Raw genomic sequence first — 394,381 nt, 5'->3', positions numbered from 1 at the left:
AAATCCTCCTCTATCCGTTAAGCCGAATTTGTCTCATTGGCGCTGAACCCGGACACTGAAACGGTGGCTGAACGCTTAGTTCATCCGCTCCGTGCGTGATACTTGATTAACTTGGATCGTCTTGGCTGAAATTGGTAGCGGAGGAGGGACTTGAACCCCCGACACGCGGATTATGATTCCGCTGCTCTAACCACCTGAGCTACTCCGCCATCACGCGCCTGCCGAAGGTTGGGCCTGCGCAACGTGGGGTGCTTATAGTGAGGCTGTGGGCAGGCGTCAAGAATAGAATCCGCGCCTGCGGGCAATCTTTTCCGTTTGACTTCAAGCTGCGGAAACCGGGGCTTCTGCTTGTGGAAAATCAACGGTCCATGCACCGGATTGTTCGGTCTTGTGGATCCAGCCGCCACCCAGAACCCGTGCGGTTTCATCGTCGCTGTCGAAGAAGACACAGGCCTGGCCGGGGGCAACACCGGTTTCGCCATTGGCGAGATCGACGAAGCCCTTGCCATTCAAAATACGCAACGTTGCCGGGGCCGGCGGACGTGTCGAGCGGACCTTGGCGAAAAGCTCGATTTCGTCTCCCTCGTCAAGGGGCTGATCGCCGATCCAGTTCATTTCCCGCAGCAGGATTGTCCTGGTCGCAAGTGCCGCGCGCGGGCCAACGATCACGCGCCGCTGGTCCGCGTCCAGTCGCACCACATACAGCGGTTCGCCGGTTGCGACACCGATGCCACGGCGCTGTCCGATCGTGAAGTGGATGATGCCGTCATGATTTCCCAGAACGCGTCCGTCCATATGCACGATTTCGCCCGGCTCGGCCGCGTTGGGACGCAGCTTGCGAATGACTTCGGCATAATCGCCATTGGGAACAAAGCAGATGTCCTGACTGTCCGGCTTGTTGGCGACCGACAGCCCGAACTCCGCCGCCAGTTCGCGTACCTTGACCTTGGGCATGCCACCAAGCGGGAAGCGAATGAAGTCGAGCTGTTCCTGTGTTGTGGCAAAGAGGAAATAGCTCTGGTCACGATCGAGGTCGGCAGGCCGGTAGAGCGCGCGCTTGTTGCCCATCTGGGCGGACCGGACATAGTGGCCGGTTGCCAGGGCATCGGCGCCGAGGTCCCTGGCGGTTTTCAGAAGGTCGGTGAACTTGACCGTCTGATTGCACGAAACACAAGGTATGGGCGTTTCACCGGCAATGTAGCTGTCCGCGAACCGGTCCATGACCTGTTCCTTGAAACGGCTTTCGTAGTCCAGCACATAGTGCGGAATGCCGATCTTTTCGGCAGCCCGCCGAGCGTCGTGAATGTCGACGCCAGCGCAACAGGACTTTGCCTTGGCAACGGCGGCGCCGTGGTCGTAAAGCTGCAAAGTGACGCCGAGGACATCATAGCCTTGCGCCTTCATCAGTGCGGCAACCACCGAACTGTCGACGCCTCCGGACATGGCGACGACAACACGCGTGTCTTCCGGGCGACCGGGTAGATCGAGACAGTTTCGCATTTTTCAACACTTCCAGAAGTCGTTTCCGCTTTGGTGGCAGGCCTTGTCAAGGCTCGGCTCTTTGCGCATGTCTCAAAAGCAGCGCACCCTCACGGGCGTTTCAAATTTGGCGGCACTATACAGATATGTCCCTGGGAAGCCAATTGCTGTGAAAGCGGAGCAGGCATGCTTTGCCCGACCGGCAAAGCTTGCCGCCCAAAAGGCGTTTCAACAGCGACCTTGTTTTTATGAAATCTAGTTAAATCAATACTTTAAGACAGTTCACAAAACTGGCCCGATGCTTGCTTTCATATTGGCGACGTATTGTGCCCTGCATGTGGGCGAAGATTTCGGGGGCGAATTTGCTGCCATTTGGATTACTTACCGGTGTGCCGACCGGGTCTGCTGCTGCGGGAGCACTTGGTTTGCCTGGCATGGTCAAGGCAGACGGCGACCTTGCGGGCAAATCCGGATTTGAAACGGAGCTCGGCGCATTTGCTGAAAAAATTGCCGGCGAGGAAGGGGCGGGAGCTGAAAACGCTGAAATCGTTTCGGGCTCGTTTGCAGTGCCCCTTGAAGTCGATATTCAGCAGGTCAAACCGAATATAGGCATAGTGCCTGGTGGCAATGGCCAATCGGACTTGCCGGCAGTCCCTGCAGGACCTGCAGATGATATTGCTGCCGTGGATGATCTGGTTGCGGTGCCTGCTGCTGCTTCCGGCACTGTTTCAGGAGCGGTCAGGCAGGCAGGTGCTGCCCCGGTTGCGGGAGGCGCGGCGGCCGCCAATGTTGCTGCTCTCGCCGGCGAGGCAGTTCCCGCTGCCGGTGTTGCTCCGAGAAGCACGACTGTTCCCACTGTCAAGGCCGCTGGTACACCTGCTTCAGACCAGCTCTTCAAGAACGTGTCTCAACCGGCGGCAAATGCTGTGGTTTCGCCTCAAAGTGCGGCTCAGTCCGCCGACCCGATTGGTGGGCGGGCACCGGCTGATGCGGCAGTGCAGACCGTTGTCTCAAGTCGTGTCGAGGATGAGGTTGAAAGCGAATTTAGAAGAAACCGTTCCGAATTGCCCACCCAGTCTGCGAGAGTTTCTCTGCCGGCGGTCCCGTCTCAGGGTGCTGCGACGGTTCCCGAATTGTCTGCAGAGCCTGTGAAGACGGCGTCCGTACAAGCTCCGCTCTTCGAGGGAGCTTCCGAGGAGGTCTCCCGGCACGTCGCCGGACCGAGTGCATCGGCAAGGGCGCCTTTGGCGGAGACGGACGGCGAAACCGCCGTGCAGTCCAAGCCTGTCATGACCGAAAATGCCGCGGTCCCGCCCGTAAAGCAGGTCGTGCGCCGTTGGCAAAGTGAATTGCCGAGCGAATTGCGTGCTCCTGCTTTGACGCCTGTTCAGTCCGTTGCCCCGACCCGGCAGGAGGTTTCTTCGACGGTCCCCGTTTCCGCCGAAACCGGCGCTCTTGCCAGTTCCGCCTCGCAGGCACAAGCCGCCAGGGCCATTTCACCGGCATCGGCCGGGATCGACGTTTCTGACGGGGTTGCAAAGGGACCTGTTCCGGCTATCAACAAGACCGTCAATGACAGCGAAAACGGTTCGGAGACCGGGGTCGTCAAGGTTGCTGCGGCTCCGGCCGTATCCGAAACTGCTGAAAAGCCGGTTTCCGGCCCTCCGCAAGTCCAGGTGGTGTCGCAACCCTCGGGCATCGCTGCCGTGCCGAAGGTGCCAGCACAGGGGCAGCCTGAATCCGTTCCGGCATTTGAAGAAGCTGCCGCCGACCCGGTTCTGCCGGAAGAGGATGCCGCAAGCAAGGATGTCAAACCGGCTCACATTGGCGTGGGTACTGAAAGAGCTGCCGAAAGCAGCAACCGTCCCGCAGGAACGGAGGCAACTGGCAAGGTTGCGGCGAGTGGGGTGGATCCCAGACCTGCCGGCGGCACTCCGGTTGCCGCGGCATTCCTTGCATCCCAGTTCGCCGCCGAGGAGTTTCAGCCTGGCGGTCAGCCACTGGATGCGAGCCTTGGTACCGAGTTCGGTGCTACGGTGCGTGGCGGTGATGGAATGGGTGCCATGAGGACAGAAAGCCTGCAGGTGCCGACGCAGGCGCAAGCAGGTCAGGTCGCGACACAGGTTGCTGCCGAGATCGCGCGAAATCTCAAGAATGGGCAGACCCGCTTCCAGATGCGCTTCGACCCGCCGGAACTGGGCCGTGTTGAAGTCAATATGAGGGTCGGCGCGGACGGCGGTGTCCATGCACATCTGATCGTGGAGCGCCCGGAGACACTGGACATGTTCCTTCGCGACCAACGTGGTCTGGAACGTGCGCTTGAGGCGGCTGGATTGAATGCAGATTCTGAAAACCTGCAATTCTCCCTGAAACAGGATGGCAGCCGTGATTTTGCCTCAGATGACGGCCAGTCCGACCAGTCCGCTGAAACGGATCAGGGTCAGGAAGAGGCTGAACCTGAGGATACCGAAGACATTGTCCGGTTGACGCTCGCGTCTCGGCCGGGCGGACTTGATCTGAAGATTTGAGAACGAGGATGGCTTGCCATCCGGGGAGTTAAGGCGTGACGACAGTATCTTCCAGCACGACTACGGCGGCGCAAAGCAGCAGTACGGCCAGCCAGTCCGGCCTCATGGCGAATTACGAACTGTTTCTGAGCATCCTGACCACCCAGATCCAGAACCAGGACCCGCTGGACCCGATGGATTCTGCTGAATATACAAATCAGCTGGTCCAGTATTCCAATGTCGAGCAATCAATCCAGCAAAACAAGAACCTGGAGCAGATCCTTGCCTCGCTCAGCAGCACCATGAGCATGAGCTATGTCAGCTACATTGGAAACGAGGTGGTTGCGGACGCGTCTACCACTACGCTTTCCGGTAGCCAGGCAAGCTGGGATTATGAACTCGGCGGCAGCGCAACGGGAACATACGAGATCTACAATTCCAGCGGCTTGATGGTCTATCGGGGAGACGCGGACCTGCAGGCCGGAAAGGGAACCATCTCCTGGAACGGGCAGTTGACCGCCGGTGGCAAGGCTGCGGACGGACTTTATACAATTGCCTTTGACGTAAAAGACGCCGACGGCAATCGTGAAAACGTGCTCATCGAAACAAAAGGTGTCGTGGACAGCGTTGACCTTTCCGGGAATGAGGTGATCCTGAATGTCGGTGGGCAGAAGATCCCGGTCTCGTCCGTCACCTCCGTTTCCGCACCGAGCTAGAGCTGGTCCTATTCCATCAAGTGCGCCCGCAGTCTCAATGCTGTTCCGGGACAAGAAAGGCCTGCAATTCGGGCCTGATGGCTGCAATTCCAATCAAAAAGTCGATGCAATTGCCCGCCGTTGAGGAAAAACGGCGCGGTTTTGTGCTTTGAGCCGGTTTTTTCGGGCGGTTCTGCAATGGGTGAAGCCGTGCGCGGTTTCGCGTTTCATCGTTTTGCCTTGCAATTTGCGCGAGGCAGTAATCATGGTTAACAAAATCATCTATTAACGTTAAAACTCTTAGTGGTTATCTTTGCAAGTTCCTAAATATCATTCACTAAATTTCGATTTTATAGTTAATAAAAACACAACTTTGCTTTAGTCGTTTGTTAAGCGTCGTCTAGTAGTCTCCTCTCACCTTGGTCATGGTTTAGTGTGAGAGTACAATGACCGAACAAATTCGTTCGCGTGTAAAATATGTCATCGGCCCGGATGGTAGTCCGCTTACTATTGCAGACCTACCTCCTACATCCACAAAGCGATGGGTTATCCGTCGCAAGGCTGAAGTTGTTGCCGCTGTTCGCGGCGGCCTGCTGTCGCTGGAAGAGGCGTGCCAGAGATACACTTTGACAGTTGAGGAGTTCCTCTCCTGGCAGAGTTCAATCGAAAAACATGGACTGGCCGGGCTTAGGGCCACGCGCATACAGCAATACAGAGGCTGAACTCTAGTCGAAAACTGTAAACAGGCGTATTCCTGAATGCGCCCGAAAAGGCCGGCACTGCCGGCCTTTTTATTTGTGTGATTTGATCTGAAAACTTATCCAAAAATTAATGAGCTAGGCAGTTTTTCCCCACTTCACTTGCGTTTTGCAATCCGGAAAATCGCAGAAAACAGCCGTTCCGTATAATTCTCAACCAAACCGTTAACCAGTTGTTAACCCTCTGGGCGGCAAATTTTGCCCATCGAGGGTGTGGCGTGTCTGGCCGACTCCAATAATAAACGGCTTAGACATGCTTCTGATGCGGGCGGGCATACGTGAACGGATTAATTGATTTCATAAAAACGCTTGGGCCGGCACGTATCGCGGCGATGGGTGCTGTTGCCGCAATTCTGGTTGGCGTTTTCGCATTCATCATTCTTCGCGTTACGTCCCCGCAGATGACGACGCTCTACAACGAATTGACCCTGGAGGACTCGGCGGCGATCGTGACGCAGCTCGAGAGCCAGGGTGTCCAGTTTCAACTTGCGCGCCAGGGTGCATCCATTCTTGTTGCCAAGGAGCAGGTAGCCATGCTCCGGATGCAGCTCGCGGCCGAAGGATTGCCGACGGGCGGTTCGATTGGCTATGAAATCTTTGACCGGAGCGACACACTGGGAGCTACCAGTTTCGTTCAGAACATCAACCATTTGCGGGCAATGGAGGGCGAGCTTTCACGGACGATCGGTTCGCTCGACAGGATCCGGAATGCTCGCGTGCATCTGGTTGTGCCCGAGCGTCAATTGTTTCAACGGGATCGCCGCCCGCCGTCGGCGTCGATTGTCCTGAATGTACGCGGGGCGCTTGGCCCGGGCGAAATCCGTGCAGTTCAACACCTCGTGGCGACAGCGGTTGACGGGCTGGATCCGGACCGGGTGTCGATCGTGGACGAAAGCGGCCGGTTGCTGGCGTCCGGAGCGGGCGGTGATGAAGATGGCATGATTTCAAGCTCGCTGCAGGAGCGTACGACCGCCATTGAGGGCCGGTTGCGCAATCAGGTCGAGGAGATCCTGAATTCCGTTGTCGGGCCCGGGCGGGCGCGTGTCCGCGTGAATGCAGAAGTCGACTTCAACCGTCTGACGGAAACAACCGAAACATTCGATCCGGAAGGTCAGGTCGTCCGTTCCACGCAGACAAAGGAAGAAGCGACATCGTCGGTAAGCAGGAATGGACAGGTAACCGTCGGCAACGAGCTTCCCAATGCGCAGGCGCAGGAAGGTGAAGAAGGCCGCGATACGGCGTCACTGACTGAGGAAGTCGTCAACTACGAGATTTCGCGGTCGACGCGGACGGAAGTCGTGGAAGCCGGTCAGGTCAGGCGATTGTCGGTGGCGGTGCTTGTCGACGGTACCTATCAGCCCGATGGCGACGGCGCCCCGGTCTACACGCCCCGTTCACAGGAAACACTCGACCGGATTGCTGTTCTGGTCCGTTCCGCTGTCGGTTTCGACCAGAACAGGGGCGATCTCGTGGAGGTCGTCAACCTGCAATTCGCACTGCCGCCACAGGACGATCTGATGGCGGACAGCAACGGACTGTTCGACTTCACACGTGACGACATCATCCGATTTGCCGAGCTGGGGGTTCTCTTCCTGATCACAATCCTGCTGTTGCTTTTCGTCGTCCGTCCGCTGTTGCGCCGGATCGTGACGCCTGAAGAAAAACAACCGCAAGAACTGATGATCGGCCCGGATGGCACTCTGGTGGTTGAAACGGAAGTGCCCAAGGAAGAAGACGAGGAAGATGAATTCGTGATCGAGTGGCTCGAGCAGGCGCGGCAGGAAGGCGCAATGCAGGCAAGTTCGATCTCGAAAGTTGGCGACATGATCAAGGACCATCCGACCGAAGCGGTGACAATCGTCCGCGGCTGGCTGGATGAGCAGGCAGCCTGATGTCAAGTGATCAACTTCAACAACACCTGACGATCAGTTCGGACGAGGAAGAGCGTGAGCTCAAGGGAGCGGAACGGGCTGCGGTTCTGCTTCTTGCGCTGGGAGAAACGCATGGTTCCCCGATCTGGGAAAAGCTCGATGAGATCGAGGTTCGTCAGGTTTCAGCGGCAATGGCCAATCTTGGACCTGTCACGCCGAACATGCTGGAAAATCTTTTCAAGGACTTTGTGCGCCGGGTCAGCTCCAGAGGCTCGCTGACCGGGAATGTGGATGCTACCGAGCGCTTGCTGGCGAACTTCCTTCCCGGCGACAAGGTGTCGGTCATCATGGAAGAAATTCGAGGCCCCGCCGGACGTAACATGTGGGAGAAACTCTCCAACGTTCAGGAAAATGTTCTCGCCAACTATCTGAAGAACGAATATCCGCAGACCGTGGCGGTTGTCCTGTCCAAGATCAATTCCGACCACGCCGCACGGGTTCTCGGTATTTTGCCTGAAGAGCTGGCTCTTGAGGTGGTCAGCCGCATGCTGCGGATGGACGCTGTCCAGAAGGAAGTCCTGGAAAAGGTGGAGCAGACACTCAGGGTCGAATTCATGTCGAACCTGACCAACACCTCGCGCCGGGACAGCCACGAGATGATGGCGGATATCTTCAACAATTTCGACCGCCAGACAGAGGCGCGGTTCCTGGCAGCGCTGGAGGAAGACAACCGCGAGGCGGCCGACCGGATCAAGACGTTGATGTTCACTTTCGACGATCTCCTGAAACTGGACGCAGCGAGCTGTCAGACCCTTCTGCGGCATGTGGAAAAAGACAAGCTGGCGATCGCGCTCAAGGGCTCGACAGATCCGGCACGGGAGTTTTTCTTCGGCAATATGTCATCGCGCGCGGCGAAGCTTCTGGAAGACGACATGGATGCGCTCGGACCGGTGCGCTTGCGCGACGTCGACGAGGCGCAGACAGGAATGGTGAACAAGGCCAAGGATTTGGCAGCGAAGGGCGAGATCATGATTTCCAAGTCCAAGGGCGATGAGGAAATTATCTACTGATGCGCCAGATGGCAGGTACCTACAACTCAATGGGCAGCATGACCAACCCGTCGAAATTTCTGTTCAACATGGACTTCACCGCGCCGGAGGAGCCCGAAGTGGTTGTGGCGCCGGAGCCGCAAATTCCGATGATCCCGGTGGCCGATCACGAGAAGCTGCTGGCGGATGCCAGGGCCAAGGCATTCGAGGAAGGCCGCGTCCAGGCATTGCAGGATCTCCAGACGAAGCAGGAGACATTGCTGACCGCGGAAGCAAACCGGCTTGTGGATGTGGTCGGACAGATAGTCGAAACGCTCGACGAACAACTGGCTGCGCAGGAAAACGATGCCATAAGCCTCGCATTTCTTGTGGCCAGACGCCTTTGTTCGCACCTGATTGCGCGTCAGCCGCTGGCGGAAACCGTCGCCCTGGTGTCAGAATGCCTTGGGCCGCTCAGAAAAGCACCGCATCTGGTCATCCGAATTGCGGACGGTGACGTCGACGCGCTGAAGGCACAGGTGGACCCGATCGTGCACGAAAAAGGCTTTGACGGGCGTCTTGTCATTCTCGGTGAACCCGAGATCGACCGCGGAGACTGCCATATCGAATGGGCGGACGGCGGTATCAGACGGGACCGTAAAGCGCTTGAAAAAGAGATCGACACAAGCATCAAGACGTATTTGCGCGCACGCAGTGTTGCCAAGACAGACAGCATGTCCGCGACTTCGGCGGAAAGGAAACCTGAAGTATGAGCGACGAACAAGATACCAGTATTCCCCTTGACGAACTGGAGGCGCCACAGCGCGACCTTGAGGACGAAAAGGGGCCTTCAGCAGACTCTGCTGCCGACCTTGAAGCCGTTTTTGACGTCCCTGTCAGGATTTCGGCCGTGCTCGGACATTCCAAGATGCATGTGTCCGACCTGTTGAAACTCGCGTCGGGAACAGTTCTGGAGCTCGACAGGAAAGTCGGCGAAGCGATCGACATTTACGTGAATGACCGTCTGGTCGCCCGTGGAGAGGTTGTCCTGGTGGAGGACAAGCTGGGTGTGACCATGACGGAAATCATCAAGACCGACCGGTAAGGAAGCGAACAGATGCGCCTGTTAATTGTCGGAACACTTGGCGGTCAGCTTACGACGGCATCGAAAATTGCCATGCAGGGCGGTGCCCAGGTCACGCATGCAGATGATGTCGAAGGAGCGCTGAAGGTTCTCAGGTCCGGCCGTGGTGCGGACCTCCTGATGGTCGAAGTTCACCTGGATATCGCTGGGCTTATAGCCAAACTCCAGAACGAGCGGGTGCATGTTCCCGTTGTTGCCTGTGGGGTTGAAACGGATGCCCAGGCAGCGGTATCGGCAATCCGGGCCGGTGCAAAGGAATACATCCCGCTGCCGCCCGATCCGGAAATGATCGCAGCCGTACTCCAGGCCGTTGCACAGGAACGCGGTGACCTGATCTACCGTGATGAGGCCATGGCCACGGTGGTCAAGCTGGCCGAACAGGTTGCGCCGTCCGAAGCCTCGGTCCTGATCACCGGTGAATCGGGTACAGGCAAGGAAGTGATCGCCCGGCACGTGCACAAGTGTTCGAATCGCGCGTCGAAGCCCTTCATATCGATCAACTGTGCCGCCATTCCCGAACATCTTCTGGAATCAGAACTCTTCGGACACGAAAAGGGAGCTTTCACCGGTGCTGTCGCACGCAGAATCGGCAAGTTCGAGGAAGCCGACGGCGGCACGCTGCTCCTCGACGAAATTTCAGAAATGGATGTGCGGTTGCAGGCAAAACTGCTGCGTGCGATCCAGGAGCGTGTAATCGACCGGGTCGGCGGCACGCGACCGGTCCCGGTCAATATCAGGATCCTGGCAACCTCCAACCGGGATCTGGCCGAAAGTGTTCGAGAGGGGCAGTTCAGGGAAGATCTGCTGTTCCGTCTGAACGTAGTCAATCTCAAGCTGCCTGCGCTGCGCGAGCGACCGGCGGACATCATGGAACTCGGGCAGTTCTTCATCAAGCACTATTCCGAAGCCAACGGCGTGCCGGAGCGCGCATTGTCTGTGGAAGCCAGGCAGGCGCTGATGTCCAACCCCTGGCAGGGTAATGTGCGAGAGCTTGAAAATACCATGCACAGGGCCATCCTGCTGGCGTCCGGTGAAGAGATCGGTATCGAGGCGATCCGCATGCCGGACGGGTCTCCACTGTCGGTTTCCCGTAGTCCCGCCGAACGGGCGGCGCAGACGGCCGAAGCCGTCACCCGATCTTTCGTGGGCCGGACTGTGGCGGACGTGGAACGGGATCTCATCCTCGACACGCTGGATCACTGTCTCGGCAACAGGACACATGCGGCGAAAATACTGGGCATTTCCATTCGCACGCTGCGCAACAAGCTGAATCAGTATACCGATGAAGGCGTTAGCGTTCCCGGACCAGGGGAAGCGCGGGCGTAAGGTCACGAATTCGAACAAAGCCGGGCGCCGACGGTAGAGTAACAGGGCACCTGCAAGGAACCGGAATAAAGAATGTCGGACACGACAGCAGGCGGACAAGGCGGATCTCCGGATCCGGCACCGGAACAACAGGTGGCGACAGCAGCTGCGGCTCAGCCTGCCGGCGGTTTATCCAGGTTCCCGAGCGTTCAGGAGATCATCGAAACGCTCCGCAAGGGGGATGTCGGTCTGGCCACCGGCATACTGGTGATCCTGACCCTGCTTATCCTGCCAATGCCGCCGATGATGCTGGACATGTTCCTGGCGGTGTCGATCATCTTTTCCGTCATGATCCTGATGACCGGGCTGTTTATCCAGAAGCCGCTCGAATTCTCGTCCTTTCCGACGGTGCTCCTGATTGCGACCATGCTGCGTCTTGGGCTCAACATCGCCTCCACGCGCCTCATCCTGTCCAACGGTCATGAAGGAACTGCTGCCGCCGGAAACGTCATCCAGTCCTTCGGCAATCTCGTCATGGGCGGAAATTTCGTCATCGGGATCATTGTCTTCGCGATTCTGGTGATCGTGAACTTTGTCGTGATCACCAAGGGCTCGGGCCGTATCGCCGAAGTTGCCGCCCGCTTTACCCTTGATGCGATGCCCGGCAAGCAGATGGCGATCGACGCGGACCTTTCCGCCGGGCTTATCGACGAGACGGAAGCCAAGTCGCGCAGAAAGGCGCTCGAGGACGAAAGTTCGTTCTTCGGTGCCATGGACGGTGCCTCGAAGTTCGTGCGTGGGGATGCGATTGCCGGCCTTCTGATCACCTTCATCAACATTCTGGGCGGCATCTTCATCGGCGTAGCCCAGATGGAGTTGACCTTTTCGGAAGCAGCGAACAACTACACGCTCCTGACCATCGGTGACGGACTGGTGTCCCAGATCCCGGCACTGATCGTTTCGACCGCGGCGGGCCTGCTCGTTTCCAAGGCGGGTGTGCACGGGGCCGCCGACAAGGCGCTTGTCAGCCAGTTCACCGGCTATCCGAAGGCGCTCGGCATGTCGGCCGCGGTGATGGTCATCCTGGCACTCCTGCCCGGGATGCCCATGTTTCCTTTTCTCGCGCTGGCCTGTCTGGCCGGATATCTCGCCTTTCAGGTGGGAGCGCGGAAGAAGAAGGAAGCCGACAAGGTTGCCGAGAAGAAGGCCGTGGAAGCGGCTCCGAAACCACCGCCCGAACCGCCGATCACCGATGCGCTCAAGATGGACGAGCTCAGGATCGAACTGGGCTATGCCCTTCTGCCACTGATCAACGGCAAGGCGCAGGGCGATGGCGATATCCTGACCGAACAGATCAAGGCGCTGCGCCGACAGGTCGCAGGCGACATGGGGGTGATCATGCCGCCCGTGCGCATCCTCGACAATATTCAGCTCGGCGCAAACGACTACGTCATCAAGGTCAAGGAAGTCGAGGCGGGCAGGGGAATACTCTATCCCAACCACTACATGGTCATGGATCCGGCCGGCGGCCAGGTGAAACTGCCGGGCACGCACACGACGGAGCCAACTTTCGGCCTGCCGGCAACCTGGGTGGAAGCGCAGTACCGTGAGGATGCATCCCTGCGCGGTTACACGGTCGTCGATCCGGCAACGGTGCTCTCCACGCACCTGACAGAGACCATCAAGACAAACATCAGCGAGCTCCTCACATATGGAGACGTTCAAAAACTGCTCAAGGAACTGCAGGGCGAACAGGCCAAGCTGGTCGAGGATCTTGTTCCTTCGCAGATAACCGTTTCCGGATTGCAGCGTGTTCTGCAGGCGCTGCTTGACGAACGGATTTCCATCCGGGATCTCGGCACCATTCTGGAGGGTGTTTCCGAGGCCACCGGGATGACGCGCAATACCGATACGATTGCCGAGCACGTCCGCTCCCGGTTGGGAAGACAGATCTGTGCAGCGAACCTGGCGCCAGGCGGCTACCTGCCGCTCATTGCCCTCTCGCCACAATGGGAGCAGGCTTTTCTGGAATCCATTGTTGGCGAAGGCGACGACCGCCAACTTGCCATGCAGCCGAGCAAGTTGCAGGAATTCGTCGGCAAGGTGCGCGATGCCTTCGAGGAAGCTGCCCAGCAGGGCGAAGTGCCGGTGCTGCTGACATCGCCGATGACCCGCCCCTTCGTGCGCTCCATCGTCGAACGCTTCCGCGCGCACACGACGATCATGAGCCAGTCTGAAGTGCATCCCCGGATCAAGCTGAAGACAGTCGGGTCGATTTGAGCATTTCCGAAAACTGGCATCCTTCGTTTTGCATACTCAAATGCCTGTTTCCTCCGCCCAGACTTCAGCCTGCATCAACTCCACCACACTCTGGTGAATGAGTGCCCAGTGCGGCATCCCTGTGGGTCCTTCCGTAATCGGCGGAGGACGTGCGATCACGTCCCAATGACTTCTTGGCGACGTTCAGCGATATCAGCATGACGACAAACAACGGAAGGATGGCGGCCCCGGCAAGGTGATGGTAAGGCGCAGGCAAAATGTTTGCCAGCACAAGCGCCAGAACCAGCGCGGCCAGGGACACACAAAAGATCCTGAATGCTGTCATTCACAATGCTCCCTGTTTGTTACATCGAAAAAGTCCAAATCGTCGTGCCTATTGGAAATATGGCATATAATACAATGAAATAGTGCAATTCCAAATTATGTGATTTTGACCAGGTTTTTTCGTGATTGTCTGAGGCTGCACTTTATCTTCTACGCCAGGTCTTTCTGTCGGACGTAGGGCTCCATCTGGCCTTGAGCGCGTTACGGCCGGTCCACTTGCACTTGCTCCACGACGGCGGCCTGATGCAGGCGATGCCGGAGAATTGGCCATTTTTATCCACCAGGATCGTGTTTCCGGGGATCTTTTTACAAGCAAAGTTCGGCGGTGCCGGTTTTGTCGGCCGGAATTCCTGCATGGCTTTTTTCATGTCACGCTCGTATTCCTTGCTCTGCATTTTCTGCTTGAACGACAAGTGTTTGTACTTTTGCTTGAGTTCCTTTCGAAGGTGGGAAATCATTTGATCCGATGGATCCGGAATACTCCTGATATACTTTACCAGGTTCTTGTATTCCGATGCCGTATCACATGCGTAATAGGCATCCTGTGCAGCAAGTGTTTGTTCCGCTGTTGAGAGCGCGAAAACAAAAACACAAAGCCTAAGAACATTATTCACTTATTGTCGCTTCCCAAGTGTATTTCGGTCGATCTGTTGAAATTTAAACGCCTGAGCAGTTTTTCTATCCAAAATAACTCTTGGTTGCAACGGCGGGGAAGCTGCAGACAGAGGCTTGAAACATCAGGATCAGAGCATGCAAATGCCCCGTTGCCGTCTCCGTATCGGGAAGGGACCGACCTTTCGTGCGCCCCCTCGTCGAACGCTTCCGCGCACATACGATGATCATTTGTCGACGGAGGTTCATTTGCTCATCAAGCTGAAGACAGTCTTGTCCTCACTTGATCAATTCATCGCCGCACGTGTCTGCCGCGGTCTGGATGATGAGTTCTGCAACGCTCAGGTCCTTGTCCGAGCTTGAGCGTATAAAGATGACAACTTTCTTGGTGAAGGCGCCGAGTGTTATGCTCCTATAGCATTCAATAAAGTTGTCGTAGGTCTTGAGCCCGTTCTCACGGGACAAAAGGGTCATGCCGTCCAGAGCACCCGCGACGTAAAAGAACTGCAAATCACCCGGAAGCTTGAGAAACTGGTTTGCGCTGAGACTGTAGGCCGCTCGCTTGTTTTCTTCGGTCGCCAGCACTGTTTGCACCTGTGAGAAGCACAAAAGACTGATCAAGAATAAATACTTTTTCAAAAGCTCACTCCCCAAGCGCCGGCTGTTTGCGCAAGCCTGATAAAAATCACGATAAGTCATCGAGCCAGATGGCGTAGTTGCTGGATACAAAAATGGCAAGTGCCGGAGCGATCATGCAGAGGTTAGTGGCCCAGTCAGGCGAAATGAATTTTTCGAGCAGTCATCTGGACCAAAACTCTTCGCTTTCAGCCGGCAGCGCCTCTACCATCCAGATCCGCTCAATCCGTTGGTCGCGCAGCGTCATCAGGTAAGCTGCAAAATTATGTAGCTCACGGCCCTTTCGAGCAGCCCGGACTTCGACCATCATCATCACCTGTTCCGCATTCACGTCCGCGACCTGGGTGATGGTCAGCCTGGGGCGAACTGTTGGAATATCCAGTTTTTCCAGCAGACCCATATATGTTTCGCGTCCGTTCGACTGCTTTGTGCTGCCGTCACTTTGCGTTACGTCCGCCACAAGGTCCTGGGCGAGGTAACTTGCCATGGCGGGCAAATCAGCGGCATTGAATGCGTCGACAAAGGCCCTGATGATCGAGATATTTGTTTGCCGGGTTGGCATCGCGCTGGTTCCCTGTTGTTCCCGCTGTCCCGTATCTCATTTCCCGATGTCCGCGCCGGATTCCCGCGCCATGAACCAGGGCACGGCCCAGATCGCGGCAATGACCGCAATATCGAGAAACCCGTGAAACGCAGTATAGGAGAGCCAATCCGCCGGCATCAGACCGGCCATGAGTTCAGGGTTGTTTTTCAATTCGTCCGGGAATGCGTTGATAAGGGCCATGCGCAGATTTCCGAGCCTGATGATTGCCAGTAAATTGGATATCGCAAATACAAGGAATGCACCGCTCAGGATAATCTTGAGAATCTTCGAATTGGTATATTGATGTCCCGCCGCCATTATGCCGACCACTGCAGTCGCAACGGCGATGTAAAGATTCCAGTAGGTGTTCACTTCCTTTGAGCTGTCCATGCTCAGCTGAAGCAGCGATAGCGAGTCACCGTCCATTTCAGGTACTCCTGCAGAGAGGTGATTGGCTCAAAGTGTAGTTGCAAAGTGGTATGAGAACAATCTTCTGCAGCGAAATGACACCACACGTGTCACCCATTTCCGAGCGGTTCAAATGGCAGGTTGTTCTGTTTCCTGATCGAGGAAGCCGGGCGCGAGTGGCGACAGTCTGACGAAAAGCTTGAACCTTATGAGGGTCAAACCAGTACGTTCACCCGTGCCATGACTGCCGTGGTGTTGGCATACGGGCCTGCCTGGTTCTGGTTCTGCATGACGAAGACAGTATTGGCCTGAGTGGCCTGTGCGCCAATGGCCGTGAAAGTACTGGCGACAGCCCGAAGTTCCTGCATCTTTTGTGCGGAAGCCTGGCGTTTCTTGTTCCATGCCTGATTGTAGTCGGACCAGGTGGATTTCCCCTGTGACCGGTATTTGCTGTGATAGTCGCGTTGGACGTAATTGCCGACTTTTGGCATGGGCGCATCTTTCCTGGATACAATGCCAATCTCTCAAGGCGTGGTTAACAGACGGTTAAAGGCGTGCAATACGCAATTCGACCCCTTGGTGAACCGGGGAGCAGCTGTTAAGCCGGTTCGGGCTTGGTAAACGTCTTTCGGGGAAAAAATGTCTGACCATGTGCTTGATCTGAATGGCTTTACGGAAATTCCGGGCGGCAAGGTCGCTTTTGTCGTCACCTATCTGGAAATGCTGGCAGCACCCGACAAGCCTCTTGCCCCGGCAAGAGACGACGTGAAGCTTGAAAGATGGCATGTGCCTGATCCGGGCACCTATCGCGAGCTTTTCAGAGAAGTGGGCGAAGACTGGATCTGGTTCGGCCGCCTGACCTATGACGATGCGACACTCTCGAAACTGTTGAACGAGCCAGAGCGGGAAAACTTCCTGCCACTGCGAGACGGCAAACCCGTCGGCATTCTGGAACTCGACTATGCACATCCGGAAGAACCGGTCGTTGCCTATTTTGGTCTTGTTCCCGGCGCGATCGGCGGCGGTCTCGGGCGCTGGTTGATGTCGCAGGCAGTCGAGATGGCCTGGTCCCGGCCCGAAACCCGCCGGCTCTGGCTGCATACCTGTACAGCCGACAGCCCGCAGGCTTTGAAATTCTACATGTCCTGTGGCTTCAAACCGTACAAGCGCGCCATCGAAGTGGCGGATGATCCAAGGCTGCTGGGTCATCATCCGCGGGAAAAGGCTCCACATGTGCCGGTAATTGACGGGTAGTTTGGTGTCAATCCCGTAGCGCTCATCAACCAGTCGCAAATCCCGGAAGTCATCCCCGACCTGATCGGGGATCCAAGCGTTTCCAAAGTGCTTGATGATTGCTGGCAGGCGCAGCTGACATGCAAGCCAGACCGCCCGTTTCGTGTCCGCGGGTCACTGGTTCGCATCCCCGATCAAGTCGGGGATGACGGTTTGAAATTCGGTCGACGCAAGTACCTCGGAACCTTGGCTTTCAAGCACTCATCTTGACCCGTTCCGGAAATGCCTGCGCGATGGCTTGACGACTGGGCTCCAGGATGCCGCGTTCGGTGATGAGACCGGTCACCAGCCGGGCAGGTGTCACGTCAAAGGCCGGATTGCCGACGTCAGACCCTTCGGCGACGATGTTGATTGTCTGGATATCGCCGCGGTCGGTTCGACCGGTCATCCTGCTGACTTCACTGCCGTCGCGTTCTTCAATCGGGATTTCCCGTACGCCATCGGAAAGGGCAAAGTCGATCGTCGGCGAGGGCAGGGCGACGTAGAAGGGGACATCATTGTCCTTTGCGGCAAGTGCCTTCAGATAGGTGCCGATCTTGTTGCAGACGTCGCCGGTCGCTGTCGTGCGGTCCGTGCCGGTGATGACAATGTCAACCTGACCATGCTGCATCAGGTGGCCGCCGGCATTGTCGACGACCACGGTATGCGGCACGCCGTGGTGGCCGAGTTCCCAGGCCGTCAGGAAAGCTCCCTGGTTTCGGGGACGCGTCTCGTCCACCCACACGTGAACCGGAATGCCACCTTCATGGGACATGTAGACCGGGGCGGTTGCTGTTCCCCAGTCGACGGTTGCCAGCCATCCGGCATTGCAATGGGTCAGGATGTTGACCGGCTCTCCCTTGCGCTTGGTTTCGGAAATTGCCGCGATCAGTTCCATGCCATGCATGCCGATCGCCATGTTGATACCTATATCCTCGTCGCAGATTTCGTTGGCCAGCGTGAAGGCGGCGGCGGCGCGGTATGCCGGCTCGACCCGGATGAGGTTCTTGCGCGCCCGATCGAGCGCCCAGTGCAGGTTTACCGCGGTCGGGCGGGTTTGCAGCAGAACGGAACAGGCGTTGTGAAGCCCTTCGTCGGAGCTGTCAGCCCGCATGGCAAGCGCAACGCCATAGGCGGCGGTTGCTCCGATCAGCGGAGCACCGCGTACCTGCATCACGCGAATGGCGTGGGCTGCATCTTCCATGGTGCGCAGTTTGGCGATTTCAAAGGCATATGGGAACTTTGTCTGGTCGATGATTTCGACACTGTCGCCGTCCTTTGCGAGCCAGATCGTGCGATATTTCTTGCCATCGACATTCATGGCGTAACCTCCCAGGCACGGCGGAACCAAAGCATTCTACCTTTGCATAACCCATGATTTGGGGTGAGGCCAGCGCCGGCTTGCTGGCGTCAGGGTTAAAAATCTCTTAAACTTCGTTAACCAGTTTTGGATCATTGCCGGTGGAAAGGCAGCAGATGCGGCGAGGCAGCCGTTTCGCGCTGCAGGGAGTCAGTTAAGACTTGTTCCACGAACGGCAAAAGAACGGAGTCAGGCAACACATGTCTGAAATGCAGGATAACGTCGTCCCACACACACGCATTCGCTCGCTGCGCGATGCCATCCGCAAGGTTCAACTCGGCGAAGTCGAACGATCGGATGTGGTGGTTGAGCTTCAGGATACCGAGCGCGCGCGTCTCGACATGCTTGCCGATGAGCTCAAGGACGTCTTCAAGGAAATTCCTGAAGACGACGACCAGTTTTCACTGCAGATCATATCCGGCTCAACGCCGCGCCTGTGGATCGACGCAACAAGTCATGTTGCCGTCGGGGGCGATCGCAAGACATACCGTTTCCTGAAGGACACCCGCCTGGGCCGGGTCGTCATTCTTGAGACAGCGAATATCGACGACATGGCCGATTGCCTGACCGAATACATCGCCGAGCGCGTGATCGAGCGGGAAAAAGCGCTGGAAGGCGACTGGCTCAACAGCCGGCTGAAAGAAGTCGCCCAGGAATCCAGGGTCGTCCGGGTCAGAGAAAGCAGAACCTCCTGGCTTGCCGTTGCCGGTGCGTTCGGCATCGGTATCGCGGCCGGTGTCATCGGTCTGATCGCCTTTGCGTGGTTTGCCAATCCGATTTGAGGCACCTGCCGGGCTAAAAACCTGAGTTTCAGGCTGCTGCTCGAATGATTGCTTCCGTAACGCCTGGTTGGCGGTTTTCGGCAAATTCGGATAGTTTGAAATTTTCGAACTCACGGCGCGTTCGTTGCTTCAATTGCTGTTCGGGACTGCGATCTCCCGGGCATTCAGCAGGGTTGCAGGCGTGTTTGAAGCCTCGAAGCCGTGCTCCTCCATCAGGCAGTTCCAACCGGCATCTTTCTTTTCGATCTTGAAGAGGTTGTAGCGTGCCGCCGGATTGTGACCTCCCGGTGCGCTGGTGGCCGAAGGCACGCCCACCACCGCAACGGGACCATCGGGCCCTTCGATTTCCTCGAAGCTGTCGATATGCGTGTGCCCGTGCAGGATCAGTTCCGCTCCTGCACGCTTGACCACCGCCCGTACACGCGACGCATCGGAAAGTCGCTTGTGCCATTTCGTGGCCTGCTTGAACGGCGGATGATGCAGCATGACGACACGAAAGAGGTTCTCCTTGCCGAGTTCCTCCAAAATGGTGCGCAGACGCTTCGCCTGATCGCTGCCAACCCTGCCGGTGGCAAACCAGGGAGCTGTGGCACGACCGGTCGTGACGCCGATCAGGGCGACGTTTTCGCGAATCCGGACATAGGGATAAGTTGCCTCGGACCTTGTTTCCTGCGGCGGTGCACGCTTGGCCTCGTCCGCACACATGTAGGGCCACCAGGCAGTGCGGGCCTTGCGGACTGCGCCTGGAACATAGGCATCGTGGTTTCCGGGGACGACCGAGACGTCGTCGGGTTCGCCAAGTTCCTCAAGCCAGGTCCGCGCCCCGGCGATTTCAAGCGGAAGCGCAATATTCACCAGGTCACCCGTGACGGCGATGTGGTCCGGTTCCTGGGCCTTCATGTCCTCGACAAGCTGGTCAAGATAGGTCGAGCCCATGATCTTGGAGCGGTTCCGCTGCCAATTGAGGTAGCCGAGAATGCGCTTTGAAAAGAGCTGAATGAGCTTGGGATCGGGCAAGGGGCCGAGATGGGGATCGGAAAGATGCGCAAGCGTGAACATGGTGGCGCATCTTCAAATCAAAATGCGCCGCGTCAAGGAAATAACGCGGCGCATTGAACGCTTAACAGGATTTTCTTTCGGTCAGGCTTTTGCCGTGACCTTGCTGTCTTTCGCCGCAACAGGCTTTGATGCCTTGTCCGACACGCTTACGGCGCTACGGGTCGTCTCGCGCAGGGTCGCATTCACAACATTTACGAAACCGAACATCTTTGCTGCTCCGCTCTCGGTTTTTCCGGACCTTAGTTGGTCGGGAAAGTGGTCAATGCTGCAGCAACGCGTGGGTTGCTGAGGTCTACTGACGGCTTCCACTGGTAGTGGGCGGGGCGTGTGCGGCGTTTGCCGAAGAGTGCGTTCAACATCGTCTTGTTCCTTTGGAGGTCCCGGCAGTGGCAAAGGCTGCCTTCGAAATCATCATTGTGCACGTTATATAGGCACTGACTTGACGAAGTAGGAGCGCTATTCCAGCGTATCAGCCCTGCAGCGATTGCATGGGTTAATTTAGTTTTACTTTAGGGAATTCGGCTGCAATCTGATGAAATGTTGAAGTTATTGTCCATTCTTCCGACTTCCTGGACCAAAAGGATCGTCCAGAGTGCAGTGCTGCTCAGGAACCCCTACATCCTCGGTGTCAGGGTTATCGTTGAAAACGAGAAAAAGCAGGTTCTGCTGGTTCGTCATACCTATCTTGAAGGATGGTATCTGCCAGGCGGGGCCGTTGATGGCGGCGAGACGCTGGACAAGGCTGCCGCGCGGGAAGTCATGGAAGAGGCGGGTGTCATCGCTGCCGAGACGCCGCGCTTGCTGGGCATGTATCTCAACCGGGAGGCAACCGGGCGCGATCATGTCGGCCTGTTCCACCTGAGGGAGTGGAGCAAAGCCGATAGTTTTCTAAATCCGAATACGGAAATCGCCGAGGCCGGCTTTTTTGCGCCGGACGCCTTGCCGGACACTCTCAGCCCGGCAACCGGACGCCGCCTCGACGAATTCAGGACAGGCTCTTACCCCGCGGGTGCATTCTGGTAGATTTCGGCCTGTTTCCGTTTTTGCTCATGCTGCCGCCGGCAAGCGCCCACGATCATGTGGTTTCAGGAAGTCAAGTTCCGGCCCTACGGGAACGATGCGCGTCGGATTGACGCTTTCGTGCGAGCCGTAATAGTGCTGCTTGATCGTCGCCATATCGACCGTCTCTGCCACACCCGGCGTCTGGTAAAGTTCCAGTAGGTAGTTGGAGAGGTTCGGATAATCGACGATCCGCCGGATGTTGCACTTGAAATGGCCGACATAGACGGCGTCGAAACGCACAAGTGTTGTGAACAGACGCCAGTCCGCTTCCGTCAACCGGTTTCCTGTCAGGTACCGATTGGAACCAAGGATACCCTCCACGAAATCCAGTGATTCAAACAGTGCCTCGACAGCCTCTTCATAGGCGTCCTGCGTGGTTGCGAAACCGGACTTGTAAACGCCGTTGTTGATCGTGTGGTAGATCCGCTCGTTGATCGTGTCGATCTCCTCACGCAGGTCTTCGGGGTAAAAATCCAGCGTTGATCCTGTTAGGCCGTTGAACCCGGAATTGAACATGCGGATGATTTCCGAAGATTCATTGCTGACGATCGTTTCCCGTGTCTTGTCCCAGAGGATCGGCACAGTTGCGCGGCCGGTATAGGCCGGATCAGCCTTGGCGTAGATGTTCCATGCGTATTTGGCACCGGTGAGAGGTTCTGCTTCGGGAAACTCCCAGCCGTTTTCCAGCATGAGCGGCTGTACCGCAGAAAGTGTGATCACGTCTTCCAGGCCCTTGAGCTTGCGGAAGATCATCGTTCTGTGCGCCCAGGGGCAGGCGTAGGAGACAAAGAGATGATACCGACCGGCCTCCGCCTTGAAATCCCCTTTGCCGCTCGGGCCCGGCGAGCCGTCGGCCGTGATCCAGTTGCGGAACGAAGCGTCCTTGCGGACAAACCGGCCACCGCTCGATTTCGTGTCGTACCATTGGTCCGTCCAGACCCCGTCAACCAGCAATCCCATGTTGCGCTCCTTGCGTTTCCTCTTGAAGAAGGTTGTGCGCCATGCCCGGAAATCAATCAACTGAATGCTGTGTTCGGGATGGGTGAACAATTACAGCGGACTTCCTTCCTGCAAAAAAGCGCTGGACCGAAAGAGTGTTGCGTGGTAACCGCTTTGCCTCACGAATGAACCGCCGGGTCGACGTATTTCCCCCGGCGCAACTGACGAGACTGGGATTAATGACCGCAGGTCTGATGCTCCGACGACGAACCGACCGACGAGAAAACTCTCGTCCGCTCCGTCGCGGCTGACTTAATCCCGGACTATCAGAACACATCTTCGGGTTTTTGGCAGGCGCGCCTTGGGTTAAAGATCGCTTGTTCAGGAACAGTCTCATGAAACAGACCACTTGGGTCATCCGGCTCGAAGATGCCGCAGACAACACCGCCATCGAAGACCTCCAGGCCGAAGCATTCGGACCGGGACGGTTCGCCCGGACAGCGTTCCGCATTCGCGAGAACGTTCCCCATCGGCCGGATCTTGCATTTGTCGGGCTTGTGGGGTCCCACATTGCCGGGTCGATCCGGCTGTCACCGATCCTGATCGGCGACTCGGAAGCGCTGTTGCTTGGTCCGTTGACCGTTTCTCCGGACTTCAAGAACAGGGGCCTCGGCAAGGCCCTGATGCGCACGGCGATGAACGCAGCCGAATTGGCAGGTGACGGTATCGTTCTTCTCGTCGGCGACGCGCCCTATTACAGTCCCTTCGGTTTCCAGCAGGTCCCTCCTGGCCAAATTACGCTTCCGGGCCCTGTTGATCCAGCAAGGCTGCTGGTCGCGCTGATGAATGATGCGGAGATGCCTGTGGGGGCGGTGCACGGCGGGTACTGAGGCGGGTTGCCAAGTCGTCGTTTCAAGCTTTGAGTTTCCGTCTACAGAGAAGCAAGGCCCCGGAACAAGTGCGCACGGTGTAACCTCAAGCCGTGTAAACGTGCTGGATTGGAGTGTTGGAAGAACAGACAAGCTGTTCTTAACAAGATCATGAGTTATAATCCAAGCAAATAGACCACGGATCCGCGAAGCAATACAGCTGCCGTCGGCATCTGGGAGTTCCTATGCGCTTGATTTTTTATGTATTGTTATCTGCTGTACTATATTTTCAGGTACAGTTTTCTGCGTTTTCGATTGAGCAAAAGCAACCCGATCTTGTTATTTACACCGAAGACTACAAACCGTTTTACTTCCGTGGCGACAATGGCGAACCGGCAGGCTCAGTGACTGAACTTGTCAGAACGCTGGCGGACAGGACCGGGATACGGATAGAGATCCATTTACGCCCGTTCCGGCGCGGATTGAATGCCGTGAACACCAACAAGAACCACTGCTTCATGGCCCTGTGGCGCACTGCGGCGCGAGAGCCTGACTTCAATTGGGTCGGGCCATTGCAGATCGACGGCTTTGCCTTTTTCGCGCTTGAAGAAAGCGAAATCTCGCTAAGCAAGATGGAGGACAGTTTCCCATACGCCACGGGAGCGGTCGGTGGCTGGACCAGTACATTGGCAGCCCGGAAGGCAGGACATCCCAATCTCGTGCTGGTCGACGATGACGCCCTTAATCTGAATATGCTCAAACAAGGTCGTACACAGCTCTGGCTTGGCGGTCTGCTGTCAGCGCCATATGTTGCCGGGGAGCAGGGGATATCGATAAAAAACGTATTCACGGTTGAGAAAGTCGATCTGTCGCTGGCCTGCAACCCTGCAACAGACACCTCCTTGACGGATCGTCTGCAGGTGACGCTCGACAGCTACACAATCAAGGGCGGTAATGCTGCACCGGGTCAGAGCGAGGAACAGTTCCGGTCACCGTCCCTCTCGATACCAGGTCAGAGACAGCATGCCGAGCAGTAGCGCAAGCCCGAGAAGGCCGATCATCAGCGGGTAACGGTCGACGCCGTTGAGGACACTGGCTTCCGTCGCCTTCAGGCCGATCCAGCCGTTGCCGGCGTAACTTGCCGATGGATGCATGGAGACGACGCGCGGGATATCCAGGTCGCCGCCCACATCCCTCAATCGCTCGGTGCTGCCGCCGGTCGCTTCGCTGATCGGCGACAGGACTTCGGTCGTCGACAGCACGTCCGTGTATTCACGCGGGTTCTGCGGTCCGACGTGAATGAGCGCGCTCATTTCTCCATCGGTTACCGAAAACAGACCGGTTTCAGTGGCTGGCAGTGTGCCGCGCCAAAGGCCTGGATCCTGCTCGGTCATGGCGACCTCGTCCACGTCTCCGGTCGGGGTGGTCACGGTGACTTCACCGATCGTGTCACCAAGCGTCTGACGTTCGATCACGAGATCGGACCCGAGGATGGAAACGTTCAAGGCCTCTTCTTCAAGATCAGGCTCCTGCATCAGCCAATGCGCGAGCCGGCGGAGCAGCGGGACGTGCGGGCCGCCGCCCTCAAAGCCACGCGCCCAGAGCCAGACATGGTCCGACAGAAGCATGGCAACCCGGCCTTCGCCTTCGCGGTTCAGAACCAGAAGCGGCGAGTCGCTCGGTCCGGACATCAGCTGATGCCCCGCGTCAAGCTGGGTATCGACAGCACGGAACCAGCGACTCCAAGCCGGCGGGTCCTGTTCGGACCCGGGCAAGCCTCTCGTTACCGGGTGACGTTCACCGAGGCTGGCAAGGGTTGCATAGAATGGTTCTTCCAGAATGCCGCCGGTCGGGCTTGCAGGCAGAATGGGTGCAAGCGGCGTCCGATAAAGACTGCCTGCCTCCGCATAGTCCGGACCACCCGCCAACAGAACGGCGCCCCCATTTTGGACATATCTGGCAATGTTGTCGAAATAGAGCATTGGCAGCACGCCGCGCCGGACATAGCGGTCGAAAATGATCAGGTCGAACTCGTCGATCTTGACGGAAAAAAGTTCACGTGTCGGAAAGGCGATCAGCGACAGTTGGTTGATCGGTGTGCCGTCCTGTTTTTCCGGGGGGCGCAAAATGGTGAAATGAACCAGGTCGACAGAGGCGTCGGACTTCAACAGATTTCGCCAGGTACGCTCGCCCGAATGCGGCGATCCGGATACCAGCAGCACCCGCAGGTTCTCGCGGATGCCGTCGATGGTCACCACCGCGCGGTTGTTCAGGTTGGTCAGTTCGTCACCGAGAGGTTCGGCTTCGAATTCGAAGATGTTGTCGCCGCCATGGGCAATCTCGACGGGAATGTCGATCTTTTCACCGGTGCGCGCCGTGCGCTCGCTGATGACGTCGCCGTCACGCTTGACGGTCAGCCGGACCTGATCTCCAGGACCTGTGCCCTGACCCTGGTCGACCACTGTCAGGCTCACTGTCTGCTCCGAACCGACCAGGCCAAATCTCGGTGCCTTGTCGAGCACAATCCTCCGGTCCCGTTCCTCCGGCGCACCGGTGATCACGCCGTGAACCGGTGCATCGAAGCCGAGTGCGCCAGCACTCTCGGGAACATCGTGTATCTGGCCGTCCGTGATGATGATCGCGCCGCCGACCCGCTCGGGAGGAACGTCGGCAAGGCCATTGGAAAGCGTCTGGAAAACTTCCGTTCCGTTGCCTGAACCCGAATTGCGGGCCTCGAGAACACGAAGGTCGAAGCCTTTCAGTGCTTCGACACGGCTCTGTATCTCGGCCGCGACTTCCTCGGTCGTCGCTTCCCGGTCGGCAAGACGCTGGCTCTGGCTCTTGTCGATCACAAGCGCCACAACGCTCGAAAGAGGCTCCCGGTCTTCGCGTTCAACGGCGGGATTGGCCAGGGCGAACAGCAGCAAGGCCATGGTCAGTGCCCTGAGCGCCCAGCCACGCAGATTGAGGTAGCCGGACAGTCCGGCGAGCAGAAACGCCACAACGGCACCGGCGATCAGTGCCCAGAAGGAAAGCAACGGGTCGAAGGAAAGTGACCAGACCATCAGCGCTCCTATTGCCCCAACCGTTCGAGAAGGGCGGGAATATGCACCTGATCAGCCTTGTAGTTGCCGGTCAGACTGTACATGACGATGTTAACGCCCGAGCGAAAGGCATAATCCCTCTGGACCGGGTTGTTCGGCACGGTCGGATACATGAACTCGCCGTCTTCGGAAATCGCCCATGCGGAGGCGAAATCATTGCCGGTGATCATGATCGGCGAAACACCGTCGCCAGCTCGCACAGGACGATCACCCCGGGCCGTTATCTCTTCTAGGCTTTCCACCCAGAGAGGGCTTCCGGCATAGCGTCCCGGGAAGCTGTCGAGAAGGTAGAACGCCTTGGTCAGGACATGGTCGGGCGGGACGGGTTGCAGTGGCGGGACGTCGAGATCTTCCAGGATTTCTCGCAGTTTCAGTGTCGCCGGTGTTGAGGAAAACCCGCTTGCGGAGGCATTGATGTGGTCCCTCGTATCAAACAGGATTGTGCCTCCGTTGCGCATGAATGTGTCGATACGCGCGATTGTCTGGTCGTTGGGTTTGTCCGCGGCCGGGTCGATCGGCCAATAGAGCAGCGAGTAAAAAGCGAGTTCGTCGCCTGCCAGATCGATCCCGATGGGCGCTCCCGGTTCGAGCGCTGTCCGCTCGGCGAGGAAACGCGTGAGGCCTGACAGCCCCGCTGCACTGGCGTCGTCGATCTCCGGATTGCCGGTGATGACATAGGCAAGGCGCGTTTCCAGGGTCGATTCGAGCGCACGCAATTCATCCGACGTCGATTGAGCCACAACCTGACCCGGTGTGATTACCGACAATCCCAACAGGGACAATGCCAGCAATGCCGCTACACCCGCTGTTCGGCTGCGAAGGTTCATCCGGCTCAAGCCACCGGCCAGCAGGAAAACGGCAATCGCGTCGGCAACGAGGAGCAGGAAGGCAAGCGTGAAAAAGAAAGCCCTCAAGTCAATCGGGTCGGATGCCGGATAAGCGGTCAGGGTCGCTCTTGAACCCAATGCCGTCAGGTCGAGCGGCAGCAGCGCATCGTCAGCCTGCATCAGATTCAGCGCCCGGAACCCGTCCTCGGTGCCATAGAGGCCGGGTGGTGTTCTGCGGCTTGCCGCCGCCTCGCGGAAATCAGAAGCGTTCACGGGCGTGACTTCCACCGGCGGAGCGCCGAAACGGCCATAGCCGTCAAGAAGGCGCAAAGGCGGCAGCACGCTGGCTGACGAGGTGCTGTCATCCGCAGTTTCCGAAGCCGCGGCAACATTGGATACCGCCAGAATCCTGCGCAGCATGTTCAGAAATACGCCCGAAAGCGGCAGGTTCGACCAGGAACTGTCTGCCGTCACGTGGAAAAGGACCACGCTTCCAGCGCCCAGTGGTGCAGCCGTGACAAGCGGCGTGCCGTCTTCAAGCATCGCCCAGGTCCGCTCAGGCAGATCGGAGGTCGGTTCGGCCAGTACCTGTCGGTTCACCGTGACTTCTTCGGGAATCCTGAGCCCGGCAAATGGTGAATCGTCGGGGAAATCGGCAAGGTGCTGAGGCTGTTTCCAGGACAGTGAACCTCCAAGCGAACGATCTCCGTCACGAAGGCGTACGGGGATCAGATCATCGCTGCCTCCGGCCGTGCGCGGACCTGCAAAACGCACAAGCGTGCCACCGTTTTCAACCCATTCCCGCAACTCTTCTGTCGTCGTGTCCGGCAAACGACCAACATCTGCAAGCACCAGAACAGAGATCCCCTGATCGATCAGTGCCGGTACCGCAAGAGCAATGTCTCCGTCCTTTGGCTGGCGAATATCGGAAAACGGCAGCAGTGCTCGCTCGAGATAGTACACCGGGGACAGAAGCGGCTGGTCCAGATCGCGCGACTGGCCGGATATGAGGCCAACCGTGCGCCGCCGCCAGCTGTCGTCAACGAGCTGGACGGCCCCTGCGGCTGCTTCCCCGGCGATCTCGACGCGGGCGATATCGTTTCGCAACTCACTCGGCAATTCGAAACGCGCCGTCGTTTCCGGGTTGCCGGCATCGAAGCTCGCCTGGACATCTCCCAGCACGAGACCTTTCAGATCCAGCGCCTGAACCTTTGCCGTTCCAAGTTTCTGTTCGGGATGTCTCACAACAGTAACGGAGAGGGCATCCGCATCGTTTTTCAGATCCTTCAATCCCAGCGGTGTATCGAGGCCTGCAAGAACGGTGATCGGAACTTCGCCTGTCATTGCAGCCAGGTCCGTCAGAAAGGCGCCTTCCGTGTGCGTGTTGTCCGATAACCAGACAATTGCGCCGGGAAGTGCTTCCTGGGCAGCCTTGCGCAATCCGATGCTGAGTTCGTTGCGTTGCGGTGGATAGGGTCGGGGTTCCAGAGCACGAAGCTTTTCCAGCGCCGTCGTCGCCGATTCGGGAACAAGGCTCTGAGACGGACCTTCAGCGGTCGCCGCGAACAGCACCGGCTGTCCGGACTGTTCGGCGGTGGTAAGCAATTGTTCGGCTGCACCGGACTGGGCCTCCCAGCTTTTTGCCGAAGTCCAGCCGTTGTCGACAAGAAGCCAAAGTACGCCTTGGCCTGTGTCGACCGGTTCCGTTGTACGCCAGACAGGTCCGGCCAGGGCAAAGATCAGGATGGCAGCCAACAGGAGGCGCAACAAGGTCAGCCACCAGGGACTGCGCTGCGGCGTTTCCTCATGCTGATCGATGTCCAGAAGCAGCCTCATGGGCGGAAAGGCAATTTCCCGCGGTCGTGGCGGTGTCAGCCGCAACAGCCACCAGATGACCGGCAGAAGTGCCAGTGCAGTCAGGATCCACGGAGCGGTGAACGTCAGGGGGAGACCTGCAAACATCGGGTCAGAGGCCTCCCTTGTTCATGACATCGAGTGCCCCTGAAAGTGCACTGTGCAAAACGAGAAGCGGTTCGGAGGCCGGGCGGTCAGTATGATGCAGCACGTAGGTCCATCCGGCGCGGCGCGCCATGTCCCTGACCTCGGCACGGTGAGCTTCCAGCTTGTTGTGATAGTCCTCCTGCCAGTTTTCCGCACGGCCGGCGGTTATTCGCGTGCCCAGTTCTGGGTCGGTGAATTCGATGCGACCATCGAACGGAAATGTCTCCTCGATCGGATCGAGAACCTGCACGAGGTGACCCTTGGCACCTGTGCTCGCGACCCGGGCGACCCATGCCGCAATCTCCTCCAGCGGGTCGAGGAAATCGGAGACCAGCACCACGTCCGCAAATCTTTTCACGGAAATCGTATCCGGCAAGGCGACGGGTTTCGAAAGATGTGCCAGGGCATCTGCAAGGCGTTCGGCCGCCCGCCGGTCCGAAAACGGGCGGGTCAGGCCCGGCAGACCGATCCTTTCTCCAGTTTCCGCCAGCATGTCGGCGAGAGCGAGCATGAGGACAATAGAGCGGTCCCGCTTTGTCACTTCGGACAATTGCGACCGGAACACCATGGATGGCGAGAGATCAGCCCAGAGCCACACGGTATGTGCGGCTTCCCATTCGCGCTCGCGGACATAAAGATGGTCGTCGCGCGCGGAACGCCGCCAGTCGATGCGTTTTGCCGGTTCACCCATGTTGAATGGACGGAATTGCCAGAAACTCTCGCCCGGACCGGCCCTGCGCCGACCATGCCAGCCAGCGATGATCGAGCTGGCGACATGGCTGGCTTCGACCAGGAGATCCGGCAGCGCATCCGCAACTGATCTTGCCTCGCCGATGACGTTCGGCCAAGTATTCTGATCAATGCCTGCCGTTGTGTTCCTGGGGTCCATATACCGTCGGGCTCCTGCGAAAGACTTGAATTCAGGCGATTGTCTCTTTGACGCGCTGAACGACGTCTCTCACAGTATGACCGTCAGCCCTGGCAGCAAATGTCAACGCCATTCGATGCTGCAATACGGGTTCCGCAAGTGCAAGCACATCGTCAATCGAAGGTGCGAGGCGCCCGTCGACCAACGCGCGGGCACGTACCGTCAACATGAGGGCCTGACTTGCGCGCGGACCCGGACCCCAGGCGATCAGCTTGGTGACATCCCCGGTAGCCGAGCCTTCGTCCGGACGGGCCGAGCGAACGAGTTTCAGGATTGCTTCGACCACGGATTCGCCAACCGGCATGCGGCGTACCAATTGCTGATAGTCCATCAGTTCTTCGGCCTTCATCGCGACCTGGGCTTCGGCCTGTTCCGCACCTGTCGTTTCCAGAAGAATGCGGCGCTCGGCTTCAAGGTCGGGATAATGCACGTCTATCTGCATCAGGAAGCGGTCAAGCTGAGCTTCGGGCAGGGGATAGGTTCCTTCCTGCTCGAGCGGGTTCTGAGTTGCGAGAACATGGAACGGGCGCGGCAGGTCGTGCGGATGGCCTGCGACGGTGATGTGATATTCCTGCATTGCCTGCAAAAGAGCGGACTGCGTTCGCGGGCTCGCGCGGTTGATTTCATCGGCCATCAGAAGCTGCGAAAACACGGGTCCCGGTATGAATCGGAAGGAACGGCCGCCATCGGCGCTCTGTTCCATGACTTCAGCCCCCAGAATATCGGATGGCATCAGGTCCGGCGTGAACTGGATGCGTCTTGCATCAAGCCCCAGGACGGTACCGAGTGTTTCGACGAGTTTCGTCTTCGCCAGTCCGGGAACACCCACCAGAAGACCGTGGCCGCCGGCCAGGATCGTCACCAGTGACTGTTCGACAACCGTCTCCTGACCGAAAATGACGCGGGCGATATCGGTCTTTGCATCACTGATGCGGGCGACAGCGCGCTCTGCGTTTTCGGCAACAGCAGCGAGGTCTTCGTCGCTGGGGCTGGAGGGAGAAAGAACACTCATGAATCACCTTTCCCGTTTTGTCGTTCCCGACGCATGGGCAGGCGCCTGGGCATTGTCCTTGGTTGCTGCGACTCATGCAGTCTGACACCATATAATTCTCTAGATAAGGCGCAATTGTGCGCCATACAGTGGAAAGGGCCAATATTCTTTCCACGGATTGGGGAAAAGACGGGGCCTGTTGGTGTTGCCGTCATGAGTAAAACGGACTGATGAGGCACGGACTTGGCAAATTTTCCGAGGCCTCGAATAAGTTGTTGAAGGAATTCAAAACCTATGCCCGACGGATTCGCACCCATGGGAAAAACAATGCCGGATGGCCTGAAGGCCCTGATGAGCCGGGCCGACTCCAAAGACAAGACACCACCACCTGTCGACAAGTGGAATCCTGAGTTTTGCGGGGATCTCGACATGAGGATCGCGCGTGACGGAACCTGGTACTACCTCGGGTCACCCATTGGACGCATCGCGCTCGTCAAGCTCTTTGCCTCGGTGTTGCGCAAGGATGAAGACGGCAAGCACTACCTGGTGACCCCGGTCGAGAAGATCGGCATCACGGTGGACGACGCTCCTCTTCTGGCGGTCGAAATGGCGGTCGCTGGCGAAGGCTCGCAGCAGGAGCTGACACTGCGGACAAATCTCGGTGATCTGGTCAAAGTCGGTGCCGAACACCCGTTACGATTTGAAAAAGAACCGGACAGCGGCGGATTGAAACCCTATGTTCTCGTGAGAGGCAGGATAGAAGCACTGTTTACCCGCGCCCTGATGTATCAGCTTGCCGACATGATCATTGAACGCGATGGTTCGAACGCTGCGCAAATGGGAATCTGGAGCGGAGGGCAATTCTATGCCATCGACGCCGAATTGCTGGTTTAGAACGGAGACCAACTTGATAGTTCGCGCAAGGCTCGAGACCGAGCGGCAGGCTGAATGACGTCAATGCAGACAGGACGGGCAATTTTGGACGAAGACTGGACCGATATCCTTCGCGACCGGTTGGCGGTAGCAGAGCGGGAGAAGAGGCGACTGGAAACCGGCGATCATGTGCTCAACCCTGATCTTCCACCCTATGCAAGGTGGGAAGGGCCGCCCAGAGACGCTGCGGTCCTCATCGGTATCTTGCAACGCGGTGAGGGGCCGAGCGTCGTCCTGACGCAGCGTACGGGCCATCTCAAGTCACATGCAGGACAAGTCGCTTTTCCGGGCGGGAAAATCGATCCGACGGACAATGGTCCCGTGGAGGCAGCCCTCAGAGAAGCGGATGAGGAGATCGGGCTTTCGCCCAGTCAGGTTGAACCGCTCGGGAATCTTGCGCCATATCTGACCGGTTCGGGGTATCGCGTGGTTCCGGTAATCGGCGCCATCCGGGACGCGGAACCATTTCATCCCAACCCCGATGAAGTCGAGGATGTCTTTGAAGTGCCGTTGAATTTTCTGATGGACCCTGCCAATCATCAGAAGCTGAGCCGGGAATGGCAGGGGAAACGACGATATTTTTACGCCATGCCCTTCGGTGAACGGTATATCTGGGGTGTTACTGCCGGAATCATCCGATCCTTTTACGAAACGGTCTATAGCTGATGTTGCGTGTTGCACTGACACATCTGATCCTGTTTTTACTTCCCTTTTTCTGTTACGCACTCTGGTTGTGGCTCACCAAAAGGAGTCAGCATCCGGATCGTTGGGCAAAGGGTCCACTGGCCTGGCTCACGGTGACGGGCCTTGTCTTCGTCATCGTGGGGTTTTTGGTCATGTCTACCTTTAACCGAGGTCCGGAAGGCACCGACTACCGACCGACGCAAATGAAGGACGGCGTCTTCGTGCCCGGTGGTTTCGAGTAGGCAATGTCGCTCAATGTCGATGATAGGCTTCGCGAATCCGACTGGTTGCGCGCTCCTGGCATTCAGGCCGTGTTCTCCGCGGTAGAGCAGGAGGGAGACGAGGCGAGAACTGTCGGTGGCGCGATCCGCAACACCCTTCTCGGCTATCCGGTTCCCGATGTTGATATCGCAACGACGGCGCGGCCGGAAATTGTCATGAAGCGTGCGCAGGATGCCGGTCTCAAACCGATCGGAACCGGGATCGATCATGGCACGATCACGATCATCAGCGGCGGATTTCCCTACGAAGTGACGACCTTGCGCGAGGATGTGGAAACCTATGGAAGACAAGCGCGGGTCGTGTTCGGCCGAGACTGGGAGAAAGATGCCCGGCGCCGCGATTTCACGATGAATGCGCTTTATGCGGACCGGCACGGCCACCTGCACGATCCACTTGGTGGACTGGAGGACTGCCTTGCAAGACGGGTTCGCTTTATCGGCGATCCGGATGCCCGCATCCGGGAAGACTATCTTCGTATCCTGAGGTTCTTTCGTATCTTTGCAGCATATGGAAAGGGTGAACTGGATCGGGAAGGACTGGGCGCCTGTCTGCGGCACAGGGATGGCCTGCGCCAGTTGTCGGCCGAACGGATAGGGCACGAAATGCGGCGCCTCCTGAGCGCTCCTCTTGCCGCCTATGCCCTCAAGATGATGAATGATTGTGGTCTTTGGGAAATCGCGACCGGTGGGCTGGCGCGAATTGAAGACTACGAAGCCTTGCGACTGCTTGACGAGGTCGCCCGCGAGACCCGCGACCCGGAGCTCGGGCTTGTTGTGCTTGCAGGTTTTGTTCGGGAGGATCTGGAACGTATCTGTGACCGGCTGCGCCTTTCCAATGCGGAACGCAAACGCATGCAAACGGCGTGGGCAGTGATGAAAAAACTAAGAAATTCAGAAGCTTTCCCGGAAGCGGCTGCCTTGACATATGAATTCGGCAAACAGGCAACGGTGGACGGATTGCTCGCCATCTGGTCCGGGCGTATTGCCCGGAATTCAGCAGACCGCGGTGCCTTTTCAAACATGCTCTCGGCGGTCAGGCATCAAGCGGTTCCGGAGTTCCCCATAAAGGGGGCGGACCTGATCGCATCGGGTCATAAACCGGGACCTGCGTTGGGGAAACTTCTCAAGCACCTTGAAAGCGAATGGATAACGAGTGGTTTTACGTTGACACGTCAACAACTACTTGAGCATTCGCGTCCTGAATCTTAGTGTTTTTTTAAAAGTAATAGCGTCAATATATCGAGTGATTTTCCCCAAGGTAAGTGCAGTGGGTATTAAGTCACTATTTTGGATTGAGGGCGCGGACTATACAATCTATGCAAATTGTTCTTATTTCAGACGGACCACTTCCGCTGGATTCACCGGTCAGAAAACTTCCTTTCTTTTTTCCCTCGCGGCTGATCGATATGGACAAGGTGTCACCGGACACGGTTGGCGATGCCAAACTTGCTGTAGTCGAATTGCTGGAAGCAACCAACGCAGGCCTGACGGCCCTGAAAGCATCCTGGAACAGTATTGCGACCATTCCTGTCATTTGCCTGGTCTCCCATAAAGTGCGCAGGGAGGTCATTCAGGCATCCGCGCTGGGCAACACCGAAACGCTTGAACGGGATGCGCCGTTTGCGCTGCTCCTGAAGCGCGTCAAGACACTCGTTGAAACAGATATTCTCGAGGCCTTGCCGAGAAATACGCCCACGCAAACCGCAGAAGCCTACAACAAGAGCAATTCGTTCCTGGAAAGTCTCTGTTTTTCGACGGTGGAAGGCGCGAAGGTCCGCATCAATCTGATGAATGAAAGCGCAGAGGAAATGTTGACAGCTCTGACCAAGGATGGGTTGTCCTGCTGGCTCAATGCCGTGGGAACGCATCACAGTGCCACCTATTGCCATTCCCTGCAGGTTGCCGGACTGGCCGGGATGCTCGCCAAGCATCTGGGCTGGAGCGAAGAAGACTGCAAGGAAGTGATCGCCGGTGGCCTTGTCCATGATGTGGGCAAGACACGCATCCCGCTGACAATCCTCGACAAGCCCGGCAAGCTCACGAAGGAAGAACGCGACATTGTTGACCGACATCCGATGTTCGGAAGGGATATCTTGAAGAGCAGACTTGAAGTCTCGCCCGACATCAAGCGGATGGCGATACAGCACCATGAATTTCTGGACGGTTCCGGGTATCCGAACCGCCTGAAGGCTGATCGGATCATTCCAAAGGTCCGCCTCATCACCGTTTGCGATATCTTTGCGGCGTTGACGGAAGAACGGACCTACAAGGAAAGCATGCCCATGCGAACCGCCTTGTCTGTCTTGAAAGACATGGGTCCGAAGCTGGACCAGAAGATGGTGGCCAATCTCGCGGAAATGCTGTTTGGACGCGCCTTTGGAGGTGTTTCCCGCCAGGCGCCCGCTGCATGAACTGCAGTCGGCTCTATTCTACGGCCATTTGACGACCGGGGGCATGGAAGACAGGATGGAAGCGACGTTGCCGCCCGTCTTGAGCCCGAAAATCGTACCTCTGTCATAGAGCAGATTGTATTCAACATATCGTCCGCGGCGGATCAATTGCTCCTCGCGTTCCGCTTCCGACCAGTTCTTTTCAAAGTTCCGCCGGACCAGATCGGGATAGATGGCGAGAAATGCTTCGCCGACTGATTTGGTAAAGGCAAAGTCGGCGTTCCAGTCTCCGCTGTGCAGGTAGTCATAGAAGATGCCGCCGATGCCGCGCGATTCATTGCGATGCTTCAAAAAGAAATAGTCGTCGCACCATGCCTTGTAGCGATCGTAATCGGCAACATCATGTGCGTCGCATGCCGCTTTCATTGCCTCGTGAAAGGATACCGTATCGGGGTCATCCTGTGTTCGCCGGGCATCGAGAACCGGTGTCAGATCAGCGCCGCCGCCAAACCATTGACGAGTCGTCACGACCATTCGCGTGTTCATGTGGACAGCCGGGATGTGCGGATTGTGCAGGTGGGCAATCAGGCTGATGCCCGAGGCCCAGAAACGTGGATCCTCCGCAGCACCTGGAATCTGGCCTCGGAATTCTGGCGAGAACTCGCCATGCACGGTTGATACGTGAACCCCCACCTTTTCGAAGACACGGCCATACATCATCGACATGACGCCGCCGCCGCCCTTCGCCCCCGAACTGTCTGTTCGTTCCCAGGGGGTGCGCTCGAACCGTCCGGCAGGTTGGTCTGCGAGCGGGCCGGACAACGAGCCGATCTCGTCTTCGAGATCTTCGAATGCCTTGCAAATTCGGTTTCGCAATTCCTGGAACCACGCCGGAGCAGTCTGTTTCTTGTCTTCGATGCCGTCGGGGATCGGACCGCCGCGATTTTCCGGAGAAGGTGCATTCATGTGATCGGCCTTCGATGATTCATGTACCGCTTGTACACGTGCGTATGTCAGAAGGCGCTTTTAGGAAATGTGCCGGTCTGCCGCAAGGCTTCCCCGAGCGCCATGCCAGCCGAAACGGCAACATTGATCGAGCGCATTCCTTCGGCCATCGGAATTGTCAGGCGTGCATCGACAAGTTCGTGCACGCTTTCGGGAACACCCGTGCTTTCGCGTCCCATCAGGAGAATGTCCTCGGAACGGTACTGAAAGTCCGTATAAAAGGTTTCCGACTTCGTTGTCAGGAGTATCAGTCTCCTGTTCTGCGTCAGCCGGAACAGCTCGAAATCCGCAAAACTCCTGTGCCGCCTCATCGTTGCCCGTTCCAGATAGTCCATGCCGGCCCGCTTCAATGCACTGTCGGAGATTGGAAATCCGGCAGGTTCGATCAGATGAACCGTGACACTCATGCAGGCAGCCAACCTGAGGATCGTGCCGGTATTTTGCGGAATGTCAGGCTGGTACAGGGCTAGTTGTGGCATAAGCTTGGATGACTCGCACTTGCAGGCCGCGGTGGATACCAGTTTACCCGGCATTTGTCATGTGCGGCGCATGTCTATGACGCGCATTTATTTGACCGTGCCCTGTTCAGGGCGCGTAGAATAACAACCAGATTCGTATCCGTTCTTTTGGAGACGCCCCGTGTCCCCGCTATTTCATCTGTTTGAAACCTGGATCGACCCGTTTCGCGACCCCCCACAGAAGGGTATGCCGCACGGCGGTGTGCGCTTCCTGCTCTATTTCGTCAGCCAGGTCCGCTGGCCGTTCATTGCGATGCTGGTGCTCGGCGGAGCGTCGGCCTTCGTCGAAGTCACGGTTTTCAATTTTCTCGGAAGGATCGTGGATCTTCTGGAAAACGGCAACCGGGCAACGTTCTTCAGCGATCACGCCAGCACGTTGCTGTGGATGGTGTTCGTCGTCCTGATCTTGCGTACGATCGTCAATTCCCTGATGGCTCTGGTTGAAGAGCAGGCAGTCGTTCCCGGCTTTTTCAACCTTGTCAGGTGGCAATCTCATCAGCGGGTCATGCGCCAGAGCCTGAGCTATTTCCAGGACGACCTTGCCGGACGGCTGGCGCAAAAGGTGATGCAGTCCGGAATGTCTGCCGGTGACTTCATGATCAATCTCTTGCAGGTTGTCTGGTTCATCATTGTCTACGCAATCACGACACTGGTTCTGATCACCGAGCTTGACGTCAGACTGGGAGCAATCGTTGCGCTTTGGCTCGTCTGCTTTGCCGTGACGGCTTTGTATTTCGTCCCGCGAATCCGCAATGCCTCCAAAGAAACGGCTCACAGTTATTCCGGGGTCACAGGCCGGCTTGTGGACACATATACCAACATCCAGTCGGTGAAGCTGTTTGGCTCCATGCGCGAGGAAAACCAGGGAGCCAGGCGGGCGGTTGAGAATTTTACCGCGAAGCTGAGACAGTTTACCCGGTATCTGACATCGATCCGGATGATCATGTCACTGATCAACGGGGTCATGATCGTCTCGATCACCGCAATGGCACTGAATGTCTGGCAGGACGGAAACATCAGTACCGGTCACGTTGCCTTCGCACTCAGCTTGATCCTGAGGCTCAACATCCTGCTCAATCGCCTGTTCAACCAGCTGAATGGACTGTTCCGGCACTTCGGGTCATTGCAGGACAGCATGGAGACAATCGTCAAACCTGTTTCCCTTGTCGATTTGCCGGATGCAAGGGCTCTCAGCGTTGATCAGGGTGCGATCAAATTTGAAAACATCCGCTTCCACTACGGCAAGGACGGCGGCGTCATCGATCATCTCAATCTGTCGATTGAGCCCGGCGAACGAGTTGGTCTTGTAGGTCCGTCGGGGGCGGGAAAGACCACGCTTGTGAGTTTGTTGCTTCGGTTTTTCGACCTAGAAGCCGGCCGGGTCATCATCGACGGTCAGGACGTGAGAAACGTCGCGCAGGAGTCTCTTCGCCGATCAATCGGTATGGTGACGCAGGATACCTCCTTGCTGCACAGGTCAATACGCGAAAACATACTTTACGGGCGCAGCACAGCCAGTGATGCAGACCTTGTTGACGCTGCCCGCAAGGCCCATGCCCTTGATTTCATTCAGCAGCTTGAAGACAAGAAGGGACGCACGGGGTTTGACGCGTTTGTCGGCGAACGAGGTGTCAAGCTGTCTGGCGGTCAGCGCCAGCGCATCGCAATTGCACGTGTACTGGTGAAGAATGCGCCGATACTTGTGCTTGACGAGGCAACTTCAGCGCTTGATTCGGAAGTCGAGGCCGCGATTCAGGACAACCTGCAAAGTCTGATGGCCGGCAAGACTGTCATTGCAATTGCACACCGTCTGTCGACGATTGCAGCCATGGACCGTCTCATCGTGATGGATAACGGCCGGATCGTGCAGCAAGGAACCCACGAAACACTGCTTGCGGACAAGACCGGCCTTTACGCCCAGCTCTGGCACCGGCAGTCCGGCGGATTTCTCAAGGCGGATGTGGTTCCGGCGTGACAACTGTTTTTGCAGGCGGATTCGATTCTTCCGATCTGATCCGGAACGCCTGGATGAACGTAGAGATCGTGTTCTTTCACTGAGGGTCTCATGGTTCAGCACGCCATTGCATATATCGCGACCGCACTGGTTTTTCTTGCGGTCGATTACGTCTGGTTGTCACAGGTGGCGACCCGGTTCTATTTTGACAGGATCGGACATCTGTTGATGGACAAACCCAACATGGCTGCAGCGGGTGTGTTTTATATCATCTATGTCGTCGGCATAGTGGTGTTCGCCGTTGCACCCGCACTGAAATCCGAAAGTCTTGCGACTGCCGTGATCTATGGGGCCATGTTCGGGTTCTTTACCTACGCCACCTACGATGTGACCAACTATGCAACACTCAGGAACTGGCCCGTAATCGTCACCGTCGTGGACGTCTCCTGGGGGACTGCGTTGTCGGCGTTCTCGGCGGGAATGGGATACACTCTGACGCGCATGGTGTCTTAGAAGAGCCAACCGGGTTCTCCGCCCGCGTCTTTCTTTCCACTCCCCAAAGGCCGGTCAGCCGATCGCGGCCAGATCCCTACGTATTATCCCTAAGTCTCTGTCCTTACTGAATTTTTACGCATCGCGCTGTATGCTCCCGGCATGTGAAAACCTGCGAACAGGGTTCACGACCTACCAAAAATCGGGATTCCACCGCGATGCTTTCGATCAAGGGCCGTTTCGTTGCCATGGTTCTAACTGCCGCTGTCATCATGATGGCAGGAACGGCGTTTGCCTTTTACTCGTTTCGCCAGGCCATGCTTGAGAAAATCGGAACGCCTGCCGGTGCCCAGGCGTTTGTGTCCGATAACGTCGCCGGCAACATCGATACGATGATTCTGGATCAGATGGTTACAATCGGGCTTGTCGTCTCACCCGTCGGACTGGCTTTTCTCGCAATGGCGCTGTTGCTCGCCATAGGAATTGCACGACCCCTCGCACGTTTGCAGAACGGCCTCGACAAGCTCTCGACCGGAGACCTGGACATAGAAATAGTCGGCAATGACCGCAGCGACGAAATCGGAGCCATCGCCCGTTCCGTTACCGCTTTTCGTGAAAACCTCGCGCAACAGGCCAAAGAACAGGCCCGGCAGGAACTGGCCCATCAGGAAGCGCTTGGCAAAGAACGAAAAGCACTTATGCATGATGTCGCAGACGACTTTGAAAAATCCGTGATCTGCGTCGTGTCTTCGCTGATGCAGTCAGCGGAAAGCGTTGAGCTTAATTCGGGCAAGCTTGACGATGCCGTCAACTCCTCGCTGCGGGCGGTCAAGGAGGTGCGTCAGGCGACAGAAGATGCAACAAATTCGGTTGAAACGGTGACCAGTTCAACCGAAGACATGTCAGGTTCCCTCAATCGCGTTCGGGAAGACGTGGACCAGGCCGCGGAAATCGCGAGCGTCGCCGTGGTGGAAGCACGCAAGACCGACGAGATTGTCGGCCGGTTGTCTGAAACCGGCAAGGCGATAGGCGAAATCGTGGAGTTGATCGGCCAGATCGCGAGCCAGACCAATCTTCTCGCCCTGAATGCGACGATCGAGGCTGCCAGGGCCGGTGACGCCGGACGCGGCTTCGCGGTGGTAGCCAATGAAGTCAAGGCCCTGGCCGAACAAACGACACGCGCGACGGACGATATTTCCGCTCAGGTGGCATCCGTCCAAGACGTTGCCGAACATTCCGTGGATGCCATCCGCACTATCGCAGAGACCATCGGGAAGGTGAGTGATATCTCAAGCAAAATCAGGGAAGCGGTTGAAGAGCAGGAAGCTGCAACACAACAGATCAGCAGCAGCGCGCTCACCGCAAGGGCCAGTTCGGGACTGGTCACCAGCAACGTGAGCACTTTGAGTGAAGTCATGAATGTCAGCCGTTCCGCAACCAGCGAAATGCAAATCGCTTCCGGTGAACTGGGAGACCTGGCGAGCAATCTGCAATCGCAAGTGCGTCAATTTCTTCAAAGTGTAAGATCTGCGTAGATTTTTCATATGATTTCATGAATTGATATTGCAATAAATACCGAAAATTTGATGAGCTCTGCTTAGCGTTTTTTTCAAGTTATTTTGGCAGGATAGTCTCAAATGACCAGAGTATTCATCAGATCTGCATGGAAGAATTTTCGACCGACTGGCCTGCGATTTATCTGATCTTGTTTTGCGGTGTGGGAATCATTCTCCTCTCCGTGGGGTTTCTACTTGGCCGTTTGCACGCCAAGAAAGTCGGGAACAGGTCCGCCTCGGAATTCGGAAACGATGCTGCAATTCTCGAAACCGTCGTTGAGCACGCTCACGAAGGCCTTGTCATGCAGGACATCTATGGACGGATTGAATGGTCCAACCCGGCCTATACACGCATAACCGGATATTCCGCCGAGGAAATTCGCGGACGTCAACCACAGGAATTTGTTCTTCCTCCGGACAAGCAGCTTTCATCCAGGGAACTGGAGAATTTCAAGTTTGACCTGAAAAAATTCTCGTCAGGATTCAAGGAACTGATCCAGAACCGGAGGAAAAACGGTGAGCTTTTCTGGAACCAGCTAACATTTGCAAAAGTCGAGGGTGAAACCGAGGAAAAAACGCGGATGATCATCCTGTGCCAGGATGTGACCCGCGAGGTTGAACGCTTTGCAGAGCTTGAAGAAACCCGAAAACGGCTGAAGTATCAGGCTGAACACGACGAACTGACCGGTCTGGCAACGCGCGCGAAAATCACGTCCTTTCTGCAGGAGTGTTTGTCGCGGGATCACGGCAAATCGCGCAAGGTGGGTGTCATTCAATTCGATCTCGATCATTTCAAGGAGATCAACGACAGCCATGGTCATAGTGCCGGTGACGCCGTGCTGAGGCTTGTCGCGGGTGTGCTCAAGTCGGTGCTGCAGGAAAAGGGACTGGTTGCGAGGGTTGGGGGAGATGAGTTTTTGGCCGTCATTTCGGATCCTGACGGGCCGGACCAGATGGAAAGTCTCGTACAACAGATCTTTGGCGATCTGGATCAGCCGATCATGGTCGAACGACAAAGACTGAAGGTTGCAGTCAGTGCTGGTCTTGTTCTTGCCGAGACAGAAAACACCAGTCTCGCAGAGCTTATCAACCGGGCCGATATCGCTCTTTACGCCGCAAAGAAAGCCGGTCGTGACCGGTTCTCCTGGTACACCGATGCACTTGGAACGGCGCACCGGCACCGGCGCATGAACATGGCCAGGCTCGATCAGGACCTTGAAAACAACAACCTGACACTGCTCATGGAACCGCAATATGACCTGAAACAGAAGCAGATCACCGGATACGAAGCATCGGCGCACTGGCTGCATCCGTCAGAAGGACTGGTTGACCCTGCAAAGATGTTGTCAGCTCAGGAAGATTCCAAACGGATTGCGCAGATCGAACGATTTGCATTGCAGGAAGGCCTGTCGGAAATCAGAAGGCTTCGGGAAGCTGCAAACCGACCCATCACCTTGTCAGTTGATCTGACCGGTGCGAGTGTTGACAATCCACGCTTCGGGGAGCAGTTGGTCCGACTGTGTGAAGAAGCCGAAATTCCAGTCGCTGATCTGACCATCGAGCTGAATGAGCAGATTGTCCGTTTCGATGAACACGACGGTCTGCAATGTGCGATAGGACGTTTGTCCGGAACCGGTTGCCGGATTGCGCTCGATGAAGTTGGAGGCGGCCGCGGCGGAGCCGGACAGCTTATTCGGGTCAACGCAAATCTCCTGAAACTCAGCCCATGGCTCGTTGGAGATCTGGAATCCCACACAAAGAAGCGTCATTTGACACAATCCATCGTCAGGCTCGCGGAAAAGTTCGAGTGCAAGGTGATGGCCATAGGCGTCGATCGGCTGGAACAGCTGGAAATACTTCGAGATTTCGGATGTCACTTCATTCAGGGCCAGTTGATTTCCGGGCCACTTTCAGCGCGGGAAGCGGAGATACACCTGCGCGAATTCGCGATGTAGAGCGACAATTGCTGGCGGGTCTTGCCGGCAAATGAGGGGTTGTGTCCGTTTGGCAACAGTTGTCAGCTTCGTGCGCCGCTGGTGTGATTTGCCTCTTTTCAACCAGACAAAAAGCGGTTACCAACGCAACCAGTCAACTTCACCTTGTTGACTTGGATTTTTCCCAGCGGCCGCCCGGCCGCGCAACCAGGAGGGCATACATGATAGATCATTTCGCGATCCACGCATCCACCGCCCACGCTGGTTGCATCGAGGGAATTGTCAGGCAGCGTTAGGCGCCGTCAAACCTCATCTTTCCAAATAGCTTTGCGGTGACGGGCTCAAGCCGTCCTACCGTGCTGCATGCGTCGTCTGCATGTTCGCCGTCACCATTGATCAAGTTCCCTTTTCGGAGTTGTTCCGATGAATTCGCATTATCCGCAGGACCTGTCTGCACTGGCAGACCGTCCGGATTTCGAGATTCCATCCACGCCGCAAGCAAAGGTGGGGCTGGCAGGCAGGATCGGACGCGCGTTTGTGTCGGCCGGTGTTTTTCTCGGCGTTACCCTTGGCGTGGCCGTGGTTCTCTTCGTGCCGGTCTTCATCTTTAACCTGAGCCGGATCGAAGCGCTGGAGGTTGCCGGTGAAACCATTCCGGTTTCCCTGTTCTTCGATCAGCTCGGTGCCCTTTTCTGGGGCACAGCAATCATTGCGCTTGCCTTCACAAGTCTTATGACCGGCCTGTTTGTCATGGCGGCCGGGGCAACAATTCGTCCGCGATCCCAACCTGTCGGCAAGGAAGATGCCCTCGTGCATCTGACTGTGCTGCGGTTGAGCGGATCTGAGAGGTAGTCATGTTCGACCGTTTCGAAAAGCTCGTTGATCCCTTTGAGAGAACCGAGCTTGACGTCCCGCCGAAAGGTTTCTGGGCCTTCTGTTGGTATTACACCAAACCCGTCTGGCCCATCCTGCTTGTCGTTTCCGTGCTGGGGGCGATCATAGCGATCCTGGAAGTCATGATTTTCACGTTCTTGGGCGAGCTGGTAAACTGGCTCAGCACAGAAAGTGCGGAGACTTTCTTTCAGGACAATTGGGGTCAACTCCTGTGGATGGCGCTGGTGGTGCTGGTCGTCCTGCCGGGCATCACGGCGATCTGGGAAACCATGTTTCACCAGGGACTGATGGGTACGTATCCCATGTCTGTGCGTTGGCGTGTTCACCGCTATCTGCTGCGCCAGAGCATCTCGTTCTATCAGAATGATTTTGCCGGCCGGATTGCCAACAAACTGATGCAGACCGCTCTGGCGGTTCGTGAAGTGGTCACGAGGATTGCCGACATTCTTGTTTATGTCACGGTCTACTTCTTTGCGGCCTTGTTCGTTGTCGCGGAGGCGAGCATCTACTTCGTAATACCATTCGTGGTGTGGTTCGGTTGCTACCTGGTCACGATGCGGGTCTTCGTTCCGCGTCTGAAAAACGTTTCCAGGGAACAGGCGGATGCGCGCTCACTCATGACCGGGCATGTGGTTGACGCCTACACAAACATCTCAACGGTGAAGCTGTTTTCTCACGCAGAACGCGAGGAAGAGTATGCCAAGACGTCAATGATGTCGTTTCTGAAGACAGTGTTCCTGCAGATGCGACTGGTCACCGGGATGAATATCACCCTGACGACGCTCAACATGGTTCTGCTCTTTGCAGTTGCCGGGCTGTCCATCGGCCTCTGGCAGGCCGGACGGGTCGGAACCGGTGAAATTGCGGTCGCTGTTGCACTCGTGTTGCGTTTTCAGGGCATGTCGCAATGGATCCTCTGGGAAGTCTCGGGACTATTTGAGAATATCGGAACCGTTCAGGACGGCATCAACACCATTTCCCGCGAGCGGGATGTCGTGGATGCTCCGGGTGCACAGCCGCTTTCCGTGCCGAGTGGCGAAATCCGGTTTGAGCGGATCGGTTTTCACTACGGCAAGGAAACCGGCGTAATCGAGGAGCTGTCGCTGACGATGGCACCGGGCGAGAAGATCGGCCTGATCGGAAGATCGGGAGCCGGCAAGTCGACCCTCGTCAATCTCCTGTTGAGGTTTTACGACCTCGAACGCGGCCGGATCCTGATCGACGGACAGGATATCTCGAATGTTCGTCAGGATGATATCCGGGCAAATGTCGGTGTTGTCACCCAGGACACTTCACTGCTGCATCGCTCGATTTTCGAGAACGTTGCCTATGGCAAGCCGAATGTCGAACGGGAGGAAGTGGAATCGGCACTGGAAAAGGCCCATGCGCTCGAGTTCGTCCGGGATTTGTCGGATCCGAGCGGACGCACCGGACTCGAAGCTCATGTCGGTGAGCGGGGTGTGAAGCTCTCCGGCGGACAGCGCCAGCGGATTGCCATTGCCCGGGTCCTGTTGAAGGATGCTCCGATCCTGTTGCTGGACGAAGCGACGTCAGCGCTTGATTCCGAAGTGGAACTCGCCATTCAGGAAAGCCTGTTCGACCTGATGAAGGGCAAGACCGTGATTGCCATTGCCCACCGTCTGTCAACCATCGCGGCGATGGACAGGCTCATCGTGATGGATCAGGGCCGAATCATCGAAGAGGGGTCCCATCAGGAGCTTCTTGAAAAGAACGGATTGTACGCGCAACTCTGGCAGCATCAGTCCGGTGGTTTCCTCGCGCCTGTCCAGGCTGCTTAATTCACAGAACGAAACGGCAAGATCGGGGTTGATTTGAATTCCGGTCTTGCGCTTGTTCCCTAAAAAAGGGCAGAAAAGCGGCACGGGGTTTGTTTTGCCTGCGACATATGCGTTTTGACACGTTTGTTGATCTGGACAAGCGTTTCGAAGGGTGCAAAAAGACAAGCCGCTTGGCCGATGCGGGTAACTGCCGCACCGGCCACCGTTGAGCCCGGCATGGTTCCGTCCATCCTCACTGGCAAAGGATGGTCTGGACGTGATGCGGGCTATCGGTACAGGTAGAATTTTGAAGGGGACGCGACCTTGGCACACAACACGGATGCGGAAGAACCGAACCGCCGTGACTTTCTCTATATCGCGACCGGTGCAATGGGCGTTGTGGGCGCCGGCGCGTTGGCATGGCCGTTCATCGATCAGATGAACCCGGATGCCTCCGCCTTGGCACTGGCATCGATCGAGGTTGATGTGTCTGCCGTCGAAGAGGGGCAGTCAATCACAGTAAAATGGCGAGGCAAGCCGGTCTTCATTCGCAACCGTACAGAAACGGAAGTGACTGAAGCGAAGGATGTCCCGATCGGGGATCTTCCGGACAGGCTTGCCCGAAATGCGAACCTTCCGGCGGACGCTGAGGCGACCGACCCGAACCGCGGTGTGAAGGACAAGGAAAACTGGCTCGTGCAGGTCGGTATCTGCACACACCTCGGCTGCGTGCCGATCGGTGATGCCGGTGACTTCGGTGGCTGGTTCTGCCCCTGCCACGGCTCTCACTACGACACTGCCGGCCGTATTCGCAAAGGCCCGGCTCCCGAGAATTTGCTGATTCCGCCGCTCGAGTTCGTCAGCGACTCGACGATCAAGATCGGCTAACGGCACAGATTTTTAGGAGACAGCCATGGCTGGACATTCAAACTACGTCCCGCAGAGCGCTGCGGCCAAGTGGCTGGAAAGCCGCCTGCCCGTGATTTCGCTCGTGCGCGGATCCTTCGTGGATTTCCCGACACCGAAAAACCTCAATTACTGGTGGACTTTCGGTGGTATCCTTTTCTTCGTGCTGATCGCCCAGATCATTACCGGGATCGTTCTGGTAATGCACTATACGCCCAGCACCGACGCAGCGTTCAACAGCGTCGAGCACATCATGCGTGACGTGAATTTCGGCTGGATGCTGAGATACCTTCACTCCAATGGCGCCTCGATGTTCTTCATCGCCGTCTATATCCATATCTTCCGCGGGCTCTACTACGGTTCCTACAAGGCGCCGCGTGAAATTTCGTGGATCCTGGGCGTGATCATCTTCCTGATCATGATGGGTACCGCGTTCATGGGCTACGTTCTGCCCTGGGGCCAGATGTCATTCTGGGGTGCGACGGTTATCACGAACCTGTTCTCCGCGATCCCGCTGGTGGGCGAGAGCATCGTGACCTGGCTGTGGGGTGGCTTTGCCGTCGACAACCCGACCCTGAACCGCTTCTTCTCGCTTCACTATCTGCTGCCGTTCATGATCTTCGGTGTCGTTATCCTGCACGTTTGGGCTTTCCACACGACAGGCAACAACAATCCGACAGGGGTGCAGCCGAAGACGAAACAGGACACGCTGCCGTTCCACCCTTACTACACGATGAAGGACCTGTTCGCGATTGTCGTGTTCATGATCCTGTTCGCGTATTTCGCCTTCTATCTGCCGAATTACATGGGGCACCCCGACAACTACATCGAGGCCGACCCGCTGGTGACACCAGCGCATATCGTTCCGGAATGGTACTTCCTGCCGTTCTACGCAATCCTGCGTGCGGTTCCCGACAAGCTCGGTGGTGTGATTGCCATGTTCGGTTCAATCGCAGTGCTGTTCATCCTGCCTTGGCTGGATACGTCGAAGGTACGCTCAGGCGCCTATCGTCCGATGTTCAAGCAGTTCTTCTGGATATTTGCCGGCGTCTGCGTGGCTCTGGGATATCTGGGTGCGATGCCGGCCGAAGGCTGGTACGTGATCTTCTCCAGAATTTTCACCGTGTACTATTTCGCTCATTTCCTGATCATCCTGCCGATGCTCGGGTTCCTTGAGAAACCGCTACCCCTGCCGGCCTCGATTTCAGAATCGGTTCTTAAGGGTGGATCTGGCAAACCTTCCGGTGCGGCTGCCGCGCCGGAGACGAAGTAACGCGAACCGGATCAGGAGTTAATTGAGACAATGAGCACCATGATCAAAATGGTTCGTTCCCTGGCAGCGGTGGCGGCTCTCGCCATCGCGACGCCGGCAGTCGCCGCAGGCGCAAACGTCGAAATCCATCCGCAACAGTGGTCATTTTCCGGACCTTTCGGTTTTTATGACCGAGGACAGCTGCAGCGCGGTTTCAAGGTCTATCAGGAAGTTTGTCAGGCCTGTCACGGCCTGAAACAGGTTGCATTCCGCAATCTTGCCGAAAATGGCGGTCCGAGCTTCAGCGAGGACGCCGCCAAGCAGATTGCTTCCGAATACACCGTCGTCGACGGTCCGGATGATGATGGCGAAATGTTCGATCGCCCGGCGATCCTTGCCGACCGCTTCCCGTCGCCGTTCCCGAACGTGAACGCCGCGCGCGCTGCTAATGGTGGAGCTTATCCGCCCGACTTCTCACTGCTTGCAAAAGCGCGTGCAGCTCAGCGCGGATTTCCGTGGTTCGTCTTCGATATCTTCACGCAGTATCAGGAAAGTGGCCCGGACTACATTTATTCGTTGCTGACCGGGTATGAAGAAGATCCCGAAGGAATCGAAGTTCCGGTTGGACAGTATTACAACCACTCGTTCCTGGCTGGTCAGTTCATTTCCATGGCACCGCCGCTTTCCGATGAGCTGGTTGAATATACCGATGGTTCGCCGATGACGGTGGATCAGTATGCCAAGGACGTTTCCGCCTTCATGATGTGGGCTGCGGAACCGCATCTGGAAGACCGCAAGAAGATCGGCTTCCGCGTGATGGTCTTCCTTATCGTCTTTGCCGGATTGCTCTACTTCACGAAGAAACAGCTCTGGCGTAACGTCGATCATTGATCTCCTCACCAAATGGGTGAATGGGGAAGGCGGGCTTCGAGCCCGCCTTTTTTGCTTTTGGACTGTTCAACATGCGTCCTGCTTGATAATCAGCTGATCGGATTGGAATCTTCTGGGGAGACTTGGCAATGGCTGATGCGGTTCTTGGTATTATCGGCGGTTCCGGCATTTACGATCTGCCGGGTCTTGAAAACTCCGATTGGATCACCGTCGAAAGTCCATGGGGAACACCGTCCGACCAGGTCAGGATCGGCGAGATTGACGGGCTAAAAATCGTCTTCCTGCCCCGGCACGGGCGGGGCCACGTCTATTCGCCCACCACGATCAATTACCGGGCCAACATCGATGTCATGAAACGTTGTGGTGTCACCGATCTCCTGTCGGTGTCTGCCTGCGGATCCCTGAAGGAAGAACACGCTCCGGGCACATTCGTTCTGGTGGATCAGTTCATTGACCGCACCATTGCCCGCGAAAAGAGTTTCTTCGGTACGGGCTGTGTTGCCCACGTTTCGATGGCCACTCCTGTGAGCCCGAAGCTTGTCGATGCCGTTGCAGCCGCTGCCGAGGCGGAAAGCCTCGGCTATGCAAGGGGTGGAACCTACCTTGCCATGGAAGGTCCGCAGTTCTCCTCCCTCGCGGAAAGCCATCTCTACCGGTCCTGGGGCTGTGACGTGATCGGCATGACCAACATGCCGGAAGCCAAGCTCGCCCGCGAGGCCGAGATCTGTTACGCCACGGTCGCGATGGTAACGGACTACGACAGCTGGCATCCCGATCACGGCGAGGTCGATATCCAGGCGATCATCAGGGTGCTTCACGACAATGCCGAAAACGCCCAGCGTCTCGTTGCCCGTGTGGCCAGGGACCTGCCGCGCGAACACCAGTCCTGTCCCGCCGGATCGGATACGGCGCTGGAATTTGCCTTCATGACCGCACCGGAAAAACGGGACCCGGAACTGGTGGCAAAACTGGACGCCGTCGCAGGCCGTGTTCTGAACAGACCATCGTAACGCAGGCAGACCGCCGCAACATTCGTTTAATACCGGCGAATTTGCTTCGATCACGTGCGCAAAATTGATATAAGCGTCGGTCGGGGCATGTGCCGGAACGATCAGCTGAAGAAAGAGAGCTCGATGACCGACCAGACGATCCAGGATGAACTGATCAGCTCGATCCGCACGATCACGGATTACCCTAAAGAGGGAATTCTGTTTCGCGACATCACGACGCTTCTTGGCAATGCGCGGGCATTTCGCCGAGCTGTCGATGCGCTTGTGCAGCCGTGGGCCGGTTCCAAGGTCGATCAGATCGCCGGAATCGAGGCAAGGGGGTTTATCCTCGGCGGCGCTGTCGCACACCAGCTTTCCGCCGGCTTCGTGCCGATCCGCAAGAAAGGCAAATTGCCCCACGAAACCGTCCGGATAGCGTATTCGCTTGAGTATGGTCTGGATGAAATGGAAATGCACAAGGATGCCATCCAGCCGGGGGACCGCGTCATTCTGGTGGATGACCTGATTGCGACCGGAGGTACGGCAGAAGCGGCCTGCAAGTTGCTCAAGTCCATGGGTGCGAACATTGTAGCGGCCTGCTTCATTGTTGATCTGCCCGATCTTGGCGGACGCAAGAAGCTGGAGGAGCTGAGTGTTCCGGTTCGCACCCTCGTGGAATTTCCCGGGCACTGAAGGCCAATGCCAGCTGAAACCGAAGGATTGGCCGCGCGGCCATGTTTTTCAGAAGAATTCCGCCGTGAATTCGAGGACCTGTTGAGATGGCGCCGCGACGTGCGTCGTTTCAGGAAGGACCCGCTGTCGGCGCATGAACTGGAATACCTTCTGCAGATGGCAGATCTCGCGCCTTCGGTGGGCAACAGTCAGCCCTGGCGCATCGTTGTCGTTGAAAGCCGGGAACGTCGCGACCAGGTCATTGCTTCATTTGACATGGAGAACGAAGCCGCCGCGCAACAGTTCGAGCCGGACAAGGCGCTTCAATACCGGCAACTGAAACTTGCGGGTCTGAAGGAAGCGCCGGTTCATCTGGCCATATTCAGCGATGAGAATCCATCGCAGGGCCACGGACTTGGACGTGCGACGATGCAAGAAACGCTTGCCTATTCGACCGTGAGCATGATCCATACGTTCTGGCTGGCTGCGAGGACAGCCAGGATCGGTGTTGGCTGGGTCTCGATCCTTGACCCTGAATTGGTTTCCAGCATCCTTCAGGTTGACGACAGCTGGCGGCTCGTGGCTTATCTGTGTGTTGGTTATCCTGAAGAAGAACATATGGATCCCGAACTGGAACGCGCGCGCTGGCAAGCACGCAGTCCCCTTGAGACGCGGTTATTCCGACGTTAGGAGCCTTTAAATGCCTGTGATCATTCGCGCAACTGAAGACAAAGATCATGATGACGTGCACCAACTCCTGCGTGAGCGTTGGGCCGGTCCGGAGATGCTGCTCGATGGTGAGAATGTCGACGCGTCACGCCTGCCCGGTTTTGTGGCTTACGACGGCAACGACCTTGTCGGGCTGGTGACGCTGATCAAGCGGGAGAATGAATGGGAGATCCTCACACTGGATTCGATCAATCGCTGGGGCGGTGTCGGCAGCCAGTTGCTTGATGCCATCGTGACCGAAGCACGCGCCAAAAACATGCCCCGGCTCATTGTCAGGACGTCCAACGACAATCTGGACGCTTTCCGGTTCTACCAGCGACGCGGATTTCGGATCGAGCGTGTGGCTCAGGGCGTGATCGATGCGGAACGGCAGAAAAAACCGGAGATTCCCCTGCGCGGCGACTATGGCATAGAGATACGCGACGAAGTGCTGTTTGCGCGGATGCTATAGCTCAAGTTCGACCGGCGAGCCGGATCAGCGCGGCCGCCGCTCGACAAACACCGTTGCCTTGAATGAAAACGCCAGCAAGCCGTCCTGGTTGAATGCCCTCATGTCGGAATGAACGAGGCCCCATTCCGGGCGACTGCGGCTCTCTGTCTTGCCTGTCACCGTGCGGGTGTAGCGCAAGGTATCGCCGGCAAAGACGGGTTTGATCCACTTCAGGTCCTCAAAACCGGGGGAGGGACCGATTCTGGCGACGGCTATGTCTTCTGCAAGCGCGTCGTCCTGCATGGATTTCAGTCTGGCCACGAACAGTTTCATGAAGATGGAAGCGGTGTGCCAGCCGGAGGCGCACAGTCGGCCAAAGTGGGTTTTCGCTGCGCCGTCCTCACTCAGATGAAAGGGTTGCGGGTCGAATTTCTCCGCAAACCGGATGATCTCGTCGGTCTTGAAGGTGTAGGTACCAAGTTCCAGGATTTCGCCGACAACGACGTCTTCAAAAAAAGCAATCATCGAGCTGGCTCCCGTCTTTCGAACAGAACCGGGTTGTCCCACTCAATGACCTCGACATCGTCCTGATTGGTCGCCCGGACGCGGATGAAAACCATACCGAGTTGCGGTTTGGAGCGCAGATCTTTCATTTCGAGGATTTTCGCCGTTGCAGACAGCGTGTCTCCCGGAAACACCGGGTGTTTCCATTTCAACCTGCTGACCCCAGGGGAGCCGCGCCCGGTGCTCTTGTTGAACAGATTGGTGGCAAGCAACCTCATGATCAGGCTCGCTGTATGCCAACCGGATGCGGCCAGGCCGCCGAGGATGGATGCCTTGCCGGCTTCTTCGCTCATGTGAAAGGATTGAGGGTCGAATTCGGAGGCGAATTCAATGATGTCATCCTTGCTCACGTCAATCGCACCGAGGTCGAATTCCTGATCCGGCGCCAAATCTTCAAAATAAGTCCGATCGGTCATGTATCTGGGCTGTTTGATCTGCAAATTGGCCGTAGGGGAAACGGCGGGAGTGATTAAAACTTGTGCTTGTGCCTCTCGTAGCATGTTCGAGGGCAGTTCTGATAGACTTATCATTTGCGACGCGGCGGGGTGTTGCGATCGTCTATTTCTATGTCCTTACGTAGTTGCGCCAGTTGTGCTCCTCCCGGAAGCCAAGAACCTCGCGTATCTTCCTGTTTGAAAACAGAGCCTCATGGTCGGCAAGGTCCCGGCTGACCGGAACGTTCGGGAAGAAACGCTGCAGGATTTGCGCGTTGGGAATGTCCACCGAGTTCGTATCGTTGCCGGCATTGAAGACCTGGTAGCCGAGGCCATCCTTTTCCAGGCAGAGATCGACGATCTGACCAAGATCCCTGGCATCGATATAGCAGAAGATGTTTCTGCGCCGCTGCGCCGGATTTTCGAAGAAGTCCGGGAAGCGGTCATATTCATTCGGCTCGATGACGTTGCCGATCCGAAGTGCGTAGATGTCGGCACCGGAGCGCCGCTGGAAGGATCGCGCCGTCTGTTCGTTGACCACCTTGGACAGACCGTAGCTGTCCATCGGATTGACATCGTATTCCTCTTCAACCGGCAGGGTATCCGGGTCGGTGATACCGTCTGCGAAACAGACGCCGTAGGTCGTTTCCGAAGAGGCGATCACGATCTTGCGGATGCCGAGTTTCACCGCCGCCTCTATGACATTGTAGGTGCCGACGGTATTGACCTCGAACGTCTTGTTGTCCGGATGGATCAGGATGCGCGGAATGGCGGCGAAGTGCACGACCGCGTCGAACGCGGGCACGCCTTGCCCCGGTTCCAGCTCGTCAAAATTGGCGTAGCTGGTCATGACATTGAACATTTCGCCCGATTGCGTGATATCGGCTGTCAGATTGTCGACACCGGGATGATCGAGTGGGGTCAGGTCCACATTCACGACCCTATGTCCACGATCCAGAAGGTAGGGAACGACATGCCGACCTGCCTTGCCGGACCCACCGGTAAAGAGAATTCGTTTTGATCTGCTCATTTGCCTGTTCCCCGATTTTCCGCCTCTAAGGCCAGACCATAAGGCAGGCAAACTCGAGCACAAAGACCCCTCCAGCCACAAGTCCGCAAGATTTGTCAGATTGGCCGGTGCTAGGTTCATCCCAATCAAGCGAGGGCAGTTCCAAATGACACATCACGAAAAGCAGTCGATATCGCCGAAAGACGATGGCTACCTGCGGCGCTTCACCCGCGTGATCGAGTACATCTACGCAAATCTCGACGAGGATCCGGATCTGGCCATGCTGGCCGAGGTCGCTGCCCTGTCACCCTGGCACTGGCATCGCGTGTGGCAATCGGCTTATGGCGAGTCCATCGTGGCAACGGTCAAGCGATTGCGCCTGCACAGGGCATCTGCGGATCTTACCTATTCCCGGTTGCCGATTGCTGAAATTGCCATGCGCGCCGGTTATGGCAGCCAGGAAGCCTTCAGTCGCAGTTTCAAGAAAGTATACGGCCTGTCTCCTTCATCCTATCGCGAGGGAGGTGTTGAAGGCCGCCTTCAGCCCGCACATGGCGGTGCGCCTATTCCCCGAACCAGAGGATCACTTCTCATGCATCAAGTTGAAATCAAAACCCTGCCGACCGAAACGCTTGCCGTCATTCCACACAAAGGTGCCTACATGGAGATCGGAAAGGCGTTCGAAAAAGCCATCGGTGTCCTTGCTAGCCGCAATCTCATGGGCCAGGTCGGTGCCATGAAAGGTCTCTATTTTTCCGACCCAACACATGTTCCGGAGGATGAGCTGCAATCGGCTGCAGGGGTGTCCGTTTCAGAAGGGTTTCCCGTCGAGGCCCCTCTCGAACCGGTCGAAACCTACGGCGGGGACTATGCCGTCCTGCACTACAAGGGACCTTACGCAGACATGAAGTGGGCCTATGAGTGGCTTTTCGGAGAATGGCTGACCCAATCCGGCCGGGAACCGGCCGACGCGCCCTGCATGGAAGTCTATCTCAACAATCCCAGGGAAACCGCACCGGCCGATCTTTTGACCGATATCTGCCTTCCGTTGAAGCCTTCCCAATAGGCTCAGTCTGACAATTGTTGCCGATTGACCCGGCTTTCGGGCAATCGGCACGACCTGTTCGTGAAACGATCTCAGCAGTCGTTGTTGTCGTGCCTCCCGGACGAATTTCTGCAAAAATTGTGACGGGTCTAGGTTACTTCGGAGTGGTGAGGGCCCCAATTCCATTTATCTGGACGTTGCGAAAACCGGCTTCGGCAGTTGCAACCAATTAAACTGTAACTCATCGTTTTGCAGAGCTAAAGCGGCCAGAAAATCAGTATTGCCGGGATGGCCACGACGAGTACGAGGATCTCCAGGGGCAGACCAATGCGCCAGTAGTCGCCGAACCGGTAACCGCCGGGGCCCATGATGATCGTGTTGTTCTTGTGGCCGATCGGCGTGAGAAATGCACAAGAAGCGGCAACAGCAACAGCCATCAGGAAAGGATCGGGATTGACCCCCAGGCTGCCTGCAATCTGAACGGAAATCGGTGCAGCAATGAGGCAAGTCGCGACATTGTTCAGGAAATCGGACAGGGTCATGGTCACGACCATGAGGACGGCAAGCGTAACCCAGGCCGGTGCTCCCGCCGTCACTGCAACAATGCCGTCGGCGATCAGTTGCGCATTGCCGGCATTTTCGAATGCCTGACCAAGCGGGATCAACGAGCCTAATAGCACAATCACCTTCCATTCCACGGCATTGTAGACCTCTGTTCCGCTGACAAGGCCGGTTGCGGCATAAAGAACGACACAGGCGGCGAGGGCAACGGGCAGGTAGGCGAAACCGGCAACGGCCGCCGCGATGGCGAGGATGAAGCCGGCGATGGCAAGCCAGGCCTTGTTGCGCTGGATCATGCCGGTCTGGCGACCTTCAAGCGGCAGGACACCCAGCCAGGAAAAGGCGTTTTCAAGGCGCTCCTGCGTTCCGATCAACAGCAGGACGTCACCTGGACGGATGGTTTCGTGTCGAACCCTTTTTTGAATGCGGCGGCCTTCCCGGGATATCCCGAGCAGTGTGACGCCGTGTCCGTAGAGCAGCCTGAGATTGAAGGCCGATGTGCCGGTAATCCGGGCGCTGTCAGGCGCGATGGCTTCAGCCAGGGAAAGCGCCGAGCCGCCAAGTCCACCCTTGTGTCGCTCGGACCCGGCAAAATCGAGTTTGGCAGCGCCCATGAAGCTTTCGATTGCTTTCGGATCGCCCTCAACCACGAGAAAGTCACCGCTCTTGATCGGTTCCCGGCGCGCAAAACCCTTGATCCGCCGGCCGTTCCTGATGAGGCCAATAATCACTACGTCCTTTTCCTCGGCAACCGGGTAAAGATCGCCAACGGACACCGGGTTTTCCTCTGAAACCTTGCTGACCTTCAACTCGGCCGAATAAAGGCTTTCGGCAAATCCTTCATCCTTCGGTTTATCGCGGAAATGGGGAGGCAGCAGGCGCCATCCGAACAAGGCTACGAAGGCAATGCCACAAACGGCTACCGAGAGCCCGACAGGCGCGAACGCGAACATGGAAAAGGGAGTGCCGAGCGCATCGGAGCGATATTCGGCGATGACGATATTCGGTGGTGTCCCGATCAGGGTGATCATGCCACCGAGGATCGTTGCAAATGAGAGTGGCATCAGCGACAGGCCGGGTGAACGCCCCGCCTTTTTTGCCGCCTCAAGATCGAGCGGCATGAGCAGTGCCAGGGCGGCGACATTGTTGATGATGCCTGAAAGTCCCGCTCCGACGACGGACATCAAGGTGATGTGGCCGGAAAGGGCGCGCGAGGCGGACAGCAGCCGATTGGCGATCAGTTCCACAGCACCGGAATTCATCAGGCCCTTGGAAACGATCAGGACGAGCGCAATGATAATGACTGCGGCATGACCGAAGCCTGAAAAAATATTGTTTGACGGGACAAGCCCCAGAAGCGCACCGGTGATCAGGGCGGCAAAGGCAACGAGATCGAACCTTATGCGGCCCCAAACAAGCAATGCGAAGACAATTCCGAAAAGAACAAACAAAGCGATTTGGTCAAAAGTCACGAAAAGCTTCTCCTGAAAAAACACGAGTGCCGACTCAGCAGAGCCAAACATGACCGAAGGTTAATCACAAGGCCACGCATCAGACATCTCCCATGACCAAATCTCTTTCATCGGCAAGGCAATGATGCACTTGCATAGAAGAGGGTGATTGAAATGAGTTACAAAAGCAGAAAGTTCGATACTGTCGACATCATGGCCCGTGCGTCACAAGACCAGCAAACCCGTCTTGGATCTCTGTTGGGACTTGGCAAGAACAAAGGCAAATGGCGTGACAGGAAAGGCCCGAACCCGTTGACGATGCTGGGTCTCGATCGCAGCTAAAAACAACCCCGCCCGTTTGTAGGCGGGGTTTTTTTGATAATTGCAACCTGATCCAGAGTGAAGTCTTTCCTGCATTTCACGCTCACGCAATTTTCTGGATCTTCCGATTGTTTTCCTTAAGAAAACACCGGGTTCCAAGCGAACTTGTCCGACTTGTAATCTTTCGTACAGACGCCGGACATGCACTCTCACTATATCCCTTGCATAGGCAAGCTCACATGGGCATTGCAAAAACGAAGGGAGTGAATGAAATGGAATGGATAAACAATTCTTACCACGAGATCGGTCGTATGATGCGTGAATATGGTTCACGGCAGCCTCAGGCAGTGCCGTGTCACGCATCGGCACAAGCCCGCAAGTGGGCGGACCAGAAGGGCTACAACCCGCTGATGATGATGGGCCTCGACCGCAGCTGATGAAAAACCCCGTCGGGAAACCCGCGGGGTTTTTCGTGTCACCGCTCCAGAATGGTTTTCAGACAACCTTGACGGACAATGCTGGCAGTCCGTTGACTGTCGCTTCCATCGTGTCGCCACCTGCCGCCAGTTCGAAGTATTCCGACAGACAGGAGATCATTTCCGGGATCTTCCAGATCATCTTCCTGCCGAACTGTGCCATTCACCTTGAGCTGGATTGGCCGGTTGTCCGCACTCCAAGGCTGCGATCAAGCGTGTAGTCGGCGCCGAAGCCTCGAATGCCTTGCCTATTTCCCCGGGACGGCCCATTTTTTCGCATCGCCCTGAAGGTCCCTGATCGAATTGGCCCACCGATACGAAGCCAGCCCGTTCCAGGCTTTCTACAAGATCCGTTTCTGGGCTGCTTTGCCCGAGATACCTGGCGGTGTGCGTATTGGTGTCATTCGTGCCGTGAAACGCGTGATTGTCGGTCAGCTGCTGATCTCGATCGTGCTGTTTGCACTCACCTTCTCGGTCTCGGAGTTCCCGGCCTATTTGGAGCGACGTGTTTCCTACGACACAGCCAAACGCTGAACAGGCAGGATTGCGTCGGCTTCGATGTTGGAGGGATCGGGCAGACTTCAGATTTGAAGACGGCCCGAGATCGCGTCGTCGATGTCCTGCGGATGTTTCACCAATGCCGACAGGGCAAGGCGCAGACCCGCGGCGGCCGTTTCGACCGACATGCTCGGCGCACCAAGATTTGCGTCCATTGCTGCTACTTCCGGCAGATGCGGAAGATGGATCCATCCTGCGGGTGTCGTTCTGTTCGTTTGCGCTAAGTGGTGCAAAACACCGTAGAAGAGATGATTGCAACAAAAAGTCCCGGCGGCATCGGATATGTCGGCAGGGATACCGCCATCGCGCATGGCCTTCACCATGGCCCGGAGGGGGAGGGTGCTCTGATAGGCAAGGGGGCCTTCGAGGGCCGTTGGTTTGTCCTGGAGAGAGACCCCGGCATTGTCTTTCAGGCCATAGCGTGTGGCGTCATTGAAATTCAGCGCGAACCGTTCGACTGTGATTGTCGCCCTGCCTCCGAATTCTCCCATCATGACGACGGCATCGGCACCGGATTGCGCCATGGCTGCCTTCACCGCGTCAATGCAGACAAAAAAAGTGTTGGGAATGACGCTTGAGACGATCCGGGCACCTTCAACGGTTTCTCCGTCGAGGTGCCGGGCGACTTTTTCAGCCGGATTGACCGGCGTCGTCCCGAAGGCTTCGAAACCGGTCAAGAGGATCGTTTTCATCGGGTACTTCTCCTGCGTTGCCCCTGAAGCTTATGCGAGAGTACGGGCAGGAGAAAGGTGCCCGGGCCGATCAGGTATTGAACTTGAAGAGCAGCACGTCGCCATCCTTGACGATGTATTCCTTGCCTTCGTCACGGGCCTTGCCGGCCTCCTTCGCCGGGTTTTCCCCCCCCAGGGAAACGTAATCGTCATAGGCGATGGTCTGTGCCCTGATGAAGCCGCGTTCAAAATCCGTGTGGATGACGCCGGCAGCGCCTGGCGCCTTCGTTCCCTCGGTAATCGTCCAGGCCCGTGTTTCCTTCGGCCCCGCCGTGAAATAGGTGATCAGGCCGAGAAGGTCGTAGCCAGCACGGATCATGCGGTCGAGCCCCGGTTCTTCAAGGCCGATTGTTTCCAGGAATTCGTCCTGCTCTTCCTTGTCGAGCTGGGAAATTTCCGCTTCGATCGCGGCAGAAATGACGACTGCTATCGCACCTTCTTCCTTGGCTCTTTCGGCGACCTTCTGCGAAAGTTCGTTGCCTTCTCCAGCAGAGGCTTCATCGACGTTGCAGACGTAAAGCACAGGCTTTGAGGTCAGAAGGTTCAGACCTTTCAGCATTTTTGCTTCTTCCGCGTCCGCGGTTTCCAGCATACGGGCGGGTTTACCGTCCTGAAGCAGAACAAGCGCGGCTTCCATGATCGGCAGGACAGCCTTTGCTTCCTTGTCACCACCGCTGGCTTTCTTTCTCAACGGAGCAATACGGCGCTCCAGGCTCTCCATGTCAGCGACCATGAGTTCGGTTTCGACCGTTTCGGCATCTGCGAGCGGATCGATGGCTCCGTCGACATGGGTGATGTCGTCATCGACGAAGCAGCGCAGCACATGCGCGATGGCATCGACTTCGCGAATGTTGGCCAGAAACTGGTTGCCGAGGCCTTCTCCCTTGGAGGCGCCGCGCACAAGACCTGCGATATCAACGAAGGTAATCCGCGTCGGGATGACCTCTTTCGATTGGGCAATATCCCGGATCGCATAAAGACGCTCATCCGGTACGGCCACTTCGCCGGTGTTCGGTTCGATGGTGCAGAACGGATAGTTGGCGGCCTGCGCCGCCGCGGTTTTTGTAAGCGCATTGAATAGTGTGGACTTGCCGACATTCGGCAGCCCGACAATGCCGCACTGGAATCCCATGGGAGATCGCTTTCGGTTCGTGTCTGAAACTGTCGCCGCGCTACATGCCCGAGCGCGCCCGGCAGGTCAAGGCTTGCCGGGTTCGCAGCGGGTTCTGCTGGCGTTTCCTTCACGCCAAAGGCACTCCCTTCCAGCTGTCTTCACCGAACTATTGCAATCCGGCAGGGTCGACGAGGCCTCGCTTGCAGCCCATGCCGGTGCTCTCCGCGGCGCGCATCAGATCGCCCAAATCCGACTCCGGTGAAATCGTTCCGCCGAGGCTTATCCAGATTTCATTGATCAACGTCCTGCCGGAATCCGATTTGCATTTGATGAGAACCCGCTCGCCGCTTCCGCTGCCGAAACTTGAATCGAAAGCCGCTCTGATTTCCGCACCGGTGATCTCTTTGCCAACATTGTTGAAGAAGAGGTCGCCAACTGCAGAGTCATTGATCAGGGCGGTCAGATACAAAGTGTCATCGTAATACTCGTCGGCCCCGCCTTCACCGAAATAGCAGGTGCCGTGCTTAATCCACTCATGATGATGCAGAAAGCTGGCAAATCCCGGCATGGCGGCCTCCAGCGCGTCAGCTGTCTCGGTGTCGATTTGCGGCGCGGGCAGGCGATGCCAGTTATCCGGGTTGTCAAGGTTCCTGATGGCAGTTGGTACGCCGCAATAGTCGTTACCCTTGGGCTGTGGCCACAGGCCGTGGATCGACAACTGCCTCGTCGTGTGCGGAAGGTGCCCGTCATTGAGATCCCGGCATTCCTTCTTTCCAGGTCGTGTTTCGCAGAAGGCAGGCTGCCAGCTCAGGGTCAGCAGGTTGTCTGTGGACTCAGTGCCGGTCTGATCTATGACGACGTCGTCATTGGCATCGTCGTCAGCCCCGCTTGTGAGCGTGTCGGCCTCAACCACGTGAATCCCGCACGAGCTGCTGACCCAGCGCGAGTCCGTGACGGGCGCATCGTCGACATGTACCTGGAAATAGTCACCACCCTTCTTGTTGATGCCGAGCATCCGATAGGCCATGTCCGGCCGCACAACAATGTTTCCCGGATTCGTTTGCCTGTTCTTGCTCTGGTAGGCCTCACATGCCTTCTCTGCGATGAAATAGCCGTCCAGTTTGACGAAAGCAAAAGCCGGGTTGGTCAAAGTGATTGAAATTGCTATAATAATTAGAGATCTGAACATTGCATCTCTCCCGAATTACCATGAAGTGAAGTATAGCATTTCAGACAAGACGTGTCGATTTTGTGACGCGAATCACACTTTTTATTCTCTTTTAAGTTGTAATTTCGACTAGGCGACAAGACGCTTGCTACCCGTGACTAGCCGCCGCCCAGCAGCTTTTTCAGCATGTCCGCCATTGGGCCGGACTTGGGAATATCGGGGGTTTTTTGTTGCCGCGCCTGTCGGATGTGGCTTTGGCCTCTGGTTTTGCCGGATCTTGCGTCATCGGATTTCGGCTTGTCGCCCTTTTCCACCCGTCGGGCCTTGTCCGGCTCCAGTGCAAGGGTCAGCTTGTTGGCGAACTGGCTGTCCTTCCCCTCAGCAAGGAGACCGGCATGATCGGCGATGTTTGTCAGAAGCGGGTCGAGCCAATCCTTGTCCGCTTTTGAAAAATCACCGAGCACATAGTTGGAAACCAGTTTCTTGTCACCTGGATGACCGATGCCGAGGCGGAGCCTGCGATAGTCCGCACCGATATGGGCCGTGAGTGATCTCAGACCATTGTGGCCACCATGGCCGCCGCCCTTTTTCATCCGAAACCTGGCCGGAGGCAGATCAAGCTCGTCATAGAGAACGACGATGTCTTCCGGTTCGACCTTGTAGAAGCGCATCGCTTCGCCGATTGAGCGGCCGGATTCGTTCATATAGGTCGATGGCTTGAGGAGCAGGACCTTTTCGGAACCAAGACGTCCCTCGGAAACCTGGCCTTGAAAACGGGCTCGCCAGGGCTGGAATCCGGAGTGACGGCGATGAATCTCGTCAACGGCCATGAAGCCGATGTTGTGCCTGTTGCCGGCATATTTGGCGCCTGGATTGCCAAGTCCGACGATCAGTTTCATCACCCACCTTCGAGATCATGCTTGAAACGAAAAGGCAGCCGCGAGCGGCTGCCTGCGCAGAAGGCGGAAACCGCCTCCTGAAAGGTTCCAGTCGAAGCAGAAGCTTACTCGCTTGCAGCTTCTTCTTCCACAGCTTCCTCTTCGGTGGCTGCACCTTCGTCTTCTTCTTCTTCCTTCATGCCCGCCGGAGCAGCGATCGTTGCGATGGTGAAATCGCGATCGGTAATCGTCGGTTGGCAGCCTTCCGGCAACTGAATTGCGGAAATGTGCAGGCTGTCGCCCGGTTCGGCATTGGCAAGGTCGAGTTCGAAAGCTTCCGGAATTGCATCCGCAGGCACCGTCACTTCAACGGTGTGGCGAACGATGTTCAGAACACCACCCTTCTTGAGGCCTGGGCAATCTTCTTCATTGAGGAATTGTACCGGAATTTCGACCGTGAGCGTCGCACCTTTCGCGACACGCAGAAAGTCAACGTGAAGAACATCATCGCGCACCGGGTGCAGCTGATAGTCCTTCGCGATAACCTGATGCTTCTTACCGTCGATATCGATGACGCCGATTTGTGCGGTGAAACCGCCCTTGTGCAGGGTGAGCGTGGTTTCTTTCACCGGAATAGTGATCGGCAGGGCGGGTTTCTTGTCGCCGTAGATTACGGCAGGTAGAAGGCCTTCGCGACGCAGTGCCCGTGCGGCCCCCTTGCCCACCCGGTCCCGTGCCGACGCCTTCAGCTCATAGCTGGCAGCCATGGCAAAACTCCTTGAGTGTATGATATCGGACCGGCGAACCACCGTATCGGAAAGACTTGAGTTGTCCGGGATCGGTCCAGAAGCGCCTCCTCCAGGGGTGCAGGCGCGAGCGCGCGTATAGCGGAAAAGGAAAGGCGATGCAAGAGCCGGTGCAATTCAGGCGGCGGTCCGCGCGGCCTCCAGTCTAACCTTTCAGGCGGCGGGACGTGTCTTCCTGATAGCCCGGACTGGCTTTTTTTGCAAAGGAGGCGCGCCACGGTTCCGCCAACTGGTCCAGTCTTGACAACGCCAAGGCGATGTCCGGATCCAGTCGCGGATTGAAGCGCGCCAGGATGACGTCCCTCAGGTTCCACTCCGGGCAAGGGCGCTCGACAAGTCTCAAATCATCTCCCGCCACAATTTTTCCTGTTTCCAGCACCCTGAAGTACCATCCCGTCCTGCCGGTTTTCTGAAACGACGCCGCCATGGCCGGATTGCCTGTGTGAAGATTGAGCTTCCAGCACGGCTGGCGACCCTGTGCGACCTGCAGCCGAACCGACCCTGCTGCCAGAATGTCGCCGATGCAAAGATCCTCCTCGGTGAACCCGGAACTCGAGATGTTTTCGCCAAAACCGCCAGAATGGAATGTCTGTGTGGTTTCAGGAAATTCCTGGAGCCAGTGTGCGTAGTGCTCGGACGGGTATATATGGAGCGCCTTTTCCGGTCCGCCATGAACTTCCGTGTCTGCCTGCCGGTCGCCCGATAGACCGGTAAGGGTCACTTCCACCGGTGTTTCAGTCCGCGTCTTGTGGATCGCAGAAGGTGCCTTCGCCTCCCAGCGCTGTTGTGGCATGCCCTGAAACAGGCCGAGTATTGTTGCAGTTGTGTTCATGTTGATGGTTTTCCTAGGCGGCTATGTGTTCGTGACAGATCTCGTTCGCATCGGCGGGCGCGAGCGGTACATCAAGAAGTTTGCAATAGGCTTCGTTGCCTCTTTTCCTGTGGTGCGCACAAGTCCTGCAGAGGCCGAAAGACCTGCCTTTCCTGGTCTTCAAGATCTCCCGGACGAGGGTCTTGAGCGATCCCGTCAGGCCATTCACGATTTCGTCCGGGAGATCGTCGATGACATTCGCCAGCCCGGATGGGGCCTTCATCATGTCTTTGCCAAGGTCTGTCACATCGTATCGAATGCTGCGTTTGTCTGTCTCTGATCTCGATTCGCAAATCAGACCCTTGCGCGCGAGTGCCTTCAGGGTTTGGGACGCTGTTCCCCGCGTCGTCACGAGGTACTCGGCGACATGAGAAGGTGCGCGCGAAAATCTGTTGGCACGCGCCAGGTAAGACAGCGCTGCGAATTGCGACGGGTTCAACGGGCCATTCCAGTCTTCAGCCGCATTCAATCGCGAGAGCCGATCAATCAGATCCCGGATCACCTGTGAATTTTTGTGCTCACTCATGTGTGAAATGTAGCGAGTCGAAATTAAACTTGCAATAGTTTCGACTCGCTACTATTAAGATGACATTCTTGAAACAGGGAGTATCACTCATGCTGAAAACATTTATTGGTGGTTTGCTTCTTGCCGGAATGCCGGCAGTCGCTCTTGCAGGCGGTGACCACGATCATCAGGCGCTGCATCAGGACGGTGCTGTCCTTTCGAGCGAAAAAGGCGACATAGATCCGAACTACGACATCCTGGCCGCCCATGTTCACCGCAAGGGCCGGGTCGTGACATTTCACATGACCCTCAAAGGGTCGGCAGGGGGAACGATACCGCAGGCTGCCGGTCAACTGGCCGGAGCGCCTGTCGAGGCTTATGTCTGGCCGACATCGTTGCCGCCGGAAAGCGTCGGGTTCGAGGGAGGCGAGGGTATCCTGGCACTTGTCGCGACCAGTCATCCGGATTTCGACGACACACCGCTCTATGATGAAGACGGTGACGGTGATGTCGCCAATGACGGTGCCAGGTGGCATTCGCACTGGGTGGTTCTTGCTCCCAACGAAAGCTGCGGAGAGGGCTCCTTGTCTGTACAGGACATTCCGGATGGCGCCGCGCCGAAAATGCCCGCGACCTGGCCCGGTCTTCCGCTCTATATCGACAGTCCCGGATTTTCGCCCGTTCTTGAGGGACCTGAAATTACGATCAATGTTTCTTTCGACGAAGGTGTATCGATGGAAGGCATGTCATATGACGGGGTTACATCTGCTCTCCGCGTCAACCAGAACGTTCACGCGCCTCTGCTTTGTGTTGTGAATGTTTTTGACGTAGCGTCAGGCGATCTCAGCCTGCCCGGAAGTGTGAATTAGGGCATGCACCTAAAAAGGGCGTTCGCGCCCTTTTTCATCAATGATTGTATTTTGCAATCATAGATAGAGAATAAAAGTAAATTCTATTGTGTAAATTGTCAGTATATCTCATTTTTTCTGACTTTCTGTACAGTTGTTTCAAGAAAACAATAATCCATACATAGAATTTTAATGCGCACGAGCCAGCATTTCCCGAGACAAGAAACTTGGGAGTAGTCAATGAAACACCTTCTTCTTACCGCCACCGCAATCGGCTTTCTGTTCGCAGGCGCCGCATCCGCAAACGAATTTGAAAGCGAGCTCAAAACGCTGGCTACCGGAAAGATTGCGGAAATCGCGTCTTCCAGCGAAGTTATCGCAGCTGTAAAGGCTCAGAACGGCGAGACAGGTTCTTTTGATCAGGCAAAGATCGACGAACTGGACAAGACCTGGCGCGCTGAAGCGGAGGCCGTTGATCAGCCCATGATCGATGCCATTCTTGACAAGCCCCTGTCTGGTTATCTGGCTGAAGTCCAGGAAGGCAGCGATGGCCTCTTCACGGAAATTTTCGTCATGGACGGCAAGGGCCTGAATGTCGGTCAGAGCGATGTCACGTCGGACTACTGGCAAGGTGATGAAGCCAAGTGGAAGGATACATATTCTGCCGGCAAAGGTGCCGTTCACATCAGCGAGCTGGAAGAAGACGACAGTACCCAGACCCTGCAGAGCCAGGTCAGCGTAACTGTCGTCGACCCGGCCAGCGGCGAAGCAATCGGTGCAGTTACATTCGGCGTAAACGTCGAAAACCTCTGATTGCGAAACACGCGGGAGGGCGTCGCCTTCCCGCAAACCCCTGGAGAATTCTGTGAAAGTTGCGGCAAAACTTCCGGCGCTGGTCCTTGGCATAGCGCTTCTCTGCTCTGCCGGTGTAGGCATTGCCAGTTACGTTTCGAGTGCGGATACGGTTCGCGGACAGGCTGAACAACGTTTGATGGCGCTCGCGGAAAGCCGCCGCGACAGTTTGCTGGAACTTTATCAGGGAAAGCACAGAACAATCGAAGGCCACGTTCAGGGCAAGACGCTTCGCGCCGCCTACAGCGCCTTTGACACAGCCTGGGCGAAATACAAGGACAAGGCGTCCGCCATGCTGACAAAGATCTATGTCAGCGACAACCCGCACCCGATCGAAGAGCGGGACCAGCTCGTCAAGGCGGGAAGAAAACCCTATGACAAGTCCCATGCGAAGCATCACACGCCGCTTCGGGACTTTGCCGATGCCAACCGGTTTCCCGATCTCCTGCTCGTGAACTTGAATGGCGACGTCATCTACAGTGCGCGCAAACTGAGCGACTTCGGTGTGAACCTCAAGTCGGAAGCGTGGCAGAACACACCGCTGGCAGACGCTTATGGCAAGATCGTCACAGGTGGTCACGAAGCGATGCTGGCCTACGATCCGGCTCACTACCTGGGACGCGACAACGAACCCACGGGTTTCCTCGCCGCGCCCATTTCTGTTGGTTCCAAGACAATCGGCATGGTGGTCTACGAGGCCCCGACGAAAGAGGTCACCGCATTGCTCGGCAAGTTTTCGGGACTGGGTGACACCGGTGAAACGTTGTTGATCAACAAGAGCGGTCTTGTCATGAATGACAGTCTTCGCTCCCCGGAGGTATCGGAACTTCTGAGCGATCAATTTGCAGCGCCCGAGATTCTCTCCTCCATGGGAGGGGAAAGCACATTCACACGTTTGGCCGATTTCAACGGCCGCGATGTCTTTGCCGCGATTGTCCCTGTTACGGCATTCGGCCAGCAATATGCAGTTGTCGTCGTACAGGGAGCCGGCGAGGTGCTGGCCCCCTTGACGACGCTTCAGTTCTGGATTTTTGCGATCGCGATCGTCTGCGCCGTGCTGGCATGCGTGATCGGGCTTGTGATGGCGCGCAGCCTGTCGGGTCGAATTTCGACCCTGAGTGAAATCATGAACAAGCTTGCCGGAGGCGATACAAGCGTCGACGTGCCTGCTCAATCGACCCGTGACGAAATTTCGGAAATGGCGGGCTCCGTCCGCATATTCCGCGAAAATGCGCAGGAGCGGGAACGGCTTGAAACGGAACAAAAAGAAACGTCTTTCGAGCAGGAGCGACAGGCAAACGCCGTTGCCGGCCTGATTTCAGAATTCAGGTCCGAAGTGACCCAGATGCTTGATGCGGTCTACAGCAACAGCGAACAGATGCGGGTGGCAGCCGAAGACCTCAACGGGGTCGCGGATGAAACCGCAGGCGAAGCCTCGAGCGCCTCCAGTGCCTCTGAAGCTGCGTCGACCAATGTTCAGACCGTTGCTTCAGCCTCGGAAGAACTATCCGCGTCAATCCAGGAAATTCGCCGGCAGGTGCAGTCGACGACCGAAATCGTGCGCGACGCGTCGCAGGCCGCGGTGCAGACGAACACCAAGATCGAAGGGCTTGCCGAAGCAGCGCAAAGGATCGGTGATGTGGTCAACCTGATCTCGGCGATTGCCGAGCAGACCAATCTGCTTGCGCTAAACGCGACCATTGAAGCTGCGCGGGCGGGAGAGGCCGGACGCGGGTTTGCGGTGGTGGCTTCCGAAGTCAAGGAACTTGCAACGCAAACAGCCAAGGCAACGGAAGAGATCGAAGGTCAGATCGGTGAGGTACAGGCCGCGACCAAGGAGGCCGTTTCCTCCATCGCCGGGATTACCGAGACGATGAGCCAGGTCGACGAATACACCGGTACAATCGCTGCCGCGGTCGAACAGCAGGGCGCTGCAACGAACGAGATTTCCGGCAATGTACAGGACGCAGCCAGGGGAACCCAGGAAGTCGCGCAGACAATCGTCACGATTTCCGAAAAAGCACAGGTGACCAGTTCCTCGGCAGTTCAGGTGCTCAATGCATCGACCGACGTCAACACACGCACCACGGACTTGCGTGAAACCGTTGACCGGTTCCTGAAGGCGGTGGCCGCCGCCTAGGCGCAATGCCTTACCGGATGTGCCGGGCGACCCGGCACATCCCCATCAAATCAGTTTTCATTTGGTGCATAGCTGCTCGGATCAACCATGGAAGGTCGATCCTGAAGTGACAACTCGGTCTGCCGGGCTGGCGTAGAAGCAATGACCCTGCCGCTTTTTACGACATTGAGACGTGTGGCCTTGAGGCGAATTGCCTCGATTGTGTCTCGGGCCTGAAGCACGACAAAATCTGCCTTGCAGCCTTTTTCGATCCCGTATCCTTCGAGCCCCATGGCTTTGGCCGGATGGGACGTGACGCATTCATAGCAGTAGCGAATGTCGTCTCGACTGGTCATTTGAGCGACATGAAGACCCATCGAGGCGACTTCAAGCATGTCTGCCGACCCCATCGAGTACCAGGGATCCATGACACAGTCGTGCCCGAAGGCAACGTTGACGCCATATGAGCGCAGCTCGGGGACGCGTGTTTGCCCCCTTCGCCTGGGATAGGTGTCATGGCGGCCCTGCAGAGTGATATTGATGAGAGGGTTTGCTATTGCGTGAACCCCAGCTTCGGCAATCAGCGGCAGCAGTTTGGACACATAGTAGTTGTCCATTGAATGCATGGACGTCAGGTGCGAGCCGGCAACACGTCCCTGAAGTCCCAACCGCTGTGTTTCAAAGGCAAGCGTTTCGATATGGCGCGACATGGGGTCGTCCGTCTCGTCGCAATGCATGTCGACCATCAATCCGCGTTCAGCCGCAATTTCGCAAAGCCTCGCGACCGATCTGGCGCCATCGTCCATTGTCCGCTCGAAGTGAGGTATGCCACCGACAATGTCGACGCCCATGTCGAGTGCCTTCAGGAGGTTCTTTTCCGCATTGGCAGATCGGTAAAGGCCGTCCTGCGGGAAGGCGACCAATTGCAGGTCAATATAGTCCCTGACTTTCTCCCGAACCTCCAGCAGACCCTTCACGCCGGTCAGCCGGTCGTCACAGACATCTACATGGGTCCGGATCGCCAGCAACCCTTGCGAAACGGCAAGGTCGCAATATTTCAGTGCCCTTTCAATGACCGCTTCGACTGTCAGGATTTCCTTCAGTTCTCCCCAAAGAGCGATACCTTCCAGCAGGGTTCCGCTTCGGTTCATGCGTGGCAAGCCGAGCGACAGCGTGGCGTCCATGTGAAAATGACTGTCGATGAAGGGAGGGGAAACAAGCCTGCCTCCCGCGTCGATGACTCGCTCCGCGTCTGCGCTTATATCGGCCTCAACAGCTTCGATAATGCCGTTCCGGCACGCAATGTCGACGCCGGTTGCGCCGTTCGGCAGATTTGCGTTCTTAACAATAAGATCAAAGCTCATCGGATCTTGTCTCAGCGTTGGCCACGGAAATAGGGAACAAGCAGTGCTCTTGGATAGTCGGCACGTCTTGCGACGAAAATCAGCGCGGCGATCGAGAGGATATAAGGCATCATGAGAAACAGCTGCCCGGGTATGAAACTGCCGACTTCCGTTTGCAACCTAACCTGAAAGGCGTCGAATGCGCCGAACAGGAGAGCGCCGATGAGTGCTTTGCCCGGACGCCATGATGCAAAAACGGTGAGCGCGATGCAGATCCAGCCACGGCCATTGACCATGCCGAAAAAGAATGCGTCGAACGCAGACATGGTCAAAAAGGCACCGCCGAGGGCCATGACAGCTGATCCGGCGACCACTGTTCCCATGCGAACGGCATAGACGGACAGCCCCTGTGATTCAACTGCAGACGGATTGTCACCGACCGCCTGGATCGCCAGGCCGAGCGGCGTGCGGTACAGCAGGTAGGCCGTTGCCAAAACCAGGAAAAGTGCCAGGAATGTCAGTGGTGTCTGCTGAAACAAGGCAGGTCCGATGAACGGCAGCTCGCTCAGCACTGGAATGTCCAGAGGCTGAAAGGCTTCGATCCGCGGGGGCGATGAGACATCGGGAAGCGCGGTCCTGTAGATGAAGTAACTGAGCGATGTTGCAAAGAGTGTGACCCCGATCCCCGAGACATGCTGCGACAGGCCGAGCGGTACCGTCAGGATCGCATGGATCAGGCCGAAGAAGGCCCCGGCAAAAGCGGCTACCAGGACGCCGCCCCACAATCCCGCTCCGAGCCAGACTGCCATCCAGCCGGCCATCGCGCCTGCGGTGAAAATACCCTCAATGCCGAGGTTGAGCACTCCGGCGCGTTCGCAAATGAGCGCTCCGATCACACCGAAGATCAGCGGCGTTGCAATGCGCAATGCGGCCGCCCAGAAATTTGCAGAAAGGAGGATTTCGAAAATCTCGATCATTTGGCGATCTCCCTTGTCGAGGGAGCGCCGATGAACCTCACCTTGAAGCGAAGAAACAGGCCTGACACCAATACGCACAGCAATGCCATGGCAACGATCAGGTCGGCCAGATAGTTGGATACCCCTGTTGCCCGCGACATTGAATCGGCGCCGACGAAGATGCTGGCAATGAACAGGGCCGCAAAGACAACCCCGATCGGGGAGAGGCCGGCAAGCATGGCCACCACGATGCCCGAATACCCGAAGCCGGGCGACAGGTCGGCGGTCAGATACCCCTTGAGGCCGGCAACCTCACCAACGCCTGCCAGTCCGGCGAGAGCGCCTGAAAGAAGACCCACTCGAACAAAGGTGGCAGTAACCGGAATGCCGGCGTGACGGGCAGCGGCGGCGTTTTCACCGACCGCCCTGATCTCAAAGCCCCATACCGTTCGTTTCAACAGGAAATACACGCCGAGTGCCGCGGCGAGCGCGACGACAAGACCCCAGTGTATCCGCATTCGGTCCAGAAGTTTCGGCAGTGCGGCTTCATCCAGGATGGGTTCAGACTGAGGCCATCCCATGCCCATCGGGTCTTGCATCGGGCCTTCCAGCATCATTTGAACGAAGAGCAGGATGATGAAATTCAGAAGAAGTGTGGTGACGACCTCGTCGACTCCAAGCCGGGTTTTCAGCAGCGTTGGCCCAAGCATGACAAGGCCTCCGGCAAGAGCTCCGGCAAGTGCGACCATGGGTATGAGAAGGTAGGCTGGAGCGGAAATGGCACCGGTGCCAACCGCCACGGCTGCAAGTGCGCCAGCGTAAAGCTGTCCTTCTGCGCCGATGTTCCAAAGCTTTGCCCGGAAGGCAACAGCGGCAGCAAGACCCGTCAGAATGAGCGGAGTTGCCCGGGTCAGCATTTCCGTAAAGGCGAACAGGGATCCGAAAGCCCCCTTTGCCATGAGGCTATAGGCGTTAAATGCGGAGAGTCCGGCAAACGCCATGGGAATGGCGGCCAGAACAAGCGCGGCAAACGCCGCGGCAAGTGAAACGGCCAGCATCCGGGAAACGGAAACGGGTCCTCGTGGTTCAAATCGTATCATGCGGCTTGTTCCCCACCTTGGCCGGCCATTCTCAATCCGAGCGTTCCCCGGTCGAGCGTTTCGGTCTCCTCAGCGCTGGAAAGATGTCCGCGATGGATGACGGCAATGCGGTCTGAAAGACGCATGAGTTCATCCAGATCCTCGGAGATCAGGATAACGCCGGCACCTCGTGCGCGTGCCACCAGAAGACGCTTGTGCACGTCCGAGGTCGCACCGACATCGAGACCGCGCGAGGGTTGGGCCGCCAGAACGACCTTTGGCTCGGGATCAAGAGTTCGTGCCAGGACGATCTTTTGTATGTTGCCGCCGGACAGAAGCCGGGCAGGGCTGTCTTCACCCTGACATCGAATGTCGTAGGCCTTGATCAGATTGCGTGCCTTTTCGCGCATCGCGGAAAAGCGGAGAAGACCAAAGCGCTGGTTTTCAGGCTTGCGAATGGATTCGATGGCCAGGTTTTCGGACACGCTCATCGGTCCGACAATGCCGTCCCGGTGACGGTCTTCGGGAATGCGTGCGAGTCCGTTGTCAATCACCGCTCGCGCGTTCGCATCCGTCCTGTCGTCTCCTTCCATGGAGATGGTTCCCGAAGCGGGTGGCTCCAGTCCCGAGATGACACGGGCGAGCGTTGTCTGACCATTTCCGGATACACCCGCTATTCCCAGAATTTCGCCGGAATGCAAGACGAGATCAACCTGGTGAAGGGCGTCGCGACCATCGCCGACCGAAATGTTCTGGAGCGCGAGCAATGGAGCACCCGGTGATCCGGCATCGCGTACCGTTTCGACGATTTCGTGACCGACCATGAGTTCGGCCAGTTTCCTCAGATCGCATTCCGCGGTCGGCAGGTCTGCTACCTTGCGCCCACCGCGAAGAACGGCGACGCGGTGCGACGAGGCCATCACCTCTGCGAGCTTGTGGGAAATGAATATGATGGCGAGACCGTCCGCCGAAAGTTTCTTCAGTGTCGCGAACAGCGTGTCCGATTCTTGCGGGGTCAGCACGGCTGTCGGTTCGTCAAGCACGAGCACGCGGGCATCGCGGTAGAGTGCCTTCAGAATTTCCACGCGTTGTTTTTCACCCACCGACAATTGGGAAATTCGGGCATCAAGAGGGACATCAAGACCGGAGCGCGTGATCAGTTCTGCCAGCTTTTTTCGGGCAGGTGCGCGCGCTGAGGTCAACGATATCAGTTTCTCGGTGCCCAGAATGATGTTGTCGAGCGCACTCAGATTTTCCGCCAGCGTAAAATGCTGGTGAACCATGCCGATGCCCGATTCGAGTGCCGCATGAGGAGATCCGGGTTCCAGTTCGCTCAACCCGGTTCCGCTCTGATTGACGAGAACCTTCCCTTCGTCGGCCACATAGTGACCGAACAGGATGTTCATCAAGGTGGTCTTTCCTGCGCCGTTTTCACCTAGCAGGGCAAGGATTTCTCCTTGCTTCAGATCGAGCGAAACGTCGCCGTTTGCCGTGAGCATGCCGAAGCGCTTGGTGATACCGTCCAACCTGAGGACGATGTCTGCCTCCTGCGTGGGTCCCGTCATGCGGACCTCCGGAATTGTGTTCTTGGGGCCGCAGATGCGGCACAGGGCAGGGTGGTGCCGGCGGCCAAGGGCCGCCGGACGAAACCACTACATCGTTGACTTGGGCTCGCTGTCGTTCACGTTGACGCGGAACAGACCGTCAAGGATTTCCTGCTCTTTTGCCTTTGCCGCGGAAACCGCGTCGGCGTCCGCCAGACCTTCGTCAACGACGAAGCTGCCGCCGCCATAGGACATGAAGCTGAACGGACCATAGTCGGCCGGCTCGAAACTGCCATCGACGACCGCTGTAACCGCCCGGTCTATGGTCGGCTCCATGTGCCACAGGGCGGAGGACAGAATGGTTCCCGGATAGTCGCCTGCAGTGTCGATCACGTTGCCGATCGCCAGGATTTCCTTTTCCTTGGCGGCGTCGGATACGCCAAAGCGTTCCGCGTAGAGAATATCGGCTCCCTTGTCGACCATGGCAAAGGCAGCTTCCTTGGCCTTGGGCGGGTCGTACCAGGAATTGATGAAGGTCACGAGGAACTTGACGTCCGGATTGACCGAGGTCGCACCTTCCATGAATGCGTTCATCAGTCGGTTGACTTCCGGAATGGCATATCCGCCAACCATGCCGATCACATTGGACTTGGTGCTGGAACCGGCGATCATGCCGGACAGATAACTCGGCTCATGGATCCAGTTGTCGAAGACAGCGAAATTCGGTTTGGCGGGGCCGAAGGACGACCCCATCAGGAATGCCGTGTCGGGATATTCGGCGGCGACCTTGCGTGCGGCGCGTTCAACTGCAAAGGCCTCGCCGACCACAAGATCCATGCCTTGCTCGGCATATTCGCGCATCACCCGTTCATAGTCGGTGTTGGCGACGTTTTCGGAAAATGTATACGTGATTTCTCCACGGTCCTGGGCAGCTTTCAACGCCTTGTCGATCCGGCTGACCCATTGTTGTTCAACCGGTACAGTGTAGATCGCAGCCACTTTGATCGGGTCGGCCGCCAGGGCCGAAACATGCGGAAGTGCGGTGGTCGCCGTGACAGCCAACGCGGCTGCCAACAGGGTCCTGCGCACCCTGGAAAAAGGTTTTGAAACGAGCATTTTTATCCCCTGGAAGGTTCTTTTTACCAGAGAAGTGGATCACAAAATATGCGTGCTCACAAGCTGTGCAGGGGGGTGCAACGCTGATTTTTTGAACAATTGGAAAAATTTTTGAAGGCATGCAGAGTGAAAAAAGCTGAAATTGTTGTCAGTTAGCTGTTGAGCGCGACAGCGCAAAAAAAAACGCCGGCGGGGCCGACGTTTTTGCTTTCAGGGACCAGTCTCAGTTGAAAAGACTGGAAACCGATTTCTCCAGAGCGGTCCGGTTGATCGCTTCTCCCATGAGCGGTGCGATCGATATCGTCCGGATATTTGCCGCTGCCGTTATCGCGGCTGTCGGCTCGATCGAGTTGGTAATGACGAGCTCTTTCAGCTTTGAAGAAGTCACGCGCGCCACGGCTCCACCCGACAATACGCCATGGGTGATGTAGGCGGTTACCGATTCTGCGCCTTTTGCAAGCAGCGCTTCAGCCGCATTGCAAAGCGTGCCACCGCTATCGACTATGTCGTCGACAAGGATGCAATCGTAGCCGTTGACATCACCGATGATGTTCATGACTTCCGATTCTCCAGGCTTGTCGCGACGTTTGTCGACGATGGAGAGTGGCGCTTCAATCCGCTTGGCAAGCGCGCGCGCCCGGACAACGCCCCCGACATCCGGCGAAACAACCATGACGTTGTCAGTGGCGTATCGTTCCTTGATGTCGCGCGTCATGACAGGCGCTGCAAACAGGTTGTCGGTCGGTATATCGAAAAAACCCTGGATCTGTCCGGCGTGGAGATCCAGGGTCAAAACGCGGTCAGCGCCGGCTTCGGTGATCAGATTGGCCACCAGCTTCGCCGAAATCGGAGTTCGGCCGGAGGCCCGCCGGTCCTGGCGGGCATAGCCGAAATACGGTATCACCGCCGTGATGCGACGCGCCGAGGAGCGGCGCAATGCATCGATGATGATAAGAAGTTCCATCAGGTGATCGTTGGCCGGGTAGCTGGTCGGCTGTACGACGAATACATCCTCGCCGCGTACGTTTTCCTGAATTTCCACGAAGATTTCCTGGTCGGCAAAGCGCCGGACCTGGCATTTGGCCAGTGGAGCGTCCAAATAATTGGAGATTTCCTCAGCCAGGGCTCGGTTGGAATTGCCCGCGACGATCTTCATAAGCCGCAAGTCCTTCTGGTGCGACACCGGGTGTGCAGGTAGACATACCCTGCAGACACACGGAAAAGGCCTAGGTCGTGTCAAGTGCCGGGAGCCATGAGGTATGTCGAAGTACCCCCGGCAGGCGGCGGCGTTGTAACAACCAAGCAACCGGACCACAACAGGTGATAGGCTTTCACACCGTCTTTTTTTTATTTTTTATGACGCGGCGCAATAATAATCCGGCGAACTTATCATTATCGGTTGAGCCAGGCCTCGATTTCCACCATCGAGCGAGTGGCGATTCGCGATAGTGTGGAAGAGCTGACAGACTGCCATGGGTCGCCCGACGCTCCCCCGGTCGTCTCTGTACCGGAAATGCGTTTCAAGCGGCGCCCGTTATTGTCGACGATATCAAAGACGTAGAACACGGTTCCGTTGGATGGCTGGCCGGTTGCGGCCAGAAAGCCGTTGACGCGATAGGTTGCAGCGGCGCCGACGCGGCGCACCAGCGTGATACCCTGTTTACGGGCTTCATTGCCGATATATTCAGAGAGTTCGTCGGCTATGTTGCCGGGAGCACCGGTAAAGGGTTCGAATGCGAACGTCACTCCGGATTCTTCGTCTGCCTGACCGGCAATCGACGGCGTCGAAACAGGGCCGGAAATCGGTGTCGGCGGTTGTGATGAAGACTGGCAGGCGGCAAGTGCGCCAAGAAGCAGCAAACCTGCCAATGCCCGCAGGACCGAAGAAATTTTCTGACTGGAAGTTGAGAGCATGAAGCGGCCCGGCATTGAGAGACGATGTCGATATGAATGCGATCCGGCCATGCCAGGAGCGAAAGGCATGAGGGACCGCGAATTTCAGTTGGTTTAGCCTGACTTTACCGGCAGGTCGAGAGGGAGCGTGGATAAGCATTCCGGCGCGCCGTCAGTCGTGAGGTAGGTTTGCCCGAGTGTCATTGCCGTGTCGGTGATCGAATCCATCAGGATCATGTGCATGAAAATCACCATGTTCGCTTTCACTTCCGCCGGATTGCCCCTGTAAGCCATAGGCGTATCCATCCAGCTTGGCGTAAACCTGGCACCGAGAGAATAACCGCAGGCATTCAGCCGATGCTGCATCATGCCATGGGCATCCATCCGTTCTGCATGGGCATCGAATATATCGCCGAAGGTCTTGCCCGGGACAAGCTGCGTTTCGACCGCGGCAAGGGCTTCGCGTGCGGCCTGATACATTTCCTGATGACGATCGGTTGGAGTTCCGACAACCACAGTGCGCATCACGGCCGCATGGTAATGCCGATAGCTGCCTGCCCACTCGAGCGTGATCTGGTCTCTCTCGCCAAGGACACGCCGACCCGCCTTGTAGCGGCACAAAAGCGCATCGTGCCCGGAACCGATAATGAATTCGTTGCCGGGATAGTCACCACCGCCTTCGAAAATCGCACCCTGCATGGCAGACAGAATTCTACCTTCGTCGGCGCCGGGGCGAATTTCCTCCATTGCCGCATCAAAGGCCTTGTCAGCCAATTCGGCAGCCTTGCGGACATAGACGATTTCCTCTTCGCTCTTGACCGCGCGCAGATCCGGGATCAGTGCGGAGGCATCGCTGATATTTGCGAAGCTGGTCAGCTCGGAATTGAGCTGAAGGGCAATCTTTCCCGTCATTCCATGAGTGTCGTACTCAATGCCGATACGAGCTCCGAGCAGATCCATATCGAAGAGCATGTCCTTGAGCTGGAGAACCGGGCTTGCAGCTCCTCTGTCAATCCAGATGCGGATATCGGAGATGTTGGAAGTATGGCGCGCCTGGCGTTGATCGGCCGATCTCGTCAGCAATACCTTTTCCCCGTCCCTGGTGACCACGAGGCACTGGAAGAAGCAGAAACCGAACGTGTCGTAGCCTGTCAGCCAATACATGCTTTCCTGGGCGAACAGGAGCATTGCGTCGAGCTTTTCGGCTTCCATGACAGCCTTCAGTTCATCAAAGCGGCGCTCAAACTCAGCGTCTGAAAAATGCAGTGCCATGGTGTCCTCACATTCACTCGTTTAGTCGTCAGTTTCCAAGGGAGATTGCGCTGATCTGGCGGCCGTAGTCGGGCTCGTTTCGATGGGTCGTGCGGCGGTAGGAATAAAAGCGCTCTTCGTCAATGTAGGTGCAAAGACCGAGATTGGCGACCGCACCCAGGCCCATGCGTTCAAGATCATCGGCAATAAACGCCGGCAGATCAAACATGTAATGTCCGGCGCGTTTCGACGAAACGAAATAGGAACCGTATTCGGGAGCGACACCCACGAAGCGTTCCCGGAATTCCGCTCCGACTTCGTATGAGCCTTGCGATATCGTCGGACCAAGCACGGCAACAGTGTCTTGTCTTTTTGCGCCAAGCTTTTCCATTGCCGTCACGGTGTTGTTCAGGACACCGGAAATTGCCCCTTTCCAGCCGGAATGTGCCGCGCCGACAACACCGGCGCCTGCGTCGGCGAAAAGGACAGGGCCGCAATCGGCGGTCGATACGCCAATGGCCAGATCAGGCTCGCTGGTCACCACTGCGTCCGCTTTTCGGTCCGCACCGTCCTGCCAAGGGCCCTGAACGGTGATCACATCGGGAGAGTGAACCTGATAGGGCGATACGAGCCGATCAGCGGAAACATTGAATTTTTCGGCAACACGATTGCGGTTTTCCAGCACGACATCGCGCGTGTCATCGGATCCAAGCCCTACATTCAGGCTTTCATAGATACCGGTTGAAACTCCGCCTCTTCGCGTGAAAAAGCCGTGGCGTATCCCATCCAGCTTCAGCGCATCTGCTTCTATCTTCATTTGGTGACCTTCTGAAGAAACCGGTGTCGTCTGACGAGATCCTTGCGCGTCCATTTCTGGATCGATTCGTCGCCAACCTCCGATCCTTGTGGAACTCAGCCGGTGCTGTCAAACGGTGGGAATGGGCAATTTTCTCCTGTCAGAGCCAAAACCTTGAAAAGACTTCCCATTTGATCAGGTGCCGCAAGCCGTTCGACCGCGTTGCGAATGCTCTCCTGTTCCGATTGGGTTTTCCCGGCACCAAGCGAGCCTGCCCGTTCCAGCAGACCTGATCGCAACAGGAAATCACCCTGTGTCATGGGCGGATGAACCTTGGCACCTCCCTTGATCGCGGCCGTCGCCAGTGCTTCGAAATTTACATGTGCGGTCAAGTCGGCATCGCCCGGATGCGCCAGGACATCGTCGTAAACATGCTTGTAAAGCGCCTGTAACGTGTCTCCAGGTGCGGTCCTGAGATAGCCGTAGTCGATAATGAGGACGGCTCCTCCATACTGCGCCAGCCTCGCACCCAACTGCTCGGCGATCGCATTTGCAGCCGGTTGCGTCTCGATGATGGTTCCAAGTGGGGACCCGGCGAGACCGGGAGGGAGGTCATTCTTCGGTATTCGGGCCGTTCCGGCGCCGAAGGCGAGCTCACCTGCATTGTCGATTCCTATGACGCGCTCGCACCATCCTTGCTCCGTCTTGACGAACTGATGAATTGGAAGGGCATCGAAAAACTCGTTGGCGACACCGATCAATGGTCCGTCCGGAACGTCCAGAAATGTGCCCAGAAAAGTTGGCTGCAGGGGTGCTTTTGCCAGCGTTTCCCGCTGCTTTTTCCTCAAGTGCGGGCTGGTTTCAATCAGATGCAGGTTTGCTGCCTTCACGAATGCGGGCCGGAGGGCCGCAACGCGCAGGAGATCCGCCATCAGCGTCCCCCGGCCGGGCCCGAACTCGACGAGATTGATCCGGTCAGGTTCGCCGAGCGCCTGGTGTGCCGATGCACAGGCGGCGCCGACGAGTTCGCCGAACATCTGACTGACTTCGGGAGCAGTGATGAAATCGCCTTCGCGTCCGAAAGGGTCTCGTGTCGCATAGTAGCCGCCGTCAGGGTCGCCCAGGCAGGTTGCCATGTACTGCGCGACCGACATCGGTCCATCCGCCACGATCCTCGCCTTGATCTTGTCCTTCACCACCGTCAATTCCGAGCCTCTCGGTTTGACCTCCGAGCGGCCCAGACCATGAGCGCGATGCCTCCGAGGATCATGGGGAGGGACAACAGAATTCCCATCGTCAGGAAACCCGACAGATAACCGATATGTGCATCGGGAACGCGGTAGAGTTCGGCGATCGATCGGCCAACGCCATATCCAAACGCAAAGGCGCCTGCGAGGAATCCCGGCTTTTCCAGGAGCTTGAAGCGGTGACTGAGAAGACGGAGCACAAGAAACAATACGACGCCCTCGAGAGCGGCCTCGTAGATCTGGCTGGGGTGGCGGGGTTCGGGGCCGGCGCCCGGAAACACCACTGCCCAGGGGACGTCCGTCGTGCGGCCCCACAGTTCGGCATTGATGAAGTTTGCGATTCGGCCGAAAAAGAGACCGATCGGTGCCGCGCAACCGGCAAGGTCGAACAGGGTCCAGACCGACAGCCCCCTGCGCCAGGCAAACAGGAAAATGGCAATCACCGTGCCTGCAAAACCGCCGTGAAAGGACATTCCGCCTGTCCAGACGGCAAGGGCTTCCCCCGGATTGGCGAAGTAGTAGGAGGGATTGTAGAAAAGGACATACCCCAGGCGTCCGCCGATAATGATGCCGAACGTGCCCCACAGGACAAAGTCATCCAGATCGACTGGAGTGGGTCTTTGAAGGCCTGCCCATAGCCGATCGTTGCGGACAAGGGCACGCATATAGCGCCAGGCGAGTATGATGCCGACAATGTAGGCAAGCGCATACCAGCGGAGGGCGAAAGGACCGATTTCGAAAATAACCGGATCAATTGCCGGAAACGGCAAAACGAAAACTGTCGGCACGTGACGTCCTTCTTGAGCCTGACTTGGGCTGGGGAATATCCGGGGCAACGCTTGCGCGATCTTCGTTCATCCGTCAAGCGTGCTGTCGTCAAGCGTTCGCGAGCCGCCCATTGAATTGCGGTGTGACGGAATTGGTTCTTGAAGTTGAAGCATTTCCCTCATACCTGTCGGGTATTGAAAATGTTCCTGAACAAGGAGGGTCAGATGACCCAGGGCCCAAACCGCCTTCTCGACGATTTCGCAAAACTGATGACAGATGCCGCCGGTGTCGCACAAGGCGCCCGACGTGAGGTGGAAACCGCATTCCGCGCTCAGGCGGAACGTTTCCTGTCCGACATGGATATGGTGTCCCGGGAAGAGCATGAAGCAGTCAAGGAAATGGCGGTGCGTGCGCTCGACCGGGTCGAAGAGCTCGAATCGCGGCTCGCCAAGCTCGAAAACGGCAATTCCGGAGACGACGGAGACGCTTAAAGCACTTGGGTGACGTCGAAGTGAGCACTTTCTGTTAATTGTTGATGACAGAAATACGACGAATGAACTTGGCGGAAATGCAGTGATTTTGAGCAGTTTGACGAGAATTTCAGCTGAGTCGTCCACAAGTTTCGGCGAATTCATCGGGTTTGGTATGTATCCATTAAATCATTCCTGATCCTATACTCGAAGACAACAGGGATTCGTCGGAGCAAGACGGAACCGGTTCTCTTGAGTAGGGCCACCAAAGGACGCGTTTTGCTCCTCCGGCATGGGAAATTTCCCGGCGGCCCGCCCGGTTATCCTGATCGGGTATTCGGCCCCGGCTCGAAAGGGGAGAAGGCATCATGAGCCTCATCGAGATCGACTTCGAGCGACCTGACAATCCCGTTGATACCATCGAAACCGTTGCCGCGTTGAACGACTGGGCGTTTGAACGCTCGGACGAGGACGAAATCACCATCTCGCTGGGAGGCAGCTGGTGTGATTACCATGTCTCCTTCTCCTGGATGGAGGAGGTGGAAGCACTGCATCTTGCCTGTGCTTTCGACCTGAAGGTCACGGAGCCGCGCAAGACCGAAGTTATCCGGCTTCTGGCCCTCGTCAACGAACAGCTCTGGATGGGACACTTCGATCTCTGGCACAAAGAGAACGTCATCATGTTCCGGCAGTCACTGTTGCTGAGCGGCGGTGCCGAAGCATCTTCGGCGCAGATTGAAGCGATGCTGACAAATGCCCTTGAAAACTGCGAACGTTTCTATCAAGCCTTTCAATTCGTGGTCTGGGCCGGGCATTCGGCTGCAGATGCCATGAGTACGGCATTGTTTGAAACCGCAGGGGAAGCATGAATTTTTCAAAAGAGCGTCCCTTTCTTCTTGTCGGCGCCGGCAAGATGGGAGGGGCGATGATGTCAGGCTGGATGGCCGAGGGGATTGATCCTTCCGCTATCGTCGTCTGCGATCCGGGCCTGTCCGACGAGATGGGTGCCCTGTTGAAAAAACACGGTATCCGTCACGTGACAGCTGTTCCGGAGACGCTGAGTGCCGGAACCGTCCTGTTGGCGGTCAAGCCGCAGATGATGGACAAGGTCTTGCCCGGGCTGAAGGCAGCGGTTGCGAACGACACGCTCCTCATGTCCGTTGCTGCGGGAACGCCCGTCTCCAAGTTTAGATCCGTGTTCGGCGATGTTGCGGTGTGCAGATGCATGCCGAATACGCCGGCCATGGTAAAACGGGGTATTACAGCTGTTTTTCCAACTGACGATGTGAGCGAAAACCAGAAAGAAGATGTCGCGAGATTGCTCTCGGCGGTCGGCAAGGTCGTCTGGCTCGATAGCGAAGACCAGATTGATCTGGTCACAGGTGTCAGCGGGTCGGGACCTGCCTATGTGTTTTACCTGGCAGAAGCGTTGAGCGAAGCTGGAAAAGCAGCCGGGTTGCCGGAAGAGATTGCGCATGACCTGGCCGTCGCAACGATCAGCGGTGCCGGGGAACTGCTTCATCAATCCGGAGAGCATCCTTCGACCCTGCGCCGGAACGTCACCAGTCCGAACGGCACGACAGCCGCCGCCCTTGATGTGCTGATGCACGAAGAGGGCCTTCAACCGGTGATGACGGAAGCGGTTGCAGCTGCAATCAAACGGGCGAGGGAACTCGCGGGCTGACATCCTGCACGCCGGATGCACGGGCCGGATTGCGGCTTTTAAGCGAACATTCCTCAGGAAATGCACGCAAATTCAGGAACTGCGGCGGAGCGCCGCTCTTTTCGCCGCAGCAAAGGTCTCCTATCTTTCCATACAATGACCAATGGGAGATTGCTCCATGACGACCGCAAAGACCAAGCAGAAGATCCTTCAGACGTTTCTGGGCCTTCTTTCCGACCACCCTTACGAAGACGTGTCGCTGCCACTGGTCGCGGAGAAGGCGAAGGTCAAGCTCTCCGACATGCGCAGTTCCTATGCCTCCAAACTCGACCTTGTCGCCGCGTTTGCCGAAAAGATCGACACGCAGGTGCTCGATGAGCGCGACGAGGATATGGAAGACCAACCGCCTCGTGACCGCCTGTTCGACGTGCTCATGGCGCGCATCGATGCGCTTGCGGACCACAAGGAAGCAGTCCGGTCATTGCACAAGGCCGCACGCCGTGATCCGGCGCTTGCGCTTGATTTCAACCGGTTGGAAACCCGTTCGCAGAAGTGGATGCTGATTGCCGCAGGGATTGAGGTGTCCGGGTTCAAGGGCGGGATCGTCACCCAGGGACTTGCCGTTGCCTTTGCACGTGTCGTCAGGGTCTGGCTGGACGAGGCGGATGAGGGCATGCCCCGGACGATGGCACGCCTCGACAAGGAACTGGACAATGGCACCTCGTTCATGAAGCGCCTGAACAGGCTTGATGGCTTTGCCAAGGGGCTTCGGTCCTTCCTGAAAAAGGCTTCGAAAGGCAGACGCAGACAGGGTCGGCATTCAGAGGATGAGCCCGATCACGATGCAGGATATTCCGAAGAAGAACCGGCAAGGGCCTAATGCAGCTTCGGGCTTGCGCCGAGTTCGGAGCGAGTCCATCTTCGCTTGTGAAAAGCAAAGGGTGGTTCATGAGCGACGAAATCAGTTTTGACGATTTTCTAAAAGTGGATGTCCGGGTCGGCAAGGTGGTCGAAGCGGAGGAATTCCCGGAAGCGCGCAAACCCGCCTACAAGATGCGGATCGATTTCGGTCCCGACATCGGGATCAAGAAGACGTCGGCCCAGATCACGAAACACTACACGCCGGAAAGCCTTGTTGGAAAACTGGTGATGGCCGTCGTCAATTTTCCGCCACGCCAGATCGGACCGGTCAGGTCGGAAGTTCTGACTCTCGGTGTTCCGGACGACGAAGGTGAGGTCGTTCTCCTGACGCCTGACAAAGATGTTCCGATCGGAGGACGGCTCTATTGAGAATGGTTCGGGCGTGTGTGTTCACGCTGGTACCCTGAGCCGGGCCCTCAGACCACCGAGCGGGCTGTCTTCGAGATAAAGATCACCGCCATGGGCGCGCGCAACATCGCGGGCGATGGCAAGACCCAGGCCGCTTCCCGTCTCGTCCTGATTTCTGGCAAGGTCCAGCCGGTAAAAGGCACGAAAGGCAAGGCTCCGCTCTTCTTCAGGAATGCCCGGGCCGTCGTCATCAACGGTAACGGTCAGCCAGCCCCGATCGATGCCTCCGGATACGTCTACGCGGTTGCCGTATTTGCAGCCATTGGTCACGAGGTTGGACAGGCAACGCTTCATCGATAGCCGCTTGACCTCCGCTTCCGATGGCCCGTCGAAAGAGGTCGTGACCAGAAATCCTGAAATCTCGGATTCTTCTTCCAACTCTTCCAGCAGCAGTGCGATGTCCGTTGACCGGGTCTCCTCGTCCGCGTCACCCTTGGCAAATGCCAGGTAGTCTTCCAGCATGTTGCTCATCTCATCGACGTCCTTGCGCATGGCTTCGCTTTCGGGTGTTTCACCGAGGAATGCGAGTTGCAGCCTGAGACGTGTCAGGATGGTTCTGAGGTCGTGACTGACACCTGCCAGCATCGTCGTTCGCTGCTCGATCTGGCGCTCGATCCGTCGGCGCATATCGATAAAGGCAAGGCTGGCACGGCGAACCTCGCGGGCGCCGCTGGCGCGGAAATTGTCGACGGGACGGCCCTTGCCGAATGCTTCCGCAGCGTTGGCAAGACGGACAATGGGGCGGATCTGGTTCCTGAGAAACAACAGCGCGATGATCAGCAGGACGAGCGACGTGGAAAACATCCAGACCAGGAAGATGTGGGAGTTGGAGGCGAAGGTCTGGCTACGACGTGTGAAGACCCTGAGAATGGAGTCCTTCAACTGGATCCGGATTTCGACAAATCTTGAGCGTCCGACGGTGTCGATCCAGAACGGCTTGCCGATTTTCCGACTGATCGCGAGACTGAGTTCCTTGTCGATCACATCGAAGAAGGGCTTGGATGTCGGCGGCGGGAGTGGCTCAAGGGGCAGGATCGTGGTGGACATGCCGAGGGCGTTTGAGGCGAGTTGTTCGATATTGGTGTAGTCGGGATCCTGCGGATAGTGCTCCAGCACATACACAATGGCTGCGATTTCCCGCACCACCGCTTCCGACATCCTCCTGGAGACGAGCTGGTAGTGGCGTTCCATGAAGACGAATACAAGGACGGATTGCAGGATGACGATCGGGGCGATGATGATCAGGAAGGTCCGGGTGTAGAGCCCTTTCGGCATGATCCGGTACATGAAGCGCGAAACCGCCCTGTAGACATGCAGTATCGGCTTCAAAAATGCGGATTGTGAGAAACGCCGGAGCAGGATTTCAGGATTGGCCATTCGACAATTGCTCAATCACACGCCAGTCGATAGCCAATGCCGCGAACAGTCTGCAGGTAGATCGGATTGCCCGGATCCGTTTCGATCTTGCGCCTTAACCTGTTGATCTGAACATCAACCGTGCGTTCGCCGAGGCCGCTTTCGCCGCCAACGATCTTGTGGCGCGGCACCGTGGCTCCCGGTTGTTCTGCGAAGATCGACAGGATCTGTTTTTCCCTGTCCGTCAGACGGACCTGACTGTCACCGTTCTTGAGCTCGCCTCTGGAGCTGTTGAATGAAAACGGTCCGAACCGGATCTCCTCACTGGCGACGGCGGGCTGAGTGTTCCCCCTGCGCAGGATCGCGGCCATTCTGAGCATCAGTTCCCGAGGTTCGAAAGGCTTGGGCAAATAATCGTCGACACCAGCCTCCAGCCCGGCAATGCGGTCTGTGGCTTCGGACCTCGCCGTGAGCATGAGGATAGGAACCTCGGACTCCTCGCGCAGGGAAACTGCGAGCTCAAGACCTGTTTCGCCGGGCATCATCACATCCAGGATGATCAGATCGAATTCGAGGCCGGAAAGGCACGTGCGCGCTTCGGCGGAATTGGCGGCAGTGGAAACCCGGTAGCCGTTTTCCTTTAGCAACCTTGAGAGCAGATCCCTGATCCGCTTGTCGTCATCCACCAGGAGGATATGGTTGGCATTGTCGTCGGGCACCTGGGCTTTCATGTCGTCATTTTGTTCCTTGTTAACTCGACGTCGGTCAGTCCTTCAGGGGGAACGGGCTTCTGATAAGTCTCATTATGTCCGCGCGAGCCTCGGGATCGATCATCTGCAACAGAAACTGCCGCACGATTTCCTCGCTGCCATCAGGCAATCCAATTAGGGCACGTTCAAGGCGCTTTTGCTGCAGGTGTGCCAGTTCTTCCGCGAGAGTGTGACCCCGCTCCGTCGTATATAGCAGCCGTTGCCGCCGGTCATTCAGACCCTCACGCTGCTCGATGATACCTGCATCGACAAGTTGCTTGAGAACGCGCCCAAGGCTCTGTTTGGTAATGCGCAATATTCCGAGCAGGTCTGTGACCATGATGCCCGGATTTCTCTCCACAAAGTGAAGCACACGGTGATGAGCCCGGCCGAATTCGAATTCGGCAAGGACGTCATCGGGGTCGCCGGTGAAATCCTTGTAGGCGAAAAACAGAAGCTCGATCAGGTCATATGGCAAGGAGTCCTCAGCCTCGTTTTGAGCCGGATCATTTGACGCAACATCCTCTTCCCGCGGGACAGGTGAAATTGCCGGTTTGAAATTTACGTCAGTCATATTGACTTAATTCTGGTCGATTGTTACTTGTCAGAAGCTGCGCGCGAAATGATCGGTCTCAAAGATGCATTTTTAGGCATCGGATGATAAACGAATCCGTTCAACGCTGCCACGGTCATCAGGATACCGATAGTTGGCGTGCTGTGCAAAATATACAGCAGAAATACAGGCGCAAGTCTTTGGCGTTATTCGCGTCTGTAACAAAAATTCAATAATCGCTCAATGAGCGTGCTGGAGATGGAACATGGCTGGAACGCCTTTTGATCAGCTCAGTGGTGATATCTGGTATGATGGCGAGTTCGTGCCCTGGTCGGACGCGAAGCTCCACATCCTGAGTCATGGCTTGCACTATGGCAGCAGTGTCTTCGAAGGTGAGCGCGCATACGGTGGCCGGATATTCAAGTCCGAGGAACATACCGAGCGGTTGCTGGAGTCAGCCCGTACGCTCGGCTTCGAGATCCCCTGGACAGCCGAGCAGATCAACGCCGCCAAGGAAGAAACCCTGGCACGCATGCAGCTGACCGATGCCTATATCCGTCCGGTCGCCTGGCGTGGCAGTGAAATGATGGGCATCTCGGCGCAAACCAACACCATTCACCTGGCCATCGCGGCCTGGGAGTGGCCGAGCTACTTCAAGCCGGAGGAAAGATTGAAGGGGATCCGTCTCGATATGGCGGAGTACCGCCGTCCGGATCCGAAAACGGCACCCTTCAAGGCCAAGGCCGCCGGCCTTTACATGATCTGCACCGTGTCAAAACACGCGGCGGAACAAAAAGGTTATACTGACGCGCTCATGCTGGACTGGCGTGGGCGTGTTGCCGAATGCACGGGCGCCAACGTGTTCTTCATCAGGGAAGGCAAGATCCACACACCGACACCTGACTGTTTCCTTGACGGCATTACCCGCCGCACCGTGATCGATCTTGCACGGGAACGCGGCATCGAGGTGATCGAACGCGCGATCATGCCGGAAGAGATTCCCGAATTCGAGCAGTGCTTCGTGACCGGTACGGCGGCGGAAGTCACGCCTGTTTCGGAAATTGCCGGAACCAAATTCGAGGTCGGCGAGATCATCGAAACACTCATGAAGGACTATGATGCTGCCGTGCGGCCTGATGCACCTGCCTTGCAGGCGGCAGCCGGCTGATCCTCTTGTCGGGGATCGAAACCAGGGCGGATCTGTTCACCCTAGAACCGCCTCAACGGGTGCGTGTGGCGGTGAACGTCTCGTCCTGAGCCACTGCTTTGTCAGACAGTGCTTGCAGTCTAACCGCATTTCCGGCGCCATTTTCTGGCGCCTTGTCCGGCGGTCAAATCCCGATCAGTTCAATTGCAGATCCGTACCTGATATTTCCAACTGTTTTTGATGAACTGACCCAGATGCGCGGTGAGGGCCGGCAGAGGGAGAGGCTGACAAATGCCGGTCTTTGGAGATGAATTCATGCAACTCGTGCCGGGTGCCCTGTCAGGTGCGAGAATTAATAAGCGCGAGATCTTTATCGAAAAAGTAGATTGAGAAAATTAATTAAACTCTTGATTGCGAAAACGCATATTGAGTAGGCTATGGCTTTTAACCGTAAGGTCCATAGCCTTGACCAGCTTAACACTACATGCGCGGGTTTCTTCAAAGAACACGATAAGAGTATGGCTGTGTGTTGAGAGCGGCAATGACGAAAACTCTGCCCCTCGACCAAAATGGAAGATAAACGGCAAGGCCGTCACGCCTGTAGCGCTGCGTCCGCTCGCGCCATCACACAAATTCGGCTCGACACTGCTCACCGGTGTCTTTGAGATTTCGGTTGAGGATCCGCAGGCAAATTATGACCGGGTATCGGTTACGGCAAATGGCGGGACCGCCGAATTGAGCATAAGGCGGTTTCCCGAAGCGATTTCGACAGACACATGGTTCCGCATTTTGCTGTGTTCCTGTTTCCATCAGGCCGAAAACCGGCAGGCGCAAGTTGCACGAACCTATTCGAATATCCCGGCTTCAGAACGCCAGGACCTGTCGTTGTTTATGGGTGATCAGGTCTATCTCGACCTACCCACGCTCAACAACTATCCGGACGACGAAGCGCAACTTTCCGAAAGATTTCAACACTATTATCGAACCAATTGGACCTCAAATCTCGGCCTCGACGCGTTGTTGAAAACATCGCCGGCGGTGTTTTGTCCCGATGACCATGAATATTGGAACAACTTTCCCCACAGATCTCCGATAATCCAGAATTCCTGGAAACAGGATTCCCGAGCGCGCTGGAAGAACGCAGCGGACCAGCTCTATGACGCGTTCCAATGCGCCACGCCGGCGGTTCGCGGGGACAACATAGAAGTCGATGTTGATCCTGTTTCAATCATTGTTCTGGATCAACGCTCGCAGAGACAGGAAGACCGCAGCGCTACCCTTGCTCCAGATGGATTGCCCCAATTGAACGATTGGGTGGACCGTTTGATTGCAGAAAAGAAAGTCGGCGCTGTCGTTACCGGGCAATCCTTACTCGACAAGCCGGTCGGTGAATACAAGGGTTCCGTCGCAGACTGGATGCTTCCCAACTACGGTGACTATGAAGGCATTGTAAAAGCGCTCCAAAGACTTTCCGACGCCGGGCGTCCTGTCTTGCTTCTGACGGGTGACGTTCATTGGGGTCGCGTCACCCGGGTAAAGGAAGCGGGGCGGACCAAATTCATTGAAATCATTTGTTCGCCCTCGTCTTTGGTAACGACCATCGGCAGCGATCAGCTCAAGAACATCGGTGCCGGCTTTCGGAGGTTTTTCAAGGGCGAAAAGTCTCGCTGGCCGCGACATTCAAAGCCTCCCGACGCGGAACCGTTTTTCGCTCAACAGGTCTTCGGCAAGCGCTATCGTACAGAGACCATTTACAAGCACACCGGGGATCAATTTGCCATGCTTGCCTTGCGCAAGGCGGCCAATACACTCGAGGCAAAGGTGACGTATTACGAAATTCACAAGCATCCCGGTAAACCCAGGGACGTCGCGCTTGGGCTTCTCAGGTAACGAATTTTCAGGAGACTTCGAATGCTGAATATTGTGGCATCAACGGCAAAGGCGCATAATCCAGAGTTTGTTCAGGCAAAGAGACGTGGCAGCGAAGACAACGAGAAATGGGTTAAAAGGCATCTCAAAACGCTTGCCGCTGAAGAGGGCGCGAAGGGTATGTCCTATCTTGTTCTGATCGGTGGCAAACAGAAATCCTATTTCCACACACGAGTGGCGCAGGGCCACTTGAGGAACGACATGAGCCCCAGCCATTGGTCACATGTCGTCCTGCTTCAGGGCTCCGGCCCCACAGACAAAGGCGCTATCTGGGAAATTTCGCTGGAGCCCGCCGAAGGATTTGGTTACCCGCCTTCAGACAACGCCGTGGAACAGGCCCATCTTGCCAACTACGCCAGCAAAAACATGTATCCCAACATTGCGGTCATGCGGATACCGGTGAAACTGAGCGAGATGAAAAAAACGATAGTGCAGTTCAAGAAGCAACGTGTCGACCTCGATTGTGTTGAGCTGCTTCTGCTTTGGCTGGGTTACGTCTGGGGGGTTGGGCGAGCAGACAACCCGTTGTTCGATGGATATGGAATACCATCTGCGGCCTTTATCGAAGCTTTATGTTCCGCCAACGGTTATGATTTGACACCCGGGCTGGAAAGCAGAGCCAGTTGCCCCGAAGCGATCTGGCAAGCCGCAAGATGGTGGCAGGAATTTCAAGTAACCCAACAAGGCGCAGCTCCCATCAGGGGCATGTGGCATACTGAGCATTACCTGGGAGAGTAGGGCTGCTGCGGTAAACGACGAGTACAGGCAACCAGCAGGTCGGGATGCGAAAAGTGGCAGTTCCCGGTCCGGTATTGTTGGGTGCGGGGCTGAGTTGGTTTTCGTTTGGCAGGAAGCCCGTATGCAATGTTTGTGGTGCAAGCGGTATTCTTCCAACGGCAGATATCAGCCGGCAGTGAATCCTTGATATCACAATCGAAAATCGACCCTGATCCCGTTTCCAAGGTTCACTGACGGGTGCCGTCTGCACTATTGTGAAACCCGACTCGAACGAACGCCGTATGCCGTGAAAAGCGTATTGTTGAAATCAATTTCATGATTGGATTGTTTATTATGTCGGAATTGACCCTGGTCGGCACCTGGTCGTTGATTGCCTGGTTCAATCAAGATGAAGACGGTCGCCGTGTTTACCCATTGGGAGAGGATGCGACCGGATATATCAGTTATTCTCAAGATGGTTTTGTGTTTGTTCACATGATGGCCAGCAATCGCATGCAATACGCCACAAATGATCCGTTCGGCGGAACCGTTCAGGAGGACACTGCGGCTATCAAATCTCAGATTACCTACGCCGGACCATATGAATACAAGCAAGATCATGTCATTCACCGCGTGACCCAGGCCTCTTGTCCCAACTGGGTCGGTACAGAGCAAATCCGCCAGGTGGAAATGTCCGGCGACCGGCTGCGCCTGAGTGCAGCGAACGCAGTGTTTCAGGGGCAAACCGTCACCGCATATGTGGATTGGTGCCGCGCAGGCATTTGAAGGCGACCGCATTGTCGGCGGTGATGCCTGTCAATTTCCAACAGGCCTGTTCACACCTCCGTCGACAGTCAGGCATTGACCGGTTATGTAACTCGATGCCTCTGAAAGAAGGAACGCAATGGTTCGGCCAACTTCCTCATTGCGGCCCACCCGTCCCATAGGAACGGTTTCAGTCCATTCCGGGTGAAACTCTGCGTGTGCACTTTCCATGAGGCCGGGGGCAACGGCGTTGAAGCGGATGCCCTGCCGCCCGTACCGGTCCGCAAGCAGTTGTATGAAACCGTGCAATGCGAGGCGGGTTGGTCCAAGCGTGAACGGCAGTCTCGGTTGACCGGCCTCGATCCCTGAAATGGCAACGAATGAACCACATCCATGATTGCCGATGTGAGGAAACACAGCCTTCGCAAGCCGCATTGGCACCGAACCGATCCATGATTGATCGGGCGGATCCTACCAGCGGTTGTCAAACCAGGCTGTCAACGATGCCATTGATAAAGTCGCCTTCGTTCCACCGTGTCGGTCCAGATCCGATTTTGACGACAATCAAATCCAGTGAAGGAACGATGTAGCAATTGTTGGTGTTGTGACCCTGCAGCGCAAATGTGTCCTCGGGGAGCTTCGGCCAACGGGTCCGTTTGGCGTTGACCCACCAGGAATACCCATATTCGTGGTTCAGCATTTGGGACGACCGTGTTGCCAGGTCACACCACCATTGAGGGATAATCTGTTGGTCTCCCCAGCGTCCATGGCGACACGCCAGCAATCCGAAACGGGCAAGGTCTCGGGCTGATATGACCAGACCGACATGACCACTTGTATGCGGACCGATGTGCCCAGCACCACCAAGGACACCAAAGCTCGCATGCTCAATTCCGATCGGTGCAAATATGCGTTGCTGAATAAACTCGCCCATCTCCATGCCTGCAATTCGCGCAAAAAGAATCGATAAATGCGAAAAGGCCGGATCACTGTATTCCCAAACGGAGCCCGGCTCCGCGGATAGAGTTGCGGCGCTGCGCCCGTAGCGATTGGCCTGATGCCCAAAAGCATGCTCAAACGGTCCTGCATCGGGGCCCGTCGGCACGCCGTAAAGCCCATGATCCTCTCCCTTGATTCCAGATGTCATCGACAGGAGCTGTCCGATTGTTATCCGGCTTTTTCGCGGATCGCTCAGAGGCGCAGCCTCCGGCAGGTACTGGTAGGCGGGCGTGTCGATGCTGATCTGCAAACCGCCTTTCAAGAGCCCTTTTCGGCTATCGTCAAATAGCAGACCCCATGCTGTTCCAGTTAGGGATTTGGTGCATGACCAAACATCAAACCGGCTTGTTGCAAGCCCCATGAACGAGGCATGTTCGTGAACGATGCGGCCATCGCGAACAATGACCGCTGCCCAGTTTTGCCCGCCAAACAGAAAATCCTGCAATTCAAAAACGCGTTCAAGTCTGGACCGGTCGACACCGGCTTTTTGCAGATGGTCATTGTCTGAAGTCAGAACCTCCCAACCGCTGCCGTATTCCGGTTCTGGAACATTCTTTCCGGTGTCCAGTGAAGCAGTTGCATCTGTCATGTGAAATCGGTTCCGCGTCGTCGGGAAGTTTCAGAATTGCCGATTGGAATTCTTGCAAAGCTTCGCACAATTGAACAGCAGCACCAAGATTGGAGACATGGTCTGTCGGCCGCGATGAGACCGGCCTCGAGGTGTCATTGTCCGAAGGCAGCGTCGTTTTCGCCGCAGACAGTCGCGCGGGACGTTAGGCCGAACTCCGGTCAAAGGCCGGGGAGCACAATGACATGCACCCTTCTTCAAGTCGGAAGTTGGCCAAAAGGCGGGCCTTTGTCATGTCTGGTCGTCGTGCAAGGCGTGGAACATGCGTCCCCGCTCGGCATAGAGAATGCATCCGATGGCACACAGGCCATAAACGGCATAGGCAAGACCCAGAGGTTGGGTCGTCCCGTCGAAGAGCTGACCCATGATGTAGCCGAGGATTGCGCCGCCTAGCGTGCTGATCGTCCCAATCACCGATGATGCCGTGCCGGCAATAGCACCAAGTGGCTCCATCGCCATGGCATTGAAATTCGCCCCCATGAATCCGAAGCTGGTCATGATGAGCGTAACCAGCACGAGGAATAGCCAGAAATTTTCAATCCCGAACGTGGAGACAATAAACAGGATCAAACCCAGAGCGGTATAAATCACCGTCGCCCCGTGTGACAGGCGGCGCATTCCGATGGCTTCCACAAGCTGAGCATTGGTAAAGGCCGCGACGGCCATGGTGATCGCGATTGCGGCAAAGACGACGGGAAAGAGAGCCCCGAGATCGAAGATGTCGACGAATATCTGCTGGGACATGGCCAGAAACGCAAACAGGCCGCCGAAAATGAAGGCGGTGCCGAACGTGTAGCCGAGGCTGACGCGCGTGGTCAGAGCGGTCACATAAGCACTGATGATCGTGGACATCACCATGGGGCGGCGGTTTTCCGTCGCCAGTGTTTCCGGCATCCGGTAGGCAGACCACACGAGCATGGCGACACCGGAAAACAGCAGCAACGCGAAGATCCAGTGCCATCCGGCGACAAGCAGCACGACCTGACCGATGGACGGTGCGACAACCGGCACAGCCATGAAGACCATCATTACCAGCGACATGACCTTGCCCATACGCCGGCCCGTATAGCAGTCGCGGACAACCGAAAGCGCGGAAACGCGAGCTCCGGCGCAACCGACCCCCTGCAGCACGCGTGATATGAGCAGCGAGTCGAGATCAGCCGCAAATATTGCGCCGATGCTCGCCAGACTGTAGAGCGCGAGGCCGCCAACCAGTATCTTGCGCCTGCCGAATGCGTCGGTCACCGGACCGAAAAACAGCTGTGCACTGCCGAAACCGATGAGATAGGACAGAAGGATCAGCTGACGGTTGTTTTCCTCGACGATATTGAGCGCGTCACCGATGGCGGGCAGTGCCGGCAACATCACGTCGATCGCCATGGCGTTAAGCGCCATGATCATCGCAATGATCGCGACAAACTCGGCAAATGGAATACCGGGTTCCCGCAAGACTTCGCCTTCGCCGCGGGGGCGGTTCAGCCCGGAGGCGGAATCAGCAGTGCCTGCATCGGTGGAGTCGATGTCGTGTTTCAAGGGACCGGAACCAGTTCAAAGGTGTGAGCCGTCGATTGACCGCAGCAGTGATAGAGGAAAAACGGCGCGGTACGCGAGCTTGGGAGACGGGTAGTCTAAGCGTTGCGGGCGCTCAGGTCCAGCGTGCAGCGTCCTTGTCGTCCCCGTCCTTGGCGTCCACCCAGGTGCCGGTGCCGCCTTCAGCCAGGTGTTCCTTTTTCCAGAAAGGAGCGCGGGTCTTCAGGTAGTCCATCAGAAAGTCTGCTGCCTCGAAGGCAGCTCGGCGATGGGAGGACGCCGCTATGACCAGTACGATATTGTCTCCGGGGGGGATCTTGCCGTGACGATGGATGACCGTCAGACCGGTCAGCGGCCACCGCGCGATTGCCTGTTGCGCGATGCGGGTCAGTTCGCCCTCTGCCATGCCGGGGTAATGCTCCAGCTCCAGGGCACTCAGCGTACCGGCCTCGTCGCGGCACAGGCCCGTAAAACTCACCAGCGCACCGACATCCTTGCGGCCCGAGGTCAGCAGACCGGACTCCGCCCCTGCGTCAAAATCCTCCGTTTGAACTTTCACCTTTGGTGTGACCGGCATCATCATCCACCCGTCATCGGCGGAAAAAAGGCGACTTCCCTGGCTGCGCCGAGTTCCGTATCCGGTTCGACATGCTCCTGGTCCAGTGCAACACGAATTGCGTCTTCTTCCTCGAAAGCCGAAGCGTGATAGTCGTCGAGGTCTTTCAGGTGTGCGATCAGATCAGAGACAGTTTTCACATTGGAGGGAAGCTCGATGGTTTCTTCCTCTATGCCAACCTTTTCGCGAACCCAGGCAAAGTACCTAATATTCATGAGACCTCCCGATAGTACGGCTTTACTGGCAACGCTGCACAGCGTGCCTTATTCGGTGATGAGATGGCCGATCCCGGCACGGAAATAGTCGTAACCGGTATATAGTGTAAGAATGGCTGCGAGCCAAAGCGCCGTCAGTCCCATCAACGTCGTATACGCGAAGATCGTGTCGCCGGCGGGCCCGGCAAGCAGAAACGCAATCGCGATGAGTTGCACTGTCGTTTTCCACTTCGCCAGCTTTGTAACCGGAACACTGACCTGAAGTTCTGCCAGAAATTCACGCAATCCCGAGACCAGTATTTCCCGGCAAAGGATGATGATTGCGGCGACAAGCGACCAACCGCCAATTGTGCCGTCGGCCGCCAGCATGAGCAGGCAGACGGATACGAGCAGTTTGTCAGCGATGGGATCAAGCATGCGTCCAAGCGCGGATTGCTGTTGCCAGGCACGTGCGAGATAACCATCGAAAAAATCCGTGATTGCCGCAACGATGAACATTCCCAGCGCAATCCAGCGCGGCGTGGTTCCCTCAAAATAGAAACATGCCGCAACTGCGGGCACCGCCAGAATACGACCATAGGTCAACAGGTTGGGCAGGCTTAGAGCAACGTTTCGTTTCATGTCTGCTTTCAGAATGCGGGTATTGGCGGATGTTCGAAATCAATTGAAATTGCATTGCCGGAGACAGGCGATCAGTCATCCACTACGCGTCGCGCACCTGTCTCGGTTACAGATTCGGTTCGACCATTTCAATCGAAAATTCGATCGCCTTGCTGGTCAATCATCATTTTGGCTTTGCGGATCATCTCATTGGCCGCCTCGGTCTCACCCGGCATGACATCTGCGCGAATGAAGTGGTGAACCCTTGTTTCCTCGCCATCCTGCTTTTCGATGCGCCCGGCAACCTGCCATTGACCGCCCGAGGACTGTGGTTCAGCGATGATCTGAAAACCCTCATGTTCGACCGGCGCGGTCTTTGATGCACTCTTGGTCTGACCTTCTCCGGACGCTCCGAAGAGGGATTTGAACATCTTGCCGAGCATGACGCCCACTCCTTGCTGTTTGTTCCCTTTTAGGGGGCGCGGCAAGGGGCATCAAGGGGAATGACTTTACGAATTGGTCAAGAGACGTAAAGGAGACGGCTATCTTTGGTAAATGTCAGCGAAATTGCTGTGTTCTTGCGCTTCGTGGCAACAAGCAGATTAGCCGATCATCACGCGCCAGAAGACGACTGCAAGGCCGGCGAGGCCTGAAACAATACGTAATGCAGGGTTCTTGAAGCCGATAAGTGCGTAGGAAATCAAACCAAGGCCCAGACCGGTTTGCAATGCGGCGAAGATTGCGCCCATGGTGTCGCCCTCCATCCTGATCAGACTAGGGTTCGCGATCATTGCCAGGGGAATGATGTAGAGGCCGATCCCCAGGGCCATCGCCGTCAAGGCCACTTTCAGCCAGTTTTCGTTGATCATTCCGGCGGCGATGAACACCGCACCGCAGACCGGTGGCGTGATCGTTGACAAGAGTGCAAACCAGAAAACGAAAAGATGGGCCTGCAGGGGTTCCAGGCCCAGCTGAATGAGGGCGGGACCGGCGACGGAAACGCAGATCACGTAGGCGGCGGTGGTTGGGACCTCCATCCCAAGCACCATGCAGGCCAAGGCCGTCAGAAACAGGGACGGCCAAAGCAGTCCTCCTGAACCGGAAAGGATCAGTGACGTGATCTTGACGCCAAGACCGGTGATGGAGAGAACGCCAATGATGATGGATGCGCAAACTATGATGGCTGCGATCATCGACACCTGCCGCGCGGCGTTGACGAGGGCCCTTTCGACACGGGCCAAGCCCTCTTTCCCGGTACCAATACCCCTTGCGTTGAAAAACAACAGGAGAAAGCTGGCCAGGATTGCCATGGATGCTGAATATTGCGGGGTGTACTGAACCCAGAACATGCCGATGAGCAACACCGTGAAAGGGATCATGAAGAAGCAGGAAGTGACGAGCACATCGCGCCCTGATGGACGGTCCTTTTCAGCAAGACCCGCAAGATCGTGATGATTTGCGTAGGCGTTAACACCAATCCAGACAGCGACGAAATAGAGGAGGGCCGGCAGGAGCGCTGCTGCCATGATGGAGGTATAGGGAACGCCGGTGAGTTCCACCATGACGAAGGCGCCGGCACCCATCAGCGGAGGCATGATCTGCCCGCCGGACGATGCGACTGCTTCAACGGCAGCCGCGAGGCGCTTTGGATACCCCAGACGGGTCATTGCCGGCAACGTGATCGCTCCCGTGGACGCCACATTGGCCGAGGCCGAGCCCGATATGGAACCAAAAAGCGCTGAGGAGAGGACAGACACCTTGGCGGCACCGCCTTTCAACCTGCCTGCGGCGGCAGAGGCGATGTTCATAAAGCCCTGACCTGCCTCTCCGGCATTCAGCACCGCGCCGAATATGACAAATATCGCGACAACATTGACCGAAACACCGGTCAAACTGCCCCAGATGCCACCCTCTGCGATCGTGAGTGTTCCCAGGAAACTGGCGAGTGGCGTGCCGGAATGGCCAAATTCACCTGGAATATGCTGTCCGAACAATCCGTAGAGCAGTGCCAGGAGTGCGACAAGCGGCAACGGCAAGCCGATGGCCCGTCGCGCTGATTCCAGAACAACGACAATCAGGATGACGGCGATGGCGAGCTGAAAAGACCCTTCCAGAAATCCGTACTGGTCCGACAGCCGGTCGTGCGACACGGCTACCCAGACGCACGCACCGATGCCCAGGACCGTCAGGATGATGCCGCTTGTCCGTGCCAACAGTCCCTGCTGCGCCGCAAGCAGTATCCAGGGCAGTGCGAGCGCAAGGTGAAGCGGACGGCTGACAAGATTGGGCACGAGGCCGGAAAAAATAAGTGCGAGGTGAAATGTAACCAGACAGAGCGCTGCTGCGATGATCAAGGGTCTCAAGTCAAAGTCCTTCCCGCCTCGAAACAGCGCAAGATACCGCCGGTCACGCTGCCGGGGCGGCGGCAGCACGACCTTTCTCGGGCAACGGGTCTCCGCGCGTGTGAAATCACGGAGACCGCCAGATATTCAGTTGAGTGTTACTGTTGGTCCGGTGTCAGCTCAAATCCGGCTTCCTCGTAGTACCGGACTGCACCGGGGTGAATTTTCCCGGTTATATTGCTCATCAGGCCCGTGTCGACGCCGTTCCACCAGGGCGCCGCACCGCCCATGGCTTCTTTTTGCTCCCAATAGGTCTTGGTAAGTTCATAGGCCGTATCGTCACTCATCGCGGAAGTGGTGAAGGCAACGACAGGAAGAGAAGTCGTGACGATATCCTCTGTCTGCCCAGCATAGGTTCCGCCCGGGATAACCAGTTTTGTGCGTTTGGTTTCCGCAATCTGGTTGTCGCTCAAGGAAATGACGTTGACACCGGTTGAAGCGGCGGCCTCGATCACATTGGGTGCCGGGAAAGATCCGGCAGTGACAAATCCGTCGATCTGTCCGTTCTTCAGCGCGGCGACCGCATTGGAAAGCTCGACTTCCGCCAGGTCGACCTTGCCGTCCAGACCGAACAGCTTCAGGTATTTCTCACCTTCGCGAGCACCGAAAGATCCCTTGCCCAGCAGGATCGTCTTGCCTTCCATGCCGGCAAAATCGGTGACGCCGCTTTCTTCGGACATCACGAAATGCATCGTGAGGGAGGGGATGGGAAAAAGCGCCCTGATCTCGTCGAACTTGGGATCGGACTTGCCTTCGAACATGGCCTTGCCGCCCTGGGCAAGCCTTACCAGAACCGGCGGAGTGGTAAACACATAGTCACCGCCACGCGCTCTTGCTTCCATAACGTTTTGAACCGAGCCCTGGCTTTCCTCGACCGTGACGATGATGTCGCCGTCCGAGCCGGCCTTCATGGCTTCGGCGATCTGTACGGCCATCTGATAGTAGGAAGAGGTCGACTTCGCTGACTTGTAGGTGATGCGGGTTTCCGCTGACGCGTATCCGGCGCCCAAGGCCAACGTGGTTGCGAGCGCAAGTGACAATATTGCTTTTTTCATAGTTTACTCCCTTGAAAGTTATAATTGTTTGGCGACGAGCAAGCTCGCCGCCCGGCCTTGGAACACCACTGCACCAGCAAGGCGCGTGCCGTTTGTCTCTTTGTAGGGGGCGAAGAAGTGGGCATCAAGGCGCTTTTCGGTCCCCAGTGGTCGGAGGCAAATTCGAAGGTCAAATGGAGGCGTGTGATTTGGACGAACGCCCCCGAACAGGATCGGATCATGACAGAGACGACGCTTTCATGACCCTGTCAGAGTGCGTGGCGCCGCACTTCCCGACCGAATTGTGATTGAAGCCCTGACGTTGCGAATGCCAAGTTGCGAAAAGGCTCGATGCCGAACAGCGAGCGCCGAAGCAAGTATTCATTGATGGGTTTCGAGTGATCGACAAGGCTGGGCTTCCCGCAGGTTCTCCAGCCCTTGAAACCGCTTTCATCGAGCGAAGTTTCCTTCTAGTATCCGTTCTCATCGGGTCAGCATCGAACAAAAAACGTTCGCTCCAGACAAGAATGTGGCTCGATTTCGTCCCAGGGAGGCGACAATAAGTTTGTTTGTTTTGTTGAGCGGCATAGTCGGCGGACTTGGCCTGTTTTTCGCTGGCGTCTGGCTGCTGACTGAAAATCTCAAACGTTTCGCCGGGCGCAGATTAAGGCGCGCCATTGTCGGGTGGACCCGGCATCCCCTGATCGCCTTCAGCTGGGGTGCTCTTGCCGGTGGCATTGCACAAAGCATGTCGGTTCTTGTCTTTGTCCTTGTCGGGATGCTCACTGCAGGACTTCTGACAATAAGATCGACCTTGCCGATTATCGCGGGAGCGAATGTCGGGGCATCGGTGCTGGTGTTGCTGGCGACGCTCAACATGAAGCTGGTGATGCTGTTCGTGATAGGGGCAACCGGTTTTGCGATCGCAAACGAACGGCTGTCGCGCTGGCAACCTCTGATCGCGGCGCTGTTCGGCCTCGGAATTCTGTTTCTTGGCATTGCGACGCTGCAGGAAAGCGCCGTGCCGCTGGTCCAGCAACCCTGGGCTGCGCAGGTTCTTGAACGCGTCAAGGACTCCTTTTTGCTGGTATTTGTGGCTGCGGCCGGGTTGACGTTTCTGGCGCAGACCTCCACTGCGATCAGTATTCTGGCAATTGCCCTTGCGGGGGCAGGTGTCTTTAGTGTCGAGCAAACGATCATGGCGATCTACGGATCCAATTTCGGCAGCTCGATCAACACGCTGGCACTGTCATGGAACCTGCGCGGCAGACCCATGCAAATCGCCATGTTTCAAGTCCTGTTCAACATCATTCCCTGTCTTGTGCTTGTTCCATTGTTTTACATTGAAAGAAGCACCGATCTCTTTCTGGTGAAGGGTATCATGGGCCTGTTTCCTGGCGGCCTGGAACAGCAAATGGCCTATGTTTATCTGCTGTTCAACCTGACCGGTGCAGTGATCGTCTTCGCTCTGAATTCTCCACTCAGCCGTCTTGGGGAATGGCTTTTTCCGGCGACTGCATCTGAAGACAATTCCCGGCTTCATTACATTCACGACCAGGCACTTGTTGATCCGGAGACCGCATTGGACCTGGTCGACCTGGAACAAAATCGGTTGGTCAAGTTTTTTACCAAATATTTCGAACATCTCAGGGACGACGACAAGAACGGCGGTTCGGAACTGACGGCACTCCACAATTCGTTTCAGGCTCTGGCGAAAGAAATAGACGGATTTCTGGATGAGTTCGGCGAAACCGATCATGATCACGAATTGTATGACCGGTTGAATGCGGCGCTGAACCGGCAAAGACTTCTGCTGGGCGTGGAAGACACGCTTCATCAGCTTGCCCAGGCGATCCGTTCCGGCCCGGGGCTCGGGTCCATGAACCGGTTCAACCAGAATGTTATCGAAGCGCTTGACACGGTCGTGCTAACGCTCGAAGGGGCCGTTGTTGATGGTCGTCCATCGGATCAAAAACGGCTGGGAAAGATCGCGGGTGACCGGGGTGATTCCATGCAGCGCATTCGAAGCGCCTATTTGACAGCCGATGATCATCTGAATGCGGAATCCAAATTGAACCTTCTCAAGGTTACCAACCTGTGCCAGCGGTTTTTCATGCTTCTGAGTGAATTTACACAAGAAGACAACAAGGACCGTGAGGTTGGCTGATGCTCCATCGTTCAAAAGGCTCTAGTTGAGCTGTTCGGGATGCCATCTCAAGGCGAACAGTGTCACATCGTCATACTGGTCTGTTGCGCCGACAAATTCAGACACGTTCTCACGAAGGGAAGTGATGATCTCCCTGGGCGAGTCCGCATGGGCTTCCCTGAGATGCGCGCGAAGTTTTTCCTGCGAGAAAAAGACACCTTCGGCGTTCATGGCTTCCGGGATGCCGTCTGAATACAGGAAAACCATGTCGCCTTCCTTGAGCTGCCGGGTAACGTCGCGATAGGCACTGTTGCGTTCGACACCCAGCGGAATGCCCGGGCGCCGGTCCGATACCGGATCGATCACCCCACCCTTGCTGATGAGGTAAGGGGTGATGTGGCCAGCGTTTGAACACTTCAAAACTCCGGTCTTCACGTCAAGGAAGCCGAGAAACAAGGTCACAAACATTCGGGCCTTGTTGTTTTGGCACAGTTCCTTGTTGACCGAGGCCATGATGTTCAATGCATCGGGAACCTGACCGGTGGTCTCGCGCCATTGGTTGACCGCGTATCTGATGAGGCTGCGTGTTCTTGCCATGAAGAGTGCAGCCGATGTGCCTTTGTCGGACACATCTCCGACAACAAAGCAGATTGTGTCGTCATCGGCGTAGAAGAAATCATAAAGATCGCCTCCGACCTCTCGAGCCGGTTCCATGATCGCATAGATGTCCACCGGCTGAGTTGACGAAAGAGGAGGGAACACGCTTGGAACCATGCTCAACTGAAGCTCTCGGGCAGTGGCTAGCTCACGCTCCAGGCGGCTCAGGTTGGTGACAAGCTCGTCCTGCGTGGACTGGAGTGCCAGCATTGCCTGGTCGATTTCCTGGTTCCGTTTTCCAAGCAGGCTGTTAGCGTGCTCCAGTTCCTGCGTTCTTTGGTCGAGAAGGCGGAAGACAGAGGAAAGTTCGCCGACCTCATCCTGGCTGTCGATTTCCTCGAAATCGGTGTGACCGTTGGTGTCGAACGCTTCTGCCGGTGTCGGTTGGCCGGACTCCAGCGCCGGGGACGAGACCGCAGGATCCAGGCGGCTGGACGCGAACTTATGAGCCCTGGCGGTCAATTCACGGATCGGTGCAGTCAGCCGTCCGGAAAAGAAGAACAGGCTCACGCCACCGGCAAAGATTGCGACAACACCGCAAATCACCGAAATGAGCACGAGCTTTGTAACTGGCTCAAACACGTCGCGCGTTGCGGCGACTCCGATCATCATCAGGGGCGTATCGGCAAGTGCGCGATGGTCGACGACGATAGACTCATATTCTTCGCCAGAGCGCGCCGGAAACCCCTGGAATTTTTGCGCTTGCATAAATTCGATGCTTTCCGGCCCCTCGATGTTTCGGTTCGGAGGAACCCAGAGCGACCGGCCTGCGGACGACCTCTCTTCGACCGCCAGCGTGAGAAAGCCATTGGTGCCAGCCTTGATCTGACCGAAAAGGTCTTCCTGAACCGTGTCGAGATCGAGCAAAAGAACGATGTGGGCATTTTCTTTCGGGCCGGCTTCATCCAGAAGTGGCCGTTTCATTACAATTGCCCGATCTTCGGCGCCGTCATTGCTTGCCAGTCTGATGACCGACAGGCCTTCCGCGGGAGCGGCGAGCAATTGTGACAGGTTTGCAGAAGCGGGCGTCGCCGTATCTGTCGAAAGATCGTCGCTGGCGTGTTGTGCAAATACGACAGTCCCGTCCTTGACGAGCACGACATTGCGAATCCAGGGTTTGTTCGAAACATGAGTCTCGAAATAGTCGTTCAATCCAAGCGCGAAAATTGCGGCCAGAGCCGGATCGTTGGCAACCGAGTGAACCAGAGGCTCAGTCGACCAGAGCACGAGATTGGCCTCGTTTGTCTCCAGAAAGCTTGAAAGAATGAGCGTACTCTGATCAAGAAGTTGCGATAGCTGATTGCTGGATTCCTTTTCCAGCAGGTCTGCCGCGCTTCTGGCGAGAACGAAAGTGAGCAGGCTTACAATGATCAGAACGATGACAACCGTACCACCAATCAGCTTGGTTCTGATTGAGCGGTTGACCAGACCCCCGGTTTTCAGGCCGGAATTTCGCCGGTTCAGATCGATCTGTTCCTGTGAGCTCGTGGTCGTCATCTCGGCAATTGACTCAGTGAATTGAGGAGATTTTCAAACCGGGTCAGCGAGACGCCGAAATGGTCTTCCCAAATTCTGTTGTAGGTCGAGGTGTTGCTTGACTTCTGCTCGGCAAAATAGGTCTCGATCGTCTTCTGAAGTGCCTTGTCCGATTTGCTGACGCCCCAACCTATCTGCTCGTCTTCACCTACCGGGAAGGCGACCGCAGCATTGTTCAGTGTGTGGCGGATGGACCAGATTGCAGCGTTTGCGTCCGTGAGCACAAAATCGATCTTGTTGTCATCAAGGGACTGAAAGACCTCTTCGGAACTGAGGAGCTCAACCAGGATCGGGTTGTCAGAGAATTTTCCCTCGTTTTGAGCCTGTATCCAGCTGTGAAACGAGGTGTCTTTTTCGGCCGCAGTGGATTTTCCAGCCAGGTCTGCGGGCATCTTGAAGTCTTCCTGTCGCCCCTTGTCGACGATCACCATCATCCTGCTGTTAAAAAGCGGAACGATATCCATCATGCGCAATCGCCAGTCCGTGATCGTGAGATGACTGGGATAGATGTCACATGTACCGTTTTCCAAAAGCCGGGGTGTTGAATCGGATGCCCGGTCTGTAATGCCTCTTTGGTCATGAAACTGTTCGTCCCAGCCAATGGTGACGAACTTGACCTTCATGTTTTCGCCCAGTGAAGCCGCGAACGCCCTGGCTTCTTCGACAACCGGACCGCTCAACTTGCAATCAGTCCTGCAGACTGGAGGTTCGGCGGAAGCGATCGAGGGATGAATTGGCGCGACGCAAAACCTGATTTCGCCACTCTCAATGATGTCGTTCAATGGGCGGGCATGCAGGGTATCGGACATTGACGCCACCAGGATCAACGCCAGGACGACGCCTGTCTGGAGACTATATCGAACGCGTGCGAACACTGTTTGTCTCCCCCGTTTCAGAAATTCGGGTTACCTGATCCCATGACTGATCAATCGAAGATACTTGGCATAGGATAGACCGGTATAATCCTTGAACAACTGATCCAGTGCAGATCCCTTGGAGACCTGCTGGATTTCGATGAATTCGGTTACTTTTCCAAGCAGTTCGGTGTGGTCCTTGTGAAGTGCCCAGTTGTTCATCCTTTCCGGGCCGATCGGAAAGACAGCAACAGAATTTTTCGCCTCGTTCCGGCCGTACCAAAGGGCGGAGTCGGCTCCTATCACGGTATAGTCCACTTCGCCGACCTCGACCGCATCAATGCCTTCACCGTAGTTCTGAACGAAGCTGTATTGTGTCGGGTTGCCGGAAAAATCAGTGGAGTTCATCTGATCCAGTGCAGTGTGCTGGGTTGAGTTTTCGATGACCGCACCGACTTTTCCAGCCAATGAACTCAAGTCTCCAAACTCTTCCGCACGGTCCTTGTGAATAACGATAACGTATCGTCCCGGCCAGACTGCGGGCATTGCAAGTTTCTTTTGCCGCCAGGCGCGCTCGGCCATGAAGGACGTGTAAAGATCACACGTTCCTGAAGACATGAGGGCAGGGGTGTAGCTCTCGTCGCGAAGTGTGACACCATCCTCATTGTGAAACTGCTGGTCCCATTTCAGCACACGAAAGGACGGTTCGAGCTGCGGATCGAGAAACTCTGCGAAGGCGAGCGAAAGGTTCTTGACGGGGCCTTCAAAAGCGCACTCGTTTCCAAGGCAATCGGAAGGATTTACTTTGCCGACCATTGGTCCCCAAACAACTACGCAAAATCTTATTTCACCAGATTCCAATATCTCGTCGAGCGGACGCGCGTAAGTAGAGGTGGTAAGTGCTATCAGCGAAATAAATGCAACGATCTTCATGGCTAAAAATGAAGATATTACTATTAATTTATTGACAAGCATTTTCCCCTCCCGTGGAATTGGTGTCAATTCTTCTCTTTTATTTATCTATATGCTTCTTCTTTTACTTACATGGAAGCATTATGTTGCCGGGATGATACCGCGGCATCAATGTTTTCATGAATAACGAATACATCAATCATGCCCCCCATTTCGAACAGTTCCTTCATGTCGGGGCTGACATTGCAAAGCGTTAGAGCACCGCCTTTTTCTTCTGCTTCGTCGGTCGTGATCAACATTGCGCGGAAGCCGGCGCTGGTCAGATAGGACAGGTCTTTCAGATCGAGGATCATGGTCGGACCGCGTTCGGCAATGACCTGGGTGAGATATTCTGTAAGTTTCGTTGCGTTGCTGCTATCGATTCGGCCTTCGATCGATGCAATGCAAGTATTTTCCTGAACTACAAGATTAACTTTTAAATTGTCCGCAATATCCATGTCTTCCGCACCCTGGGCCAATCTTACTGAAGTGGACTGGTTGTTTTTGAAAGTGTCAAATAATTCCGGCCGTTCTTACGGTCATATTCAATGTTGTCGACCAGTTTCTTGAGCATGATTATCCCACGCCCGCCATACTTCTTTCTGCTGTCTCCCGGCGCAGGAAGCACGGTTCTGATCTGGCTGATATCAAATGGTTGCCCATCATCAATGATCTGAATTTTAAGTTGATCGGGCAAGACGGCAATTTTGACCAGAGCTTCGTGCTCGCCCCCCTCCGGCCACGCATATTTGACAATGTTGCTCAAAGCCTCGTCCAGGGCGATCTGGACTTGCATTACCGCCTTGCAGGGAAGCGTGAATCGTGTGCCGATATCGTCGAGAGTGGTGCTTACGGTTCCCATCTCCGACAGATCGTTTCTCACACTAATTTCGAATACTCGTTCGCTTTCCAATGCGGCTGCCGACTAGGTTTGATCGTTTATCTTCAGCTGTATTATCAACATAATGCATATCTGCTAACCGATTGCCAACAACAGCTGGCAGACTGCCAGATTGATGAAGGACCGGATTGCGTTCCACTTTGTTACAGGTGCGCGGCGCCAACAGACGGACCGGCGAAACGGTGCGAGTTAGCGCAGAAAGCGGTCCTGATACTTTTCGGAGAGGTCCTTTTCAGGATCCGGGATCACTGCGGCACCTGGTGACAGCCGGAACTCGCCCAATTTCGGTAGATGTCACGCCAGTTCCCTGCGACTCCAGTGGTTCCGGCAGAGCGACACATAGGTTTCATTGCCACCAATAACGACCTGATCGCCTTCTTCGAGGATCCGGCCATTGCCGTCGAGCCGGGCAACCATGGTGGCTTTGCGGCCGCACCAGCAGATCGTCTTGATTTCCTTGAGATTGTCGGCAAGAGCGAGCAATGCCGCGCTGCCGGGGAACAGTTTTCCCTGGAAATCTGTGCGCAGCCCGAAGCACATGACGGGAATGCGCAGCTTGTCTGCGACGTTTGCCAATTGCCAGACCTGGCCCTCCGTCAGGAACTGGGCCTCGTCGACAAAAACAGCGTCGACCGGCGTGGTCTGGTGCGTTGCTTTCACGTGATCGAACACGTCGTCCTGGGCTGTAAAGATATCGGCATCTGCTGCCAGACCGATGCGGGAGGCTATTCTGCCCTTGCCGCCGCGGTCGTCAAAAGCTGCGATGAGGAGGAGCGCATTCATTCCGCGTTCCTCATAATTGTAGGCTGCCTGCAAAAGCACGGTCGTCTTGCCGGCGTTCATGGAAGAGTAGTTGAAGTAAAGCTTGGCCATTCTAACTGTCATGGAATCGGTGTCGGTCAACACGCAGTCTTCCGAATCCGGGCCGCAGGCTCAAACACTTTCAGGATTAAGTCACAGCCAATGTTTCAATTATTGCCCGGAGACGGCAATTCAAGTTCGACGATGAGCGGCAAGTGATCTGATCCGATGTCCGGACCGGTCGATACGTTGAGCACCTTGACGCCTTCGGAAACCGCAAACTGGTCCACCGGCGAACCGAGAATCCAGTGCAGCCGGTAGTCGAAAAAAAACCTGGTTGTCCGCGGCCAACCACCTGGATAGGCAGTCTTCAGGCCATTTTGCGACAACGTTTGCTGAAAGCGCGCGGACCAGGGCGCGCTGTTCCAGTCGCCGATCACGACGAGCGGATCGTCGCTGCTTTGCTGCAGTTCCTGAATGACATTGTCGGCTTCATCGAAGTATCGGCGCTTGTTTTGCCAACGGACAAGGCTCCTCGGACTGTCCGGATGGACCGCAAGGAGCTTCAGGTCGCGCGCGCCTGTGTCCAGGCTGACCTGCAGCAATTCCCGGTCCGGGTCATGAATGACACTTGCAGTGTCATGAAGTTCGCCCAGAACAATCGTTGAATTCTCCAGCCGGATCGGGAAGTTCGAATAAATCACCAGGCTGCCTGATGCTCCGACCTCGACATGATCCGGATATCCATTTTCACCCAGTCCGCCGATGGGGTGCTCAAGGCGTTCCCAGCGACGTTCCTGGAGCCACCACAAGGCTTCCTGTATGACGAGAATGTCCGGCTGTTGCCTTTCCATAAAGGCGGTCAGTCTCTTGTCACCGAGAAACATCCGCTCGGTGTTGATGGAAATGACCTTGATCACCTTTTCACCGGTCGCAGGTGTCTCGATCCTTGCGGTGTTCTCCAGAGTGCGGGCCGCTGTCAAACCCACCAGGGACAGGAAAGAGACAACAGCCAGGATCCAGACAGTCCGGTAGATCAGGCGCAGCCTGTGCCACATCAGCAATCCAAGAGTTCCGGCAAGACAGCCGAGCAGTCCTGCGACCAGAAACTGCCGCAGGAAGAAGCTCATGTTGTCCGCGAACCAGTAGTCTGGTGCGGCAAAGGCAGACAGGCCGAGAATGCAGAATGTCAGCGCACCGAGCGAGCCGCACCAGCAGACGAGCGACGCGAATGTGGGAAAGAACTGTCTGAGGGGCCGGGTGACAAAGGAGAGCATGCATCAAATCGGATTTGAGGAATTGGCCCTGCCATAGCACAGTTTTTCCACCATGTGTGCACGCGTAAACAATCCGCTGCCGACATTCGCTTCATTCGTGAAAGTGATCGTAAACCAGCCTTGCAATGGCTTCGGAAATGCCAGGAACAGCGGCCAGGTCATCGATCCCGGCCTTGGAAACGGCCTTCGCAGTGCCGAAGTGGCGCAAAAGCGCCTTTTTCCGGGTCGGGCCGATGCCGGCAATTTCGTCCAGCGGGTTCTTTACGATGTCCTTCTTGCGCCGCGCCCTGTGACTGCCGATGGCGAACCGGTGCGCTTCGTCGCGCAGCCGCTGGACGAAATAAAGCACGGGATCCCGTTCCGGCAGCATGAAGGATTGTTTTCCGGGAATAAAGAATTTTTCGCGGCCCGCATCCCGGTCGGGGCCTTTTGCGATGCCGACAAGAGGGACATCGGTAATACCAAGATCTTCAAGTGTCTCCCTCGCCGCGGTCAGTTGTCCCTGACCGCCGTCGATCAGAACCAGATCGGGCCAGGCAGGAATGTCAGAAGTTATATCCGCGCCGTTTTCTTCGTTGCCGGCTGTGTCACCTTCAGGGTCCACCGGCGAGGCTTCGGGCTTTTCCTCACGGGCATGTTCCTTGAGCAGGCGTGAAAAGCGACGGTTCAGAACCTCGCGCATCATGCCGTAGTCATCCCCGGGGACGAGATCTTCGGACTTGATGTTGAACTTGCGGTATTGCCCCTTGGCGAAGCCTTCGACACCGGCAACGATCATGCCGCCGACAGCATTCGTCCCCATGATGTGCGAGTTGTCGTAAACCTCGATCCGGCGCGGTTGCGCGGTCAGGTCGAAGGCCTCGGCAACACCCTTGAGAAGACGCGCCTGGCTGGAGGTTTCTGCGAGACGGCGGCCGAGCGCTTCGCGCGCATTCGTCAAGGCGTGTTCGACCAGTTCCTTCTTTTCACCACGTCTTGGAACCGATACATCGACCTTGCGACCGGTGCGTTCCGTGAGCGCTTCGGAAAGAAGGTCCTGTTCCGCCAGATCATGTGACAGCAGGATCAGCTTCGGCGCGGGTTTGTCGTCATAGAACTGGGCGAGGAAACTCTCCAGGATTTCCGGCTCGTCGAGCGATTTGTCGGCCTTTGGAAAATAGGCCCGGTTTCCCCAGTTCTGGCCTGTGCGGAAGAAAAAGACCTGCACGCAGGTCTGGCCACCTTCCTGATGGATTGCGAATACGTCCGCTTCCTGAACCGATTGCGGATTGATGCCCTGATGTGCCTGCACATGGGACAGGGCCGACAGTCGGTCACGGTAAATGGCGGCGCGCTCGAATTCGAGATCGGCAGAGGCGGCCTCCATCTGCTGGGCCAGTTGCTTTTTGATCAGCTGGCTGCGACCGGACAGGAAGGCCTTGGCTTCCGAAACCAGGCCAGCATAATCTTCCTGGCCGATTTCGCCCGTGCAGGGTCCGGCGCATCGCTTGATCTGATACTGCAGACAGGGCCGGGACCGGTTTTCGTAGTAACTGTCCGAGCAGGTGCGGATCAGGAAGGCCTTCTGAAGCGCGTTGATGGTTCTGTCCACTGCGCCTGCGGATGCGAATGGACCGAAATAGTCTCCTTTTCGCTTCCTGGCGCCGCGATGCTTGACGATTGCTGCGGACTGGTGATCGCCCGTGACCAGAATATAGGGAAACGACTTGTCGTCCCTGAGCAGGACGTTGAACCGCGGGCGCAGCCTCTTGATGAGATTGGCTTCCAGCAGAAGCGCTTCCGATTCCGTCTGGGTGACAACGAACTCCATCGCAGCCGTCGACAGGATCATGCGCATGATGCGATTTGACTGTCCCTGCAGCCGCGTATAGCTCGTGACCCGCTTTTTGAGGCTTCGCGCCTTGCCTACGTAGAGCACCTCGCCGTTCTCGTCCAACATCCGGTAGACACCGGGCCCATTGGGCAGGCGTCTGACTTCGCTGGCGATAACGTCAACACCCTTTTTGGCGCTGGGCGTTTTTTCTTCGTTACCGTTTCCGGCTGCTTTTCGGGAATCGGATGTGTCTTGCATGAAAGACATTTAAGCGCACAGACCAGTTTGGGGAAGAGGCTGGGCCGTGCCGGGTTTGTTACAGTGGCCACATCCTGCCGTCAGCTGACATTTCCGAGCATATAGACGGTTGTGATGTAGAACGCGTAGGCGGCTGTCATGGCCAGTCCTGAAATCTTGTTCAGGCAGATCCGGTAGGCCGCGAGGAATGCCAGAAGAACAGCACAGGCCAGCATTACCCAGACGTCCAGTTTGAGCACTTCCGGCGGTACGTCTATCGGAACCACAACGGCCGTGATGCCGATAATCGCGAGCAGATTGAAGATGTTCGAACCGATCACGTTGCCGATGGCGACCGCGCCGTGCTGACGGATGGCAGCCATCACTGTCGTCGCCAATTCGGGAAGCGACGTACCAAGGGCGATGACCGTCAGGCCAATGACGGCTTCGCTGACGCCCCAGTGCATTGCAATGTCCGTGGCTCCGGTAATTGTGAAATGGGCGCCGAGCGGCAGGCCGACGAGGCCAAGAACAATGTAGACAAGCGCGATCCAGACAGAATCGGGAACATCCTCGACATCGTCGAGAGCATCTTCAGTGCCCAGATCCGCATCCACACCTGTGTCGGCGACGGCTGCGCCGGCGGAAGCCGCTGCAATCTTCTTCTGCGCCTTGCGGTGCCGCTGGGCAGTTATTGTGGACGCGGCCAGAAACATTGCGAGCAGACACAACAGAGCCACACCGTCCATCAGGCCGATCGGCGTGAAAAAGCAAATTCCGATGAAGACAACAGTGACTGCTACCATGAACAGGGCGTTGCGTGTTGCGCCGGCTTCGCCGCAGGGCGTGGCTGCAATCAGTGCCGGCAATCCCAGAACCAGCAGGACATTGGCGATATTGGAGCCGACCACGTTCCCGATCGCGATGCCGCCGGCATCTTCGAGCGCCGCCTTGAGAGAAATGACAAGCTCGGGAGCGGACGTTCCGAACGCCACGATCGTCAAACCGATCACCAGGTTGGGGATTCCAAGTCGCTGCGCAATGCCCACAGAGCCCCTGACCAAGACATCGCCGGCAATAATCAGCACAACCAATCCGCCTGCGAGGCTAATATAGTCAAACAGCATCTATGAATTCCGGTTCGGGTTTTTTGCGGCCTGCGCGCATGGTTGTCGGAGGGAGCACGCAAATCAGTTGGGCGCCTTATACGCAATAGATTGGTATGGGGAAACCCAAGGACAAGCATCTTTGCACCGGCACTGTTGCAAATTGCATTTGTCTTAACGGCAAGTTCACCTTGACAGATTGTTGCCTGCTTTCGTCATCAAAACTCCCAAATCTCATTCCTGATCCGCCACAAACGGTCCCCATATGTCCGTATTGGGGGAGTGAGGGCGCGACGAAACCGTCCTTCTTAATCGGCCAAAGAATTTGGCCAACTCAGTATGGATACAGTGGATCTGGAGTATCATTCATGAAACGTCTTGCGATCGCAGGCCTGGCAGTGACTGCCGCAACAGCCGGAAATGCTCCGGTGTGGGCTGCGGACTTGCCCCAGGCGCCGGCTCCGGCCTATGAGGCGGTTCCGGCTCAGCAGCAGAGCATCGACTGGACCGGTCTCTATATCGGTGGCAACCTTGGTTGGGCTTTCGGAAATTTCGACAATCGCGCCGGTGGAACCAAGCTGGATACCGATACAAATGGTATCGCCGGTGGTCTTTACACCGGTTACAACTTCCAGGTCACGCCGAACATCGTGGTCGGTGCCGAAGCGGATTTCTCGCTGTCGGATCTTGAAGACACGAAATCTGCCGGCGGGGTGACGCTCACCTCCAAGTCGAACTGGAATTCGAACGTCCGGGCACGTATCGGCTACGCCTTCGACCGGTACCTGGTCTACGGTGCCGGCGGTCTTGCGCTTGCGGATCTTGAAGTTTCCGGCAATGGCGACAAGGACAGCAAAACGGCAGTCGGCTGGACCCTTGGTGCCGGCGGTGAAGCGGCGATCACCAACAATGTCACCGCGCGTCTTGAATATGCCTACCAGGATTTCGGTGATCAGGATTTCAACCTGAACGGAACCGGTGTGACTTCGGACTTCAGCAATCAGCTCGTCCGCTTTGGTGTCGGCTACAAATTCTGACATCAAACACAAACGGCTTCAAAAAGACCGGTCCCGAAAGGGGCCGGTTTTTTGTTACACCTGGATACAAGCTTTTCTGAAAATTGCCTTACATCCATGGTAAAACATGAACTTAGCGCTACATGCGGTGTCAGGTCGGAGTGATGCAGCTGACAGGCGCGACCGTTCGAGTGGAGAGGCATATGCGGTTTTTGATGCGCGGACTTGTCGGTCTGGCATTGATGGCAATCATGGTTGGATTCGCCGGATTCGGCGCCTACAGGCTGTATGGCGCGATGACGGCGGAAGAAACCGCGCGCCAGCGGCCGGCGCGCGAACGCAGCTACACGGTCAATGTTGCTGAATTGGCTCCGCAATCGATCAGCCCGATAACCACTGCATATGGCCAGATCGAAAGTTGGCGGACGCTCCAGCTCAGGGCGAGTTCCGAGGGGCGGCTGGTGGACGTCGCCAGCAAATTCCGCGACGGCGCTGCGGTTGCCGAAGGTGAGCTGCTGCTTCGTATCGATCCGGCAAATGCCGAATTCCAGTTTCTGGATGCGGAGGCCGCACTTGCAGACGCGGACGCACAAAAGGCCGAGGCTGAAGAAGCGATTGTGGTCGCTGAACAGGAACTTGAAGCCGCGGGCCGTCAGCTTGATCTTCGCCGCCAGGCCCGTGAGCGTCAGTTGCAGCTCCGCGACAAGGGCTATTCAACCGCAGTTCAGGTCGAAACAGAAGAACTCGCCGTAGCCTCGCTGGAACAGGCCCTGAACAACCGTCTACAATCCGTAATTACCGCCAGAAAGCGCATCGAACGCATGGATCTGACCGTTCAGCGTGCGCAGCTCGCCCTGGAAGATGCCGAGCGTGTACTGAATGAGACCACGCTGACAGCGCCGTTCTATGGATACCTGGCGGAAGTCGATGCGACTTTGGGGCGCCGTGTCAGTCCGTCGGAAACCCTGGCCCTGTTGATCGATCCGTCGGCGCTCGAGGTCAGATTCTCCTTGTCCACGGCGGAATTTTCACGCTTGCTGGATGACAGCGGCAAACTGATCAAGGCACCTGTTGCCGTCACGCTTCAGCTTGGAGGCAGGTCTGTCGAAGTGCCCGGTCATATCGATCGTGCTGCTGCGATCGTAACGGAAGGCGAAGCGGGCAGAACGCTTTTTGCAACGCTCGATATTGAAGTTGGAACGGTGCTGCGACCGGGTGATTTCGTCAAGGTCGATGTCGAGGAGCCGGAACTTTCCCAGATTGCAGTTGTTCCAGCAGCTGCCGTGACTGAGGACGGGCGGATCCTGATCGTAAGTGACGGAGATCGTATCGACGAGATTCGCGCCCGTGTGCTGCGGCGCATGAAGAACGAAGTCCTGTTGGCTGATGTACCCTTCGGCACCGACTATGTTCGCGAACGTCTTCCGCAACTCGGCAAAGGTCTGAAAGTCACACCACGACGCGTCGATGATGCCGGGACGGAAAACTCTGTGCCCGTTGCAGCACAGGTGCCACAGGCAACGTCGAGGCCTCCGGGAGATCTGATTGCGCTGGAACCGGAGCGGCGCGCTGCACTGATCGAGCAACTGAACAGTTCAAACATGCCCGAGAACCGGAAAGCGCGCCTGCTGGCGCTCCTGAACGAGCCGATGGTCCCCAAGGATCTCATTGACCGGCTCGAGCAGGGACGCGGCCGCAAGGGCTAGAACACGTCTGAAACGGCACGTGCGAATGTGCCGCAAATGGAGTGAATGAATGCGTTCTCCCGGCGGACCGCGATTTGCGTCTTTCCTGGACTACATGGTGCGTCACCGTACGGCGGCGAACCTGCTTCTGGCGCTGATGCTGATTGCAGGACTTGCCGCAGGCACACAGATCAGAACGCAATTTTTTCCTGATTTTGTCCGCGAGGAAGTCGATGTAGATGTCTCCTGGCCGGGGGCCGGGCCCGATGATCTCGATCGCTCAGTTGTCGAGATTCTTGGCCCGCAGTTGCTGGCGATCAATGGTGTTGACGAAGCGACGTCCGTCTCGCGCGAAGGCAGAGCTTCCATAAATCTGGAATTTGAAGACGGCTGGGACATGGGTCAGGCAACTGACGAGGTGAAGGCTGCTGTTGATCAGGCTCGCTCGAGCCTTCCGGATGGAATTGAGGAACCGGTCGTCAGCCGGGGCGTGTACCGTGATCGTGTCACCGATGTCGTCATCTATGGTCCGGTCGATATCGACCAGTTGGCCCGGTTTGCCGAAGATCTCCAGACAGTGCTGTTTCGCGGTGGCGTAACCCGGGTCTCGATTCAGGGACTTGCGAATCCGATCATCCGGATCAATGTCGGCGAAAGCATGCTGGTGCGACATGATCTGTCACTTCGCGAAATTGCGGATGTCGTTTCGGCGGAAATGGAGACGACGCCGGCCGGTGATGTCAGCGGCAGCGGTGCCCGTCTTAGAACCGGGCAGACGCGCAGGTCTGAACAGGAACTTGGCGAAATTGTTCTGAAAGCGCCCAGTCAGGGTGAGAAACTTCAACTGCGCACCGTCGCTGACATTGTTACGGAAGGTGTGGAGAGCGGCAGAGCCTACTACCACAAGGGCGTGCCCGCCGTCGTTTTGAGGGTGGACCGCAGTGCGCAGGGCGACACCATCTCGATCCAGCGGGACGTTGAAAGGATCACCGCTTCGTTTCAGGAGACATTGCCTGAGGGCGTTGTCGTTCAGCTGACGCGAACACGGTCCCAGAACATCATCGACAGGATGAACATATTGATCGAGAACGGCCTGTTCGGCCTGAGTCTCGTTCTGGCATTCCTGTTCCTGTTTCTTTCTGCGCGCACCGCGTTCTGGGTCGCCGCCGGTATTCCGGTGGCCATGATGGCGACGATCGGCCTGATGTATGCCTTCGGATTGACCCTCAACATGGTGTCTGTCTTTGCGCTCATCATCTGCCTCGGCATTGTGGTCGACGATGCGATTGTGGTCGGCGAACACGCGGATTCGCTCCATCGCCGCGGATATCCTCCGGCAGAAGCCGCCAGTCTTGCCGCACGCCGCATGACGGCACCCGTTTTCAGCGCCTCGATCACGACCCTGATTGCCTTTATCGGCCTGATCGCCATCGGAGGACGTTTCGGAACCCTCATCGCGGACATACCCTTCACCGTTGCCGTTGTTCTGATTGCGAGCCTTGTGGAATGTTTCCTGATCCTGCCGGCACACATGAACCACGCCTTGTCAGCCAGCAAGAAACAGCGCTGGTACGACCTGCCAAACCGGGTTTTCAATCGTGGCTTCGTCTGGTTCCGCGAGCACCTGTTCCGCCGGTTCATCAACTGGATCATCACGGTCAGGTATCCGGTTCTCGGTTTCAGTGTCATGATCCTGCTGCTTTCGCTGACCCTCTTCATGGACGGCAGCGTGCGCTGGCGGTTCTTCAACGCCCCCGAACGCTCGGTCGTTTCCGCCAGCATCGCGATGATGCCCGGCGCCGAGCGGGACGACACGAAAGACATGATCGCTGAGCTCGAGCGGGCGCTGGACGTCGTCAATACGCGTTACAGCGAGGAGTATGGGGAAGAAGCCGTCCTGTTCGCCCTGTCGACAGTTGGAGGAACCGCCGGACGCGGATTGAGAGGGGCGGACAGCAAGGATGTCGATCAACTCGGCGGTATTTCCATCGAATTGATCGATCCTGATCTCAGGCCGTACTCGGCATTTCAGTTCATTGGCGATTGGCGAAAGGAGATCAACCGGCCGCCGCTTCTGGAAACACTGGCCCTGCGCGGTGAGCGATCCGGGCCGGGTGGAGATGCCATTGATGTCCGGCTCTATGGAACCTCGACGGAAAACCTCAAGACCGCTGCTGAAAGCCTGAAGCAGGCGCTTGCTCCGCTTGATGGCGTAAGTGCGCTTGAAGACACGCTTGCCTACGACAAACCGGAACTAAGCCTGACGTTGACGCCGAAAGGCGAAGCGCTCGGATTCACGACAGACGATGTTGCCCGCATCCTTCGCAACCGTCTGGAAGGCATTGAGGTTGCTGAATTCCCGGTTGGCCGCCGAACGGCCAAGGTGAAGGTCCTGATGCCGGACGAGGAAACGGACGCCTCATTCCTGTATACGACCCGCATCCGGACAGATGCCGGTACCCACGTGTCGCTGAGCGAAATCGTTCAGGTCGACAGCAGTTACGGCTTTGCTTCCGTCAGGCGCAGCGACGGATTGCGCACGCTGTCCGTAAGCGGAGATGTGTCGGAAGATGATCCGGAAGCGGCGTCCCGGGTAACAAGTCTCCTGGAAAATGAACTGCTTCCTCAGCTGGCTGCCGAATTTGATGTTGAGAGCGAGATGAGCGGTCTGGCGGAACAGGAAAAATCCTTCCTCTCCGACGCAATGATCGGCTTCGCACTCTGCCTCGCCGGCATCTATCTGACGCTATGCTGGATTTTTGAATCCTGGACGCGTCCATTGATGATCATGGTCATCATCCCTTTCGGGTCCATCGGAATGCTGTGGGGGCACTATATTCATGGTGTTCCGCTGTCGATGTTCTCGGTCGTCGGCTTTATCGGCATGTCCGGTATCATCATCAACGACAGCATCGTTCTGGTCACGACCATTGATGAATATGCCAGAAATCACTCGTTCCGGCAGGCGTTGGTAAATGGGGTCTGCGACCGTCTGCGGGCGGTTGTTCTGACGACGGCAACGACGGTATTCGGTCTGGCGCCGCTGTTGTTTGAGACCAGCCGTCAGGCCCAGTTCCTGAAGCCGACGGTGATCACCCTGTCCTATGGACTGGGTGTCGGCTTGTTCCTGGTGATCCTGCTGGTGCCAGCGCTGCTTGCGTTGCAAAGAGACTTCGGCCAGTCGGTTTCGAGCGGACGCCGTCTGCTGAAGGCGAAAGGACGCCGTGCGCTGCCGGGTGGCCCGGCCAAGACTTCATAGGTCCCTGAGTGAAAGGACAGGCAACGGGCAGCGACCGTCGTACCGACATGCCGCCGCATTTTGCACGTCTTATTTAAGTTCAACTGCAGCATCGTCGGGAAGCAGTGCTGCCGGTTGTCTTGTATCTGCGTAGGCCGGCACCGCGACTTCGAAAGCAGCCAGCCACCTGACAAGCCCGGGATGATCCCGGCGCCAACCGTCACCAAAGCGCAAATCCAGATAACCGAGTGCGCAGGCAAGCGTCAGACCGGCGGCATCCACGTCTTTCGCCGAAGCAGGCTCTGGCGGGGTGTTCTGTTCGAAATAAGCGAGACCGCGCACGACCTTTTCGCTCTGGTAGGCGTCCCAGGCGGGATCCCGAAATCCCGGTTGCTTGAAGCGCTTTTCATAAACGCGCAGCAGGGCGGCATCCATGATGCCGTCAGCCAGGGCCTGGTCCCGGAGAACTGCAAATCGCGCCTCGCCGGCAGGAAAGAGCTTGTTGCCACCCGCCAGGAAATCGAGATATTCGAGAATGACGGCGCTGTCATAAAGCACGTCACCATTTTCAAGGACAAGCGCCGGGATTTTACCGAGCGGATTTTGCCCCCTCAGACTGTCTGCAGGATCAGCTGTATTGGCCTCTACGATTTCGATCCTGTCCTTGAGGCCCAGCATCGCCATGGCGAGTTTTACCTTGCGGCCAAAAGGGGAGGGTGGCGACGAGCGAAGTTTCATTGTTATGTATCCTTCTGATGCCTGAACAGGGTTGAGGGATCTTTGCGCGTGGCAGTCCGCTTTGATCAACGGCTCAGAGGCGGCGGTACGGAGAGGCTTTTTGCGCGACAGCCGGACCGGTCAACACCCGCACAAGACCGGAATTCGAGATCCTTGGTTAGGCAGATACGTATCTCGTCCAGTTCACCTTTGGAACAGGTGACGGCCATCGCATTGTTTCGCAAGCCGGGATTTGCCAGTCGAAAGGCTTTTTCGACCGTTTCCGGCGAGGCCTTGCCACGTTTGTCCAGCCTGGAAAAGGCCCCGGGGATAGCCACTTTTTCATATGCTTGCCGGGTCAGATCGAAATACTCGTCAGGTGTCAGACCTGAACAGGTGCCATGTTTGCGCCACTGGTGGAACACGAGCCCGTGGCTGGGCATGATGTCTTCCATTGTGACGGCGATACTTTTGTCGATCCGTTTCGGCCCCGCGCAGGAATGCGGATATCCGCGCTCATACTGCGGCCAAAGTCCATGCACCACAAAGCGGAACGGATTGCGCGCATCACATTGGTAGGGGTTCGCGTCATCGCCTTCCTGTCTGCAATAGGTCGGCGACCAGGACAACGACAACACATAGAAATCGAATTCACCGGGCTGATCCGCCGAGGCGGGAAGTGGCAGCAGCATCGTCAGGAGAAATGCCGAAATCAACCTTATGCAGCCTGAAGACGTCATCTCTCCGGAAGCTTCAATGCGGCCGGGCCGTACTGCAATGTGCGCCGTAGACATGCCATTTGTCGAGCGGTGCAAGGCATGTCTCGACATTCCAGCTCACGCCGACGAAGCCGGCGTTTTCTTCAATCAGGTAGTGCAAGTGCTGCAGTGAACCATCAGACAAGCTGGCTTCACCGGTGCAATAGCGCCTGGCGAGCGGACTGACACCATTGACGTGATAGGCGACTTCCCGAATTTCATTGATACCGAGTATCGTCCTGCCACCGTAGTAGTCTTTTTTCGCTCTGGCGACAGAGCCCGCGACGGCGCTCTGGACCGAGGAAGCCGTGCAGTCAGGCAATCGCTTTTTGCCACTTAGTGACCAGTAGGCGCGATTCTCATCTGCAACAGACGGCACCACAAAAGCTGTGCAGACAGCGAGTGCGGACAAAATCAGAAGGGCGAAACGGGCGAAATGCACGGCAAAATCTCCGAAAGGCAATCTTTGCGACAGACGATGGGGGAGTGGAGCCGGAAGGTCAAGAACCAGATCCGGCAAAAACGACCTTGAACGAGAGTTATTCGCCAATCAGTTGCGTGATGTCCCACCCTGTTCCCGGTCCTTGCCGCAATATGTCGCAATACCAGGGCAGGATCCGACTCATTTCATCTGCGAGCGTGAAGGGCGGATTGATGAGTGTCATTCCGGAACCCAGCATTCTCGTGTCCGGTCCGCTTTTGCCGACGCTCAGTTCAAGGGACAGGACATCACGCATTTCCGCGTCACCAAACGCCTCGTGCATGCGTCTGATCGCTCTGGTGTCTTTCAGGGGATACCAGAGAGCGTATGTGCCGGTCGTCCATTTTTTCCACGCTTTCAAAACAGCGCCTGTCATCCGGTCGAATTCGTCGGTGACTTCATATGCCGGGTCGATGAACACGAAACCGCGCTTTTCCTTCGGCGGTAGAAAACTGCCCATCGCCAGCCAGCCGTCAAGGTGAATGGTCTTGACCTGAAAATCTGCGGAAAACAGACCTGAAAGGATTTCAAAATCCTGCGGATGCAGCTCCGTCAGTGTCAGCCTGTCGTTCGTGCGCATGAGATGACGGGAAAGGTCAGGTGAACCCGGATAGGTCCGAAGGTCCCCGTCCGGGTTGAGGCTGCGAACGACGTCCAGCCAGGGAGAAAGCAGTTCGGCGACCTGGAGGGGAATATCCGCGTTCAGGATTTTTCCGATCCCTTGCTGCCATTCTCCCGTTTTGCGGGTTTCTTCTGACGTGAGGTCGTATCGGCCAATTCCGGCATGCGTATCGAGGATCCGGAATGCCTTGTCCTTGCGCTGGAAATAGACGATCAGACGTGCAAGTACGGTGTGCTTCAGCACATCACCGATGTTTCCTGCGTGATAGGCATGCCGATAATTCATCTGGTATTCCCTATGCCGGGCTGGATCAGGGTGCAGGTTCGGGCGCGCGTTTCAGGTAGACGACAGACTTGTCACCATTGTTGGCCCTGCCGATTTCTTCAAAGCCCAGGTTCTTGTGAAAACGCAGCGACCCCGGATTGGGAGGGCGTTCGTTGACTTCGCATACAAAGGAGCGTCCTGATCCGGCAAGGAGTTTGAAGAGAGCCGCGTATAGACGATCACCAATGTTCAAGCCGCGCTGGTGTTCGTCAACCACGATACGATCCGTGTAGGCAAAGCTTGTCAGACGTTCGCAGAGCCAGAGATAGTTGGGGCTTTCATATCCCTTGCCGTCCGCGATGCACAGAAGCAGTCCGGCCGGTGCCTCGTCCACTTCGGCGACCAGGCAAACAAGCGCCTGATTGACAAGATCGAGCAATTCTTCCGCCGTTAATTCGTTTACTGCAGGTACAGCGGCGTTGTTCATCAGCAACAAGGTGCTCAGGTCACCCGGTTCGTACGGGCGGATTTTTGCGGGTGACTTTGTAGCGGACATCAAATGGTACCTGAACTTGGGCGGACCCGCCTTATAGGTGGAGCAAGCGCCCATGAAAAGGTACGGTTCGTGTCACTTGAAAAAGAAAGGGCGCAGACAAGCTGCGCCCAATGTTCCGGTCAGTGCCGTCAAAAGGCAAAGACCCACTTATTCCTGTTCGGGTGCGTCTTCCTCAGGCGCTGCTTCGACACTTTCCTCGGGTGCAGCTTCGCTACCTTCCTCGACGACCTGCAGGTTCACGGCCTTTGGGCCCTTGCCCCGGCGATCCGGTTCAGTCTCGAAGGAAATGCGCTGGCCGCTATCGAGTGTCGTGAGGCCGGAGCGTTCGACAGCCGAAATGTGTACGAACACGTCTGCGTCGCCTTCATCCGGCGTGATAAATCCAAAACCCTTGTCGGTTTTGAAGAACTTCACAGTTCCGCTCTGGCGCGGACCTCGCTCTACAGGCGGTCCATCTCTGCGAGGAGGACGGCCTTGCCGGAAACCGTCGCCTTCGCCGCCTTCACGGTTGCCGTAGGCTCCGCGGCCAGCGCCGCCACCGCCGCCGTAGCCACCGTCCCGACCGCCGCCATATCCGCCACGACCGCCACCGCCGCCATAGCCGCCGCCTTCTCGGTTGCCGTATCCACCGCGTCCACCACCGCCGTAGCCGCCGCCTTCGCGTCCACCGCCACCGCCGCCGTAACCGCCTTCGCGTCCACCGCCGCCGCCATAGCCGCCTTCGCGCCCACCACCGCCGCCGTAGCCGCCTTCGCGCCCACCGCCGCCGCCGTAACCGCCTTCGCGTCCACCACCGCCGCCGTAGCCGCCTTCGCGTCCACCGCCGCCACCGTAACCACCGTCACGGCCGCCGCCGTATCCACTGTCTCTGTTGTCGCGGCCGTAGCCGCCACCAAAATCATTGTCGCGTCCGCCCCGGTAGCCACCATCCCGGCCCCCACCGAAGTCGCTTCCGCCAAAATCACTGCCGAAGTCTTGCGGACCGCCAAACTCGCGCTTGCCGCCGCGCCGACCACGCGACCGCCGGTCCGAATCGCCATCGTGCATTACAGAATCACCTTAATTACTGTGCCCCTCCGGCACAAATCAGCCAATCTCACCCGCCTTCACAGTCGAGTCACCTCAGGCAGGCGCACTCAGTGCGCCCGATCAACATTCTGGGGTCAGGCTGAAGCATTCTTGCCGCATCCCTCACCAGCCGCTGCGGCTCCATCATAAGGGCGAGAGGCATGAAATCGCAAGAAATTCCTTGGCGGAAGCTTTATTCGGGCTTGTTTTTTAGAGGCCAAGTACTTGACCAATTGGACAAGTCCGGCTCCGTGCCATCACAGGTTTTTCGTGTGGCTTCCTCCAACAGAACAAGACCCGTACCGTTCCAGACCCAGCGGTTCCAGAGACCGCACTCGCCGACGCCGGATCCCTTGAAGTAGCTTACAAGTTGCTGGTCGGCCGGAATCCATCTTGCGTTATAGATCAGATCGGACGCGATCGGACCCTTGTCGGACATCCTTGAGACATGGATCTGACGGGCTGCTCCATCCTTGCCGGAAAGAATGGCTACGTAGGGGCTGTTGTAGGGCGTTGGTGCGCCGCAGGGGACGATGTAAAGCGATGCGTTCTCGGCGAGCGGGACACGAACGGCATTCAGGCTTGCAAATATTGTCGGATCGATCGCTGAGCAAAGACGGTTTGCCGACCAGATGGCGGCGACTTCAGGAGGAAGCTGGTCCGCGCTCAGGATCGGAAGTGCATGAGGAGCATCTTTGGCAGGGTCCGTTCCGGGCGCGACTATCGCGGCAAGTGTTCCGGTTCGGTCCTGCCGGTTGTCGAGCCAGAGCAGGCTTGCCTTGAGACCCTGTAGCGGAACAGGCACGGACGTCGGATCCGTGCCATCGCCAGCAGCCAGGTGAATCGTAAGGATCTTGCCCTTTTGCATCGCTTCCAGAAGCGTAACGGAGGCGGGGCCCGCGGGATACCAGAAGCCTTCACCGCCAAGCGGGCGGAAGCCGGCAGGCGGGGTAATGGCAGATTGCATCTCGCGCAGTTGCTCGATCGGCAATTCTTCAATCGCGGCTCCGTCCACATCAAAGCGGAGCGTTCCTTCCTGAGGCAGTTCGGTGTTCGTTGTCAGGCGGATCAGCGGCTGGGCTTCCGCCTGCCAGTCCCGGACGATACGCAGATCCACCCAGACCGATTGGCTTCGGGTGAATGACGATGCAAAGCATGCCCCCGTATTTCCGCAGTCGACCGTCCATCCCTCAAAACTCGGCGCAACCCGTCCCGGTTGCGCCGTGCTTCCGGTCGCGGTCATCAACGCGGTCGCGGCAGTGATCAGGAAAGTCAGCAGTCTTAGCGTCATTATGTCCGGTTACCCGATTTTGATTGCCGTTTTCTCATGGGCTTATACATCTTGTACGAAATGCGCGCGGCAAGGTGAAGCCGCTATGATACAGAAACACGACACCGACTTGCTTTGTCCCGCATTTGTTGCTGTGTTGAGCAAGGTTGTTGCAGAGGGAGGCGCGTGTGCCGCAGGAAACGACGAATTCAGACATGGAAGACACGCCACCGATCCAGGTGATGGTCATTCCGGTTACTCAATTTCAGCAGAACTGTTCGCTCATCTGGGATCCGCAATCCATGCGCGGAACCGTGATCGACCCGGGCGGTGATGTTGCGCGCATACAAGAGGCGATCGGCAAACACGACGTCAATGTAGAGAATATCGTGCTTACGCATGGCCACATTGATCATGTCGGCGGTGCGGCTGACCTGGCCGCGGCGCTTGGTGTACCGGTAGAAGGTCCCCATGAGGCGGACAAACCGCTTATCGACCGTGTTGCCGATCAGGCCGTCCAGTTCGACGTTTCCGACGTAAAGCCGGTAACGCCCGACCGCTGGATGGTCGAGGGTGACAAAGTCGAAATTGCCGGCAGATCGTTCGATGTGCTGCATTGCCCGGGGCATTCACCCGGTCATCTGGTTTTTTTCGACGAAGAATTGCGCTTTGCGATTTCGGGTGATGTGCTGTTTGCCGGCTCGATCGGGCGGACGGATCTACCCGGTGGTGATCATGACACGCTGATCCGGTCGATCCAGGAGAAAATGCTGCCGCTGGGAGACGATGTTTCCTTCATTCCCGGCCACGGCCAGGCGTCCACGATCGGTCAAGAACGCGAGACAAACCCGTTTCTGACTTGAAGACCGCTGATGAATTCCCGGCGAGCCGCGGTTGCCTTGCCTGGAGTCAAAGCAGTGTGCGCAGTTCATCGATGCGGTCGTTCACGAGCCAGCCGTAGTAGTTTTCGCGCGGCCAGGATCGACCGGTTCGGCGAAACTTGGCTGCGCGGCTCCAGGGATCACCAAGATTGTAAAGGGTTGCGGTTACCCCCGGATTCTTGGAAATGTCCACCTTGCCTACCGATTTGTAGGCCGCGATAGAATCCTGAATGATCGCGGCCATGTAGTGGAGCGAAATGTTCGGATCCATCGTCGCCTTGTAGACCGCGTCCGAATTCGACGCCTTCAGTTTGCGGAAATTGCTCTGGCGCGAAACACGATCCGTCATTTTCAGGACGGTGAGCGGGCTGAGCTGTCCCAGTCCGAAGCTCTGTCCGGCATAAAGCGGTTGGAAAAAGGCTTCGTTGAAGTTCTTTTTTGGGTAGCGGACACCGTCAACGCGTCTTCCCCGAAATTTGCTGCTCCAGACGTTTTCGTAGCAGGACCAGCGGCGGTCGCTGCTTTTTTGGATGTGCTCCTTGCGGCATCGGTCGAACTGCGGACGTTGCACGAATGTATCGACGTGTTCCCCGTTGAGCTCGAAATCGAAATTGATGCCGGCATATGCCAGTGCTTTCACGTAATACGACTGGGCACTGTCCAGAGTGTCGTAATTGTACGTGTGTTCTCCCACGATAGCGCCGATGATATGGATCGGATCGATGCCGTATCTGCGAGCCACCCTCTTGATGGACGACATCAGGCGCCGGTCGCGCTTCAGAACAGCAAGGACCTTGTTGAACTTGGCGTCATAGCTGGATTTGTTGGACGACGTGCGCCGTGCGGAAGCATAGGGAATCTTCGGCTGGTTCCTGAAACGATTGCCTTCGGGAACAACGCGGACGGATTGGGCGTGAGCGTGCTTTGTAACGCTTAGGATCGGGAGCTCCGGGGAAAACATAATTCCCAACGCCATGCAAACCGTGATCAGTCTTGGAAAAAAACTCAAGGGGCCAGTCTTCCTGCACATCATGATCGTTCTGCGCTCGGCGCTATATTATTTACCCGGTGCAAGGCACCGGCCTTCAAACCTGTCAATCCAAGCAGAGTTACATAGTTCACTGAGCGCGACAGTAAATAACACATATTTCTATAACCCCCGGTAAAAAGCATCGCTGTGTCAAAGATGCAACTGCAACCTTTCGCTACGGCATTCCCATCAACAAGGAAGTGATCGCGGTCACAATCATCCTTTTCCTGATGTGACCGGCGTCAAGATCGCGATTTGAAACGGTGTTTCATGCTGATCGCCGGTCCCATATTCAGGCGTACGGCGCGGGGAACACGGAGGTGATCGTTAAATTCACGGTGATGGCGGAGACCGCATAGCTCGCGTTGGATGGTTACGTTCCAGAGCGCTTCTCCTGCTTCCGCCAGCCGGTCGAGCCGGACCTGGTCCGTTGCTTGCGGGTCATTCTCCAGTTCATTCAAAAGTTCGAGAGCCTTTTCCAGTTTCTTGATCAGGCGGGACAGTGTTGACGCTTTTTCATTGAAGATTTCCTGTTCAAGCGCTGCTGCGAGCGGGTCCTTGTCAGCGGGCTTCGTCAATTGAGGGTGTCTGACTGTCATCTTCTTCGGCCGAAAAACAGGTTCAATATCCCGATGTTTGTTTGAAAGATGTCGAACAATCAACATTCAGGAGGTCAATTTTCCAATTTCGAGATCTTTCTCAAAAATAACCAGGCCTCCCAGGGCGGCAAGCTTGAAAATACAGGGGAGGCCCGCATAGGTGACGCTTAACATGAAATTCAATTGCGGTGTCATGTCGACATTCGGATGGTAGCCGAACAGACCGAGCAAGGGCAGTGCGAGTCCGGTTGCGACAGCAAGCGCAGCCTTGGACTGAAAGGCCATGACCGAAAACAGTTTGGAAGCTTCCTGTTGCCGTCCATCAGCTTCGATATGGTCTGCAAGCAGGGCCGGAGGCAGGGCGAGATCCGCGCCAAGTGCGAGACCTGAAAATGCGCAGACCACGCCATATGCGACCAGATCTCCCTCCTGAAGCAAGGCTGCCCAGCAGAAAGTGAAAATCGCTGCCGCGAGCGAGAATTGCCAGGCACGCAGTTTCCCGAATTTTCGGGCCGCGGTTGTCCAGAGCTGCATCGACAGCGCACCGGCAAGAAAATAGATCAGCAAAAAGAGACCGGTATAGGCCTCGGCATCAAGGCGGTCCCGAATGAAAAAGAGAACGAGCACGGCGGGAACCGCGCTTGCAAAAGTGTTAAGGAAGACAAGCCCGAAGAACAGTGCCCGCCATCTGTTTTTCAGAAGTGGCAGCCAGCTTTCCCGCTGACCCTGATTTGCAGGAACATCAAGAGGAGCATTTTGCATCCATCGCACAAGTAGCCAGAGCGTTCCGCAAAGCAGAGGTAGATAGACCAGCGACAGCCAGTGAAATGCCTCGGTGGCGCCGACAACCTGCATGAGCACCGGCGGGGTTACGGCCGCAAAAAGAAGTCCGATCAGACCTATCGCCTCGCGACTGGCGGTGATCCTCGTGCGTTGGCCGGATGTTGTTCGCCAAAGACCGCCCAGAGCCTGAAAGTTGATGGAAACGACAGAAAAACCGGTGGTGCAAATCAATACCGAAATTGCGAACCAGAGCACAGGAGCCGATGCGACCGGATGAAAAAGCATCCAGAACCCGGCGCCGAGCAGGACCGTGCCGAATGCCAGAATTGCAGAGCGAAACGTATGGAACCTGTCGCTCAGGCTGCCGATAAACGGATCCTGAACGGCGTCGACAAGCCGGAGAGCAAGAAGAACCGAACCGAGTGTCGCCAGGGGGAGCTGCAACGACACGGCATAAAAATCGGGAGCATGCAGGTAGATGGGCAATCCGACGAACGCCAGGGGAAACGCCATGGCACCGTAGCGGGCGAGACTTGAGCAGCCGATGTGCCGGTCAACCGGGATCGTGTGAGGTCCTTCTTCTTCACCGTCACGCAATTCCGGTTGCCGGTATGAATTGTCTGATATTGCTGTCGTTTCCTGCCCGCGGCGGTTCACGAACCGGATCCGACCAGTCTGGTGCGCAGGCCCGGGTTCCGCGTCTTGTTGCCCAACCAGATCGAGAAGAATTTCCTTGTAAAGGCTGCATCGCTGATCGTGCCGATCTTGCGTCCGTCGAGGAAGAAGGCTGTACTTCCCTTTGCCGTTCTAACCCCGGTGATTGATTGACCGGGGGAAACATTCGGGAAGATGGCAAGCATCTGTTTTTCCCAGGATGCGAGCTGACCTGCCGAGGCACCGCCCTGACGCCTGATTTCCTTCACCGAACTTTCGGCAATGTCCTGACCCGTGAAGTTTCGCAAATAGGTCAATTTGAGAGCGAAAGGACTTGTGGCACTGTAGACGCCGTTCGGAGCATAGAGTTCGGCGTCGAACACCTTGAAACCGAGATAGGTCATGCGGCCCTTGCCGACCAGTTCGGCGGAGGGGACGGAACGCGCGGCGGAACCGAGATCCGCTGCAGCCTGCGTCGGAGTGAGAATTGTTGCGGACAAGAACAGGCACAAAAAAGCAAATATCGACCAGTTCATGGCTTGCATCGAATTACGCGACATCGTCGACACCCCTTCGGATGATATTGATATTGACCACACCAGCTCTTACGCAGGGCAAGTCGCGCCGGATCGCTTTAAGGACCTCAAACTGGCCGAGTAACGCTTCAGGCTTGCAATTCTCGCAATTGCACGACAGTCATGTTTCCTTTGAAAATTCGATGCATTATACTGGGAATAGATAAACCGGCGTCCCGGAGGGCTGCGCCAAGCTATCCAATCGCCTGAAAAGTTCTAGATACACCGGAATTGGTCCGGCGAAACTTCCGCGATATCGGTAAAGGATCTCGAACGGACCCGGTACCAGTCGCCAGGTCAGATTTTGAATGCTCAGTCCCTGCCGAGTGCGCATTCAAAACCTGACGCCATTCATGATGTCCCGGAACAGGGTTCCGGGGATAGAGTCCGGACAAGTGCCATGAGTGAAACCGATCTGAAGCTGAAACAAAAGACGAAAGTCCAGAAGCCGAAACTCTACAAGGTCATTCTGGTAAACGACGATTACACGCCGCGCGAATTTGTCGTCCTGATCCTGAAGGCGGAATTCAGGCTGGACATGGCACAGGCGGAAGTCGTCATGCTGACGGCGCATCAGAAGGGGGTCTGTGTCGTCTCAGTCTATCCCAAGGACGTTGCAGAAACGAAAGCAACGCGCGCAATTGATGCCGCGAGCCAAATGGGTTATCCGCTGCAATTCACCGTGGAACCGGAGTGAAAACCCGAAAGCTGCCGGACGGGTTCGTATCCTAATTCGAAATCTCGGTGTCGACCGGGCTTATCCATCTGCTGTCCATGTCCTTCAGAACACCGGCTTTTCGGGACAGGTCCATCCAGTAGTTGAAGTAGGCTGCCAACCCCGGTGAAGCAGGTGGCATCAGATATGCGAACAGGAAGCGGCTTGCCGTATCCTCCGGCACAACGGCGGAGTAACCTTCCAATGATATGGCAAGGGCCCGTGCCTGTTCCCGCGTCCAGAGAGCGGCGTCGACCCCCTTCAGGTCCTGAAGATTGCTGTAGTTCTCGACGACACGGAGTTTCGCGGATGGAAAACTCCGCTTCGCAAGCGGTATGAGCACCGGGTCATCAAAAACCGCGATCGTGAGGTCGGGGTTTGATGCAATGACAGCCTTTGACTTGAACTCCTCGACCCGGCTTCGTTTCACGACCAGGGCAAGTGGACTTTCGAAGTAAGGGGCACTGACTGTCAGTGAATTCAACCGATCATCCGTTATGTACAAACCACCTATGGCTATGTCGAACTTCTTCTGCTCGAGGTTTTCCGCGAGGCTTTGCCATCCGTAAGGAACAAATTCCAGATCGACATTCATGCTTTGTGAGAAGCGATACATCATCTCGACATCGTAGCCGACGAGCCGGCCGTCATTATTCACATAGGCAAAGGGCATCACATTCGGGTTGATACCCACCTTCAGGACCCCTGTTGTTTCGATCCGGTCGATCGTATTGATCGCGGTGCCGACTTTCGGGTCCTGATTACCGGCGTCTGCTGTCTGCTCTGTTTTTGTCGGCAAAAGATTGGCGTTGCTTAACTGCTGCACATAGTCCGGCAGGCTGGCTGCCCGGTAACTGATTTCCGAATGAAGCGGAACGTGGGTGCCGCCGAGACTTCCGAGCGCCCAGATTCCGGAAAAGGCAGCAGCGGACACGCTCAGCATCAGGACCAGGGCCTTCGGATCAAAGCGCACCTTGCCGTAGAAAATGAACGTAATGGCCGTTGTCACGAACGCGAAGGCGGATACCGAAGCGATTACCTGACCATATCGGGTGATCGCCATGGTCTCGACATAGAGGTTCGTTGTGCCGGTGGGAAGACCAAGCCAGTCGGCCATAAAGGTGACGGCCCCGATTGACGACGTTGGCGAACCGATGCTCGAAAGCAGGGTAACGAAGGGCAGCTCCAGCAGTTGCTGCCTTTCGATCGGCAGGTAGTAGTAGAACGCGGCATAAATCAGAAACACCAGGATGAAGAAATTGCCGATCTGAGCAAGCGGATAACTGACAGACAAGGATGTTTCGATGATTTCCCTTTGTTGTTGTTCTTCGCCGTTATCGTTGCTCAACTTGGCCGCATATTGCTGGGCGGCTTTTTGAATTAACGGAAGCGCCGCAACGGAGAGGGATGTCACGACCGCCACCATGAAGGCTTCCCGTAATCCTGACATAACTTCCCGGTAGGTGAGTGGCAGGAAGACGGTCAGCAACATCGGGAAAACCCAGAGTGCGAGCACAAGGGAGCTCAGCATCACGACCGCGATATAGATTGAAAGGGCGGCGAAGCCCGTCAGGCTGACGGAATTGATGGATTCAGCAAAGAGCGCGCATACGCCGAGCGGTGCCAGATAAACGATCCAGCCCCAGATGCGAATGCAGGCGTTGCGGACTATGGTCAGAATTTCAAGCAGCGGTGTCGGCTTTACGCTGTGCTGGATAGCGATGCCGAAGATCACGCCAATAAGCACAACGGATGGAATATAGTTCTGGCTGAGAGCTTCGAAGAAATTGTCCGGGACCAGCAATTTGACCAGGGAGGTGGCTGATCCCCTGTCATTTGGCAGGCTTGAGGAAAAGTCGACGACTGTTGCAGTCCCGACCAGTGGAACGGTTGAGGCCGCGACAATCAGAAACGCGAATGTCACCCCCCAAAGCAGAAGGTAGACCGGCCAACTCTTGCGGAAGAGGGTGAGGGCGATGCTTGGCGACAGGCGACCGAGACCAAGCAAAAGGGAAGACACGAGGTAGGGAAGTACCACCACCTCCATCAACCGGATGTAAACGTCACCGAACGGCTGTAGAATCTGCGTCAACGCGGGACTGAAGGAACCGACGAAGATCCCGAAGGCGCCGCCGACCAGGACGAGGAGGGGCAGCAGTTTGCTTTTCACAAAGAGCGCTCCTCAACTTCGGGTAGCCGCTGGCCGGGTCGCGCAGACCCGCCTCCAAAACCCTAGCAGAAACGGTCGAAGTTGGAAATTTTGCACTATCGGTCAACAGTGCTCTGCCGACCGATAAGTCAGGGACTTGATTGCCTGGCGGTGACGCGCAATCCGAACGTCTTCAGTCGCGCAGCTTGACGATCTTGTCGTCGCCATTGCCGGGAGCGTCGTCATCCGGCCCTTCGCCATCCGTCGCGTCGGCATCCAGGTCAAGAGGTTCGATTTCGCTGTCCAGCGGCTCCGTGATCCCGAGTTCTGTCGCAGGGTCATAGGTTTCGGTGAGGCCGAGTTCTTCAGCCGGACCCTTGCCTTCCATGGCCATCTGATAGTTGGTGATCACGGACTTCAGCTGAGTGATCTGCTCATTGGCCGTATCGACCTGGATTTTGTAACGCTGAAGGCGTTTGTTCTCATCGACCAGGTCTTCCAGATTGTCGGCAAACTTCTGGTTCTGATTGCGCTGATGATTGAGATCCGTGAGTGCTGAATTGTATCGCAGGTTGACTTCACGCAGCTTGGCGTTGGTTGCCATCAGCTCGTTGCGGTCCTTTTCGTGGTTGGTCTGCGCACTGTCGAGCAGATGCTCGATTTCCTGCATGCGCTTCAGAATATCGCGACTGCGTTCCTTCAGCGTTGAGTTTTCGCGCGCCATTTCCTGCAGGGACTGGGCACCGATGCGGCGCTGGGAGGAAAGGTTCTCAATTTCAGCATTCAAGGCATAGATCTCGTTGTCATGCTTGCGCTGCTCTTCTTCCAGACGGGACTTGGCGTAGGTCAATTCCTGGTTGGCAACATCGAGATGCGACTTCAGATCAATGTTGTCGTTGCGAAACTCGATCAGCTCGCGTTTGGCCGATTCCAGTTCGCTGGTCGATTGATTGTTCTTGCGGATCTCATCTTCCAGAAGCTTGGCGCTCTCCGAAAGGTTCTGCTGCAGTTCCTTTTCCCGGTGCTTGATCGCATCCAGGTCCTCTTGCAGCCCTTCCGAGTGCCGCTCGAGAGTCTCGTGCTTGGCCATCAGGTCGTTCAGCTTGCCGCTCAATTCGGCGACCTGGGCATTGGCTTCCACGAGCGTCGCGCTCTGGATCCGGTATTCGTCATTGACCCGCTTGTTGTTGTCACGGATCGTGACGATATCGTTGCGGGCTGTTTCCAGTGCAGTCCGTGTTTCGGTAGCGCGCTTGCGCAGCGAATGGACTTCCGCCTGGGCGTCTTCCAACTGGGTCGTCAAAGACCTGACCTTGTGGTCAGCGTCAAGCAGGTCCGTGGAAATCTTGGCATTTTCGGACTTCAGCCGAACTTCGGTCTCCACACTGTGCCGCGAGGTTTCAATGTACTCGGACATCATGCGGATGCTGGTCTGGCTTTCCGAAGCAAAGGCCGCCATCTGGTCGAACATCTGGTTGAGCCCGCCGACACGCGACTTGAGCCCGTCCAGATGGTTCATCTTTTCCTGCATCTTCAGGGCGAAGGGCGACAGCTTTTCAATGTTGCCAGTCGGTTCCGGCGCTTCCGGTACCGCCGTTTTCTCTGTTTCCACGCTTGTCTCGGCCCGCTGCTCATGGCCACCGCCCGGGCGCGGGGACTTCGAGAAAATGCCCATTCCTGTCTCCTGAATTTCCTGCCGGCGCCGCTCCGGCGAAATTTGCTAGATGTTAATCCTTTATTAACCCATCTGCCACGGTCGTTTCAACGACTCACACCGGGTGGAATGAAGAATATATCGGGATATCTTGGCCCAAGAAGCGAAATGTCCCCGGCCGGCAACCGGGTTTAAACCTATGGTTAACAATTTGATGAGGCTAGGTTGTACCGCCTTGATCAGGTCTTTCGAAAAAGTGCGGACATTGCCGTGCAGCAGGTTGCGGCGCTTTTCGAGACGTTTTCTGCAAGCTGGGTCACCCCGTCGCCTGCCAGGCTTTGCTGCCGCTCGGGCTGGTTTCCGGTATCCGGACCTTCGCGGAGTGTCTTTACGCCCTTGGTGCTGTCGAAACTTCCGGAATGTCAAAGTTGCGGCTGGTCATTGGTGACACAGTGAATGCCGCCACCGCCGTCTGCGATCGACCAGGCATCGACCAGGTGGACCTGCCGGCCAGGAAAATAGCGCTGCAGATGTTGCTTTAGGTCCCGATCTGCCGCCGTATCCAATTCACTCATGGCGACAATGTAGCCGTCACCGACCAGCCAGTTCACATCACCGGGATACCATTCCACGTTGAAGCCTGCCGCCTGGAGATCTTCGGCAAGGCGCAGTTCCGGTTGGTCCTGTGTATCGGCAATCGCCACCGTCGTGGCGTTTATGAACCGCGCTGATCCGTCAATGTGACCCGTCGTAAGATCGTCGGGATGATGGCCATAGGACCAGATGATCTCTGTCAGTCCCAGAGCCTCTTTAAGTATGCGCTCGTGTTCAGACCGGGACAGCCCCGGATTGCGCTGATCCTGACAATCCCAGTTCAGCATGCCGATGCCGGAACCGTTGACTTCCAGGTTGCCCTTTTCAAGCACGTAATCCGTCAAGTCCACGACGTTCAAGCCAAGCAGGCCGGCGACCTGGTTCGGTACCTTGTTGTCCTGCCGGTACTCGGCACCGGTTGTTCCGTCCCAGCCGGTAAAGGCCCAGTTCTGGACCCAGACGGTTTCACCATCGGTCAGGTAGATCGGGCCGTTGTCGCGCATCCACGCATTGTCGACCGCGACCTGGTGCCAGGTGATGTTCGCTGTCGTGACGCCCCGTTTCGCCAGAAAGTCCGCTGCAGCCCTCTGTTCCTTTTCCGTGCCGGTGAGAAGGTGCACGTTTTCATACCTCTGCACGGCCCGGATGATATCCGCAAAAGCCGGGCGCAAGGCTGTCTCGTATCTGCCCGGCCACTGCATCCAGACCGCGGCCTGCGGCTCCCATTCCGCTGGAACCCTGGGCGTTGCCGCGGCCTCACCCACGGAGGTCAAAAGCAGACCTGCCAGAGCCGCTCCCAGAAACTGTAACCTTCGGGACTGCATTGATTTCTCGCATTGTTTTGACCTGGAACGTCATCGGGAGTTCAGGTCCATGTTGTTTCAGAAATCGCACCGGTTGGTCAGTGGCCCTGTAGGCCGCGTTTCAGATCCTCCAGATTGAGCACCGGCATGATGTCGATCTGTGCACCGAGGCTTTCCATCAGGGGTTCGTTGTAGCGGGTGAGATTTGCCTGATCGGTTTCCTCGAAGTAGATCGTACCGGCACGCATGCCGTCCTTCATGTAGAAATAGGCGTCTTGGGCGCCTGTGTCTGCAATCAGTTTTTCAATTGCGGCGCCTATTGTGTGCCGGGCACCGGCCTTGTTGCCCGCCTCGGTGGGGATCTTGAACGTCATCATCAGGCGCATGTGCTGTCTCCCTTTGGTTCCGGATCGGTTTTCACGGCTTGCGGTCAGCCGCCCATTTCGTCGATGGTCCAGCTGAGCGGCCAGCCCTCCGGCGCTCCGAAAACGCCGTCGCAGCTTGATTTTTCCAGATATTCGACGAGTTCGTAGTCGCCGCTTTCCGCCATCACTTCATGCCGCTCGAAGGCGCCGCAGTCCAAATTGGCGGAGTAATAGGTGGTGCCGGTGACCTGACCCGTATCGGGATCATAAAAGAGATTGTTGACCAGGGCATGATTGGGCTGGTTGAAATCCGGCGGTGTTTCGAATTCCTTCCATTCGTCAAGGGACGGATTGAACGGAATGTGCACAGCCATGTAATAGGGCACATTGGCATCGGCAGCGGTGCAGGGCACGATCCAGGTCTCCACGTCGCCCTCTGCAAAATACTGCGCACCATAGGCCGGCAGGGTCTCCGCCAGCTCGCAGTTCAGCGCGCGGTAACCCATCATCTGGACAGATTCCGGCAGCTCTTCGACCGTATAGACGAGGCCTCTCGGCCCTGAAGACGCGTCCTGTGACGGCATCACCGGGGTGGCAACGTCGTTTGGCGGCGGCGGCGCTGCAGCAGTTTCGGGCTCCTTGGGAGCTGGCGGGGGCATTGTGGCAGCCGGAGCAATCGCTGTTGCTCTGTCCGCAGGAACACCCCCCCAGGCGACGACGGCATCCAGACGGCCAATCCGGCCCTGCTGTTCGTCCATTTTCAGGAGCGCGTGGGTCAGCCCTGAGAGCCTCACCCGGTAGATGAGGGTGCCGATCGAGCCGCCATAGTCGATCTCGACACGAGCACTCACGCCGCGGCGCAGTTTTTCGATCAGGTCCCGGTCGGCCTCGCCGCCGAAGGTCATTTCATTGCCGGTGTAGATCTTGGCGGCCTTGCCGAAATAGCCGTAATTGTCTTCTTCCAGGCTTTCGATCTCGATGCGGGCGCGCATGCCGACATCCAGTTTTGTTGTCGGGCGCAAGGTGACGAAGACATCGCTTCCGGGCTTCGCGCCGCGTTCAAGCTTCAGCTTGAAGGCCTCGTCGTTCGAGCTCTTGCCTTGCGTCTCGGCAATGCAGTAGGTCTTTTCATCACAGCGGACGGACCAGTCGCCATAGTCTGTCCTGGCCAGTTCGGCGGAAACCGGTCCGGCGAGGCAAATCGAAAAACAGGCGGCAATGAATAGTCTCTTCACGCGATCCCCCCTTGCCGAAGCGATTCATCGTCCAAAGCCCGGCAATTGCCAGCATGGCGCGGGAATTCCTGCTGTCAAACGAGATTTCCGGTTAGCGGGAAATGATTTGGCGGCGCAGGGCCTGTCGAAACTTGCCGATCTGGCCTGATTGACCGGAAACCGGCGCGACCCAAAAGAACTTCGCCGACCGTGCCTTGAGCCGGGCTTCTTCGTGATGTCCTGATCAGGTCCGGGTCGGCGAGACGTGTTGGCAACTGTGTTTGTCTCAATCTGACTGGCGGCCTCCGAGATAACGATTGTGGCGCTCTGGAAGGGAGTGGGTCCCCGGTCAAGTCGGGGATGACCTGTGAAATTGAGGTTGCGAAAGGACCTTTAGCCCCGGATTTGAACCGGGGTCTGTCAGCACCAACCAATCAGGTCCGGATGGCACCGTTGTTGAGGTGCGGATTTGATGCGCTCGCGTTTCGGGTCGTTCAGAAACAGCCGCGTTCCTATTGTGCCGGGCAAACTTAAGGAGTTTGCCCTTGTCCACCATTCACCGCCTGACAGGTGCGGCCTACGGGATGCACTTTGCTGATCAGATTGCGCTCGTTTCCGTTCCGCTCGTCGCTGTCCTGGCCTTTGGGGCATCGCCTGAAGTCATAGGTGTTCTCGTCGCCTGCCAGTCAGCGGCTCATCTGGTTGGTTCGATCCCGTTCGGCATTCTTATCGACCAAAAGCAATTGCGGTCGCTTGCCACCGCGTCGGCTGCAATGTCCGCGGCAGGTTTCGGTGGCGCAGTCGCAAGCGTTTTGTCCGAGGCTGTTTTCTGGTTTGGCGCTGCGATCACGTTCGCCGGATTTGGTGTCGTTCTGTTTGGCCTGACGGCGCTTTCAATATTGCCCAGAGCGGTCACACCTCAACACTTGGCCCGGGCAAACGCCAGCATCGAAATCCCCCGTGCCATCAGCTCATTCGCCGTCCCGCTGGCTGTTGGCCTCGCCATCGACCAAGCGCCCGCCGCGTTGATATTCGCTGTGGCCTGCGCCGTGTCAGGTGTTGCCGTGGTGGCTTCGGTTTCCCTCCCGAAGTTCGCAATTGTGCAAAAGCCGGCGTCAAGAGTTCTCCCGCAGATCCTGGAGGGTGCTCGGTATGTTGTCCGGCATCGGCTGCTGCTGCCCATCTCGCTTTGTGCGGTCTTCTGGAATCTCGCCTTCGCGGCGCTGCTGGTCATCATGGTCCCCGCGATAAAGGAGATTTATCGCCTTGATCCGGGGACATTCGGCATCTGTCTCGCCGCATTTGGATTGGCTGCCATTTTGGGGAGCTGGCTGGCGGGCCGTTTTTCCAATCGGATCTCGCCTTCAGTCATCCTGCTGTTCGGGCCGGGGAGTTCGGTGCTTGCGGCCTGCGGTCTGCTTGCGATCCAACCCGGGACGCGGGAATTCTGGTTATACGCCACCTTTTTTCTGCTTGGCTTCGGACCGTCGATGTGGCTCGTCGTCCAGAACTCGGTTCGTCAGCTCGTCACGCCGCCTGCGATGCTCGGACGGGTGAATGCGGTCATTCAGACGGCCATCTATGGGATAAGGCCGCTGGGCGCGCTCCTTGGAGGTCTTGTTGCGGGTTCCGCCGGTCCACAGGCCGGGCTTGTTTTCGTGGCAATTGCCTATCTTGCGTCATTTGCCGTTTCGGTCTTCAGCGGTCTCCGGTCGGTCACCAGCTTCGGTTCCCTGGGGTTGCCTTCCAGCGACTGAGCCGGCCGTTCGAGAAAACGTTGTTGTCAGTCTTCCTGCGTCGAGATCCACCAGACGATGCCGTTCGGGTCGGCAATACCGCCGCGATAGTCGCCATCGCCGGAACGGCTCATCTCCTGGATGATCTGACCGCCCGCTTCAACGGCCTTTGCAAATGCGGCGTCGGCATCGGCGACATAGACATGCACATGAGCTGCGACGGTTTCCGGCATTTCACCCAGCATAATGACAGTATCGTCGAGACGCGCCTTGGCATGCTTGATCCCGGCACCGCCGTCCCGGGTGTGAATGCGCAGCCGGGTGGCCGAGAACGCATGCTCCAGAAACCGAAGCGTCGCCTCGGCATCGCGCACGATCAGGTAAGGGCTGGCGGACGTATAGCCGTCGGGTTTCCAGGACATCGGGAGAGGGTAGCATGCTCTGTCGATAGGGCAAAAAGGGACTTTGTTGCGCGGGCGTTTTTTGGAAGGTGCGTTAAGTGCAGCACTCGGACGCCATACTTCTTTTACGAGCTGCAGTTGCCCGACGGCCTAATTGTGAGTTCTGAGGAGGTTGAATTGATGGGCGCTCTGGAAGTGGGTGGATCCCCGATCAAGTCGGGGATGACACGCGAGGATGATACGAAGATTTTGTCATATTCACAGGCTGTTACCCCGGCACTTAGCCGTGTCCAAGTCGGTAACAATTTTGTCCCGGTTCAGGTTTGGAACAGCGTTTGATTCAGACAGAATTCGGGCAGACTAGTGATCATGAAGCAATTGTACTTTTGTAAGGTGGCGCTTGCTGAAGAATTCGTGAATATAGTGAATTGAAGAAACTAATTTGAGAGACAGTCAAAGTGTTGTTTAAAACAAGTCTCCACCAGCAGACGGTATTCTAATTTTATTTGTGCTGAGTTATAGTTGCAATTTGAGATTCAATAATTCTTCGAAGGTTTCATAAAGTGAACGACCTTGCTAGTATCATCAATGCACAGAACGCGCGACCAATTTGGAGGAAGTTGAGAGCCAGCATAGTGCCAATAGTGAGTAATGAAGATTATAGAGAAATAGAATCTGTTGTAAATAGTTTGTGTAATGATATTAAGATCAACAGGTATATTCCTGAAATTTGCCACGGTTATCTTGGTTATCCAAAGAGTTCTGGATGCACAAGGTTTGTCCCAATAATTTCAAAAGAAGACTTAACTATATACTATCTTCTAGCCTTATCTTTTCAAGACTACTTGGTTAAGGATCTTCCTGGTGTCTACGGAGCTTGGCGTTCAGTTCCAATGAATGCAAATAAGGAGCTTGATTTATCTTCAATTCAATCAGAAGAAGATGCGGTGGAGAATGAAGTAATTGACCCTTATTTTAGTGATACGTTATCAAAAAAAGCATGGTTCAAGAATTGGTCAAGTTTTACTGAGCTCATGGCCGAGACCTGTCGAGATTCTACTATAGGAAACTACGTATTAGTATCCGATATCGCCAATTTTTATGATACTATAGACATAAATCGGCTTTGTGAGAATCTTCGTAGCGATATTCAGGGGCACAATGATTCTATATCACTTTTAAAGCACTTTCTTCAATATTGGGATAGAAGAGTAAAGGGTTATATTCCTTCTTCGAAGGGGATTCCGCAGGAAATAATATCCGATGCGTCTCGAATGCTTGCAAATTATTATTTGAGGTATTTTGATGAGAAATTTATAGATCTATGTAGGAGCAGCAAAGTAACATATATTCGTTGGGCTGACGATATCGTAATTTTCGGCTCTTCTCCTAGAAAGCTTGAGAATATAATGCACAGGGGCTCGAGACTTTTGCTCAACATTGGGTTGAACCTAAATGCAGCAAAAACACGTCACTACACTCGCGTTGAGTATCGTGAATACCGGGTACTTGACCTTTTGGACCATATAAATAGTGGGAGCGTTCAAAAATATGAAACGGAACTAAAAAGAATAGTCAAAAGACATCCTAGCAAGCCTTGTCGTATCGATACTGTAATTAAGGCTTCGCTTAATATGTTGTCTAAACATAAAGATGCGCGGACTCTTTTTTCTAAAAATTTTTTAGATCAAGAGTTAGCAAAATTTGAAAATTTGTCGATGTTGAACGAAGGTCAGTTATGGAAGAAGTGTTTAATACTAGGCAACATAGAGAAGAACATTAGAAGAGACATCGAAATCTTAATCGCCTACCCGTATGCCGCCCCAAGGGCGACTTATATTTCTTTTTTAGCTAAGTACAATAAACGCTTAGTGGGTTTGGGTCTCGACTTAAATTTTATCAGAAGGTCAATAGAAAAAATAAAATCCTATAGTGGATCCAGCGAAATTGTTGAAAAAATATGTTGTCCTAGAGCGGTCAAGAATATCGGTTAATGGTTATGGACGCAGAAGAAGCGAAAAGATTACGTCGAAAAATGCACTATACAAAGGGTGCGAGATTTGAGGCGCATAAAAGGTTGCTTGTGAAATATAGACTTTCTCTATGGTCTATTTCGATTTTATCGTTTTACGTTATTTGTATTTCAATTGGGTTGCTAGTATTTTTAGGGCAATACGATCCGAATATAGGAAAGTATTTAACTTTTCTTTCTGTGGCGATGTCGGTTTTTATAATTATTCTGAGTCTACTGAATGAAAGTAATAGTTATCAATCTCATTCAAAGTCGATGCATGATTGTGCAAGAGATATTACGCGACTCTACAATTCAATTCCATTGTCCAACAAAATAGATGAAGAGTACTATAAAGAAAAACTCCGTGAGTATCAAATTATTATTGATAAATATGACGAAAACCATGAATCATTAGATCTGCTATGTCATAGGTTTAGGGATCCATTTAATGGCGATGAATCAGTAAGATTCCCATACATGCAATACTTTCTCAATGTGTATGCGTGGCCAATCATTTACATTTTGGCTCCTCTAATTGTGGTGTTTATTTTCTTTTTTGCTAGAATTTGATGGGTTTCACTGCCCCGGCCGCCCGCTCTTCTTAGGCCGTCCTCGGCGTTTCTTCTCGTCCACCGGATCCTCATAAGACCCCGCTCCAATCTTGCCGCGGCGCACGGGCTGCACCGGATCGTCGTTGCCGAGGGGCACTTCCGTTCGGCCGACCGTCATCTCGTCCAGCGTATTCTTGCGCACCTTGGCGCTGGGGGCGGGTAGGGCGGATTTCTGTTTGGCGGCGCGGGCGCGATCCCGGCCGGTTTCCTTTTTCTTGCCGCTGGCGCCTTCCTTGGTGCCGCCGGCGCCGAATTTCTTGGCGCCTCTGAAGCCGCCGGTCCTGGCGTCGACGTCTGACTGGCGGGCCATGGCGTCGTCGGCAACGGCGAGTTCGGTTTCCTGGAGGCGCTTGATTTCGTCGCGCAGGCGTGCGGCGGTCTCGAAGTCGAGATCGGCGGCGGCGTCGCGCATCTGTTTTTCCAGGTCCTCGGTATGGGCGGCGAGGTTGTGGCCCACGAGAGAGCCTTCCTCCGCGAAGCCCGCATCCACCGTGACGTGGTCCTGCTCGTAGACGCTGTCGAGAATGTCGGCGATGTTGCGCTTGACGCTTTCCGGGGTGATGCCGTGCTCTTCGTTGTAGCTTAGCTGCTTTTCCCGGCGGCGGTTGGTTTCGGCAATCGCGCGCTCCATGGAGCCGGTCATGTTGTCCGCGTAGAGGATCACCTTGCCTTCGACGTTACGCGCCGCGCGGCCGATGGTCTGGATCAGCGAGGTTTCCGAACGCAGGAAACCTTCCTTGTCGGCATCCAGGATCGCGACCAGCGCACATTCCGGAATGTCGAGACCTTCGCGCAGCAGGTTGATGCCGACCAGAACGTCGAAGGCGCCGAGGCGCAGGTCCCGAAGGATTTCAATGCGTTCCAGCGTGTCGATGTCGGAGTGCATGTAGCGCACACGCACGCCGTTTTCATGCAGGTATTCCGTCAGGTCCTCCGCCATGCGCTTGGTCAGCGTGGTCACCAGCGTACGGTAGCCTTTCTGGGCGACCTCGCGCACTTCACCCAGCAGATCGTCCACCTGGCTTGTGGCCGGACGGATTTCAACCGGCGGATCGATCAGGCCGGTCGGACGGATGACCTGTTCGGCGAAAATGCCGCCGGACTGTTCCATCTCCCAGGAGCCGGGGGTCGCCGAAACGGCGACGGATTGCGGCCGCATGGCGTTCCATTCCTCGAAGCGCAGCGGGCGGTTGTCCATGCAGGAGGGCAGGCGAAAGCCGTATTCGGCCAGTGTTGCCTTGCGGCGGAAGTCGCCCCGGTACATGGCGCCGATCTGCGGAATGGTGACGTGGCTCTCGTCGGTGAAGACGATGGCGTTGTCCGGCAGGTATTCGAACAGGGTGGGAGGCGGCTCGCCCGGTTTGCGGCCGGTGAGGTAGCGTGAATAGTTCTCGATGCCGGCGCAGGAGCCGGTCGCCTCCAGCATTTCCAGATCGAACATGGTGCGCTGTTCGAGGCGCTGAGCCTCCAGCAGGCGGCCGTGATTGTTGAGTTCCTCCAGCCGGTGCTTCAGCTCGTCCTTGATCGACTTGATTGCCTGGTTCAGCGTCGGCTTGGGCGTGACATAGTGCGAGTTGGCGTAGATCTTGACGCTTTTCAGCTCACCCGATTTCCTGCCGGTGAGCGGGTCGAACTCGGTGATCGACTCAATCTCGTCACCAAACAGCGAAATGCGCCAGGCGCGGTCCTCGTAGTGGGCCGGGAACAGCTCGATCGTGTCGCCGCGCACACGGAAGGCGCCGCGCTGGAAGGCGGCGTCGTTGCGCTTGTACTGCAGGGCGACCAGATCGGCGATCAACTGGCGCTGGTCTATGCGTTCGCCGACCTCGATGGCGAAGGTCATTGCCGTATAAGTCTCGACCGAGCCGATACCGTAGATGCAGGAGACCGAGGCGACGATGATGACGTCATCGCGTTCCAGAAGCGAGCGCGTGGCCGAGTGGCGCATGCGGTCGATCTGCTCGTTGATCGAGCTTTCCTTCTCGATATAGGTGTCCGTGCGCGGCACATAGGCTTCCGGCTGGTAGTAGTCGTAGTAGGAGACGAAATACTCGACCGCATTGTCCGGGAAGAAGGATTTGAATTCGCCGTAAAGCTGGGCGGCGAGGGTCTTGTTGGGCGCGAGGATCAGCGCCGGGCGCTGGGTGCGGGAAATCACCTGCGCCATGGTATAGGTCTTGCCAGAGCCGGTGACGCCGAGCAGCACCTGGGTCTGTTCGCCGGTCTCCATGCCTTCAACCAGTTCGGCGATGGCGGTCGGCTGGTCACCCTTGGGTTCATACTCGGACTTCAGGTCGATTTCGACCCCGCCCTCCGATTTTGCCGGTCGATCCGGCCGGTGCGGCACCCACATTTCACCGTTCTTGTGGAGAGGGTTGCCGGATTCAATCAGCGCTGACAGGGCCTCGACTGTTGCCGTTGCACCCTGGTTTCCGGTCAGCTCGCCGTATTTGGATTCCGTTTTTTTCTTCTTGTTGTCCTTCTTGTGCTGCTTGAGCTTTTCCTCGAGCTGTTCCGCCTCTTCCAGCGACATGTCCAGCCCGGCAACCGGCATCAACCCGCCCGCGGCCCTTTCGCGCGCGCTGTCGGCCTTGCCGATTGAGGTTCCCCGCGCGGACTTTGTCGGTTTGGGTGGTTTGTCGATTGGGGCACGGCGCGCTGTATTTCCTTTTGCGGACTTGCCGGAGGCAAGGTCCATGGTGCTGCTATCAGCCTTGCCGATGGAAGTTCCTTGTGCGGACTTTGTCGGTTTTGCGGGCTTTTCGATCTTGCCCTTGGCCTTCGCCCCCTTGGGAGACAGTTTCGCCTTGCGGCCTTCCTCAACATCTTTTGCGACCGCGCCGTCGCCGCCTGCGCGTTCACGCTCGCGCGACGAGGTGCGCGCCGTCCGTCTGATCGTTCCCGGGGCACCGGGGGCGAGATCCTTTGGTGCTGCCGGGTCCGTGATCTTGGATTTCGGCGCCGGGCTATCCGCTTCTTCGGCAATCTCGGCCGCCCAGTCGCTTATGGAGCCGGAGAGCGGTGTGCCGGAAAGCGGCTTCTGAGGCGCTTCGCCGAACCCTTCGGGCGCGGGCGTGTCTTCGGAACGGGTTTTGGAGGAACGCTTCTGCATGGCAGCAATATGGTCCGGTTCCGCGCGCGAGAAAAGGGGGTGGAAGCGGCAACGGTCGGGTTTTCAGGACTTCCTGTCAGTCTCCTGACACAATGGTGTCAGGAGGGGGCAGGCGCCTTATTCAGTCGATTTGAAATGACGGATCGATTGATATCATGGTCACAAAGGTCGCTGCTGAAGTGACATGGCATTTGATCAAGCTTTCGATTCAAAAACCACAGCTTGCAAGCGGCTAATCAAAGTTTCTTCGCAGGTGCTTCTACTGCGACTTAGGTACCACTTGGACGAGTGACAATAGAAAAAATCAATCGATATTTTTATAGAAGATGTGGCTTCCCTCGCGAAGAGTAACAACTGGATTAGATGATTTTACTACCCAAGATGGTTTGGCTATGTAAGTCGCATGATAGTGAAGCGTGTCAGCCCCAATATGATCAGTCATTGTCCCTGCGACTGCAGATTGAGCTACGGAAAAACAAAGATCAAATTCTGTCGAGCTATTCGGTTTGGCGTCTTTTATTTTTGCGAAGTTCGGGTCATTTCTGTTCCAGCAGGAAAACTGTTTGGGGTGGAGGCAAACTTCTCGGATTGTTTTACCGAAGAATTGCTTTCTTGCACGATTGAGGACGACCTGAGCTACGGCTTCTATGCCCATTTTCGATTGGTTTCGCGCTTCACCGTACAGTGTGCGAGCCAATACAAGTAGCTCGCCTTGAGTTGCATTTATCGGCGATCCAGGTACTGGTGTTGGGTCGATTGCGTCGGTAGCCGGGTCGCTAACGTCTAGCCAGCGGATGTCTCTGATATCGTTTTTGTGAATTTTTTTGTTTTTTGTGATTGAATTAGTTTGGTTTCCGCCAAACAAAAATACGGCGTCTTCATTCGGAACCTTTTGTTCAAAAAATGCTACATGGCCGGAAGTTCCAGGTGCAAGAGGTCTGGTCACTACGATTGCTCCCTGAGGTATATCCCTCAGTTGGTAGTTCCGCAGGCTTGCATTTCCCCAATTTACCCAGTTGCTTGCTCGTGCACCACCTTGTACTAACGTGCCCATAAAAGATGGTGTTGCGTTGCTTAAACAATATCCCACAAATCCGCCGCACCAGTGCTCATACTTGTTAGTTACCAACCCGACAGACGCTAAGTAGCTAATAACTTTTTGAAGGCCACTTCCAGAGTGTTCAACCAGAGAATTGTCGTCCCAGTTTTGAAGTTCATCTGCTGCGACGTTCATCCATGTTGCTGGACCCGACACGGTTGTTTTCGGTGGCAGAAGATAATCCGCATGTGCGAGTATTTGGCGGTAGGCTTCCTTAAATGCCTTCGCGAGGCTCTCGTTGGTGCGTTTGACGAAGGTTTCAAGCGTGACCGTCTTGTTACCGGTCAGAAGAAATCTCTTTCTGTTTTGAATAAGGTTATCTCGCATTGCTTGATCTATATGAGTTCCGGAAAGTATTTGTTCCATGGAGGCGGTGACTGAATTTTTATCTAAATGCTTTTGACATGCCACTGCCGCCTCGACACCAATGAGGTGGCAATGCAATGCATTTAGGTAACTTGCGACACGCACACCGTCTTGCGGAATAGGTTTAGGTGTGATCAGTTCGCTAAATTGCAAAACATCCTTCAGAACCTTGAATGCTGCCCCGGCTACTTGGCAGGTTGGGATCAGGCGTTCGAAATCTGAAACATAAGGGTGCGGGTCATTGACTTCGTTCATGTAGGTTTTCCAGTCGACCGAAGTCAGCCTGAACGGCCCCTCTGCATCCGATCCTGCAAAATCCGGTTCCGGATTGGAAAACGGTTCCTGAGCGGTTGCACTTTCAACATTTGCCCAAGCAATCAGGTAATCGGCCATAATGGAAGAATTTGCATCGGACTCGGCCACAGTGCTGGCAAATTCGGCTCTTGCGCAGCTTCGTATGAACTGACGAAGCGGCAGTGGAAAACGGGCAATGTCAGCGGGATCGCGCTTTTCGATGTTTTTCATTTCGATCCAACCTTCACTGGGTGAGGCGCCTCCGGCGAATTGATCGATAGATATGAATCCCCACTCTTCGGAGCTTTCCTGCATGTTGGGGTTCAAAGTCACCGCTTCCTGGCCAATCAGGTTTCGAACCAAGGGCGAATTTCTGGAGTTTTTTTGGTAAACTGGAATAGTCTCGCCAAAAGGCGGGGCCTTGGTCAGAAAATGCATGTCAACTACCCCTTAATCCTCTAGGTTACGGAATGCTCAATAGATCAAAAAGCTGTCTTGTGACTTGCTGAGATGCAACACCGTTATAGTCATTAAGTTTGTATTGATGACGTGCCGCGTTAATCCGACTCCGGAGAATTTTGTCGTTTAGCGGAACCGGTTTCGTAATTTGGGTTCCTGGTACCTTGCTATTAATCAGAGTTATTAGTCCCGTCACACGTTCGTCAGTGTTCATATTGTTTCGCTCATACCAATTTCGATACAAATCACTTTGGCACTCGCCGTGACCGACGATGAAATCAAACTCGTCGCGACTTATCTTACCATCTCTATCAATCCGATCATTAATATGCTGATCTTCCTCGAATATTGTGATTGCCTCGATAGTATATTTGTCGACTTTTCCTATGGATTTTGTTGGAACGCACAACGCGTATTGTAGATCCTTAAGGTCGGTAGTTTGGAAACCGTCACCCTTGAATACCCTTTTCAGCATGCTGGGAGTTGTGTGGGGGCTTTGCGGTTTTGGGCGACCACCGGGTCGTGAACCGAAGGGCTGCCCTGTGCCGACGATATCGCCGACAACTGGACGCCAATCTATTGAATTCTCCTCATTGGGAGCAATCCCATTTGAGCCAAGCGTTGAAAAGTTGTTAATGTTGGCTTCGATAGAAAACGGTAAGCACAGACGTAGATAGGATCGTAGGACGTGTTCTGCTTGAGGCTTGTTAGATATACTTATTTTCTTGTCTCGAAGATCTTCTCGGAATCTTCTGCGCGAGTTGAGAACAATCGAATTAACAGTTGAAGACTCTATCTCTAGAAGCAGACGGCTGTGGTAGTTTTCGATGCTTTTGCTGACCAAGTCGAACGCGATCGCCGCGATTGTCAGCGCCTTTGTTGATGCGCCGGTTACGCCCATTATACCGAGAGAAGCCGCCCCTATCGAGCCCACCTGACTAACCAATGGCCCCTTAGAACGTTTTTTGTTATCCAGCCATTGAAGATATGCGTCGCATCTCCGGTCAATATCATTGAGCCCCTGATAAGTTATCAAAGTCCAGTACTTTTGGTTTTCTGGTTCAATGTAACAAGAGTGATACGGCTCTCCCAGTGAACCTGGAACTAGGCCGGCTTCTTGGCAAAGAAAGTTGAAATATTTGCGGTTTAATTCTCTGGCTATTGCAATATCTCGGGCTTCGAGCTGTGCGCCTGGCCCGTTCGCCAGAAAGTTTTGGTTACCCGGCCCGCAACTCGCAATAAGCAGTCCTGCAAAAACGCTTAGAAAAAGGCGCAAAAATTTCCAGTGTCCGCGCAAACGCAGACTCCTGCTGGCCGTCATGAGACCACTCCGTTAAAACTCTGAAACACCCAAGGCGCCCTGACACGGGCGCGTAACCCGATCAACTATCCGGGCCGGGGCTTCGACGTGTCAATTGTTTGTTAACCAATTGCAGGCCGGGGTTGTTCCAGCGAGCGGGGGGCACCCGCTGCGGTACAGCTGGATGGAACTGACGCACCGGATAAGTCTCTGCCGCATAGTTCTTATTTGAGTTGAGAGTTTCAAGACTGCTCGTGCAAGGACAATGACGCGTGTTCAAGATTAGATGTGGACACTCTCGGTTGATGTTGCGTCCTGTTCGAAATATCGGCTTGAAGTCTTCTTCGAAGTGAAAGAAATCGGCGAATCGCCGCAGTTGAGCCTGTGTTTTCTACCTGCCGGATGGCTCCGGGGGGCGTTATTCTCTGCGCTTGAGTTTCCAGGACTGCAAGATATCTCCCGCTTTGCCCCAGCCGTCATGTAGACCGCTGGTCCCGGTCAGCCAACGAGAGGTGAAGACTGCGTCGGTCCCGCGCCGGGGGCCGCCAAGGTAGAAAACGGGCAGGGACCACTTCCATCAACTCTTCAGGACAGCCAGTCAGCCTCCCGCCTCAAATGTCTCTGATGCAATCAGGCAACAGGAAGCCCGGATCAGAGAAACGTTTCGAACAGGGGCAGGCAGGCCGCGCCGATGGCGCCGCCTTCGGGGCCGAAGGCTGAAGTCTTGAGCGGTGCATTCGGCAATCCTCGTGAGGGTCCCGGCAACCGCGCCGTCGCGGCGCGCGCGACGAGTGCCTCGTTGATCCAGCCGGGCAGCCGGCCGCCGAGAACAATTTCCGCCGGATCGAAGAACCCGGTGATTGCTCTTTGTGCCAGTGCGATCTGTTGGCTCGCGCGGTCAATCCAGGCATCGAGGTCCGCTGCAAGACCGGAGGCCGGCTGCGTCAGACCGTCAAGGTCCTCAATCTTGTGACCGGCGTTGTTCATGTGTTTCAGGAGATCCTGTCCGGACGGCCGGAGTTCTTCATAGGGAAACAGGAAGCCCGGCAGGCAGGCATTGCCATGAGCGCCGCGGTAGGGTTTGCCGTCGAGAATGGCTCCTCCGCCGACACCGTGGCCAATATGGAGGAAAAACAGCGGATCCTCGTCACGGACGCCTTCCCCAAGCATGAATTCGGCAATCGCCGCAGATGTGCCGTCGTTTTCGATGTGCACCGGAATGTCGAATGCGGACCTGAGGGCCGTGATCACCCGGTCGTCACCGAGCTGATCGAACAGTTCATGCGCTACCAGCAGGTCGCGATAGGTGCCGAAATTGCCCGGCAGGGAGACCCCGACACCAAGCAGAGAGTCCGGAGGGAGGTTGCGTGAAAGATCCGCAACACCGCTTGCGGCCGCCCTGGCAACGTCCTCCGGACGGGCGCCTGACAGGACGCGGTGCCGGGTGGCGCAGATGGCGCCGCGGAAATTCAGCAGAGCCAATTCCATTGTTCTCAGGGAAAAAACGATGCCGATCGAAAAAAATCGATCCGGGTTCAGCGCCAGATTGCGTTTCGGTTGACCCTGGGCGCCCGTCCTTGTGCGCGTTTCGTGGAAAAAACCGTCTTCCTGCAATCGGTTAATGAGGCGCGTCACGGACGCACCCGTCAGCCCGGTCGCCTCCGCAAGATCGGTTCGAGCCATTGTCTTGTTGCGAAAAATCAGAGCGATCAGCTTTCGCTCCGTTTGGCTGAGTTGCGCCGTCATCTTGATTCTCCCGACGTTTCGGGATAATAGGTTTTAAATTAAATTACACAACGTAATTTAATTGTCATGATGTTGTGCGACGAAATCCGGGCTTTCAGGCCGGAGGGTCTCAATCAGCAAGGAGGTAGTGGCTCATGAAAAAGACAGTTCTTACAAGCCTGGCAGGACTGCTGGCACTAGGTGGGGTGGTAGAGGCTGACCCGCTGGTCGTTTATTCGCCGCAGGGAGGAGAACGCGCGGAGTGGATCGCCGAGCAGGCAGCTGCCGCCGGACACGACATTGAAATCCTGAACGCGGGTGGCGGTGAATTGTTTGACCGCCTGCTTGCGGAAAAGAACAATCCGCAGGCTGACGTGGTTTTTGGCCTTGTCGACATGGCCATGTCGACGCTGAAATCGGAAGGGCTGTTCCAGTCCTACACGCCGACCTGGGCCGACGGGCTGCCGGACGAATATGTCGATCCGGATGGCATCGTTCACAAGTTCTGGCAGACGCCGATCGTGATCGCGATCAATACGGACAAGTTGTCTGCCGGCGAGGCGCCAAAGAGTTGGCTCGATCTGACCGACCCTGCCTACAAGGGCAAATACGTCGTGGGATCGACGTCATGGCAAACCACCCGGACCTTTCTTGCCGGTATTCTTGCCCGCTTCATGGATGAAAACGGCAAGGTTTCGGACGAAGGCTGGAAGTTCATGGAGACTTTCTATGCCAACGCGATCCTGGCGAACGATGGAGACAGCAAGACCCAGGCCTATGCCTCCGGCGATGCGCTGATCGACCTGAACTGGTTCGGAGGTGCCTACCGGCAGGCGGAAAATGTCGGTTACACCGTTGAACTGATCGACACGGAAGGCGGAACGCCCTTCATCGCTGAAGGCATTGCGATCATGGATGGTACTGACCAGCTGGATCAGGCAAAGACTTTCGTCGACTGGTTCGGCTCGCCGGAATTCATGGGTGCCTATGCGACCCGGTTCAACCAGGCTCCGGCTCACCCGGAAGCGATCGCGCTTGCACCGACGGAGGTTCAGGAGAAGGCGAAGCTTGTGACGGCTCAACCGGTCGACTGGGATCTGGTCGCCGGCCGGATCGACGGCTGGATCCAGCGTATCGAACTTGAAATCAAATGACACGTGCCGAAAACCCGGCAGCGCCTTTGCGCTGCCGGACAGCGAGACAAGTTCGATGACACCACCGCTTCTCGGTCTTGAACAGGTTACCATCGGTTACGGCGAGCTGACCGTTGTCCATGACGTGACACTTGCGCTTCGTCAGGGCGAGTTCGTTTCCATTCTCGGACCTTCCGGGTGTGGAAAGTCGACGCTGCTACGCGCTATCGCCGGATTTGTGCCGGTCAAGGGCGGGCAAATAAGCCTGAACGGCGAGGATGTGACCCGTCAGCCGCCCGAGGATCGAGACGTCGGCATCGTCTTTCAGAACTACGCCCTGTTTCCGACCATGTCCGTTTTCGAGAACATTGCCTTCGGATTGAGGGTCGCGGGAACCGGCAGCCGGGACATACGCGCGAAGGTCGCCGCAATCGCCGAGGTTGCCGGCATTCTGGACCAGTTGCCTAAACGCCCGGCGGAGTTGTCCGGCGGTCAGCAGCAACGGGTCGCGATTGCCCGCTCGCTGATCATGGGAACCAAGGTACTTTTGTTTGATGAGCCTTTGTCAAACCTGGATGCCAAGGTCAGGCAGACCATGCGCCGCGAAATCAGGCGGTTGCAGGCAGAGCTGGGTTTCACTGCGCTCTTCGTGACCCACGATCAGGACGAGGCACTTTCCATGTCCGACCGGATTGTCGTTTTGAACGGGGGGCGGGTTGAACAGGCCGGCACCGCCCGGGAGATCTATCGCTCGCCGCAAACCGCATTTGTCTGCCACTTCATCGGAGCCGCGAACGCCTTGTTGCCAGCCAGCGCGGCACGGCTGTTCCCGAAATTGCACCTGCAAACAGGTGAAAGCGCCCATGTGCGATGCGAGGATCTGAAGCTTGTCGATCCCGCTCACCCTGACGCCGTCGAAGCCAGACTGGAAACTCTGGACTTCACCGGCCGTGAGGCGACCCTGACCTGCCGCCTGGGTGAGGAGCGGCTGGATGTGATCATTGCCGGACACCTCGTCGATGACGACCTTGAGCCCGGCAAGGCATTGTATCTGGCTGCACGTGAGAACGCCGCCCATATCTACAGGAAACCCGTATCATGAGCGCCGCGCGCCGGCTGGAACGCGCAGGCTTGCTGTTGGGACTATGTGGTGTCGTCTGGTTCCTGCTGACCTTTCTGATTTTTCCGCTCATCGCCGGGTTGAGTGTTGCTTTTCCAGGTGCTGACTCAAAAGGCCTTTTCATCCTTGCCGAGGAGCTATCCGCCGCGCGCCGTGTACGGGAGGCTGTCGCCAACACCGCCTGGATGACGCTTGCCACTGTCTTCACCGTGACGGTCGTTGGTGTGCTCCAGGTCATGTTTCTCGACTATTTTGCCATCCGGGGGCGATCTCTTCTGAAGATCGGGTTCGCGGTGCCGCTAGTCTTCGGATCGGTCGTGGCCGCGGCCGGCTACCGGTTCGTGTTCGGACAGACCGGATCGGTCACCGCGGTGTTGACATGGCTGTTCCCGGATCTTGGCTCGGATTGGTTCGAAGGCTTCTGGGCGGTTCTTTATGCGCATACGTTCCTGATGACCGGACTGCATTATCTGTTCCTGAGGGCGGCTCTCAGGCGGGTGGATTATTCCACGGTCGAGGCTGCGCGCAGCCTGGGTGCGAAGGAGCACACGATATTGCTGCGGGTTGTCCTGCCGGCAGTGATGCCGACGCTGATCGCCGTGACACTGCTGTTGACCGATACCGCCATGGCCAGTTTCGCCGTACCCGAAATCCTCGGCGGGCGTGACTTTCACATGCTGTCCCAGATGATCCTGAAATTGAACAGCCTGCGGCGACAGGACCTTGCAGTTATTCTTGCGATGATGTTCGGCGTCATCGTCATGAGCCTGATCATTGCCTCGCAGATTGTCGAGCAGCGCGGACGGTTTACCGGTGGTGCAAAAGTTCCGGTTCCCATCCAGCTCAAGACGATCCGCAATCCAGTCTGGAACGGGATTGCGCATGGAATCGCCTACCTGTTCCTTGCGGCAAATGTTCTTCCCGTTCTCACGGTGGTGCTGTTTTCCTTTGCTCCGGCGGCAAGCATCGGTGTCGAGATCATTCCCTCAAGCCTCTCCCTTCAGAACTACCTGAAAGTGTTCACCGATGCCGACGTTCTGCAACCGCTGCTGAACTCGGTGCAGATGTCGGGACTCGCCGTCTTTTTCGGCCTGGCCATCACACTGTTTTCGGTTCCGGTCATGCTGAAATACGATAACTGGGCGGCGCGTACGCTTGATCTCAGCTTCTTTCTGCCGTGGTTCCTGCCGGGCGTGCTGCTGGCGGTCGGCATGATCCTGGCGTTCGACACACCTAACGCCCTGGTGGGCGGAGCGATCCTGCTCGGCAACTGGTGGATCGTTCCGGCTGCCTACACGGTCATCATCATGCCGCTGATGGTGCGGTTTTTGAGGGCGGCTTTTGTCGGCATTGATCCGCATTACGGCGAAGCGGCACAGTCGCTCGGCGCGTCCGCTCTTTACAGGTTCCGGCGGATTTCACTGCCTCTTATCCTTCCGACCGTCGTTCTTCTGGCAGGATTGAAGTTCAACGACCTGATGACCGAGTATCCTGTCTCCGCATTTCTCTTCAACGTGAACAACAGACCCCTCTCGCTTGCAATCGTTGACGGCGCCCGATCCGCCGACCCCGAACAGCGGGCTGTCAATCTTGTCTATGTGACGCTGATCATGGTGGCGTCCATGGTGATTATCGTTCTTGCCGAGCGTCTTTCGATGGGGCGCGGCCCGGAACGCAACCGACTATGAAGGAGCCCCCGAATGTCTGAACTCTGTATCACGGTCTGGCACTGGCCGAGTGAACCGCGATGGTTTGACGATGGACTGAAGAAGGACCTTGCCCTCATCCGGGAGGCCGGATTTACCCATCTCAACTGGAATCCGGATGCTGGCTCGTCCTACTGGTACACGGATGCGGAAATCGCATTCATAGCCCGAACGCTGAATGAGGCCGGTCTGAAGATGCATTCGGTACATGCGACCAACGGGATCAATCCTGTGACCGAGTTTACCGGCAAGGGAATGGGCGCGCGCGCGGATACCATGGAGAGGCGGATGGACTATACTTCGCCGAATGACTGGCAACGCACGGCCGGCGTGGAACTGATCCGCAATCGCATCGATCTTGCTGTTGCAACGGCAAGTCCGAATGTTGTCCTGCATCTCGACGTGACGGATGAGGCCTTTGCAACTTCCGCGGCAACCGACGTGTTCTTCAAACCGGTTTTCGACAGCTTCGACGAACTTTCATCGCTATGCCGAGAAACGGGTGTGGTGATCGCGATCGAGAACCTGTTCGGCAAGGCTGACGGCGACAACTGGCTGGCGGCGTTCGGGCTTTTGTTCGAACGGTACGGCGCGGACGTGCTTGGCCTTTGTTACGACAGTGGCCATTGGGAACTGCAGGAACCGGGCAAGCTGTCGGTGCTGCACCGTTTCGGAAACCGCCTTGTGGCCACGCATCTCCATGACAATTGGGGCATTCGAGACGATCACCTGCTGCCGGGTGACGGCCGCCTCGATTGGGATGCCATCATACAGGCGATCGCGGCAACGCCGTACAAGCCACCGCTTAACTTCGAAACACCGAAGGACAGATATGCCGTCAGTGCACAAGCTTTTTATCGCCGTGCCGCAACAATTGCCCGCGACCTGGAGCAAAAACTGGCAAGCGCGCGGGCCGGCTGATCATGAAGAGGGTTTCCCGCCAGGACGTACTTGAACAGGTTCTCGAAGCCGCATCCGATCTTGCAATGACCTACTTTCAGAAAAGGGAAGGGAACCTGATCGAGATGAAAGAACCCGGCGACTACGTCAGTCGTGCAGACAGGGACGTGGAAGAATTGATCCGGCAGGAGCTTGAAACCGCGTTTCCCGATGACGCACTGGTCTGCGAGGAAAGTGGCGGGATCGCCGGAGCGGGGTTCTGGGCCGTCGACCCGATTGATGGCAGTGCCAACTTTCTGAGCGGAAATCCCTTGTGGGCGGTATCGATTGCCTATGTGGAAGACGGGTCCCCCAGGCTGGGCGGAATTGCCCTGCCGGCCCTGGGGGAAGTCCACATTGCTGAAGCCGGGCGGACGCTCAATTCCGAAAAGAGCCTCGCTCCGGCTGTCGTCTTTGGTGTCGGACGCAACGCGAAATGGAACCGTGACGACCGGATAGCATGGGAAAATCAAGCCGAAGGACTGGACCTCAACGTCTGCTGTCTTGGATCCTGTGCCGCTTCTCTTGCCTTCTGCGCCTCGCGCCGCATGGCTGGTTATGTCGAAAAATCCGTTTATGTCTGGGATATTGCCGCCGGCGCCGTCCTGTGCGCAGCGGCGGGCCTCGATGTTGAATGCGAAATTGATGCCCGGACCATGCGAAGTGATATTTTCGTGATGGAAAAGTCTGCCAGAATGAGCGGCCAGATCACGTTCAACTGACCTTTGCTGTGATCGACCCGGTTCACCCCCGGACCGCGCGTCGTTTGATACTGCGGCTGTCCTGCTGATCCAACTGTTGCTGTTGCTGGTATAGATCCTCGATGCAAACCGCCATGTTGCGGCCGTTTTCCTTGGCGGAATAGAGCGCCTGATCGGCAAGGGCGAGGAGGTGGGAAGCGGTGTCGGCGTGTTTCGGGGCAGATGCCCAGCCGATGCTGACGCCGATCTGTGCGAGGCCCCCGGAAACGGGAACGGGTTGCGCAATGGCCTCTATCAGTGTGTCGGAAAGCCAGCGCAGGCGATTGTCGTCGACCGGGCCGCGCAAGAGCGCAACGAATTCGTCGCCGCCGGTCCTGGCGATCAGCGCATGGCCCGACAATACCTTGCGCAACCGCTGCGCCACCTGACGGATGACCATGTCGCCCGCCACATGTCCATAGGTGTCATTGACGGCCTTGAAACGGTCGAGGTCGATGGCCATCACGGCACATGGTGTTGTCTGGCATTGGGCGATGGCCCGATCAAGGGCGGCGTGGAAGTGAGGACGGTTGGCGAGACCGGTCATCAGATCATGGCTGGCCATGCGGCGATTGAGGGCTTCACTGTCTTCCAGTGCGCGTGATTTCTGCGCCAGCCTGCGGGCGAAAAAGACACCGATGGCAATGAACACCAGCATCAGAACCGCGGCAATCGGTCCGATCGTGCTGCGGATCTTGCTGCCTGGCGCGGCGCTGGTCCATTCGAAATAGCCGATCGGTTGATGACCATGGGCCGAAACGGGGACGCTCGCCTGATGGTGACCGGTCCCGGCGACATAGGTGAAATTCTCAAGCAACAGCGTCTCGCCGATCTCCGAAAGAAATGCTTCTTCGATCAGGGATACGGATACGATCACGCCTGGAGGACCATCGGGAAGGGAGAGGTCGGGGGATTCAGGAACGATGGCCATGGCACTGACAAGAGCAGGCCTGCCGTCAATGTTGCGCACATCGGTCGCATAGATCGGGGCGAGCTTGCCCTTTTCGACGTATTTGACCTTGAAGCCGTCAGCAGAGGGACGGCGGACGGTCTGATAACCGATGCGGGCCTTGGCAACGAGGTCCCTGGTTGTATCCAGGACTTCCTGACCGGTGGCAGACGGTACGATTTCATCTTCAGCGGCAACCAGTATCAGGTCATTCCTGCCGTCGACGATGAGGGTCCAGTCGTGGTGAAAGTCGAGCCACATCTGGCGGGCGATTTCGTGGGCAAACGCTTCGTCGATTCTATCGTCGATCTGGACTTCCCGCGCCGTCTTGTCGTTGACGGCGACGAAAGTCTGGTGCCGCGCTTCCAGCTCCAGACTATGTTCCAGCGCCTCTGTGACCAGCGCGCGTTCATGGCGCAACGCGAGTTCGTCTGCACTTTGCGTCGTGCTCATGAAGAGATAGGCCATGGCGAAGACACCGCCGGCCAGAAGCAATGAAATCGAGCCGTAGGCAAAGTGGCGCAGCCTGACATTCTGCACGGTCTCGCCAATGCCGTTTGCAGGCATTGTTTCTGTCTGTTTGTCTCCAGTCACGCCCCGTTTCCCCGTTTCGCAATAGTCCGTTCCCCAGCCCGGTCATGGCATGGGGACAGTGAAAACGAGGTTTTTGCGCTTGGATATAAGCGGTGTTTTGCGAGTCTGGGTTAATGGAGGGTTAGAAGAGGCAGCGGAATTTTCAGCAATTCCGACCGAGTGATCTGGCGCGCAGTCATACGCACTCACTCTCCCCTTGGAAATCTCCGCCCTTCTTCCACTTCGTTCAGATCCATGTGGTTGCGCATGTAGCGTTCGGACGCTTTTTGCAGGGGCTGGTAGTCCCAAGGGAAATATGCGCCATTGCGCAGGGCTTCGTAGACAATCCAGCGCTTCGCCTGGGATTGACGGACTTCCGCATCGTAGGTGGCCATGTCCCAGCGGGCCCTGACGGCATCGGCGAAGCGGGTGCTTGCATCGATGTGTGCCGGATCGTCCGCCAGGTTGGTCAACTCATAGGGATCGTCCGCCAAATTGAAGAGTTGGTGGGGATCGAGTTCGCAATGAATGTATTTCCAGTCGCCCTCTCGAATTCCGACCAGCGGTGCATAGGAGGCCTCGGCGGCATATTCCATCAGGACCGGAGAGGTGCGTTCGCCACTTTTTGCGAGGGGCACTAGGCTTTCGCCGTCGGTCCAGGGCATGATCTCGCTCATGTCGATGCCTGCGAGGTCGCAGACAGTCGGCAATACGTCCAGCGTACTGACCGGCGCCGTGATGTGGGCCGGCGCAAGATCCTCATCGGCGACCATCAATGGTACACGCGACGACCCTTCGAAGAAGGTCATCTTGAACCAGAGACCGCGTTCACCGAGCATGTCCCCGTGATCGGAGACAAACAGGATCGTTGTGTCTTCGGCGAGATGCATTGCCTCCAGGGCGTGGAGTATTTCGCCGATCTTGTCGTCGAGATAGGAAATATTGGCGAAATAGGCGCGACGGGACCTGCGTATGTCCTCTTCGGTTATGTCGAAGCTGCGCCAGTCATTGGCATCGAAGATGCGTTTCGAATGCGGGTCGTGCTCTTCAAAAGCTTTGGCCGGAACTTCCGGCAGAAGATGCGCGCAGTCCCGGTAAAGGTCCCAGTATTTCTTGCGGGCGACATAAGGATCGTGAGGGTGTGTGAAACTGACAGTCAGGCAGAATGGACGATCATTTTTGGCGCGGCCATAGTCATGGATCTTGCGGATCGCCTGGAAGGCGACATCGTCATCATATTCCATCTGGTTGGAGATTTCAGCGACACCGGCACCGGTCACCGAACCCATGTTGTGGTACCACCAGTCGATACGCTCGCCCGGTTTTCGATAATCCGGCGTCCAGCCGAAATCGGCAGGGTAAATGTCGGTCGTCAACCGTTCCTCGAAGCCATGCATCTGGTCCGGGCCGACGAAGTGCATCTTGCCGGACAGGCAAGTGGTATAGCCCGCCCGGCGCAGATGATGGGCGTAAGTCGGAATGTCGGAGGCAAATTCGGCTGCGTTGTCGTAGACGCCGGTCCGGCGCGGCAGTTGGCCGGACATGAAACTCGCCCGTCCCGGTGCGCAAAGTGGAGAGGCCGTGTAGGTGTTCTGAAACCGCACCGAGCGTGCAGCAAGTCCCTTCAGGTTGGGAGCATGCAGAAAGTCCGCCGGGCCGTCCGGAAACAGGGTGCCGTTGAGCTGATCTACCATCAGGATCAGAATATTCTTGCGAGCGGTCATTCTACCTCCCCAACACCGAATGAAATCCCATTCAAAATTCCTAACTTTTTTTTAATTGATCAATCAATCAAAAAACACTTACATTCGAAAAAGATGCCTTCCTGCCGGTAGAAATTACTGGACAGCGAGGCCGCTTGAGCGGTTTTCTATTCACGGAACAACACGTGTAAGAATTCCACGAAACAAAAAAAGGGGACAGGACATATGAGCAGTCATCGAATTCCGATCATTCAATCCGGGATATCCCGCCGCGGCGTCTTGAAGGGAACGGCCGCGCTGGGTGCAATGACGTTTGCGGGCACGCTTGCCGGTCCAGCTGCTGCGACACCCAAGAAGGGTGGGACGCTGCGCGTGGGTATCGCTGCCGGAAGCACGAGCGAGAATTACGATCCTGGCACCTGGGACAATCAGTATGTCCAGGTTTTTGCGACTGCGCGCCACGGCTATCTCGCCGAAGTTGCCGCCGATGGATCTCTCGTGGGAGAAGTTGCCGAGAGCTGGGACTCTCCCGATGCGAAGGTCTGGACATTCAAGATCCGCGACGGCGTCGAGTATCATAGCGGCGGCACCGTGAAGCCAGAGGACGTGATCGCCTCGATTGACTATCACCGCGGAGATAAGAGTACGTCGGCCGCGAAGCCCTTCGTCGATCCGATCCAGGAGATGAAAGTCGACGGAAATGCAGTCGTCTTCACGCTGGAAGCGCCGAATGCGGACTTCCCGTTCGTGATGACCGACTATCACCTTCCCATCATGCCGGCCAAGGACGGCAAGATCGACCCGACAAGCAGCGACGGCTGCGGACCCTACAAGGTGACGAACTACGAGCCGGGTGTGATCGCCGAACTGGTGCGCAATCCCAACTACTGGAAAGAGGGCCGTGCCCATTTCGACGGCGTCCATCTGCTGACGATCCTCGACCCGGCCGCCCGTCAGTCAGCGCTCCTGACCGGAAACGTCGACGTGATCGATCAGGTTGACCTGAAGACCGTCGCCCTGTTCCAACGCGCGCCGAATGTCACCATTCTGTCAACATCAGGAACACAGCACTATACGTTTGCGATGGACACGCGCGCAGCGCCGTTCAATGACAACAATGTCCGCCAGGCTCTCAAGTACGGCATCAATCGTCAGGAACTCGTCGACAAGATCCTGTTCGGCTACGGTGAAATCGGTAACGATCATCCGATCGGGCGTTCAAACCGGTTCCATGCGAGCGATCTGGAACAGACATCCTATGACCCCGACAAGGCGAAATTCCATCTGAAACAGGCCGGGCTGGATTCCGTTGAAGTGCAACTGTCTGCTGCGGACGCAGCTTATGGCGGTGCTGTCGATGCTGCTGTTCTATATTCCAACAGTGCGGAAGCGGCAGGGATCAAGATCACGCCCGTGCGCGAGCCCAATGATGGCTACTGGTCAGACGTCTGGATGAAGAAACCGTTCAGCGCAGTTTATTGGGGCGGTCGGCCAACGGAAGACTGGATGTTCTCCGTTGCCTATGCGTCCGGTGCACCCTGGAACGATACCTTCTGGGAGAACGAACGTTTCAACGAATTGCTGGTTACGGCACGTTCGGAGCTCGACGAGGAAAAACGCCGCGAGATGTATGGCGAGATGCAAAACATCGTGCGCACCGAAGGCGGTGTGGTCGTGCCGATGTTCGCGAGCTACGTGATGGCGCATTCCAACAAGATCAAGCACCCCGAGCAGGTCGCTGCAAACTGGACTCTCGACGGGTTCAGGGCTGTTGAGCGCTGGTGGTTCGACTGATACCCGGCCAGAGAACGCACTAGCCGGTAGGCATCGCGGCGGCCATTCAGGCCGCCGCAACCTCCTGCAGGAAACGCTCGATACGGTCGGTTACATCGGTCAACTGCCGGGTGGCGGCACCGGTGATGTCTTCAACTTCACGGGCAGACTGACTGGTTTCACCCGATCCTTGTGACAGATCGCCGATGTTTTCCGTAACGCTGCTGGTCTGAGCAGCTGCCTGTGAAACGCCGGAGGATATTTCTGCTGTCGCGGCAGATTGCTGTTCGACCGATGCAGCCATGGCTGCGGCGGTGTCATTGACGTTTTCCATCATGCCCATGATCGAACTGATTGCCTGGACTGCCGCATCCGTCGATGTCTGTATTTCGGAAACCTGGCTGGAAATCTCATCGGTCGCCTTTGCGGTCTGACCGGCAAGCGATTTGACTTCCGAGGCAACGACAGCAAACCCTTTTCCGGCTTCCCCGGCGCGCGCCGCCTCGATAGTCGCATTCAGCGCGAGCAGATTGGTTTGCTCCGCAATGTCCTGAATCAACTGAACAACATTGCCAATCCTTTCTGCTGACGCCGACAGGCCCCTGACCTGATCGTTGGACGTACGTGTTGCCTCGGTTGCGCTTTCGACCCGGTCCAGCGTATCGGTGACCTGCCGGCCGACTTCCTGAACCGAGGCACTCAGCTCTTCTGTCGCCGCGGCGATTGTCTGCACATTGTCGCTGGCCTGGCTTGATGCGGTGCTGACTTCCTCGCTCTTGCCGCTTGTCGTGCGGGCAATACCCGACAAAAGTTCAGCGGTCCGGTCGAGCTGGTGCATGTTGCCGGTCACGGCAGAAAGGGCACCTTCAATATCCTGGCGGAAATCGGCAACAAGGGCATCCACTTTCTGCTGCCGGTCATGAACGTCCTGCTGGCGGGCCGATGTTTCCACTTCCAGGCGAACACGTTCCTTCTCGCGGTCACAGAATGTCGCGACAGCCTTCGCCATTTGTCCGACATCATCCTTGCGGTGCGTGGCCGGAATTGTCTGATCCGTTTCGCCGTCCTTCAATTTCAGCATGGCGGTCGTCAATGCCCTGATGGGACGGACAATGGCATTGGACAGAAGGAGGACGAATGTGATTCCGAGCATCAGCGCCATGGCCAAGGTGACGATAATCTGCGTCCGTGCGGCTCCTGCACCGGCAACTGCGGTTTCACCGGACAACGCGCTGATCGATTCAGCCTCATGCGTCATTGCCGCTGCAGCTTCGGCAAATTCCATTTCGCTCGTGTGCAGCATCAAAGTAGTCGACACGACATTGCCGAAACTGGTCTGAAGCTGGGGCAGGGCCGTTTGCCCTGCGGTCACCAGAGTATTCAGCGGGCCTTCCAGAAGATCGACCTGTGCCTCGTCCGAGCTGTGCTTCAACGCACCTGCGCGAACACCCTCCAGATTTGCCAACAGCGTGGTTGCGTTTTCCAGATGATTGGCAAACGAGGTCGCGGCCGGTTCCGAAGCGGTGTTCAGGTATTCGAAATATGCGCTTCTTAGTCCGAGTACGTTTGCAGCAACGCCTTGCGTATAGTTCGACATCAAAGCCAATTCATTGCTCGCACGTTCGAACTGGCGCAGGTCGCGTGTCAGCTCCCTGATTGGCTGGTCGGCGGCTTCAACGATGGAGACTGCCAGGCTGGTCAGTTCATTGACCGCGGGGTGCAAACCGTTCGTCCAGGCCGCCTCGTCAGCAGGGCCTTCCTTCAACTGCGCTTTCAGGAGTTTTTCAAATGACTTTGAGCTCTTGATCAGTTTCTTGACGCTGGATTTGATCTCGTCTGTTTTGACGGCACGGCGAACGGCCTTTGCATCTTTTCCGAGGGCCTTGATCCGATCCGAAAGGCTTTTTGCAAGGGCCTTGTCCGGATTTCTCGCAAATGTGGAGGCTTCCTGTTCAAGAACGCTGGCAACGACGCGCATGTTGCCGAGGCGGGGAGCAACCTGGGACAGTTTCGTCATCTTGCCTTCATTTGTGATGGCGATCGTCGAGCGATAGGTGGCCAAAGCGTTGTATTCTGCAATGGCATTGTTTGTGGTTTCGGCCAGGCCTTCTGTCAAAGAACCAAGTTTGGCAATAGCTGCGTCACGGTCCTGTCGGTTTTTCGCCAGGGCCTGAAAACTGACCTCAAGGTCGGACACAATGGCGTCAAGTATCGGGGCCGCTTTGTGGTCTGCCTCGGCCAGATGACGACTGTCGTTGTCCAGAGCGGCAATTTCCGAGCGGACGGCACCGGCTGTTTCCTGTGTTCCGGTACGGCTGAATGCCTGAGTGTCCGTGAGCAATTCCGGAACCCTTCCCAGCAATTCGTTTGCCGTTTTCGCTATTGTAACGGAATCCTGCACTTTTGACGCTGCGATCAGGCCACTTGCACCAACGCCGATGGCACAAACCAGCATGACACCGAACCCGACCTGAAGCTGGCGCTTGATGGACCAGTCGAAGAAAAAACGCTGTTTTGCGGCGTTGTCTGCCGCAAGCCCGGGCGCGGCCGGTCTCTTAAATAATCTGGTCCATGACGTTTGGGACGGAAACTTCATCAATTGGCTCCGAAAACTGAATCGCTGGAGCATGTTTGCGGGAAATATTTAAAAAGAACGAAAAAGCGCGGTATATTCTTTGACTTGTTCACCTATTCTGTCGCGACTTTTTTGTTCATTTGATGAAATTAACATAATCGCCCCGGTTTTACTTGAAGTTTCCGGAGGCCGAGGCCGCAAGACTTCCTAAGCCCTAATCTGGTTCGGTTACGTTGGGATTTTCAATGAAGGGATGCAATTTCATCTAAGGCCTGTCGGTATGGCCCAGTGCCTTGTCGGTCCACAGCAGGTCGCGCAGGCGTTGCTTTAAAACCTTTGCCTCCGGAAATCCGCCATCGTCGGTTCTGTCCCAGATTGTCACGCCGTTGCATGAAATGACGAAGGTACCGCCGGTCGCCGGAACCAGTGTCACGGCACCGGTTTCCTCGGAAAAGGTGGAGAGGATCTCCTGGGCCATCCAGGCGGACCGCAACAGCCAATTGCATTGGCGACAATAGGTGATGATGATATGAGGCGCGGGGACGTCGGTCATGGCGTCAGACCTTTTGAAAGAACAACCGAATTACTCCGCTTGTGCCACATTCTGTATCCGATACGCCAGATATCCGAAGGGCTTTTCAAGTCCACCCGGTCCTGTTCGACATTTGCGGCCTCGTCTTGCGCGCAGTCCCGCAAACAGGACTGAGTAACCGCGTTTACCGGCTGGAGACGAACAAGGGGAGCTTCTTTCTGCGCCTGCCCAGAGCCGAGACGGCCGGGATGGTGGATCGTCAAGCCGAAGCCAGGAACATCGAGATTGCGTCCGGTCTCGGTATCGCGCTGGCACCCCTGTTTTGCGATCCGGCAAGCGGTATTCTTGTGACCGGTGCGGTAGAGACGGTCAACCCCGAGGCTGATGATCTGCCGTCAAGATTGGGGGACGCTGTCGGACGGCTGCACGGATCAGGTAAAGTCTTTGCAGGTACGCTCGATGCCGATGCCGTTTTCAACGCGCAGAAGCTGTCCCTGGTGTCCAATTGCCAGGATGAACCGGATATCGGACTGCTGGATACACTGATCCGGGATCTGCGATTGCTCGAAGACGAAACCTGTGCGCTGATGCCGGTTCCGAGCCATGGGGACCTCTCTCCCGGAAACTGTCTTGCCAGCTCCGGAAATCTCTGGTTGATCGATTGGGAATATTCCGCGATGGCCGTACCCGCCTGGGATCTTGCTTATGCCATCCTGGAACATGGTTTTTCAGGACCCCAGGAAGCCGCGTTTCTCAACGCTTATCGGCAGCGTGTCCCGGCACATGTCCCTAGCAGACGACAGCTGGAAATCATGAAGACCAAGTGCGATGCAGTGTCATCGCTCTGGGCGCACGAGCAGCTTTGTAGAGGAAGCGACAAGACGGACTTTCGTTCCTTCGCACGCACGAGGCGCGAGCGGGCGCTCAAGAGGGCTCAGGAAATCATTCGATAACAGCTGGCAGTCTTTGAGGGTCTGCAAGGCACTGTTTGTATTGTTCGTTCATTTGTGCGCGCAAGGCCGGGTCTTCAGGGTCGACTGTCAGCAGTGTCCAGGTCCCGTCGGCTTCCAGGTGGGACAGAGTGCAACTGCAGGCGGCTTCGCAAACACCGGCCTCTCCCACATTGTTCACACAGGCCTTCGTGCAGTTTTGAACAAACGCATCACCAGCACGGTCGACCTGCGGACCCAGCGTTGCCGCAGTCCAGACAAGGCCGTAGAGGATCGGCTGATGCAGCAGATAAACCGGCAGCGAATGCCGTCCCAGAAATCGTGTGGACTTTCCAGCCGATCCGCTAAATGAAAGCCGGGACAACCGGTCCCACATATGGATCCGTCTGAACATTTTCGACAATGCCAGGCCAGCCAGGGTCACTCCTGCCCAGGGCGCCACCGGAACATAATCAACGCTGCCGAATTCCGGCGTACCAAGTCCCGTCCATTGCCAGAGTTCGCCGTTGAAGAAGGATGAACTCGCCCAAGCCGGCAGGGTTATCAGGAAAACGGCACCGGCAAGCGAAACCCAGAAAGGCTGTCTAAGGAAGGGCAGGGCGATCAGGCTGGCTGCGGCAATGCAATGGAGAATTCCGAAGCGGACAAAACTGTTCCCGAAGGTAAAGTAGGTCACCATGGATATTGCGGCAGCAGCAACGATGACGACCACAAGACGGCGCCAGAAGGATCGCCAGCGAACAGCCTTGTGATGAGCCAGGTCCAGGCTGACGCCCGCCAGAAACAGGAAACTGCCGGCAATAGAGGCGGCGAAAGACCGCCAGACAAAACCCTGTGCGACGGGCCAGTCGACAAAACCGAACCAGGAGAGGTCCCAGGAGAAATGGTAGATCGCCATAGTGACGACCGCAATGCCGCGGGCAAGGTCCAGCACCGCCAATCGTTGCGCGGCCATCAATCGGCTTTCTGAATCAGAATGAACTTCATGGTCAGACCGCTAAACGAACGGATCCGTTTCATCAAGTTACGAAGAATTGTGCCCTAGCTGCTGAAAGCGACAATCAGCGTCGTAATGAGCGCGGTGGCGCCGATCATAGCGCCGACAAACGGCCACGGAGATGGGCGATGAGCGGTAAACACATCGCGGTTCGCCGGGTCTTGCAGCATTGCCCTTAACTCCCTAGTCCCACCATGACTGAGGCGAGAGTGCGGCAATTCGAAGCCGGCGAAAAGATCGCAAATGACATCGCGCCATGTTTTCCCAAGAAAAACGCCGATGTGTGGAATTTTCACCGACTCACAGTGTTACGGCTTGACGCAATTAACATATTGAAATAAATGCGATTTATTCGATTTTTCTCAGATTTCCCTCCGAAGTACACCGGCTGGCGTTGTGTCCGATGATGCGTGCGATATGCGCACAATCGCCAAGGGTGAAGCTCAGCGGTATACGCATGTCGAACAAACTTGCAAGAATATGGTCCGTTTTTGGGAGCTCTTGCGGGTCTGTGTATTTCCAGCTGTGATGATTTGATGTGAAGGCGACCGGAGTGTTGTCTCCGAACCATTTCAGCTCAACGCCCATCTCCTTGTTGAGTTCAACAAATCGGAGCATCTTTTCCGGGTCGAGCGTGGGAAAGCGAAACTGTATAGAGCTGCCGACATAGTGCTCCGGATCGGGGCGGCGAGGCAGCTTGATCGCCGGGACTTCCGACAGTCCATCGGCGATGAGGTCGTATCTTTCGTTCCAGCGCTGAACATTTTTGTCCAATGTCTGAAGTTGCGGCAGCAGGATCGCGGCGCGAAGATTGTCCATTCGTCCGGACATGTTGGGTGTTTCCAGCCGGATATCCTCGAATGTTGTCTCGGGAGGGGCCGCACCGTGGCGCCTGTATAGCATATAGGATCCGGAAAGCATGATTGCGCGTGCCATGAACTGCGGATCGTCGGAGGTCAGCAATCCGCCTTCTCCCGAGTTCAGGTGCTTGTAGGTCTGTGTTGAAAAACATCCGGCAAGGCCGAAACTGCCGCTCGCCCGGCCATTCCAGCTGGCACCCATCGTATGCGCACAGTCCTCGACAAGGAGCACGTCGTTGTCCGCAAGAAGCGCAACAAGCGCTTCCATGTCGCACAAATGTCCGCGCATGCTGGACAGCAGCAGCACCTTTGCACCGGTCTCGCTGATTTTTGTCTTCAGGTCATCAAGATCAAGGACAAGGTCTTCGGTGATTTCAACAAACGCCGGTCGCGCTCCGACACTCGCAACCGCGCCCGGTACAGGGGCGAGAGTAAAGCTGTTGGTCAGAACCGTGTCGCCGGGCTCTACCCCGGCGGCGCGCAGGGCGATCGACATCGCGTAGCCGCCCGAGGCGCAGGCCAGACAGAACCGGGTGCCCTGATAGTCCGCAAAGGCACGTTCCAGTTCGGAAGCGGCCCCCAATTCGTCACCGACCGTGTTGTAGCGATGCAAGCGTCCGGTACGCATCACATCGACGGCCGCTGCGATCGCATCGTCCGGTATGGCTTCCTGCTGGGTGAAAACTCCGCGAAACGGTTCCAACGACCTCTCCATTGTCTCGGCAGCATACGTCTGGTCGCATCCTAGTCAGAAACGAACGCGTTTTTGAAGGGATCTGTGGTCTTGAGCTTGCAATTGTCCGCACGCGCCTTGCATGACCGCTACGCGAGCAACTTGCAGTGTGTCTGTACTGCGCAGTCATCAATGCTGCATCGCCAGCTTCCACTGTTGGAACGTCATTCAGTATCGAAACATTCTGTACTGTTGTCGGCGCAGCGAACAAAGCAGCCATCGCGCAGATAAGTAGTTTCGGTCCAGCGACGACGCCTAGGGTCTGTTCGGTCGTTTGCTGCAATGCTCCTCCAAATTGGAGCTTCACGGCTTCATGACCTGATCCCGATAGATGACGTTCACACGATCAAGCAATGAGCCGATACGCGGACGAACCTGCCGTTTTCAACCCTGGTCGCTCCGCATTGTTATCGTGGACCAAGCCAAGTGCATGGTCGACCCGCGGCGAACGCAAGCGGTGTTGAGGACGTGTACACGGACTTGAGTACTGCGCTTGTAATCACTTGATACAGGGAGGAAGCCGGTGAATTGACTGTCATTTGTTCCAGGTTCGTGGCCATTCCCAGTGATTGGCTTTCCAGAAGCTCTGCAAATCAGCCCAGTTGTTGATGACGAACATCTGAGCCGAGGGCCGCCCTGTCCTGCTCTTGACCGGAAGAAACACGACCAGTCGTTCATCGATCCAATCGCCATTTTTCTCGAACGGTTTCCAATGCCCCTTGCCGCGAGCATCCTGCATGGCCGCATGGCCAGCACTGCCTGTTCGACCACCATGGTTTGCCGAGGTAGTGGGACGGTTCGTATACTCGTCTGCGTACTCCCAGACCCGCCGGTTTATGTCGTATTCAAGGACTGCTGAATCCTCGGGATTGCGGACTTTCGGATCGGTATCCATCGAAGCGTAGTGCCCGGGTCCCTTTGCGTGAGGATCTATGCGGGCGGCAATATCCACGTCGGCGGCGATTGGGCCCTGGGTCTTGTTGACGACCATGAACTTCTGTTTTCCGTTGTGTGTGCCGAGATCGACAAGATAATGTCCTTGCATCATCGCCTTGCCGGCTCCGGCATTTTCGTAATCAATATCAGGTATCTTGCGGCCGTCGGTCGGGAGTTCGTACATCGGCAACCTGCGGGTCTGGCCCTGTCCGCCCGGCTGAACATAATTGTCGATCTCCTTGCTGATACCAAGCAGATCCCCGGTGTTGTACGTACCGGCAGGCTTGAGATCGTGCGACCAGTCGCCCTTCTCCAGGCAGACAAAACCGTGAAAGCCATCACTTGATTTCGCCTTGAGCCATGTATGCTTGGAGCCGTGCCAGACCTGAGAGCGGGCGATCTGAGTGCGCGCTTCGGACCCCTCGCGAACGACGATGACCTGAAAGCTGTCGCGTGCGGCATCTGAGTGCGCCTTGACCTCGGCATGGGTCATCTGAACGTTGTTTGGGTCCTTGAGGTGATGCTCACCGCCGTAACCGTGCCGAGTCGCCTTGTTGCGTGCCGCTTTGCTTTGGGCTTCTGCATGCTTGTCTTTGGCCTTCGTGCGCCATTCCTCGGGCGCGATCTCCATAAACGCGGCGCAGAGTTTGCGAACGATCAATCCAAGCGCGTGAATGCCGAGCGCCATCACCAGATCTTGCAACAGCCTGACAAGAATTTCCTTGATCAGCTTGGCGCCGTATTTCAGGTCACGTTCCTCGCGCCTCGGTTCGAGCAAGATCTTGTTCAGTTGACGGAAGTGGGATTCGTATTCGGCAACATCGGCAGCCAGGTTGCCAACTCCCAGAATTGCCTGGACGGCGTAAACAAAAGCGGCACCGCCGAGATATTCCGCACCCACGAAGACCAGAAATATACCCGCCATCGGCAGCAGGATCACCGGATTGGCAAATGCACCGAGATGTTTTTCCAGATCTTCTCGGAGTGCCGGGTCGGTGCACGCGATGTCAATCATCTCCGCGAGACGATCATAGGGCGACATGATGCTGACATCGCGCACGCGCCACCAATAGGTCCGCAACGCATAAAGATTGGGATTTGACGGTTGTTTGCTCCAAAAGGCGTTCCCTTCGAGAGCCGGAGCAGACCCTGAAAGATCGAAGTAATCGAGAATGAGAACGGGATCGTTGCGCCTGCCGAGCAAGGGAACCGTCTTGCCGCGAGTCAGGGATGTGTTCACAGACCCGGTTACAACGGGTTCCTTCAGAAAATCGCGAAGTTCCTGCCAGTTTTCTCGCGCAACCCAGATCTTGTTGTCCCAATCGACAAGCAGAGATGCCTTTGGACCGTGGGGTGATGCATTTGGGAATCGAGTTAGTTGCGCCGGTACTTTTTCCCACTGAAGCCGGACGCGGATCAAGTATCTAGCCACCTGTCACCTCTTCGATCTCGCTCCGCTTGTGCGGTGAAAATGGTCCCCAAAAGTCAACCGCAGACCAAACCTAACCAGTCTGTATTCTACGGATCAGTTTTCTGTTGAGCCGCGCTCCCGCAGTCCGATCAAAGTGTGCTAATCGATATCCGTTTTCAGGCCCTCCTAGCCATTCGAATGAACCTTCAGCATTGCGGTCCGTCAGGCCAATCAAGAAGAAGCTGTTGTCCATAAACTGGCCGGTAACGCTGTTCGCGACCAACCAGTGCGAATTCGGAAATGTCTGTTCGGCAGCAGAAGTCATTGTCGCAAGACAGCCGCCCAAGCCCATAAAGGAAGATGAATTGGCAAGCGCTTCTGCCCGTGCCGCTGTCAATGACGGAATTTCGGTCTTGAGTACAACCTCGAGCACAACAAATTCGTACCAATGATCATTGCCGCCAGATCCAGACGACCATTGGAGGGGTGCAGCTGCAGCCGAGGAAATCATTGCAAGGCTTGCAGCTGCCTTGAACAGAAATCTTTGCATGAGGTGCCCCCCAAAACCATACTTGAAAAAGCTTCAATCCTGCAGAGAACTGAAGCATATTTTTTGGTTAACAAGTTTATGAAGTGAGCGCTTGTTGTATATGTCAATATCGCGTTCAGAAGATTTCCAATATGAAAATCAAAATTCTTTCGAAATAATTTTAGCCATCACGGCTTTGCATGGATTGTTTATTTTTCTCAGATATTTAATGCTTCGGTTTTCGAGATGACATTTGCGTTATTTTCAAATTGAAAAACTACAATTTCGGCTGCTTCGACCAGATTTTGATCGGTTGGGAGAGGGCGGAGGGTGACTCGATGTAAGACTTGATCAGGCGGTCGATGGCGCGGCGTGTCACAATGTTGTGCTCCTCGGAGTACCCAAGAGAAGCAACCATTTTCCAATGTCCGTACATTATGCTGACGAACAAAAAAGACAGCTCAGATGCAGATTGCTGGCTAAGCTCAGGGTATTGGACAACAAACTCGTGGCCAAGTACTTGACCCAAAAGACCATACTGATCGGCGAGCGCAGTGCGGATTGAATTTGACCTGGCCGCCAAAGCCATCATCGCATCATAGACCTGGTCGTCACGCGGCTTGGGGTTATCCGACAGCAAGTCGAAGTAGAAATCGAGGAAAACCGTAATTCTCTCGGGACCATCAAGCGCACTTGCTGCAGCTATCAATGGCTCGCTGTAAAGTCGTGCAAGATGGTCACATACCGCGATCATCAATGCTTCATGGTCGGGAAAATAGTGGCGAACCAATTGTCGGGACATTCCGGACTTACTGGCAACAAGATCGAATGACAGCTCCCCGAGCCCATGAGACTTGAGAGCGTCAAACGCTCCCTGAATTGCTTGTGCACGCCTGTCCGGCAATTCATTTTCAGTTGGCGCCATGCCGCGATACCCAGGTTGTTGAAATAGAGATAGTTTTACAGGAACCCTTTTTGAGAATTTGCCTTCCTGTCCTGTATTTTTCAAGTATCGGTCGGGATTGATCATGAGCATCTTCGAGAAGTCGCGGCTTGGCGAATTCCAGAAGAAATTGGGCGCGTTAAACAACATTGTTGCCAACTAAATTGCGTTCTCTGCATTTGAGGATCGAACTCCAAGCAACCCATCGCAGTGGCACTCTGAAAGATTATGCGCTCTCATATAGGTCGTTCGCGGCTTCATGACCTGATCCCGATAGCTGACGTTCGTTGCAACCAGAATGAATGGCCAAGATCCGGACAAGCCCGCTGCAGGTCGCCTTGTGTTTACGGGGTCGCCAGCATTGGCAGGATCACACCCCACCGCGTTTCCTGCGGTGGCGCGCACGGTTTGAATCCGAGCTTCTTGTAGACGGCTATTGCCCGTTTGTTGTCCGGATGCGGATCCGTCGCGATCACAGGTGCACCCTCATCGAAGAGATTTTGCATCCTGATGCCGATAAACCCTGATCCATGGCCTATTCCGATCATCTCCGGATCTCCAATAAATTGATCGATGCCCCGCGAGCCTTGGGGAAGGTCGGCAAAATGGTGATCGTCCCATCCGTGCACGGAGTAGTCCTGCATGAACGCAAAAGGCCGTTCGCTTGTTGAGACGATCCAGCGCGCCACACGCGGATCCGCCAAATCCGCTTCGTCATACGGCTCGTCGGAACTCCACCACTTCAGGACGTGGGGGTTTGATTGCCACGCCTCAAGCAAAGCGAGGTCATCCAGGGTTGCTCTGTGAAAACTGTAGTGATTGGCCACGTTCATTCGACCACACTATCAGATCGTCTGCTTGAAGGTTTGTGCCCAGCTCAGGCTGTGTAGCCGTCGTCGAAACAGACCCCAAACTCTTCGTTCAGCACTCTGAGGCCGCATCTCAATGGCCGGTCTTCGTTATGGCTGTGATGCATTCACAGGACCGGAGGAAGCAGACGAATGTTGCTGAAAGTGTCAGGGCTGCCTGAGCGGACGAAGCAGTCATCCAGCAATGAAAGTTCAGGTTCGCTTGAACCAAAGCAAGTTGACTTTCTGATTATCGCCAAACGCGCAAAAGCGGGGATCTCCAGACCTTCATTGTGACAGGCCTGCCATGCGCAAGGCGGCAAAAATTTGCTCACGATCTTCCTGATGCCTAAACGAATTGATTGATTGAGCGTCGCCCAGCTTCGATCCTGCGTTATTGTTGAGCCAGGATTGTGCTTCCGCCCTTGCCTCTTCGATCTGCTGCAATCCAACGAGGTTCAGGATCCTGTAAATCTGCGTTACTGACGTGGTACCTTCGATACTGTCAAAGAGCTTCAGGCCATCATCGAAACGACCGGTGAGATAGTAGGCGAGGGCGAGATAGATCTTGAATATGTCAGGTGCATAGCGGTTCGTGGAAAATGCCTTCTCAAGCAGAACCACGGCTGTGTCGTGTTCTCCATTCCAAAGTTTCGCCAGGCCAAGCGCCATCATCATATCGCTATTGTATGGGTTCAGTTCATAGGCCCGTTCCGCGTGTGCAACACCTTGAGCATGGTCGCCATCGAAAATGCACAACCGGCTGACGAGCCGATGAATATGAGCAGAGCGTGGATACCGACGCATGAGATCACGCATTTCGCGCAAGGAAAATTCCAGTGCATCTTCACGGCCAAGGGGCCAGCCTCCCGACAACTCGCTTGCATAGGTCCAGCACAGACAGAGTTTTGGGAACATCCCATTCGGGTCGGATTGAACCAGCTTTTCGAAGAACGCTCTGGCATTCGCGCAATCTTTTGGGTTTCCCCGATGAAGCAATTGAAGACCGCGTATCATCTGTTCATGCGGATCGAGCGCGGCATCCGGTTTTGCCAGGATCGCCTTGGCCCACTCTTCACCAACTGCATCGCTCATTGTGGATGCAACGAAGGCGGTTATGTCATCCTGAAGTTCGAATGCATCCTCAAATTCGCGGTTGATCGTATCCGACCAGACACGGCTGCCACTTGCAACATCAATGAGTTGAACACCGACGCGAACTTTTTGTCCCGAAATCTGAACCGAACCTTCAAGCACGTACTCAACGCCCAGCTGACGTCCAGCGTCGAGTGTACCCAGGTTCGAGATCTTGTGAGTCGCGCTCCCGGGATCAATAATCTTGAACTCCTCGAAATGCGCCAGAGCCGCAGCCAGAGTTTCGGTCAACCCGGACGCGAGACTCGCTGCGTCGCCACCCGAGCCCAGATGGCGAAAAGGGGAAACCAAAACCGTCGCGACTTTCCAGGATGTTTGGGCGTCATCGGCCGGTCGACTTGCCAGCGTGTCTGGGGAATTGGGTTCATCAGACGCCAACCGAAAAACCCGAACGGGTTCTGATATGTTCTTGAGCGTCTTCTCACCCAGGTCCTGGAAAGTCGCGCTGACCTTCCCGCCGGATTGACGGAACACGTCTTCTGAAACAAGTATCTCGCCCGGATTTGCTACAGACTCTAGTCGGGCCGCAAGATTGACACCTTCACCATAGATATCATCGTCCTCAACGATCACGTCACCAAGGTTTACACCGATGCGAAAAGTGATCTGTGCATCTGATGCTTTCTGCCACTCCATTGCGCATTCGACAGCCGAGACAATACTTTGAAACTGGACAATGTATCCATCGCCCATTCGCTTGACGATCCGTCCGAAATGCTCTTCGACGGCGGGTTCTACAACGTTTCTCTCAAAATCCTTCAGACGGTTCAGAGTGCCGACTTCGTCTTGCTCCATCATCCGGGAATAGCCGACCACATCTGCAGCAACTATTGCAGCAAGGCGCCGCTCTGGTCTGGTTTTCGTCATCAAAGATGATTATGCAGGATTGCGACGGAAGTCTAGGTAACGATCTCATTTCCGCGCTTACGCTCTATCCGGTGTTCTCTATTTCTTATTGAAAATTTTTTTCATTTTTGATGAATCTGATGCTCCTGATATTGAGAAAATATCTCTTTTGCGGTATTTTTTAAGAATGTTGTAAATTTTTTTCACAAATAGCTGGCGATGGCTCCATCGGATTTATTGGCTTGTTGCGGCAAATCCCGCGGCAGAAGAGGTCAATTGACCGTTTTGATGTCCCAGACGAACAAGTGACTTAGCGTTCGTTTTCAAAGAGAGCTTCAGCTGAATGCAGCGAGGCCGTGCGGCAGGAGAATGACCAATGTCGAGAAGGATCAAAGTAGCGGCAGCGCAGTTGGGCGGCGTTACGAACGCCATGAGCATTGACAATAAAGCGAGTAGAAAAATGGTCCTGGACCGGATGGTCGCGCTGTTGAACGACGCCGCCGACCGAGGTTGCGATCTTGTCGTGTTTCCGGAGTTCGCACTGATACCTGTTTTTGTGCGCTTTCATGTCGCCCGGTTGGAGCAGTTTGACCACTTTTACGAACAAAGTATGCCATCTGAAAACACCCAGCGACTGTTCGATACTGCCCGTGAAAGGGGTATTGGTTTCAGTCTTGGATACGCCGAACTTGTAGAGGAAGAGGGCCGTATCCGACGGTTCAATACGATGATCCTGGTTGACCGATCCGGGGACATCACACTGAAGTATCGCAAGGTGCATCTGCCCGGGAGCGCAGCGCCTGTTTCAGATGATCCCTTTCAAAACCTGGAGAAGTACTATTTCGAGGTTGGGAACCTCGGTTTCCCGGTTGCAGAGTTCAACTCCTGCAAGATTGGCATTTGCATATGCAACGATCGCCGATGGCCGGAAACATATCGAATGCTGCGCCTCAAGGGAGCCGAATTAATCCTGCTCGGCTACTCGTCTCCCGTGCATAATCCCCGCGAAGACCAGTCTCCCGAATTGCGAAATTTTCACAATCTTCTGTGCATGCAGTCGGGCGCATATCAAAACAGTTGTTTCGTCGTGGGCGCAGCAAAGGCGGGCATCGAGGATGGCGTGGAATTGATTGCGGGGAGCAGCATTATCAACCCTTATGGCGAAATACTTGCAATCGCCAAAAGCTCCGATGACGAGTTGATTGTGGCGGAATGCGATATGGCGGAATGTGAACCGGGCCGGAAGGAGGAATTCAATTTCAACACGACCAGACGCCCGGAATTGTATGGAGCGCTCGTGGAGCCGCATTGATGAACAAGTGTTCCCTGAGGATCAATCTGAAACCAAATTGACAGGTGAACCACGAGAGACTGCAGAGCGTTGACACGAGATGCGAATGACAGTCGAGCCGGATGGCTGAAAAACCCGTGCTCGCAAGACCGTTCTCCCTGACTAACTGGCTTACAATGACCGGCAGACTTGCATTCGAGAGTGTCCGGCGCATCCTGAATTGTCCAGGTCCAAACCATTCGCGGCAGCGGCATCATGTCTGGCGATCGGTCATCCGGATCAAGCGCTGCCGGCACATTGCGACCTGCAGCGAGGCGCGCGCTGCCGGTTTCCCGGCATTTCTCGAAGACGCGGCGATGCTGCAAGGCTACGTAACTTTGGGTCCACGGTCTCGTCAGAGATCCAGCGCGTCCAGGCCAGCTTCCAGGTAGTCGGCCAGCAGAGGCATGCCGAGAAGGTATTTTGCGGTGGAGCCGACCGCGCGCTCCCGGGCTTCGTTTACGACCTGGTAGAAATCTTCGGCGTCAAAATCACCCCGACCGATCCAGGTGATGGCAACCAGTTCTGCAGCCTCGTCGACATTGAAGTCCTCGATCAGCTCGCGCAATTCCTCATTGGAAAGATCGTCGCTTTCCTCCTCGGCAAGCCCGTCGTGGTTATGGCCTTCTTCCAGGGTGTCCGCATCAAACTCCACATCACCGTCGTGACCGTCCTCGAACGTGTCCTTCATGGCCGATGCAGCGGCGCGCGCCTTCTGGACGAGCATGCGGATCGTGTCAGTTGAAAGTGTGAGGTTGATGTCCATGGCTGCCTCCGACAAACCTGTCTTCTCTTTATCGATCCACTTTTCATCATTGGCAATGGTCATGACGCGCTTTCCTCGTTCCCCGGTTCCCAGGTCGTCTGGAGTTTCCCCTGGGTTATCCACGTAAGCTTGTAAAATTTAACTTCCGGCCAGTTAAAATGCCCGCATTTCCAACTCATATCGGTCGATGGTCTTGCGAACCTATTGCTCCATTGCTTTACTTGCCCGACGAAATGATGCCTGTCCTTGACCCGGATCAACGCGTGGGCGGCGATCGTGCTCGCAAGGAGCGCCGCCGAGGAACCGCGGACGGATCGGGACGTGCAGGGCAGGTTACGGGTTTCCGGGGCGGACCGGGCACTCAGGTCCGGCAACCAGGCGTGAGCTTGGTGCCGGACCTTTGTTTTCAGCTGTTCAGCCTTCGTTGAAGCGCGGAGTTCTTTTCTCAAGAAACGCAGACATGCCTTCGCGCTGGGCCGGCAGGCCATGCAACGCATGATAAGTCTGCCGCTCGTATCGTATTCCCATGTCCAGTGTGCTGTTCTCGGCCATGTTTACGCAGGCGCGAGCCATCTGAACGATATCTCGGGGGAACTCTGCAATGGATCTTGCGACCTCGTTGACCTCGGTTTCCAGATTATCGCGTGGAATGACGCGACTGACCAATCCGATGCGCAGGGCTTCGGCGGCATCAATCATCCTTCCGGTCAGGATCATGTCCATCGCCATAGTCCTGCCGACCAGCTTCGTTAGTCGCTGGGTGCCACCGATCCCCGGAATACAGCCGATCTTGATTTCCGGCTGACCGAACCTGGCGTTTTCGGATGCCAGGATGACGTCGCACATCATGGCTAGTTCGCAACCGCCTCCAAGGGCGTAGCCGTCGATGACGGCTATCTTGGGCAGACGCAACGCCGCGAACCTGTCCCAGCCGGAGAAGAAGTCGCTTGCCTGCATGGAGGCGTAATCCTGGGCAGCCAGCTCTGCTATGTCGGCACCTGCAGCAAAGGCGCGTTCGTTTCCGCTGAGCACGAGGCAACCGACCTTCTTGTCGGCTTCGAACGCGGCGGCTGCCTCCAGCACTTCTTCCATGACCTGCGTATTGAGTGCGTTCAGCTGTCTGGGCCGGTTGAGGCGGATTGTTGCGACCCGATCCCTGATGCCGGTTTCGATTGTCTCAAACATGTCAGCTGTCCCAGATTGCGCCATAGGCGGGAATACCGAGCGATTCCATGTCGTAAACCACCTTTCGGGTCAGCTTTTGGTTTGAAATCACGATGACCGCCTCGGCGCCGCTTTCCCGCACTGCCTGCAGGGCCAGCGCCGACAGGTCCGGCTTGCCTTGAGCATCAGTGTCCCAGATCAGCGGCTTTTCCGTATGGGATTCGATTTCATCAATCAGATCGTCGCCATAGGTCTTGCGCGGCGAGCGTGTCGACCAGATAAGCCTGTTGGGGACCTTGCGCTTCAGCAGATGCGGCAGGATCGGGCCTATTCCGGAACCGGTCCCGACGTAGACCACCTTCGTGAACAGGTCCTCGATCCTGGCAACACCGCTCGTTGTTATGCCCTTGACCCAGACTTTCTCGGGCGGGTTGTCGATAAACGCTCCAGTCCAGTCTCCGGCGCGGGAAATGGCCAACCGGTAGCCGGGTTCGTTCGGCGCGGGAATATTTGCGAACGAGTGGTACTCACCGAAAGGGGTGTGGCTGATCGCGTTTGAGCTGCCGGCAAACGGAGTATCTCCGTAGTTGAACCGAGCGAGCACGACATGATCTGAAGGCTTGACGATTTCCACGCGCACCCGTTTCAGGGTCAGCCAGGGCGAAGCGATGGAAAGCGTGATGATGCACAGCATCCAGAAAGAAGGAGTGCCTGTCAGCGCGACACCCATATCGCCTGAGATGGAGACCGTCTGAGCCCAGAAGAGGGCGAGCACCGTCCAACCGACAAACCGGTGAATTTTTTCAAAGGCGTTGTGAAACCGCGTTCGGAACCGGCTCATGGCGGTGACGATCATCAGGCTCATCAAGGTTACCATCAAACCGCTCAGGCCAAGTGTCACGTTCGAGATCTGCAGGGATCCGGACAACCTGTCTGCCACCATGGCGTAGAGCAGAAACGCGAACCACAGCGTTCCGGCGACGGTGCCACCATAGTGAAACCCGCCGAAGTGAAACACCTTTCCGGCACCCCACCTGATCCAAAGCGGCCAGGTGACCGGAATGCGTGTTGCCAGCCAGAACAGCGCATTGATCACCCGTTGCTGGCGGATGAGAATGCCGAGCGAGAGGTTGATCAGCGCCATGTCGGCGATCGCGTCCAGGCGGAAGGCCTGACCGTCAAACCAATGTCCGTTGCGGATGCCTGCGACCAGGGTTGCCAGATTGATGACGGCGACAAGAACATAAAGCCGTCTGTATTCCATGATCGCGGGATGCCGGGTCATGCGTCGCCAGTTCGGTGCGGCGTAGTCGAGATTTGTCGTGTGTGTAGTCATCAGTTCAGCTCCACACCTTCGCTTGCGATATGGTCTTCGGCGAGCTTGTGAAGCTGGCGCTTGTCCAGCTTGCCGCGAGGCGTCCGGGGCAGTTCCGGCAGCGAGAGGACAACGGTCGGCATACAGTAATAGGGCAGGCGATCGTTGACCTGCTGCCTGGCTTTCTCGGGACACGCACTTGCAGGTGAAATGAAACTCACCAGGTTGCGGTCATCGAGTTTCAGGGTGACGGCACGAATGCAGCAATCGGTGCTCTCAAGTGCACTGGAAACGCCGTCGAGTTCGACCCGAAATCCGCGGATCTTGACGAGGTCATCGACCCGTCCGAAATGTTCCAGTTCGCCGTCTTCGGTCCAGCGGCCAAGGTCGCGCGTGCGAAACATCATGTGACCGGGGCGGAAAGGGTCCGGCCGGTAACGCTCATCGGTCAACTTCGGATTGGCGAGATAACCGGCTGTGACACAATCACCGCCTGCCCACATCTCCCCCTTCTCGCCAATCGGCATCGGGCGCAGGTCCTCGTCCAGAATGTAGACCGTGTTGTTCGGCGTTGGACGACCAATGGACAGCACTTTCTTTTCGACAAAATGGGGTTCTGCAGTGTTGATGATTGTCGTCTCTGTCGGCCCGCAGGAATTGTAGAATGTGCAAAATGTCGACCAGGTGTCGGCAAGGGACCGGGGGCAAGGTTCGCCCGCGACTGCCGCCGCCTTGACCTCCTTGCAGCGGTCATGATCGAGCGAGGACAGGATTGACGGTGTCGCGATCAGAACGTCGACCTTTTCTGCCGTCTCCTGAATGGACTTGCCGCGAATTACCAGGGTCGCCCCGTTGGACAATGCGCCCAGGATTTCCCAGGCCGCCATGTCGAACGCGATGGACAGGATCTGTCCGACCTTGAGACCGGGCCGCATACCCAGATCTCCGGGGGAGGTCAGAAGGATATTGGCCAGGTTTCGGTGTGTTACCTGAACACCGTTGGGTACGCCGGTCGTGCCCGATGTGAACAGGATCATCGTCAGGTCGTCCGGTTCAGCCCGGTGCGAAATGAGATCCGGCGCGCTTGAAGAAAGCGCTTCGTCATTCACCAGCCTGTCAATTTCGACCAGCACCTGATGTGCTTCGACCGGAACCTGGTCTGCCACGTCGCTGAGTGTGAGAATGACCTTTGCCCCGGTAACATTCGCGATATGACGCAAGCCCTTTTTAGGCGCAACGCCGACGTGCTGCGGCACGTAGGCAGCTCCCAGTTTCAGCGTCGCAACAATGCCCACCACCATTTCCAGTGAGCGTTGCAGATAAAGGCAGACAGCGTCGCCGCGTTTGACGCCATTGCGTTTCAAGAATCCGGCGAGCCGGTTTGATGCCTCATCAAGTTCCCGGTAGCTCATCGTCTGGCCGGTGCATTCAACGGCGATCGCATCTGGTTGCGAGCGCATCCAGTGGCGCAAGGCGGCGGCAATCGTGGCATGGCGCGGGCGAACCGTTTCGCCCCAACCGAATCCCCTGAATTTCCGCCGATCCGCCGGCGTCAGGCACACAAGAGGGTCAGCAAGAAATTGCGGAGCGACGGGGTCAATCGCTTGAGACCCATTCAACGTGTGAAGTGAAAATTCCGGCATGGCACCCTCCCTTATCAATGATGCGTGATCATTAATAATGGGAAATATTCCCATTTTATGTCACGATATTTAAACTCCCCGTCACGAAAATGTTGAACACCGAAATGCAAGAACTTCTGGAAAGAGTGCTAAATACCTGTTGTGACCAACTGTATGGATTAATATGTCGACCGGACCAAAGGACCCGTTTGAGACCGCGCTTGCCGATCTGCTAATACCGCTTGCAAAAGCGATGGTCGCGCGTGGCGTGACAATTGGCACGGCAACCGAGGCCTTGAAAAAGGCTCTGGTAACAGCGGCTGAAGACACTTCCGACCCTTCTCCAAATGATAGCAAGGTCAGCGCCTTGACCGGACTTCACCGCAAGGATGTCAAACGCTTGCGCAGTGAAGACGATGATGCACCCGAGCGGCGTAGCTGCAGTGCAGCTTCGCTTGTTGTCGGTTACTGGTCGACAGCACCGCAATACCTGAACAAGGACAACCAGCCAAAGGATCTGCTCCGGAAAGGATCAGACAGCGATCCGGGGTTTGATGACCTTGTCCGGCAGGCCCGCATCGACATGGCGCCGGGAACCGTCTTGAAAACGCTTCTGGATCAAAAGCTCGTTGCCAAGCTGAAAGACGGCAGCCTTCGTTTGCTTGGTGATGCCTTCGTACCGACAGCCGGCAGCGCGGAGCAGGTGGCCGCGTATCGGGCAACTCTGTCAGCGCATCTGGCTGCCGCGACGCACAACCTGATTGCGGGTCAGGAAACGCAACGGCATTTCGATCGTGCCGTACGATATTCACATTTGTCTGCTGCATCTGTTGAAGAGTTGCGCGCCCTGTCGGCAGACAAGGCGCAGCAACTGCTTCAGGACATCAACTCCAGGGCGCGCCATTTGCAAGACAAGGACCAGGACAGCAATCAGAATGGCCGGTTTGTCGCCGGTGCCTATATCCTGCCGACAATCCCGAAAGACAAGGAAGGGTGACAGTGCTCCTCCGTTTCATCGCAGCAGCAGCAGTGCTTTTCAGCGTCGGCCAGACATTTGCCCAGGACAGCGAAGAGCGCGAAGGGGGTATTGTCGGCACGGGCATTGTTGGAGTGATCACCGAGCTTGGCAGCATCTATGTCAACGGGCAGAAGATCGAGATCACGAACGATTTGCAGGTGACAGGTTCCGTTCCCGGCATTGCCGCTGGTGAACTGAAACCCGGTCTCACGGTCGCAGTTGTCGTTCGCCTTGAAGGCAACATCTGGCGCGCCGAGCATATCCGGCAGGTGCTGCCCCTGGTCGGGCCGGTGGAGGCAATAGGTGACGGGATGCTGACCGTCCTTGGAACACAGGTCGATCTGGGAGCATTGCCACTGAATGCGACCATTGGCGATTGGGTCGCCGTCAGCGGATTGTGGAAATCGGAACGCGTTTCTGCGTCTTCGATAGACCTGCTGCCGGATTGGCAGGGACCGGCGGAGGTCAGCGGAACGTATTTCCGGCCGGCAACCGGTCAGCCGGACAGAATTGGGCGGACCGAGATCTCCGGGATCAGTCCCAGACATCTCTCGTCCGGCGACTTTGCCCGCATTACAGGCTCTCCGGTTCCCGGTGGCATTGAAGCAGAACGTTTGGAGAGCGGGGTTTTCGATGCTCAGGTGGGTATCGTTCAGGTCGAAGGCTTTTATTCAGAACCCAAGCCTGACGGTCTATACACCGTGCTTGGATCGGGTTTGATCGCATTTACCGACCGGCCCGGGATGATCGACCTGGCGTCCAGAACAATTCAATGCGGAATCGACGGCAAACTGGGCGAATTTTCTTCAAGTACATTGTCGCCCGAGGAGATCGAAGCTGTCCGGACAAAGCTGGAGTGTTTGTAGTCGCGGTTCGGGAGCGGGTCGGAGCACTTCCGTTTTTCAGGTGTTTAGTGTTCCGGTCAGCAGGCGATCAAGTGTTTCATAGCAACCCGGATCCCGCATCTGGCTGACATTGAACCGCATAAAGGATCCCATGTTCTGCGTGACGCTGAAGACGTTGCCTGGAGCAAGAACGAGGCCTTGCTGCAAGGCAGCGCGGGCAAGCTCCGTGGCATCATGCTGACCCGGCAGTTCGCACCACAGCAGGAAACCGCCGCGAGGCTCGATCCAGGGCGAAAAACCGAGTTCTCCCAGTCGTTTGATTGCATCACCGCGACAGGCAACGAGTCTTGTTTTCAGTGCATCCAGGTGTTTGCGGTATCCGCCATCAGTAAGGACGGAATAAAGCAGGCTGGCGACCATCGGACTGGGACCGCTGAAATTTGTTGCCACCTGCAGGTCGGTCAGTGCCTCGATCCAGTCAGGCCGCGCGGTGATGTAGCCACACCGGAACGAGGCTGACAGCGTTTTGGAGAAGCTGCCGACCCGCAGCACCCGCTCCAGGCCGTCGAGCGATGCCAGGCGCGGCGAAACATCGGGTTCGAAATCCGAGAAGATATCGTCTTCGACGATCACCAGATCGTGGATTTCGGCGAGGGTCAGAAGCCGATGCGCGGTTGGTGCGGACATCGTCGCACCGGTCGGATTGTGAAGTGCCGAGTTGGTAAGATAAAGGCGTGGGCGGTGCTCAGTCAGAGCTGCCTCGAATTTTGCCAGGTCTGGCCCCAGTGCGGTGTAAGGAACACTTTTTATGGCGACCTGGTGCGCTCGAAGGAGAGCCTGAAAATTGAAGTAGCAGGGATCGTCCACCAGTACCGTGTCGCCGGGTTTCAGGAGCATCCGGCAGACCAGGTCCAGTGCCTGAGACCCGGAACCCGTCAACAGGACCTGATCCGGATCTGCCGCCAGACCCTGGTCGTGCAATCGACGGGACAGGAAACGGCGCAATCCGGTTTCGCCCTTGGCGCTTCCATAGTTGGTCAACAAGTCGATACGAGCGCTTGACATCGAGCGCATTGCCTTGCGCAAGGAAGAAACCGGCATCCAGTCCGCAGGCAGCCAGCCGCAGCCCGGCTTCTGTTTTTCCTCTCCGGTGTCGATGGATTGGCGGGCGACCCAGAGCGGGTCGACTTCCCGCTCCAGCTGGGGACCTGTTTCGGCAACGGCAAATGGTTGAGGCTTGTCGGCGACAAAAAAGCCGGCACCCCGACGGGCTTCTATCACACCATCGGCGACAAGAAGGTCGTAGGCCTCCACAACGGTTGAAGGTGAAATGCCAAGTCTCGCAGCGCAGCTCCGAATGGAAGGCACCTTGTCGCCGGCAACAAGTGCGCGGGAGGTTATCCGGCGTCCGATGTCGTCCATCACCAGTGCACGCCGTCCGGCTTTCATCTTCATGGACTCCTCTGTATGGGCATAACATGCAATACAATTTGTCAATATTGTACTGTTTTGTGTCTGTCGCTGTCACGCCCCACGGAATAGGAAAGTGAAAAAATCAGAGGACAGAATGACCAATTCGTTTTCCGGCTGGGGCAGCGGCTTTGTGGGCGTACTTATTTTCAGCGGTTCGCTGCCCGCGACACGTGTTGCCGTCGGATCGCTCGATCCGATGTTTCTGACGTCGGTACGCGCTGTGCTCGCCGCTCTGCTTGGCGGTGCGATCCTTCTGGTCCTGCGGCAGTCAAAACCGGACCGCGCCGATCTTCCGTCGCTGATCATTGTCGCAGCCGGGGTCGTGATCGGCTTTCCACTCTTGACGGCCTCGGCGCTTCAGCACATCACGGCGGCTCACTCGGTTGTCTTTATCGGATTGTTGCCGCTGGCGACGGGAGCCTTCGGGGTCCTGCGCGGCGACAAACGGCCCAGGCCCCTGTTCTGGCTGTTTTCGGTTCTCGGCAGCTTGGCGGTTGTCGGTTTCGCCCTGAACCAGAATGCAGACGTCTCGCTCCTCGGCGATGCCCTGATGCTCGCGGCCGTTGTCGTTTGCGGGCTCGGCTATGCGGAAGGCGCAATGCTGTCTCGACGGCTTGGGGGGTGGCAGGTAATCTGCTGGGCCCTGGTCCTGGCTCTGCCGCTGATGGCGGCACTGGCACTTGTCTTCCGGCCGGAGACCTTGACCGGATTGCCGGTAACTGTCTGGATCAGCGTCGGATACGTATCCATGTTTTCCATGCTGATCGGCTTTTTTTTCTGGTATCGGGGTCTCGCTCTCGGGGGCACGGCAGGGGTCGGGCAACTGCAACTCCTGCAACCATTCTTCGGCCTGATCCTGTCCGCGCTGTTGCTGTCGGAGCCGACGCCGCCACTGATGATTGCAGTGACGGTGTTCGTTGTCCTTTGCGTCGCCGGGGCAAAACGTTATGCCTGAGACAATCGGAACGACCCGCGTCAGACCATGAGACGCCCAGGGGATGTCAAGCTGCCTTGGCCCTGCTGCGGCAGTAGCAGGAGGCGTGGATCGGAACAGTCGCGCGTGCAGCGGCCTTGTCCAGAAGCAGTTTGACATGCCGGGCCTCTGTCAGCTCGCCACGCCGGACCAGGCACTCGTGAAGGCCATGAAGGCTCCAGATGTTTTGAGGATGCTGACAGGCCCTGGCCAGCGTATCGTCCAGCCCGAGGTCGGCGCGGTAAACCGCTTCCGCTTCCTCAAAACGGTTGTCCTCCAGCAGCAAGGCGCCGAGTGCGTGGCGCGTGGGCTGCATCCAGCCCCAGGGCTCGTCATAGAGGAGACCGTCATCGAGTTCGACTGAACGCCGCAGGTGGTTCAGGCCCTCATCCCTCTGCCCGGATTTGAAAGCGAGTTCACCGTCCATCATCGCTTCGCCGATCGCCAGCACATCGTCGGCGGTATTGTTGAAAACCATCCGGCTTTCAGGCACCGCCTTGCGCGCGGCAACTGCAAGTTCCCGCTCTTCTGCCGCGTCTTTCAGACGACCGAGATTTGCCAGAGCGACCGCGCGTGCCTGATGGATGGCTGCCGTCGTGTAACTGTAGAGTTCCCTGTCTTGCGGGAACATTTCGTTCAAAATCTCGCGCCACTGGCCGAAGCGAACCATGACGTGAATTTTCTTGCCGTAAAAGGACTCGAACAAATCCGGAAAAAATCGCACGACTTCGTCAGGCAACATGCGCATCAGTTCTTCCGATGCCGCCAAGGCTCGTTCAGGTTGCCCCAGGAACATCGCGCCATAGGCTTCAAAGTGCACATTGTGGATGCGGTAAAGCGTGTAGAAATTCTGCGAACCGGCAAAATTCTCGTATTTTCGGTCAACCTGCGCGGCCCTGTGATTTCGCCAGACCACATTCTGATAATCGCCGCACAGGACGTCGATATGCGTTGCCATGTGGCAAAGGTGACCACTCTCGGGCACCAGATCCACCAGCCGATCGCCGTGCTTCAGAGCCTTTTCCGGTGTCGGCGACATCTCCATGAGATGGATATACATGTGGAGAAGGCCAGGGTGTTCCCAGGCGTCGGCGCGTTCGTTGAAAACCGTTTCCAGCGCGGTCTGGGCCTCCAGGGTTGACGCACCCTCCGCAGGCCGCCCGTTCGGCAAGTCCCAGAGCTGCCAGGGCGAGCGGTTCATCAGGGCTTCGGCGAATATCGTCACGATATCCAGATCGTCCCCGTGCGCAGCATGTACCTGACGCATTGCGTCTGCAAACGCGTCGTGCCAAGGGAGATAGTCCTCTACAGAAGGGTCATCCGGAAAACGCTTTCCGATCGCTTCGAGAAGGGCAATTTCAACCGGTTGCAGTTTTGTTGCAAGGCTCAGGCCGGTCTCGACGGTCTCCTTGGCCTTTTTCAGCATCGAGATACGTTCTTCGGGCTCAAAGAACTCCCAGGGCTTGTTGTAGTTCGGGCCAATCGCATAGGCGAGACCCCAATAGGCCATGCCGCAATCGGGGTCACTTTCAATGGCCTTTTCAAAACAGCCGGCTGCAGCTTCATGATTATAGCCGTAAAGCCAGACCAGCCCCTGGTCGAAGTGATCTTTTGCTTCTTGCGATTTCGTCGTGATCTTCCGCGAATAGGTTCCCAGGTCGAATTTCATGTCGTCGCCTCCCAATGCTGCCTGCCGCCGGCCTGCAGCCTCCGGGCGGTGGAAGGCAAGGCGGTTCGCAATTGTGTCAGACAATTCAGACGCATGGGTAACGCGGCGTCAAGTTACCGTTTTCAGTCGACACGCCAGGCAAAGGGCAGGCAAGCACAGAATCGTCAGCGAGCTTGAATGCCTGCAGACATGAAATCGATGACTGCCAGTCGTTGGTGTACCGTCGCACCCAATCGTCCGGCGAACACTGTTTTGCAAATAGATCGCGGAGTGAATTGTTGTCCAGCCCAGGGCCGGAAACGACCGGAAACCCCGAACTTCGTGCAGGGCGGGCTTCACTCGTATCGATATTGAGTCCATTCGCCAATATTTTGTTCATCTCGCTGATAAATATGGAATAATTCTAAACTTGAGTATTTTATTCAAATTTTAAATTCTTGTGATTGACAACGTTTGGGTTGGGAAATATCTGGATGCAAACAACCCAGCAGGCTCGCCAGGCAAACACATATTCATCATGCTCGGGAGCCTCAAATGGCACGACTTATTTCACGCGTTAACAACGGCATTCTGGTTGGGGACCAGCGACACGACCAGTTGTTGCTTTTGCAGGATCTGGACGGCGACGGCACCGCGTCCGGTGCCGGTGAGACCTCCGTCTTCTTCGACGAGACCAATGCCTCGGGCCTCTCGCTTCCGACCAATAACGTCTTCACCGTCCATCAAGCTGCCGACAAGTCCGTCTATTACGGGGATGGTACGGCGGATGCCGTCATCCGATTGATGGACAAGAACAATGATGGTGACGCGCAAGACGAGGGGGAGGGAAATGTCTGGTTTTCTGCCGACAATGCGGCCGGGTTCTCAACCATCACTCCGAACGGGATCCACGAGGGACTCGATGGTGCCATTTACGTAACCAACGCCGGAACCCGGTCCACACCGCAGGATGCGATCTACAGGACGGTTGATCTGAATGGGGACGGCGATGCCAACGATGAAGGCGAGGCGACGCTCTGGCTCGACGTGCAGACGGTCATCGACACGGCCGTTCCCTTCGATATCAGTTTTGACGGCAACGTGGCCTACCTCAATGACCTGACCGGAGCGGCAACGGACGCCATTTACCGGATCGAGGACAAGAACGGCGACGGCAAGATTCAGGATGGCGAAGTCCAGACCTTCATTTCCGACGACATGAACTTCGGAGCGCCTGTTGACATAGCAAACGCTGTATCTGTTGACGGCTCACTCTATACGCTTACCTGGTTTCCGGAGACCGGAGAAGAACTCAAGCTTTACCGACTGACAGATCTGGACGGTTCCGGCCAGATCGACGATCAAAGCGAAGCGACCGAAGTCTGGAATGCCTCGGCGATGCCCGAAGGATTTGGCGCCGATATCGGATTTTCCGTCGCGGCGGATGAAGACGGCAACCTGTCCCTGACAGCAAATACATTCGGGGCTGCGAACAATGTCGTGCGGCTGAGCGATCTGAACGGCGATGGCGACTATCTGGATGCGGGAGAAACCAGCGTTTTCGGGTCCTCCAGTTATGACGACCAACTCGACCGTCCGCGTGCTGTCGAATTTTACGAGGGTAAGGCCGAGGTCACATCGGCGACTGCCGGCGCAGGCAACCATTTCTCCGTCTTCCTCGACCAGGAAAGCAATACGCTCTACACGTCGGGAGAAAACGTCGTTGGTCAACTTGGAAACGGCACGAACGGATTTGATATCAAGACACCTGTCGAAGTCTCGATGCCAGACGGTTTCGATTCCAAGATCGTCTCCGTTTCCGCTGGTCTGCTGCACACGACCTTCCTGACCGAAGACGGTGACGTTTACGCATTCGGCTTCAACAACAACGGGCCGCTTGGTACCGGTGATGAAGAGACCCGCACAACCGCGACCCGCGTCGAAGCGCTTGACGATGTCAACATCGCCACCATCGAGAACGGGAATGGCGTTTCGTACGCGATTTCAGACACCGGTACACTCTACGCCTGGGGAACGAACTCCAACGGACAACTGGGTCTCGGTGATCAGAGTGAACGTCATGTACCGACAGTGGTCGAGGCGCTGGTAAACGAAACGGTTGTCCTGGTTTCCTCCGGAACGTCCCATACGCTTGCATTGACCGCCGATGGCCAGGTCTATGCATTTGGCAGCAACACCGACGGCCAACTCGGTTCACCCGATGCGCTTGAGGACGACGGAACTCCCGCACGCCGCGCCGTTGAACCTGTTCTTGTCGAAGGCCTGCCGTCGAATGTTGTTTCCGTGACTGCGGACACAAAGACGTCTTACGCCGTAACCGAAGACGGACGGGTATTCGGCTGGGGTGAAAACCGGTACGGGCAGCTTCTTCAGGGAACGGACAATGGTGACGGAACGTTTGACGTCGATACGGCCGATGTTCTTGCCCCGGTCGAGCTACCCGGCCTTCCAGGCAATGTCGTCGAAGTCAAAGGTGGCGCGCGTTGGGGCGCTGCATTGACCGAAGACGGGGATGTCTACGTCTGGGGTCCGAACGACGAAGGCCCGAGTGGCGGTCTTGACGGTGATCCGGCGACTGAAACGGATGCGTCCTTCTATCCTACGCTGATCCCGCAGCTCGACGATGTGAACATCGTTGAAATTCATACCGGCCCGAATTCGATCATTGCGGTTGCCGATGACGGTGCGATTTTCACCTGGGGATCGAATTCCGACGGGCGCCTCGGTTTTTCATCTGAAGGGTCTGTCTATTTCCCGGTCGAAGTAACCATTGACGGAGAGGCGGATCCCTATCTCGTTTCGGCGACACCGACGGACAACGAGCGTGATGTCTCGAACGATGCCTCTCTTGCCCTCACTTTCACCGAAGAGGTCAAGGCCGGGGAAGGATTCCTCACTCTGGTGAACCGTTCGACCGGCGAACGGACCCTGATTGACGTAACAGACGCGCGGCTCGTTCAATTCGACGGAACCACGGTGGTGGTAACGCCTCCCGAACATCTCGAGGCTGACACTCGCTACTCGGTCGAAATCTCCGACGGAGCTTTTGTCGATTCGGACGGCAACACATTTGAGGGTATTGAAGAAGGAGACACATCGACCTTCAACTTCACCACGTCCGAGCTGCCGGCAGCCTCGCAGCCGGTCGCCGGTACGGACGCAGACGATCTTTTGCGCGGGGGCGCGGATGACGACGATATCAGCGGTGAAGGCGGCAATGACATTGTTTCCGGTGGTCTTGGAAACGATACCCTGAATGGCGGAGAAGGAGATGACCAACTGCTGGGAGGCGACGGCGACGACCGATTGCAGGGCGGCACCGGAAACAACACTCTTGATGGGGGTGATGGCGCTGACGCAGCGGACTATTCACTGAGCTCGGAGGCCGTTTATGTCCGCATGGACCGGTCCTGGGGAACGGCACTTGCCAACAAGGCTCCCGGCTGGGTTGCGCTGACACAGGGAATCGCCGCCAACACTGTCGCTCATGACGATTTCGTAGACATCGAGAACATCATTGGTTCCAGCTTCGGTGACGCTATTTCCGGGGACGCACAAGCCAATGCAATCTGGGGCGGTGATGGCAACGATTTCCTTGCCGGTCAGGGTGGAAACGACGAGATTTTCGGAGAAGGCGGTAACGACCGTTTGTTTGGTGGTACCGGATCCAACCTGCTTGATGGCGGTGAAGGTTCAGATACGGCCGACTATTCGCAGAGTGCGGAAGGAATTTACATCCGGTTGGACCGGTCCTGGGCAACAGCACTCGACAACAGCTCCCTGGGCTGGTCAGCCCTGAACCAGGGCATCGCCGCCGGGACCGTTGAACATGATGATCTTGTAAGCATCGAGAACATCAACGGAACCAAACTTGATGACGTCATTGTGGGGAACAATGAAGTCAACACGATCCTGGGCCGCGACGGGGATGATCTGATCGCAGGGCTGGGTGGCAATGATGTGCTGTCGGGTGAAGAGGGCGATGATCGCCTGACCGGCGGGTCCGGTGATGACAAGCTGAATGGTGGAAATGGAAATGACCGGATAGAGGGCGGCTCCGGGAATGACATCCTGATTGGCGGTTCCGGGCAGGACATTTTCCACTTCACCAGTGGCAACGATGTCATCCAGGATTTCGAACCGGCTCTTGATGCAGACACGTCGTCTGCAGCCGGAGATATCATTTCGATTTCTTTCGATGACATCGTTGATTTCGAGGATCTTCTGGCAACAGCTTCACAACAAGGAGCAGACACAGTCTTTGCCTTGAGTGAGACGGACAGCCTGACCCTTCAAAACACATTGCTGTTCTCCCTCGAAAGCGACGATTTCCAGTTCGTGTGATCGGTAAAATACTTTTCGGAGGGGCGAGGTAACACGCGCCCCTCACAGGACTGTGAAGCTACGTGTCTAGGTTTCATTAACCTGCTTCTGTAAATTGTTGTTCATGTTCCGGATTTTACTCATTGTTGGACTTTTGATCGCGGGCGCGCAGCAAGGTTTTGCGCGCGGGGCGGTTGATGTGTCCCTGGATGGGGTGTCCGACGTGATCACAATGGATGTCGCAGTTGCTCAATTGCAGGAAGACACCTGCTGTGGCGAGGAGCCGATAGCCGAAAGCAAGCCGTCATTTTGCAAGAACTCCGAATGCAAGGCGGTGATGGCCGGGGCTGCATTTGTTTCCCGGGACGTTCAGGACCACCCCGACTGGGTTTCCGTTCGTCATCACACATCGGTTCCGAAAAGGCTGGAACCCAAACCACCCAATTCCTGATTTGACCGTCTTGTGAGGTGAACCCGAAGGTTCGCCATAAGGTTGTTGAAAAATCAGGAGAAATCCTCGTGTTGAACAAACGGGAATTATTGCTCGGCGGTGCTGCAGCGCTGGTTCTGGCACAGCCGGGACTTGCAAATGCGCATCACACTGCGAAATACAAGAATTTTAAACTCGACCCTCAGTATGCGCCGCAGCGTGTGTTCTTTTCCATGAACTATGCGCCTGGAACCATCGTGGTCGATCCACGTAACCACTTCCTCTATCTGATGGAGCGCTGGGGACGCGCGCGCCGCTACGGCGTTGGCGTCGGCAAGGCCGGTCTTGCTTTCAGAGGCAGGGCGACAATCGACAGAAAAGCGGAATGGCCACGCTGGACACCGACCAGAAACATGATCCGTCGCGAGCCGCAAAAATATGCGCGCTATGCCGATGGCGTGCCCGGAGGGATCAATAATCCACTCGGGGCCCGTGCGCTTTATCTCTACAAGAACGGCCGCGATACCTATTACCGCATCCACGGGACGACACAGCCACGATCCATTGGCAGGTCGGTTTCCAACGGTTGCATCCGCATGATCAATGACCATGTCGTCGATCTCTACAATCGCGTTCCGCTTGGAACGCAAGTGGTCGTGCTTTAGGCGCCGCGTTTCGGAAAAGACATCGATGACTAGTAACGTGACACGGCGTAAGGCGCTGTCCGGCGGGCTGGGTATGTTGGCCCTGACCCTTGCCGGCTGTTCCACAAGAACAACGCCCGTTCCAACCCCGACACCGGCGCAGCCGGCGGTGGACGCAAATTTCCTGCAGAACTACGGGCCGCGCCCGCAGGAAGAGTTTCCGATCCCAGCGGTCGATCCGAGGGTGCTTGCGCCCGCTTTCAGGCGGCAGCGTGTTGCCTACCAGACCAGCGAGGACCCCGGGACCGTCGTGGTCGATACCGGGAGTTTTTATCTCTATCTGGTGGAGCCGAGCGGAACGGCCATGCGTTACGGCGTTGGCCTTGGGCGGCAGGGCTTCGAGTGGTCCGGCCGCGCCCGGATTGCGTGGAAACGGCCCTGGCCGACATGGACGCCTCCCGATGAAATGATTGCCCGTGAACCGGAACTGGAGCAGTTCAGCGCGAAAAACGGCGGTATGGCTCCAGGCTTAGGCAATCCGCTCGGTGCGCGCGCGCTCTACATCTTCCAGGGCAATGTCGACACGCTTTACCGGTTGCACGGGACCAACCAACCGACCTCGATCGGCAAGGCCGTGTCTTCAGGATGTGTCCGCCTTGTCAACCAGGATGTCATCGACCTCTTCGACCGTGTCCGCCCGGGGGCCGCAATCATTGTTACGTGACCCCTCTGCCGCAACCGGCAACCGCCGGGATCGCGGGCGTGCGGGTCCAGATTTCAGACAGGTGATTTATGAAGAAACAACGGAAATCAACCAGATCAACCAATAGAAAACACCGGCAAAACGAAGCGCTGCACGCGCAGTCCGGCGCTGAACAGGGCAGACGCAAGTTTCTGCGCCTTGCGCGCAATCTCGGAATAGGGGCCGTACTGCTGGGCGGTACCGGTTACGTCTTTGCAAACAATTTCGCGAGCATGCGCCATGAACACGACCTGACACGGGTCGGCAACGGCCTCCCGACAATCGTTCAGGTACATGATCCCCAATGTTCGCTTTGCAGATCTCTCCAGGCAGAAACCCGCGAGGCACTGGCAATGTTCGAGGAGGGGCAACTTGACTACGTGATCGCCAATATCCGCACGGACAAGGGCAAAGGTTTTGCAACCCGCCACGGTGTGCCGCATGTCACGTTGCTCCTGTTCGACTCCAAGGGTGAGCTCAAAGAGGTCTTGCAGGGGCAGCGCGGTCAATACGAACTGCGCAATCATTTTCAAAGCCTGCTGGAAAGCTGATTTGCGGCCGTGCAACTTCGCCTGATACGGGTGCGTGCGTTCACATTACGGCATGTCGAGGGTTGTCACCAGCGAGACGATCTTTCCGTTCGATAGGGTGAAAACATTCTTGCCGCTTCCGCTGCCACCTGGAATGGCCTGTGAATAACAGGTCCATTGCACGGTTATGGTCCCGTCATCGACTTCAACTGCGCCGAGATTGATAACGGCGTCGTTGAATGCGTCGGTTCGGCTGGAGGCAAAGGCTGCGAGAATGGCGCTGCGACCGCGATGAGGTTCGGGCTGGCCGGAGAAGGGCTCCGAATAGACAGCATCTTCGGCAAATAATGAGCCGAGCAGGTCTGCACCGGACGGCCCGGCTTGCATTGCCAGGAAGAAGTTTGCAATTTCCAGAGGCATGTTGCTCATGAGGAGTCCTTTCGAATGTCTGTCGAACCTGAAGTGATCGAAGCGTTGACGGCCGTTCTGAAAGACCTGCGCGAAACAGCGCCTGCTCCCGTGCCAGCCGCTGTTCTTGAATTATTGGTGCCATTGGCAATTCGAGGCACGAAACTGACGATCGATCTGGATGCCAGCAGGACGATCGGTGCGCCTCTCGTGACCGTTGTTGAAAAGCCTTCGGATACCGAATTTCTTGCACCGCTCACACCTCGCCAGAAGCAAGTCGCGAGGCTTGTCATCCAGGGAAAATCAAACAGGCAGATCGCAGAGGAATTCGGCATCAGTATCGCCACGGTCAAGGATCATGTACATGCCGTCCTGCAACGGCTGAACCTGCCATCGCGGCGCGCCGTCATGGCGGCTTCACAGGCAGCAACCCGACAATAACCAGTGCGATTTTCCTGCACAATCCATCCGAAGATGGATGGCCTCCGGTCGTTATCCGGCGGCCTTCACCCGGTACGGCACGATGCCGCGCTGTCCCGGATCGATGAAGGGTTCCTTGTCGATTGCCGGGAAAGCCCGTTGATCACAATCGTCTCGCGGACAGATGCGGCAATTGACACCAATGGGCTCAGGCAAGGACGTCTCGTCAACCGCCAACCTGTCAGCATAAACGATCGCGTCCGAATACTTGACTTCGCAGCCGATGCCGAGCGCATACCTGCGTTCGCCGGTGCCATAGTCCGGCTGATGCTTGGTGACGCTGGTGGCGATGCAAAGATACTCGACACCATCCGGCATCTGCGCGATCTGGGCGGTAAATTTGTTCGAGTTCTGCTCAAAGGCCTGATGTACGTTCCAGCGTGGGCATGAGCCTCCAAAGCGGGCGAACTGGAAGCGGGTTGCACTGTGCCGTTTGACGACATTGCCGGCGCGGTCAATCTTGACGAAGTAAAAAGGCAGGCCGTTTGCGCCCTGGCGCTGAAGTGTCGATAGCCGGTGGCAAACAGTTTCGATGCTGGCGTCCATCGTGTTCGACAGAAGCTGAATATCATGCCGGCACTTTGTTGCCGTGCGCAGAAAGTCGTCATATGGCAGCAGCAATGCGCCGGAGAAATAGTTGCGAAGAGCGAGCGTTGCGATGCTCTCCGCCGAGCCGGTTCTGAAATTTGCACGCCTGACTTCTTCCGAAATCAGATCTTTTACACACAGTTCCGCGATGACCGTCCCAAGGAGAAAATTCTTGGTGGACTGGGGGATTGCGCGATAGATCGAGATTTTGCGGGTGTAGTCCTGATGGCGGATCAGCGTACCCTGGTAGTCCTGAACCTGTTCGACGCCAATGTCGAAGCGCTTGCGAAGCCAGCCGGTCAACATGTCGAACTTGCTCTGGCAATTGTCCAGGCTGATTTCGTGGGAGAGTTTTTCAGCCGCCCGATCGAGGCTGTCGACATAGTTGTCCGTATAGTGAAAGAAATCACGCACTTCATCATAGGCGGACTTGCGGACACCTACACCGGCCTCGTCGGCTCCGCTCATCTGCACAAGATCATCTTCAAGCACATCCCGGTCATGGTAGCTGCGCAGCGCTCCGTAAAGATCCATGATGGTCTGGGTTACGCCGGGCGCCCGCGTCACGAGTTCCTGAATTTCCTGTCGGCTGACAGTAGAACTGTGAAACTGGGTGTCGGCAAAAACCTCCTCCAGATCCTGAACCACCCTGTCGAGGTCATTCTTCTCGAACGCGGCAAGGTCGATGCCGAATATCCGGTTGATAGTGAGCAGGACGGAGGCAGTGACCGGTCTGTTGTTATTCTCGATCTGATTCACATAGGCGGTGGAGAGCCCGATCTTTTTGGCGAACTCGGTCTGCGAGAGGCCAAAGTCGGATCTGATCTGGCGCAAGGTGTGGCCTGAATAGAGTTTCCTGTTCATCGTCGCGTCCGATTGGTGAATTGCTAATTTTTAGCTTTTATCTGTAAACATTTTAACATTTTACAATATAAGCACTTTGGAGGAAAGTCCTCTCACCAAGGATGGAAACACCTCAAGTTGGAACACGGTGATGAACGCTCATTTTGCACTCGATACACATGAAGCCCAGACCGGACTCTGCAAGTCTCTTTCAGGCAGCGTCCAACTGCCACTGAACCTGAGTGACAAGCTCACACAGCGTCAGCTTGAAATCCTGCTTTTGCTCTGTGAGGGGAAAGTGAACAAGCAGATTGCCTATGACCTCGGTGTCTCGACGGCAACGGTCAAGGTTCACATCCGGAATGCCATAACCCGCCTCGGCGCCAAGAACAGAATGAATGCGGTAGCGATCGTGGCGGCCCACAGTGCCATTTTCAGGAATGCCGCCTTCTGATTGGCGTGAACATTCAAAGAGCTCCACGAGTTTGGCGGCCACTCGCTCAGAACGGATTGTGACATTGCCGCGGATGAGGCCGTGGGTCTGTTTGTGACGGCAGGGAACGGCATCGCAAAATAGCCAGTTCATCTGAAGAGATGTGTCCGGCAGCAATCCGGCGGCTTGCACGCAGCCTTGCTTCTCCTGCCTGCTTGTGTGTATGCAGCTTCAATCATGAGCAGCAGTCTACTGGGCCTCTTCGGAATATCTTTCCTGGCCGCAACCTTGCTACCCGCGCAATCCGAACTGGGGCTTTCCGGTCTGATCTACCTGGAAACCGCGCCCGTCTTGTTGCTCGTAATGACGGCCAGTCTCGGTAACACGCTCGGATCGCTGGTGAACTGGGGGCTGGGACGCGGTGCGATCCGTTTCTCGGATGCAAGATGGTTTCCCGTCAAACCGGAAAAGCTTGAAAGAGCCACAGCCTGGTATCAGCGCTACGGCCGCTGGAGCCTTCTGATGAGTTGGGCACCGGTCATCGGGGACCCGCTGACGCTTGCTGCCGGTCTGTTGCGGGAACGGCTCTGGCCATTTCTCCTGTTGGTGGCGCTTGCCAAAACCGGCCGTTATGTGGTGGTTGCGCTCATTGCGACCCGCATTGTTTAGAGCAAGTACAACGTGCTCACCGTCCGTGAGGGTCCTGCCTCACCTTGCCGTCAGGGAGCGATTGTTCGATTTCCGTGTCCTGAATTGCCCCGTTTTCGTCGGCTTCCGAATTCGCCATTGTGGCCGCGGCAACCAGTGCGACGGCAAGAACCATGCCCAGGAAAATGGCCTGCAAGAGGGGTTTGGCGTCACGCAGGTCACTGCCGCCGGAAACGTGTTTCCGTCCGTTCGGGTTCTCAATATTTGCCATAGTTCAGTGCGAGCCGGTCTTTGTTTCGTGTTCTTGTTAGACGTGGTGATCTACTGCTTGCGTCAGATCATCGTAAAGTCGCAGGCCCAGCAACCGCGTCACGGCCGCCATGGCGACGAATGCAACGAGGGGAAGCGCCAGCGTCGGGGCGATCGCCAGCGACATCATCATCAACAGACCGATGGCCAGCAGGAAAAGCAACACCGGCCGGAAACCGGACTTTGGTGTCGCGCGAGACGTGTCGGGTGATGTCAATAACGGCATGGAAACCTCCATCGTCTTCCAGCTTGCAATGTCGATTGCAATTGGGCCGTCAGACAGACTGCATTCTGGCGATGGATGAGAGTTTTCGTGACAATATTGCGGCACGGCCGCGATCCCGAGAGAATTCGGGAACAGAAGTTTCTTTCGCTTGAACACTGTGTTGCAACGGGCGCGCGACTTTAGCCGGTGCATTTTAATGTTTGTTTGCTTTTACCTGCGATACTCGATGTCTTGGAAAGTTTTTTGAGAAACAGGTCGGGCAGAAATGACACTCAACGCAGCACAGAGCGCTCTGGCCGAGAAGCCGCAGGAAACGGATGGACCCTCCGCGCCGGCCGAGAAGTCGGAGCAGATACAAACGCAGAACGACAAGCCGGCGCTGTCCCTGTCCGGTCTTCAGTTCTTTATCGCCGATATCAGCAAGAAAACCATTTTGTGGCATGAGGTCGGGTCTCAAAGTTTCGATAGCGAAGTGAAGGACCTGCAGGAAGCACCTTCCAACGAGGCTTTGCGTCTCCTTTCACCGGAAGACCGCAAGACGATCCTGCGTCTGGTGCAAGGTGCCATACGCGAAGGACAGGCCGGGCCATTCGATGTCGGCGGAGGTCCCGACCACAGAATTCCGGGTGTTCCCATCGTTGCGTACCGTTATGAATTGCCGGACGGACGCATTCTTGCAATCTGCTTTCCGTCAATCGGGAAAACTGAAGACAATCCGGCGCAGATCGCGCTCGGGCTTTCGCCGATCCTGCAGCATTTCGTTGCCTCGTCCTCCCGGATCGTTCTGCTGGCGGATAATTTCGGCTATGTGCGTTTCGCCAGTGACGGATTCCTGAAGAGCTTTCAGATTGAAGATGCGCGCCTGATCCTGGGCCGAAACATCTCCCATATTCAAAACCGTGTCGGGCGCACAATTGTATCCCTGGTGCTGGCATCGCTTTCCCGGCGGGCGAGTGCGACAGGACGCGGCAAGTTTCTGATTACGGCCAGCGAAGGTCTCGATCTGAATTACGATGCCATGTATTTTCGCATGGGCGGGACCGTGGGAGGTGTCCTGTTTTCCGCAGGACACGTCGGCGGCGATGTCGATTTCGCTCAGGTCTTCGAGATTTGCAGCGCGCCGATGCTCGTTGTCAACACGAAGACGCGCATGATCATTGCCGCCAATCAGTCCGCGATGAAAACCTATAATTTGACTCCGGAAAGTCTGGATGAAAAGGCAATCACCGATTCTCTGCTTCAAGCCAATGATTTTCAGTCTTTGCTCGGCTCTGCCAAGCAGGAATCCGACGTGCCGATTTCCGTTCCCGTAACAACTTTGAACGGTCAGACAAAAAAGAAGAGATTCAAGTGCAGCCTCATCGATGAGAACAAGGATGAGCCGAAGCTCATCCTTGAGACGCGAAGCTGAGGAAACGCCTCCAGGTCCTGGTGCCAAAAAAGTTGCCTTGACGGGATTGCGGGAGCTGATTGGGACTTGTCTTCCGGCACGCACGGGCCTACGGTCCGCGCGCTGTTAATTCCGTTTCCCCCTGGAGGATATTATGGGCTTTCTTGCTGACGCATTGGCGCGTGTTCAACCTTCTGCGACCATCGCTGTCACCAACAAGGCACGCGAGCTAAAAGCTGCTGGCCGCGATGTTATCGGTCTCGGCGCTGGCGAGCCGGATTTCGATACCCCGGACAACATCAAGACGGCGGCGATCGCGGCGATCAATGACGGCAAGACCAAGTACACCGCTGTCGATGGTATTCCCGAACTCAAGGCCGCAATCGCCGAGAAGTTTCAACGGGAAAACGGGCTCACCTACGCGACAAACCAGATCACTGTGGGAACCGGCGGCAAGCAGGTGCTCTACAATGCTCTCATCGCGACGCTCAATCCCGGTGATGAGGTTATCATCCCGACACCCTACTGGGTCAGCTACCCGGACATGGTGCTGCTTGCTGGCGGTGAGCCGGTTATCGTCGAAGCAGACAAGTCCACTTTCAAGATCACGCCTGAAGCGCTTGATGCGGCGATAACCTCGCGCACGAAATGGCTGATCTTCAATTCGCCGTCCAACCCGTCCGGCGCGGCCTATACCGAGGCAGAGCTGAAAGCCCTGACAGATGTGCTTTCGAAGCATCCGCAGGTCTGGATCATGACCGACGACATGTACGAGCACCTGGTCTATGACGACTTCAAGTTCACGACGCCTGCACAGGTCGAGCCGTCTCTTTACGAGCGCACGCTGACTGTCAACGGCGTCTCCAAGGCCTACGCTATGACAGGTTGGCGGATCGGTTACGCCGGCGGCCCTGCCGATCTCATCAAGGCAATGGCAAAAGTTCAGTCCCAATCGACCTCGAACGCTTGCTCCATCGCCCAATGGGCGGCAGTCGAAGCGCTTTCCGGTCCGCAGGATTTCATTCCGCGGAACAATGAAGTCTTCAAGGATCGCCGGGATCTGGTCGTTTCCATGCTGAACCAGGCAAATGGCATTACGTGCCCCGTGCCAGAAGGTGCCTTTTACGTGTTCCCGTCCTGCGCAGGCACGATCGGCAAGACGGCGCCGTCCGGCAAGGTGATCGAGGACGATGCGGACTTCGTGACCGAACTCCTGGAAACGGAAGGCGTTGCAGTCGTGCACGGGTCCGCGTTCGGTCTTGGTCCGAATTTCCGGATTTCCTACGCAACATCCACCGAAGCCCTGGAAGAAGCCTGCACAAGGATCCAGCGTTTCTGCGGAAACCTGAAATAGTCTGTCCGGACAGTGCGAGATTACAGCTGAAGGGCGGCTCTTGCCGCCCTTTGTTTTGTGTATCTGCCAGAGAGCCGGAAGAATTCACGTCGCCCCGATTTTGACGCGATAGGGTTGCATATCACGGTTGCTCGCGTTGCCATTCAAAGGCAATCGGGGCTCCTCTTGATATGGAGAATTTCAATATGCGCTTTTTGAGCGTCTCACTTGCCGCCGCGGTTCTTGCTGTCACAGCTTCCGCTCATGCATCGGAAAACAGCCCAAAGGTCGAGATCGGTACCTTAAGTTGCCTGGTGGAAGGAGAGCACAGCTTTATTGTGGGATCATCGGCAAAACTCGGTTGCAGTTTCAAGCCGGTCGACGGCGGGGAGATCGAGTACTACCGCGGTAATGTCAGGGACTATGGCCTTGATATCGGCACGACCAAAGAGGCAACTCTTGTCTGGGGCGTGTTGGCGCCGTCTGCAAACCGCAAACCGGGCCTTCTCGCAGGGACCTACGGTGGATTGACTGCCGGTGCCAGCCTGGGCGCCGGGATCAAGGCCAACGCGCTACTGGGCGGGTTTGACCGTTCGATCGCACTCAATCCGTTCAGCCTGGAAAGTCAGACCGGCACCAACCTGACGCTCGGCGTCAGCAAACTGACCCTGGAAGCCATTAACTAGACAGTAACTCCGCCCGTTTCACTTCCGGGAAACGGGCGGACCATATTCAGGTGTCCCGCGTTGCAAGGCGGTTCATCTTTGAGTGGCGCAGGGCGAATTCACGCGCGCGCACGGATCTGAATAAATACTTCTTTCAGCATTGCGACGATTCAACTGATCAATCTGGTTCTGCCGGACTGCCCTGTCGATCTGCCGTTGCGTTGAGAAATCTGTCTTCTGGCGATCGAGGTTCTGGTTCAGTTGTTGCTCAGCCGAGGGAAGGAGTGAAGTTCCAGGTTGCGGCAACCCGCGCAACTGAACGTTCTGCGCGGCTGCCGGAACAGCGAACAACATCGGGCAAAGCACGAAGAACCAAAAGCACTTACGTATTGTCATGAGCACACACCTGCACAGTCGAATTTCCGTTGCGCCTTGTCGGGCGTCTTGAATCTTGCGGAGCAGATTAGCTTGAAGCCGGCAGCACGCACAAGATCGGATGACTTTCTCCCGACCTGGAGCTGGAAACCAGTCACCCGACATCTTCACACATCAATGCGGCAAGAAACTGTTTCTGCTTCATGTTTGTGCGAGGATCGGCTGAATTGCTGCACTGCGACGTAATATTCCCTTGCTTTGCAGTCATGTTCGGCGCGACGATACGTGATCGCCCCTGGTCGATGTGTCGTCAAAACAAAGGTCCGGCACCGCAAGGCAAGGACTTCGACCTTCGATCCCATCCGGGCGAGACGCGGCAGGCCCGCGTTCCTCACCGGCCAAGCCGCGTATTTCCGGGGATATCCTCGAGCATACGGGAGGCTCTTTATGGCAAACTCTACTAACGGAAAAGGAACAGCTGCCGGCAGTACGCCGCGCTGTATCGCCCTAGTCGGTCCGTTCGGCAGCGGGAAGACCAGTCTCTTGGAGGCTTTGCTGGCGCGAACGGACAAACTGGCCCGGCAGGGGACAGTTACCGACGGTAATACTGTAGGTGATGCTTCGCCGGAGGCGCGGTCTCACGGCATGAGCGTGGAGGTCAATGTTGCAGATACGGAATATCTGGGCGACCGGTTCGTCTTTGTTGACTGTCCCGGGTCGGTTGAATTCCTGAGTGAAATGGACGGAGCGCTCAGCGGCGTCGATATGGCGGTCGTTGTGGCGGAGGATGACGAGCGCAAGGTTCCCGCGCTTCAACTCATCCTGAAAGCTCTCGAAGCCCGCGCCATTCCGCGGGTTTTGTTTTTGAACAAGATCGACAAGAGCAGCCGGCGTGTACGGGATGTATTGACCGTTCTGCAACCGGCATCCGAGGTTCCGCTGGTATTGAGGCAGATCCCGATCTGGGAAGACAGCCAGGCGACCGGTTTTATCGATTTGGCGCTTGAGCGGGCTCATGTCTATCACGAGAAGGAGCCCAGCACGGAAATCGACATGTCCGATGAAGACCGGACGCGCGAACACGAAGCCCGCTTTACCATGCTCGAACATCTCGCCGATCACGACGATGATCTGATGGAAGCGCTTCTGGAGGATATCGCACCGGATCGCGACCTCGTTTTTTCCGATCTGGTCAAGGAAATGCAGGACGGACTGATCTGTCCGGTCTTCTTCGGATCGGCCGATCACGGCAACGGTGTCAGCCGGCTTTTAAAGGCGCTCCGGCACGAGGCACCCTTCGTCGATACCCTGTCAAACCGGATTTTGGATGACAACAGCCGTGCGGCACTCCAGGTGATCAAGACCCTGCACACACAGCATGGTGGCAAGATTTCCATTGCACGTGTTCTGGAAGGGCAGGTTTCCGACGGGGACAGCCTCTTCCGCAACGGTCGGGACGAAGTCAAGGTTTCCGGGCTGTTTTCGGTCTTTGGTCAAACTGCCAGCAAAATCGCAACGGCGGGAAAGGGCGATCTCGTCGCACTCGGGCGTCTTGAACACGTGGAAACAGGTGACCTTCTCAGTCACGATGAAGGTGCATTTACCGGGCTTAACTCGCCCGAGCCGCGCAGCCCGGCCCTTGCGACCGCTATTGAAGCGGTGCAGAGAAAAGATGAAGTCCGTTTGTCCGCCGCACTGGCCAAGCTCGCGGAAGAAGATCCATCTCTGTCCATCAGCCAGAACCAGACCACGGCAGAAACACTTTTGAAAGGCCAGGGCGAGATGCATCTGCGGGTGGCGCAGGAACGTCTGGCAGGCAAGTACGGTCTGGATGTATCGGCACATACGCCGCATATCCCCTACGCGGAGACCATCCGTGCCAGGACAAAGGTTCGGGGGCGCCACAAGAAACAATCCGGTGGACACGGTCAATTCGGAGATGTCGTACTGGAGATTTCGCCACTTCCCAGAGGCGAGGGAATTCAGTTCTCCGACACGATCACCGGTGGAGTTGTACCCAAACAATACATTCCCTCCGTCAGGGATGGTGCATTGGATGCGTTGGGACGCGGCACGTTCGGATTTCCGGTTGTGGACGTGGCGATCTGCCTGACCGACGGCTCCTATCACTCCGTCGACAGTTCGGACCAGGCCTTCAAAATGGCCGGCGCGCTGGCAATCCGAGAAGGCTTGCCGGATTGCAAACCGGTGCTTCTGGAGCCAATCCACAAAGTGGTTATCGCCTGCCCCAACGATGCCACCGCGAGGGTCAATGCGATCGTGTCTGCAAGAAGGGGACAACTTCTCGGCTTTGACGCAAGGCCGAGCTGGCCAGGTTGGGATGAGGTGCAGGCGCTGTTGCCGGAAGCAGAAATCGGCGACCTGATTATCGAACTCAGATCAGCGACGGCCGGCGTTGCCAGTTATGTATCGGAATTCGACCACATGGCGGAACTTTCCGGCAAGGCTGCCGAACAGGCACTGCAACGCTCGGGCAAGCAGGCCGCATAGAAGGCCTTGGAGCGCGTTGAAACGGCAGATCGGAGAGGGGTCAAGCTGTCCCTCTCCAATATCAATTGGTCGCGATGGCAAGACCGGCGCCCAGCCCGGTTTACAAACTTTTGGACGAGACTGAACGGCTCCATCCTGATCACTCCCGATCAAGTTCTTCCCATGCCCGGTCACCAGGGCGTTATTTGCCTTTGAAGGCCGATTCCGGTTCTGTCTTTGGCAAACAGGAGTTGGACCATGAATATCTTGAAAAAGCGCAGCTGGGAGCTTCCGGGGCGTGATGCAACGCCGGAGCACGTGTTTTTGAACCGCCGCCAGATCCTTGCCGGAATGATTGGAGGTGGAGTGCTTGCCGGATCGGGTCTTGGCGTGCGGCCCGCCTTTGCCGAAGAAGACCCGAGTGCGGGGCTTTATCCTGTCAGCCGCAATCCAGCCTTCAAGCTGGATCGTGAGCTAACGGCGGAAGATATCGCGTCCAAGTATAACAATTTCTATGAATTCGGATCACACAAGCAGATCTGGCCTGCTGCCCAGAAACTGCAGATCAGGCCCTGGACGGTGACGCTGGACGGCCTGGTCGACAATCCGCAAATCGTCGACATAGATACGTTGTTGTCCAAAATGCCTCTTGAAGAACGGCTCTACCGTCATCGCTGTGTGGAAGCCTGGTCCATGGCCGTGCCCTGGTCGGGATTCCCGCTCGCCGAACTGGTGAAACTGGCCGGACCGCAGTCGGGCGCAAAATATCTGCGTTTCGAGACTTTCCTTGAGCCGTCCGTTGCCAACGGTCAGAAGCAGAGCTGGTATCCCTGGCCCTATGTCGAGGGGCTCACGCTGGACGAGGCAACCAACGAACTGGCTTTCATGGCCACCGGTGTTTACGGCAAGCCGCTCGCCAAACAGTTCGGAGCACCGATACGACTGGTGACACCGTGGAAATACGGCTTCAAGTGCATCAAGTCGGTTGTCCGGGTCTCTTTCACCGATCAGCGTCCGGTGAGCTTCTGGGAAGAAATCCAGCCGAAGGAATACGGTTTCTGGGCGAACGTGAACCCGGAAGTGCCGCATCGCCGCTGGTCTCAGGCTTCCGAAAAAATACTTGGAACGGACGAGCGCCGTGACACGCTTCTTTACAATGGCTACCAGGAACAGGTCGCCGGTCTCTATAAAGATCTGGGCGGTGAAAACCTGTTCATGTGAGGAATTACCAGTGTGATTTGTTGCGCCGCAGCATGCTCTGGGCAAAAAAAGAGCCGGGTCCTAAAAGACCCGGCAGTTTATTTTGATTCACTGAAAACAGTGGAATCACCTTCCAGAGGGGAACAGCTGGTCTGGGCATCACTGGGAGGAGGACGTGACACCCGTGTGACCAACAGTGATGCTTATATGCGGTGCACAAGCTGCATAAACAAGTGGCAGTGGTGCAAATCTGCTATGCACTTACCGCAGGGCTATGTGTTGAAAGATTTTGGCGTGCAAAAAGTCATTTGATTACAGATAATTAACAATCCAGTTGAGCTGGTTTCAACTAAATTTAATCGATTATCCGGCTGAAAACATTCGTATCAAATGTCAAAAAACAGGTTTTCCTGACTGTTCGTCGAAGTCGATTTTGCCTAAATCCAAATCAGCAGACCGCGGTCAGCTTGCCTTTCGTGGCCTGTCTCAATAGACCCACTTTTCGGCGCTGCTCAGCAAGAATTCCCGGAAGGCCTTGACGCGTGCGGTGTTCTTCAGCTCAGACGGATAGACGAAATAAGTATCGAACGAGGGGACCTTGTCTTCCTGTTCTGTCAGAACCGGCACCAGATTGGTTGCATGGTCGATAATGTAGTCAGGCAATATGGCAATGCCCACGCCCGACTGGACTGCACGTTTGATCGCAACCAGATTGTTGACTTTCAGGACGGACCGGCGTGGTTCGGTTGCCGGCCTGCCGGCAGCTTCCAGCCAGTTCATCGAGCGAAGGTAAGCCGGAGCCTGTTCGCCGAACGTGATGATCCGGTGATTGTCGATATCTTCAATCGAGGATGGGGATCCGAACCGCTGTATGTATTCAGGCGCGGCATAGACGTGAAAATGCACGGTAAACAGCTTGCGCTGAATCAGGTCCGGCTGCGTGGGTTGGCGCAATCGGATGGCGACATCCGCTTCACGCATGCCGAGGTCGAGTTCGTCATCATCGAAGATCAGATGCAGGTCGACGTCAGGATAGAGTTCGACAAAGCTCTTTATCCGTGAGGTCAGCCAGGTCGAGCCGAGGCCGACCGTGGTGGTAACACGCAAAATCCCGGACGGTTTGTCCTTGCTGTCCGTGAGGCTGGACTGAACGGACTCCAGCTTCATCAGAACGTCGGCAGCGGTTCGGTAAAGCAATTCGCCCTGTTCGGTCAACAACAGTCCGCGAGCGTGACGGTGGAACAGCGACACGCCCAGGTCATGCTCAAGAGCACTGACCTGACGGCTGACGGCCGACTGGCTCATATGCAGGGTGTCGCCTGCATGGGTGAAGCTGCCCGCCTGAGCGGCCGCATGAAAGATGCGCAATTTGTCCCAATCCATGCGTGCCCCTCCGCAGGACGTTCAGGCTGCCTTATTCGGCTGCCTGTCGTGTTGATGCCGTCTCATGCTCGGCCAGAAACTTCTCCGCTTCAAGGGCAGCCATGCAGCCCATTCCAGCCGCAGTGACGGCCTGACGGTAAATGTCGTCCGTAACGTCACCGGCTGCAAAGACACCCGGAATGGATGTTTTGGTCGAATCCGGTGCTGTTTCCAAGTAGCCGTTCGGTTTCAGCGTCAGCTGGTCCTTGAAGAGTTCCACGGACGGTGCGTGTCCGATTGCGATGAAGACGCCATCGGTCGAAATCTCCCGGAGTTCGCCGTTTCCGGTGTTTTTCAGGCGAACGCCCGTAACCCCTTTCGGCTCGCCACCGCCAAGAATTTCATCAACCTGATGATCCCAGACAACCTCGATTTTGGGGTTCCGGAAAAGGCGGTCCTGAAGAATTTTTTCCGCGCGCAAGCTGTCGCGGCGGTGCACCAGTGTAACCTTGGAAGCGAGATTGGCAAGATAAAGGGCTTCTTCCACCGCCGTGTTGCCGCCGCCGACCACGACGACTTCCCTGTTGCGGTAGAAAAAACCGTCACATGTCGCACATGCAGAAACGCCGGCGCCCATGTAGTCCTGCTCGGAAGGCAATCCGAGCCAGCGGGCCTGGGCACCGGTGGCGATTACGAGTGTGTCCGCAGTAAACACCGTTCCGCTGTCTGCTTCAAGCCGGAATGGTCGTTGCGACAGATCGGCCTTCACGATCGTGTCGTAAACAAGCTTTGTACCGACATTTTCCGCCTGTTTCTGCATCTGCTCCATGAGCCACGGACCCATGACGGGATCGGCAAAACCGGGATAATTTTCCACGTCAGTGGTTATGGTCAACTGCCCCCCTGGCTGAATGCCGGCGACCAGTGTCGGTTCGATCATGGCGCGCGCGGCGTAGATAGCAGCGGTATATCCGGCGGGCCCGGAGCCGACGATCAAAAGCTTGCTGTGTTCCGTGCTCATGAAGTTACCTGTTTCCTGTCTTCTTTCTCAGCCTGTTCGTCAACGATGCGGTGACTCAGGTTGCCGCTTCCCTCTGTCGTGAAGCTGAAAAATCACTCCTGATGCGATCCGCTATGACAGGCGTCGCGTCTATCGGCTCGTAGGTAGTGGTTTTTATCGGACCTGGAAAGGGGTGTATTACACCCTGGCGTTCCAAACTCTCCAAAAAATTGGTGATTTTGCCGTGACCGCCGCCCGGGTGAAACACATGAACGGGTTTTCCTGTCGCAGCGGCCTCGCCGATCATGTTGGTCGAATCAGCCGTTGCGATTATTGCATCTGCCTTTGCCAGATAATGTCCAAGCGGATTCGGCGCGTCGCCGGCCCAGAACAGATGCTTGCCGGACGTCGCCAGCCCGGCCAGACCTGACGAGAGTGCCGGTGGCGTGCGACGGGACACGGTGATCATGAAGTGGGCGCTTTCTTCCTCTTCTGTCCGTTTCAAGCTGTTCAGAAGGTGCTGCTGATCGTCCGGGCTGAAGGTATGATGGCGGCTGTCACCTCCAATGAGAACGGCTACTCGAGGATGTGGCAACCGGTCGATGTCAGGAATACTTTCATCGCGCAGCGAAGCGAGTGTCGAAGTCGAAAAACGGTGCGGCGAAGTCGGTGTGACGAGAACATTGCGGCCACGCAGACTGTCGTGCGCCGGCACCCAGATCAGATCTGCAGCGTGCGGTCCCGTTCTGGGATCCTTCAGGAAAACCGTAAACGTCCGTCCACCTGAAAGTCTCTTGATCCGGCGAAGATAAGCCGCGGCGCGACGGCCCGAGCCAATGACGATATCAGGGTAAGGCGGGGCGATCGGGCTGCCGGGACGTGTTTCCCACTCGCGCGGGTCGGTTGGCCCGTAAGGAAGCCACCAGGAAAACGGTGGTCGTGGGGCAATGGTCCGAACCTCGTATGGAACACCCAACGCACTCGCGACGCCGATACACTGGGCTAGGTCTCCGGCCTTGCCATCCGTCACAATCCAGATGGATGCAGGGGAGGTCTCCGGCTCAATGTGCATTTAAGGAGAACTTCCCCTATCGTAATCTTTCGGAATCGTGCGCGATTTTGTTATAGTCTTGCACAAATGCGCAAATAATCATAACTCGGCACCATCAAAAGCTTATAGCGGGGAACTCGCTTCCTGCAATATGCCAACCCGGTTCAGCAACACCTACCCACAGTCGGGTCAACAGGCAAACCTCAAAGGAGACAGGATTGAAAGCGCGGCTTGATGCCATTGATTGGCAGATCCTGAAAGAACTGCAAGACGACGGCCGGATGACCAATGTCGAGCTGGCGCGACGCGTCGGCATATCCGCACCGCCTTGCCTGCGCCGCGTCAGGGCTCTGGAGGAAGCGGGGCTCATCCAGGGCTACCGGACCCTGTTGGACGAGAAACAGCTGGGCTATGACGTAACCGCCTTTGCCATGGTGGGCCTGCACAGTCAGACAGAGGCGGATCTGATTGCCTTTGAACAGACGGTGCAGAACTGGTCGCTGGTTCGCGAAAGTTACATGCTCTCTGGAGAAGTGGATTTCCTGTTGAAATGCGTGTCGCCGGACCTGCAGACCTTCCAGAATTTCGTGATCCGGGAGCTGACCGCCGCGCCGAACGTCGACAGCGTGCGCACTGCCCTGACCATTCGCAGGACCAAGGATGAGCCTGTGGTTCCGATCACAGGATAACGATCACAAGCTCTAGTTTGCGGCAGCTTGTGTCTGACGCTCTTTCATACCCTGGAGTTTCTTGTTCAGCCGGGACATCATGGAAATGTCCCTGAGAGCAGTCGCAACGAGTGTAAAGGCAACACTCAGGAGCGCGCAGGTTGTCAGGATTGCGACCGGCAGAAACTGATCATAGTGATAAGCGTCGAGCGCCCTGTCGATCGGATCGACGCCGGAATAAAGCCTGTTGCGGATGGTTTCGCGATAGGCGCCGAGTTCCAGCGAGCCCTGCTTGATGTATCTGAGGCCGAGAACGAGCAGAATGACCGCAGTGGCCAGCGCAATCAGAAAACCGAACATCTGCAATGCAAACGCGTAGGCATTCTCATGCCGGCGCTTGACGATGCGTGTGAAAACACGCCGCTCACGCGCATCCAGCCTGGAATACACATACCAGCGATAGATCCAGAGCGGGACGGCAGCGACCAGCAGCCACACTCCGATTGCATGAAAGACCATCACCAGACCTCCGACACATACCGGTAGCTACCTTAGCGATTGACCGGCATGCGTCAAAGGGAAAACGGCAGTGATCGATTGACGCCGTGTCAGACCTTATCTGATTGGAATGTCAAAGGTTCAGGTGAATTTGACTTGAACAATTTCGTAAGAGCGGGCTCCCCCGGGAGCGGCCACTTCAACGCTGTCACCAACCGACTTTCCGATAAGCGCGCGTGCGATCGGAGAGGAGATGGAAACCTTGTTCTGCTTCACGTCGGATTCAACGTCACCGACGATCATGTAGCGCTTTTCCTCTTCGGTGTCCTCATCGATGAGCGACACGGTCGCTCCGAATTTGATGATTTCGCCGGACAACTTGGTGACATCGATGACTTCTGCGCGCGACAGTTTGTCCTCAAGTTCCGCAATACGGCCTTCGTTCAGGCTCTGGGCTTCCTTGGCAGCATGGTATTCGGCATTTTCCGACAGATCGCCGTGCGCTCGCGCTTCGGATATGGCATCGACGATGCGCGGACGCTCAACCGTGGTACGTTCCTTCAGTTCGACCTGAAGCATATTGTAACCGGCAGAGGTCATCGGAACTTTTTCCATGGGTCTCAGACCTTCAGCTTATTGGATCCTTTTAAGCTGGTTTCGCTCTCTATAAGGACCACGTATTTACAAAAACAAACCAACCGGGAAAGGCGCGCTTTCCCGGCCGGTCGCGTATATAATAGCCTTAGCCGAAGTAGGATTGTAAAGGTCTTACTTCAAGGCTTCCCGCCTTGTGGGCGGTGATGCCTTTGGCTGCTGCGACGGAACCTGCAAGGGTCGTGTAATACGGAACCTTGTTCAGGAGCGCCGCCCGGCGCATCGACCGGCTGTCGGCAATGGCCTGCGCACCTTCCGTTGTGTTGAAGACAAGCTGGACGTCACCGTTCTTGACAGCATCGACGATATGCGGGCGGCCTTCAAGCACCTTGTTGATTTTCTTCACCGCAATGCCCTGGTCTTCCAGGAATTTCTGGGTTCCGCCCGTGGCAATTATGGAAAATCCGGCCTGCTCCAGGCTGCGCACGGCATCCACGACGCCTTTCTTGTCTGCGTCGCGCATCGAAACGAAAACTGTTCCCTGATCAGGAACGCCGGTGCCCGATCCGATCTGGGACTTGGCAAATGCCGTTCCGAATGCCGTGTCCAGGCCCATGACTTCTCCGGTGGAGCGCATTTCCGGGCCAAGAATGGTGTCGACACCGGGGAAACGGGCGAACGGGAAGACGGCTTCCTTTACCGCAATGTGGTCCAGCTTGCTCTCGCTCAAGCCAAAGGAAGCGAGGCTTTCGCCGGCCATGACCCGGCTGGCGATCTTGGCGATCGGCGCTCCAACCGTCTTGGCGACGAAAGGAACCGTCCGTGACGCTCTCGGGTTGACCTCAAGAACAAAGATTTCGTCGCCCTTGATGGCATATTGGACATTCATCAGACCGCCGACTTCAAGACCCAGCGCCAACGCTGTTGTCTGGCGCTTGAGTTCTGCAATGAGCTCTTCAGACAGCGAGAATGGGGGCAATGAGCACGCGCTGTCGCCGGAGTGAATTCCCGCTTCTTCGATATGCTCCATGATGCCGCAGACAAAAACGTCCTTGCAGTCGCACAGCGCGTCGACATCGACTTCGATTGCACCCTGCAGATAGCGATCGAAAAGCAGCGGATTCGTGCCAAGGACGGTGTTTATCTGGCCCGTCTTGTCATTTGGATATTTTGCACGAACCTCGGCGGGTACGAGCTCGGGCAGGGTGCCGAGGAGGTAGGAGTTCAGGGCTTCCTCGTCGCGAATGATCTGCATTGCGCGGCCGCCGAGAACATAGGAGGGACGGACCACGAGCGGCAGGCCGAGCTGACCCGCGATCAGGCGACCCTGTTCAACGGAATAGGCAATGCCGTTTTCCGGTTGCTTCAGGCCGAGCTTGATCAGGAGCTTCTGGAACCGGTCGCGATCTTCGGCAAGGTCAATCATGTCCGGCGATGTGCCGAGGATTGGAACGTTCGACTTGACGAGGGCCTGGGCAAGCTTGAGAGGCGTCTGGCCTCCGAACTGGACGATCACGCCATGAAGCGTTCCGTTGTCCTGTTCCTTGCGGATGATTTCAAGAACATCCTCAGCCGTGAGCGGTTCGAAATACAGGCGGTCGGACGTGTCGTAGTCCGTCGAAACCGTCTCCGGATTGCAATTGATCATGATGGTTTCGTAGCCGGCCTCGTCGAGGGCGAATGCCGCGTGGCAACAGCAGTAGTCGAATTCGATACCCTGACCGATCCTGTTCGGTCCTCCGCCCAGGATCACAACCTTTTTCCTGTCCGACGGGTTGGCTTCACACGCCGGGGCACCCATGAACGGTGCCTCGTAGGTGGAATACATATATGCGGTCGGCGAGGCAAATTCTGCAGCACATGTGTCGATGCGCTTGTAAACCGGATGAACATTCAGTTCTTCACGCAGTTTGACGACATTGTCGGCGTCAAGGCCTGCAAGGCTTGCCAGGCGCGCATCGGAGAACCCCATGGATTTCAGCTTGCGCAGGTTTGCGGCATCCCGAGGCAATCCGATGTTTCTCACCTTGGCTTCCATCGCGAGAATGTCTGCGATCTGTTCCAGGAACCAGGTGTTGATACCACTTGCCTGATTGATTTCCTCGATGGTCATGCCGAAGCGCATGGCCTGCGCGACATTGAGCAGACGCATCGGCGTTGGCGTCGAAACGGCAGCACGCAGGGCGTTCCTGTCATCGCCCTGGTCGAGACCGGCAATTTCAGTCTCGTCGAAACCATTTATGCCTGTTTCCAGGCCCCGCAGTGCCTTTTGCATGCTTTCATTGAATGTCCGGCCAATGGCCATGACCTCGCCGACCGATTTCATGGCCGTGGTCAGTGTCGCTTCCGATCCCGGAAATTTTTCAAAGGCAAAGCGCGGGATCTTGGTTACGACGTAATCGATCGTGGGCTCGAATGACGCGGGGGTCGCGCCGCCGGTAATGTCGTTTTCAAGTTCATCAAGCGTATAGCCGACTGCCAGTTTAGCTGCGATCTTGGCGATCGGAAAGCCAGTTGCCTTCGACGCCAGGGCAGAAGACCGGGAAACCCGCGGGTTCATTTCAATGACCACAAGACGTCCGTTGTCGGGATCGACCGCGAACTGAACGTTGGACCCACCTGTTTCGACGCCGATCTCGCGCAGGACTGCAATCGAGGCGTCGCGCATCATCTGGTATTCTTTGTCGGTCAGGGTCAGGGCAGGCGCGACCGTGATCGAATCGCCGGTGTGGACACCCATCGGGTCGACGTTTTCGATCGAGCAGATGATGATGCAGTTGTCCGCCTTGTCGCGGACGACTTCCATTTCGTATTCCTTCCAACCCAGAAGGCTTTCATCGATCAGAACCTGTCCGACCGGCGAGGCGTCTATGCCCGAGCGAACGATGGTTTCAAATTCTTCACGGTTATAGGCGACGCCACCGCCAGTGCCGCCGAGCGTAAATGCAGGGCGGATGATTGCGGGCAGGCCGATTTCGTCGAGCGCGCGCATCGCCTCCAGATAACCGGCATTGCGATCGTAGCCGGTGATCCTGCCGTTCTCGTCCCGGATGGCGGGTGACGAGGCAATGGCGGCGCGCGGGTTTTCAAGTCCGATCGTGTCCATTGCGGCCCGGAACTTTTCGCGGTCCTCGGCTTTTTCGATTACATCACCGCGGGCGCCGATCATCTCGACACCGAACTTCTCCAGAACACCCATCTGTTCCAGGTCGAGCGCACAGTTGAGCGCGGTCTGTCCGCCCATGGTCGGCAAAAGCGCGTCCGGCCGTTCCTTCTCGATGATCCTGGCGACGAGGTCCGGCGTGATTGGCTCGATATAGGTCGCGTCCGCAAGGTCAGGATCAGTCATGATCGTGGCCGGGTTGGAATTGACCAAGATGATCCGGTAGCCCTCTTCGCGCAACGCCTTGCAGGCCTGAGTACCGGAGTAGTCGAATTCGCAGGCCTGCCCGATAACGATCGGACCGGCACCAATAATCAGGATGGAAGAGATATCTGTGCGTTTGGGCATCTCGGCTCTCAGCTCGCAGTGGCCAGTCCGGAGTAGCGCTTTCGCTATTCGGTCTGGTTCTGTCTAAAAGTAAGTGACGATGTTGGCTGAGCGCGTCTTATAGGGAAAAGCTCTGCACTATGAAACCCCGGCAGGACGACAAGACGACGTTTTCCGAATGGAATTGATGCGATTAGTCGGTTTCTGACGGTTCGATTTTCAATGGTGTTGCCGAAAGACCGTCAAAGTCGCTGATTCCTTCCGACAGTGCGTAGCAGGCGAGACGTATGGATTTCGGTATTTCGACAGGCCGGCCATCGCGATTGCCCTTCTCGTAGTACTGGATCATGCGTTTTTTCAGACCGAGCCGCTCAGCTGCGTCTTTCTGTTTCAATCCGAGTGTTCGCCTCCAGTGTCGGAATTGTTGCGGAGTCATGCCTGGCACGGAGATTTTTGTTTTCGATTCGGCCATATTTCAATTTATCCAGAGTAACTTGCTTCCGCGTGACCGCACTTTGGAACGGATACGCCGATCAGATTGACAAAAATAACCTGGATCGGTCTTTGTCAATCAAGAAGTGCACAATGTGCTCTTTTTTGCGCGATAGGCGCTTGTTGAAGCGTTTTGACGACCGGTCAAAGACAAGGTGTTGGAGCAATCGGTCATTTATGGGAGAAATTCGAGGAGACGAGTTTCACCTTCCGGTAAGGGAGGAAAGTCTTCGGCAGCGTGAGTTCTCCACAGGCACCGGAATCCTCAACGTCACTTGAAAAAAAATTACAGTATTGTATTTAATCTATGGCAATGCGCGCACTGATAAATTGTTTTTTCGAACTCAATTTCTGGTTGTGTATTGGTTTTTATCGAAACGGCCGTGCCACCGGCTAGGTATCATTTAAAAAAAATCAGGTACCTAAATCATTTTGTTTGGGTAAGTTGAGGAAAATTAAGTATTTTTCCCTTTTCTTGCTCCCGTGAAGTTAGTATGGACTGCTGCGGAATTCACGAGAATTGAAAATGTGGTTTATTGGATCTGGATTATCGATAATTAATATTTATGTCCCCTAGTTTGTCCGTGGGGGTGTTTATGGATCACCAGCTTGGTGATCTTTCTGTCATAATTCAGGGTTTAATTTTCGGTCTTCTGAAACTTCTGCGAAAAATGATCAATATTTCCGATTTTTGCGTAGATTTTAACTATCGAACCAGTGTATTAGTCTGATTGCTAAGTCTCGGCCGTGCAGAGCTGGGGCTTTTCGCCGTGTGCGATGGTAAATAACCGAGAGGTTGTTTTGCATCACTAGTGGGACCTGAGGATCCGGATGTGGGACCGGAAAATCAGGGGTGCTGCAAAGCCTGACCGAACTCGGAACAAAAAAACAAGATCGGGCTTAACATTATGAACAATGTCGCTACCAAAATGGTCGTTGTTCCGGACATAGCAGGTCCGGGACAGGACGTGGTGCTTGATGACCGCGCCCTTGCTATCTCTGAGATGTCTGAGCGCTTCAACGTAACGCTGCGTACCCTGCGGTTCTACGAAGAAAAGGGTCTGCTTAACCCTGTGCGCAAAGGTGCTCGCCGTTTTTATGGCACGCGTGATGTGTCGCGGATGCGGGTCATCCTTCAAGCCAAGAAAATCGGACTGACACTTGCTGAAATTCGGCGGGTGATCAAGCTGGTCGAAAGCAATACCAACAAACAAGACCAGTTCAAGGAATTGCAGGAAATCTGCCAGGGGCAACAAGAGATCCTTGTCGAGCAGAAGCAAATGCTTGATGAGCAGGTTGCCGAGGTTGAACAGATCCTGTCGGCCTTTGATGAACTGATCGCCTGACTCGCCTCATTCAGACAATGCAATGCCCCCGGTTCAGAAATGAGCCGGGGTTTTGCTTTTCCGCGTCCAACTGCGGAGTGTCGAACTCATGAGGCGGACTTCCATTCGTGTTGGAACCGGTTGCCCGCCGGCAGGGCAGACCCTGAATTCACGCGGGCCGGCCGGCCTGCATCAGATCGGTGAACCGCTTGAACAGATAATGGCTGTCACGCGGCCCCGGAGAGGCTTCCGGATGGTACTGGACTGAAAAGACGGGCTTGTCCTTCATGGCCAGACCGCAGTTCGAGCCGTCGAAAAGAGAGACGTGAGTTTGTTCGACATTTTCCGGCAGGCTGTTTGCGTCGACCGCAAAGCCATGATTCATTGATGTGATTTCGACCTTGCCAGTCGTGTGATCGAACACCGGATGATTGGCGCCGTGATGGCCCTGATGCATTTTGATCGTGTCGCCCCCGAGCGCGAGCGCGAGCATCTGGTGACCAAGGCAAATGCCGAAGGTCGGGACACCCTTGTCCAAAACGCCCCTGATCATGTCGACTGAATATTTGCCCGTCGCTGCCGGATCACCGGGACCGTTGGACAGAAACACACCATCGGGTTCGTGGGCCAGCACATCACTTGCAGTTGCCGTTGCAGGCACAACAGTAACATCGCAACCCGCATCGGTGAGCAGTCGCAGAATATTTCGTTTGATACCAAAATCGATGGCGACGACCTTGTAGGTTGAGCCTTCGGTTTCTCCGTAGCCTTCGTCCCAACGCCAGGTCGTCTGGGACCAGGGGTGTGATTGGGTCGTCGAGGCGTCTTTCGCCAGATCCATGCCGACGAGGCCAGGCCAGTTGGCGGCGGCTGTTTTCAGGCTTTCAACGTCGAAACGACCATCAGGTGCATGAGCGATCACACCGTTGGGAACGCCTTTCTCCCTGATCAGCGCGGTCAATGCACGGGTGTCGACGCCGCAGATACCGATCATGTTCCGGCTCTTGAGCCAGGCATCAAGATGTTTTGCAGCCCGGTAGTTGGCCGGATCGGTTATCGGCGCAGCAAGAACGACACCTCGAATTCCGCTGTCGGCGGCCATGTTGACGGTTTCAATATCCTCGTCATTCGTGCCCACATTCCCTATATGCGGAAAAGTGAACGTAATAATCTGACCCGAATAGGAGGGGTCGGTGAGGATCTCCTGATATCCGGTCATGGCCGTATTAAAACAAATCTCACCAACGGCTTGGCCGGTGGCGCCGAGGCCTTGCCCTTCGATTATGCTGCCGTCGGAAAGGACAAGCAGGGCGGTCGCCGGGGTCTCAGACCATGCGTCTGCAGTCGTCATGTCTTGTATCCAGAGTCTGTTGGTGACATCATGCGCTGCAGGATAGGCGTCTGCGACTGGCAAAAATGCCTTTATGCGGCCGTCTGCATCAAGCGCGGGACTCTATGGGAAGCGGCTAGGATCGTCAATATTGATCCTTTGAAAAAAGACCATTAAAATTCAATAGCTTGGCTGAGAAATGTGAAAGGGCGTCAAAACGCCCGCAGGCTCAGTGCGGCAGGGATAGGGTGAACCATGCGCGACGACTTGCGCGAAAGAATCGGCATTGCGTTGAAATCGGCGCAAGAAGAAGGCGACAAGCGGCGCTGCGCGACCTTGCGTCTGATCCAGACCGCCGTCAAGGACAGGGAAGCCTCTGCACGCGACAACGGCAAGGATGGTGTCGGCGATAGCGACGTCATCGAAATCCTTCAGAAAATGATTAGCCAACGGGTAACGTCGGCAGACGAGTTTGAAACCAGCGGGCAGCTCGACCTTGCCGAGCAGGAACGCGTGGAGCAGGAAATCATTCGCGAATTCCTGCCCGTTCAGCTTACCGAAGACGAGATGCGCACGCTTTGCGAGGCTACCGTCAAGGACATCGAGGCACATGGTCTGCGCGACATCGGGCGTTGCATGAGCGAGCTGAAAAGCCGGTATCCGGGAAAGATGGACTTTGTTCAGGCGTCCTGCCTTGTGAAGGATATGTTGCGCACGGAAGGCAATGGTCATCACCAGCAACAGGGTGCGGACGAAACCCCGAAGGGCTAACCTGCGAAGCGTCCGGCTTTTGGGTCGAGGGAGCGGGAACCTTCTGCAAGTTGTCCCCGGCTATCAACAGATCTTCAATTTCCCACTCCCGGTGAAGATCTGAGACTGGCGCTAACCGGCAAGTCATTCTATTTTGTCGGATCATCCTGAAGGTGCGTAGACCAACCGTCAGGCAAAAGCATTCAATCACAGCTGATCGTTCGTCCTCCATGCGTTTTGAACCGCGTCTTCTCGATGAAATCCGCGCCCGTCTGACACTCTCGGATATCGTTGGACGGCGTGTCTCGTGGGACCGTCGCAAAACCCAGCCGGGAAAGGGAGACTTTTGGGCCTGCTGTCCGTTTCATCAGGAAAAAAGCCCGAGCTTTCATGTCGATGACCGGCGCAACAGGTACAAGTGCTTCGGATGCGGTGCGTCCGGCGATCACTTTACCTTCCTGTGTGAAACAGAAGGCCTCAACTTTCCAGAGTCCGTTGAACGCCTTGCCGAACAGGCAGGTGTCGCTTTGCCGGCGCCCGATCCGCAAGCGGCCAAGCGGGAGAAGAGGCGTGCGGGACTTGCCGACATATGCGAAATGGCCGCGCAGTTTTTTCAGACCGAGCTTGCCGGATACAGAGGCGAAGTTGCACGTTCCTACGTTGCCAAACGTGATCTGACATCCGAGACACTGATGGAATTCCGCTTCGGCTTTGCCCCCGACAGCCGCGATGCACTGAAGACGTTCCTGGCCGCGAGGGACATTCCGGAAGCTGCAATGGTGGAGGCCGGACTTGTCATCCGGCCGGACGACGGGCGGCCTTCCTATGACCGTTTTCGTGGACGCCTGATGATCCCGATCCATGATGACAAGGGCCGAGTGGTCGCGTTTGGCGGGCGGACACTGTTACCCGACGGACAACCAAAATATCTGAATTCGCCCGAGACCCCCCTGTTTCACAAGGGCATCATGCTCTTCAACGCGCATCGTGCCCGTGAACCGGCCTTCAAGACGGGTGAGGCGGTGGTCGTGGAAGGCTATATGGACGCCGTCGCCCTGTGGCAGGCTGGAATCCGGCACGTGGTCGCGTCGCTCGGGACTGCCTTCACGGAAGACCAGGTGGTCCGGCTCTGGAGATTTGCACCCGAACCGGTGATCTGTTTTGACGGTGACGTTGCCGGTGTGTCTGCTGCACATCGGGCAATCGACCGGATCTTTCCGGTCCTCAAAAGCGGCTTTTCGTTTCAATTCTGCTTTCTGCCCGATGGCATGGATCCGGATGATCTGGTCAAGCAGCGCGGGCTGGACGGGTTCCACCAGGAAGTCAGCAAGGCCCAGTCACTGTTCGATGCGGTCTGGGAGCGCGAAATCTCGGTTTCCCGTATCGACACGCCTGAGCGCAAGGCAGCGCTTGAGAAACGCTTTGACGACCTGATCGGAACGATCCGGGACGAACGGGTAAGGCGTCGCTATCAACTCGACCTGAAATTCAAGCTGTCCAACTTGTTTTTCGAGCAGGCCCGGCAATCGCGGCGCGACGGCAAGAAAAGCGCCGAGACGTCCACGGGACTGGGCATGGTGCGTGAGCGGGTTGCCACCAGCAACGACTTTGGAACAGAACGCCTGGTTCTGGGGTTGTGCATGCGGTTTCCGCATCTGCTTGACAGAAATGTCGAGCGCATATCGCGATTGCCGTTCACCAACGATCTGCACCGGCAGCTTCGCGATATTCTGTGCCGGATCGTTGATGATCTGGAAGCGGCGCCGATAGCGGACCTGACCGGTTCGTTCGATGAACCCCTGCGTGACATCATGCACGAGTTGATGTTGGAAACCATTGGTCTGCAGGAGCAGGGCAAGGCGGAGTTCTTTGCGCTCAACCACCGGTTCCCGCTCTTGAAATCCAATCCGCCGGAAGATTTCGTCGAGGCGGCGTACCTGCATTTTCTGGATATTCTAGAATTGACCGCACTTGAAGTGGAGCTTTCCAGCGAGTTGGTCACCGCCGATGAACATCTGGACGAGTTTTCCTGGGCACGCATCCAGGCCCTGACTCAGGATTTGAACCGCAGGCGCGAAGAGTGTGCGCGTGATGAAGCCGATCTTGCAGAACGCGCCAAGAAAATCAGAACCGCACCTCCGGTCGCCGTGGCACAATGACCGCCGTGCGGCCGCCGGACGTGGTCCAAACCAATGCGAGGGCGAGCTCAGCGCGGGGAAATTGTTTTTTTGCTGCAAAATCACCCTGTAGACGTGTGAAAAACCACAAAAAACGCATTTTCCAATTGACCGGTGACGAATCACACTTGCGAATCGTGCGCACCGAGCTAAATAGAAGTTTTGCAGCTCTCAAGCGCCGCAGCTTAAAAGCCAGCTAGCGGCAAATAGTCTGAAAAACGCTGCAACCCGTTTGAATACCTCTTCGGCACTTGCAATTGCGAGAGCCAAATTGAAAGGCCGCGTGCTTCATTGATGCTGAGTACTGTCAATGTCGTGAAGAGCACGGTTAATTGGGACTTAAGGGACACGGCTTACAAACCTATTCACACTGATTCTTCCGTACGCGGCCGCAGGTATTGCCGGCGCGCTGAGGGTAAGTTGGTTTGAAGCCGTTAATAGGGCGCTGCGTGACCCTGATGGTCACGAACTGGAGCACGATATGGTAGCCAAAGCGACACAAGCAGACGAGACACAGGAAGCAAGCTCGGACGGACCGGACGGTCCGCTGCTCGACCTGTCGGATGCCGCTGTCAAGAAGATGATCAAAGCCGCCAAGAAGCGCGGCTACGTCACATATGACGAGCTGAACGAAGTTCTGCCTTCCGAGCAGGTTTCGTCAGAGAAGATCGAAGACACCATGTCCATGCTCTCCGACATGGGTATCAACGTGATCGATTCCGAAGACGCTGAAGACGGCCCGGATGAAGTCGATGGCGGCGAATTGGCGACCACCACCACCACAGCCGTTGCGAAAACAACCAATACCAAAGAACCCGCCGATCGGACCGACGATCCGGTGCGCATGTATCTGCGCGAGATGGGGTCGGTTGAACTGCTCTCCCGCGAGGGCGAGATCGCGATTGCCAAGCGCATCGAGGCCGGTCGGGAAGCCATGATCGCCGGTCTTTGCGAAAGTCCGCTGACATTCCAGGCAATCATTATCTGGCGCGATGAACTCAACGAAGCCCAGGTGCTTCTGCGTGACATTATCGACCTGGAAGCCACTTATGCCGGACCGGACGCAAAGGCAGGCCCCGCGGTAGCAAATGACGATGTTGCCCCGAGCGAAGCCGGCGAAGAAAAGTCCAAGGACGGCGTCTCCGAAGATACGGAGAACGAAGAAGGCGAAGGCGACAGCGACGAGGATGACGACGACGAGTTTGAATCCAACGTCTCCCTCAGCGCGATGGAAGCCGAGCTGAAACCGGGCGTTCTGGAAACCTTCGACAACATTGCGGACAACTACAAGAAGCTGCGCCGTCTTCAGGACCAGCTGGTTGAAAACAAGCTGGCCAACAAGACCCTGTCACCGAGCCAGGAGCGCCGTTACAAGAAGCTGAAAGAAGACATCATCGTCGATGTGAAGAGCCTGTCGCTCAACCAGAACCGTATCGATGCTCTGGTTGCCCAGCTCTACGACATCAACAAGCGCCTGATGGGCTATGAAGGCCGCTTGCTGCGCCTTGCTGACAGCTACAACGTCGATCGCTCCGATTTTCTGAAGCAGTATCAGGGTGCGGAACTGGACCCGAACTGGCTTCGCAAGGTGGCGAACCTGTCCACTCGCGGCTGGAAGAACTTCATCGCCCGGGAAAAGGAAACCGTTCGCGAGCTGCGCCAGGAAATCCAGACGCTGGCCACGGAAACGGGCCTTGAGATCACCGAATTCCGCCGCATCGTGGCAATGGTGCAAAAGGGTGAACGCGAAGCACGTATCGCCAAGAAGGAAATGGTCGAGGCGAACCTGCGCCTCGTGATTTCCATCGCCAAGAAATACACCAACCGCGGACTGCAGTTCCTGGATCTTATCCAGGAAGGCAATATCGGCCTGATGAAGGCGGTGGACAAATTCGAATACCGGCGCGGTTACAAGTTTTCGACTTACGCCACGTGGTGGATCCGGCAGGCAATCACGCGCTCGATTGCCGATCAGGCCCGCACGATCCGTATTCCGGTGCACATGATCGAGACGATCAACAAGATCGTCAGAACATCGCGCCAGATGCTGCACGAAATCGGCCGTGAGCCGACCCCGGAAGAACTTGCCGAAAAGCTGCAGATGCCGCTGGAAAAGGTCCGCAAGGTTCTGAAGATTGCCAAGGAGCCGATTTCCCTCGAGACCCCGATCGGGGACGAGGAAGATTCCCACCTCGGCGATTTCATCGAGGACAAGAACGCGGTCCTGCCGATCGATGCGGCGATCCAGTCGAACCTGCGCGAAACCACCACGCGGGTGCTTGCTTCGCTGACACCACGCGAGGAACGTGTTCTTCGCATGCGTTTCGGCATCGGCATGAACACCGACCATACGCTGGAAGAAGTCGGTCAGCAGTTCTCGGTGACGCGCGAGCGTATTCGCCAGATCGAGGCCAAGGCGCTCCGGAAGCTGAAGCACCCGAGCCGTTCGCGCAAGCTGCGCTCGTTCCTGGACAGTTAAGAGGCCGGTCGACGTCTCGCATTTTTTAAAAACCCGGCTGCCATGCCGGGTTTTTTGTTTGGGAGCATGTGGATTTTGGAGCGTTTTCCAACTTAAAAATCTGTTGATACGCTCTAGTCTTCAAGTTTGACGTAATTCCAGACAGAACTCCGATCACCACCTTTCCCGGAATTGTTCTGTTTGATCGAAGACTTCCGTTCGAGGGCTCATTTTTGGCCATAACCGCAGATACCAACCGTCCGATGACAGAGGCGGCAACGGAAGATCGGCAAGCATTTGCCTGGGGGCTGATGACCTCCCTGGTGCTGCACGGATTGCTGGGACTCGTGCTGCTGGGCGGTATCTCCGGGTATGTCACTGAGCCGGCACAAGAGCCCATCGAGGTGGAGATCGTCACTGTTCCCGCGCTTGAGCTGCCAGAACCGGCCGAAGAGAATTCTGCAGCCGAAGAGCCTGCGGCGGCAGAAGAAGAAGCTGAAAACCAGCCTCCCGAACCGGCACCTGAAGAACAGGAAACAGAAGAGCAGGCTCCCGAGCCGACGCCTGCTGCAGAGGCGGAAGAGGAGACACCTGCACCAGTTCTGCAGCCAGTCGAGGAATTTGCCGAAGAAGATTCCGAAGCTCAGAATAACGAGCAGGAACCCGTCACCGAACCGCTGGAAGAGGTTGTTGAAGAGGAGGTCCCTGAACTGGAGGAAAGCGAACCTCTGGAGGAAGAGCAGGAAACTGCGGATCTTGACACAGAGGAAGCTGAAGATTTCACAGAGCCAGAGCCAGAGCCAGAGCCAGAGCCAGAGCCAGAGCCAGAGCCAGAGCCAGAGCCGGAGCCGGAGCCGGAGGTTGAAGTTGAAGTTGAAACCGAGGTTGAGGTTGAGACCCAGGTGGAGCCCGAGGCTGACCCAGAACCAGAAACTGTTATCGAAACTGAGGTCGCTGAGGATTTCGATCCTTTGGCCGGACCGGTAAACGAGACCGGGACCGCGGAAACGCCTGCACCCGATCCCAAACCTGTGGCGGAAGCGGAAGCCGGAACAGAGGCTGAGACCAATGTGGGCGAGGCGGACGAAATTGCGCCGGATGATTTCGGAACGGTTGGGCCGATCTTGACGCAAGCGGCTCCGGCACCCAAGCCTGCACGCAGGGTCGCGCGGGCAACGCCGCCGACTTCGTCACCGTCGTCCGTCGCCGTTCGTCGCCCGGGTCACGTTCAGGCACGGCAGCTTTTTTCCAGGACACTGCTGGACAATCAGCGATCCCAAACCGCCATGCGCGGCATGTCACCGGGGCAACGTCTCAATCTGTTGTGCATGACCGAGTTGCGCGCTCAACTGTCGGCAGCCAGTGCGGTGCCACCTGAGCTTCTGCCGTCATTTCGGCCGCAGCCCGGCAGTGTGCTGGAACCTCGCAATGCGGCCTTCCGCAGCCTTGGTCGCTGGTTCGACGTGTCCTTCAGATGCGAAACGGATAGTGACGTGAGAAGAGTGGAAAGATTCAGTTTCAGAATCGGGAACGAAATACCCCAGTCCCAATGGCTTCGCCGGGGATTGACCCAGTTCTGAGTGACAACCCGCGTGCTCTACTTCAGATCGTAGACATCGACCGTTCCGAGTGGCCCGGTCATGAGCAACTTCTGGGACTCGAAGGGGAACGGGTCGAAGGCAGCTCGTGTGCCCTGATCGGTCGGCATGGCCTTTACCAGATCGTTTGTGCCGTCGACGCCCAGAAAATAACCCAGCCGGAACCAGACATTCAATTTCATCACCCCCTTTGCTTCGGGAATGCTGTCGTGGTCGGTGTAGGGCGTCCAGGGAAAGACAGGCTGAACCTGCCGGACGGTCTTTTCGACCGAGAAGCCCGGCTTGATCGCCGTGACGAAGGGTATGTTTTCCGATTCGACCAGGATGTCGTCCGGGACTGCGATGATCTGCCGGCTCAGAACCAGCTGACCCTGTTCGATCGTCGCATAGCAGGCATCAACGAGCGGGTAGGCGGAACCGTCAAACTCGCCGTGCAGAACGTCGAAGAGATACATGGTTCTGCCGGACGTATTGTTTACCTGATAGGTCAGCAGCAGACCCTTGTCCTCGCGCAGGTGTGCAGACAGGGTCATGTCGCTGTTCTGGTTCGTGATTGCTGACATTGCTGCCGCCTTTTTCTCGATAGCGCAGGTGAGGCCGAACGCCGTCAGACCTGCCATGAAATTGCGCCGATTAATAGTATGGACGTTGAGGTTGCTTGGGATCCCATTCATCGCGGATCTTGTTCTCGCTGTAAGGTTCCTTGTCATGTGGCGGGAAACCGACGGTTCTGGCTTCTTCCTTGATGACCTTGGCTTTCTTGGTCGGATCAGACGGATCTGGTTTGCTGTCATTGTCCACCTTTGAAAAGTCCAGTTCACCATCCGCGGCGTGTTGCGCGTGGATCAGCTCATGGGCAAGTCCGATTTCCGGAGGGCGTGTTTTCCAGGCTTCGTCCGAGCCGAGGGTGGTCCGGTTCGGATTGTAATGCACAGTGGTGTCGCAGCCGGATCCCGGCTTGCCGCTGGAATCGAGTTTACCGTCGCTGTTGAAGCCGGTGACCTTGTTGCCGCCGGATGTTTCCTTGATCGTGATCGTCTTGCCGGACTTGTGGAGATCGTTCAGCAACTTTGCCCCGGATGGCGTCTGGGCAATCTTGGCCAGTGCCTGAACGGTTTTTTCCCGGAATTCCTCGGTGCCCTCGATCTTGATGGAGGGCCCGACATTGGTCGTGCCGACAGGGCCGGGTCCGGCCGCTGCTCCACCGCCAGCGCCGCCACCGCCGGCACTCATGCCGATAAGTACGCGCGGGTACCCGGTAACAATGGATCCGGCTTTCAATGTCAGGTCCGTCATCCGTGCGGCTGGCAATTTTTCCACCAGTACATTCCAGGCGCCGGTCACGATCGGGTCGCCGCCGATGGGGGGAGGCGGGCCGACACAGACGCACAAGTCGGTCACGCGCGCTTGCGGTGACATCCCGGTTATCACGGTCCACGCGCCCTTCCATAAAATGGGAGCGGGAACGCCCATGCACATCGGGCAAGTATGCATATCGAAAAGAATGCGCGCTGCTGGAAACTTCATGGACAAACCAGTTCTTGAAAATATCTTGCGAAAATTTTCGGCTGTCCCGCCCGTTTAGTCAATGCCGCTGCGTCACACTTTGCGCGGTTGTCATTTTCTGCAGGCGGGGAGTGCTTCTTGACCGCATTCACCTACTTCGAAGTCGCGCGTTCGCTTGCTTCCAGCCCAATGAGCCTGTGCCGGAGAACCAGCATCGCGCAGGTCGGCACGATTGTCAGCGCAGCGTTGATGTAAAAAATCGCGGCCCCGGACCGGGAAACCGCCTCGGCAGAGACAAGCGTGGTGTCTCCTGCGCTTACCAGCCCGGTGAGTACTGCGATCAGCCCGGTCAATCCGCCACCGATGGCAATACCTGCAGACGACAGCGTCGGCAGAATGCTCGATACAAGATCCTGTTCCCGGTTGCCGGTGGTGTACATCAATGACCGAAGCAGGATCTGATTGCTCAGTCCGTGACCGGCACCGGTGACAATGGCTGCGAGAGCGAAAGTCGGCAGCGAAGCCATCTCAATCGATGCGGCCGTCATCACCATTCCCGCAACGATCAGAAGCGGACCGAGCACGAGGTAGTTGAGTTCTCTTCGTCTTGAGGGGGCCTTCGACGAAACCCAGGCGAAAAAGGACCAGGAAAAAGCAAGGCCGGCAGCGACATAACTTGCCTGTGTGACGCTCAGGTCCCAGTAAACCTGACCAAATGTCGTGATGAAAACGGCACGGACGGCAGCCGAGACCGAGATCAGAAACACGATCCAGGTGCCCAGACCTATGACCGTCCGTGCCTTGAAGGCGTTGAGCGGAAAAAGGCGCTGAACACTGACGCGATCGATTTTCAACAACAATGCTGCCGCAATCAATCCTGTCAGGATCGTCGCGGCGAGCGGCAATGGCTGGTGGACTTCACCGATCATTGTCAAAAGAAGAATGCTGGCAGTCAGAAGGGTGAAACGCAGCACCATCCGGTCACCGCCTCTTCGACCGGTATCAACAGCTTTTTTATCCGGCTCCGCGCGAGACCGGGCAGGCAATGCTGAATTCATCAGCAGGAACAGCAGGACAGTCAGCGGGATGTTGATCAGGAAAGCAGCGCGCCACGACCAGAGTTCCGTGAGCAATCCTGCCGATAAAGGGCCGATGCCAGCGGCCAGGGCCCAGACACCGGCCAGCATCGCAAACACTCGCGGAGCAACATTGTTCGGAAACAGATCCGGGATCAGCGAGTAACAGAGCGCGACAATCATGCCTTCACCAAATCCTTGCACGGCGCGCCCGGCGATCAGGCCCTCCAGAGAGGTGCTCAGGCCTGCCAGGACAGAGCCGCCTGCAAGGAGGGATGTTGCCACCATGAACGGCAACCGGGCCCCCAGCCGCACCTTTGTTGCGCCTGTCAGACACCCGGCCAGAATGGCCATCATTTCAAAAGAACTGAAAACCCAGAATGCCCTGTTCTGCCCTCCGAGTTCCCGAATGATGTCCGGCAGAACGGCTGTCGTCACGAAACCGTTCAGGGCATGGGAGCCGACGCCAAGGATGAGTGCAATCGTGCCGGCAATCCTGTCGGGCGAGAACAATGCAGAATTGGCTACATTTCCGGTTGCAGGCGATTGCGCTGGTGAACTGACAGACATGGCGGCCTCAATAAAGAAAGAATTATCTTTCTATATTAAGTCGCCATATAAAGAAAGCAATTTATTATTTTATTAAGATCGACGCGGTGTCTGCCACAAGAGACAGGAATTGGGGAGGGACAGTATCTACAAGCCAGACACCGTTGGCCGTGCAGTAGAATTTGTGCCTGTTTCGAGCCATCTTTCCGGCCGCTACATTGAGGACTATCGGTTTTCCGTGTCGTTTTCCGACCATTTTGGCCGTCGCCGGATCACCTGACAAATGGACGTGGTGTCTGTTCATCGGCTTCAGACCGTCCTGCATGATTGAATTCAGATACCGCTCCGCCGTCCCATGAAACAGAAAGTCCGGTGGAACCATCGGAAGCAAGCCGAGATCGACTTCAATCGAGTGTCCTTGCCTGGCTCGAATGGACTGGCCGTCATCGGAAAACTCGAAGCGTTTCTTGTCATTGCGGGCGACGACTTCCACCAGCCGCTTCAGGTCGCATGCGATGCCTTTTTCACCAAGTGCGCTCAGGAGAGCGGTGACGTCGGTCCAACCGGCTTCCGACAGCTTAAGTCCGGCGTCTTCGGGGCAGTGCCGCAGCCAGAACGACATCTGTTTGGAAATTTTCTTGTCGTTTGTCATTTTCATTAATCGATTTTGCCGGGCGTTTGACCGCTCCGGCGGGGAAAAGGGTCAGTCTGGATATTGATGCCAATGGTCCCGGAATGGCGGCGGGAAGGAAAACGGCGCGGGTTGCCCCGCGCCATCCTATCTTATGCCGCGCTGTCGTCGCGAAGCCTGACGAGATCGTTCATCAGGCCACCGGTGCCGTTGTGGACCGTCAGGCGATCCACCTTGCCGGCAATGGATTCCAGCGCTTCCAGTTCCTTCAACCGCAGCATGACCGGGTTTTCGGCCATGACCTTGGCGGTGTTCAAAAGCGAACGGGTTGCGTTGGTTTCTTCCCGGCGCCGGATCACGTTGGCTTCGGCCTCTTTTTCAGCCGTCACCACCTTGTTGAGGATCTCACGCATTTCGCCGGGCAGGATGACATCCTTCAGGACGATATCGTGGATCTCGACACCGATCGCAGCCATGTCCGACTTGATCCGCGCAGTTGCTTCCGCATTGACCTCGCCCTTGCGTTCGAGGATCTGGTCAAGCTTCAGCGCACCGAGCTGTTTCCGGAACACCATCTGCAGCGCCCGGTGCAGCGTGTCAGTGAAGTCCTTGACCTCCTGGGCGGCCTTGACCGGGTCAACCACGCGGAATTCCGCAGACAGGTTGATCCGGATCGTGACACGATCAAGCGTCAGCACTTCCTGGCCAGTGACATCGAGGCTCTGCCGTTTCAGATCGATGAGCTTTTGCGTCAAAGACCGACCGGCCTTCCAGAACGCATACACACCAGCCTGAAGTGTCCGGGTAAGGACACCGTCGACAAACAGCAGTGCAACACTTCCCTCGCTCACCCGAACGATTTCAAACTGCTGCGTCTGCTTCGCATCGCCCAACCGGCGCAGCAGTTTCTGCGTCAGCTCCGGCTGGTCCTGCGTGTCGATCAGTTCCCAGGTCCACGGTCCTGTATCCGTCCACAGAACGAGCCTTTCGTCAGGACCCAGAACCTTGTGAACCCGGCCGTCCCGGTCGACAACCGCCACTTCGGCGGACCGGGTCCGCACGACGGTCAAGTGCTTTTCAACCACGTCTGGGAGTTTATCGAAGAGCGCCTTCTCGTAACCGGAACGGAACTCGGGCACCGCCATAGAATGACGTTCGACCACCAGTGTGCCACGTCCGTTTTTCAGGCTGTGGACACCCGGTTCAAGTATGCCCTGGAGCTCACCGTTTACGAGGTGAAGCGCCCGTTCGTTTTCGGAAATTACCACGCGGGTCCGCCCGCGGATCTTGTCGAGAATAGTCATCATTTCAATACTCCTTCCATAGCGCTAGGGCACCTGGCTGTCCTTTCTTCACATTGATGTTCTGTTTGCAGTTGGTGGTTTCCGGTACGCCTGTCGGGCGATCCGGGGCGAAAAACACTAAGCGATATTGTGGAGACCTGAAGGGTGCACGAGGGCTCCCGACGGGTTCCCGGCCAGAGGGCCTTGCGGCGATGAGACGGGTTGCGCCCCTTCGAAAAGGGGTACGTCCAGCAAAATCGCAGCACAGCCTTCGACGGCAACCGGGCGAGGGCGCCTGGCGTCGGCAATCCGCTCGCCTTGTCCGAAGACAGGGCTACACGTCCTGCGTCCGCAAGATCCCTTCAGATCCCCTATGATTTGAACAGCACCTAAAGCTGCCGGCTTAAGAAGCCAGTCCGGTTTTCAAGGCCGGGTTGTGGAGCGGGAGTTGAACCCGCGACCGTCGGATTCGCAGTCCGATGCTCTACCTACTGAGCTATCCATGGTACACATGACAGGAGTCGAACCTGTTGCCTCCGGGTTATATCCCGGCGTTCAACCGTTGAACTTCATGCGCGGATCTCCGATCTGTCAGAACAGCATCCGTACGTAAACTCGGCAGGGCCGGATCACGCGGGCGGCAGAAAAACAGCCTAACCGTTGATGTCTGTGCCAACCTCTTGATCGGTGCCGTGGTGATACCTCGTTTTCTCGAGTGGCTGCAAGTGGTAATTCCGTGCCATGCCGAATGTGGTGCATTTGCGTCACAATATGTTGCTGTTTTACAACTATACTGGATTTAGGCATTGAGCTCGGCAGACGGGTAAAGAACACGGGATTTCGACAGGTAAGGCATTGTAGACCGGCGGAAGCCATCCCCCTTGCGCGACACCCTAACGGCAGGCAAACTCGCCGCAGAGTTGCGAACCAATCCGTGCGAGTTGTCATGCCAAACAAACAGTCCCGCTTTCTGATCGACACCTATTTTGCCGCATTCAATGCCGGTGACACCAAGAAGATGGAAAGCCTTGTTACGGAAGATCTCATTCATGAGGTCAATCAGGGTGAGCGGCGGGTCGGCAAGGACAAATTCTGGTCGTTCAACGTTCACATGTCGCGGTGTTACAAGGAGCGCCTTTCGGATATTGTCCTGTTCGTAAATGAGGAAGGAACACGTGCTGCCGCCGAATTCATAGTTCACGGCACCTATATCAACACGGACGAGGACCTGCCTCCGGCGCATGGCCAGACCTACGATCTTCCGGCGGGAAGTTTCTTTGAAATCCGCGACGGCCGGATCGCCCGCATTACCACCTATTACAACCTTCAGAACTGGATCGATCAGGTAAAGTCTGCAGAAGAAGGTGAAACGGGTGACCTGACCGGGGAAACCTGAGGGCGAGACGCCGTCAGCCCTAGCCAGTCCGTCCGTCGTTTCGTGCTCAACCGTAGTCGGGTGATCTGCGCTCGATCCAGGCGTTCAATCCTTCATGAACGTCCGGTGTTGCTGCCATGCGGGCAAATTGCTCGCACTCGATCGACAAACCTTCCGCGATGCTCGTATTCAATCCGCGCGTGACCGCTGAAATGATCCGTGCGGCGGCGTGGGGCGAGTGGCGCAATATGCGACCTGCCAGGTCGAATGCCGCCTCGAGCACCTTGTCCGGTGAAACAACAAGATTGACCAATCCAAGCTCATAGGCTCTCGTCGCCGTGAAGCTGTCTCCGGTCAGAAGAAGTTCAAGCGCGCGTTTGCGCCCTGCCAGACGCGGCAGCCTCTGGGTTCCGCCGAAGGTCGGTGGAATGCCTATATTGATTTCCGGCTTCGCGAACAACGCGTCCCTGCTGGCCACCGCCAGATGGACGGCTTCGGTGATTTCACAGCCGCCGCCATAGGCAAGTCCGTTGACCGCGGCAATGATCGGTTTTGGAAAAGCTTCGAGGCGGCCTGTCATCAGCTGTCCGCGCCTGCAGAAATCACGAACCGCAATGTCCGGTCCGGCGTCAATGCTGCGGGCAAATTCGTGGATGTCTCCACCGGCGGAAAAGGCCCTGTTGCCGGCTCCTGTTATCACTATGGCTCGAATGCTGTCGTTTCGTTCGATCTCGTCGAGATAGTGAAGGACAAGATCATTGGTGGCGTAGTTGAGCGCGTTGAGCCTGTCAGGCCGGTTGATCGTCAACAGCGCAATGGCACCGCGTTGATCGAATAGGACGGTATCGGTCATTTCATCTGTTTCCTGAATTTGTATTCACCAAAAAACGTTAGCTGTGACCGCCATTGATGTATATTCACTGGTGAGTATACTTGCCGGATGAGCAGACCAACTCCCAATGCGCGGGATCGTATCCTGACGGCCGCCAACAAGCTGTTTTATTCAGAAGGAATTCGTGCCGTCAGCCTCGACAACATCGCCGAGAAGGCGGGCATCACCAAAAAGACCGTCTACTACCACTTCAAGAGCAAGGATGATCTGGTCGAAGCCTATCTGGTGTCGCGCGACCAGCCTAACCTGACGCTTTACAGGAAGTGGTTTTCGGAAGCTGACGGCGGACTGCCTGACAAGGTTGCCGCGATCTTCTTTCAGATTGCTGTTTCTGCCCGTCATCCCAAATGGAAAGGGTGCGGCTTCCTGCGCACCGCAGCGGAGCTTGCCAACATGCCCGGACATCCGGCCATGAAAGTCGGTGCGGCGCACAAGAAAAAGTTCGAGACCTGGCTCACGGAAGAATTTCAAGCCGTTGACCTCGAACAGCCGGAGGCCCTGGCACGTCACATCGTCCTGCTCCTGGACGGCGCATTTTCAACGATCCTTGTGCATCGTGACGCGGACTATGCGGAAGCTGCGGGCAACGCCGCCAGCGCGCTGGTCCTGGGTGCCATGCAGAAAGGTCCGGTAGCCGGGAAACCCTCTGTCAAATCGATGGGATAATGGTGATCGACAGTCCAAGACGTCCTGTCACCTCACCTTTATTGCTCAATTTTCATGTCGAGGTCGGTCAGGCCGGCGAGACGCCAGACCCGATCGTCTTCAATCATGTCGATCCGCGCCCGGTAGTTGACATCGCGCAGATGAAGGCGGCCCCAGTGCTGGCCGATGGCTTCTGCAGACCATTCAGCAACTGCCGAAAAACCGCGGCCAGCATCAAGCGGGCGGATCTCGGAAATGGTGACTTCGCCAATGTTGCCGGCTCGTGCTGTCGTCCCTCCCTCCAACGCGATCCGATTGGCCCGTTCCAGTTCGGTGGAAACGATCGGTGCCAGTCCAGGATCAACGAATTTCGAGAGTTCCGTTTCAAGACGATTGTCGTCAACTTCATAAAATGCGGCGCTGGCGTTTTCAAAAACGGCCTGGACCGCGTTAGAGGCTTCCATGTTGCCGGGCAGGCTCGCAAAGGGGTTAGGGAGGGTTGCGATCGCCCACTTGGTCGTGGAAGCGGCGCCTGCCACCAGTATGATCGCGGTTGCTACTCCAATTGCCCGCGCCCATCTGCGAGCCTTTATTGCAAAGGCAACCGCGTTCAAGGCAAAAACCGCGAGCACGATCGTCAACAGCGGGAGCTTAAGTGCCCTTTCATCCGAGACGGGCACGGCTTCGACGCGCGGGTCCTCATATCTGAGCAGGTGGTTCGTCCAACTGTGTGCAGGTTCGGTTATGCCGACCTCTGAGGGAAAGGGCCCGACCGGGTCGATGGAAGTCACGGGGACACGCTCAATTCTGTCGCTGAAGAGTTCCCATATCGTGGTGACTTCTTCCGGCATCCGTTCGACCGGATAGGACAGGGTGACCCCGAGAACGGCCGTGGCGGGATCCAGGTTCCGATCATCGTCTATGACTTGAATACCGGTTAGTGAAAGATCGAGGAAATCGGAACCGACGCTTGTGGCCGAGGCAGGAGACCCGTCAATAATGACCGGATTTTTCTCGGCAAAGAAGCGGTTGACAGCGTTGAGAATGCCGCTTCGTTTCTCCACGGTAATCGGTGTTTTCCTGGCAACTTTCAGGTCGGTCCAGTCCTCCAGATCCCTAAGCCTGACCACGACTTCGTGCCTGACTTCACGGGGTTCGACATAGAGGAATGACATGATCGGCCAGCGGTGATGGCGTTTCAGGTTGGGATTGTCGAAGGCAGAAAACCAGGGGTCTTCCCAATTGAGGTTCAGCTTGACCGGACCGGTGAGATAACGGAAATCGATAACGGGAACACTCTCGTGATAAACGATAAATCCCATATCGAGCGAGGCGCGGCCGTTCTCATCCAGAGGAGGGATGAACGTCAGGGTTTTCGGCTTTCGGTCGAAGAAATAGTCAAGTTCGGCATGGAGAATGCGTTTGTCGTCCGGCGGTTCAGGCGCGCTTTGTCGTGTGAGCGGATGAACGATGCCACTGACTGGCGAGGAACGGTCTTTGCGAAGCCTGGGTTCGGAAAAGCGCAGTTGGGCAGTCAGGTTGGTCGTGCCATCGACGATGACCTGAAATTTCTCCTGGCTGAAGCGTTCCATCCTTTCGTCCATCGGTGGCGGTTCAACGCCTTTTTCGCTCAGCGCATCATCGGAAAGCAGCTCTTCCATGCTTTCAAGGTCGTCGACAAACAATTGCAGAACGACGTGAACCCGGTCTTCGCGAACGATGATCTCGGCAATGTTCGGCGATGTTTCAGCACCTGTGAGATTAATCCAGTCAGCGGATGCCCGTCCGGTGCCGAAGGCCGATATCAGGACTGTCAGCACAAGTAAGACACTATAAGCAGCCAGGGAAGACAGTGGTGTACCAGGTTCGGACGTCGGCGAGAATCTGAATGTCATATGATCGACCCGATCACGTTCGGGCCATCAGGAGATGCCGACAAAGGGAGCAAGCGCGTTTTTATCGTCGCGACATTCGCTCGAAAAATAAAATCATTAAATATCAATAGCATAAACACACGTCCTCACCAGAATTACCGTTTTCTCCCACGCCCGTCCAGCTGCAATGCCAGTCGGGACCGGGCGTGATGGTCGTCTGCCACACTTAACCCGGTCTGACGTTTGCTCACGCTCAGATCCTGTCCCCGGCGTCACACCTGAAATACGGCGTGCAATGGTTACAGGACCCCTGAAATGCCAGCTTTCGTCTGCCCTCGTATTGAACGGTAGTGGAATTTCAGGTGTGACGTCAATTTCCCGATGTATCTATTCGTAGTGCACCTCGGTCGAATACTGGATCCTGTATGTGCCGTGGACGACGACGAGGGCCGTGAATTTTCTTCGCATCTCAACGGAACATCTTGACGTGGCTGTCACCCGCGAGGCTCGTCCGGTCCGGTCTTTCGCGAGCACTGGCTGACGAAGTATCCTGCGCTATATCCGATGCGGTCGGTGTATTTCGGGAGCAGCTTCATGACTGGACATGTTTTGATCGTCGGTGCCGGTGCAGGCTTGAGCGCATCGCTTGCGCGTGTCTATTCATCAGCCGGTTATACCGTAGCTGTTGCTGCCCGAAATCCAGACAAACTTGCAGAACTGTGTGAGGAAACCGGTGCGCGCGCGCATGCGTGCGATGCGACGGACAATGACAGCGTCAAGACTCTTTTCGAAACGCTTGATGCCGAAGGCGCAACGCCGGATGTCGTCATCTACAATGCAAGCGGACGGACGAGAGGGCCAATTGCAGAACTGGACCCAGACCAGGTGCGCGCTGCGCTGGACGTGACTGCCCTTGGGGCGTTTTTTGTTGCACAGGAGGCGGCCAAACGCATGGTGCCGCGAGAAGCGGGCACTCTGCTCTTTACCGGGGCTTCCGCCGGCATCAAGGGTTTTCCGCAATCGGCACCGTTTGCGATGGGCAAGTTTGCCCTGCGAGGCCTGTGCCAGTCGCTCGCCCGCGAACTTCATCCGAAGAACATCCACGTTGTTCATTTCGTCATTGACGGTGCCATTCACCGTGCGGACAGGGGCGCACCGTACAGCGATCCGGAAAAGACCCTGCATCCAGACGAAATCGCTCGTGCCTACCTTGAAATGACCCGGCAGCACCGAAGCATCTGGACAAACGAAATCGAATTGCGCCCGCATGTCGAGCGGTTCTAGCCGCGCGAACTGCGATCGTCGTCAATTCTATGCTCAACGGATCCTTGCTCGAGCCTGTTCGGCATCGGGTGGGTCCAATAGGCCTGGCGAAGCGGCACCCGATTTGGTGTTTTGTGAAAAAACCGTATTTGGACAAATCCAGCTAGCATCCGCCGTCTGTCACACAACACGCCCTTACCGTCGGGTTGTTCTTGCAGCAATCCTCCAAAATATAGCGCATCAGGGCGCCGACCACCGCGAAGTCGAGGCGGTAGGTGATTTGGCGAGCCATTCTGCTGGAGGTGACCAGACCTGCTTCAGACATATTGGACAGGTGAAAAGAGGTTCTTGACGGCGTTGCACCGACTGCTGCTGCAATTTCCCCTGCAGAAAGCCCATTGGTGCCGGCCTCTACAAGGAGCTTGAGAATGCGGAGACGCGTTGCACTCGATATCGAGGCAAACGCGGCCAGAGCATCGGTTTCATTCATATTTCAAACTTTCTTGAAATGGGAGGCGATCTGTGCTTGAAGTATATTTCAATAAAACTTGAAATGAAAGGTTGCCATCATGACACCCCAGATGCTTCTCGAAACGCTGCAGACACTGCCTGCCGATTTGCCTCTCGTGTTCCAGACAGCGGAAGGTGACGTCGGTGACGGTTACCATGTTACCGAGTTCAAACTCGCCCAGGTCAACAGCATTGACTGCGGCGGACGGCTGACGTCCTGGAGGGAAGCCGCGTTGCAACTTCTCGACGGTCACGGTGGCGGTCACATGAATGTCGGCAAATTCTCCTCCATTCTCGGTCAGAGTATCACCAGGGTGACCGGTCTTGGTGAAAGTCCGCTGCACGTGGAATTTGCCCATGAGAACAGGGGAATGCGGATTTATGAAATCTCAAGGCCCCGGTTGCATGAAGGCCAGGTCGGTGTCGATCTGAATGAAATCCGCGCGCATTGCAAACCGGCGTTGGAACATGCTGCGACTGCCGAAACGGCTGGCTGCTGCGGTTCTGCTTCGGCCTCGTCTTGTTGCGCCTGAGGGCGGCATTCATCTGCTTTCCCAGACGGGTCCCTTTCCGATCTTTTCCAAAAGAAAATCGATGAAGACCCTGACTTTTGCCGTCAGAACATTCGATTTCGGGTAAACCAGCCAAAGGACGGACTGATCATCCACCTCGAACTCGGGGAGCACCCTTACCAGTGTTCCCTCCTCGAGTTCGGCATATGTGTTCCACAGGGAATTCATCGATATGCCGGCACCGGCAAGCGTTGCGAGTTTCAGCGAGAGGCCGTCGTCAATGACCAGGCGACTGCCTGCCGCACGCGGGTCGAAATGCGATGACGTTGTTGCGCCGGGCCCGGTCAGCCGACGTGCCGACAGATCCTGAAACGCAATGAGTTGATGGTCGATTAGGTCGGCCGGGGCTTTCGGGTGTCCAAACCGCGAAAGGTAGTCCGGCGAAGCGCACAGGATACGGATGTCGTCGGCCAGCTTGCGGAATTTCAGGCTGCTGTCTTCGAGGGCAGAGTTGCGGAGTGCCAGGTCGAAGCTGCCTTCAATCAGGTCAAATCGTGTGTCGGAGAGTTTCAGGTCCAGCTTGACTTCCGGATATCTCGCCAGGAATTCCGGCAGTAGAGGCACGATGTAAAGCTGCGCGAAGCTGCTCGAAGCGGCAAACCGAAGAAGACCGCTGACTTGTGGGCTGGAAAGACCGAGAGCGGCACGGGCCGCATCTTCCTGCGCGATGATTTCCCGGGCAAAGGGCAAAAACTCCTCGCCTTCGACGGAAAGTGCCACCTTGCGGGTGGAGCGATGCATCAGGTCCGAACCCAGACTTTGTTCCAGTTTCGCCAAACGGTTGCTGGCGACTGCAGGAGGCATGCCGAGTTCGCGCCCGGCCGCACTGATGTTCAGTTTTTCGGCTGCCAGAACGAAAAGCCGCAAGCTATTGGTGTCCATCTGTTTATATCCAAAACCCGAATTATGAACTCATTTATTGACTATTTATATTGAAAATCAAGATCCCTATCTTCCAGGTCGACGCTGTGAAGTCCGCAGCACACCCCGAATCGAAGGACCACGTGAAATGGCATACTTGTCCGTGCTTGCCGTCACTCCGACCAGCGAAGACTGGATCCCGGACTACATCGGACCTGCGAACAGGCTGGTTGCGCAATATGGCGGCAAGTATCTCGCCCGCACTTCCTCGCATGAACAGCTTGAAGGCCCCAAAGATGATGCCGCGCTGCGCATCGTGATCGAATGGCCCTCGAAGGAGGCGGCGGTCCGTTTCATGAATGATCCCGATTACATGCCGCATCTGCAGGCGCGGGCGGAAGGGTCCCGCAGCTTCCATTTCCTCATCGAAGGAAAGGATGACCTGGCCTGAGTGTCCGGCTTCGAACGTGCAACCATCCCGCAAGCGCGCATAACGGTTTTGTTGATGTTACCGTCGTTCACGATGCGCCTGTTCCATGACCTGGAGCATTGGCACAAGGGAAATGAAAATGCTTGATCGTCTCGCTACATCCGGTTTTGAGCAGGTCAACCGGGGCTACAATTCCGTTTTCAAACCCGGCAAACTTTCGCTCGGGCTGGTCGTGCCTCTGGAGAATTACGGCATGAGCGCTGTCCCGCAGATGCAGCAGCACCTGGAACGGGTGCAACTTGCGGAAAAGCTTGGCTTTTCATCCATCTGGCTGCGCGACGTGCCGTTCAATGTGCCCACTTTCGGCGATGCGGGACAGGTGTTCGACCCGTTTGTCTATCTCGGGTATCTGGCGGCCGGAACAAAAGACATTGCACTCGGCGTTGCCAGCATTGTCCTGCCGCTCCGCCACCCGGCGCATGTGGCAAAGGCGGCGGCAAGCGCCGATGTCCTGTCCGGAGGGCGCCTGCTCCTCGGAGTAGCCTCCGGCGACCGGCCGGAAGAATATCCTGCACTGAACATGTCTTTCGAAGACCGGGGTGTTCGGTTTCGGGAACATCTGGACTACATCCGCCAAATGGCCCGATTTCAGCCGAAATTTCACAGCACAGGTGGAGCGCCGGGCGGCGGCATGGACATGTTGCCCAAACCGGATGCCGGCAAGCTACCGATTCTGATTACAGGCGGCAGTCAACAGGACCCGGTCTGGGTTGCCGAAAACGGTGACGGCTGGATGACTTACCCACGCAATATTCCCATCCAGGAACGCGTTGTCAGGGACTACAGGACCAGGGTTCGAAATGCCGGTGGCTTCGACAAACCGGTCATGCAGCCTCTCTATCTTGATCTGGCCGAGGCTGCGGATGCAGCTCCGGAACCGATCCATCTCGGGTTCCGGATGGGTCGCGACGCTCTTCGCGGCTACCTGAAAACGCTCGAAACCATTGGTGTGAACCACGTTGCACTGAACCTGAGGTTCAACAACGCCGATATCGAAACAACGCTGAAACGGCTGGCCGAGGAGCTTTTGCCGGACTTTTCAGGATAGGGAATTCAAAAGATGAGCAAGATAATTCTGGTGACCGGCTCGACCGACGGGATCGGTCTGGAAACGGTCAAGGCCCTTCGTGCAAAGGGACATACGATCCTGCTGCATGGCCGCAATTCATCAAAGATCGAAGCAGCTAGGCAAGCGCTTCTTGCGATTGATGCCGATGGTGAGGTGGAATGCTATCAGGCAAATTTTTCGCGGCCAGGTGATGTTGCGAGACTTGCCGGGGAGATCAGGTCGACGCATTCAAAGCTTGATGTTCTGATCAACAATGCGGGCGTTCTGCGAACCGGAAACGATCTGACGGATGAGAGTCTGGATGTCCGGTTTGTTGTCAATTTGCTGGCTCCCCAGATTTTGACAGAGGGGCTCCGTCCACTGATGGACGCGTCCGGCAGGGTCGTGAATCTGTCCTCAGCGGCACAGGCGCCGGTCAATCTTGATGCCCTCAAGGGAAAGGTCCACCTGTCCCCGATGGAAGCCTATGCCCAGAGCAAGCTGGCATTGACGATGTGGTCGCGGCATCTTGCCGAGCAATTCGGTGCGGAAGGACCTGTTGTCGTTGCGGTCAATCCCGGTTCGCTGCTTGCCAGCAAGATGGTCAAGGAAGGCTTTGGTGTCGCCGGGAATGATCTTTCCATTGGCGTCGATATTCTGCTGCGCGCAGCGCTTTCGGAAGAGTTTTCAAATGCCTCCGGCAGGTATTTCGACAATGACAGCGGCCGGTTTTCCGATCCGCATGCGGACGGGCTGGACAAGGCCAAGGTCGCAGCGCTTGTGCAGGTGATGAACATGCTGTCAAAGCTCGATCGCACTTAGCAAGGTGGTGACATCGCGTTTCACGTCCAGCCGGGATTGAAACACCGTCTCTGCACGCAGCCCATCCAGTCTGGAATTCACGTGGTGTGATCATCATCGCAGGGTTATTGTTGGAAGAAGGTGCCAGACGAAGGCATCCACCACATTTACAAGAAGTCGAAAAGCGTGAGAGACACCGAACTCGACTTACAGCTTGGCAAAGACATCGTTTGCGAGGCGATGGGGGTTGGACCAGCTGAGTTTCAGGCTGGACCAGAGGCCGGCTGCGACACCACGATTGGCGAGAATTGTGAGTGCGGCACGTTTTTCCGGGCAAATGTAGAGAGCTGAAGTTGATCCGGCGGTGCCGCCATCGTGAAAAAGCATCCGGGGCGTGGTGGGATCGAGTTTCATCGATAGCCACCCAAGGCATTGTGAAACCGGTTCTTTCTTTCCGCGCGGCCCAAGTCCGATCAGGGGTTCGGCACACCGTCCTATGGCGCGGTCAAGAGTTGTTGTCGGGTTTGAGAGAGCGTCAGCGACCCGGGAGGAAAACAGGGCCAGGTCGCCTGCAGACGAACGCAGGGCACCTGCGCCAGCCAAAGCCTTGAACGACCATGGCACCACAGGCCGTCCACGATTGTCATGTGGTCGGGCAAAACGTTTCTTTTGTTGCGGGCTCAGGCAGGCGGAGGTTTCATTCATCCCCAGAGGGCTAAATAGTTCATCCCGCAACATTTCAAGAAACGGGCGGCTCTGACTGAGCGCGAGGACCTCACCCAGAAGCCCGAAAGCCAGGTTAGAATAGGCGTGCCCCGGTTTTTTGCGCGGTTCCTGTGAGCTCCAGACCCGAAGCCAGGCTACCAGATCATCCCGAGAAAATTCAGAGTAGGGATCATCGCCGGCGCCTTGGATCATCGCCTTCCAGATCGGAATATGCAGACGCGGCAATCCTGACATGTGCGTAGCCAGGCTCAAGGGTGTGAGCTGAAGTGGCGCGGATGAAAATTCATCGCACAGGTCCTTGATCGGGCGGTCCGGATCGATCTTGCCCTGCTCGGTTAACAGCGCCAGAAGCAGTGCGGTGAAGACCTTGGAAATCGATCCGATTTCAAAGATCAGGTCTTCAGGCGCACAGTCAGGCGTGTCTGCAGGGTCGCCAAACAAACTGTAGACTTTGTGGTCGCCGGGCAGAAAGCCGGTGACCACAATGGACGCGTTTCCCTGATACGGGGCGATCAGTTTCTCGAGCTTATCCGGAAGGGCAAACGACATGTATTGTGCCTACTCACGATGACGAGCACCAGATAAGATGCCGCGGCGATAATTCAATCCGGATGTTCCGCTTGCCGCCTGGTCAGATGGCACGGGTGCGCCCCGGATTTCCTTGATGGATGAATGAAACCCGGAACAAGGCGGAAACGTCTTCGGTCATGCCTGCCCAGGGATTCCTGACAAATGCGAGGCTCACAATAAGCTTGTGAAGCTCATGTCGGTCTATTTCCGTACCGGGCGGCCACCTGGCGGTCGAAGGAACGCATGACAGATTTTTCCACGGGCAACAGTCGTTGTTGACATTTCATTTATAACTATATAACTAGAAATATAGTTATATTGAGTGAGGCGAGAATGGTACTGGAAGAAGCGGCGCAGGGGTTTGCTGCGCTGGGCTCGGAAGCCCGGCTACAGGTGGTATTGACGTTGGTGAAGGCCGGGCAAACCGGCCTGACGGTTGGAGACATCCAGTCCCGAACAGGGATGGCGGCCTCCACGCTTGCCCATCATCTGAAGTTTCTTTCTTCCGCCGGCCTGGTGCTTCAGGAAAAGGACGGCCGGTCGGTGATCAACCGCGCGGCCTTCGATCACCTTGAAAATCTCGCTGGATACATTCTCAAGGAATGCTGCGTGGACGAGGGCGGTTGCTAGCCCGGTCAGAAGGATGGACTGAAATGTCAGACACGATCGAACGCATTGAGCTTGATCAGAATAGCGGTGGAGCAAGTTGTGGCGCCCCGAAGACTGCCTGCTGCACGGCACCGGCATCAAAATGGACCTGGAAGACATTTCCCGGCAAAGACTACATTTTCTCGACCTGGGCCGTCGTGCTCGGTGGTCCTTTGCTGGTGCTGTTGCTTGACCAGGTGCAGTTCGTCCCCTTCGTAACGTTTGCGATACAGGCCTTTCTGGGCACATTGCCCTACATCGCATTTGCCGTCGCGCTGATTGCCTGGCTGAAGGCTTCCGGTGCGGAGGCCTATGTCGGTCGGGCATTCGAAGGCCGCGAGACGCAGGCCATTTTCCTGGCGGCTCTTTTCGGAGGCCTCGCGCCATTCTGTTCGTGTGAAGTCATCCCCTTCATAGCCGGTCTGCTGGCAGTCGGTGCGCCGCTCTCGGCAATCATGGCTTTCTGGCTGTCATCTCCGCTTATCGATCCGCCGACGCTGCTGATCACTGCCGGTGCTTTGGGCTGGCCCTTTGCCATCGGCAAAGCAGTATCCGCCGTCGCGCTTGGTCTTTTCGGCGGGTTTCTGGTCTCCGTGCTCCTGAAGACCGGAGCCTTTGCCAATCCTGTCAAGATCGGGTCTTCAGCAAGCGGTTGCGGATGCGGGGCTTCGCCGCAGACAGGCCGTCCTGTCTGGAAATTCTGGAAGGAAACCGAACGGACTGACAAGTTTTACGTCGAGCTGAAGACAAATGCGCTCTTTCTGGTGAAGTGGCTTGCGCTTGCCTATGTTCTGGAAGCGGCACTCGTCACCTATGTGCCTGCCAACCTGATTGCCGGTGTTGTCGGCGGTGAGGGCGTCGGTTCGATCGCAATTTCCGCGCTGGTCGGCATGCCTGCGTACCTCAACAGCTATGTCGCACCGCCGCTATTGGCAGGCCTGATGGACCAGGGCATGAGCGCTGGTGCTGCAATGGCATTCATGATCGCCGGTGCTGTCAGCTCCATTCCGGCGATGGCCGCGGTCTGGTCTCTGGTGAAGCCGCAGGTCTTTGCCACCTATCTCGGGCTTGGTTTTGTCGGTGCGGTCTTGTCCGGTCTGATATTCCAGCTTGTCATTTGAGGGACATGACATGCACACACACGTATCGGTCACTGTTGAACCGCACGAAGATGCGACCCGAACGCTGCTTGTGCCGGTCGGACTGCCGACACCGCACCAGATGCCGGTTCATTTCGATGTCACCGGTGGGAGATTCTCCCTGACGGGCGAAGAGACAACCGGCCAGATTGCGGCCCTCGTTTCACCTGAGCCGAGGGAACCGGTCGAGGTTCGGTATTCATTCAATGAAGGGGGTCCGGGTTATCCGGACGCCATTTTTGAACCGCATCGCAACAGATATACGCAGGCGGCCGAAGACCTTGTCTTCGATGCGATCAATATCTCCGAAACGCAGCCGGATGGACATGCTGCCATTCAGGCCCTGGTGAATGCAGCCGCGGAAAAGTTCCGGTATGCCCATCCGGAGGTTCGTTTCAATGATGGGTGTGATGAGGTGCCGTATCTCGCCTGCGGATTGACCGAAGGTTCGTGTATCGACATCAATACCTACCTGATCGCCTCCCTTCGGGCTGCCGGATACGAGGCCGGTTACATTACCGGTTATTTCTTCCCGGAAGAGAAAAGCGGCTGCTGTGAAGACGCCCACTGCTGGGTCGTGACGCGGCATGACGGGGTCGTTCTGGAATGGGATATTGCCCACCATCTGAAGATGGGAACGCGTGACGTTTGTTGTGGACTCAATCCGAAACCGGGTGACAGGGTAGCCGTTGCCCATTCCATGGGTCTGGGCTTTCCCGGACTCGGGATCTCCTGCGAGAAGCTGGTCAGCGAACCGGCATGGATCTCTAGCGATGCACGGCTGGAGAAGGCAGAGGTCACAATCCGGCGGGTGATCGAGAAAACGCCCGCCGCAGCTTGATCCTGAACACTTAGTGGGCTTTCGTTTTTGTTGAACGGAAGCCTTTTTGTTGTTGCGTCAGATCAAGTCCCTAAAGCGAATTGCAGGCGGATGCATCAGACCTTGATGCCAACGCGTTCGATTGGCAACTTGGTTTGCCTTCGTGTCCGGCAGAAGGACAAAGAGGTTTTTCGCGCCAGACAGGGCTGCTGCGATTTCACCAGACCTGACCGCGTGCTGCGACCGGCACCGGACCGATGATGTCGGTGCCGCGAATGCAATCTACATTGTCGAGCATATTGGCAACGACGCAGGCATGGTTGGGAACGATTCTCACCCTGTCTCCGACGGCAAGACGGATCGGGCCACTCGAGACGATGCGGCCATGCTCCTCACTGAGCTGATCGATCGCGAGATCGTCCCGGTTCAGAACATGGCCATGACCCTGGAGGCCAAAGAGGTCACTCGTCAGGACCTTGGATCCGGCGTCGACGATCGCATGGGTTTCGGATGGCACGGAAACGACTGTCGCAAGAACGGTCAGGGCACAGTCCTGCCATGTGCAGGTTCCGCGAGTAACCAGCGAACGGTCGTTGTAGACATAGGTGCCGATCCGGTGCTCTGTGACCGGAGTGGCGAGATGAGCATGCCACATATCCTGAGATCCGCCCGAGGAAACCCGGTCAACTTTCATTCCCTGCGTTTCAATCAGGCTCTTGGTTTCGCTCAGCCAGTCCGCAGCGCTGGTTACACCGCCGACGGGAGGAAAGGTCATCAGGCCGACAAATCTCAGACCGGGGAGTTCGGCGATGCGGCGTGCCAGACCGGCGGCATCGGCCGGACTTGCTACGCCGCAGCGATCTGCGCCGGTGTTGCATTCGACCAGAACAGACAGGGGTTCGGCGGCATCAGCAAACGCCCGGCTCAAGCCTGTGGCAACTATCGCGTTGTCGGCGACTACCGAGACCCTGACCCTTTCGGAAAGAGCGCGCAGACGAGCTGTCTTCCTGTCACCCAGAATATTGTAGGTGATCAGGACATCGTCGATCCCGCCTTCCTCGATCATGGCTTCTGCTTCGCTGATCTTCTGGCAGGTAATTCCTATGGCGCCTTGTGCCACCTGGTATTTCGCGAGGGACGGGATCTTGTGCGTCTTGACATGCGGGCGAAGTTTCAGTCCGTGTTCGTCGCAATAGTCCTGGTATTTGCGGATGTTGGCCTCGGCAATGTCCAGATCAACAAGGACTGAAGGTGTGTCGAGGGTTGGAAATATCATGCAAGTTCCTCTTGATGGGGATCTTCAACCATTGGCCAGAGTGCGCGCTTCAATCGTGTGTAGGCGGTCCGGCGCGGGTCGTTAGGATACGGCCCATCGATGGCGGCATAAAGAATTTCTCCTGCGATCGGGGCAAATGCACCGTGGAAATGATTGGTCGACTTGACGATCAGGATGCGCTTTCGACTGATATCGACACCGAGATTGGTAAAAAGATCGGGCGAAAAAGCCTGGGAACGGTTGGTGTTCAGGACAATGTCGAGATCACCGATCCGGATCGCCGCACTGTTGCCGAGGGGAACGACAGAGGTACCGAAACTCTGCACTGCATTTTCGACGAGCCTGATCACCTTGACCGTTGCGTCGATCGGCTGACCGGCATGTGCAGAAGTTTTGCCCCCGAACCGGAGGTCAAATTCCGCCCCTTCACCTGCCGCAAAGCAGAGACGGACCGCCATCGGGTCCCAAATGGTGCCGACCGCGACTCCCTGGAGGCCCATTTCCATCACGTGTTGCAGCATGATGGTCGAGTCACCAGCAACGCCACCCCCCGGATTGTCCCAGACATCAGCGATAACGACGGGAAATCTGGAGCTGGCATCGGCGCGCCCGAGGGCTTCATTAGGCGTCAGGAACTCCGGTGCCGCCCGCCCGCGAAAACTGAACAGTTCCATGCCGAGATCGCGCGCCAGCCGGTCCCCTTTCGCTTTTTCATTGTTTGTCACCACGATAATCCTGGCACCGAGATCAGGCGAGTCTCCAGCCATGAAACCGTGAATTACGGACGCCGACAGGATGGTTCCTGATTGCTCCAGCTGCTTCAGCTTGTCGATGAAGCCGCGCATGGGCTGAATGCTGGTTGGGAGCACATCGATCATTCGGACATCAAAGACGCTGGTTGCAGGAGTAATTTCTCCGCGCGCGGATTTGAGCGTCAGGTCGACACATGCCTCTCCGGCCTCCACGAAATCGGTGTGCGGAAATTCCTTGAAGACCGTGATTACGTCGGCGTTGCGTACCCTTTTTTCACTCAGGTGACTGTGCGGATCGAAGCTTGCTCCAACGCGGCAGTCAGGGCCGACAATCTGTCTCACGGCTTCCAGCAGATCTCCTTCGCAGTCGACGCAGCCATCGGTGATCATGGCGCCGTGCAAACCGAATATCGCGGCATCGAGTGGCAACGCTGCCTTGAGCTGATCGAGAACTTCATTGCGCAAACGCAGCCAGGTCGGCGCGTTGACGAGCCCGCCGGGCTCCGCCCAGGTTGCGGTGCCTTCAATCAATTCGATGCTGCCTTCGGCAGCTCGCTTTCTCAGGGCGGGAAACACCGCGCTGCAAAGTGTCGGGGTTGCCGGATGCTGTCCAGGTGGCGCGTAGAAGCTTTGTTCGAAGTCTGAGAAGTCCGTTCGCAGCGGTGAAAATGTATTGGTTTCAGTTGCGATGGAAGCACAAAAAACGCGCATGGATACCCCGGCTTGAAATGAAAGAGCGGCGAGGGGAGCCGGAGCACCCCCCGCCTGGGAGGACCTGTCAGATCAGTTCAGGTAACTGCTGTTGTTGGCCGCGTCGACCTCGCTCTTGAACAGACCCAGAAGCTCGGACGCCTTTGCGTCGAGGTTCTCGGCTACGTGGGATTCAAAAGCCGGTTGGGTTGCTCCAGCCATCGCCTTGCGCTGGTCGTCGGTCAAGGCGGTGACCTCGATCTTGTCCATCAGGCCAGCAAGGCCACGGTCGGACGCTTCGATGATCCGGGAAAGGCCCCGACTGGCTGCCACGCAGTTTTCCGCAGCCACGCGAAGAGTTTGCTGTTCCGCATCGCTCAGGCCTTCGAAGAAGGCGCGGTTGACCATGAATGTGTAAGGTGAAAACAGGTGGTTGGTCAGCGTCATGTACTTTTGAACCTCTGCGAAATTCGCAAAGGAAATGATCGGAACAGGGTTCATCTGGCCATCGATCACACCTGTCTGCAGTCCGGAATAGACCTCGCCCCAGCTGAGCGGATAGGCTTCAGCGCCCAGCGCCTGAACGATCTTCTGGTGCGAAGGCAGCGTCATGGTACGGATGCGGATGCCGTCGAAGTCGGCAAGGTCTGCAATCGGACGCTGGGAGTTCGTGACCGCGAAGAAGCCTCCTGTGTCCGGAAAACCGAGCACAACAACATCACCGAGTGCTTCCTCGATGTCCGCCGCAAGGGCTTCGCCGAAGGGCCCGTCAAAAACGGAATAGGTCGACGCATTGTTGGCAAATGCGAAAGGCAGGTTCAACACGTCGATACGCGGATAGTAGCTGGCAAGGGCGCCTGTAGACGTCAGCGTTGCCTGAATGACACCGTCGCGAACCTGCTGGACGTGTTCGGCTGCGGAACCAAGCTGGTTGGAGCCGAAGACCTCGACTGTCACACTGCCGTTGGTGTCGGCTGCGACGATGTTGGAGAAGACTGCGGTGCAGGCGTGCGCCGGGTTTTCAAACGGGTCGGTCTTGTTGTCGTGACCGAAGCGGATCACACCGCCGTCGGCGAGTGCCGTGGTCACTGTGAGCGCCGCTATGGCGCCTGCAACGAGCCCTATTTTCAAAGTCTTCATAAGTACCTCCTCTGTTGAAGACATGGCCTATTGGGCAAATCCGAAAGCGCGGGGCAGGAACAGCGCCGCATCCTCCCAGAAAGCAAACAGGAACAGGATTGTGATTTCCGCGATCAGGAACGGGGTCAGCTTGACGGCAATCCGTTCGAGCTTTTCCCCGGTGACCGAAGACAAAACGAACAGGCACGCTCCGACCGGCGGGGTCATGAGTGAAATGTTGAGTGCCAGCACGAAGATGATACCGGCATGGATCGGCTCCAGACCGATCTGTTCTGTCAACGGGACCAGAACAGGCGCCAGGATTATCAGAATGGCGGTGATGTCCATCACCATTCCGACAACCAGCAGGATGCAGATGATAATGGCAATCACGGCATATGGATTTTCGGAAATGCCAAGCACGGCTCCTGCAATTTCCTGGGGAATGCGCTCAAAGCTCATCCACCAGCCGAGAATGCCGGCAAACGCGATGATTACGAAAATCACGCCGGTAATCCGGGCAGTTCGAACCAGCATGGAATAGAAACTGCGTGCCGACAGCGTGCGATAGACGAAGAGACCGATGAAAAGTGCGTAGGCGACTGCGATCGAGGCGGCTTCGGTAGGTGTGACGACGCCGCCCAGAATGCCGCCGAGAATGATGACGGGCATCAGCAGCGCAGTGAGCGAAGACAGGAACGTGTCCCAGACTTCCCGTATGGTGGCGCCACGTGCCGCCTTAGGCAGATTTTCGCGCTTGCCGCCAACGACGATTACGCCCATGCAGACGAGGCAGATGACGAGGCCCGGCAAGATACCTGCGGCAAACAGCCCGCCGATGGAAACGCCCATCAGTGAGCCGTAGACAACCATGAGACCGGATGGCGGGATGGTTGGGCCGATGATCGAACCGGCTGCCGTGACAGCGCAGGCGTAGTCGCGGGAATAGCCTTCCTTTTCCATGGCAGGCACAAGCGTGCGACCGAAGGCGGCGGCATCTGCCGTCGCCGAACCCGTCAGGCCGGCAAAGAACACCGAAGCCAGCATGTTCGTATGCGCCAGTCCACCGCGGAAGCGCCCGACAAGGACCTGCGCCAGCTTGACCAGCCGATCAGTGATGCCGATGCCATTCATGATCTCGCCGGCAAGGATGAAGAAAGGCATCGCCAGGAATGGAAAGATGTTCAATCCGTTGAAGATCTTGCTTGGCCCGATGGCCAGGAAATTCGGACCGCCGCCCATGTCTATCAGGCCGACAACACCGGCCAGGCCAATCGCGAAACCGATAGGCATGCCGAACAGGATCAGGAGAACGAATGTAACGGCGACAATCATGCGCTTGCCTCCGCCGATTGTTCAAGCTGCAGGCCCTGATCGCGTATCAGGACAAGCGCCAATTGAATGATCGCGAGAAAGGCGGACGTGGGGATTGCCCAGAAGAATGGTTCAAGCGTTACGCCGAAAATCATCGCCTGCCGCGTTGCCCCGCTTTGGGCGAAGCCGATGCCGAACCAGAACACGTAAAGGAACAGAGAGATTGTAAGGATGTCGATCGTGATCAGGACGGCGCGGCGAAACCATGCAGGCAACGTCATCAGGAAGGACGTCAGGCCGATATGTTCGCGGCGGGCAATTCCGGATGAGACCGCCAGAAGCGCTGCCCAGATCATCAGGTAGCGAGCAAGGGTTTCCGGCCAGGGCAACTGCCAGTGAAACCAGTAACGGTCGATAACGCCAATCCAGACATCAAAGACCAAAGCCAGCATCAGCAGTGCGACAACCGCCTCGATCGCTCGGTTCAGGCCAAGGCTGATTCTTTCTGCCAGGCTTTTCAAGCTTGCACCCTCCCAAATGAAACTCAGTTAGATAATTTCTTCGAATTTGGAGCCAAGTCAAGTTATTTTTGTCATTAAATTACAAAAATAGACCCAATAAGGGCCCGTTGTGGTAATTTATTGACCCGGTTTTGTAACCGAGTTACAGAACGGGCAGGAGGAATGATGCAGGCACGCTTGAAAATCGATGACGATCTGGGACACGCAGCGGTCGATGTGATCTCCAATCTCAGGAAAGCAGAGGGTCAGCTTTCCACGCGCGAGCAGAAGGTCGCCGACTTCGTGTCGGCAAACCTCGAAAAGATCAGTTCCATGACGATCGCCGAAGTGGCGCGGGCCTGCGACGTAAGTTCACCAACGGTTGTCCGCTTCTGCCGGACCATGGGCTGCGACGGGTTCCGGGAATTCAAGATCCGGCTGGCACAAAATCTTGCCGTCAGCCTGCAGTATCTCGATGTCGGTGACAGGGCCGCGACAGAGACGGGTGCAGGGGTCCTCGATCAGGTCATCGGCGCCTTGTCGGCATCATTGAACGTCGTGCGCCGTCAGCTGGACAATGACAAGTTCGAGGCTGCAAAGGATCATATCGCAAACGCGCGGACCGTTCTGGTTGGCGGCATCGGGGGAGGCTCCTCCATTGTGGCACAGGAAGCATCCAACCGTCTGTTTCGTCTCGGAATTGCGACTGTGGCCGTTTCCGACAGCTATCTGTTGCAGATGCGGGCTGCGACGTTGTCCAAGTCAGACGTCATTCTGCTCATTTCCTCGAGCGGAGAAGCTGATGAGGTGCTGAGTGCAGCGGAAATTGCGGGAGGCTACGGAGCAACCACTATCGCCATCACAAAGTCTGAAAGCACGCTGTCCCGAAGTGTCGAGTGCGCCCTTCAGATAGATCTTCCGGAAGACCCCGATATCTACAAGCCGACGGCGTCGCGCTATGCCTATCTGGTCATCATCGATGCGCTGGCGATGGCCATTGCGCAGCTCAGGTCCGACAACACGGCGGAGAACCTGCGCCGGATCAGAGCCTCGCTGACGGCGTATCACGGACGAACCGGACCTCAGCCCCTGGGAGATTGAACCAGGCTCTTGAACTGATTCCGATTGCCGCGATAACGTGTTGAAAAATTGGGTTTTCTGCGTTCTTTCGCAAGGTTCTGGAGATTGCCTCATTGTGGTATTCGAGGTGAAACCTTAACTCCTTAAACCATTGTGTGAACACGGTCCCGCCGCATATCCGGTATGCGTCGCCAGTGGCAAATCGCCTCTTGCACCGACATTCCGGCTCGTTAATCTTCGCGAAGACATCGCAGGAAAACCAACATGGCAATACTGATCGTTGGCGCCGGGATCTCGGGCCTTTCCACCGCCTGGGCGCTGACCAAGCGAGGCGTTCCTGTGACACTGCTGGAGCAGGGACCGATCCCCAACCCGCTTTCGGCCTCCGGTGACCAGCATCGCATTATTCGCCGGGCGTATGGCGGGAAGGGCGGATACCAGCGCCGCATCGGGGATGCCTATGCGGCCTGGGATGAAATGTGGGCGGATCTGGAAGCCTCGCATCTCGTTGAAACCGGCTTCATGCTGCTGTCGCAGCAACAGGGTGATGGCGGTGAAATCTATCGGCAGGGACTGATTGACGGCGGCTATCCGTTTGAAGACCTGACACCGGCAGAAACTGCAAAGCGATTTCCCTTTATCGATCCGTCGACCATCAGGTACGGGGCTGTCAGTGACGAAGGGGGGGTACTGCTGTGCCAGAAGATCGCCTCGGACCTGCGTGACTGGCTGCGCAGGAATGGAGCTGACGTCCGCGAGAATGCCAAGGTTACAGCTGTGGACACGTCTGCAGGCTCCGCCACGTTGGTGGACGGTTCCGTTCTGAACGGTGACCACCTCATCATCACCTCTGGTGCCTGGACACTCGGGCTGTTTCCCAAACTTGGCACCAGTCTGACGACCTACCGCACCGCAGTTGTCTACCTGACGCCGCCGGAAAACCTGCGCGAGGCCTGGGAGCGATCACCTGCCATTCTGGATCCGGGTGGCCCGATTGACGGCTACGTTCTGCCGCCGGTTGCCGGAACCGGGCTCAAATTCGGTGCAGGTATTCACAAACACAAGGCCGCGCCCGACCAGGACCGGGTGGCGGAGGCAGGTGAGGGTGAAACGCTGCGCAATCACTTTGCGCCTCCGTTCGCCAGGATCACGGAGTATCACGTCGATGATGTGGTGACATGCGCCTATACATTCACTTCCGATGAGCATTTCTTCGCGACAACCGAGGACAGGGCAACAATCGTGTCGGCCTGTTCAGGCCACGGTTACAAGTTCGGTGCCGTTGTCGGCCAGAAGCTCGCAGAGGGGATCGTGTCGAAGGACATGAAGACGGCGCAGGTCTGGCTCGAGGCGCGGGATTGATACCGGCTGGCTAGGAGCCGCCTCGTATTCTTCTTCGGCAGGTGCGGATCACTCACACTCAAATGCACTGTGGCCTCAGCCCTTGTTCACGTTGGCGGATCAGGCCAGCGGGACAGTCCGAACAGGATCGGCAGATCGAGCATGCGTCCGCCGCCGGAGCGGATGGCAGGGGGCTTGCGCGGATTCGTTGCCGGATCCATGCCATCGGCGGCATCGTGCACTGCCTGGGGGTCCGCAGGGTGGCCGTCAGCCAGTTTGCAGGCGATCCACCGGGTCACTTGCGGGGCCGACACGCTTGTTCCCGGCATTGCAACGTATGAACCGCTCGCGGATCCTGCGCTCAGGACACCCGGCAAGACCAAACTGTCGTCACTCCTTGCCGAAGCATCAGGTCCGGTTTTATTCGGATTGTTGGTTGGTCCGCTGGCCGAATAGAGCGCCATCGGGCTGTCTTTTTCCGGGGTCGTGCTGCGGAAGCCACCTATCACGACGGGCTTGTCGCCGCTGGCAAATCCGCTGAGTGTGCCTTGTCGGCGCACATAGGCCGAAGTCATGTTGGGATCGTAACCAAGGGGTCCTCCGATCAGTGGTCGATCCAGGTGAAAAATGTCCGTGCCCGGCTGGTAAAACCGCTCATATTCGGGATCGTCAAAGTAGGACTGCCGTCCGAATACGGGAAAGCCCGGTAACGTTTCGTCGCGGATGACCCAGGCTTTTGCACCAACGTCGCCGGAAGCCTGTGGGGCCTCCAGCTTGAGCTGCCAGGATCCGGACGGCGCGAATGGTCCCACATCTGCCGGACTGTCGGTCGCATATAGAAGGACACCAAAATGGCCGCGCTTGAACGGACCAATGCCGGCGCCGAGAAAATAGACAAGCCCTATTCTCTCACCCGCGCCGGTGACGAGTTCCTGCCATGAGACCGGATGGTGTGTCGGCACGCTCGCCGGCGCTATGCCGCCCGGCCCCTCTACCGTCAGGGTCGCGTAATCGGGTGCGACCTTGTTTTCCGTGTCCAGCCAGATCTGAACCGCCGACATGCTTCTGTCCGACGGCTGAACACGCCAATCGAGAACTTTGCTTCGATGGGTGTCGCCGCTTATTTCTATCCTGGCATGACAGCGGTTCTCGTTTCCGTTTCCCGCCGGAAGAACACACTCACACCTGAAGCACTTTTCTTCCGCTTTCAGGAGGACGTCCCTGATCTTGGTCTCAACGATCCCGGTTCCGTCGTGAGGGCCTGCATAATTTCCAAAACTGAAGTTGATCACGAGGGGTGGCACCTCGCCCGGGGGATCATCGATCACAAACCGTTTGTGGCGCCCGAGAATGTAAAAGAGGGCCTGTTCCAGCCAAAGGGCAAACAAATTGCCCGAGGGATCTTCCACATCTGATGTCCGCAGGTTAACGGCGATGATCGGACGTTTCGCGGCTTCGTCGATGCTCTTTGCACTATTTGCCGGATACCCCGCGGCCAGCCCCATGACATGGGTTCCATGCGAAAGACGATGGGCGACCGGGGTGTGCGGGCGACTGGACCAGTCCGTTGCACCAATGGAATTGTAAAATGCGGCATCATCCAACAGTCCATTGTGAATATTCGCGTTGAGGTGATCTGAAAGTCCCTTGCCTGTCCATGCGTTTCCAACCGTACTGGGTTCGGTACCGGGCGGCAAATTGGAGGTGTCGTATTGGACACCGTCCATGTTCCAGTAGAATTGGACGCGGGAAACAGTTTCTCCAGCGTCAAATCGCCGGAAAAGTTCATGCCCGACAGCCATGCCGTTGTCGATGACCGCTACCACGGTCGACCCCTTGGGAAGCTTGATTGGTGGTCCAGGGTCGAAGTTGAACGGTACTTCCTGCATGACAATATCGTCTTTTTGGAACGCGGGGCCGACTTCGAACCAGGCAATGCCTGTTTCGGCTCCACGCTCTTTCACCGCATTATCGTTCACCGCGTTGATGTAATTGCGCCGCGCGTAAAGGGAAATGACAGGGGGGGCTGAGACTCCTCGCACTTCTTCCGGGTATTCGGGCGGAATCAGCAGGAATTTTTTCGGATCGTCACCCAGCCCCAGTTTTTTCGACAAGTCCCAAATTTCGTCAAGGGAGTAGTAGCCGTCACTGTCCTTGTCTCTTTTCGCCGGATTAGCAGCTATCAGCCACCAGATTTCATCTTCTGGAATCGCCAGATCCGCGGCAATGGAGCGACTTACCGTGTTAACGCGAAAATCCGCCGATGGATTCAGAACGATGTCACCAGCGTCGAATTCGTTCCAAGTGAAGACCATGTGAGCCTCCCTTCAATCATTCGGTTTCGTCAGGTGATGTCGTGCCATTCCGCCTTTGCCCGGGCCCAAAGCCACCCGAGAGGTTCAGAAACAGCATCATCGATCGAATTTTGGAAGTTAGTGCGGCTTACCCAGCCAGTCGTGTCACTCAGCCCGGGGGGACTGGAGGAGAAATCGTAATAGTCTCTCCAGTTGAAATCCATGTTCGTTGCCGAACCCGACCCGTCATGGAAGTGCTCGCCGTTGAATTTCCAGCCGGTATCCGGCTGTTCTCTCTTGCATCGTTTGACGAGATATTCGCCGAGATTGAGACCCAGCACGGCACCGGCGACACTGTCGACCGGAAAGTGTACGCCGGCCACGGTTCGGTTGATCGCGATGCGCGCGGCCTGCCGCATCATCATTTCGCCCCACAGGTCACCAGAGTAAGGACTCGTTCCGGATTCCCGCAGCAACAGCCAAAGCACCTGTGCCATGCAGAACGCTTCCGTTGCATGCCCGCTGGGCAGGCTGCCATGGGTTGGTGTCCAGATCATTGGCTGGATTTGCGGCGACCATTCTATCGGCCGCTTGCACGACAACGAGTATTTCAGCCGCATTTCGACGTAGTTGGCGAGCCAAAGCGACATACCCAGCAATTCGACAGTGAATGGAGTGCGTTCCGGATCAACAAACGCAATTGCGCGCAGAAACTCCAACGGTGTTGCAAGTTGCGCGATGATTTCGCCTGAACGGTCCGGGCGCAAGTCCGCGTAGTTTGCGACCATGGTCAGCTGATCAGCGAAAATTTCCCGTGTGGGACGCTTCATTTCCATCAGTGTCTGATACTTCGTATCCGGCAACTGGAAGTCCGTCTGCAGGTGAAAGACCTTTGCGTTGCCGTTTGCGAAATTGAAGCCAATCCGGGAGCCGATTTCGAGCGCAAAGACGCTCGTCCTCACGGCGGGAGCGAGCCGTTCGAGATAGGCGGTGTCCTCCTGGTGGTTTGCCGTCACTTCAGTGTACTGCACTGGCTCCCAGGTGCCGGCGATCCCGTCACGACTGGTGATCAGTGCCTGCGCCACCAGGGGCGGATTGGCGCCGACCGATCCGAGGCTGCCCAGGCTGCCAAGGCTCCCCAGGCTGCCAAGGCTGCCGAGGCTCCCCAAACTCCCAAGGCTTCCCAGGCTGCCGAGGCTGCCCAGACTTCCGAGACTTCCTTCGGGTCCAACTCCTCCTGAATGTGCCATTATTCGCTCCTTTCAGCATAAATTGCCCAGGTGTCTGTCTATTCCGGTACACCAAGTTCCTTCAGTGAGCGGGCAAATGCCCGGCCCATTTCGTAGTCTGCTGCAGGCGATGACTGCCGCCACCAGCTGACTGTGAAATTCGGTTGTTTCTTTAAAAGTTTGGCGAGTGTTTTCCTGGCGTCGTCGGTCTTGCCCAGGCGCCACTCCGCGACGGCCTTGATCCTCAATGTCGACGTGTGTGACCGATTGAGACGCAACGAGCTGGAGGCGAGTTCAAGTGCCCGCGCATTGTCCTTGTTGGCGAGATTGGCGCCGGCCGCCATGGCCTGAAAGAAAAACCGGTTGGGATCAAGTGGTGCCAGGTGCAGTGCGCGTTCCGCGTCATTGGCCGCTTGCGGTCCTTCTCCCCGGAATGTGTAAAGACCAGCGCGCAATGCGCGTCCGGTCGCATCGTTGGGGGTCATTTCCAAGGCGCAGTCAAAAAGTTCCTCGGCTTCGTCGAGATCGTGCAAGAGGTTGTTGCGGACAAAGCCCTCCGCGACCAGGGCACCGGAGTTTTGCGGGTCGATGTCCAGCGCGCGCCCGGTGCAATCGAGCGCCAACCGGGCCTCCAGTCCGGGGTCGTCCGCCCAGCCCTGCTGCACCTTCAGAACGTGCCAGCGGGCCTTCCATGCGAGCGCAGTGGGGGCGTTGGGGATGCGTTCGATCAGGCCGGTCAGCAATTCTCCGGCAAGATTGAAATCCTGGTGAGACAGTCGGTTCAGCAATGCGATGGCGCCGAACAAAATGGCGTAGCCTTCCAGGGACGGAATTGGCGCCGACAGGGCCCGCTTCATTTCGCGATTCAGCAAAGCGGCATGCACGTTGTTGGCGAGATCGCTGAAGATGGTGTTTTGCTGCAGTAACTCGGACGTGTCGAATTCGAGGCGCTGAGACAGGACAACCAGACCCGTGCGGGTTTCAACCACCTCCAGATCAAGCAACGTCATGCCTTTGTGATGGCGGAACGAACCTGTCACAATGAAATCAGCACTCAGTTTCGTTCGTATGTCCTCCAGTTCGACGGGCTTCGCCCGGAAATTGGCGGTGGACAGGTTCGAAATGACGCTTAACGCTGGTGAGCGTGCCAATGCGCCGACGAGATCTTCGGTAATCAGGTTCGACCAGATCATGGTCTCCTGAGATACGGTCGGAGACATCAGAGGCAGGACAGCGATCGTCGGCTGCAGGTCCTTTGCCGCTATTCTTGGCGACGGGTTCGGAACCTCGTCCGGACTGCGCAGCAGGAACGCGCTGACAGGTTGTGACAGGTTCTTGAGATGCAGTTCGCCGAGGTCTTCAAATTCTGAATCGGGATCGCTGGCCAGGACATTCCGAATTGCAGCGCTGACGATGATTTGTCCTGCTCGCGATGCGGCAGACAATCGCGCGGCGGTGTTTACGTGCTGTCCGTACAGGTCCTGGTCGGAGCTGTGGAGGATCTCGCCAACGTCCAGGCCGATACGCAATTCGATGCGACGATCCGTTCCGAGATTTTCATTCACTTTCCTGATGGCGTCCTGAATGTCCAGTGCGGTCCGTGCCGCGAAGCTGACATCGTCGAATTCAGCCAGCAGCCCATCACCCATGCGCTTGACGAGCCGTCCTTGTCCGGAGGCGGACAACCTGCGTTCAAGATCGTCGACGAAGCCGATCCAGCGGACAATTGTCCCTTCCTCGTCGACTTCAAACAGACGCACGGAGTCAACAACGTCGGCAAACAGAACCGCTTTGTTAACCCGTAGGAGCCCCGTACCTAACGTTAAAAAATCCGAGTACGAGGTTGAAATCATCGCGAGGTACCTCGCAAATTTGGGTTCGCGTATTAAAGTAATGCATTGCTGAACAACTGGGAATATAGCTAAATCCCAAATCGGATTACAGCATACAAGTGAATTACCTTGTTCGTCAGCTTAAGCGTGTAAAATTCATTCTGCAATAGTGTTTGTAATTTGTAATGTTTTTACTGATTTATCTTTTAGAATTCCGCTTGGGAAAGCAGTCTTATTTACTCACATCCATGTGTAAAAATCTATCGGCAATTTTGCAAATAACAGCAAGGCTGAATTCTAGTTAAATCTGACAGTGCAGTCCGGTTCTTACTCACGCAATTCGCACGTTCGAAACAAATGTCACGTTGTTGTTTCGAGTGGAAACATCATTTGGGATATTTATAACTTTAGTAATTTTTGACGAGCATTTTACTAAAACTTGCAAATTTGGACGGTTGAGACTTGTCGGAGATTTTCACTGTGACGAGTTCGATGACCTGGCTCGGGGGGAGTTCACCAAATGTCTGATCAAACGGAATTCGCTGAAAACGGACGCAAAAAGGTTGGCTTGCTTGACCGATTGAGGATCCGTACGCGTATCAATCTGCTTGTGCTGTTGACGATGGTGGCGGTCTCTGCGCTCGGGATTACCTATCTTGTAGGCCGTATGGGCACCGTGCATTCCCTTGAGAGCAAAAACCAGTATGCAACTCTCTACGAACTCGTTCAGTCTGTGGAGATCGGTGCCTTGCAGATGCGCCGCAGCGAAAAGGACTTCCTGCTTCGGCGTGATACCAAGTACATCGGAAAATATGATGCTGCAGTTTCGAAAGTGAACGCCGCGCTGATGCAAATGGCGGACCTGGAGGCTTCCGCAGCGGTTCTTGAGAATATCGAGAAACTCCAAAACGAAGTCGATCATCATAAAGAGCAGTTCCACAAGGTTGCGGGACTGCATCAAACCGTTGGTTTGAACGAAAAGGACGGGCTTGAGGGCGAACTGAGACAAGCCGTTCATAACGTGGAGGAACTGCTAAAGACGGCCAAACTGGATTCCTTGACCGTCAAGATGCTGATGATGCGCCGTCACGAGAAAGACTTCATGATGCGTGGCAAGGAAAAGTACGTCGCGCGTATCGATAAAAGACGCGAAGAGTTCGATGCACTCCTCGGCAACGCGGCTCTTCCCGAAGAATTGAGCGCCAAACTGACGATCCTGATGGACTCCTATCAGGCAGGTTTCAAGTCATTTGCCAAAACCTCCATGTTGCTGAAGCCGGAGACGAAAAAGCTCAGTCAGATTTTTGCGGAGATGCAGCCGGATTTCGCGAGGATCCGCGAAGCAGCCGACGAAGGCCAGGCCGCGGCCAACGCTCACTTCACTTCGACCATGAAAACGACGGACCAGACTTTTCTGGCTGCGGGAATTGGCATTCTTGCAGCGGTGATCTTTTCCGGTTTTCTGATCGGAAGGAGCATCACGTCACCAATAGCTCGACTAAACAACGCGATGAAATCGCTTGCTGAGGGGGACGTTGAGACCGAGGTTCCATTGATCGGCTTGAAGACCGAAATCGGCGAAATGGCCGGGACCGTTGAGATTTTCAAGAACACGTCCCTTGAGCGAATGGCGCTCATGAATGAAAACGAACGCGATCAGGAAATGCGTGCGGGTCGCCAGACAAAGGTCGATGACCTCATTGGCAACTTCCGTGAAACCGTCCTTGGTGTGCTTGAAGCAGTCAATGCGGAAAACCGGGAAATGGAGACTTCGGCAGGCAACCTTTCGACCATCGCCTCGCAGACAACCTCGCAGGCGGACAGTGTTTCCAGTGCGTCGAAGGACGCATCGAACAACGTCCAGGCTGTCGCTGCGGCTACGGAAACGCTGTCGGAATCGATCGGTGAAATATCCCGGCAGGTCAGCCAGACGAAGAGCATCGTCGAACAAGCGACTGATGCAACAATCGAGACAGACACCAAGATCGCAGGTCTTGCTGACTCTGCAGACAAGATTGGCGAAGTCATTCTGTTGATCCAGGGAATTGCCGAGCAGACGAACCTTCTCGCTCTCAACGCCACAATTGAGGCAGCAAGAGCTGGAGAAGCGGGCAAGGGCTTTGCGGTTGTCGCGTCCGAGGTGAAGGAACTTGCCACGCAAACTGCCAAGGCAACTGAAGCCATCTCTACCCAGATCACCGATATTCAGAAAGAGACCGAAAGTTCGGTCGATGCCATTCGCGGAATTGCCGAAACGATGCGTGAGGTTTCTTCAGCCACCGAGGCCATTTCCGCGGCGGTTGAAGAGCAAGGATCATCGACCGCGGAAATCACGGCAAACGTCAATTCCGCTGCTGCCGGATCCAATGAAGTTTCGGAGAATATTGTCGGTGTTCAGCAGGCCGCGGATGAAAGTCAGGACTCCGTTGAAAAGGTGCTGTCGGCAGCAAAGGGTGTTTCGGCGAACACGGAACAGCTTCGTGATGTCATCGAAGAGTTCCTGGGAGATGTCGCTGCTGCTTGATGTCGACTGCCGAGCAGTGGCACCTTTGATCCGCGCGATGTCTATGGCGTCCGGGCGTGAACCAGGCAGGTTGTGCCTGGTTGGGCTGTCTGTTCCCGGGTCGCGACCCGGTTCTGCAAGATCGTGCGAACCTGTCTCTGGTTCGCATTCGCAATCATTATCATCGACGCATACGCGGCCGAACGTAGATTGGCCTCGATTGGCCGCACGAATTCGGGTTTCAGAAGCCTTCTGATCTGGAACATTCTTTCAGATTGCATGCAGCCGCCTGTGCCAACTTCATTTGTCTGTCAACAAATCCGGAAACCAGCAACCGGGGAGGGTTTTGCACCTTCCCGTGATTGATACCTGCATTGCGAGAACGCTTTGGTTGCAGGCAATCGACAACGTATGTCGAGCCGGACAGAAGGCAAAATCACGACAGTTAATTTAGCGATTGCTGAGGGCGCATTGATGCCCTAACGTATTGTCATAAAAATGTCATAAATCTTGGGAGGTCACTATGAAATCTATCAAATTTGCGTTTGGTATCTCGCTATTTGCGTTTGCTGCAGCCACCGGTTCCGCGCATGCGGACAAAATGACCCTCTATTGCAGTGCGCAGGAAGATTGGTGTCAGCTGATGGCGCGCAGCTTTGAAGAGGCGACCGGAATTGACGTCAACATGACCCGGAAATCGTCCGGTGAGACGTTTGCGCAGATACGTGCCGAGTCGGCCAATCCGAAGGGTGACGTGTGGTGGGGTGGAACCGGCGATCCGCATCTGCAGGCAGCAGAGGAAGGCCTCACACAAGAGTACGTTTCCCCGATGCGCGATCAGCTGCACGATTGGGCGATCTCCCAGGCAGAGAGCGCCGGCAACCGGACGATCGGGATTTATTCCGGTGCACTTGGGTATGGCTATAACACCGACCTGGCGTCCGCCAACAATCTGCCTGAACCATCCTGCTGGAAAGATCTGCTGAAGCCCGAATACAAGGGTCATGTCCAGATGGCGAACCCGAATTCATCCGGCACGGCTTATACAACCCTTGCATCCATGGTGCAGATTTTTGGCGAGGATGAGGGTTTTGAATTCATGAAAGGTCTGCACGCCAATATCAACCAGTACACCAAATCCGGCTCCGCACCGATCAAGGCAGCAGGCCGTGGCGAGAATACGATCGGAATCGTGTTCATGCATGATGCCGTCAAGCAGGCGGTGTCCGGATTCCCGATCAAGGTCGTCGCCCCTTGCGAAGGTACAGGCTACGAGATCGGGTCCATGTCCATCATCGACGGTGCCAGAAACCTCGATGAAGCCAAGAAATTCTATGATTGGGCATTGTCACCCGAAGCGCAGAACCTCGCACTCGAAGTCAACGCGTTCCAGGTGCCGTCCAACAAGAATTCGGAAACGTCACCTTCCGCGCCCGATATGAGCCAAATCAAGCTGATTGACTATGACTTCGCCAAATACGGTTCATCGGACGAGCGCAAGCGGTTGCTGCAAAAGTGGGACGAGGAGGTGTCCACGCTGCCGCAGTAAATCATGCGCAACGTATCCGTTGAAAACACCGGCCTGTCCGTTCTGATATTCTGGATTGCCGCCGGATGGGCCGGGTTTTGCCTATTGCCCTGGTATGGGATTGAGGACGGTTTCTTCTCATTCGCCTGGCTGCTCGACGGATACCCGTTGGATGAAGACTATGCGCCAGCCGCATTTCTGATCGCTCAATCGGAAAAAATGTGGCTGGCGCCATTAATTGCACCACTGTTGGCCCCGCTGTTCGTACTGCGTCGGCGAAAATCCGACCCAGTCTATTCGGCAACGCTGATCCTTGCAGGCGGCCTTGGCTTCGCCTGGCTGATTGCACAAGGGTTTGGAATTGGCATCAGAGGCTTCAGCTATGAATGGCTCAATGCCGTTTTTGGTGAGCTTGGTGATCGTCAGTTCGGGATGGGCTACGGGGCCCTGCTCGTCGCAACCGCGTTCCTTTTTCTGTTCACGCAGGGCATTGCCGCACGCGGTGCGATAAACGGTGACGTCTTTGTCGTAAGCGCCATCGGCGGCGTTATCATCATCGTTGCCACATTTGTCTTTTTCCCGATCGTGCGGATGCTTGTGGCTGCCTTCGTAACCGATGGCGGCCACTATTCCATAACGGTATTCGTATCGAAGTTCTTCGACGACCGACTGTGGGGACTGGGGTGTTTCTGGGGCGCTCGCTGCGGCGCGGCGTGGAACTCGTTGTTCCTGGCAGTGCTGGTCGGCATCATTACCACGGGCCTGGGCCTTGTTTTTGCGTTGGTGGTGACGCGTTCCGGCTTCCGCTTCAAGCGGGGTTTGCGCGCGCTGACGGTTCTGCCGATCATTACGCCACCATTCGTGATCGGTCTGGCACTCATCTTGTTGTTCGGCCTCTCCGGCTCCGTGACCGTGTTTGTATCGGAGCTGTTCGGCATACAGCCGACAAGGTGGCTCTACGGACTTCCCGGGATACTGATTGCGCAGACATTGGCCTTCACGCCGATCGCCTTTCTTGTTCTGATCGGCGTGGTCGAGGGGGTCAGCCCATCCATGGAAGAAGCCGCGCAGACACTGCGCGCCAACCGTTGGCAGACATTCAAGACCGTTTCGTTGCCCCTGATGCGTCCAGGTCTTGCCAATGCCTTCCTGCTGGGGTTCATCGAAAGCATGGCGGATTTCGGCAATCCGCTCGTTCTGGGTGGCAACTTCGATGTGCTCAGTACCGAGATCTTCTTTGCAATCGTCGGTGCACAATATGACCAGAGCCGTGCGGCGGTCCTGGCAATGGTGCTGTTGTTCTTTACGTTGACTGCCTTCTATTTCCAGCGGGTCTGGCTCGGAAAGAAGAACTACACAACGGTCACGGGGAAAGGGGACGCCGGCGTGCACCCGCTCATGCCTCGCAGGCTGTCTTTTCCCGTTTTTGCCGTCGCAGGGATTTGGGGTGCCTTTACGATCATCGTCTACGGCATGATTGTCTACGGGAGTTTCGTAGAGCTCTGGGGTGTTCGCAATACCCTGACTTTCAAGCACTATATCACCGCGTTTTCGGTCGGTTGGACCGAGCACGGACTTCACTGGTCTGGAGCGGCCTGGGACAGCTTCTTCACGACGATCCAGATCGCCGCAGCAGCGGCGCCGCTGACCGCGGCAGTTGGCCTCATAACGGCCTATTTGCTGACAAGACAGACCTTCGCGGGCAAGAATGCCTTCGAGTTCGGTACAATGCTGAGTTTTGCCATCCCGGGAACGGTGATCGGTGTAAGTTACATTCTGGCCTTCAACGTACCACCCATCGAAATAACCGGGACCGGCATCATTCTTGTCGTCAGTTTCATTTTCCGGAACATGCCGGTTGGTGTGCGTGCCGGCATCGCCTCGATGAGCCAGCTCGACAAGTCTCTGGACGAGAGTTCCCTCACACTTGGAGCGAACAGTTGGCAGACTTTCCGAAAGGTCATTCTGCCGCTGTTGCGTCCGGCCATTCTGGCCGCCCTGGTGTTCAGCTTTGTGCGCGCCATGACGGCGATCAGCGCAGTGATTTTCCTTGTCTCCGCCGAATACGATATGGCCACCAGCTACATTATCGGCCGGGTGGAGAACAACGACTATGGCCTCGCGATTGCATATTCAACGACGCTCATATTCGTCATGTTGTCGGTCGTTGCTCTCCTGCAGTTCATTGTCGGTCGTACCCAGATCGGCCGCCGCACTCAATTCGCCACGAGAACCTGATCCATGACCCAGACAAAAATCTCGAGCAAGGCTGCGCCCGTCAAGTTCTCCGGCGTTACAAAGGTTTACGGCAGCGACGTGGTTGCCGTCGATGACATCAATCTTGAAATCGAGGCGGGCAAACTGGTGACGTTGCTCGGACCGTCCGGCTGCGGAAAGACCACTACGTTACGCATGATCGCAGGCTTGGAAATGGCGACCTCCGGTCAAATCCTGATTGGCGAGGAAGATGTTACAAAACTCCCGGCGACCGACCGGGATGTATCCATGGTGTTCCAGTCATACGCGCTCTTTCCCCATATGACCGTTCTTGAAAATGTGGCGTATGGTCTTGGATTTTCAGGGTTTCCGAAATCCGAAGCCGGCGACAGGGCGCGTGCCGGTCTCGAACTCGTTGGCCTGAAGGGCTACGACAAACGCCTGCCGAGCGAGCTTTCCGGCGGCCAGCAGCAGCGTGTCGCGGTTGCCCGTGCACTGGTACTGGAGCCACAGGTTCTTTTGTTTGACGAACCCCTGTCCAATCTCGATGCAAAGCTCCGCCGCCAGGTACGTGAGGATATCCGTGCCATCCAGCAGGACCTGGGCCTGACGGTGGTCTACGTAACGCATGATCAGGAAGAGGCCCTGGCGGTGAGTGACGAGATTGTTGTCATGCGCAATGCGGCAATCGCGCAAATAGGAACCCCGAGAACCCTGTATGATGAACCTGTCGATGCGTTCGTCGCCGATTTCATCGGCGAGGCAAACCTGATCCCCTGCAACGTGACCGCGTTGGACGGACCAATGGCCGAGATCGATGTCGATGGTTATCGCTGCCAGCTTCCTTCACGCGGCCTTTCTACAGGTGCCGGTCAGCTGGCCGTCCGTCCCGCCCGCATCGCCCTCAACGAGGGTACGGGTTTTGATGCGAAAATCGCAAAGTCCACCTATGTTGGTGTCCGTATGGAGTATTCGCTCGAGACATCATTTGGTTCGATGTTCGCGGTCCAGGATGACGTCCAGCATCCCCTGGAGCCGGGGACTGCGGTTCAGGTCAGTTTCAGGTTCCCCGGTCCCGTGCTCATACCTTCATGATCGCCATCAGGCGTTTGGCGCATTCGCGCTGCACAGAGAATTCGCAAACCGCCCACTTTCGTGAATTTGCCGGAAAACACCGCGCTTCCCGGCGACGATCTACACTTTCGTCCGGCCTTCCTCGACGGCGTCCAGAATGAACTTCGGCAGTGCAAAAGCAGCCGCGTGGACGTCCGGTGTGTAGTACCGGGTCTCGAAACCTGCCGCTTTGAAACGCTGTTCCAGAACCGGTACGGCCTGTCTGCGCAGGTCGGGGTTGTCGGTCGCCCAACCCAGGGTCATGTGACCACCGAAATAGGTCGGGATTGCCGCAATATAGGCCGCCGCATCCTTGAAGATACGGGAGAAGCGTTCGACGCTTGTCACCAACTCGTCCCGCTGGAGGAAGGGGACGCCATTCTGTGTCACCAGGATTCCTCCCGGCGTCAGCATGCGGTGAGCATTTCGATAAAATTCTTCGGAAAAGAGGACTGCACCCGGTCCGTGCGGATCGGTGCTGTCGACGATGACAACATCGAACCGATGGTCGGTCTCTGCAGCGAATTTCATGCCGTCGGCGATGACCAGTTCAAAGCGCGGGTCTTCCAGGACACCCTGATTGAAGTCACTGAAATGCTCTTTGGAAAAGTCGACGACCGACGCGTCGATTTCCACCTGCACCAGCTTTTCAACAGAAGCGTGCTTGAGGACTTCTTCCGCAAGACCACAATCACCACCGCCTACGATCAGGACGTTTTTGGCTGCTCCATGGGCGATGATCGGCACGTGGGACATCATCTCGTGATAGATGAACTCGTCCGCGGTCGTGACCTGGGTCACCCCGTCAAGCATCAGGATCTTGCCGAAAACGGGATTGGAGAAGAGCACCAGGTCCTGGTGCTCCGTTTTTTGCTGATAGAGGATTTCCTCGCAGCTGTAGCTGACCTGAACCCCCGGATAAAGGATTTCGTTGAATACCAGACCTTCGCTCATTCTGCGGCTTCCAGGGTGTGCGGCTTGGAGAGCTGATTGGCAACTTCCCGACCGCGCAGCAATTCCGAAACGGCTGTCTTGCCGGGATTGAACGCGTTGCGCAGGACGTCGACACACTTTTCAGGTTTGGCATCGCCGCACATGAACACGTCGAAGGCGGCGTAACCTGCCTCCGGCCAGGTGTGAACGGAAATGTGGCTCTCAGCGAGCACGGCGACACCCGAGACACCGGTCGGTTCGAACGGATGAAGGTGGATATGCAAAAGGGTTGCGCCAGCCTCCTCGACACAGGAGCGCAGCGCCTGTTCGACGTAAGGCAGGTCATCAAGCCTTTCGGCGTCGTAAAGATCAATAATCAGATGCGCACCAGCGCAGTGGACCCCTTCCTTTTGAATGAAGTGATCCAGGCGGTCGTCTGCGTAAACGCCAGCGGCCGCGGTCAAAACGTTTTCTTCCTTCTGGGTGGTGCTTCTTGGTTCGGCAACGCACGCTGCGTCTTCTGCTACACGAACCTCCAAGTCCATCCCCAGTTCGAAGAGGGCGTTGCTTTCCATATCGCTCTCCCAAACCAGCAGATGTCCCCGGTATTAATTCCGGAGCGCACTCCATACAAAAAAGAGTGTTTGATCTCAATGGGAAATCTGCAAAATCTTTCTGCAGCCAACGCATGTCTGATATGAACGCACCAGATATTCGCAGTCGTTTTAGAAAAACGGTTGCCATTTGAAAGGGTTAGCCGTGTCGATCGCAATCAGAAGCTTAACAGGCGAAGATCTGAAAAACACGCTGAAGGATCTTGCACTTCTCAGGATATCTGTGTTTCACGACTGGCCGTATCTGTATGAAGGAACGATGGAGTACGAAGCCAGGTACCTGCAGCGCTACGTTGCGACGGAAGGTGCCGTGATTGTCGGGGCATATGACGGTGACAAACTTGTGGGAGCGGCAACGGGCGAACCGCTCGGGGAAGAGTACGAGGCGTTTCAGGCACCGTTGAGGGAACGCGGATACGACACCGATAAGATTTTCTACCTCGCAGAGTCCGTTCTCGATCCCGCCTATCGGGGCCAGGGCATCGGTCATCGGTTTTTCGACGGGCGCGAGGCCCATGCCCGCGGTCTGGGATTTGACCAGGCGGCGTTTTGCGGGGTTGTCCGTCCCGATGATCACCCGATGAAGCCGGCTGACTACCGGCCTCTCGACCCGTTCTGGCGCAAGCGCGGGTATGAAAAGCTGGAAAACGTTATCGTAACCTTCCCGTGGTTGGATATCGGTGAGGCGAAAGCAACAGAAAAGCCTATGCAGGTCTGGTATTGTAACCTTTAGGTTGATTCAGAGAATTGCGAACATTAAGGATTGTCCCGCTAAAGAATAGAAAGTTCATTGAAAAAATCCAAAACAAATCAAGCGATTGCGCATGAATTATTGTTAGTGGGCTAATTTTCTCTTTTGTAGGCAGCATTGGTGGTGGCTTTGAAAATATAATATTTTCTTCGTTTAATAAATTCATCATTATTGAAATGCTGATTATCGAAATTATAATCGATATTACAGTAGAGTTGCATAATATTTCTTCAATGCTAATTATTGTGGAATTAGATCTTGCCATATTTTTAATTATATTTTCTACCATCCTAGCAAATATCAAAGTAAAAATCATCGCCGGTAGACATGGTTTGAGTAATATAAAAAGATTTGAAGAAGATCCAATTGTTTTCGCGAAGTAGTCTACTCCAAATATGTTGGGGGCAGGTTTTCCATCTAAAAAAATTGTTAGTGGTGTCATGAATAATATTTGAAGGAGAGCAATCGCCAAATAGGATATTGTGAGTGCGAACAATATTGACTTCGGAGAAACGTATTTAATACTTGCATCTTTAGGTTGAATATTAGAGAAGTACCACGCGTTATCTCTAGCTTTGCGTTGACGAATTTTCATATAAATTGCGATGGCGGTGATAGAGGGAATTGCGATTTGTATCGCTACGGTGAAAGCATCTTTAATCGATGAGGGTGAAAGAACCCAGCGTCGCTTCTCTGAAGCAACTTCATTGTATTGATAGGTGTAATAGGCATCCCAAATACTAACTTGTGCAATTAATTGAAAAACTAATGCGTAAAAAAATAAGCATATACCGCTAATTAGAAAACTGTAGATTATTTGATTGCTAAATGAATATGGCAATTCCGATTTATCTCCTTGATAAATGAAATATTCACTTGTAATTACATCGATTTTCTCAAGTTTTTTTGTTTGAGTTAGAATATTTAATGCTAATAGGTAGCATATGGATCTCAAAGTGGTTTCGAGTTCTTTATTTATCTTTTTACGTTCATTTTCTCCGATATTTGATGCTAACTGCTTCTCCACCCATTCTAATCTGAATTGATTGTTTTCAGATAGTGTATTAAAACGTTCTACAATATCGTTTTCAATAGCATTTGGATGAAATGGATTTTTCTTAATAATGTTGTGATAGTATAATGCTTTTTGTAGCCTATTCTTTATTTCAAAGAAATATGGAGCCTCTAGTTTTAGCTTCTGAACTGATCGTATTGCATCAGAGTAGCTGGAAATACTTTTATCGTGATTGTTTTCGAATGATTCGGAAATTGTCAATTGGTTATCACTAGATTTTGCTGCCGACAAAGCATTCCAGTTTACAGGATTTAGTAAAAGCTTATTTTTTAAAAAATTAATGTCTTCTGGAACTCCAGCTTGTTTATGAGCAAATTGTCGAATTAAGAGTTCAAGCTGATTAATACCTGGGAAATTGGGAAAAAAACCTCCAACACACAGCGCTGCTAGTAAAGGTGCAAAAGAGTTAGGTAAATTTGCAAAAGGTGAATCTGGTAATAATGCGCTTAGTAATTGAGGAAATAGAGGAATACTTAATATAAAAATACTTATCATTATTGAAACGTAAATAATTCTGCCGCGATACCATTTGCTTGCTGCGCTAATTTCTCTTTCAGAGAAAAAACGGTTAGTGATTTCTTGTCTACTTCCTGGAGCTTCAGGGTTTTCAATAGCATCAATCTGAGGTGCTTGCTGTCTATTGCTAGTTTCCTCAGAATACTTTTTTGCGCCTTCAAAAATTAGGTATAGCAACGATAGAAGGAGAGTGCTCGTAAAAATGGGATCGTCAATAATATTTGTAGAGTAATACTCATAGATATTTATGTTTGACTTATCGATATCTCTGGCTTTTTCGATCATATGAGTAGCCCCTTTTATGAAAGAGCATCATTTAAATATTTTTAGCAAAGGCTTGGATTTACATGGCATTGCGCATAAGCAGCATTGCTCTGTTTATCGACAGTTATCTTTAGTGAGCCGAACAGCGAGAATAATGTAAACACTGTCAAGGCTAAAATCATAGTCTTTTTCATAATGCCTACCCCTGATTTAATTATCTATTTATACATCAAAAAAAATTTTTGTTCAAATTAAAAACAATTTTCCCTTTGTTTGTATTCGAATCTTTGGTTATATTTTTTTCCTAACTCTAGGTAAAAATTATGTATTTTTCTTTGTATCTGGTTGTTGCTCTGAAGTTTTAGTTTTGATCCAAATGAGGCCGTTCGGCCTAGATTTTTTGTTGTTGTTCTCATTCGATCCGGGGGCTACCGGCCTCTCGACCCGTTCTGGCGCAAGCGCGGGTATGAGAAGCTGGAAAACGTTATCGTAACCTTCCCGTGGTTGGATATCGGCGAGGCGGAAGAAACAGAAAAGCCAATGCAGGTCTGGTACAGGAGACTATGAACGATCCGTTGCCGGTGACATCGCGTTTCAGCGCATGCTCAAATGGCCGAAATCAGCGAAACAGCGTGATATTTGCGGTTCAGTTTGTATTTTGCATCCTTGGAACCGTAGTGCCTTCGATCGCGTCTGACATCCGGTTTCTGACCCTTGAAGAACCGCCGACCAACTATCTGAAAGACGGCGAGATTTCCGGAACAACGGTTGACCTTGTCAACGAAATGGCACGCCGGCTCGGCGAGCAGCCGGAAATTGAGTTCCTGCCCACTGCACGTGCGTTCCTGAAGGCGCAAAGCAACCCGAACTGCCTTGTCTTCACGGCCGGCCTGACAGAAGAGCGAAAAGCACTCGGCTACCAACCGATCGGTCCGGTCATCACCCGAAGGCACATTCTGTTTGCTCGTTCGGGCAGCAACTTCGAGATATCGAGTGTCGAGGATATTGTTGCCAGGAAGCTGACCGTGTCCGGTGTTGATGGTGACTGGCGAACCGGGTTTTTATTGTCGGAGGGTGTGACGGTCGAGACGACATCTCAGCATCTTCTCAACTTCCGAAAACTCATGGCAGAGCGCACGGATCTCTGGATATCGTCTGATCTTGAAGCACCGTCGATCCTGTCACAGGCCGGTGCTGATCCGTCGGCGATTGAAATTGCTTTCGTGTTCCGGTCTGCCCCAAGCTACATTCTCGCTTCCAGGGGCACGGACGAGAAGGAACTCGCGCGCTGGCGCGGCGTATTCTCCGAAATGACGCGGGACACGGTGTTCCTCGAACGGTTGTCGAACAAGTGGAGCTTGGAACTCGGCCTGGACCTTGGCTTCAGCGGCAGGGAAGGCTTCCATATCAAATCCGGTCCGGCCAGAAAGAAACCGTCATGAGCCATCTAGGAACAGACGGAAAGTTGCGCTGGAACGCGTGCGCCTGGCCAAGCGTTCCGGGCACAAATTCGAAAGTCCTGCCATATTCACCCCGGTTCAAGTGGGGCGCTAGTCACCACACTCGAATAATCCGGTTGAAAGAATTCTCTCATGCCGTGTTCGGATCATTCACCAGTGCAGCGATGAACAAGCAAAACGACCACTGTAACACTCACCCGGAATTGCCATCTGGATCGTTGCGGTTTGCGTTGGCGCTTGCGTTGCTCATCTGGCTCGCCGCATTGACATCAGGTATGGCACAGGCGCAGGAATTGCGATTGCTGACCTCTCCCTGGCCGCCGTCAAACTATATTCGGACTGACGGGATTCCTGCGGGGATCAGTGTCGACGTCATTGAAGCGATCAAGGACAGGTTGAAACTGGAAACGCCCGTGGAAGTCCTTCCCTGGGCGAGGGGATATCTTGTTGCCCAATCGGACCCGAACGTCCTGCTTTTCACGGCAGGGCGTACACCGGAGCGTGTCGACATGGGATTTCACTTCGTCGGACCCGTGGTGATGTGGACACATGCACTGATGGCCCGGAAAGGCTCTGAGATCGCCGTCGATGCGGTTGACGCTGTCAGATCGCAAAACCTCGTCGTTGCCGGAGTGCGAGGTTCCTGGCAGATCCGCCTGTTGCAAGATGCCGGTGTCCAGACCGTTGAAACGGAAAACCATGAGACAGGCGCAAGGATGCTTCTTGCAGAACGGGTCGATCTCTGGATCACATCGCGACTGCAGGCCTCCTCGGTGCTGAAGGACCTCGGGCGGGACGCAGACAGCGTCACGGCAATCCACACCGTGAAACGCTCGCCGTCCTACCTCATGATTTCTGCAGAAACCGATCCCGACATCATTGCCCGGTGGGAAGCGGCATATGAAGACCTCAAGCAGACCGACTTCTTCGAAAAGACCGTGAACAAGTGGAGCGATCAGCTGGGCATCGCCCTCCAGTTCAGGCCGGCTGAAGGTTTCAGCGCAAGACCGGCTCCTCACGACAAAACCGGTTCTTGAGAAGGTGTCTCTGGTTTAGAGCGTTTACTTGCGAGGAGCGAGGCACCGGCGCATGTGCCCCGCACTCCGAACCGTCGGTTACTTCAGCGCCCAGCGAATGGTTACGTTCGCGCCTATGGTTTGTTCTCCGGTCTCGACCGGAACGGCTTCAGCGCTCGCGGCCATCATGCTTCCGGCCCGCATCATGAGCGGTTGAGGCATCTGTGTGCCGGTCTCTGAAATGGATATGATGGTACCCAACTCGGCGCCCGCAGCACTTGCGAAGATCTCCGCCTTGTGACGTGCGGCATCGACGGCCTTCTTACGGGCTTCGTCAAGCTTGTCCGCCGGGTCGCTGACTTCGAAACGAATGCCGTCCACGGAATTCGCGCCACTTTCAACAACGAGCGTAAGCAAACCACCCAGTTTTGCCAGGTCACGGACATTAACCTCAACGCCGTTGCGGACCTCGTAGCCGGCAATCCCGGGCTGTTGATCGGAGCCGCTGGCAACCCGCTCATAGCGCGGATAAATACCAAATCCCCTTGTCTGGATGTCCTTGGCTTCGATGCCGGCGCCCTTGATTGCATCGATGACCTTTGAGATCGAGGCAGAATTCTCCGAAAGCGCCTCGGCGGCCGTTTTGGCCGTGGATACGACATTCGTCGTGATGACGGCCATGTCGGGCGTGACGGCGACCGTGCCTCTTCCTTCCATGGTAATGCTGCCCGCCAGGGTTTGTGCATCCTGTGCCAAAGCGGTGTTGGCGGTTATCAGGGCAACCCCAAGGGCTGAGGCAAATGCGATTTTGCGCGCCAGTGCAAGCGGACGGATGGGCAGAACCGTTATCGAACCGGACATGTGAAATTCCTTTCAACACTATTTGACTTGACCGGGAAGATTGTTGGCCAATGCGGCAGGGGTAAGGCTTGCCGGTTCAGCTTTCGTTCATTTTCAAGGGCTTGCATTAGTACTTCCAATGACGCGGACCGCGTTCCGGCCCTATTTTTTGGAATCCTGAGATCCACTGAAGCCGACATCGCCGGTTTCGGACAGTAATACTGCGACCGGCCGGGAGCTTTCGAACCGTGCGCAGACGATAACGATCATCACGGTCAACGGCACGCAAAGCACCATGCCGACAATGCCCCAGATTGCCCCCCAGAACGCGAGCGAGAGCATGATGACGAGACCCGACAGGTTGAGGTTGGACCCCATGAGTTTCGGCTCCACCAGATTGCCGATGGCGAACTGGATCAGGCCGAGACCAGTGGCAATCGCAAAGAAGGGGCCGAGAGTGTCATAGTAGACGATCGCCAGAAGGCTCGGAAATATGACACCGATCAGCGAACCGATGGTCGGAATGTAGTTCAGCAGAAAGGCAATGAAGCCGAAGAGAGCGGCATAGGGCAGACCGATCAGGATCAGGACCAGGCTGGTGAGTACACCGGTGGCAACGGACACGGCGGTCTTGATCGAAAAGTAATGCATGATCGAGCGGTTGATTTCCGCGCGGATCGCAAACGCCGACTGGGCGCGTTCGGGAGAGGCGAACAGCCGTTCGAATTTCCGATCGAAGGTCGACTGTTCCAGGACCAGGAACAGAACATAGATGAAGACCAGGCTGGCGGAGCCGGCAAGCGCGGTCACAAGACTGGCGCCGGCCGTCACCATGCGCGGCACGACGGAGTCTGGCAGCAGGTCCTTCAACTCGATCGGATCGTTGAAGTCGAGGTGAGACGACACCTGGTTGAACAGCTCTTCAAGGCGTCTCTGGTAGGTCGGGGCATCCTGGGCGAGCTGGGACAGGTTGGCCGTCACAATGTCCAGAACGATCGTGCTGACAGCAAAGATCGACAGCAAAGACAGCGTGAAGGAAATGAAGCCTGGAAGCCGCCAGCGGCCGATCGGCACCTTTGCAAAAAGATGCGCAAGCGAATTGATCATGTACCAGACGATCAGGGCAATGACGAAGGGAAGCAGTAACGAGCGCCCGATAACCAGCAGCCAGCCGATCATGCAGACCAGTAGAACCGTCAGCGTGGCGGACAGAAGGGGGCTTCGCATTGTGGCTCCGGCAATTGCGGTAACGGCGACTCAGCCGCCACGTGTCGATCCATTTAGACCTCAAGCCGCCTCAGACCTCAAGCCGTGCGGCAACGGTCCCCTATTGCCTTTGCGTGGAAACGTTTTGCATCGTGCCAGCCACATTTCCGGCCAGGGCCGGGTGCCCTGACAGACGGCGCAACCTGGGGGCCGGACTTTCCAAGACCTTTTTCACCTTCATGCCGCAAACCTCTTGCCCCGACGAATTGCCGTGGTATAGGGAACATCTGCGCCGTTCTGTCTTTCGCAGAGACGCGCCGTGGGCCTGTAGCTCAACTGGTTAGAGCCGTCCGCTCATAACGGATTGGTTGGGGGTTCGAGTCCCTCCGGGCCCACCATTTTCTTTAAAATCAATGCCTTAATTGCCGGATTGCCCAGGTGGGGCATTCCAGGGGGACATTTCGGTGTTCAATCCGGATTGTTGGACCCAAACTCAAAATGTTACCTGGAACCAGGGAACCGCGACAAGCGTTGCGGATCAGCCGGGACTTTGAATAGCGCCACCTTGGCTCAGCTTTGGTCGAAATTTGAACAACTTGCGCGCTGAGGCGCGGATCCAAACCGTGAAGGGCGGGAACGGTTGTAACGGCTAGAAACCGCGTTCATCTGCGGCCATTTCACGTGCTGCGAATTTTAGCGTGAAAATGCCGTTGAAAGGGGCGGCTTTTAGCCGAACCCAGCTGACGAAATCCCCGGTGTTTGCGGGAAGGTTTGGCCTCGGGCAATGATTATATACGGCACAGGGCGCCGATTTCGGTGCGAAACAGGTCGAAGGCGGCGCCGACGAGTTCGTCGCTTTTGCTGCGCCGTCCTGAAACGATTTTCGGCTTCCGGCCCTTGCGAACCAGGGCGCCCTCGGGAAAAATCAGTTCAAATCTTTCTGTCAGGCGCTGGAAGGTTTCCGGGCACTGGACAAAGGGGCCTGTGAGAACAATCTCGTCCGGCATTAGCGTCAGTGTAAGATTGCGAAGCGTATGCGCCATCAGCAGCAAGGGCCGTTTCAGGAAGGACTTGTCAGTGCAATCCTGCAGATAGTCCTCGAATTTTTGCTCGTTGATCGGGATTGACTGGTCTTGTGACATCGTTGCCAGCGCCCAAAGCCCGGCCTCGGCTTCCATGCAGCCGATCATGCCGCATTTGCAACTCACGGTGCTGAGCGGATCGAGCACACAATGCCCGATTTCACCAAAGCCCTCAGTGAGAACCAGTTCCCTGTCGTTGCTGATAAAAGCCGCGCCGATGCCGATACCCCAGTGTATCAGCAGTGTCTTGCCGGTGCCGAGACTTTTGCGGCGGGACGTGCGGGCCCGCAATTCGCAATTCAGGTTCTTTCGCACGATGACGTCATGTCCGAGGGTTTCAGACACTTCGGACAGGTCGAAGTCGGACAGTTTCGGCCAATAGGCGGAGTAGACCCAGCGTTTGCCGGGCTCGTCGACAATCCCCGGCAAGGACAGCGCATAGCCGCACTGTTTGGCCGAACCGGGAATGTGCGCGGTGCATTTTCCGGCCAGGCTTGAAAGCACGTCGATGAAGCCTTGCTTGTCGATCTTGTCCGCCTGCACCTGCTCCGTCGTCTCGAAAAGAATCGTTCCGGCCAGATCGACCACCGCGCAATGCATCGTGTGTGACACGAAATGAAAGATCACCGCGCACAGGCGGCCAGGGGCGGGGGTGAGCAGGATCTCCGGCCGGCCTTTTTGCAGGGACTGCGCAGGGCGTGATTCCGTGATCAATCCATCATGGATCAATTCCATCACAAGGTCTGAAACTGTTGCCGGGCGGAGCGCCATATCCGTGGCCAGTTTCTTGCGGGTCGGCGCATCGCCCTGGCAGATCGCCGAAAAAATCCGTCCCTTTCGGCCAGCCGGAGCGTCAGCGCCATCATGCTCGAACTGACGAAAATAGTAGTCGCTCATCGGGAGAGAAGTCATTCGCCAGCCAGTCCTTTTCTGTGCAGAGCATAAGAAGAATTGCTGGAAACTCCAGCCAAAATTCAGCAAAAAATAATTATTGACATTTTTGTATTTAATTACATTAATGGAAAAAAATAGGAGTACCGATGAAGATTTCAATTGCCGAGACAAGTGTGGATGCAGGACATCAGGCAGCCTTGCGGGGCGCGGGCTACATTCGGCGGGCCATCAGGGACCAGGGAGCGGCACGCCTGATCCTGGCCACGGGGGCGAGTCAGTTCGAGGTTCTGAAAGCGCTGGTTGCCTGTGAAGATATCGACTGGTCGAAATGCACGGTTTTTCATCTGGATGAATACATCGGATTGCCGCGGTCCCATCGCGCAAGCTTCGTCAATTATCTGAATGCGCGCTTCGTCAGTCAGGTTCCCGGATTGGGCCACTTCGAGGCCATTGACGGTGAAGCGGGTGACGTTGAAGCCGAAATCACACGATTGAACACGACGTTGAGCACAGAACCCATCGACGTTGCCTTTGTCGGCATCGGGGAAAACGGACATCTGGCGTTCAACGATCCGCCCGCAGACTTCGAAACCACCGCACCTTTCCTGCGGGTGTCACTGGATGAGCCCTGCCGCAGACAGCAGGTCAACGAGGGCTGGTTTGACACCATGGCCGATGTTCCCGCCGAAGCTCTCACCATGAGCATTCGGCAGATCATGGCTGCGAAAGCGATAGTCTGCACCGTTCAGGATCAACGCAAAGCTAGGGCCGTGAAAAATGCGGTTGAAGGACCAGTGAGCAACCTTTGCCCGGCGTCGATCCTTCAGGAACATGCCGATGCCACCCTGATCCTGGACGACGCCGCGGCCACGGAGTTGAGCCCGGGTGCCCGCAATGGCTGAAGCCAGATCCAATCCCGTTGGCATCCGCAATCGCTCGGCACCGGTACTTCTCGACGTGCTGTGCGCCGCAAGACAGACCTCGATTTGCTGTGAGCTGTCTCCCGAGGGCGGCCTGGTGGCGGAAACGATCGAAAGTGCGGAGCAACAATGGCGGACCGGCCCGGATGGCGACTTCGTCACACGGGGATTGATCGATCTTCAGGTCAACGGTTTCGGCGGGCTGGATTTCAACAGGGGAGGGATCACCGCCGACCGGTTGGATCTGGCGCTGATCGAGCTGGCCAAAACGGGGGTCACGGCTCTTCTCCCGGCGATCATCACAGGCTCGGCCGGTCGTATGGTCCGCGTGTTGCGGGAACTTGATGAGGCTGTGGCGGCCAGCCGGCTCGGCCCACTCATGATTGCGGGTTACCACATCGAGGGGCCGTTTCTGTCCCCGGAAGACGGCTTCAGCGGATCTCACGACAGTGCGCATATGTCAGCGGCAAATCTTGACCTGATTGATGATCTGCAACGGAACGTGTCTCGCGGGATAAAGCTGGTGACGATTGCGCCGGAAGTCAGCGGTGCGATCGAAATGATCCGGGTGCTTGCCGGGCGAGGAATTCAGGTCGCGATCGGTCACTCCAACGCAAACGAGCAACAGATTTCAGCAGCGGTCGACGCCGGAGTGACGCTTTGCACGCATCTGGGCAACGGATTGCCGCAAATGCTGCACAAGACCGACAATCCGATTTTCTGGCAGTTGGCGGACGACCGGTTGACGGCGATGTTTATCGCCGACGGCATTCATGTACCCAGACCGGCACTGCAAACGATGTTGCGGGCCAAGGGACACACGCGGACGATCCTGACGACCGATGCGGTGTCCGCGGCCGGGATCAATACCGGTCCCGGTTTTTACACGCTGGGCGCAGCGGAGATCGAGCGTTCACAGGAGGGATCCGTTCGAATCCCGGGCTCGAGCTATCTTGCCGGATCGTCGGTCACCATGGATCAGATGCTACGCAACATGATGGCCTGGTATGGCCTGACCGTACCTGTGCTTGTCCAGCTCATGCGGGAAAATCCGCTGCATTTCATCCGCACTCGTCAGGACCCCGGTCCTATGGGTGCGACGGACGGTGTCGTCGAGTGGGAGACCACGGCGGACGGCCCCGTTGTTCGCAGGGCTCATATTGGCCCGTTCACAGTTGAATAATCTGGGATTTCAGTCGTCAAAATGGGAGGAAACCAATGACATCCGGTACTTTTAGAAAAGGTTTGATACTCGCGGCCTGCATGCTTGCAAGCGGCACTGGGCTGGCGAGCGCGGAAACCGTGTTGCGCCTTGCGGAAAACCAGCCTGAAACCAACCCAGTCACCGTTGCCATGCATCGATTTGCCGAACTTGTCGGCGAATACACCCATGGTGAGGTGAAAGTCGACGTCTATTCAGGCGCGCAGCTGGGTCAGGAAGTCGAATCCATCGAGCAGGTCCAGGCCGGGATCATTGACCTTGCCCGCGTCAACACGGTGCCTCTTGCCAATGTCACTCCGGCGGTAGGCGTGTTCACGCTGCCGTACATATTCAGCGGTTCTGAGCACAAGTACAAAGTTCTGGACGGCGAAATCGGACAGAAGGTGCGCGCCGACATGGCAGAGGCCGGTCTGGTCGGCTTTGATTTCATGGAAGCCGGATCGCGCAGCTTCTATACCCGCGAAGGCTTGCCGATTTCGGAACTTGCCGATCTATCCGGTCTGAAGATCCGGGTGCAGAACTCTCCGATCTCCATCCTCATGGTGGAATTGCTGGGCGGCGTGCCGACACCGATGAACTATGGCGAGGTGTTCTCGGCGCTTCAGACCGGCGTGATTGACGGCGCGGAAAACGACTTCGTCAGTTTTCACACCTCCGGCCACTACGAAGTGGCGCCCAACTACGTCATTGATGGCCATCTCAGCCCACCTGCGATAGTGATCATGAACAAGGCCCGCTTCGATAGTCTCCCCGAGGATCAACAGCAGGCAATTTCAAAGGCGGCGAAGGAAGCGGCGATCTATGAGCGTGAGCTGATGTTTGCGGCCAACGACAAGGCGCGCACCACGGTCGAGGAGGCCGGAGTCTCTGTTGTGGAAATAGACAATGGTCCGTTTCAGGCAGCGATCCTGCCGATCTATGAAGAGTTCCCACACCTTGGCGACCTTATCGAACAGATCCGGGCCGTAGACTGAACACGTTCCGTCTGGCTGGGCAAATTGCCCGGCCAGTCGTCCCCTCGGGAGAGGCTCATTGTCGAAAAAGTCCCCCATCATTGAAAATCTGACCCGGGCAGTTGACGGGTTGAACGGCATCGCCAGCTGGATTTGCAACCGTCTGCTGGAGTTGATCGTTGCGATCACCTTCATGCAGGTTGTCCTGAGATACGTCTTCAACAGTCCGACAAAATGGTCCGAGGAAGCAGCCATGCTGTGCCTCGTCTGGTACGGCATGCTGGCAACGGCAATTTGCGTGCGCACCCACCACCATGTCGCCATCGTCTTCTTTCGCGATCTGCTGGGCGAAACCGGCGGCATTGTCCTTGACGTGTTTGCGCATCTTGTCATTCTGGGATTCGCGCTGGTGCTCCTGTTCAGCGGCACAAAGCTGGTCGACCTGGCCGGTGTGACGCTTTTACCGGCATCGGGCATTCCCAAATCCCTGCTGTATTACTCGGCGCTCACCGGTGGTTTCCTGATAGCGCTGAATGCCCTGACAAACATTCTGACCGGGTCGCTTCGTCCAAGTGAATTCGAAGATACCGGGACGACGTCATGAGTGCGCAGGGTATCGCGATCGCCTTGCTGCTCGGCAGCTTTCTCGGCCTTATGGTGTTACGGGTTCCGGTGGCCTTCGCCCTGGGAATGTCATCGGTCGTGACCGCGTTTTACCTCGGTCTGCCGATGTTGATGATCGGGCAGCGGATGGTGAACGGCCTGTTCAGTTTTACCTTTCTGGCGGTGCCGTTTTTCATTCTGGTCGGCAACATCATGACGGAAGGCGGGATCTCCGACCGCCTGGTGAAATTCGCGGAAGTTCTTGTCGGCCGTTTTCGAGGCGGGCTCGCCCAGGGCAATGTGGTGGCGAGCACGTTTTTCGGCGGTATTTCCGGTTCTTCGGTCGCCGATGTCGCCTCGATTGGCTCATTCCTGATACCGGCCATGAAGAAACGCGGCTACGCGCCTGAATATTCGGTCGCGGTCACCGTCACGTCGTCGGTGCAGGGTGTGTTGATCCCGCCAAGTCAGAACATGATCTACTACGCGCTGGCCGCCGGCGGACTGCCGATCAGCAAGCTGTTTCTGGCCGGCTATGTTCCAGGCGTGCTGTTGTCGGGCGCCCTGATGGTGCTGTGCTGGATCGCCGCCGTGCGCCACAATCATCCCAAGGGCGATGTCTACGGACTAAGGGACAGCCTCGGCATCGTCGGGCGTGCCTCGATCGGCCTGTTCACCATCGTGATCATCATCGGTGGCATCGTTGGTGGCGTTTTCACCGCCACGGAGTCCGCGGCTGTCGCCGTCGTCTATGCGTTGTTGGTGACGGCGTTCGTCTATCGCACCATGGACCGGACCAAGATTCGCCGGATCATGGCCGGCACCCTGGCCTCGCTCGGCATGGTGGTCGCGATCATCATGACGTCGTCCGCATTCGGTTTTCTGTTGTCCTACCTGAAGGTGCCGACGATCCTTGCCGACTACATTCTGGGCCTGTCTTCGAATGTCGTGATCATTCTCCTGATGATCAACCTGCTGTTGCTGATCCTCGGGATGCTGATGGACATGGGTGTGCTCATCCTGATCATGACCCCGATCCTGTTGCCGATCGCCGTGAAGATCGGGATCGATCCGATCCATTTCGGCATCATCATGATCCTCAATCTGGGAATAGGTGTGTGTACGCCGCCGGTGGGGACGTCCCTGATGGTCGGCTGCGGCATCGGAGGCGTGAAGATCGAAAACACGGTGAGGGCGATGCTGCCGTTCTATCTGGCCATGGTTGTGGTGCTGATGCTGGTGACCTTCATCCCGGTGTTGTCCCTGGGTCTGGCCGGGTTGCTGGACTGACGGCGAGACCGGCAGGCGGAGGTGCTTCTGTACACCCAAACCGGTCTGACGGTAGAGATCACCGGAGCTCTTCAATCATGTGCGTGAACGCACAAGAGCAAATGTGCAGCTCTGGAATGCAGGCAGCCAATCTAACTGTTGGACAACAGAGTCAGCTTGCCAAGGGAAACGGCCTGAGCCAATCTGACAACCACAGCATTCAAGGCTGCAGCCGTCAGATCAAATCCAAACGTCCAAACGTCAATTTGCAGACATTTCTGTCTTGATCAATTCATAGGCCGCGAGCGCGTCGATGCCTGTATCGTTGACTTCGGAGAAGACCTTTTCCCGGATTTCGGCCGAAATATCCTGAAACCTGGCCAAGTCGGCATCGCTTGCCTCATTGATTGCGTTGCCTTCGGTCGAGCGGGTCAGCGCTATACCGTCCTGATCGATTTCATCCCACATCGCACCTCCCATACGGCTCAAGGGCTCACCAAACACCTTTTCTTCAAGGGCAGACTGCAGCTCCGGCGGCAAGTCGGCAAAGGCTTCCTCGTTCATGATCAATGCGAACGAACCGCGGTAAAGTCCACCCGGCATCCAGTAGACGTTCCTGGCGACTTCCGTCAGCTTGAATCCCTTCCGCGTTTCCATGGGCATCACCACGCCATCCGCCGCATTGGATGCGAGCGTCTCATAAACTTTCGGCGCCGGAACCTGAATGCCGGTGGCGTCAAGTTTCCTGCCAACATCGCCGCCGACACCGCCGGGAATGCGAATCTTCATACCGGCAACCTGTTCCAGCGTTGTCACGGGTTTGTCTGAATGGAGTTGCGCCGGGCCATGGGTCACCAGACCTATGAGTTTGACACCTCTGTGCTCGTTGGCCTTGGAGAGAAACTTCTCATAGACCCGCCAGTAGGCCACGGAGGCGGCCTCCGCGGAGCCTTCATAACCAGGCAGCTCGATCAGTTTTGTAGTTACGAAACGGCCAGGTTGATAGCCGTGAAAAATGATTGACGCATCCGCGGCGCCATCCATCACGAGATCCATTTGTGATGGCGGTGGTGCAAGACCGAGCTTCACCTCGGCCGTGACCTTTCCATCGGTTGCTTCTTCCACCATTTCGACAAAGCGCGGCCACATCTTTGCGTTCATGCCATGTGATGGCGGAGCCCACGATGAAATTGTCAACGTGTGTTCAGCTGAAAGTGCAGTGCCTCCGCCAAGGCCAATGGCAGCGGCAGCGAACAGGCTTGCGAGTCTCACCAGTTTCATATTTTCCTCCCTCGGTCGTTTTTGTATTGGTTCTACTGTGTGTCGGGCAGCTTCACCTTTTGGCCTTCAAGGCATCGGGACACGATGACCTGACAGCTTAGCCTGCTTCCGGGTTGCCGGTCTGTTGCCGCAAAATCCAGGAGATCGTTTTCGTGTTCGTGCATTGGCGTCAGTTCGCAAAGCAGTTCCTGTGCGAAAAAGGCATGACAGGTCGCACAGGCAGCTGAGCCGTTACAGTCGGCACGGATCCCGTCGACACCATTGTCGACCGCAACTTTCATGATGCTGTCACCTTCCGTTGCAGAGACAGGCACTTCGCTTCCATCGGGTTGGACAAAGACAAATCTGATCATGGTCATGTCCTCAACGGTCCCAGCGAACCGGCAGGGCTATCGGTCCGCGGAAGACCCAACCTCGCAGGATTGGCGAATTTCCGGCTTGAAGCCTCAGGTTGGTCAGACGGTTGAAGAGAATCGGTACGGCAATTTCGCCAACCATTTGCCGCGCGACCCAGGTTCCTGCACAAAAATGCGGCCCCGCACCGAACCCAAGGTGCCGTGAAGCTGTCCTGTTGAGATCGAAACTGTCAGGCTGCTCGAAGTGGCCGGTGTCCCTGTTGGCTGCCCCCACACATATGCCGAGCTGGTCTTCCGCCTTGAGACGGGTGTCACCCAGAACGGTGTCTTGTGTGACCCGGCGAGGATACATGCCGATGGGCGAAATCCAGCGAACCGACTCCTCGAAGGCCCTGGCAAAGAGTTTTTCGTTTGCTTGCGCCTGAGCCAGCTGTTCCGGGTTTTGCAGCAATCCCAAAACGGTGGTCAAAATGGCGTCTCTCGGCTCGTTCAGCCCGCCGCCAACGATCACCTTGATATTGGCACGAATTTGCTCGCGTGAATGTTTGTGTCCGGCATGGGCCATCGACGACAAGATAGAGGGATTTTCCGTTTCCACATGCCGTGCGAGGACGTGGTCGATTGCCTGATCTATGGCCGCAGAGGCGCGCCTGGCGCGGTTCGAAATTTCCGGATCGGCTTGGTAATTCCCCACACCATCCATCAGTGCCTGCGACCACCAGGCGATGTCTTCCCAGGCGACGTCCTCGAAGCCTAGCAAATCGATCAGGGACAGCGACGCCATGGGAGCTGCAAAACTGCTGAAGAGATCCGTTTCGCCATCGGCCTCAAACTGATTGATCAGGTCATTTGCGATCGACCGGAAACGGGGAGCCCAATGCTGTTTCACAACACCGGGACGAAATGACGGTTCAACAGCGGCGCGTTCCAGCTTGTGCGGTTCGTCATCCTTGCGCATGAGAGAATGCCCCATGACCTTGTTCATGAGTGAACCTGGATTAGTCGACGCAAACAGGTGATGGTTGCGCTCTACAGTCATGATGTCATCGAACCGTGTCACCAGGTGAATTCGCGCACTGTCGACCCATACCGCCGAGGCCATCGAACGAATTCTGTCGAAGGTCGGGTAGGGGTTTTTCGCCAACTCCTCGATGGTTACGTCTGACAGGACCGGGGGCGGTTTCATCTGTGCCTTCCCTTCTGATTTGGCGGCAACATCAAGGGTGAGGCCGAATTGCGCATATTGGCAATCCAATGGGCTGAATATAAGTTATCGAAAAATTCGATTGGAAAGACATTTCATGGACTTGGCCAAGAAAATTCTGAAGACGAATTTTGCGTCGCTGCAAGTGCTCCAGTATGTGCACGATTTCGGTTCGTTTTCCGTGGCTGCGGAGAGGCTGGGTTTGACGCAATCGACCGTCAGTTACACGATCGCGCGTCTTCGCTCCATTTTCAAAGATCCGCTGTTCGCAAGGGAAGGCAACAGGGTTGTTCCGACGCAGAGATGCAGGGTGATCGTCGGACACATCTCCGGTTTGCTGGCCGAATTCGAAGGCCTGACGAGCGAACCGGATTTCAATCCTGCCGCAGCGGAGGGGGCAATCACGATCTCATGCAATCACTATGAGCGCATGACGATCCTGCCGGAATTCATACCGAAAATCCGCAAGCAGGCGCCGAACCTCAGACTCAGGTTCATGACATCCAGCGCGTTGGGTGAAGACCAGTTGAAACGCGGTGAATGTGATCTCCTGATCGGGCCTGTTCAACTGACCGGCGATCACATCTTCAAGCGGCACCTCCTGTCCGATGCCTATGTCTATGTCATGGATGCGGACAACCCCCTGGCCAGCCGTCCCCTGGATCTGGACGAAATCAGAAGTGCACATCATCTTGTCGTGCAGTTTTCAGGGGGCTGGCAACCTTTGTATATCGACGCTCTGAAGTCCCATGGCCTGAGTTTGAGCCCGATGGTTGAATTGTCTGACTATGGAGACATTGCGGCCTATCTCAAGGGATCCGATTTGATCGCCTGCATGCCCAGGCGGTTGGCGAGCACACTGGAACCGGCATTGCTCTGCGTTGAGGTTCCAATTCCGGTTCCGCTTGAAATCGATCTCTTCTGGACCACACGCACGCACCATTCCAAACTGCACAACTGGGTTCGCCAGACCCTTGCTGAGAGTATCTGAACCGTTCAAGTGCCATTTCGACCTGATATCTGAAAGTGAAGCACAGGGTTTGTGATCGCTTCACGGCTGGTTTCTGCGGATCTGAAACACTGTGCAACGAATGCTGCCCAATCCGGCGCTGGAAAAACCTGCCGCCGGTGTGGTATCGCAAGTCGGCAGGCGCACGATCCTGTTGGCTGCCATGAGCTCGCCACAACGACCGGTGTGTCATCAATGGTCACCGGCTTGGCAGCAAACTGATGGACGATCGGATTTCCGGCACTGGTCTTGTCAGCCTCGCGGTCCGATCTCTCCAAAATCACCCAGGCGGCACCCACTCAAATATCGAGAGCCAGCTGAACAAAGGTTCCGAAAATGCATTACGCCTCTATCACCGACCGGCTTGCCCATCTGGGCTCGGGCAAATGGGCCATTCACCTGAAGGCGCGCGAGATGGCAGCAAGCGGACACGCAGTCATAGAGCTGACCATTGGCGAACCGGACATCGGACCTGATACGGTCTTGCTGGACGAAGCAAATCGCTCCATGCGCGGCGGGCGCACCCGGTATTCCAACGGGCGTGGAGAACCAGTTGTCATCGACGCGCTCGTCAAGAAATACAGCAAGCGGCGGTCGGGCATTTCCAGGCGCAACATCCTGTGTTTCCCTGGAACCCAGACGGCGCTGTTTGCAGTCATGCTTGCATTGGTGGAGGCCGGTGACGCCGTTCTTGTCTGCGATCCTTATTATGCAACATATGAAGGTGTCGTTGCAGCGACGGGGGCCTCGATGGTGCCGATGCCGCTCCGACCGGAAAAGAAGTTTCATCTTCAGTCCGGAGACCTTGAAAAGGCTGTTGCGCCCGGGTGCAGGGTTCTTCTTCTGAACACGCCTCACAACCCTACAGGTGCTACGCTGACACGTGAGGAAATTGCCGCAATCGGTGAGGTATGTGTGCGCCATGACTTGTGGATCGTCTGTGACGAGGTCTACGAACAACTGATATTCGCCGGCGAGTTCGCCTCTCCCTTTGATCTTCCCGACCTGGCAGACCGGACGATTGTCGTTTCGTCCATTTCCAAATCGCACGCCGCGCCCGGGTTCCGTTCCGGATGGGCTGTCGGACCGGAGGAGTTCTGTGATCGGCTCCTGCCGATATCCGAAACGATGTTGTTTGGCGGACAGCCATTCATTGCCGACATGACTGCAAAAGCGCTAAACGAAGAATTCGATACGGCAGATCGCATGCGTGAACGTTACGGACAGCGGGCGAAACGCATCTTCAATCGCCTGGCAGGCAACGAGGTCCTCCATCCGATGATGCCGGAAGCGGGGATGTTTCTGCTCATCGATGTCAGTGCGACAGGTCTCGACGGGTTGGAATTTGCAGAGCGACTGCTGACGGAAGAGCGTGTTGCCGTGATGCCCGGCGCGTCATTCGGGCATCAGGCTTCCGGTCTGATCCGGCTGTCTCTTACGGTTTCCGAAGAGATGCTTGACAACGCAGTCACCCGGATCGCGGCGTTTTCAGACCGGCTGCGAAAGGGCGAGGGAAAGCAGACATTGTCCACGTGACGCAGACAACTTGCCTTGCTCCGGCCGATTGGTTGTCCGCCGATGGTGATCAGGCAGGCTCCGGAATTAAAAGCTCATTTGTGAGTGTGTGTCCTAGCCGGCGAGGCTTGCGCGGATCAGGTCCGATGCTTTCTCACCGATCATGATGGCAGGAGCGTTGGTATTGCCCGACACAATCTCGGGCATGATCGAGCAGTCCGCAACACGCAGGCCCTCGATGCCGTGGACCTTCAGTTTCGGATCGACTACCGCGGTGTCTCCCGTACCCATCTTGCAGGTTCCGGTCGGGTGATAAATCGAGACGCTGTTCTGACGCGCCCAGTCCAGCGTTCCATCGTCGTCTTCCATGTCAAGGCTGGCAGCCGGCCGGAATTCTTCGGAGATCTTGGATGTCAGCGGCGCGTGCCTGGCAATCTTCCTGGCAATCTTGACTGCTTCGACAATGGTCCGGCAATCGGTTTCCGTAGACAGGTAACGCGGAATGATCTTCGGATACTGGCGCGGATCCGGTCCGGCGAGGCGAATTTCGCCACGGCTTTCCGGCCGAAGCTGACAGACCGACATCGTGAATGCTGAAAACGGATGGACACCTTCGCCCGGAGAATCTGCGGACCAGGGTTGAACGTGAAATTGAATGTCGGGCGTCTCGAGTTCCGGTCGGGTTTTCAGAAAGCCTGTTGCAAGGCTTGCCGCCATGGTCATCGGACCGGCTCTGAAGAGGGCATATTTCAGTGCGATCCGGGCCTGGTTGAAGAGGCTGCGCACCTCGTCGTTCAGTGTCGGTTCGTTGCACTTGTAGACAAGCCTGGCCTGCAGATGATCCTGCAGGCCCCGCCCCACTCCGGAAAGCGCATGCACCGGCTCGATGCCGTTGTCGCGCAATTCACCCGGATCACCAATACCCGATAGCATCAGGACCTGCGGAGAATTGATGGCGCCTCCCGACAGGATCACTTCGCGGTTCACGGTCAAAACCCTCTCGGTCCCGGATCTGTCCCGGTAAGTGACACCGGTAACCTTCTTGCCATCGAGGTTGATCCTGCTCACAAGCGCGTGGGTAATGATCGTGAGGTTTTCGCGGCTTCTTGCCGGTTTCAGGAACGCGACGGCTGAACTGCACCGCCGTCCATTCTTGGTTGTCAGCTGGAAATAACCAACACCTTCCTGCTTGGCACCGTTATAGTCCGGGTTGAACGGATAGCCTGCGGTTTGTGCGGCGGCGACCCAGGCGTCGCAAATTGGTCGCTGAATGCGCATGTTGGAGACCGATAGCGGTCCACCTTCACCGTGATAGTCATCGGCGCCGCGTTCCTGGTCCTCGGACCGTTTGAAGAGTGGAAGAACGTCTTCCCAACCCCAGCCCTCGTTGCCCATCTGCCGCCAACGCTCATAGTCCTCCTTCTGTCCACGCACATAAAGAAGACCGTTCAGCGATGAGGAACCTCCCAGGACCTTGCCCCGCGGCCAGTCGATCGATCGTCCGCTCAGGCCGGGATCCGGCTCGGTTCGGTAACACCAGTCAACTGAAGGGTTGTGCATCGTCTTGAAGTAGCCAACCGGGATGTGGATCCACGGGTTCCTGTCGGGGCCGCCGGCTTCAAGAAGAACGACCTTGTTGGAGGGATTTTCGCTCAGACGATTGGCGATGACGCAGCCAGCCGAACCGGCCCCGATCACGACGAAATCAGCCTCCATTTTTGTTCTCCGCTTTATTTCTTTGAAAAAAGCCTATGCAAAAAGAACAAAATAAACTAGCATTTTTTGAAACAAAACGTCTCAAAAATTGCGAAAAGGGAGGAAGCAATGAGTGTAGGAAGCAAACTAGGCAGGATTTCTCGGCGCGATTTGTTCCGTGTTGCAGGCACTTACGGAATGAGTTCGACATTGCTGGCGGCCGGTACATTCGGCGGTGCGATGAGCCTTGCCAACCTGGCTTCGGCTGCGGAATCAACATACGACAAGCGATTTTCCAAACCGGCCAAGCACACACTCAAGTTCGGTGCTGCCGGCTTCAATGCGCGCAACCTGCTGATCGAGCGGGCCGGCGCTCTTGAGTTTGCCCGGGATCTGGAGGCTCGGACCGACGGCGAAATCCGCATCGAGTTCATTGGCGACAACCAGATATGCGGGCAGCTTTCCTGTGTCGAAAAAACCCAACAGGGCATTATCGACATCTATGCCGCTTCCACGCAGAACTCCGCTGGTGGCGCGCCCTATCTGAACGTGCTTGATTATGCGTTCATGTTCCCGGGAAGGGCATCTCAATACTACTTCCTCTACAGCCCGGAATCACAGCGCATTCTGCGTGATCCGCTGGAGAAGCGGCATGGCTTGAAGTTCCTTTTCAGCCATTGCGAGTTGCGTGGAATACAGTTGGGACTGGGCTGGTCGGATCGCCCGACAGTGACCAAACTCGAACAGCTGTTCGGCACCAAAAACCGCGTCACCGGCACTCAGCTGGGACGTATCGCAATGAAAGCGCTCAACCTCAATCCGGTGCCCGTCGCCTGGGAAGAAACCCTTGACGGACTGAAACAGGGCCTGATCGATGGCGCGGAAACCTGGGCGAGCGCGGTTGCCTATGCGAACATGTCTCCGGTCGTCAGTCAGTCTGTCGACCTGAAATTCTTCTGCGGCACGGAACACACTTCCATGTCTGCAAGCGTGTTCGACAGCCTCGAAGGTCCGCTGCAGGATGCGGTGATGGAGTCCGCCTATTGGGCTCAGGCCCACGTGCAGGCCGCCAACGAAGCTGCTCTGGTCAAGACAGTCGGCTTCTCCGATCCACAACTGCCAGGTACGATCTTCGTCGAAAATGATGTGCGTCCAGCATTCCTGCCGGCAAGCGAAATCAAGCTCGCGGAAGAAATGTGTTCGCCCGAGTTCCAGCCGCAGCTGTGGCAGGAATGGCGTGATCGCCTCAATGGCTGGGCGGGTGGCATCGACACCTACCAGGAAATCTACGACATCGCGCGCAGGGTTCCGGCAGACATGAAACCGGAAAACGTTGAGCCGCGCCGTTGGTGGAAAGGCTGATTACACTTTAAAGTCTGTGGGCCGGCGCGCGGTATCCGTGCCGGCCTGTCTTGTTTTCAGACCGGGAAAACCGGCGCAATGGGAGGGTCCAAATGGCAATCTGGTCGGATCTGGGTGCGATCCTGAGCGCTTTTGCATCGCAGGACAGCTGGGAAATCCGCAATGCCCTGAAATCAGAGGCCGCCTGGGTGATAGGCGCATTTGCAACCGCTGCCGGCGGGCTTCTGGTGCTGCTTCTTTACCGCCTGGTCCCGCTCCTCGACCGGCATCTGGAGCGCACCATCATGGTATGGAGCTATCTGGCGATTGCCTTCATCATATTCTGGGGCGTGATCGACCGGTTCGTCTTTGCCAACCAGCAACCCTGGTCCACTACAATCCCTCCGCTTCTCTTCATGATCATGACCTGGTTCGGAGCGGCCTTCAACGTGCGTCTTCGGACACATCTGAGCTTCGCCGAATTCAGGATGATCATGCCGAGATGGGCCCAGATGGCGTGCCTGTTCCTTGACGCAGTCCTGTGGTTCGCCTTCGCGGTCATCGTGCTGGTGACCACAACAAGGCTGACGGCCCTGTCGGCATCCAACTTTCAGATCGTTCTGGGGACTGACAATGTCATGCAGTGGTGGTTCCTGATCACCGCGCCCCTGTCTTTCGTGGCGCTCGCTGCCCGGGTGTTCGAGAATCTCGGCGACGATATCAGCAACTGGCGCTCCAACCGGCCGCTGATCAAGCCGGCCGTCATCGGGGAGGACACCTGATGACAGATGCAACCTGGGTAACACTGATCTCGATCAGCGTCACGGTCCTGTTCATGATCGGAGTTCCCGTCCTTCTGGTGATCGCCTATTGGGTGATCGGATGTTCCTTCGTGCTGGGCCTGACACTCGACAATCTAGGCGCAGAGCTGCTGAACGTGTTCAACAAGGGCTTTGCCCTCCTGGCCATGCCACTGTTCATCCTGACGGGGGATCTCATCAACCGATCCGGAATCGCCCGGCGCCTTTCCGATTTTGCCTATGCAATGCTGGGCTGGTTACGTGGCGGGCTGGCGATGGCCTCTCTCGGCGCCTGCGGCCTGTTCGCGGCGATCTCCGGGTCGAACTCCGCGACGACCGCAACGATCGGTTCCATGCTCCACCCGGAAATGGTGAAAGGTGGCTACGATGAACGGTTTTCGGCCGCCACGGCAGCAGCCGGAGGCACGGTCGGCATCATCATCCCTCCATCGATTATCTTCATCGTCTACGGGTTCCTGATGAACCTGCCGATTTCCGACCTGTTCGTCGCCGGTATCATTCCGGGGTCACTGATGGTGATCGGCATGCAGGTTGCCTGCTGGATAATCTGCCGGATGAACGGCTGGGGATTCCTGATACCGCTGCAATTCAATCGTATCCTGAAGACCGCGTTCGGTGCCTGGCTTGGGTTCTTTGCCATCGGGCTGGTCTTGTGGGGCATCTATACCGGCAAATTCTCGCCGACCGAAGCCGCAGGCGTAACGGTCGGGTTCTGCATGATCGCAGGTTTCGTCAGCTATCCTCTCAACAAGATCATGGGTAAGCGAAGCGAACGGCCGGTGACTGAAAAGAGCTATGCGGAAATGCTGGTCGTGCAAGGTTTCACGGTTACGGAAGTTCCTTCCATCGTGATCCGCTCAGCGCAGATTACCGGCATCCTCGCACCGCTTATCGCCATATCCGTCGTGATGCAGCAGATCCTGTCGCTGCTGGGTGCGCAACAGACGATCGGAGATTTCGTGACCTCCATGGGGGGCTACCATGCTGTCCTGTTCACGTCGATGGTGATCGTGTTCGTCTCAGGCATGGTTCTGGAAAGCCTTCCGGTCACAATCATCCTGGCACCCATCCTGGCCCCGATTGCCGCGTCCGTCGGTGTCGATCCGATCCATTTCTCCGTGATCTTCCTGGTCGGCGCGTCCATCGGATTCATCACACCGCCCTATGGTCTCAACCTATATGTTGCTTCCGGGGTGACGGGAGTTCCCTATTTCAGGCTACTTCGCTATACGGTGCCATACCTTGTTGCGCTGATCAGTGTCTGGATAATCGTGTCTTTGACCCCTGAGCTGGCGTTGATGTTGTTGCCGAACAGATGATTGCCGCTGATGTCAGAAGACCAAGAAACAGAAGAAGCAGGAAAAATACCAACGAACCTGCGTTTGCTGGTCATTCTGGAAGAAGTCGCCAGAGCCGGGGTGCCGGTGGCACCCTCAGCTCTGGTTGACCTGCTTGGTCTCCCCAAGCCGACGATCCACAGGTTGCTGCATACGGCCGAAACGGAGGGGTTCTTGCAGCGTAGTCTCGACGGCCGGTCCTATGGACCGGGCAGGCGGATGCGGAAGTTGTCCACAAATACGCTTTCCTCGCAGCGGATCCGCACTGAACGGCTTCGGGTGATGCGGGATCTTGCTTCGGAAGTGGGGGAGACCTGCAATCTGGCAGCGCCGGGCAGGGATGGCATGGTCTATCTGGATCGTGTCGAAACGCATTGGCCTCTCAGGATCCAGCTTCCGATCGGAACCCAGGTACCCTTTCACAGCACGGCGAGCGGCAAGATGTACCTGTCCATGCTGCCGACTTCGGTGCTCGACCGGTTCCTGTCCTCTGTCGAACTCGAACGGCGGACAGAACAGACTCTCGTGGAACCGGCAGATCTGGAATACGAACTTGCGCAAACAAGGTCCCGCGGATTTTCGGTCGACAACGAAGAGTTCATGGACGGCATGACAGCAGTTGCGGTCGCGATCTGCGACGACAGGGGCAGGTTGATGACAACGCTTTCGATCCATGCGCCAAAGCAGCGCCACGATGTTGAAAGCCTGATTACCCAGCTTCCCAAACTGAAGGACGCGGCCGCCCGGCTTGAACAGATTGCCGTTGAATAGGCAACTCAGAAAAATCACGCGTCTCTTTGAGTTGACCAAGTCACCGTTTGTTCGGAGCAGGGGCTTTTCCGAGCGTTTCCCGAAAACAGATACTGGTCGGCAACTCGATATTGTCCGGGGCATTGCCGTTTAGGGCCGCCATGAGGGCCTGCGCTGCAAATTGGCCCATCCGACGGTGGGGAACGTGAACGGTGGTCAGTGGCACAGGTGCGACGCTGGCCAGTTCAATGTCGTCGAAGCCGGTTATCGAAACGTCGCCCGGTATTTCGAGTTTCAGTGCCGAAGCGGCCCGTAGCGCGCCGACGGCAAGAACGTCATTCCCGCACATCACAGCCGTGGGACGAGGGCGCGCTGCCATCAATTTGCGAAAGGCAACGTCACCGTTTTCAATGGAGTATTGGGTCTCCTCGACCAGCAGCTCCGAAGGATCAAGACCTGCCTCCTTCATGGCATCTCTGATGCCGCTTACACGGTCGCGCGCACGATCGTTGGCCGATGTTTCAGCAGTGATGCAGCCTATGACCTTGTGACCGTTTTCCAGGACCAGTTCCGCCAGGGACTTCATCGCCTGCCGGTTGTTGAAGCCCACCGACAGGTGATCGCTATCCGGGTCCGAAACCCAGGTCAGAACCGCAGGAATCTTACGTTTTGCGAGGAACTCGTAGACCTTGGGATCGCGCTGATACCCGATGAGGAGCAACGCGTCTGCACCCCGCACGGTCAAGGTCTTTATCTGTTCTTCTTCCAGGTCCTGCCGGTAGGAGGAAGAGGCGACCAGAAGGGTGCAACCGTTCTGTTGAAGCTCTTCCTGAAAGGCCTGGATCCCACGCGCGAAAATGGCGTTTTCCATTGTCGGGATGATCGCGCCAATGGTGTTCGTGCGGCCTGCAGCCAGCGCACGGGCACTATAGTTCGGCGAGTATCCAAGCCTGTCGACCGCGTCCATCACGATCTTCAGTGTCTTTTGCGTCACCCGGTCAGGACTGTTGAGACACCTGGAAACGGTGGCCGTCGAAACACCTGCTGCAACAGCAACATCTGCAAGTGTGGGAACGTCGGTTCCTGAAGGTTTGGCGTTATCTTCCATCCGTCCGGACGCTTCGCGCGCTACTGGGTGTTTGGTTCACTGCACCTGCCTTACAGGTATTTTCAATTTCAGAGAATAAATATTTCTGCTTGCAATATAAAATGTAAGCGCTTACATTTTGGCTCGCCGGGTTAAATGATCGTTGGGAGTTGATCATGCTTTTGGTTTTGGCGGCCGTTTTGTTTGCGGTCTTTGTTGTCAATGTTTCGATCGGTTCTTTCGGTGCAACACCGCCTTTGGGAAATGTCGGTGAATTGATTCTGCTTTTGGCCGTCTCGATCGCGTTTACCGCATCGGTTCTGAAGAAAGAAGCAAATGAACGTTCCGGCAAGTAGCTGGATCTTTTCGGATTTTGGGAGGAAATGATGAAGAAGACTGAAGACATCGCGTCGAATGAGCGCAGAAATTTCTTGAAACTGGCCGGAGCCGGCAGCTTCACCGCAGCAGTTGTTGCCGGAGCAGCCGGGACACTGTGGTCCGATGAGGCCGTCGCGCAAACAGCGCAGGAAGAACGGTCGCGCGAACAGGCTGCAGCACACACGATGACGCTTGCGACCGCTTATGTGCTCGGTGCGTCCCGCAGCTATCCGATCATGCAGCTGGACCTGAAGGAAAACATCCAGAACGCCACTAACGGCAAAGTCTACGTCAAGCTCGCTCCAGGTGGCCAGCTTGGTGCCGGCGGAGCGTTGGCGCAGGCCGTTCAGGGCGGCACTATTCAGGCAGCTCAGCACTCCCTGTCCAACTTTGCGCCGTTTGCCTCTGCTGTTGACCTCATCAACATGCCGTATTTCTGCGGTTCCAACCAGCGCTTCACCAATCTGGTGACATCTGACGCCTGGAAAAAGGAAGTGCATCCGAAAATCGAGGCTTCCGGCTTCAAGGCACTGTTTTATGTCGTGATCGACCCGCGGGTCGTCGCCGTGCGCAAAGGCGGCAACAAGGTGATCACGCCGTCCGATCTGTCTGGCGTGAAATTCCGCGTCCCCGGTTCGGCGATGTTGCAGCAGTATTACCGCATGGTGGGTGCGAACCCGACACCGGTGGCGTGGGGTGAAACACCGTCCGCGATCAAGCAAGGTGTGGCCGATGCTCTCGACCCGTCCGTCGGTGCCCTTTACGTGTTCGGCTTCAAGGACATCCTGAGCCATGTCACGTTCACCCAGGCGGTGCCGGACAGCCAAGTTTACTCCATGAACCTGGAGTGGTTCAATTCGCTGCCTGCCGACGTGCAGGAAGGCATCGAGTTTGCCGGCGAAATCACGGCACAGCAGAATCTCGCCAAGGTTCCGGCTGCCCGGTCCTATGCGATGGCCGAACTGGTCAAATCCGGTGTTGAGTTCCACTCGCTGAGTGATGATCAGCTCGCGGAATGGAAAGCAACGGGCGGATATCAGCTTGAGGATTGGGATAAGTTCAAGGTTGAACTCGCCGGTTCCATGGAGTCCTTCGGCCGCCTTGAAGACGCAGCCAACACAATGGGCCGTTACTACGTCCACGACGCATAACGAGTTGCGTTGACTGGCCGGCGCCTCCCGGCGCCGGTCTCAGTTCCATTCAAACACACCCTAATCGCGCGACCGCCGCATCAGACCCCGAGCTGATGGGAACGGCAGAGGAGTGCCCATGTCGAATGTCCTTCAAGCCCTGGACCGGAACGGCGAACGTTGGCTGTTGCTGGTTTTCTACGTGATGCTTGTCCTGACCATGTTTATTGAGGTGGTCCGGCGCGAGGTCTTTGCATACTCGTCCATCTGGGGTGAGGAAATCGTCCGCTATTCCTTTATCTACCTGGCCTGGATTGGGGCTGCGGCAGCGGTCAAGGAACGCGGGCATATCCGTATCGATGTGCTGATGCAGTATGTCGGGCCGCGCGTGAAGGCACTGCTCTACATCTTCGGCGACCTGGTCATGGTCTTCGTTGCGATCGTTGCCTTCTACTGGTCTTTGGAAACCGTCCTCGTATCGGCGAAATTCGGCTCCGTAACGCATGGACTGAGAATTTCCCAGGTCTGGTTCCTTTCTGCCGTTCCATTCGGGTTTGGTCTGGTCTTGTTCCGCCTTGCCCAGTCACTCCTGCGCGATCTGCGCGACTTTCGTGACGGTCGTCCCGTCTACGAAGGCGACAAACTGTTCGACTGAGGGAGGCGACCATGCTTTGGCAACAACTACAGCAACAAACCGTCGAACTGGGGTGGTCTTTCTACGGTCCCGTTCTGATCTTCGTCGGTCTCATCGCGCTCGCCGTCCCAGTCTGGGCCGCTATCGGCTCGGCGGCAATCGCAATGCTCATGATTTCCGGTGCCTTGCCGCTGTCGCTCGTCGGCGAGAGCCTTTTCCACGGTATCGATCACTTCGCCCTGACCGCCGTTCCACTGTTCATCCTGACCGGAGACGTGCTTGTACGTACCGGGCTCAGCCGCAAATTTCTTGATGTTGCTGAAGCGCTCACCTGCTGGGCAAAGGGCGGGTTCGGATCTGCGACGGTTCTTGTCTGCGGCATGTTCTCCGCCATTTCCGGCTCCGATGCCGCCGGTGCGGCTGCTGTTGGCCGGATGACAATCGAACGACTGGTGGAAAGCGGCTATCCACGCCCCTATGCCTGCGCTCTTGTTGCGGCTGGAGCGTGTACGGGGATCCTTATCCCGCCGTCAATCGCATACATCATCATCGGTCTGGTTCTTGGTATTTCCGCTTCGACCCTGTTTCTTGCCGCGCTGATACCCGGCATTGCGATCCTGCTTTCAATTCTGGTGACCAACATCGTCATGAACCGTATCTATGCCTACGAGGGCGGCGGGCTCATGACCTTCGGTGAATGGGCGGCCAATCTCGGCAAGGCGCTGAAATCGGGCTGGTATGCCTTCATCGTCCCCGGTGTGATCTTTTACGGTATCTTTTCCGGTCGCCTGACACCGACAGAGGCCGGTGCCGTGGCGGTCATGATCACGATCGGGATGGGATTTCTGCTTGGAACGCTGAAACTCTCGGACTTCCCGGCCATGCTGGTCAGCTCGGCCAAGGTCAATGGCGTGATCGTGCCGATCATCGCGTTTTCCCTGCCGCTCGCCCAAGCCCTGGCGATCCTCGGAGTTCCACAGGGGTTCGTTTATGCCGTCACGTCGTTGACGAGCGAACCGGCGCTGGTCATCCTCCTGATGATCGGGATCCTGATCGCCGCGGGCTGTGTCATGGAGACCACGCCGAACATCGTGATCCTGGCACCGATCCTGAAGCCGCTTGCCGATAACATCGGCATGAACGAAATCCAGTTCTGCATCATGATGATCACTGCACTGGGTGTCGGCTTCATCACGCCGCCGCTTGGTCTCAATCTGTTCGTTGTGTCAGGCCTGACAGGTGAATCAATTTTGAAGATAGCCGCCCGTGCCGTGCCGTTCGTCTTCTTCATGCTCCTCGTGACACTTCTGATCGCCTATGTCCCGACGCTCTCCACCACGTTTCTTCCTGACATCTACAAGTAGGTCCACAATGTCTGTTGAATATCTGAAAAAGGCGGTCCGGACATCGAAGACCGACGCCTCCGAGACCACGAAGATCGTGCAGGAGATTCTCGATACCATCGAACAGGGGGGAGATGCAGCCGCGCTCGACTATGCGGCAAAGTTCGACAAGTATGATGGCGACATCTTGTTGGACGATGCTGCAATCGAGGCAGCTGCCGCCCTGGTGCCGGACAAATTGAAGCGGGACATCGAGTTTGCGCATGCAAACGTCAAGCGGTTTGCCGAAGCTCAGAAAGAAACCTGTCAGGACATCGAAATCGAGGTGATCCCGGGCCTTGTCGCAGGTCAGAAGAGCATTCCGGTCGAAACAGCCGGGTGCTATATTCCGGGTGGTCGCTACAGTCACATCGCCAGCGCTATCATGACCGTAACGACTGCAAAGGTGGCTGGCTGCAAGAATATCATCGCCTGTTCGCCGCCACGGCCCGGCGTCGGAATCAATCCAGCGATTGTTCATGCGGCGAAGGTCTGCGGCGCAGACAAGATCCTTGCGATGGGCGGGGTCCAGGGTGTTGCTGCCATGACTTTCGGTCTTTTCGGACTACCCAAGGCGAATATTCTGGTCGGTCCCGGAAACCAGTTCGTGGCAGAAGCCAAGCGCATACTGTTCGGCCGGGTCGGCATCGACATGATCGCGGGTCCGACGGACAGCCTGATCCTGGCAGACAGCACCGCTGACCCTGCCGTCGTTGCCGCAGATCTCGTCGGCCAGGCGGAACATGGTTACAACTCGCCTGTCTGGCTGGTGACCGACACGAGATCGCTGGCCGAAGAAGTCATGGAATTGGTACCAAAGCTGATCGACGATCTGCCGGAAGTGAACCGGGACAACGCGACGGCGGCCTGGCGGGACTATGCAGAGGTCATCCTGTGCGGCGACCGGGAAGAAATGGCCGCGACTTCCGACGCCTATGCACCTGAACATCTGACTGTGCAGGCACAGGATCTGGACTGGTGGTTGGGTCGGCTGGCCTGCTACGGGTCGCTGTTCCTTGGCGAGGAGACCACCGTCGCTTTCGGTGACAAGGCTTCCGGAACCAACCATGTGCTGCCGACATCCGGCGCTGCCAGCTATACCGGGGGGCTTTCCGTCCACAAATACATGAAGATCGTCACCTGGCAGCGGGCAACACGTGACGGTGCAAAACCGGTTGCCGAGGCAACGGCAAGGATCTCGAGGCTTGAAGGCATGGAGGGACATGCCCGCACAGCAGACATCCGGCTCAAGAAATACTTTCCGGACGAGACTTTCGATCTGACCGCCGATGCCGGGGCCTGATCACATGTCGAGCCTGTTTGATGTTTCCGGAAAGGTTGCCTGTGTAACCGGGGCAAGCTCCGGTCTCGGCCGGCGCGCCGCGACAGCTCTGGCGTCGGCGGGAGCATCGGTCGTCGGCGTGGCCCGCAGATCTGCCGATCTGGAGGACTGGAGACGGGAAGCAGGGGGGCAAACAGCAGCTGTCACGGCCGATCTTTCAGATCGTGACGCCATTGCGGCTGTTGCAGGCAATATCGCTGGTCCGTTTGGTCCACCGCAGATCCTTGTGCACGCTGCCGGGATCAATACCCGTGAAACAGCTGACGAGGTCACACCTGAAGGATGGGACATTACACTTTCATTAAACCTGTCCGTCCCGTTCTTTCTCAGTCAGGCATTCGTGCCGTCCATGCGCGAGAAAGGCTGGGGCAGGATCGTCAATTTTGCGTCTCTGCAGACCTCTCGGGCGTTCCCCGGGGGAATTGCATATGGTGCTTCCAAAGGCGGCATCGGCCAACTTACAAGGGCGATGGCGGAGGCCTGGTCAAAGGATGGCATCAATGTCAACGCGATCGGTCCGGGTTTTTTTCCAACGGAGTTGACCGCTGCGGTTTTCGGCGACGATGAGAGGGCGCAGCGCAATGCCGCACAGACCTGTATCGGACGAAATGGCAAGCTGGAAGACATGGACGGACCGCTCCTATTTCTTTGCTCGGACGCATCTGCTTATGTGACAGGCCAGGTCCTGATGGTCGACGGAGGGTTTACCGCAAAATGAAAGCACTCGTTTACACGGGTCCCGAGGCTCAGGCCTATAGAGACGTCACCGACCCGGTTCCGTCGGCCGGCGAAGCGCTCATCCGCGTTGCACATACCGGTATCTGCGGGTCGGACATGCACGCATTTCTTGGACATGACGAGCGCCGTCCCGCGCCGCTCATTCTCGGCCATGAAGTTGCCGGTACCGTGGTATCCGGTGAACTCTCCGGGCAGCGGGTCACGGTCAATCCGCTTGTCAGCTGCGGGTCTTGCGAAGCATGCCGTTCCGGCAGGGATAACCTGTGCGGCAACCGTCAGATCATTTCAATGCCGCCCCGCGAAGGCGGATTTGCCGACTATCTTGCGATGCCGGAAGCCAATCTGGTTGTCGTGCCCGACCATGTCAGCGATGCCCAGGCAGCGCTTGCCGAACCGATTTCCTGTGGCTGGCATGCCGTTCGGCTTGCCAGACAGGCACTCTTCGGCAATCCGGCCGACGCATGTGCGCTCGTCATCGGTGGCGGAGCGATCGGACTGGGTGCCGCGCTTTGTCTCAAGGCTCAGGGCATCGACAAGGTCCAGTTGGTCGAGCCGAATGTCGAAAGAGCCGGTTTCCTTGCCTCCAGCTGCGGGATTGAAGTCCTGACACCGGAAGAAGCCGATGCCAGCGGTCAATACGATCTTGTGGTTGATGGGGTCGGATTTGCGGCGACACGTGCAGCGGCATCATCCCGCGCCAAACCGGGCGGCGTGATCGCCCATATCGGTCTGGGCTCGGCTGAAGGCGGTCTGGATATTCGACGCATCACGCTTCAGGAAATTACCTTTATCGGCACGTATACCTACACTGCCGAAGACTTTCGTGACACTGCGAAAGCCATGTTCGACGGACGGCTTGGATCGCTTGACTGGGTCGAGATCCGGCCTTTGTCAGACGGCCTGAAGGCCTTCAACGATCTGCGGGCGGGCGAGGTTGCAGTGCCAAAAATTCTACTCACGCCAAACACCTAAGGAGACTTTCATGTCTGAAATTCCCCACCTGCTCGTCCACGAACATGCCGACAATGTCGGTGTGGTCGTCGTGGAGGGTCTGACCGCCGGCACGGACATGCTGTGCTGCGTTACGCATGACAATTCCACCTTCAGGCTGACCGCCGGCGCTGATGTGCCGATCGGTCACAAAATCGCGTTGAAAGACCTCAAGGACGGCGACACCGCGACGAAATATGGCGAGGACATCGGGAAGATCATCGCTGATATTCCGAAGGGTGACCATGTCCATACCCACAACTGCAAAACCAAACGCTGGTAAGGAACCGTGTCCATGTCTTCCAAATACTCAAATGTCACGGTGAAGGGTTTCCGGCGGGAAAACGGCCGCGTCGGCGTGCGTAATCACGTCGTAATCCTGCCGGTTGACGACATTTCAAATGCCGCCTGTGAGGCAGTTGCCAACAACGTGAAAGGCACGCTTGCCATCCCGCACGCCTATGGGCGCCTTCAGTTCGGTGAGGACCTCGAACTTCATTTCCGCACCATGATCGGAACAGGCGCAAACCCCAACGTTGCTGCCGTTGTCGTGATCGGGATCGAACCCGGGTGGACCAAGCGTATCGCTGACGGCATCAGAGAAACCGGCAAGCCTGTTGCCGAGTTTTCGATCGAACAGAACGGGGACTTCGAAACCATTTGGGCCGCTTCCTGGAAAGCGAAGGAATTCGTGCACTGGTCGACTGAGCTTCAGCGTGAAGAATGCCCTCTTTCGGACATCTGGATTTCAACCAAGTGCGGCGAAAGCGATACCACGACCGGTCTTGGATCCTGTCCGACCGTCGGTAACATGTACGACAAGCTGCTACCCGAGGGCATCACCGGCTTTTTCGGCGAAACCTCGGAAATCACAGGTGCGGAGCACATCTGCCAAAAGCGCGCTGTCAATGAAGAGGTCGGCGAGCGCTGGTACAAGATGTGGAAGGCATATCAGGATGATGTGATCTTCGCTCACCAGACCGATGACCTGTCCGACAGCCAGCCGACCAAGGGCAATATCGAGGGTGGGCTGACCACGATCGAGGAGAAAGCGCTCGGCAATCTGGAAAAGATAGGCCGCACGTCGAAATACATCGACATTCTGGAGCCGGCCGAAGCACCGAAGTCCGGCAAAGGGCTCTATTTCATGGACTCGTCTTCGGCGGCTGCCGAATGCGTGACCCTGATGGCAGCCGGTGGCGCCGTGATCCACACGTTCCCGACAGGCCAGGGCAATGTGGTCGGAAACCCGATCGTGCCCGTGATCAAGATAACCGCCAATCCACGAACCGTTCGGACAATGAGCGAGCACGTGGATGTGGATGTCTCGGGCATCTTGCGCCGCGAGATGACCATCGATGAGGCCGGTGACGAGCTTATCGACATGATCCGCCGTACGGCCAACGGCCGCAACACTGCGGCCGAAGCTCTCGGGCACAGGGAATTCTCGATGACCAAACTTTACCGAAGCGCCTGACGCGTGGAGGAAGATGGCCGGCTTGCCGGCCATCGCATTGAAGGAATGCGCATGGAAGCGAGCGAACGCCTGAGCTTGAACGACGCAACTGATCTCATCAGATCGGCCTTTGTGAGCGTCGGCGTGCCCGAGGAAAACGCAAAATCCGTGGCGCGCGCGCTCGTGGCCGCAGAAGCGGAAGGGCAGGTGGGGCACGGGTTTTCCCGGGTCGAGGACTATGTCGGACAGGCGCGCAGCGGTAAGATCAAGGCTGATGCGACCGTTGATATCCGGGAAGTCGGGACAGCAAGCCTGCTTGCGGACGCAGGAAACGGCTTTGCCTATCCGGCCCTTGATCAGGTGATCGAACGGGGGGCTGAACTGGCGAAGGTCGCCGGCTGTGTATCGATGGGGATTACACGTTCTCATCATTGCGGTGCCCTGTCTGTTCAGGTGGAAAAACTGGCGCGCAAGGGCCTTGTTGCCATCATGGTTGCAAATTCGCCGGCGGCCATGGCCCCCTACGGGGCAAAGGAAGCGGTTTTCGGTACAAACCCGATAGCTTTTGCAGCGCCGCGTCCGGGCCGTGACCCCCTGGTTGTCGATCTGTCTCTGTCCAGGGTCGCACGGGGCAAGGTGATGAGCGCACACAAGGCGGGCAAGCCTATTCCGGAAGGCTGGGCGCTCGACAGGGACGGAAATCCGACAACGGACGCTGCAAAAGCCCTTGATGGCACGATGGCTCCCATCGCCGAGGCCAAAGGGACCGCCCTGGCACTGATGGTGGAAATCCTGGCCTCCGCCATGACCGGTGCATCATTCAGCTCCCAGGCCTCCTCGTTCTTCTCCGCGGACGGGCCGCCACCCGGTGTCGGGCAATTCCTGATCGCGATGAGACCCCAGGACGACCGGTTCGCCGAACGCCTTGAGGACCTCTTGACCGCCATCGACACACTTGATGGTGCGCGGATTCCAGGAAGCAGACGCATTTCCGCGATCCATCAGGCGGAAGCGAACGGTATCGAAGTTCCGGCTCGTTATCTCGAAGCGCTGCGAAAGATTGCGGAGGCTGGAACGTGACGAACCAGGGTGCTACCGCGCGCGTGCGGATTGGATCAATCCGCGTCTGACTTCATTTGATAAACGGAGGTTGTTCGATCCGATGTACAAGCAAATTCTCATTCCGGTTGCGCTCGACCATGAAACGCTTATCGCCCGAAAACTCGATATAGCACGACACCTGTTGGCGGAGGACGGACAGATCACCTTGCTGACCGTTCTTGAAAGCATCCCCGGTTTTGTTTCCGAATTCGTGGATCTGAAGATCGACAATCATCTGACCCAGAAAGTTGCGGAGAAGCTTCGCGCCGCGGTCGGTGAAGACCAGCATATCGCCTGTGAGGTGGTGACAGGCAAACCCGGGGTGCAGATTGCCGCATATGCCGAAGCCAATGATACGGATCTCATTCTTGTCGGCTCGCACCACCCCTCCGCACAGGACTATTTCCTGGGCTCGACGGCTTCGCGCGTTGTCAGAAGAGCGGGATGCTCCGTTTTCGTCGTCCGTGACGGCGACAGCTGATCACCCGTATCCAGATTTGATGCCGGCTTGAAGCACAAGGACGGACAAACGTTGTGTGCAAGCTCAGGAGAGGCCGTTGCCGGTGACCGGTCCGGCACTACACGGTGACCGTCATCCCGAAGGCGCGCCGCCGGTGGTACGTGGATTTGAGGAAGCGGGATGCAGCAGCATCGAGATCGGCGATTTCGAGCTGAAGTTCCCTGTTGAGCCGATTGCCGAGATCGATGATGGCCTCGTGCCGACGGGCGTCATCCTGCCAGTCAGCATAAACTGTTTTCTCCCAAAAGTCTCTTACCCAGCCGTAGTCTGCAACGTGTGCATGCTCGAAACCGTCCAGTGCCGTCATGACGCAGCCGAGACGTGCGCCGAGGATTGCCCAATCGCCGTTTGGAACATCCGCGCCGACACTGCACCAGATTCTCAAACGTTCAAGATTTGCATCACCTATGTGGCTGAGCAGCGCCTCACCTTTCGGCAAGTCGGGATAGACCTTGTAAGCGAGCGTGCCACCGGCGAGATTGAATTTGACCCCTTCGCGAAAGCCGCCGCGAAATGCCTGGAACGGCGTATCGGTCATATGCACTTCCGACAGCACCCTGTTGACCTGGAAGTAGGGTGTCGTCCAACAGAAATCGACGGCTGCCTCCGGGCGCCGCGCGTTTTCATGCGATCGCAAGGTCACCAGGGTTTCCCGCGGCCAGATCTTTACGCCGCCATTTCCGTACTCGAGGGCATTCAGCACATTACGGGCGCTGAAGGAAAAGACAGCTTCCCTGTCACGGGGGGACACATCAAACCGTCCGGAAAAGAACTCCTCATCCGTCAGCAGATTGTCGGCGTCGATCGTGATCACGTGGTCGCTGCCGCAGATTTCACCGGCATGGCGATGAGCAGCATCGAAGCCCTTGATGCCGTGCACCCTTTTTGCGTGCGGCAGATATTCCAGAGCGCGGTCATAGTGCGAATCCGCGTTCGGCTCGTCAAAACTCAGGAAAACCGCATCGCATGTCGTCAAGTCAAGCACGGTCTTACCAATCCTGATCACTGCCGAGGTGGACAATCGCCTCGGGTTGCCACTTTTCGATCAATAAAGCTTTCCGGCGGGCAAAATATGCGCGCCAATCAAGCTCGGGTAGAATTGGTGAATTGGCCCGAACACTGGGCAGCACGTCATAGGCCAGGCTGGTGTTTCGCAGTGGAACAAGGTCTGTCATGTCGACGATGATGACCGGCAGCATGTCCTGCTCCCTGGCTCCTGCACGCGCAACGGGCAGAAGCGGTTCGATCTCGACCCAGTCCAGTCCGCACAGATTAACGAGCATGATCGACAGCGTTCGGTCCTGGCGAACGACATCTTGCAGAACAGGACTGTCTGTATTGAATGGCCAGGCTGCCTCATCCGCATCCAGGATCTCCGGCGCCTGTTTGCCTGCCCAGCGCGCCTGAATCAGGAAATTCAACATCACGGTCCTCCCAGGCGGCTGTAGTCCTTCCGGACCAGAGAATTCATGACGTCCCGCCAGGTTGCCGCAATCGCTAACTGGTTGCGGGCTCTCGCCAGGCCGGCAGCCGCCTTTCCACGTTCTGCCCAGGTTTCTGCCTCTTCATCAAGTGCATTGTGCAAGGCATCGGCGAGGCCGCCGTTTTGGTAGATGATACCGGTGCTTGGCGGCGCGACCACGTCACGGAGCCCAGGCGTGTCCTGTCCGATAACCGCCCTGCCCAGGGTGGCGGCCAGAATTGCCGAGCCCGAGGTGAGCGATGCACGATAAGGCAAAACCACGAAGTCCGCAGCCGCGTGCAGGCGCCCGACTTCTTCCGGAGTGGCAAAGCCTTCGCGATGAATTAACCGTGCATCCGAAGGAAGGGTAAAATCGAAATTTCGAGCGGTTTCCCCAGCAATAATCAAACGATCTTCCGGAGATGCTGCTTTCAGAAATTCCGACACGAGTTCGTGTGGTTGCTTGTAGGGCGCAACACGACCAGGACAGAGTACAACCATTCGAGCGCCGGACAGGCCAAGTTCAGCGCGAGCGGCCTTGCGCGGGAATACCGGATAAGCACCTTCATAGTTATGATGGGAAATCACCCGGATTTTGCGTTCTGTCAGGTCCAGTTCGTCCCGTGCTGCGGCAACCGCGGGGAGTGAGTGCAGGTGAAGAACATCCGCCATTTTTGACAGTCCCGACTGAAGATCATCATTGGCATTGCTCTTGTGGCCATCGTGGGGTCTCAGATTGTGGATCGACCAGATCACCTTGCCTCCGGCCGAGTGGAAGCGACTGATATCGTCGAGAAACCTGTCAACAACTTGAGGCTCACCCGAACCCGTGAAAACCGCGTGTTCCCAATGCAGATGAAACAGGAGCGGTTTGCCTGGAGAGGCTTTTTGAAGCGCGAGTGCATCCTCGATTGTTCCCGGTTCTGCCTTGAACGCAGGACCGAGATTCTCGTAAAGAAGCGTCTGATAGGGGTTTGTCGCCCGATAGTCCGGGAAAAACGTTACCGGGACTGGGGTTACGTTGGCCGCATCGTTCATGTGTTCACCTTTACACGTCTTCGCATTGCGAGCTAGTGAGCATCACGTGTTGCTGAACCGTGCCGTGTTAGCCTTGACACGTTACTAAGGCTCGCATCTAATTGCGCCAATGGATTTCTGATTTTTTATGTCAATCAATTCGGGTAAATTCGGTTATGCCTCGTTGGGTCCTTGGAAAAGTGCTGGCCTTGCTGAGCGTGCTCGGCATTCCGTTGACGAGTGCCGTCGCACAAAATTCCCGGCAATTTGAATCGCCCGCCTCTGCACGCGCCTATTTGCGAAGCAACCCGGACGGACCAGAGGCGAACGCGGCTTTTCTGGCGCTCGTTGAATTTCGGCTGATGCGGGAAAATCCGGGCCTATCGAGGGACGAGATCATTAACATGTTCAACCAGAACACTTCGGCCTCGACCGGAGTTCGCCAGGTTCAGGCACCTGGCCTCTATTGAGATTTCCAATGCAGCGACCGATGCGGTTTTTGCTGAAAACGACAAGTGCCATTTCGGTGGCCGTCGTATTGCTGTGCGCCCCCTCATACGCGCAAACGCCGGACGCCCTGGCCAATTCCACCTCGCGTGTGGCGCTGGTCATTGGCAACTCGGCCTACAGATCGGTCGCCCCGCTTCCCAACCCGGTGAATGACGCGGAGCTTGTCGCGGAAAAACTCTGGGAAGCCGGTTTTGAAGTTATCGAAACGATCGATGGTGACCGCGAGAAGATGCTCGCCGATCTGGCGACATTCCGCAGCCGTCTGCGAGAGGGCAGCGAAGCGCTGTTCTATTATGCAGGTCACGGTGTTCAGGTCGGTGGACGCAACTACTTGCTGCCCGTTTCCGTGGCGCCGCAATCCGTCGAAGAGTTGATAGATCAGTCGATCGACGCCCAGCTGTTTGTCGACATCATGTCCAACTCGGGCGCGAAGCTTAATATCGTTCTCCTCGATGCCTGCCGAAACAATCCGTTTGGCGAAATCACCGATGAGGAAGCGGAAACAATCGTCTCGCGTGCCATAAGCCTGGGAGCTTCCCAGGAAGAAGTCTCGCGCGGCCTGGAGCAATTGTCACAGTCCAGTCGTGGCGGGCTGGCGGAAATGACGGCCGGTGATGCTGAAACAGTGATCAGCTTTGCCACCGCACCCGGTTCAGTCGCCTATGACGGCGAGGGCAAGCACAGTCCCTACACGCAGGCAATTTCCGACAATATCAGCGAGCCCGGGCTTGAAATAATCGACCTGTTCCGCCGTATTCGCGGCCATGTGCGCGAAACAACCGAAGGGGAACAGATCACCTGGACGACCAGCACGCTTGAAAGCCGCTTTTACTTCATGCCGCTTGTGGATGATTTGCGCAGCGCGACCACCGGTATGAGTATTGCCTCCGATACGCTGGGCGGGTTGCCGCCGCGCCGCATCATCGACAGGACCTTCTGGCGCTCGATCCGCGACAGTGACCGGGCGGAGGCATTTGCTTCCTATATCCGCACCATGCCGACGGGAGCATTCCTTGAGGACGCGAAAGAGCGCCTGAGTGAACTGGGTGGCAACCCCGATGATATTCTCGTCTCCGATACCTCGCTGCCGGAAATTGCCTCCCGACCGGTTGATGCGGTCAATGGCTCGGCCAGATCGGAGATCGTCGCTGCGCTCGACAATGCGCAACTGACCGTACCGATCGGCGTCGGCGAAAAGCCCCTTGGCAGCAAGAATGGTGAAAACGGCTGGATCTATGTCGAAAGTGCGTCGCGTCTCGGAGTGGTGACGGAAGGTTCGGGCAAGCCGCTTCATGGCGGAACGGTTCATTGGCTGCCGGAAGACAATCAGCTCTCCTATACTCCGCAAGTCGGTTCCAATGGTGGACGCGACAAGTTTCGCAGCATCGCATTGCGCGACGAGGGGGACACAGATCCGATCGAGGCGCAACTGGATGTTTACGTGGATGCCTGTGACATCCTGGCGGGCAACCCTTACGACAGCCAGCGTGTCACTGCCGGCACGCGTCAATTCATTATCGACCGAAACTTCGATGCCGCCATCGAGGTTTGCGAAATCGCCGTTGCAAACTATCCCGATGTGGTGCGGTTCTGGGCTCAGCTCGCACGTGCCTATCGGTCTGCCGGTGATTATGATCAGGCAATCGAATGGCAGCAGAAGGCAGTCGATGCCGATTATGCCTCCGCCATGGTTTATCTCGGTCAGATGCATCTTGATGCCCAGGCGGTGCCGCGCGACTATCCTCGTGCGAAAGCGCTTTTCGAAATTGCTGCCGACCGGGGAGAAACTGCCGCCTATACCGCGCTTGCATGGATCTACAGGGCGGGCGTAGGCGTCGCCCAGGATTATACCCAGGCTCTGGACTACTACCGGCAGGGTGCCGACCTCGGCAATGACTGGGCCATGACAAACATCGCCGAATTCTATCAAAAGGGTCTTGGCGTCGAGAAGGACGTGAACGAGGCCGTCACATGGTATACGGCGGCGGCGAAAAGCGGCGAGCTGACCGCACAGACGCGCCTGGCCCGGATGTATCAGACCGGTGACGGCATTCCGCAAAATTTCGAAGAAGCCCGTTTCTGGTTCGAAACCGCCGCGGGGCGAGGAGTGCCCAATGCCCTGACGCGGCTCGGGATCATGTATGAGAACGGGCAGGGGATCGACAAGGACGTAGAGGCAGCTGTTCGCCTGTTTGTGCGGGCTGCGCGTGAGAACGATCCCGAAGCGTTCTACAGGCTCGGCCGGGTCTATGCGTCCCGCCATCCGCTGTTTGATGATCCTGGCCGCGCCGCTGCATTGTTTGAAAGGGCCGTCACAGAGAAGGTTTACGGTGCCGAACGCGATCTCGGGCGCCTGTTGTTCGAGGGCCGCGGTGTCTCCAAGGACGTGTCGCGTGCCCGTGATCTCTTCGTGGCTGCCGCAGACAAGAACCCATGGGCGGCACGGGATGCCGGCCGCGCCTGGGCGTCCTCGGATGGTGCCGAGCCTGATTTTGAAGAAGCCGCACGCTGGTTCCGTGTCGCCGCGGAGGGCGGTGTTCCCTGGGCGGCGCTGGACATGGCGCGCCTGTCGGAAGCCGGGAGGGGTGTGCCCGCGGACAGGTTGGCAGCACTCATCTGGTACGCTACGGCAACCGGATTGAGTGACGATGCCAATCTGGTGGACTCCGTGAACAAGAGCACAGCTTCATATACCCGGAACGAATTCGTTGCGGCTGCGCAGACCTTGCTGATACGTCTGGGTGTGCTTACCGGAGCAGCTGACGGTCAATTCGGACCTGCCACGCGGCAGGGCTTGAACGACGCATTCTCCTCACGCGGGCTTGCTGCGCCCGGTGATGACATCACACTCGACATTCTGTCGAGACTGACGCAAATGCAGTGAGACACAGGCGGGATCCCCATGATCAAAAGCAGTGCAGCTCTAATCGTCTTATTGGTCTTTCTGACCGGATGCGTCAGTTCGTCTGTCAATCGTCCGGATGTTTCGGTCGATGAGGAGGTTGCGCGGTTGAAGCAACTCGGCTTCCGGCAGGTGACACGGCGTTCTGATGGCACGCGTATCCTGCGCTATAGCGGTCGTATGACCAGGGCGGTGGAATGCCGGCAGGGTTCGGGCAGTTTCGCGCCCATACCGTCCAGGCGCCGTGCCGCCAATGGTCAGAGCGAGACGATTTCGCTCGATGCTTATCTGAAACTTTCGCCGGGAGCCGACGGTGTGCTCAGCAATCATGAGCGCGACGGCATTTACATTGTGACCATCAAGACGCGAGGTGGCGGCGCGTCGTCGCTAAGAGGGATCAAGTTCGGACCGCGAGGGCAGGATACCTTCCGCTCGGGCCTGACCTGCCGCGCGGCCTGAGCGGAAACGCGTAATTGGCTCGCTCCGCAGCTGTCCGGCTTGATATCTGTGCATTTGCGGATATCCGCAAAGGGGACGTCGCCGCGCCGTTGCATGCCGCTGCTCTCGAAGCATTCGTTGCTGCGGGATACAGCGTCGGCGTATTGCCAGTAGCACCCTCCACGATCGAGGCGGATGCCTATTCAGTCGACCCTCGCTATCACAGACTGTTCCAAGAAGATCGCATAGCGCGCCTTGCTCCCGGTGCCATTGTGGAATGTGCGCTTGCGCTTTCATTCGACGTTCGTCTGTTTGCAGAGCCCTGGGACCAGGTCTGTCGCATCAAAGCAGACCATCGCATCGTTACCCTCGAGCGCCCGGCAGCGTTGGCGTCCTTGACTGCGCAAGGGCGTGAATGTGTCGCTGAAAATGCTCGCGAGGCACTTGGCGGACCGGTGGTCTGGGCGCCGAACTCAAGACTCAGCCGCGATGCGCTGTCTGCGCTTGTGCCCCATTGGCCAGCGACCGAAAGGGACTGGAACCCGGTGGTTCCCGATTGTCCGCCTGGTTCCCGTGACGCGATAGAACGGGCGCGGCCGGTTGTCGGAATGGCCCGTATTGCGCGTTCAAGACCAGGGACCTGGCCGGTATCCGTGAGAGAGGGCGCACGCGCGTTTCGCGTCTCGAAGGTCATGTGGCGGTTGCGCGCAGCACCGAATGCAGAGCGTCCCGTCTGGCCGCAATCCGCTCCCATGGAGGTTTGGCCGGATGACCAGATCGATCTTGCGGATTTTCTCGCAAGGACAGACATTCTGGCGAATGCCGATCTCGCCGCCGACGATCCCTGTCCGGCCGAAGCCATGATGGCGCTCGGCAATCGCGTCGTGCCATTTCTTGAACCGGAGTACAGAGCCGTCTTCGCAGGTTCTGCCATCTACGGGCGACCTTCGGAACTGGCCCAGCGCGCGCTCGAGTTTCATGAAAATCCGGATCTTGCAGCTGACCTGCGCAACAGTGGCAAGGATCTGATCACCAAGGTTTATTCTCCCCGATCCGCGGTTGAGCGAGTACAGCATCTGATCGGTGCACCACGACCCAATCCCTACACTCCCGCCGTTCACGCAACGCCGGGAGGCCGAGCGCTGTTCTTTTCGACAAACGGCGTCGGACTTGGCCATCTGACGCGGCAACTTGCCGTCTCACGCAGGATGCCCGCCCGTCTGACACCGGTGTTTGTCAGCCACTCGCAAGCGGTGGATGTCGTGGGTGACTACGGATACGTTGCTGAATATCTGCCTTACCATGCTGCCTATGGCGAGCGGAAAGAACATTGGAACGCGGCTTTGGGGGAAGCACTGACGACCGCGATCGAGTTCTATGATCCGCGTGTTGTGGTCTTTGACGGCAACGTTCCATTTGCGGGACTTATGAAGGCTTTGGATTCGTGCCCGGGTGTGGCACGCGTTTGGATCCGGCGAGCGCTCTGGGGTCCGGATCGCGATCTGGACGCACTGGAACGCGGCTCTGCCTTCGACCTGATCCTTGAGCCAGGCGAACATGCCTGGGCACGGGACGATGGCCCGACAGTGGCCCGGCGCGAGCAGGCGCTTCAAGTGCCACCGGTGCGGCTGCTCGACGAGGATGAGTTGCTGGAGCGTAAAGCCGCGTGTGATGAAATCGGTCTGGATCCTGATCAGACCAACGTACTGGTTGCGCTCGGATCGGGAAACAATATCGATACCAGCAGGATGACGGCCCGCGCTCTTGCCCATCTGCATGGCCGCCACGGTGTCGGGGCCACGGTTGCACAGTGGCGGATCGCCGATACACAGGCTGACCTGCCCGCCGGGGTCACCCGGCTCACGGATTATCCGTTCGGCAAATTCCTGCGCGCTTTCGATTTCGCAATCGCCGCCGCCGGATACAATACCTTTGCGGAACATCTTGCCGAAGGATTGCCAACGGTCTGGGTGCCAAACGAACATGCCCAGCAGGATCGCCAGATCCTGAGGGCGCGGTATGCAGAGGCGCGGGGGCTTGGGTGCCTGGTTCGACATTCGGCGGATTTCGGCCTGAATGAGGCCCTCGACCGAATGCTTCACTCAGAGACACGGGCTCAAATGCGAAACGCTCACCTGCAGATTGAAGACGACCTCGTGCGAAACGGAGCAAACACTGCAGCCGAAGCAATCACTGTCCTGTCCGAGACAGTAATTGTCCGGGAGCGACCAGCGAGCCTCGCGCAACAAGTTGGAGAACATTTGTCCACGGTGACGGGGGATGCAGGAAACGACAGTGATCAGGTCGCAACGAAAAACGGCCCCGAAGGGCCGTTAAACAATGGTGGACGGTCTCAAGGCTGATCAGATCAGCTCTGCATCTTTCTTCTGCGCCATCCCATGAAGGTCATCAGGCCAAGACCTCCCGCAAGCAGCGGCAAGGCTGCAGGCACAGGGACCGGGGTCAGCTCGATGTTGATATCTCCCTGACCACTTGCGTTTTTCAATGCCGCGTTCGTGCCGGTCGTGTTCCAGAAGAACCACGTGGACAGGCCGAACTCGTCAATGTTCTTGTTGTTTGCGCCATACCCGAGTTGTGGCGGGTATTTTCCATCAGCCGGAGCCTCGGTAAGATCAAGCAGCAAGCCTGCCAGCATACCGAGGCCGGTCAGCGTGGCGCTGCCATAGCTGAAATATTCGAAGAAGTTTTCCTGATTGGCATACTGGAGCGATGAACATGCACCACCCAATTCGCATTTTGCTGTGCGGCCGCCTTTTTGGGTGAAGTTCAGGTTGACATCGACGCCGAATTTTTTCGTGGAATCCGTGTTATTGACGATCGTACCGGTCAGTTTGGCAGTTGAACCGTCGTAGTTGAATGACCCACCTGCGGTATCGAATTGCCAATAACTGCTTGCGCCATGGAGCAAGTTCGGTAGCCAGAAAGTATGAAGATTGGAACCGGTATTGACGCTCTCGGTCTCATAAGAGCCAGCGTAACTGCCATTCAGCGGAGGCAGTGGGGCCGCATTTGCGGGCGCGACAACCGCGAAAACCGCAACGACCGCTGCGGCTTTAAATAGTCCTGTCATGTGCACACTCCAAAAATCAATTATCCCGCTTCAGCGGTAGTTTTTAATATTGCCCAATTTTCTGCCCTTGGTTTAACCTTCAATTAACCCAGCGTAAAATGTCAAGGTACACACATACGTGTTAGGGACACGTTGTTGTGAAGGAATTTAAATGAAGCCTTTCCGGACCCGGTTTGCCGGTGTTCAGGAAACGCCAAGCGTTCCCCAATCCCCGCACTATGCTGTTTCTGATTGAAAAACAGCGCACCGTACCGCGGATCCGAAATTTTCGGACTCGCGTTGGTCCAAGGGTAAATTCAATCTCGCATGGCGGTGTGCTGAAAATCCAATTGCCGGACTGTTATCGCAGACAAATCCGCGACTGTTCTGTGCGATGAACCACTGCAGGGCGCACTGCTAGTTCATGATCTCCTGCAAATGTTGAATGCTCTCCTCACGGTCCCATTGCGCCGGACCGGGCATTCGGCCGATTTCACGGCCATCAGGATCGATCAGGACAGTCGTTGGAATACCGAACACGTTCAGAGACCGCATGACAGCCTGGGATGGGTCGATATAGACAGGAAGATCACGCAATTCATATCGCCGGTAAAAGCGTTCAACCGTACCGGCGCCAGTGACATCAATGGAGATCGGCAGGATGCGGATATTCTGACCGCTCAGATCGCGCGTCAGCTGATCAAGCGCGGGCATTTCCTCGCGGCATGGTTCGCACCAGGTTGCCCACACATTGACGAACAGATACTGGCCCCGAAAATCCGCCAATTTGAAGGTTTGCCCTTCCGCATCCGAGAACTCGAAGTCCGGAACATCGCGGGGTGTATCGAGACGGGCGAATTTCCCGACCGGCAACTCCCGGGTGAAGAGTCTCGGGTAAAGGTTCGCAACGGCTACAAAGCTTCCGATGAGAATCAAAAAAGTAATGAATGAAGTACGCATAACACCTAAAAACCCGGTCAACTTCGCGCATCGATACGCACATCCGGCACACTATACAGGCAAGTATCTCCAGAACCTTATCGTTGGTTCCAAATTCAATTGTCTCGCCGTTCACAAGCGCGTGCGTTGTTCGCCTACCGTTTTTCGAAGGCGTAATGAAGGCTGCCAAGTGGTGTTTACCGGGCCGATGGGAAGCACAGTGACTCAACCAGCGTGCTGCCGTTGTGATCAACCGTGCCGATGGATTCGCGGCGCTGTCGCCTGACCCAGAATGCTGCGCTGCATTATCACTTGGTAGAATAGGAATACCGCATCTGCTGTGTCCTGTTTCCGCCTGATTGGGGATCACGCGCCTATTTGACCAAGCAAACGGGAGAATTATTCTCAAAATTCGCGGAATTCTGCCAATTTTTATTGATATACCTAAGTATTAATCCGTTGAGATAATAGTATGGTTACGTATGATTATACCTAAGTATCGTAATTCGTAAGTAGTGTTGAATCCGGTTTTGCCGCTGGTAGGGTCCCGACCTTAGTTCTGGTCAATTTTCAGTTTGGTCTGAAAGGATGTCCCGAAACCCTTGTGAATCCCGAGTGAGGCGGGCAGGGCAAGGGTTTGGGGCAAGGGGGAAGTCGTGCCATGTGTTGCCGGATTCATCAGTGTCTGTCGTATCATCACGGCCATTCTCCGGCTTCGTCCTTTCTGAATTGACCCTTTAGCGTTCAGCCTCCCGTTATCAAACAGGCCGCTCATTTTGTGCGTTGCGACGAACACATGTTGCTTCGGTCAGTGCGGTCACCAGGAGAGCTGTTCAGGAAATCCGGAGCCGTCATGCGAGACGGTTTCCGGAAGACGACGGGACGAAGTGGAGGAGATGCCATGTCCGAGAATTCATCCAACAACGGGTATTGGTCCGCCAACATGCGGATCATCTCGATCAGCCTCGTGATCTGGGCGCTGGTTTCTTTCGGGTTCGGCATCCTGCTGCGCCCGCTCCTGAGCGGGATCGCCGTCGGCGGTACCGATCTCGGCTTCTGGTTTGCGCAACAAGGCTCGATCCTTGTGTTTCTGGCGATCATCTTCTTTTACGCATTCCGGATGAACAAAGTCGACCGTGAACACGGCGTGGACGAAGAATAGGGGCATTTGAACAGATGGATCAGTTTACTATCAATCTGCTGTTTGTGGGTAGCTCCTTCGCGCTCTACATCGGCATCGCGATATGGGCCCGGGCGGGCTCGACGTCGGAATTCTACGCTGCCGGGCGCGGTGTGCATCCTGTCACCAACGGGATGGCAACGGCTGCCGACTGGATGTCGGCCGCGTCCTTCATCTCCATGGCCGGACTGATCGCCTTCACCGGATACGACAACAGTTCCTTCCTCATGGGCTGGACCGGTGGCTATGTCCTTCTGGCACTTCTGCTTGCACCGTATCTGCGCAAGTTCGGCAAATTCACGGTATCCGAATTCATCGGCGACCGCTTCTACAGCCAGACGGCGCGGATCGTCGCGGTTGTCTGCCTGATCGTTGCCTCGACCACCTACGTTATCGGACAGATGACGGGTGTCGGGGTTGCCTTCGGCCGCTTCCTGGAAGTCGACAACACGACCGGTCTCCTGATCGGTGCCTGCGTGGTATTCGCCTATGCCGTCTTTGGTGGCATGAAGGGGGTTACCTATACACAGGTGGCGCAGTATGTGGTGCTCATTACCGCATACACAATTCCTGCAATCTTCATCTCCCTTCAGCTCACGGGCAATCCGATCCCGGGTCTCGGCTTGTTCGGCGATGACGTTGCCAGCGGCGTGCCGCTGCTGACCAAGCTGGACCAGGTGGTGACGGAACTCGGCTTCAATTCCTACACCGCCCACCATTCCAACACTCTCAACATGGTGCTGTTCACGCTGTCGCTGATGATCGGAACCGCGGGTCTGCCGCACGTGATCATGCGTTTCTTCACGGTACCAAAAGTGTCGGATGCACGCTGGTCTGCCGGGTGGGCGCTGGTATTCATTGCGTTGCTTTACCTGACGGCTCCGGCAGTTGGTGCGATGGCACGTCTCAACATCACCGAAATGATGTGGCCGAATGGCGGTATCAATGGCGGAGCTGTTTCCGTTGAGGCCATTGCAGACGACCCGAAATACGACTGGATGGACACCTGGCAGAAGACGGGGCTTCTCGATTGGGAAGACAAGAACGGCGATGGCAAGATCCAGTATTACAACGACAAGAATGCAGAGATGCAGACCCTTGCCGAGGAAAAGGGATGGAAGGGCAATGAGCTGACAAAGTTCAACCGCGACATTCTCGTTCTTGCCAACCCGGAGATCGCGAACCTGCCTAGCTGGGTGATCGGTCTGGTGGCAGCCGGCGGTCTTGCGGCAGCACTTTCGACTGCGGCCGGTCTGTTGCTTGCAATTTCATCTGCGGTAAGTCACGACCTGATCAAGGGGGCCTACAATCCGAAGATTTCGGAAAAAGGAGAGTTGCTGTCTGCACGGATTGCCATGGCGGTTGCCATTGTCGTTGCGACCTATCTGGGACTCAATCCGCCAGGATTTGCAGCACAAACCGTGGCACTCGCCTTCGGTCTGGCAGCCGCCTCGATCTTCCCGGCACTGATGATGGGGATCTTCTCGACCCGTATCAACAACATCGGTGCTGTTTCCGGGATGCTGGCAGGCCTGGTCGTAACCCTGGTCTACATCTTCCTGCACAAGGGTTGGTTCTTCATTCCCGGAACCAACAGCTTTACCGATGCCGATCCGTTGCTTGGCCCCATCAAGTCCACGTCGTTCGGTGCGATCGGTGCAGCGGTCAACTTCCTTGTCGCCTACGTGGTCACAGGCATGACCAAGGAAACGCCGCAGGCGATCAAGGACCTGGTTGAAAGTGTCCGGGTTCCCCGCGGCGCCGGTGTTGCGCAGGATCACTGACTACGAATGCGGGCGGCTGTTTGCAGCTGCCCGACATGACCATGATCGCGTCCTGCCCGGGCTGCTGCCGGGCAGGATATTTCCGTTCCTGCCGAGGTCAACCTGATGTCGCCAAGTGTCGATCAGATATTGCGATTTCTGAAAACCCTGCACCCTTACGATGCCCTGTCGCATGAGGTGCTGGAAGCACTTGCAAACCGTTTCGAGGTTCGCAAGGCCGGGCCCGACGATCATATCTACAAGTTCGGTGAGACCCTTCCCGGTCTCTTCGTCATCTATGAAGGGGCGGTCAAGGTCAGGGACGAGAACAATGTCGTCGTCAGCCATCTGGTTCTGCGAAACACGTTCGGGGAACGGGGGTTGCTGAAGGAAGGAACGGCTGTCACGTCTGCACAGGCGGACGAACACACACTTCTGCTTGTCCTTCCACCTGCTGACTTCCGAAAACTTCTCGATGAACACAAGGTCTTTGCGCGCTTTTTCGACCGCGCGCGCAAATCAAGCACACGCGGCAGGGATCTTGCCACGAGCCTGGCGGAAACGCTGATGGCGCGAAATCCGATTACCTGTCAGGCAGATACGTCGGTCCAGGAAGCCGCGCGGGTCATGCGAGACCGCCACATTTCTTCGCTATGCGTGACAGATCATGCCGAAAGGCTGCTCGGGATCGTGACCAACCGCGACCTTGCAGGCAAGATCCTTGCGGAAGGACGGCAAGGCGATACTGCCGTGTCAGAGGTCATGACGAGCAACCCGGTCACGTTGCCGCCATCGGCGATCGGAACCGATGTCCTGCACCTGATGATGGAACGCTGGATCGGACACGTGCCGATTGTTGAGGGAGACAAGCTCGTCGGAATGGTGACGCAGACCGATCTGACCCGTTTTCAGGCAATCAGTTCCGCGGACATGGTTGGTCAGGTTACCCGTGCTGCGACCGCTGATGACATGGCTGGGGTTACAGCCCATATTCCACAACTTCTGCTGCAGCTTGTGGCCGCCGGCAGCCCACATGAGGTGGTCACTCGGCTGATCACCGATATTGCCGATACCGTAACCCGCCGCCTTTTGGCATTGGCCGAAATCAAACTCGGTCCGCCGCCAGTGCCCTATCTCTGGCTGGCTTGCGGATCCCAGGGGCGCCAGGAACAGACGGGTGTGAGCGATCAGGACAATTGCCTGTTCCTCGACGATGCGGCGAGCGAGAACGACCGGGTCGGATACTTTGCGGATCTGGCGACGTTCGTCTGCGATGGCCTGAATTCCTGCGGTTACATCTATTGCCCGGGGGACATGATGGCGACGAACCCGCGCTGGTGCCAACCGGTGAATGTCTGGAAGAGTTACTTCGAGGGCTGGATCCAGACGCCGGATCCGGAGGCGCAGATGCTGAGTTCGGTGATGTTTGATCTACGTCCCATCGGGGGCCGCAAAGAGCTCTTTGAAAACCTTCAGGAGGACACGCTCCAGAGCGCGGCTTCGAATTCCATTTTCGTGGCGCACATGGTCAGCAACTCGCTGAAACATCATCCACCACTGAACCTGCTGAGGGGGCTGGCGACGATCCGGTCCGGAGAGCACAAGAATACGCTCGACACAAAGCTCAATGGTGTCGTACCGATTGTCGACCTTGCCCGGATATATGCATTGCAAGGTCAGATCAGCGCGGTGAACACCAAGGCACGTTTGCTGGAAGCGAGGGCAAACGGCCGGCTCAGTCAATCAGGCGGCAGCGATCTGCTGGATGCCTACGACCTGATCGCCGAAACGCGGTTGCTTCATCAGGCAGGGCTGATCAAGCAGGGCCAGAAACCCGACAACTTCCTTCAGCCTTCGACCTTGTCCGATTTTGAACGAAGCCATTTGCGGGACGCCTTTGTCGTGGTCAAGACAATGCAGTCTTCCATCGGGCACGGGCGCGGCATGCTGGGTTAGGAATTTTTCAGAAGCGAACCGGTGGGAGGAAGACCGAAGTTTCGCGCGGGAGGAAGAATATGTTTGTCGAGTTGATTGCAGCCTTTGTCGCCGGTATCGCGGCCGCGGGTGTCGTCATGCTGGTGAACAGGGTGCTCGGCGGACGTTTGCCGCGCTGGTTTGCTCCAGTGGCGGCCGGGATAGCGATGATCGTGACCACTGTCTCAAATGAATATGGATGGTTTTCCCGAACCAAAGAAACCCTGCCGGAAGGCCTCGTCATTGCGCAGACGATTGAAAGCAGAGCCGTCTACAGACCCTGGACCTATATCCAGCCTTTCGTAGAGCGGTTTGTTGCCATCGATGTCGAGACCATTCGTACCCATCCCGAGCGGCCGAATGAAAGGCTTGCCGATACCTATTTCTTCGGTCGATGGGCGCCGGTGAACAAACTTACCGTTCTTGCCGACTGCACGCGCAATCGACGCGCCGCGCTGAGCGATGCGATTTCCTTCGAAGAAGGCGGTGTTGTTTCCGGGGCTGACTGGATCCATGTAACTGCCGACGATCCCATCGTTTCAACAATCTGCGGAGCGGAATGATGTTGACGTCGCTCAGCCTGCGCGTGCGCACCTTTCTGCTGTTTTCTGGTTCTGCGGCGGTTTGCTCGATCCTGGTCGGACTGTCGCACTATTTCGCATTCAACCGGCTGGACGAAGGTGGGGTCACGTCCGCCTTTCTGATTTCGGGTTTCCTCTCGGTGTTTGCGATCCTGGCCGTGACGACCACGATCTGGCTGCTTTTCGATGAAAATGTCGCCAAGCCGATCGATCGTCTTGCTGCCGGGATCAGAACGCGTGCGCATGCGGGTGTCGACGCGCTGGTCGATTTGCACGGTTCCCGTTTTCTTGGAGACCTTGGACCCGCCGTCCAGGCCGTGACGGGGAAACTTTCCAGGGTATCGGCCGAAACCGATGATGAGGTTGCAATTCAGACAGCGCGTCTGATGGCCGAAAAAGCGCACCTTGCCATGCTTTTGACCGAGATTCCGGTTGCTATCATTCTGGTCAGTCCGAACCACAGGATCATGCTCTATGACGGGCAGGCAGCAGATGTGCTGGGACAGGTGCATGTTCCGCGCCTCAGTGCATCCGTCTTCGACTATTTTAACGAAACCGAATTGAGTGCCGCTCAGGAAAAGCTTTCGGAAGGCCGCACCGAGGCTGTTGCGCAGGTCAAATGCAGCCAGGGAAATCTGCGATTTGAACTCCGCCTGAAGAAGCTCAGACAGGTGCCCGGCTACATGATCCTGGTGGATGGTACAAAGGCAAGGATATCGCCGGATGCGGAGCGTCCGCTGATTTACGATTTCGACCTTACCGAGCACAAAACGGAGCATGCGATTGAGGACAGGCCGTTGCAGGAGTTGAATTTTGTCGTGTTCGACACGGAAACCACTGGCCTGATGCCCAACAAGGACGAAATCGTCCAGATTGGAGCTGTTCGTGTCGTCAAAGGCAGGATCGTTCCCGGGGAGAAGGTGGATCAACTCGTCAACCCCGGCCGGAGCATACCACCTGCATCCACGAAAGTTCATCGCATAACGGACGCCATGGTCGCCGATGCACCCGACGCCGGCACCGCCGTGACAAAATTTTACGGGTTTGCCCGTGACTGTGTGATGGTTGCACACAATGCGCCGTTCGATATGGCGTTCCTGAAACGTCACGGCAGGATATGCGGACTAAACTGGGATCATCCCATGCTGGATACGGTTCTCCTGTCCGCCGTGCTTTTCGGCGACACGGAAGAACATTCGCTGGATGCCGTCTGCAGACGTCTCGACATTACAATTGCACCTGATCTCCGGCACACCGCACTTGGTGATGCCCAGGCGACCGCCGAAGCACTTTGCAAAATGTTGCCGATCCTGTCGTCCCGCGGCTACCGGACTTTCGGTGATGTCATTCAGCAAACCCGCAAACACGGCAGGTTGTTGAAAGACCTCAACTGACCGGCTGACCTGGCAGCCGGCCTCGCGAACCGCAGGCTTTTTCAGTCGAAGACGTGACCGTGCTGGTAGCGCTCGTCCCTGCCAGCGGCAGCGGTCAGGGCGGCTACATTCGACTTGGTGAAAAATCCGTCGAAAGCCTTGCAGCGTTCAATGTATTCAGTGATCAGCAGCGTATGTGGCGAGTGCTTGGAGAAGATCTGCTTCAGATCGGGCGAATCTTTGCATTCGCCAACCACATGCGCAAGGAATGGTACGCCCTGCTGGCCAAGGATGCCAACGACATAGTCGACGTTTTTCTGATTCGACGGGTGATCGCCATCCAGGATCTCAACTGCCATGTGATGCATTCTGCGGCCGAAATTTCGGACAAAGTTTTCCGTCGGCATCGGCAGGTTCTCGAAGGAATTGACGAAAGACGGAGTGTTGTTGGCGGTGAACACCTTGGCCGGAGACTGCTTGTCGTCGCTCACGATCGGGCAGCGGTTCACATTGGTTGAAGAGTTCATATCGGAAATGTTGTAAGCGCCCCAGAAGTAATACGGAACCATTGTCTGGAACTCCAGGATCGCGTCTTCGCGTTCCCCGGCAAGTATACGTGTTGCCATGTGGTCGTAGCCGAGCATCAGTTTGTCCAGTCCGTGTTCCTCGGCGAACAAGATGCCTTCCTGAAGGGATGCCTTTTCTTCGTCGGTCAATTCAAGCCGCTCACCCAGCCCGATACTTTCAGGATCGTTGAAATCGCAATTGCTGTAGCCGATCCGGTTGCCGGTGAAGTCCGAGGGCAGGGAGAACAGAACACCCTTTGAGGTATAAAAATCATTTTCAGTTTCGCCGGGATACTCGAAACGGATGCTCTGGGCTTCGAGGGTTTTGCAGAGTGTTGCGGTATCCGGACAATGGAACACTTCACCGACGTAGCGCGTGTTGGGCTTGGACCGCGACGATGGATAAAGCACGTTGAGACGCCTGATATAGTCTTCATAAGCGTCGGAAAGCGGTTCCATCAAAATGACGGCCGGAAATTCGGGCCGGTTGTGCAGAACATGAAATTTATGTGTGCCGGAGACATAGCTGGAATGATAGCGGTTCGGCGTCATCCGGTGCAGTTCAGCCATCGTCGCAACGCCGTCTCCCGCCTCGACCTGAATGACGACCGCCTTCATCTGGCCGACAAGGTCGTCCACGCCTGATGCCTTCCGGCGGGCATAGATCTTCGGCAAATACTCTTCAAAAAAATCAGAGTTTTGCTTGTCGCCTTTAGGTTGGTAATCGGAGTAATCAAACGGGGTCGCATCCATGTTACTCGTTTCCTTCGAATGAATCGCAGTGAGGTGAGGGCCTGTTTCATTAGGCAGGATCAGGTTCAGCCCGTCAATTGATGGCAGGGCTGCACTTTGCAATCTTCAACTGTGCAAATCGAAAAAGGGGAAGCGGATGACCGCTCCCCCCGAGTTTGTTGGCTCGATAGTCCGTCTGGCCTTTTCGTCAAACGGTGAACAGGTCGCCCGACAGGTCGAGCTGAGCCAGAAGCGGGTCGTGGTCGCTGGCCCGCTGGTCGGTTTCAGCGAATTCGGAGTTCACGTGGACGAAGTCGAACGAGGCACCGTCTGCTAGGTGATCGCTTACCAGAATGTGATCCAGCGACTGCGAATTGCCCTGGAAGACGAAGCTGTAGATTTCATCTTCGTCAATGGTGTTCACCAGATTGGTAAGACCGCCACCACTCGCTTCCAGCGTCGAGACCGGCGAAATGAACTCGAATTCGTTCAAATCACCGAGTACTATGACATTGGCGTTCTCATTTTCTGCAACGATATCATCGACGTAGTCAGCGACCGCCGCAGCTTGCACCTGACGTTCGTCAAGGCTGCCGTTGACTGTTACATCTTCCTGTCGCTGATCGAAGGGCTGCTCGACACCAAGGATCGGAGCGGAACCGCCTTTGGACGAGAAGTGGTTGTTGACGATTGTCACTTCATCACCTTCGAAATTGAAGGATGCGACCAGCGGCAATCTTGCACCTTCAAAGGCACTGCCTGCATTCTGGTCGCCGACGGCCTCAACGGAGTCCTCTACCAGGTCCACACGATCAGAGTTGAAGAGGAAGGCGGTGCGGATATTGCCGCCCGGCTGGCCACCCGAAGTGTTGTTTCCGATAGAGGTGTTGTCGATGAACTCGAAGTTCAGGCTGCCATTTATAAAGCCGTCATCCGCTTTGTCGATTTCCAGAGCAAGAAGCTGAAGCGTCTTGCTTGCCGAGGTGACGCCGTTGTCGTCCGAGCCGCTGTTGTCCTGGATTTCCTGGAGGGCGATGATGTCGGGTGTTCCAAGATTGTTGACGATCTGCTCGGCGATTTTGGTGAAGCGGCCATTTGCGAGGTCTGCATCCCCGTCTCCGTCATTCGGATCAAGGTTGAGAACATTGTAGCTTGCGACTGTCAGCAGATCTTCCGAACCGGCTAGCTCTGTCGTCTCGGCTTCAAGTCCTGCAGAGATGATCTGGCTCGTGAAGTCGACGGTCGGCGCTATCTCGAAGTTGCCGAAGCTGTAGGTCACGACGCCGGTCACGTCGCCGAGTTGATCGCCGACATTGACGACCGGAAATTCGAAGTCGAGGATGCCGTCGTCAAAGTCGATCTGGATTTTTTCCGGATTGAAGTCATCGGGTGAAATATTGAGCGTTCCACGGCTGCTTAACCCCGTCGCATCATCACCTTGGTCCACTACACCAAAGATTTCACCGAACCGGTTCGTGCCGGCAACGGCGACGACGTCCTGAGCCGTGACAAGCATGCCCTCGAGGCTCTCGAAAAAATCGATGCCGTCGGTTTCCGGATCAAAGCCGCCGAGCCCGGCAATCGTTCCGAAGCCGTCGTCGTCTATGACCTGGTTTGGCGGTATCCGTCCGTCCTGGCCGATGATCGTCGCTGCGACGACGCCGGTTCCAGTGACAGTGACAACCGGACTGACAAGCTGGGTCGTGGACAGGTTGCGTGTGCCTACGCCACCCGGCGTGAATTCGGCGACCGATGCTTCCACGTTGACAGCATCACCAACAGACACTGCTGGCGTACTGCCAGTGAAGACAAAGATTCCGTCCGAAGTTGCAATATCGTCATCACCTTCTGGGTCCTGCATATAGAACCCGTTGGAGTCCACGGCGGTAACGACACCGGAGGTCAGGATGGACTTGCCTTCGAAAGTCGAGGTATGGCCAGCACCCTGGATGTCGAATATTGCGACTTCCTCAACACCTCCGCCGCCGCCGGTGTTTCCGGATGTTGGAGTGTTGACCGTCGGATCGTTGTTGAAGTCCAGTATGGACCAGTCCGCGGCGGTGTCCGTGTCGACACCGTCGGTGACGCGTCCGACGCCGGCGGGCAGGAAGGAGCCATCAGGACCGATAACTGGTGCATCAAAGAAGAAGCTGTCGCTTTCCTCTCCGTCTGACACGCCAACGGTATCGATGACGATTTCTGAACCGGTGACAATATCACCTGCAATGCTCGCTGTTTCGACCAGGGCTATGGTGTATGAGCTGTTCTCGATCCAGTTGTCAGGGATGGATGCGTCTGGAGTGACACCGTAGGTTGCTTCCGTATTGCCATTCGCAACAAGGAAGTAGCCGTTTTCTCCGATGACGGCATCTTCCGGGAAGTCGAATTGCCGATCAATCGTCCCGTTCGACGAGCCTGCATCACTCTCCACCACGATCAGGCTGAGACCTGCAAGAGAGTCTCCAGGTTCGCCGAAGAGTTCAATGTATTCGCTGTCAACACCTGTCGTGCTGCCCAGGACTTCGTTGATGACAATGCCAGAGGGCTCAACTACGCCATCAAAGATCGTATCTTCGCGGAACGTAATGTTCTGGATCCGGCCGTCCGTGTCTGGACCGGTGTCACCCTCATTGTAGGCCGTGCCGCCCTTGGCCGGGTTGAAGTTGTCGTCCAGATATTCGGCCAGTGCGTCCTGTTCCGTCCCATCAGCTGCGAACGTGGCATCCCCCGAGAAGATGTCGTCGGCGACGCCATTGGCATCAAGATCGATCAGGTCAACGCGATTTGGGTTGGACAGAGTTGACAGAATTTCATCCCCGGCATTGGCCAGGAAGTTGAGCGTCACCATCCGGAAACTTTCCGCAGGGTCGCCAACGATCGCTCCGTCGCGGACGATTTCAGCAATCAGGTTGCCGTCTGCGTCGAAGATACCGGCATTGAGCACCCGCTCACCTGCAATGTCGATGTTTCCGTCCGTATCGTAGGTCTGGGCAGTTCTCGTCTCGTCAAACGAAAATTTCAGCCCGGAGATTTGCGGAAAACCTCCCGATACGCCTGTGGGCAAGGCGCTGACAGCACCTTCGAGGAAAGCCTTTATCTCTGCCTTGTTGATATCAAGCAGTGTCAGTCCATTGTTGAAGGCCAGTGTGGTGGCGATGTCGTTCTGGCTGATGCCGCCTTCCGGTTTGACCACGTTGCCGTCTTCGTCGAGGATTTCCTCGTTCGGCACACGCACGGCTTCTGTACCACCGGCAGGAACTACGATCTGGCCAATATTGGCGCGGATGCCACCGCCGTTTTTGACGGAAATGACCACTTCGTCACCAAGCCCTTCAACAGCAATAACCTGGTTTGCGTAGGCCAGGTTTGCGTCCGCAGTCAGGTTTCCGAGATTGGTCTCCTGCGTTCGTACACCGTCCGGATCGTCCTCGGCAAACGTGCCAGAGCGATTGCCGTTCAGGAACACGTCCGACACACCGAATACATTCGACTCGGTGGCGACGATCTGCGCCTGAATGGCATCCGTGATCGCGTCAATTTCCGGATCGATCAGATCTTCGGCGCCCAGGTCGGCGATGCCCTGATCGTCGGTCGCGTAAGCACCGGAGATGTTTTCGTCGTAGCTTTCCGGGATGATGTTACCATCTTCGTCGAAGTCCACGACAAGGCGGCCGACATATTTGTAATTGCCGTCGGTGTTTACGACTGCTGTTGTGGTGCCACCGGCGTTGGTGATGAACTGGGGGTATTGACCCTGATCGCTGTCACCATCACGCACACGGTCATTGTCGTCAAAGAGCCGCGTGTTCGAGCCACCCGCCACGATAATGTCGACATTCTCGAGCCGAGCCGCAAGCGCCTGCTCGATGCTGATCTGCTGCATATGGCTCAGAAGGATCACCTTGTTCATGTCGGGATTGTCAGTCAGAAGCTGATCCACCTCGGCCTGAATGATGAGCGCAAGCGCGTCCAGTTCTTCATCCGTCGGTGTGCCGCTGGCCCAGGCCGGAGAAATGCCAAGGTCATCTCCGGGGCTCGAGATCGAGCGGATTGTGGGCACGGTCGCGCCGATGATACCGATCTTTTCGCCGTTAACATCCGAGACGCTTGAGGAGGTTACGACGTTCTGGAGCGTGGCCGTATCCTGTCCGCCGGCTGCCTCAAGTGGTGCGAGGTTGGGATCGGTGGAAAAGTCAAGGTTAGCAGACAGGTAGGGGAACAATGCACCTTCGAAGTCGGCGCCTTCCAGATCTGTTCCGTCAAACGCGCTGTTGGTAAACGCACCGGTCGCGGAGCCATCGATCAGCCCGGCGAGCAGTCCGGTGCCCAGATCGAATTCATGGTTGCCCAGAGCGATCGCCTGGACGCCCAACTCGTTCTGGATCTGGATGTCCGCGATACCCTGCGAGCCGAAAACAGCTTCGGAAGCATCGAAAAACAGACCGGGGATGATGGCATCACCGGAACTCAATGTGAGAGTGTTGTCGACGACCCCGTCGTCGCCAAGATCTTCGGCGCGCAGGGCATTCAGAATACCGGACAAATTGTCGATGTTGTCGATCGTCGCAGCATTGGCTTCCTGATCGGCGAAGTGCAGCAGCTCGAGCGTGAAGACTTCCGGTGAGGGAACAGATGCGCTGATCGTCTGATCCTGAAATTCCAGGTACTCGAAATTCACAAATGTATCGGTGCCGTCCTTGTTCTTACGAAGGTCTTTGACAATGCCGGCTTCCAGATCAACTACATAGTCTTCCAGTTTGCCGGAGAACACGAGCGTATCCATGCCCTCGCCGCCATCGGCAAAATCATCTCCCTTGCCGCCCTTTGCCCGATCATCACCTTTGCCGCCGAATAGATCGTCGTCGCCCTTGTTGCCGAACAGCCTGTCATTCCCATCAAATCCGCCGATATAGTCGTCGCCACCGAGGCCCCTGATGGTATTGTTCTGATCGTCGCCCACGATCAGGTCGCGAAACTTGGTTCCCTTTACGTTTCGGATATCCGCGAGGTCGTCATGTTCCACAGTATCGTTTGCTATGCCCTCATTGAGAGGGATCCAGCCTAGTTTCTTGTTGGTCAGTTTTGTGCCCCAATCCTGATCAAGGCGCACATAGATAGCTTCGCCAGCGCTCGAATAATCCGCTTTTCTGCCTTCGATCTTCGGAAATTCGCTTTCCTCGAGGAAACTGGCGGCCTGACCAAGCTCGGGGGTCACCCGAGCAAGGTTGTAGGCGCTCAGGTTGGCATTCAGGTTTTCAATCGCTTTCTCAAGCGCTTCATCGAGGACTTTGCCCTGATCCTTTTCCTGGTCCCTAGAAGCCTCAGGTCCATATTGATAACCCATAATCGTCCCTCACCCTTGATGTGCAGAGCATTGCCCTTAAGAGAACCGATCCTGAGCGATCGCAACGGAAAATTTTTCCAGGGGGAAAGTCACATTCGACAGCCGAATAAATTGCTCAAGTATCGATGAATAATGTGTAGGTTGGGCGTGGTATCAGCGTTTTTTGACAGGTTAATGAACGATTAATGACAGAGAAAATTATTGAATCTTAGATATTTAGCCGGAAAATTACTAATTTCAGCGTTATCTGATATTTGAAAGATGGACCAAACGATTTTGGTCTCATGGGGAATGTGATTTTCGTTTCTGGCAGTCCCCGCCAACCAGTGTCTCGCAGATCGAGATTGTGCAGCGATGCGATTGTCACTCTCATATTTTGCATGTTCCTGTTCTATCCAAACATGAAGAAAGGCCACGCAGATAGCGTGGCCCTTTCTTGTGAACAATCCCTCCAGCGAGGAACCTTCCTGTTTGCTCGGACGCCTTAAATGCTGCCGATGTCAGAGGATCCTTTTCCTGTCCTCATTCTGACGACCTAGTTACGTGCGCTAAGAGCCCGTGCATTGTCAGCCTGCAAACGGCGGACGGAAACCGGCGTGTTGCCGTTCAAGTCGCCATAGGCCTGGTCTGCATAGTCTGCGAAAACACCTGCATCAGCGCGATTGCCTTTTCTGGATGGTGCGCGGAGCTGGCTGCTGTTGACGCTGCGCTGGCTGTCGGTGAAAAACACCGGCTCATCACCATTGGAGTCGCCGTAAATACCGCCGAGATCAATCGCGTTCGCCGTACCAACGAAAGCGCCGGAAACAAAGACTGCGGCCAGAAGGGAAGTGATCAGTTTCTTTTGAGTGCGCATGGTTAAACTCCTGTTTGACTTGAATTCGGTAATCGCGATGCCTTCCGGTATACCCGGTGTCTGCATTGCGCTTACAACATAAGAACGTGCTGGATCGTAATAGGTTCCGAATTTTTTAAAAAAGTTGATGCTTTATTATATGATCTCACTACGGGTGTAGAATTTCGGGTTTTTTTACAGAAATATCCAATTTTTTATTTATGTGATATATGTCACTCTTCACGTTTTACTTGATGAGTAGATTTTCGTTGGTTGAATTGGGTGAATTCGTTGAAGTGTGCCGCCCGGGGAACGCGGCGGGGCCTGCGATTGCAAATTTTCTTCAGTCAAAACCGGGTGTTGGAAATTTCGGATTTTTCTTGTTCACTTCAAGTAACAAACTTGTAAACACTTATGTGATCGTGGTTTTTTCTATTGGCTATCAACTCATGATGAACTTGCTTTGAAGTCCATAAAATAGTTTGGCAGTAAACATTACATGCGGGTCACCCAAGCAGCCTCAAGGGAGGGCGAGATGACCCGGATGGAAAACAGTTTCACACAGGACCTGCAGTCGGAAATTCCACATCTTTGGCGGTTCGCACGATCGATTGCCGGCACGACGGAAGGGGCGGACGACCTGATGCAAACGGCGCTTGAACGCGCATTGCGCAACCGGCACCAATTTGTTCACGGCACAAAGTTGCGGAGTTGGCTGTTTGCCATAGTCCGCAATGCGCAACTCGACGAATACCGAAAGTCCGAACGCCGGGGACATCACGTCCCGATAGAGGAGTGGTACGAGCAAGCCTCGTTTGCACCGGCGCAGGAAAAATATGTCGAACTGGGCGATGTCGCCAGGAGCATCGAAGGTCTTCGACCTGAGGAACGGGATGTTCTAGAGCTGTGCGTGTTCTCCGGCCTGTCCCATGATCAGATCGCAAGCCAGATGGGCGTCGCTGTCGGGACGGTGAAAAGTCGTCTTTCCCGGGCGCGTCAGGCATTGGCGGCCTAGGTTTTCCGCTCGATTTGCCATAGCCATATCAAGGCTTGAGCGGCCGACATTAACCGCTCAAGCTGCCGAATGCCCGGATGTCTGTACCGTTGATCCGGCGCTCGCCCGTGTATTCCGCAAATGCTCCGGCCACTTTTTCATTCTGCCAGTCGAGGAGCGCTTTTTTGTAGCTCGGACGGCCGGCAACCCTGCGAAACCATGATTGTAAGTTCGGTACCCGCTCGAAGGGCCAGTCCATGAGGCTGAACCGGTGGACATTCGGCATCCAGGCGACGTCGGCCAATGAAAAAGTGTCACCTGCCAGAAACGGCCTGCCATCCGAGAGCCGATCGTCCAGTATCCTGAAAGCTTCGTCGGTCCGCGTCACCGCTGCATCGATGCGGGATGTTTCGAATCCTGCCTTGTAGTCCCGGCGGAACTGCTTGAGCCACTCATTCTGATGGTTTTCCTGGAAGGCATCGAAACTTTCCTTCGAACTGCGTTCAACGCCCTTGAACAGAAATTCAAACGTCAGCAGCTTCAGATCGACCTGGGCCTTGTCGGCCAACTGCAAAAGGTCCTGCGAAGTGGAATTGGCAAGATCGGAGCCGGGCTGGGCGATCCTCTGGATGATGTCGACGCTCTCGATGAAGAGCCGCCCGTCGTCGACAAAGGCCGGGACCAGTCCCTTTGGGTGTATCGCCTGGTATTCGGGTGACGCATGCTCGTCTCCGGCCAGGTCGATCAGATGGCTGGTGTAGTCCTTGCCCGTTTCCGCGAGCACGATGCGGACCCTCTGTGAGCAACTCGACATCGGGGCATGCCATAAATGCAGGCCTTCAAGGTCCTTGAGATACCGTTCCTTCGGTTCGATCTCCGGCATTTGCTTTTTCTCCTTCCGCAGCGATATCAAAACGCGACGCGGTCTCCGCCTTTCAGATACAGCATCTCTCGTGCCTCGTCCGGGGTCGCGACTTCGCAACCAAGATCTTCCACGATGCGCCTGATCTTTGTGACCTGCTCGGCATTGGACTTGGCCAGTTGGCCTCGTGCGATCATGAGACTGTCTTCCAGGCCGACCCGCAAGTTGCCACCCATCTGGCTCGCGGTGGTCGCGAAGGGCATCTGCGCACCACCCGCACCAAGAACGGACCATTGATAGTCGTCACCGAACAACCGGTCTGCCGTGCGCTTCATGAAGATGAGATTGTCGATGTCAGGTCCGATACCTCCCAGAATGCCAAAGATGAACTGGATGAAGACGGGTGCCTTGAACAGGCCGGCATCCATACAGAATTTCAGATTGTAGAGATGTCCGACATCGTAGCACTCATGCTCGAATTTGACGCCATGCGTTCCGCCAAGTTCGTTGGCGACGAAGCGGATGTCCGCGAACGTGTTCCTGAATATGTAGCCCTCGGAGTTGCGGATATAGGCTTCTTCCCAGTCGTATCTGAATTCCTTGATCCTGTCCGCGATCGGATGGAACGAGAAATTCATCGACCCCATGTTGAGCGAGCACATTTCAGGTGATGCCCATTTGGCGGGTGCGATCCGCTCTTCCATGGTGTTCACCAGGCTGCCGCCGGTCGAGACATTCACTACCGCGTCCGTTGCCTGCTTGATCACCGGCAGGAACGCCTTGAAGTGATCCGGTGCGATTGAGACGGATCCGTTTTCGGGATTGCGCGCATGCAAGTGCAGGATGGAGGCACCGGCCTTGGCCGCCTCGATTGCCTGATCGGCGATGTCTTCCGCGGTAAAGGGAAGCGCTTCCGACATTGTCGGGGTGTGGATGGCGCCGGTGATGGCGCAGGTGATGATTGTCTTTTTCCGTTTGCGGGCCATCTTCGCTTCCTAACTGTCCGATTTTTCTTCAACAACTCGACGTGAGAGCGGGAACAATTCAATGCCGGTCCTGTCCTTGACGAAGCCCCAAATGCCTCTTGGTGCCTTCAGCATGACGACAATGGCAACCAGTCCCAGGATCAGGAGATAGGTGGTGCCCAGGTCTGCAAGCGTCTCACGGAGGAGAAAAAACACGATGACGCCGATAATCGGACCTTCGAGCGTGCCGATGCCGCCGATGACGACTATGAAAATTACGAACGCCGTCCAGTCATTTACGCTGAACGCGGCGTCAGGGGAGATGCGCAGTTTCTGCAGAAAAATCAGCGCTCCCGTCGAAGCTGTCAGACCGGCGGCGATGACGTAAACAAAGAACTTGTGACGCCAGATGTCGATGCCGAAGCTGTTTGAAGCGACCTCGCTGTCCCGGATGGCGGTCAGAGCCAGGCCGTTGCGGGAACGCAGGAGCAGGTAGATGACGGCGATCACGATTGCGGCCATGCCCAGCGCCAACCAGTAGGTTGTTGCTTCGCGCATGGAGCGGCTGGATGCCATGGAGCGGACGATCGCCACTGGAAGGCTTGTGCCGGATCCTCCACCAAGGGCGGAAACCTGCGCGAAACTCAACCGAAATACCTCCGCAATCACCCAGGTGCCAATCGCGAAATAGGCGCCGCGCAATCGAAAAATCAGGACAGCGACGGGAATGGCAACAAGCGCGCCGAGCAGACCCGCGATCGGGATTGCAGCGAGCGGAGACAGGCCGGCGAACATTGCCAGCGCGAAGAGCATGTAGCCACCGAAACCGACAAACGCCTGTTGTCCGACGGAAACGAGCCCGGCGTATCCCGCGAGCAGGTTCCAAAGGCAGGCGAGGGACAGATAGAGGAAGATCTCGCTCAACAGGCGCATGTCCGCCCGACCGGCCCACCAGGGAGCCGCAATCAATGCGGCCAGCACCAGAATGCCTATCCCCGCTGCAAAGCGGCTTGCGGGAGATGATCTCGATATCGTGTAGTTTGCTGAGGTCATCAGTCGATCCGTGGAAACAGGCCGCGCGGTTTCACCGCGAGCACGATCAGGAAGGCGATATGGCCGGCGAGGAGTTGCCAACCCGGATTGATCTGGGCGCCGATATTCTGGCTGACACCAAGGATGATGCCACCGATCATGGTGCCCCACAGGTTGCCGAGACCGCCGATGATGACCGCTTCAAAGCCAAAGATCAGACGGCCTGGCCCGATCGAAGGATCGAAACTGGTGCGAATGCCGAGAAAGACACCGGCAATGCCGACAACCGCGAGCGAAAGCGCCATGGCAAGACCAAAGACGTGAGCCTTGTTCAATCCCATCAGCTGAGCGATGTCCTGCTTGTCGGAGACGGCACGGAAGGCCCGTCCGAGCGCTGAGCGATAAAAGACCCACTGCAGACCCGCAATCACCGCAACCGACACGCCAAACATGACAAGGGGCAGTACTCCGACGTTCAGGTTCCCCGGAAGCGCAAGGCTGGCGGTTTCAATTGCGCCTGCGTTCATTTTTTGAGGGTCAGCGCTGTAGATTTCGAGTAGCCCGTTCTGAATGATCACGGACAGGCCGAAAGTCACCAGCAGTGGCGGCAGAATGTCATCGCCCAGGGTCTGGTTGAGAACTCCGCGTTGCAAAACATATCCGATGACCGCCATGACAGGCACAACGATGACAAGCGTCAGAAGCGGGTTAACACCGAGCGCGCTGGTGGTCGACAGGGCCAGGAACGCAGCCAGGACAATGAAATCGCCATGGGCGATATTGACCAGGCGCATGACACCGAAAATCAGGGACAGCCCTGCTGCGAACAGCGCGTACAGACCGCCAAGAAGGACCCCTTGAACGATTGCGTTGATCCATTCCATTTCAGAGACCTTTTGAGAAAATGTCAGGAACCCGGTCCGGGAATGTGGATTGCCAATCTGGCGTGGTGGTCTGTGCTTTCATGTTTCAGACTCCGAAATAGGCGGCGCTGATCTGTTCGCGCGTCAGTTCGTTCGAGCGGCCTTCCAGCGATATCCGGCCCTCCTGCATGCAGTAGACCCTGCCGGCGACGCTCAAGGCCTTGGCAATGTCCTGCTCCACGATGACGGCGCTCATGCCTTCGCCGATGATGTCCGGCAGGACCTCGTAGATCGACTTGATGATGATCGGGGCAAGACCCAGACTGATTTCGTCGAAGAGGATGAGTTCCGGGTTCGACATGAGTGCGCGGCCGATCGCAACCATCTGCTGTTGGCCGCCGGATAGTGCCGTTGAGGGAACGGCGCGGCGCTCCTTGAGGATCGGAAAGAGCCGGAACACCTTTTCCAGTTCCCAGGGACCCTTGCGTCCGATCTGGCCGCCGATAATCAGGTTTTCCTCCACGGAAAGCGACTGAAACAACTGACGCCCCTCCGGCACCATCGCGATGCCTGTCCTGGCTACCTGGTCCGCCCGCAGCGCGCCGATCGGAGTATTGCGGTAGGTGACCATGTCGGGCCTGTTGGCGAGCAATCCCGTGATTGAGCGCATTAGGGTCGTTTTGCCTGCACCGTTTGCCCCGATGATCGCGATTACCTCGCCAGCGTGAATGTTGATGTCGACACCGAACAAGGCCTGAAAATCGCCGTAGTGGGCGTTGAGTCCATGGGTGGACAGAAGTGCCTCAGGCATCGGCATCCACCCCCATGTAAATTTCCTGAACTTCGCGGCTAGCCATTGTTTCCTTCGGATCGCCCTCGGCGATCTTCCGTCCGAAATCAATGACGATCAGCCGGTCGACAACCGATAGAAGGGCGTGAACGATATGCTCGATCCAGATGATCGATATTCCGGTGGCACGGATTGTGTTGATGGTCTCGACAAGAGACAGACACTCGTTTTCCGTCAGGCCTCCCGCGATCTCATCCAGCAGCAGCAGTTTAGGTTTGGCGCAAAGTGCGCGCGCAAGCTCCAGTCTCTTGCGGCCAAGCAGCGTAAGAGAGCTTGAAACATCGTTCGCCTTGTCGATCAGGCCGGTGAGTTGCAGCATCTCAAGGCAATATTCGTCAGCTTGTTGGGCCGGCATCTTGGCGCCATGGGTTGCAGCGACCAGAACGTTTTCGAATACGGTCATCCCGGCGAATGGCTGCGGGATCTGAAAGGAGCGCGCGATGCCTGAGCGGCACCTTCTGGCGGCGGACAATCTGGTGATTTCATCGCCGTCGAAGAGTATCTGTCCGTGATCCGCCCGGACCGTTCCGGTGATCAGGTTGAACATGGATGTCTTGCCGGCACCGTTGGGACCGATCACGCCAAGCGCTTCACCGTGTTCGAGCTGACAGGTGAGCTTGTCGGCCACTGTTATAGCGCCATACGACTTGGACAGATCCCTTAATTCAAGAACGGGCGCCATGAAGATCCCTTGACTGGAACAAAGATGGACGGCGCACGGCCAAAGGCCGCGCGCCGGAGGTTCGTTACGACAGCAGTTTCAGCTTGCCCGTGGTGGGAATTTCGGGCGCACTGTGATTTGACGTAATGACCAGTTCCATTCCATTGGCGCCTTTCTGCCATTGTCCGGCAACGAGAGGCGTCTTTGAGACATTCTTGACCGGACCGAAACCCCAGTTGACGTGACCGACGACTGTCGGCAGGTCCGTTGCCTGGATGGCTTCCAGAATGGAATTCGGGTCGTCGAGATCAGCAGTGCGCCTGATGACGTCCGTTGTGACCTCGAAAAGCGCGTGTTTGAATCCGATCGGCTGGGTCCAGGGTCTGCCAGATGCCGCGACATATCCGTCCGCCAGCTGCCGGGCGGATTCACCCGTCAAAGAGGACGAGAAAGGATGATCGGGCGTCCACCAGATTTCGGAAGTCAGTCCGTCGCCGCGGTCACCGAGAGATTCAATAACGGAAGGAAAGAGCAGGGCCTTGCCGATTGTAACGACCTTTGGCTGGAATCCTTGCTGGGCGGATTGGGACCAGAAGGTTGCGAAGTCGGGCGGGATCATGTTGCCGGTGACGATCTCGCAGCCGGCCTCCTTGAAGGCCGAGATCTGAGTGGAAAAATCGTCTGTCAGCGGCTGGTACCGGCCCGGGTCGGTCAGCTCGAAACCACTGCCGATCAGGGCGGGCGGGAAACCGCGCTGGTCGTCACCCCAGGCGTTGCCGTCCGCATCATTGGGGAACAAACCGCCAACCTTGCGGGCGACACCTGCTTCTTCCCAGAGGGCGAGGAATGCCTTGATGACGTCTTCCAGTCCCCAGAAGAAGTGGTACGTATAGTCAAACCCCTGGGCCGGGTCGCCGTTCCGACCAAAGAAGTATGGCTGCCAGGGACAGTCCGTCGTGATGCAGGGAACCTCGTTGAGCTCGGCCTGATCCGATATCGGGTTTGTCGTATCGGGTGTCGACGCGCCGACGAGAATGTCGACTTCATCACTGAGGATCAGTTCGGAAGCGACCTCGGCAGCCCGGTTCGGGTTGGACTGACTGTCCTTGGAAATGATCTCGATCTTGTACGACTTGTTGTTGTTTTCAACACCACCAGCGAGCGCCTTTTCGATGCCGGCCAAAACGAATTCATCAGCTTCCGCAAAACCGGCCAATGGTCCGGTGCGGGGGCTGACATGACCGATCCGGATGACCGGATCAGCGGCATATGCCCTGGTTCTTGTCAGGATTGCCGGAGCTGCCAGGCCGGCCGTGGCGCCGGCAATGAAGTGGCGGCGGTTAAGACCGAATTTTTTTCCCATTAGCGTCATCGTCTTTCCTCCCAGATGCGCTGATCAAGGTCGCAAGGCACATCAACTCAAGATGGTTTCAAGCTTCCGTAAATGAACCGCGACGCGCTGACGGACGTTGTCCGCTTCCTCAGGCGTCCAGCTCTGAAAACCCTCTCCCGATTTCATTCCGAGCTTTCCTGCCTCCACAAGATCGCGCAAATAAGGGGAAGGTTTCGGCCGATTGTCCAAATCGGCCAGAACATTTTCATGGATATCGAGCGTCAGATCAGTGCCGACCAGGTCGGCATTTGCCATCGGCCCGAGGACCGACAGCCGTCTGCCGAAGCTTGTGTTGACGACCGTGTCGACGTCAGCGGCGGTGCAAACGCCGTTTTCAACAAGGCTGATCGCCTCGCGCCACATGGCATGCTGCAGACGGTTGCCGATGAAACCGGCAACGTCCTTTTCGACGCGGACCGGTGTCTTGCCCACCGACGCCAGGAGATCCGTCATTGCTGTCAGTGCTGCGTCCGATGTCCATTCGGTCCGGATCACCTCGACCAGCGGGATCATGTGCGGCGGGTTCCACCAGTGGGTTCCCAGTGCCCGAGAGCGGTCCTTGAGATCCGCCATGATCGTTGTGATCGGGATTACGGATGTATTGGATGCAAAAATGCAGTCTTTTGACGCAAAGCGCTCGACATCGGCGAACAAGGCGCGCTTCAGTTCGGGTTTTTCCGGAGCTGCCTCAAAGACAACGTCCGCGTTGGCTACACATTCGGCGAGTTCCGTTCCGGGCGTGATGCGGGCGATGGCTTCGGTGGCCTCGTGATCAGCCAAACCGAGTGCCGTCAAGCTGGCGCGCACACGCTCCTGCAGTGAGTCGAGACTGGCAGGAAAAGCGTCGTAGACAAAAACGTTGTGACCGGCACGAGCGAATGTGAGCGCAATTCCATGTCCCATGAGCCCGGCGCCCAGGACCGCAATGTTGTTTGTGTCCTTCATCATCTATCCCGCCGTGTAGCCGCCATCGGCATAGAGAATGTGCCCTGTGTAAAAGTCCGATGCCCTGGAAGACAGGAACAGGAGCGGACCGATGAGGTCCTCCGGTTCGCCAAGGCGACCTTTGGGGACACGGGCGAGAAAGCCGTCCCGGAAACCCTTTGCCAGTTCGTCGTCTTCAAACATCCAGGCCGTGAGGGGAGATCGGAAAACGGTCGGTGCAATTGCATTGACCGTGATGTTGTCGGCACCCAGTTCGCAGCCGAGGGCCTTGGTGATGCCGTCCACGGCCGCCTTCGACGCGCAATAGGCCGTGTATCCCGCGGGATGGCCCAGCAGGCCCCTGGCCGATGATACCAGAACGATCTTGCCACCTTGCGGTTGCGTCATCATCTGCGAGGTGGCAGCACGCGCCAGCAGCCAGGACTGGGTCACATTTGCTTCCATGACGTTCGAAAAGTCTTCCGGGGTCAGGTCGTTGATTTTGGCAACCTTGTTCATGCCGGATGCGACAACAAGGATATCAAGAGAGCCATGATGAGCGACGCAATTCTCAACCATTTCCGCGCAGACTTCCGCGCTGGAAGGACGTTTGTTGACCGTCTCGACTGCCGCGCCCTTGGCGCGACATTCTCCGGCGATCTTTTCGAGTGCATCACTGTTTCCCGCCGCCAGCACGAGATCGCAACCAGCGCCCGCAAGCGCATTGGCAGCAACCGCGCCAAAAGCGCCTGTGGCACCGGTTACAAGGGCGACCTTGCCCTTGATATCGAACAATTCGAGCGGATGGGTCCAGACATCAGCCATCAATTTGCCTCCGGCGGGTAGGGAATGACGACGAGCATCGTGCAGACGTGATTGGAGCGATTTTCGATTGAGCGAACTTCGTTCGGTGCGATCGTGCAGCTGTCGTATTTTTTCAGCACTGTTTCGGCGTCATTGACCAGGACGGTCATTTCACCTTCCAGGACGACATAAACTTTCTCGAACGGGGTCGAATCCGGTCCGGCGCCACCGCCCGGAAGAAACTGGCTCAGGCCGATCCATTGATTTTCCGGACCACCATCTTCAAATCCCTGAAGGCGCAAGCCGACCACGCCCCTGTGATTGGGCGCCTCGTATGGCTGTGCGTCGTCAAAACGCTTTACGTGCATCGCTTCCTCCCAGACGCGGCAATAGAGACCGCCAGGGTTGCCTGGCGGTCCTGTTGTTTCAGGTAATCAGAACTCTTCGCCGGGCTCTATGCGGTACTGTTGCCCGCGATCGATCATTGCGACGAGACGAATGATGCAGCCGTCTCCGCGATCCCAGTTCCATGGAAAGAAGGCAAATGTGCAGCGTTTTCCGGTGACCGCATCAAGATCACCGCCGACATTTTCAATGCCGAGAATGCCGTTGGAAAAGAGCGTGTTGTGAACCGGTTCCCACTCGGGAAAATCGTCTTTCCAGTCGCGACCGCCTGACCATTCAAGGTATTCGGCTTCAAGGTGCGGCATGATCGGCCCGTTCCGTTGCGGTCCGATTGCCGTTGCCAACGGGTGATCATTGGCCTGGGTGTCGTGCCCGACGACCTTGACGCCTTTCTCGACCATCCAGTCGGCAGCCGAGGGAACCAGTCCAGGGCAATAGGCGAAGTAGTCACCGTCCTCATACTGCTTGTGCCAGCCGGTGTTGATGATCAGCACATCGTTCTTGCGGATGGCATGGCCGCAAGCCTTTTCCAGATCGTCGCCGGTGATCTGCTCCCACTTTTGCTTGGGAATCGAGACCACGAGTCCGGAGCCGAAGAAATGCGGCAACGGAACCTCGTCGATAAAGGGTGTGCCCTGAACGACGTGTGCAGGCGCATCAATATGCGTGGTCACGTGCATCGTCGTCGTGATGGTCTGTGAGAGCACGCCTGATTTCGCCATGTAGTGCTTCCGGTCGATCTGGACATCCTGGAAATAGGGCCAGTTCGGGCACTGAAAGCCGTAGCGGTGGGACAGGTTGTAGAATTCAACGCCCATATCATTGTTCAGGTTTTCCTGAAACTCGATGCCGCGAATAGTCACTGACATATGTGTTCCTCCCGTCAGTCAGTGTATCACTGTATTGCTAAACGGTACAGATGCATCATAATGCGGTCAATAGGAAATCTCGACATAGACCAGAATTTGACCTATATGCTGCATTCAGCGCTGTGCAGAAAGGCGAATCCGGGGTCCGGTTGGAGGGGGCAAAAAAGTGGTTTTGACGATGGAATCAGAAAAGAAAATACAGACAAATCAAGGTGTTCAGGTTATTTCACGGGCAGCCGAAATTCTGCGAGTCTTAAAAAACGACAACACGGGACTAAGCCTGGGGCAGATTGCCGAACGTGTACATCTGCCCCGCTCTACGGTACAGCGGATCGTCAACGCCCTTCTTACGGAACGCCTCGTCATGTCCTCATCCGCTGAAGGTGGACTTCGTCTCGGTTCGGAAATTCAGTCGCTCGCCGCGGCCGGCCGTGTCAACATGACGGAACTTGTTCATCCTGTTCTGACGGATCTCGCGAAGCGGACAAAGGAGACGGTGGATCTTGCCGTCTTACGAGACGATCATATGGTGTTCCTGGATCAGGTCGTCGGTACGCATCGGCTCCGGACCGTTTCTGCGGTCGGCGAGGTCTTTCCGATGACGGATACGGCAAACGGCAAGGCTGCCTTGTCCTTGTTTGAAGATGATCGTGTCGTTGCAATTGCCAGCCGCGAGCTGAAGAATGCCGGCCAAAGTCAGCGTCCGCTGTCCGACTTTCTCAAAGAGATTGAAGACATCAGGGAAACAGGTATTGCCTGGGATCTGGATGAGCATACACAAGGTATCTCGGCAGCCGGATTTGCCTTTCAGGACCCTGTCGGTCTGGTCTATGCCATCTCCGTGCCGGTTCCCTCACATCGATTTGCCGGATTGCGAGAAAGTCTGGCCAAGCAGCTTCTGGGCGCACGCGAGGCGGTGGCAAAGCTGGTTTGACAATTTGCAAACCCCTCAAAACTGTTCGTGATCAGGCCGCAATGCGGCGCGCCACGCCTGCCAGTTGGCCGTCAATTCGTTCGTTGCGATAGCCGACGTTTTCCCCGGCCGGGTCATTGTCGCTGTCTTGCATATCCGGGAAGGCTGCTGACAGGACGTCCTCGGTGATGTCGCTGCACCAACCCTCGACCGGATTGAATTCCAGAATCGCTCTGACCTGTTCGAGCTGTCCGGTCTTGATGTCTTCCACGAGTTGACGTTTGTGCATGTCGGCCAACTCGAGCTCTGGCGTGTACAAGGTCCTCCCTAGTTCGCAAACAACAGAGAAAAAGGATGTATCGAGATTGAGTTTCATCATGTGCCTCCTTCAAATCAATTTCAGTTTATACGCAAAATACGTACAAAGCAAGGAATTTGAATGAATATGTACGTGAATGCGTACGACAGGCGCATGGCTTTGAACCTGGAACTCCCGTGCATCCAGCGGTTTTTAGAGCTGTTTGTCCAAATCAGAGTGGCTTAAAGACCATGATTATCTTGGCCTTGATCTTGACCTCGGTATGGTCAACATCACCTTCCCGGTAGAAGATCGTGTCCTGAAATCTCGGGTCGTCCGACTCCGGCATCAATTCTGATTGGCCATTCAGGCTGACAAGGCGCTTGGCTGTGCGTTCGATGGTCATGCCATTGTCGCGTGAGCGCTCGACCAATACGAGGTCGTTTTCCTTCAGTTCTATTCCTGCGGCGAGATAGTCAACGCACAAAAGCAAATCACCATTGCCTGCAATTCTATTGAGGGACTCCCCGCGTACCCTGACAACAAACTGCGACTGGGCGGGAAAGCGAATATCATAGGATATTGTTGATTCTAATGAATTTTCAGTTTCGAAAAGTGCCGCTTCCATCCAAAGCCCGGCTGCGACCTCGCCGACGATGGGGACGCCTGTTTTCGGCAGGTCCGGCGTCTTGCGCTGAATCTCGGCAACCGAACCGTCGGCAAGCGCGAGGACTTCTTCGCGAGTGATCGCGGGGTCGCCCCTGCCGGGAAGGACAGCCAGTAATTTGCTGATGAAATTCGCAGGCAAGCCAGTTTCCGGATAGTCAGACGAAAAGTAACGCTGAATAGACGAGGCCTGGGAATATCCCATTTCACGAGCGATCGCCCGAAGGGAGAGGCTCGACCTTTCCTTCAGTTTCTGAAGCTTGTGATGAAGGGATCGTTCTTGTTCGTCCATGTTGCCGGGTGCCGCAAGTTGTTCATGATGTCCTTTTTTCTTTTACCGTATGAATTCTGCGTTGACAAGTGTACGTGATATACGTACGATATTTTGACTGACTACGAAAGGCAAAAGGAAGCTGGGAAGTGTTTGTTCAACAACAATGCAAGAGGACCAATTGGTGAACGGACTTAAAGAGCAAATCGAGGAAGCCATGGATCGAGTGGCTCACTGCCGTTTGCGCGCCGAACGGCCGTGCGCGCGCCTGGAGGATGAATATGCGTTGGAAAAGGCGCGAACCCGCCTGCTGACGCTGGAGTTGCGTTGTTTGAGATCGGAGCTGAAATCCACTGATGTGGCCAGGCAACGACATCAGGGCGGTTCAGAAAGAAGCCGTCACGAATTCAAGGATCGTTCCGAAGTCGGGAAAATCATGAGAACAAAACATAAACATCTTAGCTTGAGTGCACGAGAAAGAGCCGAAGCGTCTTTTGCCGCCCTGCAACATGAAGTCGGAAACACCACGGAGGGCCGCTGATGACGTCAGGTGGGCAGGTGGACAGGATTGCGGCTGAATTCGGTATTCATTTCGTATCAGCCGCAAAGCGCATCGAAGGTCCGCACCAGTCCAAGGCAAGGCGCACCTGCGACACCTTGCTGAGGAAACACGGTGCAGGACATCTTCGCCTGGTACTTGGCTTGATCAATACACCCTCCAACCGCGGCAACTGGTCCGCGCCGGTTCTGACAGCCGTTTCCTGGCTGGTTTTGAACAAGCCTGATCTGGTCGAACAACCGACGTTCGTAACGTGTTTCGATCGGTTTGATCTCGAAGCCCTGTTGACACGAGCAAAAGAAGTCAACCCGAGCGCGCTGACAATCACTCTCGCTGTGTTGCTTTCATACGAACTTGATCGATCAATCAGGGTGGAAATACGGGGGAAAGCGGCGTGAGGATGGTTGTCATGCAGGGAAAGTTGGCTACATTTTCTTCTTCAATCACTGGCTGTGTAGAGCGCCTGGAAAAAGTCGCGCTATTGGTGTGGAGTGCTGCGCGGCCGGTGGAGACAAAGGGCGGTTGCCGGAGGCAAATCCTTGCAATCGTCGGTGGGGCAAATGAATACGTATCAGACAAAAGCGCAGGTCCATGCCTTCGAACGTGGCGTGGAGGCATACCAGAAGGGCAAGTCGCAGACCGACAACCCCTATCCGCGTCAGGCCGACTATTTCGAGTTCTGGGAACAGGGGTATCAGAAGGCTCGGGAATCGAACGCAGATTAACGACGGCTCGCCAATGTCGACCGACCGGATATCCGGTACGATCGGCGATCTTCAAGTTGGAATAGAGCTCACCTTCCGGGTTTTATGAATTCCAGCTTGCAGAAAGGATCGTAGACATGTGTGAAGCCAATCTATCCGTGGTTCCTGATCAGGTTCTGGAGCGGCTGATCGAGGCTGTTGAAGTGGTCGCCGTGACGGGCAAGGGGGATGGTCCCAGGTCCATTCTTTCCGCCTGGCCGGATTACCGGAGAAAGATTGCGCGGCGGCAGAAAACGTTTCCGCCACATCAGATATCGCGTGCAGAGGAAGCCCTGACCTGGTTTTCTCTGATTGAAGATCCGGACAGTCGCCGGGCGCTGCAGTTTGAAGTTATGTGCAAGGCCGGCGGCGGAAAATTCAGCAGGATATGCGAGAAATACGGCTGGAAGCGGAGTACCGTCACAAGCAGGAACCGCGTGATATTGCAAAACCTGGCTTGCCGGCTCAAAACGGCGGTCTGACTGTCGATTGGTTTCCTTCAACCGGGGAGATCGCAAAGGTCGCCCGGTTGAAATCCGGCCTGCTTCCTGGAACTGCCGGCCGTATCATCACCGCTCACAGATGCGACAATCCAGTCCCTGAAGGCGAGGGCGGCCTTCGTTTTCGATTTTACCGTAAGGAAATAACTCTCATTGGCCGCGATCGAGACCTGGTGAGCCTGTTCAATCAAGCCTTGCTGCATCGGCGCGGTCGCAAGGAGTTTGTGAACGAGACATGCACCGTTGCCGTAAATAGCGATCTGAAGGGCAGGTCCGTAACTATCCACGAACAAGGATGGCGACAACGGCGCGACATCGGCTGCCACCGCCCAAGGTTTCCAGCCGTCCGAGGTTCCGACGGCTTCGATCAACGGCAGATTTTCGATCTTACCCTTCAGATTGGGGGCTTTCAGGGCAATCAGTCGGTCGGACCCCAGCAGTTCGGCGTCAAACCCTGCCTGTTTTCGGGACCCGAAACGAATTTCGACGTCAGCTGCGGTCTGCGTGAATTCATCCGGCCACACGGCACCAATCAACCGAAGCACAACATCCGGGTGGCATTTGGTGAATTCAGGGAGCATCGGGGCGATGACCCACTGGATGACGCTGATTGATGCGGAAACCGTGAGCAAGTCCGAAGTCTGGTCAGCCACGAAGGCGCCGGTCGCGCTGGTCAGTGTTGCCAGTGCGGTATCCACTTGTGGCAGCAGTCGGCGACCATGATCTGTGAGGGCAAGACCCCGCGCCTTGCGTTCGAAAAGCAGGACGCCAAGACGAGTTTCCAGAGATTTGACTTGTTGGCTGACTGCGGACTGCGTCATGCCGATTTCATCCGCTGCCGCCGTAAAGCTCAGGTTTCTGGCGGCGGATTCGAACGCGCGAAACCAGTTCAAGGGTGGCAGTGTGCGTGCCATGGTCAAGTTACCTATAAGTTGCACTAATACCTAAGGCTGAAAATCATTCGTTTGTTCCAAATGTCAAGGCGTTCGATAGTGGTTTGATCAGCCTGGAGGGGCAAACGGAGGACGGGAATGGATCCTGACATCAGGAAAATTGTGACCTTTGACGAGGAAGTGCTGACCGAAGGCTTCAAAAAAACGGATACGCCCTGGCGCATGTTTGCGGTGGCGGCTGTGGTCCGCAACCCCTGGGCCGGACGTTTTGTCGAGGACCTGACCCCGGAAATCCAGGCCTATGGGCCGGTTCTTGGCAGCCTGATGACGGAACGGATGATCAAACTGGCCGGAACCGGAGATGCTATCGAGGCCTATGGCAAGGCCGCGGTCGTCGGGCTCGATGGAGAGGTGGAGCACGCGTCCGGCCTGATCCATACGCTGCGCTTCGGCAACTACTACCGGCAAGCAGTCGGGGCAAAGTCATATCTGGCATTCACCAACACGCGCGGCCCCGCCAACGCGCCGATCATGGTTCCGTTGATGGACAAGAACGATGCCGGGCGGAGGTCTCACTATCTGACCATACAATTCGCAATTCCCGACGCTCCGCGTGCTGACGAGATCGTCGTCGTGCTTGGCGGCGCGACCACCGGCCGGCCGTTTCACCGAATTGGCGACAGGTATCAGGACCTCAAAGAGATGGGCCATGATGTGGACAACCCGGCAGCGGTCTGAGACGGGCGGTCTTGCGCTTGTATCGACGGGGTCAGGGCCCCGCGTTCTGCTGATCCATGGTGTTGGCCTTCGGGCAGAGGCCTGGAACGCGCAAATTGCCGCGTTGTCCCAACGTTTCGAAATACTGGCTCCGGACCTGCCCGGACATTGCGGCAGCGCAGAACTGCCAGGTGAGCCGGCATTGCAGGCTTATGGCGACCGGATCGCCAGCCTGCTGGACCGGCCGGCTGTTGTTGTTGGACATTCGATGGGCGCCATGATCGCGCTGGATTTGGCCTCGCGATATCCGGGGCAGGTTCAAGGCGTTGCCGCCCTGAACGCAATCTACATGCGAAGCGGAGCAGCGCAGGCTGCGGTGCGCGCACGCGCTGCGGGTCTCGATGGCGTCAGTGTTTCCGATCCGTCTGCCACGCTCTCCCGCTGGTTCGGCGAGGCGCAGTGCCCGGAACGCAATGCCTGCCATGCCTGGCTTTCCGATGTGAATCCAGGTGGGTACCGCACCGCCTATTCTGTCTTTTCCGATGAGGACGGTCCACGCGACGCGATGCTCAAAGCGTTGCAATGTCCGGCTCTTTTCATGACGGGTGGCCGCGAGCCGAACTCCACTCCGGCGATGAGCCGCGCAATGGCCGGTCTTGCTCCCGATGGTACGGCGCGGATTGTCGAGACGGCGGCCCACATGATGCCGATGACACATCCGTCGGAAGTGAACCGTGTCCTGCTAGATTTCGCAGAAGGATGCCAATCATGAGTGCAATCGATCCGCGTGACCTGCGGGATGCCTTCGGGCGGTTCATGACCGGTGTTACCGTGGTTACGGGGCTGGATGGAGATGGCACTCCCGTCGGCTTTACCGCGAACTCCTTTTCCTCGGTTTCCCTTAACCCGCCTCTATTGCTGGTGTGCCCTGGCAAGTTCCTGTCGAGCTTCAATGTGTTTTCCGCATGCAGGAATTTCTCTGTCAGCGTTCTGAGCGAAGGCCAGGAAGATGTTGCCAACACCTTTGCCGGTTACAAGGGCGACCGGTTCGCACGGGTGGCTCATACATCAAACTCACACGGGGTGCCGGTGATAGACGGTGCGATCGCGGCGTTTTCCTGCAGGACCCATCAAGTCATACCGGCCGGCGATCATATTGTTCTCATTGGTGAAGTTACCGAATTCCGGCAGGGTGAGGGACGGGGACTTGGATATTCAGGGGGGCAATTCTTCAGTCTCGGCCTGGAGCATCAGGCGCGTGATCCAGGTGCCAGGAAGAATATCTGCGGTGCGCTCATTGAGGTTGAAGGAGGCGTTCTGCTGAAGCCATCGCCGGATGGCTACCGGCTGCCCGAATGCATTGCGCCTGACCGGACCGCCCTGAGGGAGTGCCTGAAAGAAGAGCTGAGCCACCTGGGAATCGATGTTGAACTTGGACCGGTTTTTTCTGTCTTCGACGACCGGTCGAAGGAAGTCCATTTTGCCTACCTGCTTGGCAAAGCGACTTCCGTGAATCCGGTCAGCGAGTATGAACGCATTCCGTTTTCCGACCTTGCCGGCCTCACATACAGTTCGTCCGCGACCGCACGTATGTTGCAACGGTTTGCGGAGGAGGCCCGGACACGCAATTTCAATCTCTATCTCGGTGATCTGGTCTCAGGCGAGACCCACCGGCTGAATGAAAAGGCCTGACCATGGAATTTTCCCTTTTTGCTCACATGGAGAGGTTGTCACCGGACGAGCCGCACGCGAAGCTCTACGAGGATTTTCTGGCGCTCTGCAGGACGGCCGACGATGGCGGCATGCGGGCGATCTGGACCGGTGAACATCACGGCATGGAATTCACCATAGCCCCCAACCCGTTCCTGTCGCTGGTCGACCTCGCGCACCTCACAAAAAATGTGCGGCTGGGAACCGGCACGATCGTCGCTCCGTTCTGGCATCCGATCAAACTGGCCGGCGAAGCGGCCGCGGCCGACCTGATGACCGGCGGCCGGATCGAACTTGGAATTGCCAGGGGCGCCTATTCCTACGAATACGAGCGGATGATGCCGGGAATGGATGCCTGGGAGGCCGGCCAGAGGATGCGCGAGACGACACCACTCCTAAGAAAGCTCTGGCAAGGAGATTACGCTCACGAGGGAGAGTTCTTCAATTTTCCCGCAAGCACCTCATCACCGAAACCCGTTCAGGAAAACGGACCTCCGATCTGGATTGCCGCGCGGGATCCGAACAGTCACGAATTCGGTGTTCACAACGGCTTCAATATCCAGGTCACGCCCCTATGGCAGGGGCATGATGAAGTGGAAACGCTGATGGGCCGGTTCAACGACGCCTGCGCGTCCTGGGGTGGGCCCAGGCCCAAAATCATGCTGCTGCATCACACCTATGTCGGCTCCGACAGCGATGATGTTCTCAGAGCAACGCAGGAACTCTCTCGTTTTTACTGTTACTTTGGCGCATGGTTCCAGAACAAGCGCCCGGTGTCGCAAGGCCTGATCGCCGAGCTTTCGAATGAGGAATTGGCGGCGAACCAGATGATGGCGCCGGAGAACCTTGCCAGGGACCTGACGATCGGAACGGCGAGTGAGGTCATCGACCGGATCAAGCGCTACGAGGACCTCGGCTATGACGAGTTTTCGTTCTGGATCGACAGCGGCATGAGCGCGGAGCGCAAGCGCGCGTCGCTCAGCCGCTTCATCGACGATGTAATGCCGGCGTTCGGCTGAGAGGACATGATGCAGCATTATCAGCTTTTCATCGACGGTAGCTGGACGGATGGACGTACCGGACAGGTGATGTCGTCGCAAAACCCGGCAACAGGGCAGGACTGGGCGACATTTGCCTGCGCAGCAGCTGAGGATGTCGATCGGGCTGTTGCCGCCGCCAAGCGCACGCTGGCTGATCCCGGATGGCGGGACATGACCCAGACGGCGCGCGGCAAGCTGCTCTACCGGTTGGCAGAACTGATCGAGGAACGTGCTGCTCACATCGGTGAAATCGAAACCACCGACAGCGGCAAGTTGCTCGCCGAAACCGCCAGCCAGACAAAATACGTCGGTGACTACTACCGCTACTACGCAGGCCTTGCAGACAAGATCGAAGGCCAGGTTCTTCCGATCGACAAGCCTGACATGCATGTGTTCACACGTCGCGAACCTATCGGTGTCGTTGCTGCGATCGTTCCCTGGAATGCCCAGATGTTTTTGACGGCAACCAAGCTCGGACCGGCTCTGGCAGCCGGATGTTGCGTGGTGTTGAAAGCCTCCGAAATCGCTCCGGCGCCAATGCTGGAATTTGCGCGGCTGATCGAAGAGGCTGGTTTCCCGGCCGGCGTCGTTTCGGTGATCACGGGGGACGCGGAAAATTGCGCCATTCCGCTGACACGGCACAAGGATGTCGACAGGGTAGCTTTCACCGGCGGCCCAGAAACCGCGCGGCACGTGGTGCGCAATTCTGCGGAAAATTTTGCGGTCACCACGCTCGAGCTCGGCGGCAAGTCTCCCATTCTTGTGTTTGAGGATGCGGATCTTGAAGGGGCCGCCAACGGTTTGATCGCCGGCAATTTCGGTGCGTCCGGACAGAGCTGTGTCGCCGGCACCCGCGGACTGGTTCAAAGACCGGTTTTCGAAGAACTGGCAAGACGAATAGCCGAGAAGTCGGAAGGCATTGTCGTCGGCGATCCACTTGCGGCGTCGACCCATGTCGGACCGCTTTGCACCCGCGCACAGGTAGAAAAGATCGGGGCGACCCTCGAGGCAGCCAAATCGCAAGGAGCCCGGATACGGTTCGGTGGTGCGCCGCTTGATCGGCCTGGCAACTACATGGCTCCGACGCTTGTGGAATGCAAAACGCCCGAGACCGAGACACTTCAGGTCGAGATGTTCGGTCCCGTCATGTCACTCCTGCCTTTCGACACCGAAGAAGAGGCAATTGCACTGGCAAATGATACGCCATATGGCCTTGGATCGGGTGTCTTCACACAGAATGTGGCGCGGGCCCACCGCGTATCTTCTCGGCTGAGGGCCGGGATCTGCTGGGTGAATACCTATCGGGCCGTTTCCCCGATCGCTCCCTTCGGTGGGTTCAACCAGTCCGGATATGGCAGAGAAGCGGGGCTAGAGGCGATCCTGGATTACACACGGACCAAAACGACCTGGATCAACATGTCTGAAGCACCCATGAGCAATCCGTTCGTGATGCGCTGATATCATCCGTCGCTGTTCGTGTCTTTAGAGCGAACGGCGGCACGATCCCCAAGCAATCTGTCGAAAGCTTAATTTGCAATCCAGATAGTGCCGGTGTCATGTGGTGTTGCACTTGACAGAGCTTTGTCGATTATCGAAAAAATATCCAACTTTTTCGTAATTAAGGCACAGAATGCTTTTTGGTGGACGCAATAGTGATGACGAGACGGTTGTGGCCATGCTCGCCTCGGCGATCCGCCGCGACATCTCTTTCGGTGTTCTTCCCCCGGACGAAAAATTGAAAATCGAAGCGCTCCGCCAAGCCTATGGCGGGTCCAACCACTCCATGCGCGAGACGTTGAGGATGCTGTCGGCGGAAGGTCTGGTCGAGGCGACCAGCCAGCGCGGGTTTCGAGTGATGTCCGCAACGCAGGAAGATCTGGAAGACATTCTGCTGATGCGGATCCAGACCGAGAAGCTTGGTCTGTCGCGGGCGATGGAACGCGGGGATGTCGCATGGGAATCCAGAGTGGTTGCCGCCTTTCATGCGCTCAGCCGCGCGGAAGCAGCCGTCGTCGCGCAACCCGAGGATATCACCGCGCTGGAATGGGACGAAGCCTGCCGCGCAGCATCGGAAACACTTTTGTCCGCTTGTGGTTCGCGCCGGCTCATCCAGGTCGCCGGAAAATTCTACAATCAGTCGCGCCGGTTCCGTCTTGCGCTCTTGCGTGAAGGCCGGATCGACTTTCTGGAACGAGCAGACCGGTTGGAGAGGCTTCAAAGAGCCGTTCTCAGCCGGGACGAGGTGAGTGCACTCGCGCTGCTTGAAGAAGACATTCGCGCCGATCTCGGTGCAGGCAAGACAACAGCAAGAACGCAATGAAACGGGAGGATTGAAAGATGAAATTCAACAGACGCCAGACCCTTGGCCTGATGGGGGCAGCTGCCGTGACGAGCCTGGCCGCACCGGCCATTGCGCAGAACAGGAAGATCGTGGTGGGCGCGCTGCGCTTCACTTCCCATTCCGGCAGTTTCATTGCACTTGAACGCGGATACTTCAATGATGCGGGCCTTGATGTCGAGTTGAAATTCTTTCAGGCGGCGCAGCCGATGGCCGTGGCGATCGCGTCCGGCGATGTCGACTATGCGGTAACTGCCGTGTCCGGCGGCCTGGTTTCGCTCGCTGACAAGGGCGCAATCAAGGTGATCGGCGGTGCGCTCAGCGAAGAAAAGGGCATTGATGGCCAGAAAATCCTGGCGTCAGATGCAGCATTCAAGTCTGGCCTCACGTCACCTTCGCAGCTCGGTGGCAAAACGTTCGGCATGTCCACGGCTGGATCGTCCTTCCACTACATGGGCTCGAAAGTCGCCGAGGCCGAGGGCGTCGAGATGTCCTTCAAGCCGCTGCAAAAGGTTGGCGCAATCATCGGGGCACTCAAATCCGGGCAGATTGATGCCTGGTCGATCGTGCCGCATATTGCCAAGCCGCTGGCCGGATCAGGTGCCGTTCACATTATCGGAAATATCTCGGACTACCTTCCCGGCTACCAGGTGACGACGGTCTTCACCTCGGCAAAGAATGCCGCCGACGAGCGCGACCAGACCAAAGACTTCCTGACCGGGTTCGGCAAGGGAGTCAGCGACTACAACTCGACCATGATCGACAAGGCCGGTGGCGATGCCGGCGTCAACGAGATGGTCGATCTGATCCACAAATACGTCTACACCGACCGTCCGCGCGAAAAGGCTGCGCCGTCCATCATCAACGGCACGATGCGGATAAACGAAGGTTCCAAGCTGAACATTGCGTCCCTGCGCGACCAGCTGGAGTGGTTCCAGGCCGAAGACCTGGTCGGCAAGGACATCACGCTCGACACACTGGTCGACGGAAGCTACGTCGAAACATACGAAGGCTGAGCATCAACGCAGCGAGAACGGTGGCCGAAAATGGCCGCCGTTTCGTCTCATGCGGGCATGTTGTCAGGCAGCTATCGGGTAGGCATGGATATCAAACTGGACGGCATCAGCCATCACTATGGTCATACCGAAGTGCTGCGAAATATCTCGTTGGACATCCCCGCGGGACAAATCGTTTGTCTGGTCGGTCCATCGGGATGCGGCAAATCCACATTGTTGCGTCTGATCGGCGGTCTTGAAAGGCCCGGCAACGGCCGCGTGCTTCAAGTCGGCGCACCGCCTGCCGACAGCCTCAACCCGCTGACCTTCGTGTTCCAGGATTTTGCACTGCTGCCCTGGCGGTCCGTGAAGGGCAACGTCTCGCTTGTGCTGGAGGATCACGGCATTCGCGGCAAGCGCTCCAAGGCAATCATCGATGACGTGCTGAACCGCACCAAACTTGCCGATTTCGCCGATGCGCTTCCAAAGCAGCTTTCCGGCGGAATGAAGCAGAGAGTGGCCATTGCCCGTGCGCTCGCGGTCAACCCGGCCGTCATGCTGATGGACGAACCGCTCTCGGCGCTCGACGCGCAAACACGCGAATTGCTGATGGACGACCTGGTCGCCCTCTGGACGCGCCAGCCCTTTACCGCCGTCTATGTAACGCACAACCTGGCTGAAGCCGTGCGGCTTGGCCATACGATCGTGGTGCTTTCGCGCCGTCCCGGGCGGATCCGGGAAATTATCAGCATCGATACACCGATCAGTGAGCGCCGGGCCGGCGACCCGGTCTGTCAGCGCAAACACGACCTTCTGTGGGAACTCATGCGCGAGGAAGCGCGAGCTGCGGACGAGGAACTGATCGATGGCTGACACGGGGGCGGGAAAAAAACGTGATGGTGACGGGCCGATCGAAGTGCGGTTCCGTGGCGGCGGATTTGCACCCAGGTCACTGCGCTGGGTCGGTGTCGCGGTTTTCGTCGTCCTGATCGCGATGGTCCAATGGGGCACCGAGAGTGGCTGGATTTCCGCGTTGACGCTGCCCAAGCCGACAGATGTGCTGGCAACCTTCCGAGAGCTGTGGGAAAGCGGTCTTCTGTTCAAGCATCTGCAGCCGTCGCTGACCCGTCTTGTTATCGGAGCGGCACTCGGGGCGAGCACCGGAATTGCGATCGGTGTTCTGATCGGGCTGTTTTCCTACGCCCGGGCGGGACTGGTGCCGCTGGTCGCAGCTATTTTTCCAATCCCCAAGATTGCGCTCCTGCCGCTTTTCGTGATCTGGTTCGGCATCGATGAGGGCTCGAAATACGCGCTGATCGCCTTCGGTACCTTCACGCCGACCGTGGTTGCGACCTATGGCGCGGTGGACAATGTCGATCGCTCGCTGATCCGCATGGGACAGAGTTTCGGGCTTTCCTGGTCCTCGATCGTGCGCAAGATCGTGTTGCCCGGCGCGATGCCGGGTATTCTCTCGGGACTGCGCATCAGCCTTGCGATTGCGATCATTCTTCTGGTCGCGGCGGAAATGCTGGGCGCGGAATACGGCATCGGCGCCTATATTCTGGAAGCCGGGTCGCTATACGATCTGGAGCGTTTGTTTGCCGGTGTGGTTATCCTGTCGCTGCTGGGTGTTCTCGTCAGTGCGTTGATCGGCTTCCTGGAAAAACGGCTCCTCGGCTGGAGAATTTGAAAAAACATCTTCTACGCGCTCAACACAATATCTGGGCTAATATCTTGTTTCGAAATTGCTTTTCCGACCGTTTGGTCTGAAAACACACTTCAGACATCTTCGCTTGATGGACGCTTCGTCAAAACGGGGCTAAAACAGGCCTCATCACGGTACATTGGGAAAGTGCGGCCGGGACCGCACGACACAGGAGAGCAGCTTTTTCTGAGTTGCGCGAGCGGCTGCACGCGCATTGGTTGCAATTAAGAACAATTCATGAACATATTGCAGCGGCAAGACAGGATTGGTTCTGATGGCAGGTTTAGAAGATATCACCGGTTAATCGGACAAACTTCGTGCGTTCGACCCAATAGGTGGCATTCCGAATTTAGCCGAAAGAGCTGATGCTTGAATTGATCTTTTTGTGTGTGCGCACGTTTTTAAGAGCACTAGAACGAAAAAAGAATTCAAGACATTCCACGGAGCGAATGAATGGCAAGTATCGACAATATCGCCGGCTGGCGGGAAGAATATGAATATCTTGAATATGGTGACGGCACTGATGCTGCGACCGACGATCCCGCTAGAGGCGTTTGGCGTGCCCATAAAAACAAGTTTGTCCATGGAATGCCTCCCAAACCCCCGATTTCCCAGGTTCTGCATCTGGTTGAAGTGATGCTCGGCAACGAGGAAACGAGAAGTGCCATGAAGGAGCTCTCCGATTGGTGGGACCTTTTGGAAAAAAAGGGTCCCTTCGAAGATGACGATCCTGAAATGGCCCTTTTTCCCGATGAGGCCGTCCAGTTGCTGATCGAATTCTGGCAATGGTTCTGTTTCAAGGCGGGATATCCTCATCTTGGCCAGGTTTTCCACCATGTCGCTAGAGAAGTCGCTAATAAGATTCTACAAGGTCGTCTTCCCGGTGTTCACGCACGCGAGACCGAGGAATATCTGCTTCAGAATTTCAGCCTTTTTGTCAGCGCAGATGATGAAGGGGCGTCACAATGAAGAAGCAAAAAGTGATCCTCCTGGACCAGGCTCAAATCGGGAGGATTCTCAAGTCGGGCGGGTTTGCGGCTCTTGATGCCGTCGTCGGGCGCGGCGACAAGTTTCTGCTCGTCGAGCAAGCAATTTGCCCTGAGGTTTCGCTCTAGAACAATTCGTGAACATATTGGTGTTGACAAGCAGGACCGAAACACATGGCAAGTATCAACAACATCGCCGGTTGGCGGGAAGAATATGAATATCTTGAATATGGTGACGACGACACCGACTATGATGCCGGGATCTACGATCCCGTCATGGACGATTGGTTTGCCCATAAAAACAAGTTTGTCCATGGAATGCCTCCCAAACCCCCGATTTCCCAGGTTCTGCATCTGGTTGAAGTGATGCTCGGCAACGAGGAAACGAGAAGTGCCATGAAGGAGCTCTCCGATTGGTGGGACCTTTTGGAAAAAAAGGGTCCCTTCGAAGATGACGATCCTGAAATGGCCCTTTTTCCCGATGAGGCCGTCCAGTTGCTGATCGAATTCTGGCAATGGTTCTGTTTCAAGGCGGGATATCCTCATCTTGGCCAGGTTTTCCACCATGTCGCTAGAGAAGTCGCTAATAAGATTCTACAAGGTCGTCTTCCCGGTGTTCACGCACGCGAGACCGAGGAATATCTGCTTCAGAATTTCAGCCTTTTTGTCAGCGCAGATGATGAAGGGGCGTCACAATGAAGAAGCAAAAAGTGATCCTCCTGGACCAGGCTCAAATCGGGAGGATTCTCAAGTCGGGCGGGTTTGCGGCTCTTGATGCCGTCGTCGGGCGCGGCGACAAGTTTCTGCTCGTCGAGCAAGCAATTTGCCCTGAGGTTGTGCTCTAGAACAATTCGTGAACATATTGGTGTTGACAAGCAGGATCGAAACACATGGCAAGTATCGATAATATCGCCGGTTGGCGGGAAGAATACGAATATTTCCAATACGGTGACGAAAACACCGACACCGACGCCGGGATCTACGATCCCGTCATGGACGATTGGCGTGCCCATAAAAACAAGTTTGTCCATGGAATGCCTCCCAAACCCCCGATTTCCCAGGTTCTGCATCTGGTTGAAGTGATGCTCGGCAACGAGGAAACGAGAAGTGCCATGAAGGAGCTCTCCGATTGGTGGGACCTTTTGGAAAAAAAGGGTCCCTTCGAAGATGACGATCCTGAAATGGCCCTTTTTCCCGATGAGGCCGTCCAGTTGCTGATCGAATTCTGGCAATGGTTCTGTTTCAAGGCGGGATATCCTCATCTTGGCCAGGTTTTCCACCATGTCGCTAGAGAAGTCGCTAATAAGATTCTACAAGGTCGTCTTCCCGGTGTTCACGCACGCGAGACCGAGGAATATCTGCTTCAGAATTTCAGCCTTTTTGTCAGCGCAGATGATGAAGGGGCGTCACAATGAAGAAGCAAAAAGTGATCCTCCTGGACCAGGCTCAAATCGGGAGGATTCTCAAGTCGGGCGGGTTTGCGGCTCTTGATGCCGTCATCGGGCGCGGCGACAAGTTTCTGTTCGCTGCCCAAGCATTTCACGCGGACAAGGATTTGCTAAAGATCCCCGAATCTGAACGGGCGGCTTTCAAGGCGTGGCTTCAAGAGAAAACATATGCCGGCAAAGTCGTCACCGTCGACGACATAGATATAACCTCAAGAAAAGAACAAAAGAGGTACGACCCGGAGGGCCGGGCCGGCAAGCGTGGCACCAACAAGGAACTCTGGGATATGGGTGCCCGGAAATTCATGTTGGAGAACCAGGACATCTATGACTTCGAGGTCATTAGCGCGGACCACGCGTTCCTTGACAACAGGGTTGGAAAACATCATCCGCTGAAGCGCATTCACTTCGAGCGCGTCAGCATGAAAGCCCTCATGAGCTGGTTGGTGGCGCACCCGAATGTTGACCTTACAGAAGCAAACTTCAATTCCATTCGCGAAACTGCTCTCAAGGGTCACTTTGGCGAAAGTCACCACCTTGAAAAGCAGCAGCCGGATGTTCCGGAAAGTTACGAAGCTGCGCTCAAGCTGAAGGACGAAGCTCGGCAAACGAATGTCTTGGAGGATCGTGAAAAGCGCAAAACCAACAGAAAACGGGCTGCAAAAAGAGGCCGGAAGCTGTTCGATCTTGGTGCGCCGATCTTTATTACCGGTGCTGCTGCCTATGCGATGCACGATCTGATTACAAGAGAAGCGGAGGAAAGCGGACTTCCCTATCTGGAGGCTGCTCAATCGCTTGGGATCGAGTTTACGAGGGAACAGCTCAAGAACCTGGCGGCCGAAGCCGGTATCGACCTTGCCATTACCTTCACGCCGATCGGACCGTTGAAGAAAGCCTGGGACGTCCTGGGCAATATCGACGACATCGTGTCGCTGATGCAGCTTTACGGTGAGGCCTATCCGGACGACGAAGTGATCCAGCAGATGGCGGCGCTCGCCGATGATGTGACGGGCTCCACAGCACTGGCTGCCTATGTGGAAGGACGCGATGCCCTGACCGGGGCCGTTGGCGGGGTTCTCGACCGGGTGTTCGGCAGTGCCGAAAGCGAGGAAGAGGCCGCCGAGGCGATCGGCAAGGTGCGCGGTGCGATCCGGACCGGCGGCGAAGAGCTGGACGCAGCGCTGGCCAACGGCGCAGGCACGAACGAACTCACCGATCTGCTGCTGCACCGGGCGGAGGAAAGCGCACCGGCACGGCTGGTGGAACCGGATTTCCGCAATCCGGACCTGTCGCCCGGGCGCGTGCTTGAGGGCGAGGCACCGCTGTCGGATGTCGACCGGTTGCCGGGGTCCGACCCGATCCTGCCGCCCTCGATCTGGCCCGAGGAACGCCTGCATGGGGCGGGGCGGAGCGGCGCGGATGATTTGGCCGCAGCATCGGGCCAGGCCGGATCTGGAGCAACAGGTTCGTTTTCGGGCCGCAAGACATCCTATGACCGGATCAGGCGCTTTGGCGGAAGCCCGGAAGAAGAAGCGCAGGCGCTTGCAGAATACAATGCACAACTGAAGCAGAGCCTCATCTACATGCGGGGCGACGAGGAGGTTGCCAAGGTGACTGCTGCGCGGATCCTGGCGCTTGAATGGGGTCTGACAGCCTTTGCCACCCATGAGGACGGCACGGTGATCAAGTATCCCGTGGAGAAGGTCTACAGCGATCTGGAAGAGGACGGTTTCCGCTATGTGCGCGAGGATGCGGAGCAGGCACTGACAGAACGGGGGATCAGGGCGAAACAGGTCTATGTGATGCCGAACCGGCGAACGGGGAGTGACTGGCTGCAGGGGGGATATGACAAAGACGGTTATGGCCCGCGGATGACGCTGTCCTATGACGATGAGGCGGGTGAGCGGCGTGTGGTGACGGAGAGTTTCCAGGCGAATGTGGACCGGGCCTGGCAGCGCAGCCGCATGACCCATATGGCGCGGCTAAGACAAAAGGCTGAAGAGTTCGGCCTGACACAGCCCAAACAGTCCGAGGCGGAAGCCAAGCCAATGGTCCCCGAATCGCCTGCTGCACCTCAGGGTGTGCCGGCAGCTCCATCAGAGCACCCGGACCCAACAGAAAATTCAGTTGGACAACCTGAAAGAAGTCCTGAATTGCGTCCGATGCCAAGGGTGCAGCCAATGCCTTCCGGCTACGGAGTTGCAGGCACCAAACCTTCACCGGGAGCAAATTCAGGACCCTGATGCCAAGGTTGGTCATGACCTAAATGCCCGGCGGGGGCGCGTTTCGCAAACAGTCGCCCCAATGGGGCGGTTCATGTCTGGAGGGTGTCATTCGAACCTCAAATAGAAAATCAGTGCGGCCTGCAGAAAAGACCTTGCCGCACGCAGAAGCTCTGAAATGGCCGTCTCAGTCGGCACGGAAGAAGGCGTGCGCAGCGTTCTGTGCGCATATCGCAGCCGGGTATTCGGTCGAGAGCTTCCCGGAAGCCGATCGGAAAACCTTGCGTTACTACGCAGAACAATTTCCCGAAGATTTCCCGTCCGCGCAACTGGAAGAAGCGGCGCGGCGTGGATTGCTGGAATGGGAAAAAATTGGCAAGGAGGGCGCGCGGGGGGATCTTGCGAAATTCAACGCCAGCGCCTGGACGTTCAACATGAAGAACAGGGCCGGATGGCGCGACCGTTCGGAAGTTGACACATGGAACGTGCTGAGCAGCCCGGAGGAAGCCTCCCGGATTGAAAAACTCAAGCCACGCAGTTCCGCCGAAATCGCTCTGGGCGTGATGGCGCTGTTAACGAGCGAGGATGCAAAAGGGAATGACGACAACCCTTCAGACCCTGATTGATCACATAGAAACCATGGACGCACCGGAAAGGGTCGCGCTGCAAAAACAACTGGACGAGGCCGGTGTCCTGGACCAGTTCGATGTCTGGCAACCACAGCCGGGACCGCAAACCGAAGGTTATTTTTCAGAAGCCGACCTCACTCTTTACGGCGGCGCAGCAGGTGGCGGAAAGACGGACCTGATTGCCGGTCTGGCCTTGTTCGCACATCACAAGGCGGCGATCTACCGGCAGTCACTGAAGTCGCTGAAAGGCCTGATCGAGCGCATGAATACCTTGATGCGCTCCGCCGGGCTCGGGAAAATCGCGGGTAATCCGCCACGCTGGACCGGGCCTGATGAGCGGATGATCGAATTCGGTCATCTCGGGCTCCCCGGTTCAGAAGAAGACTGGCAGGGGCGGGACCATGATCTCAAGGCTTTCGACGAAGGTGCGCAGATGGATCCGCGCAAGATCCTGTTCGTGCTCGGATGGCTCCGAACGACCCGGAAGGACCAGCGGTGCCGCGGTCTGATCGCGACCAATCCGCCACTTGGTGGCCAGGGTGACTTTCTGAACGAGTGGTTCGCGCCCTGGCTGGATCCACTCCACCCGCTTTACGGCATCGTGATGCACGGAGAATTGCTCTGGGCCGTCTTTGTCGACGATGGCGACAGCGTGCGCACCGTGTGGGTTGACGGACCCGGCCCGGTGGAAGTGGAGGGCGAGGTCAGGACCCCAAAGAGCCGAACCTTCATACCGGCGAGACGCCGGGACAATGCCTATCTCGGACAGGACTACGACGCGCAACTGGACCAGATGCCGGAGCCGATGCGAACGGCCCTGAAGACGGGTGACTTCCAGGCCGCGCGGCAGGACCACGACTGGCAGGTGATCCCTTCGGAGTGGATCGAATTGGCCTTTCAACGCCATGACGACGGCGTCGATGCGGACAAGAAGATGGATGTTCTGGCCGTCGACGTGGCCCAGGGCGGCAAGGACAAGACCGTGCTTCAGCCATTGCGCGGCCGGCGCTTCGACGAGAGCATAGTCCGCAAGGGCACCGATACGCGAGATGGAGCCGACGTTGGGGCTCTTATCATCAAGGAGCGCAGGGACAATGCGCTGATCGTTGTTGATTGCACCGGCGGCTGGGGTGGGGACACGGTCGGTTTTCTTACCAGGGAAAACAGCATTGCGGTTGAAAAATGCGTGTTCTCGGCACAATCGGGTGAAGTTGCCAGAGACAGCCGGATTCCGTTCTACAATCTGCGCGCCCAGCTCTACTGGCGGCTGCGCGAGGCGCTGCATCCCAAAAGCGGATCGGGACTTGCCATCAAACGCTCGGCAACGGTGAAAGCGCAGTTGACGGCTCAACGCTGGAAGCTGAAGGGCGGCAAGATCCTGATCGAGAGCAAGGAAGACATCAAGAACCGCCTCGGGTCGTCACCTGATGAGGCGGACGCAATTGTTGAGGCACTTGGATGGAAAGACAAAGCGGAGATCGCACGGGTTCTGAAGTCGGAGCAACGGACTGGCGCAGCTCCCCTGGACGACCCGCTCGGAGGGTTCTGACCCGGAAACTTACCGTTCGTGACGCGAGCTTCATTGCGGCGAACATGCGTGAAGAAGATCGCCGGGAGATTGTTTGCCTGTGGAAGAACTGGGACACGCGAGCGCTTGGGATTTGTGCATTGGAAACGGCGGTTCCCGGCATGGTCTGGTCCGTCTGGTACGACGGGCAGCCGGCAGCGGCATACGGGTTCAGCCAGGCATCTGCCTTCGACCCGGACCACTGGCAAGCCTGGGCCTTCGGAACCGACCGGTTCAGGCGCTGCGTTCCGCTGATCACCCGTCACCTGACCCGGCTGAGGCCCTTGATCGAACAGGACTGCCGCCGTCTGCAGGTGATTGCTCATTGCGAGCATGATATCGCCCATCGGTGGATCGAGTCGTTTGGCGGCCAAAAGGAGGGGCTACTGCGTTCTTACGGTCGGGGCGGGGAGGACTATTTCGTCTATGCGTGGATACGCAACATAGTGGCTCCGTGTCATGCCAGTGACCGCGAGCACAGCGCTTGAGCCGGACGATCACCAAGATTAGGGTGCGAAACCGTTTTTCATGACGGCATATTTTAGATATTCGATTGTCCTGGAGTTCTGCAATGTCTTTGATGCTTGGTGCAATGACGCCCGCCATTTCCGGAAACATAACCCAACTGAAAGCGATCATTCTGGCAGATTTCCGCCGCACCGAGACCAATATCGGCTACCACGCGGGCAGACTGACACAAGGTTACAAATTGTTGTTGCTGAAGCGATTGCCCGAACCGAAGGACTTCGAGCTTCATGGCAATACAATGCGCTCCGGCGGGAAATTCGGCCTGCCCGGATCCACGGACGCCGAAGATGCCGGTCGCGGTTCGGTGCATGACAGCATTCTTGGTCAACGCGGGCAGGACGGGTATCGGGATTTTCAGGAATTGGCCCTGGATTTTACAGCGGTTTCCGGATCTGATCGTCTGGTGAAAATATTGCCGACAACGCGTCACGACAGTGCGATGAGCCCTTCCGACCAATACCCCATGGGAGGTGGTTTTCTGCAGTGGGATCTGAAAAAGCCCGGCCTTCCATTTCTCTTTGCAGCCGAGTTCATGAGTAACGGCAACGTTCGGACCAAGGACCACACCTACCAGATCAATTCCGGAAATTTTCTCAAGGATTATCCGGAACGGGAGAAGCTCCAGAAGTTCCTGCGACAGGTGTGAGCCCGACAGTGTTGAGCGCGATCCGTATGCCTTGTTCCCGTTCACTGAATTGAATTGACCCGAGAAGAGAGTTTCCCGTGCGCAAGGAATTTGTCCGAAGCCGAGAAATGCGTTTACGATCGGAATTGAAATTGCCTCTGCCACGAGGATGGGGGGGTCGTTTCGACCTTCGGAAGCTGCAAGACTATGGAAATGATCGATACAGCCACCATGATTGCCTATGTGACCATCGTTCTCGGGTTCGTGTTCATACCCGGTCCGGCGACGTTGCTTACAGTCGCGCGGGCGACGAGTTCGGGCACGCGGGCCGGAATTGCGACAGGGGCGGGGATTGCCGCCGGTGATGTGGTGCACACCTTCATGGCGATCATCGGCGTTTCGGCGGTTATCGCAACATCGGCGCTTCTGTTCAGTGTCATCAAATATGCAGGTGCCGCCTATCTGATTTATCTCGGGATCATCGCGATCATCGACAAAACGCCCCTGGACCTTGCACGGGGCAGCAAGCCGATTTCGGCACGCAAGGCCTTCAACCAGGCGATTGTCGCAGAGGTGCTGAACCCGAAAACTGCGTTGTTTTTCCTCGCCTTCCTGCCGCAGTTCGTGAAACCGGAAAACGGGTCGGTGATGCTTCAGCTGACCGTTCTGGGTGTGATCTTCGTGTTTCTGGGCCTGTTCAGTACCGTGGTCTTTGCCGTTGGAGCCGGAAAACTCGGCAGTTTCCTGAAGAAGCATCCCGCGGTCGTGAAATGGCAGGGCAAGGTCGTCGGCGGCATTTATTGTGCGCTCGGCGCCCGGCTTGCCCTGCAGGAACGGTGATACAGCTTGCCTGTTGATTGCCTGAGTGGCCGGCAAGGGCAATCATGATGCACGCAAACGAGATTTACTCTGATGAAACCACTGCACGGCGGCTGATCGATCTTCAGTTTCCCGAACTCGGGGGGATGACGGTTCGCCGGCTGTCGTCATCAGGTACGGACAATGCACTCTACCGTGTCGGCGGCCAGTATGTGATGCGGTTGCCAAGGCGGCCGGAAGCCGTGCCGCTCCTTGAAAAGGAGGTGACCTGGCTGCCGCGCTTCACCGGACTTCCGCTGGAGATTCCGGAACTTTTTCGCAAAGGCCGAGCGAGCGTTGCATTCGGACATGAATTTGCGGTTTTCCGCTGGCTGCCCGGCGAAGAGGCAACAGCTGATGCGCTAGAAAGTGCCGAACAGGCGGCACTGGACCTGGCAGGGTTTCTAGAAGCATTACGGGAAACAGACCCTTCCGGAGCGCCTGTGACAGGGACATGCAATCATCAAAGAGGTGTTGCCCTGGTACTTCTGGATAAAAACACCCGCAAGTCAATCGACATTCTGGCTGACGAAGTGGACAGGGCTGCTGCCGTATCCTTGTGGGAAGATGCATGTCGCATTCCATTCGATGGGTCTGGAAACTGGCTGCACGGGGATCTGAAGCCGGACAACCTTCTGGCACGGAATGGTAGACTTTGTGCCGTGATCGATTGGGGACTTTGTGCGGTCGGAGACCCTGCTGCCGATTATGCCGCCGCGTGGTCGTGGGTTGTGCCTGAGGCCAGGTGTGCGTTCCGAGAGACGTTGATGATCTCCGATCAGGTCTGGCTGCGCGCCAGGGGATGGGCGCTTTACGGCGCCGTGATCGCGCTCAGCTATTATCGTGGCGGGAAAAATGAACCGCTGTGCCGGCAAAGTCGCCAAACGTTGCGCCGGCTGGGGCTCATGCAGGCATCGGTCTGAGCCTGAGTGATATCGCGGCTCAAAAAGTATCCGTTGCCGTGTCGAGCAGGATGTAAATACCAGCGACAATCATCACAAAGGGCGAGAGTTTTGCGAAGAAGGCTTGGACCTTCAGGTTTCGGCCCAGACTTTTGGCAAGCAGCGTTCCTGCAATGACAAGCCCTGCAACAGCGACAAAGGCTCCGAGCAGAACGTGCCTGTCGAATACCGAGGCAGTATCAGCAAAAAAGGCGGCCATCATGACGAACGTGTCGGCGCTGAGCGCGAGGAAAATCACCATCGCGCTGAACACGGAGTGTGCGGGTTTCGATGTCCTGGCATCGACACTGGTGCGGGACATGTTTTTCCAGACTTCCCATAGGCCGAGCGAGAGGGGGATCACTCCGAGATAGCCAAGTGCATGGGGTGTCACGACCGTGACGCCCACACCGGTGACGTAGGCCCCGCAGACAACAATTGCCTGCGCAATCAGGAAACCGGTCAGTGCCTGGCGATACCTGCCGGAGGTTGCTATTGCAAAGAAGGCAAAGAGGCCGTCGATATTGGTGAGCGCATAGGCAAGCGCGATGGAAAGAGCAAAAATCATTGCTGCATGCTGTAGGGGGAGCAGCGAGGAAAGACAATCGAATTTCGGTTCCAAGCTCACCGGATTCGCGGATCTTTCCGGGTGTGTGTGAAGACGCGCAGAAACGCTGCCCGGCGCGCTCAATCGAAATAGTCTGCAGGTCTCTGATTTCACTTATGCTTTCTGAAAAATTCGTCTGAAATGGTGTTTCAGACATCTTCGTCTGATGGACGCTTCGTCAAAACAAGGCTAAAACAGGCCTCATCACGGTACATTGGGAAAGTGCGGCCAGGATCGCACGACACAGGAGAACAGCTATTTCCGAGCTGCACGGGCAACTGCGCGCGCACTGGCTGTATTTTGGAACAATTCATGAACATATTGCTGCGACAAAACAGGAATGGTTTTGATGGCAGATACTGAAGATATCACCGGCTGGCGGGAAGAGCTGGAAGTCTTTGAGGAAAGCGAAGAAGGCAAAGCCTATTTCCGGCAACATCTGAACGACCGGGAAACCGACCTTTCGTTCGACGTTGTATTGGAACTCGCCGATTTGATGCTGAAACACAAGGAGCTTCGAGACGCGGTCAGGCAGAGAACGGAGTTTCGGGCTTTCCTGAAAACCCGCCCGGATCTGACCAACGACGATGACGAATTCTGGGAAAAGAACCCGCTGGAGGCGTCTGAAACGCTTGCAGAATTTATGGCCTGGTATGGGTCGAAGACACGTGTTCCCTTTCGAGGTTTTCCGCTCTCCAAGGACACAAAGGAGAACCGGCGAACGGGGAGTGACTGGCTGCAGGGGGGATATGACGAAGACGGTTATGGCCCACGGATGACGCTTTCCTATGACGATGAGGCGGGTGAGCGGCGCGTGGTGACGGAGAGTTTCCAGGCGAATGTGGACCGGGCCTGGCAGCGCAGCCGCATGACCCATATGGCGCGGCTATGGAAAAAGGCTGAAGAGTTCGGACTGACACAACCCAAACAGTCCGAGGCGGAAGCCAAGCCAATGGTCCCCGAAGCAGATCCAAATCCAACCAATATTCCGGTGTCGCAAGCAAAGCCCGCACCTGGAATCCACGTGCGCGACACGCAGACACCCGAGGCCTGATCGCCTATTTTCCGCCGACGGTGTTTGGTGAAGAGTGGGATCGTCTTTCGATATTTCCCGCCTGCGGCAGGGACATGCAAGGCGGCAACCATCTGCAGCAGTCAATTCCCTAACAGATCTTGTCAAAACAGAGCGAGGTAAACCTCATGTGTTTTTTTGGCGGCTCCAAGCAGCCGGACCCTGAACCGACTCCACCACCACCGCGGCAACCCGATCCGCAGAGGCAGGCGAAAAACCTCCAGGAAACGAACCGACGACGCCGAGCAGCGGCCTATGGCACGCGGGCGACCACCCATACCAGCCCGCTGGGAGTTTCCGACTTTGGCAGTGCCTCCCGGTCGAGTGTCACTCTATTGGGGCGGGCATGATCCAGATGGGAATAGTCGATGATTTGAAACAGGAGTTGCAGAGCGCGAAGTCCGAACGCCATTGGTACGAAAACGACTGGCAGGACTATGTGACCTATACGGCTCCGGATATGGAGCGTGCCTTCAACAGGCCGGGCGGTATTGTCGTGACTGACGGCATGAGCGTGTTCCACCGTTCCGCTGCGCGCGAACGTTCGCGCAAGCTTTACGACCCGACTGCCGTCTGGTTGCTGGACCGGCTGGCTTCAGGCGTCGGTTCACTGACCATGCCGGAAGGATTCAACTGGCACGGCGTTGGCTTCGGCGATCCGTTTTCACCGCCACCCGGACAGGAAGACGAGGAGTTCTTTGAACTTGTGCGCGACCACCTGTTTCGGGTGCGTTATGCAGGCAGGTCGGGATTTGCGCTTGCCAATCGGTCCCGGCTGCTGTCGACAGTGAAACTGGGGACGGGAGTTCTGTTCCCTATCGAGAATGAAACGAACCTGGCCGATATCCGCACACCGATCCACTATCGCTACGTGCCGCTCTACGAGATCTTTCTGGTGGTGGATGCGCAAGGCAATGACTGCGGCTTCTTTCGTGTGCGCACGCTGAAGGCCTGGCAGGCGGTCAAGGAATATGACGGCAATGTTTCCCAGAAGGTGAAAGACGACGCGGAGGATCCAAAGCGCAAATCGTCCGAATACCGTTTTGTCCATGCCTGTTTCCTGCGTGAAGGCGGCTTCGAGGAGGCTGCCGACATCAGAAAATCGCGATACGAAAGCATCCACTTCGAAGAAGAGAGCGGGCATGCCTGCCGCCGTGGCGGGTATTTTGAATATCCACTGGTGATCAGTCGTTGGGACCGGGACGGCCTGTCGCCCTATGGCTCACCGCCGCAGGCCAAGCTGATGAGCGACATCAAGAGCCTGCAAAGCCTGGCCCGGGACGGGCTGATCGCAAGTTCACAGGCCGTGCGGCCGCCAATCGCGACCCATCGCCAGGAGAGGCAGCTGGACCTCAATCCGGGCCGGACGAACCCGGGTCTGATCGACGAGCAGGGCCGGCCACTGTTCCGGCCAATGCTGGAAACAGTCAACCCGGGCGCGGCAGATGCCCAGATCGAGAACATACGCGAAAAACTGCGTGTCGGTCTCTATGGTGATCTGTGGCAGACACTTCTGGAGGGCAATGGACGCACCGCGACAGAGGTCAACATTCGCCGAAAGGAAATGGCCGACATGATCGGCCCCTTCTCGACCAACATCATGTCCGGCAATGAAGTGCTTTTCGAACGCGAAGTCGGCATTCTCGGTCGCCGTGGTGCCTTTGCGCCGGGCTCGCCCCTGGTGCCGCCGAAAAGCGTTCTTGAAAGTGACGTCACCCTGACCTCCACCGCGCCAATCGACCAGATGCGCGAGGCGGGGCATTTCGAGGCGATCATGGGCTTTCAGGAATATCTGGGTATTGCCGCGCAGGCCGACCCTGCGATCGCCGACCTTCACGACCGGGTGGAGGAATATGACCTGACCCGGCGTTCGCTCGGCCTGCCGGCCAAGCTGAAACGGCGGCCGGAAGAAGTGGAAGCGCTGCGGCAGAAACGCACCGAGGAAGCTGCGCAACAGCAGCAGCTTGCCACCGGCGAAAGTCTTGCGAAGATGGCCAAGGACGGCGCGCCTCTGCTGAAAACCCTGGGCGAAGAAGAGGGAGGGCTCGATGGTCTGGCACTCCCTTAAACGGATCGCGCGACGTGAAAACAGAGCGGACGCAATCGAACGGGCCTATCGGTCCGTTTTTTTGTGTCCCGAGGGTGAATCGGTGCTGGCGGACCTTGCGGCCGAATGCGGGATCTACCAGGCGGCACCGGCGGAACTTTCGCAACGCGAAAGCGGCTATCTGGACGGCCGAAAGGCGCTGTACGCGCGCATTCTCAGCATGATCAGGATTTCTCCGGAAGAACACGCGGCCCTGCAGGAAGCCGCGCGTCTTGAAACCCTGCCTGATCTCGGACCCGACGAGGATTTATGATGGAAGACTATTCCGACAATATCGCTAATGACACATTCGAGCCAGTTGGAGATAACGCGACAGGACCGCTTGAGATGGAGACCGGTTTTCTGTCCGGGCTCAGCGAAGAGCATCGGAGCTTCGCTGCTGAAAACGGCTGGAGCGACGCGGCGAGTGTGTTTGACGGTTTCAAGGCACTGCAAGGCGAGCTGATGGGGTCCGTTCAGGTGCCGGGAAGCGAAGCAAGCGATCAAGAGCGATCGGAGTTTTACTCTGAAATCTCCAAAAGCTGGACGCCGAAGGAAGGGTATCGGTTCTCCATGCCCGAGAACCTGCCGGAGAGTTTCCCCTACGATCAGGCCTTTGCCCGGGAGGCGGGCGGCTGGTTCGAAGAGGCAGGTCTTCACCCGGAAGCGGCGCAGAAACTGCACGACAGGTGGGTCGGCAAGATGGCGGAGCAATTTACCGCGCATGAAGCGGCGGCAACCGGCGCAACCCTTTCTCAGGAAAAGGCGGCCGAAAGCGCCCATCAGGATCTGGTACGGGATTTCGGACCACCTGAAAGCGACGGTTACCAGAACGCTGTTGCCCGCGCCGACCGGGCGCTGACGGGTCTGAAGTCCGCCGGAATAGACCTGACAGACTGGTTTGCGGAAAAGGGCGCGCTTTCAAGGGCCGACAAGAGCGGATTGCAGCAGGTTGTCGATCCGGTTGCGGTGAAGCTGCTGACCTTCATCCATGACAGCGCCTTCGCGGAAGACGGACTGTCCGGCCTCGCCGAAGGGACCGGTGGTGCCAATCCGTTCGACCGGGACAGTCTTGATCTGAAGCAGCAGTCAGATCTTCTGGACCGCAATCCGGCGCGCGCCCGGCAGATGATCCTGGCCGCAGGACGGGACCCGAAGATGTTCCGGGTTTGAGTGATTTCCCTGTTGCACCGAAGTTTTTGAACTTTCACTCACATCTAGGGATAAGCCAGGGGGCTTTGTCCAGCGTTTCCGACGAGTTCCAAAATGCCAAATTACCGGTCTCGTCGACTTTCGCATGTATTGAATAAACGCTTACAGGCGTGTCGTCGGTCCATTTTTCCAGGCATTCATACTCTATGCCCTCTTTTCTTTGGCAAAACGCGCGATGATATGCACGATTTATCATGAGAACGTCTTCGAAAAGCGTAAATGTGTAAGGAACAAGCTCGTCCGGGCAGAAGTAAGATTGCGAAAACGCCGGACTTGCCGAAGTAAATCCTAAAAAGAAAAGGATAAATTTTTTCATGTCAGCTCATGTAAACGAATTCTCAAGGCGGGTCTATATTGCTGCACGCAATTTTGGATTGCAAGATCCGCAGGCGCGGCTTGCGGCGGCCCAAGCTTCGCTGGAGACGTTGTACGGCCAGTCTGTCAAAGGGAACAACTATTTCGGCATTAAGGCGAGATCTTCCTGGAAAGGCGATGTTCAGAGTTTCCAAACCTGGGAAGAAATCGGTGGCAAGCGCGTCAATAAGACTGATCGATTTCGAAAATACGACAGTATTGACGACAGTCTTGCGGATTGGGTGGAGACTGTGTCAACCCGTTGGCCTGAAGCGATGTCGGCGCGAACATTCGCTGATGCTGCGGAAGGTTTGCGATATGGGAAACCTGGTGGATACGCGACGGATAGGAAATACGGTCAGAAGCTAGCCTATATCGAGCGACGCATCGGCGAACAGTATTCTCCTCCCTCTGATGCCCTCCTGCGCTTCAAGGAAGACACAGAAAACAGCGCGTTACTTCAAGACATTCTTTCCGGAAATCAAAAACCAACTGGAACATCTTCGATTTTTGATACCCATCTAATGGGATTACTCAATGTCGAGGCAACTCCCGTGCCGCTTCGGAAGCCAGGCCATAGATCCCATCGGAATGAGGTTAGTGTTAGCGCCAACGACGACAGTGGAAATAACCCGCGCCCTCCCAGGGGCAAGCCCGAATTTGGGGGCGCGCAAAATCACATGGGCAACGTTGCCTTTCCAGTCCGTGCTAAACCACGTTCTAAACCAGAGAGGGTTGTGCCCACTCGCAAACCGTCGGGTCCTCGAGAACAGGGCCGAACCGGCAGGTCCGGCGGACTTAATCCGTTTGATCTGGACGGGACTGATCTCGATCGGCAAGCGCAGCTCATAAAAGAAAACCCCATCCAGGCCAGGCAGTTAATTCTGGCTGCCGGCAGAGATCCGAAACTCTTTGGATTTGCGTGAAAGCAGTCGTCGGTCAAAATCGACTTGTTCGTCCGTTCACAGCAGAATTGTTCAAACACTGCGAGACGACCCAAAACACAAGGTAATCAATTTTTGGTTGTGCTTTCTGAATGCGCGTGAGAACATACAGGGAACGGTATTGGAATGTTGAATTGAGGAACCATGACGAAAAAGTCGACGATTACAGGCTGCCTTGCTCTGGCACTGTTGTCGAGCGTTGCGACAGGCGTTCAAGGTAAAGAAGACTACGACCGGACGCATTGTCCGAAAGAAAATGAGTGGGCTTCTACGATTGATCCGGAAAACAGACCTTTTTTTCTGGAGTTTTCAAAAACTGCAATTTGGGCCCATGGCCCGGATGTGACCTCAAACGAAGGCGTAGGTGAGATCGATCGACTTTTTTCGTTCCTCACACATGCCTATCACGACATACCAGAATACAGGAACGAGATTTCCAGTCTGTTTGAGTTAATGAGCAAAGAACCCGGGCCACGAGAGCGTTTCGGCGAGACCGCATTGCTTGAAATTGCGCAGTGCATGGGGGGAGGCCTGCAGGTTGATTGCGCTCAGATGGCAATCGAAAAAGGCTACGTGAAACCGCTTGAAGACCTCATCAACGAGCCAAGCTTCAACGAAACACTTCAATTCCTTAAAGAAGCCTGCCGGGAAAACAAGGACGAGATCAAGTGAGTGAAAAGAGGCACGAAAACCAGCACCTTAGCCTCGCAGAAAACCAACCCGAAACAAGACCGATCTCAGAACCAGAAGTGTTGTTCCAACCAATCCCTTTGACTTGGGACGGCCAGATTTGCAGCTGCAGTCGGAGCTTCTGGACCGCAATCCGGCGCGCGCCCGGCAGCTGATCCTGGCGGCCGGGCGGGATCCGGAGCTCTTTGGGTTCAGATAGCGCTTATTGCTCTATCGATTGCTTTGGGCATCGATCCCGGATCTATGGAGCGGGGGCGACTTGGAACCTGTCCCGGGTGCCAAATGAACCAGGGTGATTTCGGGTGGAACGCCAAAGCGTACCGGCATGATGGAACAGCCAAGGCCGCCTGAAACGATCATATGCTTCTGAGCCTGGGTCCCTGTTTGACCCGGGGAACCGGACGCGTCGAATGTGATGTGACCGTAATTGTGCCTTTTTCCGAGCGTGGTTCCGCTGACAGGCTGGTACCCGAAAAAGTTGATTTGTCCGCCATGTGTGTGCCCGCAAACAGTGAGGCTGACGCTTTCCGGTACTTTTCGAAAGATCTTGGGTTCGTGCGCCATGAGCAAGACGGGCGACTGATCGCTTACCTGCGCCAGCGTGCCTTCCAGATCTTCCTTGCCTTGCCAGCGCTTTCGCCCGGCTTTCCTGTTCGGAACAAGCGCAAGCTGATCGTCGAGCCCGGCGAGCCAGAATGCGTGTCTGCCTTTTCGGATCTTTACGGCGCGGTTCTGATAAAGGGAGATCCCGGCATCCAATAGCGCCCTGCCGGCGATGGGTGGCCCTTTTCCGGTGAGCTGTGCTGTGCGGTCCTCCCACCAGTCATGATTGCCAAGAACTGCGTGGATGCCGAGCGGAGCATTGAAACCGGTGAGGACGCGGGCCCAATCCTTTGACGGGATCGAGCCGGTTCGAAATCTGTGACCAGCGACATAGTCGCCCAGCATAAGCACAATATCCGGTTTGAGGGCGTTGGTGCGTTCAACAATAAACTGCAGCCGCTCCAGTCCCATCCAGGGATCACAGACATGAGGATCCGCGATGAGCGCCGCTTTGAGTTCCAGATCTTCCGGCCAGCGAGGCGGTGTGAGCGCATAGCGCTTCACATGCAATCGGAAGGGTTCAACCCCGACCGCATAGGCCGGCAGGCTGGCTGCGCCAAGAATGGTGGCTCCGAGACCCCGGATGAAATTTCGTCTCGTAATCATCAGCGATAAGCGCTCCTCAGACTGGGCAACGCGCGTTGGTTACCGGCAATCAAAGCGAGTTTTTTTGCAGAAACCTTGCAGAAATTTTTTGTTTTGCGCGGAAATCGCGCCGTCCTGAGGCAGAGGCAGAGGCAGAGGCAGAGGCAGAGGCAGAGGCAGAGGCAGAGGCAGGAGGCAGAGGCAGAGGCAGAGGCAGAGGCAGAGGCAGAGGCAGAGGCAGAGGCAGCGCTGTCCTGGACACGCTGATCTTCTGAATACGGTTACAGACCGATAGGGCGCGATGTTCCGAGCCCTTGCGAATTCCGCCTGTTGGCCGTCTGGCGCTCGGGCGGCTGCCGCGGCCCGCGTCGCGGCACTCTCATTCGGACAATCAGGTCCGTGTTTCCGGCGTGAGATCGCCGGATGTTTATCCAAAAATCGAAGACAGGATAGTCAATGACGTCACAGATTTCTGACATCGTGCAGCCGCGTGTTTTCACGCCTTACATGGCCGAAAACAAGCCCGCCAAGCTGGTCATGCTGGAAAAGTCCGGGATTCTTGCAGCGCCCGCGCCCGACATTGCCAAACGATTCAAGGCAGGCGGGAGCCAGATCGAGGTGCCCTACTGGGAGGACCTTGACGACACCGAACCGACGGTGATCGACGACAGTGACAACAAGATCGCCGTGAGCAAGATCACCGCCAGCGACATGAAGGCCTACAAGCACCGCCTGGCGAAAAAGTACGGAGCAAAGACGGTTGCAAGCTATGCTGCGACTGGCCGGGGGGACAGTGCGATGAACCGGGTTGCTGAACGCATCAGCGCCTACTGGGGGCGACGCAAGGAGGAACGCATCATCGCAACAGCCGAAGGTGTGATTGCCGACAATGTTGCAAATGACGGCGGTGACATGGTCTATTCCGTCTACTCGGACACGGCATCACCCACCGCAGGCAACCGCATCAGCTACCAGGCAATCAACCGGGCGCGCCTGACCATGGGGGAGAATCTAGACGATTTGCGTGTCATCGCCATGCACAGCTTTGTCTACGGCACATTGCTGGATGACGAGAAGATCGAATTCAAGAAGCCTTCCGAAGCCCCGTTCGAAGTGCCTTACTATGCCGGCATGATGGTCATGCATTCAGAAATGATGCCGGTTTCTGCCGGCACCAATTCCGATGAGTATTCTTGCTTCCTGTTTGCTCCCGGCGCGTTCATGCATATCGACGAGGTTCCGAACCGTGAAACGATCTATGGCAACGAGGGCACCGAAATCACTCGCGACCCGGATATCGGTGACGGTGGCGGGGCCGATTACCTGACTACACGCCGTTTCGAGATGATCCATCCGGCGGGCATGGATTTCACCGGTACGTCGCTTGCAAAAACGCAAGGAGCGACATTGGCGGAACTGCGCAATGTGGCCAACTGGAACCGCAAATATGCGCGCAAGAATGTGAAACTGGCCTGCCTGAAGGTGAATATCTAGACGGGCTTTGTGAAACAGCTCCTCTCCAATGTGGAGAGGAGCCTTTCATTTGTCGCAACGCTCAATCCATTTTTTGTTTAACTCATTGAAATTGATTAATTTTCTGATGTTTCCTGTCTGAGTTGGTTGTTCAGACATTTTCGTCTGATGGACGCTTCGTCAAAACGGGGCTAAAACAGGCTTTATCACGGTAGATTGGGAAAGTGCGGCCAGGATCGCACGACACAGGAGAGCAGCTTTTTCTGAGCTGTGCGCACGGTTACGCGCGCATTGGTTGCAATTAAGAACAATTCGTGAACATATTGCGGCGGCAAAAACAGGAATGGTTCTGATGGCAGATTTTGAAGATATCACCGGCTGGCGGGAAGAGCTGGAGGCGTTTAGGGAAACCGAAGAGGGACGGACGTTTTTTAGCGATGGCAGAAAGAACTATTCCAAGCTGACTTTTGAGCAGGAGGTGCGTTATGCGGAGGAACTCTTCCGGCATGAAGAGATCCATGAAGCTCTGAAAAAATCAGCCAAATTCGTCAAATTTCTGGATGACAATCCCGACTTCGGTCAGGACGACGAGGGCTTTTGGGATTTGTGTCCGGTCGAGGATAACCGGAAGGTTGAAGCCTTCAAGCGCTGGTATGCCATGAAGCGGAACATTGCTCTGGGCCCGTCGACTTTTAGCGCAGGCGATAGGTTGGCCATCGACGTGGTGAATGGGGACCTTGCCTCGCTGCGCTCTCCGGAAGCAGAAAAGTTCGTCAAGGAGGATTTCTCCTGGATTGTCGCCTTTCCGCAGGAGACACAATAATGGACAAAGTGATCATCATCGATGCAGCGCAAATCCTCACGATCATGCGGCGGTCAGGCGTGGATGGCCTGTCCGCGCTTCTTGGGCGAGGTGACTACTTCTTTTTCAGCGACGATTTTACCTTGTGTGTTGGGACTTGAAGTTCAGAACAATTCATGAACATTTTTGCGTAGGAAATACGGAACAGAGCTATGGCAGATTTTGACGATATCACCGGCTGGCGGGAAGAGCTGGAAGCGTTTGAAAAGACTGAAAAGGGCCGAACGTTCTTTAGCGATGGCAGGAAGAACTATTCCAAGCTAACTTTCGAGCAGGAGGTGCGTTATGCGGAGGAACTGTTCCGGCATGAAGAAATCCACGAAGCTCTGAAAAAGTCGGCAAGGTTCGTCAAGTATCTAGATGACAACCCCGACTTCGGTCAGGACGACGAGGGTTTTTGGGATTTGTGTCCGGTTGAAGACAGTAAAAAAATTGCTGCTTTCAGACGTTGGTATGCCATGAAACTGAACATTGCACTGGGTCCCTCAACTTTCAGCGCTGGTAAATCACTGGCCAATGACGTTGCGAATGGAGCCCTTGCCTCGCTGCGCTCTCCGGAAGCAGAAAAGCTTGTAAGAGACGAGTATTCTTGGATAGTCGCCTTTCCGCAGGAGATGCGATAATGGACAAGGTCATTATAATCGACGCATCGCAAATCCTCACGATCATGCGGCGATCAGGCGTGGATGGCCTGTCCGCGCTGCTTGGCAGGGGTGATTACTTCTTTTTCAGCGACGATTTCACCTTGTGTGTTGGGACTTGAAGTTCAGAACAATTCATGAACATTTTTGCGTAGGAAATACGGAACAGAGCTATGGCAGATTTTGAAGATATCACCGGTTGGCAGGAGGAACTGGAGGCGTTTGAGGAAAGCGAAGAAGGCAAAGCCTATTTTCGGCAACATCTGTATGACAGCGAAAGGCGACTTCCATTCGACGTTATTCTGGAACTCGCTGGACTGATGCTGAAGCATGAGGAGATTCGGGACGCGGTTAAGCAAGAAGTTGAGTTTCGGGCTTTTCTGAAGACCCGTCCGGACCTGACAAATGAGGACGATGAATTCTGGGAAAAGAACCCACTGGATGCGTCTGAAACTCTTGCAGAATTTATGGCTTGGTATGGGTCGAAGACACGTGTTCCTTTTCGAGGTTTTCCGCTCTCAAAGGCAGAGGAACTGGCGATCGCCGTTGTCGCGGGCGATTTGGTATCACTCGACTATGTGGAAGCAAAGGCTTTCGCGGAAAAGACCTTCTACCCACATTTCATCTACCGGGAGGAGGGTGAATGACGCAGAAGGTGATCATCCTTGATGTTGCCAAGATCGACATCATCGTCAATCAAACGGGGGTGGCCGGCCTCGACGCGATTGTCCGGCGCGGCGATCTTTTCGTGTTTGGCGACGATGCCCGCACGGAACTTAGAAACGGCGCCTGGTACAAAAAACAGGAAAATGCTGACCTCTTCGAAGCCTGGTATGAGCAGCAAGACAAGGCTCGCCGTATCGTCGAACCTGAACGGCTGACCAGAGCCGACCGGAAAAAATACGATCCGAACAACAAACGATTGACGGAAAAGGGTGGCCATGAGCTCTGGGACATGAGCGCCCGCAAGTTCATGGCTGAGAACCCGCACTATGATTTCGAGGTTATTTCCAGCGACAAGGATTTCTATAAAAACGAAATCCGTGGCACGCGCGATCCGGATACGGGAAAGCGTCGGAAGATCGTCAACACGCCATTCAGCTACACGTCGTTGAAAAAGCTTATAGGGGAACTGGTTGTCGATCCTGATCTCGATTTGTCAAAAGAACAATTCGTGAACATTGAAGAATACTGGCACGGCGACAGATACGGTTCCTGGCAGGGAATGAAGCAGGGCTCTCTGTACTTTCCCCCAGCCTATGAAGAGGCGTTGCGACAACGGGCGTTTCGCTCAAAAGCGCGCGGAGAAAACTTTGGCCTCAGCAGTCAAGCCGACGCGCGCCTTGGTGTTGCACCGGTTGACCAGGGATCTGCTGTGCCCCTGTCTCCGTCCGGCGCACCGTTCGAGGGTCAGCTCGACGGTCTGACGGAAGGCCAGAGCGGCGGCGAGATTGGTGGCCCGATTGGGGAGCGGATCGATCCAGAGGCCGGTCTCAGCGGCAAGGCGAGCGGGTCGCTTCAGAAAGAGCCGAAGATCGGCCATCGGTTCATGACCATGCTGCGCAGAGGCGCACCGGTGGTCCTGCTCGGTCTGGCGATCCCGCCGGTGTTCTCGATGGTCAAGGCGCGCGCTGAAGAGCGGAACATTCCGTTTGATCAGGCAGCGCGCGAACTGGGTCTGGAGTTCGGCGAGGAAGAACTGAAGGACCTGGCGGCGGAAGCCGGTATCGACCTTGCCATTACCTTCACGCCAATCGGACCGTTGAAGAAAGCCTGGGACGTCCTGGGCAATATCGACGATGTCGTGTCGCTAATGCAGCTTTACGGTGAGGCCTATCCGGACAACGAAGTGATCCAGCAGATGGCAGGGCTTGCCGACGATGTCGCGGACTCAGCCGCGCTTGCCGCCTATGTGGAAGGACGCGATGCGCTGACCGGGGCGGTTGGCGGGGTTCTCGACCGGGTGTTCGGCAGTGCCGAAAGCGAGGAAGAGGCCGCCGAGGCGATCGGCAAGGTGCGCGGTGCGATCCGGACCGGCGGCGAAGAGCTGGACGCAGCGCTGGCCAACGGCGCAGGCACGAACGAACTCACCGATCTGCTGCTGCACCGGGCGGAGGAAAGCGCACCGGCACGGCTGGTGGAACCGGATTTCCGCAATCCGGACCTGTCGCCCGGGCGTGTGCTTGAGGGGGATTCGGGCTGTATGTTCTTCGGCCCTGCATGTACCTGTTCGATTATTGCCTGTGATCGACCGGCCGAAACCTTCGGCCAGAATATTTTTTACAGCGTTTCCCAACAGGAACGGCACCATCGTGGCGTGGAACCGTTTTAGCCGAAACAATTCCGGCGCCAGTTCATGAACACTTCGCAAAAAGAAACGAGCCCGCGAGGTCTATCCATCATCGGCAATACGTTTGAGAAGTTCGGCTCAATCTCATCGGCTACTGCCATCGTGATTACCGGCGACGGTGCAACCGTGTTTCCGATGACAAACTTGACCGAATTGATGAGCACTGTCGTCGGCAACCGGTCCAACATGCAATACCTGGATGGGCCAACTGAGGTCTTCAAGACCGGTATCTCCTCGCATTCATTGCATGAGCAGTAGAACGCCAAATCTGACTATTTTGCTACCAGCGCGACAAACACGGGCATCTGTTCGTGACGCTACAATGTCGACAATGGGCCGAATTACCGTGGTACCGAAGGTAGTGGCAACCAGGCCGGTTCAACACCCTGCCCAAAATCCCGGCCGAAAAATCCCACTATACCGTAGACCAGAAGGGCAGGGCGATCCCGCTCGATGGCACTGCGGTTGTCGGTGCACTTCAGCAGGTTGTGTAAGGGACAAGGGCAACAACTGCGTTGAGCTGGCGTCCTTATTGCCTTGGAAACCGGTTTTTCAGTTCCAGCAGGTTCTGATCTTCAGGATTGCTCGCCAGCGCTTTTTGCAGCGTGAATTCTGCAGCTGCAAAATTTTGTTGGGCAAGATGCAGCCGAACGAGAAACTCCCAAGCCTGAATGAGTTGCGGATCAAGGCTTACTACTTCTTCAAACGCGGAAATTGCCGCTGCAGGATTTCGCATCGCCAGGGCAGCGCCACCCAAAGCCATGTGAGTTTCGGGAAAGTCAGATTTTGCTGCAAGAGATTGCTGCCATTCGCGTGTTGCCTCACGTGCAGAAGCCGATGCGCCTGGAGGAAGTTGGCCGCGTGGCAGCCCCAATAATTGGCGTGCCGCCGCAATGCGAACTGTCTTGGTAGGGTCGTCTAATGCAGAAACAATGTTCTTTGCCCTCACTTCGGAAGAAGCGTGTTGCAGCCCGGAAACAGCGGCTCTTCTTACGAGAGGATCCGGATCATTCAAAAACTCTCCAACCTGATTCGCCAACTCTGGGTTTGCTTCTCTCGTCAAGAGATCAAGTGCTGTCGCGCGGACGATCGCTGGGTATGTCTCCTGTCTTGCCACACTTAAAAGATCTTCGCCTAGACCGGTCGAGCCCCGTCTCGCAGAAGCAAACAAAAGGCCGAAATGATCCTCTCGACGCGTGCTTGATGGAAATCGTAGTTCGATCTCATTGGCTGCCCAGTCTGCTGTCCTGTCCTGGTGACAGTCGGTACAGGCGTTTGGTGTTCCGATTTTCGCGGATATGTCCGGACGCGGTATCCTGAATGAGTGATCGCGGCGCCCATCAATTCCCATATAGGTGCGCTCTATCATGTGACACGACACGCAGCCTGCACCTTCCGATCCTGTTCTGTGAAAGTGATGGGCTGGATCGTCGTAGTCCTTCAAGGTGAGTGTGGGAAATGCCTTGTTGCCTGCCGGCGAATGGCATTGCGAGCAAATGCTGTTGCCGACCGCCCGAAGTTCGCCGCTATGCGGCTCGTGGCAATCGGAACAACGCACACCGTTCTGGTACATTTTCGATTGCAGGAACGAGCCAAAGACATAGACTTCGTCAAGGATCTGACCGTCTGCATGGTATAGTCCGTCACGGAGAAGCGCCAGCCGGTAGGTGTCATGGAACGGAGTTCCCGGCACCGGGCTCGCATTCTGAAACGGTTCGCGGCGCGAGTGGCATCCAGCGCATTGCTGTATCTCTATTTCGGCTTTTTTGTCGGTAAACTCAATCAGCAAGCCATTTTCTTTCAATTCGGAAGTCAGGTTTTCCTTGTTCGGTTTCGACTGTTCAGCCCAAGCTACATGCGCCGCGCCTGGTCCATGACAGGCTTCACAACCTACACCGATCTCCGCCCAATCACTTTGATATCGTTTGTCGGGAAAACTGTAGTTTTTTGTGAAACCCGTTGAGTGACACTCGGCGCAACGAGCATTCCAGTTCTTGTAGGGGCCACTCCAGTGAAAACCGTCCTCGGGCAGCAATTGCTGCTCCGGGTAGAGGTGATACCATTCCTTTTTTTCCTGATCCCAAACGACGTCGAAGGATTGTATACGGCCTGGCTCCGTTTCGATCAGGTACTGCTGGAGTGGTGCAAGACCACCGACGCCCTTCACTTCGAATGTTTTGGGTGGCCCGTTGTAATCTTCGGTCTCGATGAAAAACCCGTTTTCTTTTCGAAAAAAACGGCTCTTTCGTCCACGGTGCGTGAATTCAGTGTTGTCAAAGTCTCCGTCAACCGTCTGATCGCTTGGGTTCGCCCAGGCTTGAGCGTGGTGCGAACGCTGCCAGGCGAGAGCTTCGGTTTCATGACACCCAGAACATGTCTTTGATCCAGCGTATTCAGTCGTGTCGACGTTCTGCCCGAATGAATAGGGCATTCCCAGTCCTGTCACCAGAAAGACTACCGCGACACGCATAAGTGCAATCATCAGAATTCTTCCTGGTATGATTGAGTTTCGTCTTTCAGAACCGTTGTTCAATGAGACGCAGCCGAACTTTGACGGCAATTCCACCTCATCCTATCGGGTCTCGTGACGGACGGTTTGTCAAGAACGGTATCAAGGCTAACGGAGTGAAAACAAAGACCAACTGTTTCGCGTATCGGCAAATTTCATTGAGGCGATACCGAAATTTCAACGAACACTTCGATAACATCCGGGAGGATCACCGAACTCCTGTCGAAAAGCCCGGATCATCGCACTTGTGTTTCGATAGCCACATCGCTCTGAAATCTCGGCAATGCTCAAAGTGGTGAGTTCGACCAGGCGCCGCGCTTCGCGCAGTCTAATTCCCCGGTACACAGTCGAAGGTGTCATGTTCATCTTGCGCTGGAAGTGTTGTTCCAGCGTGCGTTGGTCTGAGCGGAGTTGTCTTGCGAGTTCCGGGATCGGCAGAGGGGTTTCCAGTTTTCTTCGCATAAGGGCTGTTGCCCTGCGCACCAGTGCGTCAGTCGACCACCGCCGGAGCGGATCGTACAATTCCAACTTGTCACCATGCATAAAAAGCGCTGCGATTTCGAGCGCGAACATTGAACTGTGTTCACGTCTGATCAACTCAAGTGTCAGTTCGAACGCTGTCGATGCCCCGCCGCATGTCGCAAGGTCATCCTCAATGACATATCTGTCTTCGACCGCTTCTATGTCAGGGAAACTCTCCATAAAAGTGTTGAATTCATCCCAGTGAATTGTCGCCTTGCGTCCATCGAGCAGACCGGCCTTGGCGAAAAGCCAAGCGCCTGTGTCCATGCCGACAAGTGTTGAAAAACGGTTGCGCGCAGCACGAAGTGTTTTGCACATTTTTGGATCGGCCAGTTCGGAATAGCCATAGCTCGGCATCACAAACAGATAGTTGCCCCTTGGTGCGACGTCGGACAGTGAAACCGTCTCGACGGGCAAGCCGCTCGACGAGGTTACCGTTCCCCCATCCTGACTGAAATGCCGCCATTCGTAGAGCGTTTGTCGTGCAATTGCGTTGGCTGCACGGAAAGGTTCGATGGCATTTGCCAGGCAGTGATTGGAAAAGTTCTCGAAGAGCAGAACACCCAAGGAACGTACCATGTCAGATTTTTTCAAATTCTGCATGCTTTTCTACCAAAACTGCACACTCTCGTCTGTCGTCTTGTCTCACTCTTGTACAGGCAGTGCAAGAGGAGATCGTAGATGCATTTTGGTATGAGCGAAGAGCAGGAGATGATTGTCTCAACGGTGCGTTCGTTCGTGGAAAATGAGATTTATCCGCACGAGGCGCTGGTTGAAAAGACCGGCCGGGTACCTCTTGAACTCGGGAATGAGATAAGGCGCAAATGCATCGATCTTGGATTTTATGCCTGCAATTTTCCGGAGACCGTCGGCGGCGCCGGACTTGGCCATCTGGATTTCACGCTTGTAGAACGAGAGCTTGGCCGTGGATCCATGGCGCTCACGCATTTTTTCGGGCGTCCTCAAAATATTCTTATGGCCTGTTCGGAAGAGCAACGAGAACGGTATCTATTGCCTGCGGTACGCGGAGATAAGATGGACGCACTCGCAATGACCGAACCCGATGCGGGTTCGGATGTGCGAGGCATGAAGTGTCAGGCAGTGCGGGACGCGGGTGATTGGGTCGTCTCAGGATCAAAGCACTTTATTTCAGGCGCAGAACATGCGGATTTTTTCATTGTCTTCGTGGCGACGGGCGTCGACGATACGCCCAAGGGGCCCAAAAAACGCATCACTTGCTTTCTGGTTGACCGTGGCACACCGGGATTTGAAATCCGCGAGGGTTACACATCGGTCAGTCATCGCGGTTACAAGAACTATATTCTCTATTTTGATGGATGCCGACTGCCTGACACCCAGGTGCTTGGGGAAGTCGACGGCGGGTTTGCGGTGATGAACGAATGGCTCTATGCGACACGCCTCACCGTTGCGGCGATGAGTGTTGGCCGGGCCAGAAGATGTTTCGACCACGCCGTGTCCTATGCCGCTGAACGAAATCAGTTCGGTCAGGCGATCGCAAAGTTTCAGGGGATCAGCTTTCAGGTTGCAGACATGATTACTGAAATCGACGCGGCCGACTGGCTGACACTTTCAGGTGCGTGGCGTCTGGATCAGGGACTGTCCGCCAACAGGGAAATCGCCAGCGCCAAACTTTATGCCACAGAGATGCTTGCCAGGGTCACGGACACCACCTTGCAAATCCATGGTGGTATGGGACTGATGGACGATTTTCCGATTGAACGCTTCTGGCGCGATGCGCGCGTGGAACGTATTTGGGACGGCACCAGCGAAATCCAGCGTCATATCATCAGCCGTGACATTTTCCGACCGCTTGGAGCATAGTCGATGCGTGACCTGAGACGGTTGCTTCGTCCCAAATCAATTGTTGTTGTCGGTGGTGGAGCCTGGTGTGAAAACGTTATTCGTGAGTGCCGAAAAAACGGGTTTTGCGGCGATATCTGTGCGGTCCATCCCAGCAAGAAGGAACTGTCTGGTTCGCCCACCGTTCGCTCTGTCGCAGAACTGCCGTTCGTTCCTGATGCCGCATTTGTCGGGGTCAATCGCCATTCGACCATAGAGATCGTTCAAACACTTGCGAAGATTGGCGCAGGCGGTGCCGTTTGCTTCGCCTCTGGCTTCAAAGAAGCGTCAGCTGAACTTGAGGACGCCGACAATCTACAGGATGTTCTGGTTGAAGCGGCTGGCGAGATGCCGATATTGGGACCGAATTGCTATGGCTTCATCAACGCACTGGATGGCGCCGCGCTCTGGCCGGATCAGCACGGATTGGTTGGAGTGCCCAACGGTGTCGCGATCCTGACGCAGTCGTCCAATATCGCGCTGAACCTAACAATGCAGAAGCGAGGTTTGCCGATTGCGTATCTTGCGACCGCAGGGAACCAGGCTCAGACCGGGTTGTCCGCGATCGCAGAAGCTCTTCTTGGCGACGAGCGGGTAACTGCGATCGGGCTCTATGTTGAAGGCCTAGATGACCTGTCGGCATTCGAAAACTTTGCGCGACGTGCTAAAAAAGCGGGCAAACCCGTTGTCGTCTTGAAAATTGGTCGATCCGCTCAAGCGCGGTCCACAACCATGTCTCATACCGCGTCGCTCGCAGGTAGCGCAGTCGGTGCAACTGCTCTCTTTTCAAAGCTGGGAATTGCCGAAGTAACAAGTCTTTCCACGTTTTTGGAAACACTGAAGATGATGCACATGGTCGGGACACTTGCCGATGGCAGTATCGTGTCCATGTCATGTTCAGGTGGCGAAGCGAGCCTCATTGCGGATCTGGCCTCGGATAGAAACATCACCTTTCCGGCACTGAGTGCCACACAAAAAACGGTTCTGAATGAATTGCTCGGCGACAAGGTGGCCCTGGCCAATCCACTTGACTACCACACCTACATCTGGAGAGACGTCGATTCCATGAGTCACGTCTTTTCGATCATGATGGAGGGCGAAGCCTCCTTCGGTGTCGTTGTACTTGATTTCCCACGCTCCGACCGTTGTGATTTGGATGATTGGTTGCAAGTTATTGATGCGGTGGAAATTGCGAAAAACAAGAGCGGCAAGCCGATGGGTATTCTCAGCTCCCTGCAAGAGACAATGCCCGAGGCGATCGCACTTGATTTGTTCGCGCGAGGGTTGGTTCCGCTATGCGGGTTGGAAGACGCGCTTGCCGCCATCGAAGCTGCAGCATTTGCCGGCAAGGAGCCGTCCAAGGATGCGATCCATATTCCCAGAACGCCAAAGGAAGAAACTGTGATCGGGGAAGCGCAGGCAAAAGCACTTCTGCGAAGTCATGGACTTCGGACCCCGAAGAGTATCAGTGTGCATTCTTCGAAACGCGCTGCCGATGCAGCTGTGCAGATCGGATTTCCTGTCGTCCTGAAAGGTGTTGGTTTTGCGCACAAAAGTGAAGCAGGTGCGGTCGCACTGCTATTGAAAACCAGACAGGACGTCATGGATGCGGCGTCAACAATGCCTGCTGAAACGTTCCTCGTTGAAGAAATGATTTCTGATGCGGTGATCGAATTGCTGATTGGTGTCGTGCTGGATCCCGCTCACGGATATGTGCTGACGCTGGCTGCCGGCGGAGTGCTTACCGAATTGCTTCAAGACAGCTTCTCGATGATCTTGCCTGTTTCCCGGAGTGACGTTGAAACGGCGTTGGATCAATTGAAGATTGGGTGTGTTCTGAAGGGTTATCGCGGGCAACCGGCTTGCGACAGGGCAGCGATTGTCGACGCAGTGATGTCGGTTCAGGCCTATGCCATGTCGGCGGCAGTTTCGGAAGTTGAAGTTAATCCGCTCCTTTGCGGTGAAAACTTTGCCATTGCAGCGGACGCGCTGATCAGATGTGAGGTGTAAAACGATGGCTAGCCCCCTGAAAATCCGGAAAGAAAACCGAATTCTCGAAGTCACACTCGATCGTCCGAAGGCAAATGCAATCGATCTGGAAACAAGCCGGATCATGGGGGAGGTGTTTACTAATTTTCGAGACGATCCTGAATTGCGTGTTGCAATCATCACAGGTGCCGGAGGAAAATTTTTCTGTCCGGGCTGGGATCTGAAAGCTGCCGCAGACGGTGATGCAGTCGACGGCGACTACGGCAAGGGCGGGTTCGGTGGGCTCCAGGAACTGCGCGGTCTGAACAAACCCGTAATTGCGGCAATCAACGGAATCTGCTGTGGAGGCGGGCTGGAACTCGCGTTGTCAGCGGATGTCATCCTGGCAGCAGATCATGCAACTTTCGCCTTGCCTGAAATACGTTCTGGGACGGTTGCCGACGCGGCTAGTATCAAGTTACCGAAGCGAATTCCCTATCACATCGCGATGGAAATGCTTCTGACAGGTCGTTGGCTTGATGCCGAGGAGGCTGCTCGCTGGGGCCTGATAAATCATATCCATTCGCCTGAGCGTCTCAAGGAAGAGACGTGGAAACTCGCCAATCTGCTGGCGTCAGGACCTCCGCTTGTTTATGCGGCGATCAAGGAAGTCGTGAGAGAGGCGGAAGACATGAAGTTTCAGGATGCGTTGAACCGCATTACCAAAAGCCAATTTGAAACTGTCGAACGGCTCTATCGCTCCGAGGACCAGCTCGAGGGAGCGAGAGCTTTCGCAGAAAAACGAGACCCTGTCTGGAAAGGTCGATAGGAGACATAACATGCCATTGCAGATGAACCGGAAAGTCTTCATAACCTGCGCCGTGACCGGATCAGGGAGCACACAGGACAAATCGCCTCACGTACCCCGCAGCCCGAAACAGATCGCTGATAGCGCAATCGATGCCGCGAAGGCGGGGGCTGCCGTTGTCCACTGTCATGTGCGCGATCCGGAAACAGGGGTACCCTCCCGCAGGCTCGACCTGTATCGCGAAGTAACCGATCTCATTCGTGCTGCTGACGTTGATGTGGTTCTCAATCTAACCGCTGGTATGGGCGGAGACATTGTCTTTGGCCCAACCGAAGCGCCCTTCCCGGTGAATGATTCCGGGACGGACATGATTGGTGGCAGCGAGCGCGTGGCTCATATTGCGGAATGTCTTCCGGAAATCTGCACCCTGGATTGCGGGACGATGAATTTCGCTGAAGCAGACTATGTTATGACCAACACGCCCGGAATGCTTCGTGCTATGGGGGCCATGATGACGGACCTTGGAGTTAAGCCAGAAATCGAGGCTTTCGATACAGGCCACCTCTGGTTCGCCAAGCAGTTGGTGAGCGAAGGAACCCTGGACTCCCCGGCGCTCGTTCAATTGTGCATGGGGGTTCCGTGGGGAGCTCCGAACGATCTGAATACCTTCATGGCGATGGTGAACGCGATCCCGTCAGACTGGAACTGGTCAGCTTTCAGCCTGGGGCGGGACCAGATGCCCTATGCGGCTGCCGCAGTTCTGGCGGGAGGTAATGTGCGTGTCGGACTGGAAGACAATCTCTTTCTGGAAAAAGGCGTATTGGCAACAAATGCGCAACTTGTTGAAAAAGCGGCGTCAGTGATTGAAGGAATGGGCGCGCGCGTCATGGGCCCCGACGATGTCCGGTCCCAACTCGGACTGACAAAGAAAGCTCCAAAATGAAAGCTGCTATTGTCGGTGGTGGTGTGATCGGTGGAGGCTGGGCGGCCCGCTTTCTTCTGAACGGTTGGAACGTTGCGGTGTTCGACCCGGATCCGGACGCCGAACGCAAGATCAATGAAGTTGTCGCAAATGCCCGCAGAAGCCTTCCTTCCCTTTATGACAGGTTGATGCCGACGGAAGGAACGCTGACATTTCACGCGGAAATGGCCGACGCCGTTTCTGGGGCCGATTGGGTTCAGGAGAGTATTCCTGAAAGGCTGGAACTGAAACACAATGTCCTGTGTGCGATATCAGAGCTTGCTGCTGCGGACGCTGTGATCGGGTCATCTACATCCGGCTTCAAACCATCCGAATTGAATGGCAAAGGCGCTCGGGCAATCGTCGCCCACCCGTTCAATCCGGTTTATCTGCTGCCACTTGTCGAACTGGTCGGAGATGCGGGAGTAACCGCCAAGGCTGCCGACATCTTGAAAAAACTCGGCATGTTCCCGCTGATATTGCGCAAGGAAATCGATGCCCATATTGCCGACCGGCTTCTGGAAGCCGTTTGGCGGGAAAGTCTCTGGCTGGTCAAGGACGGAGTTGCGACAACGGAAGAGATCGACGAAGCCATTCGCATGGCGTTCGGAATTCGCTGGGCGCAGATGGGGCTGTTCGAAACCTACAGGATTGCCGGAGGTGAAGCGGGCATGAAGCACTTCATGGCTCAATTCGGACCGGCGCTGGAATGGCCGTGGACGAAACTGATGGATGTGCCGGAGTTTGACGATGAACTGGTGGGTCTGATTGCGGGACAATCAGATGCCCAGTCCGGCCACATGACAATACGTGAGCTTGAGCACCTGCGAGACGATAATCTGGTCGGAATGATGCGCGCCCTCAAAAAAACCGGCAGCGGGGCTGGGGGGGTTATCAGTCGGCATGAGGTCACCTTTCCGGTTCACAAGAACACAGTCCTGCCCGTCACCGTAAGCCGGAAAGTGCCCCAGAGCTGGGTTGACTACAATGGGCACATGAACGAGGCCCACTATCTCGAGGCAGCAGCTGCTGCGAGCGACAGATTCATGGAAATGATCGGCGTTGATGCCGATTACGTCGAATCCGGCAATAGCTATTTCACGGTCGAAACGCATATCCGTCATCTTGACGAACTGAGCGCGGGTGAGCCACTGACGGTTACAACGCAGGTTCTGAATGGTGACGGCAAGAAATTGCACCTTTTTCATTTTCTGAAAGGTGCCGACGAAAAGCTGGCGGCGACAGTGGAGACGTTGTTGTTGCATGTCGACCTTTCGACACGACGCAGTTCTCTGCCTGAGCCGGTTGTGGCTGAAAAACTATCAGAATTTGCCAGCTTGCACGCAAACATGCCGTCTCCGGACGGAATGCAGCGATACGTCGGACAGATACGCTGACACCCTGAAAAATTTCGAAAGCAAAACGCTGCGACCGGACTTCCTGAACACAAGGCCCGAGTCTGAACGCATGAGTTAAGCTGACAACCGTCTCTCGTTCAACGTACTGTTCACAAATTAACACCTAGTGGGCTTCATTCGAACTGATTATCTCATGTTTTCGAACAAAAGCCCTTTGGTTCGCAATTTGGAGAACATCATGAGCACTATCCTTCAAATCGATGCCTCTGCCAGAAAGACAGATTCGGTCACGCGCGCTCTGACAGAGTCCTTGGTGAAAACCCTGATCGGCAAGGATCCCGACGCAAAAGTACTTGTACGGGATGTTTCCCAGGGATTGCCGTATCTGGACGAGGAATGGGTTGGAGCCAATTTCACCGATCCGGCCAAGCGAAGCGCAGAGCAGCGTATGAAACTTGCTTTTTCCGATACCCTGGTGAGTGAATTAAAGTCGGCCGATACCATTGTGATCGGAACACCTATCTACAATTTTTCCGTTCCTGCTGCACTGAAAGCTTGGATAGATCAGATTGCGCGAGCGCGTGAAACGTTCGTTTACTCGGAGAACGGTCCGATCGGGCTGCTGGAAGACAAACGAGCTTATGTTCTTGTAGCTTCCGGGGGTACGAAAGTAGGGTCCGAAATAGATTTTGCTTCTACCTACCTTGAACACGTACTCGGTTTTGTCGGCATCAAGGATGTTACGATTGTTGCAGCCGATCAACTGATGGCCGACCCGGCCAATAGGGACGCGGCATTGGCGAAGACGCTTGAGCTTGCTGCGTAGCAAACCGATTTCCCGGTTGAGATACGCGGTTTGGGCCGGGCACATCAGGCCAGATCGCCCTGTGGATAATTTGCACAATTAAAGGTTGTGCGTATTGACCGCTCGACAACATTCTTTCTTGCAAGCGCGAAGGCCCGCGTCATGGCACCTTGCGCCAATTGTCTTGCCAGAAAAATCGAATGATAACACTCTCTGCCCGCCGACACCTTCTGGTGCGGCTGGCGTGAGTTTCAAGACTTTTCGTTATTACATTTTGTCAGTTTACAAGCATACGCCCTAAAGCGTTATATTTACTCGCATTTCGGACCGGCTTAGATAAGGCCGACCACAATTGCAGCCAAGAATACGAATGCTGCGATAAAGGCAATCCTGTTCAGGTTCCGCGCTAGAGTCATCTGTCCGCTCCCGATTACCTCACTTTGACACTTCAATATTAAGGCAGTGATTTAGGGAAACGAAGCAAAAAAGATGCTGCGATGCAGCGGAAAATTGCGCTTACTGGTTGAACTGTGCGTGTGTTCTATCCTTAAAGTCTTGATCGGTAACGAAATAAGCTGTTGTACAAAAGTCGTAGGTTTGTCTGTTTGGGTCAGATTTTTTTTCATTGCGCCAAATCTCGAATCAATATCAATCGGTTTAAATTGATCCGGAGACGCCGTCCGGGCGGCGAAACACGAGTAGCGTAATGTTAACATGCTCTTGCTAGCTTGAACCGAAGCGCAGTCGGCGCATCGGAGTGTAGATGTTCAATCTTTCGAAACTGGCGGAGCTGGCAAGAGATACAAGTGCTGTCGGCCGCAAGAGCCTGATCAGTACGCTCACTGACCTGTTTGTCAGTTCTGGTGACGACCGTGACGAACAGATCAGCCTGCTATTTGGCGATATCGTTCTGAAGGTGCTGGGTCAGCTCGAAGAAGAAACACGCATGATCCTGGCAAAAAGAGTTTGCCACGAAGAGGGTGCTCCTCACGAGCTTATGGTGAAACTGGCGAAAGATACGATCGCAGTTGCCGAACCGGTACTTGAACACTCCCCAGCGCTGACGTCCGAAGATCTGGTGGAGATTGCTTCCTCTGCATCGATGGATCACCTGGGTGCGATTGCCGGTCGAAAAACGGTCGACAAGACCGTGACGTCAGTGCTGGTTGACCGGGGTGACAGCAAGGTTTTGACGAAAGTCGCGGAAAACGAGGGAGCGGAGTTCGCTGAAGCATCGTTCCTCAAACTTGTCGAAAAAGCGCGTTCCGATGAATCGATTCAGGCGGCGCTGGTCAGTCGCCCGGATCTTCCGGAGGAGGCGGCGCATGCCTTGCTGCCGTTTTTGACATCTGCATTGCAGGAACGGATTACGGCGCTCGGGGCAGACAACACCCTTGTTCATCTGCTGGCGGAAAGAGCAGCAACAGAAGTTGCTGCGCGAACGCACAAGCTGGACGATGCGAGAGAAGAGTCAAACGCGCTCATCAAGGATGTGATGAGCAAGAAGACAAACATTGACGAAGCGGTGAAAAATTTCGCCAGGGCAGACCGTACAGCTGAGCTGGGCATGTTGCTGGCAAGGGTCAGCGACCTGCCTCAAGCGGCGGTATCGCAACTGCTGTTCAGTGCAAGCGACAAGGCATTGATCATCCTATGCAAGGCGAACGGTGTGACCGCGGCTGCCTACAAGGATATTCTGACCATGCGCGCTCGTCGGTTGCGGATGGGTGGGCTGGAGCTGAATGCGGCTATCCAGCGATATGATGCGCTCAGCGAACAGGGTGCAAAGCGTTCTCTGGAGACATTAAAAAAGTCCGGAGCAACTTTCGGCCCCAAGCCAGAGGACGAGAACACCGAAAAATCGAAGCGCCGTCCAAAAAAGAATGTTCCATTTGCCGCCAGCCGATAAGACCTGCAAAGGATGCTAGCCGGTGGAGCGTTGCAGTGTTGCCGTCATGGCAGCCGCGGATATCAAAAAACCGCCACCAACCTTGTTGACCATTCTTAGTAGTGACGGATTCCTGAGTTTTCGTCCGACCGCTGCCGCCGCAAATGCGTAGACCGCAGCGTTCAGAATGCCCAGCACGACGAATGTCGATCCCAAAAGAACGAGCTGGGGAGCAACCGTGGCCTGAGGGGCGATAAAGTGCGGCAGGAACGCCATGAAGAAAACAATGCCCTTGGGATTGAGTGACGTGACGACATAGGCATGCCAGAAAATCTTGCGCACGGGGATGTTCTCCACGTGCTGCACGCCCAAAGATCCCGGGCGGCTGCGCCACATCTTGATCCCCAGCCAGACAAGGTACGCCGCTCCGACCCACTTCAGCAGGGCAAAGGCAGTTGCAGATGCTGCCAGAATGGCGCCCAGTCCCAGGAGTGAGACGGTTGCTGCGGTAGCATCGCCAAGTCCGACGCCCATGACGCTGGCGAACGCAGACCGGCGTCCTTGTGTCAATGCGTAGCTGACGACCAACATGATGGTTGGTCCGGGTATCGCGAGGACGATGAGTGTCGCAAAGACGTAGGCAGTATATAATTCAAGTGTCATTCTGGAGGCTCGACAATCGATATGCGTTGATTGATGCTGGTCGGCAGTCATCCATAAATTGATTCCTGTCGCAAGAGGGTGTTTGCCCATGCTGAAAGTCACAGTTTCCGGATTTGTGATTTGGCCAGTTCTTGCAATGCTATCGGTTCCGGTAAACGCCTTGGAGCCGATGCCACGCGCCAAGCCACTGGAAACCCCGAACAAACAGCCTTTTATCGAGGGTGTTGACCTCCCGCAGCGCAAACCCAATCGGGACAGGGAACGTGCGGAGACACCGATCGCGCCATCTGCAGCCCCAATGAAATGCAACTTGACAGGAGCGACCTATTCTCTGCTTCCGGATATCAACGGAGAACGGTCGGGCGATGCCGGTTGCGGCGTCGAGGCTCCTGTCAGGCTCACGGCGATAATGTACAAGGAAGCTTCCGTAAGTTTCAAAAATCCGGTCACGGTTTCATGCGAGTTTGCAAGGGTTTTGACGAAGTGGCTCCAAATTGACGCCCTGCCTGCGGCTGAGCAACACTTCAAGGCAGGTGTTGGTGTTATTGGCACTGGTCCGGGTTATCAATGCCGCCGGCGCAACAACCTGCCTGACGGCAAACTCTCCGAGCATGCGCTGGGCAAGGCGGTTGATATTTCCGGATTTAAAATGCGCGACGGATCTTCGGTTTCAGTAGAAACGGACTGGGGACAGGAAACCGCGCAAGGACTGTATTTGAAAGCCATTCACAAGAGTGCATGCGAGCGCTTTACGACTGTTCTCAGCCCGGAAGGCGATGAGTTTCACAAGTCGCATATGCATCTGGATATCGGCTGCCATGGCAAGACCTGTACGTATCTGATCTGTCAATGAATTTGAAAATGGATATGGCCGTCATGACGGGCAGCGAAACAACCCTGGAAGCGTATTTTGTCGAACCGAACGGCGAGGGTATCTCGCAAGTGAGGCTCCAGGAGAATTTTTTGAACGCGAGGGTCATGCGCCAACCACGCGATTGCCGCTCGCGTGCGTGCGGGTTCAATTTGAAAATCGTGCCAGAGGGGTTGCAGCCACTCCAGTTTCCATCGCAACGACCGCCACTTTTCGGCGCATGACGTTTCACCGTCTACAAAATCGAAATAGCCGATTGGCGAAGAAGTTTTGCCAGTCAGATAGCCTGTATCGTTGCGATAATAGAAGGCGAGATCCAGTTTTCGCCCATCATCATGGGACAAGTGCGGCAGTAACGGAAAACTGTCAAAAAAGGGGAAACTTCCATCAAGCGCCAACGTGATTGTCCCGGGAAACTGATTAGACACGTTATCTGCAAGTTCTTGCACAACATTGCGCAGTTCAGGCGAGACATAGTTCCGGTTGAGTACGCAATAGACTGGAGACTGCATTTTGAATGCTCCCTCTGACCGACAGTTCAGTGGTACGCGTCCAAACATGGGAGCCACAAACATTGTTGCAATCGTGAGCGCCACATAAAGAGATGCGAACGTTAGAAGCCGGTGTTTGGTCACGAGTGCAATCAACCAGGCCACCCCGCCGATCTGCGTGAGCAGGGTCAAGAAACAGACGATTGAACCATGAAGAATAGCCCGATGCATTGAGCTAAGAAGCGCATCTGACTTTAAGATTGTCAATGCCAATCCAGTAGTTGGGCCTTGCCAGTATCACGAGTTTCGCAGGTAAAAAAATGCAGCAGACGGGAGGTCAGTTCGGCTGACGGTTTGCCTGCTGCCGGAAGGTGCGGGACGAACTCGGAAAGTTACTGGCAGAAACGCTGCTCGCCCCGATAGGTGGTGTAGGTGCCGGTCGAGGGATTGAAGGACCGGAATTTCGATGAACAGTACTGGTACCAGGCCGGGCTCCAGGGCTGGTATCCGACCGCGCCGTGAACCTGGCCCGGGTAGGGCGCAGGTGGGTAGTAGTTCGCCGGCGGGGGTGGGGGCGGTCCAGCATAAGCTGGCCGGTTTGCGGCTCCAAGAAGGATTGCGCCCGCGGCGAGACCGATCACACCTGCTGCAACGGCTGCGCCAACGTTGTTGTTGTTTCTATGACGTCTGTGGTTGTAGTGGTGCCCACCGTGATGATGACCGTTCCAGCCTCGTTTCGGACCGGCTTCGGCTGTTGCAATTGTCGGGACCAATAAAGCGCCGGACAGGGCGACGGCAATCAGGCTTTTGCTCATTTTTTTCATCGGTTGTTTCTCCAGGTGCCTGCGCCTTACTGTCTGGCGCCGTAGCTGACGAATGAACAATCGCACAGATGCCCTGAACCGGTTCTGATGTGGCCGTTCATCTTGCGTTCAGGTTTCTGCTGTGGTGTTTCTTGTTCCGGAGGGAGCTATTCGAGACGCGGCATGAGTGCAGGAGACCGGTTTGGAACCAGAAGACAAAAACGAAAGAGAACCGCAGTCAGTAGTCAGGGAAACGGATGACGCGTCGCGTCGGCTGGCAAGGACCCTCCTCCGGAAGGCCCGTTTCGGTGCACTCGCTGTTTTGGAAGCGGGCACAGGACTTCCGCTTGCCAGCCGTGTTGCTGTTGCAACGGACCTCGACGGGACGCCCGTCATATTGACCAGCACCTTGTCAGGCCATACGGCCGCGATCCTGGAAACACCGGTCTGTTCCCTCTTGCTCGGGGAGCCCGGGAAAGGCGATCCGCTTGCCCATCCCAGAGTCTCCCTTTTCTGCAAAGCGCACCGGATCGAGCGTGGTGGCGACGTTCATCAACGACTGCGTCGCCGCTACCTGTTGCGCCATCCCAAAGCCGAGCTCTATGCCGATTTTGGCGACTTTTCCTTTTTTCGGCTCGAGCTCGAACGGGCAAGCCTGAATGGCGGCTTTGGCAAGGCTTTTGAACTTCAGTCTGAAGACATGCTGTCACCGCTCGGCGATGCTGAAAGCTGGATTGCGATGGAAGGTGGTGCAGTGACACACATGAATGAAGACCACGCCGACGCCGTCAAGCTTTATGCTGAAGTGCTGTGCAAGGCAGAAACTGCAAACTGGCGTCTCGCAGGTCTTGATCCCGAAGGGTTGGATCTTGTTGCTGGCGACAAGGTTGAGCGGCTGTGGTTTGCAAATGTTCTCGACCAGCCGGAAGAAGTCCGCCCGGTGCTTGTAAACCTGGCCAGGGAGGCCAGGGGCGCCTGAGTGTTGCCACGGCATCACCTGGAGATCGTGCTTTCCCGGTACCTCTTGTCCATCCCGTCAGCATCGGCTAAAAAACCGATCCGTTTTTCAATCAGGATGATCGTCTTGCCTACACTCTGACCGGTCTTCGTATCCGCTGGTTACTCGCAGGAGTGACCCATTGACTTGTTCGTCATGAGGCGGATCGGGACCGGTGTGGCTTGGCCTTGCCGTATTGTTTTCCGATACGCCACAACATCCTGAATATCCAACACAGCCAGACCGAATTTCGCCGGCTCTCCAGCCGGCAGGATCCCGACCGCCCGTCGACGGACTTCCCTTTGCGGGAAGACCGACGGAATGTCATTGTTATCAAGTGTTGAATGGACTGTCCTGACAACCGAATCCCCCCAAATCAAACACCCCTGTCGCCGCTGTGGCGCAATCAGTTCGTTTGCCTCGACCGGTAAATTCCGGCTGAACGCGAATGGTAGCCGGTTGGATGCCTGGCTGATCTACAAGTGTCTTGCATGTGACAATCGCTGGAACCTCTCCCTCTTCGAAAGACGACCGGTCGGGAACATTCCGCGTGATCTGCTGGTATCACTTCAGGAAAACGACGCGTCCCTTGCGCACCGAATTGCCTCAAATCCTCTCGCCAATTCGGCTTGTGTAGCGTCGGGACATGGTTCCGAATTCTCGATCACAAAACGGTTGCAGGTCCGCACGAGCGAAAACGGTTCTCAATCAAACCTGACCATCTTGAATCCGCTGAAGTGTCCGGTGCGAATGGACAAGGTATTGGCACAAGAGCTGTCACTTTCAAGAAGCGTGGTACATGAACTGGCGGAGGAAGGAGCGATCTATCTGCCATTGTGTTCCGGCAAGGCGATGAAACGACCGATCAAGGAAAGAACAGTTGTTGAGATACGGTCGACACAGTGCACGCGCGTATCTGATCTGAATTACAGATTGATGAACTTTCCAAAGATGGAGTGAGGCGCATCCCTCGAAAATGTCCTGAGCGGGAGCACCTTCCGTTCAGGACACTCCGGTTGCGTCACGCAGCTCTCAAATGGCCCAGGAAATCGGCGAGACCGTTTCTGATGGTGTTGATCTGGGTCGATACGTCGTCAACCCGGCCTGCGACTTCTTTCACCCTTTCACCGGAAACCTGTGCCGCCTGATTGACCTCAGTGATGTTCATCGAAATATCAGCACTTCCCTGGGCAACCTCGGATGCATTCTTGGCGATTTCAGCTGTCACCGCATTTTGTTCCTCTATCGCCGACGCGATACTTGAAACCTGTTCGCGAATTGCGCTCATGGATGTGACGACCCTGGTAATGGCGTCCGAACAGGTGGCTGCCCCTGATTGAACTCCGCTGAGTTGTGTTCCTATCTGGTCAGTCGCCTGGCCAGTCTGATTGGCAAGGGCTTTTACTTCGGACGCAACAACTGCGAAGCCCTTGCCGGCCTCTCCGGCTCTTGCGGCTTCAATTGTTGCGTTGAGGGCGAGCAGGTTTGTCTGGTCGGCGATGTCGCTGATCAGCTTCAGCACTTCTGTTATTTCTTCCGCGGCTGAGGAAAGCTGCCTGACAGTTTGATCCGATGTTGCCGCTTGCTCTGACGTGTTTGTGGTCGACGTGTTGGCGAACGTTATCTGGCGACTGATTTCCTGGATCGAGCTGGCAAGTTCCTCTGACGCAGAAGCGACGGATTGAACGCATGCTGTCGCTTCTTCTGCTGCGGCAGCAACGGTGTTGGAGCGTTCAAGGGTTTCATCACTGTTTTTTGCCAGTTGGTGAGCGCCATCCGACAGATGCTGCAACGCCGTGACAACAGCCTCGCAACTCGTCATCAACTTGCCTTCAAGTTCATCGGCCAGCCGTAAACGAGTGTCGCGCCGGTCGGCTTCTGCCTGAGCTTCTTCTTCACGGGCCTGTTCCTGCAGGCGCTTCATTTCGATCACGTTATCCCGGAAAACCTCGAAGGCCTGGGCGACCTTGCCGATTTCATCCCGTGAACGTACTCTTACGCTTACATCCGTATTGCCCCTGGCAAGCTCGAACAGTCCTCCGGATACCTCATTGAGAGGCTTTGAGATCATGAAACGGGCAAAGAGAACCGAACCGATTCCGCAAAGCAGAAACGTGGCAATCGATACGACGGTTATTTGACGAAGCGCCTGCTTTTCATGCGCTTCAGCTGCCAGCGCGGCGGCTAGTGTAAATCCCTCGATTTCTTCAAGCAGAGCGATGAGTTCGTGATCAAGACGTTCCTGTTCTTCCTCCAGGGTGATCAGGAGTTTGTTTGCCGCCTCAAGGTCGTTCTGTTCAACATAAATCATGATTTCGTCGACATGGAGCTTGTATGTCGCATATTCCCGTTCGATCTGTTTCAAACGATCGACCGCCATTTCAAACTCCTTGCGCTCAACTTCCGTGCTCGAATTGGCCAACGCATACTCAGCCAGTTGCTCGGCTTTCAAAATTTCATCTGCGACCTTTTTTTCAAGTTTCTGAAGATGCTCCTTCATGGTGCCGAAATGTGATTTTTCGGCTTCATCGCTGACACCGGCGATGCGCATCATGCGTTCAACGAGCACTGCCTGTTCCAACTGATGATTGGTCACATGACTGATAGCCTCGGTAAGCGGAATGTCCTTTTCCGCAATGTTGGCCAGTTCCTTGCCGATGAGGTTCATTTGAATGATTGCAACCGCGGCAACGACGACCAGCCCGATACATAGAAACGCAACCAGTGAGAGAATTTTCGCTGCAACCGAATTTGAAATCGGATTTGAACCTAGCGTCATCGTTTCTCTCACAATCCGCGTAAAGGCCTTATGACCGTTGCGTAATGTGTTTAATTTAAACGAGGGAGCGCTGAAGATTCGGTTAATTTCGGTTGTTGTTCAAGTTGTATTTTTCACTTACTGGTAGAAATATCAATGCAATTGTACAATAGCGTGCATGGTGAGCGGCCGCAAAGATTGCGGCCGTTTGTGACGTGTGATTGGCGGAAACAGGTCATGGTTTGCCCCAGCCGCCTGCAGTGGGTGTAATGACCGTAACAGCCTCGCCAGCGTCGAGCACCGTCTGATCGCAGCCCTCCAGCACTTCTATCGAGCCATCGAGGCGACGTACCTGGGTTCGACCCAGTTCTCCATCTTCACCGCCGTTCATGCCTTTGGGCCTGATTGTCCGGTGCGAGGACAGGATGGCGCAGTCCATTTTTTCAAGGAAGCGCACTGTTCGCCATGTGCCGTCGCCGGCAGACCATTTTCCCCTGCCGCCAGACCCCTTCCTGATATGGAAATCTTCCAGGAGAACGGGAAACCGGAATTCCAGAACCTCCGGATCGGTCAGGCGTGAATTTGTCATGTGGGTGTGAACGCCATCGGTACCGTTGAACCCAGGTCCCGCCGGTGAACCCGAACAGATGGTTTCGTAGTATTGATAGGTGTCGTTGCCAAATGTCAGATTGTTCATCGTGCCTTGCGCGTTCGCCATGGCACCAAGCGCTGCAAAGACCGTGTTCGTGACATGCTGCGACGTTTCCACGTTTCCCGCAACGACGGCGGCCGGATAGGAAGGGCGCAGCATGCAGTCGTCGGGAATGATGATGTGGATCGGTTTGAGACATCCGGCATTCATCGGAATGTCGCCTTCAACCATCACGCGGAAGCAATACAAGATTGCTGCTCGTGTAACGGGTTCCGGAGCGTTGAAATTGTTCGGCTTGACCGGTGACGTACCCGTGAAATCGACCGTGGCTTCGCGACGCTCCTTGTCGACGGTAATCTTGACGCGAATCTCGGATCCCTGGTCTGTCGGGTAGACATATTCGGAATCCTTCAAGGCTTCGATCACCCGGCGAACACTTTCTTCAGCATTATCCTGCACGTGGCCCATATAGGCCTGGACGACGTCCAGTCCGAAATGCGCCACCATTTTCCTGAGTTCCTGAATACCCTTTTCATTCGCGGCAATCTGTGCGGAAAGATCAGCAACGTTCTGATGCGGATTTCGCGCCGGGTAGGGGTGATTGGTCAGCAGATCGATCAGTTCCTGCTCACAGAAACGACCTTCGTCGACAATCTTGAAATTGTCGAAGAGGACCCCCTCTTCATCCACTTTCGTGGCGCGGGGTGTCATGGAGCCGGGAGCGGATCCCCCAACATCCGCATGGTGGCCGCGAGAGGCAGACCAGAACAGGATGTCTTCGCCGTCGTCATCGAAAACAGGGGAGACTACTGTGATATCGGGCAGGTGTGTTCCGCCATTATAGGGCGCGTTCAGGGCAAAGACGTCACCTGGTTTTATCTTGCCCTTGTTCAGCTTGATGATTGTTTCGACGGAACGATCCATGGAACCCAGATGAACCGGCATGTGTGGTGCATTGGCGACCAGGGCACCATCTGCATTGAATACGGCACAGGAAAAATCCAGGCGTTCCTTGATATTGACCGAGTAGGCCGTGTTTTGCAGCGTGACGCCCATCTGCTCGGCGATCGACATGAAGAGGTTGTTGAAGACCTCAAGCATCACCGGATCCGCATGCGTGCCGATGGCATCGGCGCGCTTCAGCGGCACCACCCGGTTCAAGACAACATGGTCTTTGGTGTTGATCTCGGCCTGCCATCCGTCTTCCACGGCAATTGTCGCGTGGGATTCGATGATTACGGCTGGCCCTGGAAACTTCATGCCGGGCTTCAGGGTTTCGCGCCGGTAGATGCCGGCGTCATGCCAGGCACCTTCCGAATAGGTTCTTGTCGATGTTGCCGGAACCGCTGCGTGGGGCTGCAGGTCGAGATCTGGTTCGACAAGGCCGGCGCCACCGCCTGCCGTTTCCAATTCCATCGCTTCGACGACCACAGGTTTGTTGTCGTAAGCAAAACCGAATTGCTTCTTGTGAGACTCCTCAAACGCCGCGCGCATTTTTTCGACAGTGCTCAAGTGAACCGGTAAAGGTGTATCCGTGCCGTCATAGCGCAGGTGAACGATTGCAGTCGTGTGGCGTTGGTGTTTGGCAATCTGCTGACGTTCCAGCTCTGCTTCCGTCACTATTGCGAGCTGATCCCGCAAAACGTGCAATTCCGGCATCAGCTTTTCGGTCAATACCTTGACAACCGCCTTCTGACGGTCGGCACGGATATCCGCGAGCCCCATGCCATAAGCCGACAAAATGCCGGAGAACGGGTGCAGAATAACGGTTTTCATGCCGAGGCTGTCTGCAACGCGGCAGCCGGTTTGACCGCCCGCACCGCCAAAACATGTCAGTGCGTATTCTGTGACGTCATAACCGCGCTGCACCGAGATTTTCTTGATGGCATTGGCCATGTTCTCAACGGCAATCTTCAAGAAACCGTCGGCGACCTCTTCGGGCGAACGGCCATCGCCTATCTCATTGGCAAGATCCGCGAATTTCCGCCGGACAACCTCTCCATCGAGTGGTTGATCCTGGGTCGGTCCGAAAATCTTCGGAAAGAACTCGGGTGCGAGCTTGCCGGTCATCAGATTGGCGTCGGTCACAGTGAGCGGACCACCACGACGGTAGCAGGCAGGGCCGGGGTTCGCGCCGGCAGAATCCGGTCCTGCCTGAAACCGCCCGTCCGTGTAGTGCAGGATGGAGCCGCCGCCGGCAGCAACCGTGTGGATCATCATCATCGGCGCGCGCATGCGGACACCGGCAACTTCGGTCTCGAAGGCGCGCTCGTATTCACCGTCGAAATGACAGACGTCGGTGGAGGTTCCGCCCATGTCGAAGCCGATGATCTTCTCGAACCCGGCCATGCGGGAGGTTTCCACTGCGCCGACCACGCCTCCTGCGGGGCCGGAGAGGATCGCGTCTTTTCCCTGAAACAGATCCGCGGCGGTCAGGCCACCTGAAGATTGCATGAACATCAGCCGGGGGCCTTGTCCAAGCTCCTGCTGCACCTGGTCGACATATCGGCGCAGGATCGGGGAGAGATAGGCGTCCACCACCGTCGTGTCGCCGCGGCCGACCAGCTTCATCAGCGGCGAAACCTCGTGCGAAACCGAAATTTGCGGAAACCCGATCTCTTCTGCGGTCCTTTTCAGGATCTGTTCGTGCGCCGGAAAGGCGTAGGCGTGCATCAGGACAATCGCAATGGAGCGGATACCGTCGTCCCAGGCCGACTGCATTTGCGTTCGGGCACTATCTTCATCAATGACCAATTCCACCGTGCCGTCCGCACGGACCCGCTCCGGAATCTCATGAACACTTTCGTAAAGGAGTTCAGGCTTGATGATTTCCTTGGCAAAAATCTTCGGACGAGCCTGGTAGCCGATTTCAAGCGCGTCGCGGAAGCCCCTGGTGATGAAGAGTGCCGTGCGCTCACCCTTGCGCTCCAGAAGGGCGTTGGTGGCAACGGTCGTTCCCATCTTCACCGTCGCGATTTTCTCCGACGGAATCGAGGCACCGGCATCCACGCCGAGAATCTCGCGAATTCCCTGAATGGCTGCGTCCCGGTACGCTTCGGGATTTTCAGACAGAACCTTGTGCGGGTGGAGAGTGCCATCAGGTGCGCGTCCGACAATATCGGTGAATGTGCCACCTCGGTCGATCCAGAAGTCCCACTTGGATGTCATGTTCTATCCCTTTGTCCTGCCGGTCGTTCGCCAGTCGCGTGGAGCGACAACGCAATTTGAATTTTGGTTTCGAATTACAATGACACTTTATCGATAAATTGTCGATGAAAATCTGTTAGAGGTCGCTCGCGAATGTCTTTTGCACCCGATACGGTATCGTTTTGAAGACTGATCAGCGTGTGTTCTGGTTCGATGTCAGGAGGGTGAGTCCGCTTGCTCCCCAACCGAATGCCCGGATAGCCTCGCTCCCGCCGTTGCTAAGGAAGATTTCGGCTGCCTTTGAAGTCTCTTGCTCATTGCTGTGAACCAGAAGCAACCATGTGGTTGACTCTTTTTGCGTACCCAAGCTTTCCTTCAATTGGTCGAGCGCTTCTACGGCTTTGAATTGGTCCGGGTCGCGCAGGTAGTAGCTGAGAACTGGTGCGGCAAAGCCCTTGTAAAGGAGCAACCGGTCTTCCGGACTGCTGTTTTCCTCAAAATATTCAGCGATTTGACGCCATTCCGGCCGGATCTTGGTGTTCAGGGTGAAATCCAGCTGCGGATAGGTTAGCACTATCGCGACACATACAAGAGCAACAGGCGCCAGACGGGGAAGCAACCGGGTGGCTCCAACCGCAGCGAGCACGATCAATCCGGGCCATGCGGCGATCAGATACCTGTCGAACAGGATTGGTTGCAGAAGCACGGAATATAGATAGGCGAGGACTGCTGGCCCCAGAGTGAAGGCGAGGCAGACCATGATCTCTTGGCGTGGTGCGGAAGCATCTGCATTTGTTCGGGGCGGACTGAAAAAGGCCATCAGGACACCAGTGAGGGCCAAACCAGTCAGCACCCAGAACAGAGCCAACGAGCCAGCAAGCCCGAAGACCAGCGTTTCCAGAAACGGAAGATCAGGATAGGCAATCCAGAAACCTTCGTCGGCGACTGACCGGGCGCGTTTCAGAAGCAGATACAGCCACGGCAAAAACGAAATCGTGCTGGCAGCCATTGCCAGACACACCACGACTGCATTGTTTCCGGCTAGGCTCTTCGTGCTGCGGATTTGGGCGAGCGCAAAACTCGCGCAAACAATACCGACACCGGCAAAGGCGAACAGTGCGTAGACATGGCTGTAGAGAAAGCAGGTGCCGCCAAAAACCAGCAGTATGATCCACAACGATGAAGGTCGCTGAAGGACCTTCAGTACAGCAAACAGAAAGACGAGGCCGCAGGCCGCCAGCAAGGCATACATGCGGGCTTCCGTAGAATACCAGATGTGAAGCGGCGACAGCGCCAGCAAGGCTGCGGCGAGCAGCCCGGCTTCCCGTCCTGCAAGGTGCTTTCCGATCAGGTAGACAAACCAGACAGCGAGGACGCCCAGAAATGCCGAGGGCATCCGCAACGCCATTTCACTGTCTCCAATCAAAGGCATGGCGAGCCACAAAATGACA

General features: G+C 56.3%; 363 protein-coding genes and 4 tRNA genes (1 of these 367 cut by a window edge). 189 read left to right on the top strand and 178 right to left on the bottom strand.

The window, feature by feature from the left end; all coding sequences use genetic code 11:
- Positions 1–132: 132 nt before the first annotated feature.
- Both LA5095_RS19760 and mnmA read right to left on the bottom strand, forming a co-directional pair.
- A tRNA-Met gene (locus LA5095_RS19760) sits at positions 133–209 on the bottom strand.
- Positions 210–321: 112 nt separating this feature from the next.
- Positions 322–1,500, bottom strand: coding sequence for a tRNA 2-thiouridine(34) synthase MnmA (gene mnmA, locus LA5095_RS19755; RefSeq protein ID WP_055117961.1), 1,179 nt, complete (start codon positions 1,498–1,500; stop codon positions 322–324).
- A 314-nt stretch (positions 1,501–1,814) separates the two neighbouring features.
- Here mnmA and LA5095_RS19750 point away from each other — a divergent pair, with 314 nt between their 5' ends.
- The 9 genes from LA5095_RS19750 to flhA all read left to right on the top strand — a co-directional run bounded on the left by LA5095_RS19750 (position 1,815) and on the right by flhA (position 13,067).
- The gene (locus tag LA5095_RS19750) at positions 1,815–4,007 is read left to right on the top strand and encodes a flagellar hook-length control protein FliK (protein ID WP_055117959.1); all 2,193 of its coding nucleotides are present in this window, start codon (positions 1,815–1,817) and stop codon (positions 4,005–4,007) included.
- A 35-nt stretch (positions 4,008–4,042) separates the two neighbouring features.
- Positions 4,043–4,702: a flagellar hook assembly protein FlgD gene (locus tag LA5095_RS19745; protein ID WP_055117957.1), complete on the top strand. Its 660-nt coding sequence runs from the start codon at positions 4,043–4,045 to the stop codon at positions 4,700–4,702.
- Positions 4,703–5,127: 425 nt separating this feature from the next.
- Positions 5,128–5,403, top strand: coding sequence for a CtrA inhibitor SciP (gene sciP / locus LA5095_RS32100; RefSeq protein WP_029065927.1), 276 nt, complete (start codon positions 5,128–5,130; stop codon positions 5,401–5,403).
- A gap of 314 nt (positions 5,404–5,717) precedes the next feature.
- Entirely contained in the window at positions 5,718–7,331 is a 1,614-nt protein-coding gene (fliF, locus tag LA5095_RS19740; RefSeq protein ID WP_082442898.1) for a flagellar basal-body MS-ring/collar protein FliF, read from the top strand.
- Entirely contained in the window at positions 7,331–8,380 is a 1,050-nt protein-coding gene (fliG, locus tag LA5095_RS19735) for a flagellar motor switch protein FliG (RefSeq protein ID WP_029065174.1), read from the top strand. Before fliF ends, fliG begins: the two co-directional genes overlap by 1 nt.
- Positions 8,380–9,111 carry a FliH/SctL family protein gene (locus LA5095_RS19730; RefSeq protein ID WP_055117953.1) on the top strand — a complete coding sequence of 244 codons (732 nt, stop codon included), beginning with the start codon at positions 8,380–8,382 and terminating at the stop codon, positions 9,109–9,111. Before fliG ends, LA5095_RS19730 begins: the two co-directional genes overlap by 1 nt.
- Positions 9,108–9,443, top strand: coding sequence for a flagellar motor switch protein FliN (fliN, locus tag LA5095_RS19725; protein ID WP_055117951.1), 336 nt, complete (start codon positions 9,108–9,110; stop codon positions 9,441–9,443). The genes LA5095_RS19730 and fliN overlap by 4 nt, the downstream gene beginning before the upstream one ends.
- A 12-nt stretch (positions 9,444–9,455) precedes the next feature.
- On the top strand, positions 9,456–10,808 hold the full coding sequence (flbD, locus tag LA5095_RS19720) for a sigma-54-dependent transcriptional regulator FlbD (protein ID WP_055117949.1): 1,353 nt from the start codon (positions 9,456–9,458) through the stop codon (positions 10,806–10,808).
- Positions 10,809–10,880: 72 nt separating this feature from the next.
- Positions 10,881–13,067: a flagellar biosynthesis protein FlhA gene (gene flhA, locus LA5095_RS19715; protein ID WP_055117947.1), complete on the top strand. Its 2,187-nt coding sequence runs from the start codon at positions 10,881–10,883 to the stop codon at positions 13,065–13,067.
- 64 nt (positions 13,068–13,131) lie between these two features.
- On the opposite strand, the gene LA5095_RS19710 is transcribed toward flhA, so the two are convergent.
- The 6 genes from LA5095_RS19710 to LA5095_RS19685 form a co-directional block, all read right to left on the bottom strand.
- Positions 13,132–13,392: a hypothetical protein gene (locus tag LA5095_RS19710; protein ID WP_055117944.1), complete on the bottom strand. Its 261-nt coding sequence runs from the start codon at positions 13,390–13,392 to the stop codon at positions 13,132–13,134.
- 142 nt (positions 13,393–13,534) lie between these two features.
- Positions 13,535–13,849 carry a hypothetical protein gene (locus LA5095_RS19705; protein WP_055117942.1) on the bottom strand — a complete coding sequence of 105 codons (315 nt, stop codon included), beginning with the start codon at positions 13,847–13,849 and terminating at the stop codon, positions 13,535–13,537.
- 433 nt (positions 13,850–14,282) lie between these two features.
- Positions 14,283–14,588, bottom strand: a complete 306-nt coding sequence (locus LA5095_RS19700; protein ID WP_144436057.1) for a hypothetical protein — start codon at positions 14,586–14,588, stop codon at positions 14,283–14,285.
- Between the two features lie 214 nt (positions 14,589–14,802).
- Complete coding sequence (locus LA5095_RS19695; RefSeq protein ID WP_055404334.1) at positions 14,803–15,201, bottom strand: nuclear transport factor 2 family protein; 399 nt, start codon at positions 15,199–15,201, stop codon at positions 14,803–14,805.
- A 36-nt stretch (positions 15,202–15,237) separates the two neighbouring features.
- Positions 15,238–15,648, bottom strand: coding sequence for a hypothetical protein (locus LA5095_RS19690; RefSeq protein WP_055117936.1), 411 nt, complete (start codon positions 15,646–15,648; stop codon positions 15,238–15,240).
- Between the two features lie 197 nt (positions 15,649–15,845).
- Complete coding sequence (locus LA5095_RS19685) at positions 15,846–16,121, bottom strand: hypothetical protein (protein ID WP_055117934.1); 276 nt, start codon at positions 16,119–16,121, stop codon at positions 15,846–15,848.
- Between the two features lie 148 nt (positions 16,122–16,269).
- Between LA5095_RS19685 and LA5095_RS19680 the strand changes: the two genes are divergently transcribed.
- Positions 16,270–16,884 (top strand): GNAT family N-acetyltransferase, encoded by a 615-nt coding sequence (locus tag LA5095_RS19680; RefSeq protein WP_055117933.1) that lies wholly within the window; start codon positions 16,270–16,272, stop codon positions 16,882–16,884.
- A 232-nt stretch (positions 16,885–17,116) separates the two neighbouring features.
- Here the strand turns inward: LA5095_RS19680 and mtnA are convergent, their stop codons facing one another.
- The gene (gene mtnA, locus LA5095_RS19675; RefSeq protein ID WP_055117930.1) at positions 17,117–18,223 is read right to left on the bottom strand and encodes an S-methyl-5-thioribose-1-phosphate isomerase; all 1,107 of its coding nucleotides are present in this window, start codon (positions 18,221–18,223) and stop codon (positions 17,117–17,119) included.
- Positions 18,224–18,462: 239 nt separating this feature from the next.
- On the opposite strand from mtnA, the gene LA5095_RS19670 reads away from it, so the two are divergent.
- Entirely contained in the window at positions 18,463–19,044 is a 582-nt protein-coding gene (locus LA5095_RS19670) for a hypothetical protein (RefSeq protein WP_029065160.1), read from the top strand.
- A 129-nt stretch (positions 19,045–19,173) separates the two neighbouring features.
- Here the strand turns inward: LA5095_RS19670 and LA5095_RS19665 are convergent, their stop codons facing one another.
- A complete protein-coding gene (locus LA5095_RS19665) occupies positions 19,174–20,103 on the bottom strand; it encodes a metallophosphoesterase family protein (RefSeq protein WP_055117928.1) in 930 nt (309 codons plus the stop codon).
- A gap of 81 nt (positions 20,104–20,184) precedes the next feature.
- Positions 20,185–20,310 carry a hypothetical protein gene (locus LA5095_RS33425; protein WP_268873271.1) on the bottom strand — a complete coding sequence of 42 codons (126 nt, stop codon included), beginning with the start codon at positions 20,308–20,310 and terminating at the stop codon, positions 20,185–20,187.
- 330 nt (positions 20,311–20,640) lie between these two features.
- On the opposite strand from LA5095_RS33425, the gene LA5095_RS19655 reads away from it, so the two are divergent.
- Complete coding sequence (locus tag LA5095_RS19655; protein ID WP_082442897.1) at positions 20,641–21,126, top strand: NUDIX domain-containing protein; 486 nt, start codon at positions 20,641–20,643, stop codon at positions 21,124–21,126.
- 24 nt (positions 21,127–21,150) lie between these two features.
- On the opposite strand, the gene LA5095_RS19650 is transcribed toward LA5095_RS19655, so the two are convergent.
- Positions 21,151–22,125 carry a glutathione S-transferase family protein gene (locus LA5095_RS19650; RefSeq protein ID WP_055118102.1) on the bottom strand — a complete coding sequence of 325 codons (975 nt, stop codon included), beginning with the start codon at positions 22,123–22,125 and terminating at the stop codon, positions 21,151–21,153.
- Between the two features lie 374 nt (positions 22,126–22,499).
- Here LA5095_RS19650 and LA5095_RS19645 point away from each other — a divergent pair, with 374 nt between their 5' ends.
- Together LA5095_RS19645 and LA5095_RS19640 are read left to right on the top strand one after the other, a co-directional pair.
- Positions 22,500–22,994: a GNAT family N-acetyltransferase gene (locus LA5095_RS19645; RefSeq protein WP_055117924.1), complete on the top strand. Its 495-nt coding sequence runs from the start codon at positions 22,500–22,502 to the stop codon at positions 22,992–22,994.
- A gap of 224 nt (positions 22,995–23,218) precedes the next feature.
- On the top strand, positions 23,219–24,010 hold the full coding sequence (locus LA5095_RS19640) for a substrate-binding periplasmic protein (protein WP_055117922.1): 792 nt from the start codon (positions 23,219–23,221) through the stop codon (positions 24,008–24,010).
- Here the strand turns inward: LA5095_RS19640 and LA5095_RS19635 are convergent.
- Genes LA5095_RS19635 through LA5095_RS19620 form a run of 4 tightly spaced genes read right to left on the bottom strand, consistent with a single transcriptional unit; the run spans position 23,963 to position 30,845 of the window.
- Positions 23,963–26,038, bottom strand: coding sequence for a hypothetical protein (locus LA5095_RS19635; RefSeq protein WP_055117920.1), 2,076 nt, complete (start codon positions 26,036–26,038; stop codon positions 23,963–23,965). The genes LA5095_RS19640 and LA5095_RS19635 overlap by 48 nt on opposite strands.
- A gap of 8 nt (positions 26,039–26,046) precedes the next feature.
- Positions 26,047–28,866, bottom strand: coding sequence for a DUF4159 domain-containing protein (locus tag LA5095_RS19630; protein WP_055117918.1), 2,820 nt, complete (start codon positions 28,864–28,866; stop codon positions 26,047–26,049).
- Between the two features lie 4 nt (positions 28,867–28,870).
- Positions 28,871–29,794: a DUF58 domain-containing protein gene (locus LA5095_RS19625; RefSeq protein ID WP_055117916.1), complete on the bottom strand. Its 924-nt coding sequence runs from the start codon at positions 29,792–29,794 to the stop codon at positions 28,871–28,873.
- Positions 29,795–29,825: 31 nt separating this feature from the next.
- Complete coding sequence (locus tag LA5095_RS19620) at positions 29,826–30,845, bottom strand: AAA family ATPase (protein WP_055117913.1); 1,020 nt, start codon at positions 30,843–30,845, stop codon at positions 29,826–29,828.
- A gap of 273 nt (positions 30,846–31,118) precedes the next feature.
- Between LA5095_RS19620 and LA5095_RS19615 the strand changes: the two genes are divergently transcribed.
- The 5 genes from LA5095_RS19615 to LA5095_RS19595 all read left to right on the top strand — a co-directional run bounded on the left by LA5095_RS19615 (position 31,119) and on the right by LA5095_RS19595 (position 35,133).
- Complete coding sequence (locus LA5095_RS19615; RefSeq protein WP_055117911.1) at positions 31,119–31,718, top strand: DUF1285 domain-containing protein; 600 nt, start codon at positions 31,119–31,121, stop codon at positions 31,716–31,718.
- A gap of 54 nt (positions 31,719–31,772) precedes the next feature.
- On the top strand, positions 31,773–32,423 hold the full coding sequence (locus LA5095_RS19610; RefSeq protein WP_055117910.1) for a CoA pyrophosphatase: 651 nt from the start codon (positions 31,773–31,775) through the stop codon (positions 32,421–32,423).
- Entirely contained in the window at positions 32,423–32,683 is a 261-nt protein-coding gene (locus LA5095_RS19605; RefSeq protein WP_055117908.1) for a DUF6111 family protein, read from the top strand. The genes LA5095_RS19610 and LA5095_RS19605 overlap by 1 nt, the downstream gene beginning before the upstream one ends.
- Positions 32,684–32,686: 3 nt before the next feature.
- On the top strand, positions 32,687–33,931 hold the full coding sequence (locus LA5095_RS19600) for a CCA tRNA nucleotidyltransferase (protein ID WP_055117906.1): 1,245 nt from the start codon (positions 32,687–32,689) through the stop codon (positions 33,929–33,931).
- Positions 33,932–34,038: 107 nt separating this feature from the next.
- Positions 34,039–35,133, top strand: coding sequence for an HD-GYP domain-containing protein (locus LA5095_RS19595; protein WP_055117904.1), 1,095 nt, complete (start codon positions 34,039–34,041; stop codon positions 35,131–35,133).
- Between the two features lie 18 nt (positions 35,134–35,151).
- On the opposite strand, the gene hemF is transcribed toward LA5095_RS19595, so the two are convergent.
- Positions 35,152–36,078: an oxygen-dependent coproporphyrinogen oxidase gene (hemF, locus tag LA5095_RS19590; protein ID WP_055117902.1), complete on the bottom strand. Its 927-nt coding sequence runs from the start codon at positions 36,076–36,078 to the stop codon at positions 35,152–35,154.
- Positions 36,079–36,125: 47 nt separating this feature from the next.
- Positions 36,126–36,596, bottom strand: coding sequence for a tRNA (cytidine(34)-2'-O)-methyltransferase (locus LA5095_RS19585; protein ID WP_055117899.1), 471 nt, complete (start codon positions 36,594–36,596; stop codon positions 36,126–36,128).
- Positions 36,597–36,822: 226 nt separating this feature from the next.
- Here LA5095_RS19585 and LA5095_RS19580 point away from each other — a divergent pair, with 226 nt between their 5' ends.
- The 13 genes from LA5095_RS19580 to LA5095_RS19520 all read left to right on the top strand — a co-directional run bounded on the left by LA5095_RS19580 (position 36,823) and on the right by LA5095_RS19520 (position 51,133).
- Positions 36,823–38,610 (top strand): ABC transporter ATP-binding protein, encoded by a 1,788-nt coding sequence (locus LA5095_RS19580; RefSeq protein ID WP_082442896.1) that lies wholly within the window; start codon positions 36,823–36,825, stop codon positions 38,608–38,610.
- A gap of 90 nt (positions 38,611–38,700) precedes the next feature.
- Entirely contained in the window at positions 38,701–39,102 is a 402-nt protein-coding gene (locus LA5095_RS19575; protein WP_055117895.1) for a DUF2177 family protein, read from the top strand.
- Between the two features lie 197 nt (positions 39,103–39,299).
- Positions 39,300–40,616, top strand: coding sequence for a methyl-accepting chemotaxis protein (locus LA5095_RS19570; RefSeq protein ID WP_055117893.1), 1,317 nt, complete (start codon positions 39,300–39,302; stop codon positions 40,614–40,616).
- Between the two features lie 128 nt (positions 40,617–40,744).
- A complete protein-coding gene (locus LA5095_RS19565; RefSeq protein WP_055117891.1) occupies positions 40,745–42,592 on the top strand; it encodes a putative bifunctional diguanylate cyclase/phosphodiesterase in 1,848 nt (615 codons plus the stop codon).
- Between the two features lie 402 nt (positions 42,593–42,994).
- Positions 42,995–43,423: a hypothetical protein gene (locus LA5095_RS19560; RefSeq protein ID WP_055117889.1), complete on the top strand. Its 429-nt coding sequence runs from the start codon at positions 42,995–42,997 to the stop codon at positions 43,421–43,423.
- 2 nt (positions 43,424–43,425) lie between these two features.
- Entirely contained in the window at positions 43,426–45,264 is a 1,839-nt protein-coding gene (locus LA5095_RS19555) for an ABC transporter ATP-binding protein (protein ID WP_055117887.1), read from the top strand.
- 303 nt (positions 45,265–45,567) lie between these two features.
- Complete coding sequence (gene petA, locus LA5095_RS19550; protein ID WP_055117885.1) at positions 45,568–46,131, top strand: ubiquinol-cytochrome c reductase iron-sulfur subunit; 564 nt, start codon at positions 45,568–45,570, stop codon at positions 46,129–46,131.
- Positions 46,132–46,156: 25 nt separating this feature from the next.
- Complete coding sequence (locus LA5095_RS19545; RefSeq protein ID WP_055117883.1) at positions 46,157–47,422, top strand: cytochrome b; 1,266 nt, start codon at positions 46,157–46,159, stop codon at positions 47,420–47,422.
- Between the two features lie 30 nt (positions 47,423–47,452).
- On the top strand, positions 47,453–48,292 hold the full coding sequence (locus LA5095_RS19540) for a cytochrome c1 (protein ID WP_055117881.1): 840 nt from the start codon (positions 47,453–47,455) through the stop codon (positions 48,290–48,292).
- Between the two features lie 128 nt (positions 48,293–48,420).
- Positions 48,421–49,302 (top strand): S-methyl-5'-thioadenosine phosphorylase, encoded by an 882-nt coding sequence (locus tag LA5095_RS19535; RefSeq protein ID WP_055117879.1) that lies wholly within the window; start codon positions 48,421–48,423, stop codon positions 49,300–49,302.
- 123 nt (positions 49,303–49,425) lie between these two features.
- The gene (locus tag LA5095_RS19530) at positions 49,426–49,974 is read left to right on the top strand and encodes an adenine phosphoribosyltransferase (RefSeq protein WP_029065133.1); all 549 of its coding nucleotides are present in this window, start codon (positions 49,426–49,428) and stop codon (positions 49,972–49,974) included.
- 6 nt (positions 49,975–49,980) lie between these two features.
- Positions 49,981–50,643, top strand: coding sequence for a 5,6-dimethylbenzimidazole synthase (gene bluB, locus LA5095_RS19525; protein ID WP_082442895.1), 663 nt, complete (start codon positions 49,981–49,983; stop codon positions 50,641–50,643).
- Positions 50,644–50,653: 10 nt separating this feature from the next.
- On the top strand, positions 50,654–51,133 hold the full coding sequence (locus LA5095_RS19520; protein WP_029065131.1) for a GNAT family N-acetyltransferase: 480 nt from the start codon (positions 50,654–50,656) through the stop codon (positions 51,131–51,133).
- A 24-nt stretch (positions 51,134–51,157) separates the two neighbouring features.
- On the opposite strand, the gene LA5095_RS19515 is transcribed toward LA5095_RS19520, so the two are convergent.
- The 3 genes from LA5095_RS19515 to LA5095_RS19505 all read right to left on the bottom strand — a co-directional run bounded on the left by LA5095_RS19515 (position 51,158) and on the right by LA5095_RS19505 (position 53,140).
- A complete protein-coding gene (locus tag LA5095_RS19515; RefSeq protein ID WP_055117877.1) occupies positions 51,158–51,637 on the bottom strand; it encodes a MaoC family dehydratase in 480 nt (159 codons plus the stop codon).
- Entirely contained in the window at positions 51,634–52,092 is a 459-nt protein-coding gene (locus LA5095_RS19510) for a MaoC family dehydratase (RefSeq protein WP_055117875.1), read from the bottom strand. Before LA5095_RS19510 ends, LA5095_RS19515 begins: the two co-directional genes overlap by 4 nt.
- A 148-nt stretch (positions 52,093–52,240) precedes the next feature.
- Positions 52,241–53,140 (bottom strand): NAD-dependent epimerase/dehydratase family protein, encoded by a 900-nt coding sequence (locus LA5095_RS19505; protein ID WP_055117873.1) that lies wholly within the window; start codon positions 53,138–53,140, stop codon positions 52,241–52,243.
- Positions 53,141–53,285: 145 nt separating this feature from the next.
- Here LA5095_RS19505 and LA5095_RS19500 point away from each other — a divergent pair, with 145 nt between their 5' ends.
- Entirely contained in the window at positions 53,286–54,185 is a 900-nt protein-coding gene (locus LA5095_RS19500; RefSeq protein ID WP_055117871.1) for an AraC family transcriptional regulator, read from the top strand.
- A 236-nt stretch (positions 54,186–54,421) separates the two neighbouring features.
- Here LA5095_RS19500 and LA5095_RS19495 read toward each other — a convergent pair whose 3' ends face one another.
- Positions 54,422–56,197, bottom strand: a complete 1,776-nt coding sequence (locus tag LA5095_RS19495; RefSeq protein ID WP_055118098.1) for an SLC13 family permease — start codon at positions 56,195–56,197, stop codon at positions 54,422–54,424.
- 153 nt (positions 56,198–56,350) lie between these two features.
- On the opposite strand from LA5095_RS19495, the gene LA5095_RS32795 reads away from it, so the two are divergent.
- Positions 56,351–56,518, top strand: coding sequence for a hypothetical protein (locus LA5095_RS32795; protein ID WP_158510415.1), 168 nt, complete (start codon positions 56,351–56,353; stop codon positions 56,516–56,518).
- Positions 56,519–56,769: 251 nt separating this feature from the next.
- Positions 56,770–56,934, top strand: coding sequence for a hypothetical protein (locus tag LA5095_RS32790; RefSeq protein ID WP_158510414.1), 165 nt, complete (start codon positions 56,770–56,772; stop codon positions 56,932–56,934).
- A 58-nt stretch (positions 56,935–56,992) separates the two neighbouring features.
- Here the strand turns inward: LA5095_RS32790 and LA5095_RS33080 are convergent, their stop codons facing one another.
- Positions 56,993–57,136, bottom strand: a complete 144-nt coding sequence (locus tag LA5095_RS33080; protein WP_186009638.1) for an FAA hydrolase family protein — start codon at positions 57,134–57,136, stop codon at positions 56,993–56,995.
- A gap of 140 nt (positions 57,137–57,276) precedes the next feature.
- On the opposite strand from LA5095_RS33080, the gene LA5095_RS19485 reads away from it, so the two are divergent.
- The gene (locus LA5095_RS19485) at positions 57,277–57,507 is read left to right on the top strand and encodes a hypothetical protein (protein ID WP_055117867.1); all 231 of its coding nucleotides are present in this window, start codon (positions 57,277–57,279) and stop codon (positions 57,505–57,507) included.
- A 47-nt stretch (positions 57,508–57,554) separates the two neighbouring features.
- Here LA5095_RS19485 and pcp read toward each other — a convergent pair whose 3' ends face one another.
- The 7 genes from pcp to LA5095_RS19450 form a co-directional block, all read right to left on the bottom strand.
- The gene (gene pcp, locus LA5095_RS19480) at positions 57,555–58,223 is read right to left on the bottom strand and encodes a pyroglutamyl-peptidase I (RefSeq protein WP_055117865.1); all 669 of its coding nucleotides are present in this window, start codon (positions 58,221–58,223) and stop codon (positions 57,555–57,557) included.
- Between the two features lie 70 nt (positions 58,224–58,293).
- On the bottom strand, positions 58,294–59,394 hold the full coding sequence (ychF, locus tag LA5095_RS19475) for a redox-regulated ATPase YchF (protein WP_055117863.1): 1,101 nt from the start codon (positions 59,392–59,394) through the stop codon (positions 58,294–58,296).
- A gap of 148 nt (positions 59,395–59,542) precedes the next feature.
- The gene (locus LA5095_RS19470) at positions 59,543–60,565 is read right to left on the bottom strand and encodes a ribonuclease T2 family protein (RefSeq protein ID WP_055117861.1); all 1,023 of its coding nucleotides are present in this window, start codon (positions 60,563–60,565) and stop codon (positions 59,543–59,545) included.
- Positions 60,566–60,702: 137 nt separating this feature from the next.
- Positions 60,703–61,443 (bottom strand): aminoacyl-tRNA hydrolase, encoded by a 741-nt coding sequence (pth, locus tag LA5095_RS19465; RefSeq protein WP_055117860.1) that lies wholly within the window; start codon positions 61,441–61,443, stop codon positions 60,703–60,705.
- A 104-nt stretch (positions 61,444–61,547) separates the two neighbouring features.
- A complete protein-coding gene (locus LA5095_RS19460) occupies positions 61,548–62,189 on the bottom strand; it encodes a 50S ribosomal protein L25/general stress protein Ctc (protein WP_055117858.1) in 642 nt (213 codons plus the stop codon).
- Positions 62,190–62,373: 184 nt separating this feature from the next.
- The gene (locus LA5095_RS19455) at positions 62,374–63,060 is read right to left on the bottom strand and encodes an MOSC domain-containing protein (RefSeq protein WP_055117856.1); all 687 of its coding nucleotides are present in this window, start codon (positions 63,058–63,060) and stop codon (positions 62,374–62,376) included.
- Positions 63,061–63,073: 13 nt separating this feature from the next.
- Positions 63,074–63,625: a MarR family winged helix-turn-helix transcriptional regulator gene (locus tag LA5095_RS19450; RefSeq protein ID WP_055117854.1), complete on the bottom strand. Its 552-nt coding sequence runs from the start codon at positions 63,623–63,625 to the stop codon at positions 63,074–63,076.
- Between the two features lie 89 nt (positions 63,626–63,714).
- Here LA5095_RS19450 and LA5095_RS19445 point away from each other — a divergent pair, with 89 nt between their 5' ends.
- The 3 genes from LA5095_RS19445 to LA5095_RS19435 all read left to right on the top strand — a co-directional run bounded on the left by LA5095_RS19445 (position 63,715) and on the right by LA5095_RS19435 (position 67,444).
- Positions 63,715–64,473, top strand: a complete 759-nt coding sequence (locus LA5095_RS19445) for a hypothetical protein (RefSeq protein ID WP_055117852.1) — start codon at positions 63,715–63,717, stop codon at positions 64,471–64,473.
- 219 nt (positions 64,474–64,692) lie between these two features.
- Entirely contained in the window at positions 64,693–65,265 is a 573-nt protein-coding gene (locus LA5095_RS19440) for a hypothetical protein (RefSeq protein WP_055117850.1), read from the top strand.
- A gap of 52 nt (positions 65,266–65,317) precedes the next feature.
- The gene (locus LA5095_RS19435; RefSeq protein WP_055117847.1) at positions 65,318–67,444 is read left to right on the top strand and encodes a methyl-accepting chemotaxis protein; all 2,127 of its coding nucleotides are present in this window, start codon (positions 65,318–65,320) and stop codon (positions 67,442–67,444) included.
- Positions 67,445–67,494: 50 nt separating this feature from the next.
- Here the strand turns inward: LA5095_RS19435 and LA5095_RS19430 are convergent, their stop codons facing one another.
- The 11 genes from LA5095_RS19430 to lgt form a co-directional block, all read right to left on the bottom strand.
- Positions 67,495–68,787, bottom strand: coding sequence for an amidohydrolase family protein (locus LA5095_RS19430; protein WP_055117845.1), 1,293 nt, complete (start codon positions 68,785–68,787; stop codon positions 67,495–67,497).
- A gap of 11 nt (positions 68,788–68,798) precedes the next feature.
- Positions 68,799–69,743, bottom strand: a complete 945-nt coding sequence (locus LA5095_RS19425; protein WP_186009637.1) for an ABC transporter permease — start codon at positions 69,741–69,743, stop codon at positions 68,799–68,801.
- Positions 69,740–70,822: an ABC transporter permease gene (locus LA5095_RS19420; protein WP_055117844.1), complete on the bottom strand. Its 1,083-nt coding sequence runs from the start codon at positions 70,820–70,822 to the stop codon at positions 69,740–69,742. Before LA5095_RS19420 ends, LA5095_RS19425 begins: the two co-directional genes overlap by 4 nt.
- Complete coding sequence (locus LA5095_RS19415; RefSeq protein WP_055117842.1) at positions 70,819–72,366, bottom strand: ABC transporter ATP-binding protein; 1,548 nt, start codon at positions 72,364–72,366, stop codon at positions 70,819–70,821. The genes LA5095_RS19420 and LA5095_RS19415 overlap by 4 nt, the downstream gene beginning before the upstream one ends.
- A gap of 87 nt (positions 72,367–72,453) precedes the next feature.
- Positions 72,454–73,461 (bottom strand): BMP family protein, encoded by a 1,008-nt coding sequence (locus LA5095_RS19410; protein ID WP_055117840.1) that lies wholly within the window; start codon positions 73,459–73,461, stop codon positions 72,454–72,456.
- A gap of 223 nt (positions 73,462–73,684) precedes the next feature.
- The gene (locus LA5095_RS19405; RefSeq protein ID WP_055117838.1) at positions 73,685–74,617 is read right to left on the bottom strand and encodes a ribose-phosphate pyrophosphokinase; all 933 of its coding nucleotides are present in this window, start codon (positions 74,615–74,617) and stop codon (positions 73,685–73,687) included.
- A 236-nt stretch (positions 74,618–74,853) separates the two neighbouring features.
- Entirely contained in the window at positions 74,854–75,375 is a 522-nt protein-coding gene (locus LA5095_RS19400; protein WP_055118094.1) for a hypothetical protein, read from the bottom strand.
- A gap of 93 nt (positions 75,376–75,468) precedes the next feature.
- The gene (locus LA5095_RS19395; RefSeq protein WP_055117836.1) at positions 75,469–76,626 is read right to left on the bottom strand and encodes a M24 family metallopeptidase; all 1,158 of its coding nucleotides are present in this window, start codon (positions 76,624–76,626) and stop codon (positions 75,469–75,471) included.
- A 28-nt stretch (positions 76,627–76,654) separates the two neighbouring features.
- Positions 76,655–77,422, bottom strand: coding sequence for a peptidoglycan editing factor PgeF (gene pgeF / locus LA5095_RS19390; protein WP_055117834.1), 768 nt, complete (start codon positions 77,420–77,422; stop codon positions 76,655–76,657).
- Positions 77,423–77,517: 95 nt separating this feature from the next.
- Positions 77,518–78,606, bottom strand: coding sequence for a class I SAM-dependent methyltransferase (locus LA5095_RS19385; RefSeq protein ID WP_235808873.1), 1,089 nt, complete (start codon positions 78,604–78,606; stop codon positions 77,518–77,520).
- Positions 78,603–79,436 carry a prolipoprotein diacylglyceryl transferase gene (lgt, locus tag LA5095_RS19380; protein WP_055117831.1) on the bottom strand — a complete coding sequence of 278 codons (834 nt, stop codon included), beginning with the start codon at positions 79,434–79,436 and terminating at the stop codon, positions 78,603–78,605. The genes LA5095_RS19385 and lgt overlap by 4 nt, the downstream gene beginning before the upstream one ends.
- 204 nt (positions 79,437–79,640) lie before the next feature.
- On the opposite strand from lgt, the gene LA5095_RS19375 reads away from it, so the two are divergent.
- The 5 genes from LA5095_RS19375 (at position 79,641) to LA5095_RS19355 (ending at position 82,839) form a co-directional block, all read left to right on the top strand.
- Positions 79,641–79,907: an accessory factor UbiK family protein gene (locus tag LA5095_RS19375; RefSeq protein WP_035900241.1), complete on the top strand. Its 267-nt coding sequence runs from the start codon at positions 79,641–79,643 to the stop codon at positions 79,905–79,907.
- Between the two features lie 347 nt (positions 79,908–80,254).
- Positions 80,255–80,755 (top strand): type III secretion system chaperone family protein, encoded by a 501-nt coding sequence (locus LA5095_RS19370; RefSeq protein ID WP_029065103.1) that lies wholly within the window; start codon positions 80,255–80,257, stop codon positions 80,753–80,755.
- Positions 80,752–81,570, top strand: coding sequence for a pyrroline-5-carboxylate reductase (gene proC / locus LA5095_RS19365; RefSeq protein ID WP_055117829.1), 819 nt, complete (start codon positions 80,752–80,754; stop codon positions 81,568–81,570). The genes LA5095_RS19370 and proC overlap by 4 nt, the downstream gene beginning before the upstream one ends.
- Positions 81,571–81,727: 157 nt before the next feature.
- On the top strand, positions 81,728–82,429 hold the full coding sequence (locus tag LA5095_RS19360) for a TetR/AcrR family transcriptional regulator (protein ID WP_055117827.1): 702 nt from the start codon (positions 81,728–81,730) through the stop codon (positions 82,427–82,429).
- Positions 82,430–82,497: 68 nt separating this feature from the next.
- A complete protein-coding gene (locus LA5095_RS19355) occupies positions 82,498–82,839 on the top strand; it encodes a tRNA-binding protein (RefSeq protein ID WP_055118091.1) in 342 nt (113 codons plus the stop codon).
- 21 nt (positions 82,840–82,860) lie between these two features.
- On the opposite strand, the gene LA5095_RS19350 is transcribed toward LA5095_RS19355, so the two are convergent.
- From LA5095_RS19350 to LA5095_RS19340, 3 genes are all read right to left on the bottom strand, one after another.
- Positions 82,861–84,165, bottom strand: coding sequence for an ATP-binding protein (locus LA5095_RS19350; protein WP_235808880.1), 1,305 nt, complete (start codon positions 84,163–84,165; stop codon positions 82,861–82,863).
- A 101-nt stretch (positions 84,166–84,266) separates the two neighbouring features.
- Positions 84,267–84,965: a response regulator gene (locus LA5095_RS19345; protein ID WP_055117823.1), complete on the bottom strand. Its 699-nt coding sequence runs from the start codon at positions 84,963–84,965 to the stop codon at positions 84,267–84,269.
- 34 nt (positions 84,966–84,999) lie between these two features.
- Entirely contained in the window at positions 85,000–85,557 is a 558-nt protein-coding gene (locus LA5095_RS19340; RefSeq protein WP_082442894.1) for a MarR family winged helix-turn-helix transcriptional regulator, read from the bottom strand.
- 244 nt (positions 85,558–85,801) lie between these two features.
- Here LA5095_RS19340 and LA5095_RS19335 point away from each other — a divergent pair, with 244 nt between their 5' ends.
- The 4 genes from LA5095_RS19335 (at position 85,802) to LA5095_RS19320 (ending at position 90,115) form a co-directional block, all read left to right on the top strand.
- A complete protein-coding gene (locus LA5095_RS19335) occupies positions 85,802–86,704 on the top strand; it encodes a branched-chain amino acid aminotransferase (protein WP_055117821.1) in 903 nt (300 codons plus the stop codon).
- Positions 86,705–87,148: 444 nt separating this feature from the next.
- Positions 87,149–88,573: an alkaline phosphatase D family protein gene (locus tag LA5095_RS19330; protein ID WP_055117819.1), complete on the top strand. Its 1,425-nt coding sequence runs from the start codon at positions 87,149–87,151 to the stop codon at positions 88,571–88,573.
- Between the two features lie 21 nt (positions 88,574–88,594).
- A complete protein-coding gene (locus LA5095_RS19325) occupies positions 88,595–89,350 on the top strand; it encodes a hypothetical protein (RefSeq protein ID WP_055117817.1) in 756 nt (251 codons plus the stop codon).
- 333 nt (positions 89,351–89,683) lie between these two features.
- On the top strand, positions 89,684–90,115 hold the full coding sequence (locus LA5095_RS19320; RefSeq protein ID WP_055117815.1) for a lipocalin-like domain-containing protein: 432 nt from the start codon (positions 89,684–89,686) through the stop codon (positions 90,113–90,115).
- 30 nt (positions 90,116–90,145) lie between these two features.
- Here the strand turns inward: LA5095_RS19320 and LA5095_RS19315 are convergent, their stop codons facing one another.
- The 9 genes from LA5095_RS19315 to LA5095_RS19275 all read right to left on the bottom strand — a co-directional run bounded on the left by LA5095_RS19315 (position 90,146) and on the right by LA5095_RS19275 (position 98,139).
- Complete coding sequence (locus LA5095_RS19315; protein ID WP_055117813.1) at positions 90,146–90,529, bottom strand: SDR family oxidoreductase; 384 nt, start codon at positions 90,527–90,529, stop codon at positions 90,146–90,148.
- Positions 90,530–90,578: 49 nt separating this feature from the next.
- Complete coding sequence (locus LA5095_RS19310) at positions 90,579–91,682, bottom strand: serine hydrolase domain-containing protein (RefSeq protein ID WP_055117811.1); 1,104 nt, start codon at positions 91,680–91,682, stop codon at positions 90,579–90,581.
- Positions 91,683–91,952: 270 nt separating this feature from the next.
- Positions 91,953–93,254 carry a multidrug effflux MFS transporter gene (locus tag LA5095_RS19305; RefSeq protein ID WP_306361049.1) on the bottom strand — a complete coding sequence of 434 codons (1,302 nt, stop codon included), beginning with the start codon at positions 93,252–93,254 and terminating at the stop codon, positions 91,953–91,955.
- A 112-nt stretch (positions 93,255–93,366) separates the two neighbouring features.
- Positions 93,367–93,834, bottom strand: coding sequence for a molybdenum cofactor biosynthesis protein MoaE (locus LA5095_RS19300; protein ID WP_055117809.1), 468 nt, complete (start codon positions 93,832–93,834; stop codon positions 93,367–93,369).
- Positions 93,831–94,082: a molybdopterin converting factor subunit 1 gene (moaD, locus tag LA5095_RS19295; protein WP_055117807.1), complete on the bottom strand. Its 252-nt coding sequence runs from the start codon at positions 94,080–94,082 to the stop codon at positions 93,831–93,833. Before moaD ends, LA5095_RS19300 begins: the two co-directional genes overlap by 4 nt.
- Positions 94,083–94,130: 48 nt before the next feature.
- A complete protein-coding gene (gene pgsA / locus LA5095_RS19290; RefSeq protein WP_029065091.1) occupies positions 94,131–94,703 on the bottom strand; it encodes a CDP-diacylglycerol--glycerol-3-phosphate 3-phosphatidyltransferase in 573 nt (190 codons plus the stop codon).
- 128 nt (positions 94,704–94,831) lie between these two features.
- Positions 94,832–95,125, bottom strand: coding sequence for an HlyU family transcriptional regulator (locus LA5095_RS19285; protein WP_055118084.1), 294 nt, complete (start codon positions 95,123–95,125; stop codon positions 94,832–94,834).
- 159 nt (positions 95,126–95,284) lie between these two features.
- On the bottom strand, positions 95,285–97,045 hold the full coding sequence (locus LA5095_RS19280) for a TRAP transporter permease (protein ID WP_055118081.1): 1,761 nt from the start codon (positions 97,043–97,045) through the stop codon (positions 95,285–95,287).
- A 137-nt stretch (positions 97,046–97,182) separates the two neighbouring features.
- The gene (locus LA5095_RS19275; protein ID WP_055117805.1) at positions 97,183–98,139 is read right to left on the bottom strand and encodes a TAXI family TRAP transporter solute-binding subunit; all 957 of its coding nucleotides are present in this window, start codon (positions 98,137–98,139) and stop codon (positions 97,183–97,185) included.
- A gap of 544 nt (positions 98,140–98,683) precedes the next feature.
- Here LA5095_RS19275 and LA5095_RS19265 point away from each other — a divergent pair.
- The gene (locus tag LA5095_RS19265) at positions 98,684–100,285 is read left to right on the top strand and encodes a Na/Pi cotransporter family protein (RefSeq protein WP_055117802.1); all 1,602 of its coding nucleotides are present in this window, start codon (positions 98,684–98,686) and stop codon (positions 100,283–100,285) included.
- Positions 100,286–100,306: 21 nt separating this feature from the next.
- On the opposite strand, the gene LA5095_RS19260 is transcribed toward LA5095_RS19265, so the two are convergent.
- From LA5095_RS19260 to LA5095_RS19220, 9 genes are all read right to left on the bottom strand, one after another.
- Positions 100,307–102,418, bottom strand: a complete 2,112-nt coding sequence (locus LA5095_RS19260; RefSeq protein ID WP_055117800.1) for a PP2C family protein-serine/threonine phosphatase — start codon at positions 102,416–102,418, stop codon at positions 100,307–100,309.
- Complete coding sequence (locus LA5095_RS19255) at positions 102,415–103,332, bottom strand: substrate-binding periplasmic protein (RefSeq protein ID WP_055117797.1); 918 nt, start codon at positions 103,330–103,332, stop codon at positions 102,415–102,417. The genes LA5095_RS19260 and LA5095_RS19255 overlap by 4 nt, the downstream gene beginning before the upstream one ends.
- A 30-nt stretch (positions 103,333–103,362) precedes the next feature.
- Positions 103,363–104,127 carry a substrate-binding periplasmic protein gene (locus tag LA5095_RS19250; RefSeq protein WP_055117795.1) on the bottom strand — a complete coding sequence of 255 codons (765 nt, stop codon included), beginning with the start codon at positions 104,125–104,127 and terminating at the stop codon, positions 103,363–103,365.
- Positions 104,128–104,351: 224 nt separating this feature from the next.
- Positions 104,352–104,720, bottom strand: coding sequence for an STAS domain-containing protein (locus LA5095_RS19245; RefSeq protein WP_144436056.1), 369 nt, complete (start codon positions 104,718–104,720; stop codon positions 104,352–104,354).
- A 23-nt stretch (positions 104,721–104,743) separates the two neighbouring features.
- Positions 104,744–105,175 (bottom strand): ATP-binding protein, encoded by a 432-nt coding sequence (locus tag LA5095_RS19240; protein ID WP_144436055.1) that lies wholly within the window; start codon positions 105,173–105,175, stop codon positions 104,744–104,746.
- A gap of 282 nt (positions 105,176–105,457) precedes the next feature.
- Complete coding sequence (locus LA5095_RS19235; RefSeq protein WP_055117791.1) at positions 105,458–106,036, bottom strand: thymidine kinase; 579 nt, start codon at positions 106,034–106,036, stop codon at positions 105,458–105,460.
- Between the two features lie 95 nt (positions 106,037–106,131).
- Positions 106,132–107,241 (bottom strand): endonuclease/exonuclease/phosphatase family protein, encoded by a 1,110-nt coding sequence (locus tag LA5095_RS19230; RefSeq protein WP_055117789.1) that lies wholly within the window; start codon positions 107,239–107,241, stop codon positions 106,132–106,134.
- Between the two features lie 91 nt (positions 107,242–107,332).
- Entirely contained in the window at positions 107,333–109,312 is a 1,980-nt protein-coding gene (uvrC, locus tag LA5095_RS19225; RefSeq protein WP_055118079.1) for an excinuclease ABC subunit UvrC, read from the bottom strand.
- Positions 109,313–109,392: 80 nt separating this feature from the next.
- Positions 109,393–110,418 carry a calcium/sodium antiporter gene (locus LA5095_RS19220; protein WP_055117788.1) on the bottom strand — a complete coding sequence of 342 codons (1,026 nt, stop codon included), beginning with the start codon at positions 110,416–110,418 and terminating at the stop codon, positions 109,393–109,395.
- 347 nt (positions 110,419–110,765) lie between these two features.
- Between LA5095_RS19220 and LA5095_RS19215 the strand changes: the two genes are divergently transcribed.
- From LA5095_RS19215 to LA5095_RS19205, 3 genes are all read left to right on the top strand, one after another.
- Positions 110,766–111,434, top strand: a complete 669-nt coding sequence (locus LA5095_RS19215; RefSeq protein WP_055117786.1) for an outer membrane protein — start codon at positions 110,766–110,768, stop codon at positions 111,432–111,434.
- A gap of 182 nt (positions 111,435–111,616) precedes the next feature.
- Positions 111,617–113,119 (top strand): efflux RND transporter periplasmic adaptor subunit, encoded by a 1,503-nt coding sequence (locus LA5095_RS19210; RefSeq protein ID WP_055117784.1) that lies wholly within the window; start codon positions 111,617–111,619, stop codon positions 113,117–113,119.
- 49 nt (positions 113,120–113,168) lie between these two features.
- Complete coding sequence (locus LA5095_RS19205) at positions 113,169–116,357, top strand: efflux RND transporter permease subunit (protein WP_055117782.1); 3,189 nt, start codon at positions 113,169–113,171, stop codon at positions 116,355–116,357.
- Positions 116,358–116,426: 69 nt separating this feature from the next.
- Here LA5095_RS19205 and LA5095_RS19200 read toward each other — a convergent pair whose 3' ends face one another.
- From LA5095_RS19200 to LA5095_RS19170, 7 genes are all read right to left on the bottom strand, one after another.
- The gene (locus LA5095_RS19200) at positions 116,427–117,074 is read right to left on the bottom strand and encodes a glutathione S-transferase N-terminal domain-containing protein (RefSeq protein ID WP_055117780.1); all 648 of its coding nucleotides are present in this window, start codon (positions 117,072–117,074) and stop codon (positions 116,427–116,429) included.
- A 65-nt stretch (positions 117,075–117,139) separates the two neighbouring features.
- On the bottom strand, positions 117,140–117,847 hold the full coding sequence (locus LA5095_RS19195) for a ribonuclease T2 family protein (protein ID WP_235814785.1): 708 nt from the start codon (positions 117,845–117,847) through the stop codon (positions 117,140–117,142).
- Complete coding sequence (locus tag LA5095_RS19190; RefSeq protein ID WP_208992760.1) at positions 117,807–118,253, bottom strand: hypothetical protein; 447 nt, start codon at positions 118,251–118,253, stop codon at positions 117,807–117,809. Before LA5095_RS19190 ends, LA5095_RS19195 begins: the two co-directional genes overlap by 41 nt.
- Positions 118,254–118,350: 97 nt before the next feature.
- A complete protein-coding gene (locus LA5095_RS19185; RefSeq protein ID WP_055117776.1) occupies positions 118,351–119,199 on the bottom strand; it encodes a 23S rRNA (adenine(2030)-N(6))-methyltransferase RlmJ in 849 nt (282 codons plus the stop codon).
- A gap of 25 nt (positions 119,200–119,224) precedes the next feature.
- The gene (locus LA5095_RS19180; protein WP_055118077.1) at positions 119,225–119,734 is read right to left on the bottom strand and encodes a GNAT family N-acetyltransferase; all 510 of its coding nucleotides are present in this window, start codon (positions 119,732–119,734) and stop codon (positions 119,225–119,227) included.
- Positions 119,735–119,881: 147 nt separating this feature from the next.
- Positions 119,882–120,781, bottom strand: coding sequence for a cold-shock protein (locus LA5095_RS33465; protein WP_055117774.1), 900 nt, complete (start codon positions 120,779–120,781; stop codon positions 119,882–119,884).
- Between the two features lie 214 nt (positions 120,782–120,995).
- Positions 120,996–122,093, bottom strand: coding sequence for a DUF1176 domain-containing protein (locus tag LA5095_RS19170; protein WP_055117772.1), 1,098 nt, complete (start codon positions 122,091–122,093; stop codon positions 120,996–120,998).
- Positions 122,094–122,287: 194 nt separating this feature from the next.
- On the opposite strand from LA5095_RS19170, the gene LA5095_RS19165 reads away from it, so the two are divergent.
- Positions 122,288–122,935 carry an MBL fold metallo-hydrolase gene (locus tag LA5095_RS19165; RefSeq protein ID WP_055118075.1) on the top strand — a complete coding sequence of 216 codons (648 nt, stop codon included), beginning with the start codon at positions 122,288–122,290 and terminating at the stop codon, positions 122,933–122,935.
- Between the two features lie 46 nt (positions 122,936–122,981).
- Here the strand turns inward: LA5095_RS19165 and LA5095_RS19160 are convergent, their stop codons facing one another.
- The 4 genes from LA5095_RS19160 to LA5095_RS19145 all read right to left on the bottom strand — a co-directional run bounded on the left by LA5095_RS19160 (position 122,982) and on the right by LA5095_RS19145 (position 126,579).
- Positions 122,982–123,914 carry a DUF1402 family protein gene (locus tag LA5095_RS19160; RefSeq protein ID WP_208992774.1) on the bottom strand — a complete coding sequence of 311 codons (933 nt, stop codon included), beginning with the start codon at positions 123,912–123,914 and terminating at the stop codon, positions 122,982–122,984.
- A 311-nt stretch (positions 123,915–124,225) separates the two neighbouring features.
- Entirely contained in the window at positions 124,226–124,561 is a 336-nt protein-coding gene (locus LA5095_RS19155; protein ID WP_208992759.1) for a DUF6665 family protein, read from the bottom strand.
- An 87-nt stretch (positions 124,562–124,648) separates the two neighbouring features.
- On the bottom strand, positions 124,649–126,022 hold the full coding sequence (locus LA5095_RS19150; RefSeq protein WP_208992758.1) for an MFS transporter: 1,374 nt from the start codon (positions 126,020–126,022) through the stop codon (positions 124,649–124,651).
- On the bottom strand, positions 126,019–126,579 hold the full coding sequence (locus tag LA5095_RS19145; RefSeq protein ID WP_082442889.1) for a chalcone isomerase family protein: 561 nt from the start codon (positions 126,577–126,579) through the stop codon (positions 126,019–126,021). Before LA5095_RS19145 ends, LA5095_RS19150 begins: the two co-directional genes overlap by 4 nt.
- Positions 126,580–126,994: 415 nt before the next feature.
- Between LA5095_RS19145 and clpS the strand changes: the two genes are divergently transcribed.
- Entirely contained in the window at positions 126,995–127,291 is a 297-nt protein-coding gene (clpS, locus tag LA5095_RS19140) for an ATP-dependent Clp protease adapter ClpS (protein ID WP_029061097.1), read from the top strand.
- A gap of 31 nt (positions 127,292–127,322) precedes the next feature.
- On the opposite strand, the gene LA5095_RS19135 is transcribed toward clpS, so the two are convergent.
- The 5 genes from LA5095_RS19135 to LA5095_RS19115 all read right to left on the bottom strand — a co-directional run bounded on the left by LA5095_RS19135 (position 127,323) and on the right by LA5095_RS19115 (position 134,109).
- Positions 127,323–129,479, bottom strand: a complete 2,157-nt coding sequence (locus LA5095_RS19135) for a cation:dicarboxylate symporter family transporter (protein WP_055117767.1) — start codon at positions 129,477–129,479, stop codon at positions 127,323–127,325.
- 172 nt (positions 129,480–129,651) lie between these two features.
- A complete protein-coding gene (locus LA5095_RS19130; protein ID WP_055117765.1) occupies positions 129,652–131,133 on the bottom strand; it encodes a coiled-coil domain-containing protein in 1,482 nt (493 codons plus the stop codon).
- A 401-nt stretch (positions 131,134–131,534) separates the two neighbouring features.
- Entirely contained in the window at positions 131,535–132,530 is a 996-nt protein-coding gene (locus LA5095_RS19125; RefSeq protein ID WP_055117763.1) for an agmatine deiminase family protein, read from the bottom strand.
- Between the two features lie 77 nt (positions 132,531–132,607).
- Complete coding sequence (locus LA5095_RS19120) at positions 132,608–132,895, bottom strand: hypothetical protein (protein ID WP_055117762.1); 288 nt, start codon at positions 132,893–132,895, stop codon at positions 132,608–132,610.
- Between the two features lie 44 nt (positions 132,896–132,939).
- A complete protein-coding gene (locus tag LA5095_RS19115) occupies positions 132,940–134,109 on the bottom strand; it encodes a DUF1176 domain-containing protein (protein ID WP_055117760.1) in 1,170 nt (389 codons plus the stop codon).
- A gap of 524 nt (positions 134,110–134,633) precedes the next feature.
- Here LA5095_RS19115 and LA5095_RS19110 point away from each other — a divergent pair.
- The gene (locus tag LA5095_RS19110; RefSeq protein WP_055117758.1) at positions 134,634–135,845 is read left to right on the top strand and encodes an MFS transporter; all 1,212 of its coding nucleotides are present in this window, start codon (positions 134,634–134,636) and stop codon (positions 135,843–135,845) included.
- A 26-nt stretch (positions 135,846–135,871) separates the two neighbouring features.
- Here LA5095_RS19110 and LA5095_RS19105 read toward each other — a convergent pair whose 3' ends face one another.
- On the bottom strand, positions 135,872–136,246 hold the full coding sequence (locus LA5095_RS19105) for a VOC family protein (protein WP_055117756.1): 375 nt from the start codon (positions 136,244–136,246) through the stop codon (positions 135,872–135,874).
- 542 nt (positions 136,247–136,788) lie between these two features.
- On the opposite strand from LA5095_RS19105, the gene LA5095_RS19100 reads away from it, so the two are divergent.
- The gene (locus tag LA5095_RS19100; RefSeq protein WP_144436054.1) at positions 136,789–138,219 is read left to right on the top strand and encodes a reverse transcriptase domain-containing protein; all 1,431 of its coding nucleotides are present in this window, start codon (positions 136,789–136,791) and stop codon (positions 138,217–138,219) included.
- A 5-nt stretch (positions 138,220–138,224) separates the two neighbouring features.
- The gene (locus tag LA5095_RS19095) at positions 138,225–138,809 is read left to right on the top strand and encodes an SLATT domain-containing protein (RefSeq protein ID WP_158510413.1); all 585 of its coding nucleotides are present in this window, start codon (positions 138,225–138,227) and stop codon (positions 138,807–138,809) included.
- Between the two features lie 6 nt (positions 138,810–138,815).
- On the opposite strand, the gene uvrB is transcribed toward LA5095_RS19095, so the two are convergent.
- From uvrB to LA5095_RS19075, 4 genes are all read right to left on the bottom strand, one after another.
- Positions 138,816–141,548, bottom strand: coding sequence for an excinuclease ABC subunit UvrB (gene uvrB, locus LA5095_RS19090; RefSeq protein WP_306361109.1), 2,733 nt, complete (start codon positions 141,546–141,548; stop codon positions 138,816–138,818).
- Positions 141,549–142,266: 718 nt separating this feature from the next.
- Positions 142,267–144,159 (bottom strand): cell wall hydrolase, encoded by a 1,893-nt coding sequence (locus tag LA5095_RS19085; protein WP_055117748.1) that lies wholly within the window; start codon positions 144,157–144,159, stop codon positions 142,267–142,269.
- Between the two features lie 25 nt (positions 144,160–144,184).
- Positions 144,185–145,501: a hypothetical protein gene (locus LA5095_RS19080; protein WP_055117746.1), complete on the bottom strand. Its 1,317-nt coding sequence runs from the start codon at positions 145,499–145,501 to the stop codon at positions 144,185–144,187.
- A gap of 630 nt (positions 145,502–146,131) precedes the next feature.
- Positions 146,132–147,226: an ROK family transcriptional regulator gene (locus LA5095_RS19075; RefSeq protein ID WP_082442887.1), complete on the bottom strand. Its 1,095-nt coding sequence runs from the start codon at positions 147,224–147,226 to the stop codon at positions 146,132–146,134.
- Between the two features lie 134 nt (positions 147,227–147,360).
- Between LA5095_RS19075 and LA5095_RS19070 the strand changes: the two genes are divergently transcribed.
- Genes LA5095_RS19070 through LA5095_RS19050 form a run of 5 tightly spaced genes read left to right on the top strand, consistent with a single transcriptional unit; the run spans position 147,361 to position 152,825 of the window.
- Entirely contained in the window at positions 147,361–148,359 is a 999-nt protein-coding gene (locus LA5095_RS19070; RefSeq protein WP_055117745.1) for an extracellular solute-binding protein, read from the top strand.
- Between the two features lie 55 nt (positions 148,360–148,414).
- Positions 148,415–149,440 carry an ABC transporter ATP-binding protein gene (locus LA5095_RS19065; protein ID WP_055117743.1) on the top strand — a complete coding sequence of 342 codons (1,026 nt, stop codon included), beginning with the start codon at positions 148,415–148,417 and terminating at the stop codon, positions 149,438–149,440.
- Positions 149,437–151,146, top strand: a complete 1,710-nt coding sequence (locus tag LA5095_RS19060; protein WP_055117741.1) for an ABC transporter permease — start codon at positions 149,437–149,439, stop codon at positions 151,144–151,146. The genes LA5095_RS19065 and LA5095_RS19060 overlap by 4 nt, the downstream gene beginning before the upstream one ends.
- A gap of 12 nt (positions 151,147–151,158) precedes the next feature.
- Positions 151,159–152,085, top strand: a complete 927-nt coding sequence (locus LA5095_RS19055) for a sugar phosphate isomerase/epimerase family protein (protein ID WP_055117739.1) — start codon at positions 151,159–151,161, stop codon at positions 152,083–152,085.
- Positions 152,086–152,087: 2 nt separating this feature from the next.
- Entirely contained in the window at positions 152,088–152,825 is a 738-nt protein-coding gene (locus LA5095_RS19050) for an inositol monophosphatase family protein (RefSeq protein WP_055117738.1), read from the top strand.
- Between the two features lie 22 nt (positions 152,826–152,847).
- Here the strand turns inward: LA5095_RS19050 and LA5095_RS19045 are convergent, their stop codons facing one another.
- Together LA5095_RS19045 and betC are read right to left on the bottom strand one after the other, a co-directional pair.
- A complete protein-coding gene (locus LA5095_RS19045; RefSeq protein WP_055117736.1) occupies positions 152,848–154,386 on the bottom strand; it encodes a diguanylate cyclase domain-containing protein in 1,539 nt (512 codons plus the stop codon).
- A gap of 185 nt (positions 154,387–154,571) precedes the next feature.
- On the bottom strand, positions 154,572–156,089 hold the full coding sequence (gene betC, locus LA5095_RS19040; protein ID WP_055117734.1) for a choline-sulfatase: 1,518 nt from the start codon (positions 156,087–156,089) through the stop codon (positions 154,572–154,574).
- Between the two features lie 204 nt (positions 156,090–156,293).
- Here betC and LA5095_RS19035 point away from each other — a divergent pair, with 204 nt between their 5' ends.
- Positions 156,294–157,862 carry an ABC transporter substrate-binding protein gene (locus tag LA5095_RS19035; RefSeq protein ID WP_186009636.1) on the top strand — a complete coding sequence of 523 codons (1,569 nt, stop codon included), beginning with the start codon at positions 156,294–156,296 and terminating at the stop codon, positions 157,860–157,862.
- A 46-nt stretch (positions 157,863–157,908) separates the two neighbouring features.
- On the opposite strand, the gene LA5095_RS19030 is transcribed toward LA5095_RS19035, so the two are convergent.
- On the bottom strand, positions 157,909–160,437 hold the full coding sequence (locus LA5095_RS19030) for a methyl-accepting chemotaxis protein (RefSeq protein ID WP_082442886.1): 2,529 nt from the start codon (positions 160,435–160,437) through the stop codon (positions 157,909–157,911).
- 244 nt (positions 160,438–160,681) lie between these two features.
- On the bottom strand, positions 160,682–160,969 hold the full coding sequence (locus tag LA5095_RS19025) for an Rdx family protein (protein WP_055117732.1): 288 nt from the start codon (positions 160,967–160,969) through the stop codon (positions 160,682–160,684).
- Between the two features lie 41 nt (positions 160,970–161,010).
- Between LA5095_RS19025 and LA5095_RS19020 the strand changes: the two genes are divergently transcribed.
- On the top strand, positions 161,011–161,901 hold the full coding sequence (locus LA5095_RS19020) for a choline/ethanolamine kinase family protein (protein WP_158510412.1): 891 nt from the start codon (positions 161,011–161,013) through the stop codon (positions 161,899–161,901).
- Here LA5095_RS19020 and LA5095_RS19015 read toward each other — a convergent pair.
- The 7 genes from LA5095_RS19015 to LA5095_RS18980 form a co-directional block, all read right to left on the bottom strand.
- On the bottom strand, positions 161,891–162,853 hold the full coding sequence (locus LA5095_RS19015) for a heparan-alpha-glucosaminide N-acetyltransferase (RefSeq protein WP_055117728.1): 963 nt from the start codon (positions 162,851–162,853) through the stop codon (positions 161,891–161,893). The two genes, LA5095_RS19020 and LA5095_RS19015, sit on opposite strands and share 11 nt — an antisense overlap.
- A 390-nt stretch (positions 162,854–163,243) precedes the next feature.
- The gene (locus LA5095_RS19005) at positions 163,244–164,458 is read right to left on the bottom strand and encodes a DegT/DnrJ/EryC1/StrS family aminotransferase (RefSeq protein ID WP_235808872.1); all 1,215 of its coding nucleotides are present in this window, start codon (positions 164,456–164,458) and stop codon (positions 163,244–163,246) included.
- 565 nt (positions 164,459–165,023) lie between these two features.
- Positions 165,024–166,856: a hypothetical protein gene (locus LA5095_RS19000; RefSeq protein ID WP_055117721.1), complete on the bottom strand. Its 1,833-nt coding sequence runs from the start codon at positions 166,854–166,856 to the stop codon at positions 165,024–165,026.
- Positions 166,857–166,926: 70 nt separating this feature from the next.
- Positions 166,927–167,346 (bottom strand): C-type lectin-like domain-containing protein, encoded by a 420-nt coding sequence (locus tag LA5095_RS18995; RefSeq protein ID WP_144436053.1) that lies wholly within the window; start codon positions 167,344–167,346, stop codon positions 166,927–166,929.
- 295 nt (positions 167,347–167,641) lie between these two features.
- Entirely contained in the window at positions 167,642–168,394 is a 753-nt protein-coding gene (locus tag LA5095_RS18990) for a TetR/AcrR family transcriptional regulator (RefSeq protein WP_158510411.1), read from the bottom strand.
- A 257-nt stretch (positions 168,395–168,651) separates the two neighbouring features.
- On the bottom strand, positions 168,652–169,140 hold the full coding sequence (locus LA5095_RS18985; RefSeq protein ID WP_055117715.1) for a GNAT family N-acetyltransferase: 489 nt from the start codon (positions 169,138–169,140) through the stop codon (positions 168,652–168,654).
- Positions 169,141–169,443: 303 nt separating this feature from the next.
- Positions 169,444–171,177: an adenylate/guanylate cyclase domain-containing protein gene (locus tag LA5095_RS18980; RefSeq protein ID WP_055117714.1), complete on the bottom strand. Its 1,734-nt coding sequence runs from the start codon at positions 171,175–171,177 to the stop codon at positions 169,444–169,446.
- 355 nt (positions 171,178–171,532) lie between these two features.
- Between LA5095_RS18980 and LA5095_RS18975 the strand changes: the two genes are divergently transcribed.
- Positions 171,533–172,468 carry a nitrilase-related carbon-nitrogen hydrolase gene (locus LA5095_RS18975; RefSeq protein WP_055117712.1) on the top strand — a complete coding sequence of 312 codons (936 nt, stop codon included), beginning with the start codon at positions 171,533–171,535 and terminating at the stop codon, positions 172,466–172,468.
- A gap of 373 nt (positions 172,469–172,841) precedes the next feature.
- On the opposite strand, the gene LA5095_RS18970 is transcribed toward LA5095_RS18975, so the two are convergent.
- From LA5095_RS18970 to LA5095_RS18950, 4 genes are all read right to left on the bottom strand, one after another.
- The gene (locus tag LA5095_RS18970; RefSeq protein ID WP_173937365.1) at positions 172,842–173,315 is read right to left on the bottom strand and encodes a DUF3775 domain-containing protein; all 474 of its coding nucleotides are present in this window, start codon (positions 173,313–173,315) and stop codon (positions 172,842–172,844) included.
- Positions 173,316–173,666: 351 nt separating this feature from the next.
- A complete protein-coding gene (locus LA5095_RS18960) occupies positions 173,667–174,437 on the bottom strand; it encodes an enoyl-CoA hydratase-related protein (RefSeq protein WP_055117708.1) in 771 nt (256 codons plus the stop codon).
- 1 nt (position 174,438) lies between these two features.
- Positions 174,439–175,752: an FNR domain-containing protein gene (locus LA5095_RS18955; protein ID WP_055117706.1), complete on the bottom strand. Its 1,314-nt coding sequence runs from the start codon at positions 175,750–175,752 to the stop codon at positions 174,439–174,441.
- A complete protein-coding gene (locus LA5095_RS18950; RefSeq protein ID WP_055117704.1) occupies positions 175,752–177,374 on the bottom strand; it encodes an amino acid adenylation domain-containing protein in 1,623 nt (540 codons plus the stop codon). The genes LA5095_RS18955 and LA5095_RS18950 overlap by 1 nt, the downstream gene beginning before the upstream one ends.
- 163 nt (positions 177,375–177,537) lie before the next feature.
- Between LA5095_RS18950 and LA5095_RS18945 the strand changes: the two genes are divergently transcribed.
- Both LA5095_RS18945 and LA5095_RS18940 read left to right on the top strand, forming a co-directional pair.
- Entirely contained in the window at positions 177,538–178,350 is an 813-nt protein-coding gene (locus tag LA5095_RS18945; RefSeq protein ID WP_055117702.1) for a DUF6502 family protein, read from the top strand.
- A gap of 2 nt (positions 178,351–178,352) precedes the next feature.
- The gene (locus LA5095_RS18940) at positions 178,353–179,237 is read left to right on the top strand and encodes a DUF5666 domain-containing protein (protein WP_055117700.1); all 885 of its coding nucleotides are present in this window, start codon (positions 178,353–178,355) and stop codon (positions 179,235–179,237) included.
- A gap of 36 nt (positions 179,238–179,273) precedes the next feature.
- On the opposite strand, the gene LA5095_RS18935 is transcribed toward LA5095_RS18940, so the two are convergent.
- Positions 179,274–180,671 carry an aminotransferase-like domain-containing protein gene (locus LA5095_RS18935; RefSeq protein ID WP_055117698.1) on the bottom strand — a complete coding sequence of 466 codons (1,398 nt, stop codon included), beginning with the start codon at positions 180,669–180,671 and terminating at the stop codon, positions 179,274–179,276.
- 112 nt (positions 180,672–180,783) lie between these two features.
- Between LA5095_RS18935 and LA5095_RS18930 the strand changes: the two genes are divergently transcribed.
- The gene (locus tag LA5095_RS18930) at positions 180,784–181,644 is read left to right on the top strand and encodes a DMT family transporter (RefSeq protein ID WP_055118063.1); all 861 of its coding nucleotides are present in this window, start codon (positions 180,784–180,786) and stop codon (positions 181,642–181,644) included.
- Between the two features lie 46 nt (positions 181,645–181,690).
- On the opposite strand, the gene LA5095_RS18925 is transcribed toward LA5095_RS18930, so the two are convergent.
- Positions 181,691–183,331, bottom strand: coding sequence for a tetratricopeptide repeat protein (locus LA5095_RS18925; protein WP_055118061.1), 1,641 nt, complete (start codon positions 183,329–183,331; stop codon positions 181,691–181,693).
- A 534-nt stretch (positions 183,332–183,865) separates the two neighbouring features.
- Here LA5095_RS18925 and LA5095_RS18915 point away from each other — a divergent pair.
- The 5 genes from LA5095_RS18915 to LA5095_RS18895 all read left to right on the top strand — a co-directional run bounded on the left by LA5095_RS18915 (position 183,866) and on the right by LA5095_RS18895 (position 190,021).
- Entirely contained in the window at positions 183,866–187,675 is a 3,810-nt protein-coding gene (locus LA5095_RS18915; protein WP_055117694.1) for an RCC1 domain-containing protein, read from the top strand.
- Positions 187,676–187,778: 103 nt separating this feature from the next.
- Positions 187,779–188,105 (top strand): hypothetical protein, encoded by a 327-nt coding sequence (locus LA5095_RS18910; protein ID WP_055117692.1) that lies wholly within the window; start codon positions 187,779–187,781, stop codon positions 188,103–188,105.
- Positions 188,106–188,173: 68 nt separating this feature from the next.
- Positions 188,174–188,749, top strand: a complete 576-nt coding sequence (locus tag LA5095_RS18905; RefSeq protein ID WP_408010179.1) for a L,D-transpeptidase — start codon at positions 188,174–188,176, stop codon at positions 188,747–188,749.
- Between the two features lie 25 nt (positions 188,750–188,774).
- Positions 188,775–189,452, top strand: a complete 678-nt coding sequence (locus LA5095_RS18900; RefSeq protein ID WP_082442884.1) for a L,D-transpeptidase — start codon at positions 188,775–188,777, stop codon at positions 189,450–189,452.
- Positions 189,453–189,520: 68 nt separating this feature from the next.
- On the top strand, positions 189,521–190,021 hold the full coding sequence (locus tag LA5095_RS18895; RefSeq protein ID WP_055117690.1) for a thioredoxin domain-containing protein: 501 nt from the start codon (positions 189,521–189,523) through the stop codon (positions 190,019–190,021).
- A 45-nt stretch (positions 190,022–190,066) separates the two neighbouring features.
- Here LA5095_RS18895 and LA5095_RS18890 read toward each other — a convergent pair whose 3' ends face one another.
- Entirely contained in the window at positions 190,067–190,429 is a 363-nt protein-coding gene (locus LA5095_RS18890) for a nuclear transport factor 2 family protein (RefSeq protein ID WP_055117688.1), read from the bottom strand.
- A 15-nt stretch (positions 190,430–190,444) separates the two neighbouring features.
- Between LA5095_RS18890 and LA5095_RS18885 the strand changes: the two genes are divergently transcribed.
- Positions 190,445–190,849: a helix-turn-helix transcriptional regulator gene (locus tag LA5095_RS18885; protein WP_055117686.1), complete on the top strand. Its 405-nt coding sequence runs from the start codon at positions 190,445–190,447 to the stop codon at positions 190,847–190,849.
- A gap of 51 nt (positions 190,850–190,900) precedes the next feature.
- Here the strand turns inward: LA5095_RS18885 and LA5095_RS18880 are convergent, their stop codons facing one another.
- Positions 190,901–192,340 carry a helix-turn-helix domain-containing protein gene (locus LA5095_RS18880; RefSeq protein WP_055117684.1) on the bottom strand — a complete coding sequence of 480 codons (1,440 nt, stop codon included), beginning with the start codon at positions 192,338–192,340 and terminating at the stop codon, positions 190,901–190,903.
- 130 nt (positions 192,341–192,470) lie between these two features.
- On the opposite strand from LA5095_RS18880, the gene LA5095_RS18875 reads away from it, so the two are divergent.
- Positions 192,471–192,773, top strand: a complete 303-nt coding sequence (locus LA5095_RS18875; RefSeq protein WP_144436051.1) for a response regulator transcription factor — start codon at positions 192,471–192,473, stop codon at positions 192,771–192,773.
- Positions 192,774–192,989: 216 nt separating this feature from the next.
- On the top strand, positions 192,990–193,421 hold the full coding sequence (locus tag LA5095_RS18870) for a YqaA family protein (RefSeq protein ID WP_055117680.1): 432 nt from the start codon (positions 192,990–192,992) through the stop codon (positions 193,419–193,421).
- Between the two features lie 16 nt (positions 193,422–193,437).
- Here the strand turns inward: LA5095_RS18870 and LA5095_RS18865 are convergent, their stop codons facing one another.
- A complete protein-coding gene (locus LA5095_RS18865; protein ID WP_055117678.1) occupies positions 193,438–193,671 on the bottom strand; it encodes a hypothetical protein in 234 nt (77 codons plus the stop codon).
- Between the two features lie 36 nt (positions 193,672–193,707).
- A complete protein-coding gene (locus LA5095_RS32450) occupies positions 193,708–193,935 on the bottom strand; it encodes a hypothetical protein (RefSeq protein ID WP_144436050.1) in 228 nt (75 codons plus the stop codon).
- A 265-nt stretch (positions 193,936–194,200) separates the two neighbouring features.
- Between LA5095_RS32450 and LA5095_RS18855 the strand changes: the two genes are divergently transcribed.
- The 5 genes from LA5095_RS18855 to msrP all read left to right on the top strand — a co-directional run bounded on the left by LA5095_RS18855 (position 194,201) and on the right by msrP (position 201,409).
- A complete protein-coding gene (locus tag LA5095_RS18855) occupies positions 194,201–195,346 on the top strand; it encodes a hypothetical protein (protein ID WP_055117674.1) in 1,146 nt (381 codons plus the stop codon).
- A 133-nt stretch (positions 195,347–195,479) separates the two neighbouring features.
- A complete protein-coding gene (locus LA5095_RS18850) occupies positions 195,480–196,679 on the top strand; it encodes a pyridoxal phosphate-dependent aminotransferase (protein WP_055117672.1) in 1,200 nt (399 codons plus the stop codon).
- A gap of 185 nt (positions 196,680–196,864) precedes the next feature.
- Complete coding sequence (locus LA5095_RS18845) at positions 196,865–197,344, top strand: DUF992 domain-containing protein (protein ID WP_029061069.1); 480 nt, start codon at positions 196,865–196,867, stop codon at positions 197,342–197,344.
- Positions 197,345–198,145: 801 nt separating this feature from the next.
- Complete coding sequence (locus LA5095_RS18835) at positions 198,146–200,209, top strand: elongation factor G (RefSeq protein ID WP_055117668.1); 2,064 nt, start codon at positions 198,146–198,148, stop codon at positions 200,207–200,209.
- 237 nt (positions 200,210–200,446) lie between these two features.
- Positions 200,447–201,409: a protein-methionine-sulfoxide reductase catalytic subunit MsrP gene (msrP, locus tag LA5095_RS18830; RefSeq protein ID WP_055117667.1), complete on the top strand. Its 963-nt coding sequence runs from the start codon at positions 200,447–200,449 to the stop codon at positions 201,407–201,409.
- Between the two features lie 465 nt (positions 201,410–201,874).
- Here the strand turns inward: msrP and LA5095_RS18825 are convergent, their stop codons facing one another.
- The 3 genes from LA5095_RS18825 to LA5095_RS18815 are packed head-to-tail and all read right to left on the bottom strand — an operon-like array spanning position 201,875 to position 204,822.
- The gene (locus tag LA5095_RS18825) at positions 201,875–202,771 is read right to left on the bottom strand and encodes a LysR family transcriptional regulator (protein WP_055117665.1); all 897 of its coding nucleotides are present in this window, start codon (positions 202,769–202,771) and stop codon (positions 201,875–201,877) included.
- Between the two features lie 31 nt (positions 202,772–202,802).
- Entirely contained in the window at positions 202,803–203,771 is a 969-nt protein-coding gene (gene trxB, locus LA5095_RS18820) for a thioredoxin-disulfide reductase (protein ID WP_055117663.1), read from the bottom strand.
- A gap of 55 nt (positions 203,772–203,826) precedes the next feature.
- Positions 203,827–204,822, bottom strand: coding sequence for a mitochondrial fission ELM1 family protein (locus LA5095_RS18815; protein WP_055117661.1), 996 nt, complete (start codon positions 204,820–204,822; stop codon positions 203,827–203,829).
- Positions 204,823–205,019: 197 nt separating this feature from the next.
- Between LA5095_RS18815 and LA5095_RS18810 the strand changes: the two genes are divergently transcribed.
- Positions 205,020–205,490, top strand: a complete 471-nt coding sequence (locus LA5095_RS18810; protein WP_029061077.1) for an Lrp/AsnC family transcriptional regulator — start codon at positions 205,020–205,022, stop codon at positions 205,488–205,490.
- A gap of 12 nt (positions 205,491–205,502) precedes the next feature.
- On the opposite strand, the gene LA5095_RS18805 is transcribed toward LA5095_RS18810, so the two are convergent.
- The 4 genes from LA5095_RS18805 to LA5095_RS18790 all read right to left on the bottom strand — a co-directional run bounded on the left by LA5095_RS18805 (position 205,503) and on the right by LA5095_RS18790 (position 210,487).
- The gene (locus tag LA5095_RS18805) at positions 205,503–205,988 is read right to left on the bottom strand and encodes a hypothetical protein (protein ID WP_055117659.1); all 486 of its coding nucleotides are present in this window, start codon (positions 205,986–205,988) and stop codon (positions 205,503–205,505) included.
- Between the two features lie 120 nt (positions 205,989–206,108).
- Complete coding sequence (gene greA / locus LA5095_RS18800; RefSeq protein WP_055117657.1) at positions 206,109–206,582, bottom strand: transcription elongation factor GreA; 474 nt, start codon at positions 206,580–206,582, stop codon at positions 206,109–206,111.
- A 127-nt stretch (positions 206,583–206,709) separates the two neighbouring features.
- A complete protein-coding gene (gene carB / locus LA5095_RS18795; RefSeq protein ID WP_055117655.1) occupies positions 206,710–210,072 on the bottom strand; it encodes a carbamoyl-phosphate synthase large subunit in 3,363 nt (1,120 codons plus the stop codon).
- Between the two features lie 172 nt (positions 210,073–210,244).
- Entirely contained in the window at positions 210,245–210,487 is a 243-nt protein-coding gene (locus tag LA5095_RS18790) for a helix-turn-helix domain-containing protein (RefSeq protein ID WP_082442908.1), read from the bottom strand.
- 1,024 nt (positions 210,488–211,511) lie between these two features.
- Here LA5095_RS18790 and LA5095_RS18785 point away from each other — a divergent pair.
- Positions 211,512–211,889, top strand: a complete 378-nt coding sequence (locus LA5095_RS18785; protein WP_208992757.1) for a MerR family transcriptional regulator — start codon at positions 211,512–211,514, stop codon at positions 211,887–211,889.
- A gap of 148 nt (positions 211,890–212,037) precedes the next feature.
- Here the strand turns inward: LA5095_RS18785 and carA are convergent, their stop codons facing one another.
- A complete protein-coding gene (gene carA, locus LA5095_RS18780) occupies positions 212,038–213,219 on the bottom strand; it encodes a glutamine-hydrolyzing carbamoyl-phosphate synthase small subunit (protein ID WP_055118055.1) in 1,182 nt (393 codons plus the stop codon).
- A 246-nt stretch (positions 213,220–213,465) separates the two neighbouring features.
- Between carA and LA5095_RS18775 the strand changes: the two genes are divergently transcribed.
- From LA5095_RS18775 to LA5095_RS32445, 4 genes are all read left to right on the top strand, one after another.
- Positions 213,466–213,969 carry a GatB/YqeY domain-containing protein gene (locus LA5095_RS18775; protein WP_055118053.1) on the top strand — a complete coding sequence of 168 codons (504 nt, stop codon included), beginning with the start codon at positions 213,466–213,468 and terminating at the stop codon, positions 213,967–213,969.
- 209 nt (positions 213,970–214,178) lie between these two features.
- Complete coding sequence (gene dnaG / locus LA5095_RS18770; RefSeq protein WP_055117651.1) at positions 214,179–216,107, top strand: DNA primase; 1,929 nt, start codon at positions 214,179–214,181, stop codon at positions 216,105–216,107.
- A 499-nt stretch (positions 216,108–216,606) separates the two neighbouring features.
- Complete coding sequence (gene rpoD, locus LA5095_RS18765; RefSeq protein ID WP_029061012.1) at positions 216,607–218,604, top strand: RNA polymerase sigma factor RpoD; 1,998 nt, start codon at positions 216,607–216,609, stop codon at positions 218,602–218,604.
- Between the two features lie 212 nt (positions 218,605–218,816).
- Entirely contained in the window at positions 218,817–220,163 is a 1,347-nt protein-coding gene (locus tag LA5095_RS32445) for a DUF930 domain-containing protein (RefSeq protein ID WP_145902526.1), read from the top strand.
- Positions 220,164–220,180: 17 nt separating this feature from the next.
- On the opposite strand, the gene LA5095_RS18755 is transcribed toward LA5095_RS32445, so the two are convergent.
- The 7 genes from LA5095_RS18755 to LA5095_RS18725 all read right to left on the bottom strand — a co-directional run bounded on the left by LA5095_RS18755 (position 220,181) and on the right by LA5095_RS18725 (position 225,803).
- A complete protein-coding gene (locus LA5095_RS18755) occupies positions 220,181–220,801 on the bottom strand; it encodes a hypothetical protein (protein ID WP_055117648.1) in 621 nt (206 codons plus the stop codon).
- 13 nt (positions 220,802–220,814) lie between these two features.
- On the bottom strand, positions 220,815–221,654 hold the full coding sequence (locus tag LA5095_RS32785; RefSeq protein WP_268873272.1) for a M91 family zinc metallopeptidase: 840 nt from the start codon (positions 221,652–221,654) through the stop codon (positions 220,815–220,817).
- A 185-nt stretch (positions 221,655–221,839) separates the two neighbouring features.
- Positions 221,840–223,333, bottom strand: a complete 1,494-nt coding sequence (locus LA5095_RS18745; protein ID WP_055117646.1) for an MFS transporter — start codon at positions 223,331–223,333, stop codon at positions 221,840–221,842.
- A gap of 64 nt (positions 223,334–223,397) precedes the next feature.
- On the bottom strand, positions 223,398–223,964 hold the full coding sequence (locus LA5095_RS18740; RefSeq protein ID WP_055118051.1) for an RNA 2'-phosphotransferase: 567 nt from the start codon (positions 223,962–223,964) through the stop codon (positions 223,398–223,400).
- 131 nt (positions 223,965–224,095) lie between these two features.
- A complete protein-coding gene (locus tag LA5095_RS18735) occupies positions 224,096–225,250 on the bottom strand; it encodes a slipin family protein (protein WP_144436047.1) in 1,155 nt (384 codons plus the stop codon).
- Between the two features lie 413 nt (positions 225,251–225,663).
- Positions 225,664–225,728, bottom strand: a tRNA-Arg gene (locus LA5095_RS18730).
- Between the two features lies 1 nt (position 225,729).
- Positions 225,730–225,803 (bottom strand) — tRNA-OTHER (locus LA5095_RS18725).
- Between the two features lie 369 nt (positions 225,804–226,172).
- On the opposite strand from LA5095_RS18725, the gene LA5095_RS18720 reads away from it, so the two are divergent.
- On the top strand, positions 226,173–226,622 hold the full coding sequence (locus tag LA5095_RS18720) for a ketosteroid isomerase-related protein (RefSeq protein WP_055117645.1): 450 nt from the start codon (positions 226,173–226,175) through the stop codon (positions 226,620–226,622).
- 46 nt (positions 226,623–226,668) lie between these two features.
- Here LA5095_RS18720 and LA5095_RS18715 read toward each other — a convergent pair whose 3' ends face one another.
- Positions 226,669–227,454, bottom strand: a complete 786-nt coding sequence (locus LA5095_RS18715) for a crotonase/enoyl-CoA hydratase family protein (protein WP_055117643.1) — start codon at positions 227,452–227,454, stop codon at positions 226,669–226,671.
- A gap of 87 nt (positions 227,455–227,541) precedes the next feature.
- Here LA5095_RS18715 and LA5095_RS18710 point away from each other — a divergent pair, with 87 nt between their 5' ends.
- Positions 227,542–228,159, top strand: a complete 618-nt coding sequence (locus LA5095_RS18710) for a TetR/AcrR family transcriptional regulator (RefSeq protein ID WP_055117641.1) — start codon at positions 227,542–227,544, stop codon at positions 228,157–228,159.
- 38 nt (positions 228,160–228,197) lie between these two features.
- On the opposite strand, the gene LA5095_RS18705 is transcribed toward LA5095_RS18710, so the two are convergent.
- Entirely contained in the window at positions 228,198–230,033 is a 1,836-nt protein-coding gene (locus LA5095_RS18705) for a hypothetical protein (RefSeq protein WP_144436046.1), read from the bottom strand.
- A 573-nt stretch (positions 230,034–230,606) separates the two neighbouring features.
- Between LA5095_RS18705 and LA5095_RS18700 the strand changes: the two genes are divergently transcribed.
- Positions 230,607–231,296 (top strand): SDR family NAD(P)-dependent oxidoreductase, encoded by a 690-nt coding sequence (locus tag LA5095_RS18700; RefSeq protein ID WP_055117637.1) that lies wholly within the window; start codon positions 230,607–230,609, stop codon positions 231,294–231,296.
- A gap of 142 nt (positions 231,297–231,438) precedes the next feature.
- Here the strand turns inward: LA5095_RS18700 and LA5095_RS18695 are convergent, their stop codons facing one another.
- Entirely contained in the window at positions 231,439–231,765 is a 327-nt protein-coding gene (locus LA5095_RS18695) for an ArsR/SmtB family transcription factor (protein ID WP_055117635.1), read from the bottom strand.
- Between the two features lie 79 nt (positions 231,766–231,844).
- Between LA5095_RS18695 and LA5095_RS18690 the strand changes: the two genes are divergently transcribed.
- The gene (locus LA5095_RS18690) at positions 231,845–232,318 is read left to right on the top strand and encodes a DUF6428 family protein (protein WP_055117633.1); all 474 of its coding nucleotides are present in this window, start codon (positions 231,845–231,847) and stop codon (positions 232,316–232,318) included.
- Positions 232,319–232,327: 9 nt separating this feature from the next.
- On the opposite strand, the gene LA5095_RS18685 is transcribed toward LA5095_RS18690, so the two are convergent.
- A complete protein-coding gene (locus LA5095_RS18685) occupies positions 232,328–233,239 on the bottom strand; it encodes a LysR family transcriptional regulator (RefSeq protein ID WP_055117631.1) in 912 nt (303 codons plus the stop codon).
- 127 nt (positions 233,240–233,366) lie between these two features.
- On the opposite strand from LA5095_RS18685, the gene LA5095_RS18680 reads away from it, so the two are divergent.
- The 3 genes from LA5095_RS18680 (at position 233,367) to LA5095_RS18670 (ending at position 235,578) form a co-directional block, all read left to right on the top strand.
- Positions 233,367–233,669: a DUF1330 domain-containing protein gene (locus LA5095_RS18680; protein ID WP_055117629.1), complete on the top strand. Its 303-nt coding sequence runs from the start codon at positions 233,367–233,369 to the stop codon at positions 233,667–233,669.
- Between the two features lie 118 nt (positions 233,670–233,787).
- Entirely contained in the window at positions 233,788–234,756 is a 969-nt protein-coding gene (locus LA5095_RS18675) for a TIGR03571 family LLM class oxidoreductase (protein ID WP_055118047.1), read from the top strand.
- Between the two features lie 12 nt (positions 234,757–234,768).
- Positions 234,769–235,578: an SDR family NAD(P)-dependent oxidoreductase gene (locus LA5095_RS18670; RefSeq protein ID WP_055117627.1), complete on the top strand. Its 810-nt coding sequence runs from the start codon at positions 234,769–234,771 to the stop codon at positions 235,576–235,578.
- Positions 235,579–235,764: 186 nt separating this feature from the next.
- On the opposite strand, the gene LA5095_RS18665 is transcribed toward LA5095_RS18670, so the two are convergent.
- A complete protein-coding gene (locus LA5095_RS18665; protein ID WP_055117625.1) occupies positions 235,765–236,832 on the bottom strand; it encodes a serine hydrolase domain-containing protein in 1,068 nt (355 codons plus the stop codon).
- Between the two features lie 354 nt (positions 236,833–237,186).
- Between LA5095_RS18665 and LA5095_RS18660 the strand changes: the two genes are divergently transcribed.
- Genes LA5095_RS18660 through LA5095_RS18650 form a run of 3 tightly spaced genes read left to right on the top strand, consistent with a single transcriptional unit; the run spans position 237,187 to position 239,481 of the window.
- The gene (locus LA5095_RS18660) at positions 237,187–237,483 is read left to right on the top strand and encodes an ArsR/SmtB family transcription factor (RefSeq protein ID WP_055117623.1); all 297 of its coding nucleotides are present in this window, start codon (positions 237,187–237,189) and stop codon (positions 237,481–237,483) included.
- A 23-nt stretch (positions 237,484–237,506) separates the two neighbouring features.
- Positions 237,507–238,622, top strand: a complete 1,116-nt coding sequence (locus tag LA5095_RS18655) for a permease (protein WP_082442881.1) — start codon at positions 237,507–237,509, stop codon at positions 238,620–238,622.
- A 10-nt stretch (positions 238,623–238,632) separates the two neighbouring features.
- Positions 238,633–239,481 carry a transglutaminase-like domain-containing protein gene (locus tag LA5095_RS18650; RefSeq protein WP_055117621.1) on the top strand — a complete coding sequence of 283 codons (849 nt, stop codon included), beginning with the start codon at positions 238,633–238,635 and terminating at the stop codon, positions 239,479–239,481.
- Between the two features lie 196 nt (positions 239,482–239,677).
- On the opposite strand, the gene LA5095_RS18645 is transcribed toward LA5095_RS18650, so the two are convergent.
- The 5 genes from LA5095_RS18645 to LA5095_RS18625 form a co-directional block, all read right to left on the bottom strand.
- Entirely contained in the window at positions 239,678–240,736 is a 1,059-nt protein-coding gene (locus tag LA5095_RS18645; RefSeq protein ID WP_055117619.1) for a D-TA family PLP-dependent enzyme, read from the bottom strand.
- Entirely contained in the window at positions 240,733–242,199 is a 1,467-nt protein-coding gene (locus tag LA5095_RS18640) for a M81 family metallopeptidase (RefSeq protein ID WP_055117617.1), read from the bottom strand. The genes LA5095_RS18645 and LA5095_RS18640 overlap by 4 nt, the downstream gene beginning before the upstream one ends.
- Positions 242,200–242,271: 72 nt before the next feature.
- Positions 242,272–243,318, bottom strand: coding sequence for a TRAP transporter substrate-binding protein (locus LA5095_RS18635; RefSeq protein ID WP_029061032.1), 1,047 nt, complete (start codon positions 243,316–243,318; stop codon positions 242,272–242,274).
- Between the two features lie 27 nt (positions 243,319–243,345).
- On the bottom strand, positions 243,346–244,632 hold the full coding sequence (locus tag LA5095_RS18630) for a TRAP transporter large permease (RefSeq protein ID WP_029061033.1): 1,287 nt from the start codon (positions 244,630–244,632) through the stop codon (positions 243,346–243,348).
- Positions 244,629–245,132: a TRAP transporter small permease gene (locus tag LA5095_RS18625; protein ID WP_055117615.1), complete on the bottom strand. Its 504-nt coding sequence runs from the start codon at positions 245,130–245,132 to the stop codon at positions 244,629–244,631. The genes LA5095_RS18630 and LA5095_RS18625 overlap by 4 nt, the downstream gene beginning before the upstream one ends.
- Before the next feature lie 165 nt (positions 245,133–245,297).
- Here LA5095_RS18625 and LA5095_RS18620 point away from each other — a divergent pair, with 165 nt between their 5' ends.
- Positions 245,298–246,212 carry a MurR/RpiR family transcriptional regulator gene (locus LA5095_RS18620; protein ID WP_055118043.1) on the top strand — a complete coding sequence of 305 codons (915 nt, stop codon included), beginning with the start codon at positions 245,298–245,300 and terminating at the stop codon, positions 246,210–246,212.
- A 243-nt stretch (positions 246,213–246,455) separates the two neighbouring features.
- Complete coding sequence (locus LA5095_RS18615; RefSeq protein ID WP_055117613.1) at positions 246,456–247,553, top strand: NAD(P)/FAD-dependent oxidoreductase; 1,098 nt, start codon at positions 246,456–246,458, stop codon at positions 247,551–247,553.
- A gap of 86 nt (positions 247,554–247,639) precedes the next feature.
- On the opposite strand, the gene LA5095_RS18610 is transcribed toward LA5095_RS18615, so the two are convergent.
- Genes LA5095_RS18610 through LA5095_RS18600 form a run of 3 tightly spaced genes read right to left on the bottom strand, consistent with a single transcriptional unit; the run spans position 247,640 to position 252,908 of the window.
- Positions 247,640–249,847, bottom strand: coding sequence for a S8/S53 family peptidase (locus LA5095_RS18610; RefSeq protein ID WP_055117611.1), 2,208 nt, complete (start codon positions 249,845–249,847; stop codon positions 247,640–247,642).
- Positions 249,848–249,876: 29 nt separating this feature from the next.
- Positions 249,877–251,076, bottom strand: coding sequence for a phosphatase PAP2 family protein (locus tag LA5095_RS18605; RefSeq protein ID WP_055117609.1), 1,200 nt, complete (start codon positions 251,074–251,076; stop codon positions 249,877–249,879).
- A gap of 38 nt (positions 251,077–251,114) precedes the next feature.
- The gene (locus tag LA5095_RS18600; protein WP_082442878.1) at positions 251,115–252,908 is read right to left on the bottom strand and encodes an adenylate/guanylate cyclase domain-containing protein; all 1,794 of its coding nucleotides are present in this window, start codon (positions 252,906–252,908) and stop codon (positions 251,115–251,117) included.
- A 499-nt stretch (positions 252,909–253,407) separates the two neighbouring features.
- Here LA5095_RS18600 and LA5095_RS18595 point away from each other — a divergent pair, with 499 nt between their 5' ends.
- Positions 253,408–255,411, top strand: a complete 2,004-nt coding sequence (locus LA5095_RS18595) for a methyl-accepting chemotaxis protein (protein WP_055117605.1) — start codon at positions 253,408–253,410, stop codon at positions 255,409–255,411.
- 41 nt (positions 255,412–255,452) lie between these two features.
- Here LA5095_RS18595 and LA5095_RS18590 read toward each other — a convergent pair whose 3' ends face one another.
- A complete protein-coding gene (locus LA5095_RS18590; RefSeq protein ID WP_055117603.1) occupies positions 255,453–255,671 on the bottom strand; it encodes a hypothetical protein in 219 nt (72 codons plus the stop codon).
- A gap of 242 nt (positions 255,672–255,913) precedes the next feature.
- Between LA5095_RS18590 and LA5095_RS18585 the strand changes: the two genes are divergently transcribed.
- The 3 genes from LA5095_RS18585 to LA5095_RS18575 are packed head-to-tail and all read left to right on the top strand — an operon-like array spanning position 255,914 to position 260,230.
- The gene (locus tag LA5095_RS18585; RefSeq protein WP_055117601.1) at positions 255,914–256,939 is read left to right on the top strand and encodes an ABC transporter substrate-binding protein; all 1,026 of its coding nucleotides are present in this window, start codon (positions 255,914–255,916) and stop codon (positions 256,937–256,939) included.
- Positions 256,940–256,942: 3 nt separating this feature from the next.
- Positions 256,943–259,156, top strand: a complete 2,214-nt coding sequence (locus LA5095_RS18580; protein ID WP_055117599.1) for an ABC transporter permease — start codon at positions 256,943–256,945, stop codon at positions 259,154–259,156.
- A gap of 3 nt (positions 259,157–259,159) precedes the next feature.
- Positions 259,160–260,230 carry an ABC transporter ATP-binding protein gene (locus tag LA5095_RS18575; protein ID WP_055117597.1) on the top strand — a complete coding sequence of 357 codons (1,071 nt, stop codon included), beginning with the start codon at positions 259,160–259,162 and terminating at the stop codon, positions 260,228–260,230.
- 99 nt (positions 260,231–260,329) lie between these two features.
- On the opposite strand, the gene speE is transcribed toward LA5095_RS18575, so the two are convergent.
- A complete protein-coding gene (gene speE / locus LA5095_RS18570; protein WP_055117595.1) occupies positions 260,330–261,202 on the bottom strand; it encodes a polyamine aminopropyltransferase in 873 nt (290 codons plus the stop codon).
- Positions 261,199–261,756 carry an adenosylmethionine decarboxylase gene (speD, locus tag LA5095_RS18565; protein WP_055117593.1) on the bottom strand — a complete coding sequence of 186 codons (558 nt, stop codon included), beginning with the start codon at positions 261,754–261,756 and terminating at the stop codon, positions 261,199–261,201. The genes speE and speD overlap by 4 nt, the downstream gene beginning before the upstream one ends.
- A gap of 184 nt (positions 261,757–261,940) precedes the next feature.
- On the opposite strand from speD, the gene LA5095_RS18560 reads away from it, so the two are divergent.
- Entirely contained in the window at positions 261,941–262,528 is a 588-nt protein-coding gene (locus LA5095_RS18560; RefSeq protein WP_055117591.1) for a GNAT family N-acetyltransferase, read from the top strand.
- On the opposite strand, the gene LA5095_RS18555 is transcribed toward LA5095_RS18560, so the two are convergent.
- On the bottom strand, positions 262,500–264,422 hold the full coding sequence (locus tag LA5095_RS18555; RefSeq protein WP_055117589.1) for a hypothetical protein: 1,923 nt from the start codon (positions 264,420–264,422) through the stop codon (positions 262,500–262,502). The genes LA5095_RS18560 and LA5095_RS18555 overlap by 29 nt on opposite strands.
- 656 nt (positions 264,423–265,078) lie before the next feature.
- On the opposite strand from LA5095_RS18555, the gene LA5095_RS18550 reads away from it, so the two are divergent.
- Together LA5095_RS18550 and LA5095_RS18545 are read left to right on the top strand one after the other, a co-directional pair.
- Positions 265,079–265,843, top strand: coding sequence for a substrate-binding periplasmic protein (locus LA5095_RS18550; protein ID WP_158510409.1), 765 nt, complete (start codon positions 265,079–265,081; stop codon positions 265,841–265,843).
- Entirely contained in the window at positions 265,840–266,898 is a 1,059-nt protein-coding gene (locus LA5095_RS18545) for a substrate-binding periplasmic protein (protein WP_082442877.1), read from the top strand. Before LA5095_RS18550 ends, LA5095_RS18545 begins: the two co-directional genes overlap by 4 nt.
- A gap of 78 nt (positions 266,899–266,976) precedes the next feature.
- On the opposite strand, the gene LA5095_RS18540 is transcribed toward LA5095_RS18545, so the two are convergent.
- Together LA5095_RS18540 and LA5095_RS18535 are read right to left on the bottom strand one after the other, a co-directional pair.
- The gene (locus LA5095_RS18540) at positions 266,977–267,738 is read right to left on the bottom strand and encodes an SIMPL domain-containing protein (RefSeq protein ID WP_055117584.1); all 762 of its coding nucleotides are present in this window, start codon (positions 267,736–267,738) and stop codon (positions 266,977–266,979) included.
- A 141-nt stretch (positions 267,739–267,879) separates the two neighbouring features.
- Positions 267,880–268,944 (bottom strand): AI-2E family transporter, encoded by a 1,065-nt coding sequence (locus LA5095_RS18535; protein ID WP_055117582.1) that lies wholly within the window; start codon positions 268,942–268,944, stop codon positions 267,880–267,882.
- Between the two features lie 300 nt (positions 268,945–269,244).
- Between LA5095_RS18535 and LA5095_RS18530 the strand changes: the two genes are divergently transcribed.
- Positions 269,245–269,321 (top strand) — tRNA-Ile (locus tag LA5095_RS18530).
- A 390-nt stretch (positions 269,322–269,711) separates the two neighbouring features.
- Here LA5095_RS18530 and LA5095_RS18525 read toward each other — a convergent pair.
- Positions 269,712–270,917 carry an ROK family protein gene (locus LA5095_RS18525; RefSeq protein ID WP_082442876.1) on the bottom strand — a complete coding sequence of 402 codons (1,206 nt, stop codon included), beginning with the start codon at positions 270,915–270,917 and terminating at the stop codon, positions 269,712–269,714.
- A gap of 128 nt (positions 270,918–271,045) precedes the next feature.
- Here LA5095_RS18525 and LA5095_RS18520 point away from each other — a divergent pair, with 128 nt between their 5' ends.
- From LA5095_RS18520 to LA5095_RS18500, 5 genes are read left to right on the top strand one after another with little or no spacing between them, the layout of a single operon-like run.
- Complete coding sequence (locus LA5095_RS18520; protein ID WP_055117578.1) at positions 271,046–271,801, top strand: glucosamine-6-phosphate deaminase; 756 nt, start codon at positions 271,046–271,048, stop codon at positions 271,799–271,801.
- On the top strand, positions 271,794–273,002 hold the full coding sequence (locus LA5095_RS18515; protein WP_055117576.1) for an N-acetylglucosamine-6-phosphate deacetylase: 1,209 nt from the start codon (positions 271,794–271,796) through the stop codon (positions 273,000–273,002). Before LA5095_RS18520 ends, LA5095_RS18515 begins: the two co-directional genes overlap by 8 nt.
- Before the next feature lie 35 nt (positions 273,003–273,037).
- The gene (locus tag LA5095_RS18510) at positions 273,038–274,015 is read left to right on the top strand and encodes a TRAP transporter substrate-binding protein (protein WP_055117574.1); all 978 of its coding nucleotides are present in this window, start codon (positions 273,038–273,040) and stop codon (positions 274,013–274,015) included.
- A gap of 58 nt (positions 274,016–274,073) precedes the next feature.
- Entirely contained in the window at positions 274,074–274,598 is a 525-nt protein-coding gene (locus LA5095_RS18505; RefSeq protein WP_055117572.1) for a TRAP transporter small permease, read from the top strand.
- Positions 274,595–275,887 carry a TRAP transporter large permease gene (locus LA5095_RS18500; RefSeq protein WP_055117570.1) on the top strand — a complete coding sequence of 431 codons (1,293 nt, stop codon included), beginning with the start codon at positions 274,595–274,597 and terminating at the stop codon, positions 275,885–275,887. Before LA5095_RS18505 ends, LA5095_RS18500 begins: the two co-directional genes overlap by 4 nt.
- Before the next feature lie 240 nt (positions 275,888–276,127).
- Here LA5095_RS18500 and LA5095_RS18495 read toward each other — a convergent pair whose 3' ends face one another.
- From LA5095_RS18495 to LA5095_RS18485, 3 genes are read right to left on the bottom strand one after another with little or no spacing between them, the layout of a single operon-like run.
- Complete coding sequence (locus LA5095_RS18495) at positions 276,128–277,147, bottom strand: TRAP transporter substrate-binding protein (protein ID WP_055117568.1); 1,020 nt, start codon at positions 277,145–277,147, stop codon at positions 276,128–276,130.
- Between the two features lie 32 nt (positions 277,148–277,179).
- Positions 277,180–277,500, bottom strand: coding sequence for a 2Fe-2S iron-sulfur cluster-binding protein (locus LA5095_RS18490; RefSeq protein WP_196877209.1), 321 nt, complete (start codon positions 277,498–277,500; stop codon positions 277,180–277,182).
- Between the two features lie 10 nt (positions 277,501–277,510).
- Positions 277,511–278,689: a cytochrome P450 gene (locus tag LA5095_RS18485; protein WP_055118041.1), complete on the bottom strand. Its 1,179-nt coding sequence runs from the start codon at positions 278,687–278,689 to the stop codon at positions 277,511–277,513.
- Positions 278,690–278,804: 115 nt separating this feature from the next.
- On the opposite strand from LA5095_RS18485, the gene LA5095_RS18480 reads away from it, so the two are divergent.
- Entirely contained in the window at positions 278,805–279,698 is an 894-nt protein-coding gene (locus LA5095_RS18480) for a LysR family transcriptional regulator (RefSeq protein ID WP_055117564.1), read from the top strand.
- A 354-nt stretch (positions 279,699–280,052) separates the two neighbouring features.
- The gene (locus LA5095_RS18470; RefSeq protein ID WP_055117560.1) at positions 280,053–281,252 is read left to right on the top strand and encodes a pyridoxal phosphate-dependent aminotransferase; all 1,200 of its coding nucleotides are present in this window, start codon (positions 280,053–280,055) and stop codon (positions 281,250–281,252) included.
- A gap of 93 nt (positions 281,253–281,345) precedes the next feature.
- Here the strand turns inward: LA5095_RS18470 and LA5095_RS18465 are convergent, their stop codons facing one another.
- The gene (locus LA5095_RS18465; RefSeq protein WP_055117558.1) at positions 281,346–282,947 is read right to left on the bottom strand and encodes a GMC family oxidoreductase; all 1,602 of its coding nucleotides are present in this window, start codon (positions 282,945–282,947) and stop codon (positions 281,346–281,348) included.
- A gap of 108 nt (positions 282,948–283,055) precedes the next feature.
- On the opposite strand from LA5095_RS18465, the gene LA5095_RS18460 reads away from it, so the two are divergent.
- The 4 genes from LA5095_RS18460 (at position 283,056) to LA5095_RS18445 (ending at position 287,196) form a co-directional block, all read left to right on the top strand.
- A complete protein-coding gene (locus LA5095_RS18460) occupies positions 283,056–284,288 on the top strand; it encodes a TRAP transporter substrate-binding protein (protein WP_029061000.1) in 1,233 nt (410 codons plus the stop codon).
- A 92-nt stretch (positions 284,289–284,380) separates the two neighbouring features.
- Positions 284,381–285,049, top strand: a complete 669-nt coding sequence (locus LA5095_RS18455) for a TRAP transporter small permease (RefSeq protein ID WP_055117556.1) — start codon at positions 284,381–284,383, stop codon at positions 285,047–285,049.
- Positions 285,049–286,407, top strand: a complete 1,359-nt coding sequence (locus LA5095_RS18450; RefSeq protein ID WP_055117554.1) for a TRAP transporter large permease — start codon at positions 285,049–285,051, stop codon at positions 286,405–286,407. Before LA5095_RS18455 ends, LA5095_RS18450 begins: the two co-directional genes overlap by 1 nt.
- 9 nt (positions 286,408–286,416) lie before the next feature.
- Complete coding sequence (locus LA5095_RS18445) at positions 286,417–287,196, top strand: IclR family transcriptional regulator (protein ID WP_055118039.1); 780 nt, start codon at positions 286,417–286,419, stop codon at positions 287,194–287,196.
- A gap of 40 nt (positions 287,197–287,236) precedes the next feature.
- On the opposite strand, the gene LA5095_RS18440 is transcribed toward LA5095_RS18445, so the two are convergent.
- The gene (locus LA5095_RS18440; protein ID WP_055117552.1) at positions 287,237–288,283 is read right to left on the bottom strand and encodes a LacI family DNA-binding transcriptional regulator; all 1,047 of its coding nucleotides are present in this window, start codon (positions 288,281–288,283) and stop codon (positions 287,237–287,239) included.
- A gap of 155 nt (positions 288,284–288,438) precedes the next feature.
- On the opposite strand from LA5095_RS18440, the gene LA5095_RS18435 reads away from it, so the two are divergent.
- From LA5095_RS18435 to LA5095_RS18385, 11 genes are all read left to right on the top strand, one after another.
- Positions 288,439–288,618, top strand: a complete 180-nt coding sequence (locus tag LA5095_RS18435; RefSeq protein WP_029060995.1) for a hypothetical protein — start codon at positions 288,439–288,441, stop codon at positions 288,616–288,618.
- Between the two features lie 30 nt (positions 288,619–288,648).
- On the top strand, positions 288,649–289,791 hold the full coding sequence (locus LA5095_RS18430) for a TRAP transporter substrate-binding protein (protein WP_409861108.1): 1,143 nt from the start codon (positions 288,649–288,651) through the stop codon (positions 289,789–289,791).
- A gap of 118 nt (positions 289,792–289,909) precedes the next feature.
- Complete coding sequence (locus tag LA5095_RS18425; RefSeq protein WP_055117550.1) at positions 289,910–290,425, top strand: TRAP transporter small permease; 516 nt, start codon at positions 289,910–289,912, stop codon at positions 290,423–290,425.
- Positions 290,426–290,436: 11 nt separating this feature from the next.
- The gene (locus LA5095_RS18420) at positions 290,437–291,768 is read left to right on the top strand and encodes a TRAP transporter large permease (RefSeq protein ID WP_055117548.1); all 1,332 of its coding nucleotides are present in this window, start codon (positions 290,437–290,439) and stop codon (positions 291,766–291,768) included.
- Between the two features lie 7 nt (positions 291,769–291,775).
- Entirely contained in the window at positions 291,776–293,089 is a 1,314-nt protein-coding gene (gene hisD / locus LA5095_RS18415) for a histidinol dehydrogenase (protein ID WP_055117546.1), read from the top strand.
- A 4-nt stretch (positions 293,090–293,093) separates the two neighbouring features.
- Positions 293,094–293,846, top strand: coding sequence for an SDR family NAD(P)-dependent oxidoreductase (locus LA5095_RS18410; RefSeq protein WP_082442906.1), 753 nt, complete (start codon positions 293,094–293,096; stop codon positions 293,844–293,846).
- On the top strand, positions 293,843–294,838 hold the full coding sequence (locus tag LA5095_RS18405; protein ID WP_055117542.1) for a zinc-dependent alcohol dehydrogenase: 996 nt from the start codon (positions 293,843–293,845) through the stop codon (positions 294,836–294,838). Before LA5095_RS18410 ends, LA5095_RS18405 begins: the two co-directional genes overlap by 4 nt.
- A gap of 10 nt (positions 294,839–294,848) precedes the next feature.
- Complete coding sequence (locus LA5095_RS18400) at positions 294,849–295,139, top strand: UxaA family hydrolase (protein ID WP_029060988.1); 291 nt, start codon at positions 294,849–294,851, stop codon at positions 295,137–295,139.
- A 12-nt stretch (positions 295,140–295,151) separates the two neighbouring features.
- Complete coding sequence (locus LA5095_RS18395) at positions 295,152–296,333, top strand: UxaA family hydrolase (RefSeq protein WP_055117541.1); 1,182 nt, start codon at positions 295,152–295,154, stop codon at positions 296,331–296,333.
- A 51-nt stretch (positions 296,334–296,384) separates the two neighbouring features.
- Positions 296,385–297,392: an Ldh family oxidoreductase gene (locus tag LA5095_RS18390; protein ID WP_055118038.1), complete on the top strand. Its 1,008-nt coding sequence runs from the start codon at positions 296,385–296,387 to the stop codon at positions 297,390–297,392.
- Between the two features lie 82 nt (positions 297,393–297,474).
- Positions 297,475–297,894 carry a universal stress protein gene (locus tag LA5095_RS18385; protein ID WP_055117539.1) on the top strand — a complete coding sequence of 140 codons (420 nt, stop codon included), beginning with the start codon at positions 297,475–297,477 and terminating at the stop codon, positions 297,892–297,894.
- A 97-nt stretch (positions 297,895–297,991) separates the two neighbouring features.
- Here the strand turns inward: LA5095_RS18385 and LA5095_RS18380 are convergent, their stop codons facing one another.
- Genes LA5095_RS18380 through LA5095_RS18370 form a run of 3 tightly spaced genes read right to left on the bottom strand, consistent with a single transcriptional unit; the run spans position 297,992 to position 300,433 of the window.
- A complete protein-coding gene (locus LA5095_RS18380) occupies positions 297,992–298,918 on the bottom strand; it encodes a hypothetical protein (RefSeq protein ID WP_055117537.1) in 927 nt (308 codons plus the stop codon).
- Positions 298,919–298,922: 4 nt separating this feature from the next.
- Positions 298,923–299,357: a hypothetical protein gene (locus LA5095_RS18375; protein WP_055117534.1), complete on the bottom strand. Its 435-nt coding sequence runs from the start codon at positions 299,355–299,357 to the stop codon at positions 298,923–298,925.
- Positions 299,357–300,433, bottom strand: a complete 1,077-nt coding sequence (locus LA5095_RS18370; RefSeq protein ID WP_055117532.1) for a glycosyltransferase — start codon at positions 300,431–300,433, stop codon at positions 299,357–299,359. The genes LA5095_RS18375 and LA5095_RS18370 overlap by 1 nt, the downstream gene beginning before the upstream one ends.
- A gap of 155 nt (positions 300,434–300,588) precedes the next feature.
- Here LA5095_RS18370 and LA5095_RS18365 point away from each other — a divergent pair, with 155 nt between their 5' ends.
- From LA5095_RS18365 to LA5095_RS18350, 4 genes are read left to right on the top strand one after another with little or no spacing between them, the layout of a single operon-like run.
- Entirely contained in the window at positions 300,589–300,882 is a 294-nt protein-coding gene (locus tag LA5095_RS18365) for a hypothetical protein (RefSeq protein WP_055117527.1), read from the top strand.
- A gap of 8 nt (positions 300,883–300,890) precedes the next feature.
- Positions 300,891–303,806, top strand: coding sequence for a caspase family protein (locus tag LA5095_RS18360; protein WP_208992756.1), 2,916 nt, complete (start codon positions 300,891–300,893; stop codon positions 303,804–303,806).
- An 18-nt stretch (positions 303,807–303,824) separates the two neighbouring features.
- On the top strand, positions 303,825–304,283 hold the full coding sequence (locus tag LA5095_RS18355) for a hypothetical protein (RefSeq protein ID WP_029060980.1): 459 nt from the start codon (positions 303,825–303,827) through the stop codon (positions 304,281–304,283).
- Positions 304,284–304,297: 14 nt separating this feature from the next.
- Positions 304,298–306,625 carry a glycosyltransferase gene (locus LA5095_RS18350; RefSeq protein WP_082442874.1) on the top strand — a complete coding sequence of 776 codons (2,328 nt, stop codon included), beginning with the start codon at positions 304,298–304,300 and terminating at the stop codon, positions 306,623–306,625.
- Between the two features lie 5 nt (positions 306,626–306,630).
- Here the strand turns inward: LA5095_RS18350 and LA5095_RS18345 are convergent, their stop codons facing one another.
- The 3 genes from LA5095_RS18345 to LA5095_RS32780 form a co-directional block, all read right to left on the bottom strand.
- Entirely contained in the window at positions 306,631–307,353 is a 723-nt protein-coding gene (locus LA5095_RS18345) for an SP85-like N-terminal domain-containing protein (RefSeq protein WP_055117526.1), read from the bottom strand.
- 396 nt (positions 307,354–307,749) lie between these two features.
- Complete coding sequence (locus tag LA5095_RS18340; protein WP_055117524.1) at positions 307,750–308,292, bottom strand: TlpA family protein disulfide reductase; 543 nt, start codon at positions 308,290–308,292, stop codon at positions 307,750–307,752.
- Between the two features lie 532 nt (positions 308,293–308,824).
- Positions 308,825–308,968, bottom strand: a complete 144-nt coding sequence (locus LA5095_RS32780; RefSeq protein WP_158510407.1) for a hypothetical protein — start codon at positions 308,966–308,968, stop codon at positions 308,825–308,827.
- Positions 308,969–309,172: 204 nt separating this feature from the next.
- On the opposite strand from LA5095_RS32780, the gene LA5095_RS18335 reads away from it, so the two are divergent.
- From LA5095_RS18335 to LA5095_RS18315, 5 genes are all read left to right on the top strand, one after another.
- Positions 309,173–309,433: a DUF4212 domain-containing protein gene (locus LA5095_RS18335; protein WP_029060977.1), complete on the top strand. Its 261-nt coding sequence runs from the start codon at positions 309,173–309,175 to the stop codon at positions 309,431–309,433.
- A 14-nt stretch (positions 309,434–309,447) separates the two neighbouring features.
- Positions 309,448–311,235, top strand: a complete 1,788-nt coding sequence (locus LA5095_RS18330) for a sodium:solute symporter family protein (RefSeq protein WP_055117521.1) — start codon at positions 309,448–309,450, stop codon at positions 311,233–311,235.
- Positions 311,236–311,340: 105 nt separating this feature from the next.
- On the top strand, positions 311,341–313,170 hold the full coding sequence (locus LA5095_RS18325; RefSeq protein WP_055117519.1) for a DUF294 nucleotidyltransferase-like domain-containing protein: 1,830 nt from the start codon (positions 311,341–311,343) through the stop codon (positions 313,168–313,170).
- Between the two features lie 59 nt (positions 313,171–313,229).
- Positions 313,230–313,751 (top strand): hypothetical protein, encoded by a 522-nt coding sequence (locus tag LA5095_RS18320; RefSeq protein WP_055117518.1) that lies wholly within the window; start codon positions 313,230–313,232, stop codon positions 313,749–313,751.
- Positions 313,751–315,163, top strand: a complete 1,413-nt coding sequence (locus LA5095_RS18315; protein ID WP_055118034.1) for a 3'-5' exonuclease — start codon at positions 313,751–313,753, stop codon at positions 315,161–315,163. The genes LA5095_RS18320 and LA5095_RS18315 overlap by 1 nt, the downstream gene beginning before the upstream one ends.
- A 41-nt stretch (positions 315,164–315,204) precedes the next feature.
- Here LA5095_RS18315 and LA5095_RS18310 read toward each other — a convergent pair whose 3' ends face one another.
- The 3 genes from LA5095_RS18310 to LA5095_RS18300 all read right to left on the bottom strand — a co-directional run bounded on the left by LA5095_RS18310 (position 315,205) and on the right by LA5095_RS18300 (position 322,640).
- Positions 315,205–316,461, bottom strand: coding sequence for a hypothetical protein (locus LA5095_RS18310; protein WP_055117516.1), 1,257 nt, complete (start codon positions 316,459–316,461; stop codon positions 315,205–315,207).
- A gap of 187 nt (positions 316,462–316,648) precedes the next feature.
- Positions 316,649–321,784, bottom strand: a complete 5,136-nt coding sequence (locus LA5095_RS32775) for a DUF8508 domain-containing protein (protein ID WP_055117514.1) — start codon at positions 321,782–321,784, stop codon at positions 316,649–316,651.
- 535 nt (positions 321,785–322,319) lie between these two features.
- Positions 322,320–322,640 (bottom strand): hypothetical protein, encoded by a 321-nt coding sequence (locus tag LA5095_RS18300; protein ID WP_055117512.1) that lies wholly within the window; start codon positions 322,638–322,640, stop codon positions 322,320–322,322.
- 514 nt (positions 322,641–323,154) lie between these two features.
- Between LA5095_RS18300 and LA5095_RS18290 the strand changes: the two genes are divergently transcribed.
- The gene (locus tag LA5095_RS18290; protein WP_158510406.1) at positions 323,155–323,634 is read left to right on the top strand and encodes an RNA polymerase sigma factor; all 480 of its coding nucleotides are present in this window, start codon (positions 323,155–323,157) and stop codon (positions 323,632–323,634) included.
- Positions 323,635–323,683: 49 nt separating this feature from the next.
- Here LA5095_RS18290 and LA5095_RS18285 read toward each other — a convergent pair whose 3' ends face one another.
- From LA5095_RS18285 to LA5095_RS18235, 11 genes are all read right to left on the bottom strand, one after another.
- Positions 323,684–324,496: a glutathione S-transferase family protein gene (locus LA5095_RS18285; protein ID WP_055117506.1), complete on the bottom strand. Its 813-nt coding sequence runs from the start codon at positions 324,494–324,496 to the stop codon at positions 323,684–323,686.
- Between the two features lie 26 nt (positions 324,497–324,522).
- Complete coding sequence (gene kce, locus LA5095_RS18280; RefSeq protein WP_055117504.1) at positions 324,523–325,461, bottom strand: 3,5-dioxohexanoate:acetyl-CoA acetone transferase; 939 nt, start codon at positions 325,459–325,461, stop codon at positions 324,523–324,525.
- Between the two features lie 9 nt (positions 325,462–325,470).
- Positions 325,471–326,493 carry a branched-chain amino acid ABC transporter permease gene (locus LA5095_RS18275; RefSeq protein ID WP_055117501.1) on the bottom strand — a complete coding sequence of 341 codons (1,023 nt, stop codon included), beginning with the start codon at positions 326,491–326,493 and terminating at the stop codon, positions 325,471–325,473.
- Positions 326,493–327,356 carry a branched-chain amino acid ABC transporter permease gene (locus tag LA5095_RS18270; protein WP_055117499.1) on the bottom strand — a complete coding sequence of 288 codons (864 nt, stop codon included), beginning with the start codon at positions 327,354–327,356 and terminating at the stop codon, positions 326,493–326,495. The genes LA5095_RS18275 and LA5095_RS18270 overlap by 1 nt, the downstream gene beginning before the upstream one ends.
- An 85-nt stretch (positions 327,357–327,441) precedes the next feature.
- On the bottom strand, positions 327,442–328,152 hold the full coding sequence (locus LA5095_RS18265; RefSeq protein ID WP_055117498.1) for an ABC transporter ATP-binding protein: 711 nt from the start codon (positions 328,150–328,152) through the stop codon (positions 327,442–327,444).
- Positions 328,139–328,867 (bottom strand): ABC transporter ATP-binding protein, encoded by a 729-nt coding sequence (locus LA5095_RS18260; RefSeq protein ID WP_055117496.1) that lies wholly within the window; start codon positions 328,865–328,867, stop codon positions 328,139–328,141. The genes LA5095_RS18265 and LA5095_RS18260 overlap by 14 nt, the downstream gene beginning before the upstream one ends.
- Positions 328,868–328,931: 64 nt before the next feature.
- Positions 328,932–330,218 (bottom strand): ABC transporter substrate-binding protein, encoded by a 1,287-nt coding sequence (locus LA5095_RS18255; RefSeq protein WP_055117495.1) that lies wholly within the window; start codon positions 330,216–330,218, stop codon positions 328,932–328,934.
- Between the two features lie 42 nt (positions 330,219–330,260).
- Positions 330,261–331,187, bottom strand: a complete 927-nt coding sequence (locus tag LA5095_RS18250; RefSeq protein ID WP_208992754.1) for a 3-hydroxyacyl-CoA dehydrogenase family protein — start codon at positions 331,185–331,187, stop codon at positions 330,261–330,263.
- Positions 331,188–331,988 (bottom strand): SDR family NAD(P)-dependent oxidoreductase, encoded by an 801-nt coding sequence (locus LA5095_RS18245; RefSeq protein WP_055117493.1) that lies wholly within the window; start codon positions 331,986–331,988, stop codon positions 331,188–331,190.
- Positions 331,988–332,335 carry a cupin domain-containing protein gene (locus LA5095_RS18240; RefSeq protein WP_055117491.1) on the bottom strand — a complete coding sequence of 116 codons (348 nt, stop codon included), beginning with the start codon at positions 332,333–332,335 and terminating at the stop codon, positions 331,988–331,990. Before LA5095_RS18240 ends, LA5095_RS18245 begins: the two co-directional genes overlap by 1 nt.
- A gap of 66 nt (positions 332,336–332,401) precedes the next feature.
- Positions 332,402–333,241: a cyclase family protein gene (locus LA5095_RS18235; RefSeq protein WP_055117490.1), complete on the bottom strand. Its 840-nt coding sequence runs from the start codon at positions 333,239–333,241 to the stop codon at positions 332,402–332,404.
- Positions 333,242–333,419: 178 nt separating this feature from the next.
- Between LA5095_RS18235 and LA5095_RS18230 the strand changes: the two genes are divergently transcribed.
- Positions 333,420–334,175, top strand: a complete 756-nt coding sequence (locus LA5095_RS18230) for an IclR family transcriptional regulator (protein WP_055117488.1) — start codon at positions 333,420–333,422, stop codon at positions 334,173–334,175.
- A gap of 31 nt (positions 334,176–334,206) precedes the next feature.
- Here the strand turns inward: LA5095_RS18230 and LA5095_RS18225 are convergent, their stop codons facing one another.
- Positions 334,207–334,530 carry a hypothetical protein gene (locus tag LA5095_RS18225; RefSeq protein ID WP_208992753.1) on the bottom strand — a complete coding sequence of 108 codons (324 nt, stop codon included), beginning with the start codon at positions 334,528–334,530 and terminating at the stop codon, positions 334,207–334,209.
- Between the two features lie 154 nt (positions 334,531–334,684).
- Positions 334,685–335,410, bottom strand: coding sequence for a LexA family protein (locus LA5095_RS18220; RefSeq protein WP_055117484.1), 726 nt, complete (start codon positions 335,408–335,410; stop codon positions 334,685–334,687).
- Between the two features lie 163 nt (positions 335,411–335,573).
- On the opposite strand from LA5095_RS18220, the gene LA5095_RS18215 reads away from it, so the two are divergent.
- The 4 genes from LA5095_RS18215 (at position 335,574) to LA5095_RS18205 (ending at position 337,173) form a co-directional block, all read left to right on the top strand.
- On the top strand, positions 335,574–335,930 hold the full coding sequence (locus LA5095_RS18215; RefSeq protein ID WP_144436044.1) for a hypothetical protein: 357 nt from the start codon (positions 335,574–335,576) through the stop codon (positions 335,928–335,930).
- Positions 335,930–336,346 (top strand): hypothetical protein, encoded by a 417-nt coding sequence (locus LA5095_RS18210; protein ID WP_055117480.1) that lies wholly within the window; start codon positions 335,930–335,932, stop codon positions 336,344–336,346. Before LA5095_RS18215 ends, LA5095_RS18210 begins: the two co-directional genes overlap by 1 nt.
- Before the next feature lie 162 nt (positions 336,347–336,508).
- On the top strand, positions 336,509–336,673 hold the full coding sequence (locus LA5095_RS32770) for a ribosome modulation factor (RefSeq protein WP_158510405.1): 165 nt from the start codon (positions 336,509–336,511) through the stop codon (positions 336,671–336,673).
- Between the two features lie 116 nt (positions 336,674–336,789).
- Positions 336,790–337,173: a DUF6362 family protein gene (locus tag LA5095_RS18205; RefSeq protein ID WP_055117478.1), complete on the top strand. Its 384-nt coding sequence runs from the start codon at positions 336,790–336,792 to the stop codon at positions 337,171–337,173.
- A 17-nt stretch (positions 337,174–337,190) separates the two neighbouring features.
- Here LA5095_RS18205 and LA5095_RS18200 read toward each other — a convergent pair whose 3' ends face one another.
- Positions 337,191–338,105, bottom strand: a complete 915-nt coding sequence (locus LA5095_RS18200) for a LysR family transcriptional regulator (RefSeq protein WP_082442873.1) — start codon at positions 338,103–338,105, stop codon at positions 337,191–337,193.
- Positions 338,106–338,222: 117 nt separating this feature from the next.
- Between LA5095_RS18200 and LA5095_RS18195 the strand changes: the two genes are divergently transcribed.
- The 21 genes from LA5095_RS18195 to LA5095_RS18105 all read left to right on the top strand — a co-directional run bounded on the left by LA5095_RS18195 (position 338,223) and on the right by LA5095_RS18105 (position 356,372).
- The gene (locus LA5095_RS18195; protein WP_055117476.1) at positions 338,223–338,822 is read left to right on the top strand and encodes an amino acid synthesis family protein; all 600 of its coding nucleotides are present in this window, start codon (positions 338,223–338,225) and stop codon (positions 338,820–338,822) included.
- Positions 338,794–339,573, top strand: a complete 780-nt coding sequence (locus tag LA5095_RS18190) for an alpha/beta fold hydrolase (RefSeq protein WP_055117474.1) — start codon at positions 338,794–338,796, stop codon at positions 339,571–339,573. The genes LA5095_RS18195 and LA5095_RS18190 overlap by 29 nt, the downstream gene beginning before the upstream one ends.
- Positions 339,570–340,493: a flavin reductase family protein gene (locus LA5095_RS18185; protein WP_055117472.1), complete on the top strand. Its 924-nt coding sequence runs from the start codon at positions 339,570–339,572 to the stop codon at positions 340,491–340,493. The genes LA5095_RS18190 and LA5095_RS18185 overlap by 4 nt, the downstream gene beginning before the upstream one ends.
- Before the next feature lie 2 nt (positions 340,494–340,495).
- Positions 340,496–341,530 carry an LLM class flavin-dependent oxidoreductase gene (locus tag LA5095_RS18180; RefSeq protein WP_055117470.1) on the top strand — a complete coding sequence of 345 codons (1,035 nt, stop codon included), beginning with the start codon at positions 340,496–340,498 and terminating at the stop codon, positions 341,528–341,530.
- 9 nt (positions 341,531–341,539) lie between these two features.
- Positions 341,540–343,009, top strand: a complete 1,470-nt coding sequence (locus LA5095_RS18175; RefSeq protein WP_082442904.1) for an aldehyde dehydrogenase — start codon at positions 341,540–341,542, stop codon at positions 343,007–343,009.
- A gap of 172 nt (positions 343,010–343,181) precedes the next feature.
- On the top strand, positions 343,182–343,871 hold the full coding sequence (locus LA5095_RS18170; protein ID WP_055117465.1) for a GntR family transcriptional regulator: 690 nt from the start codon (positions 343,182–343,184) through the stop codon (positions 343,869–343,871).
- 17 nt (positions 343,872–343,888) lie between these two features.
- Positions 343,889–344,905 carry an ABC transporter substrate-binding protein gene (locus LA5095_RS18165; RefSeq protein ID WP_055117463.1) on the top strand — a complete coding sequence of 339 codons (1,017 nt, stop codon included), beginning with the start codon at positions 343,889–343,891 and terminating at the stop codon, positions 344,903–344,905.
- A gap of 84 nt (positions 344,906–344,989) precedes the next feature.
- The gene (locus LA5095_RS18160; RefSeq protein WP_055118030.1) at positions 344,990–345,757 is read left to right on the top strand and encodes an ABC transporter ATP-binding protein; all 768 of its coding nucleotides are present in this window, start codon (positions 344,990–344,992) and stop codon (positions 345,755–345,757) included.
- Positions 345,750–346,574, top strand: coding sequence for an ABC transporter permease (locus tag LA5095_RS18155; protein ID WP_055117461.1), 825 nt, complete (start codon positions 345,750–345,752; stop codon positions 346,572–346,574). Before LA5095_RS18160 ends, LA5095_RS18155 begins: the two co-directional genes overlap by 8 nt.
- A 468-nt stretch (positions 346,575–347,042) precedes the next feature.
- Positions 347,043–347,558 (top strand): hypothetical protein, encoded by a 516-nt coding sequence (locus LA5095_RS18150; protein ID WP_055117458.1) that lies wholly within the window; start codon positions 347,043–347,045, stop codon positions 347,556–347,558.
- On the top strand, positions 347,555–347,704 hold the full coding sequence (locus LA5095_RS32765; protein WP_158510404.1) for a hypothetical protein: 150 nt from the start codon (positions 347,555–347,557) through the stop codon (positions 347,702–347,704). The genes LA5095_RS18150 and LA5095_RS32765 overlap by 4 nt, the downstream gene beginning before the upstream one ends.
- A gap of 45 nt (positions 347,705–347,749) precedes the next feature.
- Positions 347,750–348,274, top strand: a complete 525-nt coding sequence (locus tag LA5095_RS18145; protein ID WP_055117456.1) for a hypothetical protein — start codon at positions 347,750–347,752, stop codon at positions 348,272–348,274.
- A complete protein-coding gene (locus tag LA5095_RS32760; RefSeq protein ID WP_158510403.1) occupies positions 348,271–348,420 on the top strand; it encodes a hypothetical protein in 150 nt (49 codons plus the stop codon). Before LA5095_RS18145 ends, LA5095_RS32760 begins: the two co-directional genes overlap by 4 nt.
- A 45-nt stretch (positions 348,421–348,465) precedes the next feature.
- Positions 348,466–348,990, top strand: a complete 525-nt coding sequence (locus LA5095_RS18140) for a hypothetical protein (RefSeq protein WP_055117454.1) — start codon at positions 348,466–348,468, stop codon at positions 348,988–348,990.
- A complete protein-coding gene (locus tag LA5095_RS18135) occupies positions 348,987–351,263 on the top strand; it encodes an EF-hand domain-containing protein (protein WP_055117453.1) in 2,277 nt (758 codons plus the stop codon). Before LA5095_RS18140 ends, LA5095_RS18135 begins: the two co-directional genes overlap by 4 nt.
- A 134-nt stretch (positions 351,264–351,397) precedes the next feature.
- Complete coding sequence (locus LA5095_RS18130; RefSeq protein ID WP_144436043.1) at positions 351,398–351,868, top strand: hypothetical protein; 471 nt, start codon at positions 351,398–351,400, stop codon at positions 351,866–351,868.
- Positions 351,840–353,420 carry a terminase gene (locus tag LA5095_RS18125; RefSeq protein WP_144436042.1) on the top strand — a complete coding sequence of 527 codons (1,581 nt, stop codon included), beginning with the start codon at positions 351,840–351,842 and terminating at the stop codon, positions 353,418–353,420. The genes LA5095_RS18130 and LA5095_RS18125 overlap by 29 nt, the downstream gene beginning before the upstream one ends.
- Positions 353,421–353,464: 44 nt before the next feature.
- Positions 353,465–353,926 carry a hypothetical protein gene (locus LA5095_RS18120; protein ID WP_055117448.1) on the top strand — a complete coding sequence of 154 codons (462 nt, stop codon included), beginning with the start codon at positions 353,465–353,467 and terminating at the stop codon, positions 353,924–353,926.
- A gap of 83 nt (positions 353,927–354,009) precedes the next feature.
- Complete coding sequence (locus tag LA5095_RS18115) at positions 354,010–354,612, top strand: hypothetical protein (RefSeq protein WP_055117446.1); 603 nt, start codon at positions 354,010–354,012, stop codon at positions 354,610–354,612.
- 192 nt (positions 354,613–354,804) lie between these two features.
- The gene (locus LA5095_RS18110; RefSeq protein WP_055118028.1) at positions 354,805–355,431 is read left to right on the top strand and encodes a LysE family translocator; all 627 of its coding nucleotides are present in this window, start codon (positions 354,805–354,807) and stop codon (positions 355,429–355,431) included.
- A 44-nt stretch (positions 355,432–355,475) separates the two neighbouring features.
- Positions 355,476–356,372, top strand: a complete 897-nt coding sequence (locus LA5095_RS18105) for an aminoglycoside phosphotransferase family protein (protein ID WP_055117443.1) — start codon at positions 355,476–355,478, stop codon at positions 356,370–356,372.
- Between the two features lie 19 nt (positions 356,373–356,391).
- Here LA5095_RS18105 and LA5095_RS18100 read toward each other — a convergent pair whose 3' ends face one another.
- On the bottom strand, positions 356,392–356,958 hold the full coding sequence (locus tag LA5095_RS18100; protein ID WP_144436041.1) for a hypothetical protein: 567 nt from the start codon (positions 356,956–356,958) through the stop codon (positions 356,392–356,394).
- 388 nt (positions 356,959–357,346) lie between these two features.
- On the opposite strand from LA5095_RS18100, the gene LA5095_RS18095 reads away from it, so the two are divergent.
- From LA5095_RS18095 to LA5095_RS18080, 4 genes are all read left to right on the top strand, one after another.
- Entirely contained in the window at positions 357,347–358,051 is a 705-nt protein-coding gene (locus LA5095_RS18095; protein WP_144436040.1) for a hypothetical protein, read from the top strand.
- A 364-nt stretch (positions 358,052–358,415) separates the two neighbouring features.
- Complete coding sequence (locus LA5095_RS18090) at positions 358,416–360,137, top strand: portal protein (protein ID WP_055117436.1); 1,722 nt, start codon at positions 358,416–358,418, stop codon at positions 360,135–360,137.
- Positions 360,118–360,429, top strand: coding sequence for a Bbp19 family protein (locus tag LA5095_RS18085; protein ID WP_055117434.1), 312 nt, complete (start codon positions 360,118–360,120; stop codon positions 360,427–360,429). Before LA5095_RS18090 ends, LA5095_RS18085 begins: the two co-directional genes overlap by 20 nt.
- Positions 360,426–361,328 carry a hypothetical protein gene (locus tag LA5095_RS18080; RefSeq protein WP_055117433.1) on the top strand — a complete coding sequence of 301 codons (903 nt, stop codon included), beginning with the start codon at positions 360,426–360,428 and terminating at the stop codon, positions 361,326–361,328. Before LA5095_RS18085 ends, LA5095_RS18080 begins: the two co-directional genes overlap by 4 nt.
- Positions 361,329–361,362: 34 nt before the next feature.
- Here LA5095_RS18080 and LA5095_RS18075 read toward each other — a convergent pair whose 3' ends face one another.
- Complete coding sequence (locus LA5095_RS18075; RefSeq protein WP_055117430.1) at positions 361,363–361,683, bottom strand: hypothetical protein; 321 nt, start codon at positions 361,681–361,683, stop codon at positions 361,363–361,365.
- On the opposite strand from LA5095_RS18075, the gene LA5095_RS18070 reads away from it, so the two are divergent.
- Positions 361,682–362,647, top strand: coding sequence for a glycoside hydrolase family 73 protein (locus LA5095_RS18070; protein ID WP_055117429.1), 966 nt, complete (start codon positions 361,682–361,684; stop codon positions 362,645–362,647). The genes LA5095_RS18075 and LA5095_RS18070 overlap by 2 nt on opposite strands.
- Before the next feature lie 162 nt (positions 362,648–362,809).
- Positions 362,810–363,337, top strand: a complete 528-nt coding sequence (locus LA5095_RS18065) for a hypothetical protein (RefSeq protein WP_055117427.1) — start codon at positions 362,810–362,812, stop codon at positions 363,335–363,337.
- A 228-nt stretch (positions 363,338–363,565) separates the two neighbouring features.
- Here the strand turns inward: LA5095_RS18065 and LA5095_RS18060 are convergent, their stop codons facing one another.
- Entirely contained in the window at positions 363,566–364,564 is a 999-nt protein-coding gene (locus LA5095_RS18060) for a metallophosphoesterase (protein ID WP_082442872.1), read from the bottom strand.
- 435 nt (positions 364,565–364,999) lie between these two features.
- Between LA5095_RS18060 and LA5095_RS18050 the strand changes: the two genes are divergently transcribed.
- The 8 genes from LA5095_RS18050 (at position 365,000) to LA5095_RS18025 (ending at position 370,127) form a co-directional block, all read left to right on the top strand.
- Complete coding sequence (locus LA5095_RS18050; protein WP_055404317.1) at positions 365,000–366,037, top strand: hypothetical protein; 1,038 nt, start codon at positions 365,000–365,002, stop codon at positions 366,035–366,037.
- Between the two features lie 331 nt (positions 366,038–366,368).
- Positions 366,369–366,839: a hypothetical protein gene (locus LA5095_RS18045; protein ID WP_144436039.1), complete on the top strand. Its 471-nt coding sequence runs from the start codon at positions 366,369–366,371 to the stop codon at positions 366,837–366,839.
- Entirely contained in the window at positions 366,839–366,979 is a 141-nt protein-coding gene (locus tag LA5095_RS32755) for a hypothetical protein (RefSeq protein ID WP_158510402.1), read from the top strand. Before LA5095_RS18045 ends, LA5095_RS32755 begins: the two co-directional genes overlap by 1 nt.
- Positions 366,980–367,030: 51 nt before the next feature.
- Positions 367,031–367,501, top strand: coding sequence for a hypothetical protein (locus LA5095_RS18040; RefSeq protein WP_055117419.1), 471 nt, complete (start codon positions 367,031–367,033; stop codon positions 367,499–367,501).
- Entirely contained in the window at positions 367,501–367,641 is a 141-nt protein-coding gene (locus LA5095_RS32750) for a hypothetical protein (RefSeq protein ID WP_158510401.1), read from the top strand. Before LA5095_RS18040 ends, LA5095_RS32750 begins: the two co-directional genes overlap by 1 nt.
- A gap of 51 nt (positions 367,642–367,692) precedes the next feature.
- Complete coding sequence (locus LA5095_RS18035; protein ID WP_055117416.1) at positions 367,693–368,166, top strand: hypothetical protein; 474 nt, start codon at positions 367,693–367,695, stop codon at positions 368,164–368,166.
- Positions 368,163–369,851, top strand: coding sequence for a hypothetical protein (locus LA5095_RS18030; protein WP_055117414.1), 1,689 nt, complete (start codon positions 368,163–368,165; stop codon positions 369,849–369,851). Before LA5095_RS18035 ends, LA5095_RS18030 begins: the two co-directional genes overlap by 4 nt.
- Positions 369,852–369,875: 24 nt before the next feature.
- Positions 369,876–370,127 carry a hypothetical protein gene (locus LA5095_RS18025; RefSeq protein WP_055117412.1) on the top strand — a complete coding sequence of 84 codons (252 nt, stop codon included), beginning with the start codon at positions 369,876–369,878 and terminating at the stop codon, positions 370,125–370,127.
- Between the two features lie 271 nt (positions 370,128–370,398).
- Here the strand turns inward: LA5095_RS18025 and LA5095_RS18020 are convergent, their stop codons facing one another.
- Positions 370,399–372,351, bottom strand: coding sequence for a multiheme c-type cytochrome (locus LA5095_RS18020; RefSeq protein WP_144436038.1), 1,953 nt, complete (start codon positions 372,349–372,351; stop codon positions 370,399–370,401).
- A gap of 204 nt (positions 372,352–372,555) precedes the next feature.
- Positions 372,556–373,479 (bottom strand): GlxA family transcriptional regulator, encoded by a 924-nt coding sequence (locus LA5095_RS18015; protein ID WP_208992752.1) that lies wholly within the window; start codon positions 373,477–373,479, stop codon positions 372,556–372,558.
- Between the two features lie 102 nt (positions 373,480–373,581).
- On the opposite strand from LA5095_RS18015, the gene LA5095_RS18010 reads away from it, so the two are divergent.
- From LA5095_RS18010 to LA5095_RS17980, 7 genes are all read left to right on the top strand, one after another.
- On the top strand, positions 373,582–374,742 hold the full coding sequence (locus LA5095_RS18010; protein ID WP_055117407.1) for an acyl-CoA dehydrogenase family protein: 1,161 nt from the start codon (positions 373,582–373,584) through the stop codon (positions 374,740–374,742).
- A 3-nt stretch (positions 374,743–374,745) separates the two neighbouring features.
- Positions 374,746–376,770, top strand: coding sequence for an acetate--CoA ligase family protein (locus tag LA5095_RS18005; RefSeq protein ID WP_055117405.1), 2,025 nt, complete (start codon positions 374,746–374,748; stop codon positions 376,768–376,770).
- 4 nt (positions 376,771–376,774) lie between these two features.
- Complete coding sequence (locus tag LA5095_RS18000) at positions 376,775–377,557, top strand: carnitinyl-CoA dehydratase (RefSeq protein WP_055117403.1); 783 nt, start codon at positions 376,775–376,777, stop codon at positions 377,555–377,557.
- A 10-nt stretch (positions 377,558–377,567) separates the two neighbouring features.
- Positions 377,568–378,479: a 3-dehydrocarnitine:acetyl-CoA trimethylamine transferase BcoG gene (gene bcoG / locus LA5095_RS17995; RefSeq protein WP_055117401.1), complete on the top strand. Its 912-nt coding sequence runs from the start codon at positions 377,568–377,570 to the stop codon at positions 378,477–378,479.
- The gene (locus LA5095_RS17990; protein ID WP_055117399.1) at positions 378,476–379,894 is read left to right on the top strand and encodes a carnitine 3-dehydrogenase; all 1,419 of its coding nucleotides are present in this window, start codon (positions 378,476–378,478) and stop codon (positions 379,892–379,894) included. Before bcoG ends, LA5095_RS17990 begins: the two co-directional genes overlap by 4 nt.
- 199 nt (positions 379,895–380,093) lie before the next feature.
- Positions 380,094–380,681 carry an FMN-dependent NADH-azoreductase gene (locus LA5095_RS17985; protein WP_055118024.1) on the top strand — a complete coding sequence of 196 codons (588 nt, stop codon included), beginning with the start codon at positions 380,094–380,096 and terminating at the stop codon, positions 380,679–380,681.
- 742 nt (positions 380,682–381,423) lie between these two features.
- Positions 381,424–382,569 carry a DUF2336 domain-containing protein gene (locus tag LA5095_RS17980; RefSeq protein WP_055117397.1) on the top strand — a complete coding sequence of 382 codons (1,146 nt, stop codon included), beginning with the start codon at positions 381,424–381,426 and terminating at the stop codon, positions 382,567–382,569.
- Between the two features lie 15 nt (positions 382,570–382,584).
- Here the strand turns inward: LA5095_RS17980 and LA5095_RS17975 are convergent, their stop codons facing one another.
- Positions 382,585–383,211: a LysE family translocator gene (locus LA5095_RS17975; protein WP_055118022.1), complete on the bottom strand. Its 627-nt coding sequence runs from the start codon at positions 383,209–383,211 to the stop codon at positions 382,585–382,587.
- A gap of 88 nt (positions 383,212–383,299) precedes the next feature.
- Between LA5095_RS17975 and LA5095_RS17970 the strand changes: the two genes are divergently transcribed.
- Positions 383,300–384,064, top strand: a complete 765-nt coding sequence (locus tag LA5095_RS17970) for an extensin-like domain-containing protein (protein ID WP_055117394.1) — start codon at positions 383,300–383,302, stop codon at positions 384,062–384,064.
- Here the strand turns inward: LA5095_RS17970 and LA5095_RS17965 are convergent.
- On the bottom strand, positions 384,058–384,840 hold the full coding sequence (locus LA5095_RS17965) for a hypothetical protein (protein ID WP_306360892.1): 783 nt from the start codon (positions 384,838–384,840) through the stop codon (positions 384,058–384,060). The genes LA5095_RS17970 and LA5095_RS17965 overlap by 7 nt on opposite strands.
- A 125-nt stretch (positions 384,841–384,965) precedes the next feature.
- On the bottom strand, positions 384,966–385,397 hold the full coding sequence (locus LA5095_RS17960; protein ID WP_029060927.1) for a BA14K family protein: 432 nt from the start codon (positions 385,395–385,397) through the stop codon (positions 384,966–384,968).
- Between the two features lie 181 nt (positions 385,398–385,578).
- Between LA5095_RS17960 and LA5095_RS17955 the strand changes: the two genes are divergently transcribed.
- Positions 385,579–386,355, top strand: coding sequence for a HugZ family pyridoxamine 5'-phosphate oxidase (locus LA5095_RS17955; RefSeq protein WP_104703753.1), 777 nt, complete (start codon positions 385,579–385,581; stop codon positions 386,353–386,355).
- Between the two features lie 339 nt (positions 386,356–386,694).
- Positions 386,695–387,333, top strand: a complete 639-nt coding sequence (locus tag LA5095_RS17945; protein WP_082442871.1) for a DUF1062 domain-containing protein — start codon at positions 386,695–386,697, stop codon at positions 387,331–387,333.
- Positions 387,334–387,394: 61 nt separating this feature from the next.
- Here LA5095_RS17945 and LA5095_RS17940 read toward each other — a convergent pair whose 3' ends face one another.
- The 3 genes from LA5095_RS17940 to LA5095_RS17930 all read right to left on the bottom strand — a co-directional run.
- Positions 387,395–389,152, bottom strand: a complete 1,758-nt coding sequence (locus tag LA5095_RS17940) for a methyl-accepting chemotaxis protein (RefSeq protein WP_055117384.1) — start codon at positions 389,150–389,152, stop codon at positions 387,395–387,397.
- Between the two features lie 214 nt (positions 389,153–389,366).
- The gene (locus tag LA5095_RS17935; protein WP_055117383.1) at positions 389,367–392,951 is read right to left on the bottom strand and encodes a hydantoinase B/oxoprolinase family protein; all 3,585 of its coding nucleotides are present in this window, start codon (positions 392,949–392,951) and stop codon (positions 389,367–389,369) included.
- A gap of 172 nt (positions 392,952–393,123) precedes the next feature.
- A protein-coding gene (locus LA5095_RS17930) for a glycosyltransferase family 39 protein (RefSeq protein WP_055117381.1) crosses the window boundary here: on the bottom strand, positions 393,124–394,381 show its 3' portion. The gene runs 209 nt beyond the window's last position; the window shows 1,258 of its 1,467 coding nt (coding positions 210–1,467); its start codon lies beyond the right edge, outside the window — the gene reads right to left on this strand; the stop codon is at positions 393,124–393,126.

Source organism: Roseibium album (assembly GCF_001404515.1).
Classification (GTDB): Bacteria; Pseudomonadota; Alphaproteobacteria; order Rhizobiales; family Stappiaceae; genus Roseibium; species Roseibium album.
The sequence above is the reverse complement of the archived record's forward strand: the minus strand, read 5'-3'. Positions and strand labels throughout refer to the sequence as shown.

Bases quoted from the DNA above. Each gene is read 5' to 3' on its own strand.
- mnmA (WP_055117961.1), bottom strand. From the start codon at position 1,500: ATGCGAAACTGTCTCGATCTACCCGGTCGCCCGGAAGACACGCGTGTT.
- LA5095_RS19750 (WP_055117959.1), top strand. From the start codon at position 1,815: ATGTGGGCGAAGATTTCGGGGGCGAATTTGCTGCCATTTGGATTACTT.
- sciP (WP_029065927.1), top strand. From the start codon at position 5,128: ATGACCGAACAAATTCGTTCGCGTGTAAAATATGTCATCGGCCCGGAT.
- fliG (WP_029065174.1), top strand. From the start codon at position 7,331: ATGTCAAGTGATCAACTTCAACAACACCTGACGATCAGTTCGGACGAG.
- LA5095_RS19730 (WP_055117953.1), top strand. From the start codon at position 8,380: ATGCGCCAGATGGCAGGTACCTACAACTCAATGGGCAGCATGACCAAC.
- fliN (WP_055117951.1), top strand. From the start codon at position 9,108: ATGAGCGACGAACAAGATACCAGTATTCCCCTTGACGAACTGGAGGCG.
- flbD (WP_055117949.1), top strand. From the start codon at position 9,456: ATGCGCCTGTTAATTGTCGGAACACTTGGCGGTCAGCTTACGACGGCA.
- flhA (WP_055117947.1), top strand. From the start codon at position 10,881: ATGTCGGACACGACAGCAGGCGGACAAGGCGGATCTCCGGATCCGGCA.
- LA5095_RS19710 (WP_055117944.1), bottom strand. From the start codon at position 13,392: ATGACAGCATTCAGGATCTTTTGTGTGTCCCTGGCCGCGCTGGTTCTG.
- LA5095_RS19705 (WP_055117942.1), bottom strand. From the start codon at position 13,849: ATGATTTCCCACCTTCGAAAGGAACTCAAGCAAAAGTACAAACACTTG.
- LA5095_RS19695 (WP_055404334.1), bottom strand. From the start codon at position 15,201: ATGCCAACCCGGCAAACAAATATCTCGATCATCAGGGCCTTTGTCGAC.
- LA5095_RS19690 (WP_055117936.1), bottom strand. From the start codon at position 15,648: ATGGACGGTGACTCGCTATCGCTGCTTCAGCTGAGCATGGACAGCTCA.
- LA5095_RS19685 (WP_055117934.1), bottom strand. From the start codon at position 16,121: ATGCCAAAAGTCGGCAATTACGTCCAACGCGACTATCACAGCAAATAC.
- LA5095_RS19680 (WP_055117933.1), top strand. From the start codon at position 16,270: ATGTCTGACCATGTGCTTGATCTGAATGGCTTTACGGAAATTCCGGGC.
- mtnA (WP_055117930.1), bottom strand. From the start codon at position 18,223: ATGAATGTCGATGGCAAGAAATATCGCACGATCTGGCTCGCAAAGGAC.
- LA5095_RS19670 (WP_029065160.1), top strand. From the start codon at position 18,463: ATGTCTGAAATGCAGGATAACGTCGTCCCACACACACGCATTCGCTCG.
- LA5095_RS19665 (WP_055117928.1), bottom strand. From the start codon at position 20,103: ATGTTCACGCTTGCGCATCTTTCCGATCCCCATCTCGGCCCCTTGCCC.
- LA5095_RS33425 (WP_268873271.1), bottom strand. From the start codon at position 20,310: ATGTTCGGTTTCGTAAATGTTGTGAATGCGACCCTGCGCGAGACGACC.
- LA5095_RS19655 (WP_082442897.1), top strand. From the start codon at position 20,641: ATGTTGAAGTTATTGTCCATTCTTCCGACTTCCTGGACCAAAAGGATC.
- LA5095_RS19650 (WP_055118102.1), bottom strand. From the start codon at position 22,125: ATGGGATTGCTGGTTGACGGGGTCTGGACGGACCAATGGTACGACACG.
- LA5095_RS19645 (WP_055117924.1), top strand. From the start codon at position 22,500: ATGAAACAGACCACTTGGGTCATCCGGCTCGAAGATGCCGCAGACAAC.
- LA5095_RS19640 (WP_055117922.1), top strand. From the start codon at position 23,219: ATGCGCTTGATTTTTTATGTATTGTTATCTGCTGTACTATATTTTCAG.
- LA5095_RS19635 (WP_055117920.1), bottom strand. From the start codon at position 26,038: ATGGTCTGGTCACTTTCCTTCGACCCGTTGCTTTCCTTCTGGGCACTG.
- LA5095_RS19630 (WP_055117918.1), bottom strand. From the start codon at position 28,866: ATGTTTGCAGGTCTCCCCCTGACGTTCACCGCTCCGTGGATCCTGACT.
- LA5095_RS19625 (WP_055117916.1), bottom strand. From the start codon at position 29,794: ATGGACCCCAGGAACACAACGGCAGGCATTGATCAGAATACTTGGCCG.
- LA5095_RS19620 (WP_055117913.1), bottom strand. From the start codon at position 30,845: ATGAGTGTTCTTTCTCCCTCCAGCCCCAGCGACGAAGACCTCGCTGCT.
- LA5095_RS19615 (WP_055117911.1), top strand. From the start codon at position 31,119: ATGCCCGACGGATTCGCACCCATGGGAAAAACAATGCCGGATGGCCTG.
- LA5095_RS19610 (WP_055117910.1), top strand. From the start codon at position 31,773: ATGACGTCAATGCAGACAGGACGGGCAATTTTGGACGAAGACTGGACC.
- LA5095_RS19605 (WP_055117908.1), top strand. From the start codon at position 32,423: ATGTTGCGTGTTGCACTGACACATCTGATCCTGTTTTTACTTCCCTTT.
- LA5095_RS19600 (WP_055117906.1), top strand. From the start codon at position 32,687: ATGTCGCTCAATGTCGATGATAGGCTTCGCGAATCCGACTGGTTGCGC.
- LA5095_RS19595 (WP_055117904.1), top strand. From the start codon at position 34,039: ATGCAAATTGTTCTTATTTCAGACGGACCACTTCCGCTGGATTCACCG.
- hemF (WP_055117902.1), bottom strand. From the start codon at position 36,078: ATGAATGCACCTTCTCCGGAAAATCGCGGCGGTCCGATCCCCGACGGC.
- LA5095_RS19585 (WP_055117899.1), bottom strand. From the start codon at position 36,596: ATGCCACAACTAGCCCTGTACCAGCCTGACATTCCGCAAAATACCGGC.
- LA5095_RS19580 (WP_082442896.1), top strand. From the start codon at position 36,823: ATGCCGCACGGCGGTGTGCGCTTCCTGCTCTATTTCGTCAGCCAGGTC.
- LA5095_RS19575 (WP_055117895.1), top strand. From the start codon at position 38,701: ATGGTTCAGCACGCCATTGCATATATCGCGACCGCACTGGTTTTTCTT.
- LA5095_RS19570 (WP_055117893.1), top strand. From the start codon at position 39,300: ATGCTTTCGATCAAGGGCCGTTTCGTTGCCATGGTTCTAACTGCCGCT.
- LA5095_RS19565 (WP_055117891.1), top strand. From the start codon at position 40,745: ATGGAAGAATTTTCGACCGACTGGCCTGCGATTTATCTGATCTTGTTT.
- LA5095_RS19560 (WP_055117889.1), top strand. From the start codon at position 42,995: ATGAATTCGCATTATCCGCAGGACCTGTCTGCACTGGCAGACCGTCCG.
- LA5095_RS19555 (WP_055117887.1), top strand. From the start codon at position 43,426: ATGTTCGACCGTTTCGAAAAGCTCGTTGATCCCTTTGAGAGAACCGAG.
- LA5095_RS19545 (WP_055117883.1), top strand. From the start codon at position 46,157: ATGGCTGGACATTCAAACTACGTCCCGCAGAGCGCTGCGGCCAAGTGG.
- LA5095_RS19540 (WP_055117881.1), top strand. From the start codon at position 47,453: ATGAGCACCATGATCAAAATGGTTCGTTCCCTGGCAGCGGTGGCGGCT.
- LA5095_RS19535 (WP_055117879.1), top strand. From the start codon at position 48,421: ATGGCTGATGCGGTTCTTGGTATTATCGGCGGTTCCGGCATTTACGAT.
- LA5095_RS19530 (WP_029065133.1), top strand. From the start codon at position 49,426: ATGACCGACCAGACGATCCAGGATGAACTGATCAGCTCGATCCGCACG.
- bluB (WP_082442895.1), top strand. From the start codon at position 49,981: ATGCCAGCTGAAACCGAAGGATTGGCCGCGCGGCCATGTTTTTCAGAA.
- LA5095_RS19520 (WP_029065131.1), top strand. From the start codon at position 50,654: ATGCCTGTGATCATTCGCGCAACTGAAGACAAAGATCATGATGACGTG.
- LA5095_RS19515 (WP_055117877.1), bottom strand. From the start codon at position 51,637: ATGATTGCTTTTTTTGAAGACGTCGTTGTCGGCGAAATCCTGGAACTT.
- LA5095_RS19510 (WP_055117875.1), bottom strand. From the start codon at position 52,092: ATGACCGATCGGACTTATTTTGAAGATTTGGCGCCGGATCAGGAATTC.
- LA5095_RS19505 (WP_055117873.1), bottom strand. From the start codon at position 53,140: ATGAGCAGATCAAAACGAATTCTCTTTACCGGTGGGTCCGGCAAGGCA.
- LA5095_RS19500 (WP_055117871.1), top strand. From the start codon at position 53,286: ATGACACATCACGAAAAGCAGTCGATATCGCCGAAAGACGATGGCTAC.
- LA5095_RS32795 (WP_158510415.1), top strand. From the start codon at position 56,351: ATGAGTTACAAAAGCAGAAAGTTCGATACTGTCGACATCATGGCCCGT.
- LA5095_RS32790 (WP_158510414.1), top strand. From the start codon at position 56,770: ATGGAATGGATAAACAATTCTTACCACGAGATCGGTCGTATGATGCGT.
- LA5095_RS33080 (WP_186009638.1), bottom strand. From the start codon at position 57,136: ATGGCACAGTTCGGCAGGAAGATGATCTGGAAGATCCCGGAAATGATC.
- pcp (WP_055117865.1), bottom strand. From the start codon at position 58,223: ATGAAAACGATCCTCTTGACCGGTTTCGAAGCCTTCGGGACGACGCCG.
- ychF (WP_055117863.1), bottom strand. From the start codon at position 59,394: ATGGGATTCCAGTGCGGCATTGTCGGGCTGCCGAATGTCGGCAAGTCC.
- LA5095_RS19470 (WP_055117861.1), bottom strand. From the start codon at position 60,565: ATGTTCAGATCTCTAATTATTATAGCAATTTCAATCACTTTGACCAAC.
- pth (WP_055117860.1), bottom strand. From the start codon at position 61,443: ATGAAACTGATCGTCGGACTTGGCAATCCAGGCGCCAAATATGCCGGC.
- LA5095_RS19460 (WP_055117858.1), bottom strand. From the start codon at position 62,189: ATGGCTGCCAGCTATGAGCTGAAGGCGTCGGCACGGGACCGGGTGGGC.
- LA5095_RS19455 (WP_055117856.1), bottom strand. From the start codon at position 63,060: ATGAACACAACTGCAACAATACTCGGCCTGTTTCAGGGCATGCCACAA.
- LA5095_RS19450 (WP_055117854.1), bottom strand. From the start codon at position 63,625: ATGAGTGAGCACAAAAATTCACAGGTGATCCGGGATCTGATTGATCGG.
- LA5095_RS19445 (WP_055117852.1), top strand. From the start codon at position 63,715: ATGCTGAAAACATTTATTGGTGGTTTGCTTCTTGCCGGAATGCCGGCA.
- LA5095_RS19440 (WP_055117850.1), top strand. From the start codon at position 64,693: ATGAAACACCTTCTTCTTACCGCCACCGCAATCGGCTTTCTGTTCGCA.
- LA5095_RS19430 (WP_055117845.1), bottom strand. From the start codon at position 68,787: ATGAGCTTTGATCTTATTGTTAAGAACGCAAATCTGCCGAACGGCGCA.
- LA5095_RS19425 (WP_186009637.1), bottom strand. From the start codon at position 69,743: ATGATCGAGATTTTCGAAATCCTCCTTTCTGCAAATTTCTGGGCGGCC.
- LA5095_RS19420 (WP_055117844.1), bottom strand. From the start codon at position 70,822: ATGATACGATTTGAACCACGAGGACCCGTTTCCGTTTCCCGGATGCTG.
- LA5095_RS19415 (WP_055117842.1), bottom strand. From the start codon at position 72,366: ATGACGGGACCCACGCAGGAGGCAGACATCGTCCTCAGGTTGGACGGT.
- LA5095_RS19410 (WP_055117840.1), bottom strand. From the start codon at position 73,461: ATGCTCGTTTCAAAACCTTTTTCCAGGGTGCGCAGGACCCTGTTGGCA.
- LA5095_RS19405 (WP_055117838.1), bottom strand. From the start codon at position 74,617: ATGAAGATCGTCGCGGGCAATTCCAACCGAGCCCTGGCTGAGGAAATC.
- LA5095_RS19400 (WP_055118094.1), bottom strand. From the start codon at position 75,375: ATGCTCTCAACTTCCAGTCAGAAAATTTCTTCGGTCCTGCGGGCATTG.
- LA5095_RS19395 (WP_055117836.1), bottom strand. From the start codon at position 76,626: ATGGCACTGCATTTTTCAGACGCTGAGTTTGAGCGCCGCTTTGATGAA.
- pgeF (WP_055117834.1), bottom strand. From the start codon at position 77,422: ATGAAGATAGAAGCAGATGCGCTGAAGCTGGATGGGATACGCCACGGC.
- LA5095_RS19375 (WP_035900241.1), top strand. From the start codon at position 79,641: ATGACCCAGGGCCCAAACCGCCTTCTCGACGATTTCGCAAAACTGATG.
- LA5095_RS19370 (WP_029065103.1), top strand. From the start codon at position 80,255: ATGAGCCTCATCGAGATCGACTTCGAGCGACCTGACAATCCCGTTGAT.
- proC (WP_055117829.1), top strand. From the start codon at position 80,752: ATGAATTTTTCAAAAGAGCGTCCCTTTCTTCTTGTCGGCGCCGGCAAG.
- LA5095_RS19360 (WP_055117827.1), top strand. From the start codon at position 81,728: ATGACGACCGCAAAGACCAAGCAGAAGATCCTTCAGACGTTTCTGGGC.
- LA5095_RS19355 (WP_055118091.1), top strand. From the start codon at position 82,498: ATGAGCGACGAAATCAGTTTTGACGATTTTCTAAAAGTGGATGTCCGG.
- LA5095_RS19350 (WP_235808880.1), bottom strand. From the start codon at position 84,165: ATGTACCGGATCATGCCGAAAGGGCTCTACACCCGGACCTTCCTGATC.
- LA5095_RS19345 (WP_055117823.1), bottom strand. From the start codon at position 84,965: ATGAAAGCCCAGGTGCCCGACGACAATGCCAACCATATCCTCCTGGTG.
- LA5095_RS19340 (WP_082442894.1), bottom strand. From the start codon at position 85,557: ATGACTGACGTAAATTTCAAACCGGCAATTTCACCTGTCCCGCGGGAA.
- LA5095_RS19335 (WP_055117821.1), top strand. From the start codon at position 85,802: ATGGCTGGAACGCCTTTTGATCAGCTCAGTGGTGATATCTGGTATGAT.
- LA5095_RS19325 (WP_055117817.1), top strand. From the start codon at position 88,595: ATGCTGAATATTGTGGCATCAACGGCAAAGGCGCATAATCCAGAGTTT.
- LA5095_RS19320 (WP_055117815.1), top strand. From the start codon at position 89,684: ATGTCGGAATTGACCCTGGTCGGCACCTGGTCGTTGATTGCCTGGTTC.
- LA5095_RS19315 (WP_055117813.1), bottom strand. From the start codon at position 90,529: ATGCGGCTTGCGAAGGCTGTGTTTCCTCACATCGGCAATCATGGATGT.
- LA5095_RS19310 (WP_055117811.1), bottom strand. From the start codon at position 91,682: ATGACAGATGCAACTGCTTCACTGGACACCGGAAAGAATGTTCCAGAA.
- LA5095_RS19300 (WP_055117809.1), bottom strand. From the start codon at position 93,834: ATGATGATGCCGGTCACACCAAAGGTGAAAGTTCAAACGGAGGATTTT.
- moaD (WP_055117807.1), bottom strand. From the start codon at position 94,082: ATGAATATTAGGTACTTTGCCTGGGTTCGCGAAAAGGTTGGCATAGAG.
- pgsA (WP_029065091.1), bottom strand. From the start codon at position 94,703: ATGAAACGAAACGTTGCTCTAAGCCTGCCCAACCTGTTGACCTATGGT.
- LA5095_RS19285 (WP_055118084.1), bottom strand. From the start codon at position 95,125: ATGCTCGGCAAGATGTTCAAATCCCTCTTCGGAGCGTCCGGAGAAGGT.
- LA5095_RS19275 (WP_055117805.1), bottom strand. From the start codon at position 98,139: ATGAAAAAAGCAATATTGTCACTTGCGCTCGCAACCACGTTGGCCTTG.
- LA5095_RS19260 (WP_055117800.1), bottom strand. From the start codon at position 102,418: ATGACGACCACGAGCTCACAGGAACAGATCGATCTGAACCGGCGAAAT.
- LA5095_RS19250 (WP_055117795.1), bottom strand. From the start codon at position 104,127: ATGGTCGGCAAAGTAAATCCTTCCGATTGCCTTGGAAACGAGTGCGCT.
- LA5095_RS19245 (WP_144436056.1), bottom strand. From the start codon at position 104,720: ATGGATATTGCGGACAATTTAAAAGTTAATCTTGTAGTTCAGGAAAAT.
- LA5095_RS19235 (WP_055117791.1), bottom strand. From the start codon at position 106,036: ATGGCCAAGCTTTACTTCAACTACTCTTCCATGAACGCCGGCAAGACG.
- LA5095_RS19230 (WP_055117789.1), bottom strand. From the start codon at position 107,241: ATGCTCTCCTTTGTCACCCGGCCCCTCAGACAGTTCTTTCCCACATTC.
- uvrC (WP_055118079.1), bottom strand. From the start codon at position 109,312: ATGCAAGACACATCCGATTCCCGAAAAGCAGCCGGAAACGGTAACGAA.
- LA5095_RS19220 (WP_055117788.1), bottom strand. From the start codon at position 110,418: ATGCTGTTTGACTATATTAGCCTCGCAGGCGGATTGGTTGTGCTGATT.
- LA5095_RS19215 (WP_055117786.1), top strand. From the start codon at position 110,766: ATGAAACGTCTTGCGATCGCAGGCCTGGCAGTGACTGCCGCAACAGCC.
- LA5095_RS19210 (WP_055117784.1), top strand. From the start codon at position 111,617: ATGCGGTTTTTGATGCGCGGACTTGTCGGTCTGGCATTGATGGCAATC.
- LA5095_RS19205 (WP_055117782.1), top strand. From the start codon at position 113,169: ATGCGTTCTCCCGGCGGACCGCGATTTGCGTCTTTCCTGGACTACATG.
- LA5095_RS19200 (WP_055117780.1), bottom strand. From the start codon at position 117,074: ATGAAACTTCGCTCGTCGCCACCCTCCCCTTTTGGCCGCAAGGTAAAA.
- LA5095_RS19195 (WP_235814785.1), bottom strand. From the start codon at position 117,847: ATGTCTACGGCGCACATTGCAGTACGGCCCGGCCGCATTGAAGCTTCC.
- LA5095_RS19185 (WP_055117776.1), bottom strand. From the start codon at position 119,199: ATGAATTATCGGCATGCCTATCACGCAGGAAACATCGGTGATGTGCTG.
- LA5095_RS19180 (WP_055118077.1), bottom strand. From the start codon at position 119,734: ATGTCCGCTACAAAGTCACCCGCAAAAATCCGCCCGTACGAACCGGGT.
- LA5095_RS33465 (WP_055117774.1), bottom strand. From the start codon at position 120,781: ATGCACGATGGCGATTCGGACCGGCGGTCGCGTGGTCGGCGCGGCGGC.
- LA5095_RS19170 (WP_055117772.1), bottom strand. From the start codon at position 122,093: ATGACGCTAAGACTGCTGACTTTCCTGATCACTGCCGCGACCGCGTTG.
- LA5095_RS19165 (WP_055118075.1), top strand. From the start codon at position 122,288: ATGGAAGACACGCCACCGATCCAGGTGATGGTCATTCCGGTTACTCAA.
- LA5095_RS19160 (WP_208992774.1), bottom strand. From the start codon at position 123,914: ATGTTTTCCCCGGAGCTCCCGATCCTAAGCGTTACAAAGCACGCTCAC.
- LA5095_RS19145 (WP_082442889.1), bottom strand. From the start codon at position 126,579: ATGTCGCGTAATTCGATGCAAGCCATGAACTGGTCGATATTTGCTTTT.
- clpS (WP_029061097.1), top strand. From the start codon at position 126,995: ATGAGTGAAACCGATCTGAAGCTGAAACAAAAGACGAAAGTCCAGAAG.
- LA5095_RS19130 (WP_055117765.1), bottom strand. From the start codon at position 131,133: ATGGGCATTTTCTCGAAGTCCCCGCGCCCGGGCGGTGGCCATGAGCAG.
- LA5095_RS19125 (WP_055117763.1), bottom strand. From the start codon at position 132,530: ATGCAGTCCCGAAGGTTACAGTTTCTGGGAGCGGCTCTGGCAGGTCTG.
- LA5095_RS19120 (WP_055117762.1), bottom strand. From the start codon at position 132,895: ATGCGCCTGATGATGACGTTCAAGATCCCCACCGAGGCGGGCAACAAG.
- LA5095_RS19105 (WP_055117756.1), bottom strand. From the start codon at position 136,246: ATGTCCTGGAAACCCGACGGCTATACGTCCGCCAGCCCTTACCTGATC.
- LA5095_RS19095 (WP_158510413.1), top strand. From the start codon at position 138,225: ATGGACGCAGAAGAAGCGAAAAGATTACGTCGAAAAATGCACTATACA.
- uvrB (WP_306361109.1), bottom strand. From the start codon at position 141,548: ATGGACCTTGCCTCCGGCAAGTCCGCAAAAGGAAATACAGCGCGCCGT.
- LA5095_RS19085 (WP_055117748.1), bottom strand. From the start codon at position 144,159: ATGCATTTTCTGACCAAGGCCCCGCCTTTTGGCGAGACTATTCCAGTT.
- LA5095_RS19080 (WP_055117746.1), bottom strand. From the start codon at position 145,501: ATGACGGCCAGCAGGAGTCTGCGTTTGCGCGGACACTGGAAATTTTTG.
- LA5095_RS19075 (WP_082442887.1), bottom strand. From the start codon at position 147,226: ATGACGGCGCAACTCAGCCAAACGGAGCGAAAGCTGATCGCTCTGATT.
- LA5095_RS19070 (WP_055117745.1), top strand. From the start codon at position 147,361: ATGAAAAAGACAGTTCTTACAAGCCTGGCAGGACTGCTGGCACTAGGT.
- LA5095_RS19065 (WP_055117743.1), top strand. From the start codon at position 148,415: ATGACACCACCGCTTCTCGGTCTTGAACAGGTTACCATCGGTTACGGC.
- LA5095_RS19060 (WP_055117741.1), top strand. From the start codon at position 149,437: ATGAGCGCCGCGCGCCGGCTGGAACGCGCAGGCTTGCTGTTGGGACTA.
- LA5095_RS19055 (WP_055117739.1), top strand. From the start codon at position 151,159: ATGTCTGAACTCTGTATCACGGTCTGGCACTGGCCGAGTGAACCGCGA.
- LA5095_RS19050 (WP_055117738.1), top strand. From the start codon at position 152,088: ATGAAGAGGGTTTCCCGCCAGGACGTACTTGAACAGGTTCTCGAAGCC.
- betC (WP_055117734.1), bottom strand. From the start codon at position 156,089: ATGACCGCTCGCAAGAATATTCTGATCCTGATGGTAGATCAGCTCAAC.
- LA5095_RS19035 (WP_186009636.1), top strand. From the start codon at position 156,294: ATGAGCAGTCATCGAATTCCGATCATTCAATCCGGGATATCCCGCCGC.
- LA5095_RS19030 (WP_082442886.1), bottom strand. From the start codon at position 160,437: ATGAAGTTTCCGTCCCAAACGTCATGGACCAGATTATTTAAGAGACCG.
- LA5095_RS19025 (WP_055117732.1), bottom strand. From the start codon at position 160,969: ATGACCGACGTCCCCGCGCCTCATATCATCATCACCTATTGTCGCCAA.
- LA5095_RS19015 (WP_055117728.1), bottom strand. From the start codon at position 162,853: ATGGCCGCGCAACGATTGGCGGTGCTGGACCTTGCCCGCGGCATTGCG.
- LA5095_RS18995 (WP_144436053.1), bottom strand. From the start codon at position 167,346: ATGATTTCCTCGGCTGCAGCTGCACCCCTCCAATGGTCGTCTGGATCT.
- LA5095_RS18990 (WP_158510411.1), bottom strand. From the start codon at position 168,394: ATGATCAATCCCGACCGATACTTGAAAAATACAGGACAGGAAGGCAAA.
- LA5095_RS18985 (WP_055117715.1), bottom strand. From the start codon at position 169,140: ATGAACGTGGCCAATCACTACAGTTTTCACAGAGCAACCCTGGATGAC.
- LA5095_RS18980 (WP_055117714.1), bottom strand. From the start codon at position 171,177: ATGACGAAAACCAGACCAGAGCGGCGCCTTGCTGCAATAGTTGCTGCA.
- LA5095_RS18975 (WP_055117712.1), top strand. From the start codon at position 171,533: ATGTCGAGAAGGATCAAAGTAGCGGCAGCGCAGTTGGGCGGCGTTACG.
- LA5095_RS18970 (WP_173937365.1), bottom strand. From the start codon at position 173,315: ATGACCATTGCCAATGATGAAAAGTGGATCGATAAAGAGAAGACAGGT.
- LA5095_RS18960 (WP_055117708.1), bottom strand. From the start codon at position 174,437: ATGTTTGAGACAATCGAAACCGGCATCAGGGATCGGGTCGCAACAATC.
- LA5095_RS18955 (WP_055117706.1), bottom strand. From the start codon at position 175,752: ATGACTACACACACGACAAATCTCGACTACGCCGCACCGAACTGGCGA.
- LA5095_RS18950 (WP_055117704.1), bottom strand. From the start codon at position 177,374: ATGCCGGAATTTTCACTTCACACGTTGAATGGGTCTCAAGCGATTGAC.
- LA5095_RS18945 (WP_055117702.1), top strand. From the start codon at position 177,538: ATGTCGACCGGACCAAAGGACCCGTTTGAGACCGCGCTTGCCGATCTG.
- LA5095_RS18935 (WP_055117698.1), bottom strand. From the start codon at position 180,671: ATGAAGATGAAAGCCGGACGGCGTGCACTGGTGATGGACGACATCGGA.
- LA5095_RS18930 (WP_055118063.1), top strand. From the start codon at position 180,784: ATGACCAATTCGTTTTCCGGCTGGGGCAGCGGCTTTGTGGGCGTACTT.
- LA5095_RS18925 (WP_055118061.1), bottom strand. From the start codon at position 183,331: ATGAAATTCGACCTGGGAACCTATTCGCGGAAGATCACGACGAAATCG.
- LA5095_RS18915 (WP_055117694.1), top strand. From the start codon at position 183,866: ATGGCACGACTTATTTCACGCGTTAACAACGGCATTCTGGTTGGGGAC.
- LA5095_RS18910 (WP_055117692.1), top strand. From the start codon at position 187,779: ATGTTCCGGATTTTACTCATTGTTGGACTTTTGATCGCGGGCGCGCAG.
- LA5095_RS18900 (WP_082442884.1), top strand. From the start codon at position 188,775: ATGACTAGTAACGTGACACGGCGTAAGGCGCTGTCCGGCGGGCTGGGT.
- LA5095_RS18895 (WP_055117690.1), top strand. From the start codon at position 189,521: ATGAAGAAACAACGGAAATCAACCAGATCAACCAATAGAAAACACCGG.
- LA5095_RS18890 (WP_055117688.1), bottom strand. From the start codon at position 190,429: ATGAGCAACATGCCTCTGGAAATTGCAAACTTCTTCCTGGCAATGCAA.
- LA5095_RS18885 (WP_055117686.1), top strand. From the start codon at position 190,445: ATGTCTGTCGAACCTGAAGTGATCGAAGCGTTGACGGCCGTTCTGAAA.
- LA5095_RS18880 (WP_055117684.1), bottom strand. From the start codon at position 192,340: ATGAACAGGAAACTCTATTCAGGCCACACCTTGCGCCAGATCAGATCC.
- LA5095_RS18875 (WP_144436051.1), top strand. From the start codon at position 192,471: ATGAACGCTCATTTTGCACTCGATACACATGAAGCCCAGACCGGACTC.
- LA5095_RS18870 (WP_055117680.1), top strand. From the start codon at position 192,990: ATGAGCAGCAGTCTACTGGGCCTCTTCGGAATATCTTTCCTGGCCGCA.
- LA5095_RS18865 (WP_055117678.1), bottom strand. From the start codon at position 193,671: ATGGCAAATATTGAGAACCCGAACGGACGGAAACACGTTTCCGGCGGC.
- LA5095_RS32450 (WP_144436050.1), bottom strand. From the start codon at position 193,935: ATGCCGTTATTGACATCACCCGACACGTCTCGCGCGACACCAAAGTCC.
- LA5095_RS18855 (WP_055117674.1), top strand. From the start codon at position 194,201: ATGACACTCAACGCAGCACAGAGCGCTCTGGCCGAGAAGCCGCAGGAA.
- LA5095_RS18850 (WP_055117672.1), top strand. From the start codon at position 195,480: ATGGGCTTTCTTGCTGACGCATTGGCGCGTGTTCAACCTTCTGCGACC.
- LA5095_RS18845 (WP_029061069.1), top strand. From the start codon at position 196,865: ATGCGCTTTTTGAGCGTCTCACTTGCCGCCGCGGTTCTTGCTGTCACA.
- LA5095_RS18835 (WP_055117668.1), top strand. From the start codon at position 198,146: ATGGCAAACTCTACTAACGGAAAAGGAACAGCTGCCGGCAGTACGCCG.
- msrP (WP_055117667.1), top strand. From the start codon at position 200,447: ATGAATATCTTGAAAAAGCGCAGCTGGGAGCTTCCGGGGCGTGATGCA.
- LA5095_RS18825 (WP_055117665.1), bottom strand. From the start codon at position 202,771: ATGGATTGGGACAAATTGCGCATCTTTCATGCGGCCGCTCAGGCGGGC.
- trxB (WP_055117663.1), bottom strand. From the start codon at position 203,771: ATGAGCACGGAACACAGCAAGCTTTTGATCGTCGGCTCCGGGCCCGCC.
- LA5095_RS18815 (WP_055117661.1), bottom strand. From the start codon at position 204,822: ATGCACATTGAGCCGGAGACCTCCCCTGCATCCATCTGGATTGTGACG.
- LA5095_RS18805 (WP_055117659.1), bottom strand. From the start codon at position 205,988: ATGGTCTTTCATGCAATCGGAGTGTGGCTGCTGGTCGCTGCCGTCCCG.
- greA (WP_055117657.1), bottom strand. From the start codon at position 206,582: ATGGAAAAAGTTCCGATGACCTCTGCCGGTTACAATATGCTTCAGGTC.
- carB (WP_055117655.1), bottom strand. From the start codon at position 210,072: ATGCCCAAACGCACAGATATCTCTTCCATCCTGATTATTGGTGCCGGT.
- LA5095_RS18790 (WP_082442908.1), bottom strand. From the start codon at position 210,487: ATGACTCCGCAACAATTCCGACACTGGAGGCGAACACTCGGATTGAAA.
- carA (WP_055118055.1), bottom strand. From the start codon at position 213,219: ATGACGACTGCAGACGCATGGTCTGAGACCCCGGCGACCGCCCTGCTT.
- dnaG (WP_055117651.1), top strand. From the start codon at position 214,179: ATGCGTTTTGAACCGCGTCTTCTCGATGAAATCCGCGCCCGTCTGACA.
- rpoD (WP_029061012.1), top strand. From the start codon at position 216,607: ATGGTAGCCAAAGCGACACAAGCAGACGAGACACAGGAAGCAAGCTCG.
- LA5095_RS18755 (WP_055117648.1), bottom strand. From the start codon at position 220,801: ATGGCAGGTCTGACGGCGTTCGGCCTCACCTGCGCTATCGAGAAAAAG.
- LA5095_RS32785 (WP_268873272.1), bottom strand. From the start codon at position 221,654: ATGGGCGTTCCCGCTCCCATTTTATGGAAGGGCGCGTGGACCGTGATA.
- LA5095_RS18745 (WP_055117646.1), bottom strand. From the start codon at position 223,333: ATGTCTGTCAGTTCACCAGCGCAATCGCCTGCAACCGGAAATGTAGCC.
- LA5095_RS18740 (WP_055118051.1), bottom strand. From the start codon at position 223,964: ATGACAAACGACAAGAAAATTTCCAAACAGATGTCGTTCTGGCTGCGG.
- LA5095_RS18735 (WP_144436047.1), bottom strand. From the start codon at position 225,250: ATGATGACTATTCTCGACAAGATCCGCGGGCGGACCCGCGTGGTAATT.
- LA5095_RS18720 (WP_055117645.1), top strand. From the start codon at position 226,173: ATGCCAAACAAACAGTCCCGCTTTCTGATCGACACCTATTTTGCCGCA.
- LA5095_RS18715 (WP_055117643.1), bottom strand. From the start codon at position 227,454: ATGACCGATACCGTCCTATTCGATCAACGCGGTGCCATTGCGCTGTTG.
- LA5095_RS18710 (WP_055117641.1), top strand. From the start codon at position 227,542: ATGAGCAGACCAACTCCCAATGCGCGGGATCGTATCCTGACGGCCGCC.
- LA5095_RS18705 (WP_144436046.1), bottom strand. From the start codon at position 230,033: ATGACATTCAGATTCTCGCCGACGTCCGAACCTGGTACACCACTGTCT.
- LA5095_RS18700 (WP_055117637.1), top strand. From the start codon at position 230,607: ATGACTGGACATGTTTTGATCGTCGGTGCCGGTGCAGGCTTGAGCGCA.
- LA5095_RS18695 (WP_055117635.1), bottom strand. From the start codon at position 231,765: ATGAATGAAACCGATGCTCTGGCCGCGTTTGCCTCGATATCGAGTGCA.
- LA5095_RS18690 (WP_055117633.1), top strand. From the start codon at position 231,845: ATGACACCCCAGATGCTTCTCGAAACGCTGCAGACACTGCCTGCCGAT.
- LA5095_RS18685 (WP_055117631.1), bottom strand. From the start codon at position 233,239: ATGGACACCAATAGCTTGCGGCTTTTCGTTCTGGCAGCCGAAAAACTG.
- LA5095_RS18680 (WP_055117629.1), top strand. From the start codon at position 233,367: ATGGCATACTTGTCCGTGCTTGCCGTCACTCCGACCAGCGAAGACTGG.
- LA5095_RS18675 (WP_055118047.1), top strand. From the start codon at position 233,788: ATGCTTGATCGTCTCGCTACATCCGGTTTTGAGCAGGTCAACCGGGGC.
- LA5095_RS18670 (WP_055117627.1), top strand. From the start codon at position 234,769: ATGAGCAAGATAATTCTGGTGACCGGCTCGACCGACGGGATCGGTCTG.
- LA5095_RS18665 (WP_055117625.1), bottom strand. From the start codon at position 236,832: ATGTCGTTTGCCCTTCCGGATAAGCTCGAGAAACTGATCGCCCCGTAT.
- LA5095_RS18660 (WP_055117623.1), top strand. From the start codon at position 237,187: ATGGTACTGGAAGAAGCGGCGCAGGGGTTTGCTGCGCTGGGCTCGGAA.
- LA5095_RS18655 (WP_082442881.1), top strand. From the start codon at position 237,507: ATGTCAGACACGATCGAACGCATTGAGCTTGATCAGAATAGCGGTGGA.
- LA5095_RS18650 (WP_055117621.1), top strand. From the start codon at position 238,633: ATGCACACACACGTATCGGTCACTGTTGAACCGCACGAAGATGCGACC.
- LA5095_RS18645 (WP_055117619.1), bottom strand. From the start codon at position 240,736: ATGATATTTCCAACCCTCGACACACCTTCAGTCCTTGTTGATCTGGAC.
- LA5095_RS18640 (WP_055117617.1), bottom strand. From the start codon at position 242,199: ATGCGCGTTTTTTGTGCTTCCATCGCAACTGAAACCAATACATTTTCA.
- LA5095_RS18635 (WP_029061032.1), bottom strand. From the start codon at position 243,318: ATGAAGACTTTGAAAATAGGGCTCGTTGCAGGCGCCATAGCGGCGCTC.
- LA5095_RS18630 (WP_029061033.1), bottom strand. From the start codon at position 244,632: ATGATTGTCGCCGTTACATTCGTTCTCCTGATCCTGTTCGGCATGCCT.
- LA5095_RS18620 (WP_055118043.1), top strand. From the start codon at position 245,298: ATGCAGGCACGCTTGAAAATCGATGACGATCTGGGACACGCAGCGGTC.
- LA5095_RS18615 (WP_055117613.1), top strand. From the start codon at position 246,456: ATGGCAATACTGATCGTTGGCGCCGGGATCTCGGGCCTTTCCACCGCC.
- LA5095_RS18610 (WP_055117611.1), bottom strand. From the start codon at position 249,847: ATGGTCTTCACTTGGAACGAATTCGACGCTGGTGACATCGTTCTGAAT.
- LA5095_RS18605 (WP_055117609.1), bottom strand. From the start codon at position 251,076: ATGGCACATTCAGGAGGAGTTGGACCCGAAGGAAGTCTCGGAAGTCTG.
- LA5095_RS18600 (WP_082442878.1), bottom strand. From the start codon at position 252,908: ATGATTTCAACCTCGTACTCGGATTTTTTAACGTTAGGTACGGGGCTC.
- LA5095_RS18595 (WP_055117605.1), top strand. From the start codon at position 253,408: ATGTCTGATCAAACGGAATTCGCTGAAAACGGACGCAAAAAGGTTGGC.
- LA5095_RS18590 (WP_055117603.1), bottom strand. From the start codon at position 255,671: ATGCAATCTGAAAGAATGTTCCAGATCAGAAGGCTTCTGAAACCCGAA.
- LA5095_RS18585 (WP_055117601.1), top strand. From the start codon at position 255,914: ATGAAATCTATCAAATTTGCGTTTGGTATCTCGCTATTTGCGTTTGCT.
- LA5095_RS18580 (WP_055117599.1), top strand. From the start codon at position 256,943: ATGCGCAACGTATCCGTTGAAAACACCGGCCTGTCCGTTCTGATATTC.
- LA5095_RS18575 (WP_055117597.1), top strand. From the start codon at position 259,160: ATGACCCAGACAAAAATCTCGAGCAAGGCTGCGCCCGTCAAGTTCTCC.
- speE (WP_055117595.1), bottom strand. From the start codon at position 261,202: ATGAGCGAAGGTCTGGTATTCAACGAAATCCTTTATCCGGGGGTTCAG.
- speD (WP_055117593.1), bottom strand. From the start codon at position 261,756: ATGGAAAGCAACGCCCTCTTCGAACTGGGGATGGACTTGGAGGTTCGT.
- LA5095_RS18555 (WP_055117589.1), bottom strand. From the start codon at position 264,422: ATGATCGAAAAAGCCAGAGATATCGATAAGTCAAACATAAATATCTAT.
- LA5095_RS18545 (WP_082442877.1), top strand. From the start codon at position 265,840: ATGAGCCATCTAGGAACAGACGGAAAGTTGCGCTGGAACGCGTGCGCC.
- LA5095_RS18540 (WP_055117584.1), bottom strand. From the start codon at position 267,738: ATGTCCGGTTCGATAACGGTTCTGCCCATCCGTCCGCTTGCACTGGCG.
- LA5095_RS18535 (WP_055117582.1), bottom strand. From the start codon at position 268,944: ATGCGAAGCCCCCTTCTGTCCGCCACGCTGACGGTTCTACTGGTCTGC.
- LA5095_RS18525 (WP_082442876.1), bottom strand. From the start codon at position 270,917: ATGACTTCTCTCCCGATGAGCGACTACTATTTTCGTCAGTTCGAGCAT.
- LA5095_RS18520 (WP_055117578.1), top strand. From the start codon at position 271,046: ATGAAGATTTCAATTGCCGAGACAAGTGTGGATGCAGGACATCAGGCA.
- LA5095_RS18515 (WP_055117576.1), top strand. From the start codon at position 271,794: ATGGCTGAAGCCAGATCCAATCCCGTTGGCATCCGCAATCGCTCGGCA.
- LA5095_RS18510 (WP_055117574.1), top strand. From the start codon at position 273,038: ATGACATCCGGTACTTTTAGAAAAGGTTTGATACTCGCGGCCTGCATG.
- LA5095_RS18500 (WP_055117570.1), top strand. From the start codon at position 274,595: ATGAGTGCGCAGGGTATCGCGATCGCCTTGCTGCTCGGCAGCTTTCTC.
- LA5095_RS18495 (WP_055117568.1), bottom strand. From the start codon at position 277,147: ATGAAACTGGTGAGACTCGCAAGCCTGTTCGCTGCCGCTGCCATTGGC.
- LA5095_RS18490 (WP_196877209.1), bottom strand. From the start codon at position 277,500: ATGATCAGATTTGTCTTTGTCCAACCCGATGGAAGCGAAGTGCCTGTC.
- LA5095_RS18485 (WP_055118041.1), bottom strand. From the start codon at position 278,689: ATGAAACCGCCCCCGGTCCTGTCAGACGTAACCATCGAGGAGTTGGCG.
- LA5095_RS18480 (WP_055117564.1), top strand. From the start codon at position 278,805: ATGGACTTGGCCAAGAAAATTCTGAAGACGAATTTTGCGTCGCTGCAA.
- LA5095_RS18470 (WP_055117560.1), top strand. From the start codon at position 280,053: ATGCATTACGCCTCTATCACCGACCGGCTTGCCCATCTGGGCTCGGGC.
- LA5095_RS18465 (WP_055117558.1), bottom strand. From the start codon at position 282,947: ATGGAGGCTGATTTCGTCGTGATCGGGGCCGGTTCGGCTGGCTGCGTC.
- LA5095_RS18460 (WP_029061000.1), top strand. From the start codon at position 283,056: ATGAGTGTAGGAAGCAAACTAGGCAGGATTTCTCGGCGCGATTTGTTC.
- LA5095_RS18455 (WP_055117556.1), top strand. From the start codon at position 284,381: ATGGCAATCTGGTCGGATCTGGGTGCGATCCTGAGCGCTTTTGCATCG.
- LA5095_RS18450 (WP_055117554.1), top strand. From the start codon at position 285,049: ATGACAGATGCAACCTGGGTAACACTGATCTCGATCAGCGTCACGGTC.
- LA5095_RS18445 (WP_055118039.1), top strand. From the start codon at position 286,417: ATGTCAGAAGACCAAGAAACAGAAGAAGCAGGAAAAATACCAACGAAC.
- LA5095_RS18440 (WP_055117552.1), bottom strand. From the start codon at position 288,283: ATGGAAGATAACGCCAAACCTTCAGGAACCGACGTTCCCACACTTGCA.
- LA5095_RS18435 (WP_029060995.1), top strand. From the start codon at position 288,439: ATGCTTTTGGTTTTGGCGGCCGTTTTGTTTGCGGTCTTTGTTGTCAAT.
- LA5095_RS18430 (WP_409861108.1), top strand. From the start codon at position 288,649: ATGAAGAAGACTGAAGACATCGCGTCGAATGAGCGCAGAAATTTCTTG.
- LA5095_RS18425 (WP_055117550.1), top strand. From the start codon at position 289,910: ATGTCGAATGTCCTTCAAGCCCTGGACCGGAACGGCGAACGTTGGCTG.
- LA5095_RS18420 (WP_055117548.1), top strand. From the start codon at position 290,437: ATGCTTTGGCAACAACTACAGCAACAAACCGTCGAACTGGGGTGGTCT.
- hisD (WP_055117546.1), top strand. From the start codon at position 291,776: ATGTCTGTTGAATATCTGAAAAAGGCGGTCCGGACATCGAAGACCGAC.
- LA5095_RS18410 (WP_082442906.1), top strand. From the start codon at position 293,094: ATGTCGAGCCTGTTTGATGTTTCCGGAAAGGTTGCCTGTGTAACCGGG.
- LA5095_RS18405 (WP_055117542.1), top strand. From the start codon at position 293,843: ATGAAAGCACTCGTTTACACGGGTCCCGAGGCTCAGGCCTATAGAGAC.
- LA5095_RS18400 (WP_029060988.1), top strand. From the start codon at position 294,849: ATGTCTGAAATTCCCCACCTGCTCGTCCACGAACATGCCGACAATGTC.
- LA5095_RS18395 (WP_055117541.1), top strand. From the start codon at position 295,152: ATGTCTTCCAAATACTCAAATGTCACGGTGAAGGGTTTCCGGCGGGAA.
- LA5095_RS18390 (WP_055118038.1), top strand. From the start codon at position 296,385: ATGGAAGCGAGCGAACGCCTGAGCTTGAACGACGCAACTGATCTCATC.
- LA5095_RS18385 (WP_055117539.1), top strand. From the start codon at position 297,475: ATGTACAAGCAAATTCTCATTCCGGTTGCGCTCGACCATGAAACGCTT.
- LA5095_RS18375 (WP_055117534.1), bottom strand. From the start codon at position 299,357: ATGTTGAATTTCCTGATTCAGGCGCGCTGGGCAGGCAAACAGGCGCCG.
- LA5095_RS18370 (WP_055117532.1), bottom strand. From the start codon at position 300,433: ATGAACGATGCGGCCAACGTAACCCCAGTCCCGGTAACGTTTTTCCCG.
- LA5095_RS18365 (WP_055117527.1), top strand. From the start codon at position 300,589: ATGCCTCGTTGGGTCCTTGGAAAAGTGCTGGCCTTGCTGAGCGTGCTC.
- LA5095_RS18360 (WP_208992756.1), top strand. From the start codon at position 300,891: ATGCAGCGACCGATGCGGTTTTTGCTGAAAACGACAAGTGCCATTTCG.
- LA5095_RS18355 (WP_029060980.1), top strand. From the start codon at position 303,825: ATGATCAAAAGCAGTGCAGCTCTAATCGTCTTATTGGTCTTTCTGACC.
- LA5095_RS18345 (WP_055117526.1), bottom strand. From the start codon at position 307,353: ATGACAGGACTATTTAAAGCCGCAGCGGTCGTTGCGGTTTTCGCGGTT.
- LA5095_RS18340 (WP_055117524.1), bottom strand. From the start codon at position 308,292: ATGCGTACTTCATTCATTACTTTTTTGATTCTCATCGGAAGCTTTGTA.
- LA5095_RS32780 (WP_158510407.1), bottom strand. From the start codon at position 308,968: ATGATACGACAGACACTGATGAATCCGGCAACACATGGCACGACTTCC.
- LA5095_RS18335 (WP_029060977.1), top strand. From the start codon at position 309,173: ATGTCCGAGAATTCATCCAACAACGGGTATTGGTCCGCCAACATGCGG.
- LA5095_RS18330 (WP_055117521.1), top strand. From the start codon at position 309,448: ATGGATCAGTTTACTATCAATCTGCTGTTTGTGGGTAGCTCCTTCGCG.
- LA5095_RS18325 (WP_055117519.1), top strand. From the start codon at position 311,341: ATGTCGCCAAGTGTCGATCAGATATTGCGATTTCTGAAAACCCTGCAC.
- LA5095_RS18320 (WP_055117518.1), top strand. From the start codon at position 313,230: ATGTTTGTCGAGTTGATTGCAGCCTTTGTCGCCGGTATCGCGGCCGCG.
- LA5095_RS18315 (WP_055118034.1), top strand. From the start codon at position 313,751: ATGTTGACGTCGCTCAGCCTGCGCGTGCGCACCTTTCTGCTGTTTTCT.
- LA5095_RS18310 (WP_055117516.1), bottom strand. From the start codon at position 316,461: ATGGATGCGACCCCGTTTGATTACTCCGATTACCAACCTAAAGGCGAC.
- LA5095_RS32775 (WP_055117514.1), bottom strand. From the start codon at position 321,784: ATGGGTTATCAATATGGACCTGAGGCTTCTAGGGACCAGGAAAAGGAT.
- LA5095_RS18300 (WP_055117512.1), bottom strand. From the start codon at position 322,640: ATGCGCACTCAAAAGAAACTGATCACTTCCCTTCTGGCCGCAGTCTTT.
- LA5095_RS18290 (WP_158510406.1), top strand. From the start codon at position 323,155: ATGACCCGGATGGAAAACAGTTTCACACAGGACCTGCAGTCGGAAATT.
- LA5095_RS18285 (WP_055117506.1), bottom strand. From the start codon at position 324,496: ATGCCGGAGATCGAACCGAAGGAACGGTATCTCAAGGACCTTGAAGGC.
- kce (WP_055117504.1), bottom strand. From the start codon at position 325,461: ATGGCCCGCAAACGGAAAAAGACAATCATCACCTGCGCCATCACCGGC.
- LA5095_RS18275 (WP_055117501.1), bottom strand. From the start codon at position 326,493: ATGACCTCAGCAAACTACACGATATCGAGATCATCTCCCGCAAGCCGC.
- LA5095_RS18270 (WP_055117499.1), bottom strand. From the start codon at position 327,356: ATGGAATGGATCAACGCAATCGTTCAAGGGGTCCTTCTTGGCGGTCTG.
- LA5095_RS18265 (WP_055117498.1), bottom strand. From the start codon at position 328,152: ATGCCGATGCCTGAGGCACTTCTGTCCACCCATGGACTCAACGCCCAC.
- LA5095_RS18260 (WP_055117496.1), bottom strand. From the start codon at position 328,867: ATGGCGCCCGTTCTTGAATTAAGGGATCTGTCCAAGTCGTATGGCGCT.
- LA5095_RS18255 (WP_055117495.1), bottom strand. From the start codon at position 330,218: ATGACGCTAATGGGAAAAAAATTCGGTCTTAACCGCCGCCACTTCATT.
- LA5095_RS18250 (WP_208992754.1), bottom strand. From the start codon at position 331,187: ATGATGAAGGACACAAACAACATTGCGGTCCTGGGCGCCGGGCTCATG.
- LA5095_RS18245 (WP_055117493.1), bottom strand. From the start codon at position 331,988: ATGGCTGATGTCTGGACCCATCCGCTCGAATTGTTCGATATCAAGGGC.
- LA5095_RS18240 (WP_055117491.1), bottom strand. From the start codon at position 332,335: ATGCACGTAAAGCGTTTTGACGACGCACAGCCATACGAGGCGCCCAAT.
- LA5095_RS18235 (WP_055117490.1), bottom strand. From the start codon at position 333,241: ATGTCAGTGACTATTCGCGGCATCGAGTTTCAGGAAAACCTGAACAAT.
- LA5095_RS18230 (WP_055117488.1), top strand. From the start codon at position 333,420: ATGGAATCAGAAAAGAAAATACAGACAAATCAAGGTGTTCAGGTTATT.
- LA5095_RS18225 (WP_208992753.1), bottom strand. From the start codon at position 334,530: ATGAAACTCAATCTCGATACATCCTTTTTCTCTGTTGTTTGCGAACTA.
- LA5095_RS18220 (WP_055117484.1), bottom strand. From the start codon at position 335,410: ATGGACGAACAAGAACGATCCCTTCATCACAAGCTTCAGAAACTGAAG.
- LA5095_RS18210 (WP_055117480.1), top strand. From the start codon at position 335,930: ATGACGTCAGGTGGGCAGGTGGACAGGATTGCGGCTGAATTCGGTATT.
- LA5095_RS32770 (WP_158510405.1), top strand. From the start codon at position 336,509: ATGAATACGTATCAGACAAAAGCGCAGGTCCATGCCTTCGAACGTGGC.
- LA5095_RS18205 (WP_055117478.1), top strand. From the start codon at position 336,790: ATGTGTGAAGCCAATCTATCCGTGGTTCCTGATCAGGTTCTGGAGCGG.
- LA5095_RS18200 (WP_082442873.1), bottom strand. From the start codon at position 338,105: ATGGCACGCACACTGCCACCCTTGAACTGGTTTCGCGCGTTCGAATCC.
- LA5095_RS18195 (WP_055117476.1), top strand. From the start codon at position 338,223: ATGGATCCTGACATCAGGAAAATTGTGACCTTTGACGAGGAAGTGCTG.
- LA5095_RS18190 (WP_055117474.1), top strand. From the start codon at position 338,794: ATGATGTGGACAACCCGGCAGCGGTCTGAGACGGGCGGTCTTGCGCTT.
- LA5095_RS18185 (WP_055117472.1), top strand. From the start codon at position 339,570: ATGAGTGCAATCGATCCGCGTGACCTGCGGGATGCCTTCGGGCGGTTC.
- LA5095_RS18180 (WP_055117470.1), top strand. From the start codon at position 340,496: ATGGAATTTTCCCTTTTTGCTCACATGGAGAGGTTGTCACCGGACGAG.
- LA5095_RS18175 (WP_082442904.1), top strand. From the start codon at position 341,540: ATGCAGCATTATCAGCTTTTCATCGACGGTAGCTGGACGGATGGACGT.
- LA5095_RS18170 (WP_055117465.1), top strand. From the start codon at position 343,182: ATGCTTTTTGGTGGACGCAATAGTGATGACGAGACGGTTGTGGCCATG.
- LA5095_RS18165 (WP_055117463.1), top strand. From the start codon at position 343,889: ATGAAATTCAACAGACGCCAGACCCTTGGCCTGATGGGGGCAGCTGCC.
- LA5095_RS18160 (WP_055118030.1), top strand. From the start codon at position 344,990: ATGGATATCAAACTGGACGGCATCAGCCATCACTATGGTCATACCGAA.
- LA5095_RS18155 (WP_055117461.1), top strand. From the start codon at position 345,750: ATGGCTGACACGGGGGCGGGAAAAAAACGTGATGGTGACGGGCCGATC.
- LA5095_RS18150 (WP_055117458.1), top strand. From the start codon at position 347,043: ATGGCAAGTATCGACAATATCGCCGGCTGGCGGGAAGAATATGAATAT.
- LA5095_RS32765 (WP_158510404.1), top strand. From the start codon at position 347,555: ATGAAGAAGCAAAAAGTGATCCTCCTGGACCAGGCTCAAATCGGGAGG.
- LA5095_RS18145 (WP_055117456.1), top strand. From the start codon at position 347,750: ATGGCAAGTATCAACAACATCGCCGGTTGGCGGGAAGAATATGAATAT.
- LA5095_RS32760 (WP_158510403.1), top strand. From the start codon at position 348,271: ATGAAGAAGCAAAAAGTGATCCTCCTGGACCAGGCTCAAATCGGGAGG.
- LA5095_RS18140 (WP_055117454.1), top strand. From the start codon at position 348,466: ATGGCAAGTATCGATAATATCGCCGGTTGGCGGGAAGAATACGAATAT.
- LA5095_RS18135 (WP_055117453.1), top strand. From the start codon at position 348,987: ATGAAGAAGCAAAAAGTGATCCTCCTGGACCAGGCTCAAATCGGGAGG.
- LA5095_RS18125 (WP_144436042.1), top strand. From the start codon at position 351,840: ATGACGACAACCCTTCAGACCCTGATTGATCACATAGAAACCATGGAC.
- LA5095_RS18120 (WP_055117448.1), top strand. From the start codon at position 353,465: ATGCGTGAAGAAGATCGCCGGGAGATTGTTTGCCTGTGGAAGAACTGG.
- LA5095_RS18115 (WP_055117446.1), top strand. From the start codon at position 354,010: ATGTCTTTGATGCTTGGTGCAATGACGCCCGCCATTTCCGGAAACATA.
- LA5095_RS18110 (WP_055118028.1), top strand. From the start codon at position 354,805: ATGATCGATACAGCCACCATGATTGCCTATGTGACCATCGTTCTCGGG.
- LA5095_RS18105 (WP_055117443.1), top strand. From the start codon at position 355,476: ATGATGCACGCAAACGAGATTTACTCTGATGAAACCACTGCACGGCGG.
- LA5095_RS18100 (WP_144436041.1), bottom strand. From the start codon at position 356,958: ATGATTTTTGCTCTTTCCATCGCGCTTGCCTATGCGCTCACCAATATC.
- LA5095_RS18095 (WP_144436040.1), top strand. From the start codon at position 357,347: ATGGCAGATACTGAAGATATCACCGGCTGGCGGGAAGAGCTGGAAGTC.
- LA5095_RS18090 (WP_055117436.1), top strand. From the start codon at position 358,416: ATGATCCAGATGGGAATAGTCGATGATTTGAAACAGGAGTTGCAGAGC.
- LA5095_RS18085 (WP_055117434.1), top strand. From the start codon at position 360,118: ATGGTCTGGCACTCCCTTAAACGGATCGCGCGACGTGAAAACAGAGCG.
- LA5095_RS18080 (WP_055117433.1), top strand. From the start codon at position 360,426: ATGATGGAAGACTATTCCGACAATATCGCTAATGACACATTCGAGCCA.
- LA5095_RS18070 (WP_055117429.1), top strand. From the start codon at position 361,682: ATGTCAGCTCATGTAAACGAATTCTCAAGGCGGGTCTATATTGCTGCA.
- LA5095_RS18075 (WP_055117430.1), bottom strand. From the start codon at position 361,683: ATGAAAAAATTTATCCTTTTCTTTTTAGGATTTACTTCGGCAAGTCCG.
- LA5095_RS18065 (WP_055117427.1), top strand. From the start codon at position 362,810: ATGACGAAAAAGTCGACGATTACAGGCTGCCTTGCTCTGGCACTGTTG.
- LA5095_RS18060 (WP_082442872.1), bottom strand. From the start codon at position 364,564: ATGATTACGAGACGAAATTTCATCCGGGGTCTCGGAGCCACCATTCTT.
- LA5095_RS18050 (WP_055404317.1), top strand. From the start codon at position 365,000: ATGACGTCACAGATTTCTGACATCGTGCAGCCGCGTGTTTTCACGCCT.
- LA5095_RS18045 (WP_144436039.1), top strand. From the start codon at position 366,369: ATGGCAGATTTTGAAGATATCACCGGCTGGCGGGAAGAGCTGGAGGCG.
- LA5095_RS32755 (WP_158510402.1), top strand. From the start codon at position 366,839: ATGGACAAAGTGATCATCATCGATGCAGCGCAAATCCTCACGATCATG.
- LA5095_RS18040 (WP_055117419.1), top strand. From the start codon at position 367,031: ATGGCAGATTTTGACGATATCACCGGCTGGCGGGAAGAGCTGGAAGCG.
- LA5095_RS32750 (WP_158510401.1), top strand. From the start codon at position 367,501: ATGGACAAGGTCATTATAATCGACGCATCGCAAATCCTCACGATCATG.
- LA5095_RS18035 (WP_055117416.1), top strand. From the start codon at position 367,693: ATGGCAGATTTTGAAGATATCACCGGTTGGCAGGAGGAACTGGAGGCG.
- LA5095_RS18030 (WP_055117414.1), top strand. From the start codon at position 368,163: ATGACGCAGAAGGTGATCATCCTTGATGTTGCCAAGATCGACATCATC.
- LA5095_RS18025 (WP_055117412.1), top strand. From the start codon at position 369,876: ATGAACACTTCGCAAAAAGAAACGAGCCCGCGAGGTCTATCCATCATC.
- LA5095_RS18020 (WP_144436038.1), bottom strand. From the start codon at position 372,351: ATGATTGCACTTATGCGTGTCGCGGTAGTCTTTCTGGTGACAGGACTG.
- LA5095_RS18015 (WP_208992752.1), bottom strand. From the start codon at position 373,479: ATGGTACGTTCCTTGGGTGTTCTGCTCTTCGAGAACTTTTCCAATCAC.
- LA5095_RS18010 (WP_055117407.1), top strand. From the start codon at position 373,582: ATGCATTTTGGTATGAGCGAAGAGCAGGAGATGATTGTCTCAACGGTG.
- LA5095_RS18005 (WP_055117405.1), top strand. From the start codon at position 374,746: ATGCGTGACCTGAGACGGTTGCTTCGTCCCAAATCAATTGTTGTTGTC.
- LA5095_RS18000 (WP_055117403.1), top strand. From the start codon at position 376,775: ATGGCTAGCCCCCTGAAAATCCGGAAAGAAAACCGAATTCTCGAAGTC.
- bcoG (WP_055117401.1), top strand. From the start codon at position 377,568: ATGCCATTGCAGATGAACCGGAAAGTCTTCATAACCTGCGCCGTGACC.
- LA5095_RS17990 (WP_055117399.1), top strand. From the start codon at position 378,476: ATGAAAGCTGCTATTGTCGGTGGTGGTGTGATCGGTGGAGGCTGGGCG.
- LA5095_RS17985 (WP_055118024.1), top strand. From the start codon at position 380,094: ATGAGCACTATCCTTCAAATCGATGCCTCTGCCAGAAAGACAGATTCG.
- LA5095_RS17980 (WP_055117397.1), top strand. From the start codon at position 381,424: ATGTTCAATCTTTCGAAACTGGCGGAGCTGGCAAGAGATACAAGTGCT.
- LA5095_RS17975 (WP_055118022.1), bottom strand. From the start codon at position 383,211: ATGACACTTGAATTATATACTGCCTACGTCTTTGCGACACTCATCGTC.
- LA5095_RS17970 (WP_055117394.1), top strand. From the start codon at position 383,300: ATGCTGAAAGTCACAGTTTCCGGATTTGTGATTTGGCCAGTTCTTGCA.
- LA5095_RS17960 (WP_029060927.1), bottom strand. From the start codon at position 385,397: ATGAAAAAAATGAGCAAAAGCCTGATTGCCGTCGCCCTGTCCGGCGCT.
- LA5095_RS17945 (WP_082442871.1), top strand. From the start codon at position 386,695: ATGTCATTGTTATCAAGTGTTGAATGGACTGTCCTGACAACCGAATCC.
- LA5095_RS17940 (WP_055117384.1), bottom strand. From the start codon at position 389,152: ATGACGCTAGGTTCAAATCCGATTTCAAATTCGGTTGCAGCGAAAATT.
- LA5095_RS17935 (WP_055117383.1), bottom strand. From the start codon at position 392,951: ATGACATCCAAGTGGGACTTCTGGATCGACCGAGGTGGCACATTCACC.